The 455,934-nt window shown below is 67.4% G+C and carries 410 protein-coding genes and 2 pseudogenes (2 of these 412 only partly in view); 234 read left to right on the forward strand and 178 right to left on the reverse strand.

Features of this window, described 5'->3' with window-relative positions; all coding sequences use genetic code 11:
• Together creC and creD are read left to right on the forward strand one after the other, a co-directional pair.
• Positions 1–479, forward strand: partial view of a two-component system sensor histidine kinase CreC gene (gene creC, locus H3H55_RS21665; RefSeq protein WP_193100141.1) — the end only. 973 nt of this gene lie to the left of the window's left edge; only the last 479 of its 1,452 coding nucleotides appear in the window; its start codon lies off the left edge, out of view; its stop codon occupies positions 477–479.
• A gap of 103 nt (positions 480–582) precedes the next feature.
• A complete protein-coding gene (creD, locus tag H3H55_RS21670) occupies positions 583–1,974 on the forward strand; it encodes a cell envelope integrity protein CreD (protein ID WP_193100142.1) in 1,392 nt (463 codons plus the stop codon).
• A 75-nt stretch (positions 1,975–2,049) separates the two neighbouring features.
• On the opposite strand, the gene H3H55_RS21675 is transcribed toward creD, so the two are convergent.
• A complete protein-coding gene (locus H3H55_RS21675; protein ID WP_193100143.1) occupies positions 2,050–2,472 on the reverse strand; it encodes a RidA family protein in 423 nt (140 codons plus the stop codon).
• A 275-nt stretch (positions 2,473–2,747) separates the two neighbouring features.
• Here H3H55_RS21675 and H3H55_RS21680 point away from each other — a divergent pair, with 275 nt between their 5' ends.
• Positions 2,748–2,945: an oxidoreductase-like domain-containing protein gene (locus H3H55_RS21680; protein WP_193100144.1), complete on the forward strand. Its 198-nt coding sequence runs from the start codon at positions 2,748–2,750 to the stop codon at positions 2,943–2,945.
• Between the two features lie 77 nt (positions 2,946–3,022).
• On the opposite strand, the gene H3H55_RS21685 is transcribed toward H3H55_RS21680, so the two are convergent.
• The gene (locus H3H55_RS21685; protein ID WP_193100145.1) at positions 3,023–4,483 is read right to left on the reverse strand and encodes an MFS transporter; all 1,461 of its coding nucleotides are present in this window, start codon (positions 4,481–4,483) and stop codon (positions 3,023–3,025) included.
• Between the two features lie 145 nt (positions 4,484–4,628).
• Between H3H55_RS21685 and H3H55_RS21690 the strand changes: the two genes are divergently transcribed.
• Positions 4,629–5,501 carry a LysR family transcriptional regulator gene (locus H3H55_RS21690; protein ID WP_193100146.1) on the forward strand — a complete coding sequence of 291 codons (873 nt, stop codon included), beginning with the start codon at positions 4,629–4,631 and terminating at the stop codon, positions 5,499–5,501.
• Positions 5,502–5,561: 60 nt separating this feature from the next.
• Complete coding sequence (locus H3H55_RS21695; protein WP_193100147.1) at positions 5,562–5,882, forward strand: hypothetical protein; 321 nt, start codon at positions 5,562–5,564, stop codon at positions 5,880–5,882.
• Between the two features lie 37 nt (positions 5,883–5,919).
• Here the strand turns inward: H3H55_RS21695 and H3H55_RS21700 are convergent, their stop codons facing one another.
• Positions 5,920–6,822 (reverse strand): LysR family transcriptional regulator, encoded by a 903-nt coding sequence (locus tag H3H55_RS21700; RefSeq protein ID WP_193100148.1) that lies wholly within the window; start codon positions 6,820–6,822, stop codon positions 5,920–5,922.
• Between the two features lie 98 nt (positions 6,823–6,920).
• On the opposite strand from H3H55_RS21700, the gene H3H55_RS21705 reads away from it, so the two are divergent.
• Entirely contained in the window at positions 6,921–7,901 is a 981-nt protein-coding gene (locus H3H55_RS21705; RefSeq protein ID WP_193100149.1) for an NAD-dependent epimerase/dehydratase family protein, read from the forward strand.
• A 350-nt stretch (positions 7,902–8,251) separates the two neighbouring features.
• On the opposite strand, the gene H3H55_RS21710 is transcribed toward H3H55_RS21705, so the two are convergent.
• The 5 genes from H3H55_RS21710 to H3H55_RS21730 form a co-directional block, all read right to left on the reverse strand.
• Positions 8,252–8,953, reverse strand: coding sequence for a DUF2848 domain-containing protein (locus H3H55_RS21710; protein WP_193100150.1), 702 nt, complete (start codon positions 8,951–8,953; stop codon positions 8,252–8,254).
• 50 nt (positions 8,954–9,003) lie between these two features.
• Positions 9,004–10,323, reverse strand: coding sequence for an MFS transporter (locus H3H55_RS21715; RefSeq protein ID WP_193100151.1), 1,320 nt, complete (start codon positions 10,321–10,323; stop codon positions 9,004–9,006).
• A gap of 100 nt (positions 10,324–10,423) precedes the next feature.
• Positions 10,424–11,110, reverse strand: coding sequence for a DUF4286 family protein (locus tag H3H55_RS21720; protein ID WP_193100152.1), 687 nt, complete (start codon positions 11,108–11,110; stop codon positions 10,424–10,426).
• Positions 11,111–11,211: 101 nt separating this feature from the next.
• The gene (locus H3H55_RS21725) at positions 11,212–12,258 is read right to left on the reverse strand and encodes a LysR family transcriptional regulator (RefSeq protein ID WP_193100153.1); all 1,047 of its coding nucleotides are present in this window, start codon (positions 12,256–12,258) and stop codon (positions 11,212–11,214) included.
• A gap of 99 nt (positions 12,259–12,357) precedes the next feature.
• Entirely contained in the window at positions 12,358–13,149 is a 792-nt protein-coding gene (locus H3H55_RS21730) for an SDR family NAD(P)-dependent oxidoreductase (RefSeq protein WP_048245673.1), read from the reverse strand.
• Positions 13,150–13,552: 403 nt separating this feature from the next.
• Here H3H55_RS21730 and H3H55_RS21735 point away from each other — a divergent pair, with 403 nt between their 5' ends.
• The 11 genes from H3H55_RS21735 to H3H55_RS21785 all read left to right on the forward strand — a co-directional run bounded on the left by H3H55_RS21735 (position 13,553) and on the right by H3H55_RS21785 (position 26,267).
• Positions 13,553–14,434, forward strand: coding sequence for a neutral zinc metallopeptidase (locus H3H55_RS21735; RefSeq protein ID WP_193100154.1), 882 nt, complete (start codon positions 13,553–13,555; stop codon positions 14,432–14,434).
• Between the two features lie 146 nt (positions 14,435–14,580).
• Positions 14,581–15,321: a helix-turn-helix transcriptional regulator gene (locus tag H3H55_RS21740; protein ID WP_193100155.1), complete on the forward strand. Its 741-nt coding sequence runs from the start codon at positions 14,581–14,583 to the stop codon at positions 15,319–15,321.
• Between the two features lie 163 nt (positions 15,322–15,484).
• Positions 15,485–16,987 (forward strand): aldehyde dehydrogenase family protein, encoded by a 1,503-nt coding sequence (locus tag H3H55_RS21745; protein WP_193100156.1) that lies wholly within the window; start codon positions 15,485–15,487, stop codon positions 16,985–16,987.
• A 63-nt stretch (positions 16,988–17,050) separates the two neighbouring features.
• On the forward strand, positions 17,051–18,391 hold the full coding sequence (locus tag H3H55_RS21750) for an aspartate aminotransferase family protein (RefSeq protein ID WP_193100157.1): 1,341 nt from the start codon (positions 17,051–17,053) through the stop codon (positions 18,389–18,391).
• 181 nt (positions 18,392–18,572) lie between these two features.
• Entirely contained in the window at positions 18,573–20,075 is a 1,503-nt protein-coding gene (locus tag H3H55_RS21755) for an APC family permease (protein WP_129515322.1), read from the forward strand.
• Positions 20,072–20,659, forward strand: coding sequence for a DUF3156 family protein (locus H3H55_RS21760; RefSeq protein ID WP_193100158.1), 588 nt, complete (start codon positions 20,072–20,074; stop codon positions 20,657–20,659). Before H3H55_RS21755 ends, H3H55_RS21760 begins: the two co-directional genes overlap by 4 nt.
• A gap of 68 nt (positions 20,660–20,727) precedes the next feature.
• Positions 20,728–21,666 carry a helix-turn-helix domain-containing protein gene (locus H3H55_RS21765; protein ID WP_129515320.1) on the forward strand — a complete coding sequence of 313 codons (939 nt, stop codon included), beginning with the start codon at positions 20,728–20,730 and terminating at the stop codon, positions 21,664–21,666.
• A gap of 166 nt (positions 21,667–21,832) precedes the next feature.
• Entirely contained in the window at positions 21,833–23,041 is a 1,209-nt protein-coding gene (locus tag H3H55_RS21770) for a porin (RefSeq protein ID WP_193100159.1), read from the forward strand.
• Between the two features lie 226 nt (positions 23,042–23,267).
• A complete protein-coding gene (locus H3H55_RS21775; protein WP_193100160.1) occupies positions 23,268–24,506 on the forward strand; it encodes an ABC transporter substrate-binding protein in 1,239 nt (412 codons plus the stop codon).
• Between the two features lie 34 nt (positions 24,507–24,540).
• Positions 24,541–25,410: a carbohydrate ABC transporter permease gene (locus H3H55_RS21780; protein WP_048247175.1), complete on the forward strand. Its 870-nt coding sequence runs from the start codon at positions 24,541–24,543 to the stop codon at positions 25,408–25,410.
• Complete coding sequence (locus H3H55_RS21785; RefSeq protein ID WP_193100161.1) at positions 25,407–26,267, forward strand: carbohydrate ABC transporter permease; 861 nt, start codon at positions 25,407–25,409, stop codon at positions 26,265–26,267. The genes H3H55_RS21780 and H3H55_RS21785 overlap by 4 nt, the downstream gene beginning before the upstream one ends.
• 32 nt (positions 26,268–26,299) lie before the next feature.
• On the opposite strand, the gene H3H55_RS21790 is transcribed toward H3H55_RS21785, so the two are convergent.
• A complete protein-coding gene (locus H3H55_RS21790) occupies positions 26,300–27,322 on the reverse strand; it encodes a LacI family DNA-binding transcriptional regulator (protein WP_193100162.1) in 1,023 nt (340 codons plus the stop codon).
• Between the two features lie 6 nt (positions 27,323–27,328).
• Here H3H55_RS21790 and H3H55_RS21795 point away from each other — a divergent pair, with 6 nt between their 5' ends.
• On the forward strand, positions 27,329–28,249 hold the full coding sequence (locus H3H55_RS21795; protein WP_193100163.1) for a phosphatidylinositol-specific phospholipase C: 921 nt from the start codon (positions 27,329–27,331) through the stop codon (positions 28,247–28,249).
• On the opposite strand, the gene H3H55_RS21800 is transcribed toward H3H55_RS21795, so the two are convergent.
• Together H3H55_RS21800 and H3H55_RS21805 are read right to left on the reverse strand one after the other, a co-directional pair.
• Complete coding sequence (locus H3H55_RS21800; RefSeq protein ID WP_193100164.1) at positions 28,246–29,202, reverse strand: alpha/beta hydrolase family protein; 957 nt, start codon at positions 29,200–29,202, stop codon at positions 28,246–28,248. The genes H3H55_RS21795 and H3H55_RS21800 overlap by 4 nt on opposite strands.
• Before the next feature lie 84 nt (positions 29,203–29,286).
• The gene (locus H3H55_RS21805; protein ID WP_193100165.1) at positions 29,287–29,898 is read right to left on the reverse strand and encodes a LysE family translocator; all 612 of its coding nucleotides are present in this window, start codon (positions 29,896–29,898) and stop codon (positions 29,287–29,289) included.
• 87 nt (positions 29,899–29,985) lie between these two features.
• On the opposite strand from H3H55_RS21805, the gene H3H55_RS21810 reads away from it, so the two are divergent.
• A complete protein-coding gene (locus H3H55_RS21810) occupies positions 29,986–30,513 on the forward strand; it encodes a GNAT family N-acetyltransferase (RefSeq protein ID WP_193100166.1) in 528 nt (175 codons plus the stop codon).
• Between the two features lie 18 nt (positions 30,514–30,531).
• On the opposite strand, the gene H3H55_RS21815 is transcribed toward H3H55_RS21810, so the two are convergent.
• The 3 genes from H3H55_RS21815 to H3H55_RS21825 form a co-directional block, all read right to left on the reverse strand.
• Positions 30,532–31,593 (reverse strand): alkene reductase, encoded by a 1,062-nt coding sequence (locus H3H55_RS21815; protein ID WP_193100167.1) that lies wholly within the window; start codon positions 31,591–31,593, stop codon positions 30,532–30,534.
• A gap of 82 nt (positions 31,594–31,675) precedes the next feature.
• A complete protein-coding gene (locus tag H3H55_RS21820) occupies positions 31,676–31,984 on the reverse strand; it encodes an ArsR/SmtB family transcription factor (protein WP_129515308.1) in 309 nt (102 codons plus the stop codon).
• Between the two features lie 235 nt (positions 31,985–32,219).
• Positions 32,220–32,561 carry a hypothetical protein gene (locus H3H55_RS21825; protein WP_193100168.1) on the reverse strand — a complete coding sequence of 114 codons (342 nt, stop codon included), beginning with the start codon at positions 32,559–32,561 and terminating at the stop codon, positions 32,220–32,222.
• A gap of 220 nt (positions 32,562–32,781) precedes the next feature.
• Here H3H55_RS21825 and H3H55_RS21830 point away from each other — a divergent pair, with 220 nt between their 5' ends.
• Genes H3H55_RS21830 through H3H55_RS21840 form a run of 3 tightly spaced genes read left to right on the forward strand, consistent with a single transcriptional unit; the run spans position 32,782 to position 35,753 of the window.
• On the forward strand, positions 32,782–33,600 hold the full coding sequence (locus H3H55_RS21830; RefSeq protein ID WP_193100169.1) for a MipA/OmpV family protein: 819 nt from the start codon (positions 32,782–32,784) through the stop codon (positions 33,598–33,600).
• Between the two features lie 10 nt (positions 33,601–33,610).
• Positions 33,611–34,342, forward strand: coding sequence for a response regulator transcription factor (locus H3H55_RS21835; RefSeq protein WP_193100170.1), 732 nt, complete (start codon positions 33,611–33,613; stop codon positions 34,340–34,342).
• Between the two features lie 43 nt (positions 34,343–34,385).
• Complete coding sequence (locus tag H3H55_RS21840; RefSeq protein ID WP_193100171.1) at positions 34,386–35,753, forward strand: sensor histidine kinase; 1,368 nt, start codon at positions 34,386–34,388, stop codon at positions 35,751–35,753.
• Between the two features lie 15 nt (positions 35,754–35,768).
• Here the strand turns inward: H3H55_RS21840 and H3H55_RS21845 are convergent, their stop codons facing one another.
• On the reverse strand, positions 35,769–36,092 hold the full coding sequence (locus H3H55_RS21845; protein ID WP_053077668.1) for a YdhR family protein: 324 nt from the start codon (positions 36,090–36,092) through the stop codon (positions 35,769–35,771).
• A 50-nt stretch (positions 36,093–36,142) separates the two neighbouring features.
• On the reverse strand, positions 36,143–36,685 hold the full coding sequence (locus H3H55_RS21850) for a carboxymuconolactone decarboxylase family protein (protein WP_193100172.1): 543 nt from the start codon (positions 36,683–36,685) through the stop codon (positions 36,143–36,145).
• Positions 36,686–36,888: 203 nt separating this feature from the next.
• On the opposite strand from H3H55_RS21850, the gene H3H55_RS21855 reads away from it, so the two are divergent.
• From H3H55_RS21855 to H3H55_RS21870, 4 genes are all read left to right on the forward strand, one after another.
• Positions 36,889–37,200, forward strand: coding sequence for a winged helix-turn-helix transcriptional regulator (locus tag H3H55_RS21855; RefSeq protein ID WP_226800341.1), 312 nt, complete (start codon positions 36,889–36,891; stop codon positions 37,198–37,200).
• An 83-nt stretch (positions 37,201–37,283) separates the two neighbouring features.
• On the forward strand, positions 37,284–37,976 hold the full coding sequence (locus H3H55_RS21860; RefSeq protein WP_193100174.1) for an HAD family hydrolase: 693 nt from the start codon (positions 37,284–37,286) through the stop codon (positions 37,974–37,976).
• Between the two features lie 52 nt (positions 37,977–38,028).
• On the forward strand, positions 38,029–39,381 hold the full coding sequence (locus tag H3H55_RS21865) for an MFS transporter (RefSeq protein ID WP_193100175.1): 1,353 nt from the start codon (positions 38,029–38,031) through the stop codon (positions 39,379–39,381).
• An 85-nt stretch (positions 39,382–39,466) separates the two neighbouring features.
• Positions 39,467–40,612 carry an alpha/beta fold hydrolase gene (locus H3H55_RS21870; protein WP_193100176.1) on the forward strand — a complete coding sequence of 382 codons (1,146 nt, stop codon included), beginning with the start codon at positions 39,467–39,469 and terminating at the stop codon, positions 40,610–40,612.
• A gap of 94 nt (positions 40,613–40,706) precedes the next feature.
• On the opposite strand, the gene H3H55_RS21875 is transcribed toward H3H55_RS21870, so the two are convergent.
• The 4 genes from H3H55_RS21875 to H3H55_RS21890 form a co-directional block, all read right to left on the reverse strand.
• Entirely contained in the window at positions 40,707–41,846 is a 1,140-nt protein-coding gene (locus H3H55_RS21875) for a patatin-like phospholipase family protein (protein ID WP_193100177.1), read from the reverse strand.
• 115 nt (positions 41,847–41,961) lie between these two features.
• A complete protein-coding gene (locus H3H55_RS21880) occupies positions 41,962–42,423 on the reverse strand; it encodes a cupin domain-containing protein (protein WP_193100178.1) in 462 nt (153 codons plus the stop codon).
• Between the two features lie 94 nt (positions 42,424–42,517).
• Positions 42,518–42,859, reverse strand: coding sequence for a plastocyanin/azurin family copper-binding protein (locus H3H55_RS21885; protein ID WP_193100179.1), 342 nt, complete (start codon positions 42,857–42,859; stop codon positions 42,518–42,520).
• 21 nt (positions 42,860–42,880) lie between these two features.
• Positions 42,881–43,825 (reverse strand): metallophosphoesterase family protein, encoded by a 945-nt coding sequence (locus H3H55_RS21890; RefSeq protein ID WP_193100180.1) that lies wholly within the window; start codon positions 43,823–43,825, stop codon positions 42,881–42,883.
• 257 nt (positions 43,826–44,082) lie between these two features.
• On the opposite strand from H3H55_RS21890, the gene H3H55_RS21895 reads away from it, so the two are divergent.
• The 3 genes from H3H55_RS21895 (at position 44,083) to H3H55_RS21905 (ending at position 48,856) form a co-directional block, all read left to right on the forward strand.
• Positions 44,083–45,672: an inorganic phosphate transporter gene (locus H3H55_RS21895; protein WP_193100181.1), complete on the forward strand. Its 1,590-nt coding sequence runs from the start codon at positions 44,083–44,085 to the stop codon at positions 45,670–45,672.
• An 80-nt stretch (positions 45,673–45,752) separates the two neighbouring features.
• Positions 45,753–47,507, forward strand: coding sequence for an ABC transporter permease (locus H3H55_RS21900; protein ID WP_193100182.1), 1,755 nt, complete (start codon positions 45,753–45,755; stop codon positions 47,505–47,507).
• An 11-nt stretch (positions 47,508–47,518) separates the two neighbouring features.
• Positions 47,519–48,856, forward strand: coding sequence for an AAA-associated domain-containing protein (locus H3H55_RS21905; protein WP_129515297.1), 1,338 nt, complete (start codon positions 47,519–47,521; stop codon positions 48,854–48,856).
• A 27-nt stretch (positions 48,857–48,883) separates the two neighbouring features.
• On the opposite strand, the gene H3H55_RS21910 is transcribed toward H3H55_RS21905, so the two are convergent.
• Positions 48,884–49,762 (reverse strand): MurR/RpiR family transcriptional regulator, encoded by an 879-nt coding sequence (locus H3H55_RS21910; RefSeq protein WP_129515296.1) that lies wholly within the window; start codon positions 49,760–49,762, stop codon positions 48,884–48,886.
• Between the two features lie 360 nt (positions 49,763–50,122).
• Between H3H55_RS21910 and ggt the strand changes: the two genes are divergently transcribed.
• Positions 50,123–51,874: a gamma-glutamyltransferase gene (gene ggt, locus H3H55_RS21915; protein WP_193100183.1), complete on the forward strand. Its 1,752-nt coding sequence runs from the start codon at positions 50,123–50,125 to the stop codon at positions 51,872–51,874.
• A 160-nt stretch (positions 51,875–52,034) separates the two neighbouring features.
• Positions 52,035–53,363, forward strand: a complete 1,329-nt coding sequence (locus tag H3H55_RS21920) for a dicarboxylate/amino acid:cation symporter (RefSeq protein ID WP_193100184.1) — start codon at positions 52,035–52,037, stop codon at positions 53,361–53,363.
• 2 nt (positions 53,364–53,365) lie between these two features.
• On the opposite strand, the gene H3H55_RS21925 is transcribed toward H3H55_RS21920, so the two are convergent.
• Both H3H55_RS21925 and H3H55_RS21930 read right to left on the reverse strand, forming a co-directional pair.
• Complete coding sequence (locus H3H55_RS21925) at positions 53,366–53,755, reverse strand: DUF3331 domain-containing protein (protein WP_129515293.1); 390 nt, start codon at positions 53,753–53,755, stop codon at positions 53,366–53,368.
• Between the two features lie 44 nt (positions 53,756–53,799).
• Positions 53,800–55,092 (reverse strand): NAD(P)/FAD-dependent oxidoreductase, encoded by a 1,293-nt coding sequence (locus H3H55_RS21930; RefSeq protein WP_193100185.1) that lies wholly within the window; start codon positions 55,090–55,092, stop codon positions 53,800–53,802.
• Positions 55,093–55,240: 148 nt separating this feature from the next.
• Here H3H55_RS21930 and H3H55_RS21935 point away from each other — a divergent pair, with 148 nt between their 5' ends.
• Entirely contained in the window at positions 55,241–55,894 is a 654-nt protein-coding gene (locus H3H55_RS21935) for a TetR/AcrR family transcriptional regulator (protein ID WP_193100186.1), read from the forward strand.
• A gap of 21 nt (positions 55,895–55,915) precedes the next feature.
• On the opposite strand, the gene soxR is transcribed toward H3H55_RS21935, so the two are convergent.
• On the reverse strand, positions 55,916–56,395 hold the full coding sequence (gene soxR / locus H3H55_RS21940; RefSeq protein ID WP_034180419.1) for a redox-sensitive transcriptional activator SoxR: 480 nt from the start codon (positions 56,393–56,395) through the stop codon (positions 55,916–55,918).
• An 80-nt stretch (positions 56,396–56,475) separates the two neighbouring features.
• Between soxR and H3H55_RS21945 the strand changes: the two genes are divergently transcribed.
• From H3H55_RS21945 to H3H55_RS21970, 6 genes are all read left to right on the forward strand, one after another.
• Positions 56,476–57,708 (forward strand): efflux RND transporter periplasmic adaptor subunit, encoded by a 1,233-nt coding sequence (locus H3H55_RS21945; protein WP_193100187.1) that lies wholly within the window; start codon positions 56,476–56,478, stop codon positions 57,706–57,708.
• Positions 57,709–57,721: 13 nt separating this feature from the next.
• Positions 57,722–60,895, forward strand: a complete 3,174-nt coding sequence (locus H3H55_RS21950) for an efflux RND transporter permease subunit (protein WP_129515289.1) — start codon at positions 57,722–57,724, stop codon at positions 60,893–60,895.
• A complete protein-coding gene (locus H3H55_RS21955; RefSeq protein ID WP_193100188.1) occupies positions 60,892–62,394 on the forward strand; it encodes an efflux transporter outer membrane subunit in 1,503 nt (500 codons plus the stop codon). The genes H3H55_RS21950 and H3H55_RS21955 overlap by 4 nt, the downstream gene beginning before the upstream one ends.
• Positions 62,395–62,552: 158 nt before the next feature.
• A complete protein-coding gene (locus H3H55_RS21960) occupies positions 62,553–63,008 on the forward strand; it encodes a MarR family winged helix-turn-helix transcriptional regulator (RefSeq protein ID WP_193100189.1) in 456 nt (151 codons plus the stop codon).
• A gap of 180 nt (positions 63,009–63,188) precedes the next feature.
• Positions 63,189–63,836, forward strand: a complete 648-nt coding sequence (locus H3H55_RS21965; RefSeq protein WP_193100190.1) for a glutathione S-transferase family protein — start codon at positions 63,189–63,191, stop codon at positions 63,834–63,836.
• A 202-nt stretch (positions 63,837–64,038) separates the two neighbouring features.
• Entirely contained in the window at positions 64,039–65,556 is a 1,518-nt protein-coding gene (locus H3H55_RS21970; protein ID WP_193100191.1) for a purine-cytosine permease family protein, read from the forward strand.
• Positions 65,557–65,671: 115 nt separating this feature from the next.
• On the opposite strand, the gene H3H55_RS21975 is transcribed toward H3H55_RS21970, so the two are convergent.
• The 3 genes from H3H55_RS21975 to H3H55_RS21985 all read right to left on the reverse strand — a co-directional run bounded on the left by H3H55_RS21975 (position 65,672) and on the right by H3H55_RS21985 (position 68,107).
• A complete protein-coding gene (locus tag H3H55_RS21975) occupies positions 65,672–66,427 on the reverse strand; it encodes a glucose 1-dehydrogenase (protein WP_193100192.1) in 756 nt (251 codons plus the stop codon).
• Positions 66,428–66,470: 43 nt separating this feature from the next.
• On the reverse strand, positions 66,471–67,061 hold the full coding sequence (locus tag H3H55_RS21980; RefSeq protein ID WP_319022317.1) for a VOC family protein: 591 nt from the start codon (positions 67,059–67,061) through the stop codon (positions 66,471–66,473).
• Between the two features lie 128 nt (positions 67,062–67,189).
• Positions 67,190–68,107, reverse strand: coding sequence for a LysR family transcriptional regulator (locus tag H3H55_RS21985; RefSeq protein ID WP_193100194.1), 918 nt, complete (start codon positions 68,105–68,107; stop codon positions 67,190–67,192).
• A 318-nt stretch (positions 68,108–68,425) separates the two neighbouring features.
• Between H3H55_RS21985 and H3H55_RS21990 the strand changes: the two genes are divergently transcribed.
• From H3H55_RS21990 to H3H55_RS22005, 4 genes are all read left to right on the forward strand, one after another.
• Positions 68,426–69,742 (forward strand): MFS transporter, encoded by a 1,317-nt coding sequence (locus H3H55_RS21990; RefSeq protein WP_193100195.1) that lies wholly within the window; start codon positions 68,426–68,428, stop codon positions 69,740–69,742.
• A gap of 148 nt (positions 69,743–69,890) precedes the next feature.
• A complete protein-coding gene (locus H3H55_RS21995) occupies positions 69,891–70,715 on the forward strand; it encodes a hypothetical protein (RefSeq protein ID WP_226800342.1) in 825 nt (274 codons plus the stop codon).
• A gap of 200 nt (positions 70,716–70,915) precedes the next feature.
• Entirely contained in the window at positions 70,916–72,166 is a 1,251-nt protein-coding gene (locus H3H55_RS22000) for an MFS transporter (protein ID WP_193100196.1), read from the forward strand.
• 175 nt (positions 72,167–72,341) lie between these two features.
• Positions 72,342–72,953: a cysteine hydrolase family protein gene (locus H3H55_RS22005; RefSeq protein ID WP_193100197.1), complete on the forward strand. Its 612-nt coding sequence runs from the start codon at positions 72,342–72,344 to the stop codon at positions 72,951–72,953.
• A 19-nt stretch (positions 72,954–72,972) separates the two neighbouring features.
• Here the strand turns inward: H3H55_RS22005 and H3H55_RS22010 are convergent, their stop codons facing one another.
• From H3H55_RS22010 to H3H55_RS22020, 3 genes are all read right to left on the reverse strand, one after another.
• Entirely contained in the window at positions 72,973–74,598 is a 1,626-nt protein-coding gene (locus H3H55_RS22010) for an amidohydrolase (RefSeq protein WP_193100198.1), read from the reverse strand.
• Between the two features lie 416 nt (positions 74,599–75,014).
• Complete coding sequence (locus H3H55_RS22015) at positions 75,015–75,830, reverse strand: helix-turn-helix transcriptional regulator (RefSeq protein WP_193100199.1); 816 nt, start codon at positions 75,828–75,830, stop codon at positions 75,015–75,017.
• Between the two features lie 226 nt (positions 75,831–76,056).
• On the reverse strand, positions 76,057–76,533 hold the full coding sequence (locus H3H55_RS22020) for a nuclear transport factor 2 family protein (RefSeq protein ID WP_193100200.1): 477 nt from the start codon (positions 76,531–76,533) through the stop codon (positions 76,057–76,059).
• Positions 76,534–76,865: 332 nt separating this feature from the next.
• Between H3H55_RS22020 and H3H55_RS22025 the strand changes: the two genes are divergently transcribed.
• A complete protein-coding gene (locus H3H55_RS22025) occupies positions 76,866–77,252 on the forward strand; it encodes a winged helix-turn-helix transcriptional regulator (protein WP_193100201.1) in 387 nt (128 codons plus the stop codon).
• Positions 77,253–77,754: 502 nt separating this feature from the next.
• On the opposite strand, the gene H3H55_RS22030 is transcribed toward H3H55_RS22025, so the two are convergent.
• Entirely contained in the window at positions 77,755–78,126 is a 372-nt protein-coding gene (locus tag H3H55_RS22030; protein ID WP_193100202.1) for a YXWGXW repeat-containing protein, read from the reverse strand.
• 607 nt (positions 78,127–78,733) lie between these two features.
• Here H3H55_RS22030 and H3H55_RS22035 point away from each other — a divergent pair.
• Positions 78,734–79,867, forward strand: coding sequence for a porin (locus tag H3H55_RS22035; RefSeq protein ID WP_129515273.1), 1,134 nt, complete (start codon positions 78,734–78,736; stop codon positions 79,865–79,867).
• A gap of 179 nt (positions 79,868–80,046) precedes the next feature.
• Here the strand turns inward: H3H55_RS22035 and H3H55_RS22040 are convergent, their stop codons facing one another.
• Positions 80,047–80,445, reverse strand: coding sequence for a GreA/GreB family elongation factor (locus H3H55_RS22040; RefSeq protein ID WP_048247266.1), 399 nt, complete (start codon positions 80,443–80,445; stop codon positions 80,047–80,049).
• A 512-nt stretch (positions 80,446–80,957) separates the two neighbouring features.
• Between H3H55_RS22040 and H3H55_RS22045 the strand changes: the two genes are divergently transcribed.
• Positions 80,958–81,287 carry a DUF4148 domain-containing protein gene (locus H3H55_RS22045; protein WP_048247268.1) on the forward strand — a complete coding sequence of 110 codons (330 nt, stop codon included), beginning with the start codon at positions 80,958–80,960 and terminating at the stop codon, positions 81,285–81,287.
• Positions 81,288–81,441: 154 nt separating this feature from the next.
• Here H3H55_RS22045 and H3H55_RS22050 read toward each other — a convergent pair whose 3' ends face one another.
• Positions 81,442–81,903 (reverse strand): CBS domain-containing protein, encoded by a 462-nt coding sequence (locus tag H3H55_RS22050; protein ID WP_048247270.1) that lies wholly within the window; start codon positions 81,901–81,903, stop codon positions 81,442–81,444.
• Positions 81,904–82,072: 169 nt separating this feature from the next.
• On the opposite strand from H3H55_RS22050, the gene ribA reads away from it, so the two are divergent.
• Together ribA and H3H55_RS22060 are read left to right on the forward strand one after the other, a co-directional pair.
• Complete coding sequence (gene ribA / locus H3H55_RS22055; RefSeq protein WP_129515272.1) at positions 82,073–82,723, forward strand: GTP cyclohydrolase II; 651 nt, start codon at positions 82,073–82,075, stop codon at positions 82,721–82,723.
• 143 nt (positions 82,724–82,866) lie between these two features.
• Positions 82,867–83,433, forward strand: coding sequence for a GNAT family N-acetyltransferase (locus tag H3H55_RS22060; protein WP_193100203.1), 567 nt, complete (start codon positions 82,867–82,869; stop codon positions 83,431–83,433).
• A 21-nt stretch (positions 83,434–83,454) separates the two neighbouring features.
• Here the strand turns inward: H3H55_RS22060 and H3H55_RS22065 are convergent, their stop codons facing one another.
• From H3H55_RS22065 to H3H55_RS22080, 4 genes are all read right to left on the reverse strand, one after another.
• Positions 83,455–83,841: a VOC family protein gene (locus tag H3H55_RS22065; protein ID WP_048247277.1), complete on the reverse strand. Its 387-nt coding sequence runs from the start codon at positions 83,839–83,841 to the stop codon at positions 83,455–83,457.
• A gap of 290 nt (positions 83,842–84,131) precedes the next feature.
• Positions 84,132–84,896, reverse strand: a complete 765-nt coding sequence (locus H3H55_RS22070) for a hypothetical protein (RefSeq protein ID WP_193100204.1) — start codon at positions 84,894–84,896, stop codon at positions 84,132–84,134.
• A 51-nt stretch (positions 84,897–84,947) separates the two neighbouring features.
• Positions 84,948–85,556 (reverse strand): acyl-homoserine-lactone synthase, encoded by a 609-nt coding sequence (locus H3H55_RS22075; protein ID WP_129515270.1) that lies wholly within the window; start codon positions 85,554–85,556, stop codon positions 84,948–84,950.
• A 211-nt stretch (positions 85,557–85,767) separates the two neighbouring features.
• Entirely contained in the window at positions 85,768–86,211 is a 444-nt protein-coding gene (locus H3H55_RS22080) for a DUF4902 domain-containing protein (protein ID WP_193100205.1), read from the reverse strand.
• A 73-nt stretch (positions 86,212–86,284) separates the two neighbouring features.
• Between H3H55_RS22080 and H3H55_RS22085 the strand changes: the two genes are divergently transcribed.
• On the forward strand, positions 86,285–87,004 hold the full coding sequence (locus H3H55_RS22085) for an autoinducer binding domain-containing protein (protein WP_129515268.1): 720 nt from the start codon (positions 86,285–86,287) through the stop codon (positions 87,002–87,004).
• A gap of 45 nt (positions 87,005–87,049) precedes the next feature.
• On the opposite strand, the gene H3H55_RS22090 is transcribed toward H3H55_RS22085, so the two are convergent.
• The 6 genes from H3H55_RS22090 to H3H55_RS22115 form a co-directional block, all read right to left on the reverse strand.
• Positions 87,050–87,757, reverse strand: coding sequence for an MgtC/SapB family protein (locus H3H55_RS22090; protein WP_048247285.1), 708 nt, complete (start codon positions 87,755–87,757; stop codon positions 87,050–87,052).
• A gap of 307 nt (positions 87,758–88,064) precedes the next feature.
• Complete coding sequence (locus H3H55_RS22095; RefSeq protein ID WP_193100206.1) at positions 88,065–89,609, reverse strand: TolC family protein; 1,545 nt, start codon at positions 89,607–89,609, stop codon at positions 88,065–88,067.
• Complete coding sequence (locus H3H55_RS22100) at positions 89,596–91,641, reverse strand: FUSC family protein (RefSeq protein ID WP_193100207.1); 2,046 nt, start codon at positions 91,639–91,641, stop codon at positions 89,596–89,598. The genes H3H55_RS22095 and H3H55_RS22100 overlap by 14 nt, the downstream gene beginning before the upstream one ends.
• Positions 91,622–92,671: a multidrug transporter subunit MdtN gene (mdtN, locus tag H3H55_RS22105; protein WP_129515264.1), complete on the reverse strand. Its 1,050-nt coding sequence runs from the start codon at positions 92,669–92,671 to the stop codon at positions 91,622–91,624. The genes H3H55_RS22100 and mdtN overlap by 20 nt, the downstream gene beginning before the upstream one ends.
• Positions 92,668–92,961, reverse strand: coding sequence for a hypothetical protein (locus tag H3H55_RS22110; RefSeq protein ID WP_048247293.1), 294 nt, complete (start codon positions 92,959–92,961; stop codon positions 92,668–92,670). Before H3H55_RS22110 ends, mdtN begins: the two co-directional genes overlap by 4 nt.
• A gap of 309 nt (positions 92,962–93,270) precedes the next feature.
• Positions 93,271–94,173 carry a LysR substrate-binding domain-containing protein gene (locus tag H3H55_RS22115; RefSeq protein ID WP_048247295.1) on the reverse strand — a complete coding sequence of 301 codons (903 nt, stop codon included), beginning with the start codon at positions 94,171–94,173 and terminating at the stop codon, positions 93,271–93,273.
• 188 nt (positions 94,174–94,361) lie between these two features.
• Between H3H55_RS22115 and H3H55_RS22120 the strand changes: the two genes are divergently transcribed.
• On the forward strand, positions 94,362–95,510 hold the full coding sequence (locus tag H3H55_RS22120) for a metallophosphoesterase (RefSeq protein ID WP_193100208.1): 1,149 nt from the start codon (positions 94,362–94,364) through the stop codon (positions 95,508–95,510).
• 10 nt (positions 95,511–95,520) lie between these two features.
• Here H3H55_RS22120 and H3H55_RS22125 read toward each other — a convergent pair whose 3' ends face one another.
• Positions 95,521–96,108 (reverse strand): malonic semialdehyde reductase, encoded by a 588-nt coding sequence (locus tag H3H55_RS22125; protein WP_048247298.1) that lies wholly within the window; start codon positions 96,106–96,108, stop codon positions 95,521–95,523.
• A 236-nt stretch (positions 96,109–96,344) separates the two neighbouring features.
• Here H3H55_RS22125 and H3H55_RS22130 point away from each other — a divergent pair, with 236 nt between their 5' ends.
• The 8 genes from H3H55_RS22130 to H3H55_RS22165 all read left to right on the forward strand — a co-directional run bounded on the left by H3H55_RS22130 (position 96,345) and on the right by H3H55_RS22165 (position 118,820).
• Positions 96,345–96,941: an alpha-ketoglutarate-dependent dioxygenase AlkB family protein gene (locus tag H3H55_RS22130; protein ID WP_193100209.1), complete on the forward strand. Its 597-nt coding sequence runs from the start codon at positions 96,345–96,347 to the stop codon at positions 96,939–96,941.
• Between the two features lie 303 nt (positions 96,942–97,244).
• A complete protein-coding gene (locus H3H55_RS22135; protein ID WP_129515258.1) occupies positions 97,245–97,451 on the forward strand; it encodes a hypothetical protein in 207 nt (68 codons plus the stop codon).
• A 314-nt stretch (positions 97,452–97,765) separates the two neighbouring features.
• Positions 97,766–98,197: a type II secretion system minor pseudopilin GspI gene (gspI, locus tag H3H55_RS22140; protein WP_193100210.1), complete on the forward strand. Its 432-nt coding sequence runs from the start codon at positions 97,766–97,768 to the stop codon at positions 98,195–98,197.
• Entirely contained in the window at positions 98,181–98,843 is a 663-nt protein-coding gene (locus H3H55_RS22145; protein ID WP_193100211.1) for a type II secretion system protein J, read from the forward strand. Before gspI ends, H3H55_RS22145 begins: the two co-directional genes overlap by 17 nt.
• Positions 98,844–99,031: 188 nt before the next feature.
• The gene (locus H3H55_RS22150) at positions 99,032–101,254 is read left to right on the forward strand and encodes a tetratricopeptide repeat protein (protein ID WP_193100212.1); all 2,223 of its coding nucleotides are present in this window, start codon (positions 99,032–99,034) and stop codon (positions 101,252–101,254) included.
• Positions 101,255–101,296: 42 nt separating this feature from the next.
• On the forward strand, positions 101,297–103,540 hold the full coding sequence (locus H3H55_RS22155; RefSeq protein WP_193100213.1) for a tetratricopeptide repeat protein: 2,244 nt from the start codon (positions 101,297–101,299) through the stop codon (positions 103,538–103,540).
• A complete protein-coding gene (locus tag H3H55_RS22160; protein ID WP_193100214.1) occupies positions 103,537–105,777 on the forward strand; it encodes a tetratricopeptide repeat protein in 2,241 nt (746 codons plus the stop codon). Before H3H55_RS22155 ends, H3H55_RS22160 begins: the two co-directional genes overlap by 4 nt.
• A 311-nt stretch (positions 105,778–106,088) precedes the next feature.
• Positions 106,089–118,820, forward strand: a complete 12,732-nt coding sequence (locus tag H3H55_RS22165; RefSeq protein ID WP_226800527.1) for a filamentous haemagglutinin family protein — start codon at positions 106,089–106,091, stop codon at positions 118,818–118,820.
• 197 nt (positions 118,821–119,017) lie between these two features.
• On the opposite strand, the gene H3H55_RS22170 is transcribed toward H3H55_RS22165, so the two are convergent.
• Positions 119,018–120,355 carry a substrate-binding domain-containing protein gene (locus H3H55_RS22170; protein WP_193100216.1) on the reverse strand — a complete coding sequence of 446 codons (1,338 nt, stop codon included), beginning with the start codon at positions 120,353–120,355 and terminating at the stop codon, positions 119,018–119,020.
• A gap of 160 nt (positions 120,356–120,515) precedes the next feature.
• Positions 120,516–121,847 (reverse strand): substrate-binding domain-containing protein, encoded by a 1,332-nt coding sequence (locus H3H55_RS22175; protein WP_129515250.1) that lies wholly within the window; start codon positions 121,845–121,847, stop codon positions 120,516–120,518.
• Positions 121,848–122,494: 647 nt separating this feature from the next.
• Here H3H55_RS22175 and gspF point away from each other — a divergent pair.
• Positions 122,495–123,712, forward strand: a complete 1,218-nt coding sequence (gspF, locus tag H3H55_RS22180) for a type II secretion system inner membrane protein GspF (protein ID WP_193100217.1) — start codon at positions 122,495–122,497, stop codon at positions 123,710–123,712.
• An 8-nt stretch (positions 123,713–123,720) separates the two neighbouring features.
• Here the strand turns inward: gspF and H3H55_RS22185 are convergent, their stop codons facing one another.
• Positions 123,721–124,167: a type II secretion system protein N gene (locus H3H55_RS22185; protein ID WP_193100218.1), complete on the reverse strand. Its 447-nt coding sequence runs from the start codon at positions 124,165–124,167 to the stop codon at positions 123,721–123,723.
• 64 nt (positions 124,168–124,231) lie between these two features.
• Between H3H55_RS22185 and gspG the strand changes: the two genes are divergently transcribed.
• The 8 genes from gspG (at position 124,232) to H3H55_RS22225 (ending at position 130,037) form a co-directional block, all read left to right on the forward strand.
• Positions 124,232–124,711, forward strand: a complete 480-nt coding sequence (gene gspG, locus H3H55_RS22190) for a type II secretion system major pseudopilin GspG (RefSeq protein WP_193102095.1) — start codon at positions 124,232–124,234, stop codon at positions 124,709–124,711.
• 4 nt (positions 124,712–124,715) lie between these two features.
• A complete protein-coding gene (locus H3H55_RS22195) occupies positions 124,716–125,219 on the forward strand; it encodes a GspH/FimT family pseudopilin (protein ID WP_226800343.1) in 504 nt (167 codons plus the stop codon).
• 28 nt (positions 125,220–125,247) lie between these two features.
• A complete protein-coding gene (gspL, locus tag H3H55_RS22200) occupies positions 125,248–126,567 on the forward strand; it encodes a type II secretion system protein GspL (protein ID WP_193100220.1) in 1,320 nt (439 codons plus the stop codon).
• Positions 126,531–127,043 (forward strand): type II secretion system protein GspM, encoded by a 513-nt coding sequence (gene gspM, locus H3H55_RS22205; protein ID WP_193100221.1) that lies wholly within the window; start codon positions 126,531–126,533, stop codon positions 127,041–127,043. Before gspL ends, gspM begins: the two co-directional genes overlap by 37 nt.
• 164 nt (positions 127,044–127,207) lie before the next feature.
• A complete protein-coding gene (locus tag H3H55_RS22210) occupies positions 127,208–127,954 on the forward strand; it encodes a secretin and TonB N-terminal domain-containing protein (protein WP_193100222.1) in 747 nt (248 codons plus the stop codon).
• Between the two features lie 6 nt (positions 127,955–127,960).
• Complete coding sequence (locus H3H55_RS22215; protein WP_048247329.1) at positions 127,961–128,512, forward strand: RNA polymerase sigma factor; 552 nt, start codon at positions 127,961–127,963, stop codon at positions 128,510–128,512.
• A gap of 11 nt (positions 128,513–128,523) precedes the next feature.
• Positions 128,524–129,519 carry a FecR family protein gene (locus tag H3H55_RS22220; protein WP_193100223.1) on the forward strand — a complete coding sequence of 332 codons (996 nt, stop codon included), beginning with the start codon at positions 128,524–128,526 and terminating at the stop codon, positions 129,517–129,519.
• A 257-nt stretch (positions 129,520–129,776) separates the two neighbouring features.
• On the forward strand, positions 129,777–130,037 hold the full coding sequence (locus H3H55_RS22225) for a FecR/PupR family sigma factor regulator (RefSeq protein ID WP_226800344.1): 261 nt from the start codon (positions 129,777–129,779) through the stop codon (positions 130,035–130,037).
• Positions 130,038–130,251: 214 nt separating this feature from the next.
• Here the strand turns inward: H3H55_RS22225 and H3H55_RS22230 are convergent, their stop codons facing one another.
• A complete protein-coding gene (locus H3H55_RS22230) occupies positions 130,252–131,076 on the reverse strand; it encodes a hypothetical protein (RefSeq protein WP_193100224.1) in 825 nt (274 codons plus the stop codon).
• 164 nt (positions 131,077–131,240) lie between these two features.
• Here H3H55_RS22230 and H3H55_RS22235 point away from each other — a divergent pair, with 164 nt between their 5' ends.
• Positions 131,241–132,893 (forward strand): type II toxin-antitoxin system Phd/YefM family antitoxin, encoded by a 1,653-nt coding sequence (locus H3H55_RS22235; RefSeq protein WP_193100225.1) that lies wholly within the window; start codon positions 131,241–131,243, stop codon positions 132,891–132,893.
• Between the two features lie 25 nt (positions 132,894–132,918).
• Here the strand turns inward: H3H55_RS22235 and gspK are convergent, their stop codons facing one another.
• Together gspK and H3H55_RS22245 are read right to left on the reverse strand one after the other, a co-directional pair.
• A complete protein-coding gene (gene gspK / locus H3H55_RS22240; RefSeq protein WP_193100226.1) occupies positions 132,919–133,914 on the reverse strand; it encodes a type II secretion system minor pseudopilin GspK in 996 nt (331 codons plus the stop codon).
• A 33-nt stretch (positions 133,915–133,947) separates the two neighbouring features.
• Positions 133,948–134,514 (reverse strand): hypothetical protein, encoded by a 567-nt coding sequence (locus H3H55_RS22245; RefSeq protein WP_193100227.1) that lies wholly within the window; start codon positions 134,512–134,514, stop codon positions 133,948–133,950.
• Positions 134,515–135,319: 805 nt separating this feature from the next.
• Between H3H55_RS22245 and H3H55_RS22250 the strand changes: the two genes are divergently transcribed.
• From H3H55_RS22250 to H3H55_RS22315, 15 genes and pseudogenes are all read left to right on the forward strand, one after another.
• The gene (locus H3H55_RS22250; RefSeq protein WP_226800345.1) at positions 135,320–136,963 is read left to right on the forward strand and encodes a ShlB/FhaC/HecB family hemolysin secretion/activation protein; all 1,644 of its coding nucleotides are present in this window, start codon (positions 135,320–135,322) and stop codon (positions 136,961–136,963) included.
• Between the two features lie 66 nt (positions 136,964–137,029).
• Positions 137,030–138,835: a DUF2341 domain-containing protein gene (locus H3H55_RS22255; protein ID WP_193100228.1), complete on the forward strand. Its 1,806-nt coding sequence runs from the start codon at positions 137,030–137,032 to the stop codon at positions 138,833–138,835.
• A 28-nt stretch (positions 138,836–138,863) separates the two neighbouring features.
• On the forward strand, positions 138,864–139,271 hold the full coding sequence (locus tag H3H55_RS22260; protein ID WP_048247341.1) for an ExbD/TolR family protein: 408 nt from the start codon (positions 138,864–138,866) through the stop codon (positions 139,269–139,271).
• Positions 139,272–139,279: 8 nt separating this feature from the next.
• Positions 139,280–139,978, forward strand: coding sequence for a TonB family protein (locus tag H3H55_RS22265; protein WP_193100229.1), 699 nt, complete (start codon positions 139,280–139,282; stop codon positions 139,976–139,978).
• Between the two features lie 101 nt (positions 139,979–140,079).
• Complete coding sequence (locus tag H3H55_RS22270; protein ID WP_193100230.1) at positions 140,080–141,894, forward strand: putative porin; 1,815 nt, start codon at positions 140,080–140,082, stop codon at positions 141,892–141,894.
• 12 nt (positions 141,895–141,906) lie between these two features.
• Positions 141,907–142,584 carry a hypothetical protein gene (locus H3H55_RS22275; RefSeq protein WP_193100231.1) on the forward strand — a complete coding sequence of 226 codons (678 nt, stop codon included), beginning with the start codon at positions 141,907–141,909 and terminating at the stop codon, positions 142,582–142,584.
• 58 nt (positions 142,585–142,642) lie between these two features.
• A complete protein-coding gene (locus tag H3H55_RS22280) occupies positions 142,643–143,236 on the forward strand; it encodes a YbjN domain-containing protein (RefSeq protein ID WP_193100232.1) in 594 nt (197 codons plus the stop codon).
• Positions 143,237–143,314: 78 nt separating this feature from the next.
• Entirely contained in the window at positions 143,315–144,205 is an 891-nt protein-coding gene (locus H3H55_RS22285; RefSeq protein WP_193100233.1) for a peptidylprolyl isomerase, read from the forward strand.
• A gap of 8 nt (positions 144,206–144,213) precedes the next feature.
• Positions 144,214–145,029, forward strand: a complete 816-nt coding sequence (locus H3H55_RS22290) for a hypothetical protein (RefSeq protein WP_193100234.1) — start codon at positions 144,214–144,216, stop codon at positions 145,027–145,029.
• 46 nt (positions 145,030–145,075) lie between these two features.
• Entirely contained in the window at positions 145,076–145,441 is a 366-nt protein-coding gene (locus tag H3H55_RS22295) for a hypothetical protein (RefSeq protein ID WP_193100235.1), read from the forward strand.
• Positions 145,442–145,488: 47 nt separating this feature from the next.
• Positions 145,489–146,904, forward strand: a complete 1,416-nt coding sequence (locus H3H55_RS22300) for a Do family serine endopeptidase (RefSeq protein ID WP_193100236.1) — start codon at positions 145,489–145,491, stop codon at positions 146,902–146,904.
• Between the two features lie 50 nt (positions 146,905–146,954).
• On the forward strand, positions 146,955–147,434 hold the full coding sequence (locus H3H55_RS22305; RefSeq protein WP_193100237.1) for a YbaB/EbfC family DNA-binding protein: 480 nt from the start codon (positions 146,955–146,957) through the stop codon (positions 147,432–147,434).
• A 64-nt stretch (positions 147,435–147,498) separates the two neighbouring features.
• A complete protein-coding gene (tecA, locus tag H3H55_RS22310; RefSeq protein ID WP_226800346.1) occupies positions 147,499–148,026 on the forward strand; it encodes a type 6 secretion system effector deamidase TecA in 528 nt (175 codons plus the stop codon).
• A 262-nt stretch (positions 148,027–148,288) separates the two neighbouring features.
• A pseudogene (locus H3H55_RS37760) lies at positions 148,289–148,477 on the forward strand (hypothetical protein); the annotation flags it as partial.
• Positions 148,398–149,207, forward strand: a complete 810-nt coding sequence (locus tag H3H55_RS22315) for an IclR family transcriptional regulator (RefSeq protein ID WP_413463988.1) — start codon at positions 148,398–148,400, stop codon at positions 149,205–149,207. The pseudogene H3H55_RS37760 and the gene H3H55_RS22315, both read left to right, overlap by 80 nt.
• A gap of 37 nt (positions 149,208–149,244) precedes the next feature.
• Here the strand turns inward: H3H55_RS22315 and H3H55_RS22320 are convergent, their stop codons facing one another.
• Together H3H55_RS22320 and H3H55_RS22325 are read right to left on the reverse strand one after the other, a co-directional pair.
• On the reverse strand, positions 149,245–149,547 hold the full coding sequence (locus H3H55_RS22320; RefSeq protein WP_193100238.1) for a DUF1330 domain-containing protein: 303 nt from the start codon (positions 149,545–149,547) through the stop codon (positions 149,245–149,247).
• Positions 149,548–149,683: 136 nt separating this feature from the next.
• Positions 149,684–150,763: a porin gene (locus tag H3H55_RS22325; RefSeq protein ID WP_193100239.1), complete on the reverse strand. Its 1,080-nt coding sequence runs from the start codon at positions 150,761–150,763 to the stop codon at positions 149,684–149,686.
• A gap of 447 nt (positions 150,764–151,210) precedes the next feature.
• Between H3H55_RS22325 and H3H55_RS22330 the strand changes: the two genes are divergently transcribed.
• The 15 genes from H3H55_RS22330 (at position 151,211) to H3H55_RS22400 (ending at position 165,201) form a co-directional block, all read left to right on the forward strand.
• A complete protein-coding gene (locus H3H55_RS22330) occupies positions 151,211–151,528 on the forward strand; it encodes a non-heme iron oxygenase ferredoxin subunit (protein ID WP_006489883.1) in 318 nt (105 codons plus the stop codon).
• 1 nt (position 151,529) lies between these two features.
• Positions 151,530–151,841, forward strand: coding sequence for a recombinase-like helix-turn-helix domain-containing protein (locus tag H3H55_RS22335; RefSeq protein ID WP_048247367.1), 312 nt, complete (start codon positions 151,530–151,532; stop codon positions 151,839–151,841).
• Positions 151,842–151,895: 54 nt separating this feature from the next.
• Positions 151,896–152,966, forward strand: a complete 1,071-nt coding sequence (locus tag H3H55_RS22340; protein WP_193100240.1) for an aromatic ring-hydroxylating oxygenase subunit alpha — start codon at positions 151,896–151,898, stop codon at positions 152,964–152,966.
• Positions 152,959–153,729 (forward strand): SDR family oxidoreductase, encoded by a 771-nt coding sequence (locus tag H3H55_RS22345; protein WP_193100241.1) that lies wholly within the window; start codon positions 152,959–152,961, stop codon positions 153,727–153,729. The genes H3H55_RS22340 and H3H55_RS22345 overlap by 8 nt, the downstream gene beginning before the upstream one ends.
• Before the next feature lie 29 nt (positions 153,730–153,758).
• A complete protein-coding gene (locus tag H3H55_RS22350) occupies positions 153,759–154,286 on the forward strand; it encodes a cupin domain-containing protein (protein ID WP_048247372.1) in 528 nt (175 codons plus the stop codon).
• Between the two features lie 18 nt (positions 154,287–154,304).
• Positions 154,305–155,201, forward strand: coding sequence for an alpha/beta fold hydrolase (locus H3H55_RS22355; protein ID WP_193100242.1), 897 nt, complete (start codon positions 154,305–154,307; stop codon positions 155,199–155,201).
• A complete protein-coding gene (locus tag H3H55_RS22360; protein ID WP_193100243.1) occupies positions 155,198–156,055 on the forward strand; it encodes an IclR family transcriptional regulator in 858 nt (285 codons plus the stop codon). The genes H3H55_RS22355 and H3H55_RS22360 overlap by 4 nt, the downstream gene beginning before the upstream one ends.
• Positions 156,052–156,849: an SDR family oxidoreductase gene (locus H3H55_RS22365; RefSeq protein ID WP_193100244.1), complete on the forward strand. Its 798-nt coding sequence runs from the start codon at positions 156,052–156,054 to the stop codon at positions 156,847–156,849. The genes H3H55_RS22360 and H3H55_RS22365 overlap by 4 nt, the downstream gene beginning before the upstream one ends.
• A complete protein-coding gene (locus H3H55_RS22370; RefSeq protein ID WP_193100245.1) occupies positions 156,842–158,509 on the forward strand; it encodes a thiamine pyrophosphate-binding protein in 1,668 nt (555 codons plus the stop codon). The genes H3H55_RS22365 and H3H55_RS22370 overlap by 8 nt, the downstream gene beginning before the upstream one ends.
• Complete coding sequence (locus tag H3H55_RS22375; RefSeq protein WP_193100246.1) at positions 158,502–159,317, forward strand: aspartate dehydrogenase; 816 nt, start codon at positions 158,502–158,504, stop codon at positions 159,315–159,317. Before H3H55_RS22370 ends, H3H55_RS22375 begins: the two co-directional genes overlap by 8 nt.
• A 72-nt stretch (positions 159,318–159,389) precedes the next feature.
• The gene (locus H3H55_RS22380) at positions 159,390–160,880 is read left to right on the forward strand and encodes an aldehyde dehydrogenase (protein ID WP_193100247.1); all 1,491 of its coding nucleotides are present in this window, start codon (positions 159,390–159,392) and stop codon (positions 160,878–160,880) included.
• A gap of 18 nt (positions 160,881–160,898) precedes the next feature.
• Positions 160,899–161,861 (forward strand): VOC family protein, encoded by a 963-nt coding sequence (locus H3H55_RS22385; protein WP_193100248.1) that lies wholly within the window; start codon positions 160,899–160,901, stop codon positions 161,859–161,861.
• Positions 161,858–163,102, forward strand: coding sequence for an NAD(P)/FAD-dependent oxidoreductase (locus H3H55_RS22390; protein WP_193100249.1), 1,245 nt, complete (start codon positions 161,858–161,860; stop codon positions 163,100–163,102). Before H3H55_RS22385 ends, H3H55_RS22390 begins: the two co-directional genes overlap by 4 nt.
• A 30-nt stretch (positions 163,103–163,132) precedes the next feature.
• Complete coding sequence (locus tag H3H55_RS22395) at positions 163,133–164,533, forward strand: MFS transporter (protein WP_193100250.1); 1,401 nt, start codon at positions 163,133–163,135, stop codon at positions 164,531–164,533.
• A 116-nt stretch (positions 164,534–164,649) separates the two neighbouring features.
• Positions 164,650–165,201, forward strand: coding sequence for a GNAT family N-acetyltransferase (locus H3H55_RS22400; RefSeq protein WP_193100251.1), 552 nt, complete (start codon positions 164,650–164,652; stop codon positions 165,199–165,201).
• 24 nt (positions 165,202–165,225) lie between these two features.
• On the opposite strand, the gene H3H55_RS22405 is transcribed toward H3H55_RS22400, so the two are convergent.
• Positions 165,226–166,152, reverse strand: a complete 927-nt coding sequence (locus H3H55_RS22405; protein ID WP_193100252.1) for an ADP-ribosylglycohydrolase family protein — start codon at positions 166,150–166,152, stop codon at positions 165,226–165,228.
• A gap of 180 nt (positions 166,153–166,332) precedes the next feature.
• On the opposite strand from H3H55_RS22405, the gene H3H55_RS22410 reads away from it, so the two are divergent.
• The 5 genes from H3H55_RS22410 (at position 166,333) to H3H55_RS22430 (ending at position 170,575) form a co-directional block, all read left to right on the forward strand.
• On the forward strand, positions 166,333–166,545 hold the full coding sequence (locus tag H3H55_RS22410) for a DUF3079 domain-containing protein (RefSeq protein ID WP_193100253.1): 213 nt from the start codon (positions 166,333–166,335) through the stop codon (positions 166,543–166,545).
• 196 nt (positions 166,546–166,741) lie between these two features.
• Positions 166,742–168,409, forward strand: coding sequence for a hydroxylamine reductase (gene hcp, locus H3H55_RS22415; RefSeq protein WP_193100254.1), 1,668 nt, complete (start codon positions 166,742–166,744; stop codon positions 168,407–168,409).
• 13 nt (positions 168,410–168,422) lie between these two features.
• On the forward strand, positions 168,423–169,445 hold the full coding sequence (locus H3H55_RS22420) for a 2Fe-2S iron-sulfur cluster-binding protein (protein WP_193100255.1): 1,023 nt from the start codon (positions 168,423–168,425) through the stop codon (positions 169,443–169,445).
• Positions 169,446–169,573: 128 nt separating this feature from the next.
• Positions 169,574–169,987: a PPC domain-containing DNA-binding protein gene (locus H3H55_RS22425; RefSeq protein WP_193100256.1), complete on the forward strand. Its 414-nt coding sequence runs from the start codon at positions 169,574–169,576 to the stop codon at positions 169,985–169,987.
• A 75-nt stretch (positions 169,988–170,062) separates the two neighbouring features.
• On the forward strand, positions 170,063–170,575 hold the full coding sequence (locus tag H3H55_RS22430) for a DUF4274 domain-containing protein (RefSeq protein ID WP_129515207.1): 513 nt from the start codon (positions 170,063–170,065) through the stop codon (positions 170,573–170,575).
• 115 nt (positions 170,576–170,690) lie between these two features.
• On the opposite strand, the gene acnB is transcribed toward H3H55_RS22430, so the two are convergent.
• Positions 170,691–173,276 carry a bifunctional aconitate hydratase 2/2-methylisocitrate dehydratase gene (gene acnB / locus H3H55_RS22435; RefSeq protein ID WP_193100257.1) on the reverse strand — a complete coding sequence of 862 codons (2,586 nt, stop codon included), beginning with the start codon at positions 173,274–173,276 and terminating at the stop codon, positions 170,691–170,693.
• A gap of 393 nt (positions 173,277–173,669) precedes the next feature.
• Here acnB and H3H55_RS22440 point away from each other — a divergent pair, with 393 nt between their 5' ends.
• Positions 173,670–174,434: a BPL-N domain-containing protein gene (locus H3H55_RS22440; RefSeq protein WP_193100258.1), complete on the forward strand. Its 765-nt coding sequence runs from the start codon at positions 173,670–173,672 to the stop codon at positions 174,432–174,434.
• Between the two features lie 11 nt (positions 174,435–174,445).
• Here the strand turns inward: H3H55_RS22440 and H3H55_RS22445 are convergent, their stop codons facing one another.
• Positions 174,446–174,919 (reverse strand): nuclear transport factor 2 family protein, encoded by a 474-nt coding sequence (locus tag H3H55_RS22445; protein ID WP_193100259.1) that lies wholly within the window; start codon positions 174,917–174,919, stop codon positions 174,446–174,448.
• Positions 174,920–175,142: 223 nt separating this feature from the next.
• On the opposite strand from H3H55_RS22445, the gene H3H55_RS22450 reads away from it, so the two are divergent.
• Complete coding sequence (locus H3H55_RS22450) at positions 175,143–176,525, forward strand: lysozyme inhibitor LprI family protein (RefSeq protein ID WP_193100260.1); 1,383 nt, start codon at positions 175,143–175,145, stop codon at positions 176,523–176,525.
• Between the two features lie 48 nt (positions 176,526–176,573).
• On the opposite strand, the gene H3H55_RS22455 is transcribed toward H3H55_RS22450, so the two are convergent.
• Both H3H55_RS22455 and H3H55_RS22460 read right to left on the reverse strand, forming a co-directional pair.
• Positions 176,574–176,822, reverse strand: a complete 249-nt coding sequence (locus H3H55_RS22455) for a hypothetical protein (RefSeq protein WP_048247408.1) — start codon at positions 176,820–176,822, stop codon at positions 176,574–176,576.
• Between the two features lie 579 nt (positions 176,823–177,401).
• Positions 177,402–177,836 (reverse strand): universal stress protein, encoded by a 435-nt coding sequence (locus H3H55_RS22460; protein WP_129515201.1) that lies wholly within the window; start codon positions 177,834–177,836, stop codon positions 177,402–177,404.
• A gap of 311 nt (positions 177,837–178,147) precedes the next feature.
• Between H3H55_RS22460 and H3H55_RS22465 the strand changes: the two genes are divergently transcribed.
• From H3H55_RS22465 to H3H55_RS22490, 6 genes are all read left to right on the forward strand, one after another.
• A complete protein-coding gene (locus H3H55_RS22465; protein WP_193100261.1) occupies positions 178,148–179,632 on the forward strand; it encodes an amidase in 1,485 nt (494 codons plus the stop codon).
• 364 nt (positions 179,633–179,996) lie between these two features.
• Positions 179,997–180,683 carry a hypothetical protein gene (locus tag H3H55_RS22470; RefSeq protein ID WP_193100262.1) on the forward strand — a complete coding sequence of 229 codons (687 nt, stop codon included), beginning with the start codon at positions 179,997–179,999 and terminating at the stop codon, positions 180,681–180,683.
• 123 nt (positions 180,684–180,806) lie between these two features.
• Positions 180,807–181,637, forward strand: coding sequence for an arylamine N-acetyltransferase family protein (locus H3H55_RS22475; protein WP_193100263.1), 831 nt, complete (start codon positions 180,807–180,809; stop codon positions 181,635–181,637).
• 111 nt (positions 181,638–181,748) lie between these two features.
• Positions 181,749–181,925, forward strand: coding sequence for a ribbon-helix-helix domain-containing protein (locus H3H55_RS22480; RefSeq protein WP_048247418.1), 177 nt, complete (start codon positions 181,749–181,751; stop codon positions 181,923–181,925).
• Position 181,926: 1 nt separating this feature from the next.
• Positions 181,927–182,277, forward strand: a complete 351-nt coding sequence (locus H3H55_RS22485) for a VOC family protein (protein ID WP_193100264.1) — start codon at positions 181,927–181,929, stop codon at positions 182,275–182,277.
• A gap of 7 nt (positions 182,278–182,284) precedes the next feature.
• Positions 182,285–183,145, forward strand: a complete 861-nt coding sequence (locus H3H55_RS22490) for a class I SAM-dependent methyltransferase (protein WP_193100265.1) — start codon at positions 182,285–182,287, stop codon at positions 183,143–183,145.
• Between the two features lie 4 nt (positions 183,146–183,149).
• Here the strand turns inward: H3H55_RS22490 and H3H55_RS22495 are convergent, their stop codons facing one another.
• From H3H55_RS22495 to H3H55_RS22510, 4 genes are all read right to left on the reverse strand, one after another.
• Positions 183,150–187,991: an NAD-glutamate dehydrogenase gene (locus H3H55_RS22495; protein WP_193100266.1), complete on the reverse strand. Its 4,842-nt coding sequence runs from the start codon at positions 187,989–187,991 to the stop codon at positions 183,150–183,152.
• Positions 187,992–188,179: 188 nt separating this feature from the next.
• Positions 188,180–188,368, reverse strand: a complete 189-nt coding sequence (locus H3H55_RS22500) for a 4-oxalocrotonate tautomerase (protein ID WP_048247564.1) — start codon at positions 188,366–188,368, stop codon at positions 188,180–188,182.
• Between the two features lie 58 nt (positions 188,369–188,426).
• Complete coding sequence (locus H3H55_RS22505) at positions 188,427–189,203, reverse strand: class II aldolase/adducin family protein (protein WP_193100267.1); 777 nt, start codon at positions 189,201–189,203, stop codon at positions 188,427–188,429.
• Positions 189,178–190,071: an urea transporter gene (locus tag H3H55_RS22510; protein WP_193100268.1), complete on the reverse strand. Its 894-nt coding sequence runs from the start codon at positions 190,069–190,071 to the stop codon at positions 189,178–189,180. Before H3H55_RS22510 ends, H3H55_RS22505 begins: the two co-directional genes overlap by 26 nt.
• 284 nt (positions 190,072–190,355) lie before the next feature.
• Between H3H55_RS22510 and H3H55_RS22515 the strand changes: the two genes are divergently transcribed.
• Together H3H55_RS22515 and H3H55_RS22520 are read left to right on the forward strand one after the other, a co-directional pair.
• On the forward strand, positions 190,356–191,900 hold the full coding sequence (locus tag H3H55_RS22515) for a Fic family protein (RefSeq protein WP_193100269.1): 1,545 nt from the start codon (positions 190,356–190,358) through the stop codon (positions 191,898–191,900).
• Between the two features lie 88 nt (positions 191,901–191,988).
• On the forward strand, positions 191,989–192,549 hold the full coding sequence (locus tag H3H55_RS22520) for a putative glycolipid-binding domain-containing protein (protein WP_193100270.1): 561 nt from the start codon (positions 191,989–191,991) through the stop codon (positions 192,547–192,549).
• Here H3H55_RS22520 and H3H55_RS22525 read toward each other — a convergent pair.
• From H3H55_RS22525 to H3H55_RS22545, 5 genes are all read right to left on the reverse strand, one after another.
• On the reverse strand, positions 192,504–193,415 hold the full coding sequence (locus tag H3H55_RS22525; RefSeq protein ID WP_129515189.1) for an alpha/beta fold hydrolase: 912 nt from the start codon (positions 193,413–193,415) through the stop codon (positions 192,504–192,506). The genes H3H55_RS22520 and H3H55_RS22525 overlap by 46 nt on opposite strands.
• 4 nt (positions 193,416–193,419) lie before the next feature.
• Positions 193,420–194,325, reverse strand: coding sequence for a metal-dependent hydrolase (locus H3H55_RS22530; protein WP_048247432.1), 906 nt, complete (start codon positions 194,323–194,325; stop codon positions 193,420–193,422).
• Positions 194,322–195,257, reverse strand: coding sequence for an SDR family NAD(P)-dependent oxidoreductase (locus H3H55_RS22535; RefSeq protein WP_193100271.1), 936 nt, complete (start codon positions 195,255–195,257; stop codon positions 194,322–194,324). Before H3H55_RS22535 ends, H3H55_RS22530 begins: the two co-directional genes overlap by 4 nt.
• Before the next feature lie 21 nt (positions 195,258–195,278).
• A complete protein-coding gene (locus H3H55_RS22540) occupies positions 195,279–196,862 on the reverse strand; it encodes a flavin-containing monooxygenase (protein WP_193100272.1) in 1,584 nt (527 codons plus the stop codon).
• 246 nt (positions 196,863–197,108) lie between these two features.
• On the reverse strand, positions 197,109–197,780 hold the full coding sequence (locus H3H55_RS22545; protein ID WP_193100273.1) for a lysoplasmalogenase: 672 nt from the start codon (positions 197,778–197,780) through the stop codon (positions 197,109–197,111).
• Between the two features lie 347 nt (positions 197,781–198,127).
• Between H3H55_RS22545 and speB the strand changes: the two genes are divergently transcribed.
• Together speB and H3H55_RS22555 are read left to right on the forward strand one after the other, a co-directional pair.
• Positions 198,128–199,096, forward strand: a complete 969-nt coding sequence (speB, locus tag H3H55_RS22550) for an agmatinase (RefSeq protein WP_193100274.1) — start codon at positions 198,128–198,130, stop codon at positions 199,094–199,096.
• Positions 199,097–199,222: 126 nt separating this feature from the next.
• Positions 199,223–199,792 carry a YdeI/OmpD-associated family protein gene (locus H3H55_RS22555; protein WP_193100275.1) on the forward strand — a complete coding sequence of 190 codons (570 nt, stop codon included), beginning with the start codon at positions 199,223–199,225 and terminating at the stop codon, positions 199,790–199,792.
• A 119-nt stretch (positions 199,793–199,911) separates the two neighbouring features.
• Here H3H55_RS22555 and H3H55_RS22560 read toward each other — a convergent pair whose 3' ends face one another.
• The 3 genes from H3H55_RS22560 to H3H55_RS22570 all read right to left on the reverse strand — a co-directional run bounded on the left by H3H55_RS22560 (position 199,912) and on the right by H3H55_RS22570 (position 202,305).
• Entirely contained in the window at positions 199,912–200,424 is a 513-nt protein-coding gene (locus H3H55_RS22560) for a hypothetical protein (protein WP_226800347.1), read from the reverse strand.
• Between the two features lie 377 nt (positions 200,425–200,801).
• A complete protein-coding gene (locus H3H55_RS22565; protein ID WP_048247441.1) occupies positions 200,802–201,014 on the reverse strand; it encodes a DUF1059 domain-containing protein in 213 nt (70 codons plus the stop codon).
• Positions 201,015–201,273: 259 nt separating this feature from the next.
• Positions 201,274–202,305, reverse strand: a complete 1,032-nt coding sequence (locus H3H55_RS22570; protein WP_226800348.1) for a DMT family transporter — start codon at positions 202,303–202,305, stop codon at positions 201,274–201,276.
• A 70-nt stretch (positions 202,306–202,375) separates the two neighbouring features.
• Here H3H55_RS22570 and H3H55_RS22575 point away from each other — a divergent pair, with 70 nt between their 5' ends.
• A complete protein-coding gene (locus tag H3H55_RS22575) occupies positions 202,376–203,281 on the forward strand; it encodes a LysR family transcriptional regulator (RefSeq protein ID WP_193100276.1) in 906 nt (301 codons plus the stop codon).
• A gap of 150 nt (positions 203,282–203,431) precedes the next feature.
• Here H3H55_RS22575 and H3H55_RS22580 read toward each other — a convergent pair whose 3' ends face one another.
• From H3H55_RS22580 to H3H55_RS22595, 4 genes are all read right to left on the reverse strand, one after another.
• On the reverse strand, positions 203,432–204,412 hold the full coding sequence (locus H3H55_RS22580; protein ID WP_048247443.1) for a sulfonate ABC transporter substrate-binding protein: 981 nt from the start codon (positions 204,410–204,412) through the stop codon (positions 203,432–203,434).
• Between the two features lie 123 nt (positions 204,413–204,535).
• A complete protein-coding gene (locus H3H55_RS22585) occupies positions 204,536–205,384 on the reverse strand; it encodes a MerR family transcriptional regulator (RefSeq protein ID WP_129515182.1) in 849 nt (282 codons plus the stop codon).
• Positions 205,385–205,393: 9 nt separating this feature from the next.
• Positions 205,394–205,957: a GNAT family N-acetyltransferase gene (locus H3H55_RS22590; RefSeq protein WP_129515181.1), complete on the reverse strand. Its 564-nt coding sequence runs from the start codon at positions 205,955–205,957 to the stop codon at positions 205,394–205,396.
• Between the two features lie 99 nt (positions 205,958–206,056).
• Positions 206,057–207,076 carry an AraC family transcriptional regulator gene (locus tag H3H55_RS22595; RefSeq protein ID WP_193100277.1) on the reverse strand — a complete coding sequence of 340 codons (1,020 nt, stop codon included), beginning with the start codon at positions 207,074–207,076 and terminating at the stop codon, positions 206,057–206,059.
• 426 nt (positions 207,077–207,502) lie between these two features.
• Between H3H55_RS22595 and H3H55_RS22600 the strand changes: the two genes are divergently transcribed.
• Entirely contained in the window at positions 207,503–208,867 is a 1,365-nt protein-coding gene (locus H3H55_RS22600; protein WP_193102105.1) for an MFS transporter, read from the forward strand.
• A 74-nt stretch (positions 208,868–208,941) separates the two neighbouring features.
• Here the strand turns inward: H3H55_RS22600 and H3H55_RS22605 are convergent, their stop codons facing one another.
• The gene (locus H3H55_RS22605; RefSeq protein WP_193100278.1) at positions 208,942–209,814 is read right to left on the reverse strand and encodes a LysR family transcriptional regulator; all 873 of its coding nucleotides are present in this window, start codon (positions 209,812–209,814) and stop codon (positions 208,942–208,944) included.
• Between the two features lie 137 nt (positions 209,815–209,951).
• Here H3H55_RS22605 and H3H55_RS22610 point away from each other — a divergent pair, with 137 nt between their 5' ends.
• Positions 209,952–210,950: a quinone oxidoreductase family protein gene (locus H3H55_RS22610; protein WP_193100279.1), complete on the forward strand. Its 999-nt coding sequence runs from the start codon at positions 209,952–209,954 to the stop codon at positions 210,948–210,950.
• Between the two features lie 75 nt (positions 210,951–211,025).
• Here the strand turns inward: H3H55_RS22610 and H3H55_RS22615 are convergent, their stop codons facing one another.
• Complete coding sequence (locus tag H3H55_RS22615) at positions 211,026–212,540, reverse strand: MDR family MFS transporter (RefSeq protein ID WP_193100280.1); 1,515 nt, start codon at positions 212,538–212,540, stop codon at positions 211,026–211,028.
• A gap of 230 nt (positions 212,541–212,770) precedes the next feature.
• On the opposite strand from H3H55_RS22615, the gene H3H55_RS22620 reads away from it, so the two are divergent.
• Positions 212,771–214,330, forward strand: coding sequence for a methyl-accepting chemotaxis protein (locus tag H3H55_RS22620; RefSeq protein ID WP_129515178.1), 1,560 nt, complete (start codon positions 212,771–212,773; stop codon positions 214,328–214,330).
• Between the two features lie 49 nt (positions 214,331–214,379).
• Here the strand turns inward: H3H55_RS22620 and H3H55_RS22625 are convergent, their stop codons facing one another.
• Both H3H55_RS22625 and H3H55_RS22630 read right to left on the reverse strand, forming a co-directional pair.
• On the reverse strand, positions 214,380–216,047 hold the full coding sequence (locus H3H55_RS22625) for an ATP-dependent helicase (protein WP_193100281.1): 1,668 nt from the start codon (positions 216,045–216,047) through the stop codon (positions 214,380–214,382).
• Between the two features lie 106 nt (positions 216,048–216,153).
• Positions 216,154–217,008 carry a helix-turn-helix domain-containing protein gene (locus H3H55_RS22630; RefSeq protein ID WP_011547464.1) on the reverse strand — a complete coding sequence of 285 codons (855 nt, stop codon included), beginning with the start codon at positions 217,006–217,008 and terminating at the stop codon, positions 216,154–216,156.
• 224 nt (positions 217,009–217,232) lie between these two features.
• On the opposite strand from H3H55_RS22630, the gene H3H55_RS22635 reads away from it, so the two are divergent.
• Positions 217,233–218,567 carry an NAD(P)/FAD-dependent oxidoreductase gene (locus H3H55_RS22635; protein ID WP_193100282.1) on the forward strand — a complete coding sequence of 445 codons (1,335 nt, stop codon included), beginning with the start codon at positions 217,233–217,235 and terminating at the stop codon, positions 218,565–218,567.
• A gap of 84 nt (positions 218,568–218,651) precedes the next feature.
• Entirely contained in the window at positions 218,652–219,746 is a 1,095-nt protein-coding gene (locus tag H3H55_RS22640) for a potassium channel family protein (RefSeq protein WP_129515175.1), read from the forward strand.
• A 116-nt stretch (positions 219,747–219,862) separates the two neighbouring features.
• Here H3H55_RS22640 and H3H55_RS22645 read toward each other — a convergent pair whose 3' ends face one another.
• Positions 219,863–220,489, reverse strand: coding sequence for a TetR/AcrR family transcriptional regulator (locus H3H55_RS22645; protein ID WP_193100283.1), 627 nt, complete (start codon positions 220,487–220,489; stop codon positions 219,863–219,865).
• Positions 220,490–220,756: 267 nt separating this feature from the next.
• On the opposite strand from H3H55_RS22645, the gene H3H55_RS22650 reads away from it, so the two are divergent.
• Positions 220,757–221,101 carry an H-NS histone family protein gene (locus H3H55_RS22650; RefSeq protein ID WP_226800349.1) on the forward strand — a complete coding sequence of 115 codons (345 nt, stop codon included), beginning with the start codon at positions 220,757–220,759 and terminating at the stop codon, positions 221,099–221,101.
• Positions 221,102–221,131: 30 nt separating this feature from the next.
• Here H3H55_RS22650 and H3H55_RS22655 read toward each other — a convergent pair whose 3' ends face one another.
• Positions 221,132–221,794 carry a helix-turn-helix domain-containing protein gene (locus H3H55_RS22655; protein ID WP_193100284.1) on the reverse strand — a complete coding sequence of 221 codons (663 nt, stop codon included), beginning with the start codon at positions 221,792–221,794 and terminating at the stop codon, positions 221,132–221,134.
• 329 nt (positions 221,795–222,123) lie between these two features.
• Here H3H55_RS22655 and H3H55_RS22660 point away from each other — a divergent pair, with 329 nt between their 5' ends.
• Positions 222,124–223,335, forward strand: a complete 1,212-nt coding sequence (locus H3H55_RS22660; protein ID WP_129515171.1) for an alpha/beta hydrolase family protein — start codon at positions 222,124–222,126, stop codon at positions 223,333–223,335.
• A gap of 80 nt (positions 223,336–223,415) precedes the next feature.
• On the opposite strand, the gene H3H55_RS22665 is transcribed toward H3H55_RS22660, so the two are convergent.
• Both H3H55_RS22665 and H3H55_RS22670 read right to left on the reverse strand, forming a co-directional pair.
• The gene (locus H3H55_RS22665) at positions 223,416–224,174 is read right to left on the reverse strand and encodes an SDR family oxidoreductase (protein ID WP_193100285.1); all 759 of its coding nucleotides are present in this window, start codon (positions 224,172–224,174) and stop codon (positions 223,416–223,418) included.
• 135 nt (positions 224,175–224,309) lie between these two features.
• A complete protein-coding gene (locus H3H55_RS22670; RefSeq protein WP_193100286.1) occupies positions 224,310–225,254 on the reverse strand; it encodes a LysR family transcriptional regulator in 945 nt (314 codons plus the stop codon).
• Positions 225,255–225,420: 166 nt separating this feature from the next.
• On the opposite strand from H3H55_RS22670, the gene H3H55_RS22675 reads away from it, so the two are divergent.
• The gene (locus tag H3H55_RS22675) at positions 225,421–226,635 is read left to right on the forward strand and encodes an FAD-dependent monooxygenase (RefSeq protein WP_193100287.1); all 1,215 of its coding nucleotides are present in this window, start codon (positions 225,421–225,423) and stop codon (positions 226,633–226,635) included.
• Positions 226,636–226,746: 111 nt separating this feature from the next.
• Here H3H55_RS22675 and H3H55_RS22680 read toward each other — a convergent pair whose 3' ends face one another.
• Positions 226,747–227,679: an alpha/beta hydrolase gene (locus H3H55_RS22680; RefSeq protein ID WP_193100288.1), complete on the reverse strand. Its 933-nt coding sequence runs from the start codon at positions 227,677–227,679 to the stop codon at positions 226,747–226,749.
• Positions 227,680–227,740: 61 nt separating this feature from the next.
• Positions 227,741–228,838 (reverse strand): OpgC domain-containing protein, encoded by a 1,098-nt coding sequence (locus H3H55_RS22685; protein WP_129515166.1) that lies wholly within the window; start codon positions 228,836–228,838, stop codon positions 227,741–227,743.
• A gap of 381 nt (positions 228,839–229,219) precedes the next feature.
• Here H3H55_RS22685 and H3H55_RS22690 point away from each other — a divergent pair, with 381 nt between their 5' ends.
• Complete coding sequence (locus H3H55_RS22690) at positions 229,220–230,374, forward strand: porin (protein WP_193100289.1); 1,155 nt, start codon at positions 229,220–229,222, stop codon at positions 230,372–230,374.
• Positions 230,375–230,416: 42 nt separating this feature from the next.
• Here H3H55_RS22690 and H3H55_RS22695 read toward each other — a convergent pair whose 3' ends face one another.
• Positions 230,417–231,328, reverse strand: coding sequence for a LysR family transcriptional regulator (locus tag H3H55_RS22695; protein WP_193100290.1), 912 nt, complete (start codon positions 231,326–231,328; stop codon positions 230,417–230,419).
• 140 nt (positions 231,329–231,468) lie between these two features.
• On the opposite strand from H3H55_RS22695, the gene H3H55_RS22700 reads away from it, so the two are divergent.
• Both H3H55_RS22700 and H3H55_RS22705 read left to right on the forward strand, forming a co-directional pair.
• The gene (locus tag H3H55_RS22700; protein WP_193100291.1) at positions 231,469–232,485 is read left to right on the forward strand and encodes an aldo/keto reductase; all 1,017 of its coding nucleotides are present in this window, start codon (positions 231,469–231,471) and stop codon (positions 232,483–232,485) included.
• A 125-nt stretch (positions 232,486–232,610) separates the two neighbouring features.
• Positions 232,611–233,351: a sulfite exporter TauE/SafE family protein gene (locus H3H55_RS22705; RefSeq protein WP_193100292.1), complete on the forward strand. Its 741-nt coding sequence runs from the start codon at positions 232,611–232,613 to the stop codon at positions 233,349–233,351.
• A 102-nt stretch (positions 233,352–233,453) separates the two neighbouring features.
• Here the strand turns inward: H3H55_RS22705 and H3H55_RS22710 are convergent, their stop codons facing one another.
• From H3H55_RS22710 to H3H55_RS22720, 3 genes are all read right to left on the reverse strand, one after another.
• A complete protein-coding gene (locus H3H55_RS22710; protein ID WP_193100293.1) occupies positions 233,454–235,628 on the reverse strand; it encodes a hypothetical protein in 2,175 nt (724 codons plus the stop codon).
• Between the two features lie 651 nt (positions 235,629–236,279).
• The gene (locus H3H55_RS22715; protein WP_319022319.1) at positions 236,280–236,939 is read right to left on the reverse strand and encodes a hypothetical protein; all 660 of its coding nucleotides are present in this window, start codon (positions 236,937–236,939) and stop codon (positions 236,280–236,282) included.
• Between the two features lie 81 nt (positions 236,940–237,020).
• A complete protein-coding gene (locus H3H55_RS22720) occupies positions 237,021–237,917 on the reverse strand; it encodes a LysR substrate-binding domain-containing protein (protein WP_193100294.1) in 897 nt (298 codons plus the stop codon).
• 542 nt (positions 237,918–238,459) lie between these two features.
• On the opposite strand from H3H55_RS22720, the gene H3H55_RS22725 reads away from it, so the two are divergent.
• The 3 genes from H3H55_RS22725 to H3H55_RS22735 all read left to right on the forward strand — a co-directional run bounded on the left by H3H55_RS22725 (position 238,460) and on the right by H3H55_RS22735 (position 241,393).
• Positions 238,460–239,305: a peptidoglycan DD-metalloendopeptidase family protein gene (locus tag H3H55_RS22725; protein WP_193100295.1), complete on the forward strand. Its 846-nt coding sequence runs from the start codon at positions 238,460–238,462 to the stop codon at positions 239,303–239,305.
• Positions 239,306–239,516: 211 nt separating this feature from the next.
• The gene (gene bla / locus H3H55_RS22730; RefSeq protein WP_193100296.1) at positions 239,517–240,416 is read left to right on the forward strand and encodes a class A beta-lactamase; all 900 of its coding nucleotides are present in this window, start codon (positions 239,517–239,519) and stop codon (positions 240,414–240,416) included.
• A gap of 104 nt (positions 240,417–240,520) precedes the next feature.
• On the forward strand, positions 240,521–241,393 hold the full coding sequence (locus H3H55_RS22735; protein ID WP_193100297.1) for a LysR substrate-binding domain-containing protein: 873 nt from the start codon (positions 240,521–240,523) through the stop codon (positions 241,391–241,393).
• 46 nt (positions 241,394–241,439) lie between these two features.
• On the opposite strand, the gene H3H55_RS22740 is transcribed toward H3H55_RS22735, so the two are convergent.
• The 13 genes from H3H55_RS22740 to sapR form a co-directional block, all read right to left on the reverse strand.
• Positions 241,440–241,775: a type 1 fimbrial protein gene (locus H3H55_RS22740; protein WP_193100298.1), complete on the reverse strand. Its 336-nt coding sequence runs from the start codon at positions 241,773–241,775 to the stop codon at positions 241,440–241,442.
• A gap of 268 nt (positions 241,776–242,043) precedes the next feature.
• On the reverse strand, positions 242,044–243,051 hold the full coding sequence (locus H3H55_RS22745; protein WP_193100299.1) for a fimbrial protein: 1,008 nt from the start codon (positions 243,049–243,051) through the stop codon (positions 242,044–242,046).
• Positions 243,052–243,067: 16 nt separating this feature from the next.
• On the reverse strand, positions 243,068–245,662 hold the full coding sequence (locus tag H3H55_RS22750) for a fimbria/pilus outer membrane usher protein (protein WP_193100300.1): 2,595 nt from the start codon (positions 245,660–245,662) through the stop codon (positions 243,068–243,070).
• A gap of 172 nt (positions 245,663–245,834) precedes the next feature.
• Positions 245,835–246,578: a molecular chaperone gene (locus H3H55_RS22755; RefSeq protein WP_193100301.1), complete on the reverse strand. Its 744-nt coding sequence runs from the start codon at positions 246,576–246,578 to the stop codon at positions 245,835–245,837.
• Positions 246,579–246,682: 104 nt separating this feature from the next.
• A complete protein-coding gene (locus H3H55_RS22760) occupies positions 246,683–247,276 on the reverse strand; it encodes a fimbrial protein (RefSeq protein WP_319022320.1) in 594 nt (197 codons plus the stop codon).
• A gap of 853 nt (positions 247,277–248,129) precedes the next feature.
• Positions 248,130–248,384, reverse strand: coding sequence for a GlsB/YeaQ/YmgE family stress response membrane protein (locus tag H3H55_RS22765; RefSeq protein WP_193100302.1), 255 nt, complete (start codon positions 248,382–248,384; stop codon positions 248,130–248,132).
• A gap of 129 nt (positions 248,385–248,513) precedes the next feature.
• Positions 248,514–249,290, reverse strand: coding sequence for an ABC transporter ATP-binding protein (locus tag H3H55_RS22770; protein WP_193100303.1), 777 nt, complete (start codon positions 249,288–249,290; stop codon positions 248,514–248,516).
• A complete protein-coding gene (locus H3H55_RS22775; protein WP_193100304.1) occupies positions 249,287–250,201 on the reverse strand; it encodes an ABC transporter ATP-binding protein in 915 nt (304 codons plus the stop codon). Before H3H55_RS22775 ends, H3H55_RS22770 begins: the two co-directional genes overlap by 4 nt.
• 1 nt (position 250,202) lies before the next feature.
• Positions 250,203–251,117, reverse strand: coding sequence for a nickel transporter permease (nikC, locus tag H3H55_RS22780; protein ID WP_193100305.1), 915 nt, complete (start codon positions 251,115–251,117; stop codon positions 250,203–250,205).
• 66 nt (positions 251,118–251,183) lie between these two features.
• Positions 251,184–252,254 (reverse strand): ABC transporter permease, encoded by a 1,071-nt coding sequence (locus tag H3H55_RS22785; protein WP_193100306.1) that lies wholly within the window; start codon positions 252,252–252,254, stop codon positions 251,184–251,186.
• Positions 252,255–252,264: 10 nt separating this feature from the next.
• A complete protein-coding gene (locus H3H55_RS22790) occupies positions 252,265–253,866 on the reverse strand; it encodes an ABC transporter substrate-binding protein (RefSeq protein ID WP_193100307.1) in 1,602 nt (533 codons plus the stop codon).
• Positions 253,867–253,927: 61 nt separating this feature from the next.
• Positions 253,928–254,491 (reverse strand): D-alanyl-D-alanine dipeptidase, encoded by a 564-nt coding sequence (ddpX, locus tag H3H55_RS22795; protein ID WP_193100308.1) that lies wholly within the window; start codon positions 254,489–254,491, stop codon positions 253,928–253,930.
• 27 nt (positions 254,492–254,518) lie between these two features.
• Positions 254,519–255,403 carry a sap1 transcriptional regulator SapR gene (sapR, locus tag H3H55_RS22800; RefSeq protein ID WP_193100309.1) on the reverse strand — a complete coding sequence of 295 codons (885 nt, stop codon included), beginning with the start codon at positions 255,401–255,403 and terminating at the stop codon, positions 254,519–254,521.
• A 257-nt stretch (positions 255,404–255,660) separates the two neighbouring features.
• On the opposite strand from sapR, the gene H3H55_RS22805 reads away from it, so the two are divergent.
• The 4 genes from H3H55_RS22805 (at position 255,661) to H3H55_RS22820 (ending at position 260,241) form a co-directional block, all read left to right on the forward strand.
• Entirely contained in the window at positions 255,661–255,909 is a 249-nt protein-coding gene (locus tag H3H55_RS22805) for a helix-turn-helix domain-containing protein (RefSeq protein ID WP_129515143.1), read from the forward strand.
• A 3-nt stretch (positions 255,910–255,912) separates the two neighbouring features.
• Positions 255,913–257,247, forward strand: coding sequence for a type II toxin-antitoxin system HipA family toxin (locus H3H55_RS22810; protein ID WP_193100310.1), 1,335 nt, complete (start codon positions 255,913–255,915; stop codon positions 257,245–257,247).
• Positions 257,248–257,586: 339 nt separating this feature from the next.
• Complete coding sequence (locus H3H55_RS22815) at positions 257,587–258,843, forward strand: oxalate decarboxylase family bicupin (RefSeq protein WP_193100311.1); 1,257 nt, start codon at positions 257,587–257,589, stop codon at positions 258,841–258,843.
• A 90-nt stretch (positions 258,844–258,933) separates the two neighbouring features.
• Positions 258,934–260,241, forward strand: a complete 1,308-nt coding sequence (locus H3H55_RS22820) for an Nramp family divalent metal transporter (protein WP_193100312.1) — start codon at positions 258,934–258,936, stop codon at positions 260,239–260,241.
• Positions 260,242–260,287: 46 nt separating this feature from the next.
• Here H3H55_RS22820 and H3H55_RS22825 read toward each other — a convergent pair whose 3' ends face one another.
• The 7 genes from H3H55_RS22825 to H3H55_RS22855 all read right to left on the reverse strand — a co-directional run bounded on the left by H3H55_RS22825 (position 260,288) and on the right by H3H55_RS22855 (position 268,309).
• Positions 260,288–261,541 (reverse strand): hypothetical protein, encoded by a 1,254-nt coding sequence (locus H3H55_RS22825; protein ID WP_193100313.1) that lies wholly within the window; start codon positions 261,539–261,541, stop codon positions 260,288–260,290.
• A 27-nt stretch (positions 261,542–261,568) separates the two neighbouring features.
• A complete protein-coding gene (locus H3H55_RS22830; RefSeq protein ID WP_155420254.1) occupies positions 261,569–262,111 on the reverse strand; it encodes a class I SAM-dependent methyltransferase in 543 nt (180 codons plus the stop codon).
• A gap of 171 nt (positions 262,112–262,282) precedes the next feature.
• Positions 262,283–263,872, reverse strand: coding sequence for an ABC transporter substrate-binding protein (locus H3H55_RS22835; protein ID WP_193100314.1), 1,590 nt, complete (start codon positions 263,870–263,872; stop codon positions 262,283–262,285).
• Positions 263,873–263,998: 126 nt separating this feature from the next.
• Entirely contained in the window at positions 263,999–264,334 is a 336-nt protein-coding gene (locus tag H3H55_RS22840) for a sugar ABC transporter ATPase (protein WP_129515136.1), read from the reverse strand.
• Between the two features lie 246 nt (positions 264,335–264,580).
• The gene (locus H3H55_RS22845; RefSeq protein WP_129515135.1) at positions 264,581–264,910 is read right to left on the reverse strand and encodes a hypothetical protein; all 330 of its coding nucleotides are present in this window, start codon (positions 264,908–264,910) and stop codon (positions 264,581–264,583) included.
• A 141-nt stretch (positions 264,911–265,051) separates the two neighbouring features.
• Complete coding sequence (locus tag H3H55_RS22850) at positions 265,052–265,972, reverse strand: bestrophin family protein (protein ID WP_193100315.1); 921 nt, start codon at positions 265,970–265,972, stop codon at positions 265,052–265,054.
• Between the two features lie 12 nt (positions 265,973–265,984).
• A complete protein-coding gene (locus tag H3H55_RS22855) occupies positions 265,985–268,309 on the reverse strand; it encodes an FdhF/YdeP family oxidoreductase (protein ID WP_193100316.1) in 2,325 nt (774 codons plus the stop codon).
• A 155-nt stretch (positions 268,310–268,464) separates the two neighbouring features.
• Between H3H55_RS22855 and H3H55_RS22860 the strand changes: the two genes are divergently transcribed.
• Positions 268,465–269,886, forward strand: a complete 1,422-nt coding sequence (locus H3H55_RS22860) for a PLP-dependent aminotransferase family protein (protein WP_193100317.1) — start codon at positions 268,465–268,467, stop codon at positions 269,884–269,886.
• A gap of 31 nt (positions 269,887–269,917) precedes the next feature.
• On the opposite strand, the gene H3H55_RS22865 is transcribed toward H3H55_RS22860, so the two are convergent.
• Both H3H55_RS22865 and H3H55_RS22870 read right to left on the reverse strand, forming a co-directional pair.
• A complete protein-coding gene (locus H3H55_RS22865) occupies positions 269,918–271,159 on the reverse strand; it encodes a mechanosensitive ion channel family protein (RefSeq protein ID WP_193100318.1) in 1,242 nt (413 codons plus the stop codon).
• A 319-nt stretch (positions 271,160–271,478) separates the two neighbouring features.
• A complete protein-coding gene (locus H3H55_RS22870) occupies positions 271,479–271,661 on the reverse strand; it encodes a hypothetical protein (protein ID WP_193100319.1) in 183 nt (60 codons plus the stop codon).
• Between H3H55_RS22870 and H3H55_RS22875 the strand changes: the two genes are divergently transcribed.
• Positions 271,660–273,378 carry a SulP family inorganic anion transporter gene (locus H3H55_RS22875; protein ID WP_193100320.1) on the forward strand — a complete coding sequence of 573 codons (1,719 nt, stop codon included), beginning with the start codon at positions 271,660–271,662 and terminating at the stop codon, positions 273,376–273,378. The two genes, H3H55_RS22870 and H3H55_RS22875, sit on opposite strands and share 2 nt — an antisense overlap.
• 12 nt (positions 273,379–273,390) lie before the next feature.
• On the opposite strand, the gene H3H55_RS22880 is transcribed toward H3H55_RS22875, so the two are convergent.
• Entirely contained in the window at positions 273,391–274,266 is an 876-nt protein-coding gene (locus H3H55_RS22880; protein ID WP_193100321.1) for a LysR substrate-binding domain-containing protein, read from the reverse strand.
• A 96-nt stretch (positions 274,267–274,362) separates the two neighbouring features.
• Here H3H55_RS22880 and H3H55_RS22885 point away from each other — a divergent pair, with 96 nt between their 5' ends.
• Positions 274,363–274,962 (forward strand): LysE family translocator, encoded by a 600-nt coding sequence (locus H3H55_RS22885; RefSeq protein ID WP_193100322.1) that lies wholly within the window; start codon positions 274,363–274,365, stop codon positions 274,960–274,962.
• A 29-nt stretch (positions 274,963–274,991) separates the two neighbouring features.
• On the opposite strand, the gene H3H55_RS22890 is transcribed toward H3H55_RS22885, so the two are convergent.
• The 6 genes from H3H55_RS22890 to H3H55_RS22915 all read right to left on the reverse strand — a co-directional run bounded on the left by H3H55_RS22890 (position 274,992) and on the right by H3H55_RS22915 (position 279,352).
• On the reverse strand, positions 274,992–276,446 hold the full coding sequence (locus H3H55_RS22890) for a DHA2 family efflux MFS transporter permease subunit (protein WP_193100323.1): 1,455 nt from the start codon (positions 276,444–276,446) through the stop codon (positions 274,992–274,994).
• Positions 276,443–277,006 (reverse strand): isochorismatase family protein, encoded by a 564-nt coding sequence (locus H3H55_RS22895; RefSeq protein ID WP_129515125.1) that lies wholly within the window; start codon positions 277,004–277,006, stop codon positions 276,443–276,445. The genes H3H55_RS22890 and H3H55_RS22895 overlap by 4 nt, the downstream gene beginning before the upstream one ends.
• A gap of 67 nt (positions 277,007–277,073) precedes the next feature.
• Positions 277,074–277,529 carry a MarR family winged helix-turn-helix transcriptional regulator gene (locus H3H55_RS22900; RefSeq protein ID WP_193100324.1) on the reverse strand — a complete coding sequence of 152 codons (456 nt, stop codon included), beginning with the start codon at positions 277,527–277,529 and terminating at the stop codon, positions 277,074–277,076.
• A 73-nt stretch (positions 277,530–277,602) separates the two neighbouring features.
• Positions 277,603–277,839, reverse strand: coding sequence for a hypothetical protein (locus tag H3H55_RS22905; RefSeq protein ID WP_193100325.1), 237 nt, complete (start codon positions 277,837–277,839; stop codon positions 277,603–277,605).
• Positions 277,840–277,882: 43 nt separating this feature from the next.
• The gene (locus tag H3H55_RS22910; protein ID WP_193100326.1) at positions 277,883–278,959 is read right to left on the reverse strand and encodes a serine hydrolase; all 1,077 of its coding nucleotides are present in this window, start codon (positions 278,957–278,959) and stop codon (positions 277,883–277,885) included.
• A gap of 156 nt (positions 278,960–279,115) precedes the next feature.
• Positions 279,116–279,352, reverse strand: coding sequence for a hypothetical protein (locus tag H3H55_RS22915; protein ID WP_413463969.1), 237 nt, complete (start codon positions 279,350–279,352; stop codon positions 279,116–279,118).
• Positions 279,353–279,445: 93 nt separating this feature from the next.
• On the opposite strand from H3H55_RS22915, the gene H3H55_RS22920 reads away from it, so the two are divergent.
• Both H3H55_RS22920 and H3H55_RS22925 read left to right on the forward strand, forming a co-directional pair.
• Positions 279,446–280,321: a LysR family transcriptional regulator gene (locus tag H3H55_RS22920; RefSeq protein WP_193100328.1), complete on the forward strand. Its 876-nt coding sequence runs from the start codon at positions 279,446–279,448 to the stop codon at positions 280,319–280,321.
• A gap of 75 nt (positions 280,322–280,396) precedes the next feature.
• A complete protein-coding gene (locus H3H55_RS22925; protein WP_193100329.1) occupies positions 280,397–280,681 on the forward strand; it encodes a transcriptional regulator in 285 nt (94 codons plus the stop codon).
• 70 nt (positions 280,682–280,751) lie between these two features.
• On the opposite strand, the gene H3H55_RS22930 is transcribed toward H3H55_RS22925, so the two are convergent.
• The 3 genes from H3H55_RS22930 to H3H55_RS22940 form a co-directional block, all read right to left on the reverse strand.
• Complete coding sequence (locus tag H3H55_RS22930; protein WP_193100330.1) at positions 280,752–281,495, reverse strand: transporter; 744 nt, start codon at positions 281,493–281,495, stop codon at positions 280,752–280,754.
• Positions 281,496–281,572: 77 nt separating this feature from the next.
• Positions 281,573–284,335, reverse strand: coding sequence for a magnesium-translocating P-type ATPase (mgtA, locus tag H3H55_RS22935; protein ID WP_193100331.1), 2,763 nt, complete (start codon positions 284,333–284,335; stop codon positions 281,573–281,575).
• A gap of 713 nt (positions 284,336–285,048) precedes the next feature.
• Positions 285,049–286,689 carry a S8 family peptidase gene (locus H3H55_RS22940; RefSeq protein WP_193100332.1) on the reverse strand — a complete coding sequence of 547 codons (1,641 nt, stop codon included), beginning with the start codon at positions 286,687–286,689 and terminating at the stop codon, positions 285,049–285,051.
• Between the two features lie 423 nt (positions 286,690–287,112).
• On the opposite strand from H3H55_RS22940, the gene H3H55_RS22945 reads away from it, so the two are divergent.
• The 3 genes from H3H55_RS22945 to H3H55_RS22955 all read left to right on the forward strand — a co-directional run bounded on the left by H3H55_RS22945 (position 287,113) and on the right by H3H55_RS22955 (position 290,187).
• Positions 287,113–288,009, forward strand: a complete 897-nt coding sequence (locus H3H55_RS22945; protein ID WP_193100333.1) for a glutamate/aspartate ABC transporter substrate-binding protein — start codon at positions 287,113–287,115, stop codon at positions 288,007–288,009.
• Between the two features lie 318 nt (positions 288,010–288,327).
• Positions 288,328–289,575, forward strand: a complete 1,248-nt coding sequence (locus H3H55_RS22950) for a multidrug effflux MFS transporter (RefSeq protein ID WP_193100334.1) — start codon at positions 288,328–288,330, stop codon at positions 289,573–289,575.
• A gap of 90 nt (positions 289,576–289,665) precedes the next feature.
• Positions 289,666–290,187, forward strand: a complete 522-nt coding sequence (locus tag H3H55_RS22955) for a GNAT family N-acetyltransferase (protein ID WP_193100335.1) — start codon at positions 289,666–289,668, stop codon at positions 290,185–290,187.
• Positions 290,188–290,215: 28 nt separating this feature from the next.
• On the opposite strand, the gene H3H55_RS22960 is transcribed toward H3H55_RS22955, so the two are convergent.
• The 3 genes from H3H55_RS22960 to H3H55_RS22970 all read right to left on the reverse strand — a co-directional run bounded on the left by H3H55_RS22960 (position 290,216) and on the right by H3H55_RS22970 (position 299,451).
• Positions 290,216–290,905 (reverse strand): hypothetical protein, encoded by a 690-nt coding sequence (locus H3H55_RS22960; RefSeq protein WP_193100336.1) that lies wholly within the window; start codon positions 290,903–290,905, stop codon positions 290,216–290,218.
• Between the two features lie 262 nt (positions 290,906–291,167).
• The gene (gene pbpC, locus H3H55_RS22965) at positions 291,168–293,408 is read right to left on the reverse strand and encodes a penicillin-binding protein 1C (RefSeq protein WP_193100337.1); all 2,241 of its coding nucleotides are present in this window, start codon (positions 293,406–293,408) and stop codon (positions 291,168–291,170) included.
• 7 nt (positions 293,409–293,415) lie between these two features.
• Positions 293,416–299,451 carry an alpha-2-macroglobulin family protein gene (locus H3H55_RS22970; RefSeq protein ID WP_193100338.1) on the reverse strand — a complete coding sequence of 2,012 codons (6,036 nt, stop codon included), beginning with the start codon at positions 299,449–299,451 and terminating at the stop codon, positions 293,416–293,418.
• 309 nt (positions 299,452–299,760) lie between these two features.
• Between H3H55_RS22970 and H3H55_RS22975 the strand changes: the two genes are divergently transcribed.
• From H3H55_RS22975 to H3H55_RS22995, 5 genes are all read left to right on the forward strand, one after another.
• Positions 299,761–300,267 carry a sugar dehydrogenase complex small subunit gene (locus tag H3H55_RS22975; protein WP_129515107.1) on the forward strand — a complete coding sequence of 169 codons (507 nt, stop codon included), beginning with the start codon at positions 299,761–299,763 and terminating at the stop codon, positions 300,265–300,267.
• Positions 300,267–301,886: a GMC family oxidoreductase gene (locus H3H55_RS22980; RefSeq protein ID WP_193100339.1), complete on the forward strand. Its 1,620-nt coding sequence runs from the start codon at positions 300,267–300,269 to the stop codon at positions 301,884–301,886. Before H3H55_RS22975 ends, H3H55_RS22980 begins: the two co-directional genes overlap by 1 nt.
• Before the next feature lie 2 nt (positions 301,887–301,888).
• A complete protein-coding gene (locus H3H55_RS22985; RefSeq protein WP_193100340.1) occupies positions 301,889–303,166 on the forward strand; it encodes a c-type cytochrome in 1,278 nt (425 codons plus the stop codon).
• Positions 303,167–303,356: 190 nt separating this feature from the next.
• Positions 303,357–303,776, forward strand: a complete 420-nt coding sequence (locus tag H3H55_RS22990) for a DoxX family protein (protein WP_193100341.1) — start codon at positions 303,357–303,359, stop codon at positions 303,774–303,776.
• 63 nt (positions 303,777–303,839) lie between these two features.
• Positions 303,840–304,943: a porin gene (locus H3H55_RS22995; protein ID WP_048252125.1), complete on the forward strand. Its 1,104-nt coding sequence runs from the start codon at positions 303,840–303,842 to the stop codon at positions 304,941–304,943.
• A 77-nt stretch (positions 304,944–305,020) separates the two neighbouring features.
• Here the strand turns inward: H3H55_RS22995 and H3H55_RS23000 are convergent, their stop codons facing one another.
• The 3 genes from H3H55_RS23000 to H3H55_RS23010 form a co-directional block, all read right to left on the reverse strand.
• On the reverse strand, positions 305,021–305,563 hold the full coding sequence (locus tag H3H55_RS23000; RefSeq protein ID WP_193100342.1) for a cysteine hydrolase family protein: 543 nt from the start codon (positions 305,561–305,563) through the stop codon (positions 305,021–305,023).
• 235 nt (positions 305,564–305,798) lie between these two features.
• Positions 305,799–307,118 (reverse strand): MFS transporter, encoded by a 1,320-nt coding sequence (locus tag H3H55_RS23005; RefSeq protein ID WP_193100343.1) that lies wholly within the window; start codon positions 307,116–307,118, stop codon positions 305,799–305,801.
• 42 nt (positions 307,119–307,160) lie between these two features.
• Positions 307,161–308,345: a M20 aminoacylase family protein gene (locus H3H55_RS23010; protein WP_193100344.1), complete on the reverse strand. Its 1,185-nt coding sequence runs from the start codon at positions 308,343–308,345 to the stop codon at positions 307,161–307,163.
• 182 nt (positions 308,346–308,527) lie between these two features.
• Here H3H55_RS23010 and H3H55_RS23015 point away from each other — a divergent pair, with 182 nt between their 5' ends.
• Both H3H55_RS23015 and H3H55_RS23020 read left to right on the forward strand, forming a co-directional pair.
• The gene (locus tag H3H55_RS23015; RefSeq protein ID WP_193100345.1) at positions 308,528–309,439 is read left to right on the forward strand and encodes a LysR substrate-binding domain-containing protein; all 912 of its coding nucleotides are present in this window, start codon (positions 308,528–308,530) and stop codon (positions 309,437–309,439) included.
• A gap of 192 nt (positions 309,440–309,631) precedes the next feature.
• Complete coding sequence (locus tag H3H55_RS23020) at positions 309,632–309,952, forward strand: pyrimidine/purine nucleoside phosphorylase (RefSeq protein ID WP_129515100.1); 321 nt, start codon at positions 309,632–309,634, stop codon at positions 309,950–309,952.
• 91 nt (positions 309,953–310,043) lie between these two features.
• Here the strand turns inward: H3H55_RS23020 and H3H55_RS23025 are convergent, their stop codons facing one another.
• The 4 genes from H3H55_RS23025 to H3H55_RS23040 form a co-directional block, all read right to left on the reverse strand.
• A complete protein-coding gene (locus H3H55_RS23025) occupies positions 310,044–310,424 on the reverse strand; it encodes a hypothetical protein (RefSeq protein ID WP_081076772.1) in 381 nt (126 codons plus the stop codon).
• Positions 310,425–310,895: 471 nt separating this feature from the next.
• Positions 310,896–312,683: a chloride channel protein gene (locus H3H55_RS23030; RefSeq protein ID WP_193100346.1), complete on the reverse strand. Its 1,788-nt coding sequence runs from the start codon at positions 312,681–312,683 to the stop codon at positions 310,896–310,898.
• 20 nt (positions 312,684–312,703) lie between these two features.
• Positions 312,704–313,117: a MarR family winged helix-turn-helix transcriptional regulator gene (locus tag H3H55_RS23035; RefSeq protein ID WP_069748425.1), complete on the reverse strand. Its 414-nt coding sequence runs from the start codon at positions 313,115–313,117 to the stop codon at positions 312,704–312,706.
• Between the two features lie 121 nt (positions 313,118–313,238).
• The gene (locus H3H55_RS23040) at positions 313,239–314,414 is read right to left on the reverse strand and encodes an HPP family protein (protein ID WP_193100347.1); all 1,176 of its coding nucleotides are present in this window, start codon (positions 314,412–314,414) and stop codon (positions 313,239–313,241) included.
• 363 nt (positions 314,415–314,777) lie between these two features.
• Between H3H55_RS23040 and H3H55_RS23045 the strand changes: the two genes are divergently transcribed.
• On the forward strand, positions 314,778–315,746 hold the full coding sequence (locus H3H55_RS23045) for a LysR family transcriptional regulator (protein WP_193100348.1): 969 nt from the start codon (positions 314,778–314,780) through the stop codon (positions 315,744–315,746).
• A 39-nt stretch (positions 315,747–315,785) separates the two neighbouring features.
• On the opposite strand, the gene H3H55_RS23050 is transcribed toward H3H55_RS23045, so the two are convergent.
• Together H3H55_RS23050 and H3H55_RS23055 are read right to left on the reverse strand one after the other, a co-directional pair.
• Positions 315,786–317,150 carry an MFS transporter gene (locus tag H3H55_RS23050; RefSeq protein ID WP_193100349.1) on the reverse strand — a complete coding sequence of 455 codons (1,365 nt, stop codon included), beginning with the start codon at positions 317,148–317,150 and terminating at the stop codon, positions 315,786–315,788.
• Positions 317,151–317,212: 62 nt separating this feature from the next.
• Positions 317,213–318,151, reverse strand: coding sequence for a 2-hydroxyacid dehydrogenase (locus tag H3H55_RS23055; protein ID WP_193100350.1), 939 nt, complete (start codon positions 318,149–318,151; stop codon positions 317,213–317,215).
• A gap of 113 nt (positions 318,152–318,264) precedes the next feature.
• Here H3H55_RS23055 and H3H55_RS23060 point away from each other — a divergent pair, with 113 nt between their 5' ends.
• The 3 genes from H3H55_RS23060 to H3H55_RS23070 all read left to right on the forward strand — a co-directional run bounded on the left by H3H55_RS23060 (position 318,265) and on the right by H3H55_RS23070 (position 321,780).
• Positions 318,265–319,173, forward strand: coding sequence for a LysR substrate-binding domain-containing protein (locus tag H3H55_RS23060; RefSeq protein WP_129515096.1), 909 nt, complete (start codon positions 318,265–318,267; stop codon positions 319,171–319,173).
• Between the two features lie 682 nt (positions 319,174–319,855).
• A complete protein-coding gene (locus H3H55_RS23065) occupies positions 319,856–320,632 on the forward strand; it encodes a hypothetical protein (RefSeq protein ID WP_193100351.1) in 777 nt (258 codons plus the stop codon).
• Positions 320,633–320,652: 20 nt separating this feature from the next.
• The gene (locus H3H55_RS23070) at positions 320,653–321,780 is read left to right on the forward strand and encodes a LysM peptidoglycan-binding domain-containing protein (RefSeq protein ID WP_193100352.1); all 1,128 of its coding nucleotides are present in this window, start codon (positions 320,653–320,655) and stop codon (positions 321,778–321,780) included.
• Positions 321,781–321,869: 89 nt separating this feature from the next.
• On the opposite strand, the gene H3H55_RS23075 is transcribed toward H3H55_RS23070, so the two are convergent.
• The gene (locus tag H3H55_RS23075) at positions 321,870–322,958 is read right to left on the reverse strand and encodes a calcium:proton antiporter (protein ID WP_193100353.1); all 1,089 of its coding nucleotides are present in this window, start codon (positions 322,956–322,958) and stop codon (positions 321,870–321,872) included.
• A 551-nt stretch (positions 322,959–323,509) separates the two neighbouring features.
• On the opposite strand from H3H55_RS23075, the gene H3H55_RS23080 reads away from it, so the two are divergent.
• From H3H55_RS23080 to H3H55_RS23100, 5 genes are all read left to right on the forward strand, one after another.
• On the forward strand, positions 323,510–325,066 hold the full coding sequence (locus tag H3H55_RS23080; protein WP_193100354.1) for a 3-hydroxyacyl-CoA dehydrogenase: 1,557 nt from the start codon (positions 323,510–323,512) through the stop codon (positions 325,064–325,066).
• Positions 325,067–325,124: 58 nt separating this feature from the next.
• Positions 325,125–326,438 carry a phenylacetate--CoA ligase PaaK gene (paaK, locus tag H3H55_RS23085; protein ID WP_193100355.1) on the forward strand — a complete coding sequence of 438 codons (1,314 nt, stop codon included), beginning with the start codon at positions 325,125–325,127 and terminating at the stop codon, positions 326,436–326,438.
• A gap of 38 nt (positions 326,439–326,476) precedes the next feature.
• Positions 326,477–327,277 (forward strand): enoyl-CoA hydratase-related protein, encoded by an 801-nt coding sequence (locus tag H3H55_RS23090; RefSeq protein ID WP_193100356.1) that lies wholly within the window; start codon positions 326,477–326,479, stop codon positions 327,275–327,277.
• Positions 327,278–327,404: 127 nt separating this feature from the next.
• A complete protein-coding gene (locus tag H3H55_RS23095) occupies positions 327,405–328,076 on the forward strand; it encodes a MarC family protein (protein WP_048250875.1) in 672 nt (223 codons plus the stop codon).
• Between the two features lie 123 nt (positions 328,077–328,199).
• On the forward strand, positions 328,200–329,180 hold the full coding sequence (locus H3H55_RS23100; RefSeq protein WP_193100357.1) for an aldo/keto reductase: 981 nt from the start codon (positions 328,200–328,202) through the stop codon (positions 329,178–329,180).
• 34 nt (positions 329,181–329,214) lie between these two features.
• Here the strand turns inward: H3H55_RS23100 and H3H55_RS23105 are convergent, their stop codons facing one another.
• Both H3H55_RS23105 and H3H55_RS23110 read right to left on the reverse strand, forming a co-directional pair.
• A complete protein-coding gene (locus H3H55_RS23105; RefSeq protein ID WP_193100358.1) occupies positions 329,215–330,081 on the reverse strand; it encodes a CPBP family intramembrane glutamic endopeptidase in 867 nt (288 codons plus the stop codon).
• Positions 330,082–330,173: 92 nt separating this feature from the next.
• Entirely contained in the window at positions 330,174–330,830 is a 657-nt protein-coding gene (locus tag H3H55_RS23110; protein ID WP_048250887.1) for a VC0807 family protein, read from the reverse strand.
• Between the two features lie 318 nt (positions 330,831–331,148).
• Here H3H55_RS23110 and H3H55_RS23115 point away from each other — a divergent pair, with 318 nt between their 5' ends.
• Both H3H55_RS23115 and H3H55_RS23120 read left to right on the forward strand, forming a co-directional pair.
• Positions 331,149–332,360: a CynX/NimT family MFS transporter gene (locus H3H55_RS23115; RefSeq protein WP_193100359.1), complete on the forward strand. Its 1,212-nt coding sequence runs from the start codon at positions 331,149–331,151 to the stop codon at positions 332,358–332,360.
• Between the two features lie 44 nt (positions 332,361–332,404).
• A complete protein-coding gene (locus H3H55_RS23120) occupies positions 332,405–332,890 on the forward strand; it encodes a DUF3331 domain-containing protein (RefSeq protein ID WP_193100360.1) in 486 nt (161 codons plus the stop codon).
• Between the two features lie 24 nt (positions 332,891–332,914).
• Here the strand turns inward: H3H55_RS23120 and H3H55_RS23125 are convergent, their stop codons facing one another.
• Positions 332,915–334,117 (reverse strand): GNAT family N-acetyltransferase, encoded by a 1,203-nt coding sequence (locus H3H55_RS23125; protein ID WP_193100361.1) that lies wholly within the window; start codon positions 334,115–334,117, stop codon positions 332,915–332,917.
• Positions 334,118–334,270: 153 nt separating this feature from the next.
• Between H3H55_RS23125 and H3H55_RS23130 the strand changes: the two genes are divergently transcribed.
• From H3H55_RS23130 to H3H55_RS23145, 4 genes are all read left to right on the forward strand, one after another.
• Positions 334,271–335,743 (forward strand): PLP-dependent aminotransferase family protein, encoded by a 1,473-nt coding sequence (locus H3H55_RS23130; protein WP_193100362.1) that lies wholly within the window; start codon positions 334,271–334,273, stop codon positions 335,741–335,743.
• A 215-nt stretch (positions 335,744–335,958) separates the two neighbouring features.
• On the forward strand, positions 335,959–337,545 hold the full coding sequence (locus H3H55_RS23135) for a trypsin-like peptidase domain-containing protein (RefSeq protein WP_193100363.1): 1,587 nt from the start codon (positions 335,959–335,961) through the stop codon (positions 337,543–337,545).
• A 227-nt stretch (positions 337,546–337,772) separates the two neighbouring features.
• Positions 337,773–338,984, forward strand: a complete 1,212-nt coding sequence (locus H3H55_RS23140; RefSeq protein ID WP_193100364.1) for an MFS transporter — start codon at positions 337,773–337,775, stop codon at positions 338,982–338,984.
• A 150-nt stretch (positions 338,985–339,134) separates the two neighbouring features.
• A complete protein-coding gene (locus H3H55_RS23145) occupies positions 339,135–339,680 on the forward strand; it encodes a DUF4303 domain-containing protein (RefSeq protein WP_193100365.1) in 546 nt (181 codons plus the stop codon).
• A 57-nt stretch (positions 339,681–339,737) separates the two neighbouring features.
• On the opposite strand, the gene H3H55_RS23150 is transcribed toward H3H55_RS23145, so the two are convergent.
• The 7 genes from H3H55_RS23150 to cobA all read right to left on the reverse strand — a co-directional run bounded on the left by H3H55_RS23150 (position 339,738) and on the right by cobA (position 345,684).
• The gene (locus H3H55_RS23150; RefSeq protein WP_193100366.1) at positions 339,738–340,436 is read right to left on the reverse strand and encodes a fumarylacetoacetate hydrolase family protein; all 699 of its coding nucleotides are present in this window, start codon (positions 340,434–340,436) and stop codon (positions 339,738–339,740) included.
• Between the two features lie 126 nt (positions 340,437–340,562).
• Positions 340,563–341,504, reverse strand: coding sequence for a helix-turn-helix transcriptional regulator (locus H3H55_RS23155; protein ID WP_048250863.1), 942 nt, complete (start codon positions 341,502–341,504; stop codon positions 340,563–340,565).
• A gap of 91 nt (positions 341,505–341,595) precedes the next feature.
• Positions 341,596–342,384: a YkgJ family cysteine cluster protein gene (locus tag H3H55_RS23160; RefSeq protein WP_193100367.1), complete on the reverse strand. Its 789-nt coding sequence runs from the start codon at positions 342,382–342,384 to the stop codon at positions 341,596–341,598.
• Positions 342,385–342,445: 61 nt separating this feature from the next.
• Positions 342,446–343,045 carry a uracil-DNA glycosylase family protein gene (locus tag H3H55_RS23165; protein ID WP_193100368.1) on the reverse strand — a complete coding sequence of 200 codons (600 nt, stop codon included), beginning with the start codon at positions 343,043–343,045 and terminating at the stop codon, positions 342,446–342,448.
• Positions 343,046–343,147: 102 nt separating this feature from the next.
• Positions 343,148–344,200 carry a CmpA/NrtA family ABC transporter substrate-binding protein gene (locus tag H3H55_RS23170; RefSeq protein ID WP_193100369.1) on the reverse strand — a complete coding sequence of 351 codons (1,053 nt, stop codon included), beginning with the start codon at positions 344,198–344,200 and terminating at the stop codon, positions 343,148–343,150.
• Positions 344,201–344,205: 5 nt separating this feature from the next.
• Positions 344,206–344,802 carry an ANTAR domain-containing response regulator gene (locus tag H3H55_RS23175; RefSeq protein WP_129515077.1) on the reverse strand — a complete coding sequence of 199 codons (597 nt, stop codon included), beginning with the start codon at positions 344,800–344,802 and terminating at the stop codon, positions 344,206–344,208.
• 120 nt (positions 344,803–344,922) lie between these two features.
• Positions 344,923–345,684, reverse strand: coding sequence for a uroporphyrinogen-III C-methyltransferase (cobA, locus tag H3H55_RS23180; protein ID WP_193100370.1), 762 nt, complete (start codon positions 345,682–345,684; stop codon positions 344,923–344,925).
• A gap of 650 nt (positions 345,685–346,334) precedes the next feature.
• Here cobA and H3H55_RS23185 point away from each other — a divergent pair.
• The 4 genes from H3H55_RS23185 to H3H55_RS23200 are packed head-to-tail and all read left to right on the forward strand — an operon-like array spanning position 346,335 to position 354,866.
• Positions 346,335–347,660: an MFS transporter gene (locus H3H55_RS23185; protein ID WP_193100371.1), complete on the forward strand. Its 1,326-nt coding sequence runs from the start codon at positions 346,335–346,337 to the stop codon at positions 347,658–347,660.
• A gap of 21 nt (positions 347,661–347,681) precedes the next feature.
• A complete protein-coding gene (gene nirB / locus H3H55_RS23190; protein ID WP_193100372.1) occupies positions 347,682–350,279 on the forward strand; it encodes a nitrite reductase large subunit NirB in 2,598 nt (865 codons plus the stop codon).
• Positions 350,280–350,317: 38 nt separating this feature from the next.
• Positions 350,318–350,662: a nitrite reductase small subunit NirD gene (nirD, locus tag H3H55_RS23195; protein WP_047903106.1), complete on the forward strand. Its 345-nt coding sequence runs from the start codon at positions 350,318–350,320 to the stop codon at positions 350,660–350,662.
• Positions 350,663–350,678: 16 nt separating this feature from the next.
• Positions 350,679–354,866 (forward strand): bifunctional nitrate reductase/sulfite reductase flavoprotein subunit alpha, encoded by a 4,188-nt coding sequence (locus H3H55_RS23200; protein ID WP_193100373.1) that lies wholly within the window; start codon positions 350,679–350,681, stop codon positions 354,864–354,866.
• A gap of 43 nt (positions 354,867–354,909) precedes the next feature.
• Here the strand turns inward: H3H55_RS23200 and H3H55_RS23205 are convergent, their stop codons facing one another.
• Complete coding sequence (locus H3H55_RS23205) at positions 354,910–355,686, reverse strand: SDR family oxidoreductase (RefSeq protein WP_193100374.1); 777 nt, start codon at positions 355,684–355,686, stop codon at positions 354,910–354,912.
• A gap of 4 nt (positions 355,687–355,690) precedes the next feature.
• Positions 355,691–356,128, reverse strand: coding sequence for a GlcG/HbpS family heme-binding protein (locus H3H55_RS23210; RefSeq protein ID WP_193100375.1), 438 nt, complete (start codon positions 356,126–356,128; stop codon positions 355,691–355,693).
• A 95-nt stretch (positions 356,129–356,223) separates the two neighbouring features.
• On the opposite strand from H3H55_RS23210, the gene H3H55_RS23215 reads away from it, so the two are divergent.
• The 4 genes from H3H55_RS23215 to H3H55_RS23230 all read left to right on the forward strand — a co-directional run bounded on the left by H3H55_RS23215 (position 356,224) and on the right by H3H55_RS23230 (position 361,949).
• Positions 356,224–357,132 (forward strand): LysR substrate-binding domain-containing protein, encoded by a 909-nt coding sequence (locus H3H55_RS23215; RefSeq protein ID WP_193102109.1) that lies wholly within the window; start codon positions 356,224–356,226, stop codon positions 357,130–357,132.
• A gap of 80 nt (positions 357,133–357,212) precedes the next feature.
• Entirely contained in the window at positions 357,213–357,647 is a 435-nt protein-coding gene (locus H3H55_RS23220; RefSeq protein ID WP_193100376.1) for a hypothetical protein, read from the forward strand.
• Positions 357,648–358,077: 430 nt separating this feature from the next.
• On the forward strand, positions 358,078–360,672 hold the full coding sequence (gene mprF / locus H3H55_RS23225; protein WP_129515069.1) for a bifunctional lysylphosphatidylglycerol flippase/synthetase MprF: 2,595 nt from the start codon (positions 358,078–358,080) through the stop codon (positions 360,670–360,672).
• Complete coding sequence (locus H3H55_RS23230; RefSeq protein WP_193100377.1) at positions 360,669–361,949, forward strand: virulence factor family protein; 1,281 nt, start codon at positions 360,669–360,671, stop codon at positions 361,947–361,949. The genes mprF and H3H55_RS23230 overlap by 4 nt, the downstream gene beginning before the upstream one ends.
• A gap of 79 nt (positions 361,950–362,028) precedes the next feature.
• On the opposite strand, the gene H3H55_RS23235 is transcribed toward H3H55_RS23230, so the two are convergent.
• The 6 genes from H3H55_RS23235 to uxuA all read right to left on the reverse strand — a co-directional run bounded on the left by H3H55_RS23235 (position 362,029) and on the right by uxuA (position 368,932).
• Entirely contained in the window at positions 362,029–362,484 is a 456-nt protein-coding gene (locus H3H55_RS23235; protein WP_193100378.1) for a DUF934 domain-containing protein, read from the reverse strand.
• Complete coding sequence (locus tag H3H55_RS23240; protein WP_193100379.1) at positions 362,481–364,265, reverse strand: nitrite/sulfite reductase; 1,785 nt, start codon at positions 364,263–364,265, stop codon at positions 362,481–362,483. Before H3H55_RS23240 ends, H3H55_RS23235 begins: the two co-directional genes overlap by 4 nt.
• Positions 364,266–364,470: 205 nt before the next feature.
• The gene (locus H3H55_RS23245; protein ID WP_193100380.1) at positions 364,471–364,860 is read right to left on the reverse strand and encodes a hypothetical protein; all 390 of its coding nucleotides are present in this window, start codon (positions 364,858–364,860) and stop codon (positions 364,471–364,473) included.
• An 86-nt stretch (positions 364,861–364,946) separates the two neighbouring features.
• Positions 364,947–366,380 carry a PLP-dependent aminotransferase family protein gene (locus H3H55_RS23250; protein WP_193100381.1) on the reverse strand — a complete coding sequence of 478 codons (1,434 nt, stop codon included), beginning with the start codon at positions 366,378–366,380 and terminating at the stop codon, positions 364,947–364,949.
• 117 nt (positions 366,381–366,497) lie between these two features.
• Complete coding sequence (locus H3H55_RS23255) at positions 366,498–367,808, reverse strand: MFS transporter (RefSeq protein WP_193100382.1); 1,311 nt, start codon at positions 367,806–367,808, stop codon at positions 366,498–366,500.
• A 71-nt stretch (positions 367,809–367,879) separates the two neighbouring features.
• Positions 367,880–368,932 carry a mannonate dehydratase gene (gene uxuA / locus H3H55_RS23260; RefSeq protein WP_193100383.1) on the reverse strand — a complete coding sequence of 351 codons (1,053 nt, stop codon included), beginning with the start codon at positions 368,930–368,932 and terminating at the stop codon, positions 367,880–367,882.
• A gap of 269 nt (positions 368,933–369,201) precedes the next feature.
• On the opposite strand from uxuA, the gene H3H55_RS23265 reads away from it, so the two are divergent.
• The 3 genes from H3H55_RS23265 (at position 369,202) to H3H55_RS23275 (ending at position 372,981) form a co-directional block, all read left to right on the forward strand.
• Complete coding sequence (locus H3H55_RS23265; protein ID WP_193100384.1) at positions 369,202–369,924, forward strand: FadR/GntR family transcriptional regulator; 723 nt, start codon at positions 369,202–369,204, stop codon at positions 369,922–369,924.
• A 160-nt stretch (positions 369,925–370,084) separates the two neighbouring features.
• Positions 370,085–371,209 (forward strand): extracellular solute-binding protein, encoded by a 1,125-nt coding sequence (locus H3H55_RS23270; protein ID WP_129515061.1) that lies wholly within the window; start codon positions 370,085–370,087, stop codon positions 371,207–371,209.
• Entirely contained in the window at positions 371,206–372,981 is a 1,776-nt protein-coding gene (locus H3H55_RS23275; RefSeq protein WP_193100385.1) for a sensor domain-containing diguanylate cyclase, read from the forward strand. Before H3H55_RS23270 ends, H3H55_RS23275 begins: the two co-directional genes overlap by 4 nt.
• Positions 372,982–373,094: 113 nt before the next feature.
• Here H3H55_RS23275 and H3H55_RS23280 read toward each other — a convergent pair whose 3' ends face one another.
• From H3H55_RS23280 to H3H55_RS23290, 3 genes are all read right to left on the reverse strand, one after another.
• On the reverse strand, positions 373,095–373,394 hold the full coding sequence (locus H3H55_RS23280; protein ID WP_193100386.1) for a DUF4148 domain-containing protein: 300 nt from the start codon (positions 373,392–373,394) through the stop codon (positions 373,095–373,097).
• A gap of 276 nt (positions 373,395–373,670) precedes the next feature.
• The gene (locus H3H55_RS23285; protein WP_027791787.1) at positions 373,671–373,925 is read right to left on the reverse strand and encodes a hypothetical protein; all 255 of its coding nucleotides are present in this window, start codon (positions 373,923–373,925) and stop codon (positions 373,671–373,673) included.
• A gap of 53 nt (positions 373,926–373,978) precedes the next feature.
• Positions 373,979–375,304, reverse strand: coding sequence for a D-serine ammonia-lyase (locus H3H55_RS23290; RefSeq protein WP_193100387.1), 1,326 nt, complete (start codon positions 375,302–375,304; stop codon positions 373,979–373,981).
• Positions 375,305–375,407: 103 nt separating this feature from the next.
• Here H3H55_RS23290 and H3H55_RS23295 point away from each other — a divergent pair, with 103 nt between their 5' ends.
• Positions 375,408–376,364 (forward strand): LysR substrate-binding domain-containing protein, encoded by a 957-nt coding sequence (locus tag H3H55_RS23295; protein ID WP_193100388.1) that lies wholly within the window; start codon positions 375,408–375,410, stop codon positions 376,362–376,364.
• A gap of 324 nt (positions 376,365–376,688) precedes the next feature.
• On the opposite strand, the gene H3H55_RS23300 is transcribed toward H3H55_RS23295, so the two are convergent.
• Positions 376,689–377,537 (reverse strand): sulfite exporter TauE/SafE family protein, encoded by an 849-nt coding sequence (locus H3H55_RS23300; protein WP_193100389.1) that lies wholly within the window; start codon positions 377,535–377,537, stop codon positions 376,689–376,691.
• Positions 377,538–377,662: 125 nt separating this feature from the next.
• Entirely contained in the window at positions 377,663–377,815 is a 153-nt protein-coding gene (locus H3H55_RS23305) for a hypothetical protein (RefSeq protein ID WP_193100390.1), read from the reverse strand.
• A gap of 52 nt (positions 377,816–377,867) precedes the next feature.
• Between H3H55_RS23305 and H3H55_RS23310 the strand changes: the two genes are divergently transcribed.
• Positions 377,868–378,764, forward strand: coding sequence for a LysR family transcriptional regulator (locus H3H55_RS23310; RefSeq protein ID WP_193100391.1), 897 nt, complete (start codon positions 377,868–377,870; stop codon positions 378,762–378,764).
• A 126-nt stretch (positions 378,765–378,890) separates the two neighbouring features.
• Positions 378,891–379,523, forward strand: coding sequence for a LysE family translocator (locus tag H3H55_RS23315; RefSeq protein ID WP_193100392.1), 633 nt, complete (start codon positions 378,891–378,893; stop codon positions 379,521–379,523).
• A gap of 99 nt (positions 379,524–379,622) precedes the next feature.
• Here the strand turns inward: H3H55_RS23315 and H3H55_RS23320 are convergent, their stop codons facing one another.
• The 4 genes from H3H55_RS23320 to H3H55_RS23335 form a co-directional block, all read right to left on the reverse strand.
• Entirely contained in the window at positions 379,623–380,051 is a 429-nt protein-coding gene (locus tag H3H55_RS23320; protein WP_193100393.1) for a VOC family protein, read from the reverse strand.
• A gap of 186 nt (positions 380,052–380,237) precedes the next feature.
• The gene (yddG, locus tag H3H55_RS23325; RefSeq protein ID WP_193100394.1) at positions 380,238–381,182 is read right to left on the reverse strand and encodes an aromatic amino acid DMT transporter YddG; all 945 of its coding nucleotides are present in this window, start codon (positions 381,180–381,182) and stop codon (positions 380,238–380,240) included.
• A 215-nt stretch (positions 381,183–381,397) separates the two neighbouring features.
• The gene (locus H3H55_RS23330; protein ID WP_193100395.1) at positions 381,398–381,685 is read right to left on the reverse strand and encodes a hypothetical protein; all 288 of its coding nucleotides are present in this window, start codon (positions 381,683–381,685) and stop codon (positions 381,398–381,400) included.
• Positions 381,686–381,783: 98 nt separating this feature from the next.
• Positions 381,784–383,469 (reverse strand): purple acid phosphatase family protein, encoded by a 1,686-nt coding sequence (locus H3H55_RS23335; RefSeq protein ID WP_193100396.1) that lies wholly within the window; start codon positions 383,467–383,469, stop codon positions 381,784–381,786.
• A gap of 328 nt (positions 383,470–383,797) precedes the next feature.
• Between H3H55_RS23335 and H3H55_RS23340 the strand changes: the two genes are divergently transcribed.
• From H3H55_RS23340 to H3H55_RS23375, 8 genes are all read left to right on the forward strand, one after another.
• Positions 383,798–384,097, forward strand: a complete 300-nt coding sequence (locus H3H55_RS23340) for a YXWGXW repeat-containing protein (RefSeq protein WP_048251049.1) — start codon at positions 383,798–383,800, stop codon at positions 384,095–384,097.
• 226 nt (positions 384,098–384,323) lie between these two features.
• Positions 384,324–385,109: an RNA polymerase sigma factor gene (locus tag H3H55_RS23345; RefSeq protein WP_193100397.1), complete on the forward strand. Its 786-nt coding sequence runs from the start codon at positions 384,324–384,326 to the stop codon at positions 385,107–385,109.
• Positions 385,106–385,525: a hypothetical protein gene (locus tag H3H55_RS23350; RefSeq protein WP_193100398.1), complete on the forward strand. Its 420-nt coding sequence runs from the start codon at positions 385,106–385,108 to the stop codon at positions 385,523–385,525. The genes H3H55_RS23345 and H3H55_RS23350 overlap by 4 nt, the downstream gene beginning before the upstream one ends.
• Entirely contained in the window at positions 385,522–386,025 is a 504-nt protein-coding gene (locus tag H3H55_RS23355) for a periplasmic heavy metal sensor (protein ID WP_193100399.1), read from the forward strand. The genes H3H55_RS23350 and H3H55_RS23355 overlap by 4 nt, the downstream gene beginning before the upstream one ends.
• A 233-nt stretch (positions 386,026–386,258) precedes the next feature.
• Positions 386,259–387,653: a DUF1800 domain-containing protein gene (locus H3H55_RS23360; protein ID WP_193100400.1), complete on the forward strand. Its 1,395-nt coding sequence runs from the start codon at positions 386,259–386,261 to the stop codon at positions 387,651–387,653.
• 2 nt (positions 387,654–387,655) lie between these two features.
• The gene (locus H3H55_RS23365) at positions 387,656–388,813 is read left to right on the forward strand and encodes a DUF1501 domain-containing protein (protein WP_413463970.1); all 1,158 of its coding nucleotides are present in this window, start codon (positions 387,656–387,658) and stop codon (positions 388,811–388,813) included.
• Between the two features lie 58 nt (positions 388,814–388,871).
• A complete protein-coding gene (locus H3H55_RS23370) occupies positions 388,872–389,090 on the forward strand; it encodes a YXWGXW repeat-containing protein (protein ID WP_129515042.1) in 219 nt (72 codons plus the stop codon).
• 160 nt (positions 389,091–389,250) lie between these two features.
• A complete protein-coding gene (locus tag H3H55_RS23375) occupies positions 389,251–389,649 on the forward strand; it encodes a lysozyme inhibitor LprI family protein (protein WP_193100402.1) in 399 nt (132 codons plus the stop codon).
• Positions 389,650–389,730: 81 nt separating this feature from the next.
• On the opposite strand, the gene H3H55_RS23380 is transcribed toward H3H55_RS23375, so the two are convergent.
• Positions 389,731–390,924, reverse strand: coding sequence for a tyrosine-type recombinase/integrase (locus H3H55_RS23380; RefSeq protein WP_193100403.1), 1,194 nt, complete (start codon positions 390,922–390,924; stop codon positions 389,731–389,733).
• A 168-nt stretch (positions 390,925–391,092) separates the two neighbouring features.
• Positions 391,093–392,268 (reverse strand): helix-turn-helix transcriptional regulator, encoded by a 1,176-nt coding sequence (locus H3H55_RS23385; protein WP_193100404.1) that lies wholly within the window; start codon positions 392,266–392,268, stop codon positions 391,093–391,095.
• Between the two features lie 223 nt (positions 392,269–392,491).
• Here H3H55_RS23385 and H3H55_RS23390 point away from each other — a divergent pair, with 223 nt between their 5' ends.
• A complete protein-coding gene (locus tag H3H55_RS23390) occupies positions 392,492–392,872 on the forward strand; it encodes a DUF4377 domain-containing protein (protein ID WP_129515038.1) in 381 nt (126 codons plus the stop codon).
• A gap of 9 nt (positions 392,873–392,881) precedes the next feature.
• Here the strand turns inward: H3H55_RS23390 and H3H55_RS23395 are convergent, their stop codons facing one another.
• Positions 392,882–394,270: a DHA2 family efflux MFS transporter permease subunit gene (locus H3H55_RS23395; protein ID WP_193100405.1), complete on the reverse strand. Its 1,389-nt coding sequence runs from the start codon at positions 394,268–394,270 to the stop codon at positions 392,882–392,884.
• 159 nt (positions 394,271–394,429) lie between these two features.
• On the opposite strand from H3H55_RS23395, the gene H3H55_RS23400 reads away from it, so the two are divergent.
• Positions 394,430–395,290: a LysR family transcriptional regulator gene (locus tag H3H55_RS23400; RefSeq protein WP_129515037.1), complete on the forward strand. Its 861-nt coding sequence runs from the start codon at positions 394,430–394,432 to the stop codon at positions 395,288–395,290.
• A gap of 60 nt (positions 395,291–395,350) precedes the next feature.
• On the opposite strand, the gene H3H55_RS23405 is transcribed toward H3H55_RS23400, so the two are convergent.
• Positions 395,351–395,701, reverse strand: coding sequence for a VOC family protein (locus H3H55_RS23405; RefSeq protein WP_129515036.1), 351 nt, complete (start codon positions 395,699–395,701; stop codon positions 395,351–395,353).
• Positions 395,702–395,961: 260 nt separating this feature from the next.
• Between H3H55_RS23405 and H3H55_RS23410 the strand changes: the two genes are divergently transcribed.
• The 8 genes from H3H55_RS23410 (at position 395,962) to H3H55_RS23445 (ending at position 404,507) form a co-directional block, all read left to right on the forward strand.
• The gene (locus H3H55_RS23410) at positions 395,962–397,101 is read left to right on the forward strand and encodes an LLM class flavin-dependent oxidoreductase (protein ID WP_129515035.1); all 1,140 of its coding nucleotides are present in this window, start codon (positions 395,962–395,964) and stop codon (positions 397,099–397,101) included.
• A gap of 171 nt (positions 397,102–397,272) precedes the next feature.
• Entirely contained in the window at positions 397,273–398,466 is a 1,194-nt protein-coding gene (locus H3H55_RS23415) for an acyl-CoA dehydrogenase family protein (protein WP_193100406.1), read from the forward strand.
• A 10-nt stretch (positions 398,467–398,476) separates the two neighbouring features.
• The gene (locus H3H55_RS23420) at positions 398,477–400,237 is read left to right on the forward strand and encodes an FAD-dependent oxidoreductase (RefSeq protein ID WP_193100407.1); all 1,761 of its coding nucleotides are present in this window, start codon (positions 398,477–398,479) and stop codon (positions 400,235–400,237) included.
• Positions 400,234–400,752 (forward strand): flavin reductase family protein, encoded by a 519-nt coding sequence (locus H3H55_RS23425; RefSeq protein ID WP_129515032.1) that lies wholly within the window; start codon positions 400,234–400,236, stop codon positions 400,750–400,752. The genes H3H55_RS23420 and H3H55_RS23425 overlap by 4 nt, the downstream gene beginning before the upstream one ends.
• Before the next feature lie 39 nt (positions 400,753–400,791).
• Entirely contained in the window at positions 400,792–401,019 is a 228-nt protein-coding gene (locus H3H55_RS23430) for a hypothetical protein (RefSeq protein ID WP_193100408.1), read from the forward strand.
• Between the two features lie 10 nt (positions 401,020–401,029).
• Complete coding sequence (locus tag H3H55_RS23435) at positions 401,030–402,073, forward strand: ferredoxin--NADP reductase (protein ID WP_129515030.1); 1,044 nt, start codon at positions 401,030–401,032, stop codon at positions 402,071–402,073.
• Between the two features lie 41 nt (positions 402,074–402,114).
• Positions 402,115–403,701: a FadD3 family acyl-CoA ligase gene (locus tag H3H55_RS23440; RefSeq protein WP_319022343.1), complete on the forward strand. Its 1,587-nt coding sequence runs from the start codon at positions 402,115–402,117 to the stop codon at positions 403,699–403,701.
• A 32-nt stretch (positions 403,702–403,733) separates the two neighbouring features.
• Positions 403,734–404,507 (forward strand): SDR family NAD(P)-dependent oxidoreductase, encoded by a 774-nt coding sequence (locus tag H3H55_RS23445; RefSeq protein WP_193100409.1) that lies wholly within the window; start codon positions 403,734–403,736, stop codon positions 404,505–404,507.
• A 54-nt stretch (positions 404,508–404,561) separates the two neighbouring features.
• Here the strand turns inward: H3H55_RS23445 and H3H55_RS23450 are convergent, their stop codons facing one another.
• A complete protein-coding gene (locus H3H55_RS23450) occupies positions 404,562–405,287 on the reverse strand; it encodes a hypothetical protein (RefSeq protein ID WP_193100410.1) in 726 nt (241 codons plus the stop codon).
• Positions 405,288–405,839: 552 nt separating this feature from the next.
• Between H3H55_RS23450 and H3H55_RS23455 the strand changes: the two genes are divergently transcribed.
• The 24 genes from H3H55_RS23455 to infA all read left to right on the forward strand — a co-directional run bounded on the left by H3H55_RS23455 (position 405,840) and on the right by infA (position 429,161).
• Positions 405,840–406,001 carry a hypothetical protein gene (locus H3H55_RS23455; protein ID WP_193100411.1) on the forward strand — a complete coding sequence of 54 codons (162 nt, stop codon included), beginning with the start codon at positions 405,840–405,842 and terminating at the stop codon, positions 405,999–406,001.
• A 461-nt stretch (positions 406,002–406,462) separates the two neighbouring features.
• Entirely contained in the window at positions 406,463–407,140 is a 678-nt protein-coding gene (locus H3H55_RS23460) for a hypothetical protein (protein WP_129515026.1), read from the forward strand.
• Positions 407,141–407,534: 394 nt separating this feature from the next.
• The gene (locus H3H55_RS23465; RefSeq protein WP_193100412.1) at positions 407,535–407,771 is read left to right on the forward strand and encodes a FitA-like ribbon-helix-helix domain-containing protein; all 237 of its coding nucleotides are present in this window, start codon (positions 407,535–407,537) and stop codon (positions 407,769–407,771) included.
• Complete coding sequence (locus H3H55_RS23470; protein ID WP_230684579.1) at positions 407,758–408,174, forward strand: type II toxin-antitoxin system VapC family toxin; 417 nt, start codon at positions 407,758–407,760, stop codon at positions 408,172–408,174. The genes H3H55_RS23465 and H3H55_RS23470 overlap by 14 nt, the downstream gene beginning before the upstream one ends.
• Before the next feature lie 199 nt (positions 408,175–408,373).
• Entirely contained in the window at positions 408,374–409,270 is an 897-nt protein-coding gene (locus H3H55_RS23475) for a VOC family protein (protein ID WP_129515024.1), read from the forward strand.
• 9 nt (positions 409,271–409,279) lie between these two features.
• Positions 409,280–410,173, forward strand: a complete 894-nt coding sequence (locus H3H55_RS23480; RefSeq protein ID WP_193100414.1) for a CoA transferase subunit A — start codon at positions 409,280–409,282, stop codon at positions 410,171–410,173.
• Between the two features lie 10 nt (positions 410,174–410,183).
• Positions 410,184–410,981 carry a CoA-transferase subunit beta gene (locus H3H55_RS23485; protein ID WP_114179765.1) on the forward strand — a complete coding sequence of 266 codons (798 nt, stop codon included), beginning with the start codon at positions 410,184–410,186 and terminating at the stop codon, positions 410,979–410,981.
• Positions 410,982–410,989: 8 nt separating this feature from the next.
• Entirely contained in the window at positions 410,990–411,910 is a 921-nt protein-coding gene (locus H3H55_RS23490; RefSeq protein WP_129515021.1) for an enoyl-CoA hydratase, read from the forward strand.
• Positions 411,907–413,019 (forward strand): NAD(P)H-dependent flavin oxidoreductase, encoded by a 1,113-nt coding sequence (locus tag H3H55_RS23495; RefSeq protein ID WP_193100415.1) that lies wholly within the window; start codon positions 411,907–411,909, stop codon positions 413,017–413,019. The genes H3H55_RS23490 and H3H55_RS23495 overlap by 4 nt, the downstream gene beginning before the upstream one ends.
• A 19-nt stretch (positions 413,020–413,038) precedes the next feature.
• On the forward strand, positions 413,039–413,848 hold the full coding sequence (locus tag H3H55_RS23500) for an enoyl-CoA hydratase family protein (protein WP_193100416.1): 810 nt from the start codon (positions 413,039–413,041) through the stop codon (positions 413,846–413,848).
• A complete protein-coding gene (locus tag H3H55_RS23505) occupies positions 413,845–415,014 on the forward strand; it encodes an acyl-CoA dehydrogenase family protein (protein ID WP_048251079.1) in 1,170 nt (389 codons plus the stop codon). The genes H3H55_RS23500 and H3H55_RS23505 overlap by 4 nt, the downstream gene beginning before the upstream one ends.
• A gap of 35 nt (positions 415,015–415,049) precedes the next feature.
• Complete coding sequence (locus H3H55_RS23510; protein WP_193100417.1) at positions 415,050–416,117, forward strand: acyl-CoA dehydrogenase family protein; 1,068 nt, start codon at positions 415,050–415,052, stop codon at positions 416,115–416,117.
• Positions 416,117–417,268, forward strand: coding sequence for an acetyl-CoA C-acetyltransferase (locus H3H55_RS23515; RefSeq protein WP_193100418.1), 1,152 nt, complete (start codon positions 416,117–416,119; stop codon positions 417,266–417,268). Before H3H55_RS23510 ends, H3H55_RS23515 begins: the two co-directional genes overlap by 1 nt.
• 33 nt (positions 417,269–417,301) lie before the next feature.
• The gene (locus tag H3H55_RS23520; protein WP_193100419.1) at positions 417,302–418,180 is read left to right on the forward strand and encodes an SDR family oxidoreductase; all 879 of its coding nucleotides are present in this window, start codon (positions 417,302–417,304) and stop codon (positions 418,178–418,180) included.
• Between the two features lie 3 nt (positions 418,181–418,183).
• The gene (locus tag H3H55_RS23525) at positions 418,184–419,419 is read left to right on the forward strand and encodes an acyl-CoA dehydrogenase family protein (protein ID WP_193100420.1); all 1,236 of its coding nucleotides are present in this window, start codon (positions 418,184–418,186) and stop codon (positions 419,417–419,419) included.
• Positions 419,416–420,612, forward strand: coding sequence for an acyl-CoA dehydrogenase family protein (locus H3H55_RS23530; protein WP_193100421.1), 1,197 nt, complete (start codon positions 419,416–419,418; stop codon positions 420,610–420,612). Before H3H55_RS23525 ends, H3H55_RS23530 begins: the two co-directional genes overlap by 4 nt.
• Positions 420,609–421,409, forward strand: a complete 801-nt coding sequence (locus H3H55_RS23535; RefSeq protein ID WP_193100422.1) for an SDR family oxidoreductase — start codon at positions 420,609–420,611, stop codon at positions 421,407–421,409. The genes H3H55_RS23530 and H3H55_RS23535 overlap by 4 nt, the downstream gene beginning before the upstream one ends.
• On the forward strand, positions 421,406–421,894 hold the full coding sequence (locus H3H55_RS23540; protein WP_193100423.1) for a MaoC family dehydratase: 489 nt from the start codon (positions 421,406–421,408) through the stop codon (positions 421,892–421,894). The genes H3H55_RS23535 and H3H55_RS23540 overlap by 4 nt, the downstream gene beginning before the upstream one ends.
• A gap of 23 nt (positions 421,895–421,917) precedes the next feature.
• Positions 421,918–423,123: an acetyl-CoA C-acyltransferase gene (locus tag H3H55_RS23545; protein ID WP_193100424.1), complete on the forward strand. Its 1,206-nt coding sequence runs from the start codon at positions 421,918–421,920 to the stop codon at positions 423,121–423,123.
• A gap of 148 nt (positions 423,124–423,271) precedes the next feature.
• Complete coding sequence (locus tag H3H55_RS23550) at positions 423,272–424,231, forward strand: WD40/YVTN/BNR-like repeat-containing protein (RefSeq protein WP_193100425.1); 960 nt, start codon at positions 423,272–423,274, stop codon at positions 424,229–424,231.
• A gap of 88 nt (positions 424,232–424,319) precedes the next feature.
• A complete protein-coding gene (locus tag H3H55_RS23555) occupies positions 424,320–426,791 on the forward strand; it encodes an efflux RND transporter permease subunit (protein ID WP_193100426.1) in 2,472 nt (823 codons plus the stop codon).
• Between the two features lie 68 nt (positions 426,792–426,859).
• Complete coding sequence (locus H3H55_RS23560; RefSeq protein ID WP_048251090.1) at positions 426,860–427,939, forward strand: Rieske 2Fe-2S domain-containing protein; 1,080 nt, start codon at positions 426,860–426,862, stop codon at positions 427,937–427,939.
• A gap of 283 nt (positions 427,940–428,222) precedes the next feature.
• On the forward strand, positions 428,223–428,426 hold the full coding sequence (locus tag H3H55_RS23565) for a cold-shock protein (RefSeq protein WP_006483056.1): 204 nt from the start codon (positions 428,223–428,225) through the stop codon (positions 428,424–428,426).
• A 471-nt stretch (positions 428,427–428,897) separates the two neighbouring features.
• Positions 428,898–429,161, forward strand: coding sequence for a translation initiation factor IF-1 (gene infA, locus H3H55_RS23570; RefSeq protein ID WP_048251091.1), 264 nt, complete (start codon positions 428,898–428,900; stop codon positions 429,159–429,161).
• Positions 429,162–429,328: 167 nt separating this feature from the next.
• Here the strand turns inward: infA and H3H55_RS23575 are convergent, their stop codons facing one another.
• Positions 429,329–430,135 (reverse strand): alpha/beta fold hydrolase, encoded by an 807-nt coding sequence (locus H3H55_RS23575; RefSeq protein WP_193100427.1) that lies wholly within the window; start codon positions 430,133–430,135, stop codon positions 429,329–429,331.
• A gap of 416 nt (positions 430,136–430,551) precedes the next feature.
• On the opposite strand from H3H55_RS23575, the gene H3H55_RS23580 reads away from it, so the two are divergent.
• Together H3H55_RS23580 and H3H55_RS23585 are read left to right on the forward strand one after the other, a co-directional pair.
• Positions 430,552–431,799: an alkaline phosphatase family protein gene (locus H3H55_RS23580; RefSeq protein WP_193100428.1), complete on the forward strand. Its 1,248-nt coding sequence runs from the start codon at positions 430,552–430,554 to the stop codon at positions 431,797–431,799.
• Positions 431,796–432,044: a hypothetical protein gene (locus H3H55_RS23585; RefSeq protein WP_193100429.1), complete on the forward strand. Its 249-nt coding sequence runs from the start codon at positions 431,796–431,798 to the stop codon at positions 432,042–432,044. The genes H3H55_RS23580 and H3H55_RS23585 overlap by 4 nt, the downstream gene beginning before the upstream one ends.
• Before the next feature lie 223 nt (positions 432,045–432,267).
• On the opposite strand, the gene H3H55_RS23590 is transcribed toward H3H55_RS23585, so the two are convergent.
• Positions 432,268–433,626, reverse strand: a complete 1,359-nt coding sequence (locus H3H55_RS23590; protein WP_193100430.1) for an alpha/beta fold hydrolase — start codon at positions 433,624–433,626, stop codon at positions 432,268–432,270.
• A gap of 184 nt (positions 433,627–433,810) precedes the next feature.
• Between H3H55_RS23590 and H3H55_RS23595 the strand changes: the two genes are divergently transcribed.
• Positions 433,811–434,713, forward strand: a complete 903-nt coding sequence (locus tag H3H55_RS23595; RefSeq protein WP_193100431.1) for a LysR family transcriptional regulator — start codon at positions 433,811–433,813, stop codon at positions 434,711–434,713.
• 183 nt (positions 434,714–434,896) lie between these two features.
• Here the strand turns inward: H3H55_RS23595 and dmpG are convergent, their stop codons facing one another.
• From dmpG to H3H55_RS23625, 6 genes are all read right to left on the reverse strand, one after another.
• Positions 434,897–435,928, reverse strand: a complete 1,032-nt coding sequence (gene dmpG / locus H3H55_RS23600) for a 4-hydroxy-2-oxovalerate aldolase (protein WP_193100432.1) — start codon at positions 435,926–435,928, stop codon at positions 434,897–434,899.
• Positions 435,929–435,944: 16 nt separating this feature from the next.
• Positions 435,945–436,844 carry an acetaldehyde dehydrogenase (acetylating) gene (locus H3H55_RS23605; RefSeq protein WP_129515002.1) on the reverse strand — a complete coding sequence of 300 codons (900 nt, stop codon included), beginning with the start codon at positions 436,842–436,844 and terminating at the stop codon, positions 435,945–435,947.
• A 13-nt stretch (positions 436,845–436,857) separates the two neighbouring features.
• Positions 436,858–437,640, reverse strand: coding sequence for a 2-oxopent-4-enoate hydratase (dmpE, locus tag H3H55_RS23610; RefSeq protein ID WP_129515001.1), 783 nt, complete (start codon positions 437,638–437,640; stop codon positions 436,858–436,860).
• Positions 437,641–437,733: 93 nt separating this feature from the next.
• On the reverse strand, positions 437,734–439,116 hold the full coding sequence (locus H3H55_RS23615; RefSeq protein ID WP_129515000.1) for a DUF1329 domain-containing protein: 1,383 nt from the start codon (positions 439,114–439,116) through the stop codon (positions 437,734–437,736).
• Positions 439,117–439,157: 41 nt separating this feature from the next.
• Positions 439,158–440,723 (reverse strand): DUF1302 domain-containing protein, encoded by a 1,566-nt coding sequence (locus H3H55_RS23620; RefSeq protein WP_193100433.1) that lies wholly within the window; start codon positions 440,721–440,723, stop codon positions 439,158–439,160.
• 156 nt (positions 440,724–440,879) lie between these two features.
• Positions 440,880–441,659 carry an SDR family oxidoreductase gene (locus H3H55_RS23625; RefSeq protein WP_193100434.1) on the reverse strand — a complete coding sequence of 260 codons (780 nt, stop codon included), beginning with the start codon at positions 441,657–441,659 and terminating at the stop codon, positions 440,880–440,882.
• A gap of 138 nt (positions 441,660–441,797) precedes the next feature.
• Between H3H55_RS23625 and H3H55_RS23630 the strand changes: the two genes are divergently transcribed.
• The 5 genes from H3H55_RS23630 (at position 441,798) to H3H55_RS23650 (ending at position 445,764) form a co-directional block, all read left to right on the forward strand.
• Positions 441,798–442,634 carry an alpha/beta fold hydrolase gene (locus H3H55_RS23630; RefSeq protein ID WP_193100435.1) on the forward strand — a complete coding sequence of 279 codons (837 nt, stop codon included), beginning with the start codon at positions 441,798–441,800 and terminating at the stop codon, positions 442,632–442,634.
• A 61-nt stretch (positions 442,635–442,695) separates the two neighbouring features.
• Positions 442,696–443,484 carry an SDR family NAD(P)-dependent oxidoreductase gene (locus H3H55_RS23635; RefSeq protein WP_048251101.1) on the forward strand — a complete coding sequence of 263 codons (789 nt, stop codon included), beginning with the start codon at positions 442,696–442,698 and terminating at the stop codon, positions 443,482–443,484.
• A 38-nt stretch (positions 443,485–443,522) separates the two neighbouring features.
• Entirely contained in the window at positions 443,523–444,272 is a 750-nt protein-coding gene (locus tag H3H55_RS23640) for an electron transfer flavoprotein subunit beta/FixA family protein (RefSeq protein WP_193100436.1), read from the forward strand.
• A 16-nt stretch (positions 444,273–444,288) separates the two neighbouring features.
• On the forward strand, positions 444,289–445,233 hold the full coding sequence (locus H3H55_RS23645) for an electron transfer flavoprotein subunit alpha/FixB family protein (protein ID WP_193100437.1): 945 nt from the start codon (positions 444,289–444,291) through the stop codon (positions 445,231–445,233).
• A gap of 3 nt (positions 445,234–445,236) precedes the next feature.
• A complete protein-coding gene (locus H3H55_RS23650) occupies positions 445,237–445,764 on the forward strand; it encodes a transferase hexapeptide repeat family protein (RefSeq protein ID WP_193100438.1) in 528 nt (175 codons plus the stop codon).
• A 19-nt stretch (positions 445,765–445,783) separates the two neighbouring features.
• On the opposite strand, the gene H3H55_RS23655 is transcribed toward H3H55_RS23650, so the two are convergent.
• Positions 445,784–446,194, reverse strand: coding sequence for a hypothetical protein (locus H3H55_RS23655; RefSeq protein ID WP_129514993.1), 411 nt, complete (start codon positions 446,192–446,194; stop codon positions 445,784–445,786).
• A gap of 138 nt (positions 446,195–446,332) precedes the next feature.
• On the opposite strand from H3H55_RS23655, the gene H3H55_RS37365 reads away from it, so the two are divergent.
• The 6 genes and pseudogenes from H3H55_RS37365 (at position 446,333) to H3H55_RS23685 (ending at position 450,544) form a co-directional block, all read left to right on the forward strand.
• The gene (locus H3H55_RS37365; RefSeq protein WP_129514992.1) at positions 446,333–446,581 is read left to right on the forward strand and encodes a hypothetical protein; all 249 of its coding nucleotides are present in this window, start codon (positions 446,333–446,335) and stop codon (positions 446,579–446,581) included.
• Positions 446,582–446,897: 316 nt separating this feature from the next.
• Positions 446,898–447,197 (forward strand): hypothetical protein, encoded by a 300-nt coding sequence (locus H3H55_RS23665; RefSeq protein WP_129514991.1) that lies wholly within the window; start codon positions 446,898–446,900, stop codon positions 447,195–447,197.
• Between the two features lie 178 nt (positions 447,198–447,375).
• Positions 447,376–448,020: a DUF1326 domain-containing protein gene (locus tag H3H55_RS23670; protein WP_129514990.1), complete on the forward strand. Its 645-nt coding sequence runs from the start codon at positions 447,376–447,378 to the stop codon at positions 448,018–448,020.
• Positions 448,017–448,808 carry a DUF2182 domain-containing protein gene (locus tag H3H55_RS23675; RefSeq protein ID WP_193100439.1) on the forward strand — a complete coding sequence of 264 codons (792 nt, stop codon included), beginning with the start codon at positions 448,017–448,019 and terminating at the stop codon, positions 448,806–448,808. Before H3H55_RS23670 ends, H3H55_RS23675 begins: the two co-directional genes overlap by 4 nt.
• A gap of 1 nt (position 448,809) precedes the next feature.
• Positions 448,810–448,964, forward strand: a pseudogene (locus H3H55_RS23680) (copper-binding protein); the annotation flags it as partial.
• Between the two features lie 260 nt (positions 448,965–449,224).
• Entirely contained in the window at positions 449,225–450,544 is a 1,320-nt protein-coding gene (locus tag H3H55_RS23685) for a collagen-like triple helix repeat-containing protein (protein WP_193100440.1), read from the forward strand.
• Positions 450,545–450,658: 114 nt separating this feature from the next.
• Here the strand turns inward: H3H55_RS23685 and H3H55_RS23690 are convergent, their stop codons facing one another.
• Together H3H55_RS23690 and H3H55_RS23695 are read right to left on the reverse strand one after the other, a co-directional pair.
• Positions 450,659–451,339: a DUF4410 domain-containing protein gene (locus tag H3H55_RS23690; protein ID WP_193100441.1), complete on the reverse strand. Its 681-nt coding sequence runs from the start codon at positions 451,337–451,339 to the stop codon at positions 450,659–450,661.
• 223 nt (positions 451,340–451,562) lie between these two features.
• Positions 451,563–452,024 carry an Lrp/AsnC family transcriptional regulator gene (locus tag H3H55_RS23695; protein WP_129514986.1) on the reverse strand — a complete coding sequence of 154 codons (462 nt, stop codon included), beginning with the start codon at positions 452,022–452,024 and terminating at the stop codon, positions 451,563–451,565.
• A gap of 116 nt (positions 452,025–452,140) precedes the next feature.
• Here H3H55_RS23695 and H3H55_RS23700 point away from each other — a divergent pair, with 116 nt between their 5' ends.
• Positions 452,141–452,773 carry a LysE family translocator gene (locus tag H3H55_RS23700; RefSeq protein WP_129514985.1) on the forward strand — a complete coding sequence of 211 codons (633 nt, stop codon included), beginning with the start codon at positions 452,141–452,143 and terminating at the stop codon, positions 452,771–452,773.
• Here H3H55_RS23700 and H3H55_RS23705 read toward each other — a convergent pair.
• From H3H55_RS23705 to H3H55_RS23715, 3 genes are all read right to left on the reverse strand, one after another.
• The gene (locus tag H3H55_RS23705) at positions 452,770–453,807 is read right to left on the reverse strand and encodes an alpha/beta hydrolase (RefSeq protein ID WP_193100442.1); all 1,038 of its coding nucleotides are present in this window, start codon (positions 453,805–453,807) and stop codon (positions 452,770–452,772) included. The two genes, H3H55_RS23700 and H3H55_RS23705, sit on opposite strands and share 4 nt — an antisense overlap.
• Before the next feature lie 22 nt (positions 453,808–453,829).
• On the reverse strand, positions 453,830–454,402 hold the full coding sequence (locus H3H55_RS23710) for a TetR/AcrR family transcriptional regulator (protein ID WP_129514983.1): 573 nt from the start codon (positions 454,400–454,402) through the stop codon (positions 453,830–453,832).
• 129 nt (positions 454,403–454,531) lie between these two features.
• Positions 454,532–455,934, reverse strand: partial view of a TonB-dependent receptor domain-containing protein gene (locus H3H55_RS23715; RefSeq protein ID WP_193100443.1) — the 3' portion only. It continues 526 nt past the right edge of the window; 1,403 of the gene's 1,929 nt are visible here — the last part of the coding sequence; its start codon lies beyond the right edge, outside the window — the gene reads right to left on this strand; it ends in the stop codon at positions 454,532–454,534.

A 455,934-nucleotide genomic window follows, 5' to 3' on the forward strand; every position in this document is an offset into this window, starting at 1 on the left:
TGCACGAACCGGTGGCGCTGCTGCCGGTGCTAGAACAGCTCGTCGACGATATCGAGCCGCGCGCACGCCAGCGTGGCGTGAGCCTGCGGATCGACGCGAACGGCACGGCCGATCCGTCGGTCGTCGAAGGCGATCCGTTCCTGCTGCGCCAGGCGCTCGGCAACCTGCTCGACAACGCGCTGGATTTCGCGCCGCGGGGCAGCACGATCCGGATCGCGCTCGAACGACAGCCGGCGGGCAGGGCACACGTCGCGGTGGTGCGCGTGACCGATGATGGTCCCGGCGTGCCCGACTACGCGCTGTCGCGCGTGTTCGAACGCTTCTACTCGCTGCCGCGCCCCGACGGGCAGGATCGCAGCACGGGCCTCGGGCTGTGTTTCGTCCGGGAAGTCGCGACGCTGCACCGCGGCCAGGTCGCGCTCGCGAACCGCGACGAAGGCGGCGCGTGCGCGACGCTGACGCTGCCGTCGGCGGGCTGAGCGCGCTTCACGCTCGCCACACATTCGCTTCACGCCGGCTTCAATCGCTGTTCACCGGGCCTGATCATGCTGACCGCATCTTCCACTCCGGTACCCGTCAGCAATGAATCGAGTCCTGTTGTTCAAGTCCGTGATCACCGCGTTTCTCGCGCTGCTGATCCTGATCCCGCTGCACATGGTCCAAAGCATCGTGCAGGAACGCGCCGCGTATCGAGAGAGTGCGCTGCAGAGCATCTGGGCCAGCTACGCCGGGCCGCAGACGGTGACGGGGCCGGTGCTCGTCGTGCACTACACCGAAGTCACGCGCGTGCGCGACGAGACGCCGGCCGGCGGCGCGACGAAGACGAGCCTGAGAAGCGAGACGAAACGCCTGCTCGTGTTTCCGAAGACGCTGAAGGTCGACGGCACGCTCAAGGTCGAGACGCGCTATCGCGGCATCCACAAGGCACTCGTGTACGGGCTTGACAGCCGGCTGACGGGCACGCTGGCGCTGCCTGACCTGAAGAAGCTGCCACAGGCCGACGGCCACGTGAGCTTCGCGGTCGACAGCACGTATGTCGCGATCGGCATCGGCGATATCCGCGGGCTGAAATCCCAGCCCGACCTGCGCATCGGTGGCAAGCGCTTCGACGTGGAGCAGGGCACGCGGCTGGACAGCCTGCGCCAGGGCGTGCACGCGAATCTCGATCTCGCGGCGCTGGCGGACGCAAACGCAGGGGCAGTGGTGCCGTTCAGCATCGACCTGCCGCTGGCGGGCGCGGAATCCGTCGCGTTCGCGCCGGTAGCCGACCAGAACGATTTCTCGCTGACGTCGACGTGGCCGCATCCGAGCTTCGGCGGCGCGTTCCTGCCGGGCGAGCGCACGATCGACGCGCGCGGTTTCACCAGCAACTGGCACGTGACGTCGTTCAACACGAAGGCGCGAGAGCAGGTCGCGACCGGCGACGGGCAAGGCGCGATCGAGATGGCATCGGTGTCGGTGATCGAACCCGTGAACGTCTATCTGCAAGCTGAACGCGCGACGAAGTACGGCGCGCTGTTCGTGATGCTCACGTTCGCGAGCTTCTTCATGTACGAGCTCGTGAAGCGGCTGCGCATTCACCCGATCCAGTACACGCTGGTCGGCCTGTCGCTCGCGCTGTTCTTCCTGCTGCTGCTGAGCCTGTCCGAGCACATCGCGTTCGGTTATGCGTATCTCGCGGCGAGCAGCGCGTGCATCGGGCTGCTCGGCTTCTACCTGTCGTTCGTGCTGCAAAGCGTGAAGCGCGGCGCGACGTTCGCGGCGCTGCTTGCATTGCTGTATGCGGCGCTCTACGGGCTGCTGCTGTCGGAGGACAACGCGCTGATGCTCGGTTCGCTGCTGTTGTTCGCGATCCTCGCCGGGATCATGACGCTCACGCGCCGCGTCGACTGGTATTCGCTCGGCGCCGCCTGGCAGCCGCTCGCCGACAAGTCAGGTGCGGGTGTCGTGAAGCCGGCCGAGCCGGCGAAGTAAGCACGCGGGTCTCGTATAGGCGGCCGGCCGGGAAAGCTCCGGTCGGCCCGCGTGCCGTTGTGGCCGACCGCCGATTCACGCGTGCGGTGCAGGCCGCCGAAACCGCGCCAGCGGAATTTCGGCGACGGCCGTGATCTCGATCAGCAGCTCCGGATGATAGAGACGCTCGACCTGAACGGTCGTCGTCACCGGATAGGGCTCGGCGAAGTACGTCTTGCGGATGTCGCCGGCCTGCATGAACGCGTCGATGTCGGTCGCGTAGTGGACGAGCGAGATCACATCCCGCATCTGACCGCCCATCGCGGCCAGCACGTCGCGGATGTTGTCGAGCGTCTGCCGAACCTGAATGCGCATGTCGCCGGCGCCGACCACCTGACCGTCTCGATCGAGCGCCACTTGTCCCTTCAGGTGCACGATCCGGCCGTCGCCCTGGATCACGGCCATCGAGAACGCGCCGAACGGCGCCCACACTTCCGGCGGATTCACTGCTTCAGCCATGACGCAACTCCTGTCGGTCGATGGGAAAGACGCGGTTGCATGGATTGCGGCGACCAGGCGTGCAACGCGAGCGCGTCGCCGACAGCGCCGCCCGCTTAGTCGACAATCGCGCCATTATCGATGAACGCGTGGCGACGCATCGATGCACGACGTGCGGATTCGCCATGACCAGGTGACGATACCGGGGATGTAACGCAGCGCCGGTCGGGCGATGCCGCGGGCAGGCCCGGCGGCATCCCCTTATACTGGACGCTCTTCGTCATTCGATTTTCGCCGTGCCCACGCCTGCCCCCACCGATCCGTTCGAGGACGATCCGCGTCCGACCCCGCCTCAACAGCCTGAACTGGAAGACTGCTGCAACAGCGGCTGCTCGCCGTGCGTCTTCGATCTTTACGACGACGCGCTCGCGCGTTATCGGATCGAACTGGCCGAGTGGGAAGCGCGCCACGCGAAACATCCGCATCACCGCTGAGCCGGATGCCGGCAAGCGGCGCGTATGCACCGCTTTTGCGCCGGGGGCTTGGCCAGCGGTGCAATTTCCGCCTCGTTTCACGCACCCGCATGCAGTCGCCGATGCAGCGGCCCGAGCGCTGTCGACAGCGCGATGCACGCAACCAATACGACCGTCAGCGTGAACATCGACGTCCTGAACCCCTGCACGTAATCGACCGCGGCCGGATGCACGCCGAGCCGCGCGAAGAACACACCGCCGATCGTCGCGGCGCCGACGGCCGCGCCGATCTGCAGCATTGCGCTGACCATCCCTGATGCGACGCCCGCGCGCGCCGCGTCGACTTCCGCGAGCACGATCCGCACGACCGACGGCAGCACGAGCCCTTGCCCGATGCCGATCGCCGCGATGCCTGCGTAGAAGCCGGGCCCCGGCGCGCTTTCGCGGGCGAGCACGGCGGCGGTCGCGACGCCGGCCGCCAGCATCACGTAGCCGAGCGTCAGCACGCGATACCCGCCGAACCGGCCGACGAGGCGCGGCATCAGCAGCGGGCTCGCGAGGAAGCCGAGCCCGAGCGGCAGGATCGCGAACCCCGCCGCGAGCGGCGACCAGTTCAGGCAGCCCTGCAGATAGATCCCGTAGCTCAGGAAGAACGCGCTCAGCATGTAGAACAGGAACGCGAGCATCAGCCCGAGCGCGACGACCGGGTTGCGGAACAGGCGCACGTCGAGCAACGGATCGCGGCCGCTCGCGAGCCGTCTCGCTTCGACCGCCAGCAGCGCGCCGAGCATCGGCAACGCGCCGACGAGGCACGCGACCATCCACAGCGGCCAGCCGGCTTCGCGGCCGTGCGTGAGCGGGTACACGAGCATCAGCAGGAACAGCGACATCAGCACCATGCCCGGCACGTCGATACGCTGGCCGGCCGGCGGCCGGTTTTCCGGGATGAAGCGCCAGCTGCCGATCAGCGCCAGGATGCCGATCGGCAGATTGACGAGGAAGATCGCGCGCCAGCCGAGCCCGAACGGATGCAGGCTGATCAGCGCGCCGCCGCCGAGCTGGCCGATCACGGCCGCGAGGCCGAACGCGAACCCGTAGAAGCCCATCACGCGCACCTGTTCCTGCGGGCTGAACACGCTGCGGATCGTCGCGAGCACCTGCGGCGCGAGGATCGCGGCGAACAGGCCTTGCAGCACGCGGCCGCCGACAAGGACGGTGCCGCTGTCGGCGAGCCCGCACAGCGTCGACGCGAGCACGAAGCCGGCCATGCCGAGCATGAACATGCGCTTGCGGCCGTACAGGTCGCCGAGACGGCCGCCTGTGATCTGCACGACCGCGTTCGCGCACGCATAGGCCGACACGACGAGCTGCAGCTCGGCCGGGCGCGCGCCGATGCCGTCGCGGATGGCCGGCAGCGCGAGATTCACGATGAAGTAGTCGAGCGGCGGCAGAATGGCGCCGACCAGCAGGACCACGAGCGCCCAGCCGTGATGGCTGCGCGGTGTCGCCGCGGCGGCCGCGCCGGCCGGCGCGCAGGGGGCAAGGGTAGGGTTGGTCATGGAAGCAGGGTCCGAAAAATGAGGGCCGTATGCGTGAGTGGCGCAGGCAGGCCATTGACCCCGTATTCTGGTGGCGGCTCATGATTCGGAAAAGCGGGAAAGAGTGGTAGCATCCATCGGGTTAATCGATGGATGGAGAACGGCGATGCGCGGTTTCGACCTGGACCAGTTGCGCACTTTCGCGGCGGTCGCGGACGCCGGCAGCCTGACGGCTGCGGCGCCGCTGCTGCACCTGTCGCAGTCGACGGTCAGCGAGCAGGTGCGCAAGCTCGAATCGCGCGCCGGCGTGCCGCTGTTCGTGCGCAGCAAGCGCGGCGTCGAGCCGACGCCGGCCGGCACGCGGCTGCTGCAGCACGCACGGCGGATCGTCGCGCTGAACGAGGCCGCGTTCGACGAGTTGCGCGGGCAGGCGATCAAGGGCGAGCTGCGCGTCGCGATCACCGATTACTACCGCACGAATGAAGTCGCGGGCATGCTGGCGCGGCTGCGGGAGTGTTATCCGCAGTTGAGCCTGCATGTGAGCGCGATGAAGAGCGTGGATATCGAAACGGCGCACGCACGGGGGCAGATCGATCTCGGCGTCGTGATGAACATGTCGAGCGGGCCGTTCCGGCCGGCATCGGCCGATACGCGCTGGGTGTTGCGGCGCGAGCCGCTGTCGTGGGTCACGTCGCCGGCGCTCGCCGAGCAGTTGCCCGAGCCGCTGCCGCTGGTGCTGTTGCCGGACGACTGCATGATGCATCAGGTCGCGGTGCGCTCGCTCGACGAGCAGCACACGCCGTACGTGCTCGTGCACAGCGCGTCGGGTGTCGCGGGGCTGCAGTCGATGCTCGCGGCGGGGCTCGGCGTCGGCTGTCTGTGCGCGTCGGCGATCGGCGACGGCCTGATGCGGCTCGGCGCGAAATACCGGCTGCCGCCGCTGCCCGACGCGGTGTTTTCGCTGACGCCGCCGATGCCGGGCGAGCGCGAGTCGGTCACGCAGGCGCGCGAGGTGCTGTCGCGGCAACTGCTCATGTAAAACCGTGCCGCGCAACACGCGGCGGTGCGTATTCGAGAGGCGCGCCAAGGGACGACAAGCATGAACGACGAACTGAAAAGCCAGATGGCCGAACGGCTGCAGGACGCGCTGGAGCGCGTGGTCGACGAGCGCTCGCTGATCCATTTCCTGCGCGTGCTCGGCCATGACTGGAACACGGAGCGGCAGCTCGAAGCCGACCTGCTGCCGTCGCCGTACGCGCGCGCGGCGCTCGGCTGGGAAAACCGCTCGATCGGCGAGTACCTGGAGGCGATGATCGACTGGGCCGAGGCGTCGGAGGAAGGGCTGCGCTTCTACGACGTGCCCGACAATCCGTGGCGGCGTATCGCCGACATCCTGTTCGCCGGGAAGATCTACGAGTAACGCGTTCCGGGCAATTCGCGCGGCCGCTTCACGCCGTCTATTCGGCGGCTTCGCCGTCGGCATACGCGCGCAACCCGTCCGCCAGCGCATCGAACACGGCCCGACAGCGCGGGCTGGTCCGCAGGTCCTCGTGCATCACGACCCAGGTTTCCAGCTTCATCGCAGGCCCGTCCGGCAGCACGCGCACCAGCCGCGCGTCGCGCTTCGCGAGCCCCGTCTGACAGAAGCCGATCCCGTAGCCGGCGCGGATCATCGCGAGTTGCGCGAGGTTGCTGTCGGTGCGCAGCGCGAACGCGTCGCGCTTCCACAGCGGCATCCCGCGCCCCGCCGAGCGGATGAACGGCGTGACCGTATCGAAGCCGATCAGCGCGTGATGCGCGAGTTCGTCGATCGTCGCGGGTGTACCGTTGCGCGCCACGTAGTCGTCGCGCGCAAACAGCCCGACTTCGATGTCGCCGACGCGCCGCGCGACGAGCGCGTCCTGCGCGGGTGGCGCCATCCGGACCGCGATGTCGGCCTCGCGGTTCAGCACGTCCTGGATGCGGTCGGTCGGCACCAGTTCGATGACGAGCCCCGGATGGTCGCGCCGCAACTGCGCGAGCAGCGGCGGCAGCACCTCGACCGCGATCACGTCGCTGGCCGAGATCCGCACGATGCCGCGCACGCCGGCGCCGTGGCTCGCGGCCGCGCGCTCGAACGCGGCTGCCGCGCTGCGCAGCGCTTCCGCATGGCCGCGCAGCGCGAGCGCCGCCTCGGTCGGCAGCAGGCCCGACGGCGAGCGCGTGAACAGCGTCTGGCCGAACGCGGCTTCGAGCGCCGCGACGTGGCGGCCGGCCGTCGGCTGGGTAATGCCGAGCGCGCGCGCCGCGCCGGACAACGAGCCTTCCGTCAGCACCGCGAGAAAGGTCCGATAGCGTTCCCAGTTCAGATCGGTGATCATACATAAATGTATAGCTGATCTGCCAGGTTAAGCAATTCCTTATTAGTCGGCCGCACGCCAGAATGCATCTCACGACGATTCATTCAAGGAGCGCGGTTATGACGACGAACGCAGGCGGAACGCAACGACAGGCACTCGTGCTCGGCGCGAGCGGCGGGATTGGCGGGGAAGTCGCGCGGCAGCTGCGCGATGCCGGCTGGCAGGTGCGCGCGCTCAAGCGCGGGCTCGACGCCGAGGTGGTGGAGCGCGATGGCATCACGTGGATGCGCGGCGACGCGCTGGACCGCGAGGCGGTCGTGCGGGCTGCGCGCGGCTGCAGCGTGATCGTGCACGCGGTGAACCCGCCCGGCTACCGGAACTGGCCGACCCAGGTGCTGCCGATGATCGACAACACGATCGCGGCGGCGACGGTGGCGCAGGCGACCGTCGTACTGCCCGGCACGGTCTACAACTACGGCGCCGACGCGTTTCCGGTGCTGCGCGAAGACGCGCCGCAGCATCCGACGACCCGCAAGGGCGCGATCCGTGTCGAACTGGAGCGGCGGCTGCAGGAAGCGACCGCGCAGGGCGTCCGGACGATCATCGTGCGCGCGGGCGACTTCTTCGGGGTGCGGGCCGGTAACAACTGGTTCGCGCAGGGGTTGATCAAGGCGGGGCGGCCCGTGTCGACCATCAGCGTGCCGGGGCGGCCGGGTGTCGGCCATCAGTGGGCATACCTGCCGGACGTGGCGCGCACGATGGTCGAGCTGATCGAGCGGCGCGACACGCTGGAACCGTTTGCGCGCTTCCATCTCGGCGGGCATTGGGATGCGGACGGCACGCAGATGGCCGCGGCCATCAGTCGCGTCGCGCAGCGGCACGGGATGCGGCCGGCCGTGCGCAAATTCCCGTGGTGGGTCGTGTGGGCCGCGGCGCCGTTCGTCACGACGCTGCGCGAGATGCTGGAGATGCGCTACCTGTGGCGCGAGCCGCTCCGGATGGACAACGCGCGCGTGACCGCGGTGCTCGGCCGTGAACCGTTGACGCCGCTCGATACGGCGGTGGAGGCGACGCTGGCGGGGCTGGGGTGTCTGAAGTGAGCCAGGGCCCGTGCCACGCCTACGCCCGGGCACGGGAAAGCGTCATCGCGAATTGAAGAACTCCGGGACGACAATTCTCCACATACCCACGCGTGTCCGATGCGCATCATGTCGGTCGGCGCCGATAATGCGAAAACGGGGGAGCGATGTGGTATTCCGGATGGAAAATGTCGGTTGCGGGCGCAATCATGTTCACATTGAGTGGATGTACCAACCTGGCAGGTGTGCTGTACTGCGACAACTCGCAGTTCAACTTCCCGGACTACCACTGCTTTGAGTCGTACAGGTAGGAACAGGCGCGACGACTGCAAGCCGCCGCGCCCGCGTCCCGTGCGGTTTCCCGCTGTCCGTCACGCCACAACCGGCAACACCTCGACCGCATACCGGTGCCGCAGGCTGCGCCCGAGCACCGGATCGTGCAGTTCCATCTCGAACGCAGCGCCGTCGCCCATCGCCGCGATCGCGCCATGCACGGCGACGGTGCCGCCGTACATCGCGCAGCGCGCGGGTATCGTGCGGCGGTCGTCGAAGCGCTGCCACAGCGCTTCCGGCGCCAGCAGGCCGCTGACCGCGCCGTGCTGGTATGCCTTCCGTTCGCCGTCGCGCGAAATCAGCCACGAGCGCATCTCGATTCGATCCCAGTGAGTCGCGACGTCTGCGTAAAGCCACGCATCGCGCCCGAGCGGCTTCGCGCACACCTGCTTCGACACGGCCACGCCGTACGCCTCGACTTCGCGATCCGTATGATCGGAGCCGACCGTGATCAGCGTGCCCACCGGGCTGTCGACCAGCACGCATTCGATCTCGCCGCCCGAGCGTGCGCCGAGCACGCCGATCGAAGGCGCCTGCGTGAGCAGCGCGGCCGACACGCGATAGAAGCACGGCGTGGTCGAAGGCGGCGCGACGCCGAGCGCCGCGAGTTCGTCGATATGCGCGCGGATCGCTTCCGGATCGCGGCCGGCCCAGCCGGCGATCACGACACGCTCGATTTCGACATCGACGGCGGCCGGCGCGTCTTGCCGGGAAATCACATTGAACGACAGGGCTTGCATGCGGGTATCCGTTTGAAGTGCAAAGGCATGAGCTGGAATGCGGCGCTCGCTCAATCCGCGAGCGGCTGGTGCGCGGTCTCGCGTGCGACGAGGAGCGCGATCGACGTGACGACGAGCGCGGCGGTGACGTACAGCGACACGGCCGTCGTCGAGCCCGTCTGCCGGAACAGCGTGGCGATCACGAGCGGTGCGAAGCCGCCGCCGACGATGCCGGCGAGCGTATAGGCCAGCGACGACCCCGCATAACGCACCCGCGTCGGAAACTGCTCGGTGACGAACGCACCCTGCGGGCCGTACATCACCGCGTGGATCACGAGGCCGATCGCGACGGCCGCGACGATCGCGACGGGTCGCGCCGAATCGAGCAGCGCGAAGAACGCGAACGCCCAGACGATGCCGGCGATCGCGCCGGCGAGATACACGGGGCGGCGGCCGAAACGGTCCGACAGCGCACCGAAGAACGGCACCGCGAGCGCGTTGCAGGCCGTGCCGATCATCACGGCCGTCAGCGCGACGGGGCGCGACAGGTGCAGCACGGTCGTCACGTAGGTCAGCGTGAACACGACGATCAGCGCGTACAGCACGTCCGAGCCGATCCGCGAGCCGCCCGCGATCAGCAGGCGTCGCCAGTGGAACTTCAGCACGTCGGCGACGGGCACTTCGGCGGTTGCGTGCGATTCGGCGAGCTGCTCGAACTGCGGCGTTTCGTCGACGCCGCGACGCAGCCAGAAGCCGAACACGACGAGCAGCGCGCTGGCCGCGAACGGCACGCGCCAGCCCCACGACAGGAAGTTCTCGGACGTGGTCGACAGCGTTACGAGCGCGATGCAGCCGGTGCCGAGCAGCGTGCCGAACGACGGGCCGATCTGCGTCCACGACGCGGACAGCCCGCGCCGCTTCTGGTCGCCGTGCTCGACCGACAGCAGCACCGCGCCGGCCCATTCGCCGCCGAGCGCGACGCCCTGCACGAAGCGCAGCGCGACGAGCAGGATCGGGCTCAGGATGCCGGCCTGTGCATAGGTCGGCAGCGCGCCCATCAGCGCGGTCGTCACGCCCATCAGTACGAGCGTGAGCATCAGCACCGCGCGGCGGCCGATGCGGTCGCCGAGATTGCCGAACACGAAGCCGCCGAGCGGGCGCGACACGTAGCCGACCGCATAGGTCGAGAACGCGAGGATCGTGCCGGCCAGCGGATCGACCGACGGGAAGAACAGGTGGTTGAAGACGAGCGCGGCGAGCGTGTTGTAGATCGTGAAGTCGTACCACTCGAGCGACGTGCCGATCATGCTCGCGGTCGCGAGTCGGCTGTTGCGGACGCGGCGGGGCGCGTGGGCGGCGGGCTGGGCGAGAGTGCTCATGGGTTCGGGCATGTCGTGACGGATGGCGGGATGAAGCGCGGGGCCGACGTGTCGGCCGCATGGCGAATGCGGCGCGGTCGATGTTGGCGATCGCGTTCGTGCGTTCGCGGGTTCAGGCAGGCAGTGCGGCGGTGGTCAGCTCGGCTTCGGTGCCGCGGTGCGCCACCGGCTGTGGCGCGGCGGCGCGCCACAGCAGGTCGAAGGTGCGCACGTCGTCGTGTCCGGCGAGCGCGGCAGCTACGCGGCGCGTCGTGGCCGCGTCGCTGCCTTCGATCAGCACGAGCGCATCGGCGGCCGGGCGGGCGGCCGCATCGGCGCCGATCGGCGCGGACAGCTCCGGCGCGGTGCAGAAGAGCCGCGCGGCGTGGATGCCCGGCTCGTTCAGCGCGGCGTCGAAGCGTTCGCGCAGTTGCGGCACGTCGATACGCTCCGGCGGCAGCACGAACAGCGCGAGATGCGCGCCTTCGCCGTCACCGGCTTCGATCGTCAGTTCGCCGACGCGTCGTTGCGTGCCCGTCATGCGTTCGAAGTTCGCGAGCGACCACGCGGTCTGCTGCGTGAACGCGCGCCGGTATGCATCGCTACGGAACACGTCGAGCGCGTCCGTCACGTACAGCGCAAGGTACTTGCGCGGGCCGCGATCGGTCGCGCGAAAGCGCCGGGCGTGCGTGAAGCCGGGAATCGCGACACGTTCCTGCATGTGCTCGCGGTCGTACCACGCGTTGAAGTCGGCTTCGTGCGCGGGGTCGATATCCGTCCAGACGCAAAGCTGGCCGTGCGGAAGGGAAAGGCGGGTCATCGCGGGGTTCCTCGTGACGGGGGTGTGTCAGGAACCGCAGTTTCCCGAAGACGGGCCGCGCCCGTCCAACAAGAAAACAAATTCGCGGTGAACAGGTTTTCTTATGAGCGGCGCGGGCGGTGTTTCGCGGAGGCGGGGGCAGCGGCGGGTGTCGTGGTTTTCGTCGTGCGCTTCGCTTTCGCTTTCGTCGTTGTCTTTGCCGCCGGACGGGCGGGCGATGCGGCGACGGCATCCGGCCTGGTAGGTGCGGCCGGTTTCGCCTGGTTCGCGGCAGCCGACGTCGCGCGCGCGACCTCGCTCGCGAGTTCCGCGATGCGTGCGGCGACGGGCAGGCCCTGCGAACGGTAGGTCGCGACGAGCGGCAGCGCAGGGAATTCGGGTTCGACGTCGAGCAGTTCGAGCGTGCCTTCGTGCAGCTCGCGCCCGATGATCGCGGGCGGCAGCGCGGCCACGCCGAAGCCGTCGGCGACGAGGCGGATCATCGCGGCGACCGACGTGATGCAGTTGATGCTGGCCGGCCGCTCGACGGCCGCGAACAGCCGCTCGATCGTCGCGTGCGGCCCCGAGTGGCGCGAGAAGCTGATGATTGGATATTCAGCCAGGCGTGCGACGTCGAGCGGCTGGCCGCCGAGCCCGAGGCGCGGGCTCGCCGCCCAGTGCACGGGGAACTCGCACAGCGGCAGGTTCGTGAAGTCGGGGCCCGGCACCGGGTCGGTCTGCAGGATCAGGTCGACGCCGTCGGTGCTGAGCAGGCGGATCAGGTGCAGCGTCGTGTCGCTCGTGATCTCGACGTCGAGACGCGGATAGCGTTCGCGCAGTTGCGCCATCAGCGCCGGAAACCAGCTGTGCACGATCGACTCGATCACGCCGATCCGGATCAGGCCCGCGTCGCTCGCCGCATCGATATCGCGGCGCATTTCGCCGTCGAGCCGCACGATCCGCTCCGCGTAGGCCAGCATGCGCCGGCCCGCCGGCGTGAGCGTGGCCGAGCGCGTGTTGCGATCGAACAGGCGCACGTCGAACGCTTCCTCGAGCGATGCGATGCGGCTCGATACGGCCGCCTGCGTCGTATGCAGTTTTTCGGCCGTGAGCCGGAAGTTTTCCAGCTTCGCGAGCCAGACGAAGGTTTCAAGAAACCGGATGTTCATCGCGTCCCGAATGTGAGGCGGTGCCGCGCAAGCGGCGGATCGGGTCGATGTTAATGGATTTCGGCGGCAGCGAAGGCGTGGGCCGCGCGTTCAGTGGCATCAAAGCGTGTCGAACGCGAGCGTCGGCACGTCGACGACCATCGCGCCGCCGTCGGCGACGAGTGTCGCGCCGGTCACGAACGACGCGTCGGGCGACGCGAGGAACGCGCAGACGGCCGCGATTTCGTCCGGATCGGCCGCGCGCCGCAGCGGCACGTCGGCGCTGACGCGTGCATACGCGCCGTCGAGCGTGTCGCCGTGCGCGGCCATCAGCGGTTCCATTTCCGCGTCGGCCATCGGCGTGCGGACCCAGCCCGGGCAGACGGCGTTCGCCCGCACGCCGTGTGGCCCGTAGTCGCGTGCGAGCGACCGCGCGAGCCCGAGCAGCGCGTGCTTGCCGACCGTGTAGCCGCAGACGCCGGGCCCGGCCGCGAGCGCGGCGATCGATGCGACCAGCACGATGCTGCCGCGCTGCGCGATCAGGTCGGGCAGGCAAGCCCGCGCGCTAACGAACGCGGTGTCGAGGTTCGCATGCATCGCGTTGCGCCACTGCGCGTCGTCGGTTTCGTCCGCGCGGCCGACGCCGTGACCGCCCGCGCACGCGACGAGCGCGTCGACGCGGCCGAAACGCTCGGCGATCCGCGGCAGGAAGCCGGCCCAGTCGGCCGTGCTCGCGGCGTCGCCGGCGAGCGCGAGGCCGCCCGTTTCGGCGGCCAGCGCGTCGAGCGGCGCCTGGCGGCGCCCGATCAGCACGACGCGGTCGCCGCGGCTGGCGAAGCGGCGCGCGCACGCGGCGCCGATGCCGGTGCCCGCGCCGGTGATCGCGATCGTGCGGGGTTGCGGGTGCGTCATGTCGTTCTCCAGAAAGGTGGCGTTTCCGGTCACTTTAGGCGCCGCCGCCGAGTGCCGGTATCAGCCGAAAGGATGAACGCGGACGGCGTCCGGGCGGCCGGAGCGGTCGCGGCCCATTTTGCAAAGGCTGACGATGTCCGGCACCGAATCGCTCTATCCTCCACATTTTTGCGATAAGTCACGAAAGCCCGGCAAAATAGCGCGGGCGTGCCCGCGCATCGACGCGCGGCGCGTCGGCTGGCCGATTCCGTCGTGCGAGCGGAGCGGCAGGCCGGCGAGATCGGCGCGAGCGTGCGCCCGATGCGCAGACATCGCGTCTGCCGGTGGATCGTGTGGCCACGGCGGATCGCCCGGTTGCGCGCTGGCGCGATCGGACCATCGACAAGAACAGGGAGGGCCGGTCATGAGGCTGGACGACGAAAGAGAAAGCATGAATGTCGAGGATCGCCGCGGTGCCGGCGGTTTCGGCGGCGGGCGCGGTGCGACGATCGGCATCGGCACGATCGTGGTCGCGCTGGCCGCATCGTATTTCTTCGGGATCGACCCGCGCGTGGTGCTCGAAGGCGCATCGGCGCTGCAGGGCCACCAGCAGCAGGCGCAGCCCGCGCCGACGCAGCGCCAGGGCGCGCCGTCGAACGAGCCGGGCGTGGTGTTCACGCGCAAGGTGCTCGGCAACATCGAACGCACGTGGACGGGCGTGTTCAACACCCAGCTGCATGCGCAGTACGAGCCGCCGAAGCTCGTGATGTTCACGAACTCGACGCCGACCGCCTGCGGCACGGGCCAGACGGCGATGGGGCCGTTCTATTGTCCGGCCGACCGCAAGGTGTATATCGATCTCGGTTTCTACGACGAACTGCGCAAGCGTTTCGGCGCGGGCGGCGATTTCGCGCAGGCTTACGTGATCGCGCACGAAGTCGGCCATCACGTGCAGAACCTGCTCGGAATTTCCGACAAGGTCGACGCCGCGCGCCGGCGTTCGAGCCAGGCGCACTCGAACGCGCTGTCGGTGCGGATGGAGCTGCAGGCCGACTGCTTCGCCGGCGTGTGGGCGAACAACGCGCAGCGCGCAAACCAGCGGCTGATGGAACCCGGCGATTTCGAGCAGGGGCTGAAGGCGGCGGCCGCGATCGGCGACGATCGCCTGCAGCAGCAAGGGCAGGGCTACGTCGTGCCGGAAAGCTTCACGCACGGCACCAGCGACCAGCGCGTGTACTGGCTGCGGCGCGGGATGGAGTCGGGCGAGATCAGCGCCTGCGACACGTTCGCGGCGAACGCACGCTGACAGAGCGGGCGCGCATCGTCGCGCCTGCGTCGTCCCGGCCACACCGACCCCACCGGGACGATTTGCCGATTTGTGCTCACCAGCGCTTTTCGGCGCCGGTAGGCTGGCCCGAACTTCGATGCGTTCGCCCGCCAGCCGATTCCACCATGCCGACCCCCTCCGTTCCCGCCGACCAGGACGCCGCCGACTGGCAGCGCGCGCTGCGCGCATGCGTGGACGCGTTCGACGCGTTCGCGAGCCCGTCCGCGATCGTGTTCTACCGGCTCGACCAGAGCGGCGAACCGGCCGATTTCGAGCTGTTCGGGATGCCGGAATCGATGCATCGCACCTATGTCGCGCGCTACCGGATGCTCGATCCGCTGCATCCGTCACGCTGCGCGGCAGGGGAATGTGCGGTCGTCACGCTCGCTTCCCAATTGCCTGACGAAAGACGCGAGGCGTCCGCGTACTGGACCCGCTTCCTGCGGCGGCACGATGTGGCCGACGTCGTCGAGATCTGGCTGCGCGACGCGGGCCGGACGGTCGGCGCATTCTCGCTGCTGCGCTTCGGCACGGGCGAAGCGGGCGATGGCGCGGCCGGGAACAGCACGGCAGGGCGGTTCGCGCCCGGCGAGATCGACGCGCTCGCGCGGCTGCAACCGGTCGCCGAAGCCGCGCTGAGCCCGCTGCTGCGCGCGCGCCGCGGAATCCACCGGATCGGTTGCGAAGAGCGGCTGACCTACCGCGAGGAGCAGATCGCGCGCCTCGTGCGCGACGGCCGCTCGAACAAGGAGATCGCGCGCGATCTCGCGCTTGGCCAACCGACGATCAAGACACATCTGATGCGCATGTACCGCAAGCTCGGCGTGTCGAACCGCACCGAGCTGGTCGGGGCGCTGTTCCTGTAACACCGTCCGTTTCCGATGACGCGGTCCGTTGTTTGCGACTGCCGCCATCCCCCCACGCGCTGCCAATTTGCGCTCACCGAGCGCGATCCCCCGTCGATACAGTGGAACGACGCCCGCGTGCCCACGCACACGCGGCCTAGCCACGACAAACATCGAGACGCCCATGAGCAACACGAACTTCGTCGCCGTCAGCGACACCGTGCGCACCTTCGTTGCGCGCGACTTCGGCCTCTTCATCGACGGTGACATGCAGCCCGCGCACGCGGCCGCGCGACTCGACGTGTACGACCCCGCGACGGGCGAGCGACTTGCGACGGTCGCGGACGCCGACGAGCACGACGTCGACCGCGCGGTCGCCAGCGCGAAGCGCGCGTTCGACACCCGCGTGTGGAGCGGGCTGCGCCCGGCCGACCGCGAACGCATCCTGCTGAAACTCGCCGACCTGATCGAAGCCGACACCGAAACGCTCGCGCAGCTCGAAACGCTGAACCAGGGCAAGTCGATCCACGTGTCGCGCGCGATCGAGGTCGGCGCGAGCGTCGAATACGTGCGCTACATGGCCGGCTGGGCGACCAAGATCACCGGCCAGACGCTCGACGTGTCGATCCCGTTCCCGCCCGGCGCACGTTATACGGCCTATACGCGCAAGGAGCCCGTTGGCGTGGTCGCCGCGATCGTGCCGTGGAATTTTCCGCTGATGATCGCGGTGTGGAAGCTGATTCCCGCGCTCGCGGCCGGCTGCACGATCGTGCTGAAGCCGTCGCCGGAAACGCCGCTCACCGCGCTGCGCCTCGCCGAACTCGCACGCGAAGCGGGCGTGCCGCCCGGCGTGTTCAACGTCGTCACCGGCGGCCGCACGTGCGGCGCCGCGCTCGCGAGCCACCCGTCGATCGCGAAGATCTCGTTCACAGGCTCGACCGCGACCGGCAAGCTGGTCGGCGCGGCGGCCGTGCAGAACATGACGCGCTTCTCGCTGGAGCTCGGCGGCAAGAACCCGATCGTGATGCTCGACGACATCGACGTCGCGCAGGCGCTCGACGGCGTCGCCGCCGGCGCGTTCTTCAACCAGGGGCAGGTGTGCGCGGCCGCGTCGCGCATCTATGTGCACCGCAGCAAGTACGCACAGCTCGCGGACGGCCTCGCGGGCGTCGCGCAGTCGATGAAGCTCGGCGCGGGCCTCGACATGACCGCGCAGATCAACCCGCTCGTCTCCGCGCACCATCGCGACAAGGTCATCCAGCACATCGAAGGCGCGCGCCGCGCGGGCCTCACGTTCCTCGCGGGCGGCACGCCGGCCGACGACCTGCCCGGCTATTTCGTGAAGCCGGCCGTGATCGCCGATCCGCATCCGGACAGCGCGATCGTGCGCGACGAGGTGTTCGGCCCGGTGATCGTCGTCGTGCCGTTCGACGATGCGGCCGACGCGGTGCGCCTCGCGAACGCGTCGCCGTACGGTCTCGCCGCGAGCATCTGGAGCAACGACCTGAAGCGCGTGATGAACCTGGTGCCGCAGATCGAGGCCGGCACCGTGTGGGTGAACTGCCATATCCCGCTCGACCCGTCGATGCCGTTCGGCGGCTACAAGCAATCGGGCATCGGCCGCGAATTCGGCCAGTACGCGATCGAAGGCTTCACCGAAACCAAATCCGTCTGCATCGCGCACTGACGCGCGGCGCGAACCTCGAACCCGAACGACCCACGTTCAAACGATCCGACAGTGGAGACTGCAATGAGCTACAACGAAGCGAAATTCTGGCATCCGATGGTGCACCCGAACGAGATGAAGCAGCGCAAGCCGATCCGCATCGTGCGCGGCGACGGCTGCTACGTGTTCGACGAAGAGGGCCGCAAGCTCGTCGACGGCGTCGCGGGCCTGTGGAACGTGAACGTCGGCCACAACCGCCAGGAAGTGAAGGACGCGATCGTGCGCCAGCTCGACGAGCTCGAATACTTCCAGCTGTTCGACGGCATTTCGCATCCGCGTGCGGAAGAGCTGTCGAAGAAGGTGATCGACCTGCTCGAACCGGAAGGGATGCGCCGCGTGCTGTACAGCTCGGGTGGTTCCGATTCGATCGAGACCGCACTGAAGATCGCGCGCCAGTACTGGAAGGTGCGCGGCCAGGCCGATCGCACGAAGTTCATCTCGCTGAAGCAGGGTTATCACGGCACGCACTTCGGCGGCGCGTCGGTGAACGGCAACACGGTGTTCCGCCGCAACTACGAGCCGAACCTGCCCGGCTGCTTCCACGTCGAGACGCCGTGGCTGTACCGCAACCCGTTCACGCAGGATCCGGAGGAACTCGGCCGGATCTGCGCGGAAATGCTCGAGCGCGAGATCCTGTTCCAGAGCCCCGACACGGTCGCCGCGTTCATCGCGGAGCCGATCCAGGGCGCGGGCGGCGTGATCGTGCCGCCGGCCAACTACTGGCCGCTGGTGCGCGAGGTGTGCGACCGCTACGGCGTGCTGCTGATCGCCGACGAAGTCGTGACGGGCTTCGGCCGCAGCGGCAGTATGTTCGGCAGCCGCGGCTGGGGCGTGCGCCCCGACATCATGTGTCTCGCGAAGGGGATCTCGTCGGGCTATGTGCCGCTCGGCGCGACGGTCGTGAACGCGCGGATCGAGGACGCGTTCGCCGAGAATGCGGACTTCGGCGGTGCGATCATGCACGGCTACACGTATGCGGGCCACCCGGTCGCGTGCGCGGCCGCGATCGCAAGCCTCGACATCGTCGTGAAGGAAGACCTGCCGGCGAATGCGGCGAAGCAGGGCGCGTATCTGCTCGAAGCGCTGCAACCGTTCGTGGAACGCTTCGCGGCGGTCGGCGAGGTGCGCGGCAAGGGGCTGATGCTCGCGCTCGACCTCGTCGCGAACAAGGCGACGCGCGAGCCGATCGACCCGCTGTCCGGTTATGCGAACGCGGTCGCGGAAGTCGCGCGCGAGAACGGCGTGATGGTGCGCCCGGTCGGCACGAAGATCATCCTGTCGCCGCCGCTCGTGATCCAGCGCGAGCAGCTCGACCGGATCGTCGATGCGCTCGCGGCGGGCTTCGAGGCCGTGCCGTTCGCCTGACGACGCGATCGCGTGACGGCAGGCCTGTGGCGGGCGGCGTGGCCGCCGTCGCGGGTTTGCCGATTTGCGCTATGACCGGATTATTTTGCCTGCGTATTTTTTCGACATCGGATCGCGTTTTGATCGACAGGAAGCCCGGGCGCGCAGCGCGGGTTCGGGTCAACAAAGGAAGGAGACAAAGATGTCGGGATGGTCAGGAGTTACCGGCGCCGCGGGCGGCACGCCCGCCGGCTCGCCGGCCGAAGCAGGCGGCGGCACGGCGCTGAAGGCGGGCGCGGTCGGTTTTCCGACCGCGCTGGCGAGCGCCGTCGGCCTCATCATGGCAAGCCCGGTGATCCTCACCGCGACGTCGGGCTTCGGGATGGGCGGCTGGGCGTTCGCGGTCGCGATGATCATCGCGTTCGTGATGATGCAGGCGCAGGCGACCACGTTCTCCGAAGCCGCCGCGATGCTGCCGACGGCCGGCTCGGTTTACGATTACCTGTCGTGCGGGCTGGGCCGCTTCTGGGCGATCACCGGCACGATCTCCGCGTATTTCCTCGTGCACGTGTTCGCCGGCACGGCGGAAACGATCCTGAGCGGCATCATGGCGCTCGTCAATTTCGAATCGCTGAACGCGGCATTCGAGAAGCACAACAGTTCCTGGCTCGTCGGCGTCGGCCTCGTGATCACGTTCGCGATCACCAACATCATCGGCATCAAGGTGTTCAGCAAGCTCGAGATCGTGCTGACGGCCGGCATGTGGCTGTCGCTGATGATCTTCGGGATCCTCGGGCTCGTGGCCGCGCCGGCCGTGCACCTCGACGGCTGGTTCGGCGGCTCGGAAGTCGGCACGTCGGTGCCGGCCGTGCTGTCGCTGGTCGGGATGGCGATGTTCATGTTCGTCGGCTGCGAGTTCGTCACGCCGCTCGCGCCGGAAATGAAGGCGCCGGGCCGCACGATTCCGCGCGCGATGACGATCGGCCTCGTCGGCGTCGCGATCTGCATGTTCCTGTACGGCGCGGCGATCCGCCGCCAGGTCGCGAACGTGCCCGTGAGCCCCGATGGCCTCACGCACTTGCTCGACACGCCGGGCGCGATTCCCGCGTTCGCGCTGCAGGTGCTCGGCCCGTTCGGCCGCATCTGGTTCGGCGTCGCGTTCCTGTTCGCGGGCGCCGCCACGATCAACACGCTGATGGCCGGGCTGCCGCGCATCCTGTACGGGATGGCGATCGACGGCGCGCTGCCGCGCTGCTTCGCGTACCTGCATCCGCGCTTCAAGACGCCCGTGGTCGGCATCGTCGCGGCGGCCGTCGTGCCGATCGTTCACGCGTGGCTGATCAACGGCAATCTCGACAGCATCCTGCACCTCGTGCTCGCCGCGACCTGCGCGTGGGGCACCGCGTACCTGCTCGTCACCGCGTCGGTCGTGATGCTGCGCATCCGCCGCCCGGACCTGCCGCGCCCGTACCGTTCGCCGCTGTTCCCGCTGCCGCAGATCGTGTCGAGCGTCGGTATCGTGCTCGCGATCTGGTACATCACGCCGCCCGGCATGAACGCGCGCGACATCTACGTGCCGTTCGGCGCGATGCTCGGGCTCACCGCGCTGTACGCGCTGTTCTGGACGCTCGTCGTGCAGCGCCGGCATCCGTTCAAGCCGGTGCCGGTCGAGGAAGTGCTGCGCAACGAGCACGTCGCGTCGTGAAGGCCGCGCTCGCCCGGTGGCGCGCGGCGCCCGATGAGCTGCCACTCGGCCATCGGCCCGGCGCGATCGCCGCGCGCGTGCTCGCCGACCTGCATGCCGCGCGCGACGCCGACGGTGCCGGCAGTCCGGCGGCGCGGCTGCCGAACGGCGTGCGCGTGAGCGTCGAGGAGCGCGTCGAGCGCCAGTTCCTGATGCATACGGTCAGCGTGAAGGTGGCGGCGACCGTCTGCGGCCCGGCAGTGCAGGGCCGCGCCCGCATACGGCAGACCGGCTGGCTGCGCCGCACCGGCATCGACGCGGTGCCCGTGCCCGGATGTGACCCCGGATTCGTCGACACGGTGGCGGCACTGGTCGCCGAGCCGTCGCTGGCCGACGCGCTGCGGCCGCTGCACCTGACCGACTGCGCGATCGACGCGTGCGACGGCCGCTGGACGCTCGCGATCGTGCCGTTCGGCGGCAGCGAGATCGTGAACCGAATGCCGTCGTTTCGCCGTTATGTCCGCCTGACCGGCGAGCAGGCCGCCGCGCTGTCGGCGGCCTGTCTTGCGTTCGAAACCGCACTGCACAGGTTTTTGCGCGGGTAAGCTGTGGCGTTGCGGCCGGGCGAATGCCTCGGTCGCATCCAGGAATCAGGGTTTCACCGGAGGCGCCGATGTTGTTCCAGTCTCGCTCACACGAAGACGTGCACGATCACGGGCTCGCGATCGCGGGCTGGCATCAGGTCTACCGCCAGATGACGCCGGGCCGCTTCAAGGGCACGGTCACCCAGGTGCTGTACGACGATTTCCACTTCTTCCGCGAAACGACCAACCGGCGCGTCGCGCAAACCGGGCTCGCACCGGCCGGGCGCACGTCGCTCGCGGTGCCGCTGTCCGTGCCGCTCGCCGGCACGTTCCAGGGCCAGCCGGTCGACGGTTATGCGCTGCTCGCGCTGCGCGCCGGTGAGGACTTCGAATTCCACACACCGGAAGGGATGGGGCTCGTCGGGATCAGCGCGGCGTCCGACATGGTCGACGAGCTGTGCGAGGCCGAATTCGGCGCGGCCGGCGCGCGCAAGCTGCGGCACGTGACGCGGTTGTCCGATGCGCAGGGCGTCGCGCTCGGCGTGCGGTTGTCGTCGCTGATCGACGATGCGCAGCGCAACCCCGGTCACCTCGAGTACGCGGCCACCCGCAAGATGTTCCGCGACGCGATGCTCGGCATGTTTCTCGATGCGCTCGAACAGGGCATCGGCGTCGAGCGCCGCGACATCACGCACGCCACCTACAGCGACATCGTGAGCCGCTGCGAGAAGCATCTGCGCGACCGGCCCGAGGAACCCGTCACCGTGCTCGAACTGTGCCGCGCGCTGCGCTGCAGCCGCCGCACGCTGCAAACGAGCTTCCAGCGTGTTGCCGACGTCACGCCCGTCGGTTATCTGCGCACGATCCGGCTGAACGCGGTGCGGCGCATGCTGCGCACGACCTCCGTGCAGCAGCTCGGCGTCGGCGAGGCCGCCGCGAGCTGGGGGTTCACGCATCTCGGTTATTTCGCGCGCGAGTATCGCGACCTGTTCGGCGAACTGCCTTCCCAGACGACGCGTCCCGCATGACGCACGTGCACCGCGACGCAGCCGCCGGGCCGCGTCGCGCGTCGCACATTCCACCGTTTGCCGATTTGCGATAGAGGTCCTGAATTTTCGCTGGATAGAGTCCTGTCACCCATATCGACAACACCATCGATTTGCACTGCGAATCGATCATCACAAAGGGCGGGACATGAAGATCGGACGACGACTGGCCGCAGCCGCGGCCACGCTGGGTTGCATGCACGCACACGCGCAGACTTCGGGCAGCGTGACGCTGTACGGCACGGTGGACACCGGCATCATCTACTCGACGAACCAGCAGTTCACGCGCGCCGACGGCAGCACGGGCGGCGGCCATGCGTGGCAGATGGGCGGCGGCAACCTCGTGCCGTCCCGTTTCGGGTTCCAGGGTGCCGAGCCGCTCGGCGGCGGGCTCGACGCGGTGTTCAACCTCGAGCAGCAGTTCCTGTCCGCGAACGGGCAGGCGCTGCAGGGCGGCACCGCGTTCAGCCGGCAGGCGTGGGTCGGGCTGCGCAAGGACACGATCGGCACGCTCGGCCTCGGCCGCCAATACGATTCGTACACGGACATGCTCGGCGCGTATGTGTCGAGCAACAACTGGGCGACGCCGTATGGCTCGCATCTCGGCGACGTCGATAACCTGAATGCCGCGTTCAACTTCAACAACGCGGTGAAGTTCACGAGCGCGGATTTCAACGGCCTCACGTTCGGCGGCACGTTCAGCTTCGGCGGGCAGGCCGGCGACTTTTCCGCGAAGCGCGGTTATTCGGTGGCCGCGACGTACACGCGCGCGCCGGTGGCGTTCTCGGTCGGTTACCTCGACCTGCACCAGCCGCTCGACGCGGCGCTCGGCGGCGCGAGCGGCTATATCGGCGATTTCGCGTGCAGCAACCCGGGCGCGATGTACTGCCTGCTGCAGGACGCCGGCTCGATGCGCGCGTTCGGCGCGGGCGGCTCGCTGACGCTCGGCGCGGCGACGGTCGCGCTCACCTACACGCATACGCGCCTCGGCGACAGCCGCTACTTTTCGACCACCGCGCAGCCGCGCACGCAGGCGTTCACGTTCGACATCGGCGAGCTGAACGTCACCTACATGTTCACGCCCGCGCTGCAGGGCGGCGTCGCGTACATCTTCAACGCCGCGCATACCGACGGGCGCGGCACGACGCGTTTCCACCAGGTGAACGTCGGCACGAACTACAGCCTGTCGAAGCGCACGGCGCTGTATGCGGTCGCGATCGGCCAGGTCGCGAGCGGGACGGGGCTCGGCACCGACGCGAACGGCAACGCGGTGAACTACGCGCAGATCCCGGTGCTCGCGAACAGCAACTCGAGCCGGCAGCTGGCGGTGATGGCCGGGATCCGCGTGAACTTCTGACCTGGCCGGGAAGGTCCGGCCGGGGAGGTCTGGCCGGGAAGGTCTGGCCGGGAAGGCGGGACCGGGGCGGCCGGGCACGGCGGCCGCCTGTTCCGCCGGGTGCCATAAATTCTTAACGATCGGCGTGAACAATGGCGTTCGCTTCAGGCGGCCAGAAGCGCCACTCGTGTTGCACACGTGTGCAACACCTGGCCGTCCCGCCACCACGCCGAACGAGAGAGACCCCATGACCTTGCTGAGCCGCCTGCGCGCGCTGTCCGCCGCCCTTGCGCTGTCCTTCGCCGCCACGCACGCCGGTGCCGCGGATCTCGTCATCGCGGGCCGCGACGACATTTACGGCAAGGGGCTGGCCGACGCCGTCGCCGGCTTCAACAAACTGCACCCGGGCACCGAGATCGAGCTGCTCAAGCTGCCGAACGCGAACCTGTACCAGAAGCTCAAGCTGTCGATGCGCGAAGGCACCGGCGCGTACGACCTCGTGATGATGGACGACACCTGGGCGCCCGAATTCATCGGCAACGGCTGGCTGAAGCCGCTGCCCGCGTCGCTCGCGGACGCCGACCTCGTGCCGTCCGCCGTCGCGCTCGGCCGCAACGCGGCTGGCGCGTTGTACGCGCTGCCGATCGTCGGCAACGTCGAGATGTTCGCGTACCGTAAGGACCTGCTCGCGAAGTACAAGCTGCAGCCGCCGCGCAACTGGGACGATGTGCTGAAGATCGCGCAGACCGTCGGCGGCGCGGACAAGAGCGTGTCGGGCGTGGTGTTTCGCGGCACCAAGGGCAACCCGGTCGTGACGGGCTTCCTGCCGATCCTGTGGGCCTACGGCGGCGACGTGTTCGACCATGCCGGCAACGTGACGATCGATTCGCGCGAGGCGCAGGCCGCGCTGAAGACCTTCCTCGCACTGAAGGCGTCCGCGCCGAAGGACGTCGACGTGTACGGCGCGGCGGAAGTGCGCGATGCGCTGCAACGCGGCACGGCCGCGCAGTCGATCGAAGTATGGCCCGCGTGGGTGCCGGCGCTCGACGATCCGAAGCAGTCGCGCGTGGTCGGGCAGATCGCGCTGCAACCGCCGCCCGGGCAGACCGCGGGCCCGGCGCCGATGCTCGGCATCTGGCAGATGGGCATTCCGAAGGACGCGCCGCACGCGAAGCTCGCGCAGGATTTCCTGGCGTACCTGACCAACCGCGACACGCAGACGCGCCTCGCCGGCATCGGCATTCCGCCGACCCGCCGCAGCGTGTTCACCGATCCGGCGCTGGTGCGCCAGTACCGCTGGTATCCGGATCAACTGAAGGCGCTCGAGGCCGGCCGGGCGCGGCCGCGCGTGAAGGACTGGCAGCAGGTCGAGAGCATTCTCGGCGACCAGCTTCAGCTCGCGCTGACCGGGCAGGCTGCGCCCGACGCCGCGCTGCGCCAGGCGCAGCAGAAGATCGCGCAGGCGATGGCCACGGTCGGCAAGTGACAGCCCGCCTCGACTCGCCGCCCGGAACCCGCGCATGAAAGCCCTCGGCCGCAGTCTGCCGTTCGTCGCGCTGCTCGGGCCCGCGCTGCTGGTGCTCGCCGCGCTCGCGCTGTATCCGGTCGCGCAGGTGCTGATCGATTCGTTCTGCCAGGTCGACTATGCGGCCGGCCGCCGTGCGTTCGCGGGGCTCGCGAACTATCGCGCGGTGCTCGGCGACGACGCGTTCACGGCCGGCTTCGGCAACACGCTGCGCTTCACGATCGTGGCCTCGCTCGCCGAGGTTGCGCTCGGCTTCGGCCTCGCGCTGCTGTTCGTGCGCGCGTTTCCGGGGCGGCGCATCGCGCTGCCGCTCGCGATCCTGCCGATGATGCTGTCGACGCTCGTGTGCTCGGCGATCTGGCGCAACTGGCTCAATTTCGACGGCTTCCTGAACGCGCTGCTCGCGACGTTCGGCATCGAAGGTGTGCGCTGGCTGTCCGATCCGCATCTCGCGCTGTGGTCGCTCGCGCTCGTCGACGTGTGGCAGTGGACGCCGATGGCGTTCCTGATCGTGCTGGCCGGGCTGCAGTCGATTCCCGGCGAACTGTACGAAGCCGCGCGCACCGACGGCGCGAGCGAGTGGCAGTGCCTGCGCGACATCACGCTGCCGCTCGCGGCGCCGCAGATCGGCCTCGCGCTGCTGCTGCGCTCGATCGACACGTTCAAGCTGTTCGACAAGGTCTATGCGCTGACGGGCGGTGGCCCCGGCAACGCCACGCAGACGCTGTCGACCTATATCTACGACACGGGCTTCCGCTTCTTCAACGTCGGGCCGGCGAGTGCCGCGTCGGTGCTGATGCTTGCGGCGTCCGCGCTGCTGGTCTCGGGGTATGTATGGCAGACGGTTCGCAAGCGGCGCGCATGACCGCGCAACCCGCAGGCATCACTCGCGCGCGAACGGGCGCCGCATTCGGTCGCGCGATGCCGTGGGCGCTGCGCATCGCCGCGCTCGCGCTGTTGCTGCTGCCGTGCCTGTGGATGGCCGGCGCGGCCTTCATGCCGACGCTCGAGCGCCTCGATCATCCGTTGCGGATCTGGCCGGCCGCGCCGACCTTCGAGCATTTCGCGTCGGTGTGGTCCAACGGCATCGGCGCGCCGCTCTTCAATTCGCTGCTGGTCGGGTTCGGCACGACGCTGCTGGCGCTGGCGCTCGCGTTTCCGGCCGCATATGCGCTCGTGCGGCTGCGGTTTCCGGCGCGGCTCGACCTGCTGTTCCTGGTGCTCGTGCTCGCGTTGAAGCTGATGCCGCCGATCACGATCGCGGTGCCGCTGTTCGCGCTCGCGAAGCGCTTGCACCTGCTCGATTCGACGCTCGGTCTGATGCTTGCGTATCAGATCTACGCGTTGCCGATGGCGATCTGGATGCTGCTCGCGTTCGTGCGCGACGTGCCCGTCGAGTATGAAGAGGCGGCGTGCATCGACGGTGCGGGGCTCGCGCGGCGGCTCGTGCAGATCGTGCTGCCGCTGTGCGCGCCGGGGCTGATCGCGACCGCGATCTTCGTGTTCATCGCCGCGTGGAACGAGTTCCTGATCGCGCTGCTGTTCGTGTCGACGCCGAGCCGCTTCACGCTGCCGCTCGCGATCGCCGGCTACGTGACGGAGAACGGCATCGACTGGGGCGACCTGATGAGCGCGGGCCTGATGGCATCGCTGCCCACGCTGGCCGTGGCCGGTTATGTGCAGCGCTACCTGTTGCGCGGATTCGCGGGCGGGTTGAAGTGACGCGCGGCGATGCCGCGCGTCACTTCACCTCGTCACTTACAGCTATGGCGTACCACCTGCGTCACCGGCACGACGCGTGTGCGCGACGGGCCGTCGAACGTCTGCATCCGGTCGGCGAGCAGGTCGATCGCCGCATGCGCAAGGCCGCGCGTGTCCTGCCGGAGCGTCGTCAGCCGATACGCATCGTATTCGGCGGCCGGGATGTCGTCGAAGCCGATCACGCGCAGGTCGTCCGGCACGCGCAACCCGAATTCGCTGCGCGCGACGTCGATCACGCCGAGCGCGAGCAGGTCGGACGAACAGAACACGCCGTCGGGTCGATCGCCGGCCGCGAACAGTTGCCGCGCGGCGTCGATCCCGCTTGCATGCGTGTCGGACGGTGTGTCGAGCACCCGCGCGAGCGTCGCGTCGAACGCGTCACCGCGACCGATCGCCTGCTCGAACGCCGCGGCGCGCGACTGCGCGCTGTAGCTCGCGCCGCGCGGCCCGACGAACGCGAGCCGGCGCGCGCCGGCCCGCACGAGCCGCTGCGCCGCATGGACGGCGCCCGCCGCGTTGTCGCTGACGACGACATCGGCGCCGGGCAGGTTCGCCTCGCGGTTGATCATCACGACGGGAATCCGGTGTTCGAGATACTGTTGCGCCACCGACAGCGGCGGCGACGCGGACGTCATCACGAGGCCCGCGATCCGGTAGCTGAGCAGCTGTTCGAGCGATTGCCGGACCTGGCGCGGATCTTCCGCATTGGTCACGAGCGGCGTGAGCCCGCGCTGTCCGAGCGCGGCCATCAGGTCCGACAGCAGCCGCGCGCGGAACGGGTTCTCGAAACCGGCCGTCACGACACCGATCATGCTGCTGCGCTGCGTGATCATGTCGCGCGCGATCAGGTTGACCTGGTAGCCCAGCGCACGCGCGGCGACCATCACGCGTTCGCGCGTTTGCGGCGCGATGCTCGCGGTCGGCGAGAATGCGCGCGACACCGCGGAGCGCGATACACCGGCCCGCGCCGCGACATCCAACGCCGTCACCCACGGTTTTCTTTCCTTGTCATTCATTGATTGATGATTCCTTCGAACCACGATACGTGCATGCCGCCTGCCGACTGGATGTCGGCGCTCGACGATGCGCGGCTGCTGCATACGCTGACCCTACCGGGCAGCCATGACACCTGTGCGTATACGGTCGACGATCGGCTCGTGCGCACGCAGCGCGCGCCGCTTGACGCGCAGCTCGCGCACGGCGTGCGGCTGCTCGACATTCGCTGCCGGCACGTGCGCGATGCGTTCGACATCCATCACGGCGGCGTCGCGCTCGGCATGACCTTCGACGACGTGCTGGCAACCTGCACAAGCTTTCTCGATGCGCATCCGCGCGAATGTATCGTGATGTCGGTGAAGGACGAGTGGCCGGCGCACGCGTGCACGCGCGGTTTCGATGCGACGTTCGACGCACATCGCGCGCGGCACCCGCGACTGCGCTGGCATGCCGGCGGTACGCTGCCAGCGCTCGCCGACGTGCGCGGCGCGGTCGTGCTGCTGCGGCGCTTTCGCAGCGGCCGGCCGCTCGGCATCGACCTGACCGCGTGGCCCGACAACGCGACGTTCACGATCGATCATCCCGATGGTGCGTTCGTGATCCAGGACGAGTATCGCGTGCCCGTTGCCGCGTCGATCGGCTGGAAGTGGCGCGCGATCGACACACTGCTGACGCACCTGCCATTGCCGGATAGCGGCCGCTGGGCGCTCAATTTCTGCAGCGGGACCGGGATGGGCGCGAATCCGTCGGTGGTTGCACATGGCGACGGTCGCGTTCAAGGCATCCATGCGCGGCTGGCCGAGCGATTGCGCGAGCAGCCCGGCCCGTACGGCGCAATGCTGCTCGATTTCTGCGACGACGACGATTGGGCGCTGGTGCGTGCGCTGATTGCGTGCAACGACCATGCGCCGGCGTCAGGTGTGTGGCGCAAGGCGTTTCGCTGCTAGCGGAGATTGGCGCTGAAGAATGCGAGCGCCTTTGCGTCGAATGCCTGGTGAAAGGCGACGCGATCGAATTCACCGGCGTCGACGCACACGCGCGGTGCCTTTTGTTTCAATGCGTCGGAGCAGGGTGCGACGAACGCGAAATGTGCGGCATGCCGCACGACGTGGAATTCCGGCCGCTGCGGCAACAGGCCGGCCAGCGCGGGGAGGGTGGCCGGCTCGACGCCGTCGCCGCCTTCCTCCGACGCCCAGAGCTGGATCGGGGCATGAACGTCCTTCACCGTGTCGGCGGTCGGGAATTCGTCGAGCGGATCGGCCAGCACGTAGGCCTTGATGCGCGGGTCGTGCGTCAGTGGCGGGAGGACAAGGTCGCGGTCGCGAATCTGCCGGCAGATCAGCAAGGTCGGGTCCGTGCACGCGACCTGCGCATGCACGTAATCCGGATTGCCGCCGGCCAGCACCAGACCGGTATAGCCGCCGCGCGAGAAGCCGAAGAAGCCGATCCGTGCGGGATCGATTCGAGCGGCGTCGGAGGCATTGCCCAGCATGTAGTCGACCAGGCGCTTGATGTCGACGGGGCGTTCGACGAACTCCTGAATGTCGGCCGCGTGGCTCATGTCGGAGAACGTGTCGCCCGGATGATTGATCGCCGCGACCACGAAGCCCGCGTCAGCGAGCGTTTCCGGGAGATCGTGGTGGTCGAGGAACGTGCCGCCGTGACCGTGCGAGATCACGACGAGCGGCAGCTTGTCGCCGACGGTCGGACAATCTCGCTTCCCTTTCAGCTCGTAAGGGCCGATCGTGAGGGCCTGCGCGGCGTCCGCGCAGGGTGTCCACACGATCGCGCGCAACTCGGGGCCGGCGGCATCGGCGGGAATCCGGACAAACTTGACGCCGGCCGCGTGCGCGACCGTGACGGACAGGCAGAGCAGGACAGCCGATAGCCAGGTTTTCATGGGGGTCCCCGGGGCAATGGCGCGGCGAGTGTAACGGTTCTGCTCCAGTCCAGGCGGGAGCGGACGGTATTGCGAACGTACTGCTCAGCGCGTCGCGATCGCCACCGCCGCACCGGCCATCGCGGTCGCGCTCGTGCGGTTCGCGATCCGCTTCGCGCGCGCCGACGTCAGGAAAGCCCGTGCCCGCGACGCAAGCAGCGACCAGACGCAGTCGGTGGCGATCAGGATCGCGAGCATCGTGCCGACCAGCTCGGCCCAGGCCGTCACGCCGACGTGCGTGAGGTCGACGATGGTCGGCAGCAGCGCAAGATAGAACACCATGATCTTCGGATTGCCGAGCGTCACCAGCATGCCGGCGACGAACATGCGCCACGGCGACTGGCCGCGCGGCAGGTCGTCCGCACGCGTGTCGGTCGGCGCGGTCCACATCTTCCAAGCGAGGAACAGCAGGTACGCGACGCCGAGCAGCTTCAGCACGATCAGGCCCGCCGCGAACGTGCGCGTGAACGCGGACAGCCCGGCGACCGCGAGCGTGAGCCACAGCGCTTCGCCGAGCCACATGGCCGCGAGGAACGGCAGCACGTCTCGCATGCCGTTCGTCAGCACGCGCGAGACGAGCGCGGCGACGCTCGGGCCGGGCGTGCCGGAGGTGACGAGCAGGGCGAAGGCGAAGACGGCGAGTGCGGACAACGTCATGACGGACCTCGAGGGTGGGGCGTTCGAAACGTATGAGGTTTCGATTATAGTGACGGCCGTTCCAGACTGCCTGCCTGAATTGCCTTCATGTCCGCATCGATCCTGATTCGCCCCGCCACGCGGGAAGACGCGACCGCGATGGCCGCCGTGGAAGTCGCCGCCGCGCAGCGGTTTCGCGAGATCGGCATGACCGATATTGCAGATGCCGAGCCGACCGAGGCGGCCGACGTGCTCGCGCGCATCGACGGCGGTCGCGCGTATGTCGCGGTCGACTCGCACGGCGCGTGCGTCGGGTTTGCGTTCTACCGGCAGCTCGATGCGCAGCGGCTTTATCTGGAGGAACTGGATGTCGCGCCGTCGCATGCCGGACAGCGGATCGGCGCGCGCCTGATCGAACAGGTGATAGTGCGCGCGGCGCAGGAACATATCACGCAGGTCGTGCTGTCGACGTTCCGCGATGCGCCGTGGAATGCGCCGTACTACGCGCGCCTCGGTTTCCGGATCGTCGACGAAGCCGCGCTCGACGACACGCTGCGCGCGATTCGCGCGCACCACGTCGAGCGCGGGCTCGACGAAACGCAGCGCGTGTTCATGCGCGCGGACGTGCGCGCCTGAACACGTGCTGCCCGGCCGTCAGGCCGCGTCGCTCAGCGCCGGGTAGTCGGTGTAGCCCGTTTCGCCTTCCGCATAGAACGTTTCCGGCACCGGCTTGTTGAGCGGCGCGCCGAGTTCGAGGCGGCGCGGCAGGTCGGGGTTCGCGATGAACAGCTTGCCCCAGGCGATCGCGTCGGCGTTGCCGTCCGCGAGTGCGGCCTGCGCGGTGTCGAACGTGAACTGCTCGTTCGCGATCAGCGGGCCGCCGAACGCTTCCTTCAGGCGCGGGCTCAAATGGTCGCCCGAATACGATTCGCGCGTGAAGATAAACGCGATCTTGCGGCGGCCGAGCTCGCGCGCGACATAACCGAACGTCGCCGCCGGATCGGAATCGCCCATCGTGTGCGCGTCGCCGCGCGGCGCGAGGTGCACGCCGACGCGGCCGGCGCCCCACACGTCGATCGCCGCGTCGACCACTTCGAGCAGCAGGCGCGCGCGGTTCTCGATCGGGCCGCCGTACGCGTCGGTGCGGCGATTGGTGCTGTCCTGCAGGAACTGGTCGAGCAGGTAGCCGTTCGCGCCGTGGATCTCGACGCCGTCGAAGCCGGCCGCCTTCGCGTTTTCGGCACCCTTGCGATACGCGGCGACGATGCCCGGAATCTCGTCGAGCTCGAGCGCGCGCGGCGTCACGAACGGACGCTGCGGACGCACGAGGCTCACGTTGCCGCCCGCGGCGATCGCGCTCGGCGCGACCGGCAGGTCGCCGTTCAGGAACATCGGATCGGAGATCCGGCCGACGTGCCACAGTTGCAGCACGATGCGCCCGCCGGCCGCGTGCACGGCCTGCGTCACGCGCTTCCAGCCCTCGACCTGCTCATCGGACCAGATGCCGGGCGTGTCCGCGTAGCCGACACCCTGCGGCGTGACCGACGTCGCTTCGGTAATGATCAGGCCGGCCGATGCGCGCTCGGCGTAATAACGCGCCATCAGTGCGTTCGGCACGCGCGTCGAGCCCGCGCGGGAGCGGGTGAGCGGCGCCATCACGATGCGGTTCGGCAGGGTCAGGTCGCCGAGGGTAACGGGGTCGAACAGCGTGGGCATGGCAGATAACCTCTTCACGAAAGGCGGGCGCGCCGTCGCGTCATGTGCAACGCGGGCCCGCATGGCCGATACGGCCGGTTGATTAGAGATCGCGGCGCAAAGCGTCGTGAAATGCGTCGATGACGGCCTCGTTGCGCCGGAAGAATGCCCACTGGCCGATCCGTGTCGACGTGACGAGCCCCGCGCGCTCCAGCGTGGCGAGGTGCGCGGAGACGGTCGACTGCGACAGCCCGCAGCGCGCGTCGATCTGGCCCGCGCAGACGCCCTGTTCGTGCGGCAGCGTCTGTGCCGGGAAGTACTCGCCCGGCGTTTTCAGCCAGACGAGAATCTCCCGGCGCACGGGGTTCGAGAGCGCTTTCAGGATCGCGTCGATGTCGAGTTCGGTCGGCATGGATGGAGCAGGTGTTTCGGTCGGGCAGACGGGTATCGTCGATGGGCGAATCTTATATCGGGATTTGACGATATGTTGGAAAGCACTGCTGGCTATGGGGTTGATAGGGTGGTGGTCCTGCCCTCGTTTCGGTTGGCACCGAAGTCGAGCGGATTGGCGGCTATCTTCCGCGAGAGCGGCTCAGCTTTGCGACGCGCCGGGAGGTCGATGACACCGCGGATACCTGCCGTCGACCTCATTCGCCGCAGCGCAGGCCTCGCAGTTCGAGATGCAACTGGACGAGCCATGCGCGAGGGCAATCACGGGCGATCAGCGCCGCGAACGGGCCTGTCGGCGTGAGCCGGATTTTTCGCGCCTGCAAGGCCGAACGGAACGCCCGCCGTGCGCACCAGTGCAGCCACAGCATCACGAGCGCCGCAAGCACGACAACGCCGGCCCGATACGATGGTTCGAACGTACCGCCGCCGAACTGTTCCGGCAGCAGGGCTATGCCGAAACACGGAACCATGGCAATTGCCGACGAGATGGAAAGCAACACGACATGTGCACGCAATGCTTCCGAGATGCTGCCTTTCATGAAATGAGATCCAGCTGCCCGATGACACCCGGCTCATGTTGGGCGCCCATGACTTACCCGGCACTTACCGGTTCTTTACGAAACTGTCATGGGGCGGCGACGCGACAGTCATCGCGACGTCGAGGCCCCGGGTTGTCGTGATCCGTGGTGTTCCGAGTAAGTAACGAGTAAGTCGCCGTGACCTACAGTCGACCCCGCCTCATCCATTTCAGGAGCGACTGTGAAGACGATTATTCGCCGCGGAAACCCGCTCGTGCTGGCCGTCGCCTCGGCCTGCCTGTATTCGGGCGCTGCCTGGGCGGACGGCGCGAGCGCGGATCCGCCCAGTGTGGACGACTCGGGTTTTACCGTGCTGAGCAATGCCACGAACGTGACCCGCTGGGGCCTCGGAGCCGGGGCCGGCATCGAGGAGGCGCCCTATAAAGGCTACGGCACCCGGTTCACGCCGATTCCGCTGATCTTCTTCGAGAACAAATGGGTGCATGCGTTCGGTACGTCGCTCGACCTCAAGATCGGCAAATGGAATGACGTGAGCGTCTCGCTGCGCGGCAAGTACGCGCTCGGCGACGGATACAAGCAGTCCGATGCACCGATCCTCAACGGCATGCAGGACCGCCACGGCGCGTTCTGGTACGGCCCGGCGCTCTCCTGGCGTACCGCATTCGGCACGCTCTCCGGCGACTTTCTTGCCGGCGGCAACAAGGGCGAAAGGGCCAGCATCGACTTCGGCAAGTCGTTCGAGTACGGTCGATTTTCGATCGAGCCGCACGTCGGCGCCGAGTGGCTCAGCAGCAAGTACGTCGACTACTATTACGGCGTGCGACCGTCGGAAGTGCGCGCGGGGCGTCCGGCCTATTCGGGTAAGTCGACGTTCGACGTGTCGGTGGGCGCGCGCGTCGACTACAAGTTCACGCGTCATCAGGCCGTGATTCTCGACGTCGGCGCGTCGCGTTCGGGAAGCGGCATCACCGACAGTCCGCTGGTGGGGAAGCGGTTCACCCCGCAAGCGAGGATCGGCTACCTTTATCAATTCAATTGAGCACTGCATCATGTCGCGAATTGCACTGATCGAAGACCACGAGCGTCTCGCAGGCATGGTGCGCAAGGCGCTGACGGAAGCGGGTATCGAGGCCGATCACTTTCAGAACGTCTCCGAGGCGCGCTACGGCGTGAGCCGTGCCGATTACGCGGTGCTGATCATCGACCGCGGGTTGCCGGACGGGGGCGGGCTCGCATTGCTGCGCGAATTGCGCGCCGCGGGCCAGATGACGCCCTGCCTGATGCTGACGGCTCGCGATGCGCTGCACGATCGGGTCGACGGTCTCGAAAGCGGCGCCGACGACTACGTGACCAAGCCGTTTGCGATGAGCGAACTGGTCGCACGGGTGCGCACGCTGATGCGTCGGCCGCCGGCGCTCGAGGAACTGGTGCCGTCGTTCGCCGACGTCACGGTGGATCCTCGGCAGCGTGTGATGCGCAGCAGCACAAGGTCGGTACGGCTGGCCCCGGCCGAATTGCAGATCATGCTCTGTCTCGCGAAGGCGGCCGGCGCGACGGTTCGGCATGCCACGCTCGAACATGCCGCGTGGGGTTTGGGTGACGCCGTGACGCCCAATGCGCTTGAAGTGACGGTACATCGGTTACGCAAGAAGCTGGCGGCGATCGGTACGGCCGCGCAGCTCGTGAATATTCGCGGGGCGGGTTTCGCGCTGCACCTGCCGCCGGCGTCGACGGATTTGCCGGAGCCTGTCGATTCGTCCCGGCGGCAGCCGAGCCGCTGACCGGCCGACCGTCTCGTTCGCGGCCAACCCATACGATCTCATCATGTTCGATCACTGGATCCGAAGTCTGTCCGCACGGCTGTGGCTGACCAGCGTGGCAGTGCTCGCGCTCAGTCTGACCCTGCTGGCCAGCGTCGTCATCTATGCGTTCAACCACTTTCCCGAACAGACGCTCGGGCGGCATGAACAGATCGAAGGCGTCACGGACATCGCAAACGGGATCGTCTTCGACGCAGCCGGACGTCCCGTGTCGGTCCGGCTGTCGGACAACCGGGAATGGCTCTTCTCTATGGCGCACACGGAGCTCATGTACCGCGTGCTCGACGGGCAGGGCAATGTGCTGCTCGCCTCCGACGGCGCGCGGGATGGCGCCCCTTGGGTGCCTGACGAGTGGCCACGGACTGCCGGCGAGAAGGTGGGAGCGACGATCGGCGCGACGATCGGCGGCAAGGCGTTCGACGTCGTGGCGCTGCCGGTCCGGCATGGGGATGCGATGTATTACGTGCAGACCGCGACGAGCAAACGCCTTGTCGACGTGATGATCGGCGTGAGGGTCAAGCAGATTCCGGCAACCGTCAAGGTGACGATTCTGGTTGCGACGATCATCTTCGGACTGACGCTCACGATCACCGTGTATCGGATACTCAAGCCTCTAAGGGCCGTGTCGAACGCCGCGGCATCGATCACGCCGCGCAACCTGACGACACGGTTGTCGGTGCGCGGTATCCCGAGCGAAATCAAGCCACTGATCAATGCCTTCAACGATGCGCTTTCCCGGCTGGAAAACGGTTTTGCCGTGCAGCAGCAGTTTCTCGCGTCGGCCGCGCACGAGTTGCAGACGCCCCTCACGTTGATCCGCGGTCAGATCGAGTTGCAGCCCGGGATCGACGACAAGGAATTGCTGTTTCGCGAGATCGACCTGATGGCCCGGCAGGTCCGGCAGTTGCTGCATCTGGCGGAGGTCAGCGAATCGCAGAACTACACCTTCGAGGCGGTGAACTGTGCCGAGGTGGTGCAGGACGTCGTGTCGTATCTGGAACGGAAGGCTGACAAGAAGGACGTCGAGATTCGACTCGACGTTGCCGTAGCACCGGCATCGATCTGGGCAGACAGGGGGGCGCTGTTTATCCTGCTCAAGAATATCGTCGAGAACGCGATCAACGTTTCGCCGCCCAATAGCGTTGTATCGCTGATAGTGGACAGCGTTTCAATTCAGGTTCGCGACGAAGGGCCGGGCATCAGGCAGGAATACCTTCCGTTCCTCTTCAAGCGGTTCTGGCGCGCACCCGATACCAGGCACGACGGCGCAGGCCTCGGGCTGGCCATCTGCAAGGAGATTGCGCTCGCTCATGAATGGCGGCTGACGGTAAGCAGCTTGTTGCCGGGCACGAGCTTTGTCGTCTGGTTTTAATACCCTGAAGGCAATTCAGTCCGTCTTGCCGACGATCTCGTACCGCCCCTGTGTCGCATCGACATGCGCGAGCGTATCGAGCACGCGTATCACGGGCGGGTGGCCGTATACGCGCTCGACCATCGCCTTGTACTCGGCGCCGTGCCAGCGCGCCGCGGCTTCGCGCGTGCGCCACACGTACACGCCGCCGCCTTCGTGCGTTTCCGCGTCGTGGAAGTACCACTTGTGCAGCAGGTCCGGGTTCTGCGCCCATTTCGCCGCGGTACTTTCATAGCGCGCCTGCAGCGTGGCGACATCGACGTCGGGTTGCAGCTTGAAGAAGACAATTTCGGTAATCACGGCACATCCTCCATCGGTAAATCGCAGGAATGAAACGCTCGCATCGTCGCTTACGCCGGAAAGCGTGCGGCATGTTCTTCGAGCGGCAGGCGCAGCGCGTTCGTGAGATAGCTGACCGTCCGGTAGAAGCCCGCGAGCATCAGCAGTTCGAGCAACGCCTCTTCGCTGAAGTGCTCGCACAGTTCGTCCCACAGGCCATCGTCGATATCGCAGTGTCGATGCAGCGTGTCGCACATCCGGATCAGCAGCCGGTCTTCGTCGCTCCAGCACGCGTCACGCGCCGAGCCGCGAGCCAGCGACACGATCTGCTCGCCGGTCAGCCCCGCTGCCTGCGAGAACACCGCGACATGCACGCCCCATTCGTATTCGGATCGACAAAGCGCGGTGGTGCGGTCGATGACGATTTCGCGCTGCCGGATGTCGAGATGGCCCTTGTCCAGCAGGCCCGCCGCAAAGAATTTCGTGAACAGGCGCGCGTCGCGCGCCAGCGTGGTGAAGAGGCGCAACGGTGGCCTCCCCCGCATGATCCGGTCGATCGAAGCCGCGATGTCGGGCGCGAATGGCGGCGATGCGCTGGCAATACGCTGAGTCATGCGAACTCCGGTGCGTGAGCGATGCATGCGTGATAGCGTAGGCATCGTGCTTTAAAAAGTAAAGCAACAAACCGAACGGGAAAGCCTCGCTTCGCCATCACGGCGACGCATTGACACTGCCGGATTCTTGCTTTAAAAAGTAAAGCATGACCACACCAAGAATCGGACAACGCGTTCGCGGATCGAAGACGGGACGACCCATCATGGTCGTGCTGGATCTGCTCGGGCGGCGCACCGCGCTGCGCATCCTGTGGGAACTGCGCGGCGAGCCGCTCACGTTCCGCGCGCTACAGGAGGCCTGCGAATCGAATGCGCGCCTGCTCAACACGCGGCTGGCCGAGCTCAAGGCGTCGGGCCTGGTCGAGCATGGCGACGGCGGCTACTGCATGACCGCCGAAGGCCGCCGGCTGGAAGCGGCGCTTCAGCCGTTGCTGGGGTGGGCGAGGCAGTGGGCAAAGCGCGATCCGGACGGCTTCGATGCGGCGGATCGCGAGCAATCGGGTCAGGAGCGCTGACCGATCGGCAGGCGGGCGCGCATTGCAGCATCATTCCGGTTCATGCGTCACGCGTGAGCCACTTTTGTTTGCGGAGTCCTTTCATGTCTGTTCGAGCCGTCATATTCGATTTCGATCTGACGCTGGCGGATTCGTCCGCCGCGATCATCGAATGCACGGAGTACGCGCTGCATCAGCTTGACGCCGCCGGCGCGACGCCTGCGCAGATCGGCGTCGTGATCGGCTTGCCGCTGCACGAAATGTTCCGTTCGTTGACCGGTGAAACCGACCCGGCGCGGGCCGACGCGTTCGCGCGGCACTTCGTGGCGCGCGCTGACGAGATCATGGTGCACGGCACCCGCATCTATCCCGAAGTCCCGCCGCTGCTCGCGCGTCTGCGCGAACAGGGTCTCGCGGTCGCGATCGTGTCGTCGAAGTTTCGTTACCGGATCGACGCGATCCTCGCGTTGAACGGATTGCAAGCGCTGGTCGACGTGCTGATCGGCGGGGAAGACGTGCAGCGTCACAAGCCGGATCCGGAAGGGCTCGTGCTGGCACTCGCGCGGCTTGGCGTGCCGGCCGGCGCGGCAATCTACGTGGGCGATCATGCGGTGGACGCGCAGGCGGCCGAGCGCGCCGGCATGCCGTTCGTCGGCGCGGTGAGCGGCATGACGTCGTTCGACGCATGGACGCGCGCGGGCAAGCAGGCCGTGAACACGCATATCGGCGAGCTGGCCGAAATCGTGCAGCGGATCCAGCACGACACGGCCGACGCGCCGGGTCGGCGTGACGTCTGACCGCGCGCACCGCGCCTCCTCCTGAATCGGGAATCGCACGATGCCGCGCCACGTGAACCATCTCCGCTGGAAGATCGTCGCCTTTCTGGTCGCACCGCTGACCTTCGTGATGACGCTCGATCGCGCGGCGATGGCCGTGGCCGCGCCGACGATCCAGGGCGAACTCGGCCTGTCGATCGTCGAGATGTCGATGATCCTGACGGTCTACTTCTGGGCCTATGCGATCGGCCAGATTCCTGCCGGGCGCGCGGCCGAACGCTTCGGATCGCGCAAGGTGCTGTTCGGCACGAGCACGCTGTGGTCGCTGATGATGATCGTCACGCCGTTCGGCGGGTCGTTCGCCTGGCTGTTCGGCTGCCGGCTGGTGCTCGGCGCCGCGCAGTCGGCCGACTGGTCGAGCAGCGTCGTCGCGCTCAAGCGCTGGTTTCCGACCGGCGAACGCGCGAAGGGCAACGCGGTGCTGCTCGCGGGGCTGTATCTGGGCCCGATCGTGTCGGCGCCGCTCACCGCATGGACCATCGTGCGGTTCGGCTGGCATGCCGTCTTCTACGGGTTCGGCGCGCTCGGCCTGCTGCTCGGTGCGATCTGGTGGCTCGGCTATCGCGATGCGCCGGCGTCGCACCCGCTCATCACGCAGGCCGAGGCCGACTACATCGCGGCCGACCAGCCGCCCGGCCAAGCGGCCGAGTCGGGCTCGCTCGTGCGCTGCCTGCGGTTGTGGCGTTTCTGGATCTTCGGCATTCAGTACTTCCTGCTCGTGCTGATCCAGAGCTTCTACACGACCTGGCTGCCGACCTACCTGATGCGCGCGCGCGGGTTGTCGCTGAAGGCGATGGGGCTGTACGCGTCGCTGCCGTGGGTGGCCGTGTTCGCAGCGGTGTTCGTCGCGGGAACCGTCAGCGACCGGCTGCTCCGGAAAACCGGCTCGATCTACTGGGCGCGCACGCCGGTCGCGATCGCCGGATTCGTCGTGAGCGCGCTCGCGCTGGTCGCGGCGTCGCGCGCGGACGCGATGGCGGCGGTCATCGGGCTGCTGTGCCTGTCGTTTGCCGCGGTCGGGTTCGCGCAGGTGGTCGTGTGGTCGGCCGCGCAGGATCTCGGGCGGCCGTTCGCCGGCGTGATGTCGGGCTGGACGAACGTGTGGGGTGCGCTGTCGAACGTCGCGGGCCCGATGACGCTCGCGCTGGTCGTCAAGGTCACCGGTAACTGGGGCAGCGGGATGATCGTGATCGGCGCCGCGGCCGCCTGCGGCGCGGTGTTGTGGCTGTTCGTGCACCCCGAGCGGCCGTTGCTCGCCGTGGCGACGGACGGCTCGCCGCCGCCGGCGGGCGGTGCGAACGCGCCGCGCGGCGACGGGCGAGCATCCCGCGCCGATGCCGGGCGGGTGTCCGAACCGGCCGGCTGAACCGTGTTCCGCAACCGGTCGGCAGCGCGCGACGGATTCTGCGACCATCGCCGTTAAAGTCATACCAGCCACCAGGTCCGCCACCATGCCGCTCATTTCCGTCGCTCTTGCCCGAATTCGCTCCTCCCGCATGCTGTCATGCACCATTCCGCTCTTGGTAGCCTGTGCCACGGCCGGCGTGCTGGGCGGCACGCGTCCGGCCGAAGCCGCCACACAGCGCGAACGTCTCGAAGCGCCGGTCAAGGCCGTTGCCGACCAGCGCGTGGCCGTCGATACGCCGCAGGGCAGCGCGGTGCTGCCCGTCTACGCCGATCATCCGCTCGACCAGCCCGCGCCCGACGTCACGCGCGTCTTCATCGTGATTCACGGCACGCTGCGCAATGCGGACGCGTATTACGCATCCGGGCTCAAGGTCGTCGAGAAGGCCGGCGCGGCGGGCAAGGGCACGATGGTCGTCGCGCCCCAGTTCCTGACGCGCGCCGATACGCGCGCATTCTCGTTGCCGGCCCAAACGCTCGCGTGGACGCAGGAAGGGTGGAAGGGCGGCGAACCCGCCCGCCAGCCGGGGCCGATCAGTTCGTTCGCCGCGCTCGACGCGTTGCTCGCGCATTTCGCCGACCGCAGCCTGTACCCCGCGCTGTCGACGGTGGTCGTGATCGGCCATTCGGCCGGCGCGCAGTTGCTGCAGCGCTACGCGGTGGCCGGGCACGGCGGCGACGCGCTGGCCCGCGCCGGTCTTGCGGTGCGCTACGTGGTCGCGAATCCGTCGAGCTACCTGTATTTCGACGACGAACGGCCGGACGGCCAGGTGCTCGCGGGCGGCGCGTGCCCGAGCGCGACGGAATGGAAATACGGCTTGAAGTCGGCGCCGCCCTACGTCGTGTCGCAGGACGTGGGCGATCTCGAAACGCGTTACGTCGCGCGCAACGTCGTGTACCTGCTCGGCCAGGCCGACACGAACCCGTACACGCATTTCATCGACCGCTCGTGCGCGGCGATGGCGCAAGGCCCGTACCGGCTCGCGCGCGGGCTCGCGTACTTCGATTACCTGAAGAAGCGGCACCCGGCCGGTCTTGCGCAGCAGGTCGTCGAAGTGCCGGGCATCGGGCACGACAATCTGGGCATGTTCACCTCCGCTTGCGGGCTGGCCGTGCTGTTCGACCAGACGTTGCCGCAATCGTGTCCGGTTGTCGCCGGCACGGCGCCGGTCGTGCGCGCGGCCGGGCAGTGAGCGTGTGCCATCCGCGGCGGCGCCACTGGATCGATCAGAAAAATGCAGGAATCGGCAAGATAAATTCATCGGCGCACGGCTGCGGCGCCGCGCATCATGCCGGTTTTTCAGCGACCGCCGGCGCATCCGGGTCGAATACCGTCAGGCCTTCCGTCGGGTCCGTCGGCAGGTCCCACGGACGGGCCGCGATGGCCCGTTTAGCGGCCTCGTAGCCGGCTTGCCGGCGGGCTGCAATGCCGCCCGGCGTGAAATCGATGTCCTTCAACTGATTGTCGCCGGCGAGTCGCGGCGCCGCGAGCTTGATCAGGTGCATCGTGGTCTCGCATCCCCACGCGGCGAGCCGGCGCACGGCCGGCGACGCGCGTTCGGCTTCCGGCACGTGCCGGGCCAGTTCGCGGATCACGTGGCGCAACCGGTGAATCTGCTGCTGGCGCGCGATGTGACTGTCGGTGCGGCTCGCGTACTGGATGTCCTTCTGCCGTTCCGACACCTGCCAGATGCTCTCGGGCTCGGGGCCGGCCGGATTCCACATCTGCACCGAGAAGATGATCGAGCTGCGGCGCGGATTGTCGTCGAGCACGACCTCGACCGGCGTATTCGAATACACGCCGCCATCCCAGTACGGCTCGCCGTCGATCCGGATCGCCGGGAACGCGGGCGGCAGCGCGCCCGAACTCATGATGTGGTCGATCCCCAGCTGTGTATCGCGCGAATCGAAATAGCGCATCGCACCCGTGCACGCATTGACCGCGCTGACGGTCAGGCGCGGGTGGCCCGCGTTCAGCAGGCCGGGATCGATCAGCGATGCGAGCGTGTCGCGCAGCGGCGCGATCCGGTAATACGACGCGCGATCGACGCCGAGGCGGACCATCGGCCCGAACCACGACGCCGGATTGGGCTGGAAGAACCCCGCGATGCCGCCGCCGATGATCATCATCTCGGCCAGCGTCCGGTCCCAGCCGGGCAGCAGCGCGGGGACGTCGAAACGGGTCCGTTCGGTCACGCGCTGCCAGAACGCCAGCAGCTTCTCGTAGCGCTGTTCCGGCGGGTTGCCGGCGATCAGCGCCGCGTTGATCGCGCCGATCGACGTGCCGACCACCCAGTCGGGCCGGATGCCGGCTTCGTCCATCGCCTGAAAGACGCCGAGCTGGAACGCACCCAGTGCGCCGCCGCCCTGGAGCACGAGCACGACTTGCCCGGGGAGGTCCATTCGTGCCGGCTGGCTCGCGGTCATGGCTTGCCTCGCTGCGTGTGACGGTGGGTCGGATCGGAACGGCTCGATTCAGTGTAGGCGATCGGTGGCGCGGCAATGCCCGCCGCGCCACACGCGCGAGGATTCGCGTCAGGCGTCAGGTATCTGCGTACGGCGTGCCGTCCTTGTGCAGGAACCGGCCGTCGCGGCTCGGGCTCATCATGTCGATGTCCGGGCAGGTGATCACGTCGTCCGGCGAGCGCGAACCGACCTCGAGATAGACGGCGACCGCATCAGATCGGTTGACGAGGTGATGGCCGTTGCCCGAGCCTTTCGGAAACGCCGCGCAGTCGCCCGCGCGCAGCACGGTCTCGCCGCCGTCCTCGATCATCACGAGTTCGCCTTCGAGCACGTAGACGAATTCGTCTTCGTCGGAATGCCAGTGGCGCTGGCTCGACCAGCCGCCCGGCGGCACGCGCATCAGGTTGACGCCGAAATCGCGCAGCCCGCCGGCATCGCCGAGGCGCTGGCGGATGCGCTGTGCGCACGGCGCGTCGAATGGCTTCGGATAACCGCTGCCCGGGCGTTCGGGCACGGCGCTGAGGTCGATCCTGGGCATGGGCGGCTCCGGCTGCCACGCGGGCGAATGGGACGGGGCTCATTGTAGGCGGCTGCCGCCCGCCGTTCGTCCGCGCGTTTCGTGGGAGGCCGCGTCATTCGACGGTGATCGTCTCCTTCATGTACGGATGAATTCCGCAGAACACCTTGTAGACGCCCGGCTTGTCGAAGCGGAACGAGTACGTGTCGCCCTGGTCGAGCGCCGACGAGTGAAAGATGCCGGCGTCGTTGACGACAGTGTGCGGCTCCCCGTCGAGGTTCTTCCACGTGATGGTCGTGCCGGCCTTGATCGTGGTCGACATCGGCGAAAACATGAAATTGTGGATCGTCACGAGCGGGCCGTCCGGGCCCTGCGCGAACGCGGTGAGCGGGGTGCCGGCGGCGGCCGCGCACAGGATCAGCGCCGCGATGATTGTCGGTTGCTTGAAACGGGTCATGTCGGTCTCCTTGTGTATGGGTCAGGCGAGCGTCGCGTCATGCAGCGTCGATGCGGCGGGATGGCCCGCGAATTCGACGGTCGTCAAGCCGAGCATCGACGGCAGCCGGTCGCGCGGCACCGTGAGCGGCACGGGGCCCGGGCCGTTGCCGGCCGTCGGCTGCGGGAACGCGGTCGAGCGTGCGGTATGGAACGTGATGTTGCCCTCGACCTTCGACACGATCTGGTGGATATGCCCGTTCAGCACGGTGACCGAGCCGAAGCGGCGCAGCAGCGCCATCGTCTGCGGCGCGTCGCCGGTGCCCCATCCCCACGGTTCGTAGATGGTCCACATCGGCATGTGCGAGAACACGACGATCGGCGTGCTCGACGAGCGGCCCTTCAGATCCTGCTCGAGCCACGCGAGCTGATCGTCGCCGAAGCTGCCGAGTCCGTTCGGCTTGAAATGCATCACGTTGACGAGGCCGATGAAGTGCACGCCCGCATGATCGAAGCTGTAATAACCGCGGTTGTCCGACGCCTTGCCGAACCGGCCGAAATATTCGGCGCCCGAACCGTCGGTGACGTCGTGCTCGCCGGGCACCGTGTGCAGTTCCGGTATGCGCAGCGCCGACAGCAGTTGCGACGCGTGGTCGAATTCCTCGGGCTTGGACAGGTGCGTGATGTCGCCGGTATGGATGGCCAGCGCGGGCATCGCGGGCATCTGGTTCACGAGGTCGATCGTCTGCCGCAGCGTGGCCGACACGTCGGGATTGGCTTCCTTGTTGAAGCCGATGTGCGAGTCGCTGATCTGCACGAACAGCGGCCGGCCCGCATTGGCCGGGAGTGCGTCGCCGGCCTGCGCGAGCGCGAGGTCGAACGGCGTCAGGATGCCGCCCGACAGCGTAAACAGCGTGCCGAGGCCGCCGAAGGCCATGCATTGCAGGGCCTTGCGGCGCGACGGGCGGGTGGGATTCGATGAAGACATGGGAGCCTCGCAATCGTATGACGAAACGGGACGGCCGGATCGTCCTGGAATAAACCGGCGCCTTCGCGTGCCATACCGGCGCGACGACGGTTTTATTCCCGCGATCCGCAAATTCGCGCAGGGGAGTTGAGAGCCCGCGAGGCGGCCGTCCGGATGCCGCGCGACGACTTGTTAATGTCCTGTAAGTGACACGTCACATTTGCGTCACGACCGCCCGATAGCCTGCGACACCGAGTCACCTATCCGGAGCCACCTTCATGCCGAATCTCGCGGCAACGGAAACCAGCGGCGCGGCCAGTCACCGCACGCGCACCCTCAGCTTCGCGCTGTTTTTTCTGATCATTGCCTGCGGCATCGTCTATATCGCGATCCACCTGAGCGCGGATCTCAGCCCGGTCAAGGAAAGTTCGGTCCTGCCGTTTGTGCTGCTCGTCGTGGCGCTGCTGATCGCGCTCGGCTTCGAGTTCGTGAACGGCTTCCACGACACCGCGAACGCGGTCGCGACCGTCATCTACACGCATTCGCTCGACCCGCACCTGGCAGTCGTCTGGTCGGGCCTCTGGAACCTGTTCGGCGTGCTCGTATCTAGCGGCGCCGTCGCGTTCGGCATCCTGCAGTTGCTGCCCGTCGAGCTGATCCTGCAGGTCGGCAGCGGCTCGGGTTTCGCGATGGTGTTCTCGCTGCTGATCGCGGCCGTCACGTGGAACCTCGCGACCTGGTATTTCGGGTTGCCGTCGTCGAGCTCGCATACGCTCGTCGGGTCGATCATCGGCGTCGGCCTGATGAACCAGATCGTCAGCGGCCCGTCGGGCACGAGCGGCGTCGACTGGAACCAGGCGCTCGGCGTCGGCAAGGCGCTGCTGTTCTCGCCGCTGATCGGCTTCGTGCTGTCCGCACTGGTGCTCCTGCTGCTGAAGGCGCTCGTGCGCGTGCCGGCGCTGTACCAGGAGCCGAAGGGCAACAAGCCGCCGCCGTTCTGGATCCGCCTGCTGCTGATCCTCACCTGCACGGGCGTGTCGTTCGCGCACGGTTCGAACGACGGGCAGAAGGGCATGGGCCTGATCATGCTGATCCTGATCGGCGTGATTCCGACCGCGTACGCGCTGAACAAGGCCGTGACGCCGGACCAGACGAGCACGTTCGTCGCGGTCGCGCGCCACGCGTCGACGACGCTCGGCAAGTACGCGGACCCCGCGGTGCAGTCCGCCGACCCGCGCGCCGACGTCGAGGCGTACGTGCGCACGCACAAGCTGACGCCCGCGACGCTCCCCGCGCTGGGCAAGCTCACCGACACGATCGCCGACCAGGTCGCGCAGGCCGGCGGCATCTCGAGCGTGCCGCAGAACCTCGTCGACAACGTGCGCAACAACATGTACGTCGCATCCGAGGCGATCCGCCTGATGGAGAAGGCGAAGGCGCCGGCGTTCTCGGTCGAGGACGCGAGCGTGCTCGATGCGTTCAAGAAGCAGATGGACCGCGCGACCAAATTCATCCCAACCTGGGTGAAGGTCGCGGTCGCGATCGCGCTTGGTCTCGGCACGATGGTCGGCTGGAAGCGGATCGTCGTGACGGTCGGCGAGAAGATCGGCAAGTCGCATCTCACGTACGGGCAGGGCGCGTCGGCCGAGGCCGTCGCGATGCTGACGATCGGGATGGCCGACGCATACGGGCTGCCGGTATCGACGACGCACGTGCTCGCGTCGGGCGTGGCCGGCACGATGACGGCGAGCGGCGCGGGCCTGCGCTGGGACACGGTGCGCAATCTCGTGCTCGCATGGGTGCTGACGCTGCCCGCATCGATCGCACTGTCGGCCGGCCTGTACTGGGCACTGCACGGGCTCTTTTGATCCGGGCCCGCTGATGTAACGCCGGCCGCGCGGCACGCGGCCGGCCCCATCGAATTTCAATCCGATACAAGACGCTACCGATGGATATCAGTTTCTTCAATCCGAACCGGACCGCGAACGCGTCCGCGTGGCGCGTGCTCCCCAATCGCTGGGATGCCATCGCGTTTCCGCTGATCATCTGCCTGCTGGCAATGGCGATCGTCGGCTTCCATCAGACGATGGCGCCGATCGGCGTGCTGCAGACGCAGAAGATCACGCTCGATCCGTCGAACCTGCCCGAATACGCGTTGCGCACCACGTTGCGGATGCTCGCCGCGATGGTCGCGTCGCTCGTGTTCACGCTCGTCTACGGCACGCTCGCGGCCAAGAGCCGCCGCGCGGGCATGGTGCTGATCCCGATCCTCGACATCCTGCAGTCGGTGCCGGTGCTCGGCTACATCTCGTTCACCGTCACGTTCTTCCTCGCGCTGTTTCCGGGCCGCGTGCTCGGCGCCGAACTGGCCGCGATCTTCGCGATCTTCACGAGCCAGGCGTGGAACATGACGTTCAGCTTCTACCAGTCGCTGCGCACGGTGCCGCGCGATCTGCACGAAGTGTCGCGCGGCTTCCACCTGACGTCCTGGCAGCGCTTCTGGAAGCTCGAGGTGCCGTTCTCGATGCCGGGCCTGATCTGGAACATGATGATGTCGATGTCGGGCGGCTGGTTCTTCGTCGTCGCGTCGGAGGCGATCACCGTCGGCAACCAGACGATCACGCTGCCGGGGATCGGTGCGTATCTCGCGCAGGCCATCTCCGACAAGAACCTCGGCGCGGTCGGCTGGGTGATCGTCGCGATGACGGTCGTGATCCTCGCGTACGACCAGTTCCTGTTCCGTCCGCTCGTCGCGTGGGCCGACAAGTTCCGGATGGAAAACACCGCGTCCGGCGATGCGCCGCAGTCCTGGCTGCTCGACATGATGCGCCGCACGCACCTGATCCACCAGTTGCTGGTGCCGGCCGGCTGGTTGCTGTCGCAGGCGGCCCGCGTGCCGCTGCGCGTGCCGTCGTTCAAGGGCGTTGGCGCGCGCGTCGTACTGAGCCGCCGTTCGTCGCGGATCGGCGACATCATCTGGGGCGCGCTCGTGATCCTGCTGACGGTGTACGTCGTGTGGCGCGTCGTCACCTTCGTGTCGACCGGCGTGACGATGGCCGAGGTCGGCCACGTGCTCGTGCTCGGGCTCATCACGCTGCTGCGCGTGATGTTCCTGATCCTGATCGCGTCGGTCATCTGGGTGCCGATCGGCGTGTGGATCGGGCTGCGCCCGGCACTCGCCGAAAAGGTCCAGCCGATCGCGCAGTTCCTCGCCGCGTTCCCGGCCAACCTGCTGTTCCCGGTGTTCGTGATCGTGATCGTGCGCTTCCACCTGAACGCCGATATCTGGCTGTCGCCGCTGATCGTGCTCGGCACGCAGTGGTACATCCTGTTCAACGTGATCGCGGGCGCGATGTCCTATCCGAACGACTACAAGGAAGTCACGAAGAACTTCCGGATTCGCGGCCGGCAATGGTGGCGGCAGGCGATCCTGCCCGGCATCTTCCCGTACTACGTGACCGGCGCGATCACCGCATCGGGCGGCGCATGGAACGCGAGCATCGTGTCCGAGTTCGTGCAGTGGGGCGACACGAAGGTCGTCGCGCACGGCCTCGGCGCGTACATCGCGCAGACGACCGCCGCCGGCGATTTCCCGAAGATCATCCTGGGCATCGCCGTGATGTCCCTGTTCGTCACCCTGTTCAACCGTCTGCTGTGGCGTCCGATGTACGCCTATGCGGAAGCCCGGCTCCGTCTCGATTGAGAGTACTCGCGATGCAAAATTCGACCGTTATCAACGCCCCTGTCCAGACGCCCCAGCCGCCGCGCCTCGGCGACGAAATCCTGCGCGTGGAGCACGTCAACCGCGGCTTCAACAAGTCGCAGGGCGAACTGCTCGTGCTCGACGACGCGAACCTGTCGCTGCGCGAAGGCGAGATCGTCGGGCTGCTCGGCCGCTCCGGCTCGGGCAAGTCCACGCTGCTGCGGATCATCGCCGGCCTGATCGAGCCGACCGGCGGTGAAGTGACTTACCTCGGCAAGCCGCTGAGCGGCCCGGCCGAAGGCGTCGCGATGGTGTTCCAGACCTTCGCGCTGTTCCCGTGGCTCACCGTGCTGCAGAACGTGGAAGCCGGCCTCGAGGCGCTCGGCGTCGGCGCGCGCGAGCGGCGCGAACGTGCGCTCGCGGCCATCGACCTGATCGGTCTCGACGGTTTCGAAAACGCGTATCCGCGCGAGCTGTCGGGCGGCATGCGCCAGCGCGTGGGCTTTGCGCGCGCGCTGGTCGTCGATCCGACGATCCTGCTGATGGACGAACCGTTCTCGGCGCTCGACGTGCTGACGGCCGAGACGCTGCGTACCGACCTGCTCGACCTGTGGACGCAGGGCCGGATGCCGATCAAGTCGGTGCTGATCGTCACGCACAACATCGAGGAAGCCGTGTTCATGTGCGACCGGATCCTCGTGCTGTCGTCGAACCCGGGCCGCGTGATCGCCGAGATCAAGGTGCCGTTCAAGCATCCGCGCAACCGGCTCGACACCGATTTCCGCAAGCTGGTCGACGACATCTACGCGAAGATGACCGCGCGCCAGACCAATGAAGCGACGAAGAAGGGGCTCGAACCCGGCAGTTGGCTGCCGCGCGTGTCGACCAACCTGATGGCCGGCCTGATCGAAACGCTTGCGATGGCGCCGTACCACGGCCGTGCCGACATGCCGGAAATCGCGCGCACGCTGCATCTCGAAGTCGACGAACTGTTCCCGATCGCCGAAGTGCTGCAGCACCTCGGTTTCGCGGACGTGCGGGAAGGCGACGTGTTCCTCACGCCGCCCGCGCGCGTGTTCGCGGAGTTCGGCACGCAGGAGCGCAAGCTGATGTTCGCGGATCACCTGCTGAAGCACGTGCCGCTCGCCGCACGGATCAGGAAGGTGCTGAACGAGCGTCCCGGCCATCGCGCGCCACGCGTGCGCTTCGAGCAGGAGCTGGAGGATTTCCTGTCCGACGAAGCGGCCGAGGAAACGCTCGACGCGGTGATCGACTGGGGCCGTTACGGCGAAGTCTTCTCGTACAACGACAAGACCGAAGTGTTCAGCCTCGAGGACGTCGAGAGCTGATGCCCGCGCCCGAATGGCGAGCGATCGTCATTCGGGCAAATCGCGCCGGTTGGTGTCCTGCCCGATGCCGCCGGTGCTGAGATGCTCGATCTTTTCCATCCGCTGCCGTGCGAGTTCCGGCAGCCGGTTCGTCACGCCGATCACCAGCGCTTCGGCGAGCGCCAGCGCCGGCACGTTGGTCTGCAGCATCGCGAAAGGGCGCCCCTGGATCCGCAGCACGATCTCCGCGAACTCGCCGATCGGCGACATCCATTCGTCGGTGATCAGCAGGATCCGCGTGCCGAGCCGGTGTGCGGCCTGCGCGAAGCGGATGCTGTCCTTCTGGTAACGGCGAAAGTCGAAGATGACGAGCACGTCGCCGCGCCCCATGTCGGCCAGGGCAACCGACGCGAGATTCACGTTGGGTTCGACGTACTGCACATGCGGGCGTGCGTAGGCGAGCGTGAACGAAAACAGCGACGCGAGCGGCGCCGTATAACGTCCGCCGCCGCAGAAGATGCGGACGTCCGGATCGGCCAGCTGCGCCACGGCGGCGTCGAACGCGGCCGCGTCGAGCCCGTCGATCGTGGTCGCGAGCGACTCGGACAGCCGCTGGAAAATCGCCGCATGGTTGTCGCGCATGCCCGATTCGGAGTGGAACGCATCCATCCGCGCGAGCGGCGAATTCATCGCGGTGTCGATCTCGTCATGCAGCGCCTGCTGGAACGACGAGTAATTCGGAAAGCCGATCCGGACGACAAAGCGGAACACGGTCGGATCGCTGACTTCAGCCTGCTTGGCGACGCTCGCGATCGGCCCGAGGCCGAGACTCGGATAGCGATCCAGCAACGCATGCGCGACCTTCTGTTCCGACGGCGTGAAGCTATCCATCTGGGATAACAGCAACGCCCTGATGCTCGTCCCCATCGGGCACTCCAGCTCTCTTATCTGAATGACAAACGGCAGACGGGTGTCTGCCGGGACTCCATGCATGTTAGCCGATTGACGTGCGGCGGGCCGCGCACGGTCCGGAATTAGAGGGACGTATCACTCTGCAGAGGGTCCGGCCAGTAATGTAATGAAACGAACATTTCTCGAAAACTCTTTCCGCGGGTATTCGCTTCAAATTCAGTGATAACCCTAGGTTTTGGCATAAAAAAGCGAGTGCTATGATCGCGGCCTCGCCGGAATGTATTGTTTATTACATGACGGATTGGCAGCGTCGGCACGCGATGGCGTGGCGGCGCATCCCGGCCTGGCCCGGCCATTTGTCTGGAGGATTCCGTCATGAGGCGGCTCGTCGTACTCACCCTGTTGTCGGCCATGAGCGTGTGCGCGTTCGCCGCTTCGGACCCCGCGGTCGAAGCGAAGAACGGCATGGTCGTGTCGTCGCAGCACTTCGCGTCGCAGATCGGCGTCGACATCCTGAAGGAAGGCGGCAACGCGGTGGATGCGGCAGTGGCGGTCGGTTATGCACAGGCCGTGACCAACCCGTGCTGCGGCAATATCGGCGGCGGCGGCTTCATGACGGTGCACCTGGCCGACGGCCGCGACCGCTTCATCAATTTCCGCGAAACCGCGCCGGCCGCGGCGACGGCGAACATGTATCTCGACGCGTCGGGCAACGTCCGCGCGGGCGAAAGCCTGTACGGTTATCGCGCCGTCGGCGTGCCGGGCACGGTCGCCGGGCTCGATCTCGCGCAGCGCAAGTACGGCAAGCTGACGCGCCAGCAGGTGATGGCGCCGGCGATCCGGCTCGCACGCGACGGCTTCGTGCTGACGCGCGGCGATACGGACATCCTCGACACGACGATCGAACGTTTCAGGAAGGACCCGGACGCGGCGCGCATCTTCCTGCGGCCGGACGGCACGCCGCTGCAGCCGGGCGACCGTCTGGTGCAGAAGGACCTGGCCCGCACGCTCGAGCGCATCGCGCAGCAGGGGCCCGACGCGTTCTATCACGGCGAGATCCCGAAGCGCGTCGAGGCGGCGTCGAAGCAGGCGGGCGGCCTGATCACGGCGGCCGATTTCGCGTCCTATCGTGCCGAAGACATGGCCCCGCTGAAGTGCACGTATCGCGGCTACGAGTTCGTGTCGGCGCCGCCGCCGAGCTCGGGTGGCGTGACGATGTGCGAGACGCTGAACATCCTCGAAGGGTATGACCTGCGCAAGCTCGGTTATCACTCCGCGGCGTCGATCCACTATATGACCGAAGCGATGCGCCACGCGTACGAGGACCGCAATACGCTGCTGGGCGATCCGAACTTCATCGACAACCCGATCGCGAAGCTGACGAGCAAGGACTACGCGGCGCAGATCCGCAAGAGCATCCACGCCGATACGGCGACGCCGTCGGTCGACGTGCAGCCCGGCGTCGGTATTCACGAGAAGCCGGAGACGACGCATTACTCGATCCTCGACCACGACGGCAATGCCGTGTCGACGACCTATACGGTCAACGGCCGCTTCGGCGCCGTGGTCATCGCGCCGGGCACGGGTTTCTTCCTGAACGACGAGATGGACGACTTCACGACGAAGGTCGGCGCGCAGAACCTGTTCGGCCTCGTGCAGGGCACGCGCAATTCGATCGCGCCGGGCAAGCGTCCGCTGTCGTCGATGGCGCCGACCATCGTGACGAAGGACGGCAAGGTGTTCATGGTGGTCGGTTCGCCGGGCGGCTCGCGGATCATCACGATCACGCTGCAGACCGTGCTGAACGTGATCGACTACGGGATGACGCCGCAGGATGCGGTCGCCGCGCCGCGCATTCATCACCAGTGGCTGCCTGACGAGGTCTATTACGAAACCTACGGCCTGTCGCCCGACACGCTCGCGATCCTGCGCAACATGGGCTACAAGATGGTCGAGCAAACGCCGTGGGGCGCCGCCGAGCTGATCATGGTCGGCCTGCCGGGCACCGAAGCGGCGAGCCGCCAGAGTTCCGGGAACGATTCGTCCGTATCCGGCAACGTGCGCGCCGGCTTCATCTACGGCTACAACGATCCGCGCCGCCCGGCCGGGTCGGCGATCGGCTACTGATCCGATCGCTTCACGCTGAACCGCTGCCGCCCGCGTTCGCCCTTGCGCGAACGACGGTGCGGCGGCAGCGCGTCCGTTCGCGGACATTCGCAGGCCCGACAGGACCCCGGGCCGCGCGCCTTTCGTCCTTCAACACCTTCACCGTGCGTCGAATCCCGTTATGAACAAACGAATGTCCGCTGCAGGCTGGATCCTGCTCGCGATGGCGGCCGGCATCTTCATCGGCTACCTGATCTACACGCAACTTCCGGACAAGCAGTCCGCCGCGGAAATCGCCGGCTACATCTCGCTCGTGTCCGATGTGTTCCTGCGGCTGATCAAGATGGTGATCGGCCCGCTGGTGTTCTCGACGCTCGTCGTCGGCATTGCGCACATGGGCGATGCGTCGTCCGTGGGGCGCGTGTTCGTGAAGGCGCTCGGCTGGTTCGTCACCGCGTCGCTGATCTCGCTGCTGCTCGGGCTGCTGATGGCGAACCTGCTGCGCCCCGGCGAGAACCTCGGCCTGCCGTTGCCGGACATCGGCGCGTCCGCGCATCTCGCGACGTCCAAGTTCACGCTGAAGGACTTCGTCGGCCACATGGTGCCGAAGTCGTTCGCCGAGGCGATGACGAACAACGAGATCCTGCAGATCGTCGTGTTCTCGATGTTCTTCGGTGTCGCGCTGTCGGCGCTCGGCGAGCGCGGCAAGATTCTCGTCGCGGCGATCGACCAGCTGGCGCACGTGATGCTCAAGATCACCGGCTACGTGATGAAGCTCGCGCCGCTCGCGGTGATGGCCGCGATGGCGTCGACGGTGGCGATCAACGGGCTGTCGATCCTGCTGAAGTTCGCGGTGTTCATGGGCGACTTCTACGTGAGCCTCGTGCTGCTGTGGGGCACGCTCGTCGCTGCCGGGCTGCTGTTCCTCGGCCGCCGCGTGTTCAAGCTGCTCGTGCTGATCAAGGAAGCGTTCATGCTGTCGTTCGCGACCGCAAGCTCGGAAGCCGCGTATCCGAAGATCCTCGATGCGCTCGATCGTTTCGGCGTGCGTCGCAAGATCTCGAGTTTCGTGATGCCGATGGGCTATTCGTTCAACCTCGACGGCTCGATGATGTACTGCACGTTCGCGTCGCTGTTCATCGCGCAGGCCTACAACATCCACCTGTCGCTCGGTACGCAGATCACGATGCTGCTGATCCTGATGCTCACGTCGAAGGGGATGGCCGGCGTGCCGCGCGCATCGCTCGTCGTCATCGCGGCGACGCTGCACCAGTTCAACATCCCGGAAGCCGGGCTGCTGCTGATCCTCGGTGTCGATACGTTCCTCGACATGGGCCGTTCGGCCACGAACGCGGTGGGCAACTCGATCGCAAGCGCGGTGGTCGCGAAGTGGGAAGGCGAGTTGATGTCGGAAGCCGAAGCGCAGGCGCATGCCGCGCATCTCGACGCCGAACTCGAGCGGCAGGGTAGCGATCCGGCCCAAGGCGCGGGCCGCGCGAACCCGGTCTGACGCTAGACCGTCAATGCTTCGTCGATGCACGCCGCCAGCACCATCGCGGCGGCGTTGCCCGGCGTCGAACCGAGCAATTGCGGCGCATAGACGCTGTCGCCGATCGCGATCGGCTGCCCCGACAGCGCGCAGACACCGCGCTTGCGCGTCGTGAACAGCCGCCACTTCTGGTAGCCGTAGTGCCCGGTGCAGGCGTCGCGCCACGAAATCATCACGGTGTCGGCCGTGGGCCGTTCGAGCACGCTGATGGTCGGCCGGCTCGTCGCATCCCATGACGGCAGCCGGTCGCGCGTCACGCTGCGCCGCCGGGGCTCGCCCCACGAGACGGACGGCATGTCGAAGCTGCCGATCGCGGCAACGGTCATGAGCCAGGGCGCTATACGGTTATTCATGTCGGTGTTCCTCGAAACGTTACGCGGTGCCGCGACGCGCGGCATCACGACAGGCGGATGCGCGGCTGCACGCAGCCGTTGATCCGTTCGGCGAGCCACAGCAGGGTCGCTTTGGAGAAGCCGTGCAGCGCCTGCTGGTGCCGCCGGTAGAGCATCAGGTGGCTGAACTGCGCGAAGCGCCCCTGGATGAAGCCGCCGCGAAAGAACCCGAACTGCCCGAGCGTGCCGAACGCGTCGTAGTCGCTGATCGACACGAGCGCGCCGAAATCGTGAAAGGCGAACGGCGGAATCGGTGTGCCGTCGAGCCACGCGGGCAGGTGCTTCGCGAGATGCTCGGCCTGCTGCGTCGCGACCTGTGCGGTCGGCGGCAGCGGCCGTTCGTGGCCGTCGGGCAACAGGCTCGCGCAATCGCCGATCGCGAACACGTGCTCGTCGGCCGTCGCCTGCAGCGTGGGCCCGACGACGATCTGGTTCGCGCGGTTGGTGTCGAGCCCGTCCAGCGCCTGCATGAAATCGGGCGCCTTCACGCCGGCCGCCCAGACCATCAGGTCCGCTTCCGCGAACGAACCGTCGCCATAGTGGAAGCCGTTCGCATCCGCCGCCGTGACACGCGTCGACGTCAGCACGCGAAAGCCGATCTGTTCGAGCCGCCGCTGCGCCGACGCGGAAATTCGCGGCGGAAACGCGGCGAGGATGCGCGGGCCGCTTTCGAGCAGCGTGAGCTGAAGTCGCTCGCGCACCGTCGCGTCGCCGTACGCCTGCGCCACTTCCAGCAAGCGGCTCAGTTCCGCCGCGAGTTCCACGCCCGTCGCGCCCGCGCCGACGATCGCGACGCGAAACGGCTCGTCGCGCGCGATGCTGCGGAACACGCGCATCCGCAGCGCTTCGTTGAAGGTTTCGGCCTGCTGCTGGCTGTCGATGAAGTAGCAGTGCTCGCGCACACCCGGCACGCCGAAATCGTTGGCCTGGCTGCCGAGCGCGACGATCAGCACGTCGTAGTCGAGTTCGCGCGCCTCGATCACCACGTCGCCGCTCTGCGAGCGGATCTCGCCGAGCTGCACGCGGCGTCGCGCGCGATCGAGCCCCGTCAGTTCGCCGGGCTGGTATGTGTAGCCGTGGTCGCGCGCATGGGCGAGGAAGATCACCTGTTGCTGCTGCACGTCGCGCGTGCCGGCCGCGATCGTGTGCAGCATCGGCTTCCAGATATGGGTCGGGCTGCGGTCGACGACGGTGACCTGAGCCTGCCCGGACCGGCCGAGACGCTCGCCCAGGCGGGTCGCGAGCTGCAGTCCGGCGATCCCGCCGCCGACGATGACGATGCGTTTAGGGGTTGTCATGGATAAATCATCACGTGATGAATAATGTATGATCCTAGCGCTTCCCGGCTCCGCGTGTCAACGGAGTGGGGCAGGCAGCCCGGTTCCGGCGACGTGAAACCGGGGCCCGAACACGGGCATTCGAACCATTCAAGGGGAGCGGGAAAACGTGGCTGAAGTCACTGAGCGCGCGCCGTCGAAGCGGCGTACGCGCGGGCGGCCGCTGGCGGATGCGTCCGTCGGTCCGGACGTGATATTGCGGGCCGCGCGCCGCACGTTCGCGAAGCGTGGCTACGACGCGACGAGCGTGCGCGAAGTCGCGCGCGAGCTGGGGATCGACGCGGCGCTGATCGCCCATCATTTCGGTACGAAGGAAACGTTGTGGCTGGCGGTCGTCGAGCAGATCGTCGACCTGGCCACGCCGATGTTCGACGCGCTGCGTGCGTTGCACACGTCGTCATTGCCGCATCGCGACCGCGTGCGGCGTGCGCTCGAGCTATGCGTCGATCACGAGTTCGACGAGCCCGACATGGGGATGTTCTTCTCGACGGCGGCGACCGAAGTGGGCGGGCGGCTCGACCGGCTGCAGGAGCGGATCGTGCGGCCGTATCACGAGGTGATGTTCCCGCTGCTGTCGGACGCCGTGCAGGCCGGCGCGATCCGCGCGGTCGATCCGAACGTGCTGTTCTTCATGCTCGCGAGCGCGATCGGCACGACGGTGTCGTACAGCCACATGATGCTGGAGTACACGTCGCTGCCGACGCAGCGGGACGCGTTCCGGCAGGCCGTGCTCGACGCCGCGCTCAACCTCGTCGGCGACTGAGCGCGGCGCGCGGCCCGCGCATCATTCGACGTCCGTGGGCGGCTTGTCGCCGAGCCAGCGCCGCGCGCCGGGCCCGTTGCGGCCCGCGCGATCCTCCGGGTTGGTCAGCTTGCAGCGCTTCAGCGACAGGCAGCCGCAGCCGATGCACTCGTCGAGGTTGATGTAGAGCCGCTGCAGTTCCTCGATCCGGCTCGCGACGCGCTGCTTCCAGCCGCGCGACAGCCGCTGCCAGTCCTTGTTGCTCGGGGCGGTGTCTTCAGGAAGGCTGACCAGTTGCTCGGCGATCTCGTCGAGCGAATAGCCGATCTTCTGCGCGAACACGATGAATGCGATCAGCCGCAGCACCGCGCGCGAATAGTGGCGGTGACTCGAGCCGTTCCGGTGCGACTTGATGAGCCCGCGCGTCTCGTAGAACCGCAGCGTCGACGCCGGCACGCCGCTGCGTGCGGCCACTTCGCGGATCGACATCAGCGGCCATTTCGGTTCTTCCGGGGTACCCATGACGTTCTCCGGGAAAAGCTTGACTTGAAGTTAACTTCAACTTTTATGCTACGCGGCAGTTTAACCCGTCGCGAGGCATCATGGTTTCCTTATCCCTACGCAGGACGTCGCCTTTGGGCGCCGCTTGCGCACTGCTGCTGGCGTTGTCGGGCTGTCACGACGGCAAAGGCGCAGCGTCAGCCTATTCTGTTCCCGAAGTCGGCGTCGCAACCGTCGCGCCGCGCACGGTCCGCCTCGCCGACGAATTCAACGGACGCGTCGAAGCGGTCGACGCGGTCGATTTGCGGCCGCGCGTAAGCGGCTATCTGCAGCGTGTCGCCTACAAGGAGGGCGACCTCGTCGCGCAGGGCACGTTGCTGTTCGAGATCGACCCGCGCCCGTACCGCATCGCGCTCGACCGTGCGAACGCGCAGCAGCAGCGGGCCCGCGCGGCCGCGAGCCTCGCGAACGTGCAGCTCAAGCGCGTGCAGACGCTGATCGATGCGCATGCAACGTCGCAGGAAGAACTCGACAACGCGCGCGCCACGGCCGAGCAGGCACGCGCGGACCTTCAAGCGGCCGACGCGGCCGTTGCCGACGCGAAGCTCAATCTCGGTTTCACCGAAGTGCGCGCGCCGATCGCGGGCCGCGTCGGCCGCGCGGTCGCGACCGTCGGCAACCTCGCCCGCGCGGACGACACGCTGCTGACGACGGTCGTGTCGCAGGATCCCGTCTACGTGTATTTCGACTGCGACGAGCAGAGCTACCTGCGCTACAACGCGCGCCGCGCCGATCCGAAGCATCGCGCGATCGGCGCCGATCCGGTGCGCGTGGGCCTCGCGAACGAGACGGGCTTTCCGCATGCGGGCACCGTCGATTTCCTCGACAACCGGCTCGACCCGCAAACCGGCACGATCCGCGCGCGGGTGCGGTTGACGAACGCGGATCACACGTTCACGCCGGGCCTGTATGCGCGCGTGCAGCTCGTCAGCGGCCGCGACCAGGATGCGCTGCTCGTCGACGACAAGGCCGTGCTCACCGACCAGGACCGCAAGTACGTGTACGTGATCGGCCCCGGCGACAAGGCGCTGCGCCGCGACGTGACGACCGGCCGCGAGTTCGAGGGCGAGCGGATCGTCGAGAAGGGGCTGCAGGCGGGCGACCGCGTGGTCGTCGACGGCGTGCAGCGGATCTACTATCCGGGCGCGCAGGTGAAGCCGAAGGCATTGCCCGCACGCGCCGACGCCGACGCCGGTACCGGCAATGGCAACGGCAATGGTGGCACCGGCGGCACGCAGGCCGTGGCCGATGCCGGCGCGCCTGCCGCGCAATAACGGGAGACATGTGATGGATTTCTCCCGATTCTTCATCGACCGGCCGATCTTCGCGATCGTGCTGTCGATCGTCATCTTCGCGATCGGCCTGATCTCGATACCGATGCTGCCGGCCGGCGAATATCCGGAAGTCGTGCCGCCGAGCGTCGTCGTGCGTGCGACGTATCCGGGCGCGAACCCGAAGGAAATCGCCGAATCGGTCGCCGAACCGCTGGAAGAGGCGATCAACGGCGTCGAAGGCATCATGTACATGAAGTCGGTTGCCGGGTCGGACGGCAGCCTGCAGGTCGTCGTCACGTTCCTGCAGGGCGTCGATCCCGACACGGCCGCCGTGCGCGTGCAGAACCGCGTGAGCCAGGCGTTGTCGCGCCTGCCCGACGAGGTGCGCCAGTACGGCGTGACCACGCAGAAGCAGTCACCGACGCCGCTGATGTACGTGAGCCTCTATTCGCCGGACAACAGCCGCGATTCGCTGTACCTGCGCAACTACCTGACGCTGCACGTGAAGGACGAGCTGTCGCGGCTCACCGGCATCGGCGACGTCGGCGTGTACGGCTCCGGCGATTATGCGATGCGGCTGTGGCTCGATCCGAACCGGCTCGCGTCGCGCGGGCTGACCGCGAGCGATGTGATTGCCGCGGTGCGCGAGCAGAACGTGCAGGTGTCGGCCGGCCAGCTCGGCGCGGAGCCGTCGCCGAAGGCCAACGACTTCCTCGTGTCGATCAACGTGCGCGGCCGGCTGCGCACGGTGCAGGAGTTCAGCGACATCGTGCTGCGCAACGGCGACGATGGCCAGGTCGTGAAGTTGTCCGACGTCGCGCGCATCGAGCTCGGCGCGGGCGACTACACGCTGCGCTCGTATTTCAACGACAAGCATTCGGCCGTGGTCGGCATCTTCCTGTCGCCGGGCGCGAACGCGCTCGACGTCGCGAAGGCCGTGTATGCGAAGCTCGACGAGCTGTCGAAGCGCTTCCCGCCCGGCGTCGCGTACCGCCCCGTGTGGGACCCGACGGTGTTCGTGCGCGAATCGATCCGCGCGGTGCAGCACACGCTGATCGAGGCCGTCGTGCTGGTTGTGCTCGTCGTGATCCTGTTCCTGCAGACCTGGCGCGCATCGATCATTCCGCTCGTCGCGGTGCCCGTATCGGTGGTCGGCACGTTCGCGTTTCTCCATCTGCTCGGTTATTCGATCAACACGCTGACGCTGTTCGGGCTCGTGCTCGCGATCGGGATCGTCGTCGACGATGCGATCGTCGTCGTCGAGAACGTCGAGCGCAACATCGCACAGGGGCTGAGCCCGCGCGATGCCGCGCATCAGGCGATGCGCGAGGTGTCGGGGCCGATCGTCGCGATCGCGCTCGTGCTGTGCGCGGTGTTCGTGCCGATGGCATTCATGTCGGGCGTCACCGGCCAGTTCTACCGGCAGTTCGCGGTGACGATCGCGATCTCGACGGTGATCTCCGCGATCAACTCGCTGACGCTGTCGCCCGCGCTCGCCGCGAAGCTGCTGCGTCCGCACGGCGCGCCGAAGGATGCGCTCACGCGTGCGCTCGACCGTGCGTTCGGCTGGCTGTTTCATCCATTCAACCGCTTCTTCGAGCGCAGCTCCGGTCGTTATCACGGCGTCGTCGCGCGCACGCTGAAGCGGCGCGGCGCGGTGTTCGCGGTCTATGCGGCGCTGCTCGCGGCCACCGCGCTGCTGTTCAACGCGGTGCCGGGCGGCTTCATCCCCGTGCAGGACAAGCTGTACCTGTTCGCGGGCGCGAAGCTGCCGGAAGGCGCGTCGCTCGCGCGCACCAGCGCGGTGACCGAGCAGATGACGAAGATCGCACTCGGCACCGACGGGGTCGAGATGGTGCCGGCGTTTGCGGGGCTGAATGCGCTGCAGGGCGTGAACACGCCGAACATCACGAACTCGTACGTGATCCTGAAGCCGTTCGACCAGCGCCACCGCAGCGCCGCACAGATCAACGCGGACCTGAACGCGCGTTTCGCGGCCATTGGCGGCGGCATCACCTATGCGCTGATGCCGCCGCCGATCCAGGGCCTCGGCAACGGTTCGGGTTACTCGCTGTACCTGGAGGATCGCGGCGGGCTCGGCTACGGCGAATTGCAGAACGCGCTCACCGCGTTCCAGGCGGCGGTCGCGAAGACGCCGGGGATGAGTTACCCCGTCAGTTCGTACCAGGCGAACATCCCGCAGCTCGAGGTGAAGGTCGACCGGCTGAAGGCGAAGGCGCAGGGCGTCGCGCTGACCGACCTGTTCAACACGCTGCAGGTCTACCTCGGCTCGATGTACGTGAACGACTTCAACGTGTTCGGCCGCGTGTACCGCGTGATGGCGCAGGCCGATGCCGGTCACCGGCAGACGGCCGCCGACATCGCGAACCTGCGCACGCGCAACGCGAAGGGCGAGATGGTGCCGATCGGCTCGATGGTGACGGTGGGGCCCGCGTATGGACCCGACCCGGTCGTCCGCTACAACGGTTATCCGGCCGCCGACCTGATCGGCGACGCCGATCCGAAGGTGATGTCGTCGTCGCAGGCGATCGCAAAGCTCCAGCAGATCGCGAAGGAGGTGCTGCCGCCCGGCATCACGCTCGAATGGACCGATCTCAGCTACCAGCAGGTCACGCAGAGCAACGCGGCGATCGTCGTGTTCCCGCTCGCGGTGATGCTCGTGTTCCTCGTGCTCGCATCGTTGTACGAGAGCTGGACGCTGCCGCTCGCGGTGATCCTGATCGTGCCCGTGTGCATGTGTGCGGCGCTGTTCGGCGTGTGGTTGTCGGGCGGCGACAACAACGTGTTCGTGCAGGTCGGTCTCGTCGTGCTGATGGGGCTCGCGTGCAAGAACGCGATCCTGATCGTCGAGTTCGCGCGCGAACTAGAAATCCAGGGCAAGGGCGTGATCGAGGCCGCGCTCGACGCGTGCAAGCTGCGGCTGCGTCCGATCGTGATGACGTCGGTCGCGTTCATCGCGGGCTCGGTGCCGCTGCTGATCGGCAGCGGCGCGGGCAGCGAAGTGCGCGCGGCCACCGGTATCACCGTGTTCGCGGGGATGCTGGGTGTCACGCTGTTCGGGCTGTTCCTGACACCCGTGTTCTATGTGGCGATCCGCAAGCTCGCGGGCGGTACGCCGGCCGTCTGGAGCGAACAGCACGGCACCCTTGAAGGAGAAAACCGATGAGCGCCGCTTTCCGTCTTTCCGCGCTCGCGATGTCGGTGACGCTCGCCGCGTGCGCGGTCGGCCCCGATTTCAAGCGGCCCGACACGGCCACGGCCGCGCGGTTCGCACGTGACGCGCATCCGGCCACGCAGCGTGATGCGTCGCCGTCCGATCTGCCGCCCGACGCGTCGGCCGATGCCGATGCCGCGTTCTGGCGCGGCTTCGGCGATCCGGCGCTGACGCAGCTGATCGATGCGGCGCTCGCGGCGAACCAGGACCTGCAGGTTGCCGTGTCGCGCTACGACGCGTCGAATGCGCTGCTGTCGCAGGCGACCTTCGATCGTTATCCGACGATTACCGCGAGCGGCCAGATCGGTCATCAGCTGATGAGCAAGGACCAGGCGTTCGGTGCGCCGCGCAGCCAGCGCGATACGCCGACGTCCAGCATCGGGATCAATGCCGCGTGGGAGCTCGACCTGTTCGGCCGCGTGCGCCGCTCGATCGAGTCGCAGCGCGCGGAAACGGCTGCCAGCGCGGCCGACGTGCGCGCGGTGCGGGTCGCGATCGCCGGCGAGGTCGCGAGCACGTACGTCGACCTGCGCGGCTCGCAGGAGCGGTTGCGGATCGCGCGCGAGAACGCCGACAACCAGAAGCAGACGCTCGCGCTGATCAATGCGCGGGTCGGCGCGGGGCGCGGCTCCGAGCTCGATGCGGCGCGCGCGCGGGCGCAGTACGAATCGACGACGTCGCGGATTGCGGTGAACGAAGCCGCGATCGGTGTCGACGAGCACCGCCTCGCGGTGCTGACCGGGCAGACGCCGGATGCGCTGATCGGCCGGTTCGACATGCCGAAAGCCGCCGCTTCGGCCGGCACGCCCGTGCCGCTGCCGGCGCTGGCCGCCGACATCGATCCCGGCACACCGGGCGACCTGCTGCGCCGGCGCCCGGATGTCGCGGCCGCCGAAGCACGGCTGCACGCGGCGACCGCGCGCATCGGCGTCGCGACGGCCGACCTGTTTCCGCGCTTCACGCTGTCGGGGCTGCTCGGCAGCGCGACGAGCAGCTACGGGTTCTTTCGCGCGGGCAGCGACACGAACCTGATCGCGCTCGGCATCGACTGGTCGTTCCTCGACGTCGGCCGGGTGCGCGCACGGATCGCCGCGAGCGACGCGGAAGCGGCCGGCCAGCTCGCGCAGTACCGGCAGACCGTGCTCGGCGCGCTGGAGGAGACCGAGAACGCGCTGCTGCGCGTCGCGCGCACGCGTGACGAGACAACGCACCTCGTGCGTGCGGCGGACGACAGCGCGCGGGCCGCGCAGCTCGCGCAGACGCGCTTCTCGGCCGGCGCGATCGACTACTACGAAGTGCTCGATGCGCAACGGACGCTGCTGCAGGCGCAGGATGCGGCAGCCGACGCCCGGATGCGCAGCGCGGCGTCGACGGTCGCGCTGTACAAGGCGCTCGCGGGCGGCTGGCCGTCGGGAACGGGGCAACGCGCGCTCGCGCAGTCGGGGCAGTAGTGCGGGCGGGGCGGCGCGACATCGCGCGGTCGTCGACGACCGCGCGGATCGGCCCGCCGATGGGTGTGCATGCCACGGCAATGGCAATGACGTGAAGGGAAATCGTATCGAGGTAAAATTTGATTGCAACTGCAATTAAATGAAAGGAACGACCTGACATGAGCGCACCCGAACCCGATCTGTGGTTCTCGTTCGTCCGCGCGCACCGGACGATGATTCGCGAGATCGAGCGGCGCCTCGCGGATGCCGGCCTGCCCGCGTATGCGTGGTACGACGCGTTGTGGGGGCTCGAAAGCGGGCCCGACGGCACGCGCCGGATGCACGAACTGGCCGACGTGCTTGCGATCGAGCGCTACAACCTCACGCGGCTCGTCGACCGGCTCGAGCAGGAGGGGCTCGTCACGCGCGCCCGTTCGGCCGACGACGGCCGCGCCGCTTATGCGAGCATCACCGACAAGGGGCGGGCACTGCGCAAGAAGATGTGGAAGGTGTACCAGTCGACGGTCGCGGAACGCTTTCTCGGCCAGTTCTCCGGCAAGGATCAGGCGGCGTTGACCGCTGCGCTCGATCGGGTGACCGCCGCGGCGCGCGAAGCGGCGGCCGGCGCCAGGTAAAAGCGTCCGGCACGCGCGTCGGACGCGCGCCATCGCCTGCGCGGTCCGGCCCGCCCGGATCGCGCAATCTGCATATCCCTCCTTCGAGTATTGGCATGTTGCCGAAGCCGCCGGTCCCGGCATAGGATTGCAATTGCAACGATTGCAGTTGCAACGCTAACCGAATGACAAGGACCCGACATGACCTCGACGCACTCCCTTACGTTCTATACGGCCGACACACCGAACGGACACAAGATCGCGATCTACCTGGAAGAGGCCGGGCTCGCGCACGACCGCGTGCACGTGAACCTGTCCGCCGGCGAGCAGCGCAGCCCGGCGTTCCTCGCGATCAACCCGAACGGCAAGATTCCGGCCATCGTCGACCACGACACCGGGCTGGCCGTGTTCGAATCCGGCGCGATTCTCGGCTATCTCGCCGCGAAGACGGGTTGTCTGCAACCCGAGACGCTGGCCGAGCACACGGCGGTCCAGCAATGGCTGCATTTCCAGATCGGTGGCATCGGGCCGATGCTCGGCCAGCTCTGGTGGTTCCTGCGTGCATCGAAGACGGTCAATGCGGAGGCGATCGACCGCTACCGGAACGAGGCGCGGCGCCTCTATGGGGTCGTGAACGGCCGCTTGTCGGCATCGGCGTATCTCGCGTCGTCGCGGTATTCGATTGCCGACATCGCCGCGTTTCCGTGGCTGCGCACGGCGTCCGAACTCGATCTCGATCTCGCCGCATACCCGCACGTCGAGCGTTGGCTCGCCGATATCGAGGCCCGGCCGGCGGTTCAGCGGGGCCTGGCCGCATGCCGCGCGCCGGTGGCCGAGCAGGTGCACTGACATTGCATCGCCCGCGCCGCACGGGCGGCGCGGCAACCGGCCGGCTACCCGCCCGGAAACATTGTTCTCCTTCGTCGTAAACGTCTCGAATGCGTGATATTTGCGCCCCTCGATCCGGTTTAGAGTGGCCGCGAATCGATGACGATGTGTCGCATGGCCGCAGCCTCGGGCCGTGCAGACGCACCAGAGGAGTGGGAGACAAATGGGTGAAGGCAGGATTACGCAGGTCGAGTCGTTCGGTTTCGAGCGCATTCCCGATGCATCGCGCTATGCGCGGCCGATCGATCTGTTCAGGTTGCTGTTCGGCGGTTGCAATACGTTTTCCACGTCGGTGCTCGGCAGTTTTCCCGTGCTGGTCGGGCTGTCGTTCAAGGCGGGCGTCGCCGCGATCGTGCTCGGCGTGCTCGCCGGCACCTGCATCCTCGCGCCGATGAGCCTGTTCGGCCCGCGCAACGGCACGAGCGACCCCGTGTCGTCCGGCGCGCATTTCGGCATCCACGGCCGAATCGTCGGCTCGTTCCTCGCGCTGCTCACGTCGATCGCATTCTTCTCGCTCGCGGTGTGGAGCTCGGGCGACGCGCTCGTCGGCGGCGCGCACAACATGATCGGCGTGCCCGTCAACGGCTTCACGCTCGGCACGGCCTACCTGGTGTTCGCGGTGCTCGTGCTGATCGTCTGCATCTACGGTTTTCGCCTCATGCTGTGGGTCAACAAGATCGCCGTGTGGGCCGCGAGCATCCTGTTCGTCGCCGGGCTGTTCGCGTTCGCCGGCCTGTTCGACCTGAATTACGCCGGCACGCTGCAACTCGGCAGCGCGGGCTTCTGGGCCGCGTTCGTCGGCGCCGTGCTGGTCGCGCTGAGCAACCCGGTGTCGTTTGCGTCGACGCTCGGCGACTGGGCGCGCTACATCCCGCAGCACACGCGGAAGCATCGTGTGATGGGCGCGGTGTTCGCCGCGCAGATCGCGACCTTCGTGCCGTTCTTCTTCGGCCTCGCGACTGCCACGATCATCGCGTCGAAGGCGCCCGCGTTCATCGCGTCGAACGACTACGTCGGCGGGCTGCTCGCGGTCTCGCCGCGCTGGTTCCTGCTGCCGATGTGCCTGATCGCGATCATCGGCGGGATGTCGACCGGCACGACCGCGCTGTACGGCACCGGTCTCGACGTATCGAGCATGTTCCCGCGTTTCCTGAACCGCGTGCGTGCGACGCTGCTGATCGGCACGATCGCGATTGCGTTCATCTTCGTGGGCCGCTTCTGGTTCAACCTCGTCGAAAGCGTCGCGACGTTCTCGACGCTGATCGATACGTTCAGTTGCCCGTGGATGGCGATCATGGTGATCGGCTACGTGACGCGCCGCGGCTACTATCTCGGCGACGATCTGCAGGTGTTCAACCGCGGGCTGCGCGGCGGCCACTACTGGTTCACGCACGGCTGGAACGTGCGTGCGATGGGTGCATGGCTGCCGGCCGCGTTCGTCGGGCTGTCGTTCGTGAACCTGCCGGGCCAGTTCGTCGGACCGCTCGGTTATCTCGCGGGCGGGCTCGACCTGAGCGTGCCGGTGTCGCTGGCAGTGGGCGGGATACTGTATTTCGTGCTGCTGACGCTGTATCCGGAACCGGACGGCGTGTACGGTCCGCACGGGCGCCGTTTCGTACGCGGCGGCAAGCAGGCGGCGCGCGGCGTCGGCGCACCGTCGATCCAGCCGAAGGGATACTGAACGACGCGTGGCAACTGGCCCCGGAACGACAACGCCGCCGAGCGGGCCTGGCCACCGGCGGCGTTGTCGTTTCCGTTTCCGGCAGCGCGACGGCCTGCCGGCGTGTCGAGCCGGATCAGTGAAACGTGCTGCCCGCGAGCATCCCGCCGTCGACGATGAATTCCGATCCCGTGCAATACGTGGATTCGTCGGACGCGAGGAACAGCACGAGACTGGCCACTTCGTCGGGCTTGCCGATGCGCGCGATCGGCAGGCCGCTATAGATGGAAGCAGGATCGAAATCCGAGAATTCGGGCGGGCGCGCCATCACCGTATCGATGCCGCCCGGATGCACCGAGTTCACGCGAATGCCGTGACGGCCGAATTCGAGTGCGGCGGCCTTCGTCATTCCGCGCACGGCGAACTTGCTCGATACGTACGCGCTGCCGCCCGCGACGCCTTCCATCCCGGCCGTCGACGACACGTTGACGATCGAGCCGCCGCCCGCGTCCTTCAGCGCGGCAAGCACCGATTTCATGCCGAGCCAGCAGCCGACCTGATTCACGTCGATCACCTTGCGATAGTCGTCGAGCGAACACGCTTCGATCGGCACGAGCTTCAGGATCGCCGCGTTGTTCACGAGGATGTCCAGCCGGCCGAAATGCGCGAGCGTTGCATCGACGGCGGCCTGCCAGTCGCCTTCGCTCGTCACGTCGAGATGCTGGAATCGTGCTGCGTCGCCGAGTTCGGCCGCGACGCGCTGGCCGGCTTCGTCCAGCACGTCGGCGATCACCACGCGCGCGCCTTCGGCGACGAACCGGCGTGCCTCCGCTTCGCCCTGGCCGCGGGCGCCGCCCGTGATCAGCGCCACCTTGCCTTCGAGTCGTTTCATGCTGCTTGCTCCTGTGAGTGAGAAGGGACGCGCGCGGACCCGCTCACGCGGAGGTGGCCGCCGCGTCGATGATGCGGACCGGATCGGTGCCGTCCCATGCGCGGGCTTCGGCGATGCCGAACGCGATCATGTCGCGCATGCCGGCGCCTTCGATCACTTCGACGCGCACGCAGGGATCGTCGGCGTCGTCGAGATACGCAACACGCGTGGCCGGGTTGCGCGCTTCGAACACGACGCGCAGGCCGCGCGCCGTGAGCCGCGCCACCGCGGTAGCGAGATCGTCGACGACCCACGCGACGTGATGCAGGCCGACGAGCGGTTGCCCGTTCGCATCGCGGTACGGCGACGGCGTGTCGTTCGTCACGTGGATCAGTTCGATCTGCAGACCGCCGCGATACGCGAGCCCGACGTCCATCGTGACCGTCACCGGTTCGCCGAGATGGCGGCCGTCGAGGCGTACGTTGCGGAACACGGTCCACGGGCCGATCTCGTGGCGTGCGCGCCAGCGCGCGATGCTGCGGTCGAGGTCGGCGACCACGTAGCCGATCTGGTCGATGGGGCCGAGGACTGGGTCGTTCATGTCGTCTCCGTGGCGCGGCGCGTGTGTGCGTGCCGTGCGCTGAATGACGGTCATGATCGCAACAAAGCGCGCGCTTCGTGCCGTCCGAACGGACTAGCGCGCGTTGTTTGCATCGCGACGATGCGGATGCGCGAAATGGAAGGAAGGTCGGGAAAGGCGAGGGTTGCGGATCGACCCGCGCGTCACCGCGCGTTCGGCCCCTTGACCGTCAGCCGGCACACGGTCGCGAGCGCGAGCAGGTTCGGGTCGCGCTCGCGCCGGTGCAGGAAGCTCAGGCCGATCGTCTGGCGGATCGTGGGGCCGGCGAGCGGCACGAGCGCGATCTTGTGCGCGAACAGGTCGCGCACGCGGCCGGGCAGCAGCGAGCAGCCGACGCCGCCCGACACCAGGTTGATCAGCGAGAAGATGTCGCCCACCCGCATCACGATATTCGGTGTGACGCCGGCCGCGCGGAATGCCTCCGTGAAGCCGTGGTGCGTCGCGAAGCCTTCGCCGAGCGACACGAACGGCTCGTCGCGGCACGCGCCGAGATCGATTGCATCGCGATGCGCATACGGCGAATCGATCGGCGCGGCGAAGAACATCTCGTCCTCGAACAGCGCGATCGATTCGATCTCGGCGTCCGGTTCGGGCAGCGCCATCAGCGTCGCGTCGATCGCGCCCTGCCTGAGCTTGTCGAGCAGGTCGGCGTTCGAGCCGAGCACGAGCTCGGCCTGCAGTTCGGGGCGGCGCTCCTTCAGCGCGATCACGACCTCGGGCACCGTGCGGATTGTCAGCGAATAGAGCGAGCCGATCTTCAACTGGCCGGCACCGTATCCGGCCGCCTCGCGCGTCGAGCGGATCCCGTCGGTCATCGTCTTGAGCACTTCGCCCGCAACTTCGGCGAGCACCAGCGCGGCGTCGGTCGGGATCAGGTTGCGCCCCTCGTGGCGGAACAGCGCGCAGTGCATCCCTTCCTCGAGCGTATGCAGCGCACGATGCACGCTGACCGTGCTGACGCCCAGCGCCTCGGCCGCCTTCGCGAGGCTGCCGGCTTCCATGAAGGCGAGCAGCACCTCGAGCTTGCGGAACGTGATCTCTTCGTTGATGCGGTTGCGCATGATGCGGGCGACGGGAAGGGCGGCCGTCGATTCTGCCGCAGAACCCCGGCCGCAACAATGCGCGAATTTCCGGGGTTTGCGCGCGGCAGGGCCAGCCGGGGAAACATTTAATCTCCGGCTAATCATCTACCGCAGGCGTTAATTGATGCGGGATTTCGGCATCCCTATCATCGGTTCACGCCGATCGTGCGCGCGGGCCGAGAGGGTCCGTCGGGCCTGTCTCGCATCGGCCGGCGATACGAACAGCCGATTCGCCCATGCCTGCCGCGGAACGCGGCAACCATGCGGCGCGGCACCATGAGACTGCAGGAGACAAGCATGCGCGACTCACGTCGGAACTCGCGGCATCGGCAGGTGGTTGCCGCTGTCGTCGGCAATACCCTCGAGTGGTACGACTTCATCGTTTACGGGTTCTTCTCCGGCATCATCGCGCGGCTGTTCTTTCCCGCCGACAGCCAGTACGCGTCGCTGCTGATGTCGCTCGCGACGTTCGGCGTCGGCTTCTTCATGCGCCCGGTGGGCGGCATCCTGCTCGGGCTCTATGCGGACCGCAAGGGCCGCAAGGCCGCGATGCAGCTCATCATCTTCCTGATGACGCTGTCGATCGCGCTGATCACGTTCGCGCCGTCGTACGCGACGATCGGCCCGGCGGCGCCGATCCTGATCGTCGCCGCGCGGCTGCTGCAGGGTTTCGCGACGGGCGGCGAATACGCGAGCGCCACCGCGTTCCTCGTCGAAAGCGCGCCCGCGAACCGGCGTGGCCTGTATGGATCCTGGCAACTGATCGGCCAGTGTCTCGCGGTGTTCTCGGGCGCGGCGATGGGCGCGTGGGCCACGCAGTCGCTGTCGGAGGCCGCGCTGCACAGCTGGGGCTGGCGCGTGCCGTTCGCACTTGGGCTGCTGATCGGGCCGGTCGGCCTGTGGATCCGCCGGCACATGGAGGAAACCGAGGCGTTCCTCGACGCGAGCAAGTCGACGGTCGAGCCGCCGGCGAGCGTGTCGCGGGTGCTGCGCGACAACCTGCGCGGCGTGCTGGTGTCGATGGGGCAGACGATCACCGGCACGGCCGTGTTCTACGTGATGCTCGTCAACCTGCCGACGTTCGCGCACAAGACTTTCGGGCTGCCGCTCGACCAGGTCTTCAAGGTGCAGATGGTGGCGGTCGCGCTGCTGACGGTGACGATTCCGGTCGCCGCGATCGTGTCCGATCGCATCGGCCGGCGGCCCGTGCTGATCGCCGGCATGCTGGCGATGCTGACGGTCACGTATCCGCTGTTCTCGTGGCTGGCCGCGGCGCCGAGCATCGGCCGCCTGCTCGTGATGCAGCTCGTGATCTGCACGATCATCGGCATCTGCTACGGCCCCGCGCCTACCGCGCTCGCCGAACAGTTCGCGACGCGCTCGCGATCGACCGGCATCGCGCTCGCGTACAACGTCGCGGTGATGATCTTCGGCGGCTTCGCGCCGTTCATCGTCACGTGGCTGACGCACGCGAGCGGATCGCCCGTCGCGCCCGCGTGGTACGTGCTGTTCGCGGCGTCGTTCGGGCTGCTCGCGAGCGTGTTCATGCACGACGGCGCGCCATGCGTGCTCGCACGCCGACAATTTCAGGGCGAACCGCTGAGCGTCAAGTAGCGACGGGCGGCGGCTGCCGTTCGATTTCGGCGGGCAGGCAATCGCTGCCCGATCCGGATGCTGTCGTCGAGCGCATCGACGCGTTTGTCCCCGCGCCATCGCAGGCCGCTATGATGGTGGCACGCAAGCTCAGCGTGGGGGATGGCAAATGTTTTCAAGGTTGAAGAAACTGCTCGATGGCGGCACGGCACGCGCGGCCGTTTTGCTGCAATCCGACCGACGGGCCGCGTGGTCGGGCGAAGCGGCGGTGCAGCCGCGTCACGTGCTGTGCTTTCTCGGCAGGGATCGAGAACTGCGGCACCTGCGCGATGCGGCGAACGCGGTGATCGCGGAATTCGCGACGGGGTTCGGCATCGATGACGCATATTCCGCCGCCGAGCCGGACGAGCGGATGAGCCGTTCGTTCGAGGTCTGCCGCGACCGCGTCGCAGCGGATGCGTGGAGGCCGGCCGACGACGAAGCCGTCGGCACGCACCAGTCGGTGCTCTATGTGCTCGGCCCGCGCATGACGCGGGAGAATGCCGTGCGTGCGTCGATCGGCGCGCTGTTCCTGGTCGATCGGCTGATCGACGCCGGCGCGGTGGCGGTCAAGGGCGAGAGCGCGGGTGTGGCGCACGGGCTGCACCGGTGGCGGGAGCTGATCCGGATGGGCGCGGTCGCGACCGACGCCGACGATGCGCTTGCGCAGAACCGCGTGTGCCGGCTGGCGTTCGCGTTGCGCCCGCTGGCGTCGGACGGTTACTTCGAAAGCGTGGGTTTTCATCTGGCCGGCCTGCCGGACGTGCAGGTGCCGCGTTCGCGCGGAAGCGATCGCGACGCGGTTGCCGTCATCGACGGCGTTGCCGACGAGATCGTGCGGCACGGGATCGACGCGACGTTGCGCGCGCACGGTGCATTGCTGATCGACGACGCGTCTCACGACGAAGACGACTTCAAGTTCAATCCTTACGGGATCGTCCGGCTGTCGTCGTGAAGGTCGACGCGTGCCGCCGGGTCTGACCGGACCCGGGCCGGGCGCCAGGAGCTGGCGTCGGGCATCGCGGCGATCGATCGGTTGCAGCGTCGGGCCGGGTATCGGCACGGCCGATGATTAGCATCGCGGGCGGCGGCCTACCGCGGCGGCTGCCCGATCATTACGCTTGGGCGATCATCCACTCTGTCCGGAAGGTCGCCATGTCCCGGCTCGACTACAAGCTGCTCGGCCCCTGCCTGCTCGCCATCGCGATCGACGCGATGGGGTTCGGGCTCGTTTATCCAATGATGTCCGCGATCTTCAGCGATCCGCACGCGGGCATCCTGCCGGCCGACGCCGGCGCGCACGCGCGCAATTTCTACCTCGGTCTCGGCTACGGGATCTACCCGCTGTGCATGTTCTTCGGCTCGTCGCTGATGGGCGAACTGTCCGATCGCTACGGCCGCCGCAGGATCATGCTGCTGTGCGTGCTCGGCCTCGCGGCCGGCTACGCGATGATGGCGGCCGGCGCATGGCATGCGAGCGTCGCGCTGCTGCTGGCGGGGCGTGGGCTCACCGGCCTGCTGGCCGGCTGCCAGGGCATCGCGCAGGCGGCGATCACCGACCTCAGCACACCCGAGACCAAGGCGTACAACATGAGCATCATGTCGCTCGCGTTCAGCGCGGGCGTGATCGTCGGCCCCGTGCTCGGCGGCGTCACGTCGGACCGGACGATCTCGCCGCTGTTCGATTACGGCACGCCGTTCGTGCTGGTTGCGGCGCTGTCGCTGGCGTGCGCGTTCTGGACCTGGGCGTCGTATCGCGATTCGGTCGCGCCGCGCGGCGACACGCGCATCGATCCGCTGCTGCCGCTGCGGATCATCCGGGAGGCCGCGCGCCAGCGCAATGTCGCGTTCCTGTCGGCGGTGTTCTTCCTGATGCAGGTCGGTTACGGGCTCTACCTGCAGACCATCATGTTGCTGCTGCAGGCGAAATTCGGCTACACGAGCGCACGGCTCGGGCTGTTCAGCGGCGTGATCGGCCTCTGTTTCGTGTTCGGCCTGCTGTTCGTCGTGCGGCTGATGCTGCGCGTGTGGCGTGTGGTCGATATCGCGAAGACGGGCCTGCTGGTTGCCGGTGTTGGCCAGATCCTGTCCGCGCTGTTTCCGCACGAGCCCGTGCTGTGGGCGCTCGCGATGGTCGTCGGCTGTTTCGACATGGTCGCGTACACGACCATGTATACGGCGTTCTCCGATGCCGTCAGCGCGGACCGGCAGGGCTGGGCGCTCGGCGTCGCGGGTTCGGTGATGGCCGTCGCGTGGGTCGTGACGGGCGCGCTCACGAACCTGCTGCCGGTGTTCGGCGAGATCGGCCTGCTGTTGATCGGCGGCGCGGGTTTCCTGCTCAGCTTCGTGATGATGGCCGCGTACGGACGCACGCGGCCGGGCGCGCGAACGGCCGCGCTGTCGTAGGCGCTCGCGCACGTTGGCCCGATCCTGTCGGACGTTGTCCTGCGGGCCGCTGTCGCGTGAAGCCGCGCGGCCCGACACTGGCGCCTCGCGGTCGGGGAGGCCCCAGGCCGCGTCCGGCGGCGCCGGCAGGCCCGGCGCGCCATCCCGTTCAATGTGCCAACCGAGAGAGCGACCCATGCAACATCCGACCATCCGTACCGTGGCAGGCGCGACGGCGCCGACGTCGATCGACGCCGCCCGCACCGCGCTGCTGGTGATCGATTTCCAGAACGAATATTTCAGCGGCCGGCTGCCGATTCCGGAAGGACCGCGCGCGCTGGACAATGCGCGGCGCGTGATCGCGTTCGCCGATCGCGCGGGCATTCCGGTGTTTCACGTCCAGCACGTCGATACGGCCGACAGCCCGATCTTCGCCGACGGCAGCGACGGTTTCCGCTTTCATGCGGACCTGCAGCCGGCGCCGCATCACGCGGTCGTGAAGAAGACGTCGGTGAGCGTGTTCCCGACGACCGACATCGACGCGCGCCTGAAGGCGGCCGGCATCGACACGCTGATCGTCACGGGCCTGATGACGCATGCGTGCGTTGCCGGCGCGGCACGCGATGCGGTGCCGCTCGGTTATGCGGTGATCGTCGTCGACGACGCATGTGCCACGCGCGACCTCGATGTCGCGGACGGCGGCACGGTGCCGCACCGCGACCTCCATCGCGCGACGCTGGCCGCGCTGTCGGACACGTTCGGCGACGTGCTGACGACCGAGCAGGTGCTCGCGCTCGGCGTCGCCTGACGGTCGCCCGATCCGCGCTTCAGTCGGCCCAGCCCGGCGCGGCGTACACGACTTCGCCGCGGAAGCATGTCTCGATCACGCGGGTTTGCGCGAACGTCTCGACCGGGTGCGCGAACGGATTGCGGTCGAGGATCGCGAAGCTCGCGTCCTTGCCCGCTTCGAGCGAGCCCGTGCAGTCGTCGAAGCGCAGCGCATACGCGGTGTTCACCGTATAGGCTTCGAGCATCGTGAGCAGGTCGAGGCGCTCGTGCGGATTCCACGGCGGGCTGTCGGGCTGGTCGATCAGCAGGTGCGTGACGCCCGTCTGGATGATCTGCATCGGGTCCATCGTGCTGACTGACCAGTCGGAACCGGCCGCGAGCATCACGCCCGCGTTGCGCATGCTCCGGAACGGGTAATTGCGCGCGGTGCGCTCGGTGCCGAGCAGGTCGCGATAGAGCTGTTGCTGCTCCTCGCGCGCGGCCGTCCACAGCGTCTGCACGCTCGCGATCGCACCGAGCCGGTTGAAGCGGCTCATGTCAGCCGGATCGACGAGCTGCAGGTGCGCGAGCTGCGCGCGCCGGTCGCGCATCCCGTTGCGGTACTGCACGTACTCGAGCGCGTCGAGCGTCATGCGCACCGCGCGGTCGGCGAGTGTATGGAAGTGCAGGTCGAAGCCGGCCGTATCGGCGAGCAGGCAGATCTCGTTCAGCGCGTCCTGGCTCCATAACGCGAGGCCGCAGTCGTCGGTGCCGGCATACGGCTCGAGCAGCGCGGCGGTCTTCGATTCCGGCACGCCGTCGACGAAGATCTTCACCGTATGCAGGCGCAGGTTGTCGCACTCGTATTCGCGACGCCACGCGACGAAGCGTTCGACCTGCTCGCGCGGGTCGCGGCGCGGGTTCGCATAGAGGCCCGCGCTCATGTAGGCCTTGAGCGTGCCGGTGCGTTGCGCGGCGGCGTAGGCCTTGAGTTCAGCCTCCTCGACGCGCGCGTCGAACCAGCCCGTGATGCCGAAACCGTGCGCCATCGCGTGCGCTTTCGCGAGCGATTTCGGGTAGCCGGCCGGGCTCAGTTGCGGAATGATCGGGCAGATGCGGTAGAACGCCGCTTCATGCACGACGCCGTTCGGCGCACCTGCCGCGTCGCGCTCGTAAACGCCGCCGGTCGGATCGGGCGTATCGGCGTTGATGCCGGCCGCTTCGAGCCCCTTCGTGTTGAGACAGCCGCTGTGCACGTCGAAGCCGACCACGAGCAGCGGCCGGTCGGGCACGATCCGGTCGAGCAGCTCGCGGGTCGGATACGCGCCGAACGCGGCGAGGTTGGCGCCGCCGAGATAGACCCACGGTTCGTTCGGCGTCGCATCGGCGCACGCGCGAATGCGCTGCAGGATCGCGTCGGGATCGTTGATACCGGACAGGTCGAAGTCGCCGAGGATCTGATGGCCTTCGAGCGGGTGCACGTGACCGTCGATGAGGCCCGGCAGCATCAGCCGGCCGGCCAGGTCGACCATCCGTGTCGCGGGGCCGGCCAGCGGGCGGATGTCGTCGTCGCGGCCGACCGCGACGATCTTGCCATCCTTCGTGGCGAGCGCCTGCGCGAAGCGGCGCTGCGCATCGCCCGTGTAAAGCAGGCCGTTCAGATAGATGGTATCGGCGTGTTGCATGTGTCTCCTCCGGATCGGGGGCTGATCGACGGGCGCACGTGTCCCGCGGGCGGGCCGTCTGGCTCGTCCGGTCGCGTGTACCCGGTCGGGTTGGAATAGGGTGTGGCGTTATGTGCCGGTGCTGCGCGGCAGGGGCGGCGGTGGGCCGCGGCGAAGGCCGGCCGCCGCCGGCGCGTCATGCCGGTTTCGCCGACGCGTCCGTATCGGCAAATCGATGGGCGGCGCGCTCGCGGCCGTGCGGGCCGGCGTCCATCCGGTATGCGGCATTCCGTGTCTCCGTGGCATCCGACGCGTTCCTGTCGTCGGGTGAGTCAGATACTAGGAGCGGGGCGGCCGGCTGTCTGTCATCGTTTTGAGGACAAACCGCGACAAAGGCGGCGGGGGCGGCGGGTGCTGCGATGACGCGGTGGCGTCGTCTAGTGACTACGGTCTTCCGGCTGCTCTTCTTCGGTCACGCACCACGCGAACAGCCCGGCCCGGTTCGGGACACCGAGTTTCGCGAGCGCGCGTCCGAGATAGGTGCGCACGCTGCTCGGCTTCAGCGCGAGCGTGTCGGCGATCTGCGGGACGGGTTGGCCCTGCAGCACGGCGCGGCACACGAGCCGTTCGCGCTGCGACAGCGCCGCGCCGCTGGCCGACAGCCGCTGTTCGAACCGCTGCAGCAGCGCGCCGTCGTCCGAGCGCGGCGTCAGGCGTGCGAGCCGCGCATGCTGGACCAGGAGCGGCAGCACGAAATCGCCGAGCTGCCGCAGCAGCGCCAGTTCGGCCAGCGTGTACGACGGCTGGCCGCGTCGGCGGAACAGCGAGAACGCATAGACGTAGTCGCGCTCGCTGCCAAGCAGTGTGCAGTCTTCGCCGAGCTCGCCGAGCGCGAATTGGCGGCCGTATTCGGTCGCCGTGTCGATTTCCTCGTTGCACGAGAACACGAGCTGTGAATCGGTGGTGCGCTCGATATGCGGGAGCAGCGTGTCGGTGCGCCACTCGCCCTGTGTATACAGATTGAGCGCGTGGCGCGTGCCGTCGGGGTCGTCGCCGCCGGCGAAGAACAGCACGTCGACGCTGTCGACCGATTTCGACGGCGCGTCGCGCCGGTAACGCGTCGCGACGCTGTAATGGGACTGCGGGTCGACGGTTTCGCGCAGCCATGCCCAAAGCCGGGCGGGAAACTGCGGACTGCCGAGGCTGGCGACCAGGTCGCCGGCGTTGCTCAGGGAAATATGGGCGGGGCTCATCGTTGACACCGTCTTCGCGAACGGCCGCGTGTGCCGGCCGTGCTTCGTGTGCGGCCGCGCGCTGGCGGGGCGGCCGGCGGTGCGGTCAGGCGAGACGGAGGCCGGCGCGGCGGCGATGCTCGATTGTAGGGGAGTTCGCCGGCGCGGGGCAGCCGCGCCTCGCCGGTGCGGCGGCCGGATCGGCCTTCAACGGGAAGTGCGCTTCGTCGCGCACCGGCCCCGCGCGTCAGAACATCGTGTTCTTGTTCGCGGCTGTTTCGGGCACCGGCTGGATCACGTCCCAGTGCTCGACGATCTTGCCGTCCTTCACGCGAAAGATGTCGACGACCGCTTCGCCGCGATCGCCCGGACGCTCGGTTGCATGCACGTGCAGGTACACGAGGTCGCCGTCGGTCGCGCTGCGGACGATGCGTGCGCGCGATGCCGGGTTCTTCTGGAAGGCGCCGACGAAGTACGACACGAACGGCTTCTTGCCGTCCGGCACGTGCGGGTTGTGCTGCTTGTAGTCGTCCGCGACGACGGCGGCGGCCTCGACCGCTTCGTGTTTGTTGAAGAAGCGGTCGTAGAACGTCAGCACGAGCTGGCGGTTCGCTTCCTCGGCGGCCAGGTCGCGCTGGGCCGGGCCGGCGGCCAGCGCGGCGGCCGATGCGGCGAGCAGGACGAATGCGGCTACGGCGCGAACGGGGGAGCGGAGCGATGACATGTAGCGTTTTCCTTGTCTGATGGTTCGTGGGTCGGCGCGCGATGCGCGACCGCGGGTTGCGCCGATCGTGTTGATCGGTGAGGCATGCGGGCGTGGCTGCAGGCACGCATGCGCCGCAGCGATGCAAAGGGTTCGCCGTGAAGCCCCGGCGTCGCGGCTACTCGAATTGCGAGGCCGCGCGGCATCGTCATGCTTCGTTGAACTGGCGAATTCGGGCGGCTGCCGGGCCGATCGAATGGTACAGTTGCCGCGAACCCGTCACAAGAAGTCACCGCGGTGTGAACAGGTCACACCGCGATGACCGTGCGTTGCCCGTGAAAGAGAATCCCGCCATGCCGTTGCCGTCCGCCGACGAAACCGTCGAACTCGATCAGCCGTGCCCGATCCGCGATGTGCTCGACCGCATCGGCGACCAGTGGAGCCTGCTCGTGCTCGAAGCGCTGTCCGGCGGAACGATGCGCTTCAACGAACTCGGCCGCGCGATCGGCGATGTGTCGAACCAGATGCTGTCGCGTACGCTCAAGCGGCTCGAGCAGGACGGCTTCGTCAGCCGCACGCTGTTCGCCGAAGTGCCGCCGCGCGTCGAATATGCGCTGACCGACCTCGGGCGTTCGTTCCTGACGCCGATGCAGGCGATGATCCGGTGGGCCGACGAACATCATCGCGCGATCTGCGCGGCGCGCCGCCGTGCGCGGGAGTCGGAGGGCGGCGGGCGCTGAGCGGAACCGTGCATCGTTTCGTCGACTGGCGGTGTGTCGCAGATGGCGCGCGATGCGACGAGAGACGGCCGGATGCATTCGCATCGACAGCACATGATTTCGTTATCCGAAGGGTTTCGTCGGGATCGAAGGCCGGGCGAAGCTTTGCCGTGTTGGTCGGACATGCGGCAATGCGCTTGCGACGCGACGCCCGGATCGATGGCTTGGCATCGGGGCGAACGAAACATGCCGCCCTTTGCTGGCCGGTGTGCGATCAGGGAGCGGCAGGAATCCGGTCGATGCAGGATTGCGCGCCGGGGATCGGCGGGTATGTAGATTGTCGGCGTGTTGCCCGATTGAGGCTTTGGCGTCGGTTTGGGCGGCCGGGATCGTCCCTGAGAAGGGCAGGCGGCGCAGGATTCGCGCGCACCCGGCCTGGCGCCATGATTCCATGCCCGAGCGGCGCGGGTTCGTGCGTGCCGTCAGGCTCCGGACCCGCCATCGGCCGGAGCCGGTCGGCGGCCTAGCGCCACGAACCGTCGACGTAGATCCACACCTGCCCCTGGCGACGCCAGTAGCCGGGAACCCACCGACGCCCCGGGCGCCGCGCGACCCAGCGGCCGGACACCCATATATAGCGGCCGCGCTGCCAGCTCCAGTAACCGTCGGTCCATATATAGCCATGCGGCCGCGGCGGCGGCGGGCGGCGGTCGTGCCGGGCTGCCGGCGGCCCGAAGCCCGGGCGGTCGGCGTAGGGCGGCCCGCCGGGCACGCGGTTCGGGCCGGACGGCCGGTACACGGGCGGCGCGGGCTGGGCCGAGGCGGCGCGGAGCCAGCCGGTGCCGACAAAGGCGGCGGTCAATCCGATGGCGCGCAACAACGAGCGTCGATTCATGGCGTGTCCTATTCTGAAATCGGGTTCGCCTTACATTAGTCTGCCGGTCGACGGGCCGGGTTACGCAGGCGGTTAAGCCTGTTACCGCATGTCACGGCCGATGGCCGGGCCGGCTGCTGCCGCCGCACGGGGCCGTCCGGGCAAGCCGCGCGGTTGCGTGACGTCGGCTTCGTCCGTCCGACCGGATGTTTATCCGCTGTCCGACCCGTTTCAGGAATCCGGAACCCGGCATTCGAGGTCGGATTGGGTAAAAATTGCCGATTTATGGGGTTTGCCCGGAGTGGTTTGTTGTTTCTATGCAACCGTCAAGACGATGACATGAAAGAATGATGCGATGAAAGCCTCCAAAAAGCTGCCGTCAAGAGGCCAAAAACAAGCGTTAAAACAAATACTTATAACGCGGCCCCACTTTCATTATTTCTAGTTCTGGAAAAGCTTATTTCTTTATTCGCGGATCGCGCCCCTAGGGTACACCCCTAAACTCACGGTTCCCAAACGGGCAACTATCCGGGCGCGGCCAGCAGGACCGATGGCGTTCCCGGGCGGTTGAGACCGTTTATGAAACAAGGTCGCGAGACCTGCCTCTTTTTAGAAGGGAGCTCCACGAATGAACAAGACTCTGATCGTTGCAGCAGCTGCAGCATCGTTCGCTACCGTCGCTCACGCGCAAAGCAGCGTCACGCTGTACGGCGTGCTGGACGCAGGCATCACCTACCAAAGCAACGTCGCAACGGGCGTCAACGCAGCTGGCCTGCCGGTCAACGGCAAGTCGCGTTGGGCGATGGGTTCGGGCATTGACCAGAGCCGTTTCGGCCTGCGTGGCTCGGAAGACCTGGGTGGCGGCCTGAAGGCAATCTTCACGTTGGAAAGCGGCTTCAACATCGGTAACGGCAAGTTCGCGAATGGCAACGGCGGCATGTTCAACCGTCAAGCTTTCGTCGGCCTGTCGAGCCAGTACGGCACGGTCACGCTGGGTAAGCAATACGACGCAACGCAAGACTACCTGGCGCCGCTGACGGCAACGGGCTCGTGGGGCGGCACGTACTTCGCGCACCCGCTGAACCTTGATCGTCTGAGCACGAACGGCGATGTCGCACAGAACAACACGGTCAAGTTCACGAGCGCGAACTACGCTGGCCTGCAATTCGGCGGCACGTACTCGTTCTCGAACAACACGAACTTCGCCAACAACCGTGCGTACAGCGCGGGTGCTGCATACCAGTTCCAAGGTCTGAAGCTGGCTGCTGCATACTCGCAAGCGAACCTGGGTGACGGTACGAACGCAAACGGCGCAACGTCGTCGGCGATCGGTGGCATCGCTAGCCAAGGCCGCGTCCGCACGTACGGTGCTGCTGCTGGTTATGCATTCGGCCCGGCGCAAGTCGGTGCTGCATGGACGCAAGCGCGTCTCGACAACAATGCAGTCGGTAGCCTGGGCTCGGTGCGCACCGACAACTACGAAGTCAACGCAAAGTACAACCTGACGCCGGCTCTCGGCCTGGGTGCTGCTTACACGTACACGAACGCGAAGATCAACAACGGCAGCACGCACTGGAACCAGTTCGGTCTGCAAGCTGACTACGCACTGTCGAAGCGCACGGACGTCTACGCACAAGCTGTGTACCAGCGTGCAGCGAAGAACGGCATCGGCGCATCGATCTACAACGGCGACAACTCGGTTCTGCCGAGCTCGTCGATCAACCAAACCGCAGCAACGGTTGGTCTGCGTCACCGCTTCTAAGCGTGACGGCGGGGTAACCCGCTTCGCAGCATCGAAAAAGGCGCCTTCGGGCGCCTTTTTTTTCGTCAGCAGCATGCGATGACGACAAGCCGGATCGTCCGGACGCAAAAAAGCGAGGCCTGTGCCTCGCTTTTTTCGTTCTGCACCCGGTGCGGCGCGGCGCTGGCCGGCCGGCGGCGTCAGCGCGTGTATTCGCCGTTGGCTTCCGGCTGGAACACGATCGCGGCGACCTTCATCAGCTTTTCGGCGCCGCTCGGCTGCATCACCTTGACCATCTGGCCGCGTTGCGTACCCAGCAGTGCCATGCCGACGGGCGAGAACACGTTCAGGCGGCCGAGTTCAAGATTGGCGGCGTCCGGATAAACAATCGTCCAGGTGGCCTGTTCCTGGGTCGCTTCGTCGAGCAGCGTGATCTGCGAGTTCATCGTGACGACGTTTGCCTTGATGGTGTCAGGCTCAACGATGTCGGCGCGCTCGAGCAGCGTGTCGAGCATCGTCTGGAAGCGCGGGTTGTGTTCGGCGTGCTTCTCGAGGCGAGCGACGTCGAGTTCGGTCAACTGATAAAGGCGTTGTTTCATGGAAGTTCTCCAAATGATCGGCAGGGGCAGGCGTGGCGTGCCTATGAGGATCGCCCGGAGCCTGTCTGACCTGGCTCCGGGAGGAGACAGAACCGTCAGATCAGGCGCCGGGCAGGGGCGAGCGGCGCCTGGGCCGTGCGTCGAGCGAGAGGATGCGCCGGATGGCCGGCGTGCGCGCGCACGCCGGCCGGGCCGGACGGCGAAACCGAAAGGGGCGTGTGCGCGTGCATGGTGGATGGGATATCGACAGGCGAATATAAGCTTACGATTCTACAACACAACCTTCCGGACATGTGACCTGCCTGTTGGCGTTTCGTCAGCGATTGTTGTGTAGATGAAGTAAGTGATGGCAGTCGCGTCCAGAAACAGTGGGCGATTTTTTCCAAAATCGCAACGCTGTATGTTCAAACTAAGGGTTTCCCCTTGGGATGACGAGCACTACACTGGATTCATTCGCTTCAGACAGTCCTGCCGAGGCGACGTCAAACGAGAACATATTCCGGAGGTAAATCATGAAGTCGATCATCTACGCAGCCATCGCCGCATCCGTCCTTGCCGCTCCGATCGCATCGTTTGCGCAGTCCGAACAGGGGCTGACGCGCGATCAGGTCAAGGCCGAACTCGTGCAACTCGAACAGAATGGCTACAAGCCGCTGGCGAGCGATTCGCAATACCCGAACAACATCCAGGCCGCCGAACAACGGATCCAGCCGAATCAGCCGATGCTCGCGCAGGCCGATACGAGCGGCTACGGTGCGGTGGCCACGGGTGCCGGCCAAGCAGGCCGTCGCATGACGCGGGAAGCACCGAACCCCGTGAACTCGGTCTATTTCGGTAACTGAACGTCCCCGGGTCTGCCCGAGCGCACTATTTGAGCGAAGAGACGCGCGCCAGCCGTGCGCGTCGTTCGCCCGCAGGAGCAGAACCTCCGTCGCCGCATTCCGGCGGCTTTCCGCCCAGACGCTGACGCGTTTGGGCCTTTTTTGCTGGAGCGGGTCAGACGGACGTAACCGCGGGCGTGCCGTGAATATAGTGTTCGAGCTGGCTGATCGTGAACTGCTGATCGGCAATCACGCTCTTCACGAGGTCGCCGATCGAGATGAGGCCGATCAGCTTGCCGCCGTCGAGGACGGGCAGGTGGCGCATCCGGTGCTCGGTCATCAGTGCCATGCACTCGTCGGTGGATTGCGACGGTTCGACGTAGCGCACCTTCGCCGTCATGATTTCCTCGACGCGGGTGGCCTTCGACGAACGATCCTGCAGGACGACCTTGCGCGCGTAGTCGCGCTCGGTGACGATGCCCGCGATGTCGTCACCGTCGACGACCAGCAGCGCGCCGATTCCCTTCTCCGCCATCAGCTTGATGGCGTCGTAGACGTAATCGGTTTTCTTGACGGTGTAGATGGTGCGGCCCGAATCCGGCTTGGCCTTGAGAATCTGCGCGACAGTCGTGCTCATTCGCTTTCTCCGTGTGCAGGTCGATGCGAGGCGTGCTGCGTGTCACCCGATGAGCCCCAGTATAGCCGGGCGGGCGGCGGCAGTCGCGTGACGTTTCCAGATTAGCGGTAAACTCCGGTCACGTACTATCCACACAAGTCCTACATTCCTGAACGTTTCGATTGAATTCATGATGTCTTCGCGTCCCCAATCGCCCACGCCGGGCAATGGCCATGCCGACGAGTGCGTGACGCTCGTCGCCACGGCGTCGCTGCCCACGCGCTACGGCACGTTCACGTCATACGCGTTCCGCGTATCGGGCAGCGATGCCGAACATCTCGCGCTCGTGATGGGCGACGTGGCCGGCGAGCAGTCCGTGCTGACGCGGCTGCATTCCGAATGCCTGACCGGCGACGTGTTCGGCTCGTACCGCTGCGATTGCGGCGAACAGCTCGATCTCGCGTTGCGCTACATCGCGGCGGAAGACCGCGGCGTGCTGCTGTATCTGCGCGGCCATGAGGGCCGCGGGATCGGCCTGAGCAACAAGATCCGCGCGTACGCGCTGCAGGAGCAGGGGCGCGACACCGTCGAGGCGAACCTCGACCTCGGCCTGCCTGACGACGCCCGCGAATACGACTCGGCCGCCGCGATCCTCAGGATCCTCGGCGTGACGTCGGTGCGGCTGATGAGCAACAACCCGGAGAAGTTCGACACGCTCGCGAAGCACGGTATTCCTGTCTGTGAGCGCGTGGCGCTTGCAGTGCCGGTGCGTGAGGAAAACGAGCGTTATATCCGCACGAAGCAGATGAAATTCGGGCATTACTTCGAAGAAAACGAGTAACCACAGCGGGCGCCCTGGCGCCCGTTTTTCGCTACTCGTTCCACCGATCGCCGCCTCCCGAGGCGGCGATCGCGTATTTTCCCATTCATCCGTTCGGCAGCCGGGTTCGTGGCGTTGCCCGCGTTGCGTCGTCGAGATCACCCATGACCACGCCACCGAAGATCGAAACCGAACGTCTGACACTGCGTCGCTGGCGACCGTCGGACGCGGGTGCGCTTTCGGCGGTGCATGCGGATCCGGACGTCACGGTATGGCTCGCGCGCGGCCCGATGTCCATCGATGAGGCGAGCGACGTCATCGCTCGCTTCGAAGCGCATTTCGATGCGCACGATTTCGGTCCGTGGGCGGTCGAGCGCCGCGCCGACGCGATGCTGATCGGGCTTTGCGGCCTGTCGCACGAAGCGCGCGCAACGCATCCGATGGCGCCATGCGTCGAGATCATGTGGCGGCAGGTGCACCACGCGTGGGGGCACGGCTACATCGCCGAAGCGGCCGCCGCGGCATTGGCCGACGGATTCGACCGCGTCGCGCTCAGCGAGATCTTCGCGTGGACAGCCGACACCAACCTGCGATCACAGCACGTGATGCAGCGGCTCGGCATGCAGCGTCAGCCCGCGCGCGATTTCGATCATCCCGCGTTGCCGGAAGGGCATGCGCTGCGGCGGCACGTCGTGTATGTCGCGCGCCCCGGCGGCTGCGCCCGCGCTTGACGACTCACGCGCGCCTGCCTGTCAGCGCCATGTGCCGTTCTGCAGCACGATCCGGTAGCCGTCGGCATCCTCGAAGGTCTGGCCTGATATTTCCCAATACGGATTGAACGACGTCACCGGCATGAAGCCGTGTGCGGCCGCGCGCTCGCATGCGGCTTCCCATTCCGGGCGATCGGGCAGGTAGAAGACGATCAGGTCCTCGGGTGTCGGGGACGGTGCGATCGGGTGGTCCGGACAGTGCGTGAATTCGAAGTGGTAGTCGAGACCTTCGCGCCCGAGCATCACGCCGGAAAAACCATCGTGATCTTCGAAGCGCGCGAGTACCGACAAGTCGAGGGCGTCGCGATACATGCGCTCGGTTCTGGCGAGATTGCCGACCGGGCGGGCAATGCGCAGATGTGCGTGCAAGATGACCTCGGGGGATCGTGGCAGACCCGCCGATGATAATCCGGTCGATCGAGATCGTGGCGCGCCGGAATGCTCAAGCAGGCGGGCGGCGAAGGAGGAGGGTGGTATGGCCCCGCAATCCGCGCAGGCAATAAAAAAGCCCGCTGCTTGAGCGGGCTGAATCCATGTTTGGAGACATGGAGGAGACAGACGTAAATTTAAGGGAAAACCCGAAGGTTGGCAAGCCCCCGTTGTAACCATGCAACTCGCTGCGATACCGGCCGCGTCGCATCGACGCGCCGGTGCCGCACTCACATGCCGGTGGCCCGCGCGTGCGCCGCAAACGCGCTGAACCGTTCCTGCGCGACCGGCAGCGCGTACTTGTCGCGCATCTCCGTCTCGATCCAGGCACATGCTTCACGCGCGCAGTCGGTCAGCGCGTGCCGCGTCGTGTGTCCGTCGATGTCGTAGACGAAACGCACGCCGACCTCGTCGTCGGCAACCTGTCGCTCGAGCTGATTGAGGTGCAGTTGCGGCCCGTGCTGATGCGACAGCGCACGCAGCTCGTCGAAGTGATATTCGAGCCAGTCCGCGAAGAACAGTGCATCGCTATGGCACGGCAGGCGGAAGGCCGCGCTGCGCGACGGGCGCGGCCCGGTTTCGCCGGCCGCCGCGTGCGGTTCGCCGTCGGTGGCGATGGGCGTGTCGACGGGCGCGAGCGGGTGCTGAATCCGCCGGTAAGGCTCGTGATCGCGCAGCGCATGCCACAGCAATTCGTCGCCGGCGGCGCCGGATGGCTGCATCGTCAGGTCGTGCCGGCCGTCGCCGGTCGGGGCGATGTCGCGGATCACGAGGCGCAGCGAGCAGAGCGGCTCGTCCGCGACCAGCAGCGTTGCCGGACGCGGCAGTCCGCAGACGAGCGGCGCGGCGCCGGCGGCACGAAACACAAGCCCGCGGCGGTCGAGCCGCACGAGCGGCAGCGGCCTGGGGAACGACGGATAGGCGACCGCGATGCGGGCGCCGTTGGCGCTCGTCAACCCGGGCATCATCGCGCGAAAGACCTGAGACTGGTCCACGTTGGTTCTCCTTCGTTACGATGCCGCCCGGCCGGAAACGCGCGTTCCGGCTCAGGCGGCGATGGCTTGCCGGGCAGCCTGCCCCGGCTCGATTCCTAGTGCCGCAAACGTTTGCGAATCGATATCGATCCAGCACGCGACCACCAGACGCCCGTCCACCTGCTTCGGCGGGCCCGCCCGGTGCGCGTGTATGCCGATCCGGCGGAACAGCCGCTCCATGCTCGCGAACGTCACGCCGATCAGCTGCCGCGCGCCGAGCTGCGCCGCGCATTCGACGACGGCCGCGAGCATCGGGCGCACGGCCCACTCGGCATTGCCCGACCCGCCTTCGTCGTCGGTCGCCGCGAACCTGGACAGCTCCCAGACCGCGGCCGATTTCGGCAGCGGCATGTCCTCGGCGATCAGCTCGGAGAACAGCGACTCCAGCAGATACGGGCGCGTCGTGGGCAGCAGGCGCGCACATCCGCACATGTCGCCGTCGGCGTTTCGCGCGAACACATAGACGGTATCGTCGCGATCGAACTGGTCGCGCTCGAAACATTCGTTCGCTGACGGAAGCGTCCAACCGAGCTGTTCGATGAACACGCGGCGCCGATAGCGCCCGAGATCCGCTGCAAGTTCGTGTGGCAACCGCCCTTCCTCATGAACGAAGGTCTGCATGGGTGTCCTCGGATCTGTGCTTTTGTATGCATGCATTACATCGCGCAGCACGAGGAGGCTGTAACTGGTAACTCTTACAGGTTGGCGGCGTAAAAACGCCATTTAGGACGTGGTAACGGTTTCTTGATCGACGGGATTGAAAACCGGGCCGCTTTTGCTTATAAAGAGCGCCAGCGTTGCTGAATTAATCCGAGGAATGCTCGACCGGTTGTCACTGGAGCGTGGGACCGGCATGATAGGCGTCGTTGCGATCGAGCAGGGCCGACGCGACGGCGGCGGGCCAGTCGATGCGGGCGAGCCGCGCGGCGAGCGCGGCGGCCGTGCGGAACATGCCGATGTCGGTGGCCGTCGCGTCGACGACCATCACGTTGCTGCGGACGTCGCCGCCCGCAATGACGAACATGCCCGTTGCGCGTTCGAGGTACCAGTCCCAGCCGACCGTCACGTAAGGGACGCCGGCACGGGCCGCGCGATGCCATTCGGTATAACCGGCGAGGCGCGCGTCGATCGCGCTGTCGCGCAGTTCGGCAAGCAGCGATGCATCGAGGCCGCTTGCGACATGGTCGAGCGCAAGCACGGCGAGTGAGCCTTCTGTCAGGCGCACATAGCCGTCCGCGGACGGGCCGGAGACCGGATGCAGCAAAGGTGAAGTCATGCGCGGAATGTAGCAGCCCCAAACGGGTGCTGAAACCTGACAAGTATGACAGCGTGACGTTGTCGGAGAACGAATGGAACTGCGCTGGCAGGATGCCTATCAACAATTCAGCGCCGCGGAAGACGAGCAGCAACTCTTCCAGCGGATGGCTGCCTATTCAAAACGCCTGGGGTTCGAATACTGCTGTTACGGCATTCGCGTGCCGCTGCCGGTATCGAAGCCGGCGGTCGCCATCTTCAATACCTATCCGGACGGCTGGATGGCGCACTACCAGTCGCGGAACTACATCGATATCGATTCGACGGTTCGCGACGGCGTGCACAGCACCAACATGATCGTCTGGCCGGACGTCGACCGGATCGACCCGTGCCCGCTGTGGCAGGATGCGCGCGACTTCGGGCTGTCGGTGGGTGTCGCGCAGTCGAGCTGGGCGGCCCGCGGTGCGTTCGGTCTACTGAGCATCGCGCGCCATGCCGACCCGCTGACGCCGGCCGAGATCAACATGCTGACGCTGCAGACGAACTGGCTCGCGAACCTGTCGCATTCGCTGATGAGCCGCTTCATGGTGCCGAAGCTGTCGCCCGCGGCGGGTGTCACGCTGACCGCGCGCGAGCGCGAGGTGCTGTGCTGGACGGCCGAGGGCAAGACCGCGTGCGAAATCGGCCAGATCCTCAGCATCTCGGAGCGGACGGTCAACTTCCACGTCAACAACATCCTCGAGAAGCTGGGCGCGACGAACAAGGTCCAGGCGGTCGTCAAGGCGATCTCGGCGGGGCTCATCGAAGCACCCTGACGCGGCCGAGAGCGGCGGCGCCGAATACGGTCGCCGCCACGCCGCTCACTCCATCAACGGCTCCGCTTCCTTCGCGGTCCAGCTCACGCTGGAAATGCTCTTCTCCATGCTCATCCGGCTCGCGATCTGCTCGAGCTTCTGCTGATCCTTCGGATGCAGCTTCAGCGTCGCGGTCACCTTCAGCCGGTCGGGCTGGTCGGGCACGTCCTCGCTCGTGAGGCTCTGGAACGACAGCGGCTTCGCGTACATCGAGTTCGACAGCAGCGTGCGGATGTGTACCTCGTCCGAGGTCAGGCAGATCACGGTGATCTGGTATTCGCGCACGAGATCGGCGTTCGACACCGGTGTCGCGTTGATTGCCTGGCTGACGCCGCGCAGCACCGTATTGGTGAGCAGCACGACGCCCGTGCCGGCGATCGCGGGCGCGAAATGACCGGAGCCGGACAGCACGCCGACGGCGGCGGAGCACCACAGCGTCGCGGCCGTGTTGATGCCCTGGATCGAGCCCTTGTCGCGCATGATCACGCCGCCGCCGAGAAAGCCGACGCCCGACACGACGTACGCGGCGATCTGCGTGACGCCCGCGACGCCGTTGCCGGTCAGCACGCCGAGCGTGACGAACAGGCACGCGCCGCTCGCGACGAGCGTGATCGTGCGCAGGCCGGCCGTGCGCTGGCGCATCTGGCGCTCGAGGCCGATGGCGACGCCGCAGGCGAACGCGGTGAAAAGACGGAGTGCGAAATCGAAAGTCATGGTGGTCCTGCCGTGCAAGGAGCGCATGTCGGCCCGCGTCGCCGTGGCGTTATGCCGGAGGCGACGCGACGATAGCCGTCATCGCGCGGTACTGTACCGCGCGAATGCGTCATTCAGTGTGAAACGGTAGGCGTGCGGGCTCGCGGAACGCGAGCCGGGGCAGGAGAACTGCGGCGGACAGGCGTTCAGGCGGCAAGCGGCGCACGCAACGGAGTGCTGCAACTGTCCACGATGGTTCCTGAAGGAAGAATGGGCGGCATTCTAGTAGGCGGCGCGCGCATGCGTCAACCGCCTTGCGGCGGTTGCGCTATTGCGCCGAGCCGATCGTCCCGGTCGCGAGTGCGAGCGCGGCGGCCGCCGACAGTGCGCCGGCGTAGCTGTCGACCTCCGCGTTGCGGGCCGCGAGCAGCTGGCTTTGCGCGATCGTCGCATCGGTCACCGACCCGACACCGTTGCGGTACGCGGTCAGCGCCGCGTCGTAGCTCGTCTGCGCGGCGTCGACGAGCGCCTTGGCGGCGTCGTGCGACGCGAGGCTCGTCTGCACCGCGTTCTGCGCGGCGACGACCTGGCGGACGGCTTCTTCCTTAGTCCGCGTGAGGCGCGCGGAGGCGCTTTCCGCATCGTTGCGCGCCTGCATCAGCACGGCCGAGCGCAGGCCGCCGTCGTACAGCGGGATCGTCACGCCGAGGAACACGCCGCCGCCGTAGCGGCTGCCGTTCAGGTTGACGGTCGGCGCCTGGTCGCCGATCGCGGGCAGCGCGGAGATGGCCGTGCCGCCGCTCGCATACGACGTCGACGCGGACAGGAACACCTTCGGCATGAAGGCGGCCTCGGCGGCCTTGATCTTCGCGCGATTGGCCTTTTCGAGCGCAAACGCGCCCTGCAGGTCGGGGCGGCGCGCGATCGCGTCCGACACGATCGAATCGACCGACGAACCGAGCGCGGGCGGCAGCGGCCGCTTCGGCAGCGCGGCGATCGTCGGCTTCGATAGCGGCGAGATGCCGAGCGCCGACACGAGCGCGAGGTAGCTGTCGCTCTGCGCGCCGTTCGCCTGCACGAGCGCGAGGTTCGCCTGCGCGCGGTTCTGGGTCGCCTGCGCGAGTTCGACGACCGTGCCGACGCCGTGCTTGAGCCGCGCGCGGGAGGCCGCGAGGATCGCATCCGAGTTCGCGAGGCCCTGCTGCGCGCTGAGTGCGCGCGAGCGTGCGGCTTCATAACGGTAGTACCCGACCGTCACGTCGTGGATCACCTGCTGGTGTACGGCCGTGAACGCGACGTTCGACGCGATCGATGCCTGTTCGGCCGCTTCGACGCGCGCCGCGCGGCCACCGAAATCGAACAGCAGCCATTGCAGCGACAGCGCCGAGATCGTGCCGTGCACGGTGGTGTCGCTCGACGAATCGCCGAGGATCGTCGACGTCGAGCCGTGGCTCGCCTGGTACGCGCCCATGGCCGTTGCCGACAGCCGCGGCAGGTAGGCGGCCTTGGCAAGGCCGACCGCGAGCGCCGCGTTGCGCGCGTCGTTCCATGCGATGCGGGTCAGCGGGTTTGCCGATTCGGCGAGATCGATCAGCTCGGGCAGTGTGTATGCATGCGCGGAATCGAGCGCGGCCGGCGGCGATACCGACGCGAGCGCCGGCGACGCGGGCAGCGTGTAGTCGTGCGCGCCTGGCGCGGACGCGCGCGGCGGGCCCGGCACGATGTCGCCCGCGGCCGACGTTTGCGGCTGCCATGGGCGGTCGGACGCCTCCGGCGCCAGATCGATCGACGACGTCGCGCAGCCGGCCAGCGCGACGGCGGTCGCGAGGGCGGCGGCGGCGATCGAGGCGGCCGGCGGTTCAGGTAGGCGCATGAGGGACAGGCTCCTTCGGTGTGGCTTGACGGGCGGCGTCGGCGATGTGCGCGAGCCGCGTGTCGATCAGGTTCAGCAGCGCGTCGCGTGCGGGGTCGGTGGGGGCAGTGCTCGGCGGCGGGGCCGGCGGCGCGGGTGCATTCGTATGCGGTGCGGCTTCGTCGTCGCGCGGTTCGACCACGCGTGCGAGCTGCGTGCCGATCGCCGCGTCGCCCGGTGCGCGTTCGGCGAGCAGGAACAGCGGGCCTTCGAGTGCACCGAGTTCCGCGAGCGCGCGCCGTCGCGCGGCGAGCCACGTCGCGGCCGGCCGCACCCACGACGGTTCGTAGTGGATCAGGCCGAGTTCCTGCGAGATCGCGCCGTGGCGCGCGAACGCGTCGGCGGCCAGCGCGCGCCGCTCGGCCGGCTGAGCGATCTGCGCGAGGCGCCGCCATTGGTCGAGCAGTGCCGCGAGCGCCGTGTCGATCTGCTTGCCGATGCTGACGGGCCAGATGCGCGTGAACACGAGATACACGACCACGTTGCCGAGCAGGATGCCGATCGTGCGATCGCGCGCGAGCGTCAGGTCGAAGCCGGGGCCCGCGCCCTGGATCACGCACAGGAAGAACGCGAATGCGACCTGGAAGCCCGCGTACGCGATGCGCGGCGACCCGAAGGCGACCCACGCGGCCAGCCACGCGCCGGCGAACACGAGCGCCATCAGCTCGCCGATCGACGACAGCGACGGCACGACGAACACGAGCGCGGCGGTGCCGAGCAGCGCGCCGACGATGCAGCCGGCGATGCGCAGCGTGAGCTTCTCGACCGTTTCGGCCGTCGAGCCGAGCGACACCATGTAGCAGGTGATGAAGCAGGTATGGATGCCCGACCAGTCGAGCTGCGAGTACAGCAGGTAGCAGAACATCGCCGCTGCCGTGGTTTTCAGCGCGTAGCGGATGTGGTCGGGGTTGGTGCGCGCGTCGGGCAGGAAGAACCCGCCGCGTGGTGCGGGCGGCGCGAGGGGCGCGGCGGGTTCGGCTGCGGCATCGGCCGACGCGTCGGTCGCGGCCGGTTCCGCGAAGTGCGTGATCGCCGTGTGCAGGTCCGTCGCGACGACGCGCGCGAGCGGCGCCAGCGCATCGGCGGCCGGCAGCGCGAGCGTCACGTCGACCGGATAACCGCCGTGTTCGAGGATGGCGGCCATGTCGTCGAGCGTCGTCGCGATCGGCTCGACGAATGCATCGGGCAGCCGCGCGTCCGGTTCGCGGTCCGCCAGCGCGACGGACACGAGCAGCGCGGTGCTCGACGCGATGGCCTGCCGCAGCGCGACGACGTCGGCGGCCGACGACGAGCCTTCGAGCTTCGACAGCTTGAGCCACGTGAGCAACTGCTTGTCGCCTTCGCGCAGGCTCGCGTCGAATGCGGCGCGCGTGTCGCTGCGGTCATCGCCGTCATCGTCGCGCAGCCGCCGTGCGGCGAGCCGCAGCCGCTTCGCGAGCTGCGCTTGCGCGAGCTTGCGCGGCGACGGCGCGATCAGCAGGTTGACGACGATCGCGACGCCGACCGGGATCGCGACCATCAGCCACGCATAGAGCAGCGCGCGCGTCGCGGCTTCGCCGAACGGCGCGAGGCCGAGCTGGTCGAGCCCGAAGCCGACGATCATCGCGAGGATCGCGCCGACCGGGCGCAGCTTGCTCGCCGACGTCAGGTAGAGCAGGCCGACCGACAGCACGGCCATGCACGCGACGCGGAGGATCGAATAGTCGATGCTGAAGATCGCGACACCCATCACGAGCGCGATGACGATCGTGACGAGCAGCAGCATCGCGACCGCGAGCACGACGCTCGTCACGCGGTCGGCGCGGTTCAGGAAGAACACGACGTACACGGAAATCGCGGCTTCCGGCGTGCCGTACCCGCTGGTCACGAGCACGACCAGCGCGCAGATCAGCGCGACCCGCACGGCCATCACCGCGCGCCCCGGAAACGGCACGAGCAGTCGCAGGACTTCGCGCGGGCCCGGCGAGCGGACGTCAGCGGCAGGCTGAGCCATGCCGGACCTCGACGATCGCGCTCGCGCCGACGCGCACGAGCTTGCCGTCGGGTTCGTCGAGCTTCACGCGCACGGGGAAGCGCTGCGCGACGTGCACCCAGTTCACGGAGTTCTGCACGATCGGCAACGAGCGCGGCAGGTTGATGCGCGCGCTGTCCGCGATGCCCGCACCGATGCCGACGACCTTGCCCGTCATCGGGCGGTCGCGGTCGATCATCGAATAGACGGTCGCGCAGTCGCCGAGCGCGATGCGATTCAGCGACGTCTCGCGGAAATTGCCGACGGCGAACCATTCGCTCGCGTCGATCAGCGTGAAGATCGATTGGTTCGGTGCCAGGGTTTCGCCGGCGAGGACGCTGAGGCCCGTCACGAGGCCATCGTGCGGCGCGCGCACGACCGTATCGTCGAGCGCGTGCTGCGCACGGGCCAGCGCGGCCTCGCGCGCATGCAGCGTCGCGATCGCGTCGGCCTCGTCGCCGATCGTCTGCGCGGACGCGCGCTGCTGTTCCTGCGCCTGCGCGAGCGACACGGCCGCGTCGCGCTGGCGGACCTTCGCCTGGTCGAACTGCTGCGCGCTGACATAACCCTGCGCGGCGAGCGGCGCGAGCCGGTTCACGTCGCGCGTCGCGAGGTCGGCGTTCTGCGTCGCGCGCTTGACCTGCTCGGCGGCGACCGCCGCGTTCGAGCGCTCGCCGATCAGCGAACGGCGGCGCGTATCGAGCGATGCGCGTGCGAGCTCGAGGTCGGCCTGCGCCTGCGCAACCGTCAGTCGGTACGGCACGGGATCGATTTCATACAGCAGGTCGCCTTTCGCGACGCGCTGGTTCTCATGCACCGCGAGCCGTACGATGCGACCACCGACGGGCGAGGCGACGTGCACGACGTCCGCGTCGATTGACGCGTCGTCGGTGGACGGATAGGCGGTCGTGCGGTGGTACGCATACGCGAGCGCCGCGATGCCGAGCGCGACGATCGCGAGCGCGATCACGCGGCCTTTCATGGAGGGGCGGGCGATTCCGGCGGCTTTCATGCGAATGGCCCCGTGCCGGCGAGCCAGACGAGCACGGCGACCACGAGCCCGATCGCGGTGCAGACGGCCAGCTGGTAGGGTACCGTGGCGGCCCAGCCGGTCGCGACGAACACACGGTGCGCGATGATCGCGCCGACGATGCCGACGATCGCGCTGACGAGCCAGAGCGGGAAATACGCGCCGAACAGGACGTACGACGGTGCGCCGCGCGATGCGCAACCCGCGAGCGGCAGGGCTGGCGCCAGGACGGCGGCGACGCGCAGGGGCGCACGCGGCATTGTTTTTCTCATGGTGTGACGAGCTCGACGATGGGGGTGGATGCCGGGCGCGGCGCAATGCGGTGCGTCGCCGCGACGACGATTCCGCGATACGGAGCCGATAATAAATCAGCAGGATGCGGACCGCCAGCAGTCCGTCCGGCAGCGCGTTTCGGCAGCGACGACCAGGTCGTCACGATTCTGCCAGCGCAAGCTCGTATAGGGTTGCTAACAGACTGTAAAGCATCGTCAGACAAAAGCAGGGTAGCGGACTTTGTTATGCCGATGTGGCGGAATCGATACGGAAGCGGCTGATTGCCGCTCGAACGCACGGGAATCCGGTCAGTCTTGCCGGTTGCGGGCATCCTCGACCAGCAGGTCGACGAGATCGCGCGCGAAGCGCGGCAGCGCGTCGAGATCGGCGACGCAGATCTGCAACTGGCGTTCGGCCCAGTCGTCCTCGAGCGCGACGACGCGCAGCGCCATCGTCTTCGCGTGGCGGCGTGCGGTCCCTTCGGGCAAGACGCCGACACCGACGTTCGCCTCGATCATCCGGCAGGCCGTCTCGAAGTTGCTGACCTGGATGCGCCAGCGCAGCGTGCGCTGCACGTCGGCGGCCGCGCGCTTCAGGAAGTTGTGGAGCGCGCTCGCTTCGGGCAGGCCGATGAAGTCGTGGTCGAGCGTCGCGACGAACGGCGTCGATGCCAGGCTGGCGAGCGGGTGCCCGAGCGCCGTGGCCAGCACGAGGCGGTCGCTCCGGTACGGCATCGCCTGCAACCCTTCGGTGCGCACGTCGCCGGCGACGATGCCGATGTCGACCACGCCTTCCTGCACCGCGCGCACGATGTCGGGGCTCAGCCGCTCCTGCATGTCGATCGTCACGTCGGGATGCTTGACGAGATAGTGGCGCAGCACGGCCGGCAGGAACTCGCTCATCGCCGTGGTGTTCGCGAACACGCGCACGTGGCCTTTCACGCCCGACGCGAATTCCTGCAGATCGCCTGTCAGTTGCTCGAGCTGGCGCAGCACGCGGTGCGCATGCGTGAGCAGCGTCTCGCCCGGCGCGGTCAGCGTGACGCCCTGGCTCGTGCGGCTCAGCAGTTTCACGCCGACCTGCTCCTCGAGATTCTTGATGCGCATGCTGGCCGCGGGCACGGACAGGTGCGCGCGCTCGGCGCCTCGCGTCAGGCTGTTCGCCTCCGCGATGTGCGTGAAGAGTTTGAGGTCGACGAGATCGAAGCGCATGGCGGTGATGGCGGGAGAATGGCCGATTATCGCGCGAAGCCGCGCGAGGCTCCACCGGCGGCCGCGACCGGTCGTCGCGGCCGGGATCTGTGTACCATCGTGCGTATGACGCAAAGCGCGGCACGGGGCATCACGGCCCGGTGCGATGCGCGTCGCGGAAGCGGTATCGCAACGAAGGTGAGTGTTCCATGCGAAGTTTCTTTGTCCGGTTCATTGCAATCGGCGTGTTGTTCCATCTGTACGTCGGGATGCGGATCATTCCCGATGCGTTCGCGTCGCCGGTCGCGCGCACGATCGCGACGCTCGTGCTGGCGAGCTTCGTCGTGCTGATCCCGGTCGGCATGTTCTCGCGTCGTTTCGACGAAGGCTGGGCCGCGACGCTCGCCGGCTGGGTCGGCTCGCTCGTGATGGGCTTCTTCTCGTCGCTGCTCGCGCTGACGTTGTTGCGCGAATTCGTGCTGCTCGCCGTGCTCGCATGGCGGCAACTCGGGCACGACGGCGCGTGGAGCGGCGCCGCGGCCGACACGGCGCTCGGCGTGCTGGCGGGCGCGGTGCTCGTCACCGCGATCGGGTTTGTCGGCGCGCGCCGCACGGCGGCGGTCAAGCGCGTGTCGATTCCGGTCGCGGGGCTGCCGGCCGCGCTCGACGGGCTGTCGATCGTGCAGCTGTCCGACATCCACGTCGGGCCCACGATCAAGCGGCCCTATGTCGAACGGATCGTGCGTGCGGTCAATGCGCTCGAAGCCGACCTCGTCGTCGTGACGGGCGACGTGGTCGACGGCTCGGTCAAGCGCCTGCGCGAACATACGGCGCCGCTCGGCCGCATGCAGTCGCGGCACGGCAGCTTTCTCGTGACCGGCAACCACGAGTATTACGCGGGCGCGCATGCGTGGATCGACGAATTCCGCCGCATCGGGCTGACGGTGCTGCTGAACGAGCATGTGCTGATCGAGCACGGCGGCGCGCGCGCGGTGCTCGCGGGCGTGACCGACTTCACGGCGGGCGGGTTCGATCCCGCGCATCGCAGCGACCCCGCGCAGGCGCTGGCGGGCGCGCCGCACGACGTCGGCACGAAGATCCTGCTCGCGCACCAGCCGCGCAGCGCGGAAGCGGCGAACCGCGCAGGTTTTACCGTGCAGTTGTCGGGGCATACGCACGGCGGCCAGTTCCTGCCGTGGCCGCCGTTCGTGCGGATGCAGCAGCCGGTAATCGGCGGGCTCAGCCGCTTCGGCGATCTGTGGCTCTATACGAGCCGCGGCACCGGCTACTGGGGGCCGCCGAACCGCTTCGGCGTGCCGTCCGAGATCACGCTGATCCGGCTGACGCGCGGCGGTTAGGCGGCGGCTGTTACTCGATGCGGGCGATATCGTCGAAGTCGAAGCGCGGGCTGCGCGGGAACAGGCCGGCCGGATCGCCGTAGCCGAGATTCACGAGGAAGTTGCTCTTGATCGCGGTGCCCGCGAAGAACGCGGCATCGACCTTCGCGCCGTCGAAGCCGGACATCGGGCCCGCGTCGAGGCCGAGCGCGCGCGCGGCCAGGATCAGGTATGCGCCCTGCAGCGACGAGTTGCGGAACGCGGTAGCCTCGATCAATGCATCGTTGCCGGCGAACCAGCTGCGTGCGTCGGCGTGCGGGAACAGGCGCGGCAGGTGCTCGTGGAACGCGAAATCCATCGCGACGATCACGGTGACGGGCGCGGCCATCGTCTTCGCGAGATTGCCTTCGGACAGCGCGGGTTTCAGGCGTGCCTTCGCTTCGGGCGACTTGACGAACACGAAGCGCGCGGGGCTCGAGTTCGCCGACGTCGGGCCGAATTTCGTCAGGTCGATCAGGCGGTGCAGCAGCGCGTCGTCGACGGGTTTGTCCTGCCACGCGTTGTGCGTGCGCGCGGTGAGGAACAGTTGATCGAGGGCGGAATCGGAGAGGGTCGTCATGATGGGATCCGGGAAGAAGGCGGCCGGGTCGCGCCGGCCGGCATGGCGAAAGAAAGCGGCGCTTCCGGCAGGGCGCGCCGCGACACGCCGCGATGATAGCGTGATGCGCGAAAGCGCATCGCGGCGCGCGGCGGTTTCCTTTCGTCGTCGAATGAGAGCGCATGGCGGCGCGCGGCGCCGTTGGCTAGTATGCAGGCATGCACTGTTCGCCCCGTTCATCACCCGTTCCTTCCGACATGTCGACGCCCGATCTCTTTGCTGACACACCCGCGCCCGACGTGGACTGGTACCCGGACTGGCTTGCGCAAGCCGATGCCGATCGCGTGCTGGCCGCGCTGATCGGCGAGGTCGCGTGGCGGCAGGACACGATCCGCACGCCGCGCGGTCGCATTCCGTTGCCGAGGCTCACCGCATGGCAGGGCGAGCCCGATGCCGTGTACGTGTATTCGGGGATCCGCAACGTGCCGGCACCGTGGACGCCGGCCGTGCTCGACCTGAAGCACGCGGTCGAGGCGACCTGCGGCGCGCGATTCAACAGCGTGCTGCTCAACCGCTACCGCAACGGGCAGGACAGCCTCGGCTGGCATGCGGACAACGAGCCCGAACTCGGCGACGCGCCGGTGATCGCGTCGGTGAGCCTCGGCGCGATGCGCGTGTTCGATCTGCGCCATCGCGCGACCGGCGTCACGCATACGTATCGTCTCGTGCACGGCAGCCTGCTCGTGATGCGCGGGCGCACGCAGGCCGAATGGCAGCATCGCGTGCCGAAGGCGCCGAGCGTGCAGGGCGAGCGCATCAACCTGACGTTCCGGCGCGTGATGCCGGCCGGATAGATCGCGCCCTGTTTCCACAATCCATGAATGACCGATGCGGGCAATCGGTCTTGTGTGCGGCACGTTGCCGCACGAGGGCCGTGCGGTGTGGCCCGATATGGCCCGGAGGCCCGTTCCATATGGGTTTCAGGCGGATTCGATCGACCGCCCGGTTCCGATAGATGAGTGAAACCTCTGATGGTGCGTCGCAACAATCATTGACTAGACTGTCGAATGGCAGAAACGCGTCGCATCCCGGCGCGATCCTTTCGACATGCCCCGTGTGTTGCCGATGCAACGCGTAAGGGGGCAGGAGCATAACGCGTGACCCTATTCGACCCTTCCTTCGAACCCTCGCTGCACGTCTTTGAACAAGACGGCGGATGGCAATGGGCGCTGACGGTGAAGCGGGCGACCGGCGTCGGTGTGAAAGTCGTCGCATTCAGCCAGGAAGGCTTGCGCGGCGAAGCCGAGGCTTACGCCGCCGGCCAGCTTGCCCGCGCCGAGTATGACGCCGCCGTGACGGCCTGACACCGTCGCGGCGATCCCGCCCGAGGATTGCCTCTACCGCCCACCGCCCGTTGCCGGGCGGTTCTCTCCCGATCGTTTTCCGTTTTCCGTCGGCCGCGATGCATGCACCGCGCGACAACGCACGTCGCACGCGGTGCGCCGGCGCGCGTGTCCGTCCGCGCTTGTCGCGCCAAATGGTCCGTACCATTCGACACGTGTGTGCCATACGCGGCGCTTAACGTCTTCGCACGGCGTCCGTCGCGCCGGCGATGCGGCCTGCGCCGCAGTCTGGACGCCGGACGCCGGGCGGCGACCCATCGACAAGAACGCAGGTCATGTGCGACGACAGAACCGACTACAACCGCCATGCGCGCGGCCGATCGCGCATCGCGCGGGCGCCGGAACGGGGATTCACGCTGATCGAGGTGCTGATCGCGCTGGTGATCGTGGCGGTCGCGCTCGGCGCCGTGATGCGCGCGATCGGCGCGCTCGCGTCCGATACCGATACGGCCCGCATGCGCCTGCTCGCGTTATGGAGCGCCGACAACGCGCTCGGCGAGATCCGCATCGCATCGACCTGGCCATCCGTCGGCACGAACACGTTCGCGTGCCCGCAGGGCCGCTACCGGTTCGTGTGCCGCCAGTCGGTGGCCGCGCTGCCGAGCCCGTTCGTGCGTCGCGTGACGGTGAGCGTCTTTCCGTCCGCGTCGAGCCGCAACGTGCTCGCCGAAGTCGTCACGGTGATCCAGAATGAAGCGCGCCGCTGAACCGCGCGCGGCGGCGCGTGCCCGCGGCTTCACGCTCATCGAGATGCTGGTCGCGATCACGCTGCTCGCCGTGATCGCGCTGCTGTCATGGCGCGGCCTCGACGCGACGATCCGCGGCCGCGACGATATCGCGTCGAATCTGGCGCAAACGCGTCTGCTCGGCCGCTATTTCTCCCAATTGCAGTTCGACCTGACGAACCTCGTGACGGCCGACGAAGTGTTCGGGCCGCCGCTGCGCATCCGCCCGAACGAACTCGTGATGGTGCGCCATCTCGGGGTCGGTGGCGGACCCACGCAGATGCAGGTCGTGCGTTACCAGCTCAAGGGGCGCGAACTCGTGCGCAGCGCGTCGCAGCCGCTCGCGTCGCTGGCCGAGGTCGACGACGCACTGCATCACATGGATGCGTTCGCGCGTGTCGTCGTCAGCAATGATGCGCGCTCGATGCAGCTTTCCGTGTGGATTCCGCCGGGTGGATGGACGACGAGCCAGACCGTCATCGAACAGGCCTACGCGCAGTTTCTCGCACAGCACCGCATCAGCAACTCGACGTCGATCGGCGCGCCGGTGCCTCGCGGCGTCCGCTTCACGGTCACGATGGGCGCACCGGCGGTCGAATTCGTGCGGACCATCCCGATCGGTCAATGAAAGCGCGATGCCGTCCGGCGCACGCGGCCACGCCCGGAAAGCCGTTCCGTCCCCCGGACAAAATGGTCCGTAACTTTCGTCATACGTCTGTTATTGGCTGTCCATTAGTCTCGTGACGAGCATGACCGCCGCGACCGGTTCCATCGACCGGTTCAGCGGCGGCATCGGCAAACGGGAAGGGGGCGAACGTGACGGTCGAGCACCGGCATGATGCACACGCGGGCGCGTCGGGGCACGACGCGCGCGGGCAATGGCAATCGGCGGCGATCCTGAGCCGCGCGCAGCAATGGCACGGCGCAGGCCGGTTCGACGACGCGGCACGCGAATATCTCGCGGTGCTCGCGAACGAGCCCGATCATCCGCAGGCGCTCCATCTGTACGGGGTGCTGCAATTCCAGCGCGGCGCGGCCGACCATGCCGAAGTGCTGCTGCGCCAGTCGATCGCGATCGAGCCGGACGCGCATGCGCTGTCGGATCTCGGCGCGATCGCCGGCGAGCGCGGCCGCATTGACGAGGCGCTGGACCATTTCGCGGCCGCGCTGCGCGCGGCGCCGGACGACGTGCAGACGCTCGTGCGCCGCGGCAACACATTGATCGGCCTGCGCCGCTACGACGACGCGCTCGCGTCGTTCGACCGTGCGCTCGCGGTGTCGCCGCTCGTGCTCGACGCGCTCTGCAATCGTGGCGGCGCGTTACGCGCGCTCGGCCGCCTCGACGATGCGCTCGACACCTACGATCGCGCGCTGATGGTCGATCTGCATTCGTTCGAATCGTGGTTCAACCGCGGCCTCGTGCTGCGCGAGCTGCGGCGCGCGGCCGATGCGCTGCACTGCTTCGATCGCGCGAACGCGATCCGGCCGGGCGTCGCCGCGATCCTGGCCGAGCGCGGCCGCACGCTCGCCGGGCTCGACCGTCTCAACGAAGCGCTTGCCGCGTTCAACGATGCGATCGCCGCTGATCCCGCGCGGCTCGACGCGCTTTGCGACAGCGCGGCCGTGCTCGAACGGCTCGGCCGCGCGGACGAGGCGCTCGCGCGTTGCGAACGCGTGCTGGCGCTCGATCCGGATCACGCCCGCGCACTCGCGAGCCGCGGCAATGCGTTGCTGCAGCTCGAGCGTCACGATGAAGCGCTCGCCAGCTACGACCGTGCGCTCGCGATCGATCCGCGCTCGATCGACGCGCTGTGCAATCGCGGCACGACGCTGCGCGACCTGAAGCGCTTCGACGCGGCGCTCGCCAGCTACGATGCCGCGCTGGCGCTCGACGCGCGCTTCGCCGAAGCGTGGACGAACCGCGGCAGCGTGCTGCAGGACCTGCATCGCTACGACGAAGCGATCGCGTCGCTCGATCGTGCGCTCGCGCTGCGCCCCGATCAAGCGACGCAGTGGCTTGCACGCGGCAACCTGTTGGCCGACCTGGGACAGGTGGACGTTGCACTGGCCGCCTACGACCACGCGCTCGCGCTGCAGCCCGATTTCGCCGGCGTGCATTGCGCGCGTGCCGCGCTGCACCTGACGGAAGGCGACTTCGCGCGCGGCTGGCACGGGTACGAATGGCGGCTGCGCGACGCGCAGTTCGCGCGGCATGCGCGGCCGTTCACGCAGCCGGCGTGGCGCGGCGACGAACCGCTCGACGGCAAGACGATCCTGATCCATGCGGAGCCGGGCCTGGACGACATGCTGCAGTTCTGTCGTTTTGTGCCGCTCGTCGCGGCGCGCGGTGCACGCGTGGTGCTCGAGGTGCAGCCGGCGTTGCGTGCGCTGATGGCGTCGCTCGCCGGTGCGGCCCACGTGATCGCGCGCGGCGAGCCGCTGCCCGCCTTCGACTGCCATGTGCCGCTGCCGAGCCTGCCGCATGCGTTTCGCACCGACGCCGACACCATTCCGAGCCCCGCCGCGTACCTGCATGCGGATCCGTTGCGCATGCGCCAGTGGGACACGCTGCTCGGCGAACGGCGCAGGCTGCGCATCGGCCTCGCCTGGGCGGACCATCCGGCGCAACGGAACGACGCCGGCCGGTCGATCGATTTCACGCGGCTCGCGCCGCTGTTCGATCTCGACGTCGACTGGATCAGCCTGCAGAAACCCGTTCACGAACACGACGAAGCGCTGCTGGCGGACACGCCGGTACGCCGCGTCGACGACGAACTCGGCGACTTCGCCGATACGGCCGCGTTGATCGGCGCGCTGGATCTCGTGATCGCGGCCGATTCCGCGGTCGCGCATCTGGCGGGCGCGCTGGGCGCGCAAGTCTGGGTGCTGCTGCCCGACCCGCCGGCCTGGCGCTGGATGCGTACGCGCGGCGACAGCCCGTGGTATCCGTCCGCGCGGCTGTTCCGGCAGCCTGCGCCCGGCAACTGGGCGGATGCGATCGGCGCGGTGCGCGCCGCGCTCGAACCGATGACACGTTAGACACAATTCGCGATACGAACAGCGACCAGTGGGGGCCACACGATGACACCAAACGGGGAAGGGACGTCCTTTGCGAGCGCGCCGGTCGCGCCGGATTGCCGTCCGCCCGACACCGCGCAGCTCGAACGGCTGCTCGTGCGTGCGCGCAAGGCGCATCACGAGGGCGCGCTGCAGCATGCGGAGAACGCGTATGCGGAACTGCTGGCGCTCGATCCCGAGCATCCGGAGGCGTTGCACCTGCTCGGCGCGGTGCGTTTCCAGCAGGGACGTCTCGACGATGCCGAGCCGTTGATGCGGCGCTCGGTCGAGCGTCAGCCGGTGCCGCTCGCGCTGGCGAACTACTCGGCGGTGCTGGCCGGGCTCGGGCGCGAGCACGATGCGCTTGCGCGCCTCGACGAGGCGCTCGCGATCAATCCGGTGCATCAGCGCGTGCTGTTCCAGCGGGCCGGCCTGCTCGCGCAACTCGCGCGGTACGACGAGGCGCGCGCGGTCTACGATCGCCTGCTCGAACTGACGCCCGGTTTCGCCGACGGTTACGTGAAACGCAGCGACATGCTGCGCGCGCTCGGCCGCTTCGATGACGCACTCGCCGACTGCGACCGCGCGATCGCGCTCGCGGGCCGCACGTTCGACGCGATGCGCGGGCGCGGGCTCGCTTTGCGTGAACTCGGCCGCTACCGCGACGCGGCGGACAGTTATGGCCACGCGCTCGCGCTGCGGCCGGGCAGTGCCGATGCGCTGTTCCTGCGCGGCGTCGCGTATCTCGACCTGTACGACCCCGAACACGCGCTGGCGGATTTCAATGCGGCGATTGCGGCGAGCCCCGCGTTCATCGACGCGATCTTCAACAGTTCGGTCGCGCTCGAACAGCTCGGCCGACACGATGAAGCGCTGATCCGTTGCGACCGTGCGATCGCGATCGATCCGCGCCATGCGCGTGCACTCGCCAATCGCGGCAATGCGGCGAGCCACCTGGGCCGTTATGCGGATGCGGTCGACAGCTATGCGCGCGCGGTCGATGCCGAACCGGGCAGCACGGGCGTGCTGTGCAACTACGCGAGCGCGTTGATGCGGGTCGACCGTCACGACGACGCGCACGACATGTGCGATCGTGCGCTGGCGATCGATCCGCACTACGCGCCCGCGTCGTTCACGCGTGCGCGCGTCCGGCTCGAAACGCATCGTTACGACGACGCGCTCGACGATCTCGCGCGCGTGATCGTCGCGACGCCGCGCGACAAGTTCGCGCATTTTCATCGCGGCAGCGCATTGTCCGCGCTGCGGCGGCACGAGGATGCGTTGCACGCGTATGCGGAAGCGATCGACATCGATCCCGACTACGCGCACGCGCACTGCATGCGCGCGTTCCTGTGCCTGTCCATCGGCGACTTCGCGGCCGGCTGGGCCGAATACGAATGGCGCTGGCGCGACAGCCAGCTCGACGGCAGCCGGCGCGATTTCGCGCAGCCGCGCTGGACGCACGGGATGCCGCTCGACGGGCAGACGATCCTGCTGTATCCGGAGCAGGGGCTCGGCGACACGCTGCAGTTCTGCCGTTACGTGCCGCTCGTGAAGGCGCTCGGCGCACGCGTCGTGCTCGAGGCGCCCGTCGAGCTGAAGGCACTGTTCGCGACGCTCGACGGTGTCGACGTGCTCGTCGCGCGCGGCGACCCGCTGCCGCCGTTCGACCTGCATTGCCCGCTGTTGAGCCTGCCGCTCGAATTCCGCACCGATCTGTCGTCGATTCCGGCGGGTGCGCCGTACCTGCGCGCCGATCCCGTGCGCGTCGAGCGCTGGCGTGCGCGCCTGGGCGCGGCCGACCGGCCGCGTATCGGCCTCGTGTGGGCCGGCAACCCGCTGCACCTGAACGACCGCAACCGCTCGATCACGCTCGCCGACTTGCTGCCGCTGCTCGACGATCGCTACGAATGGATCAGCCTGCAGAAGGTGATCCGCGACGAGGACCGTGCGGCGCTCGACATGAGCGCGATCCGCTTCGTCGGCGACGAACTGACGGATTTCGCCGAAACGGCCGCGCTGATCGACGCGATGGATGCGGTGATCAGCGTCGATACGTCGGTCGCGCACCTGGCCGGTGCGCTCGGCCGGCCGCTTGCGGTGATGCTGCCGCACACACCCGACTTCCGCTGGTTGCTCGATCGCGACGACAGCCCGTGGTATCCGGGCGCGCGACTGTTCCGCCAGCCGGAGGGCGGCCAGTGGGCGCCGGTCGTCGAGCGGATTCGCGACGCGTTGCCGGCGCTGGTGACGGGAGCGCTGCGATGAGCACGGCGCAGGCACCGGCGTATGGCGCGGGTGCCGCGCCGCTGCGGGCCGCCGTCGACGATGCGCTGCGCAATGCGCGCGCAAGGCTCGAGCAGCGCGATTTCGCGGGGGCGGGCAGGCTTTACGAGGGCGTGCTGGCGATGATGCCCGACCATGTCGAGGCGCTGCATCTGCTCGGGTTCGTGCATCTCCAGCGCGGCGATCCCGCGCGCGCGGAGCCGCTGATCGCACGGTCGATGCAGTCCGGGCTGAACCAGCCGTGGAATTTCGCGAATCATGCGGCGGCGCTGACAGGTACGGGCCGTCATCGTGAAGCGCTCGAGACGGCCGCACAGGCGCTCGCGCGCGATCCCGGTCATGCGCCCGCGCAGGCGGCGCGCGGCGACGCGCTGCACGCGCTCGGCCGGCATGGCGAAGCGGTCGGCGCCTACGATCTCGCGCTGACGCGCGAGCCGGGCCGCACGTTGACGTGGGTCCGGCGCGGCGAGGCATTGCGCGCGCTCAATCGGCCGGCCGACGCGCTGATCAGCATCGAACGTGCGCTGCGGATCGATCCGGACGATCCGGCCGCGCTCGCCGAACGCGGCCATGCATTGCGCGCGCTGGGTCGCGGCGACGAGGCACTGCATTGCTTCCAGCTCGCGATGGTCGTGCGCGGCAAGACGCCGGATCTCGTTTATGCGTGCAGCTACACGCTGATCGAGCTGGGCCGCCCGGCCGAGGCGCTGGCGTGTCTCGACGAAGCGCTCGCGCGTCTGCCGGACGATACGCAACTGCTGTTCGTGAGCTGTGTCGCGCTCGATCTGCTGCATCTGCGCGACGAGTTGCTGAAGCGCAGCGACCGGCTGCTTGCGCGCGACCGCGACAACGTCGGCGCGTGGGTCGGCCGCGGCAACGCGCTGCTCGGGCTGCGGCGCCATGAGGAGGCCGCGCACGCGTACGGCGAAGCCCTCGCGCGCGCGCCGGCGGATTTCGACGCGCTGCGCAATCGGGCCGGCGCGCTGCGCGCGTTCGGCGCGTACGACGAAGCGCTCGTGCATTACGACCGTGCGCTCGAAGCGCGCGGCCCGCACGCGGAAGTGCTGTGCAATCGTGCGATCGCCCAGCAACTGCTCGGCCGCTACGACGATGCGCTCGCGAGTTACGCGGCGGCGGCCGGCGCGCAAGGCCGGACGGCGCAGGAGATCTACACCCGCGCGGTCGCGCGCCAGCAGCTCGGCGACTACGACGCCGCACTTGCCGATTTCGCGCTTGCCTGCGTGCGCGATCCGAATCACGGCGTCGCGCGCCGGTCCGAGGCGTTCTGCCGGTTGGTGATGGGCGACTTCAATGCCGGCTGGCGGCAGCACGAAGCACGCTGGGATGCCGCCGATGTGATGCTGCACCGGCGTCATGCGGACCGCCCGCAATGGACGGGCGACGAACCGCTTGCGGGCCGTACGTTGCTGCTGCATGCGGAGCAGGGGTTCGGCGACACATTGCAGTTCTGCCGCTACGCGAGCCTCGCGCACGAGCGCGGTGCGACCGTGCTGATCGATGCGCCGGCCGCGCTGGCCGACCTGCTCGGCACGCTGCGCGGCGTGAGCCGCGTCGTCGCCGACGGGCAGCCGGCGCCGGCGTTCGATCTCCATTGCCCGATGATGAGCCTGCCGTTCGCGTTCCGTACGACGCTCGACACGGTACCGGCCGACGTGCCGTATCTGCGTGCCGAACCGCGGCGGCGCGCTGCGTGGATCGAGCGGCTCGATGCGACCGCGCCGGCGCGACGCTTGCGGGTAGGGCTCGCGTGGTCGGGCAATCCGGATCACGCCAACGACGAAAACCGGTCGATGACGTTCGCCGCGCTCGCGCCGCTCGTCGCGCTCGATGCGACTTTCGTGAGCGTGCAGGTCGGGGTGCGCACGCGCGATGCCGAAGCGTTCGCGGCAAGCGGCGTGCTGTCGTTCGAGGCGGAGCTGAAGGATTTCGCGGAAACGGCCGCGCTTGTCGACACGCTGGATCTCGTGATCGCGGTCGATACGTCGGTCGTGCATCTGGCCGGTGCGCTCGGGCGCCCCGTGTGGGTGTTGCTGCCGCGCGTGCCGGACTGGCGCTGGCTGCTCGAACGCGCCGACAGCCCGTGGTATCCGGGCGCGACGCTGTTCCGGCAGCAGCGGCCCGGCGACTGGCCGGCGCTGGTCGAACGCGTGGCGCAAGCATTGGCGGACCGCATCCGTGCGCACCGCGAAACGGCGTGACCGGCCGACTGTGACAAAAGCTACGGACCTTTCACGTGCGGCCGGAATGGTCCGTAACACCCGCCACGCCACTGCCATCGGGCCTTCGTATGTTCTTGTGATTCCAGCGTCCGGGTTCGGGCCCGGGCGCAACGACGAAGCGCGACAACGGATCGGCGCCGCTTTCGGCGCGATCGTCGTCAAGCGCAATTTCATAGGATTCGGGGTGAAGAATGGCAGCACGCGCACGCACGGCACGACAACCTGACGCGACGGGTTCGCGCCCGGTCCTGAAATCGGAACTGCGGCCGCTGGTCCGGGCCGTGGCCCTGATGCTGCTGGCGGGCGTGTCCGCGCACGCGCAGGCGGCCGGCATCATGAACCTCGGCGCGGCGACCGCGCGCGCATCGGGCGGTGGTGCGGGCGGCGCCGGTGGCGCGCCGGGCATGCCGAATCTCGGCGTGTCGCCGCAGCAGGCGCAGCAGGCGAGCCAGCCGTCGATCCGCAACCTCGGTTATGCCGCGCATGCGATTGCCGCGCAGATCGCCGCGCAGCAGAACGCGGCCGCGGCGGCCGCGAAGCTGCCGTCGACCGTGCCGAATGGGCTCGCGCCGGGCGGGTTGCAGGTGGCGGCCGGCGCGACGAGCGATACCAGCAATCCCGTGTTGTGGTTCAACGCGAACGCGCCGACGCAGAACGTCGACGCGAACGGGCACGTGAACGTCGACGTCAAGCAGACCGGGCAGAACGCGGTGCTGACGTGGGAGACGATGAACGTCGGCCGGCAGACGACGCTGAACTTCGACCAGTCGGCCGGCACGCAGACGAACGGCGCGAACAACTGGGCCGTGCTGAACCGGATCAACGACCCGAGCGGGCGGCCGAGCCAGATTCTCGGCAACATCACCGCGCAAGGGGCCGTGTATGTGATCAACCGGAACGGCGTGCTGTTCGGTGCGGGGTCGCAGGTCAATGTGCATTCGCTGGTTGCGTCGTCGTTGAACCTGCTCGATATGAAGAATCAGCTCGTGCCGACGCCGGCGGGTATCGTCGCGAGCAATCAGCAGTTCTTGAGCATGCCGGCGGGGACGACGGGTGGGCTCGCTTATCCGGAGTCGGGGAGTTCGAACGGGGTGACGGGGTCGGGCAATCCGAACGAAGTGCTGGGCCTCGGCAACAAGGTGTCGCTGACTGGCGCGTATCAGGCGCCGGGCGACGTCACGATCGAGCAAGGTGCATCGATCACGACGCACACCAACGGCACGGCAAGCGATGGCGGCTTCGTGCTGGTTGCGGCGCCGAACGTGTCGAATGCGGGCAGTATCTCGGCGACGTCCGGGCAGGTCGTGCTCGCCGCGGGCGTGGGGGTCAGCCTGCGGCCCAACGCAACTGGAGCGACGGGCAATCCGCAAGTCCTGCTGCCGGAGTTGAGCGGGCAGATCGTGACGGTCGATCCGGCCACCGGCGCGTCGATCGACGTGACGCCCGCCGGCACGCTGACGAACACGGGTATCGTGCAAGCCGCGCGCGGCAACGTGAACCTGCTCGGCAGCCGCGTCGCGCAGAACGGTGTGGTCGGCGTGACGACGAGCGTGAACACGCCGGGCACGATCACGATTTCGACGGCGGACGAGTTCGCGTCGAACAATCCGCTGGGCAATCCGTATACAGGTACGACCCCGGTCACGGGCGGTACAGGTGGCGGCGACAACATCAATCGTGCCGGGTTGCTGAGCTTCGGGCCGGGATCGGTGACGACCGTGCTGCCGGACAACAACGGCCAGACCGCGACGTCGACACCCGGCACGACGTTCACGCCGGGCGGCATCACGATGACGGCCGGTTCCGTGTGGTTCCAGGGCGGCTCGCTGATCGAGGCGCCGGGCTCGAACGTGTCGGTGACGGCCTACGCACCGTCGATCGTGTCGAACAAGGTGCCGGGCCAAACCGCGGTGCCGGGCCGCATCTACGTAGATGACGGCGCGACGATCGACGTGTCGGGGCTCGCAAACGTGCAGGCGCCGATCTCGCAGACGCTCGTGACGGTCGACCGGATCGGCCAGAACGAACTGGCGGATTCGCCGCTGCTGCGCAACAGCTTCCTGTTCGGGTTGAAGGGCGTCGTCGTCGACAGCACGCTGACGGGCACGCGCAGCGACGGCGTGCAGTGGGTCGGCAGCCCGATCCTGAACCTGTCGGGTTACGTGAACCTGATTCCGCGCACCGTCGATCAACTGCTGACCAACGGCGGCACGATCACGCTGTCCGGCAACGAGGTGATGACCGCGACCGGTTCGTCGATGAACCTGAACGGCGGGTATGTGCATTACAACGGCGGGATGGTCAACACGACGCGGCTCGTCGACGCCAACGGTGCGATCGTGCCGATCGGACAGGCGAGCCCCTATGAGCGTTACGTCGGCATCGCCGGGCAGTTCGTTGAGAATCACCCGCGCTGGGGCGTGACGAAATCTTGGTTCAACCCGCTGCAGACGGGCGGCACTTACCAGTCCGACTACATCGTCGGCGGCAATGCGGGCACGCTCGACCTGTTCGCGTCGCAGGCGCTGGTGCTCGACGGCGACATCAGCGCGCAGGCGTTCGGCGGCGCGAAGCAGATGCAGGGCAACAGCCTGCCGTCGGGCGGCACGTTCAACCTCGGCGCCGATCCGAAGCTGGCCGGCGGGGTGCTGGCCGGGATGACATGGAACGTTGGCGCCAACCCGACAAGCACGTTCAACGGCATCTCGGGCTTCGCGATCCTGCAGGATGATGCGCCGCAACTCGGCGCGCTGATGCCGGGTTTCTCGATCGGTACGCCGATCGACAAGACCGCGTACCAGTCGCTGGCCGCCAACGATCCGAACAACCTGCCGACGACGCAGGTCGTGCCCGTCAAGAAGCTGAACAACGGCGGTTTCGCGAACCTGAACGTGTCGGAGGACAAGAACGCGGGCAAGGGCATCACGGTCGCACAGGGTACGCAACTGAACCTGCAGCCGGGCGGGTCGATCTCGCTCAACAGCACGGCGATCGGTGCCGACGTGAATGTCGCGGGGCGACTGTCCGCACCCTCCGGTTCGATTTCGATCACGAGCGGCGGCAATGTTGTCGTCGGGCCGCAGGGCGCGATCAGCGCGGCTGGCCAATGGGTGAACAACGACGTGCAGGCCGCGCCTGGCACGACGCCCGGCAACAGCCAGTTCATCAACGGCGGGAGCATTGCGCTGTCGGCGACGCAGGGATCGACCGTTGTGAACGGCGGCAACGTGGACACGACGGGTTCGATCCTGCTGCAACCGGGCAGTGTGCTCGATGTGTCGAGCGGCGGTGAAATGCTCGCGAACGGCCAGTTGCTGATGCAGAACGGCGTGCCGGCCGGGCGCGGGGGAAGCGTCGCGCTGCAGACGTATGCCGCTCCGCAGTCGACACAGCAGTTCGGTCATACGCGTGACAGCGGTTCGGCCTTGCCGACTTCACAACCCACGGCGGGAACGATCGCGATGGGCGGTACGATCCTGAGCGAAGGTTTCTCGGGGGGCGGCACGCTGACGCTGGAGGCGCTCGGCTTCCGGATCGGCGGAGACCGCGCGGCAGCGTCGCCATGGGACGTGTATCTGCCTGAAAACTTTTTCTCGCAACAGGGCTTCGGCAAGTACGTGCTGAACGCGTACTACGACTCGACCATCGCCCCGGGTGCAACGGTCGCATTGACGCAGTTGAATCGCATTCCGGATGCGTTGGCGCTCCAGCAGGCCGGCTCGGGGACGAATCTGTCGGCTTGCGGTCTGACGACGATCGGTCAGCTCGACTCATATCACCGGCAACCGACGAACCTCGTGTTGACGGGCGGGAACTACGGCGTGTGGCTCAGCACGCCAGACGGCCCGCCGCCGTCGTATTCGGGCGTGACGGGTGCGGTCACGCTGGCCGCGGGTGCGTCGATCAATGCGGACGCCGGTGCGAGCGTCACGCTCGCGTCGCCGAAGCAGGTGACCGTGCTCGGCGCGGTGGTCGCGCCTGGCGGGTCGATCATGCTGAGCGCCGATACCGGGACCATGACTGCCCAGCCTGGCCAACTCAATGTGTTCGCACCGAGCAACAGCCGTTCCGTCTGGCTCGGGTCCGGTGCGACGCTCGACGTGTCGGGTGTCGCGCTTGCCAATCCGCTTGCCGCGCCGGTCAAGGTCGGCGGAACGACGATCGTGCCGAATACCGGCAAGGTTCTGCCGGGCGGATCGGTGACGTTGTCGAGCGATTCGGGCTACGTGGTTGCGCAAGCCGGCTCGAAGATCGATGTGTCGGGCACATCGTCGAACTTCGACCGGTTGCAGGCGAACGGCACCTATGCGTCGCAGCCCGTGTGGAGCGATGCCGGATCGATCACGCTGTCGGCCGCATACGGTCTCTTCGCGGATGGGACTCTGGCTGGCCACGGCGGAGCGTCGCAGGCGCGCGGCGGCACCTTGTCGATCCTGCCGCATCTGAACGACGGGTCGGCCGGTGCAACGGCGCTCGTCGTACGGCAGAGCGGAACGCTCGTTCCTGCCGGGTTCGCACCCGGCCAGGATTTCTCGACCGCGATCGATCCGACCACCGGACAACCGATCGGCCAGCCGACCGGTGTGATCCAGTTTGCCGCCGATCGCCTGAACGATTCGGGAATCGCGAATCTCGTGCTGGGCGACAGTACGCCATCGACGTTCGCCGTGCCGCCGATCGCGTTCGCCGGCAACGTCAACCTGACACTCCCCGAATCCGTGACGCTGAATTCCGGCCGGATCGCGGCGATCGGGATGGATCAGCTTTCGACGCTGCTGTCGACGCCGGCCAAGCCGGCAGGCGGCAGTTCGGTGTTCGCGGACCTGCTCGCGCAACCGCCTGCCCATCCGCTCGGCACGACGGTGGTGATCAACGCGCCTTATGTCGCGCTGGTCGGTCCGACGGCGCCCGCATCGACACCTGCATTCACGCCCGTCGCGACGCGCTCCGATGCGACGTTGAACGTGAACGCGTCGTTCGTCGATCTGCGCAACCAGTTCCAGCTCAACAACTTCGGCCAGGCGAATTTCAACAGCAGCGGCGACATCCGTCTGAGCTCGACCAATCAGTCGGGCAATCTGCTTTCGCCGGGCATGCTGTATACACCCGGCAACGTGACGTTCAACGCGGCGAACCTGTATCCGGCCACCGGCAGCACGTTCATCGTCGATGCGGTCGGTCCCGTCGACCCGGTGACGGGCAAGCCCGCGCCGACTACCGTGACCTTCGGAACGACCGGCTCGTCCGGCACACCGCTGTCGGCGGGCGGCACGCTGCTCGTCGATGCAACCAACATCGTGCAGGGCGGCACCGTGCGGGCGCCGTCGGGCACGCTCGTGTTCGGTGTCGGTGACCCGACGAACGCAGCGACGCAGAAGCAGTTCGGCAATCTGCCGCTCGTTGCGACCGATTCGGTGACGTTCGCGAACGGCAGCGTAACGTCGGTTTCGAACGGCGGATCGATCATTCCTTATGGCACGACGATCGACGGCGTCGAATGGCAGTTCAATCCGCTCGCGGGCACGAGTGTGTCCGACCTGAATGCACCGCCCGCCAAGTACATCGGCGTGAACGGCACCAGTGTCGCGCTCAACAAGGGCGCGACGATCGACCTGTCCGGCGGCGGCGACCTGCAGGCAGCCGAATGGGTGCCGGGCACGGGCGGCACGCGCGACGTGCTGTCGCAATACAACGTGAGCTATGCGGGCGGCAAGGGCGCGACGGCGGTGCCGGTCAATGCGGGTGCCGGGAACGTCTACGCAATCGTGCCGGGCGCGCAATCGCCGGTTGCTGCGTACGATCCGCTGTTCGCGCAGACGGTGCAGCCGGACATCGCCAGCAACGGTACGCCGACAACGAAGACCGTGACGCTCGGCGTCGGCCAGGCCGGGATGAACGACGCGATCGGCAAGGCCGTGTACCTGTCCGGCGTGCCGGGCCTTGCGGCTGGCTATTACACGCTGCTGCCGGGCAAGTACGCGACGCTGCCGGGCGCATACCGCGTGACGGTGTCGGCGACGACCGGCAACGTCGTGCCGGGCGCATCGCAGGTGCTGCCGGACGGCACTGTCATGACGGCCGGGTACTTCGCCGATGCGGTGACGGGCGGGCGCAGCGCGACACCGACGCTGTTCAACGTGCAGTCGGGCGCGGTATGGCAGCAGTACTCGCAGTACACGCTGAAAGGCGCGAATACCTTCTTCACCGCTCAGGCCGCGAAGCAGGGCAACGTGACGCCGCCGCTGCCGGTGGACGGCGGCCAGCTCGTGCTGGCCGCGACGAAGGCGCTCACGCTCGGCGCGACGCTGAACGCGGCGGCGGGTGCGGGTGGCGCACCGGCCGAGGTCGACATCGCGTCGCAGGACATTCAGATCACCGGCAACGGCAGCGGGGTGCTGCCCGGTTATCTGCAGATCGGCGGTGATGCGCTCGATTCGCTGAACGCAGGCAGCCTGCTGATCGGCGGCACGCGTGCTGCGACGGCGAAGGGTGTGACGATCACGCCGATCGCGAACAGCGTGGTGGTGTCGAACGACGGGAACGCGTCACTGAAGGGCCCGGAAATCCTGCTCGTGACGAAGACCGATGCGAGCGGTACGGACCCGAACGCGGCGAACGGCTTGCGCGTCGACGCAGGCGCATCGATCGTGGCGGCAGGCGACTATCCGGCTGCGAAGGATCAACCGATCACGATCGCTGGCGACGGCGCGCTGCTGCGCGTGTCGAACGGCGCGATGGCGCCGCTCGCGCGCACGGGCGGCACCGGTACGGGGCTGCTGACGGTTGGCGCAGGCGCGACGCTGTCGGGTGGCCAAGCGCTGATGCTCGACTCGTCGGGCAATCTGAAGGTTGACCCGAGCGCGGTGCTGTCGGCGAAGGCGATCACGGCGGACGGTTCGGCGATCACGTTCACCAATGCGACTGGCGCGGCCGCGGCGAACCTGCCGGGCTTCGTGATCGATCAGGCGGGGCTCGCGCAGCTCGCCAACGCGGATCTCGTTTCGCTACGCAGCTACGGCGCGATGGGTTTCGTTGGCGACGTGAACGCGACGTTCGGCAAGAGCGTCGACCTGAGCGCGGGCACGTTCACGAGCGATGGCGGCCGCGTGACGCTGAACGGGCAGCAGATCGCGTTCACGAACGAGACGGGTGCGCCTAATGGCACGGTCGTGCCGGGTAACGGCACGCTGACGGTCAACGCGAAGGAGATCGACTTCGGCACGGGCACGAAGACGTTGAGCGGATTCTCGTCGGCGAACCTGACCGCGAGTGGCGGCATCGTCGGGCAAGGCACGGGGACGTTCGACTTCGGTGCGCTGCCGGTGACGCTCAATGCACCGGTGTATTTCGCCGATACGAGTTCCGCGTCGACCGTGAAGACGATCGGCGCACTGACGCTGAACGGCGCAGCGGGCACCGCGTTGACGAAAACGCCGGTGGGTGGCGCATGGCATTTCGTTGGCGGCACGCTCGCCGACAACGGCGCGACGATCGCCGCACCGGCCGGTAACGTGAGCCTCGAGGCGACCACCGGCAACCTGACGATCGGCAGTGGTTCTACGGTCAGTTCCGCGGGCGTGTCGAAGCAGTTCTTCGACGTGACGCGATACGCGCCGGCCGGTTCGATCGTCCTGACCGCCGATGCGGGGACGGTCGATGTGCAACCGGGCGCGACACTCGATTTCTCTGGCGCGAAGGGCGGCGGCGCGGCGGGCAGCCTGACGCTGTCCGCGCCGAAGCAGATCGTGAACCTCAACGGTACGATCAAGGGCGGCGCGACGAACGGCTATGCAGGCGGGTCGCTGTCGCTCGACACGGCGGGTGCAACGGATCTGGATTCGCTGGCGAAGACGCTCGCATCGAGCGGCGTGAACCAGTCGATTGCCGTTCATACGAAATCGGGCAACCTGACGCTGTCGGCCGGTAATGCGCTGACTGCGCGTTCGGTGTCGCTGACGGCCGATGGCGGCGCGGGCAATGCGTCGGATACGGCGAACGGCAACGTGAACGTGCTGGGGACGATCGATGCGTCGGGTAATGCTGGCGGGCAGATCAGCCTGTTCGGCAAGAGTGGTGTCGATATCGAGGGCTCGCTGCTCGCGAAGGCAACCAATGCAAGCCAGCGCGGCGGCAAGGTCGTGATCGGCACGAGCGCGACGTTCGATCCGACCGCGCCCGATCCGTACAACGCGACTTACGGTTACGAGAACGTGTCCGCGGCGCAGTCCGGATTGATCCGGCTCGGTTCGAACGCATCGATTGACGTGTCCGGCGGTACGCCGGGCGGCACGCTCGACGGTACGGTCAATTTCCGCGCACCGTTGTTGCGGGACGGCACGGTCAACGTCGTGCTCGATGGCGCCGGCGTGCATGGTTCGCGCAAGACGACCGTCGAAGCGTACGCGGTGTGGAGCTCGGCGGATGCGACAACCGGTTCGCAGCATTTCGACGGCCTCATCGATCCGGCCGGCTGGTACGACGGCAGCGGCCACCTGCTTGCCGGTACGTTCACGGTGCCGGGCAAAACGCCGGTCACGTACAGCTACGCGCCGGGTGGCGCGGGCGGCGGGAGGCTGACCAACAACGCGACCGGGCAGTCGACGGCGGTGACTGAGGATCAATTGCGTAACGGGATTTCCGGCAGCAGCTTTGCGGGCCTGACGGGCGCGTATTTCGCTCCGGTGACCGCGAACGCCGATCATGTCGCGTTCTATGGGTATCGGGCCAACGGCACCGGAACGTCGCCGGGCACGCTGATGGCGTTCGTCCAGCATGGTCCGGATGGTGTTGCCGGCCAGTTCGCCAATGCGTCGCTGCAGAACTTCAACGTCGTGCCGGGGATCGAGCTCGACAACCCGGGCACGGCGGTCAACGGCGGCAATATTTCGGTGGTGTCGAACTGGAACCTGGGTGCGGGGGCGCCGAACAACAGCGGCAGCATCACCCCCGATTTCCGCTATCGGTCGACGATCGCGCCGACGCTGACGTTCCGCGCGGCGAACGATTTCAATGCGTACGCAAGCATCTCGGACGGGTTCTATCAGAGCCAGGTGGCGTCGATTCTCGGCGGGTCGGGGCCTGCTACTGCGACCGGCACTTATACGGACTCAAAGCAGAAGTTCGATCAGCTTGTGTCGATTGATGACCCGACGCAGGTGACGGTGACTTTTACGAATGGAGATACGGCGAGCCTGACGTCGCTCGATCCGAATGCAACACTTGCCTCGCCGTTGTTGGGGCAGACTGCCGGCTACTACTCGGCATATCTGTCATATACCGGAGCGTGGCAAAAGGATATTGAAGCGTGGACATCACCGGACTCGGCGTCGGCTTATATCGGACACATTTTACCGGTCAAGCCGTCGGTTAAGCCCCCGCCGGCGCTTGCCAATTTTGCGACCTACACGGACTATCTGACCGCGTACTGGGGTGCAGACCTCACCGTTGCTTCTGCACCCGGCTCTTATATGAACGGGTACAACCGCGTGACGGTCACCCGTTTCGGTACCCCTGCTGCGCCGACTCCGCCGACCAGCCTCGCGGCAAACGCGCCATTGTCCGAACAGAATGCATACTTGGCCAAATACGCAAGCTACATGCTTGCTTATGCGGATTATTTTGGTAATCGGCAATCGAGCGTGATCGGGCCTCCGCGATTTGCGTACAACCTGTTCTATGCCCCAATCGCACCGGGATCGGTGCCGGATTCGGGTGTCGTCAATATCGGCGTGTTACCAGGCAATACGGCAGCAAACGTGCCGACCGCAAACAACCCGTTGCCGGTAGCATTTGCGACGTTGCTCGGTGGTGAAAGCTCCTCGTATCGGGTCGTGTCCGGCGCTGACGTGCAGAGTTCGAACCCGTTCGCGTTGCAACCCGTTTCAATGCTTACGAATGCAGGGGGTCGGCCGGCCGGTACCGGCAATGTGATGCTGAGCGGACATGCCAGCTATGTCGACAGCAACGGATTGACACTCGTCGAACCGGTGACGATCCGTACCGGTACGGGCTCGATCGACGTCGTGGCCGGCAACGACGTGTCCTTGTTCGACGCGACGAAGGTTGCCGATTCGTCCACCTTGATCATTCCTGGCGTGATCTATACGGCCGGCGCACCTGCAGCGGGAGCGCCGCCGGTCGGCGCCGCGACCGCGATTGCGCATGGAGCGGGCGGCACACAGGACGTTCTGGTCACGCCGGCAGTGAATCCCGATTCGGCGGGCGACATCACGATTCATGCCCAAGGCGACATCACCGGCATGCAGAACGTGATCGATACGACCGGAGCGGTAACGGGAGGGGCCGGAAACAGCATCAGCCAGTACTGGTGGCAGTGGATGCAGATCACTGGAGCGAAAACGTCAGACGGATTTTTTGTCCTTGCCCCGTTGACCCGGACCTCGATCGATTTCGGTGCATTCGATCAAGGCGTGATGAGCGTCGGTGGCAACGTATCGATCAGTGCCGGTGGCAATATTTCGGACCTCGCCGTGTCGTTGCCGACCACGTGGTACCTGAATGGAGGCGGCAAACCGGTCACGGTCGGCGGCGGAAATCTGACGGTGCGGGCGGGCGGGGACATTTTGAGCGGTGACTACTTCGTTGCGAAGGGAACGGGGGCGCTATCGGCTGGAGGGAGCATTGGGTCGGATATTTCTGCAACATCATGGACGGTCGGGCGAACGCCGATCGCGGTGTCTACCGTGCTTGCTACACAGGACGGGATATTCGATGTTGCCGCGCGCCAAGGTGTGGATGTCGGTGCGGTACTGAATCCGTCTTATGCGAGCAGCTATACGCCGAGCGCCGGGCAGCCGACTAGTGTCGTCAATCTTTCCAGTTACGGTCAGTATCCTGACAACCAGAGTTATTCGCCCACTTCTGCAGTCAATGTGCTATCCACGACCGGCGACGTCCGGCTCGGTACGCTCGGAGGCATGTTGACTGGTGCGAACGGCGTGCTGCCCGCTAGCGTGAATCTGACCGCGTTCAACGGAGCGATCGATATCCAATCCGGAGGGGCACTCTTTCCGTCGGCAGTGGGGCAACTGAATTTGGTCGCAGATCAGTCGGTGTACCTTTCCAACGTATCGATCACGCGAACCAACGTTGCTTTGCCCAATACGTTCGGTTTATCCGACGCCGATCCATCGCAGATGCCTTCGCCGACTAACCCGAAACTGACGGCGAATATCCCGGTGTTGACGGATACGACGCTCGCGGCACATGCGCTAAATGCACTTCACGGCGACGACATGCAGCCGGCGCGCCTTTACAGCCTGAACGGAAGCATCGTCAACGGCACTGTCGATACTCCCGGCGTGAGTGACGGTTTCTATCGGAATCTAGTCACACTTTCGATCGATAAGCCGGCGCTCGTGCAGGCCGGACAGGACATCGTGAACCTTGCGTTCTGGGGGCAAAATTTGCGCAGTTCGGACGTGACGCGAATCGTTGCCGGTCGGGACATTTTCGACACGCCGGTTCCGCTCAACGGAGGCGGCGCAGTTCCGGTTCTGTCGCTTGGTGGGCCGGGTTGGTTCGATATTCAGGCCGGACGCAATATCGGCCCGCTGACGAGCCAGGCCGAGTTGTATAACCAGAAAGCCAACACGGTTGGAATCACGCACCCGTTCACGGGCATCGACGCAGTCGGCAACGCAAACAATCCGAACCTGCCGCATGAAAGCGCGAACGTCAATGTGCTGTTTGGTGTAGGCCCAGGCGTCGATCTGCCGGGGTTCGTCTCGACCTATATCGCACCGGGCAGTTCGGTTGCCGGCGTGCCGAGCGCAACGCCTGCATTGATCGCGTTCATGGAGCAGTACGACGCGGGGCTTGGCGTCGATACGGGCTTGCAGGCGGACAAGGACGCCGCGCTGGCGAAGGTTGGACGGTTGACGGCCGACGACGCTTGGAAGCAATTCCAGGCGTTGCCGTCATACGTACAGCAGCTCTTCGCGGAAAAGGTGCTGTTCGGCGTGCTCGCGCAAGTCGGTGCCGACTTCAATGATCCGGCGAGCCGATACAGCGGCCAGTATGCGAGAGGTTATCAGGCGATTAATACGCTGTTCCCGGCTTCGTTCGGCTACACGGCGAACAATCTGGGTGGCGGTTCGAATGGCTCGAACAAGCAGGTCGCCACGGGCGATCTCGATATCCGCAGCACGACGATCCAGACGCAGCAAGGCGGCAATGTGACGATCCTCGGGCCGGGCGGGCAGGCACTCGTCGGCAGCACGACGGCGCCGCCGCAGATCGTGGACGCCAGCGGAAACGTGGTGGCAGGCCCGGGCACGATGGGGATCCTGACGCTCGAAAAAGGCAACGTCGATATCTTTACCGACCAGAGTGTGCTGCTTGCGCAGAGCCGGATCTTCACCGAGCAGGGCGGTGACATGACGATCTGGAGCTCGAACGGCGACATCAACGCGGGCAAGGGCGCAAAGACGTCGGCCGATACGCCGGCGCCGCAGTATGTATGCGATGCGAACCATTACTGTACGGTCGACTCACGCGGGCAGGTGACGGGAGCGGGTATCGCGACGCTGCAGAGCATTCCGGGGGCGCCGAAAGGCACGGTCAACCTGATCGCGCCGCGCGGGACCGTCGATGCGGGCGATGCCGGCATTCGTGCGGGCAACCTGAATGTCGCGGCATTGCGAGTGGTGAATGCGGACAACATTCAGGTGACGGGGAAGGCGACCGGCATTCCGCTCGTACAGGCGGTGAACACGGGCGCATTGACGGCTGCAAGCTCCGCGGCATCGGCGGCGAGTCAGGTCGCGCAGGACGTTGCGAGGAACAATGCGTCAGGCGTCGCACCGCGCCGCTGGACGATCAGCGTGCAGGTCGAGGGCTTCGGAGATAACGGTCCGGATGGCGGGCCGAAGCGGCGCAGGTCGGAACAGGTTGGCTACGATTCGTCGAATGCGGTTTCGCTGCTGGGGTTCGGCGCAGCGGGGCCGACGCAGAAGACGTTGCTCAGCAAGGAGGAGTTGGGGAGGCTCAACAGGTTCTGAGTGATGTTCCGAGGCGTGTCTGAGGTATGGCGAGGTTGTCCGGTACGGGTGCTGGCACGCTTCGGCATCCGCTAGCGCGCTGTATCTCATGAAATACCGTGGATCAAACGACCCGAGACTATTGATTGAAAATGTACGCTGGACCGCCTTGAGTGCTTAAGGCGGTCTATCCAACGATATATCGTCAGGAGGCGAGTTTAACGACCGGGAAAGAGGCCGCTTGATGGGCCGCAAAGGCTCGAATTACCGATATCGAGGAAGTTTCCGCTTGTGTTGCTCAGAAAGTTTGACACGATCGCTGTTTGGAAATTTGATGGAACCGTATCGAGGCCATTGCCACGTATGACCGAGGCGTAGCTGGCATTCGTATAGTGGTTGTTCAGAAAGTCATGAATGGCGGTGGCTACTGCGGGATCGGCATAGCACTGGCTCAAGATGATTTGACTCATGCCAGAAATCGGATAACCCGACAACGGGTTTGCCAGAGCGTTGTACGTTGACCCGGAAAACGGTGCCCACGCAATCGGATCAGTCGGATCTGCAGGCGCCGGGATCTGGCTGAGAGCCTTTGTCGCGTTCGAATAGGTCGGCGCGTAGTAGGTTGCATCGGTTGTGTTGTACAGGCTGGCAACCGGAAGTTGCAGTGCACCCGAAGACGTCACGACAGAGCTTTGCGACGCGAGGTACGTATTTGTGTGGTCCGGACTGAGATATGCGATGGCGGCAGTACCTGCCGATGCCAGCGACGTGAGCGAGTAACGGACCCCACCTCCACCCCAGGCCGCGATGAAGTTCGACGGCAAACCGCTCGGGAATGCCATCGTGTTTGCAAACGTCAACGAGTCAACGAATGCGACACCTCGCGCAGTATTCGCACGGGTGCAGACTGCAGCGAGATGGCGAGTCAACAGTTCGGTCGTACCGTTGCTGTCCGCACGGTAGACGACTGTGATCGGAGCATGGCGCATGGTGTAGGGCGCTCGGGTTTCGGGGTTGATCAATTGAGCCAGATCGGTGATCCATCCCGAGAAGATCCCGCACAGATCGTCGTCATTGAGTGCGATGCTGTGTGCTTGCCCCGGCGTCGTTTGCGGTGTAGTTGCGCTTGTCACGATTGGACCGTTGACGATCGGCACTGCGACCGCCGTGACGACGTAGGGGATCTGGATCAGCGGGCCGTCGGTGGTGCCAAGGCCCGTGTTGTAGTACGCCGTAACCTGAGCCCGCGTCAGCACTGCGTCGTTGTTCGTGAAGTGAACCGTACCAGTGACGCCTGAGCCTAGAAATATCGGCTGGTTGTTCAGGAATGCTTGTTGGCCGTAAGCCGAGCCGACCGGATAGTACGTAAATGCGCCTTCGGTCGAACCGAATAGGCCGAACTCGCCGTAGGCAGGTGACGTGGCGCCGAGCGCCGATAAGACAAGTGACGAACCGCCGCCCTGAATGGCAGGGCCCGCCGCGAATGCGCTTGTTGCGCTCATGCCCGAAACGACGAGAGCCATGATCGGACAGATCTTCAGTTTGATGGGATTCATGATGGTTTCGCTTTGTGCCACCGGAGTCACGCTCATCCATCGAGATTTGACGCGCGACAGTTCCGGCGTGCGGGGCACACATAGTCGACAGCTTGAATAAAAAAACCGCCTCGATCGCTCGAGGCGGTTCACCGGGACATTGACTCAGACGTGAGCCAACTTACCGGCCGGCAAAGCCGCCCGCGCCGCAGACGCCCGAATCGTTGATGTCGAGGAAGTTGTTGCTCGAGTTGCTCAGGAAGTTCGCCGAAATCGCGGTCTGGAAGCCCGACGGCACGGTATCGAACCCATTGCCATGAACGACCGAGGCGTAGCTTGCGTTCGTGTAGTGGTTGTTCAGGAAGTCGTGAACAGCCGTTGCTGCCGCGCCGTTGGCGTAGCACTGGCTCAGGATGATCTGGCTCGTGCCCGAGACCGGATAGCCGGATGCGGGGTTCGCCAGGGCCGTATAAGCAGCACCGGAAACCGGAACCCACTTGGTCGGATCGGCAGCGTCGTTACCAGACGGTGCGGAGATCGTACCCAGTGCCGTCGTCGCGTTCGCGTACGTCGGGGCGTAATACGCCTTGGCAACCGTGTTGTACAGGCTGGCGATCGGAAGCTGCAGCGCGCCCGACGACGTCACGACCGCGCTTTGCGACGCGAGGAACGTGTTCGTATAGTCCGGGCTCAGATACGCGACAGCGGCCGTGCCAGCCGACGACAGCGAAGCGAGCGAACCGCGAACGCCGCCGCTACCCGACGCAGCGATGAAGTTCGCCGGCACACCCGACGGGAACGCCGACGAGTTCGCGAACGTCAGCGAATCGACGAACTTGACACCCGACGCCGTGTTGGCGGTCGTACAGACTGCAGCGAGGTGGCGGGTCAGCAGTTCGGTCGTACCGCTGCCGTCCGCGCGATAGACAACCTTGATCGGCGTGTTCAGCGAGTAGTTGCCGCCTTCCGGATTGGTGACCTGATTCCAGTTCGTCAGTTTGCCCGAGAAGATGCCGCACAGATCGTCATCGTTCAGCGCAATGCTGTGCGCCTGACCCGGCGTCGTTTGCGGCGTGATCGAGCTCGTCACGGCCGGCGCGTTGACGACCGGTACCGTGATCGCCGTCACGATGTACGGGATCTGGATCAGCGGACCGTTCGTGGTGCCGAGGCCCGTGTTGTTGTAAGCCGTGACCTGAGCGGTCGTCAGCGCGGCATCGCTGTTGGCGAAGTGAACCGTGCCCGAGACACCCGAGCCGAAGAACGTCGGCTGGTTGTTCAGGAATGCGTTCTGGCCGGCACCCGAGCCGACCGAGTAGTACGTGAACGTGCCTTCGGACGTGCCGAACAGGCCGATTTCGCTGCTGGCGTTGCTGACCGAGCCGATCGTCGGCGCGACGAGCGACGAACCGCCACCTTGAATCACCGGGCCTGCGGCCATCGCGAGCGATGCGCCCATGCCCGAAACGACGAGAGCCAGGACCTGACAGATCTTGCGCTTGCTGGATTTCATGAGAAATTTCCTTGGACGAAGATAAACGGGAACCCCTGCAACAGCGGTTGGAATACTTGTGAACCGCCGGGTAAATGTAGGGGGAAATCCGTATGACGCGTGTGAATTTTTAATAACGAATGGTACGTAACATTTTTATTGATATCGGGAGCGCGTTATCCGGATTGACGGCGCATTAATTCGAGACCGATTCGCGGGATTAGGGATTCCCAGATGTTGGGAACTTGATCGCGCACGGTGGCGGAGCCTTGTGCCTCGGTGCTGTTGGCGCAGGAGGCAGCGCTATCGCAACATCAAGTCAGTTTCGTGGCGAATGCTACGGAACATTCCTTCCAGAAACGGATGGGGCGTCCTGGGGAAATATTCCTGAAGTTGATCAGATAATTTTTACAAGCGAGCATCACTTTATGATTGCGAGATGGTTAATGCTTGAATAATTGGTGCGGTCGCTCAAGATGAAATCGTTTCCCCGATATAAGAATAACGACCAAAAGTAATAAGACCCGAAAAGAACAAAAAAGGTAGCCCAACATCCGTCACAAATTTGCGCCGGTTCGCTCCTTAGTCTTCCCCGGCGACTCCGTCCGGCGCGTTGCGCGACGTCGTCGGAAAAGTCCTATGCGTGACACTGACACGAGGGCACAGACATGTCGGCATTCCGCTACGAAGCGATCGATCCTACCGGCCGCACGCTGAAAGGCGTGCTCGAAGCCGACAGCGCGCGCGCCGGGCGCAGCCATTTGCGCACGCAGGGGCTCACACCGCTCGTCGTCGAGCTGGCCGCGCAACGCCTGCATGGCGCGCGCCAACAACGTCTGTCGTTCGGCCGCAAGCTGTCGCAGCGCGAGCAGGCGATCCTCACGCGCCAGCTCGCGAGCCTGCTGGTCGCGGGGCTGCCGCTCGACGAAGCGCTGTCGGTGCTGAGCGAGCAGGCCGAGCGCGAATACCTGCGCGAGCTGATGGCGTCGATCCGCGCGGAAGTCGTCGGCGGCCATTCGTTCGCGAACGCGCTCGGCCAGCATCCGCGCGATTTTCCGGAAATCTACCGCGCGCTCGTCGCGGCCGGCGAGCATACGGGCAAGCTCGGCATCGTGCTGTCGCGTCTCGCGGACTACATCGAGCAGAGCAACGCGCTGAAGCAGAAGATCCTGCTCGCGTTTACCTATCCGGGCATCGTCACGCTGATCGCGTTCGGCATCGTCACGTTCCTGCTGAGCTACGTGGTGCCGCAGGTGGCGAACGTGTTCACCAGCACGAAGCAGCAGTTGCCGACGCTGACGGTGGTCATGATGGCGTTGTCCGATTTCGTGCGGCACTGGTGGTGGGCGTCGTTCCTGGCGACGGTCGCGATCGTGTTCGCGATCCGCAAGGTGCTGTCGCGGGAAGGGCCGCGGCTCAGGTTCGATCACTGGCTGCTGACCGCGCCGCTCGCGGGCAAGCTCGTGCGCGGCTACAACACGGTGCGCTTCGCGAGCACGCTCGGCATCCTGACCGCGGCCGGCGTGCCGATCCTGCGCGCGTTGCAGGCGGCCGGCGAGACGCTGTCGAACCGCGCAATGAGCGCGAACGTCGACGATGCGATCGTGCGCGTTCGCGAAGGCTCGGCGCTGTCGCGCGCGCTGGCCCACACGAAGACGTTCCCGCCGGTGCTCGTGCACCTGATCCGCTCGGGCGAGGCGACCGGCGACGTGACGACGATGCTCGACCGCGCGTCAGAAGGTGAATCGCGCGAGCTCGAACGCCGCACGATGTTCCTGACGAGCCTGCTCGAACCGCTGCTGATCCTGGTGATGGGCGGTGTGGTGCTCGTGATCGTCCTCGCGGTGATGATGCCGATCATCGAGCTGAACAACATGGTGCAGTGACGCGCGGTTCAGCGCACGAACGCGTTCGCCTTCTGCACGGCGGGCAGCGCGATCTCGCGTTGCAGGCCGTTGCGGTCGACGACGATCGAGCGCGCGCGCACTTCGGCGAGCTTCGCGGCTTCGCCGATCGCCGAGCCGATGCGCACGACGCGCGCCGCTTCGCCGCCGACGCTGACGATCGCGGCCGCCCGGCGTGCGTCGAACGCGAGCACGCCGAGCAACTGGATGGCGTCGCGGCCGTCGTCGGGTTTGGCGCCGAAAAGCTGCGCGCTGGCCGTGACGTCGAACGGCGCGGGCGGTGCGGTACGGGCGGGTGCCGGCGCATCGGGTGCATTCAGCAGGCGCGCGGCCCATATCGACACGGCGACGAGCGCCGTGCCGGCGACAAGGGTCGCGACGAGCGGCAGAAGGTCGACGCGGGACGGAACGGTGCGGAGCAGGGCGAGCGGTTTCATGGCGACGGATCGATTCGATGAACAGGGAACGGTTTCCATTCTTTGACGCAAGGGTGAATGCATGATGACGACGCACGACGCAGCGCGAACATCGCACGCAAGGCCGGCGCATGAACTTGCACGCCGTCGCACGCAACGCGGCTTCACGCTGATCGAGATCATGGTGGTCGTCGCGATCCTCGGGATTCTCGCGGCACTGATCGTGCCGAAGATCATGAGCCGCCCCGACGAGGCACGGCGCATCGCAGCGAAGCAGGACATCGGCACGATGATGCAGTCGCTGAACCTGTATCGCCTCGACAACGGTCGTTATCCGTCGCAGGAGCAGGGGCTCGCTGCGCTGATCCAGAAACCGACCACCGATCCGGTGCCGAACAACTGGAAGGACGGCGGTTATCTGGAACGGCTGCCGAAGGATCCGTGGGGCAACGCATATCAATACCTGAATCCGGGCGCGCATGGCGCGATCGACGTGTTCAGCTACGGCGCGGACGGCAAGCCGGGCGGCGATGGGAACGATGCGGACATCGGCTCGTGGCAGTAACGGCATGACGATCGCGCACGTCAGGAAACGTCGCCCGTTCGCGGCGCGTCGCGCGGCGGGCTTCACGCTGCTGGAGATGCTCGTCGTGCTCGTGATCGTCGGGTTGCTGGTCGCGGTCGTGACGCTCACGCCATCGCGCAATCGCCGCACGGATCTGGCCGAGGAAGCGCAGCGGCTTGCGAACCTGCTCGAATCGGCCGGCGACGAAGCGCAGGTGCGCTCGATGCCGATCGCGTGGCAGCCGATGGGCGGCGGCTACCGGTTCGTGCAGCGCACGGAAAGCGGCACCTGGGCGCCGATGACGGACGACCTGTATCGCGCGCGCCGCTGGGGCACCGAGGTGACGGGCGTGTCGGTGCGTTATACGGGCGGCGGTGAAACGCCGTCGCGTATCGTGCTCGGCAGCGAAAGCATCGATGTGCCGGTGACGATCACGCTGTGGTCGGGCGACGTGCGGATGGCCGTGGTCGGCACGGGCATCGGCAACTTTGTCGTCCGTCGGCCATGAGCGGCGCGTGCGGCGCCCGGGAGGCGCGATGTCGAGCCTGATCGTGCTGCTGCCGTCGATCGGCACGTTCGATGCGGAAAACTGGCAAGCAGTCGCGATGCCGTACGCGCTGTTCGACCGGCGCGGCCAGCTCGTCCGTGCGGGAAGTGCACATCGCGATGCGTGGCCGAAGGCCGCGTCGACGGTGCTCGTGCTTGCCGCGCGCGATACGTTGCTCGTCGACGTGACCCTGCCGCCCGTGACGGGCACGAAGCTGCGGCGCGTGCTGCCGCATGCGGTCGAGGAATACCTGATCGGCGATGCGCAGCAGAGTCACGTCGCCGTCGGCCCGACTGCGAGCGGCGACGCGGCGCGATCCGTGGCGGTTGTCGATCGCAAGCGGTTCGGCGAAGTGATCGACTGGTTCGACACGGCCGGCCACCGGCGCGTGCGTGCGGTGCCGTTGATTCATTGCATGGCGATGGGCGGTGGCGAGCAAGCGGATGGCGATGAACACAGCGAAGCCAACGTGTTGATCGTGAGTCCGCCTGTACCGAGCGAGATCGTTGGCGAAACGGTAGCCGACCCGCCACGGCTCGAACTGGCTGTCCGGCGCGGAACGTCGGGGTTCGGCCTTGAAACGCGCGCGTCGGCGCTGGACGTCACGATTGCCGAGTTGTCGAAACACGAATCCGTCCGAGTCCACGTGCTGGTTGTCGACGTTCATGACGATGTCGAAAGCGGCGCTACAACCGAATCGGACATGCTCGAACGAGGGGGCAGACATTCGGAGATGCTGCCCGTCGCACACACATTGCCGTGGGACGTGCTTGCACGCGGCGCGCTCGACTGCAGGTTCGACCTGTGCCAGTTCGAATTCGCACGCAACACGCGCGCCGACCGTGGCGGATGGCGTCGCTGGCGCGTGCCCGCCGGTCTGGCGATCGCGTCGGCCGTCGTCGCGATCGCGACGATCAACGTGCAGTGGTTCCAGCTGCGTCATCGCCAGGATGCGTTGAATGCGCAACTGACCGCCCGCGTGAAAGCGGCGTTCCCCGACACGACGGTGATGCTCGACCCGCCGATGCAAATGCGGACCGGGCTCGAACGCTTGCGCACAGCGGCCGGCGAGCTACGTGCAAACGATTACCTGGTGCTGTCGGCATCGTTGTCGCGTGCGCTTGGCCCGATTCCGTCCGATGCGATCGCGACGCTCGACTATCGCGACGGTGCGCTGGCGGTCGCATTCCGTCCCGGGACCGCCGTCGACGGCGACGGATTCCGCCAGCGCCTGCAGGCGCAGGGCGTGACGGCCAACGAGGAGGATGCGAAATGGATGCTCGGCTCCACGCGGCCCGCGTCGCGCTGACTCAGTGGCTCGACGGCCGTTCGCCGCGCGAGCGCGTGCTGCTGGCGGGCGGCGGCGCGCTGTTGTTCGCGGCACTGGTCTACAACGTGATGTGGGAGCCCGCATACACGGGCCGCACCCGGATCGCGGCAAACCTGCCCGCATTGCAGATGCAGGTGGCCGAAGCCGGCGGGCAACTCGCGGAGGCACGACGGCTGCGTGCGGCCGCCGCGATCCGGCCACCTGCCGGTGCTGCGCTGCGGGACGCGCTTGCCGCGTCGCTCGTGCAGGCCGGCATCGCGAAGGCGCAAGTCGCGGTGCTGGGCGAAGGCATCCAGGTGGACGCAAAGGGCGTGTCGTTTGCCGCTTGGATGGACTGGCTCGACCGCATGCGCCACACGCACCACGTTCGTGTCGTGAGCGCTCACGCGAGCGCGGACGGCAAGCCCGGCGTGACGTCCGTTTCGGCACTGCTGCAGCCGCAGACGGTCCGTTGAATGCGTGCTTCATGAAAGCAGGGAAAGTATTGAGTCGCTTCGCTGCACGGTTCACCTGACTGTCATAGTGCCCGCTCACAATCTGTCGTTCGTTTGCCACGGAACCGCTCACGGGGGTGCGCGTTTCGCCGGCAACGTGCAACTCCACTTCCGTCCAGGGATTCATGACTCGTTCACGGGCGCCGACCGGTGTCCTGGCGCTCGTTGCGTGGCTCGCGTTCGTCGTGCTGTGCATGCGCGGCGTGCAGGCACAGGAGACCGGTTCCATCGGCCGCCAGCCGGGCAGCGTGGTGCGTTTCGATCTGCCCGCGCAGCCCCTCGCGAAGACCTTGCAGGACTTCGCGCGGATCACCGAGCTGATCGTGCTGGCGCCGGCGCCGCTGCTCGACGGGCGCACGAGTGCGCCGGTCCAGGGCGAATTCGCGCCGCGCGACGCGCTCGAGCGGATGCTGGCCGGAACGGGGTTGCGTGCGGAATTCTCGCGTCCGGACGAAGCGATCATCGTCGCGCAGCCGGCCGCCGAGATGGCGCCCGCCACGGCTGACACGCCGGCGGATGCGGCCTTGCCGATCGACGGGATCGGCGATTCCGGAGATCGGCGCGCGTTCGCGGGCCTGCTGCAGGCGCATCTGATCGATGCGTTGTGCGCGCAGCCTGCGGCCGTGCCGGGCAGCTATCGACTCGTCGCGCAGGTGCGCATCGACAACAGGGGGGCGGTGGTGGCGGTCAACATGGTGGCATCGAGCGGCTCGGCCGCCCGCGACGCGGCGGTGATGCGCGCGCTGCGTGCGTTGAAGCTGGACGATGCGCCGCCGGCAGACCTGCCGCAGCCGGTCACGATCCTGCTGCGACCGGCCGGCAACGGCGTGCATTTCCGTTGTCCGGCGCCGCAGCCGGCCGTTCGGGGCTAGGCCGCCATGTCCGACAGCAACCGCACCGGGCTCAGGAAGCTGCTGGCGACGCGCTATGCGTACCTCGTCAGGCGCCTCGAGCGTGTGACGGGGTCGAAGGACGGCGCCGCCGACGCGCTGCACGAAACCTGGCTGCGCCTCGAGAACGCGAACGTCTCCACGCAGGTGACGAATGCGGACGCTTATATACTCGGGATGGCGAACAATGTCGCGATCGACCAGCATCGCCGCGAACGGCGGCATCTGCACGACGACGATGTCGAGACGCTGCTCGAGATGCCCGACGAGCTGGCCGACCCCGAGCGCATCGTCGCGGCGCGCCGCAAGGTCGAGACGCTGAAGGACGTGCTGCGCGGCCTGCCGCCGCGGCGCCGCGCGATCCTGCTGGCCGCCCGCGTGGACGGCCTGCTGAACCGCGAGATCGCCGAGCATTTCGGCATTTCGCTGCGGCTGGTCGAAAGCGAGCTGAGCGCTGCAATGAAGTACTGCCTGCAGCGCATGCAGGAAGAAGACGGTGATTCGTACACGGGTGCGCGAGGCGGCCCGCGTAAATTTTGAGCATCCGGACGATGACGAAAGCCCAGGCCGAACCTGCCCACGACGAACTCGACGAAGCGAGTGCGTGGCTGTTGCGTCTGCGCTCGGGGGACGCGAGCCAGGCCGAAGCCGACGCGTTCGAGCGCTGGTGCGCCGATCGTCCGCAAGCCGCCGATCTGCTGCGCGACACCTGGAGCTCGCTGCGCACGGCTGCGACCGAACTCGCGCACGAGGAACGCGCGGCCGCTGCCTGGGCAAACGTTGCAAAGCGCGAGCGCACGATGCGCACCGGGCGGCGCGCGTTCATCGGTTTCGCGGTCGCGGCCGGCGGGTCGTGGCTCGCGCTGCGCCCGCCGATGCAGTTGTGGCCGTCGCTGGGCGACCTCGCGGCCGATTACCACACGGGCACCGGCGAGCAGCGCAGCGTCGCGCTGTCGTCGCGCGTGACGGTGGAGCTGAATACGCAGACGCGTCTCGACGTGTTGGCCGCGAGCGATGCCGCGCACGGCGTCGAAGTAGTCGCGGGCGAAGCGGAGATCGACGCGGCCGCACCGCCGGCCGACCGCGCGACGCCGATCCAGCCCGTCACCGTGGTTGCGGGCGGCGGCCGCATGCTGGCGAGCGTCGCGCGCTTCAACGTGCGGCGCACGGGTTCGCAGGTGTGCGTGACCTGTCTGTCGGGCACGGTCGCGCTCGAGCATCCGCGCGGCGCGCGCACGCTGAAGGCCGAGGATCAAGTCGTCTACGACGATCGCGGCGTGCAGCCGGTGGCGCGGATCGATCCGGGCGCGGTCAGCGCATGGCGGCGCGGCATGCTGGTGTTCAACGGCGTGCCGCTCGCGGACGTCGTCGACGAGATCAACCGCTACCGGCGCGGCAAGGTGATCCTGCGCAGCGCGTCGCTCGGCACGAACCGGATGCAGGCGCAGTTCCCGATCACGCGGCTCGACGACGTGATCGACATGGTCGGCCGCCTGTATGGCGCGCACATCACGCGCCTGCCCGGCAATATCGTGCTGCTGAGCTGACCGGCTTCCCGCGCTTAACTTCCCCGTCTTCCTTCTGCCGGCGATTCATTCGCCTCCTTTTCGGCTGTCCGCGCACTGCGGGTTACGGCCGTCCGATACGACCTGATCAATGAGGGCCGGCAAACGCCGGGCCGTCTGTCATGACGGCCCGGTGGAGCGTCGTCGGACCCGAGGCGTGGGTGGCAAGCGCCCCGGCCGCGCAACGATGCGCGGTGCGGGGAATGTGTGTCGATGGAGCTTCGGGCGGTGGCGTGATCATGAACGAATCGCAACGGGATGCGGATTCCGGCGACGCGAACACGCGCGCCGACGCGATCCGCGAGGGCGCGGTGCGCTGGCTGCTGTGGCTGCGCGCCGGCGACACGACGGAACAGGAACTCGACGCTTTCGCACGCTGGCGCGCGCTGAGCGACGAGCATGCGCGCACGGTTCGCGAGCTGATCTGGATGTGGGCCGTGCTGGAGACGGTCGGCCGCCAGGAGCCGGGTGAGCCGGGCGGGTCGACGCGCACGCACTGATGCGGTGCGCGGGTGTCGCAAGAAAGTCTGCGGGTTAGGCGGGTTCGCTTCGACCTTGTATATGAGAGAGCGAGGGGGCCGTGAAGAGGGGTCGTAGAGCGGGACCGGGGGGCGGCTTGGCCCCCGGATCACCGCTGACGTGGCGGGGCTGCGTGCGGCGAGGTCTGGCCGGTCGAGCCCCGGAAGCCCGGATTCACGCGTCGGGATTCAGGATTCAGGATGGCGCCCCGTGCTGCAGGCCGGCGCGTGCGCCGCTCCACGCGGCGTCGAGCGGATCGCCGGCGTCGCGCAGCGGCTCGCGCAGAAACGGAAAGCGTTCGACGAACGGTGCGGATTCTTGCAAGGCCACGATATGGTTGACCATCCATTGCAGCAGCTCGCCGCCGTGCCGGACCTGTTCCGCGCGCCAGTCCGGCATCGTCGAGAAGAGTGCCGAGAAGCCGCTCCAGCGCGACGGACGGTCGTTGTCGCCGGGCCGGAAATAGGTGTTCATCGCGACGTCGTGCGCATCGGTCAGCGTGCCGACGAACAGCCCGTGCGGCGTCGGCACGCCGATCTGCTGCCAGCCTTCCGCGAGTGCCAGCGAGCGCATCACGCGCGCCGCGACGAACGCGATGCGCGTTTCATGCTCGATTTCCGCAAGCGACATCACGCCGTTGCGCTGCATGCAGCGCGCGACCGCATGCGGCCGGATCGCGTTCGACGCGAAGCTGCGCAGCACGAGGTCGGGCACTGTCAATTGAAGCTGGAATTCGCGCAGGCCGTGCTCGGCGCTCATCGTCGAGAAGTTGACGAACAGCCCTTCGGCATGACCGAGCGTGCCGACGTACGGCTCGAGCCCGAGGCGCGCGAGCTTCGGCGCGATCTGGCGTTCGAGCAGCCGCATCAGGTTGCGGCGGTTGCGCACGCCGGTGAAATCGTCGATGCCGCGCGTGACGATGTCGCTGATTTCCCAGCGGCGCTCGTCGGCGACGAGCCGCGGAGAGCCGCTCAGGTCGAACCGGGCGCGGCCGTGCGCCACGCGTGGATCTACGTACATGCCGGTGCCTCGTGCATCGATTGCGGGCGGACCGCCGCGACGGCGCGGCGTCGCGCGGATCGGGTCGCCCACGATGCTGCGGCGTCGAAAACGCTTCGTCAAGTGCGATTGCGCCGCGCCGCGGTCAGGCGAGTGCAGCCGGACGAACAGTGTGGAGTGAACGGATGATGCGAACGATCGTGGAACGCTTCGTCGAACAGAGCCCGATGACGATCATGACGCGGCTCGTGCTGCAATGCGCGCTGCATGACGACTGGATCGACAGCGCGGCCGAAGCCGACGAAGAACCCGACGACGAGTCGATCCGCGAGACGCTGTTCGCGCTGGCGGTCGACGCGATCGCGGCGCTTGCCGCGCGGGCGCAGACGCCGCAGGCGGTGGCCGCAGGCGCGCTGTCCGCGTCCGGCGCCGCCGTGGCCGCGCTCCACGACGGCATGAGCCGATGGCGGGCCGGCTGGGGACGCGCGCTCGTCAGGGACAGCGTCGACCTGCTGTTGCCCGTCGCGGCGGCGCGGGCCGACGAACGTGCGCGCGCGCTCGGCGGGATGCGGCTGCGCGTGCTGGACGGCGCGGGCGACGGTTGCGCGCCCGGTGCCACTGGCTGCGGTTGCGGCCGTGCCTGCGACGACCCGGCGCGCGATGCGGCGATGGGCCTGACCGGCGCACGCGTGCTGCCGGTCTACGATCCGGATCTCGCGATGATCGTCGATCTGCTGCCGGTCGAACGCGGCCGCTCGCATGAACGGGCGTTCGTCGGCGCGCTGCTGGAAACGGTGAGGCCCGGCGAGCTGTGGATCGTCGACGGCCGTTTCGATACCGATGCGATCGTGTCGGGCTGGCCGCGCCGCGGCGGCGCGTTCGTGCTTCGCGACTATGGCAACCCGGCGGCATGCCGGCCGCTCGGCGGCTGGCGCGATGCCGGTCGGCTCGATACCGGGTACCTCCGCGAGCAGGCCGTCGGCATCGCGGGCGACGGTGACGTGGCCGGTACGCTCAGGCGGATCGAATGGCGCGATCACACGCTCGACGGCAGTCCGGGCACGACGATCGCGGTGCTGACGAACCTGCCGGTCGAGCAGTTCGACGCGTGCCAGGTCATGCAGTTGGCGCGGCGTCGCTGGCGCGACGCGCTGCCGTTGCCGCTCGACTCCGTGGTCGGCGGCACACTGTTCGGCGGTGTGCCCGCGCGTGCGTCGTTGCTCGCGAGCGGCATCGCGGCATTCGCGTACAACGCGTTCAGCGTGATGACGCGCGTCGTCGTCGGCGCGCTCGGCCTTGACGAACGTGATGCGGAACGCGTGCCGCTGCATATCGCCGACAGTGTCGCGGCAACCTATGCGGGGATGATGATCGCGCTGCCGCCGGGCTGGTGGCGGCGCTACGATCAGCTACCGGCGACGACGCTCGGCCAGATCGTGCGGATGCTCGCGGTGCACGTCGATCCGCGCAGCGAGCGGCGCAGGCGCCGCGACAACCGTCTGTCCGCGAAGTCGCAGGCGCTGCTGCGCGCGGCGACGCTCGAACACCTGCTGCACGACGACGGCGGCGATCCCGCCGCGAACGTGTTCAGCCTGCGCACGATCGCGATGGCGACGCGCGACTTCAGCAGCAATCCGTCGAAGGCGTTGCGGCATGCGGGCGAGGCACTCGTGATGGTCACGAAGTACAACCGGCCGATCGCGCTGCTCGTGTCGATCGACGACTGGAACCGGCTGCTGGGCGAAGTGCGCGAGACGAATCTCACGCGACTGTCGTTCGATTGCGCGGCAGCGCAGGGTGTGCGTTCCGTCGCGTTGAGCGAATCGTCGCTGAACTAGCCTGCGGTTCGCGCTGCCTTCGCGCTCAGCTCGTGAGCCGATGCACCCAGATCACCGACGTCCACGTGAAATTGCCGCTGCCGTAGCGCGCGATCAGCGTGTCGACGCGCGCGTTGATGCGTGCCGAATGCACGCGGCAATGCACGAGGAAATAGATGCTGTTGACGCCGACGGCCGATCCGTCCGGCAGCGTCGGATTGCCGCCGCGCGCGGGCAGCAGGTATTCGGCGATGTCGCCGGTGCTGACGAAGTACGCGGTGGCGCGCCGGTCGACGAGCCGCTTGGCCTGGCTGGCCGACAGGGTCGGAATCGCGGCGACCAGCACGGGCTCGGCCGCGGTATTGGCGTTGACGGTGGTCAGGTCCGGCAGGATCGTCGCGAACGGCGCCAGCGTGTCGATCGCATGCGCGTCGTAGCCGGGGATGCGCGCGAGATCGTCGATGGAAACGAGTTGCAGCGGCCAGCCGTCGGGGCCGTTCGTGTCGCGCAGCGAGCGCAGCATGTAGTCGGCCGTCAGCTGCGCGAGCGCGGGATCGAGCGATAGCTGACCGAGCAGCCGCCGGTACGCCAGCACGCCTTCGCCATTGGCCTGCCACGGCTTGCCGGGCGCGACGCGCGACACGAGGTTCGTCAGGTTGAAGCGCGCCTGCGCATCCTCGACATGGCCGGATATCCATGCACGCGACAGCTCCGCGTTGACGGCCGCGGCGTCGGGCGGCAGCAGGTCCGCAAGCTGCACGTCGGCGGCCGGCGATGACCACGGCTGGCCGACGAACGTGACGTTCGACGTCGCGCTCTGCGCGCGCAGCGTCGCACGCGCCCATTCGACCGCCGCGCGCTCGACCCACATCGTCTGCGTCGCGAGCCGCTGGTTTTCCACGTCGCGCGTCGCGACCTGCTGGCGCCACAGCACGCTTGCCGCGAGCGTGGCAGCCAGCGCGACGACGAGCAGCACCGTCACGATCGCGATACCGCGTTCGCGCGGCGCTCGTGCGTTCCCGAACCTTCCGTCTCGATGCATTCGCTTGGCTCCCGCAATGGCGCGCGACGGCGCTCAGTCGACGAACGCCAGCCACGCGTGGGCGATGCTCGCATGCGCAGATGACGTGACGCCGAACATCGCGGTGAGCCCGGCCACCCAGAATGCGAGCGTCGCGGCATGCGTGCCGTCGGCGCTCACCGCGAGCGGGCCGACCAGCGACGCGATCGAATGCGAGCGCCACAGCAGCAACACGAACAGCGCGCAGCCGACCGCCATCGCGACGAAGAACAGGTAAAGCGCGACCGTCGAACGCCGCGTGAACGGCGTGCGGTGATGCCGCTGGTTCGCCGCGACGATCGCGGCGCCGTTCGCGACCGGCACGATCGCCATCGCGAGCATCCAGAACAGCGGCTGATCGCTCGACGCGTTGATCAGCAGCAGCGTGCCGATCGTCCAGATCGGCGGCGCGAGCAACGTGAGCACGACCCACGACACCAGATGCCAGACCAGCCAGGGCGCGCGCCAGCGCAACGGGCGCCGCGCCGCGGCGAAGGCGGCGGACGGCCGCCGGCCGGCGGTCGCGGCATCGCCGGCAAGGCGCCCGGCGAGCCACCGTACGAACATCGTGGCGAATGACATGGAGGAATCCTGGCGTTGACGTGTTTGGTTTTTACCCAATAGCTAGGACGAAGCGAGCGGCCACAAACCGCAGGATTTCGCACGACCGGGACGTTTCCCGCGGCGCCGCATCGCGAACCCGCGGTGCGGGGACGGTCTCGCGTGCATCTCGTGAATATCTTCAGTGGAATGTCACAAAAACTTCCCGGTTGAAACCTGAGGATTGTCGTGCCGCACGAAAGGGCAACGCGCCAGGCGCGTCGCCCTCGGAGCGGCAACACGTTTGCCGGCGATCGCGCACGAGCGCGACGTCCACGAGCCTTGACGGCCATGGCGGACGAAACGCACACGAAACGGGGGCCACGCACATTCCTGCGCAACGTCCCGCGCGATCCGCGCGGGCTGCTGTTGCGCGCGCATTGCAGGCCGCACGCTGGCGGCCGTGTCTCACTTTGGGCGTCGCGTCGGACGGCCCGCGAAAAAAAGTTTGCGGCAATGCGCGCCCGGTTCCGTCTAGGTAGGTGAGAGCGGCGACTCGAGCGCCGTACACGATCGTCGTTGCCGACCGACGCAGCAGTGCCGCTGCGTCGCCAGGTGGCCGATCGTGACGATGCGCGCCGGAGGTTGCGGGTTTTCCGGATTCGCTTCGTCCTTTCCGGTAGATGCGTCGAGCGCACCGGGTACGGGAATCGGGAAAAGCATTGCGCAGATCATGCTAAGGATGACGAATAAATCGTCATCAAAGTGAAACAGGCATTTGATAGCGGAGCAAGCGGCTGGCGCGGTGCGCTTCGTTGCGATCCGGAACAACAAAGGGGAATGGCGCATGCCGCCGAGAGTAGACCGCAAGTCACGCGAACGATGGCGGCTGAAGTGCCGATGCCTGGCCGGCGCCGTGCTGGTCGGAGGGCTGGGCCTCGCGCCGGGCATTCATGCGCAGGATGCCGCACCGGCCGCGAAGACGGCCCCGCAGACGTTCGACGTGAATGCCTTCGTGGTGCGCGGCAACACGACGTTGCCGACGCTCGAGATCGAGAAGGCCGTGTATCCGTTCGAAGGACCGGGCCGCACGCTCGCCGACGTGAACGCGGCACGCGACGCATTGCAGAAGGCGTACCAGGAGCGCGGCTACCAGTCGGTCGTCGTCGAGCTGCCGCAGCAGCAGGTGAAGAACGGCGTGATCCTGCTGCAGGTGGTCGAGGCGAAGGTCGGCCGGTTGCGCGTCGACGGCGCGCAATACAACTCGCCGCAGAACATCCGCGATGCGGTGCCGGCGCTGGCCGAAGGCCAGGTGCCCGATTTCAACCAGGCGCAGCAGCAGCTCACCGACCTGAACCGCTCGGCGGACCGGCAGGTGATCCCGGTGCTCAAGCCGGGCGCGATGCCGCAGACGGTCGACGTCGATCTGAAAGTCGACGATCACAGCCCGCTGCACGGCACGCTCGAACTGAACAACGACAACAGCCCCGGCACGTCGACGCTGCGCACCAGCGCAAGCCTCAGCTACTCGAATCTGTGGCAGCTCGGCCACGTGATTTCCGGCACCTATGTGCTCGCGCCGCAGCATCCGAACGACGCGCGTGTCTACGCGTTCTCGTATCTCGCGCCGATCAAGGATTCGCGCTGGAGCTTCCTCGCGACGGTCGTGCATTCGGACAGCAACGTCGCGTCGGTCGGCAATACCAACGTGCTCGGCAAGGGCACGACGTTCGGCTTCACCGCGATCTATTCGCTGCCGGCGTCGGAAACCTACGCGCATTCGGTCAGCGTCGAGATCGACCGCAAGCATTACGACGAGAACGTGTCGCAGCCGGGCCAGGGAGTCTCGACGGCGCCGCTCACCTACGTGCCGGTGACGCTGTCGTACAACGGCCAGCTGAGCCTGAAGAACTCGCAGACGTCGTTTTCCGCGTCGATGACGACGAACATCCGCGGCCTCGGCAGCGACTGGGGCGCATGGGACAACAAGCGCTACAACGCGACGCCCGATTTCGTGTACGGCAAGTTCGACGTCAACCACACGCAGCGCTTCGCGAACGACATGCAGGCCAATGCGCACGTGAACGCGCAGATCTCGAACTCGCCGCTCGTGTCGAGCGAGCAGTTCGCCGCGGGCGGGATGAACAGCGTGCGTGGCTACATGCAGGCCGAGAACACGGCCGACAGCGGCGTGATCGCGTCGCTCGAAGTGCGCAGCCCGTCGCTCGCGAAGTGGCTCGGCGGTGCGGTCGGCAGCCGCCTGAACGAGTGGCGCTTCCACGCGTTCTTCGATGCCGCGCACCTGTGGCTGCTGAGCCCGCTGCCGGAGCAGACATCGCGTTTCAACCTGATGAGCGTCGGCGTCGGCACACGGCTGCAGATCATGAAGTACGCGAGCGCGGATTTCGAGGCCGGGTGGCCGCTGAAGGCGGGCGTCTATACGCGGCAGTACAGCCCGCGATTCGATTTCTACGTAAGGCTGGGGTTCTGACGGATTTTTTTGATCGTGCCTGGGCGATGCGACGAGCGCGGCGCCCGCACATTCGGGGAGTGGATCGTGAAGCGAGTCTTGTTTTTCCTGTTGGCGGTGATGCTCGGCGTGCTGCCCGGCATCGCGAACGCATGGTGGCAGAACGACTGGTCGTACCGGAAGGCGATCACGATCGACGCGAGCGCGAAGGGCGCGAATCTCGCCGAGTCGGCCGGCCGCGTGCCGCTGCTGATTCGCCTGCACTCGGGCAACTTCCAGTTCGACGGGCTGGCCGACAACGGCGCCGACATCCGCTTCGTCGCCGCCGATGACAAGACGCCGCTGAATTACCACGTCGAGCAATACGATCCGGTGCTCGGCGTCGCATTGATCTGGGTCGACATTCCGAAGATGCCGGCCGGCGCCGCGGAGTCGATCTGGATGTACTACGGCAACAAGAAGGCGCCGGACGGCAGCAAGCCGGCCGAGACGTTCGACGCCGACTACACGCTCGTCTACCACTTCAACGGCGCGGCGGGTGCGCCGCCGAAGGATATGACCGCGTACGGCAACAATGCGCAGAACGCATCGTTCCGCACGGTCGAGGACGGCATCGTCGGCAAGGGCGCGCGGTTCGACGGCAGCGGGTCGCTGACGCTGCCGGCGAGCCCGTCGCTGAACCTGGCTGCCGGCGGCAGCTTCACGTTCAGCGCGTGGGTGAAGCCGTCGGCGCTGGCACCGAACACGCTGCTGTACAGCAGCCGCGACGGTGCGAACGCGCTGCTGATCGGCCTCGACAACGGCGTGCCGTTCGCGCAGGTCGACGGTGCCGCCAACAGCCCGGCACCGGTGCGGACGCCGGCCGCCGCGCCGGTCGCCGCGAACCAGTGGACGTATCTGGCCGTCACGGCCGACGGCAAGAACCTGACCGTCTACGTGAACGGCAAGCAGGCCGCGCAGGTCGCGGCGACGCTGCCCGCGCTGAACGGCACGGCGACGATCGGCGCGGATGCGGCCGGTGCGCCGGCCGGGCTGGCTGCCTACACGGGCGCGCTCGACGAACTGCGGTTGTCGAAGATCGCGCGTTCGCCGGCCGCGCTCGCCGTCGACGTGCTCGCGCAGGGCTCGGAATCGAAGCTGGTCGCGTATGGCGCCGACGAGAAGCAGTCGGGCTTCGGCTTCGGTTACTTCGGCGTGATCGTGCAGTCGGTGACGGTCGACGCGTGGGTCGTGATCGCGATCCTGCTCGGCATGGCGGTCGTGTCGTGGGTCGTGATGTGGACGAAGGCGCGTTACGTCGGCACCGTCGACAAGGCGAACCTGTATTTCGTGCAGCGCTTTCGCGAAGTGGCCGGGCGTCACCTGGTCGGTCTCGCGCATGTCGACGAAGCGAGCGACGACGGTCGCCGGCTGTACCAGTCGTCGTTGTACCGGCTGTACAAGGCCGGCGTGCATGAAATTCACAGTCGCGTGGACGGCAACGGCCGCACGGTGATCACGTCCGAATCGATCGAGGCGATCCGCGCGTCGATGGACGCGACGCTCGTGCGCGAGAACCAGCGGCTGTCGAAATCGATGGTGCTGCTGACGATCGCGATTTCGGGCGGCCCGTTCCTCGGCCTGCTCGGCACGGTGGTCGGCGTGATGATCACGTTCGCGGCGATCGCGGCGGCCGGCGACGTGAACGTGAACGCAATCGCACCGGGTATCGCGGCCGCGCTGCTCGCGACGGTGACGGGCCTGTTCGTCGCGATTCCCGCGCTGTTTGGCTACAACTACCTGCTGATCCGCAACAAGAACGTGACCGCGAACATGCAGGTGTTCGTCGACGAATTCGTCACGCGCCTCGCCGAAGCGCATCGCACGCCCGATCACGCGGTGCTGGCCGACTGACCGCACTGAACGCACGCAGGAGATCACCATGCAGGTTCAGGACGACGACAAGCCGTACGACGACATCAACATCACGCCGATGCTCGACCTCGCGTACGTGCTGCTGATCATCTTCATCATCATGACGACCGCGTCGGTGCAGGGCATCAAGGTCGATCTGCCGAAGGCGAGCTCGTCCGCGAGTCTCGCGAAACCGAAGACGAAGGCGATCACGGTCGCCGATTCGGGGCAGGTCTTCCTCGATGCGTACCCGGTGACGATGGACGAGCTCGAGAGCCGGCTGCGCACCGAGAAGGCGACCAATCCGGAATTCCCGATCGTGCTGAAGGGCGACGCGGCCGTGCAGTACCAGAAGGTCATGGACGTGCTCGACCTGCTGCGCCGCCTCGACCTGTCGCAAGTCGGTCTCGTGACCGGCAGGGCGAAGCAGGGTTAGGGCGCGCAATGGAAATGACCTACAACGGCGGCCCGCCGGACAAGGGCCCCGGCCGCTACGTGAAGCCCGTCGTGATTGCGCTCGTGCTCGCGGGGCTGGCCGCGCTGATCTGGCGTTTCGCGGGCGATACCGCGGGTGTGAAGCGCGTGAGCGCGCCGCAGGTGACGACGGTGATCCCGTTGCCGCCGCCACCGCCGCCGCCGAAACAGAAGCCGCCGCCCGAAAAGGTGAAGGAAGAGGTCAAGACGCCGATCGATCGGCCGACGATCGCGCCGAAGCCGTCCGAAGCACCGAAGCCGTCGGACAACCAGCCGAAGCAGATGACGATGAATGCCGATGCGCAGGCCGGCAGCGACAACTTCGGCATCGGCGCGGGCGACGGCTCCGGAATGATCGGCAGCGGCGGGGGCGGCAAGTTCGGCAATGCGAGCTACGCGCAATACATGGTGTACGTGCTGCAGCGCGCGATCGAGCAGGACAAGGGCGTGCAGGAGGCCGGCGGCGCACGCTTCGCGGGCAACCTGAACCTGTGGATGGACTCGTCCGGGCGAATCACGAAGGTGACGATCGCGCAGTCGACCGGCGACGCGAAGATCGATGCGGCTGTGGTCGCGGCGGTCGAAGCGCTCGGCAAGGTCGACGAGGCGCCGCCACCCGCGACCGCGTATCCGGTGCTCGTCAAGCTCCAGGGACGCAAGCCGGCATGACGACGCTGACGACGCGCGCGCGAAACGACGAAAGAATCATGGGGCAGCGCCGTCGCACGGTTGCTGCCGGAAAAGAAACGAAAATTGTTCGGAGTGCTTCGATGATTCGTAAGATGAACGGACGGGGTGGGGTGCCCCGCAACGGCGCGCTGCCCGCGCGCCTGTCGCGCGTCGGCGCGGCGGTGCTGACGCTCGGGCTGACGTGCGCGTCCGCCGCGCACGGGCAGTCGCTCGAAGCGCAGGCGGCATCGGGGAAGGCCGCGCCGACGGAGAGCGTGGTGATCAACCTGATCAACCTGCTCGTCAAGCGCGGCGTGCTCACGCAGCAGAACGCGAACGAGCTGATCAGCGAGGCGCGTACGGAAGCCGTGCAGGCGAGGGCCTCGCGAGGGGCCGGCGCACCCGTGGTGGCCGGCGCCGGTGTGGTCAACCCGCCGACGCAGCCGGGCGACGTCGCGGTGCCGTACGTGCCGCAGCTCGTGCGCGACCAGATCCGCGACCAGGTGAAGCAGGAAGTGATCGCGCAGGCGAAGGCCGAGAACTGGGCGCAGCCGAACACGTTCCCCGACTGGGTGTCGCGCATCAAGCTCGACGGCGACCTGCGCGTGCGCGACGAATACCATTTCTACGGCAGCCGCAACGCGAACAACGTGACGAACTTCGCGGCGATCAACCAGGGCGGCGGGTTCGACATCAACCCGAACACCAACACGACGCAGCTGCCGACGCAGAACACCACGCAGAACCGCAACAACCTGCTGCGCTACCGGGCGCGGCTCGGCGTGACGGCGACGCTGTCCGACGACATGATCGCCGGCATCCAGCTCGCGAGCGGCAACGACAACGGGCCGGTGTCGACCACGTCGACCGCCGGCGGCGGCTTCGCGAAGAAGAACATCTGGCTGAACAAGGCGTTTTTCGCGTACAAGCCGACTTCATGGCTGAACCTGACGGCCGGCCGCTTCGACAATCCGTTCTTCAAGTCGGACCTGGTGTTCTCCGACGACCTGATGATGGACGGGCTCGCCGCGAACCTGCGCCATGCGCTGCCGTGGAATCCCGACGTCACGCTGTTCGGCACGCTCGGCGTGTTCCCGATCCAGTACACGAGCGAGAACTTCCCGTCGAACAGCACCGACAAGGCCGGCAGCGACACGAAGTGGATGTTCGGCGCGCAGTTCGGCGCGGACTGGAAGATCGACGCGAAGAACCGGCTGCGCGGCGCGGTCGCGTACTACGACTTCCAGAACATGCGCGGCACGCTGTCGTCGCCGTGCGCGCTGTATCTCGGCGCGACGAGCTGCAACACCGACAACGAGGCGCCCGCGTTCATGCAGGGCGGCAACACGCTGATCGCGCTGCGCAACATCGTGCAGAATCCGAACCTCGCGCCGGGGATGACGCCGCAGCCGCAGCTCTTCGGGCTCGCGTACAACTACCGGCTGCTGGACCTGAAGGCGCAGTGGGACACGGTGGTGGCCGATCGCTTCAAGCTGCGCCTGGACGGCGAATACGTGCGCAACCTCGCGTACAACGACAACAAGGCGTTTGCCGCGGCGTCGCTGCCGGTCAACAACTACGAATCGACGTCGGTGAACGCGACGCGCGCCGACTACCGCAGCGGGCCGAACGGCTTCCTCGCGAAGGCGACGATCGGCGAGCCGGAGCCGCGCGAGAAGGGCCAGTGGAACTTCTCGATCGCGTACAAGTACCTGCAGCCGGACGCCGTGCTCGACGCGTTCAACGATCCCGACTTCCATCTCGGCGGCACCAACGCGCGCGGCTACGTGCTCGGCGCCGCATATGCGGTCGCACGCGACACGTGGGTGTCGGCCCGTTACCTGAGCTCGAAGGAAGTGTACGGGCCGCCGGTATCGATCGACGTGCTGCAGATCGAGCTCAATGCTCGCTTCTGACCGGAGCCGCGAATGAACACCACCTATCGCACGATGTTCTCGGCCGGCGTGGCCGGCGCGCTGCTGTTCGCGGCCGCCTGCGCGCACGCGCAGAGCATCGAGGACAAGCTGCGCAGCCAGTTGCGCTCGACCGTGCAGGAGCTGCGCCAGCTGCAGGACAACCAGGCGCAATTGCAGACCGACAAGGCGGCGGCCGAGAAGCAGCGCGACGACGCGCTCGCGCAACTGAAGGCGCTGCAGGGGCAACTCGCGACGGCGCGCGGCGATTCGGGCGCCGAGGCGGCCGCGAAGCGCGCGCTCGCGCAGGAGCGGGCGGGCCGCGAGCAGGACGCGAAGTCGCTGGCGAAATACAAGTCGTCCTACGAGGATCTGCTCGCCGTGTCGCGTGCCCGCGATGCGCAGCACACGCAACTGCAGAAGGATGTCGCCGCGCGTGACACGCAACTGAAAACCTGCCAGGCACACAATGCCGACCTGTATCGCGTGGGGCACGAGATTCTCGACGCGTACGAGCATGTCGGGTTCGGCACGCTGTTCTCGTCGCGGCAGCCGTTCGCGCAATCGGCGCGCGTGAAGTACGACGATCTCGCGCAACGCTACGGCGATGCGCTGTATGCGGGCAAGTACGACCCGGCCGCGCGTCCGGCCGTCGCGGCGCCGGCGTCGGCCGCGTCCGCGAATGCGCAGTGAACGCGGGTCTGGCGCAGGGCATCAACCGATCGATTCGATGAATACGGGGAAGACAGACATGCAAGACAAGCAACCGAACGCCGGCGACGAACGCGCGGCACACGATGCGCCGATCGAAGCGATCAGCGCCGACCGCCTGGCCGACGTGCTGCGCCGCGCGGGCTACCGCGTGACGGCGGCCGAGCAGAACGGCACGGTGCAACTGATGAGCGCGAGCCAGGGCATCGGTTTCGCGGTGCGCTTCGGCAACCCGGCCACCGCGCTCGCGCCGCAGGGCACCGATGCTGAAGCCGCCGCGCAGCCGTACATCGACTACACGCTGTCGTGCGTGCTGCAGGTGCAGGGCGAGTTGCCGACCGAACTCGTCGCGGACTGGAACCGGACCAAGCGCTTCGCGCGTCTCGCGAGCCACGGTCCGTTTCTCGCGCTGGAGATGGACGTGGTCGTCGCGGGCGGCGTGTCCGAGCGCTACCTGCGCTCGACGATCGAGCTGTGGGATCGGCTGATTCAGGAATTCCTGCTGCACTTGCGCAATCGTCCCGCGATGGCCGAGCAGGACGCGGCGCGGGCGGCGGCGAGCGAACCCGCCAGCGCATCGGCCGCTGGAGCGGCCACCGAAGCGGCCGGGATCGAGGCTGCCGCGCAGTCGTGATCGCCGTGAGCCGGATCGGCGCCGTGTGCGCCGGCACGGCGTCCGCATTTCAAGAACAATCGAGAGGGCCGTCGAACGATGATGACGAAAATGAAGGTGCTGGCAATGGTTGCAGCCGGTCTCGTGCTGGGTGCGCCGCTCGTTGCGTACGCACAGGACGACGTGATCGCGAATGCCGCGCAGGCGTCGGTCACGCAGGCCGACATCGCGGGTCTGCTGAAGGCGGTGAGCCCGGAAGGGCGCGAACGCCTCGCGGCCGATCCCGCGGCGCTGGACCAGGTCGTGCGTTCGACGCTTGCGCAGAAGGCCGTGCTGGCCGAAGCGAAATCGAAGGGCTGGGACAAGCAGGCCGAGGTGCAGGCGGCCGTCGAGCAGGCGCGGCGCGATATCGTCGCGCGCAGCTATCTGACGTCGGTGAACACGCCGCCGGCCGACTATCCGTCGGACGCGGAGATCCAGTCCGCGTATGACACGAACCGCGCCGCTTTCACCGCGCCGCGCGCGCTGCACGTCGCGCAAATCTACATCGCGGTGCCGCCGAACGCGGACGCCGCGACGCTCGACAAGGCGCGCAAGCAGGCGGCCGATCTTGCGAACCGCGCACGCAGCGGCGATTTCGCGGCGCTTGCGAAAGCGAATTCGCAGGACAAGGCGAGCGCCGCGAACGGCGGCGATCTCGGTTTCGTGCCGGACGCGTTGATGGTGCCGGCCGTCCGGCAGGCGGCCGACGCGCTGAAGCCGGGCCAGGTCTCCGCGCCGATCCAGACGCCGGCCGGTTTTCATGTCGTGAAGCTGATCGACGTGCGCGCGGCCGCGCCGCGTCCGCTGGCCGACGTGAAGGAGCAACTGCGCGCGATGCTGCGCGCGCAGCGCACGCAGCAGAATGCGCAAACGTATCTCGCGAAGCTGGCCGCGAATGCGCCCATCAACGAAGACGCGCTGAAGAAAGCGCTCGCGTCCGCCCGGTAGGCGCGCTCATGGCACCTGTCCGTTCGACGCCGCGCGTCGAGGCGCCCGACGCGCGCACGCCGGGGCGCCGCCGCCCGGCCGCCGCCGCCGACCGGCCGCGTATGCCGAAGGCGAACCCGTGGCCGGGCCGGCCCGGCGAATGGCCGACGCATTGCCCGCTGTGCTTCGGCGCGCTGGAGCCGTTGCCCGGTGCGGGCGGTTATGCGCGGCACCGGAGCACGCGGTGCTCCGCGCAGTGCGTGCTCACCACGCGCCAGTATCAGCCAGAGGAACTGGCGATACGCGGCTCGCGCGACGTGCAGGTCGCGGCGCTGCATCGCGAGCGCTTTATCGCACATTGGCAGCGTCACTACACGCTGATGCGCCGTGTGTGGCCCGCGCTCACGATCGGGCGTTTCATCGCGGTGATCGCATGCGTGGACGTCGCGGATCTCTGGTCGTACCGGATGTTGCGCGACGACGATCTCGCGGCCGTGCTGCTCGTGCTGGCCGGTTTCCTGCGCGTGCCGGATGCGCCGGACACCGATGCGCGCACGCCCACGGTGCGCTGGGTGAGGTTCTGGTTCGACGCGAGCGTGCGCGACGTTGGCGATCTGTGGACGGCCGGCAATGACGCGCCGCCGCTGTTTCGCGTCGACTATCGGGAACCGCTCGTCACGCCGTATCCGACCGGCGCGCAGGTGCAGGCGTGGCAGCCGGTCGACGGCATGCGCGATGCATGGGTGCGGCACGCCGATGCGCATGAGCCGGCCGTCGACGCGACCGATCGCGCGGCATTCGCGCGTTTCCTGGCGCGCGCGCCGGTGTCGGGTACGAACGTATGAGTGCGGCGGCGCACGTGCGATGGCGCCATTTCTGAAGGAGGCGCGGATGAAGATGCGGCGAAACGGAATCGCGACGATCGTCTGCTTGCTGTTGGCGGCCGGCGCACACGCGCAGGGCAGTCGCGCGGCGGCGCCAGCCAACGCAGGTTCGGCAGCGAAGCCGGTGTGCGTCGATGCGGAAGTCGACGGCAAGCGCGCGCTGTCGTACGACTGCCTGAGCCAGCAACTGAAGCCGAAGGCCGAGCCGCAGACCGGGGCATCGCAAACGGATTCGGAGCGACTGTCGAAACAGCCGTCGAACCGTCTCGGCACGTTCAACCTGTCGACCGAGCAGAACCGCTTCGGTTCGAACTGGGGCCGGTCGGTGACGCCGCAGCGGCCCGATGCGCCGGTCGCGGTGCCGCCGAAGTGACGCAGGCGATCGCTATTGCAGCGCGGGTATCGACGAGGAACTGCGACATGAAAGCGGGCAAGCATACGGGCCGAATGAGGGTGCTGCGGGCGCTCGCGGGCGGACTCGCGTTCGTCTGCGCGTGCGCGACGGCACCGGCCGCCGAGCGGCCCGCACAGGCAGGTGCCGCGCCGCCGACCGTCGCGCTGCCGAACTTCGCCGCGCTGGTCCGGCGCGTGGGCCCGGCCGTCGTCAACATCAGCGTCACGCACGAAGTCACGCAGATGGGCATCCAGTTGCCGCCCGGCATCGCACCCGATCATCCGCTCGCGCCGTTTCTCGCGCGGCGCGTGATCGGCAACCGCGAGGAAGTGAGTCTCGGCTCAGGCTTCATCGTCAGCGCGGACGGCGTGATCCTGACGAACCGGCACGTCGTCGGCGACGCGACCACCATCGACGTGAAGCTGACCGACAAGCGGCAGTTCAAGGGACGCGTGATCGGCAGCGATCCCGTGTCCGATGTCGCGGTGATCCGCATCGACGCGCACAACCTGCCGGTCGTCGCGACCGGCGACCCCGCGCGCACCGAAGTCGGCGACTGGGTGATGGCGATCGGTTCGCCGTACGGGTTCGCGAACACGGTCACGCAGGGCATCGTCAGCGCGAAATCGCGATCGTTGCCCGGCGAGCGCGCGATTCCGTTCATCCAGACCGACGTGCCGATCAACCCCGGCAATTCGGGTGGCCCGTTGTTCGACCTCGGCGGCCGCGTGATCGCGATCAACTCGATGATCTTCTCGAAGACGGGCGGTTATCAGGGGCTCGCGTTCGCGATTCCGATCGACATCGCGCTCGACGTGAAGGACCAGTTGCTGCGGACCGGCAAGGTCACGCGCGGCCGGCTCGGCGTGGCGGTGCAGGAAGTGAGCCAGGCGCTCGCGCGTTCGTTCGGCCTCGCGAGCCCGGACGGCGCGCTGATCACGATGGTCGAAGCGGACGGACCGGCCGCGCACGCGGGCTTGCAGGCGGGCGACGTCGTGCTCGCGGTCGACAGCAAGCCGGTCGCCGAATCGGCCGACCTGCTCGGCACGGTCGCGGGCATGCGCGCCGGGCGGCAGGCCGACCTGCTCGTGTGGCGCGCGGGGCGGGCGATGCACGTGATCGCGACGGTCGGCGCGTTCGACAGCGGCACGGCATCGGCCGGCGGCGAGCAAGGGCCCGCGCGGTTCGGGCTCGCGCTGCGCGCGGTGACGGAGCAGGAACGCCAGCGGCTCGGCGTCGGCCAGGCGCTCGTCGTCGAGCAGGCGAGCGGCCAGGCCGCCCGCGCGGGTTTGCAACCCGGCGACGTCGTACTGTCGGTCAACGGCACGCCGGTCGCGAGCATCGGCGCGTTGATGACCGAGATCGACGCCGCGCACGGCAACGTCGCGCTGCTCGTCCAGCGCGGCGGTACGCGGTTGTACGTGCCGATCGAAATCGGATGAGCGGGCGCGACAACGCGGCACGTGAACGAATCGTCGAAACGGGAGGCGGGATGAAGCGAATGCAGAAGTGGGGCACGTCCGGATGGCTGCGGGCGATCGCCGTCGGATATGCGCTGGTCGTGGGGGCCACGCCGGCCGTCGCGCAGACGGCCGACGTGCCGCAGACGTGGATCCGTTATGGCCAGCTCGCCGGCCAGCAGTTCCAGGCGTGGCTCGAAGCGGACGGCGATGCGGCCGACCGGCTGCACCGTTACCTCGAGACGCGCGTACTGAATGCGAGTGCCGATGCGCCGCCGCCCGCGATCGTCGTGCGCGCGTGGATCGGCGCGAACGGCGCCGTCACGCGCGTCGAATTCGCGTCGCTCGGCGACGCCGACGCGGACGCGACGCTGCGGCAACTGCTCACGGCCGGCCCGCTCGCGGAGCCGCCGCCGCCCGACATGCTGCAGCCGCTGCGCGTGCGCCTGCGGCTCGCACCGAATCCTGACGCGGCGGCCGCCGCACCGGCGTCGGCGGTACGCATGCCGTGACGCTCGGAGTCGGAAACTGACGCCTGGCCGATGCCGGTGGATATCGTAATAAGATATGAGGTTATTGCGTTGGCAGGACGCTGACGACCCTTTTCGTCAAAAGGAGCTACCCATGCAACTGACCCAGTTAGGCGGACATGTCGCCCAATCCGGTTTCCCCGAACGGCAGAAACATGCGCAAGCGCTGATGTTCGGCATGGCCAACATCAACGAGTACGTGTCCGCCGGCGTCTGCTACGACGTCGCGGCCTATGTCAGGTACCTGCTGCGCGGCGACGCGATGATCGCGCCCGGTGCGCTGCTCGACACGGTCGGCCAACTCTGGAAGACGCGTTTCAACTTCGAGGCCGGCGATCAGTGGGACGGGCGCGCCAGCATTCCGGCGGGAACCGCGGTCGGCTTCTCCCGGAACGGCAATGTCTTTCATGCGGCGATCGCGGTCGGCGGCAGCCGGATCCGGGCGGTGAACGGCGGCCGTCTGGGCAGCGGATGGATGTATGCGGTCGATCTTGCACGGGAACTCGCGCCGGATGCGGCCGGCGGCTTTACGTACGACCGCGCGAACATCCGGGTTCATCTGTCGCGCCTGTAGGCAACCCGGCATCGAATACCGCGCCGGCCGCCGTCCTGCGGCCGCTCGCGGCGCGCACGGACCGGGCGGTGGTTTCCCGCCGTTCGGCGATTTCCGCATGGCGTCGCGCTGTCCATCGCTGCTATCCTCTCGACCGTGAATGACTCTTCATGGGGTCGCGGATGCGCATGCTGCGTCGCGGCGATGCGCGCGGGTACGAGCCTGCGTGCGCGCTGAGGTAGCATGACTGAATATCCACGACGATCCATGGCCTGTTTCGTGATTGATTTCCTTCCGTCCATGTCCACATGGTCAAGACAACGATGAGCGGCGCTCCCGAATCTGCCTCGCCCGGCGACGACGAATCGTCCGGCGGCGCGTCGTCCTATCTGGTGCCGGGGCTCGAACGCGGGCTGCGGATTCTCGCCGAATTCTCTGCGCGCGAGCCCGTGCTCGGCGCGCCCGAATTGTCCAAGCGCATCGGCATCCCGCGCACGACCACGTTCCGTCTGCTGCAGACGCTCGAAGCGCTCGGTTTTCTCGAGCGCGTGAACGGCGACCGCTATTTCCGGCTCGGTGTCGGCGTGCTGCGGCTCGGCTTCGAATATCTGAACTCGCTCGAACTCACCGATCTCGGCGCACCCGTGCTCGAACGGCTGCGTGATTCCACGGGCTTCTCGACGCACCTGCTGATCCGCGACCAGCGCGACGTCGTGTTCGTCGCGAAGGCACAGAGCAACGCATCGATGTTCGGCTCGGTGAAGGTGCACGTCGGTACGCGCTTGCCCGCGCATGCGACCGTGCACGGTCACGTGCTGATGGGCGACCTGACGCGCGATGCGTTGCGTCAGCTCTATCCGGAAAAGCGACTCGAACAGTTCACCGAGCGCACGCCGGGCACCGTCGACGAACTGTACGAACGCGTGCGTCAGTACGCGCGGCTCGGCTACGCGGTCAGCGAGGCGGCATTCGAGAGCGGCATTTCGGCTGTCACGGCGCCGGTGCGCGATCATTCGGGCTCGATCGTCGCGGCGATCACCGCGACGGTGCCACGCTCGGAGATCGGCGAGGCCGGCGAGAAGGAGCGGCTCGTCGAAGCCGTGTGCGGCGCGGCGGTCGACCTGTCCCAGCGGTTGAACTATCGTCCGCTCGAAAGCGATCCGACCTTCGCGCACGCACGCCACAAGGTCGCGATGTTCTGATCGCGCCGACGCGCGGCCGGCCGGGCCGCCGTCGTGCTCACGCGCCCGGTGCGGGCAGGCCGTGCACGAGCAGCGCGAGCGTGTCCGCGCCCGCGTGGCGATCCACGGAAATCGCCTGGTACTCCGGCGACTCGATGAACCGGCGCGCTGCCGCTTCGTCGGGAAACGACATCAGCACCACCTTGTTCCGGTCCCATTCCCCTTCAAGTGCCACCGGCGCGTCGTCGGCCGCGAGCAGGCGGCCGTCGAACCTGCGAAATACGTCCATGAAGTGCGCCTGATACCGGTCGTATGCGTCGCGCTGCGTGAAGCGAAGTTGCGCCAGCAAGTAGACGGCCACGTTCGTCTCCGTTCGTCGGAATCCGCTGATGCTACCCGTTGCCGGCGCGACGCGGACGGCCTCGCCAAAGACAAGAGCGGCCCGCGGGCCGCTCTTTTTTCGTTTCGGGCGCCGAACGCCCGATACGTGAACCTGCTCAGAACGAGTGGTGGATCCCGGTCAGCACGATCACCTGGTTCGCGGTGCTCGACACACCGGCCGTGAAGAGCGCGGCCTGCGCGCCGCCCGAGCCGTGTTCGACCAGCACGTTCGCATAAAGCTGCGTGCGCTTCGACAGCGCATAGATGTCGCCGAGCTCGACCTGCGTCCAGCGGCGGCCGGCCAGCGTCGTGGTCGCCGCGCCGCCCGCGATCGTGTTGAACGCGCTGCTGCGGTAGTTCACGCCCGCGTCGTAGCTCTGGAACGTGTCCGAAAAGCCGTTCGACTGCATCTTCGTGCGCGTGTAGAGGCCGTGCACAAGGAAGTCGCCGAACTGGTAGGACGCGCCCGCGCCGATGTTCTCGACCTTGTTCGCGATGTAGCCGTTCGCGGTGTTCTGCCCCTGGAACGAAGCGATGCCGGTCTGGCTGATCAGGATCGAGCGGTCGTGCTCGTTCGAGTAGACGGCCGACGCCTTGAACGGCCCGTTCGCATAGTTCAGCGCAACACCGACCGCTTTACCGGTCGAGAAATTCGTCGTGTTGCCGAGTGCCATCGTCGCCGCGGCCGAGAAGCCCGCGTAGGTCGGCGAGCGGTATTTGACCGAGTTGTTGTACGGCACGTTGCCGGTCGCGGCGAGCCCGTCGATGTTGCCGGGGTGGAACGCGTACCAGCTCATCGCGAGGTAGGCCGTGCTGAGCGGATCCAGATAGTCGAACGACAGCGGCGTCTGGCGGCCGAGCGTCAGCGTGCCGTAGCGCTCCGAACTGAGGCCGACGAACGCCGCGCGGTTCCAGATCGTGTTCGCGGTCGCGAACTGGCCGTTGTTCGTATAGAAGCCGTTTTCGAGCTGGAAGATCGCCGACAGGCCGTCGCCGAGGTCTTCCTTGCCCTTCAGGCCCCAGCGATCGGGCTGCGTGTTGCCCTGGATCATCGCCCACTTCGCGTGGCCACCGACGTTGTTCACGTACGCGACGCCCGCATCCAGGCTGCCGTACAGCACCACGCTGCTCTGCGCCCACGCGCCGGACACGGCGCCCAATCCGATGACTGCTGCTGCTACCGCATGCTTGACCATTTGATCTCCTGACTCTCCAACCTGATGAAAACGTGCCGTGGCGGCATGCGCGGTGACGGCCGGCCGTCGCGCGTGTTCCACCGCCGGGTGGGCATTTCGTATGTTCCATATAAGGAACAATGTGCCTCTGATGGAATGGAGTATAGAGGTGTCATGCGCGTGATCAAAAATAAATTTTTCGGGACGGATGGATTCCCGGACGCCGCCCGACACCGGTGCGCGACGCCCGCAAAAAGGGCATAACTCCCCGCCACACAACAAAAATTTACATTTGATAGGGTAGGCGAAAGCAATGGTCGACCCGGCGGTCGGTGTTTTCCCTAGGGCATGCAGCTTTTTGTTTTACTCGTGGAAAGTCGCTCCTATAATCACCATCCATAAACTGTTGTTCCTAATATGGAACAAAAGAGAAGCAAACCGAGAGTCGATCAGAAGGAAGGGTGTGAGATGTCTGAACAATGGATTTGCGCCGGACACGCCGGCGCGCTGTCGGAAGACACGCCGATCGAGTTCAAGCGGACCGACGGCGTCGAAATCGGGATCTACCGCGTCGGCGACGACGTGTATGCGCTCGAGAACGTGTGCCCGCATGCGTACGCGCTGCTCACGCAGGGGTTCGTCGACGAAGGCACGGTCGAATGCCCGCTGCACGAGGCCGTGTTCGACATCAAGACGGGCGAATGCCTGAAGGGTCCGGGCGGACGCGCACTGAAGCAGTACGCGGTGCGCCTCGCCGGCGAGGAAATCCAGATCAAGGTGGAATGACATGAAAGAAGCGACCGTCAACTTCAATCCCTTCCTGAAGCCGTGGGTGGCGCCGCAGCCGAACAACGTCGCGGGCAAGGGGCAGATCGAGATCCCCGGTCAGGTCGAGAACCGGATCTGGCAGAACCGCAAGGCCGAGCCGACCCAGTACGAGAACGACCTGGGTGATGCGCTCGAACGCGTGTTCGAAGCCGGCGCGACCGAGCTGGACGATGTCGTCGCGGGCCTGAACCGCATCGGTTTCCGCGCGCCGGACGGCACGACGTGGACCCCCGAGCGCTTCCGCGCCGAACTGGCCTCGCTCGCGGAATGACCGCGCCGAGCGCGTGACCGCCGACCCGACGACAACCGCATCCGGAGCACACTGATGACGTCCCCCGTACAACACGCAGTCCAACACGACCCGGTCCGTGACTATCTCGACCGCGGCATCAAGAACTACTGGTATCCCGTCGCGCCGAGCTGGCAGGTGTCGAATGCGCCCGTCGGCCTCACGCGCCTGTCCGAGCAGATCGTGCTGTGGCGCGATCACGACGGCAAGGTCCACGCGCTGGAAGATCGCTGCCCGCACCGCGGCGCGCGCCTGTCGCTCGGCTGGAACCTCGGCGGCAACATCGCCTGCTGGTATCACGGCATCGAAGTCGACGGCGGCGGCACGGTCAATCGCGTTCCGGCCGTGTCGAACTGTCCGCTCGAAGGCACGACGTGCGTGAAGTCGTATCCGGTCGAAGAGAAGGCCGGCGCGATCTTCCTGTGGTTCGGCGATGAAGCGCACGGCGAGCCGGCGCCGCTGAACCTGCCCGAGGAACTGGTCGCCGACGAATACGCGCACTTCCTGTGCGTGTCGAACTGGAAGTGCAATTACCAGTACGCGATCGACAACGTGATGGACCCGATGCACGGCGCGTACCTGCATGCGACGTCGCACTCGATGGCCGAAGGCGACAAGCAGGCCGATATGCGCGTGCGCAAGACGGAAACGGGCCTGATGTTCGAGAAGATCGGCCAGCGCGACGTGAATTTCGACTGGGTCGAACTCGGCGAAACCGGCTGCCTGTGGATGCGCCTCGCGATTCCGTACAAGCAGAAGTTCGGCCCGGGCGGCAACTTCGGGATCATCGGCTTCGCGACGCCGGTCGACGGCGACAACTGCCAGGTCTACTTCTGGCGCACGCGCAAGGTCGACGGCTGGCAGCGCGACGTGTGGCGCTTCATGTACCGCAACCGCCTCGAAGGGCTGCACTGGGACGTGCTCGAGCAGGATCGCTACGTCCTCGAAAGCCTCGCGCCGCAGGCACGCGATCACGAATACCTGTACCAGCACGACATCGGCGTCACGCGCGTGCGCCGGATGCTGCGTCAACGCGCGCAGGAACACCTGTCCGCGCTCGACGCGCATCGCGCGGCGCAGGCCGCTTCGGAGCCCGCGAATGGCTGAGCTTGCTCCGGTCGTGTCGCTCGCGGGGCGCCGCGTGCTCGTCACGGGCGGCGCGCGCGGTCTCGGCGCGGCGTTCGTGAAGGCGCTCGTCGCGGCGGGCGCGCAGGTCGCGTTCGGCGACGTGCTGGCCGACGAAGGCCGCGCGCTTGCCGAGGAGCTTACGCAAGCCGGCCATGCCGCGTTTTTCTTCGCGCTCGACCTGGCCGATCCGGCGAGCGTCGACGCCTTCGTCGCGCAGGGCGCGGCGGCGCTCGGCGGCATCGATGCACTGATCAACAACGCGGCAATCACGAACTCGGGCGGCAAGCTGTCGACGGAGCTGGACGTGTCGACCTGGGACGCCGTGATGAACGTGAACGTGCGCGGCGTGTGGCTCGTCAGCAATGCAGCGCTGCCGCACCTCGCGCAGTCGGGTCGCGGCGCGATCGTGAACCTCGCATCGGACACCGCGTTGTGGGGCGCGCCGAGGCTGCTCGCGTACGTCGCGAGCAAGGGCGCGGTGATCGCGATGACGCATGCGCAGGCACGCGAGTTCGGCGTGCACGGCGTGACGGTCAACGCGATCGCGCCGGGGCTGACCGAAGTCGAGGCAACCGCCTACGTGCCGGCCGAGCGCCATGCGTTCTACATGCAGGGCCGTGCGCTGACACGCGCGCAGGTGCCCGACGACGTGACGGGCCCCGTGCTGTTCCTGCTGTCGGACGGCGCGCGCTTCGTGACGGGCCAACTGCTGCCGGTGAACGGCGGCTTCGTAATGAATTGATGTTTTCACTCTGAATGAAGGAGAGGACGATGGCGGACGCCGATCTCGATCGCAAGTCGTGGGACCAGCCGGAAGGCGCAAGCTTTGAAGACTGGATGGAAGGGCGCGTGGCGCGTTATGCGACGCGGCGCTACGACTGGGACGCGCTGAAGTTCCAGGCCGACTACGACCCGAAGTACCGCCGCGCGCAGATGCGCTATGTCGGCACGGGCGGCACGGGCGTCGCGAAGGACGTCAACACGGTGCCGGCCGGCAACTTCACGTTCTCGACGATGGTCATCCCGGCCGGCAACATCGGCCCGAGCCACATCCACATCGACGTCGAGGAAATCTTCTTCGTGCTGCGCGGCAAGATGAAGGTGATCTGCGAGCGCGACGGGCAGACGTGGGAAGCGATCCTCGGCGAGCGCGACCTGATCTCGGTGCCGCCAGGCGTGTATCGCACGGAAATCAACATCGGCGAGGAAGACGCGCTGATGTGCGTGATGCTCGGTTCGTCGAAGCCGATCACGCCGACGTATCCGCCCGATTCGCCGCTGGCGAAGATCAAGCGTTGAGCCGGGGCGGGTGAAGCAATGAGTGTCATCGACAAACGTGAACGCGACCGCACCGCGGCGTTCGCCGCGCTGCTCGGGCAGTTTCCCGAGCAGCGTTGCGCGGCCGGCGCGGCGGGCACGATCGGTTATCGCGAGGCCGGCGCGCAGCATGCGGGCCGCGCGCTGCCCGTCGTGCTGCTGCACGGGATCGGCTCGGGCGCCGCATCGTGGGTGCGCCAGCTCGACGCGCTCGGCGCATCGCGGCGCGTGCTCGCGTGGGATGCACCCGGCTACGGCGTGTCGACGCCCGTGCATGGCGCGTCGCCGGCCGCCGCCGATTACGCGGCGTCGCTGAACGCGTGGCTCGAGGCACTCGGCATCGAACACTGCGTGCTGGTCGGTCATTCGCTCGGCGCGATCATCGCGGGCGGTCTCGCCCGTGCGATGCCCGCGCGGATCGCCGGCCTGCTGCTGGTCTCGCCCGCGGGCGGCTACGGCAGCGCACCGGCCGAAACACGCGAATCGCGCCGCGACGCGCGGCTCGCGATGCTCGCGGAACTCGGCCCGGAAGGGCTCGCCGAGCAGCGCAGCGGCAACATGCTGTCGGGTTTCGCGAGCGAGGATGCGCGTGCCTGGGTGCGCTGGAACATGGCGCGCATCGTGCCGGCCGGCTACGCGCAGGCCACGCATCTGCTCGCGAACGCCGATCTCGCGAGCGATCTCGCCGGCTTTCGCGGCCGCACGGCCGTGGCCGTTGGCGCGAACGACGCGATCACGCCGCCCGCTGCCTGCGAGCGGATTGCCGCTGCCGCGCATGTCGGGCTGCAGGTGATTCCGCAAGCAGGACACGCCGGTTACGTGGAAGCGCCGGCTGCTTACTCCGCACTGATCGACACGTTCTGCCGTCAGTGCGACCGTCAACGGGGGCTGGCATGAGCGAACCGTTGCAGCGACACGAATCCGAAAACGCGAAGACGGAAGCCAGCTACGTCGTGCCAGGCCTTGAACGCGGGCTGCGGATTCTCGCCGAATTCTCGCCGCGCGAGCCCGTGCTCGGCGCACCCGAGTTGTCGAAGCGGCTCGGCATTCCGCGCACGACGGTATTCCGTCTGCTGCAGACGCTCGAATCGCTCGGCTTCCTCGAGCGCGCGGACAAGGATCGCAACTACAAGCTCGGCATCGCCGTGCTGCGGCTCGGCTTCGAATACCTGAGCTCGCTGGAGCTGACCGATCTCGGTCTGCCCGTGATCGAAAGCCTGCGCGATGCGACCGGCTTCACGACGCACATCGTGATCCGCGACGGCCGCGACGTGGTGTTCGTCGCGAAGGCACAGAGCCAGTCGCCGGTGTTCAGCTCGATCCGCGTAAACGTCGGCACGCGCTTGCCCGCGTATGCGACGACGCACGGTCACGTGCTGATGGGCGACCTGTCGCTGAAGGAGCTGCACGCGCTGTATCCGGAACGCGCGCTGAACCGGATGACGAGCGCGACGCCGGAGACGGTCGACGCGCTGTACGAAGTGATCCGCGAGGATGCGCTGCGCGGCTACGGCGTCAGCAATTCGTCGTTCGAGCGCGGCATCTCGGTGGTCACGGCGCCGGTACGCAACGAGACGCAGAAGATCATCGCGTGCATCACGGTGACGGTGCCACGGCCGGAGATCGATGCGGCGCTGATCGCCGACGGGTTGATCGACAAGGTGCAGCGCGCGGCGGCGGAACTGTCGCGGCGGCTCAACTACCGCTCGGATGACGAGCACACGTTTCTGAAGGCTTTAGGACTCCGATGATTGAGATCGATCTGACCGGGCAGGTTGCGGTGGTGACGGGCGGTTCGTCCGGCATCGGCCTCGCGACCGCCGAACGGTTCCTGCAGGCCGGCGCATCGGTCGCGATCTGCGGCCGCGACAGCGACCGCCTCGCGCGTGCCGAAGCAACGCTCCGCGAAAAATATCCGGGCGCGCAACTGCTCGCCGAGCGCTGCAACGTGCTCGACGAAGCCGACGTGGCCGCGTTCGCGCAGGCCGTGTCCGCCCGCTTTGGCCGTGCCGACATGCTGGTCAACAACGCGGGCCAGGGCCGCGTGTCGACTTTCGCCGACACGACCGACGATGCATGGCGCGAAGAACTCGAGCTGAAGTACTTCAGCATCATCCGCCCGACGCGCGCGTTCCTGCCGCTGCTGCGCGACGCGCAGGCACCGACGATCACCTGCGTGAATTCGCTGCTCGCGCTGCAGCCTGAGCCGCACATGGTCGCGACGTCGTCGGCGCGCGCGGGCGTGCTGAGCCTCGTGAAGTCGCTCGCGACCGAACTGGCGCCGCAGCGCATCCGCGTGAACTCGATCCTGATCGGCATCGTCGAGTCGGGCCAGTGGCGCCGCCGCTACGAAACGCAGGCGAAGCCCGGCGAAAGCTGGGAAGCGTGGACGGGCGCGCTTGCCCGCAAGAAGAACATTCCGTTGAATCGCTTCGGCAAGCCCGACGAGGCCGCCTGGGCACTTTTTTATCTCGCAACGCATCTGTCGTCCTACACGACGGGCAGCCATATCGACGTTTCTGGAGGCTTTGCACGCCATGTCTGAAAAAACCACGGTTGGCGAGCTGATTGCCGCCTTTCTCGAGCAGTGCGGCGTGAAAACCGCATTTGGTGTCATCTCGATCCACAACATGCCGATCCTCGACGCGATCAACTCGCGCGGCAACATTCGCTATGTCGGCGCGCGCGGCGAAGCCGGCGCGGTGAACATGGCCGACGGCCTGGCCCGCGTGTCGGGCGGCCTCGGCGTCGCGTTCACGAGCACGGGCACGGCGGCGGGCAACGCGGCCGGCGCGATGGTCGAGGCACTGACGGCCGGCACCGCGATGCTGCACATCACGGGGCAGATCGAGACGCCGTACCTCGACCAGGATCTCGCGTACATCCACGAAGCGCCCGACCAGCTGACGATGCTGGACGCGATCTCGAAGGCCGCGTTCCGCGTGCGTACGGTCGAAACCGTGCTGCCGACGATCCGCGAAGCCGTGCGCATCGCGCAGACCGCGCCGACCGGCCCCGTGTCGGTCGAGATTCCGATCGACATCCAGGCTGCTGAAATCGAATGGCCGGAAGACCTCGCGCCGGCGCACGTCACGGTGCGCGAGCACGACGAAGCGCGCGTTGCAAAGCTCGCCGATGCACTCGCGGCCAAGCGCCGCCCGCTGCTGTGGCTCGGCGGCGGCGCGCGCCACGCTCGCGAGGAAGTCGAACGCCTCGTGAAGCTCGGTTTCGGCGTCGTGACGAGCGTGCAGGGCCGCGGCGTGCTGCCCGAGGACCACCCGGCGACGCTCGGCGCGTTCAATGTGCACGCGTCCGTCGAAGCGTTCTACAAGACCTGCGACGCACTCGTCGTCGTCGGTTCGCGCCTGCGCGGCAACGAGACGCTGAAGTACAAGCTCGCGCTGCCGCAGCCGCTGTTCCGCGTCGATGCCGACGCGCTTGCCGACAACCGCGGTTATCGCAACGAGTTGTTCGTGCACGGCGATTCGAAGCGCGTGCTGGCCGAGCTGGCCGACCGCCTCGAAGGCCGCCTGTCGGTCGATCCGCAGTTCGCGGCCGATCTCGCGGCGGCGCGGGATCAGGCGGTGACCGACGTGTCGAAGGGCCTCGGGCCGTACAAGCAGCTCGTCGACACACTGCAGGGCGCGGTCGGCCGCGACTACAACTGGGTACGCGACGTGACGATCTCGAACAGCACGTGGGGCAACCGCCTGCTGCAGATCTTCGAGCCGCGCGCGGGCGTGCATGCGCTGGGCGGCGGCATCGGCCAGGGGATTCAGATGGGCATCGGCGCGGCGCTGGCGGGCGCGGCGGCGAAGACGGTCTGCCTCGTCGGCGACGGCGGCCTGATGGTCAACGTCGGCGAACTCGTGACGGCCGTGCAGGAAAACGCGAACGTGATGATCGTGCTGATGAACGATCAGTGCTACGGCGTGATCCGCAACATCCAGGACGCGCACTACGGCGGCCGCCGCTGCTTCGTGCAATTGCACCAGCCCGATTTCGCGCAGTTCTGCGCGAGCTTCGGCCTCACGCATTACCGGATCACGTCGCTCGACCAGGCCGAAGCGATCGTGCGCGAAGGGATGGCGAAGGAAGGCCCGGTGATGGTCGAAGTCGACATGCTGTCGGTCGGCTCGTTCGCATCGCAGTTCGCAGGCCCGCCGGTGAAGAAGGAAGCGCCCACGGAGCGCCAGTATGCGTAACGCGCACGCACCCGTCGACGTCGCGATGATCGGCTTCGGTGCGATCGGCGCGGCCGTGTACCACGCGGTCGAGCACGATGCGTCGCTGCGCATCGCGCACGTGATCGTGCCGGAACACCAGCGCGCGGCGGTGCAGGGCGTGCTCGGCAGTGCGGTCGAGGTCGTGTCGTCGGTCGACGCACTGGCCCGTCGCCCCGAGTTCGCGCTCGAATGCGCGGGCCACAGTGCGCTCGTCGATCACGTCGTGCCGCTGCTGAGGGCCGGCACCGACTGCGCGGTCGCGTCGATCGGCGCGTTGTCCGATCTCGCGCTGCTCGACGTGCTGTCGCGGGCGGCCGACGAAGGCAACGCGACGGTGACGCTGCTGTCCGGCGCGATCGGCGGCATCGATGCGCTGGCATCCGCGCAGCAGGGCGGCCTTGACGAAGTGCTGTACGTCGGCCGCAAGCCGCCGCTCGGCTGGCTCGGCACGCCGGCCGAGGAATTGTGCGACCTGCGCGCGATGACCGAGGAAAAGGTGATCTTCGAAGGCACCGCGCGCGACGCCGCGCGGTTGTATCCGAAGAACGCCAACGTCGCGGCGACCGTCGCGCTGGCGGGCCTCGGCCTCGACGCGACGCGCGTGCGCCTGATCGCCGATCCGGCCGTCGAGCGCAACGTGCACCGCATTACCGCGCGCGGCGCATTCGGCGAGATGTCGCTCGAAATGAGCGGCAAGCCGCTGCCGGACAACCCGAAGACGTCCGCGCTGACGGCGTACAGCGCGATCCGCGCGCTGCGCAACCGCGCGGCCCGCTGCGTGATCTGACCGGGCCATCAAGCGTCCGCCCGCGCCACGGCGAGGGCGGCTGTGCAGAGACAGATTTGTGGGACTTGTGACATGACTCCTTTCGATACGAGCCTCGTACCCGACGGCAACATCCTGATCGGCGGCGAATGGCGGCGCGGCCGTGGCGCGCCTTACGCGAGCATCTATCCGGCCGACCAGTCGCTGAACATGGAAGTGTCGACCGCGAATGCGGAAGACGCGGCCGAAGCCGTCGAGGCCGCCGATGCCGCATGGCGCCGCGCCGACTGGGCCGGGCTGAAGCCGCACCAGCGCGCGCAGGTGCTGTACCGCATCGCGGATCTCATCATGCAGCGCCACGAGGCGCTCGCGAACCTGCAGCGCCGCGACAACGGCAAGCCGATCGGCGAGACCCGCGTGCTGGTGGCCAGCGCCGCGAACACGTTCCGCTATTTCGCGGCCTGCCTCGAAACGCTCGACGAAGAACTGACGCCGTCGCGCGGCGACTACCTGACGATGAGCGTGTACGAGCCGATCGGCGTGATCGCGGCGATCACGCCGTGGAATTCGCCGATCGCGTCCGATGCGCAGAAACTCGCGCCGGCGCTCGCGGGCGGCAACGCGGTGGTGCTCAAGCCGGCCGAAGTCACGCCGCTCGTGTCGCTTGCGCTCGCGCGCATCTGCGAGGAAGCCGGCGTGCCCAAGGGCGTGCTGAGCGTGCTGCCCGGCAAGGGTTCGGTGATCGGCGACGTGCTCGTGCGTCATCCGCTCGTGAAGAAGGTGTCGTTTACCGGCGGCACCGAAGTGGGCCGAGGCATCGCGCGCATCGCGGCAGAAAAGCTGATGCCCGTGTCGCTCGAACTCGGCGGCAAGTCGCCGACGATCGTGTGCGACGACGCCGATCTCGATCACGCGGTCAACGGCGTGCTGTACGGCATCTTCAGCTCGTCGGGCGAAGCGTGTATCGCCGGTTCGCGGCTGTTCGTGCAGCGTGCGGTGTACGACGAATTCATGAAGCGCCTGGTTGCGGGCGCACGCAAGCTGCGCGTGGGCGACCCGACGCGGCCCGATACGCAGATGGGGCCGCTGATCACCGCGAAGCACCGCGAATCGGTCGAACGTTACGTCGCACTCGGTCTGGAAGAAGGCGGCCGGTTGTTGTGCGGCGGCGAGCGGCCGTCGGGCGACGGGCGCGAGAACGGCTTCTTCTATCAGCCGACGATTCTCGAAGGCTTGCCGAACAGCGCGCGCATCTGCCAGGAAGAAATCTTCGGGCCCGTGCTCGTCGCGATGCCGTTCGACGATGAAGCGTCGTTGATCCGGCAGGCGAACGACAGCGTGTTCGGCCTTGCCGCCGGCATCTGGACGCGCGACTACAAGCGTGCGTGGCGCATCGCGCGTGCGCTGGAGACGGGCACCGTCTGGATCAACACGTACAAGCTGTTCTCGATCGCCACGCCGTTCTCGGGCTGGAAGGAGAGCGGGATGGGCCGCGAGAAGGGGCGTCTCGGCATCCGCGAGTACATGCAGCAGAAGAGCCTCTACTGGGGCTTGAACGACGCGCCGCTGCCGTGGGCGAACTGAGCGAAGGGGAAAAACGCAATGAGCATTCTGGGAATCGAGCAGATCACGTACGGTGTCGACGATCTTGCCACCTGCCGGCGCTTTTTCGCCGACTGGGGGCTGAAGGAAGTCGAGCACGACGACACGCAGGCACGCTTCGAAACGATGAACGGCTGCACCGTGCTGGTCGTCAAGGCCGACGATCCGGCGCTGCCGCCCGCGTTCGAAGCGGGCCCGACGGTGCGTGAAGTCACGTGGGGCGTCGCGACGCAGCAGGAACTCGACGCGCTGCGCGGCAAGTTCGCCGGCCAGCCCGGCTTTTACGCACGGAAGGATGCGCTCGGCTGCACCGACCCGAACGGGATGGCGATCCGTGTCGAGGTCACGCGCAAGCGCACGCTCGACATCACCGGCTCGCCATCGAACGTGTGGGGCCAGACGCTGCGCGTCGACGAGCCGAGCCCGATCTATGCACGCGCGGAGCCGGTCGAGGTCGGGCATGTCGTGTTCTTCACGAACTGCCTCGACGCACAGGAAAAGTTCTATCACGAGCTGCTCGGCTTCGAGACGTCGGACCGCTACCCGGGCCGCGGTGCATTCATGCGCTGCGCGCCGCACGGCGGCCACCACGACCTGTTCCTGCTCGCGCTGCCGAACGGCAAACGCGGCCTCAACCACGTCGCGTTCACCGTGCGCGATATCCATGAAGTGTTTGGCGGCGGCATGCATATCGACCGCTGCGGCTGGGAAACGCAACTCGGCCCGGGCCGTCACCCCGTGTCGTCCGCGTACTTCTGGTATTTCCAGAATCCGGCCGGCGGCCTGATCGAGTACTACGCGGATGAGGACGTCCTGACGCCCGAGTGGCAGCCGCGCGAATTCGAGCCGGGCCCGACCGTGTTCGCCGAGTGGGCCGTCGACGGCGGCCTCGACGGCAACACGCGCCGGCAGAAGAACGCGAAGGCGCCGGAAGGCAAGTTCATGACGGAGCGCAAATCATGACCGAAGCGAACACGCCCGCGCAGGCCGCACCCGGCACGGTCGTCGTGATCGGCGGCGGGCAGGCCGCCGGCTGGGTGCTGAAGACGTTGCGCGCGGAAGGCTACGCGGGCCGCCTCGTGATGATCGCCGACGAGGCGCACCTGCCGTACGAGCGTCCGCCGCTGTCGAAGGCCGTGCTGGCCGGCGATGCCGATATCGAAACCGTGCGCGTCGTGCGTCCCGACGAATTCGACGCGCTGAACGTCGAGGCGTGGCAGCCGGAACGTGCCGCGTCGGTCGACCGCGCGCGCCGCGTGGTGACCACCGCCAGCGGCCGCGAGATCGCATACGACCGGCTCGTGATCGCGACCGGCGGCACGTCGCGCCGCCTGCCGGACGCGATCGTGAAGACGCCGAACCTGCACTACCTGCGCACGCTCGACGAAGCGGCCGCGCTTGGCGAGAAACTGCGGGCCAGCCGGCACGTGCTCGTGATCGGCGGCGGCTGGATCGGTCTCGAAGTCGCGGCGACCGCGCGCAAGCTCGGTGTCGACGCGGTCGTGGTGGAAGGTGCGTCGCGGCTGTGCGGCCGCTCGGTGCCGCAGATCGTGTCGGATTTCCTGCTCGACCTGCATCGCTCGAACGGTGTCGACGTGCGTCTCGGCGCGGCACTCGCGTCGCTCGACGCGCAGCCGGACGACGCATCGAAGGTGCGTGCGACGCTGGCTGACGGCACGACGATCGACGCCGATTTCGCGGTGGCCGGCATCGGCCTCGCGCTGAATGCGTCGCTCGCGAGCGACGCGGGGCTGGCCGTCGACGACGGCATCGTCGTCGATGAATTCGGCGCGACCAACGACCCGGCGATCTTCGCGTGCGGCGACGTCGCGAACCATCACAACGGCTGGCTGAAGCGGCGCGTGCGGCTCGAATCGTGGGCCAATGCGCAGAACCAGGCGATCGCGGCCGCGAAGGCCGTGCTCGGCGTGCGCGCACCGTACGCGGAGATTCCGTGGTTCTGGTCCGATCAGTACGACGTGAACCTGCAGATCCTGGGCGATCTGCCGGCCGATGCACAGCTCGTCGTGCGCGGCGAACTCGCCGCGCGCCGCGCGACGCTGTTTTTCCTTGGCGACGGGCATGTGAGAGGTGTCATCGCCGTGAACAACGCACGCGAGCTGAAACTCGCACGCAAGTGGATGAACCAGGGCCGGGCAGTGGATACGGAAGCCCTGGCAGACACGACCAAAGCGCTTGCCTGACCGGGCAGAGAGACTACGGAGACACCCCGCATGAGCACTTTCGACAACGTCGTGGCCGGTCGCGCCACGATGGAAGCTGCCGCCTCCACGCCCGGCGCGATCATCGCGCGGCTCGAGCGGCTTCCGGCCAACGCGATGCAGATCCGCGCACGCGTGCTGATCGGCACCGCGACGTTCTTCGACGGCTTCGACGTGATCACGATCGCGGCGACGCTACCGTTGCTGATTCACAAATGGGGGCTGTCGCCGACGCAGATCGGCATGCTGATCGCGTCCGGCGCGATCGGCCAGCTGATCGGCGCATTCCTGTTTCCCGCGCTGGCCGAGAAGCATGGCCGCGTGAAGGCGATCGCGTGGAGCTCGGCCGTGATCGGCATCACGAGCATCGCATGCGGCTTCGCGCCGACCTTCGAGATCTTCGTGTTGCTGCGGATCCTGCAGGGGCTCGGGCTGGGCGGCGAGCTGCCGGTCGCCGCGACGTACATCAACGAGATCACGCGTGCGCATGGCCGTGGCCGCTTCGTGCTGCTGTACGAGATCGTGTTCCCGATCGGCCTGCTCGTGTCGATGGCGCTCGGCGCGTGGCTGGTGCCGCGCTTCGGCTGGGAAATCATGTACTTCGTCGGCGGGCTGCCGCTGATCCTGTCGCTCGTGCTCACGCGTCTCGTGCCGGAATCGCCGCGCTGGCTCGCATCGCGCGGGCGGCTCGCGGAAGCCGGGCGCGCAACGAGCGTGTTCGAAGCGTCGGTGCGCGGCGAGCTGCCGCCGGTCACGCAGGTGGCCGCGTTCGACGAGATGGTGCGCCAGCATCCGAAGCGCAAGATGAGCGACCTGTTCAGCGCCGCGTATCGCAAGCGCACGCTTGCGGTGGCGACGTTGTGGGCGACCTGCGGGTTCATCCAGTACGGGCTGTCGACGTGGCTGCCGACGATCTACAAGAACTTCTATCACGCGCCGCTGCAACTCGCGCTGAACCTCGCGGTGATCGGCTCGGTGATGGGCGTGCTCGGTTCGCTGGCGTCGGCGCTGCTGGTCGACAAGCTCGGCCGCAAGCCGGTGATCGTGTGGTCGTTCGTGCTGTGCGCGGCGTCGCTGGCGTTCGCGGGCATTTATCACGCGTCGTCGGTGTATGTCGTCGCGATCTTCTGTTCGCTGTCGCTCGGGTTGATGGCGTCGGGGTTCATTACCGCGTACGTCTATACGCCGGAACAGTATCCGACGAGCATCCGCGCGTCGGGCTGCGGGCTCGGCAGCGCGTGGCTGAAGATCGCATCGTTCGTCGCGCCGATGGTCGTGCCGCACGCGATCATCGGCGGGAACCTCGCCCCGGCGTTTTACCTGATCGGCGTCGTGCCGCTGATCGCGGCAGTGACCGTGCACTTCGTCGGGATCGAGACGAAGGGGAAGGTGCTCGAGGCGCTTGAAGCATAAGCGCAGCCGGTAGCGGTGGATGAAGTGAAAAGGCTCGGGCGACGTCCGGGCCTTTTTGCTTTTGGCGTTAGGCATGTTCTAATCCAGCGTCCATTTTCCCGATCGCTGCTGCCGCCATGCCCATGTTCGAATCCGTCACGCTCGATACGCCGCGTCTTCTTCTGCGTCCGCCTCGCGAAGCCGATGCGCACGCGCTGTTCGATCTCTGGTCGGATGCCGAAGCGATGCGCTATTTCTCGTTCTCGCCGATGACGCACATCGAGCAGGCAGTGGAGCGTGTCGCGCGCAACCTGAAGACGTCTGCCAGCGGGCAGGATCTGATCTGCGTGCTCGAACTGCGGGAATCCGGCGAAACGCTCGGCGAATGCGTGCTGTTCCATGCGAACGAGCAATGCCGGCGTGCCGAGATCGGCTTCAGCCTGCGGCGCAAGTACTGGAGCGGCGGATATATGCGCGAGGCGGCGTCGGTCATGATCGATCATGCGTTCGACACGCTGCGGCTGAACCGGCTCGAAGCCGATATCGATCCGCGCAACGTGGCGTCGGCGCGGCTGCTCGAACGGCTGGGTTTCGCGCGGGAAGGGCTGCTGCGCGAACGCTGGATTGTCGGCGATGAGGTGTCGGACAGCGCGCTGTACGGACTGCTGGCGAGCGATCGCCGCGGGTGACGCGGCAGGGCTGGCGCCGGTCGCTCACAGTTTCGCGAGCCAACCCTCGACCCTTGCTTTCCCGCGCAGTATCGCGACCCACCGATCCGGCAACGCCTGCTCGCCATACCGCGCACCGGCGAGGCTGCCGGCGATCGCCGCCGTCGTATCCGTGTCGTTGCCGAGCGCGATCGCGCGCTTCACACAGTCTTCGTAGCTGCCCGTCGACAGCAGGCAATGGATGGCCGACCAGAAGCTGTCGACCACATAACCGGACCCTTGCGGCGCATCGAAGCGGCCGTCGAGCACGATCTTCAACTCGATCTCGTCGGCCGTGCCTTCGTAGCGCGCCAGCAGTTCGTCTTCGGCCACGCGCACCGCATCGGGCGCCGGCTGGCCCTCGACGATGCCCAGCGCCGTCAGGCCATAAAGTGCGCAGCAAAGCTGCGAGCGCACGTGGCCGTGCGTGACGACGCTCTGCTTGCGTGCGAGCCCGATCGCTTCGTCGCGTGACGCGGCAATCATGACCACGGGATAGCAGCGCATCAGCGAGCCGTTGCCGTTGTCGCGTTCGTCATCGGGCCCGGCAACCGCAGGAGCTGCGCCGGCTGCCAGCGCGTGGAACGCACGCTGCGTCTGCAGGCCGACGTCGAACACGCGGCCGTCGGGTGTGAATGCGCCGCGATGAAACCAGTCCTGCAGGTTGTCGGCCAACGTGTCGAGATTCAGGTCGCGGTCGTGCAACAGCGCGTCGAGCAGCGCGAGCGCCTGCGCGCCGTCGTCGCTCCAGGTGCCGGGCGGTACGCCGTCGTGCGCGCGTGCAAAGCCAGGCGGCGGCGTCATGTCGATCGCGGCCGGCGGCGGGATCGACGCGGCGTCGTGGAATTCGTACGGCACGCCCAGCGCGTCGCCGATCAGCAGGCCAAGCAGGCCGCCGCGCAGGCGGGAAAGTCGGTTCGGAATGGCGGTCATCGGAAGGTGGCAGCGGGGAGCGGCTCGCGTCGCGGAATACCGTGCAGACTAGACCAATCGCATCGGCGTGCCTAGCTGATGCGATGCGGCCGGTGCGAATGAATGCCGCATGGCCCGCGTGCGCCGGTGAACTAGAGTCGAGCGGTAGCGGATCAAACCACACCGGGAAGACGACGCGCGATGGCCAAGAAATTTCCCCTGCATCCCATGCATCCGGAGAGGATCTGCTGGGGATGCGACAACTATTGCCCGACACACGCGATGCGCTGCGGCAACGGCTCCAGCCGCACCCAGCACCCGAGCGAACTGCTCGGCGACGACTGGTATCGATACGGCGACTGGGGCATCGAAGGCGCGGAGGCCGACGACGCGTCCGAACCCGGCAGGCAGTGATGGCGACAAGTTGCCTCACCCGCGAGCGTTCTGTTTCTTGATCTGCATCACGGTGGCGAAAGGCGTGCCGAAACATCATGGAAAAGATGCATAAGAAACGCATCTTGAAGCGGGCGAGACGTCCGGCGGCAAGGAACCCGCGTTCCGCCGTCGTGTGCGCCGACCCGCGCCCCCATGATCGAGAAAGGAGAGCACCGTGTTTTGCTACCAATGCGAACAGACCGACCGGACTGGCGCGCGGCCCGGCTGCGCGTCGGCGAAGGGCAACTGCGGCAAGGATGCCACGACGGCCGATCTGCAGGACCTGCTGGTCCATGCGGTGAAGGGCATCGCGCAATACGGCGCGATCGCGCGCGCCGCGGGCGAGCCCGATCGCGATGCCGACCGGTTCGTGCTGTACGCGATGTTCACGACCCTGACCAACGTGAATTTCCATGCGGCACGCTTCGTCGCGCTGCTGCGCGACGCGGCGCAGACGCGCGACCGCGTGAAGGCCGCATGCGAAGCCAACGCACGGGCGGCTGGAGCGGCCGTTCCGGCGCCGCAGGGGCCGGCGACGTGGCAGCCGGCAGGCGATCTTGCCGGCCTGCTGGAACAGGCCGCGACCGTCGGCATCGACACGGGCCTCGACAAGGTGGGCGCGGATATCGTCGGCCTGCGCGCGCTGGTGCTGTACGGGCTGAAGGGCGTGTGCGCGTACGCGCATCATGCGCGGGTGCTCGGTTACGAGCGTGACGACATCTACGAGGGTATCGAGGCGGCGCTCGCGTTTCTCGCAAGCGAGCCCGACGACGTCAATGCGCTGCTCACACAGGCGCTCGATCTCGGCCGGTTGAACCTGACGGTGATGGAACTGCTCGATAGCGCGAACACCGGCCGTTTCGGCGCGCAGCAGCCGACCGCCGTGCGCGTGTCGCCGGTGGCGGGCAAGGCGATCCTCGTGTCGGGCCACGATCTCGGCGATCTGCACGCGCTGCTCGAACAGACGGCCGGCACGGGCATCCAGGTGTACACGCACGGCGAAATGCTGCCGGCCCACGCGTACCCGACGCTCAACGCATTTCCGCACCTGGCCGGCAACTACGGCGGGGCGTGGCAGGACCAGCAGAGCGACTTCGCGCATTTCCCCGGGCCGATCCTGATGACGTCCAACTGCATCATCGAGCCGATGCCGCAATACCGGCAGCGGATCTTCACGACGGGGCCGGTCGGCTGGCCCGGCGTGCGCCATCTCGAGCATCACGATTTCGCCACGCTGATGCGCGCCGCGCAGGCGCTGCCCGGTTTTCCGGCCACGGCGCCGGAAGAGACGATCACGGTCGGGTTCGGCCGGCATGCGGTGCTCGGCGTCGCGGACCAGGTCATCGACGCGGTCAAGGCCGGGCAGATCCGCCATTTCTTCCTGATCGGCGGCTGCGACGGCGCGGCGCCGGGCCGCAACTACTACACCGAGTTCGCGGAGCAGGCGCCCGACGACACGGTCGTGATGACGCTCGGCTGCAACAAGTACCGGTTCAACCGGCACGCGTTCGGCGATATCGGCGGCATTCCGCGGCTGCTCGACGTCGGGCAGTGCAACGACAGCTATTCGGCGATCCGGATCGCAACGGCGCTCGCCGACGCGTTCGATTGCGGTGTGAACGACCTGCCGCTGTCGCTCGTGATCTCGTGGTTCGAGCAGAAGGCGGCGGCCGTGCTGCTGACGCTGCTCGCGCTCGGTCTGCGCAACATCCGCCTCGGGCCGACGCTGCCGGCGTTCGTCACGCCGGGCGTGCTCGCGGTGCTGGTCGAGCAGTTCGGCATCCAGCCGATCGGCGACGCCGGTGCCGACCTTGCCGCGTCGCTGGCGCGCAAGGCCGCGTGAGCGGGATCGTTCGATGACTTATCGGATCGAGATCACGACGCGCGACGGCGAACGGTTCGGCTTCGGCTGCGACGCCGAACAGGATCTGCTCGCGGCGGCTGCCGACGCCGGCATCACGTTGCCGTCGCAGTGCCGGCGCGGAAGCTGCGGCGCGTGCCAGGCGACCGTCGTCGACGGTGCGTACGAGATGCAGGCCGACAGCGCCGGCGTGCTGCCGGTCGGCCAGCGCGGCGCAGTCCTGTTGTGCCGGACCACGCCGCGCGGCGATCTGCGGGTCGCCGCACCGTACGACCGGACCAAGGTGCTGCTGCATCCGGTGCCGGTGCGCACCGCGCGGATCGCGACGCTCGACACGATCGCCGCCGACACGATGCGCGTCGGGTTGCAAGTCGAGCCCGACGACGCGTTCGGCTCGGCCGTGGAGTTCGAGCCGGGTCAGTTCGCCGAACTCGAGGTGCCGGGCAGCGGATTGCGCCGCCCGTATTCGCTCGCGAACACGAGCAACTGGGACGGCCGCCTCGAATTCCTGATCCGGCTGCGGCCGGACGGCTGGTTCTCGACGTACCTGCGCGAGCGCGCGCGGCCGGGCGATCCGCTGACGGTCCGCGTGCCGATGGGCGGTTTCGGGCTGTTCGCGGATAGCCTGCGGCCGCGCTGGTTCGTTGCGGGCGGCACGGGGCTCGCGCCGATCCTGTCGATGCTGCGACGCATGGCCGAGTATCAGGAGATGATCGACGCGCGACTGTTCTTCGGCGTCAATCAGGAAAGCGAACTGTTCATGCTCGACGAGCTTGTGCGTTTGCAGGCCGACCTGCCGCAATTGCGGGTCGATCTGTGCGTCTGGCGGCCGGGCGCGGAGTGGGCCGGGTTTCGCGGCACGCCGGTCGACGCGTTGCGCGCGGCGCTCGCGCAGGCCGGTGCGCCGCCGGACCTTTACGTGTGCGGGCCGCCGCCGCTCGTGCAGGGTGTGAGGGACGTCGCTGTCGCGGCAGGCGTGCCGGATACGCGGATCGCGAGCGAGCGTTTCACGGGGTGATGCCCGCGGGTGTTGCCTGCGCGTTGCGGCGAGGCGAGGGCGGTTGTCCCGGGCGCGGGTGACTTGCCGGATTCACGGGGCGAACGTACTCTTTGTCGACACCACGATCCACCAGCGGGTTCTCGACCATGCAAGCCCATCCCCTGCGTCTTTCTCCCGGCGACGATCTGCGCGCATCCATCGAGGAAGCGTTGCGTTCGCACGCATCTCACGCGGCATTCGTGATCCAGGGCATCGGCAGCTTGAGCGTCGCGCAATTGCGCTTTGCCGGCGCCGATCGGCCGACCGAACTGCGCGGCGACCTCGAAATCCTGACGCTGGCCGGTTCGGTGTCGCCGGACGGCGCACACCTGCACATGTCCGTTTCCGATGCGAACGGCCGCGTGTCGGGTGGCCATGCGGCGAGCGGTTGCGTGGTGCGCACGACCGCCGAGATCCTGCTCGCGCTGCTGCCCGCGCATCGTTTCGCTCGCGAACCCGATGCGGGCACCGGCTTCAACGAACTGGTGATCCGTCACGAGCCGGGCGGCGACAGCACGTGAGCGCCGCCGACGCAGCGCCGAAACCCTCGAATATTCAGAACTTCCCACCATCCGTCATTCGCAAGGAGACCCTGCATGGATGATTCCGAAATCGAACAGAAAGTGTGGGACATCGTCCGGACCTGGCTCGAGGGCGCGACGCCCGAGCAATGGCACCGGTTCGCCGCGCGTTCCAATTACGACGGCAACGGACACGCGCTGCGCTGGTTGCTCGACAACCGCAACGTCGATCACGCGACCGCGCTGCTGATCTACTGGAATCTCGGCGCCGCATGGTTCGTCCAGTACGCGAACGAAAGCGATCTGGGCGACGCGTCGTATCAACTGGACACGTTCCGGCTGCTGCGTGAAATCGAACGGCGCTACGCCGAAGGCTATTACGCCGATCACGGGATCTGGTTCGATCCGCATGACTTCGAAGGCGCGGGCCCGAACGATTATCCGGACGTACCGGTTGCGCGGCCGGTGCCGGCGCTGATGCTGCAGCCGACGAAGGGCCGCGAGTATGTCGATCTCGACGACGCGGAAGGTTACGACGAGGGTCTGCCGTTCGACGTGGTTGAGCGGATCAACGCGCTTTACGACTGACCGGGCCGTTGCCTCGAGCCGAAGTCGCATGAAAAAAAGCGCCGCAGGCATGCAGCCTGCGGCGCCATCGTGCGGCGCTGCGGCGGGAACGACCCGCCGCGGCCCGGCAGCGTGCTTACATCTGCACGGTGTCGGCCACTTCCTTGAAGTCTTCGATCTGATCGAAGTTCATGTACTGGTAGATCTTGTCGCCGTTGGCCGTGAGCACGCCCATGTCGGCCATGTACTCGTCCTTGGTCGGGATCTTGCCCAGACGCGAGCAGATTGCCGCCAGTTCCGCCGAGCCGAGGTACACGTTCGTGTTCTTGCCCAGGCGGTTCGGGAAGTTGCGGGTCGACGTCGACATGACCGTCGCGCCTTCGCGCACTTGTGCCTGGTTGCCCATGCACAGCGAGCAGCCCGGCATTTCGGTACGCGCACCGGCCGTGCCGAACACGCCGTAGTGACCTTCTTCGGTCAGCTGCTTCTGGTCCATCTTGGTCGGCGGGGCAACCCACAGCTTGACCGGGATGTCGCGCTTGCCTTCCAGCAGCTTCGATGCGGCACGGAAGTGACCGATGTTGGTCATGCACGAGCCGATGAACACTTCGTCGATCTTCGCGCCAGCGACGTCGGACAGCGTCTTCACGTCGTCCGGGTCGTTCGGGCACGCGACGATCGGCTCGTGGATGTCGGCGAGGTCGATCTCGATGACGGCCGCGTAGTCGGCGTCGGCATCCGGCGACAGCAGTTGCGGGTCGGCCAGCCACTGCTCCATCGCCGCGATACGGCGCTGCAGGCTGCGCGGATCCTGATAGCCCTGCGCGATCATCCACTTCAGCAGCGTGACGTTGCTGTTCAGGTATTCGATGATCGGTTCCTTGTTCAGGTGCACCGAGCAACCGGCGGCCGAACGCTCGGCGGACGCATCCGACAGCTCGAACGCTTGCTCGACCTTCAGGTCGGGCAGGCCTTCGATCTCGAGAATGCGGCCCGAGAAGATGTTCTTCTTGCCTTGCTTGGCCACCGTCAGCATGCCTTGCTTGATCGCATACAGCGGAATCGCGTTGACGAGGTCACGCAGCGTGACGCCCGGCTGCATCTTGCCCTTGAAGCGGACCAGCACCGATTCCGGCATGTCCAGCGGCATCGTGCCGGTGGCGGCCGCGAACGCGACCAGGCCCGAGCCTGCCGGGAAGCTGATGCCGATCGGGAAGCGCGTGTGCGAATCGCCGCCGGTGCCGACGGTGTCGGGCAGCAGCATGCGGTTCAGCCACGAGTGGATCACGCCGTCGCCCGGGCGCAGCGCGATGCCGCCGCGCGTGCTGATGAAGTTCGGCAGCGTCTGGTGCGTCTTCACGTCCACCGGCTTCGGATACGCGGCGGTGTGGCAGAACGACTGCATCACGAGGTCGGCCGAGAAGCCGAGGCAGGCGAGGTCCTTCAGTTCGTCGCGGGTCATCGGGCCCGTGGTGTCCTGCGAGCCGACCGAGGTCATCTTCGGTTCGCAGTACGTACCCGGGCGCACGCCCTGGCCTTCCGGCAGACCGCACGCGCGGCCGACCATCTTCTGTGCGAGCGAGAAGCCCTTGCCGCTGTCGGCCGGCTGGTGCGGCAGGCGGAACAGCGTCGACGGCGCGAGGCCCAGCGCTTCGCGTGCCTTCGCGGTCAGGCCGCGACCGATGATCAGCGGAATGCGGCCGCCGGCGCGCACTTCGTCGAACAGCACGTCGGACTTGACCTGGAATTCGGCGATCACGGCGCCGTTCTTCAGTGCCTTGCCGTCATACGGGCGCAGTTCGACCACGTCGCCCATTTCCATCTGCGACACGTCGAGTTCGATCGGCAGTGCGCCGGCGTCTTCCATCGTGTTGTAGAAGATCGGGGCGATCTTGCCGCCGAGACACACGCCGCCGAAACGCTTGTTCGGGACGAACGGGATGTCTTCGCCGGTGAACCACAGCACCGAGTTGGTGGCCGACTTGCGCGAGGAGCCGGTGCCGACCACGTCGCCCACGTAGGCGACCAGGTGGCCCTTTTCCTTCAGCGATTCGATGAACTTGACCGGGCCGCGCTTGCCGTCTTCTTCCGGCGTGATGCCCGGGCGCGTGTTCTTCAGCATCGCCAGCGCGTGCATCGGGATGTCCGGGCGGGTGGTGGCGTCCGGCGCCGGCGACAGGTCGTCGGTGTTGGTTTCGCCCGTCACCTTGAAGACGGTGATGGTCAGGCTTTGCGGCACTTCCGGACGGCTGGTGAACCATTCGGCGTCGGCCCAGCTTTGCAGCACGGCCTTCGCGTGCGCGTTGCCCTTGTCGGCGAGTTCCTTCACGTCATGGAACTGGTCGAACATCAGCAGGGTTTTCTTCAGCGCGTCGGCGGCGACGGCCGCGACTGCGTCGTCGGACAGCAGTTCGATCAGCGGCTGGATGTTGTAGCCGCCCAGCATCGTGCCGAGCAGTTCGGTGGCGCGTTCGCGCGAGATCAGCGGGCAGGCGGTCTCGCCCTTGGCCACGGCGGCCAGGAAGCCGGCCTTCACGCGGGCGGCTTCGTCGACGCCGGCGGGCACGCGGTAGGTGATCAGTTCGAGCAGCGTCTGCTCTTCGCCGGCGGGCGGGTTCGTCAGCAGTTCCACCAGTTCGGCGGTCTGCTGAGCCGTCAGCGGCAGGGGAGGAATACCGAGCGCGGCGCGGGCGGCCACGTGAGCACGAAAGTTTTCAAGCATGGGGAGACCTGCTGATATTGCGTTTGAGGGGAAGGCCGTTCCGGCACTCCGGGGCTGTTCCAGGCACTGCTTTGAACGCGATTCTAATCGCATCACTCTATAACGTCAAATGTCTTATGTCTTATATAAGACTTGAGGCACAGACCGTTTGAGGCAGCGCCTGGCGATGACATGTGCCGGCTATCGAAGCCGTTGGGCTCGATTCCGATTGCCGATGCGGCACATATCTGCACAAGCACGCAAGAAACGGTACACACGCGGCGCTTCCCCACGCCTACGCTTCGTGTCGCGCGGCTTGCAATCCGGTTTCAAAAGCGTGGGGCGAAGAAGGGGCGTGCGCCCGTCGATTCGTCCTGAACGGCCGCGATGCCTTCAACTCCGTCGATCAAGAACATGCGATCCCGAGATTCGATTGTCCTGCTGGTGTCACTCGTCGCTTCGTCGGTCGTCCTAGCGGCCAGGACCGGCGACGAGATGAGTGGTGCGGCCAGCCGGCCCGTCGCGCTGGTCTATCGCGGGCCCGCGGCGTGCGACGGTTGCCCCGAGGCGATCGCCGCGCGCCTGCAGGAGTCGGACTACAAGTTCCGGGTGATCTACGTCGGGCCGGCGGAAAAGCTCAAGATCACGCCTGGCGCGCTGGCCGGTGCCGCGTTATACGTCCAGCCCGGCGGCGGGCAGGACATTCCCGGCGCGGCCGCCAGCATCGGGAGAAATTCGATCAGGGCCGTGCGGCACTACGTGTCGAACGGCGGGCGATACCTGGGCATCTGCATGGGCGCGTACCTGGCGGGCGACCAGGGTTTCGGTCTGGTCGACGGCGAGATCGACTCCGAGGTTGACCGGCCGGGTTCGACGATTCACGGTATCGCGGACACGGTGACGCCGGTCGTCTGGCGCGGGAAAAAGCGCTGGATCTACTTCCAGGATGGCGCGACGCTTCCGGCCGTCCGAACCGGCTCCGGCGGAGTCGTGCTGGCGACCTATCCGAACAACGATATCGCGGCCGCGACTTACCGCTACGGCAAAGGGCGCGTCGGGCTCGTCGGCCCGCATCCCGAGGCCGATGCAAGCTGGTATCGCCAATACCGTCTCACGAACCCGGACGGCGTGTTGCCGGACATGGCGCATGACCTCATCAACGCCACGATGAAGCCATAACGGCGCGAGTTCTATTTCCGCTTGGCGCGATACGCGTCGAGATTCTTCCGCGCCTGCGCGCGGATCGCGCGTTGCACGAAAGGCGTCCAGCCGAGCAGGGCGCCCTTGAACCCGAGCGCCTGACGCGCCCAGCGCCACAGGTCGAAACTGTCGCGATGCTCGACGATGCGCCCGTCGCGAAACCGGAACTGTGCGCGGATCCGGTTGACCACCATCCGGCCGGTCGCGGTGAACCGGTAGTGCGCGACCCATTCCGCGTGCCCGGTCTGCTCGTCCGCGTCGACCTCGCCGAACGTCAACGAAAATTCCTGCGCACGTGCGACCAGCATGCGCCACATGTCGCGGGCGAGTTCGCCGCGCAGTTCACCGAATGCGGGATCGCTGAAGACGACGTCGTCGGCATAACAAGCGAGCATCGCGTCGATGTCGCGCTGCTGGAAGGCCGTGTAAAAGCGCTGGATCAGCTCGGTGTTCGGATGACTCATCTTTTGATTGGCTGTCGTTGTAGATGAAGCGGCGTCTCGACGCGGCGGCCGGAAGCCGGGCAAGCCACTGTAGCGGAAATCGAATGCGCTGTCGCCGACGGGCGCGCTCGCGCGCGGTGATTTCTCCCGGCTGTTCCGCCGGCCGGTCAATTGATGGAAAATCTCGCGCTGGAGGCCGGCAAGGCCCCGACCTGAGAGCGCGTTGACCGTCGAGAACCCATCCATGAAATTCCGCGTTGAAGCGCCGTTCCGGCGCACCTTGTTGCTCGTACTGCTTGCGCACGCATCCGAATCCTTCGCGGCCGGGCTCGACTGCGCACAGGCAACCAGTCCGACGGAAAAGGCCGTGTGCGCGTCGAACGACCTGCATCTGGACGACGGCAGGCTGTCGGCCTTTTACCGGAAGCTGTCCGATGCGTTGCCGCCAGGGCAGCGCACGGCGTTGCGCACCGCGCAGCTCGGCTGGCTGAAGACTCGCGATCAATGCGGCGCCGATCACGGCTGCCTCGAGCAGCGCTATCTATCGCGCATCGCCGATCTGCAAGCGCGCCTCGCCACGGTGCTCGCGTATCGCCCCGACGCCGAAGACAAGGCCGCGCTCGACGATTTGCGTACGCTCGTCGAGCAGGCGCGCCGAACGGATTCACGCTCGCCGGTCGACAAAGTGATCGAGCGGCTGCGAATCAAGGACGCCGTCACGCGCTTTTCGAGCGAATCCGGCGGCGAGCAGGGGCCGGTTTTCCCGGCGGCTCGGCCCGATGGCGTGACGGTCGACGAATGGAAAGCGTTGAGGGCGTCGCAGATCGACACCGACGATACGGCAATGGGTGCGTCCTACACGCTCATCGATCTCGACGGCGACGGGCGGCGCGATCTGGTCATCGAATCGGCATCGAACGGAACCGGGTTGTGGTCGTCGGTCGACGTCTTGCGGCGCAGCGGCGGCAAGTTCGAGGTGCCCGGCGAGTCGAACGAGGCGATCGACCGCAGCCTGTACACGACGAATGGCCGCGGCGCGAATCAGGCGGCCGATTGGATTCGCGTGCGTGGGCGCGTCTATGCGCTTTATCGCGACAGTCATTACGGGGTGGACGAGTTTTACCTGCTGCGACCATTTACCGTCGTCGACCAGGTGCCGAAACTGACGGTGCACTACCGTTACCGTTTGTCGGTGCCGGCCGAGCAGCACGATGAAGGCGGGAAGAGCACGACGGTGCTCGATGGCACACTGCATGCAGCCCTCGAACAGGCACTGCACGAGGTGAGCGACAGCACCGCGTTCGATGCCGGCGCCGACAAGCCGCTATGCCCGATTCCGCCCGACGTGCAAGGCGACGATCGCAGCGAGTATTCGAACTACGGCCCCGGCCACTACACGTACGAGATCGTCGGCGACATGCCGGTTCATGTCGGCGGCAAGTGCTACATCGGCCGGTTGATCGACTGGTTCGGGCAATACGGAAAGGACGGGCTGACGGCGCAGCTGTCGATGCGGCTTCCGCGCGACGACACGGGCCACGAGCAGACGTTCAGCGTGAACGGCGTCCGGGCCGTGACGTCCGTCACGACCTCGATCGAGAAAATGACGGTAAACAGCGGGAATTGACGCCCGCGCTCACGATTGCGGCGCAGCCGGCTTGCTGCGGGATTCGCGTCAGCGGGCCGCCATCGCGACGTCCTGATGGTCGCGCCCCGTCACCAGGCAGCCCGACATGAACGCCTCGCTCTGGCTGCTGGCGGCTGCCGCGCCGAAGCCGCGGCCGAGCGCGTCGACCTTCACCTGCGCGGCGCCCTGTTCGCACGCAAGCGGGCTGGCGTCGCGGCCCTGCGCATGCAGGATCGCTCGATCGCCAATGAGATAGGCCAGCAACGCGAAAACAGCGATATGTACGGCTCGTCTCATGGTTTGTCTCCTCGTTGCTCAAGCGTAACGCGGACACGTTCGACGAAGCACTTGGGGCTTCCCCTTGTAAACGTCTGCTGAAACGGGGGCGGGGCAGAGGGCATCTGTCCCGTTTTTGATGGTTCGCGCGCAGGAGGCGTCGGCGGTTTCCGGGCCGGCGGCCAGCGATTTCAATGCGTCCGGCAGACGAAGCCGAGCGTGCAGCACGGCCATCGTGCGCCAGATTTCCGCGCGGCAGGCGGGTGATTCGCGCGAGTTTGACGAATGTCAGGGTGCGGGCGGGAGGGGACGGTCGCGCAGCAGTTCAAAGCGATAGCATGAATGCATGATTTGACGGAACGCGATGCCTGACGAACGCAACGCATCGGGTCCGGCAAGCAGGTCCGTGTTGAATATCGCTGTCGAAATAGTGAGGAATCCAAATGTTGAACGTCTCTTCCGTGCTGATCAGTCTCGCTCCGATGTGGGCAATCCTGCTGGTTGCGTCCTCGGCGGCCGCCTATTTCGTGTTCTGGCGCAAGGCCATCAAATAAACGCTGCGCGACAGGCGCGACAGGTGCGCGTGGCACGCCGTGCCTGTCATTGCACCGCAGTTACCGGCACATTCGAAATCCGCACCAGCCGGTCCATCACGCTGCGGCGGAACATCGACAACAGCGTATGAAACGGATCCTGCCGCGGCGCGACGACCACGATCTCGTCGCACCCGGTCTCGGCCGCCGCGGCCGCGATCGTATCGGCCACCGGCCCGACCTTCATCACGACGCTGAATTTCACGTCCGCATCGCGCAAGATCCGCTCGGCCATCGCGAGATCGTCGGTCGCGAATTTCTCCTCGATCGCGCGCAGCCGCGACAGCGGGTGAAACGCCTCGAGCCGCGTCGATTCGAGCGGCGCCTGGACGTTGATCAGCACGATTTCCGACGCGCACCGCTCTCGATACAGAAACGTTGCGTGCCGGACGGCCTGAAGCGAGCGCGGCGAATGGCCGACCGGAACCAGCAGCTTGAGCATGGACGATGTCCCAGGAACGAAGTACTTCCAGCGTAGCGTTCCGCCGCCGGAAGCGATCTAAAGAGATCGGATCCCCGCGTAAAAAAGTCGTTAACGCGGGCGGTGTCGTGGTGCGTCTATTAGAAATATAAGAAATTTAAGTTTATGCGCATAAACGAGGACACCGGCCGTCCGCGCCACCCCGATTCAGTCGAATCCGCAATGAATTGCGCCGCAAAATATCGGAGGTCGCCCGGAACGCGTCGCGTAGAGTAGAGCATCGGCTGCCGCCCAGCGGCCCGCCATTCGATACCGCTTCCCAGGAGACCCGCATGCCGCACGGCGCCCCGCAGCTTCTCGCTCCCGCTTCCATTCCCGTCGACCCGATCGTGCGCCTGTCGGCAGGCGAACTCGCGTCGGCGATCCGCAGCAAGGCGGTCTCGTGCGTCGAGACGATGCGCGCGTATCTCGACCACGTCGAGCGTGTGAACGGCGCGGTCAACGCGATCGTCGCGCTGCGCGACCGCGACGCGCTGCTCGCCGAAGCCGCGGAAAAGGATGCCGCGCTGGCGCGCGGCGAGTATCACGGCTGGATGCACGGGATGCCGCAGGCGCCGAAGGATCTGGCGATGACGAAGGGGTTGCGCACGACCTACGGCTCGCCGATCTTCCGCGAGAACGTGCCGCAGGCCGATTCCGTGGGCGTCGCGCGGATGCGCGCGGCCGGCGCGATCTTTATCGGCAAGACCAACACGCCCGAATTCGGGCTCGGCTCGCATACGTTCAACGAGGTGTATGGCGCGACGCGCAATCCGTACGACCTGACGAAGAGCGCGGGCGGCAGCAGCGGCGGCACGGCGGCGGCGCTCGCGTCGCGGATGCTGCCGGTGGCCGACGGCAGCGATTTCGGCGGTTCGCTGCGCAATCCGGCCGCGTTCTGCAACATCTACGGCATGCGCCCGTCGCAGGGCCGTGTGCCGCGCTGGCCGGGTGTCGACGTGTTCGTGCAGCAGCTCGGCATCGAAGGGCCGATGGGCCGCACGGTCGGCGACGTCGCGCAACTGCTCGCGATCCAGGCCGGCTACGACGCCAACGATCCGCTGTCGCTCGCGGAAGATCCGGCCGTGTTCGCGCAGCCGCTCGACACGGACCTGCGCGGCAAGCGCATCGCGTGGGTCGGCGACTGGAACGGTTATCTCGCGACCGAGGCTGGCGTGCTCGCGCAGTGCGAGCAGGGGCTGGCGACGCTGCGCGAGATCGGCTGCGACGTCGATGCCGCGCTGCCGGCGTTCGCGCCCGACCGGATCTGGCGCCTGTGGCTCGCGCACCGGCATCTGCTGTCCGGCGGCGGGCTGCTCGCGCACTATCGCGACCCGGCGCGCCGCGCGCTGCTGAAGCCCGAGGCGATCTACGAGATCGAAGGGCTGCTCGCGATGCAGGGCGCGGCGGTGTTCGACGCGAGCGTCGAGCGCACCGCGTGGCATCAGGCCGTGCTGAGCTTCTTCGACCGTTACGACTTCATCGCGGCGCCGACCGCGCAGGTGTTCCCGTTCGATGTCGACCAGCGCTGGCCGAAGGAGATCGCGGGCCGCGCGATGGACACCTACCACCGCTGGATGGAAACGGTCGTGCCGTGGACGCTGGCCGGCTGCCCGGTGATCAACGTGCCGGTCGGCTTCAACGACGCGGGGCTGCCGATGGGGATGCAGCTGATCGGGCGCCCGCGCGCCGATCTTGCCGTGCTGCAGCTCGCGCGCGGCTACGAACAGGCGGCCGACTGGGTCGGCCGACGGCTGCCGGCGTGGATGGCTGCGTAACGTCGCGGCCGGCGGGTAGCCGGTAGCCGGTGGAGGCGTGTCGAAACGGGCGGCGGCGAGCCGCCCGTTTTGCTTGGATCCCGGCGCGGGGTGCCCGACGGTGCCGGCGATGGCGATGCGTTTCGCCGTGCCGCATGCGCCGGCGCCGGAAACCACCGTCATTGATGCGGCCGGAGAGCGAATACCGGCGCCTGCCGGATATTGCACGGCAAACTCGGATGAATCCGCGCGATGGTGTCCGCCGGTCGCGGAATGGCAAGCGGCCGCGCGGCGCGATTTCGTTTCGATGTGTTTCAGTCGTTGCGGCGGCGTGCGACGCGCTTCGACAATATCGGCCTCAATCATTCGGGCACGAGGGAAACACATGAAGTACATTCGCGCGACGGGCAGGCATCTGGCCTCGGCAGGCATTGCGTTCGGCATTCTGGTGAGCGGCGCCGCGCACGCGCAGCTCGACCTGCAGTCGATCGGCGCGTCGCTGCTCGGCGGCGGGCAGCAGCAGGCGGCGCCCGCGCAGGGCGGCGTCGCGCAACTGCTGCAGGCGTATGTCGGCGCGAACCAGCAGGTGCTGTCCGGCCAGTCGTCGCTCGCGTCGGCGATGGGGTTGACCGGCGCGGCCGGGCAGGCGCAGCAGGCCGCGAGCCAGCTGGCCGGCGGCAATGCGCTGACGCCGGCCGCGCTGTCGCAGATGGGCGGCGCGCAGCAGTCGGTGTCGCAGGCGCTCGGCCAGGCTTTCGCGAGCGGCAGCGCGACGCACGGCCCGGTCGACAAGCAGGCGTTCAGCAATGGCCTCACGTCGCTCGGGCAGGGGCTCACGCAGTATTCGCAACTGCAGTCGGGGCTCGGCAATCTCGGTTCGACGAGCGCGGCGTCGCTGCTGCAGTCGGGCCTGAATCCGCAGAACATGCAGGCCGCGTCGTATATCGCGCAAAGCGCGCCGGGCCAGTTGCAGTCGCTCGCGGCGACGCTCAGCCAGGCCGTGCAGTTCGCGACGAGCCAGGGCATTTCGGTGCCGTCGGTCGCGTCGTCCGCGCTGAAGCTGCTGCCGTAACGTTGCGCGGGCATGCGCGCGGTGCGGTGCCGGCATCGCGCGCGACGGCGAACAATCGCCCTGCGCAACCTGGGGATTTCGCGCAATGCTATCGTGGCGTGTCCCTCTTATCGGTGCAGGTTCATGACTGACTCGTTCGACCTCTCGCGCTTTTTTTCCCGCATCGGCTACGACGGCCCGGCCGAGCCCACGCTCGACGTGCTGCGCCGGCTGCATCTGCTGCACCCGCAGGCGATTCCGTTCGAAAACCTCAATCCGCTGACGGGCGCGCGCGTTGCGCTCGACGTGCCCGCGATCGTCGACAAGGTGATCGGGCACCGCCGCGGTGGCTACTGCTTCGAACTCAACAAGCTGTTCCATACGGCGCTCACGACGATCGGCTTTCGCGTGACGCCGCTGATCGCGCGCGTGCGCTGGATGATGCCGCCCGAGATCGTCACCGCGCAGACCCACATGGTGCTGCGCATCGATCTCGACGATGCGGTCTGGCTCGCGGACATCGGCTTCGGCAGCGCGACGCTGACCGCGCCGCTGCGCTTCGTGCCGGGTGAACGGCAACTGACGCCGCACGGCGCGTTTCGCGTGATCGATGCGCCGGTCGACGGCGAATTCGACCTGCAGTTCGAGACGCCGGACGGCTGGCAGACCACCTACCGTTTCTCGCTGAAGCCGACCGAGTGGATCGATTACGACGCCGCGAACTGGTTCACGTCGACGTATCCCGAATCGATCTTCCTGAACGACCTGATCGCATGCCGCGTGCTGCCGGACGGCCGCGCTGCGCTGCGCAACACCACGCTGACGCTGCGCGACGCGGCGGGCGCCGGGCGTACCGTCACGTTCGACGACGCGGCCGCGTGGGGTGCATGCCTGCGCGACACGATCGGCATCGATACGACCGGATTCGATCTCGACGCACTGTTCGCGCGGCTGGCGGCGCGCGCTGCGCATTAACCCGGACGCACGGTATTCGAAGGCGGCCCGCACACGGGCCGCGCCCGATCACGCTATCCATCGCCATCACGCGTACTTGATTTTTGCTAGATTGCTAGCATACTAGCTTCCATGACCGACGAAGAAGTGAAGCAATTCAACGTGTACCTGCCGCTCAGCCTGATCCGGCAGGTCAAGCATCGCGCCATCGAAACGGAGCAATCGCTGTCCGCACTGGTGGCCGACGCGTTGCGCGCGTACCTGGCTGCGCCGCAGCCGGGCGCGGGGCCGTCCACCAAGGAGGAGTGACATGTCATCCGAGCGAATCGAAGCCGTGTTCCTGACCACGCACAACTGGGGCAAGTCGGCGAAGTTCTTCCAGGCGCTGGGCTTCAGGCTGGAATTCGAAACCGATCACCAGTCGGGCCAGTTGCGCAGCGGCGACGGCCCCTATCTGTTCATCGCCGAGGTGCCGGCGGGCGAGACGCCGGACCTGCAGGTCGTGCTCAAGGTGGCGGACGAGCAGGCGGTGCAGCCGCAGCCGATCGTCGATGTCGTCACGCCGTTCGAGGACACGCACTGGGGCACGCGCGACATGACCGTGCGCGACCCGGACGGCCGCGTGTGGCGGCTGCAGGCGCCGGGCAAGCAGGGTGCGTGAGGCCGCCATGATCGATACCCGCGAAGACGCCCCCGACAGCACCGCCGCGCGCGTTGCACTGTGGCGCGCGCTGCATGTCGAACTCGACGCGCCGCCGCACGTGCTCGCCGACGAAATCGGGCTCCGGTTGCTCGCGCCGGCGCCGGGCTGGCAGCAGCGCGGCGACATGGATCCGCAGTTCACGCGGCCGTTCCGCGCGTCGATCGTCGCGCGTGCACGCTTCATCGAGGATCTCGTGGTCGAGCAGGCCGCGCGCGGCGTGAGCCAGTACGTGATCCTCGGCGCGGGCCTCGACAGCTTCGTGCAGCGCCGGCCCGACATGGCGTCGCGCGTGACCGTGTTCGAAGTCGACCCGCCGGCGCCGCAGGCATGGAAGCAGCGCCGTCTGGTCGAACTCGGCTTCGGCGTGCCCGACTGGCTGCGCTTCGTGCCGGTCGATTTCGAGGCGAAGCAGTCGTGGCGCGATGCGCTCGTCGCCGCGGGCTTCGATGCCGGCCAGCCGGCGGTCGTGGTGTCCACCGGCGTCAGCATGTACCTGACGCGCGAGGCGAACGCGGCCGCGCTGCGCGAAGTCGCGTCGCTCGCGCCGGGCTCGACGCTCGCGATGACGTTCCTGCTGCCGCTGGAGAATGCGGATCCGGACGTGCGCCCCGGGCTGGAAATGGCCGCGAAGGGCGCGCGCGCGAGCGGCACGCCGTTCATCAGCTTCTTCATGCCGGCGCAAATCCAGGCGCTCGCGCGGGAGGCCGGCTTTGCGACCGCCGCGCACGTATCGGCCGCCGAACTGACGCGCCGTTATTTCGCCGATCGCACGGACGGCCTGCGGCCGCCGAACAACGCGGAAGAGCTGCTGGTCGCGACGGTCTGACCCGTCACGCGCGTTCGAGCACGGCCATCTCCCGCACGATCACGAGCAGCACCGCGAGGCTTGCGCCGCCAGACGCGCGCAGGTCCGCGAGCAGGTGCGCATAGCGTTCGAGCGCGGCTTCGCGGCGCTCGCGCCATGCACCGACGATCGTCTCCGGCGTGGTCGAATCCGGCGACTCCGCGAGCGCGCTCGTGGCGAGCGTGCGCTTGAGGCGCGCGACTTCCGCGAGCGCGGCCGCGCGCGCCAGCATGTCCCAGTGCGTCGGCGTCGGCAGGGTCGCCGCGCGTTCGCTGATCCAGCCGTAATTGAGCAGCGTGCCGAGCGAGAAATAGACGCCCGCGACGAGTTCGAGGCTGCGGTTGCTGGTCGCGGCCACCTCGGCGATGTCGAGCAGCGCGGCCGAGATGTCGCCGCTCGCGACCCGCACGGCGAGCGCGCTGTCGACGCCGGCTTCGACCAGCACGCGCTGCCGCTCGGACAGCGCTTCGAGATCGTCGGCCGGCAGCAGCGACGGCAGTTGCGGCGCGAGCCGCTGCGCCGCGTCGCCGCAGCGCGCGATCAGCTCGGCGACGCCGCCGTCGGCCACAGCGCCGGACTGCAGGTGCCGCAGGAACCACAGCGCCGCGCGCTCCAGCAGCCGCGCGACGTCGACGAACATGCGCGCCTGCACGTCGTCGGCGACGCGGTTGTCGAGCGCGTCGATGTCGCGCCATACCGCATCGAGGTCGAACACGTCGCGCGCCATGATGCACGCGCGCACGATGTCGCCCGGCTTCGCGTCGGTTTCCTCCATCAGCCGATGCACGAACGCGCAGCCGACCCGGTTCACGAGCGCATTGGTCAGGTGCGTCGCGAGAATCTCGCGGCGCAGCGGATGGCGGCGCATCGGTTCGCTGAAGCGTTGCTGCAGCGGCTTCGGGAAGTAGTCGACGAGCATCGCGGCAACCAGCGGATCCTCGGGCACGTCGGATTCGAGCAGCGCGTCGTAGAGCCACATCTTGCTGTACGCGAGCAGCACCGCGCGCTCGGGCGACGTCAGGCCGAGCTTCGCGGCTTGCCGTTCGGCGACTTCGTCGTCGGTCGGCAGGAATTCGATCACGCGGTTCAGGCGGCCCGCGCGTTCGAGCCAGCGCATCAGGCGCGCCTCGGCGTCGAGCAGCTCGACCGCATAACGACCCGCGATCGACAGCGCCTGCGTCTGGTAGTAGTTGTCGCGCAGCACGAGCAGCCCGACTTCGTCGGTCATCTCGGCGAGCAGCGCGTTGCGTTGCTTCTCGGTCATCTCGCCGTCGGAGACGACGAGCCCGAGCAGGATCTTGATGTTGACTTCGTGATCCGAACAATCGACGCCGGCGGAGTTGTCGATCGCATCGGTGTTCATGCGGCCGCCGCGCTGCGCGAATTCGATGCGGCCGAACTGCGTGCAGCCGAGGTTGCCGCCTTCGCCGATGACCTTGCAGCGCAGGTCCGCGCCGTTCACGCGCACCGCATCGTTCGCGCGGTCGCCGACCTGCAGGTGGGTTTCGCGCGCGGCCTTCACGTAGGTGCCGATGCCGCCGTTGTACAGCAGGTCGACCGGCGCCTGCAGGATCGCGCGGATCAGCTCGGTCGGCGGCAGCGCGTGCGCGTCGATGCCGAGCGCGGCCTGCACGGCCGGCGACAGCGGGATCGTCTTCGCGGTGCGCGGATAGACGCCGCCGCCCGCCGAGATCGCGGCCGGATCGTAGTCGGCCCAGCTCGAGCGTTCGAGCGCGAACATGCGCTCGCGCTCCGCGAAGCTCGTCGCGGGGTCGGGGTTCGGGTCGAGGAACACGTGCCGGTGATCGAACGCGGCGACGAGCCGGATATGCGGCGACAGCAGCATCCCGTTGCCGAATACGTCGCCCGACATGTCGCCGACGCCGACCACGGTGAAGTCGGTCGTCTGCGTATCGACGCCCATCTCGCGGAAGTGCCGCTTCACCGATTCCCAGGCGCCGCGCGCGGTGATCGCCATCTTCTTGTGGTCGTAGCCGACCGAGCCGCCGGACGCGAACGCGTCGTCGAGCCAGAAGCCGTATTCATGCGAGATCGCGTTCGCGTAGTCGGAGAAGGTGGCCGTGCCCTTGTCGGCGGCGACGACCAGATACGGATCGTCGGGGTCGTGACGGACGACGTCGGGCGGCGGCACGATCGCGTTGCTCACCAGGTTGTCGGTCAGGTCGAGCAGGCCGCGCAGGAACGTCTGGTAGCACGCGATGCCTTCGCGCATCCACGCTTCGCGATCGCTCGGCGGCGGCGGGTTCTTCACGACGAAGCCGCCTTTCGAGCCGACCGGCACGATCACGACGTTCTTCACCATCTGCGCCTTCATCAGCCCGAGCACCTCGGTGCGGAAATCCTCGCGGCGATCCGACCAGCGCAGGCCGCCGCGCGCGACGCGCCCGCCGCGCAGGTGGACGCCCTCGACACGCGGCGAATATACCCAGATCTCGAACATCGGCTTCGGTTCGGGCAGGCCCGGCACTTTCGCCGGATTGAACTTGAACGACAGGTAGGGTTTCGATGCGCCGTTCGCGTCGAGCAGGAAGTAGTTCGTGCGCTCGGTCGCGTTGATCACGCCGAGGAACTGGCGCAGGATGCGGTCCTCGTCGAGGTTCGGCACCTGGTCCAGCGCGGCTTCGATCGCCTTCAGCAGCCGTTCGGCCTGCGCGTCGCGCGTGTCGCCGGTGCGCGGATCGAAGCGCAGCAGGAACAGCTCGACGAACTGCCGCGCGATCGCCGGATTGCCGGTCAGCGCACGTTCGATATACGCGTCGCTGAACGTCGAGCCGACCTGCCGCAGGTATTTCGCATACGCACGCAGGATCGTCACTTCGCGCGCGCTCAACTGGGCGCGCAGCACGAGGCGGTTGAAGTCGTCGTTCTCGATCCGGCCGTTCCAGATCCGGTCGAACGCATCCTCGAACAGGTCTTTCACGCGCTCGATGTCGAACTCGGCATCGTCGGCGAGTTCGAGGCCGAAGTCGTGCACCCACGCATGTGCGGCGTCCTGCGACTGGATCCGGTACGGTCGCTCCTCGTCGACGCGCACGCCGAGATGCTCGAGCATCGGCAGGCTGCGCGACAGCGCGATCGGGTCGCCGGCACGATAGACCTTGAAGCGGAATGCGCGCGGCTCGGCCTCGATCGGCCGGTACAGGTTCATCGCGAGCTGGCCCGAATCCTTCACGCGCTCGATCAGCTCGATGTCGCGCACGGCCGTGCGCGCCGGATAGTCGTCGCGATAACCGGCCGGGAACGAGTCGGCATAACGTTGCAGCAGGCGGTTGCCTTGCTCTTCGCCGAAGGTGTCGAGCAGCGCGTCGGCGAGATCGTCCTGCCAGCGGCGCGTGACCTGCACGAGCCGCGTTTCGAGCTCGCGCGTGTCGACGTCGGGCATCGTGCCCGGTTCGGCGTGCACGACGAAATGAATCCGTGCGATCGCCGATTCCGACAGCAGCGGTGTGAATTCGACGTTCACGCCGTTGTACGCGTCGATCAGCAGCTTCGCGATGCGCCGACGCAGGTCGGTGTTGTACTTGTCGCGCGGTACGAACACGAGGCACGACACGAAGCGGTCGAACCGGTCGCGGCGCACGAACAGGCGTGTGCGCTGGTGTTCCTGCAGCCGCAGGATGCCGAGCGCGATGTCGTAGAGCTGGTCTTCGTCGGCCTGGAACAGCTCGTCGCGCGGATAGGTTTCGAGCACCGTCACGAGCGACTTGCCGAGATGCCCCTTCGGCAAAAAGCCCGCGCGCCGCACGATGTTCGCGCACTTGCGGCGCACGATCGGGATCTCGGCGCTCGACACCATGTACGCGGTCGACGTATAGAGCCCGATGAAACGGCGCTCGCCGGTGACCTTGCCGTCGGCGCCGACCAGTTTCACGCCCACGTAGTCGAGATAACCGGGCCGGTGCACGGTCGCGCGCGAATTTGCCTTGGTCAGGAAGATCGGCCACGCGCCCATGATGATGTCCGCGGCGGCCGGTGGCAGCGGCGTCACGTCGGGCGCACCCGACGTGCGCAGCGATTCGCGCAGGATGCCGAGGCCCGTGCCCTCGATGCCGCGCAGGCCGAAGCCGGTGCCGTCCGACACGAGCGCGTAGTCGCGGTGGCCGAGGAACGTGAAGTGATCGGCGGCCATCCATTCGAGGAACGCGCGCGCCTCGAGGTCTTCCGCGGTCGATTCGCGCGCCTTCATCTCCTTGATCGTTGCGCGCGCGATGTCGACGATCTTCGGCCAATCCTCGACCGATGCGCGGACGTCGCCGAGCACGTGTGCGATGTCCTCGCGCAGCGTGTCGAGCAGCGCGGCGTCGCCGCAGCGATCGACTTCGAAATGGATGAACGACGCGAGTTGCGACTGGCCGTCGCCGGGCGTCGCGCCGCCCGCGTCGACACGCTCGATGCCGCCGCTGGTGCCGCGCCAGATGCGGAACACCGGGTGCAGAGCCGAATGCAGTGCGAGCCCGAGGCGGTTGACCGCCATTGTCACCGAGTCGACGAGGAACGGCATGTCGTCGTTGACGATCTCGATGACCGTGTGGTCGGAGTGCCAGCCGTGTTGTTCGAGGATCGGGTTGTATACGCGCAGCCGCTCGCTGCCGGGGACGTATTTCTGGGCGGTCTGCCAGTGCGCCATCGCGGCGCCGTACAGATCGGCGATGCTGCGGTTCTGCAGATCGTCGGCGTCGACGAAATCGTAGTAATGACGCAGGAATGGTTCGACGATTCGGAACGTGGCTTCGGGCAGGCGCCCGCGCGCGAATTCGACGACATCGGAGAGCAGGTGTGCGACGACTTCCTCGTTCTTCGCTTCCATGGCGGTCTCCCGGGTGGCCATTGGCTGCTGCGTCTGTCCGGCATTATGCGCCGATTGCGTGACAAAGCGATGTGCGGGCGCACAACGCGGGCGGGAGGAGGAGGCCGCACTGCAGTGCCTGTCGCGGGCACTGCAGGGTGTGACTCAGCGTAGTGCCGGCGGCGCCGCAGCGACGCCGGCTGTCACGCTCAGCGCTCGTCGCTCCACAGCTTCCCGGCCGTCGCCCAGTTCTCTTTCTTCACATCGGTGAGGATGATGTCGACCGAGCCCGGCGCGCAGCCGAGCGTCTCGCACGTGACGCGCGTGATCGCTTCGACGAATTCGCGCTTCTGTTCGACGGTGCGGCCTTCGAACAGCTGGATATTGAAAGTCGGCATGACAATGCTCCGGTTGGGTTTGAACGATGCGGCCGCGGTCGCGGCCATGATTGCGGCGTCAGTCGCGATACGACGGATCGATCCGGTCGAGCCGGCGCAGCAGCGCCGGCCATTCCAGTTCGCCTTCGATTGCGCCGCCGTCGCGCAGTTGTTCGGCGGTGCGGTCCGCGACGGCCGGGTCGGGCAGCACGAGTGGCCCGCCGCCTGCCTGCGCGCGGACCTGGATGTCGCACGCCTTGATCAGCGTATCCATCAGCACATAAGCTTCGGCAACGGTGCGACCGACCGTCAGCGTGCCGTGATTGCGCAGCAGCATCGCGGATTTCGCGCCGAGGCTCGCGGTCAGCCGCGCGCCTTCGGCCGGCGAGAACGCGAGCGCTTCGTAGTCGTGATACCCGAGGTCGCCATGAAACCGTAGCGCGTGCTGCGACGCGGGCAGCAGCCCGTCGCGCTGGATCGACACCGCAATGCCGGCCGTATTGTGCAGGTGCATCACGCAGACGGCATCGGCGCGCGCGGCATGGACGGCCGCGTGCAGGGCGAAGCCCGTCACGTTGACCGCGTGCTCGCTGTCGCCGATCCGGTTGCCGGCCAGGTCGATCTTCACGAGATTCGACGCGCGGACCTCGTCGAACGTGAGGCCGAACGGGTTGATCAGGAAGTGGCCAGGCTCGCCGGGCACGGTCGCGGAAAGATGCGTGTAGATCAGGTCGTCCCAGCCGTTCAGCGCGACGAGCCGATACGCGGCGGCGAGGTCGACGCGCAGCCGGCGTTCGGCGTCCGAGATCGGGCCGCCGGGCTTCACGGCATCAGGACGGTGTGCGAATGACGACATCGGTTTCTCCGAGGGTGAAGCGGCGCGCGACCGCCACCGTGACCCACGACGCAAGCGCGAACGGGGCCGTGAATGCGGGCATGCCCGCGCGCGTCGCGAGCCACTGGATCAGTGCGGCGAGCGCGGCGGCCGCGAGTGCCGCGCGCGGGCCGCGCGGCATCAGCGCGAGCGCGGCGAGCGCGCCGTTGAAACCCAGCAGGCCATCGGCGTACGACGCGCCGCTCGCGCCGAGCGCGACCAGCAGCACGGTCGACACGATGGCACCGCCGAGCGCGAACGCGGCCGCGCGGCGCGACGCGGCGGCGATGCCGGCGACGATCAACGCGCCGGCCCATGCGCCTTGCGCGAAGGTGGTCTGGGCGACGCCCGAAAGCAGCGCGTCGGCGACGGAAGAAAGCGTCAGCACCGCGTCGGCCTCCGCGCCGTTCGCATGCTGCAGTGCGACAAACGGCAGCCACAGCGCGGTGACGGCGAGGCACGGGCTCGAATACGGACACTGGCGCCAGCGGGCGAGCGGCACGCGCATCGCGCGCTGCACGAGCGCCGTGCCGATCGCGGCCAGCGGCACCAGCGCGATGGCTGCGAGCGAATCGGGCGCGAACAGCACCGCGATCAGCGCGGCGAGCGCGCCATTGAAACCGTGCAGTCCCTGTTCGACGTCGCGGCGCTCGGCGCCCGTCAGCACGGCGGTCATGCTGGCGGCGGCCGAGCCGAGCAGCGCCGCTGACGCGAGCCGCAGGTCGGTCAGCGCCAGTGCGGCGAGCAGCAGCGCGCCGGTCAGCGCGTTCGCCTGCAGTACGATCTGCCCGATGCCGCGCAGCAAAATGCGCAGGTCGATCGACGGCGAGGCGGGGCGGGCGGTAGGCATGATGGCGGCGGAACAGGACGAGCCGCGAGCATAGGACACAATTCCATGCACCGGAATAGGGAATTCTGGATAGTCAGGATTTGTGGGTGATGCCCCGAGTTGGGGCGGAGGCCGTTTTCCAAGACGTGCTTGTCAGGCGCGTTAGCGTTTTTTTTGCATTTCTCTATTTCGGTAGCAAATTTTGATCGCCGTTAGATTTTCCGTGCGTATGCTAACGCATTAGCGTTTTCGGGTAGGATTCGGAAATTGGTAGTATTTTCGCGGCCTCGGTAGGAGATTTTTCAATGCAAGTCGGCTTCAAGGCTCTGGCTGCTCGCTACGGCATTACGCCCGCACAACCTCTGCGTGTTGAATCGGTCATCGGCACCGGACGTGCGAGCCGGGAAACCGATGAGCAGGTAGAAAACCGGTATCCGCCCAGCTATCGACCCACCGACGACTTCGCCGGCCATTTTGAATTCGGACTCAAGTACGAAGAGCTTCACTTCGAGTTTTTTGCGCGCCTGTTTGCAGCCGTGGGACCGGAACCGATCGAAATCTGGTGCCGAAACGCCCCCTTTGGCCAATACGCCCGACGCACGGGTTTCCTGTACGAGTGGCTGACAGGCAGGCGTCTGGATGTACCTGACGTGGCCAACGGCGGCTATGTCAACGCCGTTTCTCCGACTGAATACCTGACCCGCACGGAGTCGCGTCGCATTCGCCGTTGGCGCGTGCACGACAACTTGCCGGGCACGCCTGCGTTCTGCCCGCTGGTTCGGCGAACCGCGGCGGTGCAGGCAGCGCTGCAGTTCGACTTGGGCACTGCATTGAGAGAATTGGATCGCGTCTTCGGGCCGGACATCCTGATGCGGACAGCCAGCTGGTTGACGTTCAAGGAGTCGCGGGCGAGCTTTCTCATTGAGAAAGAGGCCGATCAGGCCGACCGCATCCAGCGGTTTGCACACGTCATCGCGCAATACTGCGGCCGTATCGACGCTCCACTAAGCGACCGTAGCCTGCATACTTTGCAAGCCGGCATTCTGGGCCACGATGCGTTCGGTTTGGGGTTGCGGCGTTCGCCGGTCTTTGTGGGGCAGGCGACGATGCGCGAGAATATCGTGCACTACATTGCCCCGGCGTTCGACGACGTTGCAGCGATGCTGGAGGGCCTCGGTGAATTCGAGGCCGCGACTCGAGGCGCCGAGCCGCTGGCACGTGCCGCTGCGTTGGCATTCGGCTTCGTTTATATCCACCCCATGCGAGACGGCAACGGCCGGATTCATCGCTTCCTGATCAATGACTCCCTGGTGCGGGACAAGGCGGTGCCGGATGGCGTGATATTGCCGATCTCGGCAACCATCACGAGTTCGACGGAGTTCCGCGCCGGTTACGATCGCACGCTCGAGGTGTTTTCTCGCTGCTTCATGCGCCGTTATGCAACGTCCTATCGGTTCGGCGAACTGGTCACCTATGAGGACGGGACGCTGAGCAACTTCGTATTCGACAGCTACGAAGATGCGCGCTTCGTCTGGCGTTATCCGGATCTGACGGCTCACGTGCTGTATACCGCGCGAGTTGTCGAGCACACGATTCGCACGGAGATGGCCGATGAAGCCAGGACGCTGCTGATCTTTCAGCTTGCCCAGGAGCGGCTCAAGGAGGTCGTGGAGATGCCGGGCCCGGATGCGGACCGCATCATCCGTTCCGTCAAGGAAAACGGTTGGCAAATCTCTGGCAAGCTGAAGCAGCAGTATCCGCAGTTGGAGAATGCGCGCAGGGCGTCGCGAGTCGTGGAAGCTATCCGGTCCTCGTTTGAAGGCAGGGACATGAACTTCGACGACGAATGACGCGCGTTGGATTTGCCGACCGTGGAATTCCGGATGGTCCGGATATATGCGACGATCCTTCGCATCAAGGAAACCGGGAGGCGAAACGATGCGTGAAGTGCGTTGGGCGTCGCTCGAAGGCGACGGGGTCGAACATCTGACGTTCGACCGGAGCGGCGGCGGGATCTTCGTCGAAAGCGCGGTGGTCGGCCAGCGCTACGGCCGCGCGTACGGGCTCGCGTATCGCGTCGAATGCGATCCGCACTGGCGCGTGACCTACGCGGTGCTCAAGGTGATGGGCGGCGGCACGCTCGAACTGCGCGGCGACGGCGCAGGCCACTGGCACGACGGCGCGGGCCGCGCGCTGCCGGAACTGGACGGCTGCATCGATATCGACATCGCGGCGACGCCGTTCACGAATTCGCTGCCGATCGGCCGCCTCGGGCTCGCACGCGGCGAACGGCGGCCGATCGACGTCGCGTACATCTCGACGCCGGACTTGAAGGTCACGCCGGTCAAGCAGGCCTACGCATGCATCGAGCCGGGCCGGCGCTACCGCTACGAAGGGATCTTCCGGAATTTCACGGCCGAGATGGACATCGACGACGACGGGCTCGTCGTCGACTACGAGACGCTGTTCAGACGCCTGCCGGCGCCGACCGGGCGCTGAACCGCGGCGTTCGCGACCGCCGGCCGTTCGTGCGCGGATGCGAAGCGGTCGATCCGCGACGCGATCATGTCGGGGTGGCGCAGCACGATCCAGTGCGTACCGTCGATTTCCTCGCGCACGTGGTCGCCGAGCCAGCGGTCGAGGTCGACCGACATCTCGGGCGTCACGTAACGATCGCGCACGGGTACCAGGATCTGCACGGGTGCCTGCGCGTACCGTTCGCGCGGCTTGCGCGCCCGCGCCAGGAAGTTCGCGCGGTAGAGCTGCAGGCCGTTCAGCGCGTTCTTCAGTTGCACGGGGTCGCGCTCGGCGCGCACGCGTTCGGTGAGCTGCAGCCAGCGCGGCCACAGTGCCGCGCCGCCGAGCCGCCACACCAGCGACGGCACGACCGGCAGATGGAAGAACGCGATGTACCACGACTTCAGGCTCTGCTTGAGCCGCATCTTCGCGCGGAACACGTGATCGAGGCACGGGCCCGAGATCGACGTATACGACGCGATCCGGCCGCGGAACGCGGGGTCGGTCACGGCCTCCCAGCACTGGATCGAGCCCCAGTCGTGGCCGACGAGGTGGAATGGCCGGCCGCCGCAGGTCGCGTCGGCCACCGCCTTCAGGTCGTCCGCGAGCCGCGCGAGCGTGTAGTCGGCGCGGCGGCGCGGCGCATCGGACGCGCCGGCGCCGCGCACGTCGTACGCGATCACGCGGTAGCGCTTCGACAGCCGCGCGCGGATCGGCGCCCACACGGCCGCCGAATCGGGGTAGCCGTGCACGAGAATCAGCGGCGGCGCGCGCCGCGACCCGCTTGCATAGACGGCGAGTTTCACGTCGCCGGACTGGACGGTCAGCATCTCGTGGGCGCGGGCCATGGCGTCACGCTTGCGGAACCGGGTGCAGCGGCACGCGACGCGGGGCAGCTTGCGCCGCATAACGCGCGTTGGTCGCGTCGATGTTCTCGAGCAGCGTGTCGAGCCCCTGCAGGTACTGGTGGTTGTCGTGATCCCACGGGTGGAAGCCCGGGCGGAAGTAGTCGAGCCATTCGCGCGCGATGCTCGGGAACACGCCATGCTTCGGGCTGTACAGATACTTCACGAGGCGCCACATCCCGCCGAACTTGCCGTGCTCGCGACGGTGCGCGCGCATCAGGCGCACGTGGAAGTCGAACACGATCGTCCAGAAGAACACCGTCGTCGTCAGCATCGTGCCCGTACGCAGCAGATAACTGCCGAGGCCCGGCTTCATCACGGTGGTCCATACGTCGTACGACACCGCCTTGTGCTCGGTTTCCTCCATCGCGTGCCACATCCACATCTGCTGGTAGCCCTCGACCGAGCCGTCGATCCGGTGCTCGTGGCCCGACAGCAGCTGGTTCGCGAGGATCGCCGTGTAGTGCTCGAGCGCGATCGTGATCGCGAGCTGCATCGAATGCGGCAACGCCTTCCTGAACCAGCCGAGGATCGTCCACAGCCGTTTGTCGAGCTTGTGCGCGGGCAGGCCCGCCGCTTGCAGCAGGTCGTTGTATTCGATGTGCTCGCGCGTGTGCATCGCTTCCTGTCCGATGAAACCGAGCACCTGCTTCTTCAGCTCGGGATCCTCGATCTGGTCGCGGTAGTTGCGCACCGAATCCATGAAGAAGCGTTCGCCTGCCGGGAACAGCAGCGACAGCGCATTCATGAAGTGCGTGACCGGCACGCCCTGCACGTGCCAGTCGCGCGCGCGCTCCGGGGGCAGCGCGAAACGGATGTCGCGCCGCACCGGCATCATGTTCGGGGTCGTCATGATTGTTCTCCTCCCTGATTGCCTGCATTGTTGTACGTGGCGTGCAGCGGCGCGGGCGCCGGCGTGCCGTGTGCGGTCTGGCGGCGGGCCTTCGCGGCTTCGCGGCGCGTCGCCAGCACGACGAGCGCCTGATACGCGGACGGCAGGATGCGCGCCATCCAGTCGCCGGCCTTCGCATCGCGGCCGATCAGCACGCGACGCTTGTTCCGGCGCACGCCGGCGAGGATCGTGCGCGCGGCGTCGTCGGCGGTCGTGATGAAGAACTTCTCGAACGTGTCGCGGCCTTGCTGCTCGCTCGCGACCATGAAGCCGACCATGTTCTTCGACACGCGGCTGGCCTGCGCGATGTTCGTGCGGATGCCGCCCGGATGCACGCAGGTCGCCGACACGCCGCACTTCATCATGTCGAGTTCCTGGCGCAGCGATTCGGTGAAGCCGCGCACCGCGAACTTGGTCGCGTTGTAGCCGCTCATGCCCGGCTGCGCGAAGATCCCGAACAGGCTCGACGTGTTGATCACGTGGCCGTCGCCCGATGCTTTCAGGTGCGGCAGGAACGCCTTCGTGCCGTGTACGACGCCCCAGAAGTTGATGTTCACGATCCACTCGAGATCGCTGTATTCCATGCCCTCGATCGTGCTCGACAGCGCGACGCCCGCGTTGTTGAAGATCAGGTTGACCTTGCCGTGTTCCTTCGCGGTGTCGTCGGCCCACGCGAACATCGCGTCGCGTTCGCCGACGTCGAGCATGCGCGTCGACACGCGCACGTTCGGCGCGATCGCGCGGACGATCCGTTCGGTTTCCGCGAGGCCGACGCCATTCTTGTCGGCGAGCGACACGTGGCAGCCGGCCTGTGCGAGCTGGATCGCGAGCGAGCGGCCCATGCCCGAGCCGGCACCCGTGATCGCGGCGACCTTGTTGGCGAAATCTCTCATGTCGGTGGCTCCTTGTCTGGCTCAGGCCGCTTCGGCGGAAGTGGAAGCGGAAGCGGCGGGCGCGGCGACGGGCCGCGCGATCGTGTCGTGTTGCGGCGCGCGATATGCGTGGTAATCGGCGATCGAGAAGCGCGCGGTCGCCTGACGGAAGCGCCACGTGAAGCCCGGCCACAGCGTCGTGTTCTTGCCCGTGCGCGGGTCGAGATACCAGCTCTTGCAGCCACCCGTCGACCAGATCGCCTTCTTCAGCTTGCCCTGCAGGTCGCTGTTGAACTGCGCCTCGACGAGCGGGCGTACCTCGATCGCATCCGCACGCTCGCGGTGCATCGCCTGCAGCGCGCCGAGGATGTATTCGATCTGCGACTCGATCATGAACACCATCGAGTTGTGGCCGAGGCCGGTGTTCGGGCCGACGATCATGAAGAAGTTCGGGTAGCCGGGCAGCGTCGAGCCGAGATACGCGTGCGCGCCGTCGCGCCACGCATCGACGATGTCGAGGCCGCCGCGGCCGACGATCGCGCCGCGCGGGAACGGATCGGCAACCTGGAAGCCGGTGCCGTAGATCAGGCAATCGACTTCATGGCGCTTGCCGTCGGTCGTTACGACCGCGTCGGCCTCGATGTGGTCGATGCCGGTCGTGATCACGTCGACGTTCTTGCGCGACAGCGCCGGGTAGTAGTCGTTCGAGATCAGCACGCGCTTGCAGCCGAGCGTGTAGTTTGGCGTGACGGTCTTGCGCAGCTCCGGATCGGGAATCTGCTTGCGGATGTGGCGCAACGCGAGCTTCTGCACGTTCTTCATCAGCGACGGATGGATCGCGAAGCCGAGCACGCGCGATTCGAGCATCCAGTAGATGCCGCTGCGCACGGCCTTCTGCGTGAACGGCAGCGTGCGGAACAGCCACTTCTCGAGGCCGCTCAGGTTGCGGTCCGGCTTCGGCATGATCCACGGCGGCGTGCGCTGGAACAGCGCGAGTTCCTTCACGCGCGGTGCGATCTGCGGCACGAACTGGATCGCGCTCGCGCCGGTGCCGATCACCGCGACGCGCTTGCCTTCGAGCGCGTAGTCGTGATCCCAATGCTGCGAATGGAACGCGCGGCCCTTGAAGTTCTCGACGCCGGGAATGGCCGGCAGCGCGGCGCGCGACAGGCCGCCCATCCCCGACACCAGCACGCGCGCGGACAGCCGCTTGCCGTTCGCGAACGTGAGGCGCCAGCGCTGCGCGGCTTCGTCGTATTCGGCGCGCTGCAGTTCGTGGTTCAGGCGCAGGTGCGGGCCGACCCCGAAGCGCTGCACGCAGTCTTCCAGATACGCGCGGATCTCCGGCTGCGGCGCGAACATGCGCGTCCAGCGCGGGTTCGGCGCGAACGAGAACGAATAGACGTGCGATTGCACGTCGCATGCACACCCGGGGTAATGATTGTCGCGCCACGTGCCGCCGACCGACGCGGCCTTCTCGAGGACGACGAAGTCGGTGACGCCTGTTTGCCGCAGGCGGATCGCCATCCCGAGACCGGCGAAGCCGGTGCCGATGATGGCGATATCGATGGTTTCGTCCTGGCCGTCGTGGCCGGGCGGACCGAAAGGCAACGTGCGAGCATTCATCCGGGTGTCTCCGATTTGGCTCATTTTCGAATGTTACATTGTTTGATGTAACGATAGTGGGTGAGCCCGGAAACCGCAAGAGGCTAGAAGCGCCGCTCTAAGGGCCGGAAACCAGACGGGAAAAGGCTGAGCGGGGTTTGGAACGGGCCGGTTTCCGCAATGCGGAATTCACGGAAAGGCCCGTCGATGGGGCGGGAGACGTGGTGGACGGGACCGCCGGCGCGCGGCGGTCTGTTTGAAACGGAATCAGGGGCGGATCGATCGGGCGGCGATCTCATGGAAAACCCCGGCCACGATCATGACCTGCGCGAGCGCATAGAGGCCCCAGATCAGGTAGTCGATGCCGGGAAAGCCGCCGAGGAAGCGGCCGACGCCGATCAGCGTATCGGAGCCGACGAAGACCAGGCTGCCGACGGCCACCAGTGGGCCGTGCGTGCGGGCGGCGAGCGCGAAGCTCGCCATCACGCACAGCACGAGCATGTAGACGGCGACCGGCGCCAGCAGTTCGCCGAGGTGCGGAAGGAAGGCCAGGTAGAACGCCGGCGCGGCGATCCACAGCCCGACGAGCGCGACGATGCGCCAGCCGTGCGGCCGCGCGCGCCAGCGGAAGAAAATCGCGCAATAGAAGAGATGCGTGAGCAGGAACGCGCCGAGGCCGAAGACGAACGACAGCGGCCAGTCGGGCAGCGCGAGCAGCACGTCGCCGAGCACGGCGGTCGCGAGCGCCGCGCACAGCCACGCGCGTTCGCGCCGCGCGCCGCAGGTGCTGCCGGCTGCGAGCAACAGGATGCCCATCGCGGCTTTCGCGGCGGCCTGGCCGGGATAGGGCGCGACGGCGAGCGACAGCCCGTACAGCAGCGCGGCGGCGACGGCGAGCGGCCAGAGCCGGCGGTAGGTGGCGGGAAGCGTGGCGATCAAGGCGGGTGTCTCCGGTTTGTTGTTGTCTGCGGTGGACGGCGCGCCGTCGGCGGCGCGGCTGCCGGCCATTATCCGGAAGAAAAGGCGTGCGAAAACCGGCGAATCCTTCTAGGAAACGGTGCCGATGCGGCCGCCGGATTGCTTCGACGCGTTGCCCCGGTTGAACCGGGGCAACGGCTTCAATTCGGCTTGTTATGATCGCCGCCGTATTGCCGTTGTCGTTGTCTCGCCCGGCCGCGCGACTGGAGGCGCAAGCCGGTGCGTGCCCGATGAATCCCTGCCGTGCCCGGCCCGCGCGCCAATGCGAAGCGGGGCGGAGCCGGCTCCCCACGAAAACAGGTTCGACCATGACCGAACTTTTCCACGGCGATGGCGCGATCCGTCGCACGACGCCGTACGGCTCCTCGATCGAAAACACCTATGCGGGTGTGCTGTCGTTCATGCGCCGCAACTATTCGCGTGTGCTCGACGGCGTCGACGTCGCGATTTCCGGCGTGCCGCTCGACCTCGCAACGACCTATCGTTCGGGCGCGCGGCTCGGGCCGGCTGCGATCCGCGCGGCGAGCGTGCAGCTCGCGGAGCTCAATCCGTATCCGTGGGGCTTCAATCCGTTCGACGATCTCGCGGCCGTCGACTACGGCGACTGCTGGTTCGACGCGCACAACCCGCTGTCGATCAAGCCCGCGATCATCGAGCATGCGCGCACGATCCTGCGTTCGGGCGCGAAGATGCTGACGCTCGGCGGCGACCACTACATCACGTATCCGCTGCTGGTCGCGCACGCGGAGCGCTACGGCAAGCCGCTGTCGCTGATCCATTTCGACGCGCACTGCGATACGTGGGCCGACGACGATCCGGACAGCCTCAATCACGGGACGATGTTCTACAAGGCGGTGAAGGAAGGGCTGATCGATCCGGCGACGTCGGTGCAGGTCGGCATCCGCACGTGGAACGACGATTTTCTCGGGATCGAGCGGCTCGACGCCGCGTGGGTGCACGACCATGGTTCGCGCGCGGCGGTCGAGCGGATCGTCGATATCGTCGGCGCGCGGCCCGCGTACCTGACGTTCGATATCGATTGCCTCGATCCGGCGTTCGCGCCCGGGACGGGGACGCCGGTCGCGGGCGGGTTGTCGTCCGCGCAGGCGTTGGCGATCGTGCGTGCGCTCGGGGCGGTGAATCTGGTTGGCGCGGATGTCGTCGAGGTGGCGCCGGCTTACGATCATGCGGACATTACGGCGATTGCGGCCGCGCATGTTGCTTGTGATTTGCTGTGTCTGTGGCGGCAGAAGAAGGTGGCGGGGGCGTTGAAGTAAGCGGGTGGGCCCGTGGCTGCCGAGCGACCGGTCATGGGCCGCACCACGGACGTTGATGTTCTTATGAAAACCGCTAGACTGCGAACGCCTTCCCCGCACATGGACTGAACCATTCAGGATAGCGACATGACCGAAAGCGCTCTAACCTTTACCAGTCAGATCGAATGGGAAAGCTGGTTGGGGCAACACGGCAGCAGTTCGACCGGTGCATGGCTGCGTCTGGCAAAAAAGGGCACCGGGCAGCGGACTGTCACCTACGAACAGGCGTTGGAAAGCGCGCTTTGCCATGGCTGGATCGATGGCAAAAAGCAGGCTGAGAGCGAGCATTACTGGTTACAACGCTTCACCCCGCACACCGCAAAAAGCATCTGGTCCAAACTCAACAAGGAAAGGGCTGAAGCGCTGATCGCCGCAGGCAGAATGCGCCCGCCCGGCATGAGCGAAATCGAGAAGGCCAGGAAGGACGGCCGCTGGGAGGCTGCCTATACGTCGGCCAGTCAATCGGTCGTGCCGGACGACCTGCAGGCGGCTCTGGATGCAAATCCGGGCGCCAGGAAGTTTTTTGCAACCCTGAACAGCCGTAACCGCTATGCCATCCTGTATCGGATACAGAACGCCAAAAAGCCGGAAACGAGGGCGCGCAAAATCGCGGAATTCGTCGACATGCTGAACCGTGGCGAAACCTTCCATCCGTAAGTCTTGCGCTTCTGGCGGAGGTTTTGCCAAACGGGGCAACTAACCCGTCACGTCATGGCCGCTTCGGCTCAGCGACCGTCATGTGTCGAACACACCCGAAGCGCTGCTACTGGCCGAATTCAGCCGTTGAGATGTTGCTTAAGCACGGTTGGCTCGACAGGCACTGCCGGCCACAGCTGAACAAGATAGTGGTCTTGTCCTTCAAGTCCGTCTTCCGACAGCGTCCCCAAGCCAGAACAGGAGAGCCTGATTCTGTATGTCCCGGGTTCAAGTTCGAATCGGGCGGCATCCGGGAAATAGTCCATGCAGCCAGCCACGACAAGCGGTCCCACGTTAATGATCAACGTGCCTTCAACCACGTGATCGAAGTTGGCGAGATCATTCGCAGGCGCCTCACTCAAGAATTCCAGCGTCACGGGTACGTGCATGTTTCGAACAGTACCAAGCCCGATCACGTCCTGGTCTTCCGTAACGGCCAACATGCGCTCCACTGCCGCGTCGTCCCACGCCACCGATAGATCTCCGTCCGCGATCTCGTCTTGAAGATAGAACTGGAAGTAGTCCGCGAATAGTTCAAGCTGGTGTGTTCGCATTGACGTGATTCCCCTGGCATTGACTGAGGTCAGTTTCAACGACGGCCGATTTTCCGGACAACCGCCCGTGATCGAGTCGTGCCGGATGACGGACTTTGCCCTGCCACGACCTTGGGCAAATCCTACATTGCAATTGACGGTTATACGCGTCAAGCCATGTCACAAGGGACGCGTGGCGGGCAAATCGTTGACGGTCCGGGGAGTGGCGCCGACTGTCCGTTCGTGGTCGAACGCGGAACTGCAAGTTCGGCCCGGCCGCGACGTATTCGCACGATAGCCGACCTTCCATAGCCGCCCGACTGGACCACACACAGAAGAAGATTTCGGCAAGATGAGCAGCGACGGTCAACGCAGATGCGTTGTTGGCAGATGGCCGTCGTGAGGTGGTCGCTGCTCTTCAATCGGTCGCGCCAGCATTACGCGTGACGCGGTGCTTCAACGGGCGGTGTGCCGTCATGAAACAGCGTTTTCAGCTGCGAACGCAGCTCCGGCGAATCGGCATGCTTGTGAACCGTGACCGCATGCTGGACGGCGGCCTCGAGCAACTCGTTTTCGGAATCCGCGGATAGCGCAACGGAACAATTCATTTCGCTCGGGAATTCCCGGCAATCGATGTATTTGCGCGTCATGATGTCCTCTTCATACGACAGTAGTCATGGGTCTTGCGTGAATGACCGCGCGGGATGCCGCGCGAAGCACATAGGGCACGTTTGCGCCTCCTTGTCGCAGACGAAATGATTTTGAAAGTATAGGTTGCGTGCAATGAATTCGCGGTAGCGCATCGAAATTTGCGGGGTCCCGCGTGCGTCGCCTGCGCGACGTGCGGCAGTTGCCGCCTGCGGCCACGGATGAAACAGGGATGTAATCAACGGCCGACTACATGAATAGTCACAAGATTTCGCGTCGGGTCACACGGGAACGCAGATAGAGATTGTTCAAGACGATCGCCGATGCCGTACAAGCGACGCCCATGATCTGTGCCTTCACAGGTACGACGCCTTGGCAGGCGGAAATGGCAAACGCCGTGGCCGGTATGACGTCCATGAACAGAACACCATTGACTGGCGTCACGATCCTCACGCCAAGATTCCAGCACAGCACGCCGATAAAGCCCGGTACACACGCGGTGTACAGAAGGTATGGCAACACGCGTTCCAGCTGCGACACATCGGGCAGCGCAAGGCCTCGGGTTGCGAAGAGGACACCGTTCACGACTACCAGGCTGATCATGCCGAGAAGTGTCGTCAGTGCCGTATGGCGGTACGGCGACCAGCCGTTGAAGAATGTGCTTCCGACGGTGTAGATCACCCAGCACAGCGCGCCTCCGACGATGATGGCCGCAGCGGTAAGGTGCTGTGCGGACTTCATCGCGTCGCTGATGGATCCTTTGGTCACGACCAGCAGTACGCCCGCAAATGACAGGACGATAAAGCAGAGTGAAAGTGGCCGGGGTGGAATGCGGTTGATCGCCCAGTTCACCAGCAGGCTCAACATCGGTTGCGTGGCCATCATCACGGAGGCGATCAACGCGCCTTCAATGCCGGCCATGCGTTGGCCGATGAATACCAGCAAACCGAAGCCGGCGAATCCGAGGGTTCCCATGAACCAGGTGAGCAGGCCACGCCCTTCCAGCGAAAAGGCCTGCTTACCCTCGCGGCGCCAGAGGAGGACGGCAAAAAGCACAGCTGCAATGCCGAACCGCAGGGTCGTGAAGGTGAAGGGGTCGAGAATGCGCAGGGCTTTCGTCATGACGGGGAAGAGGCTGCCCCATGACACCGTGGCGAGAATACATAAGATCACCCCTTTCCCGAAACCCGTGTCTGCCGCTGCCATCGTGGTGTTCGCTGCGCGCATCTTCACATCCGTTTTCTCGTGATCGAACCGGACGGATTGTGATGAAAGCGTTTGTTCATCGTCCATTCACTTGTTCGGAAGCCCGCTTTCGGATTTTTGATAAAACCGCCGCGGCGACCTCGTGCAGAATGACGGCATGGAACTGTATCAACTCAAGGCGTTCGTCACAGTCGCGCAAGAAGGCAGCCTGACCAGGGCGGCCGAGCGGCTTCATCTCAGCATTCCGGCCGCGAGCGCGCAGATCAAGGGCCTTGAAGAGGAACTGGGTGTCCAGTTGTTCGAGCGAACGTCCAGGGGAATGTTTCCCACGGCAGCCGGCCGCAAGCTGCTGGCCGAGGCCGAGCACACGCTCCGGGCCGCCGGTCGCGTGAAAAGCGTCGCTGCCGAAGAACGTGGGCAACTGTCGGCCGAACTCCGGATCGGAACATTGAGCGACTCCGTACCGTTGAGAGTCGGCGATGCATTGCTCGCGCTCGGATTGCGCCACCCGAATATCCGCGTCACCCTTCACCAGGCCGTATCGGGCGATGTGGTGGAGCGTGTGAGCAGCGGGGAACTGGACGGTGGTTTCACGTTGGCCGACGTTTCCGCAACAGCGCTATCGGTCGACCGACTGTCGGAGATAGATCTGGTCGTCGCGCTGCCGCCAAACTACGCCGCGCAAGCCGGCGACTTGAGCCTGGCGGATATTGCGCGCCTGCCATGGATCGTGAGCGTGCCGGAATGTGCGCTCCACGCTGCCGCGCTTGATCTGTTTCGGGATGCAGGACACATGCCTGATGCGCGATACGTGGCGGACAGCGACGGTGTCTTGCGCAGCATGATCAGCAGCGGGGTTGGAGCTGGCATTCTACGTCGCACCGAGGCGCAGGCCGGGGCTCAGGCCTGCGAACTGGCAATCTGGCCGCACTGGATCGGAAAGAGCGGGTTGTCCTGGATACAGGGATCGACCGATGCCAGCCCGGCCGTTGCGGCACTGCGAGAGACGATTCGAGAAAGCTGGCGAATTTCTTCCGGTGATCGGCCCGGTATCGAGCGTTAAGCCGTCATTCATGGACGGGTTGCAAGTGGCAGTGGCCGAACGCCGGCAGTTCGTCCCGCGGCTCACCGAAAATTCCAGAAGAACGCAAAAGGCCGACGGGCAGGGTGCCCGTCGGCCTTTTTTTCGAACGCGTCCGCGCTGCGCCGCGCGTTACTTCGCCGCGACCGCCGTCGCCACGCGTTTATCGGTCCACGCGTTGTCTGCGACGCTCAGCTTCTGCGGAATCAGCTTCGCCCCATAAAACGCATCGGCAACGCCTTGCTGAACCTTGACGATCTTCTCGTCGATCGGCACCGCACCGAACGGCACGCGCTTGATCCACGTCTCGACGAGCGGCAACGGCAGGCCGACCTTCGGCGCGATCAGCGCGGCGGTCTCGGCCGGATGCCCGTTGACCCACAGGCCCGTCTCGCGCGCCTGCTTCAGGATCGCACCGACCACGTCGGCATGCTGCTCCGCGAAATCGCGCGTGGCCTCGTAGAAGTTGTTCGCGGGCGTGAGGCCCGTGTAGTCGGACAGCGTGCGGATCTTCAGCGAATTCTGCGCGGCCGCGTAGTACGGATCCCACACGGCCCACGCGTCGACGTTGCCGCTCTCGAACGCGGCGCGCGCGTCGGCGGGCGGCAGGTACACGGGGCGGATCTCGTCGTAGCGCACGCCGGCCTTCTTCAGCGCTTCGAGCAGCAGGTAGTTCGCGCTCGAGCCCTTCTGCAGCGCGACCTTCTTGCCGCGCAGGTCGGCGAGCGAACGGACCGGCGAATCGGCCTTCACGAACACCGCTTCGTTGTGCGGCGACGGCGGCTCCGCGCCGACGTACACGAAGCGTACGCCGGCGGCCTGCGCGAACACCGGCGGCGGCGCGCCCGTATAGCCGAAGTCGATGCTGTTCGCGTTGAGCGCTTCCAGCAGTTGCGGGCCGGCCGGGAATTCGAACCACTGCACGCCATAGCCGAGCGGCTTGAGGCGCGCTTCGAGCGAGCCTTGCGCCTTGATGACCGACAGCAGGCCGGCCTTCTGGTAGCCGATGCGCACGACCTTGTCGGCGCTGCCCTGCGCGAAGGCCGACGTGGCTGCGACGGCGACGAGCGCCGTCGCAGCGGTGCGGGTGATCCAGCGGGTGAAACGAATCATCGAACGGACTCCATGCGAAACGTCTTCGGGGAGCGGCCGGTGCCGCTCGGTTGGAAGAATCGTCGCACGGGCGATCACGCCCGCAAACGAAGCATTGCCGATATCAATATGACGGCGGCGACCCTATGCTTTGTCGCCGTCGCCTTGCATATCTGAAGAATCGGGCGTGCCGGACTGCCGCGCGGCCTCGTCGCTGAGCTTCTTGTCGAGGATCGTCGCGACGCGGCCGCCGAGATACGCGCTTGCCGCGGTTTCGAGCGCGCGGTTCGTCTCGCCTTCGACGAACACGGCCGCGAGCGGGCGCAGGCGCCAGATCGCGTCGACCAGTTCGGGCACGTCGGTGGCCGGCGGCAGCGTGTCGGCGTCGTAGCGGTCGAGCCGCTTCACGACGAGGTCGACGAGCAGCCGGGCGATCGCGTCGAAGTGCGGCCGCGCGAGGCTGATCACGTCGAGCAGCTCGCGCGGCGGGATGCCTTCCTTCGTCATCGCGGCGGCCGCCTCGAGCAGCGCGGGGCTCTTCGCGACGAACGACAGGCCGTGCCGTTCGAGCAGGCCGAGCTCGGTCACGCGGGAAAGCTGCGTGGTGGCCTGCGGGCCGAACATCTGCGCGAGGGCGGCGAGCGAATAGGTTTTCGGCAGTTCGTGCGACCAGCGGCCGCCGATCGCGTTTTCGAGGCCGAGGATCGAACGCAGGTCGTGGCCTTCGTCGATCGCCTTGATCAGGTCCTGGATGTTCGACAGCGTATAGCCGCGCGCGAGCAGGTGGTTGATCAGCTTCAGGCGGGCGACGTGCGTGTCGTCGTAGATGCCGACGCGCCCGCGTTTCTCCGGCGGCGCGAGCAGCCCGCGGTCCTGGTACGCGCGAACGTTGCGCACGGTCGTGTCGGACACGCGCGCGAGTTCGTCGACCGTGTACTCGTTGCGGGAATCCGCCGCGGCCTCGTCGGGTGTGGAATGAGTCTGTTTTGCCATGCGGCCATTCTAGCGCGACGGGGCGGGCTCGGGCGAGGCGGGCAGCGTGTGCGCGCCGTCGCCGAGCGGGCGCTGCATCAGCGCCGTGTCGATCCAGCGGCCGTGCTTGAAACCGACCGCCTTCAGCGTGCCGGCCGGCTCGAAGCCGAACGCGCGATGCAGCGACGTCGAGCCGCCGGTGCCGCCGTCGGCGATCACCGCGATCATTTGCCGCCACGGGCCGGCCTCGCAGCGCGCGATCAGGGCCGCGAGCAGCGTACGGCCGACACCGCGCCCGCGCTGCGCGTCGTCGATGTAGATCGAATCCTCGATCGTGAAGCAATACGCGCGGCGCGTACGGTACGGCGTCGCGTACGCATAACCGGCCACGCGACCGTCGCATTCGGCGACGAGATAAGGCAGCCCGTCGCGCAGCACCGCGTCGCGGCGCGCGCGCAGCTCGGCGGCGTCGGGCGGCGTTTCCTCGAACGACGCGACGCTGTGGAGCACGTGGTGCGCATAGATCGCGTGGATCGCGGTGAGGTCGGCGTCGGTCGCGTCGCGGACGATGCAGGCGGCTGGCGTGGTGGACATGGTGACGGGGTGGCAGGGCCGGGATGAGGGCAAACCATGACTATGCGGGCGATTGCGTGACACGTAAAGCCGCCGGCCGTGCGTCCGGCGCCGCGGCGTTCAGTTCGGCTGCCGCTTCTTCTGCGTGTCGCGCGGCAACTCGTCGAAGCGGGCGAAGTAGTACGCGGAAAAGCGGCCGAGGTGCCCGAAGCCGAACGTCAGCGCTGTATCGGTGATGCTGGCCACCGGGTCGGTCAGCAACTGCACGCGCGCGGCGTCCAGCCGGATGTTGCGCAGCAGCGCCATCGGGGTCGCGCCGTGGTAGCGCCGGCACAGCACGTTCAGCGTCCGCAGGCTGACGCCGGCCGCCCTGGCGAGATCTTCGAGCGAGATCGGCGCGCAGAGCCGCGCGTGGATGAATTCGTGCAGCGCATCCATCTGCCGGATGCCGCCACGCGATCCGGCTTGCGCCGGCGCGCCGCGCGCTTGCAGTGCCGGGCCGGCCTGCGCGGCAGCGGGCGACGGTGGGCAATGCACGAGCAGGAATAGCGCGAGGCTTCGTTCGAAGTGGTCGCGCCATTCAGCGCGGATGCCGCCGTCGTCGGCAACGGCGAGCACGTTGAGCAGCGACTGCGCGATCAGATCCCATTGCGACGCAAGCGCCGTCGGTAACAGGAATCCCGGCGCGAGGCCGGGCGCCGCTTCGTCGGGCCGGCGGCCGCAGACCGCGCGCATCAGCGAATCGGGCACCTTGACGATCAGTTGCCGGGTGCCGGACCGCCAGCGGAGGCGGACGCGCGACGTCGGCGCCAGCACGGCGGTGCGCCCTTCGGACACGCCCATCACGTGCCCGTCGCACTCGATTTCGGCGCCGCCCGCGAGCGACGTGTGGACGAGCGAAAAGCCGTCGAACGGGCGCGGGGCGACCTCGACTTCGGCGCCGTACTGCAACGCATAGACGCTCAGGTGATTCAGTTGCCCCTTGAAAAGCGCTGCGTCGGGTACGCCTTGCTTCCAGCGCAGCGCATGCTCGGCCAGTTCCAGCGAGACCTGCTCGTGCGCATCCGTGCGCAATCCTGATCGAAACACGCAATTCCGATACAGCGCGGACAGCACGTCCGCATTCGCGGTGAGGGGCATGGGGCGTCTCCTGTGTGGCGCTTGTCGTGCGGCACATCCGGCTGGCCGCGGATGCGCGTCGTGCCACATCGGTTTCTCTTGTGAGCGAGATATCCTGAAAGGATGATATTGATCTTTGTCAGGCTTGTCGAAAGTTTCGCAAGAATCGGATAGTCCAGCTCCCGCCGGGGAAAAATCCGGATAGCGCGCGGCGTGCGGCACGAGAAAAACGGATCGAATTCGCGCGCCGCCTGCAAATTCCGGATAGTGGAAATCATTGTGGCTTCCTACACTGCGCCGGCATCCGGACGGACAGCTGCGCATTTCGCGATGATGATTCGTACAACTACTAAATCGATAGGCTGAGCGATCGTATTGGTTCGAGCGCGCGTGATGCGATGGCTACCGTCGGGCCTGAATCCCCTCTGTAAAAAAGAAGGAAGTTCCATGCGTCAAATCAACCTGAAGGCGCTTTCCGACGATGCGCGGCTGGGCAAGCTGCACGGCGTCGTGCTGTTCTGGTGCGCGCTGATCATCGTGTTCGACGGGTACGACCTGGCGGTGGCCGGCATCGCGCTGCCGGCGATCATGAAGGAGATGGGCGTCAGCCCGGCGCAGGCCGGATTCATGGTCAGCTCGGCGTTGTTCGGCATGATGTTCGGCAACATAGTGTTCGGGACCATCGCCGAGCGGATCGGGCGCCGCTGGGCCATCGCGGCCTGCCTGACGCTGTTCAGCGTGTTTACCGCGGCGGCCGGGCTGGCGCCGACGCCCGCGCTGTTCGGCGCCGCGCGCTTCCTGGCGGGCATCGGCATCGGCGGCGTGATGCCGAACGTCATAGCCCATATGACCGAGTATTCGCCGCGCCGCATGCGCAGTACGCTGGTGACGTTGATGTTCAGCGGTTATTCGGTCGGCGGCATGCTGGCGGCCGTGATGGGCAAGGGGATGATCGAGGCGTTCGGGTGGCAGTCCGTGTTCGTCGCCGCGGCCGCGCCGGTGCTGCTCGTCCCGCTGTTCGTGAAATGGATGCCGGAATCGCTGCCGTTCCTGATCCGGCGCGGCAGGACCGACGAGCTCGCACGTATCGCGCGCCGGCTCGATCCCGCATACCGGCGCGAACCGGGCGACTGTTATGTCGTTCCGCGCGAGGACACGGCGGGCGGCGCGCGGGTTCGCCAGTTGTTCGACGACGGTCGTGGATTCAGCACGGTCATGTTCTGGATCGCCTGCTTCATGTGCCTGTTCATGGTGTATGCGCTCAGCTCGTGGCTGACGAGGCTGATGGCGAGCGCCGGCTACAGCCTCGGCTCCGCGTTGACCTTCGTGCTGGTGCTGAACGCCGGCGCGATGGTCGGCGCGATCGGTGGCGGCTGGCTGGCCGATCGCTTTCCGATCAAGACGGTACTCGTGTCGATGTATCTGCTCGCCGCGGTGTCGATCACGCTGCTCGGCTACCCGATGCCGACCGCGCTGCTGTTCGTGCTGGTCGGCGTCGCCGGCGCTTCGACGATCGGCACGCAGATCGTCAACTGCGCGTATGCGGGGCAGTTCTATCCGATGGCGATCCGCTCGACCGGCATCGGCTGGACGCTGGGCGTGGGTCGCAGCGGCGCGATCCTGGCGCCGATCGTCATCGGTCTGCTGGTAGGCATCGATCTGCCGCTGGAACAGAACTTCATGGCGATCGGACTGCCCGCGCTGGCGGCGGCCGTTGCGGTCGGCCTGATCGATCATCGGCGCTCGGCGTCGCATCAGGGCCTTCCGGCCGGTGCCGGCGAGCGTCAGGCGTCGCCCGCACGGCAATCCTGAGCGGCGCATCTGCGGGGCGCAACCCGCCGGGGATCGAGGCCGGCCCGCCGCGGCGGTGCTGACGGGCTATGGCGTCAGAGCCGCCCGTCCGCCGCGTGCACAGCATCCGCGATCGCATCCGCGACACGCTGCACGCGCGGCGACCGGCGCACGTCCGGATGGACGACGAGCCAGATCTCGCGCTCGATGTCGCAGCGCGGCGCGGCCGTCAGCTCGACGAGCGGCGCACCGGCGTGCACGGCCGGATCGTCGACGAGAAACCTGGGCAGCAGCGCGACGCCGGCCCCCGCCGCGCACGCGCGATGTTGCGCGGCCAGGTCGTTGGTGACGAACGCGAAGCGGCGCCCGGCCGCAAAGCGTTCGAGCCACTGCTGTTGCGGCGTTTGCGCGAGCGCGTCGTCGTAGCCGACGAACGGCCAGGTGTCGGGCGGCGCGTCCGCCCATTCCGGCGACGCGCACAGCGCGAAGCGCATCGTGCCGAGCCGGCGCGCGGCGAGCCCCGGCTCGCTCGGCCGCGACAGCCGCACCGCGAGATCGGCTTCGCGCGCGTACAGGTTCGCCGCATGCATCTCGCCCATCAGGTCGATCCGCAGCGCCGGCCACGCGTGCTGCGCGCGGGCGAGCCGCGGCGCGAGGAAATGGCTGGCGAACACCGGCGACGCCGACACGCGCACCACGCCGTCGAGTGCCGCCGCGCCCTGCGCGGCGCGCGCGAACGCATGCGTGTCGGTTTCGATGCGCGCGGCGTGCTCGGCGAGGTGCAGCCCTTCGTCGGTCGGCGGCCAGCCGCGCGGCAGCCGGTCGAACAGCCGGATGCCGAGCGCGGACTCCAGCGCGTCGATGCGCCGCGCGACCGTCGAATGCTGAACCTGCAGCACCCGTGCGGCCGCCGACAGGCTGCCGCCGCGCATCACCGCGAGGAAGTAGCGGATGTCGTCCCAACTCATCGGCAGTGCAGACGCGGCAGCGGGATCTTGAGCGTGGTCGGTCGAATTTTGCACAGTAAATGGGCGAGAAACGTGAATTCCGTTCGATTATGCACGATGGGATGATCGTGTCACTTCATTCGATTGCGAGGAACGTCATGACCCAAACAACCACCGCCATCCGGATCGGGATCGATTGTTACGGCGACGCCGGCGTGCTGCGCCGTGTCGATGCGCCCGTCGCGCCGCCCGGTGCCGGCGAAGTGCGGATTCGCCAGACCGCCATCGGCGTGAATTTCGTCGACATCTATTTCAGGACGGGCGCGCACGCATTGCCCGCGCTGCCGGATGCGCTCGGCGTCGAGGCGGCGGGCGTGATCGACGCGGTCGGGGCCGGCGTGACGGAGCTCGTCCCGGGCCAGCGTGTCGCGTACGCCGGTATGCCGACCGGCAGCTACGCGAGCCTGCGGACGATGCCGGCCGAGCGCGTGCTGCCGATACCCGACGGCCTGAGCGACGACGCGGCCGCCGCCGGGCTGCTGAAAGGGATCACCGTCTACATGCTGCTGCATCGCGTCCGGCAGGTCGGCGCCGGCGACACGGTGCTCGTGCACGCGGCGGCCGGCGGCGTCGGGCTGCTGGCGACGCAGTGGGCGCGTGCGCTCGGCGCGCGGGTGATCGGCACGGTCGGGTCGGCCGCGAAAGCCGCGCTCGTGCGCACGCACGGCGCGGAGGCGGTCGTCGATTATCGCGAGGAGGATTTCGTCGCGGCCGCGCGTGCGTTCGGCGGCGGCGCGGGGGTCGATTACGCGATCGACGGGATAGGTGGCGACGTGCTGACGCGTACGCTCGGCGCGATCCGTCCATTCGGGATGGTCGCGAGCATCGGGCAGGTTGCCGCGATCGGCGCGCGGCAAACGCTGGACCTCGACGAACTCGGGCCGACCCGCTCGATCGCGCTGGCCCGGCCGAGCGTGCTTGGTTTCATCGCGCGCGACGTCGCCGGGTATCGCGAAGCCGCGCGCGCGACGCTCGAACGGCTGGCGGGCGGCATGCACGTCGAGATCGGCGCGCGGCTGCCGCTCGAACAGGCGGCCGATGCGCACCGGTTGCTGGAGTCGCGTGCGACGACGGGGGCGGTGGTGCTGGTGCCGTAACCGCAGGCGGGTGCGGATCGCGATGCGGCCTGACGGTCGCATCGCGGTGCTGCCGCGACCCCGCTCGCCAGCCGGTCAGTTGTGCTTGCGCAGCGGCGCATCCTCGACGAACCACGCGAGCACGAATGCGATCGCCACCACGACGGCCGCCGCGAGATACACGACATGCAGCGAGCCTGCGAACGCATGCAGGTACACGTCGCGCACCGCGTCCGGCAACTGGTGCACGGCACTCGGGCCGAGTGCGGGCGGCAACTCCGTGCCGGCCGGCAGCGCCTGCAGCATCCGCGATTGCAGCCCGTGCGAGAACAGCGCGCCGAACGCCGCGACGCCGATCGAGCTGCCGATCGAGCGGAACAATGTCGCGCCCGACGTCGCGACACCCATGTGCCGGAACTCGACCGTGTTCTGCACCGCGAGCGTGAGCACGGGCATCACCATCCCGAGGCCGATCCCGAGCAGCGCCATGTAGGCGTACATCGTATGCAGCGGCGTATCGAGCGTCAGCGTCGACAGCAGCGCCAGCGCGATCCCGCCGATCAGCGTGCCCGCGATCGGAAACATCCGGTACGAGCCGAGCCGCGAGATCAGCCGGCCGCTGATCACCGACATCGCGAGCATCCCGCCCATCATCGGCAGCAACTGCATCCCGGCCTGCGACGGCGTCGAGCCCTTCACGACCTGCAGGTAGAGCGGAATGAACGTGACCGAGCCGAACAGCGCGGTGCCGACCACGAAGCCGATCAGGCTGACCAGCACGAAGGTGCGATGGCGGAACAGCTCGAGCGGGATGATCGGTTCGGCCGCGAGCCGTTCTTCGTAGATGAAGCCGCCGATCGCGACGAGGCCGAGCACGAGCGTCATCCACAGTTGCGGCGACGTCCACGGCAGCAGCGAGCCGCCTTCGCTCGTGAACAGGATCACGCAGGTGAGGGCGGTCGCGAGGAACGCCGCACCCATGTAGTCGATCCGGTGCTTCACGTGCGCGGTATGCGGCCGGAACGCGATGCCGATCACCGCGAGCGCGAGAAAGCCGAGCGGCAGGTTGATCGTGAAGATCCAGCGCCACGACAGGTGCTCGACCAGGAAGCCGCCGAGCAGCGGGCCGATGATGGTCGCGAGGCCGTAGACGCCGCCGAACATCCCCTGATAGCGCGCCCGGCGATCGGGCGGAACCAGATCGCCGATCGCCGCCATCGTGACGACCATCAGGCCGCCGCCGCCGAGCCCCTGCAGCGCCCGCAGCACGATCAGCTGCGTCATGTCCTGCGCGACGCCGCACAGCGCGGAGCCGGCGAGGAACAGCACGATCGCGGCCTGCAGCACGATCTTGCGGCCGTACAGGTCGCCGAGCTTGCCGTACAGCGGCAGCACGACGGTGGACGACAGCAGGTACGCGGTGACAACCCACGACAGCTGGTCGAGGCCGCCGAGCTCGCCGACGATCGTCGGCAGCGCGGTCGACACGATCGTCTGGTCGAGCGCGGACAGCAGCATGACGAGCAGCAGCGCGGCGACGATCAGCGCGGTTGGTGCGTCGCGGCGGGCCGCTTCGGCGGCCGGCTGGTTAAGGAGGGTGTTGGTGGTCATCGGAATATCTGCCATGGCAGGGAATTGTTCGGAAATATAACCATGGATGATTGCCTAGTCAATTTCTGCCCAGACTCAATATGTTGCAACCGTAACAGGAGATTGCCGGCGCGAAAAATTGACCGTGATCAGACGAAAAGCAGGGACGGACTCAAGTTTTCTGCAGGCAAACCGTAATCCAGAGTGCTGCGGACCGATTGCCGCGGCACTTTTCATCGCTCACGCCCGTCATGAACCTGAACGCCCTGTTTTCCCGTTTCTCGATCCGTACGCGGATCTTCTCCACGCTCGGTCTCGTCGCCGTGCTGCTCGTCGTGTCGGGGCTGATCGGCCTCGCCGGCATGCAGAGCTCGAACCGCGCGCTCGACGAAGCCTATACGCAGCAACTGGCTGCGAAGACCGCGCTGTCCGCGGCGAGCCTGAACCTGACGATCGTGCGCACGACGCTCGACCGCGCGCTGCTGCATCCGGAAGCGCCGGAAGTGCCCGATCTCGTCAAGAAGGCCGAGAGCTATCTCGCGAAGGCCGATACCGCGTGGCGCGGTTACGCGGCGATGCCGCACGACGGCGACGAAGGCCCGCTCGCGAGCCGTCTCGACGCCGCGCGCCAGGCGCTGATCGGGCAGGCGCTGAAGCCGCTGATCGACGCGATCCGAGACGGCCGGCGCGACGAGGCCGACCGGCTGCTGATGACGGTCGCGCCGCCGTTGTCGGTCGCGCTCACGCAGGCGACCGATGCGCTCGATGCTTACCAGGTCGCGCGCGGCAAGGATGTCTACGACACCGCGCAGACCTATTACGGCTGGATGCGCGCGGGCGCGATCGCGGGCATCGCGTTCGGCCTGGCCGCGTGCCTCGGCTGCGCGATCGGCCTGCATTTCGCGATCACGCAGCCGGTGAATCGGCTGCTGTCGCATTTCCGCCGCCTGTCGGACGGCGACCTGACGTCGGAAGTACGCTGGTCGTCGCGCGACGAGATGGCCGAACTGGTCAAGGGCGTGACGGGCATGCAGCGCAGTCTCGCGGACACGGTGCGCCAGGTCAGCCAGGGTTCCGAAGCCATCTCGACGGCGACGCACCAGATCGCGGCCGGCAACACCGACCTGTCGCAGCGCACCGAGGAACAGGCGTCCGCGCTGCAGGAGACGGCCGCGAGCATGGAGCAGCTGACGGCCACCGTGAAGCAGAACGCCGACCATGCGCTCGAGGCGCAGGCCTGCGCGGACAGCGCGAGCGAGATCGCGACGCGCGGCGCGACGGTGGTCGGCGAGGTGATCGGCACGATGAACGAGATCGACCACAGCTCGCAGAAGGTCGCCGACATCATCGGCACGATCGAGGGGATCGCGTTCCAGACCAACATCCTTGCGCTGAATGCGGCGGTCGAAGCCGCGCGCGCGGGCGAGCAGGGCCGTGGTTTCGCGGTGGTCGCGGGTGAGGTGCGCACGCTCGCGCAACGCTCGGCGTCCGCGGCGAAGGAAATCCGCACGCTGATCGGCGAATCGGTCGAGCGCGTCGCGACCGGCTCGCGGCTCGTCAGTATGGCCGGCACGACGATGCAGGACATCCAGCAGGCGATCGGGCGCGTGACGGGCATCATGACGGAGATCGCGGCCGCGTCGAGCGAGCAGCGCGACGGGATCGAGCAGGTGAACCGCGCGGTGTCGCAGATGGACCAGGTGTCGCAGCAGAACGCGGCGCTCGTCGAACAGGCCGCAGCGGCCGCCGCGTCGCTCGAGGAGCAGGCCGACGGGCTGCGCCGCGCGGTGGGAGCGTTCCGCGTCGCTTGATTAATGGACGAAAGGCGGGCGGTGACGAGGCGTTCGCCCGCCCGCCGCATCAGACGTCCGTGAGCTGCGCGGCCGCGCGCGACGACGCGACGATCAGCAGCTTCATCGTCGCGCGCGTTGCGCCGACGAACAGCTTGCGCGCGGCACGCGCGTCGAGCGTGTCGAAGTCGACTTCGGTGAGGATCACGCACGGCGCCGACTGGCCCTTGAAGCGGTAGATCGAATCGAGCAGCACGTCGCCTTCGCGATATTCGGGGTTGCCGAACAGGTCGTACTTGCCGGTGAAGCTCTTGATCCGGTGCGGGCCGAGCTGGTCGAGCGGCGCGAGCACCGAGCCTTCGCGGCCGCGATACGACAGCACCGCGATGTCCTGCTTGCGGAAGCCGAGCGACAGCGCCTGCGTGATTGCGCGCTTGGTCGCGTCGATGCAGGCTTCCGCCAACGCGTCGCCCGACGCGCCTTCTTCCCCGTATGCCGACACCGACGGATCCGAACCGTCGAACGGACTGCCCGAGCGCAGTTCGGCCGCGAGCGGTTCGACGCGGCCGACGACGTCGCGCACGAATTCCAGCAAATCGCGCGGGCTGCGGTAGTTCGTGAGTGCCTTCAGCGTGACCCAGCCGGGCAGCGCGACGGGTTCGCGCATGTACAGGTTCTGCAGCGGATCTTCCAGCCACCACCATGCGCCGTCCGGCGCCAGCAGGCGCTCCAGTGCGGCCGCCCACGGCGCATGGAAATCCTGCCCCTCGTCGACGACCAGCACGTCGAAGCGCCAGCGCTCGGGGATCGGCGTTTGAGCGAAGCGCGTCTCGAGCCGCTCGAATTCGCCGGGCACCTGGAAGTCGGGCGTATAACCCCCGTCGCGCGCGACCCAGTCGCACAACTGGTGGTAGTTCGCGATCTTCGCGCCGGGCGGCGCGATGCGCGCGATGTAGTCGGCGAGCGGCCGGTTGAAGCACACGTAGAGCACGCGCTTGCCGGCCGCGACGGCATCGCGCATCGCCTGCACCGCGAGCTGCGTCTTGCCCGAGCCGGCCGTGCCGGTGACGCGCAGCCGGAACGGCGCGAATTCGAGCTGGCGCGCCCACGCGGCGAGCCCGCCCGACAGCCGGGTGACGAGCGTGCCGGCCTGCCCGACGAGCGCGCTCGTGTCGGGCGTGAGCGCCAGCTCGTCCGCGAGGAAATGGTGGAGCTTCGACGCGTTCGGAAAGTGTTCGTCGTCCTCGGGCAGGATCTGCAGGATCACCTGCGCGAGCTGCGCCTTGCGCGACGCGTCGACGATGCGGTCGGCCGCGACGCCGGCGATCGACGCCTGGCGGATCGTGTAGTCGGGGCAGTACAGCAGCGCCTCGACGCCGTAGACGCCCGCGCCGAGCGCAACCGTCAGGCGCCGGTGCAGCGTTTCCTGCGTGCGCGCGAGCTGGATCGGGACATTGCGTTCCTTCTGCAGATAGACCTTCACGAGCCCTTTCGGCGTTTCGCGCAGGAAGCCGGCCTTCTGCTCAATCAGCAGCACGCGGCCTGCCGGGCTCACGACGACGAACGCGGCCTCGCCGAACACCGAGAAGGCCTGGTCGGCGCGCGTCCAGTGCACGCCGTGATACACGGTGTAGCTGTCCGGCAGCGCGTGTTCGAGGGCAGCGAGCGTTTCGCGCTCGCGTTCGGCCGCGCCGGTCGCGGCGAGGCTTTTCCAGTCGTCGGGAATGAGGCGGGCCATGGAGTCGGGCGGGGTACGCGTGAACAGGTGCGGCTATTGTACTGAGGAACCTGTTCACGGCCGCACGGCCCGCACGGACGCCGTGCGTCCGGATGGTGGGCGATTGTTACCCGCGCGTGAGACGTTTCGCGAGATCGGCGCTGAGGATCGCCATGCGCGCGGGTTTTTCGTAGCAGACGACGTCGAACGCGCGAATCACTTCGCTGATGTCGGCCTCGCTCGCGCGGCCGGTGAGCAGGTCGCCCGTCAGCACGAAGATCGGCGCGCCCGGGTTGTCGGACGTGCGCACGGCCTTGATCGCGGTGGCGGCCGTGCCGTCGTCGAACAGCCATTCGGTCAGGACCGCGTCGAACGCCTGGCCCTGCAGTGCGTCGACGAACGCCGCGAGGCCGTCGAACGCGGCCGTCGCGAAGCCCTGCCGCTCGAGATAGCGGCACAGCTCGGTCGCGCTGACGCGATCGGGGTCGATCACGGCGACGACGAGCTTGTCGCTCTCCGCGCGGCGCGGATAGATTTCGATCTTGTGCACGTCGTACGCGTTCTGGTACAGCACGCCGGTGTGGCGCAGCACGCGCCAGCGGCCGTTCTGTTCGTACGCGACGAACTCGGGGCGCGCGCCGGCTTCGAGCGGCGCGCCGATCCATGCGGTGCATGGAATCTCGGCGACGCCCGCGTAAAGGACGGCCTCCTGCGAATACGCGCCGACCATGCCGGGGTCGAGCGTCTGCGCGCCGAACAACTGGGCGGCGGGTTCGCCGTACGCTTCGGCGACTTTCTTGATCTGCGCGAGTGTCCAGGGGCTGCTGCCGCGCAGTTTGCGGTGGCCTTGCGAGAAACTCAGATCGAGGATGCGGCACAACTCGGTGGTCTGCTGGCGCTTGCCGATGCCGTTGCGGGTCATCAGCTCGCGCACGCGCTCGGCGACCGCGAGGGAATCCGTGGTGATTGCTTCAGTGGTCATGCTACGGGAACGGATCGTGACGTTCAGAACGACGCCTTGCGGCAGTCTCGACGGACAGTCTTCATGACGTCCAATGGCGAGCCGACCGGCCACGCGCGGAAAAGATAACTTTACCGCAAAATGGTCGTCATTCCGTGTCGCGAACGGTGCGTTTCTGTGAAAGGTGTGTCACTACGTTACCGCGACGGCCCATATCCGGATGCATTAACGCCCGACAGGAAACAATGACGACAACCTATCCGCTGCACGATGCATTGACCCGCGCCGACACGGCGCTGCCGGCCGAGGCCGACGTCGTGATCGCCGGCGCCGGCATCATGGGCTGCGCGGCCGCGTACTACCTGGGCCTGCGCGGCCTGAAGGCCGTCGTGCTCGACAAGTCGCGCATCGCCGGACAGCAGTCGACGCGCGCATGGGGCTTCGTGCGGCAGCAGGGACGCGAAGCCGCCGAGGTGCCGTTGATGATGGCCGGCATGCGGATCTGGGAGGGGTTAGAGGAAACCCTCGGTTTCGATCTCGAGTGGCGGCAGGGCGGCTGTCTCTATATTGCGGACAACGAAACGGACTGGTCGTCGTTCAACGCATGGCTCGGCGTCGCGCGCGAGCACGGGCTCGACACGCGCACGCTGACGCGCGCGCAGATCGACGAGCGCGTCAGCGGCCTTTCGCCGCAGGCACGCACGCTCGGCGGGCTGTACACCGCGACCGACGGGCAGGCCGAGCCGCGCCGCGTGGCCGCGGCGTTCGCCGCGCGCGCCACCGAGGCCGGCGCGCGCTTTTTCGAAGGCTGCGGCGTGACGGCGATCGAGACGGCCGGCGGCGCGGTCGTCGGCGTTGCGACCGAGCGCGGCACGATCCGCACGCGGCGCGTGATCTGCGCGGCCGGCGCGACCAGTTTCCGGCTGCTCGACGGCGTCGGCATCCGGTTGCCGCAGCAGGCCGTGCGCGGCACCTGCATGCGCACCAATGTGGTGCCACCGGTATCGGCGTCGACGGTGTGGGGGCACGGCCTCGGCATCCGGCAGCGCAAGAACGGCGCGATCAATCTTGCCGACGACATGCAGGTCGACGTCGACCTGACGCTCGGCCACCTGCGCGGGTTGAGTCTCTTCTGGCCGCAGTTCTGGTCGCAGCGCGACAAATTCCGGCTGCACGTGAATTCGGCCGCGTGGCGTGATGTGTTCGCGCGCATCAACGGCGCGACCGGGCCGATCGAACCGCGCGATCCGCAGCCGCAGCCGAATCGCGCGCACGCGCCGCGCGCGCTCGCGAAGCTCAAGGCGATTTTCCCCGCGTTGAAGGACGTGCAGATCGTCGAGGCCTGGGCCGGCCTGATCGACGTGCTGCCCGACGGCATTCCGGTGATCGATGCGCCGGGGACGCCGTCGGGGCTCGCGATCGCGACGGGGTTCTGCGGTCACGGTTTCGCGATGGGGCCGATCGTCGGCCGGCTGCTTGCCGAATGGATCGACACGGGTGCGCCGTCGCTCGACCTGTCGGCGTTCCGCGCACGGCGTTTCGTCGACGGCACGATGGTGCGGCCGCGCAGCATGCTGTAACGGACGAAGCGATGCAATGATGTCGGGCCGGATCGCCGTGTTCCCGTCGTAGAATCGAGCCCGCATCCTTCAGGAGATTCCCCGTTGGCTTCGCCCTCCGACAAGCGCCGTTCGTTGCGCTCCCGCCTGCGTCGTGCCCGCAATCCGTGGCAGGCGCCGCGTGCGCGCATGCTGTTCACGCGTCCCGCGACGTCGCCACGGCGCACGCTGCTGTTCCGTGTCGGCGCGGTCGTGCTGCTGTGCATGCTCGCGTTCTTCGTGCTGTATCTCGATCGCGACGGCCTGCGCGATTCGACCAAGAGCACGCCGATGACTGTCGCCGATCTCGTGTACTTCACGATGGTCACCGTCGCGACGGTCGGCTACGGCGACATCGTGCCCGTCACCGCGCGGGCGCGCCTGCTCGATGCGTTCTTCATCGTGCCGATCCGCATCGTCATCTGGTTCATTTTCCTGGGCACGGCGTATCAGTTCGTGATCCAGCGCGTCATCGAGGAATTCCGCATGAAACGCCTGCAAAAGCAATTGTCCGATCACATCGTCGTGTGCGGTTACGGCCTGTCGGGGTCGATCGCCGTGCGCGAGCTGCTCGAGAGCGGCGTCGATGCCGCGACGATCATCGTGATCGATTCGCAGCAGCAGGCGCTCGAGGCCGCGACGTCGCTCGGCGTGACGGGGCTGCTCGGCGATCCCGCGCACGAGGATCTGCTGCAGCAGGCGCAGGTGCGCGCGGCGAAGGCCGTGATCATCTCGGTGACCGACGATCCGACCGCGATTCTGCTGACGCTGTCGGTGCGCAGCATCGCGCCCGATACGAAGATCGTCGTGCGGATCCAGGAGAACCTGTATCAGCGGCAACTGCGGCAGGCCGGCGCGGACGTGATCGTATCGTCGACGAAGATCGGTGCGCTGCTGCTCGCGGACGCGGTGCATAGCCGCTACATCGTGCCGTTCGTGAACGACATGCTGTCGACGCGCGGGCGTGCGACGCTGATCGAGCGCGAGGCGTTGCCGCACGAGATCGGCTGCATGACCAATGTCGTGCCGGGCGCGATCGTGGTCGGGCTCGATCGTTGCGGCAAGATCCAGTCGTTTTACGAAGACCCGCCGTGCAGGATCGAGGCGGGCGATACGCTGGTGGTGATCCAGTCGGCGAGGATTCCGGATGCGGATGTTTGACGGGCGTTCTTCAAGCGGGACGCGATAGATTCACGTCAACGGGCCGCACGCTGCTGCTCGCGATCCGGCTCCATCGCGGAGCCGGCTCTTCCGGCAATCGCCCGCCACCACGCCGGTCATCGCACCGGCGCCGCCGACGCCAGCAGGCTGCGCAGGAACACCATGATCATGTGTCCGATCGGCACCTCGGACAGGATCGACTGCTGCAGCGACAGGCCTTGCGAAAGCCCCATGAACGATACGGCCAGCACGGCCGGCGATTCGGGCGGTACCTTCTTCAGCCTCGCGAAAATCTGTTCGATGCAATAGGCGAGGCCATCGCGGTGGGCGTCCAGCAACGCCTGCGATGCCGCGGCAAAAGCCGGGTTGCGTCGCCCCTGAAGCTTGAACTCGACGCCCAGCACCGACCACTCGGGCTCGGCATCGACTGTCCGCGACCAGACTTCCAGCGCATTCAGGATGTCGTCCCCGGTTGCGGACGGGTCGCTCAGCGCCCGGGCGATGTCGGCCACCTGCGTCTTCGAGCGCTCCTGCATCAGTTCGACGAACAGCGCTTCCTTGCTGGTGAAGTTCGAATAGAACGCGCCCTGCGTATAACCGGCCTCGGCCGCGATATCCCGGAGCGACGTGGCGCCGAACCCGCGGTCGACAAACAGCCGCTTCGCCGAGGCGAGCAAATGTGCACGGGTCTGCAGTCGACTTTCTTCGCGGCTCAGCCGCGGGGGAAGGGGCGCCATGTTCATGGCGGGAAGGATATCAGTTGATATTTGAGATAGATACCATTACGATCGCGTTTCACATATCACTTGATATTTGAAACGCGGCGCGGGATTGTGCATCGGAATGTCGCCAGTGCGGCTAGTCGTTCTCCTCGCGTCGCAGTATCCGATGCACCGAGGCGAGCCGCGCGCCGATCAAGCGAATGCCGCCCATGCGGGGCGTGGTGAAACAGTCTGTTAGTCATGCGAATCATGTCGATTCTCATGCGGATGCGATGCAGGAAGCAGAAGATGAGCGTGAGCAAGACCTATGCGCAGCTCGTGGTCGAGCTGTCCGAGCTGGACGAGGAAATCGAGCGCGCACGCGCGCGCGAACGCATCGATGCGATCGAGAAGGTTCACTCGCTGATGGACACCTATGCGATCAAGCATCGCGACCTGGTCGGTCGCAACGGCCGCCGGGGTTCGTATGTCGTGAAAGTGCTGCCGGCGCGGTATCGCGACCCGGCGAGCGGGAAGGAATGGAGCGGGCGCGGCAATGCGCCGCTCTGGATCCGCGGCAAGGACCGTCGTCGGTTCGTCATATGCAAGCCTCGGTCCACCGGCAAGAAAACCAAGGCGGGTAACGGCGCATGACGGGCGCGCCGCCCGACGGCTGGCGCTGGACTACGGCGACACCGATTTCGCCGGCGTGTGACCCGGCGGCGTCAGCACCACGAGCAGCGTCGCGCCGGCCGGCGATGGCGCCACGTACGCATGCGGCCGATGCGACGAAAAGAGCGCGCTTTCACCGGGCCGCAACCGCGTTGGCTCGCCATGCTCGAAATGAAGTTCCAGTTCGCCCGACAGCACATAGCAGAACTCGTCGCCCTCATGACCGGCGAGCCCGCCGGCTTCGTCCACGGTGCGCGCGTCGACCTGCATGCGCAGCGTGATCATCCCGGCCGAACTGTCGCGATGCAGCAGCGCGTACTCGTACGGGATATTCGCGATTCGCGTCGTGACGATGTCTTCCGCGTGGCAAACGCTGAGCGAAGCGCGATGACGCGGTGGGTTGGTCAGCACGTCGCGCCAGTCGAAGCCCATGCCTTCGATGATCCGGTGCAGCACGCCGAAGGTCGGCGACATCTTGTTCGTCTCGATGCGCGAAAACGTCGCCGCGGGCACGCCGGTTAGCTGGCTTGCCTCGTTCAGCGTGAGATCGCGCGACTGCCGCAGCGCGCGCAGCCGCTGTCCGATCTGGTCGGCGGGAACCTGAAGGTGCTCGCGGCGCCGCGGCTTGATCGGCAGCGCCGAAAGGAGCGACGCGACGCGGGTTTTCTTGCTCATTACCGTCCACCGGGGAGAATGTTTTTACCGATACGTAATAAAAATATACCGCATCCGCGCGATCCCGGGTGATGCAGTGTGCAGCGCTTGTCGTTGGCCGGTATCGCGGCGTACACTTCCGAGGCGTTGTGGTGACGAAAGCGGGGCATCTTCGGTGCCTCGTTTTTTTGGCCTCTGAGTTTACGTATCGGTAAATTTCGTGGCCGTGCACAACGTATCCCGTCCCGGCCGTCAGGACGCAATGCCGTACACATGATGGATGGAGATCAAGGCGGCGACGCGGCGCGACGGCCAGAAATTTACGTATCGGTAATTTCGGAGAGCGTGACATGAATCAGCAAGACGATCGGATGGATGGCGCATATCGCGCGGAAGGCTGGGTGCAATGGCCCGGCGAGCCGGAGTTGAGTTTCCAGTTCGCGCGCACGCTCGGCGGTGCGCAGGAAGGCGCGAGCCTGATCAGCGAGTGTTTTCGCGCGGCATCGAGGATGACTCCTGGCGATACCGAGAGCTGGTATCGCGAATGGCAGGTGCTCGCGAAGACCAGCGAGCAGCGCGCGCTCGACGCGTTCGAGCGCGGCTTCTTGCGTACCGCGAGCAGCAACTGGCTGCGCGCGGCCAACTACTACCGGTCGTCGGAGTTCTACCTCGCGCATGACGACGTGCGGCGGCGCGATAGCTTCGACAGCGTCGAACGTTGCTCGCATCGCTATCTCGAAGGGCTGACGCCGGCCGGCGAGATCGTGCGGATACCGTACGAGGGCGGCGCGCATCTCGATGCGTATTTCATCCCGTGCGCAGGTAGCGACGTGCGTTCGCCGGCCGTGATCGCATTCGGTGGGCTCGACGAATACAAGGACGAACTGCTCCACGAGATGCCCAAGCACGCGCTGACGCGCGGCATGTCGCTGCTGCTGGTCGATCTGCCGGGGCAGGGCGGCACGCTGCGTCGGCAGGGGATCGTGAACCGCCCCGATACGGAGGTGCCGGTCGGCGCGTGCGTCGATTACCTGCTCACGCGCGGCGACGTCGATCCCGGCCGGATCGCGTTGTACGGCGCGAGCGTCGGCGGCGTCTATGCGGCCCGCGCGGCGTCGTTCGAGAAGCGCATCGTGGCGGTGGTGTCGGATTCGGTGATGTTCGACATGGCGTCGCTGTTCGCGAGCTGGCTCGATACGCCGGACCGGCTCATCTGGCGGCACCTGAAATGGGTGTTCGGCTGCGCGACGCCGCAGGGCGTGGTCGACAAGGCACGGGATTTCCGTCTCGCCGGCGTGATCGACCGGATTCCGGTGCCCTATCTGGTGCTGCAGGGCACCGAGGACTGGCTGGGACTGAAGACGGCGACCGATACCTACGACTACGCGAAAGCGCACGGCGTCGACGCGACACTCCGGCTGTTCGCGCCGGATGAAACGGGCGCCGCGCACTGTCAGGTCGACAATCCGACGCTCGGGCAGGAATTCATCTGCGACTGGCTGGCGGCACGGCTGGGTATCGACCAGCGTGAAGTCCGGCAGCGGACGCAGGCCCTGGCCTGAGCGACCGGGGGGCGGGGACGTCCGAGAGGCATCATCCGCCGTGGTGGGTGGCGCCTCCCGGTGCGAACCACTGCACGCGCTTACCCGCGCCCCACGAACGGCATCGCGGTCGCCATGATCGTCATGTTCAGGATGTTCGTGTCCAGCGGCAGATTCGCCATCTGGACGACCGCATTCGCGACATGCGTGACGTCCATGCGCGCTTCGGGCGCCAGGCTGCCATCGGCCTGCGGAACGCCTTGCGTCATCCGTTCCGTGAGCGACGTCGCCGCGTTGCCGATGTCGATCTGGCCGCACGCGATGTTGTACTTGCGGCCGTCCAGCGCCAGCGACTTGGTGATCCCGGTTACCGCATGCTTGGTGGCCGTGTACGCGATCGTATCGGGGCGCGGCGCGTGCGCCGAGATCGAACCGTTGTTGATGATCCGGCCGCCCTGCGGCGTTTGCGCTTTCATCAGCCGCCACGCGGCGCGCGCACACAGAAAAACGCCGGTCAGGTTCGTCGCGACGACGCCGTTCCACACGTCGAATTCGTAGTCGCCGAGCGACACGGGCGGCGCGTTGCGCCCGGCGTTGTTGAACAGCACGTCCAGCCGGCCGAACTGCTGCGCGATCTGCGCAAACGCGTGGTCGACCGATGCTTCGTCGGTCACGTCGGCAGGAAACACCTGTGCGTCGCCGCCGACGGCGCGGATCGCGTCTTGCGTTTCGCGCAACGATTCTTCCGTGCGTCCGAGCAGCGCGACGGTGAACCCCGCGTGGGCGAGCGCGATGGCCGCGGCGCGACCGATGCCGGATCCGGCGCCCGTGACGGCTGCGAATTTCTTCGTGACAGACATGGCTTGATTTCCTGCTGGTTGAATGAAGAAAGAGGCGGCGCGTGACCGAAGTCATCGCCGGCAATGGTTCCGACGTGCACCGTGCGCGTGCTCAGGCGACATCGTACAGCGCACCCGGTTTCGCGATCACCACGCCTATTTCTTCCGCCCGGGCACAGCCTTCTTCGCCCGCGCGCCCGTCTCCGCGAACAGATCGACCACCACGTCGCGCAGCCAGCGGTTCCCTTCGTCCTGATTGACCCGTGTATGCCACAGCATATGAATCGGCGCGCCCGGCAGCGTGACCGGCAACGCGCGCCAGCCGAGCGAGAACGGCGCGGCGAGCTGCAGCGCGAGATGCTCGGGCACGGTCGCGATCAGGTCGGTGCGCTGCAGGATGTAGCCCACGCTCATGAAATGCGGCACCGTCAGCCGCACCTGGCGTGTCACGCGGCGCCGCTTCAGCCATTCGTCCACCTGCCCGTGACCGGTGCCGGCCGACACCACGACCAGGTGCTCGGTGTTGCGCCACGCATCGACCGTCAGCGGTGCATCCTCGAGCGGATGCCCGCGGCGGAACAGGCACACATAACGCTGATCGAACAGCCGGCGCTGATAGAACCCGCCCTTGAGTTGCGGCAGCAGGCCGATTGCGAGGTCGACGCGGCCGTCGGCCATTTCGTCGCCGAGGTTGACGCTGGTGTTGCGGACGGTATTGAGCGCGATGCCCGGCGCCGCTTGCGACAGGTGTTCGAGCAGCGCGGGCAGGAACACGACTTCGCCGATATCGGTCATGCCGATCGTCAGCGTGCGCGTGGCGCGCAGCGGATCGAAACCGGTCTCGGGATTGAGCGCGGCGTGCAGTGTCGCGAGCGCGTGCGAAACGGGTTCCGCCAGCCGCAGCGCGAACGGCGTCGGCACCACGCCGCCCGGCCCGCGCACGAACAGCGGATCGCCGAGCCGGCGGCGCAGCTTCGCGAGCGCGTTGCTGACACCAGGCTGGCTCATGTTCATCTGCTCGGCGACGCTCGACACGCGCCGCTCCTGCATCAGCCGCTGGAAAAGCAGCAGCAGGTTGAGGTCGATATCGCTCAGTTCCATGGGTTTCGCGTTGCCGCGCTCATTGCATTCAGTGATGAAGTAGATTCATTTCATTTTATTGCGGGATGAATGTCTACTCCCGAAACTACCGATACGGCGCATGCATTCGACATGACCGCTGCGCAGCACGCAGACCCTACATCTGAATATCGGAGACATCTTCATCATGCAGACGAACCTGAAGATCGCGATCGTCGGCGCCGGCATCGGCGGCCTGACGCTCGCGCTCGCATTGCGCGAGCACGGCATCGACGCGCAGCTCTACGAGCAAACCGACGAACTGCGCGAAGTCGGCGCGGCCGTCGCGCTGTCGGCCAACGCGACGCGCTTTTACGAACGCATGGGCTTGCGCGCGGCCTTCGACGCGGTGTGCGCGGACATCCCGGGCCTCGTCTATCGCGACGGGCGCAGCGGCGCGGTAATCGGCCATCATCGTGGCGACCCCGACTATCGCCGGCAATTCGGCGGCGCGTACTGGGGCGTGCATCGCGCGGATCTGCAGGCCGTGCTGTCGAAGGCGGTCGGCGCCGATTGCATTCATCTCGGCCATCGGCTGGTCGATCTTGCGCAGCATCCCGATCGCGTCACGCTGTCGTTCGACAACGGCGAGCGCGTCGAAGCCGATCTCGTGATCGGCGCGGACGGCGCGCGCTCGATCACACGCCGCTGGATGCTCGGCTACGACGATGTGCTGTATTCGGGCTGCTCGGGCTTTCGCGGCGTGGTGCCGGCCGAACGCATGGACCTGCTGCCCGATCCCGACGCGATCCAGTTCTGGGTCGGGCCGCACGGACATCTGCTGCACTATCCGATCGGCGACAACGGCGACCAGAATTTCCTGCTGGTCGAGCGGCATCCGTCACCGTGGCCGTCGCGCGACTGGGTCATGCCGTCGGAGGAGGGCGAGCAATTGCGCGTGTTCAGGGACTGGCATCCGGCGGTGGTGCAGATGATCACCGCCGTGCCGATCAGCCAGCGCTGGGGGCTGTTCCATCGTCCGCCGCTCGGTCGCTGGAGCCGCGAGCGCGTGACGCTGATCGGCGACGCCGCGCATGCGCTGGTGCCGCACCACGGGCAGGGTGCGAATCAATCGATCGAGGATGCGGTGGTGCTGGCGGCGCAACTGGCGAAGGCCGGCCCGGGCAACTGGCGCGAGGCGCAGGAAGCGTACGAGCGCCTGCGTCGCGGCCGGACGCGCAAGGTGCAGTACGCGTCGATCTCCGCGGCCGACGTGCTGCACCTGCCCGACGGGCCGGCCGCGCAGGCGCGTAACGCGCGTCTCGCCGAGCGCGACAGCGTGCTGCATCACCTGGATTGGATTCACGATTTCGACGCGCTCGCCGAGGAGCCTAATGAGCGGCAGGGCGGTACGTGGCTTTGAGGCTGAAGTGTGCGCCCGGGTGGTGCGCGCAGCACGTTGTTCCTGTCGACGGACGATCGGCCGGGCATCGGCCGGTCTGACGAAAACGGGCGGGGCAGCGCCCGCCCGCCGTCACTTCACGCATTCGAGCGCGTACTTCAACCCCTGCCCGAGCAATCCGCGCCACACGTCCCACGTATGCCCGCCGTCGACGATGCGCAGCTCGGCCGGGTTCTGCGCGCGGCGCAGTTGCGTGTACAGCACGCTCGATTCCGCCTGGATCGTCAGGTCGTCGTCGCCGGCCGCGATGAACATCGGCACGCGCCAGCTGCGCGCGAAATAACCGCGCATCAACGCCGGATAGTTGAGTTCGTGCCACACGCGCGAGTCGAACTGCCGGTCGCCGAACACGCCGACGTAGCGCGCGGCGGAATTGAGCGGCGGCTCGTTCGCATAGATCGCGGGGCTCAGCAGCATCGCGCCGCAGAACAGCCCGGGTTCGAGCAGCGAGAAGCGCAGCGCACCGAAGCCGCCCATCGACACGCCGCCGATCGCGCGGCCCGCGCGCTGGTTCGACACCGCGAAATGCGCTTCGACTTCCGGCAGCAGGTCGTTGAGGAACGCGCTCTGCATCTTCTCCTTGCGGTCGACGTACCAGTCGGTGCCGCCCTGCGGCATCACGATCACGACGGGCGGAATCTCGCGGCGCTCGATCAGCGTATCGGTGGTGGCCTGCAGCCGGCCCTGCGTGATCCAGTCGTTCGCGTTGCCGGCGTTGCCGTGCAGCAGGTACATCACCGGGTAGCGCGCGCCCTCCGGGTTGTAGCCGGGCGGCAGGTAGACCGTGTACGACCAGTCGCGCTTCAGCGACGCCGACCGGAACGAGCGCAGCACGACGCTGCTGCCCGGGTTGACCGGCGGCTCCAGAGCGGTCGACGGCGTCGTCGCGGTCTGGACGGCAGGCGGCGGCGCGGGCGACATCGTCGGCGCCGCCGGCGTGGCGCGGGCGGTGGCGATGGAGCCGGCGATCAGGGCGACGGCGAACGGAAGGGCGAGTCGGCGCATGGCGAATCGTTTGTGAAGAGGCGCCGGCTATCGTAGCAGCGGCGCATGACGGCGCGGCGCATCATCGCCGCGAGCGGAACGGCAGCCGCGCGACGAGCGGCCCGTAGAGTTTGGCGACGAGATAAAGCAGGCCGATCGCGACGACGTCGGCGGTCAGGCCGAGCGGCACGTCGAGATAACCTTCGGTCGCCTGGTAAAGCAGCGAATCGACCGCGAGCGAGATGCCGGTGCCCGCGACGAAACACAGCAGCCCCTGCCGGCCGATCGTGCCGATCCACGGCATCGCGTGCGCGACCTTCTTCATCCAGCCGAGGTGCACGAGCTTGGCCGCGAGCCACGCGATCGCGAGGAAGTTCACGAGCCGCAGCGCGCCGAGGTTCTGCTTGATCGACGGATCGGTCGGGAACGGCTCGATGCGCAGCCGGTAGTACGCGCCGGCCGCGACGATCGCGAGCGCGCCGGCCGTCAGCAGCCAGCCCTGCGGCTTGGGCGCGAGGGTCTGGTAGACGGGCTGGCAGCGCGCGATCACGCCGAGCACGAACAGGAACTGCCACGCGAACGGGTTGAAATCCCACGGCGCGCCTTCGACGGTCGGCAAAAAGCGCGCGACGTGCGGCGCCGCGACCCACATCGACCCGCTGAACGCGAGCATCAGCCACGGCTGCGTGCGCGCGAGCGGCAGCGCGAGCGGGACGAGCAGCGCGAAAAACGCGTACATCGGCAGCACCGACGCGAGGTACGGCTGGCGGCGGAACAGCAGGATGTCGCGCAGCGCGGCGAGCGGCTTGTGGAGCAGGCCGTCGAGGTCGTTGGTCGGCATGTTGGGGCCGTCGATCGCGAACGCGTTCAGCGCGGCCGTGATCAGCAGCATCAGGCCGGCCGTCACGAGGAACGCGCGGTAGATCTCGAACGCGCGCCGGATGAAGCGCTGGCGTGCAGCGGCCTCGTCGTGCCGCTCGGCGAGCGAGTTGTATGCGATCGCGGTCGCGAAGCCGCCGAGGAACACGAACACCTCGGCCGCGTCGCACAGCGCGTACGCGTGCAGCGTCACGCGCGACAGGATACTGCCGCCGATGTGGTCGACGACGATGACGAGCAGCACGAGGCCGCGGAAGAAATCGAGTTCGGCGTAGCGGCCGGCCCGGGCAGGCGCGGTCATCGGACCGCCTCCCGGCGCGGGCCGCGTGCGCGGCGGGCACATGCCGCGCATGAATCGGGGTGAAGCATGACTTCGTGAAAAATTGGCGAACGGATGCGCATTGTGCCACCGATGCGGCGCCTGTCGGGTTTACGCGGATGGCGAGCCGGCCCGCCGCTGCCGATAAGCCCGGTCAGGCAGTCTGCGCAACGGGGCAGTTGGAAGAGCGCAACGCTTTGCGCGCGGTTTCAATACCCCGATGGACGGACGGTTTGCGACGTGACACCATTTTGTCTCCACGCGGCCGCACACCGCGTCGTCCGCCCTGCGGGCCACACATACAACAGATCGAACATTCGCCGGGCGCTCGACCACGCCCGGCCTCGGCTCCGGAGATCCGTCATGAAGAAGCACGTCATTTTTGCCGCCGCGCTGGCCGCTTTCGCCGCGCCGGCCTTCGCCCAGAACAGCGTGACGCTGTACGGCCTGATCGACGAAGGCTTCAATTACACGAACAACGTGAACGTCAATGGGGTCGGAAAGACGAATTACCAGCTCGCGAGCGGTTACGCGCAGGGCAGCCGCTGGGGCCTGAAGGGTAGCGAGGACCTGGGCGGCGGGCTCAAGGCGATCTTCACGCTGGAAAACGGTTTCGACGTGAACAACGGCCGGCTCGGCCAAGGCGGCCGCATGTTCGGCCGCCAGGCGTTCGTCGGGCTGAGCGAGTCGCGCTTCGGCACGCTGACCTTCGGCCGCCAGTACGATTCCGTCGTCGACTATCTCGCGCCGCTGACCGCGAACGGCAACTGGGGCGGCACGCTGTTCTCGCACCCGTTCGACAACGACAACACGGACAACTCGTTCCGCGTCAACAACACGGTCAAGTACGCGAGTGCCGACTGGAACGGCCTGACGTTCGGCGGCACGTACAGCTTCAGCAACAGCACGGGCTTCTCGAACAACCGCCAGTACAGCATCGGTGCGCAGTATTCGCTGGCCGGGCTGCAGGTCGCGGCCGCGTACCTGCAGGCGAACAACCCGGGCGTCGGCAGCGCGGGCGCGATCGCGGCCGACGACGCGAACTTCGTCGCCGACCGCCTGCGCATCTTCGGCGGCGGGATCAACTACACGTTCGGCCCGGCAACGGTCGGCTTCGTCTACACGAAGACGGACGTGAAGAACCCGGTATCGACCGTCTACCTGCCGGCCGCGACGTTCGCCGGCCTCGGGCTGACCGCGACGAAATTCCAGAACTTCGAGATCAACGGCAAGTACCAGCTCACGCCCGATTTCTATCTCGGCGCGCAGTACGTGTACACCGACGGCAAGTTCGATGCCGCGGCCGGATCGTTCAAGCCGAAGTACCACACGGTCGGCCTGATGGCTGACTACAGCCTGTCGAAGCGCACCGATGTCTATCTGCAGGGAGCATGGCAGAAGGTCGCCGGCGACAAGACCGGCACGGCGGCCGACGGCGGTTACGTCGTCGGGACGGACGGCCCGTCCTCGTCGGCGAACCAGTTCGCGGTGCGCGCCGCGATCCGCCACAAGTTCTGATCGGGCGGCAGCCGGGGCCGCGCGCCCCGGCACCGGCCGTCGTCAGTCCGTCCGGCGCGAGCCGCCGAGCGTTTCCGCGAGCCAGTCGACGAAGATCCGCACGCGCGGCGCGAGATGCCGGCCGTGCGGAAACACCACCGACACCGGCAGCGGCTCGGCATTCCATTCCGGCAGCACCTCGACCAGCGAGCCGTCGGCGAGCAGCGGCGCGAGCCCGTCGCGCGGCGCCTGGATCAGCCCGAGGCCCGCGAGGCAGCACGCGAGATACGCCTGCGAGCTGTTGACCGACACGATGCTGTGCATCTTCACTGCGTGCCGCTCGCCCGTATCCATATCCGCATATTCCCAGTCCAGCTCGCGGCCCGTGCGGCTCGAGAAATAGCCGACCGCGACGTGGTCGGGCAGCTCGTCTGGCGAGCGCGGCGTGCCGTGGCGCGCGAGATACGCGGGCGACGCGCAGTTGATCTGCGCCATCTCGCCGATGCGCCGCGCGACGAGCGACGTGTCGGACAGCACGCCGACCCGCACCGCGCAGTCGATGCCGTCCGCGACGAGATCGACGAAGCGGTCGGTCGTGCTGATCACGACGCGCAACTCGGGGTAGCGCACGTGGAAATCCGGTAGCGCCGGGATCACCTGGTTCAGCGCGAAGCGCTCGGGCAGGTCGACGCGGATCACGCCGCGCGGCGACGTGCCGGCGTCCTCGAACAGCGTTTCCACATCGTCGAGATCGGCCAGCAGCCGCACGCAGCGCTCGTAGTAGGTCGCGCCCTCGGCGGTCAGCGCAACGCGCCGGGTCGTGCGCTGCAGCAGGCGGATGTTGAGATGCTTTTCCAGATACTGGACGGCGTTGCTGACCGTCGGGCGCGGCAGTTGCAACTGCTCGGCCGCTTTCGTGAAGCTGCCGAGATGGGCGACGCGCGCGAAGATGCGCATTGCATGCAGATGGTCCATGCGGGGCGGGGGCTTGGCGGATTGGATCAGGCTCCATTGTTAATCAGCGTCGAATGGTTTGGTGGAGCGTTTCGCGTTTATCGCGCGCCGCGATGCGTCCAGAATCCGGTCCATTCACTGACTACTCGAAGGAAACGGACATGGACACGCGTCAACTGGGCCGCACGGGCCCGCAGGTGTCGGCGATCGCGCTCGGCTGCATGGGGATGTCGGATTTCTACGGGCCGGCCGACCGCGACGAAAGCATCGCGACGCTGCACGCGGCGCTCGACAACGGGATCACGATGCTCGATACCGGCGATTTCTACGGGATGGGCGACAACGAGATGCTGATTCGCGACGCGCTGCGCGGCACCGCACGCGACCAGGTGCTGATCAGCGTGAAGTTCGGTGCGCTGCGCGATCCGGCCGGCGGGTTCGCCGGCTACGACGCGCGGCCCAAGGCGATCCGGAACTTCGTCGCGTATTCGCTGAAGCGGCTCGGTACCGACTACATCGACATCTACCGGCCGGCGCGCGTCGATCCGGCGGTGCCGATCGAAGAGACGGTCGGCGCGATCGCCGATCTCGTGAAGGCCGGATATGTGCGCCATATCGGCCTGTCCGAAGCCAGCGCCGACACGATCCGCCGCGCGGCGGCCGTCGCGCCGATCGCCGACCTGCAGATCGAGTATTCGCTGCTGTCGCGCGGTATCGAGGCCGAGATCCTGCCCGCGTGCCGCGAACTCGGGATCGGCGTGACGGCCTACGGCGTGCTGTCGCGCGGGCTGCTGGGCGGGCGGTGGAGCACGGCGCGGCAGGGCGAGCGCGACTTCCGCGCGGCGAGCCCGCGTTTCCAGGGCGAGAACCTCACGCACAACCTCGCGCTCGTCGACGCGCTGCGCGCGATCGCCGACGAGAAGGGCAGCAATCCGGCGCAGGTCGCGATCGCGTGGGTGCTGTCGCGCGGCGGCGATATCGTGCCGCTGATCGGCGCGCGCAAGCGCACGCAGCTTCAGGACGCGTTGCAAGCGCCTGAATTGCAACTAACGGTCAAAGACATCACCCGCATCGAAACGGCGGTTCCCGCCGGGGCGGCTGCCGGTGAGCGTTATCCGGCTGCACAGATGGCACACCTCGACAGCGAGCAGGGACGGGGGGTAGTTCATGGGGCCTGAACGGCGGAGGCGAACCTGACAGGTCCGCCCGACAGGCCCTAGCCAGCCTCAGGCAAAGCCAGATGGCGGGCGGCGTGGCAGGGGTTCACCATCGGCGCCGTATTCAACCGGACGGAACGCCTTCCATGCAAATTCATACGCTGACGATCATCGTGCTGGTTTTCCTGCTGGCCGGCGCGGTCAAGGGAATGATCGGGCTCGGGTTGCCGACGATCGCGATGGGGCTGCTCACGCTCGCGATGCCGCCGTCGGCCGCGGCCAGCCTGCTGCTCGTGCCGTCGTTCATCACCAATGTGTGGCAGCTGTGGCTCGGCCCGTCGTTCGGGTCGCTGCTGCGTCGCCTGTGGCCGCTGCTCGCCGGCCTCACGATCGGTACGCTGACGGGCGGGCTGCCCGCGCTCGCGGCCGGCAGCACCTGGACGCATGCGGCGCTCGGCGTGGTGCTGATCGCCTACGGGCTGTGGGGGCTGGCCGCCGCGCGGCTGCCCGCGCCGGGCCGCCACGAAAAATGGCTGTCGGCCGTGGTTGGCTACCTGACGGGCGTCGTGACGGCCGCGACCGGCGTGTTCGTCGTGCCAGCCGTGCCGTACCTGCAGGCGCTACGGTTGTCGAAGGACGACCTGATCCAGGCGCTCGGGCTGTCGTTCACCGCATCGACGATCGCGCTCGGTGTGCAACTGCGCGTGACGGGCGCGCTGCAGACGGTCGATCTCGGCGTGTCGGCGCTCGCGCTCGTGCCGGCGCTGGCGGGCATGGCCGGCGGGCAATATGCGCGACGCGTGATGAGCGAGAAGGCGTTCAAGCGCTGCTTCTTCGTCGGGATGATTGCACTCGGCGCGTACATGGCCGCTTCGGGGTGGATGTGAGCGGGCTTAGCCGGGAAGCGTGATGCCCGCCGCCGCGAGACCTCCCGAAGCCGGTTCCTGCTGCCGGCTTCGGGAATCGTCACGGAACGGCGGTCACGTCGCTCAGGCCGGGTCGGCGTACTTCAGCGTCCACCCGAACGTGCGGGTCGTGCCCGTGCCGAGCGCAAACGGCTTCGTCGTACACGCGAAGTTCGAATGCAACTGGCCGATCGGCGTCGTCGACAGCGGATTCGTCGTGCCGTTCACGGTGTCGAAGGCGGACAGCGCGCAGGTGTCGAACCCGGACGCCGCATAGCCGGTCGCGGGGCTGTTCGCGTACGTCACCGACACGCCGTCGCCGTTGGCCTGCGTGGACGCGAAATCCGCGAACGACGTGAAGTCCGTCTCGACCGACAGATTGCCGGTGAGCGTGCCCGAGCTCAGCGTGTCGCTGCGCGTGACCGAGCCGTGCGCGAACGTCAGCACCGTATGCACCTGCAGGTCGAGATCGGTCGTATACAACGCGTTCTTCGAAGCAAGACGGAACTTCGTCGTATCGAACGACACGATCACCTGCCCGTTGGCCTGCTGCACGTTCAGGTTCTTGTAGTACGTGACGGGGATGTAGGTCTTCCCGTTGTACGACACCTGCGGCACGAGCAGCGCATAGCCGAGATCGGTCGTGCCGTAGATCAGCTTGTCGGAGAACGGCACCGGGTAGTACGGCGTGAACGAGTTGTAGTCGGGCGCCTGGCTGAGGTTCAGGTTGATCACGCGCCGCCCGTCGCGCACGGTGACGAGCGCCGCGCTGTACGGATGCGCGGTGTCGCCGGGCTGGTTGTACCAGGTGAGCGTGTAGTGCGGCAGCGCGTCGAGCCATGCGCCGTAGTCCGTATCGGCCATCGGCGCCTTGCCGCCGAAGCCGAGCTTGTTCCACCACGCGTTCACGTACAGGTACTGGTGCAGCAGGCTGAAGTTCTCGCCCATCACGCGCGGCTTGCCGCGATACGCGTCCGTGCCGCGGCCCTTGACCCACATGTTCACCGACGGCGTCGGCAGCGACGGGTCGTACCAGTAGGTGTCGAAGCGATGCGCGGCCTTGTAGATGAACGCGTATGCGATCTGCTTCTCCTGGTCGGACAGCACGCCGGCGTTGGCCGCGGCCGTCAGCACTTCCATGAACGCGGAATCGCCGTACGGGCCGATCGAGCGGCCGTAGTTGAAGCCCTGGCCGTCGGCGTTCAGCTGCGGCAGGATCAGGTCGACCGACTTGCGCAGATAACCCTTCAATTCCGGTGTGAGGTTCGCCTCGTTACCCATCTCGAACGTGCGCTCGGTCACTTCGCCGATCAGCAGCGTGCTGTAGCGGTCGAAGCGTGCCTGGTCGTAATAGGTCGTGTGCGTGTTCGACGCTTCGTCCGAGAACCCGCCCGACGAATCCTTGCGGATGTGGTTCGTGAGCGTGTACAGCAGCGCGTCGCGCGCGCCCATCGTCGCGACGGACGGATCGGTCGTCGATGCGAACGACGGGCTGCTCCAGCCGAGCTTCTGCCGCAGCCCGGCAATTCCGTAGGACACCGCATAGTAGTTCTGCGCGGTGTTCAGCGACGCGATGTCGATCGGCGTGCCGGCGGCCGGGCACGTATTGGTCTTGCCGCTCGCGTCGGGGCCGAACATGTCGCAGAACGTGAGACGCTGCTGCAGCGTCGCGAGCATCGCGTCGCTGAAGACTTCGTTGAGCATCCCGTGCGCCTTCAGGTTGTTCAGCGCGACGAGGTAGTAGTACTCGCCCCACGACGTGTTCGCATACGTGTAGTTGCTGCCCGACTGCGCCATCATCGCGGTCGTGATCGTCTGGTAGGTGGTGAGGTAGCTCGCGTATTGCGGGTCGCCCTTCGACTTCATGTCGATCAGGATGTACGACAGGCCGAGCGCGAGCTTGCCGGGCAGGAATTTGTCGCCGGTGTTCGTGTCGAGTACGTGGACGGGCGTGCCGTCGCCGAGATCCATCACGACCTGCGTGAAGTCAGGCGACTTGCGGATCAAGTCGAACAGCGCGCGCATCTGGCCCATCATCGTGATCGGCGTGTCCGTGCCGGGCGGCACGCTGGTGTCGGGCGCGCCGTAGACGAGCGCCTGCAGCGAGTTCGACGCGAGCGTGGGCGTGGGCGTCGAGGTCGACGGCGGCGCCGATGAAGACGGCGAGTCGGTCACGTCGTTGCCGCCGCAGGCGCTGACGAACAGGACGGAAAGGGCGCTGAGCGCGGCGCCGAGCGCGAATCTGCTGCGCGGATGCATTGTGTCTCCAGTTTTGAATAATGATGAAGGACGGGCGGGTGTGGCCATTGCCGCGCTCGATGCCCGTACCTGACCTCCGCCTTGCAACCCTGATCCCTGGCGACGGATGGCCTGAACCACAACTCGAGCGGGCAAGCGTTCTCCCTGCGCGGGCCGTGACCGGCGTCGCGCTCATGCATTGGAAAACGTTTTCCAAATTTAGGCATCGATCGGCGTGATGTCAATCAACTTTCACGTTCGATGCGCCGGTAGAAACCCGAATAGTGGGAAGGAGCGGGGGAGCGCGTGGGTCAGAATTGCGCGGAAATTGCGAGGGATTTTTTCGGAGATGGATGGAGGGTGGTGCGGGATGCCGGCGCGGAAGTGGTTGCCGGGAAGATTGCCGCGAGATGCGTTTTCGGTCTCATTTGAGAGAAAACGTTATCCATAAGTATCGAAACGAATCGAGCGCGGTGCTGGGCTGCTCCGACGAGCGTTACAGCTGGGCCTCGATCACCGCCTTGTCGATCACCGATCAGACCTGCCGGTTCAGGCAGTCGATATACGCGCGGTAGCGAGTGGCGAGATCGGTGTCGGTCATGGCCATGTCTCCGTGTGTCGATGGGGGGAGCGGAATGGCGTGCCGGTGTCGCGCGGTCGGCCGGGCGTGCGTTACAGCTGCAGCGCGTCGAGTATCCGCTGCTCGACTGTCGCCCAGTCGCGGTCGCCGTTTTCGATCGACAGCTTGTCGAGCGGCAATTGCTCGAACAGCGCGTCGGTCGTTTGCCGGTAGTCGCGATACAACGCGACCAGCCCGTCGAGGCCTGTCAGTCCGCGCCGCACGCAGTATGGTGCCGCCAGTTTCCAGCGGGTCTGATAGGTGACCCAGTCGTCGCCGCGTTCGGCGCAGACCGTACGGATGGCGGCATCGATGTCGCGCTGCCAGAAATAGACGACCAGCGGCGCAAGCGGGGCGATCGTCCGGGCCAGTTCTCGTACGTACGCTTCGATGAGCGCCGGTTCGCCTTCCATCAGCAGCAGATTGGTCAGGTCGCCGTGAAAGAGTTGTCCGTCCAGCACCGACACCGTGGTGCCGAGCCGCGCGTCGTCGACGAAAGCGGCCCAGCGCGCGAGCGCACGCTCGGCGAGTTGAGCGGCCGTCGCATCGCGCCAGGGCTCAAACCAGTGCTCGAACTCGTCCGTGGCGCGCACGGGATGAGGCTCCGTTCGTTCGTGGATGGCCACGGCGTCGTGCCCGGCCGCCTGCAGGCGACTGGCGATGAAGCGCATCGTGCTCGACTTGCCGGACCCCATCATCCCTTCGACGATCACGAGCCGGCGGGCAACGGCAGCGGGCGAATCGTTGGCGGGAGCGATCATGTCGGGACGGGGCCGGGGCAGGAGGGTATCAGGTTACCGCGTGGCGTTTTCACCGGACAGAAACCCCACGAACTCCCGCGTGTACTTCGGCAGCGCGTCGAACGACCGCGCGCAGAGCGTCAGCTTCCGGTGGCTCCACGGGTCGGACAGTTCGACGAGCCGCACGTCCATCGTCTGCATCGCGCGCTCGGCCGCATGGCGCGACACGATGCCGATGCCCACGCCGCTCGCGATCACGCGGCAGATCGCATTGAAGCTCTTCAATTGCACGCGATAGCGGATCCGCTTGCCGAGCGCGCGTGCCTGGTCGGCGAGATGTACCTGCAGCGCGCTGCCGTCGGTGAGGCCGATGAAATCGGCATCGGCGATCGCGTCGAACGCGACCTGGTCGTGCGATGCGAGCGGATGCGCGGCCGGCACGACGACGATCAGCCAGTCTTCACGAAACGGTTTCAGTTCGAGCCCGCCGAGCCCGACCGAATCGGCGACGATGCCGACCTCGGCCGTCTTGTTGCGGATCGCGTGCACGATCTCCTGGCTCGAGCGCTCCTCGACGCTGATCGACAGCTGCGGATGATGTGGCAGGTAGTCGGCCAGCGCGTCGGGAAGGTATTCGCTCAGCGACGCCGTGTTGCACAGCAGCCGGATATGCCCGCGCAGCCCCTGGCCGTATTGCTGCAGTTCGCCGCGCATAAGGTCGATCTGCTGCAGCACGGTGCGCGCGTGGTGTTCGAGCGCGCGACCTGCGTCGGTCGCCTGCGCGCCCGATTTGGTCCGGTGCAGCAGCGGCACGCCGAGTTCATCCTCCATGCCGCGGATGCGCTCGCTCGCGGCCTGCAGCGTGATGTGCGTCCGCTCGGCGCCACTCGTGATCGTGCCGGCCTCGCAGATGTTCAGGAAGAGCCGCAGGTCGGTCAGGTCGAAGCGCATGATGGCGGGGAGCGATGGCGTTGTAATGGCCGATAAGTTAGCAGGGAACGGCAGCCGCGGTCTCAGGCTACGCCTGAGACCCGATTCGCCGGTTCCGCATTTTCGGGGCGAGATCGATGGCCGATCATGACCGCACATCAACCGGGGGCCTGTCATGCAGATCGATTCGTCGTGGGGCATGTCGTTCAAGATCGCACTGCACCTGTTGTTCCTGTGCATCGGCATTGCGTGGGCCGGTTCCGAACTCGTCGCGTGGTTGCGTTGAGCGCGGCGGCAGGCACGCGCTAACTCGGCCGCCGGTCGCCTTTTTCCACCGATCCCACCTATTGGAACAAATTCGCCATAGTTTCAAAGGCGAAAATTCTTCCGCTTTCTCCTAAAAAGACCATCAAGTTTTTCCGAATCGGACCGTATTACCGGTAGCGAATGCCGGCCGACGCCCGGTTCGTGATCGTTTGTCATCATTGTTTGCATCCGGTTACACGTCGGCCGTTCCGTTTTTGAGATGCTTGAAAGATTGTCAAACCGGAGTCGGATCGTCCATGGAAACGCGCGAGATTCACCGCCACGCGGGGTGGCTGTCGGGCCTGGCCGCCGTGCTCGTCATGGCCGGTTGTGCAGGTACGCAGTCCGTTCCGCCGAGCGACACGCTGGCGGGATCGTCGCCGTCGAGCCAGCCTGCCGCTGCGCCGTCGGCCGCCACACCGCCGCCGGCGCCGATTCTCGTCGCGCAGAAGTACGTCGTGAAGCGCGGCGACACGCTGACGGGTATCGCGTCGGCGAACAACTGCAGCATTGCGGAGCTGCGCACCTGGAACAAGCTGGGCGCGGGCAGGCTGCGCATGGGGCAGGTGCTGCGCATCGTCAGGCAACAGCCGCTGCCGCCGTCGTCGGGCGCGGCCGGCGCACAGGTTGCCGCAAGCGATGGCGCGGCGGGTAACCCGGCGAACGCGCAGGCCACCGCGTCGACGGCGAGTGACCGTCAGGTCGTCAAGGACACGAAGCGCCATTCGAGTGCGGTCGCGCTCACGTGGCCCGCAAGCGGCAAGATCGTCGACGGGTTCCGGCCGGGGCAGAACCGCGGCATCCAGATCGCCGGCCGGCCGGGCGATCCGGTCCGCGCCGCGGCCGCCGGCCGCGTGATGTACGCGGGCACAGGCCTGAACGATTACGGTAGCCTGATCATCGTCCAGCACAACGCGGATTTCCTGACCGCCTATGCGCATAACCGCAAGCTGCTCGTGAAGACGGGCGACATCGTGCGTCAGGGCGACGAGATCGCCGAGATGGGCGACCTCGACAACTCGCGCGTCGCGTTGCTGTTCGAGGTGCGGCGCGACGGCAAGCCGGTGAATCCGATGCCTTACCTGCCTTCGTCGCAAGGCTGAAGCGGAGCGTTTCAACTGGAACGTGGCGGCGGTCGCTGCTACGCTAGGGTCTTCATGCGAGTCCCGCGCTTCTCGCGGGGCCGACGGGCGTCTTTCGGGGATGCGCGGCGAATGCCGTCGCGGGCCGGCCGTCGGCGTGAACGGGCGCGCTTCGCCAATGCGCGCCCGCGTTGCTTCGTGCCACCGATTCCGACAGAACCCTACTCATTCCATGGAACACTCACCGACACGTCGCTCGCTGTTGCTTGCCGCCGTTGCCGCGCCGTTCGTCGCCGCGTGCACGTCCGCGCCGGTTGCCGACCAGGGGCGCGCGCACACCGCGCAAGCCGAACTCGCCGCGCTCGAAAAAGCATCGAATGGCCGGCTCGGTGTCGCCGCGCTCGATACGTCGAACGGCGTGCGCATCGCTCACCATGCACGCGAGCGTTTCCCGCTGTGCGGCACGTATGCGGTCGTCGCGGCCGCCGCGATGCTCGCGCGCGGCTCGCTCGACGCGTCGCTGCTGCCGCGCCGCATCCTGTACCGCCGCTATGAAGTCGTGTCGGGCTCGCCGATCACGGAAAGCCACGTCGACACGGGCATGACGATCGAGCAGCTTTGCGTGGCGATGCTGCAGTCGGGCGACAAGGGCGCGGGCAACCTGCTGATGGGCGTGCTCGGCGGCCCGCAGGCCGTCACGTCGTTCGCGCGGGAGAGCGGCGACACGGCGTTCCGCCTCGATCGCTGGGAACCCGAACTGAACCAGGCCGCGCCCGGCGACGAACGCGATACGTCGACGCCGGTCGCGATGGTCGACATGCTGCAGCGGCTGCTGCTCGGCGACACGCTGCACGAACCGCAGCGCACGCAGTTGACGGAATGGATGACCGGCGGCGCGCGCGGCGCGACCGGCATCGCGGCGGGCGTGCCGCCCGGCTGGCGCGTCGCGGACAAGGCCGGCACGGGCGGTTACGGCACGACAACCGACGTCGCGGTGCTGTGGCCGCCGTCGCGCGCGCCGCTCGTGATGGCCGTGTCGTTCACGCAGCCGCAGGCCGACGCGGCTGCCCGCGCGGACGTCGTCGCATCGGCGGCGCGCATCGCGGCGGGCGCGCTCGTCGCGACGGCCTGAGCGATCCGCGTTTCGCGTCTCGCGCAAAGCCGGCGTTTGGCTTATCGTGTCGGTCAGCGCGCGCCGATGTCGGCGCGCCGTTCTTCCGTTTCTCGTGCCTCGTCATGCGCCGACTTCCGCCTCTGCACGCGCTGCAGATCTTCTCGACGGTGGCTCGCCACCGCAGCTTCACGCGCGCGGCCGAGCAGCTGTGCATCACGCAGGGCGCGGTGAGCCGGCAAATCCAGACGCTCGAGGCGCACTACGGCTTTCCGCTGTTCAAGCGGCATGCGAAGGGCCTCACGCTGACGGCGGAGGGTGAGCAACTGCTGCCGGTCGTCAACGACAGCTTCGCGCGGATCGAGGACATCTCGATGAAGCTCACGCGGCAGCGCACCGATCTCGCGCTGAAGGTGCCGACCTGCGTGATGCGCTGGATGCTGCCGCGCATCATGCGCTTCCAGGGCGAGCATCCCGATCTCCATGTGCAGATCACGACCGCGTGGCAGCACGTCGTCGATTTCTCGACCGAGCCATTCGACGCGGCGGTCGTCTACGGCACATCACCGGGCCCGGGCGTATTCGCGCTGCCGCTGTTCGACGAGCGGCTGACGCCCGTGTGTGCGCCCGAACTGCGGCAGGCGTCGCCGCTCGATGCGGTCGGCGATCTCGCGCGTCATACGCTGCTGCATCCGACGCGCGACCATCGCGACTGGCGTGCCTGGCTCGATCATGCGGGCGAGCGCGGCGTCGATCCCGCGCGCGGGCCGACGTTCGACACGCTCGATCTCGCGACCAACGCGGCGATGCAGGGCTTCGGCATCGCGATCGGCGACGTGACGCTCGTCGATGACGACGTCAGTGCGCACCGGCTCGAACGGCCGTTCGACCTCGTGCTCGAAACCGGCGCGCGCTACTTCTTCGTGTATCCCGAGACCATCGGCAGCCAGCAGAAGATCCGCGCGTTCAGCGAGTGGATCGCGCGCCATCGAGACTGACGCGCGGCCGCGTCGGAACCGCCGCGCACCGCGCGGCCGACCGGTGTTACTGGTATGTCACAACGGCGATCATCGGCGCAAGATCGTTGCCCGGACGCTTCGGTAAAACGATTGCGCGCGAAGCCTGAGTAAAGGTCGTGGTCTTGACGGCCTGCTGGCTCGCCGCGTCGACGAACGCGATCTGGCCGGTCGCCGGCCGCGGGCAGTCGGGGCGCACGCGCGCTTGCGCGGCGTCGGCCGTATCGAGCGCGAACGAGCAGGGCGGCTCGACGATCATGCCGGAAAAGTGAATGATGCCGGACGCGCCGGCGGCAAAGGACGAGGACGTGGCCAGAAGCGAGGCAGCCAACGCGAACGAGGCGGCGATCACACGATGCTTCATGACAGGCTCCAGAGAGGAAGCGCGTCGCAGCGGGGCCGCTCGGGTGGCAGTCCGTCAACGCTGCGGTGCTAAGTGCGTAAACGGCAATTCATCGAATCTCTTGAGTGGATGAGAGTGAATGATTCGAACCAACGGACAACGTAGACCGTGTTCGATCAAATATAGCGCCGACTTTTGATGCGGCAAGTCGGGGTATATCCGGGCATGACCCGGTGTGGCGAATGCGGCGCCATGCGGCGGACGGGAGGTCGCACGGCACCGCCGGACGTTACTGGTAATCGATCAGCACCTGCGCGGCGGCTCGGACGGACCCGCCGCGAACGGTATCGCCGGTCTGCACGTACGACGCACGCAGAGGAATCGACGGCGAGCCGCCGGTGCTGCTCCTGTAACTGGTGACCGTGTGCGATTTCTGGAACGTCATGGCTTCGCCGCTCACGCCGTCGGTGATCCGGATGCCGATACCCTTCGCGGTGGCATCCGGGCGCAATTGCAGCGTGCCGCTGCTGTCGGCGACCACGCCGTCCAACGGAGAGAGCTGATAGCCGACCCGGTTGTAGCCGGCCGGGCAGTTGTTCAGGCGGAGCTGAAATTCCGTCGTGCCCGCCGTCGAGCCGACGCCGGTGAAGACATGATGTTGAACGGACGGCAGTGTGACGGTCTGGTCGGGAACGGAACAGGTGCCCTGGATGAAGGTGACGCTCGCGGAGAGGTAGACGATCGTCGTGTCGCCCAGCAGTCCGGACTTGTAGTTGACGCTGAAGTACTGGGAGAACGAGCCCGAATTCAGCGATCCGTTCTTGGCGGCACGGCTGTCGCGGAACAACTGGACCTCGGCCATGTTGCGCAGCGTCATCGGGCTCGACTGCGTGAGCGGAACGCCGTCGATGAGCATCCGTGTCGATACGCCGGAAACGTTCGTTTCAAGGTCGGGCCCGTCTGTCCAGCCCCAGATGATATTGCCTTTGTTGGCCAGGCTCGCGCCTGTTATCTGGCAAGTGCTGGCACCGCAAAATTCCTGCGGCGTGAGGTAGTCGCGTGCCAGGACCGTTCCCTGCGGCGTGGTCGACGGTACCGTAATCGATCCGCTGCCGAACGCGGTAAAGAAATTCGTGGCTGCGGCAACAGACGGAGCCAACGCTGTCGCCGCCAGCAGGACGGTCGTGCACAGCCTGGCCTTCCGTGGCCGCTGCGGTACGTCGCGTGTGCGTGCGTCACCGGCGTGCACCGCGTGAACGGTTCGATTCCATACGGTCGATTGACGGAAGCGGAACATAGGATTTCCTTGTCGATTATTGATTACCGGCGATCGTTGCCGTTGGCGCGCAGACGCCGTTGATCGCCTGAACCGCCGTTGCCTTCCGCTGACGCTTGACGGTCGGCAGCGCGTACGCGATCCGGCACACCGAACCATCGTCCGTCCCCCATCGCACGGTCAGCGCTCCGCCATCGTTCAGTCCGCGCGCGAGGATCCGGCTCGCCTGGCCGACGATGCCGATTTCCTTGCCCGTTTCGTCGTGGACCGCCGCGCCGAACGGCAACGGCGCGCCGTCCTGCTGACGTGCGTGGACGATTGCCGTGCGGCCGGTCTCGGTCGAGAACCGGATCAGTGGTACGGCACCCGCGCGCGGTGCGATCTGCCGGCTCGTTTCCTTCATTTCGACATCCATCGAGATGCCTTTCGGATCGAGGGATATCGTGTTGACGTTGTACGGCGTCAGGTAGGGCACAACCGCATAGCCGTTGCCGTCGATCCGCACACCGGTCGCATTCGCGACGCGTGCGCCGGCCGCGCCAGGCGCTTCGACGATGGCGAACGTTTCGGATACCGGTTGCGAGAACGTGATGCCGCCGCCGTGCGCGACCACCGCGCCGCGTACGGCGACCGAGCCTTGCTGGTAGTCGGCGCCGCCGCCGCCGCTGGCGCTGAATTCCGCGCCGCGCGCACGATATGTCACGTTGGCGCTGCCGTCGGTCGTCGATGTGCCGGTGCCGGACACGTGGTTGGCGCTGATGCCGTACGAAAGCGCGTGATCGGTTCCGAGCGTGCCCGACAGCGTCGATTGAACGCGCGTGCGGCCGAAGGTGTCGCGCGACACGTTGCCGGTGAGCGTGACCGGTTGCTTGCCGCCGAGCGGGACGGTGACGCTCGCGTGATAGAGCGTGCCCATCGCGCCGCCGGCATTGCGCTGACGCGTTGCCGTGAGACTGTACGAAACGTTCCTGAACTGGTTGGTGTAGCCGAGCGAGTAATTGACGTCGGCGCCCGCACGGTTCCAGTAGTTCGACGCCGCCGCGACGACATTGAAGCGTCCGCCCTTTTCGCCGAGGCGCTGGGTCAACGTCAGCGACGCACGATGACGCGGCCGCCAGATCGCCGCGTCCTGTCGTCCGGCGCGCGCCTGCATCGCATCGTTGAGCCCGAAATAGCCGCTCGTGGAATGCCGATAGGCGGCGATAGCGATATCGGTGCCGGTCGCCGCGACCGACTTCGCGTAGCTGACGCGCACGCTCGAGCCGTTGAAGCGCCGGATGCCGGGAATCGACGTCGTCGCATGCGTGATATCCGCGCCGATCGCGCCGAACGACGTGTTGAAGGCGCCGCCGATCATGAACGACGCATAGCCGCCCGCGATCGTCGCGCCACCGTAGGCGGTCAGCAGGTTGGTCAATCCGCGCTGGTACGTCGCTTGCGCGAAGAGCGGATGACTCCCGCCCTGCGTGTCGTTCAGCGTGCCGGCGACGAAGCTGTAGCGGCCGATGCCGGGGCGCAGCGACAGCGGCACGGCCGCGTACGGCACGGTAAACGTATGGACGTCGCCGTTGGATTCGGTGACGGCGACGTGAAGGTCGCCGCCATAACCGGTCGGATAAAGATCGTCGATTTCGAAATTGCCGGGCGCGACGGTCGTTTCGTAGATCGTTACGCCGTTCTGGCGGATCGTCACTTTCGCGTTGGAGTTCGCGATACCGCGCACCACCGGCGCATAGCCCCGCAGCGAGTCGGGCAGCATGCGGTCGTCCGTGGACAGGCGCACGCCGCGGAATTGCGTCGAGTCGAACAGCTCGCCCGTGGTGTAGCTTTCGCCGACGACGAGCTGCGACGATATCGACGGCAGATCGCGCTGGAGGTAGGTTGCGATGTCCTGATACCGGTGCTCGCCTTGCGAGGACCACGTATACGAGCCTTCGTGCCGAAGGTGCCAGTTGCCGACGTTGACGCCGCCGCTCAGTCCGAGGTACCCCTGCGTCTGCGCCGGCTGGCCCGCGTTCTTGAACGTGTAGAGGTTCGCGTTGTAGCCGAGGATGCCGACGGGAACACCCGAACTCCATTGATCGGGGCTGACATACCCGCGCGCCTGGCGCGCCAGCGACGCCTGGGGAACGCTCAGCGTCAACGTCTGCCGCGCGAAGTCGAACGTGGCGCGGGCTTCCGGCACGACGCGTTCGATCGACAGGCAGGCGTGCTCTCCGCTCAGTTGCGAGACGACATCCGGCGCGAGCTTGCCGAAATCGACACCGACGCGTTTCAGCAGCGTGTCATCGAAGCAGGGCCGCGCATCCTCCGCACCAGGCACGACCTCGAAACGGACGTCGTGGCGGCCGACCCATTCCGGTCCGACGTAGATGTCGAGACTGTAGATGCCCGGCGCCGCGATGTTGCGTTGCGCGAAGCGCGAGATGTCGAAATCCTTGCCGACGCGATTCGCGAGAAAGGCGTCGTCGAATTCGACGTGCGCAAGCTGGGTCGGCGGATTCGGTGCCGGCGTCGGTTCGGCGCGGCCGTCGTTTGCCCATGCGGCGATGCAGCCGAGCACCAGCAGGTGAAGCAGTTTTTCGCGCGGCGTAGCGAGCGGCGTGCGATATGGATGTCGAATCGGGTTCATTCGCGGTTCCTGTCAGGCACCAGGACTGGGCTGGCGACGTCGGCCTGCGCGAGATATCGTCGACGGACGTGCGTCGGCATCGCGCCGCGCCGGTGGCGCGGCTCGCTTGAGTGAAAGCGAGCGGGAGGGATAAAACGCGGCGGGTCGGGTCGCCAGCCGTCCGGACGGGGTATTACGGGGCAGCGGACACGGGGCGTTCGATGTCGGTTACCGCGCCCCAGTCGTTGATGCTGCCGAATTCGACCGATGCATTCGCGGCGGGCGGGCCGGCGAGATCCTTGATCGGGAATTGCTGTGTGGTGCCCGGCAATACGTAGCCGGCGCCGGCGTCATGCCGGTGTCCGGCGGATTTCAGTATCACGTTGCCGAAATTGACGACGTACGGCGTGGGGTTCGTGGCGGCCAGCGCATATCGGCCGGCATCCGAGCGAACCACGCGCCAGGTGACCTGCTGCGGTGCGGTACCGGCGTCGCCCTTCAGTTCCTGCGGGCGATACATAAGCTTGATGCGCGAGCGAAAGGCGAGCTGGATCCGGTTCCGGTCGTCGGCGGCTTCCGCCTTCGGCGGCACCTCGAGCACGTTTAGCCAGAACAGCGATTCCCGATCGGCCGGAAGCGGCGTGCCCGTATGAATCAGGCGCAGCGTCTGTCCGTTGCCCGGGTCCATCCTGAACATGGCGGGTGCGAGGAGAAACGGCACATCGATGTGTTCCGGCGATGCATGACTGTCTCCGTTGTCGACCCACGTCTGGACCAGTGCGGGCCGCTTGCCGTCGTTCGTCAGCTGGATCGTGACTTCCCGCTCGCTGGACGGAAAGATCACGCGCGTGCCGGCGATCACGACGCTTGCATCGGCGTGGGATGCCCAGGCGGCGGTGGCGACGAGGAACGTGCAGAGAAGATTCGGTAATTTCATCGATGTGTCCGTGTGGTCGAGTGATGCGACCGGCGGGGTGCGGGTGCTCTGCCGGTCGCGCGGAACGACTGCGGGAGTGCGTCAGGCGCCTCCGGCGTGCGCCATCACTGGTAGATCAGCGAATATTCGACGCGCGACGTGACGGTCCCGGCCTTGACCGCGTCGGCTGCGTAGTACTCGGTGAAATAGTCGAGCTTTGCGGTGCCGTTCTCGCCGATGTCGACCATCTGCGTGTTGGTGGAGGATTGCGAGCCGACCGGGATATGTTTCTGCTGCGCGTCGAGCACGTTGAGTTGAACGCCTTCGGCCTTGCCGGCGCCGGTGTCCGCCGTCAGGCGGCCGGTCGACTGATCGACGTTCGCACCCGGCTCGAACAACACGCCGACCTTCACCGGATTGCCGTCGCCAACGGTACATCCGCTAAGCGACAGCGAAAACGGCGTGCGCCCGGCAACGGAGCCGACGGCGTCGAGCGCGGCCGTGCTGACCGGGGGAAGCGTGACGGAGAGATCGTTGGACTGGCCTTCGATCTTGCAGGTGGACGAAATGACTTCGCCCGAGAACGAAACGGTGCCGTCCACTGCATGTGCGTTGGACGAAACCGCGATACCCGCCACAATGAGGAGAGACGACAGTACGCCGGAGATTGGGTTGATTTTCATATCGGAACTCCTGTTTGGATAAGGTCTGGAAATCACTTCTCATGATTCGAAAAACATGAAACGTGTTTCGGTGTTTATTTTGATGTAATGGAAATGTCAGGTTAATGGGACAACAACGAGTTTTATTTCCATGGCATTAGTACGCGTACTAAATTTGCGGGCCTGGCGCATTGGGCGGGGGCCGGGAATATGATTCGCCGATGCGTGAACGTGTTCAGACGTCCGGCGCGCGATGAGGGCGTGGTGGTCATGGGTCGACGGAAAACCATGAAGCGATCCACGCTGAAGCGGGATATGCGGAAACTCGACGAGGTATTCGAAGGAGCCGGCCGAGTGGCAATTCGGGCAGCGGCCGAGCCGACGCACGCGTGCTGCGTGACTACTTCCGGCTGGCGCGACGGCGTCGCACGCGGGCGCGTTCATTGCGCCGGTGACGACAGGGCCGACGCTGAATCGTCGGGCGCATGCTCAAGTGAGTGGGGAGATTTGCTGGCGTCGGCGACGATACGTCAGCCGATGGTGATGGGCCGGCGGACCGGATTCGCCGCGCACTCGGCGTGCTGCGGCGTGCACCGGACGCATGACCGCGTGCGGAGGTTCGTGCGATCCAGATGCGTATCCGAATCACGTCCGAAGGGGGCGGCATGGACTCGACAGTCACGATATCGAATCCGGCGGATGGCTATGCATCGCGCGCCATTCGCATGCCGGTCGATTCCGGTTCGATAGGTGCATTGCGGATGGAATACGCATGGAAAGCCGCGCATGCGATGGACAGCGAACCGATTGCCGGGCGTGATGCGGTTCAAGCGGGGGGATGCGATGCAGGTGACGGGACGGCCGCTCGTCGTGAGCGACCGTTGCCGCGATTGACGTGTGATACGTGCGATCAGGCCATGCGCTTGCGCACCGCGCCGACGACGATCAGCAGCACGATCGCGCCGATGATCGACGCGATCCAGCCAGCGCCCTGGCCCGGCGCATACCAGCCGGCGGCGCGGCCGACGTAGCCGGCGACCAGCGAGCCGACGATGCCGAGCACGATGGTCATCAGGATGCCCATCTTGTCGTCGCCCGGCTTGAGCGCGCGGGCGAGGAGGCCGACGATGAGCCCGACGACCAGGGTTTCGATGAATTGCAGCATGAACGCCTCCCTATTGCTGTTGAGCTGTTGACGAAAGGAAGTTGACCCGTGCGGCGCACCAGGGTTCCATGCGGTGGCAAGCCGACGCATCGCGTGCCGAGTATCGCACGCCGGCACGTCGTGCAGATGTCAGGCGGTGGGTGCGTCCGTCACCGGGTCGAGACGGCGGTAGCCTTCGGTTGCCTGCAGCAGCGTGCGCGTGTAGTCGCGCGCGACCTGCCCGGCACGCACGTCCTCGATTCGCAGCTGCTCGACGATCTCGCCATGCTGCATCACCGCGACGCGCTGACACAGGAAGCCGATCACCGCGAGGTTGTGGCTGACGAGGATCATCGTCAGGTTACGCTCGCGATGCAGGCGGCGCAGCAGGTTCAGGATCTCGGCCTGCACCGATACGTCGAGCGCCGATGTCGGCTCGTCGAGCAGCAGCACGCGCGGCTCGACGATCAGCGCGCGCGCGATCGCGACGCGCTGCCGCTGGCCGCCCGACAACTGGTGCGGATAGCGGAAGCGGAACGTGGGGCTGAGCCCGACTTCGGACAGCGCGCGGGCGATCCGCGCATCGGCGTCGTCGATCCCGTGGATCGACAGCGGCTCGCGCAGCGTCTGGTCGACCGTGAAGCGCGGGTGCAGCGACGCGTACGGATCCTGGAACACCATCTGCACGTGGCGGCGGAAAGCGCGATCGAGCGTACCGTCGACCGGCCTTCCGTCGATCGACAGGCTGCCGGCCGCGAGCGGCACGAGGCCCGTCAGCGCGCGCAGCAACGTCGACTTGCCGGAACCCGATTCGCCGACGAGCCCGAATACCTCGCCGTCGCGCACCGCGAAGCTCGCGTCGCGCACCGCGTCGACGTGACCCGTGCGGGTGGGGAAACGGATCGATGCGTGATCGACGTCGATCATCGTGCGGCCTCCTGGCGATCGGCGGGCGGGATGGTTTGCGGCGCCGGATCGAGCCACGCCGGATCGCGCCGCAGCACGGGCAGTTCGTCGGGCGGATTCGAAAGCGGCGGGTTCGCCGCGAGCAGCCCGCGCGTATAGGGATGAGACGCGTCGCGGAGGTCGCGCGCGGCGCAGGTTTCGACCACGCGGCCCGCGTACATCACCGCGACGCGATCGCAGAACGACATCACGAGCGGCAGGTCGTGGCTGATGAACATCAGGCCCGTGCCGTGCCGCGCGATCATCGCGTCGAGCACCGCGAGCACCTGCATCGAGACTGCAACGTCGAGCGCGGACGTCGGCTCGTCGGCGATCAGCAGGCGCGGCCCGGTCGACACCATCATCGCGATCATCACGCGCTGGCCCATGCCGCCCGACAGCTCGTGCGGATATGCGTCGGCGACGCGCGCCGGGTCGCGGATCTGCACGGCCGCGAGCGCGTCGACGATCCGTTCGCGCAGCGCGCGGCCGCGCAGCCCGGGCTCGTGCAGCCGGAACGCTTCGCCCATCTGTTTCGCGACCGTCATCACCGGGTTCAGCGAATATTTCGGGTCCTGCAGGATCATGCCCATCTGGCTGCCGCACAGCCGCCGGCGTTCGCGCGGGTTCATCGCGAGCAGGTCGTGGCCCGCGAAGCGCATCGTGCGCGCCGACCAGCGCGCGGCGTCGGGCAATAGGCCCAGCAATGCGCGGCCTGTGAGCGACTTGCCGGAGCCCGATTCGCCGACGATGCCGAGCCGTTCGCCGGGCGCGAGCGTCAGCGACAGGTCGCGCACGGCGTCCGAGACGACGCCGTCGTGTCCGCGAAAGCCGATCTTCAGGCCGTGGATCTCGCAGAGCGGTGCGGGCGCGGTGGCGGAATTCATCGACATGTCAGGCTCCATGGCGGGGATCGAACACGTCGCGCAGCCCGTCGCCGAGCAGGTTGAACGCGAGGCTCACGAGCAGGATCGCGATGCCGGGCAGCGTCGCGACCCACCATGCATCGAGCAGCACGTTGCGGCCCGACGCGACCATGAAGCCCCACTCGGGGCTCGGCGGTTGCGCGCCGAGGCCGAGGAAACCGAGACCCGCGACGGTCAGGATGATGCCGGCCATGTCGAGCGTCGCGCGCACGATCACCGACGACATGCACAGCGGCACGATGTAGCGCAGCAGGATGCGCGGGCCCGACGCGCCCTGCAGCCGTGCGGCGTGGATGAAGTCGGCCTGCGCGATGCGGATCGTCTCCGCGCGCGCGAGCCGCGCATAGGCGGGCCACGCGGTGATCGAGATCGCGACCACCGCGTTGATCACGCCGGGCCCGAGTGCGGCCGCAAATGCGAGCGCCAGCACGATCTTCGGGAACGCGAGCGCGACGTCGGTGATGCGCATCAGCACGCTGTCGACGAAGCCGCCGCAATAACCGGCCGTGGTGCCGATCAGCAGGCCGATCGGCACCACGATCACGACGACGAGCAGCGCGATGCCGAGCGTGAGGCGCGAACCGGCGATCAGCCGCGAGAGGATGTCGCGGCCGAGCTGGTCGGTGCCGAGCCAGTGCGACGGCGAGCCGGGCGGCAGCAGGCGATCGGACAGCACCTGGCGCAGCGGATCGTGCGGCATGATCAGCGGGCCGATGATCGCGACGACGATCAGCGCGACGAGGATCGCGAGCCCGAACAGGTTGAGCGGATTCGTGGCGAAGCGGCGCCAGCGTCGGTACGCGAGGCCGAGCGCGGCCTGCGAACGCGATGCGGGTGCATCGGACAGCAGCCACGCGCGCAGCGTGAGGCGCTCGGCATTCATGATCGGACGACCTTCCGGATAAGCGATGAAAGAAGCAGGGTGGCAGCGGTCATGTCGGCATGGCCCTCAGCGCGCACGCGGATCGAACACGCGGTACAGCGCGTCGGTCAGCAGGTTGACGGTGATGAACATCGCGCCGATCACGAGCGTCGCGCCGAGCACCGCGCTCATGTCGGCGTTCAGCAGCGCGCCCGTCAGGTACGAGCCGAGCCCCGGCCACGCGAACACGATCTCGGTCAGCACCGAGCCTTCGAGCAGGTTGCTGTACGTGAGCGCGATCACGGTGAGCAGCGGCACCGCGATGTTGCCGAACGCGTGCCGCCAGATCACGCGGCGCTCCGACAAGCCCTTCGCGCGCGCGGTGACGATGTATTCCTGGCTCAACTGGTCGAGCATGAACGAGCGCGTCATGCGGCTCAGGTACGCAACCGAGTAGTAGCCGAGGATCGCGGCCGGCAGCGCGATGTGCGACACCGTGTTGCGGAACACGTCCCACTCGCCGGCGAGCGCTGAGTCGATCAGCAGGCTGCCGGTGCGCGTATCGACCATCCCGTCATACACGGGGTCGAGCCGGCCGGGGCCGCCGACCCAGTGCAGCCGCGCGTAGAACAGCAGCAGCCCCATCAGCCCGAGCCAGAACACGGGCACCGAATTGCCGATCAGCCCGACGAAACGTGCGATGTGGTCGATCGGCCGGTTGTGCTTCACGGCGGCCGCGACGCCGAGCGGCACGCCGATCGCGATGCCGATCAGCGTCGCGATCGTCGCCAGTTCGAGCGTGGCCGGGAACACGCGCTTGATGTCGTCGAGCACCGGGTTCGCCGTCAGCAGCGACACGCCGAGATTGCCGTGCAGCACGTCGCGCACATAGATCAGGAATTGCGTGACGAGCGGCTTGTCGAGCCCGAGCGCGATGCGTTCGGCCGCGTATGCCTCGGCCGATGCGCGATCGCCGAGGATCGCGAGTACCGGATCGATCGGCACCTTGCGGCCGATCACGAACGTCAGCGCGAGCAGCCCCGCGAACGTGACGGCGAGTGTAAGCGCCCAGCGCAGCACGCGCAACGCCCAGCGCACGGCCGGGCGCCGCGCGGGCAGCGTGCGCAGTGCTTCGAGAGAGGAGGCGGGAGTCGACATGCGGCGAATCTTATTGCTTCTTCAGGTTACGGTACGACACCAGATCGTTGATCGGCCCGACGTCGAGCCCGCTCACGCCGGGCCGCGTCGCGACCTGCGCGACTTTCTCGAACATGATCACGAACGGCGAGCGCGCGAGCATGTCCTTCTGCATCGCCTGATACCGTTGCGCGCGTTTCGCGGCGGTCGGTTCGGCGAGCGCGGCGTCGGTTTCCTTCGTCAGTTGCGGGATGTCCCAGCTATTGCGCCAGGCCAGCATTTTATAGCTCGACTTGTCGGAGTTGTCCGGATTCCACGCAAAACCCTGCGCGTTGCTGTGCGGGTCGATGTAGTCGGCCGACCATTCGCCGATGTAGATGTCGTGCTGGCGCGCGCGGTATTTCGCGAGCGTCTGCTTGTTGTCGCCGGGGATCAGCTGCACCTTGATGCCCGCCTGCGCGAAGTTCGCCTGCACGGCCTGCGCGATCTCCGTGTACGGGTAGTCGTTGCGCACGTCCATCGTCACCGAAAAGCCGTTGGGCACGCCGGCCTTCGCGAGCAGCGCCTTCGCCTTCGCGACGTCGAGCTTGTACGGATTCGCGTTCAGCGTACCGAGGAAGCCTTCGGGCAGGAAGGTCTGGTGCACCTTGTAGGTCGTCTTCACGACGTTGCCCTGGATGCCGGCATAGTCGACGAGCCACTTCAGCGCTTCCTGGACGTCGGGTTTCGCGAGCGTCGGGTTCTTCGTGTTCAGGCCGAGATACAGCAGCGTTGCCTGCGGCGACGCCGTCACCTTCGCCTTGCCGGATTTCACGACCGACGCGAGATCGTCGGGGCTCAGGTCGCGCGCCGCATCGACGTCGCCGTTTTCCAGCAGCAGGCGCTGGCTCGCCGCTTCGGGCACGTGGCGCAGCACGATGCGCTTCATCGCGAGCGGCAGCCGGTAGCCGTCGAAACGCTGCAGCACGATGCTGTCGCCGGCCGCCCACTTGACCAGCTTGTACGCGCCGGAGCCGGCCTCGTTGGTCTTCAGCCACGCGTTGCCGAAGTCGTTGCCCTGCTGGTGCGACAGCAGCAGCTTCTTGTCGAGCACCGATGCGGGCCACGAGCCGAGCACGTTCAGCACGAAGGTCGGCGCGTATTTCCGGTCGGTGGTGATCGACACCGTCTGGTCGTCGAGCTTCTTCACGTTGGCGACGACGTTCGCCTTCGTGAGCCCGATGCCGGTCAGCACGGCGGCCGGGCCCTTGTCGAGCAGCACCGCGCGCTGGATCGACCACGCGACGTCGTCGGCCGTCAGCGGGTTGCCCGAGTGAAACTTGAGTCCGGGGCGCAGCTTGAACGTATAGGTCAGCCCGTCGGTGCTCACCGTCCACGACTGCGCGACGTCGCCGTTGAATTTCGACGGATCGCGCAGGTCGACGCGCACGAGCCGGTCGTACGTGTTCGCGACGTATTCCTCCGGCACCAGCTCGTAGATCTCGCCCGGGTCCAGCGTCGTGAATTCGTCGAGCAGCGTGGCCATCACGAACATGTCCTTCGGCGTTTCCGCGTGCGCGGCGGAAAGCGGAACGGCGGCGAGAACGGATGCGGCGGCCAGCGCCGCGACGAGCCGGGATGTCAGGGGTTTCATCTGCGCTCCATGTGTCGTTGAAGTCGTCGAACGTGAACGGTGAGGGGAATGCGTATGGCCATCACATCAGGCGCCACGGGCCGCTTGCCGCGTTGTCGATCTGCGGCAACGCGCGCGAGCCGGGCAGTTCGTAGTGCCACCACTCGTCGTCGTCGTGCGCGAAGCCGGCCGCGTGCATCACGCCGAGCAGCAGCAGGCGGTTGCGCTGCACGGCTTCGGGCAGCCCCGCGTGGAAGTGGCCCGACGCGGCGACCATCTCGTCGAAGCCGGTACCCATGTCGAGCGGTTCGCCATTCGCGCGGACGAGCGTCAGGTCGAGCGCGGTGCCGCGGCTGTGATTCGAGCCGTGGCCGGGATCGGCGATGAAGTTCGGGTCGGGCAGGAAATCCCACAGCACCTGCTGCGCCTGCGGCGGCCGGTATGCGTCGTAGATGCGCAGCGTGAAGCCGGCCTGCGCGGCGACGCTCACCGCGCGGCGCAGTGCGGCTTCGGCCGGCTCCAGCAGCAGGCAGTGCGCGCGGCGGTAGATCGGTTTGCCGGTCAGGTTGCGGTCGGTCGCGTAGACGAGGTCGAGCTCGACGCGATGCGTGGCGGGCGTGATTTCGACGAGGCAGTGGTCGTTCATCGGCGGTTCGGGTTCATTCAGGCTCGCTCAGGATTCGAATTGGTCGAACGTGTGCTGCAGTTCGCGGTTGCGCGCGACGCGCCGGTCGATCGCGGGGCCGAGGCGGTCGACGACGGCCGTGATCAGCAGGTTGAACAGGCAGGTGAGCGGCGCGAGCGAATCCCAGAACTGGCCGACGTCGGTCTTCACCTGCAGCAGGTCGGCCGGCCATTCGCGTGCCCACGGGCACGACAGATCGGTGACCAGCGCGAACGGCTGCCCGCGCTCGGCGGCCGCCTGGCAATAGCGGCGCGCGCTGCGCGAATATGCGCGTGTGTCGGTGACGATGCAGTACGGCCGCTCGAATTCGGAGTTCAGCGAATCGACATACGAACCCGACTGGCCGTCGGAATAGAACACGCGCGGGCGCAGGTATTCGAGATAGCTGCTGAACGCGGTGCTGATCCCGCGCGTCGACTGGATGCCGAGGATGAACACGGCGTCGGCATGGGCGATGCGGTCGGCGACCTGCGCGAACACGGGGCCTTCGGCGAGCCGGTACACGTGGCGGATCGCGTCGAGTTCGCGCTCGAGCGACGACGCGAGCGCACCGTCGCCGCCGTCGCCGCTGTTGCCGTCGGCCGGTTGCGTGCCGGCGACGCGGCGGTACTCGTCGAGCCGGTCAGTGATCATCCACGGGCGATCGCCGCCGCCGCGCAGCTCGCGTTTCAGGTCGTCGAGATTGCGATAACCGACGCTGCGCAGGAAACGCCCGACCGAGATGCCGCTGGTGCCGGCCTGCTGCGCGATCTGGTCGGCCGTCTCGAGCCCGAGCCGGTCGAGGTTCGCGAGCATGTAGCTCGCGATGCGCTTCGCGGTCGGCGTCAGCTCGGCATAGCGGGATTCGACGGTACGGGCGAACGCGCAGGTCATCGACTGTTAGATCGTTGTCGTCTGATGATTGAATGTCATCCATCTAACAAAGCCAAAATCATTCGCGCCAGCGGATAAAAACTATGGTGTGAGGATGGGTGATAGGGTCGAAAACGCGTTAGAGAGTGGGGGGGGCGGCACGCCAGGGTGCATTTTCATCTCTGTCAGGCATATTTTGCGTTTATGCCTGACAGGAATAATTTGCGTTTATGTCTGTCGGGAATATACTGCGTTTATTGCCTCCAGGAATCCGCGCCGTGAATTTCATCGTCAATACGCCCGCGCAACTGGGCGAAATCCTGTCTTCCGCGCGTCAGGCCAAGGGCTTGACGCAAGCCGAAGCGGCGGCGCGAATCGGCGTCGGCCAGTCGCGTCTGTCGTCGCTCGAAACCACGCGCACCGAAAGCCTGTCGCTCAGCCAGTTGCTCGAACTGACCGCGCTGTACGGTCTCGAACTCAGCATCCGCACGAAGGACGGGCGCGACGCAGCCAACGTCGAGTGGTAAGCGATGGGACGCAAATCGCACACTCGCGCGTTGTCGATCTGGACGAATGGCCAGCGGGTCGGCACATGGCGGATTCCCGCGCGCGGCGACATGGAACTGCTGTACGCGCCCGAGTGGAAGCAGTCGGCCGTCGGCCGCCCGTTGTCGTTGTCGCTGCCGTTCGGCGTCGGCGACGCGCCGTTGCGCGGCGAACGCGTCAATCATTACTTCGATAACCTGCTGCCGGACAGCGGCGCCATTCGGCGCCGGCTGGCTACCCGGTTCGGCACGGCGACGATCGAGCCGTTCGATCTGCTCGCCGCGCTCGGCCGTGACTGCGTCGGGGCGGTGCAATTGCTCGCCGAAGACGACGCGCCAACCGGCCTGGATCGTATCGACGGTACGCCGCTGTCGGACGAGGACGTCGCACGCGTGCTCGATCAGGCGAGCGGTGTGGCAACGGGAGCCGAGGACGACGACGATTTCCGGTTGTCGCTGGCCGGTGCGCAGGAAAAGACCGCGCTGCTGTTTCACGACGGACGATGGATGCGCCCGCATGGCGCAACGCCGACGACGCATATTCTCAAGTTGCCGCTCGGACTGGTCGGCAACAAGCGGGCCGATCTCACAGCCTCTGTCGAGAACGAATGGTTGTGTCTCGCGATCCTGCGAGCCTTCGGGCTGCCGGTGGCGAATGCGGCGATCGTGCGTTTCGGCGCGCACAAGGTCCTGTCGGTCGAGCGATTCGATCGTGCGTTGCATCGTGACGGCGGGTGGCTGTTGCGCCTGCCGCAGGAGGACTTCTGCCAGGCGCTCGGCGTGCCGCCTCACCTGAAGTACGAGTCGCAGGGCGGCCCCGGCGTGCCTGACCTGGCCGGCCTCTTGCGCCGGTCGGAAACGGCGCGGGAGGATCTCGACACATTGTTCGCCGCGCTGATCGTGTTCTGGATGCTCGCCGCACCGGACGGGCATGCGAAGAACTTCAGCCTGCGTCTGCTGCCGGCGGGCCGCTTCCGCCTCACACCGCTCTACGATGTGATGTCGATCTGGCCGGTCGAAGGCGATGGCGCGAACCAGTGGTCGTGGCACAAGGCGAAGCTCGCGATGGCCGTGCATGGCAAGCGCAAGCACTATGCGATGCGCGACATCACGCGACGGCACTTCACCGCGATGGCCGAAACCTGTCTGCTCGGCGATATCGCGACGCCAATCGTCGAACGTCTGATCGACATGACGCCGCGCGTGATCGAGTCGGTCGGCGCCGCGCTGCCTCCCGGGTTTCCGGCGAGGGTCGCGGAGCGCATTCTGGGCGGATTGCGGTTCGCTGCACAGCGGCTCGCCGACACGCCGCGGGAGTGAATCGCATCTCCCCCCGGCCTGGTTAGATGACGTTCAACGTATCGGCATCCGCCTGTTTTCATCCAGGTAATCAGTAATCCAGATCGATTGCGTGACATCGCGATCGCGCGTTGCGCACACCCATCTCTTCTTGTCGCCGTCCGACATCCCGCCGCACCACAATAATTACAAAATTAAAGCAGATCAGTTTAAGTCATTAATTCAGGTTAATAATTCATTTAAATTTTGTGTCGATTTGGATTTAACTTGCGTCACGGGATGTTCGATTTTCGATAATCCGAAAAGCGGCAATTGTTCCGTAATGGAAATTCGCTCAATCGCAAGAATGAAGAGGAAATCATGACGAATCTTTCTCGACGCAAGATGCTGGCGGGTACGGCCGGCGCCATTGCCGCCGCGGGTATTGCCGTATCGGCCAAGGCCGCCTCGTTCGGCAATCCGGACAGCCCGCCGGAAGGCGCGGTGAATGCGCGCAACCGCCAGAGCCTGACCGACCCGGGACCGAAAAACCCGGCAATCGCGAATCAGTTTCCGTCGTTTCAGGATCCGCCGGCCACCGATATCAACGGGATGCCGTTATTCTGGGCGTCATTCAATAATGCCCATAAACGCATTCAAAATGGCGGATGGGCGCGCGAAGTCACGCAGGACGATTTTGCGATTTCAGAAACCATTTCCGGCGTGAATATGCGCTTGACGCGCGGCGGCATTCGCGAGATGCACTGGCACCAGCAGGCCGAGTGGGCCATCATGCTCGACGGCCGCTGCCGGATCACGGTGCTCGACGAACTGGGGCGGCCGTCGGTGCAGGACGTGAAAACCGGCGATCTCTGGTATTTCCCGCCCGGCCTGCCGCATTCGCTGCAGGGCCTCGGCACCGACGGCGCCGAATTCCTGCTCGCGTTCGATAACGGCCGTGCATCGGAATTCAACACGCTGCTGCTGACCGACTGGGTTGCACATACGCCGCCCGACGTGCTCGCGCTCAACTTCGGCGTGCCGGCCGATGCGTTCAAGAACGTTCCGCTCGACAACCTGTGGATCTTCCAGGGCGACGAACCCGGCCCGCTCGCGGAAGCGCAGCGTGCGTCGGCGTCGTCGGCCGGTGCGCCGCCGCATCCGTTCATTTTCTCGCTCGGCGACATGAAGCCGGTCAAGAAGACCCGCGGTGGCGAAGTGCGGATCGCGGACAGCACCAACTTCAACGTGTCGACGACCGTCGCGGCGGCGCTCGTCACCGTGCATCCGGGCGGCATGCGCGAACTGCACTGGCACCCGAACGCGGACGAATGGCAGTACTACCTGCAGGGCGAGGCGCGGATGACCGTGTTCGACACGGGGCCGAAGGCGCAGACGGCCGACTTCCGCGCGGGCGACGTCGGCTACGTGAAGAAGAGCCTCGGGCACTACGTGCAGAACACCGGCAAGACCGACCTGGTGTTCCTCGAGATCTTCAAGACCGACCGTTACGCCGAAGTGTCGCTGTCCGACTGGCTCGCGCACACGCCGCCGAAGCTCGTCGAAGCGCACCTGAACGTCGCGCCGGACGTGATCGCGCAGTTTCCGCGCAATCGTCCCGACGTCGTGCCGCTGTAACGCCGCCGCCACTACCGAGGCCGGCAGGCGGCAGGCCGGCCGCGGCGCCCGCTTCCGGGCAAGCCTTCCTGATCCGAACGGAACCCCACCATGATTCCTGTCACGAGCAAATCCGCCGGCGGCTTCGCGCTGCCCGGCCTGTCCCCCGAGCGCACCGACGGCGCGGCGCGCGCCGCGCTGGAAGGGCGCCGCACCGGTCTCGCCGCGCTGCTGCCATTCGTCGGCCCGGCCGTGATCGCGTCGATCGGCTATATGGATCCCGGCAACTTCGCGACCAACATCCAGGCCGGCGCCGCTTACGGCTACCGGCTGCTGTGGGTCGTGCTGGCCGCGAACGCGATCGCGATGCTGTTCCAGGCGATGTCGGCGAAGCTCGGCATCGTGACCGGCCGCAATCTCGCGGAGCTGTGCCGCGACCATTTCCCCGCGCCGGTCGTGTGGAGCATGTGGGTCGCATCCGAGATCGCCGCGATGGCGACCGATCTCGCCGAATTTCTCGGCGGCGCGCTCGCGTTCGGCCTGTTGTGCCACCTGTCGCTGTTCGCGGGGATGATCGCGACGGCGTTCGCGACCTGCGCGATCCTCGCGCTCGAAAAACACGGCTTTCGGCCGCTGGAAGCCGCGATCGCGGCGCTGGTCGGGGTGATCGGCGCGTGTTATCTCGGCGAACTGCTGATCGCGCCGCAGGACTGGCACGCGGCCGCGTTCCATCTGGTCGTCCCGCAGATTCCGGATCGCGCGGCGCTGACGATCGCGGTCGGGATCATCGGCGCGACGATCATGCCGCACACGCTGTATCTGCATTCGGGCCTCACGCAGGATCGCACCGCGCCGCGCGACGACACGGAGCGGCGGCGGCTCGTGCGTTTCTCGAACCGTGAGGTCGTCGTCGCGCTCGGGCTGGCCGGGTTCGTGAATCTCGCGATGGTGATGATGGCGTCGTCGGCGTTCCACCGCAGCGCGCCAGGCATGACCGACATCGGCGACGCGTATCACACGCTGATCCCGGTGCTCGGGCCGGCGGCCGGCGCGCTGTTTCTCGTCGCGCTGCTGACGTCGGGCGTGTCGAGTTCGGTGGTCGGCACGATGGCCGGGCAGGTCGTGATGCAGGGTTTCATCCGCCGCCGCATGTCGGTATGGGTGCGGCGCGCGGTGACGATTGCGCCCGCGTTCGCGGTGGTGGCGCTCGGCTGCGACGTCACGCGCGCGATGGTCGCGAGCCAGGTCGCGCTGAGCTTCGTGCTGCCGATGCCGATGATCGCGCTGCTGATGCTGTCGGCGCGCGCGGACGTGATGGGCGCTTACGCGATGCGGATGCCGCTGCGGATCGTCGCCGGCGCGGCGACGATCGTGATCGTCGGGCTGAATGCGTACCTGGTGTGGGCGGCGTTCAATTGAACGGGGCGTGCGGTGACCCGTTGCGCCACGGCGAACGGGCCGCTGCCTACTGCTGCATGTCCGGCGCTTCGCGCAGCCGCCAGATCGCATTGCACTGCTGGCCGCCGAGGCTCGTCGAACGCAGCGTGATGACGGCGCCGGCCACGACCTGATACCAGAAATGCGCCATCAGTTCGGTGCCCTTGCGCTGAGCCTGCCCGTCGACCAGCACGTCGGTCCGCAGCGGCGACGGCGAGCCGGACGGGTGCGTGGCGTACACGTTGAGTCGCGCGATGTCGCGTGTCGCGGTGAACACGACCTCATGGTTTCCGCTACCAACGAGCATCGTGCCGCCCGGTTCGTCGATCGCCTGCAGATAGGCGCCCGCGCTTCCCTCGATCGCCGCGGACGCAACGGTCAATCCGGCCGATCGCACGTAGTCCGTCGCCGCGATGCGCGCGGCGATCGCATCGGACGGCGACGGCGTGCCGTCCGACAGCGCGAACGGCGCGCCGTCGCGCAGCGCCGCGTCGACGTGGTTCGCGTAGTAGCGCCACCGGTCGAAGAAGCGGATATCGCCGGTCATGTGCAGCGCGCGGATCGGCTCGCCGCGATGGCGGAGCGTCGTGCTGCCGTCGCGTTCGTCGAACGATTCGTGAATGCCGTTCTTGCTGACGAAGTTCTGGACCGGATCGAGCAGCGCCGTTTCGCCTTGCGCGCTCCACAGATGCAGGAACGTCGTGTCGATCCCGAAGCATTCCTGGAAGTCGGTGCCGACGCGGGCGATGCAGTCGCGCAGGTGGTCCGCATAGCGCGCCCAGGCGTCGGCCGTTCCCGCGACGAGCCCGGCCTGCAACGCGCCGCCGTGGCGCGCCTTGACCTCGTCGACGACGAGCCGCCAATGATGGTCGCGCCGTTCGCCGATCAGCGGCGTCACGACGAACGTGCAGAACAGCGGATCGGGGCACACGTGGATCCGGTCGTCGCCGATCTGCGAGAACAGGTCGAACCCGGGGGCGCAGAACCAGATGTCGGCGTCGTACAGCGCGAGCTTGCGGATCTGCGGGTTGCGCGCGCAATAGTCGGCGGCCTCGATGAAGCGGCCGACCGGCAGCGCATACGCGCTCGACGCTTCGATCACGTCGACCGACTGGCTCGCCAGGATGTGCCGCTTGCGTTCCGACAGCCCGTAGCCGATCACCGCGATACGCCCGTCGTAGCCGGTGTGCCGCAGCGACAGCAGGAACGGCACGAGCATTTCGTACCATGCGCGGTTGTTGTCGTTGATCGCCACGCAGACCGCGTGCTCGCTCGGATGCATGTTCTCTCCCCGTTGCGCGCGCCCGGCTCAGTAGCCGACGTGGCGCTCGCAGACGATCGCGCCGCAACCGCGGCTGTCGTGATACGTAATATGAAACTGCTTGTTGTCCCACAGCCACTGGAACACGGCCTGGTAAACGCCGGCCGTGGTCATGTCGTGCAGCACGATCTTCTTGCGTGCCAGCGGGCCGAACCGGTTCAGTTCGGCGAGCGTCTGCTCGTACGTATGCGTGGTGTCGATGAACAACAGGTCGGATGCCAGCGGCTCCATCGCGAGATCGTCGGCGATCCTGAATTCGAAGTCGATCGACAGGTCTTTCGCCGCCTGCTCCAATTCGGGCCGGATGTGGAAGTATTCGTCTGAGATGTCGACCGACACGAGGCGCTTCGGTTGCGCGAGCATGAAGGCCGTCGTGGTCAGCCCGGTAAACACGCCGAGCTCGAGGATGCTGTCGCATCCGACGGCCGTCTCCGTATAGAAGTCGAAGCGGGAAGGGCTGTCGCCGAGCCAGCCGATCGGCTCGATCTTGTACTGCAGGAACTCCATCCGCAGTTGTTGTAGCGTGCGCATCCTGTTTTCCTTGGCGAAGCGAATTCGAGGGTTGCAGCGGTCGCCGGACGCGGCCGGCCTCCCGTGGCGTCGGTTATTGTAGATCGCCGCTGCCGCACGGCCTAGCGCAGGCGCGGCAGGCCACGGCGATTACCCGCGCACCGGCATGGCAGGCCGTGCGGGAGGCCGCGATTATTTCGCGAGCGTCCGGTATGACACGAGGTCGTTGATCGGCCCGATTTCCGGCCCGGTCGTGCCGGGGCGCGTCGCGACCTGCACGACCTTCTCGAACATGATGATGAACGGCGAGTTCGCGAGCACGGCCTTCTGCAGCGCCTCGTAGCGCTGCTCGCGCTTCGCGGGCGACGGCTCGACGAGCGCGGCCTCGGTGTCCTTCGTCAATTGCGGAATGTCCCAGCTGTTGCGCCACGCGAGCATCTTGGTCGGCGACTGGTCCGAGTTGTCCGGATTCCACGCGAAGCCGCGCGCGTTGCTGTTCGGGTCCATGTAGTCGGGCGACCATTCGCCGACGAAGATGTCGTGCTGGCGCGCGCGGTACTTGCCGATCGCCTGTTTCGCATCGCCGGGGATCAGCTTCACGCGGATGCCGCCCTGCGCGAAGTTCGCCTGCAGCGCCTGCGCGATCTCGATGTACGGATAGTCGTTCGGCATGTCCATCGTCACGTCGAAGCCGTTCGGCAAACCGGCCTTCGCGAGCAGTGCCTTCGCCTTCGCGACATCCTGCTTGTACGGCCGCGCGTTCAGCGTGCCGAGGAAGCCTTCGGGCAGGAAGGTTTCATGCACCTTGTAGGTCGTGCTGACGATGTTGCGCTGGATCCCGTCGTAGTCGACGAGCCATTTCATCGCCTGCTGCACCTCGGGTTTCGCGAGATTCGGGTTCTTCGTGTTCAGGCTCAGGTACAGCAGCGCGGACACCGGCCACGACGCGACCTTGATCTTGCCGGCCTTCGTCAGCGCGGCGAGGCTGTCGGGGCTCAGGTTGCGCGCGGCGTCGACGTCGCCGTTCTCCAGCAGCAGCCGTTGCGCGGACGCTTCGGGCACGTGGCGCAGCACGATGCGCTTCATCGGGTACGGCGTGCGGTACTTGTCGAAACGCTGCAGCACGATGCTCTCGTTCGGCGTCCACTTGGCGAGCTGGTACGGGCCAGAGCCCGCGTCGTTGGTCCGGAGCCAGCCGCTGCCGAAATCGTTGCCCTGCTGGTGCGACAGCAGCAGTTTCTTGTCGAAGACCGACGCCGGGCAGGCGCTCAGCACGTTGAGCACGAAGCTCGGCGCGTACTTGCGGTCGGTTTCGAGCACGACGGTCTGCGGGTCGATCACGCGCACCTTCTGCATCACGTTCGTCTTCGTGAGGCCGAGATCGGCGAGCACGCCGGCCGGCCCCTTGTCGAGCAGGATGGTGCGCTGCAACGACCACGCGACGTCGTCGGCGGTCACCGGGTTGCCGGAGTGGAACGTGAGGCCGGGGCGCAGCTTGAACGTGTAGGTCAGGCCGTCGGCGCTGACCGTCCACGATTGCGCGATCTGTCCGTCGAAGCGCGTCGGGTCCTTCAGGTCGACGCGCACCAGGCGTTCGTAGGTGTTCGCGACGTACTCGGACGGTACCAGTTCGTAGATCCCGCTCGGGTCGAGGGTCGTGAATTCGCCGAGCTGCGTGGCGACGACGAAGATGCCGGGCGGCGTGGCAGCCTGCGCCGGCAGCGCCGGAACAAGCGCGACGAGCGCGGCGCTGACGAACAGCCGGGACAGCAGGTGCTTCATGCGGGCTCCATCGAAAGGGAATCGTGGGTGCGATTCTCTCATCGACGGCCACCCGGATGAAAATATTCGGCGTGCGCGCGGTGGCGCGCAGGAGCGGGCCGGGCGGGCGCCCGGCGCCGGAAGGCGTCAGATCACGCAGCGCGCGATCGCGAAGCGCATCGCTTCTTCGGGCGGTTCGCTGCCCGAGCCGCGCACGACCTTGACGACCGAACCGTTGCCCGACGGCGTGAGCGTGACGAAGTACGAATTCGATCCAATCGAGATGTCGGTCACGCCGTTGTGCTGCGACTGCTCGGACCCTGACAGACGGCTGTCGAGGCAGTTGGCGATCGCATATGCCGGACGTTGCGACGACACGTAGATCATCGGCGCTGCGCCGGATGACGAGGCCGAGTCGGACGAGGGCGCGGAGCCGCAGGCGGCGAGCAGGGCGGCGGGAAGGAGCAGCAGGAATCGTTTCATGGTCGGTCGTCGAGTGTCTCGTATCGAGGCTGGGGCGCGGGGGAGGCGAAACGCGAAGCTTCGCGACGAAACCGCCCGGAATCGGGCCGTTTTGACGGTCGACACGGCGGGCAGTTGACGACGGAGTATACCCGCGGCATTTGACACGAATGTCACGCTGAAACGAATCGATACAACAAGCACCCGCTGCCGGACCGCGGCAGCGGGCGTTTCAGGTGAGGGCGCTTGGGCGCTTGTTGTGGTCGCTTACTGGCCGATCTTGTTGCTGACCGAATTCTCTTGCTGGTTCAGCACGCGCTGTTCGCTCTTGGTGATGTGGCTGTGATCCTGCGCAGCCATGTCCCGCTCTTCCTGGCGGATCTTGTGGTCGTCACGGTGCAGGCGCGCGGCCTGTGCGTGCGACATCTCGCCTTCCTTCACTTCGTGATGGATGCGGCGATTCTGGTTCGCGAGGCGCTGGTTGACCTCTTCGCGGCGCGGATGCGCCTGCTGCCACTGCGTGTCGGCGAACGCGGTGCCGGTCAGCACCGACATCAGGGTGGCGGCGATCGCAAGTTGGCGGGTAAGGGCTCGCATGGTGTTTCTCCTGTCGTTGTGCGTCCGGATCGTGGGCGCTTGACGAAAAAACGCGGAGCGGGCCCCGGCTGTTGACGTTTCCGCCTGTATCGATTGCAAGTCTTTATTACGTCTGCTGTTTGCGGCGCGGGCACCGCCGGGTCAGCTGAGCCGGTAGGACGGTCCGGGCGTCACTTCCGCCGGCAGCGGCTCGCGGTTCAGTTCGAGCAGCGTGCGCTCGATCTGCCGCGTGATCGCATCGAGTGCGAGATGGTTCGGGCCGTCGCCGAACGGTTCGGCGATCGCATGCGCGATCGCGTCGAGTGCGATCAGCGTATACGCGACGAACACGGTGACGAACGGCGTCGCCGCGCCGATCGAGTCGACGAGGCCGAACGGCAGCAGCACGCAGTACGCATAGATGGTCCGGTGCAGCAGCACGTCGTACGAGAACGGGATCGGCGTCGACGCGATGCGCTCGCAGCCGCTCACCATCGCGACGAGCTCGTCGAGGCGCGCGTCGAGCATCCACAGGCGCGTGTCGGCGAGGCGGCCCGCATCGGCGCGCGTGGCGAACGCTTCGCGCAACCCGTGCACGATCGCGACCGGGCGGAACCGGGACGCGGCGATGCGCGCGTAGGCATCGTCGTCGAGCAGCCCGCGCAGGTCGCCGGCCGGATCGGTGCCGCGCAGTTGATGCTTCAGCGCATAGACGAATGCGACGACCGTTCGCACGAACGCGCGTCGCACGGCATCGTCGCGGTCGATCGCGCCGTAGCAGAGCGCTTGCGACACGAGTGTGCGTGCGGCGGTCAGCACGCCGCCCCAGAGTTGCCGCGCCTCGCGGTAGCGGTCGTAGCTCGCGTTGTTGCGAAACCCCGCGAAGATGGCCAGCGTGAGCCCGATCAGCGTGAACGGCGTCGGGTTCAGCGGCACCTTCTCGCCGAGCACGCGACCGCCGCCCCACACCGCGACGAGGCTGATCGCGAGCGTCAGCACGAGCTGCGGCAGGATGGTCGGCAGCACCGAGCCGTTCCAGACCAGCAGCATCCGCAGCCAGTGCTCGCGCGGACGAACGATCATCGTCGTGCTCCGTCAGGCGGCCATCGACGCCGGCGCGGCCGCGCGATGCAGCAGCACGGGCACCGATTTCGACGTCGGCGTGTTGCACACGTCGCCGACGCTGTCGAGCGGCACGAGCGGGTTGGTTTCCGGGTAGTACGCGCCGATGCAGCCGCGCGGGATGTCGTACTCGACCAGCAGGAAGCCGTCCGCGCGCCGCTCGATGCCGTCGTGCCACACGGTTTCCATATCGACCCAGTCGCCGGCCCGCAGGCCGAGCATCGCGAGATCGTCGCGGTTCGCGAACACCACGCGGCGCTGGCCGAACACGCCGCGATAGCGGTCGTCGAGCCCGTAGACGGTCGTGTTGTACTGGTCGTGCGAGCGTGTCGTCATCAGCGTCATCAGGCGCTCGCCGTGCAGCGTGCGGGCGCGCTGGATCGGTGTGTCGGTCGGCAGCGCATGCGCGATGAAGTTCGCCTTGGCCGTCGGCGTGAGCCATTCGCGGTCGCGCGATGCGACGCGCAGGTGGAAGCCGCCCGGCCGCGCGATGCGCGTGTTGTAGTCGTAGAAGCCGTCGAGCGTCGCCTCGATCGCGTCTCGGATCTTCGCGTAGTCGTCCTTGTACGCGAGCCAGTCGATCTTGCCGCTGCCGAACAACGCGTGGCCCATGTGCGCGACGATCGCGGGTTCCGACATCAGGTTCGGCGACGCCGGCTTGTTCATCCCGTACGACACATGGACCATGCTCATCGAATCCTCGACCGTCACGCCTTGCGCGACGTTGTCCTGCAGGTCGATCTCGGTGCGGCCGAGCGTCGGCAGGATCAGTGCGTCGCGGCCGTGGATCAGGTGGCTGCGGTTCAGCTTCGTCGTGATGTGCACGGAGAGGTCGCAGCGGCGCATGCCTTCCCATGTGCGCGGCGTGTCGGGCGTCGCCATCGCAAAGTTGCCGCCGAGGCCGATCAGCACCTTCACGTGGCCTTCGAGCATCCCCTCGATCGTCTCGACGACGTCGTAACCGTGGTGGCGCGGCGGTTCGAAATCGAACACGTGGCCGAGCCGGTCGAGGAACGCCTGGGTCGGTTTTTCCTCGATGCCGACCGTGCGGTTGCCCTGCACGTTCGAGTGCCCGCGCACCGGGCACAGGCCCGCGCCGGGGCGGCCGATGTTGCCGCGCATCAGCATCAGGTTCGACAGCATCTGCACGGTCGCGACCGAATGCTTGTGCTGCGTGATGCCCATGCCCCACGTCGCGATCACGCGTTCGCTGCGTGCATAGAGCTGCGCGAGGCCGTCGATCTGCTCGTACGGCACGCCGCTTTCGGCCGTCAGCGCGGACCAGCTTTCGTTGCGCAGGTCGTCGGCGAACGCGTCGAAGCCGGCCGTGTGCTCGCCGATGAACGCGGTGTCGAGCACCCGCGGCGCACCGGCGGCGCGCGCGGCGTCGTCGAGTTCGAGCACGCGCTTCGCCATCCCCTTGATCAGCGCGAAATCGCCGCCGATCGTCGGCTGGATGAACGTCGATGCGATCCTGGTGCCCGACATCGTCAGCATTTCGAGCGGGCTTTGCGGATCGGCGAAACGTTCGAGGCCGCGTTCCTTCAGCGGGTTGATCGACACGATCGTTGCGCCGCGCTTCGCGCATTCGCGCAGCTCGCCCATCATCCGCGGATGGTTGGTCGCCGGATTCTGGCCGAAGATCAGCAGCGTGTCCGCGTGCTCGAAATCGTCGAGCGTGACGGTGCCCTTGCCGACGCCGACCGAGGCCGGCAGCCCGCGGCTGGTCGCCTCGTGGCACATGTTCGAGCAGTCGGGGAAGTTGTTCGTGCCGTACAGCCGCACGAGCAGCTGGTACAGGAATGCCGCTTCGTTGCTTGCGCGGCCGGACGTGTAGAACGCGGCCTGGTTCGGGTCGGGCAGTGCACGCAGGTGGCGTGCGATCAGCTCGAACGCGTCGTCCCACGCGATCGGCACGTAGCGGTCGGTCTGCGCGTCGTACACCATCGGGTCGGTGAGCCGGCCGTGCTGTTCGAGTTCGAAGTCCGACTGTTCGAGCAATTCGGTGACCGTGTGCGCGGCGAAGAATTCGGGTGTCACGCGCTTGCTGGTCGCTTCGGCGGCTACCGCCTTCACGCCGTTTTCGCAGAATTCGAACGTCGATGCGTGCTGGCGGTCGGGCCACGCACAGCCGGGGCAGTCGAAGCCGTCCGGCTGGTTCTGGCGCAGCAGCGTGCGGTAGTTGCCGCCCGCGACCTTTTCCTTGATCAGGTTGATCGTGACGGCTTTCAGCGCGCCCCAGCCGGCTGCCGGGTGGGTGTACGGTTCGATGCGCGCGGTGGCGAATTTCTTTTTCATGATGCAGCGGGTGTCGGGGTCGATGGCTGCAGAGTACGCGGGGCACCCGCCGGGCTGTGTGTACACCTGTTCACTTCAAAAAAGAGTACAGTTGCGGCCATTCAGACAGTGCGGATCGCAACTGTGTTGTTGAATGGAAATTGAAAGGAAGGCGCGTGAAGCGTTACGAACAACTGGCCGACGATCTCCAGGCGCAGATCGAGCGTGGCGTGTACCGGCCCGGCGAGCGGATTCCGTCGGTGCGGCAGGCGAGCCGGCAGCAGCAGCTGAGCGTCACGACCGTGCTGCGCGCGTACCTCGTGCTGGAAAGCCGCGGCCTGATCGAAAGCCGGCCGCAGTCGGGTTATTTCGTGCGGGCGCGCGCGTCGGCGCCGGCCGAGGCCGAACTGCACACGTCGGCGCCGGCCGCCGAACCGTCGGCCGTGGACGTGAGCCGGCTCGTGCTGTCGACGCTGCGCTCGATCGCGCGCGACGACGCGGTGCCGCTCGGCTCGCCGTATCCCGATGCGTCGCAGTTTCCGGTGCAGCGCCTTGCGCGTTATGCGCAGACGATCGGGCGCCGCCGCACGCGGTGGGGCGTGATCGACGATCTGCCGCCCGGTAACCAGGAACTGATCCGCCAGATCGCGCGGCGTTATGCGGAGCGCGGGATCGCGGTCGAGCCGGGCGAGATCGTGATGACGATCGGCGCGACCGAGGCGATCAACCTGTGCCTGCAGGCCGTCGCGAAGCCGGGCGACACGATCGCCGTCGAGTCGCCGACGTTCTACGCGATGCTGCACGCGATCGAGCGGATGGGCATGCGCGCGCTGGAAGTCGCGACGCACCCGGGCGACGGCATCGATCTCGACGCGCTCGAACGGATCCTCGAGCGCGAGCGCATCGCCGCGTGCATGGTGATGCCGAATTTCCAGAATCCGCTCGGCTTCCAGATGCCCGACGCGCGCAAGCGTGCGCTCGTCGAGCTGCTGGCGAAGCACGGCGTGCCTGCGATCGAGAGCGACGTGTATCACGAGCTGCACTTCGGCGACACGACGCCGAGCGCGCTGAAATCATTCGACCGCGACGGGCTCGTGCTGCATTGCGCGTCGTTCACGAAAAGCCTGTCGCCGCGCTACCGGATCGGCTGGGCGATGCCGGGCCGCTACCGCGACCAGGTCGAGAAGCTGAAATTCCTGAACACGCTCGCGACGCCCGCGATCGAGCAACTCGCGATCGCCGAGTACCTGAAATACGACGGCTACGATTTCCACCTGCGGCGCATGCGCAAGCAGTACGCACAGCAGGCGAGCCTGATGAGCGCGATGGTGCGGCGGTTCTTCCCGGAAGGCACGCGGCTGTCGCAGCCGCAGGGCGGGTACGTGCTGTGGGTCGAGCTGCCGCCTCAGGTCGATGCGATGAAGCTGTATGCGCTTGCGCTCGCGCAGCGGATCACGGTCGGGCCCGGGCACATGTTCTCGGCGGGCACCGATTACCGGCATTTCATCCGGCTCAACTACAGCTATCCGTGGTCGAGGCAGATCGAGGAAGCGCTGAAGGTGCTGGGGCGGCTCGCGTCGGAGTGCGCGGCGCGGTGAGCGCCGTGCGGGGCGGCCGCCGTCGCATGCATCAACCGGCGCGTGGCGCCTGCAGCGCGGTTTGCGCGGCGCCGGCCATCTGCCGCATGTCGAAGCCCGACGGATGCTGGTACACGCGCAGGCCGAACTCCGGCAGCACCGCGATCAAGTGGTCGAACAGGTCGGCCTGGATGGTTTCGTAGTCGACCCACGACGTCGTATCGGTGAAGCAGTACAGTTCGAGCGGAATGCCTTCGGCCGTGAGCGGCAGCTGGCGTGCCATGCAGGTCATGTCGCGGCGGATGCGCGGATGGCCCTTCAGGTAGTTCGCGACATACGCGCGGAACGTGCCGAGATTCGTCAGCTGGCGGCGGTTCGCCGGGCAGTCGCCGGCCGCGCCGAGCGAGCCGTTCCATTGCTCGATCGCGTCGACCTTGTCCTCGAGATAGTCCTTCAGCAGCGTCAGGCGTTCGAGCCGTTCGATCTCGTCGTCGGCGAGAAAGCGTACGCTCGTCGCGTCGACGAACAGCGCGCGCTTGATGCGGCGGCCGCCCGCTTCGGTCATCCCGCGCCAGTTCTGGTAGCTCTCGGTGATCAGTTTCCAGGTCGGCACCGTGATGATCGTGTGATCGAAGTTCGCGACCTTGACCGTGTTCAGCGTGATGTCGATGACCGTGCCGTCCGCGCCGGCCGACGGCATCGTGATCCAGTCGCCGATCCGCAGCATGTCGTTCGACGACAACTGCACGCCCGCGACGAGGCCGAGCAGCGTGTCCTTGAAGATCAGCATCAGCACCGCGGACATCGCGCCGATGCCGGACAGCAGCAGGCCGATCTGCTTGCCGGTCGCATCGCCGATCACGACGAGCGCGGCCGTGATGAACATCACGAGCTTGACGAGCTGCATCGCGCCTTTCAGCGACAGGCGCGGCTGATCGCGCTGATGCGTGCGGTGCGTGTGTTCGAGCGCGGACAGCGTTGCGCTGATGGTCATCGTCACGAGGAACACGATCAGCGCGAACAGCACCTTGTCGGCGGCCTGCGCGGCGTGGTCCGGAATGCCGGGCACCGCACCGAGCCCGAGCTTGATCACGACGAACGGGACGATGCGGTTCAGCCACTTGAACGCGCCGAACTCGAACAGCGCGTCGTCGACGCGCGTGGCGGACAGCCGCGCGAGCCGCGCCACCACGCGAAACAGCAGGAAATGGACGGCCGCGGTGATCGCGCCGGCGGCGGCGAGCAGGACGAGGATGCCGACGAGCGGCGCAAACGAAGCTTCATTCAGAGTCATGGGGCAAACGGGGCGGACAGGGCCTGCTGGTGCGTTGAATCGGCGCCGCGATGCGGCGCGCGCCCGGCGAAGGGCACATGAAAGGGACCGTGATTGTGCCATCGGGTTCCGGACGTGTGCCGTGAATGTGCGTCGCGCGGCTCCCGAATATCCTCACCATTGCGAAGGTGTCCTCTGTAATCCGGTGAAGGCGAATGGTGAACTCGCATCACCGCAAGCCGATGCGTACGCCTGTCGCCGGATGCATTTCGTTTAGCCCCGCGATCGGCTCGAAGCCGCTACGGCGGGCCTTCGCGGGCGAAGGCGGCCTGCCAGCGATTCATGCCATCATGCCGGCTTCACATGCGTTGCCGGTGTATTGCTTGTTGTCGTTTGCAGCCAATCCGGCGACGGTGAGCGACACGCGACGTTTTCGTGCACTTGCCATGCGATGCCCGCTCAAGGCACGATGCGCGAACGACTTCGCGAACCCCGTCACTTCGTATCCACGCATTTCACGCATGCAAGATTCCAACGAAAGCCGTCCATCAGGCGTGCGGCTGCTGAAAGGCATCCTCCCGATCCGCCGCGCGGCGGCCATCCGCGACATCTTCGCGGGCATGTCGCTCGCGTCGATGGATATCCCGCAGGTGCTCGGTTATGCGCGCATCGCCGGCATGCCGGCCGTCACGGGCCTCTATACGGTGTTCCTGCCGCTCGTCGCGTTCGCGTGCTTCGGTGCGTCGCGCCATCTCGTGGTCGCCGCCGACTCCGCGACCGCGACGATCTTCGCGAGCCGGCTTTCGTCGATGGCGCCGGTCGGCAGCGCCGAATACGTCGCGCTGGCCGGCATGGTCGCGCTGCTGACCGCCGCGATGCTGCTGCTCGCGCGGATCTTCAAGCTCGGCTTTCTCGCCGATTTCCTGTCGCGCACGGTGCTGGTCGGTTTTCTCGCCGGTGTCGGCGTGCAGGTGTCGATCGCGATGCTTGGCGACATGTTCGGCTTAGCCGTGCCGTACCCGGCCTCGCGCAGCCTTGCACAGCTCGACTATGTCGTCACGCATCTCGTCCACACGAACGGGCCGACATTCGCGCTCGCGGCCGCCGTTGTCGTCGCGATTCTCGCGTGCAAGCGGTTCCTGCCGCGCGTGCCGATGCCGATGATCGCGGTCGCGGGCAGCATCGCCGCGAGCTACGCGTTCGGATTCGCCGCGCACGGCATCGCGGTGCTCGGGCCCGTCGCGGGCGGACTGCCGTCGCTGCGCTGGCCGTCCGTTACGTGGCAGCAGTTCCTCGATCTCGTGCCGGTTGCCGCGTCGTGCTTCGTGATGATCATCGCGCAGAGCGCGGCCGCCGCGCGCGTGTTCGCGCAGCAGTACGGCGAGGACGTCGACACCAATGCCGACATCCTCGGCCTCGCGGCTGCGAATGCCGCCGCGGCGGTCGGCGGCGCGTTCGTCGTCAACGGCAGCCCGACGCAGACGGCGATGGCCGACGGTGCGGGTGTGCGCAGCCAGATCGGGCATCTCGCGTTTGCCGCCGTCGTGGTCGTCGTGCTGCTGTTCCTCAGCACGTATTTGCAGTATCTGCCGCACGCGGTGCTGGCCGGCATCGTGTTCACGATCGCACTCGGGCTGATCAACGTGCGCAGCCTCGCGGCGATCCGCAAGGAAAGCCCCGGCGAATTCACGCTCGCGCTGGTGACGGCCGCGGCCGTCGTGACGGTCGGCGTCGAGCACGGCATCCTGCTGGCGATCGCGCTGTCGCTGATGCGGCACGTGCGCCACAGCTACCAGCCGCACACGATGGTGCTCGAACCCGTCGCGGGCAACGGACGGTGGCAGCCGGTGCCCACGCGGCCCGGTTCGATGACGGCGCCGGGGCTGATCGTCTACCGGTTCGGCTCCGACCTGTTCTTCGCGAACGACCATCTGTTCGCCGGCGAAGTGACCGAGCTCGTCGATGCGGCGCCGGTGCCGCCGCGCTGGTTCATCGTCGATGCGGGCGCGATTACCGACCTCGATTATTCCGCCGCGCGGACCTTGACCGATCTCGTCAAGACGCTGCACGCGCGCGGGATCGGCGTGCTGTTCGGCCGCGTGAACCGCTACCTGCGCGCGGATATGGACCGTCACCGGATCACGGAGATCGTCGACGCGTCGTGCATCTTCCCGACGCTGCATCAGGCGCTGGAGGCGGCGGGCACGACGCCGGCGCCGCAGGAGCCGGGCACCGTGTAACGCGAACCGGCCCTAGGCGGCCGCGCGCAAGCGTGCGAAGCCGTTGCGCAGGTGGCGGGCCAGTTCCGTCGCGGCCGGCGTGCGCTGGCCGCGCGGCAGATGAAGGTTGATCGCGAAGTTCGGCAGCGTGGGCAAGCCGCTGCCGGCCGGCAGGATGTCGAGGTCGGCCGGCACGGTGGATGCGAGCCAGACGGTCACCGCGAGATCGGCGCGCACGGTCGCGGCCGTCGCGTCGATGCTGCCGTTCTCGAACAGGGTGCGCCATGCGCGATCGCAGTCGCGCAGCGCGTCGAGCACCGTCGGGCGGAACGCGCAGGTCTGCGCGACCATCGACACGGGCAGCGGTGTGTTCCGGTGCGCGGTGCCGCCTTTCGCGCCGACCCAGACCAGACGGTCGACGGCGATGCACTCGCCGCGCGACGACCCGACCGGCGCCTCGATCAGCGCGACATCGAGATCGCCTTGCGCGAGCCCCCGGCGCAGTTCCGGCGACGCCGCGCACACGAGCGTGAGCGCGACCTGCGGATGCGCCTGCGCATACGCTTTCAGGATCGGCGCGAGACAGGTGCCGACGAGATCCTGCGGTGCGCCGAGACGAACGGCGCCTTCGACCGCGCCGGCCGTCAGGTCGGTCAGCAGCGCATCGTGCACGGCGAGCAGCCGGCGCGCCTGCTCGAGCAGACGCTCGCCGGCCGCCGTGAGCAGCAGGTTGCGATGCTCGCGCACGAACAGCGGGCCGGACAGCGTTTCGAGCCGCGCGACCTGCTGGCTGATCGCGCCTTGCGTCAGGTGCAGCGCATGGCTGGCCGCCGTCATGCTGCGATGATCGGCGACCGTGACGAATGCGCGCAGCAGCGCGATGTCGAGATTGCGTGCCATGCGTCGCATTATGAATGCTAATGGCAGGCATAAAAAGCTTTCGCTGTCGTGATGTGAGGATCGCGGGTAAAAACGGAGCTTCGACGACGACAAACGGGAGCCTCCGTGCCGCTTCGCGACTACTTGCCGCTGATGCTGTTCGTGATCGTGTCCACCGTGACACCGGGCGGCGCCACGACGCTCGCAACCGCATCGGGTGCTCATTTCGGCTATCGGCGTTCGCTGCCGCTGATGACGGGCATCGCGGCCGGCCTGGCGTCGATGGCGGCGGCCGCTGCGGCCGGGCTCGGCGGCGTGCTGCTGGCGCTGCCCGCGTTGCAGCTCGCGATGAAGGCGGCCGGTTCGGGGTATCTCGTGTGGCTGGCCGTGCGCATCGGGCGCGGCGGCAAGCCTCGGCTCGATGCCGCCGTGCACCGGCCGCAAGGGTTTGTCAGCGGTGTCTGGATGCTCTGGCACAACCCGAAGGGCTGGGCGATGACGCTCGGCGCGGCCGCGTCGTTCGCCGCGCTCGCGTCGGGCCCGGCGCGGCTCGGCCTGTTGCTCGGGCTCGCGTTCGGCGTGGCCGCGATGGCGTCGTTGTCGCTGTGGTGTTTCGCCGGGCTGCTGCTCGCGCGCGTGTTGCGCACCGAGCGGCAGTGGCGCGGCCTGAATGCCGGGCTGGGCGTGCTGCTGGTGGTGTCGATCGTGCCGATGTGGCTGCGGTAGCGACGCTGCGCGCGCCGCAGCGTCCAGGTTCAGCGTGAACCGCTGCGTGCGGCGCCGGCAGGTTGCCCGCCCGCGCCGGCCGACCACAACGGCAGCCACAGCGTCGTGACGAAGCTCGCCGCATGCAGCGCGCAAAGCAGGCCGAACGCCCATGCGTACGCGCTGGCCTGCGTACCGCCGATCGATGCCGATTCGGCCTGCAGCCGCCACGCGAGGAACAGCGTGCATAGCGTCGTGAACGCCGGTCCGCCGAGGCGCTGCACGATATTGAGCGAGGTGGTCGCCATCGGCAGGTTGCGGCGCTCGACCGACGCATACGCGGCGGTGATCGACGGCGCGCCGATCGCGCTCTGGCCCATGCCGCGCAGAAACAGCGCCGGCACGAGCACGTAGGGATCGTAGCCGGCCAGCGCGAGGAACACGAACGGCAGTGTCGCGAACAGCGCGAGCAGCGCGCCGGCGGCGGCCAGCCGGCGCACGCCGAACCGGCTCGTCAGCGCGCCCATCGATGGATAGGTGACGAGCATGCCGAGCCCGAGCGGCGCGAGCAGCCAACCCATCTCGCCCGGCGAGCGCCCGCACGCCTGGATCAGGAACACGGGGATCAGCATCTGGCCCGCGTACATCGCGCCGTTCGACAGGAACTGGGTGCCGGCCGCCGCGCCGAAGACACGAGCGCGAAACAGCTTGAGATCGATCAGCGCATGCTCGCCCTTGTATTGCTCGAAGCGCAGGAACGCGGCGAGCAGCAGCACCGAACCCGCGATCGCGGCGACACCGATCGCCGAGCCGATCCGCTCGGCACCGTACAGGAACAGCACGAGGCCCGGCGACAGCAGCGCAAGGCCGACCCAGTCGAGTTCGCGCCGTTGCACATCGTCCCGGCCGCCGGGCAGGAACCGCACGGCCAGTGCGAGCGCCAGCACGCCGACGGGCAGGTTCACGAGAAACAGCCAGCGCCACGATGCGTGCTGCAGGATCGCGCCGGCGACGACGGGGCCGAGGATCGGCGCGAGCAGCACGGGCACCGCCGCGTAGCCGATCACACGCGCCATCTGCTGGCCGGCGACGCGCGCGATCATCATCTGCGCCATCGGCGCGAGCAGCCCGCCGCTGACGCCTTGCAGCACGCGAAACGCGATCAGCGACGGCGCGGACCACGCGAGCCCGCACAGCGCCGATGTGAGCGTGAATGCCGAGAAGCACCACAGGTACAGCGCCTTCGCGCCGATGCGGTCGACGAGCCAGCCGTTCAGCGGCAGCACCAGCGTCAGCGCGAGCAGGTAGCCGCTCGTCACCCACTGGATCGTCGACAGGCTCGTGTGCAGGTCGGTCGCGAGGCTCGACAGCGACACGTTGACGATCGTCGCGTCGAGCTGCGCCAGCAGCGAGCCGAGCATCGCGACCGCGCTGACTTTCCAGATCGACGGATCGAGCCGGCCGGCCGCGCGGCCCGCCGTCGACCGCGCGCGTTCGTCGCTCACGCGCCGCGCTGGTCGAGCAGCGCGATGATGTCCTGCGTCGAGCCCGTTTCGCCGAGGCGCGGGAAGATGCGCTCGACGCTGTTCACGTGCGCATCCGCGTTGAGGTCGGTCATCGCGTCGATGGCGAGCGTCACGTTGTAGCCGAGTTCGAACGCGTACCGGGCGGTCGATTCGACGCCGATGCTGGTCGCGACGCCGGTCAGCACGATCTGCGTGACGCCGGCCGCCTTCAGGTGTGCGTCGAGATCCGTGCCGGTAAACGCGCCCCAGGTCTTTTTCGTCACGACGTGGTCGCCCGGCTGCCGGTTCAGTTCGGGCACGAGTTCGGTCCAGTCGGCGGGGAGTGCGTCCACGCGCATCTGCTGCTGCGTGCGGCCCGGTGCGCCGCCGGCGACGTTGACGAGCACGACCGGCAGCCCGCGGCTGCGGAACGCGTCGAGCAGTTCGCGGGCATGCGCGACTACCGGCGCGACCGGATGGGCGGTGGGGAGGGCGACGATGCCTTTCTGCAGGTCGATGACGACGAGTGCCGTATTCGTGTCGAGACGGGTTGCGCTCATGATGGGACTCCGTGGAATGGACGAAGGGAGGCGGGCGCGCGCATGCCGCGGCGCGTGTCCGCCGGAATCACTGGTCGCCGATCCGCCTGATCAGCGGGATCGCGGCGGCAAGCGTGAGGATTTCTTCCGGATTGAGCTTTTCGATCGCGGCACCGAGCCACCGGTGCTTCGCGATGTGGCGCTTGCGCCGCGCGTCGAGGCCGACCGCGGTCAGCTGGAACAGGATCTGGCGGCCGTCGGTCGGGTGCGGCTCACGTTCGACGAGACCTTCCTCTTCGAGGCTCGCGAGGATCGCCTTCATCGACTGCGGCTTCATGGCCTCGGCGCGCGCGAGGTCGGCGGTCGTCATCGGCCCCTGCTGTTCGAGCCGTGCGAGCGCGCTGCTCTGGGACATGCCGAACCCTTCGGATTCGACCTCGGAGCGGAGGCGGCGGATCAACTGGCCGACCGCGAGGGTCAGGTCGGCGGCGACGAGGTCGGCGGAAACGCCGGGTTTGCGTGGCGGGTTCATGCGGCGGATCATAGAACACGACAGTTAAACTTGCAAGTTTAACTGTCGAATTAACCGCCAGGTCGCGGGGCCCCTCGGCGCGCGGTTATGTGCGGCGCGGCAGGGCGACCGGTACGACTTCGCTGTATCTCGGGGTGGCGTCCTCGTGCAGCAGGTCGCCGAGGTATTGCGCGAGTTCGTCCGCGGCGAGCGCGGACGGAATGTGCAGGTCGGCCGGGCGCCGCTTGCCTTCGGTGCCGAGATCGAACACGGCCCAGCGGCCGTTCGCGCGCACGACGGCGAGCAGTCGTCCGAATGCGTTAAAGCGGTATTCGTCCTGCATGGCATGGCTCCTGTAGGGTGAGTGGCCGGCCGCCTGCGTGTGCTTACTGGATCGAGCAGGTCAGCCAGCGATGGATTTTGAGGGCATCGCTCGATACGCCGGCACGCGTCGGCGCGCCGAGCAGCACGACCGTTTCGCGGCGCCCCTTCACGCGCATGCGCATCACGACGCCATGCCCCGATTCGTTGATGAAGCCGGTCTTCTGCAGCCGGATCGGCAGGCGGCGATAGCGCACGAGCGGGTCGGAATTCACGTAGACCAGTTCGCCGTCGCCGGGGCGCACGGTGGTCGACGTATCCGTCGAGAAATAGCGGATCAGCGGATCCTGCGCGGCCGCGCCGACGAGCCGCGCGAGATCCTCGGCCGTCGACACGTTGTGCGGCGACAGGCCGGTCGGCTCCCGGAAGTGCGTATGGCGCATGCCGAGCCGGCGCGCTTCGCGGTTCATTGCCTTGACGAACGCGGTGCGCCCGCCCGGATAGTCGCGGCTCAGCGCGGCGGCCGCGCGGTTTTCGGACGACATCAGCGCGATATGGAACATGTCGCGGCGCGACAACTCCGAGCCGACCTGCAGTCGCGACCCGGTGAACTTGATCGTGTCGCGATCATGCGCGGTGACGCGCAGCACGCCGTTCAGCGGACGATCGGCGTCGCGCGCGACGACGGCCGTCATCAGCTTCGAGATCGACGCGATCGGCCGCACGGTGCGCGCGTTGCGGGCCAGCAGCGGCGTGCCGGAGTCGACGTCGAGCACGTAGGCCGCGCGTGAATGCAGCGCTCCGACCGCGCGCGAGTTGTAGCCGCAACTGGCGAGCAGGCGCGGTTTCGCGGCCGCCGGGCGCGGGCGTACGGCGGTGGTGCGCTTTGCACGGCGGTGCTGAGGGGCCGGTGCCGCATGACGCTTGATGGCTTGATGCTTCGCGCGCGGGCGGTGGTGCTTGACGGCCTTGTTCTTGCGATGAGGTTTCTTCTTGACGGCCTTCGCATGCGCATGGGGCTGGACGTGCGTGGTGCGATGCGGCTGCGCGGATGCGTTCGCGGCGAACGCGAGCAGCAGGAACGAGAGGGCGAGGATCAGGGTGGTCCGGGCGCGAGGCAGGCGCGCGATGAGGCCGGTCAAGCGAAAGTCTCCTTTTCACGCGCGATGCGGCTGCGCGGAATGCATGGGCGGTCAGCGGGTGCGGGAAATTATAAGGTCGATTGCGTGGCGATGACGATTGGAGTGGACACAATGACGCATGATCCGGGCGGATGCGGGGCTGTTTCGTGGTGTCGATCAACGCGGCCAGTTCCGCCGCGACACGACCGCGAAACTGATCGCGATCGAACCCGTCACGGCGCGTGGCGGCGTGTCCTCGAGCGCATCGCCGAAGCGAAAGCGGCGGCTGCGTCCGTCGGTGCGTTCGGCGCGTTGCTTCGGTGCGCGCGCTTCTACCGTGGCGACGCGTTCGTTCGCGATCGCGGCATCGCACGCGGTGTCGGCCACGCATTCGGGCACATGATCCAGGGACATGACGGTTAATTCCGGGAAGGGCATGTCCGTATTGAACGCCATCGCATTCGATCGGTAAAATGAATATTTCGATCGTTACGATTCCTTTTAAGAATGGAACTGAAACTGCTGCGAACGTTCCTGACGGTCACCGAGCTGTGCCATTTCAGCCGCGCGGCCGATGCGCTGCACATGAGCCAGCCGGCATTGAGCAAGCAGATCGGCGCGCTCGAGGCGAGCCTCGGCGGCAAGCTGTTCGAGCGCGGGCGGCACGGCGCGGAGCTGACGCCGTTCGGCGAACGCTTCCTGCCCGACGCGCAGGCGCTCGTGCGCGATGCCGACGAGATCCTCGCGCGAGCGCGAGAGGCGACCAGCGGGCAGCGCGGGCATCTGCGGCTCGGCATCTGCCTGTCTGTGCTGACGCTCGTACCAAAGCTCGTCGCGGAATTTCGGCGCCGCAATCCGGGCATCGCCGTCACGCTGAGCGACCTGTCGTCGTCCGAGCAGACGCGTCGGCTGCGCGCCGGCAAGCTCGACGCCGGTTTCCTGCGCCTGCCGTCCGACGAAGGGCTGTCGTCGTTCAAGGTGATCGACGAAGGGCTCGCGCTCGCGGTGCCGCCGCACCTCGGCTTCAAGCGCGTGCCGGCCGACCTCGACGTGCTCAACGAGATCGGCTTCATCGCGCTGCAGCGTGCGCGCGGCCCGGGGCTGGCCGCGCAGATCGACCGATGGTGCGTCGAGCGCCGCTTCGTGCCGCACGTAATGCAGCAGGCGGAGGATGTGCAGTCGGTGCTGACGTCGGTCGCGGCCGGCGTCGGCGTCGCGTTCATCCCGTCGCGCGCGCAGTACCTGCTGCGCGACGCGACGGTGCTGCCGCTCGACGGCCGGGACGCGAAGTGGCGCGTGGGGCTCGCGTGGCTGTCGGGCCGCGAGGATCCCGTCACGACGCATTTCGTGTCGTTCATGCGTGCCGCGATCAAGGGCGCGTGACGGGCGAAGCGATATAGTGTCCGCGACCGGCGCTGAATGCCCGAACGAATATCCTGTCCGCTACAGACCGAACCGATGACATCAGAATCCGACGAATCCCCGCTCGATCCCGCACTCGTTGCAACGCTCGCGACACTGAACGAAGCCGCGAGCGATCCGGCCGGCAAAACGTGGTCGCTGCCAAAGATCGCAAAACGCACGCAACTGCCGATGAGCACGCTGCGCCGCGTGCTGACGCAGCTCGACGGTGCCGGCCTCACCGCGACGACGCTGAACGAGGACGGCACCGGCAGCGCCGTGCTGACCGACGAAGGGCGCGCCGTGTGCGCGCAACTGTTCGGCGCGAACGACACCCGATGAATGAAAAAACGGGCCGCTGATGCGACCCGTCGTGTGGCGGTTCGACGCGTGCGCCGCGCGACGCCGTGTATTACCAGCGCGCGGTCACGCCGCCCATCACCGAATGACGATAGGTCTGGTCGTTCAGCCCGTGCCGGTAGCCGACGTCGAGATCGAGCCAGCGCGTCGGCGAATAGATCACGCCGGCCAGCACGAACGCCGGATTCGCGCCGGCGGTGCTTTCCGTGTTGCGCGACAGGCCGACATCGGCCACGAGCTGCAGCCGGTCGGTCGCCTTGTAGATCGCCGCACCCGATACCGCCCAGATCGACGTGAGGTCGCCCTGGCGATTCGGCTGGTAGGTCAAGCCGGCATTCGCGAGCAGCGAAAAGCGCCCGACGTCGGCCTGCGCGAGCAGCGTCGCGCCGGTGCCGGCGCGGCCCGTGCCGAGCCCGCGACCGTCGTTGCCGGTCGGGATCGTCACCTTCGGTTTCAACGCGAGCGACAGCGGCCCGCGTTCGACGAAGCGCCATTTCATGCCGATCTCGACATCGCCGATGCCTGCGCCGTTCTCGTCGGTCCGCGTTTGCAGATGCGTGTAAGGCGCGTTGACATAGAGGTTGACGTGTTCGCCGAACCCGCGCGTGAGCGTCGCGTTCCACAGCTGGTGGCGGCCGTTTTCTTCCTGTTTCGAGGTTTCCTCGCCGTTGAACTCGAATTGCCAGTTCGCGTTGCCCTGCGTGCCCGTATCGTCGCTGACGAGCGGATGAGCAGGAAAGGCGTCGAGCGGCGCGAGGAGGGCGCTCGCGGTTGCGAGCGGAAGGAATCTTTTCATCGCATTATCTGTAAAGCGTCGTGAGCGGCCGGCCCGCGCGCGTGGCGCGGGGCCGGCCAGTCGTTATCCGAACGGAATCAGAACCATTGCTTGTAGCGGCGCACGTAGATCGTCTTGACGATCTGCGCGAGCATGATGTAGCCGACCATCGTCGCGACGAGCCACAGCCAGAAGGTGCCCGGCAGGTGCATGAAGCCGATTGCTTCCGCGAACGGCGAGAACGGCAGCCAGCAGCCGATCGCGATCGCGGTGAACGTGGACAGCAGCACCGGCAGTGACGCCGTGCTTTGCAGGAACGGGATCTTCTGCGTGCGCAGCAGGTGCACGACGAGCGTCTGCGACACGAGGCTCTCGATGAACCAGCCGGAGTTCATCACGATCTGGCCGCCCGTGCCGCCGTTCAGGTGATACATCGCGCCCGCGCCGAACACGGTCCACATCAGGATGTACGTCGTGATGTCGAACACCGACGACGTAGGCCCGACCCACAGCATGAAGCGGCTGATGTTGCCGGCTTCCCACTTGCGCGGCTTCTTCAGGAACTCGGGATCCATCTTGTCCCACGGCAGCAGCATCTGCGACGTGTCGTAGATCAGGTTCAGCACGAGCAGCTGCGTCGCGAGCATCGGCTCCCACGGCAGGAATGCGCTGGCGACGAGCACCGAGAACACGTTGCCGAAGTTCGAGCTCGCGGTCATGTTCAGGTACTTCAGGATGTTGCCGAACGTCTCGCGGCCCTTGATCACGCCTTCCTCGAGCACCATCAGGCTCTTCTCGAGCAGGATGATGTCGGCGGTTTCCTTCGCGATGTCGGCACCGCTGTCGACCGAGATGCCGACGTCGGCGTCGCGCAGTGCGGGCGCATCGTTGATGCCGTCGCCGAGGAAGCCGACCGTGTGGCCGTTCGCCTGCAGCGCCTTGACGATGCGCGCCTTCTGCAGTGGCGTGAGCTTCGCGAACACGGTCGTGCGTTCGACGACCTGAGCGAGCGTCGCGTCGTCGAGCGCTTCGATTTCCGCGCCGAGCATCGGCTTGCCGGGTTCGAGGCCGACCTGGCGGCACACCTTCATCGTGACGATCGCGTTGTCGCCCGTCAGCACCTTCACCGCGACGCCGTTTTCGCGCAGCGCGGCGAGTGCCGGTGCGGCCGATTCCTTCGGCGGATCGAGGAAGGTCAGGAAGCCGCGTACGACGAGATCGTGTTCGTCGGCGGTGCGGTACTGCGCGCGCTCGTCGCCGCGCGGGATCGTGCGGGTTGCGAGCACGAGCACGCGGAAGCCGTCCTCGTTGTACGCGTTGGCCTGTTCGAGCAGCCGCTTGCGTGCGACGAAGTCGAGCGGGCGTACGCCGTCTTCGTCCTGGACGTGGGTCGACACGGCCAGCATTTCCTCGACCGCGCCCTTGCAGATCAGCAGGTGCGTGCCGCGCGTATCCTCGACGACGACCGACAGGCGGCGCCGCACGAAGTCGAACGGCAGCTCGTCGATCTTCTTGTAGCCCTGCGGCTTCACGCGTTCGCCGATCTCGTCGGCGCGCGCGACGACCGCGATGTCGATCAGGTTCTTCTGGCCGCTCTGGTGGAAGCTGTTCAGCCAGCCGAGCCGCAGGATCTCCTCGTTCTTGTGACCGGACAGGTCGAGGTGGTGTTCGAGGATGATCTTGTCCTGCGTGAGCGTGCCGGTCTTGTCGGTGCACAGCACGTCCATCGCGCCGAAGTTCTGCACCGAGTTGAGCCGCTTGACGACGACCTTGCGGCGCGCCATCGCGATCGCGCCGCGCGCGAGGTTCGCGCTGACGATCATCGGCAGCATCTCGGGCGTCAGGCCGACGGCCACCGCGAGTGCGAACGTGAGCGCGCTCAGCCAGTCGCCCTTGGTCAGGCCGTTGATCATGAACACGATCGGCACCATCACGAACATGAACTTGATCAGCAGCCAGCTCACGCTCGAGACGCCGCGATCGAAGCTCGTCTCGATGCGCTTGTGGCTCACGACGTTGCGCGCGAGCGAACCGAAGTACGTGTCTTCGCCGGTCGCGACGACGACGGCCGTCGCCGTCCCGCTGACGACGTTGGTGCCCATGAAGCAGACGTTCTCGAGATCGAGCAGCGATGCCGACGTGTCGGTCGCCGCGCCGGCCGCGCGCGTGCTGGCGGATTTGCCTGCCACCGCGCCGAGCGTGTCGTACTTCTCGACGGGCAGCGCCTCGCCGGTCAGCACGGCCTGGCTGATGAACAGGTCGCGCGATGCGAGCAGGCGCACGTCGGCAGGGATCATGTCGCCGGCCGACAGGTGCACGATGTCGCCAGTCACGACTTCGCGCATCGGCACCTCGCGGCGCGTCGGCTCGGACGTATCGGTCATCGCACGCTGCACGGTGGCGGTCGTGCGGACCATCGCCTTGAGCTTCTCGGCCGCACGCAGCGAACGGAATTCCTGCACGAAGCGCAGCAGCGCGCTGATCGTGACCATCGTCAGCAGGATCGTCATGCCGACATAGTCGCGATCGTCGGGCGCGGCGAACCAGACGTCGGTGCAGAAGCTGATCGCGGCCAGCACCAGCAGCACGTAGACGAACGGGTTGTGGAACGAGAGCAGCAGCTGGCGGGTCCAGTGCGGCGGCTTGTCGTGCGCGATTTCGTTCGGGCCGTAGTGCTGCAGACGGTCGGCGGCCTGATCGTAGGTGAGGCCGCGCGTGCTGGTATGCAGCGACTTCAGCGTGTCCTCGAGCGGGCGGGCTGCTTCCTGCGCCGCCCGCATGATGCGCGGTTCGTTCTGCTGGCCTGCACCAGCCTTGATGAAGCCGCGCTGTTTCTTTTGCGATGTGTTGTGTCGTGTCATGAGTCGCTCCTTGCGCACGAGGCGGCGGGCGGGGAGCGACCGTGACGTTATCGACGCACGAGCGCTCCCCGCCGCGTCGCGTCAGGCGCGATCGGATTGGGATCGGGGAAAGCGGGAACGCTCGCCGGCGCGCATGGTGCGGTCGGCATGTCGATGCGCAGCGTCGCACCGGCGAGCGGTAATCGACTACTGTCGTCTGAGTTCATCTGCACTCCTGTCGGTTGCGGATAATCGGCACGGGCGATCGGCAGCGGCGCACGCACGAAGGCGCGCGGCCGGACGGCACGCGAACGGAGAACGCACGCGGCTGGCGCCGCGCGCAACACGAACGCACACGCGCGACGGCGCGTCGCGTGCATTCGACAACATTGAAAATTCGGCGGGAGATCTGGCCAGTCAGGCCGGAAGGACGCCGCATCCTGCTTCCCGGGATGCGGCAGAAGACGAGGCTCTGCGCGTTTTCCTCAGGCAGCAGTCGAGTTGGTCAAGCACCAACTACAACTCGCATCGGTGTTCACAGAACACTCCATGTAATTAGACGGGAGCGATGGTAAAGGCTCGCTGTGCGAAGCGTCAACCCTTTTGTCAGGCGTTATTTCGAGAAACGTAATCGGGTCGATACGCGCGCGCCGGATCGCCGCATTGCCGGCAACAAAACGGCCGCGCGCACGCCAGGTCGGCATGCGCGCGGCCGCATCGAGGCAGGGTGCCGGTTACTGGTTGGCTGCCGCGACGGCGGCCCCTGCGTCGACGATGCCCGAGCCTGCCGGCATCGCGGTGCACGACGTGCCGGCCGCCAGCTTGGTCGTGCGCGCGCCGCCTTGCAGCTTCTGCTGGATCTGCGCGGGTGTGAGGTTGCCGTTCACCGACAGCATCAGCGCGGCGATACCCGTCACCTGCGGCGTCGCGAGACTGGTGCCGTTCGCGAGGCCGTAGGTGTCCGTGCCCGGCGTCGTCGTGCCGGTGTTCGACGTCGACAGGATGTTGACGCCCGGCGCGCTCAGCGCGACGTCGGCGCCGAAGTTGCTGAACGATGCGCGGCGACCCGTCGCGTCGGTCGCGCCAACGCTGATCACGCCGCGGCAGTTCGCGGGCTGGTCGAGACCGGTCGACAGGCCGTCGTTGCCGGCGGCGACGACGACGGTCACGCCCTTCGCGGTCACATCGTCGATCGCCTGCTGGAACGTCGTGCTGCACGCGCCGACGCCGCCGAGGCTCAGGTTGATGACCTTCGCGGGCGTCGGGTTCGTCGGGGCGCCGTTCACCGGGATGCCGGCTGCCCAGCGCATCCCGTCGGCGATGTCGCTCGTCACGCCGCCGCATTTGCCGAGCACGCGTACCGGCAGGATCCGGCCGAGCCACGATATGCCGGCGATGCCGGTGCCGTTGTTGGCGGTCGCGCCGATCACGCCCATCACGCGCGTGCCGTGCCAGCTGCTGTCGCTCGCCTGGGGCGCGCATTGGTAGTACGGGCCGCCGGCGGTGCTGAGTTCCTGCGGCGTGACCCAGTCGCCCGGATCGGTTGCGTCAGGGCCGCGCGACAGGCCGTTGTTGCTGGTGTTGACGTTGGTGATGAAGCTGTAGCCGGGCAGCAGGTTGCCGACGAGGTCGGCATGCGGCCGATAGCCGGTGTCGAGCACGGCCGTGACGACGGTCGGCGAACCCTTGGTCGTGCTCCACGCGGGCGACATGTCGATGCCGGCGGTCGGGTCGGACAGGTACCACTGCTGGTTGTAGAGCGGGTCGCTGGGCGTGTCGCGGATCGCCATCGGATGATCCGGCTCTGCGTAGTCGACGTCGGTATCGGCCGCGAACGCCTGCGCGAGCGCGGTCGCGTCGGTGGCCGCGATGCGCTGGCCGAGCGACAGCACGGCCGCGCCGTTCGAGATCGTCCGTTCGACCTGCACGTTGAGCGGCAGTTGCGAAACCGTGCTCGCATAGGCGCGTGCGCTGCCGGCCACCGGTGCCGTCCAGCGCGTCATCGAGCGCTGGATCACCGCGTCGAGCCGCGTGCCGTTGTCGATGGTCGCCATCGCACGCGTGGCTGTCAGCGTCTTCAGCTTGACGATCAGGTGATCGACGGGCGGTTCGACCGGTGCCGCCTGCGCGGCCATCTGAACGGCGGCCTGCTGCGTCGCGCATGCATTGCTGCCGGTCGTGGCGGGCGGGGTCGTCGGGGCGGGGGCCGGCGCGGGTGCCGGTGCGGCGTTGGAAGAAGACGGGTTGCTGCCGTCGCCGCCGCCTCCGCCGCCGCAACCGGCGAGGGGCAGGAGGGCGGCGGCAGACAACATGCCGGCGAGCATGCGCGCATGAGCGGAGCGGGCCAGCGCGAAATTGAAACGATTGGCTCTCATGTTGAAACTCGATCCTCGTAGATAACCGTCGTGCCGGCGGTGAAGCTGGGTCCGGCAAAACCGGACCTCGTGGTTTTTTGTCTGACGGCAGCTGCAGGGTTGCTGCTACGCGCCATGCTCTGGGTAACGGCCGGTGTGGCGGGTTCTTGAGGCGATTTCGCGAGAAAAAAACAGGGTGGCGCAAACGATTACGTTGCTGCTTTGCGGCATGAACGCGCGTTTGGAACGAATGGCACAAAAGGTGGGGCGAGACCGCGCGCGGCGGGTCAGGCGAAACGTGCGGCACGGGTCGGTTTGCGCGACACGGAAAACGTCTTTCACGGCCCGGCCACGCTGGAAGGTTGTTTACGCTTTCCCTGATGCGACGCGAATTTTGTCGGGCGTACGATCGCGATTCGATCAACGTTTCGTCAGGAGAAAAGCATGGATCGCCGCTTCCGTTGGCTGGCCGTCGCGCTGTCCTGTGCGCTGGCGGGCCCCGCGCATGCGCAGGCCCTCACCGGTACGCTGAAGAAGATCAAGGACACGGGCATCGTGTCGCTGGGCATTCGCGAATCGTCGGTGCCGTTCTCGTATTCGGACAATCAGCAGAAAAACATCGGCTATTCGCGGGATATCTCGTCGCGCATCATCGACCAGTTGAAGACGGAGCTGAACCTGCCGAACCTCACGGTGAAGGAAATTCCGATCACGTCGCAGAACCGGATTCCGCTGCTGCAGAACGGGACGATCGATTTCGAATGCGGATCGACGACCAACACGCTCGAACGGCAGAAGCAGGCCGCGTTCTCGAACAGCATCTTTCTGTACGGCATCCGCTTCAGCACGCGCAAGGATTCGGGCGTGAAGGACTTCGCGGACCTGGCCGGCAAGACGGTCGCGACGACCGCCGGCACGTCGGACGAGCGCCTGCTGCGCAAGCTCAACGAAGAGAAGGCGATGAACATGACGATCATCAGCGCGAAGGATCACGCCGAAGCGTTCATGAACGTCACGACCGGGCGCGCGGTCGCGTTCGTGATGGACGAGCCGCTGCTGTACGGCGAGATCGCGAAGGATCGCAACCCGGGTGCGTATACGGTGACGGGCACGCCGCTCGTCCACGAAAACTACGCGTGCATGATGCGCAGGGACGATCCGGCGTTCAAGCATGTCGTCGACGGCGTGATCGCGAAGCTGCAGACGTCGGGCGCGGCCGAGAAGCTCTACAACCAGTGGTTCACGCAACCGATTCCGCCGAAGGGCGTGAGCCTCAACTATCCGTTGTCGGCGGAAATGAAGCAGCTGTTCAGGAATCCGACGGACCAGGCGCAGTATTGATCTGATGCCGTACTGATCGCGGTATCGCGACAAAAAACCGCCGGCGCATGCCGGCGGTGTCGAGGATGGGAGCGCGCGGCGCGCCATGCGCCGATTTCCGGGCCGCGTGCGGCCGGGGCCGTGACGATCGAAATCGCCCCAGCGATAACGCATTTCCAGGTGTGCCGCAATCGGCATTCAACCGCGTCCGCGCCAGGGGAATCCTGTCGCCTGACGCAACAACAGGCACAATACGCCATTCGCCACGACCGCACGCGTGTTCGCAATTCGAACATCGCGCGGCTGCGTCACCGCTGCCCGACATCCTTCCCAGTCGTCATGAACGCCACGCCCACCCCCGCGCGCGAGTCGAACTCGCCGCGCTTCCTGCTGTTCCTGATCTGTCTGTTCGCGTCCGCGGGTCAGCTCGCGATCGATATCTACGTGCCCGCGCTACCGGATATGGCACGTTCGTTCGCGACGACGCCGCAGGCGATCCAGTCGAGCGTGTCCGGCTACATGGCGGCCTACGCGCTCGGCCAGCTGATCTTCGGCCCGATCGCCGATGCGTACGGGCGCAAGCGCGTGCTCGCGTTCGGGCTTGTGATCTACACGATCGGCTGCCTGCTGTCGCTCAGCGCGCAGAACCTGGAGACCTTCGTGCTGGCACGCTGCCTGCAGGGTTTCGGGATCGCGACCACCAACCTGCTCGCGAAGGCGATCATCACCGATTCGTTCTCCGGCCAGGCGCTGATGCACGCGTTCACGTACATGTCGATCGCGTGGGGGCTCGCGCCGATTGTTGCGCCGGTGATCGGCGCGCACCTGCAGGAATGGTTCGGCTGGCGCGCGTGCCTCGTGTTCCTGCTCGTCTACTCGCTGGTGATGTGGGCGCTGCTGTGGCGCTATCGAGAAACTTTGCCGAAACCGGTGCATCTCGAGCCGCGCACGCTGATGGCGAATGCGGGCAAGGTGCTGGCGAGCCCGGTGTTCCAGAGCTGCTTCCTCGCGCAGGGGCTGTGCTACAGCATCCTGCTCGTGTTCAACATCGTCGGGCCGTTCATGGTGCAGACCACGCTGCACAAGCCGCCGACCTTCTTCGGTTATCTCGCGCTCGGCATCGGGCTGATGTATTTCCTCGGCGGGCTGTCGAACCGGATTCACGGGCGCGGGCTGCCGAGCGCCGAGCAACGGCTGCGCATCGGCGCGCGCGTGATGGCGGGCGCGTCGGTCGCGATGCTGGTGCTGGCGCTCACCGTCGGCCTGCGTGTGTGGACGCTCGCCACGCCGGTGCTCGTGATGGGCTTCTGCGCGGGCGCGATGTATCCGACGCTGATGGCCAAGGGCAATTCGCTGTTTCCGCATATCGCGGGCCTGACGAGCGCGATCCTCGGTTGTGCGCTGCTGCTCGTGTCGTCCGCGATGATGGGTCTGGCCGGCTTCGTGTCGATCCACGTGCTGACGCCGCTCGCGGTGTTCTTCGTCGCGCTGTCGTTCATCGTCGTGTGGATGGTGACCAAGCTGCTGCGGTACCTGACGCAGCAGCAGGCCGCGCCGGTCGCGTGCGGGAGCGGGGAAGCCGCGTAAGCGTTTCGTTGAACGATCGCGGGCGACCGGCGCGGGCGACCGGCCGCGCTTGCCGGACCACCCGCGCAATCCATCGCATCCGACCGAACCATGAGCCTGATCCTGCTGAACCGCGTCGCGCGTACCGACGCCGCCGACCTGATCGCTGCCAATCGCGCGAGCCGGAGCCACCATCTGCCGTGGGTCGATTCGTTCTCCGACCAGGCGGGATTCGACCAATGGTTCTCGCGCTGCCTGACGGGGCCGAATGTGGGCCTCGTCGCGCGCGAGCGGACGTCCGGGGCGGTAGCCGGTGTGGTGAACCTCAACGAGATCGTCGGCGGTGTGTTTCAGAGCGCGTATCTCGGCTACTACGGGATGGCGGAATTCAGCGGCAAGGGGCTGATGACGGACGCGCTGCGCGCGGCGATCGGCGTCGCGTTCGGCGAGCTCGGGCTGCATCGGCTCGAAGCGAACATCCAGCCCGGCAACCACGCGTCGATCGCGCTGGTTCGGCGGCTTGGTTTCCGGAACGAGGGTTTTTCGCCGCGCTATCTGCGCATCGGCGGCGAATGGCGCGACCACGAACGGTGGGCGCTGCTGGCCGACGATACGCGCGAAGCGGGCGCCTGACGCCCGGTCCGTTCCCGCGGCGGTCCGCCTACAGCGGATGCGCGGCGCCCGCCTGAGTCAGCAGCGAAACGGCAACCGGATCCGGCAGCCCGTTCGAATCGATCGCACCGGCCTTGGCCAGCGCGACGAGATCGCTGTCGACGCCCGGTTGCCCGACCACGAACGACGTCGTCAGGAACGCCGGCGTAACCAGCGTGAGCGCATAACGCTGCTGCAGATTCGTCACGACCGCCGATTGCGCGTCCTGCACCGCATTCGGGCTGTTCATCACCTGCTGGAAGTGCAGGTTGCCCTGGAAATTGCCGATCAGCCCGGCCGTGTTCGTGCCGAGCTGCGCGGCGAGATAGACCAGCATCAGCTCGGTCTCGGGCGTCGTGTTGAAGGTGCCGCCCGCATACGCGAGCGAATGCAGGCTCGTGCCGCCCGACGTCACGGTGATCACGCACGGCAGAGCGGCGTTGAGCGTCAAGCTGTAGTTGCCGCCGCCGTCGGTCAGCGTCGTGGCCGAGCCCACCGCGCAACTGACCGCGACCGGCGCGCTCGCGAGCGCGTTGCCCGTGGCAGCCGTACCCGACAGCGACACGGTTTGCGTGTTGTTGTTGAAGCAGGCATCGACGCCGAAGCAGGCGTCGCCGTTGCAGGCCGGGAGCGCCGCGAGCGTGGCGACGCAGAGCGCGCCCAGTGCGGGGCGGGTGAAGCGCATAGGGCGAATGTTCATGGTCGCGGGTGTCCGGGAGAAGGGAGCAACCGGTGTGCGCCCGGGGTAGCGGCGCTGTTCCTATTCTAGGTTCCGGATCCGCGCGCTGCTTGCCCGTTTGCGTATCGGGCCGGAATCCTTTCAGTTCCGTTCGGAACGGGGCATGCCGGGTGTCGACCGAAAATGTCGCGAGAACGTATCGTTCCCGCCGGGCGGGCGCGCTGTCCGGTGGCGCGCGCCTTGCGGCAGCGCGGTGCGGTCGGCAAGCGGCCGGCCCATGCGCTCAGGGCTTGCGTGCAGCCGTCTTCGCGAATGCGCCGCGTACCTCGAAGCTGATCGTATCCGCGACATTCCCGCGCGCGTCGACGAGTTCGAGCCGGTGACGCCCCGGCCACGGCATCCACGCGACGCGGTCGGCATGTCCGATCACCTTGTCGTCGAGCCGCCACGCGAACTTCGTGGCGCGCCCGGCCGAGCGCTCGAACCAGATTCGCTGGTTCTTCGGCGGAATGTCCGGGTCGATCGCGAAGATCGTGCCGTCGGTCGGCGCGCCGATCGTCAGCGGCGCGCGCGCGCCGTCCTTGCCCGGCGTGACGGGCGCGGCGAGGCGGATCGTATCGAGCGCCGTGCCCGCGATGAACCACTCGTTGCGCGCAGGCTCGATGTCGCGCTCGAACGTGATGCGGCGCGTCTCGACGCCGGCCGGCGCGCGCGGCGCACGGCTCGGCAGGTCGCGGTGCAGGTAGCCGATGATGGCCGACCACACGGGCGACGCGCCCGTGACGCCCGACACGTCCCACATCGGCGAGCCGTCCGCATTGCCGACCCACACGCCGACCGTGTAGCGCGACGTGAAGCCGACGGTCCAGTTGTCGCGCATGTCCTTGCTCGTACCGGTCTTGACCGCCGAGAAGAAGCGCGTCGCGAGCGGGTTGTCGAAGCCGAACGTGCGGACGCGCGCGTTGTTGTCGGAAAGGATATCGGTGACGACGAAGCTGGCCGCTTCGCTGAACACGCGCGTGCCGCCGTCCGCTTGTGCGGGCGCCGAAGCACCGGACGTGCTGGACGCCGGCGCGGGCAGGTCGACGACCTTGCGCGCGACGCCGTCGTTCGCGAGCGCGCGATACGCGTTGGTCAGCGACAGCAGCGTGACGTCGGCGCTCCCGAGCGCGAGGCTGAAGCCGTAGTAGTCGCCTTCCTGCGCGAGCGGCAGGCCGAGCGCGGTCAGCGTGCGGGCGAAGCGGTGCGGCGTGACGAGCACGAGCGTGCGCACGGCCGGCACGTTCAGCGAGCCGCCGAGCGCGCTGCGCACGCTCACCCAGCCCTTGAAATCCTTGTCGTAGTTCTGCGGAATGTACAGGCCGCCGCCGGCGGCGAGGTTGATCGGCGCGTCGTCGAGCAGCGACGCGGCCGTCAGCCGCTTTTCGTCGAGCGCCTGCGCATAGAGGAACGGCTTGAGCGTCGAGCCGGCCTGGCGCGGCGCGAGCACGGCGTCGACATCGCGCGCGCTCGACAACGCCCCCGATGATCCGACCCATGCGCGTATCTCGCCGGTCGCATTGTCGATCACGACGGCCGCGCCGTCCTGCACGTTGCGCCGGTGAGCAGGCGCGTTGAGTTCGGTCAGCGCGCGCATCAGCGTGTCGCGCGCGAAGCGCTGCAGCGGTGCGTCGAGCGTCGTGCGCACCTGCGCACCGGCCGCCGGCCTGACCTCGGTCGCGATGCGGCGCGCGAAGTGCGGGGCGAGGGCGGCGCCGTCGTCGCGCACGGCATTGGCCGGGCGCGCGGTGACGAGTTGCACGTAGCCGTCGAGCGACGCGCACGCCTGATCGGCATGCATGTCGTGCAGGATGCGACAGGCGCGCTCGGCGACCTTCGCGGGCGTCGCGTTGGGCGCGCGTACGAGCGCGGCCGCGATCGCGGCCTCGCGCGCATCGAGGCCGGACGGTGCCTTGCCGAACAGCACCTGCGACAGCGCGCCGAGCCCGACCGTCTCGCCGCGGAACGGCACCAGATTCAGGTAGGCCTCGAGGATCTGGTCCTTGCGCCAGCCGCGTTCGAGCAGCAGCGCGTTCATTGCCTGCGTGGCCTTCTGCGGCAGCGAGCGCTGGCCCGAGCGGCGCGGCGAATCGCTGAGCAGCCCGGCGAGCTGCATCGTCACGGTCGACGCGCCGCGCGTGCGCTCGTTCCACAGGTTGCCCCACGCGGCGCCGGCGATGCCGCGCCAGTCCACGCCGCTGTGTTCGTAGAAGCGCTTGTCCTCGGAAACGACGATCGCCTCGCGAAACGCGGGCGATACGTCCGCGAGCGACACCCAGTCGCCGCGCCGTTCGGTGAGGTCGACGCGCGTGCGCTGCAGCGGCGTGCCGTCGCGCGCGAGCAGCACCCAGTCGGAACTGCGCCAGTTGCGGCGCACGTCGTCGTAGCCGGGTAGCGCATGTGCGACGAGCGGCGCGGCCAGCACCACGGCGACGAATACGCGGCCGGCGAAACGCGCCGGCCGCGGCAAGACCAGATCAATCATCACGTGCTCACGACTTGCCCGCGTCGGCCGGCTTCACGGTCATCGGCGGGTTCGGCCACAGGCCGTAGACGGACGGCGCGTACAGCGCCTCGACGCGCGTCGGCGGCAGCCCGAACGTGCCGACGTTGTTCAGCCGCACCGTGTACTCGACCGAGAATTTGCCCTTCGGCAAATAGTCGTAGTACGCGCGATAACCGTCGAAGTCGCGCTCGATGAAGGCCGGCCACGTGCCGTCCGATGTCTTCTCGCCCTGCGTCGCTGCTTCGGAATCGCGGCCGAGGCCCGAACCGAGGATCGTCGCGCCGGACGGGATCGGATCGTTGACGACGACCCACGTCATGTCGCTCTGCGCGTCGATGTCGAGATGCACGCGCACGACGTCGCCGCGCGTCAGCACGCCCTTGACGGCGGGCGACACGGGCGTGACGGTCTTCGTGATCCGGTAGCCGGCCGCGAACGGCGCGCGCAGCGGCACGGCCGCGAGGCTCTCGATCGTCGCCCACGGGCGGCCCGTGCCGTCTTGCGTGACGGACAGCGTGGCCGGCGCCTGCGCCGCGCGCGGCCACGGCAGCATCACGCTGCGCGCGGCGGCGGCGCGGGTGGCCGCGGTGGCCGACGCCGGCGTATCGGCGGGCGCCGGCGCCTGCGACCACGAGATCGAGCGCGCGTCGCCGCCGAGCGCGACCTTCGTCGCACCGGAGACGGGCGTGCTCTCGTAGGTGCGCGAGAAGCGCTCGACCGCGAGCAGCCCGAGCGCGTTCGACGTCGTCGTCTGCCATGCGCCCTGGCGCTGCAGCGCGAGCAGGCCGGCCGTCACGCGCGGCATCTCGTCCTTCCACGCCGGGTCGCCCGCGAATTCCAGCGCGAGACGGGCCGCATTGGTCTCGTTGCTGGTCATCAGCCACCACAGGTCGTCGTCGCGCGCGGTCGAGAACACGAGCTGCGTGCCCTGGTACGTGAGGCGTGCCCGCAGGATCTGCTCGACCTGCGCGCGCTTCTCGTCGCGTTGCGGGATGTCCTTCACGCGCGTCAGGATCGCGTGATAGTCGATCACCGCCGACGTCGGCCACTGGTTCGGCGCGATCTCGATCGAGCCGAGCATGCGGCCTTGCGCGGCGCCGTAGCGCGACAGCGCCTCGATCGCGGCGAGCTTGCGCAGGTCGCGATCCTGGCGCGGCGCCCACGCGTTGCGCTCGATGCGGCCGTCGACGAAGCGCGCGAGCCCGGCTTCGAGCTGCGTGCGCAGGTCTTCCGGCAGCGCGAAACGCGGGTCGAGACGGCTTGCCTCGTCGGACACCACGAGCAGGTACGACGACAGCGTCGGACTGCCGTAGTGCGAATCGTCGGACGACGGCGGGAAGTAGCTCGCGAGCCCGTCGCTGTCGAGGTAGACGGGCATGCGTGCCACCAGCGCCTGCCATTGCGCGGGGTCGTGCAGGCCGATCGCGCGCGACGTTTGCTGTTCGAGGCAGCGGTACGGATAACGCTCGAACCAGCGCTTCACGCCGGGCAGCCCGTCGGCGAGCTTCGACTGCAGCGACACGGCGATGCCGCCGCGCGGCAGGCCTTGCGCGTTGTTCGCGGCGCCGGCCGGGGAGGCCACCGGCACCGTCAGCGTGCCGTCCACCTGCGCGAGCGTCGCCTGCTGCACGGTCACCGGCAGCGCGGGCACCACCTTCTGCGCCACCGCCAGCGCGTCGGACGCGCGCTTGCCGCCTTGCTCGGCCGCTTCGATGCGCCAGTTCAGCGCACCGGCCGCGTCGAGCGCCTGCTCGGGCACGGTGATCGTCCACGCGACCTCGGTCGCCGTATTGGCCGCGAGCGACACGGTTTGCGGCGCGACGTCGAGGCCCGTCACGCGCGGCGTCACGACGACCTGCATCGCGTGGTCGGTCGTGTTGCGCAGCGTGACCTGCGCGCGGAACGCGTCGCCTTCGCGCACGAGCGGCGGCAGGCCCGAGATCAGCTGCAGATCCTGCGTGCTGCGGATCGACGTGCTGCCGGAGCCGAAACGGTCGGGGCCGACCGCCGCGATCGCGACGATCCGGAAGCGCGTCAGCGCGTCGTTCAACGGCACCTCGACGGTCGCGCTGCCGTTCGCGTCGAGCGTCACGCGCGGATTCCACAGCAGCAGCGTGTCGAACAGCTCGCGCGTCGGCGCGCTGCCGCCGCCGCCGCCGGCCGGCACGGCCTTGCGGCCGAAGTGGCGGCGGCCGACGATTTCCATCTGCGCGGTGGCCGTCTCGACGCCGTACGCGCGCCGGCGCAGCATCGCGTCGAGCAGGTCCCAGCTGTTGTTCGGCATCAGTTCGAGCAGCGCCTCGTCGACGGCCGCGACCGCGATCTGTGTGCCGGCCGGCGCGGGCTGGCCGTTCGGCAGCGTGACCTTCACGTGCGCCTGCGCCTTGCTGCGCACCGTGTAGCGCGTCGCGTCGGTCGTCACGGTCACGCCGAGACGGTGGACGCCCGTGCCGACCTTGATCTCGCCGAGGCCATAGCGGAACGCGGGCTTCGACAGGTCGACGAACGCGGTCGGCGCTTCATAGTGGCGGCCTTCGCGCCAGAACGCGCGCGCCCATTCGACCGGCGCTTTCCAGCCCCACGTGAAGAACGAGTACCACGGCACCTCGCGAATCCGGCCGCGCAGCGCGAGCACCGACACGTAGACGTTCGGCCCCCACGATTCGCCGACCTTCAGGTCGACGGTCGGGTTCTTGCCGTTCAGCTCGACGATGTGCGTTTCCATCACGCCGCCGCGTTCGACCGCGACGAGCGCAGTCGCGTAGCGGAACGGCATCCGCACCTGGAAGCGGGCGGTTTCGCCTGGTTCATACGAAGTCTTCTCCGGGATCACGTCGATCCGGTCGGTGTTGTCGCCGCCGAACCAGAGTTCGTCCTCGCGCGTGACCCAGACCGACGTCGATGCGTTCGACGTGCGGCCGTCGCCGTCCTTCGCGACCGCGATCAACTGGATGTTGCCGGCCTGTTCGAGCGTCGCGTCGCAGGCCATGCGGCCCTTGTCGTCGGTCTTGCCCGAGCACAGCACGCCGAGGTCGCGCGTGTCGCTCTTGTTGTCGTAGGCATAGAAGCCGCCGACCATCCGCTTGCGCGACGACGTCGTGATGTGCGCGACGCCCTTGATCTCGATCGGCACCGACGCGCGCGGCTTGCCCTGCAGGTCGACTGCGAGCGCCTGCACGGGCACGCGCTGGCCGACCGACACCCAGCGGCCGGCCTTGATGCCGGCCACCACCGCGGCCGGCCACAGGATCGTGTCGCCGCGAATCGTCTGCACTTCGCCGTTCGGGTCCGCGAACGTCGCCTCGAGCGCAATGCGCTTCGGCGCGTCGACGTCGGGCAGGCCCCTGAGCGTGACGGTGCCCGCGCCGTTGCGGTCGAGCGTCAGCGGCAGCTTGTCGGCGATCAGCTTCGTCGCGTCGGGATCGTTGTTCGACGCCGACGCGTTGTCGCCGTCCTGCGAATCGTCGTCGGCGTTGCCGTCGCTCGTGTCGGGGCGATACGGCGTGAAGCTGAAATCCTCGAAGCGATCCGCGAACGGCGGCGACGCCCACTTCATCAGCGCCGACACCTGCACGGGCAGGTTCGATGCGCCGCCGCCCGACACGTAGTCGATCTGCACCGCGAGCGGCGCTTCCTTCACGGCGACGAGCGGGCTCTTCTGCGCGTCGCGCGCGCCGATCGACCCCTTCAGCACCGGCAGGCGGAAGGCCTCGACGCGGAAGCTGCCGCTGTAATAGGTGGCGGTCGGCGCGTCCTCCGGGCCGCCTTCGAGTTCGACGCTGTATTCGCCGAGCTTCGCGGCGGGCGGCAGCGTGAACTGCGTGTCCGCGCTGTGGTCGGCGGCCCACGTGAGCGGCAGCTTGTATGTCTGGCCCGTGCCGAGATGGCGGATCGTCACGCGCGTCGGGTATTGCGACGGGAACGCGAGGCTCTGCAGCGTCTCGGACCGGATGAAATGCTTCATCGACACGGTTTCGCCCGCGCGCAGCAGCGTGCGGTCGAACACCGTGTGCGCGCGCACGGTCGGCGCGCTGTCGGTGTCGGTCGGCACGTTGAAGCGCCACGATTCGATGCCGCGGTTCCAGCCCGAGCTGACGAACGCCATGTCGGGGCCCGTCTTCGGATCGTCGACGCGTGCCGACACGAAGTAGTCGTCGAAGCGCTCGGACGAACTGCATTCGTGCTTCGGCTCGAACGGCCCGTCGATCTTCAGCAGGCCCTGCGCGTCGGTCTTGCCGGCCGCGATCTCGTCGCCGTTGCAGTCCGACACGCGGATCTGCGCATTCGGCACGGGCTTGCCCTTGTCGAGCGTCGTGACCCACACGAGGTTGTTCTCGCGGCCCTGTTTCAGGTGTACGCCGAGGTTCGTGACGAGCACGGTGGTGCGCACGTACATGCTCGACGGCTTCGCGAGCAGCGAGCGGCCGAGTGCGGGCGACGCGAGTTCGAGCACGTAGAAGCCGGGCTTGTCGATCGGCACGCCGACGATCTCGAACGGACGCAGCGTCTTCGGGTCGGCCTGCGGCAGCGTCAGTGCCTGCGCGCCGGGCTCGCCCTTGAGCAGCGACAGCGAGCGCACGTCGATGCGGCGGTCCTTCGCCGCGGGCTGTTTTTCGCCGGCCTGGAGCGGCACGTAGACGGGGTGCTGGCCCTTGCGCTCGAGCAGGCCGGGAATCTGGCTGTCGATCGAACCGGCCGTCATCGACCAGTTGTCGAAGCGGTCGACGGTGCGCATCCACTGGCGGATCGCGGTGTCGTTCTCGACCTTCAGGTTCGCGAATTGGGCGCCGCCCGCGTTGAGGCCCGCGATATGCAGGTCGGCCTCGACGTTGCGCAGCGTGACGGGCACGAGCGCGGGCGTATCGGGTTCGGCGAAGCGCTCGATGATCCCGAAGGTGCCCGACGAGAATTTCGCGAGCGGCGGCATCGGCGCGGTGCGCGTCGCCAGCGGGAACAGGTCGGCGTTGGACAGCGCGCGGTCGGTCACGTCGCGCAGGCCCGACGGCAGCTCGATCGTCAGGCCGGCCTGCGCGGGCAGCGGCGGGTTGAACGTGACGGTCGTCACTTCCTCGCTGTGGTCGTCGGCCGCGAAGGTCGGCGACAGCGAGCCGTCGGGGCCGCGCACCTTGATCGCCTCGGCGTTCTTGCGCGAGATCGGTGCGTTGAACGACAGCGTGAGCGGGCGCAGCGGCGTGCACGGCGCCTTCGCGTTCTCGCGTTCGCACGAGAAGCTCGCGGCGAACGGCGCGCGCACGGTGAAATCGAAGCGCCGTTCGGTTTCGTTCGCGATGCCGCTCGGGCTCGCGACCCCCTTGCCGTACACGAGCTGCATCTTCGCGCTGGCCGGCAGCGCCTGCGCGCACGACAGCGTCAGCACGCGCGCGGCATCCTTCTTCAGCCCGAAATGGTCGAGTAGAGCGTTGCGCGTATCGTCATCGGCGGCCGTGACGGGGATGCGGTTGCCGATGCCGGCCGCTTCGCACCAGATGTTCGCGAGCGCCGAGCGCGGTTCGGCCGGGCCGTTCAGCTTCATCACGAAGACCTGCCGTTCCTCGATCTCGCGCGAGCCGGGGCGCACGTTCACCGGGAACGGGCCGCCCGTCTGGAACGTGAAGCGGCGCGGGCCGCTGGCCGCGTTGCCGGCGACCGAGCGCAGCGTGTCGTTGAGCGCGACCGAGCAGCGCACGCCGGGCGGCAGGTCGTTTTCGAAATCGTATACCCAGGTCTTGTCGTCGAGCCAGTGGCCCTGGCCGCGTGCCGCGGTGGAATCGTTGCAGGTCACGCGCGCGGGATTCGGCGCGGAAGCCGAGCCGAACGCGACCATCGGTTCGTCGAACTTGACGACGCTTTGCCGGACTTCGGTGACGGTGCCTTGCGGCGATACGCTCACCGTGCGCGCCGCGCCCGCATGCAGCGACAGTGCTGCTGCGGCGCCGAGCACCGCGACGGCGCCGATGCGCCAGAGCAGCCGCGTGGTGTGGTTGGTTCGATTCGCTTTGTTGTCTTTGTCGTACTGCTTCATCGCTCGATGCCCTCGGAGGGAAGCTTTCTGTTTGATTGCACGCGATTCTAACCGACGGTCATGCGCACGCATTGTCGTGCGCAGCCGTAGTGTGTAGCCGGCGTGCGACACCGGCGCGTCCGCCGCAATTTTGTCGCGCCGACGACACAAAAAAGCAGCGAAATGTCGATTGTCTCGGATTGCGGAACATTTAATGGACTATAAAAAGATTGTTCGATCCGATTTGAGCGCGTACATTTCAGGTCCGCGCCAATGTTTGAGAAATATCAAGCGTGGTTTTCCCGAATCCGGTGTTCGAGAGAAGGAAACATGCACAACGACAACACCCCCCACTCGCGTCGCAACGGCGACGCAGCCGCAACCGGCATCACGCGGCGTCAATGGCTGCAGGGCGCACTGGCGCTGACGGCGGCGGGCCTCACGGGCTCGCTGGCGTTGCGGGCCCTGGCCGATGATCCCGGCACCGCGCCGCTCGATACGTTCATGACGCTTTCCGAAGCATTGACCGGCAAGAAGGGGTTGAGCCGCGTGCTCGGCCAGCGCTTCCTGCAGGCATTGCAGAAGGGTTCGTTCAAGACGGCCGACAGCCTGCCGCAACTCGCCGGCGCACTCGCGTCCGGCTCGCTGAATCCCGATCAGGAAGCGCTCGCGCTGAAGATTCTCGAAGCGTGGTATCTCGGCATCGTCGACAACGTCGTGATTACCTACGAAGAAGCATTAATGTTCAGCGTCGTATCCGATACGCTCGTGATCCCTTCGTATTGCCCCAACAAACCCGGCTTCTGGGCCGAAAAACCGATCGAGAGGCAAGCCTGATGGCGGATACCGATACGCAAAAGGCCGACGTCGTCGTCGTCGGATCGGGTGTCGCAGGCGCGATCGTTGCACACCAGCTCGCGATGGCGGGCAAGTCGGTGATCCTGCTGGAAGCCGGCCCGCGCATGCCGCGCTGGGAAATCGTCGAGCGCTTTCGCAACCAGCCCGACAAGACGGACTTCATGGCGCCGTACCCGTCGAGCGCGTGGGCGCCGCATCCGGAATACGGCCCGCCGAACGACTACCTGATCCTGAAGGGCGAGCACAAGTTCAACTCGCAGTACATCCGCGCGGTGGGCGGCACGACGTGGCACTGGGCCGCGTCGGCGTGGCGCTTCATCCCGAACGACTTCAAGATGAAGACGGTGTACGGCGTCGGCCGCGACTGGCCGATCCAGTACGACGACCTCGAGCACTACTACCAGCGTGCCGAGGAAGAACTCGGCGTGTGGGGCCCGGGCCCCGAGGAAGATCTTTACTCGCCGCGCAAGGCGCCGTACCCGATGCCGCCGCTGCCGTTGTCGTTCAACGAGCAGACGATCAAGAGCGCGCTCAACGGCTATGACCCGAAGTTCCACGTGGTGACCGAGCCGGTCGCGCGCAACAGCCGCCCGTACGACGGCCGGCCAACCTGTTGCGGGAACAACAATTGCATGCCGATCTGTCCGATCGGCGCGATGTACAACGGCATCGTGCACGTCGAGAAGGCCGAGCAGGCCGGCGCGAAGCTGATTGAGAACGCGGTCGTCTACAAGCTTGAGACCGGGCCGGACAAGCGCATCACCGCCGCGGTCTACAAGGACAAGTCGGGCGCCGACCATCGCGTCGAAGGCAAATACTTCGTGGTGGCCGCGAACGGCATCGAGACGCCGAAGATCCTGCTGATGTCGGCGAACCGCGATTTCCCGAACGGCGTCGCGAACAGCTCCGACATGGTCGGCCGCAACCTGATGGACCACCCGGGCACCGGCGTGTCGTTCTACGCGAACGACAAGCTGTGGCCAGGCCGAGGCCCGCAGGAGATGACGTCGCTGATCGGTTTCCGCGACGGCCCGTTCCGTGCGACCGAAGCCGCGAAGAAGATCCACCTGTCGAACATGTCGCGCATCAACCAGGAGACGCAGAAGATCTTCAAGAGCGGCAAGCTGATGAAGCCCGAGGAGCTCGACGCGCAGATCCGCGACCGCGCCGCACGTTTCGTCGAGTTCGACTGCTTCCACGAAATCCTGCCGCAACCCGAGAACCGCATCGTGCCGAGCAAGACGGCCACCGACGCGATCGGCATCCCGCGCCCCGAGATCACGTATGCGATCGACGACTACGTGAAGCGCGGCGCCGTGCACACGCGCGAGGTCTACGCGACGGCCGCGAAGGTGCTGGGCGGTACCGAAGTCGTCTTCAACGACGAGTTCGCGCCGAACAACCACATCACGGGTGCGACGATCATGGGCGCGGATGCACGCGACTCGGTCGTCGACAAGGACTGCCGCACGTTCGACCATCCGAACCTGTTCATCTCGAGCAGCTCGACGATGCCGACCGTCGGTACGGTGAACGTGACGCTGACGATCGCGGCGCTCGCGCTGCGGATGTCGGACACGCTGAAGAAGGAAGTCTGACCGTGCGGAAATCTACTCTCACCTTCCTCGTCGCCGGCTGCCTCGCGCTGCCGGGTCTCGCGCGCGCGGCCGACGCGGCCGATCCGGCGCTGGTCAAGCGCGGCGAATACCTCGCGGTCGCGGGCGACTGCATGGCGTGCCACACCGCGAAGGGCGGCAAGCCGTTCGCGGGCGGCCTCGGGATGCCGGTGCCGATGCTCGGCAAGATCTACTCGAGCAACATCACGCCCGATCCCGATACGGGCATCGGCAACTGGACGTTCGACGACTTCGAGCGCGCGGTGCGCCACGGCGTGTCGAAGAACGGCGACAACCTGTACCCGGCGATGCCGTACGTGTCGTACGCGAAGATCAACGACGACGACGTGCAGGCGCTGTACGCGTACTTCATGCACGGCGTCGAACCGGTCAAGCAGGCGCCGCCGAAGAACGAGATCCCCGCGCTGCTGAGCATGCGCTGGCCGCTGAAGATCTGGAACTGGCTGTTCCTGAAGGACGGCGCGTACGAGCCGAAGCCGGCGCAAAGCGCCGAGTGGAACCGCGGCGCGTATCTCGTGCAGGGCCTCGCGCACTGCAGCACGTGCCACACGCCGCGCGGCATCGCGTTGCAGGAGAAGTCGCTCGACGAGACAGGCGGCAGCTTCCTGTCGGGTTCGGTGCTCGCGGGCTGGGACGGCTACAACATCACGTCCGACCCGAATGCGGGGATCGGCGGCTGGACGCAGCAGCAGCTCGTCCAGTACCTGCGCACCGGCAGCGTGCCGGGTGTCGCGCAGGCGGCCGGTCCGATGGCCGAGGCGGTCGAGCACAGCTTCTCGAAGATGACGGAATCCGACATCGGCGCGATCTCGACGTACATCCGCACGGTGCCGGCTGTTACCAGCGGCGACGCGAAGCAGTCGCGCTCGTCGTGGGGCAAGCCGGCCGAGGACGGCCTGAAGCTGCGCGGCGTCGCGCTCGCATCGTCCGGCATCGATCCCGCGCGGCTGTATCTCGGCAACTGTGCGACCTGCCACCAGATGCAGGGCAAGGGCACGCCGGACGGTTATTACCCGTCGCTGTTCCACAACTCGACGGTCGGCGCGTCGAATCCGACCAACCTCGTGCAGGTGATCCTGAACGGCGTGCAGCGCAAGGCCGGCAGCGAGGATGTCGGCATGCCGGCGTTCCGCTACGAGCTGTCGGATGCGCAGATCGCCGCGCTGACGAACTACCTGACCGGGCAGTTTGGCAATCCGGCCGCGAAGGTGACCGAGCAGGACGTCGCGAAGCTGCGCTGACGCGGCGCGCGACGGCGCGGCAGGGCAATATCGAAGAAGAGCGGCATCGAACAAGAGGAGGAGCACAGCACATCGGGCGGACCCCGATGCCGGTTGTTGCAGAGCGGGGCGGGCGGCGCAGGCGGCGGTCCGCCCCGGTTCACAGGCAATCCGGTGCGCCAGCCGCGCATCGTTTTCGTTGATCGACACCATGACACCGAATCAACCGTTTCTCGCGTCCCAGCGCGATGTGCTGCTGCTGCTTTCCCGCATCCTCCTCGTGATCCTGTTCGTGATGTTCGGCTGGAAGAAGATCGTCGACTTCCCCGGGACCATCGCGTTCATGGGCTCGGAAGGCGCGCCCGCGCCGATCATGTCCGCCGCGATCTCCGTCGTGATGGAGCTGTTCGTCGGGATTGCGATCCTGGTCGGCTTCCAGACGCGCGCACTTGCGTTACTGCTTGCGCTGTATGCGATCGGCAGCGGCATCATCGGCCACCACTACTGGACGATGACGGGCGGCGAGCAGATCAACAACATGATTCATTTCTACAAGAACATCGCGATCTCGGGCGGCCTGCTCGCGCTCTGCGCGGCGGGCCCCGGGCGTTATTCGATCGATCGCGGATAAACAGACCCTGGGCGCGCGCATGGGGCACGCGTCGGATGGTCGAGACTCCGAGGGGGCATCATTTTGCGACTCAAACATTTCGCATGGCTGATTGCGGCCGCCACGCCGGCGGCCGCTTTCGCACAAACGAGCGTAACGCTGTACGGCCGTGTCGACGGCGGCATCGAGTACCTGAATCACATCGCGACGCCGAACGGCAGCAAGTCGCGCTGGGCCGCGGAAAGCGGCGACTGGGGCACCAGCATGTTCGGCCTGAAGGGCATCGAGGATCTGGGCGGCGGGCTGTCGACGGTCTTCGATCTCGAAACCGCATTCCAGGTGATGAACGGCCAGACGGGCGGCGGACGCATGTGGTCGCGGCGCGCGTATGTCGGCCTGAAGAGCAATACGTGGGGCCAGCTGCAGGCCGGCCGCAACCTGTTCATCGACAGCGACGGTGTGTGGGAATTCGATCCGTTCGTGCAGCAGGCGTTTTCGTCCGCGTCGCTCGTGCGCGGCCGCAATTGGCAGCAGACCAGCAACAACATTGAATATCACAGCCCGGTGATCGGCGGCTTCGACGTGCAGGCGCAATACGCGTTCGGCAACCAGTCGCGCGGCTTCAACTACGGCGCGGCCGACGATTTCGGCCGCTCGGACGGGATCATGATCTCGTACCACTCGCCGCTGCTCGACGTGCGCGGCATCTACGACGAGCTGCGCGACAACAACGGCAAGTTCAGCAACATCTTCACCGCGTCGCGCGAGTACTTCGTCGGCGCAAACGTGAAGGTGTCGAAGTTCAAGATCCAGGGCGCCTATACGCACTACCAGGCGCCGGACAGCCCGGCCGGTGTTGCCGATCGCGCCGATCACTACTGGCTCGGCGCGACCTACACCGCGACGCCGCAGTGGGCCGTGACGGGCGGCGGGTACTACGTGAAGGTCGGCGACGGCGGCGGCGATGCGTCGCACGATCCGTCGGGCCACGCGATGATGTATGTGCTCGGCACCACGTACAACCTGTCGAAGCGCACGTTCCTGTATGGCACGGTCGCGTACGTGCGCAACGGCGGCAACTCGAACTTCTCGCTGCTTGCGACGCCGCGCGATGCGACGTCGGGCACGAGCCCGCTGACGGGCGAGTCGCAGACGGGTGCGTATGTGGGGATGATGCATACGTTCTGAGCGGGGCAGCCACCACGCAACGCACGGGCAGTAGTCGTCCGTGCGTTGTTGCGTTTACGGCGTGCGGTCGATGCCGGTCAGAACCTGCAGGCGTCGGTGGTCGTCAGCGTTGCGAACGGGCCGTCGAGCGTTGCGTTGTGATGTGCGACGATTCGCTCGGCCGGCAAAGCGGGCGTGTCCATGCAGGTGTGCGCATCGGCAACGAGCACCGCGCGAAAGCCGAGATCGGCGGCCGCGCGACAGGTCGTATCGACGCAGTACTGCGTCTTCATGCCGGTGACGACGAGTTCGCCGATGCTGGCCGCGCGAAGCCATTCGGCGAGGCGCGTGCCCGCGAAGCAGCTCGGGCGGGTCTTGTCGAACACGGTGTCGCGTGCGGGATCGATCGCGAGTTCCGGCAGCAGCGCGGCGAGCGGCGAATCGGGCGCGATCGGCGAGCCGGTGGGACCGGTATGGCGCACCGCGAACACCGGCGCGCCGGCGTCGTGCGCGCGGCCGATCAGCCGATTGATGTTGGCGAGCACGCGCGCGCCGTCATGCGGGCGCTCCGGGCCATGAAACAGCCCGACCTGCATGTCGACGACGAGCAGCGCGCGTTGCGGGGAAAGGACTTCGGACATTGCGTTTCTCCTGAATGACCGGTACAGGGACGGAGAAACGACAAGACCCCGTCCGGAACCGGCGGGGCCTGTGAGGAATCGGTGGCGCTACGACCTTGCGCGCATTCGCCGCACGAGCCCGCCGAAGGCGGTCGTGCGCGTGGTCGTCGAAAGGGTGGTCGTGGCGCGGTGCATGGAACGATCATGCCCGATGCGCGTGCGCTGCGTCAATTGCGCATCGCGCATCGAACGTCGTTCAGTCGAGTGCCTTCCCGGCCTTTTCGTCCATGCAGCGGATGGCGAGCAGCGTGCACGCGCCGCAGCCGATCGCATACCACGCGGGGGCATTCGGGTTGCCGGTCGCCGCGATCAGCCACGTGACGAAGAACTGCGCGAAGCCGCCGAAGATCGCGACGCCGACGCTGTACACGAGCGCGCCGCCGGTCGCGCGCACCGCACGCGGAAACAGTTCGCCGAGCACCGCGCCGGTCGCGCCGACGTTGATCGCATGCACGATCGACAGCGCCGCGATGATCGACAGCAGCGACGCGGCGCCTGGCCAGCGGTTCAGCGCGATGAACGCCGGGTAGACCGCGGCCATCAGCACGATGCGGGTCCACCAGATGATCCGGTTGCGCCCGTAGACGTCGGACAGGTGGCCGCCGATCGGCGTCACGAGCATCAGGATCGCACCGGCGACGCAGCCGGCCGTCATGGACAACCAGGTCGGCAGGTGCAGCACCTGCACGCCGTAGATCGCCATGTAGAACACGATGATGTAGTGGATCGACGTGCCGCCGATCGTCACGCCGAGGCCCGCGAACACGGCCTTGCCGTGATGGCGCAGCACGTCGGCGAGCGGCAGCGACGCGACCGGCTCGTCATGCGCGGCGGCGGGCGCGGCAGCCGGCACTTCCTCGACGGTGCGGCGCAGCCAGTAGCCGAGCGGCACGAACAGCGTGCCGATGATGAACGGCACGCGCCAGCCCCAGCTTTCGAGCTGCGCGGCAGTCAGCGTCGACGTCAGCGCGACGCCGGTGAGCGCGCCCGCGAGCGCGGCGAGCCCCTGGCTCGAGAACTGGAACGACGCATAGAAGCCGCGACGATGCTGCGGCGCCTGTTCGAGCAGCAGCGTGGTCGACGCGCCGACTTCGCCGCCCGATGCGAACCCTTGCAGCAGGCGCGCGAGCACGAGCAGCAGCGGCGCGGCGATGCCGACCTGCGCGAAGGTCGGCGCGACCGCGATCGTTGCGGTGCCGAGCGCCATCAGCAGCAGTGTCAGGATCATGGCCTTCTTGCGGCCGGCGCGGTCGGCGTACATGCCGATCACGAGTCCGCCGAGCGGACGCGTGACGAAGCCGACGCCGAAGCTCGCGACCGCGAGCATCAGCTGCCCGAACGACGAATGCACGGGAAAGAACAGCTTGCCGATCAGGATCGCGAAGAAGCTGTAGACCGTGAAGTCGTAGAACTCGAGCGCGTTGCCGACGGCGGCGGCGGCGATCAGCCGGCGCTTCTTCGCGGCGGCGTGTGTATCGGGCGGCGTGCCGGCGAGCGACAGGGCAGACGTTTCCATGGGGTTCCCCCGGTAAGCGCGAAACTGCGTGATGAAGGGCCGTCAGGCCGCGAGCCAGGCTTCGGCGACGCGAACCCAGTAGCTCGCGCCGATCGCGAGGATGTCGTCGTTGAAGTCGTAGCCGGGGTTGTGCACCATGCAGCCGCCCTTGCTGCCGATCCCGTTGCCGATGAACGCGTAGCAGCCGGGGCGTGCTTCGAGCATGAACGCGAAATCCTCGCTGCCCATCAGTGGCGCGGCGTCGGTTTCGACCCGCTCGGCACCGAGCATCTGGCACGCGATGTCCGCGGCGAACGCGGTCGGTTCCGCGTGATTGACGAGCACCGGGTAGCCGTAGTCGTAGTCGACTTCTGCCGTGACGCCGAAGCTTTCGGCCTGGCCTTTGACGAGCGCTTCGATGCGGCGCGCGAGCAGCGCGCGCACGTCGGCGTTCAGCGCGCGCACCGACAGCTTCATCACGACGGTTTCGGGAATGATGTTGAACGTCTCGCCGGCCTGCACGCTGCCGACCGTGATCACGGCCGCATGCTGCGCGTCGACCTCGCGCGCGACGATCGTCTGCAGCGCGACCATGATGCTGCCCGCGGCCGACATCGGATCGCGCGCGAAGTGCGGCATCGCGCCGTGGCCGCCGACACCGCGCAGCGTGATCGTCACGCGATCGGCCGACGCCATCGCGGCGCCGGTGCGGAATGCCATGTCGCCGGCCGCGCGGCCCGGCATGTTGTGGATCGCGAAGATCGCGTCGCACGGGAAACGATCGAACAGGCCGTCGTCCATCATCGCCTTCGCGCCGCCGAAGTTTTCCTCGGCCGGCTGGAAGATCAGGTTCAGCGTGCCGGAGAACTGGCGCGTCGCCGCGAGGTGGCGCGCCGCGCACAGCAGCATCGCCGTGTGGCCGTCGTGGCCGCACGCATGCATCTTGTTCGCATGGCGGCTCGCGTACGGCAGGCCCGTGGCTTCCGCGAGCGGCAGTGCATCCATGTCGGCGCGCAGCCCGACGGTGCGCGTACCTTGTCCTTCGCGCAGCACGCCGACGACGCCCGTCTTGCCGATGCCGCGATGCACTTCGTAACCCCAGCCGGCGAGCAGCTCGGCGACGAGATCACTCGTGAGCGTTTCTTCGAACGCGAGTTCGGGATGCGCGTGGATGCGGCGGCGCACTTCGACCAGCTCGGGGGCGATCGCGGCGATGCCGGGGATGACGGGGTTCACGGCTTGCAGCATGGTCTCTCCTGTGGGGCAGGTGGGGCGTTTGACGTGCATATGACGAGAGAGCATATAAATTTCTTTTGCTCACTAGAAGCTGATAAATTGCTTTGGTGCACACCACCGGTTGCCGCTCGGGAATACCCTGAACCGGTACGCACGGCCGGGTACAGGGTTTCCACGGATCACGCATTGCCGCCATGAAATACCATCAGTTGAAAGCGTTCGTCACCGTCGCGGAAGAAGGGAGTATTCGCGCGGCCGCACGGCGCCTGAACGTGTCGCCGGCGGCGCTGACGAAGGCAGTCAAGGAACTGGAGATCGCGCTCGGCGTGTCGCTCGTCGTGCGTACCGCGCGCGGCGTGCAACTCACCGCGTTCGGCCAGCAGCTGCAGGTGCGCGCGCGGCTGATCGTCGCCGAGATGCAGCGCGCCCGCGATGACATCGAGCAGGCGCAGGGGGCGCTGACGGGCTCCGTGTCGGCGGCGATCACGCCGGCCGCCGCGGTGACGATCCTGCCCGACGCGTTTCGCGCGTTCCGGCGCCGCTTTCCGGTGGCGCGCGTCAACCTGATCGAAGGGTTTCCGGGCGTCGCGCTGCCACGCCTGCACGATGGCTCGCTCGATTTCGCGGTGGTCGTCGTCGTGCCGGAACTGCTGGCGGCCGAGTTCGATCATGCCGAGCTCTACGCGAGCCGTTCGCTGATCGTCGCGCGCAAGGAGCATCCACTTGCGTCGGCCACGTCGCTCGCCGATCTCGTCGAGGCCGACTGGCTGATGAATCCGTCGCCGGAAAGCTCGACGCAGGCGCTGTTCAATTCGTTCGTCACGTACGGTCTGCCGGTGCCGGCGCGCGTCGTCGAATGCCCGAGCTTCGGGCTCGCGCACCGCCTGTTGACGGGTTGCGACCTGATCGCGTCGATGCCGGAGCAACTGTTGGAGGCGGAGTGGGCGCGCGATCAATTGGCGGTGCTGCCGATTCGCGAGCGGTTGCCGGCCGTGTCGGTGCAGGTCGTGACGCGCCGCGACAGCCCGTTGACGCCGGCCGCGGCGATGCTGCTCGACTGTCTGCGCGATTCCGCGCGACGCAAGGGGCTTGAGGTAAGCCGGTGACTGTCGATCGCGAGCGTCATCGCATAGTGATCCTGACGATCTGGCACCGCTGCCGTTTCACGGGATGACGCGGGCAAGGCGTCGTGCGGTTGCGGCGTGCGTCGCGCGAGCCGGTATCATAGCGGCCGGCCCGCCGCTCCGGCCGGCCTCCAACCACATCGCCATCCGGCATCCAGCAATCAGAGGCATCACATGACCAGTGCAACCCAATTCGACAACGTATCGGTCGTCAAGCGCGCAAACGTCTATTTCGACGGCAAGTGCGTGTCGCATACCGTGCTCTTCCCGGACGGCACGCGCAAGACGCTCGGCGTGATCCTGCCGTGCGCGCTCAACTTCGGCACGGACGCCCCCGAATTGATGGAAGTGCAGGCCGGCAAGTGCCGCGTGAAGCTCGACGGCAGCAGCGAGTGGCAGACCTACGGCGAAGGCGAATCGTTCTCGGTGCCGGGCAAGAGCCGCTTCGACATCGAAGTGCTCGAGACGCTCGATTACGTCTGCAGCTACCTGTAAGCGCGGGCGGCAGAAAAAGAAAAGCCCCGCCGAGGCGGGGCTTGTCGCAAGCGGATGGCGCAAGGCCATCCGAAGCGCCTGTTCTCGTTACTTACAGGCAGGCGTTGATGTCGCCGGCCGACGATGCATCGCCGCCGCGGAAACCGACCCAGGTCTTAGCGTTCGCGGCGTTGGCCGGGCGCACCACGGCGGCGGCGCCGTTCGGCGGCTGCTGGCCCGGCGCATAAACGGCCATCGCGAGGCCGTTCGCCAGTTCGTACTGCGACGTCACCTGTTGCTGCGACTTGTCGGCCCAGGTCTTCGCGATGCACTGCGCTACCTGGTCGGCGGGTTTCTGGCTTTGTCCCACATTCTGCAGGGCAGAATCGGCTGCATGAGCAGAAAATGCCACGGTCAATGCGATCAGCGGTAAGTATTTTGCGTTCACGTTATCTCCCTCGAGTCGTGATTGATTGAGTGGGATGCGCAGCATGACTGCGTGCAAGTGAGATCGCATCGAACAAGCACGGTTCCGGCTATTCCGAAACAAGTTGTTAACGCGCTTGCCAAACGGCGGCTCCGGTGCTTAGCAGCGCTGCTGCGGCACAACATGCATCGTGTGCGGCCCGTCAGTGGACCGGTGATGCGGCAACGACGTCATGCATTGCCCGGTCGGCGCGCTGTCCGGTCGTGTGGTGAGGTGACGGCCACGGCGAGTGGCATGTCGATGCATGCCGTGCCGCGACTCATTATTTGAATGCGAACTGATTGGAATGGCTGAATTGTTTGTTGGCCCCGTCGCATGGAGACCATGATGACAAACTTTCGTCGGTTCGATTGTTAACCAACTTTAAACGCGGGAAGCAGCGGAATGCGATGCGGCGCGCGCGGTGCGCGCTGCATCGTGCAACGAGGTGGGGTGAGTGGACCGTGCGCGGCTGGCGTGCCGCGCACGCTCGCGGCGTCAGCCGGCCTTGCGCGTGCCGGCGTCGCGCAGGTTGACCGGGACGACCGGGCGGAAGCGCTCGCGCTTCTGTTCGTCGTCGAAATGCTGGAGCGCGGGCTTGATCAGGTCGCTGCGCGACACGATGCCCGTGATGCGCAGCGATTGCTCGTCGTCGACGACCGGCAGGCGTTCGAGGCCGAGCATTGCGAGTCGCGACGCGACGACGCGGCAGGTTTCGTGCGCAAGCGCGACGGCGGGCACGCGGTTGGCGAACGCGCCCGAGATCGGCGTGTCGGCTCCGGCTTGCATGCGCTGCGCGTCGAGCGTCGCGCGATCGACGAGGCCGAGCAGGCGGCCGTTCTGCACGACCGGGTACGCGCGGTGCGTCTGCTTCGCGCCGAAGTACTGCGACTCGACGGTATCGAGCGTCGACGCGCCGTCGATCGCGACCAGCAGATCGGCCGACGTCATCACTTCGGCGATGTCATGCCGTTCGAGCGGATCGACGCCGTATTCGCGATAGATGTGATAACCGCGGCGCGCAATCTTTTCCGTCATGATCGAGCGCTTCATCACGATGGTCGCGAAGCCGTGCGCGACGAGGGTTGCCGCGAGTAGCGGCAGCAGCGCGTTGGCATCGTGCGTGAGGCCGAACGCGAACACGATCGCGGTCAGCGGGGCGCCGAGCGTCGCACCGAGCGTCGCGGCCATGCACACGAGCGGCCACAGCGCCGGATCGCCGCCCGGCAGCAGCGGCGACAGCACGGTGCCGAGGCCCGCGCCGAGCATCAGCAGCGGGGCGAGCACGCCGCCCGACGTCCCCGAGCCGAGCGCGATCACCCACATCACGGCCTTCACGATCAGCAGCGCGAGCGCGATCTTCAGCGCGATGTGCTGGTGCAGCAGGTCGCCGATCACGTCGTAGCCGACGCCGAGCGCGCGCGGCTCGAGCCAGCCGCCGATGCCGATCACGATCGCGCCGAGCGCGGGCCACCACATCCAGTGCACGGGCAGCTTCGCGAAGGTGTCCTCGACGCGGTACAGCGCAGCCGACAGGCCGCATGCGAGCATGCCCGACAGCAGGCCGGCGACGATGCACGACAGCAGCGCGACGGGCGTCGGCGCGGCCGTGGTCAGCGGAAACAGCGGATCGACGCCGAAGAACAGCGCGCGCGCAAAGCCGGCCACCGCGCACGCGAGCGCGACCGGCAGGAAACTGCGCGGGCGCCATTCGAACAGCAGCAGTTCGACCGCGAGCAGCACGGCGGCGACCGGCGTGCCGAACACGGCCGTCATGCCGGCGGCCGCACCCGCGACGAGCAGCGTCTTGCGCTCGGCGGCGGTCACGTGCACGCATTGCGCAATCAGCGAGCCGAGCGCGCCACCCGTCATGATGATCGGGCCTTCGGCACCGAACGGGCCGCCGCTGCCGATCACGACGCCGGACGACAGCGGCTTGAGGATCGCGACCTTCGGCGACATGCGGCTCTTGCCGAACAGGATCGCCTCGATCGCTTCGGGAATGCCGTGGCCGCGAATCTTTTCCGAACCGAAGCGCGCCATCATCCCGACGATCAGCCCGCCGATCACCGGCACGACGATCACCCACGCGCCGAGCGTGTTGTTCGCGGGAGAGCGGTCGGCGAACGAGAACTGCTGGAAGAAGAACAGGTTCGTGAACAGGTGGATCAGGCTCAACAGCACGAACGCGGCAAGCGTGCTGAGGAGGCCGATCCCGGCGGCAAGCAACGCGATCCTGGGCAGGCGGTCGTTGGTCGAGAAATCGCGTTTGTGTGGTGCGTTCATCGGCGTGGTGGAAGTAAGGGTCAGTAATCTATCTGGGGAACCTGGAACGCGTCCTTGAGCGACTTCAGCTCGGCGCGATGCATGGCCGCGAGGCGGGCGAGCAGCGTCTCGCCGGCTTGTTCTAGGTGGACCTCGACCTGCCGGCGGTCCGCTTCGCTCGTCTTGCGCTTCACGAGCCCGAGCGCCTCACAGCGCGTCACCAGCGCGACGACGCCGTGATGCTGCGCCTGCAGGCGTTCCGCGAGCTCGCCGATGGTCGCCCATTCGCGGTGCGGATAACCCTTGATGTGCAGCAGCAGCAGGTATTGCAGCGGCGTCACGCCTTCGCTTTGCGCGGCGCGTTCGGAGAAGCGCTCGAAGCGGCGCATCTGGTAGCGGAACTCGGACAGTTGCTGGAAATCGCTTTTGTTCAGCGCGCGTCGGGTATCGTTCATCGAGGTCGGTCGGGCAGTCGGTTTCGGTAGCGCCAAATATATCACAATATGATATAAATGGCCGAATTGAAGCGAAATGAATTCATTTTGCGTCGCATCGTGTCGGCGCGTTGCGCCCGCGTTAAGCGGCCTCGAGCATTTGCGTCTGCTGGTAGAGGCCCGTCACGAGATCCGTCTGCGTAATGATCCCGACGAGCCGGCGCGATGCGTCGACGACCGGAATATGGTGATGGCCCGAATGCGTAAACAGCGGCACGAGCGCGGTGATCGGCATCGTTTGCGGCACGAATGCGACGTCGCGCGTCATCACGGTGGCGACGCTGGCGGGCTGACCGCCGAGCGATTGCGGCAGTCGTGCGGACAGGCGTTGCCACAGCGGGGTCGGGCGGCGTAACTGGCGCGTGAGGTCGGCGCGCGTGACGATGCCGGTCAGGCGGCCGTCGCCGTCGACGACGGGCAGCGCCTTCACGCGGTGGCGGTCGAGCAGCGTGAGTGCGGCCGTCACCGACGTCGACGGCGCGACCTCGATCGCATTCTTCGTCATCAGGTCGGCGCACGTGAGCTGGCCGAACGTACGCGTATAAGCCTGCATCTCGGTTTCGCGCAGCAGCGTTTCGAGATCGTCCGGATCGACGTCGAGCCATTCGCTGCGGCGCTTCAGCACCGCGTCGAGATCGCTGCGCGTGAAGCCGCCGCGCGCCGGGGCGGTGCCGCCCGCTTGCGGTTTTGCTTCGGGACGCGCGCCGCCGTGCGGGTAGCGGTGCCCGGTCAGCGCGTGATAGACGAGCGCGGCAGACAGCAGGATCGCCGATTGCAGCGCGATCGGCTCCAGCACGAAACTGAATCCGAGCGCATGGATTGCCGGGCCGCCGACCACGGCCGTGAGCGCGACGGCGCCCGACGGCGGGTGCACGCAGCGCAGCACGAACATGCCGCCGATCGCACACGCGATCGCGACCGCGGCGGCGGTGATCGGATCGGCGATCCATAACGCGCACGCGACACCGACCGTCGCCGAGACCAGATTGCCGCCGATGATCGACCACGGTTGCGCGAGCGGACTCGCCGGCACCGCGAACAGCAGCACGGCCGACGCTCCCATCGGTGCGACGAGCAGCGGCACGAGGCCCGGCACGCCGGGCAGCAGCCGCATCGTGACGCCGACCGTCGCGATACCGACGAGCGCGCCCGTGCACGAGCGCAGGCGCTCGCGCCAGCCAAGCGACATCGGATGGGGAATGAAGCTGTGCAGCCATTGCCGCAAGGTGCGGCGCGACGAAGAGGAGCCTGACGACATGGACGGTAAGCGGTAAAAATGACAGCGCGGACGCGCGCCGCCACAAGCGCGGAATTATATCGCGTTGTGATACAAATTGTCGCGGTGCATCAAGCCGGTGCACGTGCGCGACGCGCGACACTTGCAAAAACCTTTCATCGGAAGAAAGCTTGAGCGCCGGGCAATCGCGCAAGTTTGTCCGCGGCGGCGTACAATTCGGGCCACTGAATCCCCCGTTATCCCAGAACCACGTACGCGATGCCCGCTCTCCCGCCTTTCTCCCGGCACGGTGATCGATTCGACGTGGTTCGCGGCCGCGTTCCGTTCCCCACCTGACGCGAGCGCCGCCGACGTCTCCTCACTGACTCTCCCCAAGCCAATTCAATGGACATGCTCGAAAACATGCGCCTGTTCGTGCGCGTTGTCGAAGCCGGCAGTTTTACTGCGGTCGCGAAGGAAATCGATGCGACCACCGCGCAGGTGTCGCGCGCGGTATCGAACCTCGAAGCGCACGTACAGACGCGCCTGCTGCATCGCACGACGCGCCATCTCGGCCTCACCGAAAGCGGCGAACGTTATTTCGAGCGCGCGAAATCGATCCTCGCGGAATTCGACTATGCGAACGCGGAGGCGCGCAACGCGCTGCTGCGGCCGAGCGGCAAGATGCGCATCCATGCGATGACGGGGCTCGGGCAGAGTCATGTCGTGTCGTCGATCGTCCGCTACCAGGAGGACAACCCCGACGTGTCGGTCGAGCTGACGCTCGCGCAGCGGATGCCGAATCTCGTCGAGGAGGGCTACGACGTGTCGATCGTGACGGCGTCGCAGTTGCCCGACTCGGGTTATGTCGCGCAGACCTGCGGCACGAGCTGCAGCGTGCTGGTCGCGTCGCGCGAATACCTGGCACGACACGGCACGCCGCAGTCGCCCGATGAATTGCCGAACCACGTGTGCCTGCGTCTCGATACGCCGGCTTCGCCGGCCGGCGAATGGCGGCTCGAGCGCAACGACGGCGAGGAGACCGTCTACGAACTGCAGCCGGCGCCGTTCCAGGTCAATGTGCCGGACGCGCTATGCGTCGCGGTGCGCGCCGGGCGCGGGATCGCGTGTGTCGCGTTGTATACGGTGCTCGACGACATCCGCGAGGGGCGGCTGATTCGCGTGCTGCCCGAGTACCGGTTGCAGACGGTGAGCGTGTATGCGGTCTACGCGACGCGCCGTTATCTCGACGCGAAGATCCGCACGTTCCTCGACCACCTGCGCACGACGCTCACGCCCGCGCTGGAGAACGACCTGCGCGAACTCGACCGGTTGACGATCGCGCACACGCCGGGCGGCCGCAAGCGCGCTTGAGGGGACACGTGGTCCGAACCGTGTGCGCCGCGGCGCGGCTCATGCGCCCGGCGTGATGCGAATCCGCTCGAAGCGGCCCGCGAGCCATGTGTACGCGGCGATGCCGATCAGCCCGTGCGCGGCGACGAACCACAATGCGCCGGCGAACGAACCCGTGCTGGCGACGAAATAACCGATCACGAGCGGCGTGACGATCCCGGCGATGTTGCCGAGGCCGTTGAACACGCCGCCGCTCAGGCCGACCATCCCTTCCGGCGCCGTATCGGCGAGCACGGCCCAGCCGACCGCCGCGAGCCCCTTGCCGAAGAACGCGATCGTCATCAGCGCGATCACGACGGCGTTCGACGATGCGCCGTTCGCCAGCACCAGCAGCGTCGCCATTGCCATCCCCACGACGAACGGCGTCTTGCGTGCGCGCGACGGGTGCATGCCGCGCCGGATCAGCCAGTCCGACAGCACGCCGCCGAGCACACCACCCGTGAACCCGCAGATCGCCGGCAGCGCGGCAACCCAGCCGGCTTCCATGATCGTCATCCCGCGCCCCTTGATCAGGTAGATCGGGAACCACGTGATGAAGAAGTAGGTGAGCGCCGTGATGCAGTACTGGCCGATATAGATCGCCCACAGGTTCCGGTGGCGAAACAGTTGCGACACGTCGTGCCACGACACGCGCGGCCGATGGCGCACGCGGTTCGCCTCGAGATCGACGAGCGCGCCGTGCGCGCGCAGGTAGTCGCGCTCCGCGTCGCTCACGCGCGGGTGGCCATGCGGCTCGCGATACCACGCGAACCACAGCGCGGCGAGCGCGACGCCGAGCAGCCCCATCCACAGGAATACGTGTTCCCAGCCGAGCGCATGCGTGAGCCACGCCATCGCCGGCGTGAACAGCACGACGGCCATGTATTGCGCGGAATTGAACAGCGCGGACGCCGTGCCGCGTTCGGCGGTCGGGAACCAGCACGCGACGATTCGCGAATTGGCCGGGAATGCCGGCGATTCGACGAGGCCGAGCATGAAGCGCATCGCGAACAGCGCGAGCGTCGCGGATGCACCCTGCACGGCAAGCCCGCCGACCGTGCCCTGCAGCATCGTGAATACCGACCACAGCAGCAGGCTCAGGCCGTATACGCGTCGCGCGCCGAAGCGGTCGAGCAGCCAGCCGCCCGGGATCTGGCCGATCGCATAGGCCCAGGCGAACGCCGAAAAGACGATGCCGAGCTGCACCGGCGTCAGCCCGAGGTCGTGCGCGACACCGGTGCCGGCGATCAACATCGTCGCGCGGTCCGCATAGTTGATGACGGTGACCGCGAAAATCAGCGCGAGGACGGCATAACGAACGCGGCCGATCGTACGCGAGGCGGCGGGCGACACGGCGAGGGCGGCGCCGCTGGATCGATTGGGCATGCGTGTCTCCTGGCCTCCGTCGTGCGGAGGCATCCGGTGTTGTAACGGGGGGCGTGCGGCGGTCAGCGCGTGACGCTGGTCGGCGGGCGCTGGCCCGCGAAGCACGCGGCCAGGTTGGCAAGCACGATCCGGCCCATTTCGTCGCGCGTCTCGCGCGTGGCACTCGCGCGATGCGGCTGCACGACGACGCGGTCGAGCTCGAGTAGCGCGGCCGGCACGTGTGGCTCGTTCGCGAACACGTCGAGGCCGGCGCCGGCGATCGTGCCGTCGGCGAGTGCGCGTACGAGCGCGGTTTCGTCGATCAGCTTGCCGCGCGCGACATTGATCAGGAATCCTTTGGGGCCGAGCGCGGCGAGCACGTCCTCCGTCACGAGCACGTTGCCGTGATCGGCCGATGCCGCGATCACGAGCACGTCGCTGTCGCGCGCGAGCGCGGCGAGGTCGGGCACGAAACGATAGCCGCTGTCGCGATGCTCGCGCGGGCCGGAGTAGCTGACGGGCATCCGGAACGCCTGCGCGCGCTCGGCGATCGCGCGCCCGACGCGGCCGAGGCCGACGATGCCGAGCCGCTTGCCGGTCACCTGCGTCGCGAGCGGCTGGGCCGTCTTGCCCCAGCGGCCGGCGCGCACGATCCGCTCGCCGATGCCGAGGTCGCGCAGGGTCATCAGGATCAGCCCCATCGCCATGTCGGCGACGTCGTCGGTCAGCACGTCGGGTGTCGTCGTCACGTGGATGCCGCGTGCCCGCGCGCGGTCGAGATCGACGGCGTCGGTGCCGATGCCGCTGATCGCGACGATTTCGAGCGCGCTCAGCCGGTCCATCAGCGCCGCGGACAGCCCGTTCGCGCCGCCGGTGACGACCCCGCGGATCCGCGATGCAACGCGATCGAGCAGCGCGTCCGGTTGTTCGGCCGCATACAGCCGGTGCACGGCGTAGCGGGCGGACAGTTCGGCGTCGATGGCGTCGGGGAGCGGCTGGGTGAGCAGGATGTCGATGGTCATGAAGGTCTCGGTCGTCGTGCGCGGCGCGGGCCGTGCATCAGGTGCAACCGAGTATAGAAATCGTATCGATATCGGTCTAACATCAAAAGACTATCGATTGATTCAAGAATTGGATGATTGAACTGCACCAGCTTCGCTGCTTCGTCGCGGTCGCCGAGGAACTGCATTTCGGCCGCGCGGCCAGACGGCTCTTCATGACCCAGCCACCGCTCAGCCGACAGATCCAGCTGCTCGAGCACGCGCTCGGCATCGCGCTGCTCGAGCGCAGCAGCCGACAGGTCAGGCTGACCGCGGCCGGCGAGCGCTTCCTGCGCGATGCGCGGCACATCCTCGAATTCTCCGCACGAGCCGAGCAGGCCGCGCAGCGCGTCGCGCACGGCGGGGCCGGCCGGATCACGCTTGGCTTCACGGCCGTCAGTGCGTACCGGATGATTCCGGAGCTGCTTGCGCACGCGGCGCATGCGCTGCCGGACGTCGATATCGAGTTGCGCGAGATGGTGTCGACCGTGCAGATCGACGCGCTCGCGTCGCGGATGCTCGACGCGGGTTTCGTGCGCCAGCGCGCCGCGCGCCAGCCGCTCGAATACCGGCTCGTGCAGCGCGAACCGATGCTCGTCGCGGTCGCGGAAGGTGCGCCGCTCGCCGCGTACGAGCAGATCGGCCCCGACGAGCTCGACCGGCAGCCGTTCATCGCGTATTCGCCGAACGAGGGGAAGTATTTCCACGACATGATCTCGGGGATGTTCGCGGGCGCCGGGCGGCTGCCGAACTACCTGCACTACGTCGGGCAGACGCATACGATCCTCGGCCTCGTGCGCGCGGGGCTCGGGGCGGCGCTCGTGCCGGCGTCGGCGCGCGAGCTGCACGTCGACGGTGTGATGTTCCGGCCGCTGGCGGGCGTCGACGCGGCGGCCGAGCTGTATCTCGCGTGGCGCGCCGACAACGATAATCCGGCGCTGCCGGTGTTCAACGCGATGGTCGAACGGTTTCTCGCGCAGGAGCAGGGCGGCGCGGTGGCGTAGCGCGTTCGCATTGCGTCACAAGCTTTCAATCCGGAAGCTTGTGGTGCAGCGATGGCAAGCAATCCTGAGCGAGCGCGGGATGGATCGAGCGCAGGAATCCTTTCCGTTTCGAAAGCTGATGCTGTGCCCGTGTTCCATCGCAGGAACGGAGCGGGCCGCACGCGTTCACGCGGCCTTCCGGGAGGCGCCGCGCGGATCGCTTGACGCTGCATGCCGGTCGGCGCAGGATACGTCCGTGCATTTGGAGCGGGACGCGCCGGCCGCGCGGTTCCTGCACCCGCGACACGCAAAAGAACAACGATGAGCCTTTACGTACTCGTACCGGAATACCGGCCCCGCCTCCGTCGGCCCGCCGGAACTACGTTTCACCCGACGCCCGTCGCGTCACGTATCCGTCATCCCGTTTCGTACCGTGCATCGGTACACTCCCCCGTTTGCGCGATGGCCGCGACGATGAACGGCGCCGGTCCGGCCCGCCGCATCGCGCCGCAGCCCGCTACCCCCGATCACCGCATCCTGAACGGCACCTACACCGGCGTCTCGTGACGCCCGCCGGCGCCCGTTGTCGTATTGCGCCGCCGGCTGTCCTGACCGTCCGGCGGCCCCGGAGTCCGAAGCATTTCGATTCAGCTTGAAGAAGCAAATTCACGCAGTTCGGTTCGAGGTTCAAGGAGAAAAACTCATGTCGCAGCTTTCGAATGAAGAAGCAAACGGCAGTTCGGGGAGTGGCAAGGTCAAGCTGGTCAAGTGGGCGATCATCATTGCCGGCGTCGCGATCGCGGCACCGGCCGCGCTGTTCATCCTGAAGGGGATGATCGCGCTGATCACGGCGGGCGTCATCGGCCTCGGCGCGATCTATTTCGCGCCGGTCGTCGCGATGAAGTTCGCGAACCAGAAGGTGAGGATGATCGTCGAGGAGGCGCAGGCGAATCCGATCGAGACGCTCATCAACCAGCTCGCGGAAAAGCGCCAGGCGGCGCAGAAGTTCGCGGACAGCATCACCGCGTTTCGCACCGAGGTGAAGAACTTCGAGAGCAAGACGGAGCTGTTCGAGAAGCAGTATCCGGACGACGCGCCGCGCTTCCGGTCGCAGCTCGACACGATGAAGCAGCTCCTCGCGTTTCGCGAAGGCCGCTACAAGCAGGTGCAGGCGGAACTGAAGAATTTCGCGTCGGCGATCGACCGCGCGAAGGCGATGTGGGACATGTCGCAGGCGGCGCAGCAGATGAACAAGCTCGCGGGCCGGCAGGCGTCCGACACGTTCGAGCAGATCAAGACCGACGTGGCCGTCGATTCGGTCATGCGCTCGGTCAACAAGGCGTTCTCCGAAATGGAGACGTCGCTGATGGATAACCCCGAGGTCAAGCAGGCGCAGCAGCAGGCGCTGACCGGCGCTCACGTGGCGGTTCCCGGACCCGATGCGGCGAATCCCGCCCAGCTGCCGTCGAAACAACAATAACTTCCTGCAGGCACGCAACCATGAAAAAACTTCTTGGCGCAGTCGCGTTTCTGGTAGTGCTCGTCGGCGTATGGATCGTCCATCAGGGCGGCCTGTCGACGCTGATTCCCGCGCATGACGCGGCCCCGTCCTCGACGTCCGCCCAGACGGGCGACACGGGCCAGCCCGCGCAGCCGTCGGCCAGCGTGCTGCCGGCCGGCTTCATGCCGCAGGCCAGCGCGCTGAAGTCGATTGCCGAAAACGGCATCGTGCGGATCTCGGTGCAGAACCCGAGCGAGCCGTTCTTCGGCGAGGACAAGGGCGCACCGCACGGCTTCAACGTCGAATTCGCGCGGTTGCTGTTCGCGGATCCGTCGTTCTCGCATGGCGGCAAGCCGATCGTCGTCGATACGCGTCACGAGGTCGACACGTACCCGGGCGTGCCGAAGCAACTGCTCGACACCGATGCCAAGGGGAACCACGTCGTCGACGTGGCGATGGACGGGCTGACGTTCCCGGACAACACGCCGTCGGGCGTCGTCTATTCGGTGCCGTACGTCGACGATTTCGGCTATTCGCTGATCGTGCGGCAAGGCTCCGCGATCCGCTCGACCGACGATCTCGCGGGCAAGACGGTCGGGATCCTGAAGGGCGATCCCGACGTGCGCGCGTTCGTCACGCGCCAGTATCCGAACGTCCGGTTCGTCGAGGTGGACGATTCCGATCCGGCCTTCATCGCGAAGAGCATCGACGGGCATACGGTCGACGCGTTCATCTACGACTATCCGTTCGCGGTCAGCTCGATCAAGGACACCGACCTGAAGTTCGCGGTGACCAAGCTCGACGGTTCGAACATCGCGTACAAGATCGGCGTGCGCGCCGACGACCAGGATCTGCTGATCTACCTGAACGCCGCGATCGCGAAGCTCAAGCAGTCGCCGCAGTATCTCGACCTGCTGCGCAAGTACTTCGTCAGCGACCAGGCGGTGACGACCGCGGCCGCGTCGGGCGAGCTCACCTATGTGGTGAAGGCGGGCGACACGCTGAACATGATCGCGGCGAGCAAGCTCGGCAGCGGCCAGCGTTATCGCGAGATCCAGCGCCGCAACAACCTCGCCAACCCGAACCTGATCCTGGCCGGCCAGCATCTGGTGATTCCGGTCCGGTAACGATGGCGTGACGTGAACGAAGGCGGGTGAAGGGACGTAAAAAAACGCGGCCCGGCGGAGTGATCCGCCGGGCCGCGCGTTTTCGGGCGTCAGTGGGTGATCGACAGGAACAGGTACGCGGCGAACAGCGACAGGTGCACGACGCCGTGCAGCACCGTCGTGCGCCCCTGGCTGAGCGTCAGCGTGCTGACCAGCAAGGTGAGCGCCAGCAGCACGGTCTCCATCGGCCCGATGCCGAGCGTGAGCGGCTGGCCGATCCAGATGAACACGGCCGCGACGGTCGGGATCGTGAGCCCGATGCTCGCGAGCGCGGAACCGAGCGCGAGGTTCATGCTGGTCTGCAGGCGGTTCGCACGTGCGGCGGTGACGGCCGCGAGTGCTTCCGGCAGCAGCACGAGCGCGGCGATCACGATGCCGACCGCGGCTTCGGGCGCGCCAAGCTTCATCACCGCGTGCTCGACGGCCGGCGACAGCAGCTTCGCGAGCAGCACGACCGCGACGAGGCTCACGAACAGCAGGATCATGCTGATGATGGCGGTACGCGTGCTCGGCGCCGCGGCGTGCACCGACTCGTTTGCGCTGTCGTGCGCGGCGAGGAAGTAGTCGCGGTGGCGCACGGTCTGCACGAACACGAATGCACCGTACAGCACGAGCGACGATACGCCGGCAAACGCGAGCTGCGATTTCGAAAAGAACGGGCCCGGCGCGGCGCTCAGGTAGTTCGGCATCACGAGCGACAGCACGGACAGCGACGCCAGCACCGCGAGCGCCTTGCTCGCGCCGCGCCCCTGGAAGTCCTGTTCGCCGTGCTTCCACGCGCCGACCAGCAGGCAGATGCCGACGATGCCGTTGCAGATGATCATCACCGCGGCGAATACGGTGTCGCGCGCGAGGCCCGATTTCTCGGGGCCCGCGCCGAGCATCACCGACACGATCAGCGCGACTTCGATGACGGTCACGGCAACCGCGAGCACCAGCGTGCCGAACGGTTCGCCGACGCGGTGCGCGACGACTTCCGCATGATGGACGGCGGCGAATACGGCGCCGGCGAGTGCGGCGGCGAACACCGCGATGACGAGGCCTTCGGCCGGTACGACGCGCGACAGCGCGAGTACCAGCCACGCGGCAAGCGGGGCCAGGAGGGTCCAGCGCGGGAGCTGGTTGGACGAGAGCGGCATGGAGGGTTTCCTTATGCGAGTGGCGGCGCGCGACGCGCCATCACGGGGTGACGAAGCCCGGCCGTACTATCCGCCGAACGAGGACGATGAAACCGAAGGGTGGCCGCGCGCGAGGACGCGGCCCTGGGTTCGCCGCGGCGACGCGGCGACGGGCGCGGGCGGGCCGAAGCCCGTCGCTGGGTGAAACGGTTCGATGCGGGTGGCCGCCGGTGGCGGGGCGAACGATCGTGACGACGCGCCGGCCGGAGGCTCGGTTCCGACCCTGAAAGGGCGGCGGACGATGGACAGCGGTGGCGGCGCAGCACGCGGTTTCCCCCTGAAATCCGGCAGTTTGTCGAATTTTATCAGGCGTTTGGGGGGCCACTATCTCATATTCGAACGCTTTCATTGACCTTTCGGTTTACAAAAAGTGCCCCGATCCTTCAATTTTTTGTCTTTGCAGTTTCCGTAACGGTCTCTTGCACGACAAATTCGGGCTCGCCCTGACATAAATCTACCGACCGGTCGGTTTATAATCGCTCGCACTTCCACTTCATGACGGATCGCAAGCGATGGCTGTTTCCTCTGCACATTCGGTGAACTCGGGCGCGCTGGCGCCGTCGGCCGTCGTCGGCGTGATCGGCGCCGGCGCGATGGGCGCGGGCATCGCGCAGGTCGCGGCGGCGGCCGGCCATACGGTGCTGCTGTACGACCTGAACGAAGCGGCCTGCGACAAGGCGCTGGCCGGCATCCGCGCGCAGTTCGCGCGGCTTGCGGAGAAAGGCCGGCTCGAACTGGCGCAGGCCGACGCGGCCGGCAACCGGATCCGTGCGGTGCGCGCGCTGGCCGACTTCGCGGGGGCCGCGCTGATCGTCGAGGCCGCGGCCGAACGGCTCGACGTGAAGCGCGAGATCTTCGCGACCCTCGAGGGCCATGTCGACGACGCGTGCCTGCTGACGACCAACACGTCGTCGATCTCGATCACGTCGATCGCGGCCGGGCTGCGCGTGCCGCAACGCGTCGCCGGCCTGCATTTCTTCAACCCGGCGCCGCTGATGGCGCTCGTCGAGGTGGTCAGCGGGCTCGCGACCGCGCCCGAGGTTGCGCAGGCCCTGTGCGCGACCGCCGCCGCGTGGGGCAAGAAACCCGTGATGGCGAAATCGACGCCCGGCTTCATCGTGAACCGCGTCGCGCGCCCGTATTACGCGGAGGCGCTGCGCGTGCTGAACGAGCAGGGCGGCACGCCGGCATCGATCGACGCGGTGATGCGCGAAGCCGGCGGCTTCCGGATGGGGCCGTTCGAACTGATGGACCTGATCGGCCATGACGTGAACTTCGCGGTGACCGAGTCGGTCTTCCGTGCGTATTTCAACGACCCGCGCTACACGCCGTCGCTGATCCAGCAGGAACTCGTGAACGCGGGCTTCCTCGGGCGCAAGTCGGGGCGCGGCTTCTATTCATACGCGGACGGCGCGACGCCGCCCGCGCCCGATCTCGAACCGCCGCGCGACGCGCCGGCCGACGTCGTGTTGTACGCGCAGGACGGCCCGGCCGCCGCGCTGCACGCGCGTTTCGCCGAACGCATCGCGCTCGCCCGCCAGGCCGGCGCGCATCCGGACGACCTGCTCGCGACGGCCGGCCGCGCATCGATCGCGCTGACCGATGGCCGGACGGCAACCGCGCGTGCGGCGCAAACCGGCGTGGCCGATCTCGTGCTCGTCGACCTCGCGCGCGATTACGCGCAGGCCGGGCTCGTCGCGCTGACGCGCGCGCTCCAGTGCGGCGATGCGGCCTATGCGGACGCGGTCGGCCTGTTCCAGCAGGCGGGTTTTCGTGTGGTCGGCGTCGCGGACGTGCCGGGGATGGTCGCGATGCGCACCGTCGCGATGCTCGCGAACGAGGCGGCCGACACGGTGAACCAGGGCGTGTGCTCGCCCGCCGATCTCGATCTCGCGATGGAGAAGGGCGTGAACTACCCGTGCGGCCCGCTCGCGTGGGCCGATGCGATCGGCATCGGCCGCGTGTTTCGCGTGCTGTCGAACCTCGCGGCGAGCTACGGCGAGGACCGCTATCGCGTGTCGCCGCGCATCGCCGCGCTGCATGCGGCCGGCCGCACGTTCCGGTCGTAGCCGCGGGCCCCGTCACTTCGATCACGATAACGACATCACTCCATTGGAGGAGCACCCCATGACTCACCCTGCCGCCGCCCTCGAGCCGATCGAGACCGCCAGCCGCGACGAACTGCAGGCGCTGCAGCTCGAGCGCATGAAGTGGTCGCTGCGCCACGCGTACGACAACGTTCCGCACTATCGCCGCACGTTCGATGCGGCGGGCGTGCATCCGGACGACCTGAAGACGCTCGCCGATCTCGCGAAATTCCCGTTCTCGACGAAGAACGACCTGCGTGACAACTATCCGTTCGGGCTTTTCGCGGTGCCGCGCGAGCAGGTCGTGCGCGTGCACGCGTCGAGCGGCACGACGGGCAAGCCGACCGTGGTCGGCTACACGGCGCGCGACATCGACACGTGGGCGAACGTGACCGCGCGCTCGATCCGCGCGGCCGGCGGCCGCCCGGGCGACACGCTGCACAACGCGTTCGGCTACGGGCTCTTCACGGGCGGCCTCGGCATTCACTACGGCGCGGAGCGGCTCGGCTGCATGGTCGTGCCGATGTCGGGCGGGCAGACCGAGAAGCAGGTGCAGCTGATCCGCGATTTCGAGCCGAAGATCATCCTCGTCACGCCGTCGTACATGCTGAACCTGATCGACGAGATGGTGCGGCAGGGGATGGACCCGGCCGAGTCGTCGCTGAAGATCGGCATCTTCGGCGCCGAGCCGTGGACGCAGGCATTGCGCGAGGAAGTGGAGACACGAGTGGGCATCGATGCGCTCGACATCTACGGGCTGTCGGAGGTGATGGGTCCGGGCGTCGCGTGCGAATGCGTCGAGACGAAGGATGGCCCGGTGATCTGGGAAGATCATTTCTATCCGGAGATCATCGATCCCGTCACGGGTGAAGTGCTGCCCGACGGCAGCCAGGGCGAGCTCGTGTTCACGTCGCTGACGAAGGAAGCGATGCCGGTGATCCGCTACCGCACGCGCGACCTCACCGCGCTGCTGCCGCCGACCGCGCGCGCGATGCGCCGTCTCGCGAAAATCACGGGCCGCTCCGACGACATGCTGATCGTGCGCGGCGTGAACGTGTTCCCGAGCCAGATCGAGGAGATCGTCGTTGCGCTGCCGCTGCTGTCGGGCCAGTTCCAGATCACGCTGTCGCGCGACGGTCACATGGACCGGCTCGACCTCGCGGTCGAGTTGCGCTCCGAAGCCGAAGCGTCCGTCACCGACGGCGATCGCGCGGCGCTTGCGCGCGAGCTGCAGCACCGGATCAAGACGATGGTCGGCGTGTCGTCCGGCGTGACGGTGCTCGCGGCCGGCGGCATTCCCGCGACCGCGACCGGCAAGGCCCGGCGTGTGATCGATCGCCGCCAGGCTGCCTGATTCCGATGATTGCCGTTCTACCCGAGGAAACCTGTTCGATGGATGGATTGAAGACCCTGGCCGTCGCGGTCGATGCGCGCGGCATTGCGACCGTCGCGCTGCAGCGCGGCGACGTGCTCAACGCGTTCGACGAGACAATGATCGCCGAGCTGACCGACGCGTTCACGGCGCTCGGCCAACGCGACGACGTGCGCGCGATCGTGCTGCGCTCGGACGGCCGCGCGTTCTGCGCGGGCGCCGACCTGCAGTGGATGCAGCGCGCGAGCGCGAACGACGCGGCCGCGAACCTGCGCGACGCGGAGCGGTTCGCCGCGATGATGCGCGCGATCCGGCAATGCCCGAAACCGACCGTGGCACGTGTGCAGGGCCACGCGTTCGGCGGCGGCGTCGGCCTGTGCGCGGCCTGCGACATCGTGATCGCGAGCGACCACGCGCGTTTTTCGGTCAGCGAGGCGCGTTTCGGGATCCTGCCGGCCGTGATCGGCCCGTATCTGGTCGAGGCGGTCGGCCAGCGCCAGGCGCGCCGGCTCGCGCTGACCGCGACGCAGCTCGCCGCCGGCGAAGCCGTCGCTATCGGCCTGATCCACCAGGCCGTGCCGCTCGACTTGCTCGACGAAACGCTCGAACGGACGCTCGCCGAACTGGGCCGCAACGGCCCGAATGCGCTGATGGAGATCAAGCACTTCTTCGACGCGATCGGCGAGTATCCGCCGTCGGACGCGCGCGCGGCGTTCACCGCGCAGACGATCTCCCGCGTGCGGGCGACGCCGGAAGCGAAGGAAGGCTTTTCCGCGTTCTTCGCGAAGCGGCCGCCGGCATGGGAGGCGGGCGCCGAATAACGAGCGACGGCGACGCTCGGCGGCGTTGCGGGCCCGGCCGCATTTTGCGTCTCGGGCCCGGGCGCTTGCTCTACAATGCGTGACCCCCGGCGCGCTGCCGGCCCAGCCCCGACCGATTCCTCGCCCGATGATCGTCAACCGCCTTATCTCCGAGATCCTGTTCGGCTTCACCGGCCTGATCGGCATCATCAATCCGATTGGCATCGCGTTCCTGTTTCTCGAGCGGACCGAGGCGCTCACCGAGCACGAGCGGGACCTGCTCGCGCGGAAGGTCGCGTTCAACGCGTTCATCGTGCTGATGGTCGCGTTCTTCGCCGGCACGCCCGTGCTGCATTTCTTCGGGATCTCGATGGAAGCGCTGCGGATCGGCGGCGGCCTGGCGGTCGCGGTGGCGGGCTGGCAGATGCTGAACGAGCCCGACGTGCCGGGCGGCGGCGATACGCCGGTCAAGCCGATCGACGCGAACGCGATCATGACGCGCGCGTTCTTCCCGCTGACCGTGCCGCTGACGGTCGGCCCCGGCTCGATCTCGACCGCGATCGCGCTGAACGCGAACCGCACGCACAAGCTGTCGGAATTCATGCTGTCGAGCATCGTGTCGATCGCCGTCTCCGTGCTGGTCGCCATCGTGATCTGGCAGACCTACAGCCGCGCCGCGCTGCTGTCGCGCTACCTCGGCACCGAAGGCACCAAGGTCGCGATGCGCGTGTCGGCGTTCCTGCTGCTGTGCATCGGCGTACAGATCATGCTGACCGGCTTCTCCGCGTTCCTGCAGCCGATCGCCGACCAGGTCAAATAAGCCGGTTCATCCTTTCCCGCCGCGCGGCCATACGCGTTCGCGCCGTGCGGGATAACATGCCACGTCTGGCGGATGCGCGATGCGCATCCGGCCGCAAACCCAACTTGAGTGGCGAGGCGCGCGATGGAATACGTGAAATTCGGGTCGACCGGGCTGGAAGTGTCGAAGCTGGTGCTGGGTTGCATGACGTTCGGCGAGCCGTTGCGCGGCACGCACCCGTGGACGCTGCCGGAAGCGGAGAGCCGCCCGATCATCCAGCGGGCGGTCGAAGCCGGCATCAACTTCTTCGATACCGCGAACATGTATTCGGACGGCACGTCGGAGGAGATCGTCGGCCGCGCGCTGCGCGATTTCACGAAGCGCGACGACGTCGTGATCGCGACCAAGGTGTTCTACCGGATGCGGCCGGGCCCGAATGGCGCCGGGTTGTCGCGCAAGGCGATCATGACCGACATCGACCAGAGCCTGCAGCGGCTCGGTACCGACTACGTCGATCTCTACCAGATTCACCGCTGGGATGACGGCACGCCGATCGAGGAGACGCTCGAGGCGCTGCACGACGTCGTGAAGGCCGGCAAGGCGCGTTATATCGGCGCATCGTCGATGTTCGCGTGGCAGTTCGCGAAGGCGCTGCACACGTCGAAGCAGAACGGCTGGACCCGCTTCGTCAGCATGCAGAACCACCTGAACCTGCTGTATCGCGAGGAAGAGCGGGAAATGTTGCCGCTGTGCGAAGCCGAGGGCATCGCGGTGATTCCGTGGAGCCCGCTCGCACGCGGCCGCCTGACGCGCAGCTGGGACGAATCGTCGGAACGGCAGCAGAAGGACGAAGTCGGCCAGCGGTTGTACGATGCGACGGCCGATGCGGACAAGGCGGTTGTCGAGGCCGTCGCGGCGATCGCCGCCGCGCGCAACGTGCCGCGCGCGCAGGTCGCACTCGCGTGGGTCGCGCAAAAGCGCTGCGTCACCGCGCCGATCGTCGGCATCTCGAAGCCGCATCAGCTGGACGATGCGCTCGGCGCGCTCCAGCTGAAGCTGACGGACGATGAAATCGCCACGCTCGAAAGCCCGTACGTGCCGCACGCGGTCGCCGGGTTCAACTGAACGCGGCATCGCCGGGCGGCGCCGCGCGCCGCGTTCAGTGCGCGGCCGCGAGCATCGGGTAGGTGAACAGCCCGAAGTGGACGACGTTCAGCCCCGCATGCGCGAGCGCGGATGCGAGCAGTCCGCCGCGCCGCCACGCCAGGCCGTAGCCGACGCCGGCCACCGTGCCGAGCACGATCCATGGCCAGCCGCCGGCCGCGTGCGCGGCGCCGAACAGCACCGCGCCGATCGCGAGCGCGGCCCACGGCCCCCACGCGAACGCGCGGAGCGCGCGCGTCAGCCCGCCTTGCACGTAGCCGCGGAACAGCGCTTCCTCGGCGAGCGTCACGAGCAGCAGGTTGTTCACGAGCCACAGCCAGCCGGACGGCGGCCATTTGGGCGCCCAGCCGACCATCCCGAACGCGAGCGCGCCGGCCAGGCACGCGGCGGCCGTCGCGACGGCCGCCACCGCGCCCGTGCGCAGCGCCCGTGACAGCGCGACGTCGGGGGCGACCCACGGCAACACCCACAGCAGCCACAGGCCGATGAGCGGCTTGTCGTAATTCAGGTACATCGTGAACGGCACGGCGTCCGGCGTGAAGCGCGTCGGCGCGATCACGCGCGGATTGTGGAAGCCGGGAATCAGGTGCAGGCTCAGCGCGATCGCGAGCGCGGCAAACACGATGTGCGCGGCGATGCGCACTGCGAGCGGGCGCGCGGGCAGCACGCCCCAGGCAGCCGCGGCCAGCAGCGCGAGCGGCGCCAGCGTGATCGGTGCGAGCTGGCCGAACGCGAGGGCGCCCGCATAGCCGAGCGCGGCAAGGCCGACGCTCAGGCCGTGCAGCGGGCGATGCCACGCGAATGCGGCGGCCGCGAACAGCGCGAGCCAGATCGTGGCACACGGAAGGAGCGAAAGGGACATAACGGGAGAGGCATGATTCGTCGGACGAGACGCCGCGCATCATACAGCAGGCACGGTGACAGGCCGCCGGGCCGGCGCCGGCCGGTCGGCCCTCAGCGGCCGGCGACCTCGGTGACGCCGTCGCGGCCGCCGATGTGGACGCTATTGCGCACGCGCATCCGCCGCCGGTACCAGAACGTCCACAGCAGCAGACAGCCGAACACGGTGTAGCCGATGATCGGCGACACGACCAGCACGCGCTCGACCGGCCACGTGATGACCATCCAGCAGCGCAGCAGCATTTCCAGCGTCATGAACCCGCCCCACACGAAGGTCATCCGCCGGAGCATCTGCCGGAGCCCGGGCTGGGCGGCCCAGACCGATTCGAAGTGCGCGGCGCCGCCGTCCATCTCGCGGGCGACCGTCGCGCGAGCGAGGTAGAAGATCAGCGGACGTTCGCGGAACAGCGACAGCAGGAACACGATGCCGATCGTGCCCGACGCGAGCGATTCGCGCATCAGCAGCGTGCGCGGGCTGCCGCCGAGCGCCATCCCGATGATCGACAGCGCGATGCCGAGCAGCACGATGGCCGCCACCGCGTCGACGCGGCGCGAGCGGATGAATTCGACGATCGACCAGATGATGGGGGGAACAGCCGACGCGTACAGCGCGCCGGTTTCGCCGAAATGCGGATGCGCGACCCGGTAGGCGACCCAGGGCAGCAGCAGGTTGACGAAGAGTTCGAGAATCAGTCCGGCTCGCGGTTTCACGGTGCGCAAGTCCACGCAGGTTGGGGCGAACGCACGGAGGGCGTGGTTGCCCGCGGTTGCCCCGAAAAGGGTTCGGTCCAGTATATCCAAGAATCGCGCGGGGCTGCGGGGTTGCAATGGCGGCTTGTGCCGGCGCGGGCGTCGCGCATTTGCGGCCGCCGGCAGCCCGAATCCCGCCCATTGCAGCGATCCGCGAAACGCAGCGTTGCGCACATTTCCCTTTACTTGAAGTTAACTTCAATTTGTATCATGTGCGCCAGTCCGATCGCGGCCGCGTGAGACATCCCGTTGCACGCGGCCGCTTCAACGGAGGTGGAGATGACCGAATCGTCTGTCGCGGCCGATGCCGCCGCGCTGCCGTCGCGCAGCTACCGGGCCGCCGTCGCGAACGTCGTGCTGGCGAGCATCGTGTCCGCGTTGCACGTCGGCAAGGCGACGATCGCGTTGCCGTCGCTCCAGCGCGAATTCGGTGGCTCGCTCGCCTCGCTGAGCGGGATCATGTCGGTGTTTCCGTTCGTCGGCGTGTTCGGCGGGATCGCGGTCGGGCTGCTGGTGCGCCGCTGGGGCGACCGGTTGCTGCTGATGACGGGCCTCGTCATCCTCGGACTATCGAGTCTCGCCGGCGCGTGGGCGGGCAGCTTCGCGCTGCTGCTGGCCACGCGCTTCGCCGAGGGGCTCGGTTTCGTGATCGTGGTCGTTGCCGCACCGGCCGTGCTGAATCGGGTGACGCCGCCCGAGCGGCGCAATCTCGCGTTCGGCCTGTGGAGCACGTTCATGCCGGCCGGCATGGCGCTGTCGATGCTGGTCGGGCCGCTGCTCGGCGGCTGGCGCAACGGCTGGCTCGCGGCCGCGGCGCTGACGTTCGTCGCGGCGGCCGCGGTGCCCGTCACGACGTCCGCCGACTCGCCGTCGCGGCAGGCGGCCGCGCCGCGCATCGGCGCCGCGCTGCGCGACGTGCTCGCGTCGCGCTCGACGACGCTGCTGGCGCTGGGCTTCGCGACCTACAACGTGCAGTTTTTCGCGGTGATGACGTTCCTGCCGGTCTTCCTGATGCAGCGCCTCGGCGTCGCGGTCGGCGCGGCGGGGCTGATCAGTGCGGCGATCGTCGCCGCGTGCGTGATCGGCAACCTGAGCGCCGGCTGGCTGCTGTCGCGCGGCGCGCGGCCGGGGATCGTGATGGCCGCGACGTCGGTCGCGATCGGCGCGGCAGGCGCTGGCCTGTTCAGCGCGGCGACACCCGCGCCGCTCGCGGTCGCGCTGGGTTTCGCGTTCTCGGCGATCGCGGGCATGTTGCCCGCGACGATCCTCGCGTGCGCGCCGGGCTCCGCGCCGTCGCCGTCGCTGGCGCCGCTCAGCATCGGCTGGGTCGTGCAGGGCAACTATCTCGGACAGGTGATCGGGCCGCTGACGATCGGCGCGATCGTCGGCGCGTTCGGCTGGTCGGGCGGCATCGGACTGATGCTCGCGGCGGCCGTCGCCGGCGCGGCGATCGGCCTGGCGCTGCTGCGCGAACCGATGGGCCGGCGCTGAGCGCCGCGCCTGGGCCGTTCAACCTGCACGGAAATCCGTCAAGCATGCTCAACACCATGGAAAGCCTGATCTGCGAAGAAGACGTGGCGTGCGATGCGCCCGCATCCGGCGAACACGATGCGGCACCGCTGCGCGGCGGTCATGTCGCGCATTCGCCGGTGACGATCGGTCATGCGCCGGCTCCGGAACATGTCGCGGCAGCGATCTCGCCGTTGCGCCCGCAACTGTTCGTCACGGTGCTGGAGGCCGGCGACGACAGCCTGCTGATTCGATGGGTCGAAAGTGGCCGTTGCCATTACGGCGAGCAACGCTGGCGCTTGCGGGTCGCGTTGCAGTCGGGGCGTTGCGCGATCTCGGGACGGCCGATCGAGCCGGGCGAGCCGGTGTTCCGGCCGGTGCGGCGGCCCGTGCCGGCCAACGGCGACGAGATGATCTGCCCGGCATCGGTGCCGGGCGCGGCTGGCGTGGCGTGCCCGGATCTTGCATCCGGGCACGACGATGCGCGGGATCCGGCCGACGTTCTCGACTGAACGCCGGCCGGCCGCGCAACCGCGTTACTTGTTCAGGTCCTTCCGGTACTGGATGAACCCCGCATTGTTCGCGAGCCTGTCGTACAGCGCGCGCGCGGTCGTGTTGGTTTCGTGCGTGAGCCAGTACACGCGGCTCGCGCCGGCTTCGCGGGCATGTTCGTACACGGCCTCGATCAGCGCGCCGCCCGCGCCTTGCCCGCGTGCGTCGGCCGCCGTGTAGAGATCCTGCAGATAGCAGTACGGCCCTTCGGTCCAGCACGAGCGGTGGTAGATCGAATGCACGATCCCGACCAGCGTGCCCGATGCGTCGAATGCGCCGAGCACGAACATCGGTTCGGCCGGGTCCATCAGGCGGGCCCACGTCGTCGCGAACACCGCGTCGCTCAGCGCGGTGTCGTAGAACTTCTGATAACCCTGCCACAACGGGCGCCACGCGGCTTCATCGGCGGCGACCAGCGGGCGTACCGTGACACGCGTCGCGTCGTTCGCGCGGCCGGCCGCATCTCGGGCGCTGGCCTGCGCATGGCGGATCGCGGTGAGCGACTGGCGCTGCTCGCCCTGCGCGTCGAAGTTCTCCGGCGCGAGCCACGCGTCGAACGCGGCGCGGACGTGCGGCCATTCGCCGTCGATGATAGAGAACCACGCGGTGTCGCGATTGCGGCCCCGGTAGATGATCGCTTGCCGGAACGTGCCTTCGTAGCGGAAGCCGAGCCTTGCGGCCGCCTTGCGAGACGGCGCGTTCAGGTCGTCGCACTTCCATTCGTAGCGCCGGTAGCCGAGCGTGTCGAACGCGTACTTCATCAACAGGAACTGCGCTTCGGTCGACACGGGCGTGCGCTTGAGCCGCGGCGAGAACGTGACGGAGCCGACTTCGATCACGCCGTTGGCTGGATCGATGCGCATCAGCGCGAGCGTGCCGACCGCGCGGCCGGTGGCGCGGTCGATCACCGTGTAGTGCAGCGGATCGGCGCTCGCCTGCGCGCCGCGTGCGTAGTCGCGGTAGCTCGACTCGTCGGCGTACGGGCCGTGCGCGAGATAGGTCCAGTCGCTGCCGTCGGGCGCCTGTGCGTAGGCGGCGTACAGGTCGGCCGCGTGGCGTTCGGCGTCGAGCGGCTCGAGCCGGCAGTAGCGGCCTTCGAGCACGATGCGCTCGGGGCGCGGGCGCGCGGACCAGTCGGGAACGGGGTGGCCGATGGGCTGTTGGAAGGCGTTGGTCAGCGTGGACAAGGTCGATCTCGCTTCGGTTGGCGGCCGGCGACATGCCGGCATGCAGACGATCGTAGTCGCGCCGAGGTACCATGAGAAGCGCCAGCCTTCGGCAAATTTATGGTGCCACGGTCCGTGCCCCGTGTTTCGCCCCTTTCACGTTGCGATGTTCCGATGACGACTGCCTTTCCTTCCGGCGACGCCCCGTTGCTGCCGCTCGACGCGCCGCTGGCGCGCACACCGGACGCGCCTTCGCTGCAGCGCCAGTTGCTGCGCCGCGTGCGCGACGCGATTCTCGGCGGCGCGATGCCGGCAGGCACGCGGCTGCCCGGCACGCGCGCGCTGGCCGAAACGCTCGGCGTGTCGCGCAACACGACGGCTGCCGTCTACGAGCAACTCGTCGCCGAAGGTTTCCTGCAGTCCGACCGCCGCGGCACGCGCGTCGTCGGGCTGTCGCGGCCCGCGCCGCCGCGCCGGCGTGCCGCGCCGCCGGCCGTCGCGCAGCGGCTCGGCCGGATCCGCCCGAGCCTCATCGGCACCGGTGAATCGGAGGGCTTCCGGCCGGGCGTGCCCGCGCTGTCGCATTTCCCGGTGGATGCGTGGCGGCACGCGATCGATCGCGCGCTGCGCCGCGCCGGCCGCGACCTGCTCGCGTACGGCGATCCGCTCGGCGAGCGCGCGCTGCGCGAATCGATCGCGCGCCACCTTGCCGTGACGCGCGGCGTGCGCTGCGATCCCGAGCAGATCGTGATCACGGAAGGCGCACAGGGCGCGATCTCGCTGTGCGCGCAGTTGCTGACGAATCCGGGCGATACGGTGTGGGTCGAGGAGCCCGGCTATCGCGGCGCGCGCACCGCGATGCAGGCGGCCGACCTCGACGTCGTGCCGATGCCGGTCGATACGGAAGGGTTGCGCGCGGAAGAGGACGACTGGCGCGAGCGGCCGCCGCGCCTCGTCTATACGACACCGTCGAACCAGTTCCCGACCGGCGCCGTGCTGTCGATCTCGCGCCGGCTCGCGCTGATCGATGCCGCGCGCCGGCATCGCGCGTGGATCATCGAGGACGACTACGACAGCGAATTCCGTCACACCGGCGAGCCGATCGGCGCGATGCACGGGCTCGCGCCCGATTCGCCCGTCGTTTATCTCGGCTCGTTCAGCAAGACGATGTTTCCGGCGCTGCGGATCGGCTTTCTCGTGCTGCCCGACGCGCTGCTGGCCGCTGTGCGGACGGTGCTGCCGGAGATGCTGCGCGGCGGAACGCGCCATGTGCAGCTCGCGCTGGCGGATTTCATCGAGACGGGGGAATACGGCCGGCATCTCGGGCGGATGCGCCGGCTGTATCGCGACCGGCGGCGCTTGCTGCTCGCCGCGCTCGACGGCAGCCTGAGCGTGCCGCACCAGGTCGAGGGGGGGCCGTGCGGATTGCATCTCGCGCTGCGGCTGCCCGCGCGTTATCGCGACCGCGCGATCGTCGACGCGGCGCGCGCGCACGGTATCGGGCCGTTTCCGCTGTCGGGGTTTTCGATCGATGCGGCACGGGCGGGCAACGGGCTCGTGCTCGGTTTCGGCAATACGTCGGCCGATGCGTTCGAGCCGATGTTGCGGATGGTGTCGGCGATCGCGGAGCGGGTCGCCGGGGATTGAACCGTTGCCGGACTTGTGCGGATTGACGAATCGCGCACTTTGTCCGGAACGAGCGCCATCGCGGCTTCGCGGCCGTCGCACCACCCGGCATGCGGGTTTCGATTCATCTGTTCGAACAGGCCGCGTGGAGTATAAATGGATGCGTGTACCGGTGCTTGTCGGGCGCCTGCGCGTCTCGCGCAGGTCCGCGCCGCGACTGCCGGGGGAGGTGCACCGTGGTTCGCCAGACGCTTGCTCGCGCCGTGTTTCACACCGCGCTGTTGGGAGGCGCGTTCGCCTTTTTTGTGTCGACGCCGCCGGCCGCCATGGCGGGGAGCGTCGCGCAGCCCGCCACACCCCCCGTCATAAAGGCCAGGCCGGCCGCCGCGCCTTATGCGATGCCGGTCGATTTTCCCGCGATCGTCGACCGCTACGGCCCGGCGGTCGTGACCATCATGACCGCAGCGCCCGACCAGCAGGCCGGCGGCCCGTCCTTCGCGATCCTCGATCCCGACGATCCGCTCGCCGCGTTCTTCCGGCACGGTGCGCCGCCGCCCGCGCAGGGCCCGCAGGCGCAGGCGCCGGCACCCGACACGTCGCCGCGCGCGGTGTCGGGCAGCGGCTCGGGCTTCATCGTCAGCGCCGACGGCCTGATCCTGACGTCCGCGCACGTGGTCGACGACGCGACCGACGTGACGGTGCGGCTCACCGACCGCCGCGAATTCAAGGCGACGGTGCTGGCCGTCGATCCGCAAAGCGACGTCGCCGTATTGCGTGTCAACGCAACGAAGCTGCCGTTCGTGCGCATCGGCGATTCGGCAAAGGTGCGGGCGGGCGAACCGGTGATGACGATCGGTGCGCCGGACGGATCGGGCAACACGGTCACGGCCGGCATCGTCAGTGCGACGTCGCACCGGCTGCCGGACGGCAGCGCGTTTCCGTTCTTCGAAACCGATATCGCACCGAATCCCGACAACTCGGGCGGCCCCGTGTTCAACCGCGCGGGCGACGTGATCGGCATCGTGGTGGAGGTCTATACGGGCGCCGATCGCTACGCGAGCACGACGTTCGCAATCCCGATCGCGTTCGCCGCCAAGGTGCGCGCGCAGCTACAGGCACAGATGCAGGCGCAACAGGCGCAGCAGGCACCCGCGCCGGGCGCGCCGTCCGGCAACGCGTTCGGTCTCGACGTGCAGGATGTCGGCATCGGGCTGGCCGCGGCGTTCGGGTTGCCGCGTCCGGCGGGCGCGCTCGTCAACGGCGTCGCGCACGGCTCGCCGGCCGCCGCGGCCGGCGTGAAGCCCGGCGACGTGATCGTGAAGCTGGGCGACAAGGCGATCGGCCACTCGGCCGAACTGAACGACCTGGCCGCCGCGCTGCCGCCGGGCCAGAAGGCGCCGCTGCGCGTGATTCGCAAGCGCGCGCCGGTGATGCTGACGATTACGGGCGCCGACGAGGCGGCCGGCACCGCAGGCGCGACGGTCGGCATGGCCGCGCCGATGGCCGCGGCACGACCGGGGCCAGCGCCGGGAGCGGGACCGGCGGCGGGTGACGGTGGCGACCGTCTCGGGCTGACGATGCACGCGCTGAGCGACGACGAGCGCCGTTCGACGGGGCTCGCGGTCGGGATGATGGTCGACGCGGTGCACGGCCCGGCGGCGAACGCGGGCATCCAGCCGGGCGACGTCGTGCTGGAGCTTAACGACACGCTGCTGGAGACACCGGACGACGTGCCGTCGCTCGAAGCGAACGGCGGCAGCGTGATCGCCGTGCTGATCCAGCGCAACAACGCGCGGAAGTTCGTGTCGGTGCGTGCGCGTTAACGCGTTGACGCGGTTGGCGTCGTCCGCCTACCATCGTCCGATATCGCTGGCAGTCAACCAGGCATTCAGGAGCCATCCGGCATGAAAGCGGCATTCATCATCGTAGTCGTACACAGGCGCAGGGTCCGGTAGCGGCACCGCGCCGGCACCCCTGCGCCCCCGACTCGTTCGGGGGCTTTTTTTTGCATTGCGCACGGCCATGCGGCGCGTGCGCGGAGGGCATCCGCTTGCAAACGAACCTGCCGATCGCTTCCGAACCCGCGTCGCCGAGGCACGCGACGCTGATCCTGCTGTGCGCGTTCTCGGTGCTGCCGCTGAGCCTGTTCCTGCCGTCGCTGCCGGCAATCGCGCGCGACCTGCACGCCGACTATGCGCTCGTTGCGCTGTCGCTCGGCGGGTACGCGGCGGTGGCCGCGTCGCTCGAGTTCGTGATGGGGCCGCTGTCGGACCGGTTCGGGCGAAGGCCGATCGTGCTGACGAGCGTCGGCGTGTTCGCGCTCGGCTCGCTCGGCTGCGCGATGGCGACCGATATCCGCGTGTTTCTCGCGTGCCGGGTGATGCAGGCGGCCATCACGTCGGTCTATCCCGTGTCGATGGCGACGATCCGCGACGCCGGTGGCGGCAGCCGCGCGGCGAGCCGGATCGGCTATGCGGCGATGGCGGCCGCGTTCGCGCCGATGCTGGGCCCGACGCTCGGCGGCGTGCTCGACCAGTCGGTCGGCTGGCGCGCGAGCTTCTGGCTGCTCGGCGCGGCCGGCATCGCGTTGTTCGGCTGGTGCGTGTTCGATCTCGTCGAAACCCATACGAACCGGTCGTCGAGCCTCGGGCGGCAGCTGCGCGCGTATCCGGCGCTGCTCCGTGCGCGTCGTTTCTGGGCCTACGCGCTGTGCATGGCGTTTTCGACCGGCTCGTTCTACGCATTCCTGGCCGGCGCGCCGCTCGCCGCGAAAACGGTGTTCGGCATCGCGCCGGCGGAGATCGGCTTCTACATGGGGACGATCACGGCCGGTTTCGTGTGCGGCAGCTTTCTGGCCGCGCGTTACGCGCGCCGCTTCGCGCTGGCCACGACGATCCTGTGCGGACGCGTCGTCGCGTGCGCGGGGCCGCTGATCGCGCTCGCGCTCGTATCCGGCGGCGCGACGCATCCGATCGCATGGTTCGGGCCGTGCGTGCTGGTCGGCATCGGCAACGGGCTGAGTAATCCTGGGGCGCATGCGGGCGCGGTGTCGGTGCGCCCGGATCTGGCGGGCAGCGCGTCGGGGCTGGCCGGCGCGATGACGATCGCCGGCGGCGCCGCGCTTTCGTCGCTGACCGGCGCAGTGCTGACGGCCGGCAACGCGGGTTTTGCGCCGCTCGCGATGATGCTGCTGTCGGCCGCGATCGCGCTGGTGGCCGCGGTCTGCGTGCGTGTGTTCGATGCGCGGGACGCCGGACGGTGAACGCAGGCGCGGCATGCCGAAGCGCGAAAAGGTGGGCCTGCTACCGTGTGACAGACGATTGGCGGACAATTCGGCCCATGTCGGGAGACGACGAACCCTCCGCAAGCCGTATTCCCCGACGCATGCGAAGGGCGAATGAACGAGGTAACGATGGACGACTTTTCTGATTTCCAGCGGGACATTGCCGACGCTGCGCGGGCCACCTTCAACGCGCTGCGCGCACTGCACCCGGACGAGCATTTCTACGCGTTCGCGCTTTATACGGACAGCGGCGCGATGACGGTGGTGCCGGCGGCCAATTCGGTCGAAGGGCTGAGCCGGATCCGCACGCAACAGGCGATCGCCGATGACGATCGGGACCCGTGGTACACGTGGGGCTTTTCGGAGTGGGCGTACGCGGCGGCGGAAGCGTCGCCGTTCAATGCAATCTGCGGAAAGCTGGCCGATGCCGTGCTGAGCCCGCAGTTTGTCCGGTCGAGATTCGTGGAATTTTCCCGGCAACTCCACGCGGACATGATCGAGGCGTTGCGGCTGCTCGATCGCGACGGCCTGTTCGGCACCGGCGAGGCCAGGGCGGCCATCACGCTGTTCGTATCGATCAGCGACGACGATGCGGCCGAGGCGCTGGAAAACGAATCGGCGAAAGCGCTGAATCCGCCGGCCGTCGTCGAAACGTTCCTGCGCCGCTACGACTGACCGGAAGCGGGACAGGGCATGGCGGCTACCGGACGGGCGGCCGCCATGCCTGCGTCGTCAGGGCTTCGCGCCCATCACGAACTCGAACGTCGCGATACCGTCGACGCCGCCTGTCACGCGGTCGCCCGGCTGCAGCGCGCCGACGCCGGCCGGCGTGCCGGTGAAGATCAGGTCGCCGGCCTTCAGTTCGACCGAGCGCGACACGTAAGCGATGACGTCGGGCACGGCCCAGATCATGTCGGCCAGATCGCCTTGCTGGCGCGTTTCGCCATTGACCGCGAGCCAGACGCGGCCCGTTGCCGGGTGGCCGGTGGCCGCAGCCGCGCGCAGCGCGGTCACGGGGCCCGATGCGTCGAAGCCCTTCGCCCAGTCCCACGGACGGCTCAGCTTCTTCGCTTCGGCCTGCAGGTCGCGACGCGTGAGGTCGACGCCGACGCCGTAGCCCCACACGTGCGACAGCGCGTCGGCCGGGGCGATCGACCGGCCGTCCTTGCCGATCGCGACCACCAGCTCGATTTCATGATGGAGGTCGTTCGTCAGCGGCGGATACGGGACGGTGCCGCTTGCGGGGACGATCGCGTCGGCCGGCTTCGTGAAGAAGAACGGCGGTTCGCGGTCGGGATCGGCGCCCATTTCCCGGGCGTGGTCGGCGTAGTTGCGGCCGACGCAGAATACGCGGCGCACCGGAAAGCGCGCGGACGCTTGTTCGACTTCGACGGAAGGACGCTCGGCGGCGTCGATGACATAGGCGGACATCGGATGGCCTCGTTCGGTAGGAAGACGGATGCCGGCGCCCGTGCGGCGCACGGGCCGGCATGCATGCAACGATACCGGACGCGCGTGCGGCCGGATGCGACGCAAGTGCGTTTTACCGGGACAAAACTACGCGTCGGCGGCCGCCGGCGCATCGTCGCCGGCCGGCAACGCGGCGTTCGCGTCGCGGTAGGCCTTCGGCGACACGCCGACCCGCGCGCGAAAGCGCCGCGCGAAATACCCTTCGTCGCGGAAGCCGACCGAGCGCGCGATGTCCGCGATGCGTCGGCTCGTATGGGCCAGCAGCGATTGCGCGAGCGCGATCCGGCGCTCGGTCACGAGATCGGTGAAGGTGCTGCCGGTTTCCTTGCGGACCAGGTGCGCGAGATAGTTCGGCGACAGGAACGCGGCCTCGGCGGTCGCGGCGAGCGTCAGGTCCTCGCGGGTCAGGTTCGCGCGCACGTGCCGCAGCACCCGCGCGAGTGCGTCGCGCCGGCCCGCGCGCTGGGCGCCGCGCTGCGCGAGCTTGTCGAGTGCGCCCGCGTATTGCGTGCAGACGAGCCCGATCAACTGCAGCAGGTAGCCGCGCAGCAGCGTGGTCGAGCCGAACGTGCGCACGCGATCGGTGTCGAGCATGCACAGCGCGAGGCGGCGCGCTTCGTCGTAGGTGTCGCCGGTCAGGATGAAGTCGAGATGTTCCTGGAAGCGGAACGGCGTCAGCTCGGGGAAGCGCTGCGCGGGCACATCCTCGAGATCGAGCGGATCAACGTCGAGATCGGCGCGCAGGAACGCCTGGCTGAAGTTGATCACGATGAAGTGCGCGCCTTCCGGATGCGGGATCAGATGCTCGCGGTGCGGCAGCACGAACGCGAGCGCGCCGCGCGGAAACGGCCGCGTGACGCCGCCGATCCGCTGCTCGGTGTCGCCGCCGAGATTGAACTGGATCTGGAAATACGCGTGCCGGTGCGGCTCGGTGATCGCCTGGCGCGACGCCTGGTCGCGGATGTAGAAATCGAGCCGGTCGCTGCGTTCGGGCATCCCGTACAGGCGCGGCGGGGCGGTGGAGGGCATGAAGGATTCTGCTGTTCGTGACGCGGTTGAGCCGCGATGGTACAGCGAACCGGGCGCGGCCGGAATGTGTGGCGGCCGTGCCCGGTGGCGATCAGGCGTCCGGATGGAAGCCGAGATAGCGGGTGTCCGGGCCGGCCAGGCTAGCGGCAAGCCGGCTCGACGCGTCGACCGACGCGAGTGCATCCGTCGTCGCCGCGCGGTTCGACACCAGCGTCCATGCGAGCGTGTCGTCGGCGGCCACCATCGGCGTCGCGAGCAGATCCGTCAGCGCGGCGAGCAGCGCGGGCGCGGGCGGCGCATGAATCACGAACCCTTCATTGGCCACGGCCGCCGTGTCGATCCCCAGCACCGCGCACAGCCGTGCGCGCAGCGGCGTCTCGGCTTCGCTCGCCGCTCGCGAGCGCGCAATGCTCTCGCGCGTGTCCGCGTCGACGATCGTGCCGCCGCGGATCAGCGGCGTCTGCTGCCATGCGTCGGACGGGCATTCCTTGCCGCCGGGCGTCAGCGGCACGAACGGATTGATCTCGGCCGGGTAGATCCGGCACACGAGCGGGCGTTCGTCGTAGATCCCGCAACGCAGATCGTCGCGCAGGTTCGGGCAGGGCCCTGCATGGGCGGCGGTGAGCACCACCGTGACGCGCACGGGCAACGAGCCGCTGAGCGCGGGAGTCGAACGGGCGCGCTTGTAGGCGGCGAACGCGTTGTCGGGCTCGGGTTCGACGAGCCATGGCATCGCGTCGCACAGCAGCTCCACGTGACCGCCGCGCCGCAGCCACGCGATCGCCTCGCCGATCGTCAGGGGAATGCGCAGGTCGCGGCAGCATCCGCCGCAGCCGGTGCAGGCGAAGTCGATGTCGGGGACGGTGACGGTATCGTTCATGGGGTGTGTATCGGGGTTTCGGGCGCGCCGCGAAGCATCGCGACGCCGCCGGTGGTTTCGTTCATCGGTCGAGCAGCGGTGCCACGCGGCGGCGCAGCTCGGGCACGACGTCGGCGTCGAACCACGGATGGTGCTTGAACCACGCCTGGTTGCGCGGCGACGGATGCGGCAGCGGCAGCACGTCGGGGCCGTAGTCGCGCCATGCGTGCACGGTGTCGGTGAGCGTCGCCTTGCGCGTGTCGCGCAGGAAATGCCGCTGCGCGTACTGGCCGATCAGCAGCGTCAGCCGGATCGACGGCAGTTCGGCGATCAGCCGGTCGATCCACAGCGGCGCGCATTCGGGGCGCGGCGGGTTGTCGCCGCTCGCGCCGCGGCCGGGGTAGCAGAAGCCCATCGGCACGATCGCGAAACGCGTCTCGTCGTAGAAGGTGTCGGCGTCGACGCCGAGCCACTCGCGCAGCCGCTTGCCGCTCGCGTCGTCCCACGGGATGCCGCTAGCATGGACGCGTGCGCCCGGCGCCTGCCCGACGATCAGGATCCGTGCGTCGCGATGGGCGCGCACGACGGGGTGCGGGCCGAGCGGCAGCTCGGCTTCGCAGACGCGGCACGCGCGGATTTCGGTGAGCAGCACGTCGAGCGGCGCGTGCATTCGTTTCGGCATCGATTCGGATCGGGGACGGAGTGGCCATGCAGTGTCGCCCGGGTGGCCGGAGCGGCGTGGTGTCGCGCCGGCGCGCGCGCCGCATGCATCACGCGGCGCGCATCAAACCCGCGACGGGCCCGATGCGCCGCCTTCGGCGACGGCAGCATCATACAACGCGGTCTGCGCGATCGCCGCGGCGATTTCCGTGTCGTCGTGCGAACCGTCGAGCATGCCCCAGCGCCGGTATTGCGACAGGAACCACCGGGCTTCGAGCGGATCGGGCCGGTTCACGGCGCCGCCGTCGTGGAAGCGGATCGGCAGCGGCGGCTCGGCGTAAGGCCCCGCGCCGTAGTCGCCGAGCAGGCGCGGCGCGATCAGCCGGGCCGGCACGCCGAGCGCGTCGGGCGACGCGAGCCAGTCGGCCGCCTCGCGGCGGTGCGCCGGGCTGTCGAGCCATGCGCACGCATCGACGAGCGTGCGGATCAGCGCGCGCGCGGTGGCTGGATACAGTGCGACGAAGTCGCGCCGGGCCGCGAGCACCTTCTCCGGATGATCGGGCCAGATCTCGCTGGTGACGGCGACGGTCCGGCCCGCGCCGCAGGCGTCGGCCACCGCATGCCACGGCTCGCCCGCGCAGAAGCCGTCGAGTTCGCCGTTCGCGAGCGCGGCGACCATCTCGGGCGGCGGGATCACGACGCTGCGCACGTCGCGCAGCGGATCCACGCCGTGCGACGCGAGCCAGTGATTCAGCCACATCGCGTGCGTGCCGGTCGGGAATGTCTGCGCGAGGAGCGGCTTGCGGCCGAGCGTCGCGAGTGCCGCGCGCACGCTGCCGCTTGCGCGGTACGCGTCGGCGAGGCTGCGCGAAAACGTGATCGCCTGGCCGTTGCGGTTCAGCACCATCAGCGCGGCCATGTCGGCCTGCGGGCCGCCGATGCCGAGCTGCAGCCCGCAGACGAGCCCGTACAGCGCATGCGCGGCGTCGAGCTCGCCGCTCAGCAGCTTGTCGCGCACGGCGGCCCACGACGGCTGGCGGTGCAGTTCGAGCGTCAGGCCGTGCGACGCGCCGAGGTCCAGGCGCTGCGCGACGATCAGCGGGGCCGCGTCGCTCAATGCGACGAAGCCGAGGCGAAGATGCGCGCGTTCCGGCGCGGCGGGGGGCGAAGTATTCATGGCGGTCATGGCTGAGGTGTCGCGTCGAGCAGTTGCCGCGCGACGTCGACGATGCGCAGGCCCTGATCCATCGCGCGCTTGCGCAGCGCCGCGTACGCGTCGTGCTCGGACAGCCTGCGCTGGTCCATCAGCACGCGTTTCGCGCGATCGATGAGCTTGCGCTCGGCGAGTTCGCGCTCGACGTCGGCGAGCCGGCGACGCAGCGCATCGTCGTGCGAGAAGCGCGCGAGCGCGACTTCGAGAATCGGCGCGAGGCGCTCGGCCGACAAGCCTTCGACGAGATACGCGCTGACGCCCGCGCCGACTGCCGCGCGGATCAGCGCCTGGTCGCCGTCGTGGCTGAACATCAGCACCGGGCGCGGCGCGGTCGCATGCATCACCGCGAGTTGCTCGAGCGTATCGCGCGATGGCGAATCGGTATCGATGATCACGACGTCGGGGCGCTGCTCCTCGACGGCCGCCGGCAGGCGCGCGGGCGTCGCGACGTCGTTCAGCATCTCGTAGCCGAGGCGTGCGAGCGCGTCGCCGAGTTCGCCGATCGGCTTGTCGGTGTCGGTGACGAGCAGCACGCGCAGGCGGGCGGATGGGGCAGACGAACTCATGAGGCGAGCAGCAGGGGCGGCGAAGCTTCAGCGCAAGGCGCGAACGATGGATGCCGGCCGCAAGCGCGGCCGGCGTTGACGGCAAGGGGGAGCGGCTGAAGCCGCGCGATGCCGCGCATGCTAGGCGGCCCGGGACAGCGCCGCTTCGCCGGCGGCATCCGCGCACTGCACGGCGGCTGCGCCGATCGCGCCGCCGACGAGGATCACGGCCGGGCTGCCGAGCCGCGCTTCGTCGATGCCGCGCGCGAGACCGCCGAGCGTGCCGGTCCAGCGGCGTTCGTCGGGCGTGCCGGCCCATTGCACGGCCGCGGCCGGCGTCGCAGCCGGCAGCGCGGCGAGCAGGCCCGCGGCAATGCTGTCGACACGGCTCATCCCCATGTAGATCGCGAGCGTGGTGCCGGTCGCCGCGAGTCGCGACCAGTCGGGTTCGCCGTGGTCCTGGCGGTGCGCGGTGACGAACGTGACGCCCTGGCAGTGCTCGCGATGCGTGAGCGAGATGCCGAGACTCGCGGCGGCCGCGAATCCCGACGAAATTCCGTTGACGATCTCGACCGGAATCGCGGCGGCGCGCAGCGTCGCGAGTTCTTCGCCGGCACGCCCGAACAGCAGCGCGTCGCCGCCTTTCACTCGGACCACGTGCGCGCCGCGCTGAGCGTAGCGGCGCATCAGCCGCTCGATGAACGCCTGCGGCGTGGAGCGGCAGCCGCCGCGCTTTCCGACGCGGATGACGCGCGCCTGCGGTGCGAGTTCGACGATGCCGGGTGCGACGAGATCGTCGAGCAGCAGCACGTCGGCGGCGGCCAGCGCCTTCACGGCCTTCAGCGTGAGGAGATCGGGATCGCCGGGGCCGGCGCCCAGCAGCGTGACTTTGCCAGTCGTCATGTCGTGTTCCAGTGCCGCGTGCGTGCGGCGGTCGTTAATGCATTGTCGGCGTGGCGGCGGGCGGTCGAAGCACACGGGCGTCCGGCCGTGCCGCGCACGGGGGGACGCCGTTGTCCGGATGGGCCCGCGGTGAACGACGGGCAAGGTTTGCGGGGACTGCCCACCGGCGCCGTTGCCGGTGTGATGCAGAAGGTCCAGCAATATCCGGGCCAGCCGCCAACACGCGCGGCGGGCGCGTCGCGCAACGCAACACGAGACGGCCGCAGACCTGCCTGCGACTGCCGCGCGCGGGCAGACGCCATGCCGCAACGGCGTGCATCGTGCCCCGTCAGCGCGCACCGCGATGTCGCACGGCGACAGTGCTGCAGCGCACCACATCTGTGCCTCGCTGCATCACGGCGCATCGCGCGCCGTGGGCCGGACGGCCTCGCGCGCTGGCCGGCGAGCTTTGCGCGGCGGGGCTGCCGGCCCGATTCGGGCCGACATGGCACGGCGTTTGCGTAAGCTGGTTCGGGCGGATCAACGGCGATTCGTCCGCAGTACCGATTACAGACGCGCCCGGCAACGGGCTTCATGGGCAACGGCGTCCTACACATCGGGTCTCGACGAGACCGGGTGTGCAGGACGCCGTTTTTCGTTTGGCGGATGACATGACCGACAAAGCTACCCGTATCGATCTCTTCAGCTTCCGCACCGCGCCAATGCGCGCGTTCCACCTGACGTGGATGGCGTTCTTCGTCTGTTTCTTCGCGTGGTTCGCGTGCGCGCCGCTGATGCCGCTCATCGCGCGCGAATTTCACCTGACGGCGGCACAGGTCGCCAACATCAACATCGCCGCGGTGGCCGCGACGATCGCCGTCCGGCTGCTGGTCGGCCCGCTGTGCGACCGCTTCGGCCCGCGCCGCGTGTATGTCGGCCTGCTGCTGCTCGGCGCGATCCCCGTGTTCGCCGTGTCGTTCACGCACGACTATCTGTCGTTCCTGATCTGCCGCCTCGGTATCGGCGCGATCGGCGCGGGTTTCGTGATCACGCAGTACCACACGTCGGTGATGTTCGCGCCGAACGTGGTCGGTACCGCGAACGCGACGACGGCCGGCTGGGGCAATGCGGGCGCGGGCGCGACGCAGGCGCTGATGCCGCTGCTGGTTGCCGCCGGCCTGATGCTCGGCTTCGGCGATGACTCGTCGTGGCGCATCGCGCTCGTCGTGCCGGGCGTCGCGATGCTCGTGATGGCATGGGCGTACTGGCGCTTCACGCAGGATTGCCCGCAAGGCGACGTCATTGCGCTGCGCAAGGAAGGCGTGACGGTCGACAGCGGCAAGAAGGGCGGCTGGGCGAGCTTCTTCGCCGCGTGCGGCAACTATCGCGTGTGGATGCTGTTCGTCACGTACGGCGCGTGCTTCGGCGTCGAGGTGTTCATCCACAACATCGCCGCGCTTTACTACGTCGATCACTTCAACCTGTCGCTGAAGGACGCGGGTTTCGCGGTCGGCCTGTTCGGGCTGCTCGCGCTGTTCGCCCGCGCGCTCGGCGGCTGGCTGTCCGACAAGATCGCCGCGCGGCGCAGCCTCGACGTGCGCGCGACGCTGCTGTGCGCGCTGATCGTCGGCGAAGGGCTCGGGCTGATCTGGTTCTCGCATGCGCAAAGCATCGGCATCGCGCTCGTCGCGATGCTGACCTTCGGCCTCTTCACGCACATGGCGTGCGGCGCGACCTACGCGCTGGTGCCGTTCATCGACCGCAAGGCGCTCGGCGGCGTCGCGGGGATCGTCGGCGCGGGCGGCAACGTCGGCGCGGTCGCCGCGAGCTTCCTGCTGAAGGGCGTCGGCGACGTGCAGCACACGCTGAGCGTGCTCGGCCTCGCCGTCACCGCGACCGCGCTGTGCGCGATGGCCGTGCGCTTCAGCGACGAACACAAGGCACGCGAAGCCGAGCTGCGCGACCGCGCGCTGGCCGCCGGCAGCGTCGCCAACTGATCGACCGAAGGAAACGTCATCATGAAACTCATCGTCATCGGCCACGGCATGGTCGGCCACAAGCTCCTCGAATGCGTCGCGGCGGAAGCGGGCGCGGCGGGCGCACTGCAGGTCACCGTGCTCGGCGAGGAACCGCGCCCGGCCTACGATCGCGTGCACCTGTCGGAGTTCTTCGCGGGCAAGTCGGCGGACGACCTGTCGCTCGTCGAACCCGGCTTCTTCGAGCGTCATCCGCAGTTCGACCTGCGCCTGAACGCCTGCGTCGCGTCGATCGACCGCGCCGCGCATACGGTCACGCTCGCGTCGGGCGAAACGCTCGCGTACGACAAGCTGGTGCTCGCGACGGGTTCGCGCCCGTTCGTGCCGCCGATGCCGGGGCATGATCGCGCGGGCTGCTTCGTGTATCGGACGATCGAGGATCTCGAAGCGATGCAAGCATGCGGCACGCACGCGAAGCGCGGTGTCGTGGTCGGCGGCGGGCTGCTCGGCCTCGAATGCGCGAAGGCGCTGCGCGACATGGGGCTCGACACGCACGTCGTCGAATTCGCGCCGCGGCTGATGGCCGTGCAGGTCGACGACGGCGGCGGCCGGATGCTGCGCGCGAAGATCGAGGCGCTCGGCGTGACCGTGCATACGGGCAAGAACACGCTCGAGATCGTCGACGGCGAGGAAGGCACGCACCGGATGGCGTTCGCCGACGGCACCCACCTCGACGCCGACATGATCGTGTTCTCCGCCGGCATTCGCGCACGCGACGAACTGGCGCGCGCCTGCGGGCTCGAAACCGGCCCGCGCGGCGGCGTCGCGATCGACGATGCATGCCGCACCAGCGACGCCGACATCTACGCGATCGGCGAATGCGCGGCATGGAACGGCATGGTGTACGGCCTCGTGGCGCCCGGTTACGACATGGCGCGCGTGGTCGCGAAGCAGCTCGCCGGCAGCGCCGACGAGACGGGCACGGCCGCGTTCGCGGGCGCCGACATGAGCACGAAGCTGAAGCTGATGGGCGTCGACGTCGCGAGCATCGGCGACGCGCACGGCACGACGGCCGGCAGCCGCACCTACCAGTACGCGGACGAGCGCCGCCAGGTCTACAAGAAGCTCGTGGTGTCCGATTGCGGCAAGTTCCTGCATGGCGCGGTGATGGTCGGCGACGCGGCCGAATACGGCACGCTGCTGCAGATGATGCTGAACCGCATCGAGTTGCCCGAGTCGCCCGAATTCCTGATCCTGCCGTCGTCGGACGGTGTCGCGAAGCCGGCGATCGGTGTCGACGCGCTGCCGGACGGCGCACAGATCTGCTCATGCAACAACGTGTCGAAGTCGCAGATCTGCACGGCGGTCGCCGACGGTGCGACGAGCCTCGGCGCGCTGAAGTCGTGCACGGGCGCCGGCACGTCGTGCGGCGGCTGCGTGCCGCTCGTCACGCAGATCATGAAGGCCGAGATGAAGAAGCAGGGCCTCGCGGTCAACAACCATATCTGCGAGCACTTTCCGCATTCGCGCCAGGAGCTGTTCCACCTGATCCGCGTCGAACGCATCACGACGTTCGACGAACTGCTCGCGAAGCACGGCCACGGGCTGGGCTGCGACGTGTGCAAGCCGGCCGTCGCGGGCATCCTCGCGTCGTGCTTCAACGAGTTCGTGCTGAAGAAGGAACATGCCGGGCTGCAGGATTCGAACGACTACTACCTCGCGAACATCCAGCGCGACGGCACGTATTCGGTGGTGCCGCGCATGCCGGGCGGCGAGGTCACGCCGGAAGGGCTGATCGCGGTCGGCCAGGTTGCGCAGAAGTACGGGCTCTATACGAAGATCACGGGCGGCCAGCGCGTCGACCTGTTCGGCGCGCGCGTAGAGCAACTGCCGTCGATCTGGGAAGAACTGATCGCGGCCGGCTTCGAATCGGGCCACGCGTACGGCAAGGCGTTGCGCACCGTGAAGTCGTGCGTCGGTTCGACGTGGTGCCGCTACGGCGTCGACGATTCGGTCGGCCTCGCGATCGACTTCGAGAACCGCTACAAGGGCCTGCGCGCGCCGCACAAGATCAAGTTCGGCGTGTCGGGCTGCACGCGCGAATGCGCGGAAGCGCAGGGCAAGGACGTCGGGATCATCGCGACCGAGAAGGGCTGGAACCTGTACGTGTGCGGCAACGGCGGGATGAAGCCGCGCCACGCGGAGCTGCTCGCGTCCGACCTCGACCGCGACACGCTGGTCCGCTACATCGATCGTTTCCTGATGTTCTACGTGCGCACGGCCGACCGCCTGCAGCGCACGAGCGTATGGCGCGACAACCTCGAAGGCGGCCTTGACTACCTGATCGACGTCGTCGTGCACGACAAGCTCGGGATCGCGGCCGAACTCGAAGCCGACATGCAGCATGTGGTCGACACCTATGAATGCGAGTGGAAGAAGGCCGTGACCGATCCCGAGACGCGCAAGCGCTTCCGCCACTTCGTGAACAGCGACGCGCCGGACGCGAACATCGAATTCGTCGAGACGCGCGGCCAGATCCGCCCCGCGACGCCCGGCGAGCGCGTGCGCGGCAAGCCCGTGACGATTCCCGTCGTTGTCGAAGGCGCGACGCAGGCCGTGACCGAATCCGCAACCGTTTGACCCTGACCGACACCAGCGTCTTTTCCAAGGAGCTCATCATGAACGATCGTCTTCCGCTGTCCTGGACCCGCGTGTGCCCGCTCGACGACATCGTGCCGAACACCGGCGTGTGCGCGCTCGTCAACGGCGAGCAGGTCGCGGTGTTTCACGTCGCGCATGCCGACGGCGGCGTGTTCGCGATCGACAACGTCGATCCCGTATCGCAGGCGGCCGTGATGTCGCGCGGGCTGATCGGCAGCCTCGGCGAGCGTGTCGTCGTCGCGTCGCCGCTGTACAAGCAGCATTTCGACCTGCGCACCGGCGAGTGCCTCGAAGCGCCCGAGCAGTCGGTGAGCGCGTATCCGTCGCGGGTCGAGGACGGCTTCGTGTGGATCGCGGCCTGACCGCCCCGGAGCGCGCATGACCGCCACCCCCGTCAAGAGCGTGTGCCCGTACTGCGGCGTCGGCTGCGGCATGGTGCTGCACGTCGAGGATGGCGAAGTCGTCAAGGTGTCCGGCGACGCCGACCATCCGACCAACTTCGGGCGGCTGTGCACGAAGGGTTCGTCGGCGCACGTCGCGTTGCGCCGCTCGGGGCGGCTCGACCGCGCGTTCGTGCGCCGCGCGCGCGAGGACGACCTCGTGCCGCTGCCGGCCCGCGACGCGATCGCCGAGACCGCGCGGCGCCTGCGCGCGGTGCTCGATACGCACGGGCCCGACGCGCTGTCGTTCTACGTGTCGGGGCAGATGTCGATCGAGGCGCAATACCTCGTCAACAAGCTCGCGAAGGGCTTCGTCGGCACCAACAACATCGAGTCGAACTCGCGCCTCTGCATGGCGAGCGCGAGCACCGGCTACAAGCAGTCGCTCGGCGCGGACGGCCCACCCGGGTCGTATCAGGACTTCGATCGCGCGAACCTGTTTTTCGTGATCGGCGCGAACATGGCCGATTGCCACCCGATCCTGTTCCTGCGGATGATGGATCGCGTGAAGGCCGGCGCGAAGCTGATCGTCGTCGATCCGCGCCGCACCGGCACGGCCGACAAGGCCGACCTGTTCCTGCAGATCCGGCCGGGCACCGATCTCGCGCTGACGAACGGGCTGCTGCACCTGCTGCATGCGAACGGCCGCACCGACGGCGCGTTCATCGACGCATACACCGAAGGCTGGGACGCGATGCCCGCGTTTCTCGCCGACTACACGCCCGAGCGCGTCGCGGCGATCACGGGGCTCGCGGAAGCCGACCTGCGCACGGCCGCGCAATGGATCGGCGACGCGCAGGAGTGGATGAGCTGCTGGACGATGGGGCTCAACCAGAGCACGCACGGCGTGTGGAACACCAACGCGATCTGCAACCTGCACCTCGCGACCGGCCGCATCTGCCGCCCCGGCAGCGGGCCGTTCTCGCTGACCGGCCAGCCGAACGCGATGGGCGGGCGCGAGATGGGCTACATGGGCGTGGGGCTGCCGGGCCAGCGCTCGGTGCTGTCCGACGACGACCGGCGCTTCGTCGAGAACCTGTGGCGCGTACCGGCCGGCACGCTGCGCAAGGAGACGGGGCAAGGGACGGTCGATTTGTTCGCGCGGATGGCGGCCGGCGACATCAAGGCGTGCTGGATCGTCTGCACGAACCCGGTCGCGACCGTGCCGAACCGGCAGAACGTGATCGCCGGCTTGCAGGCCGCGGAGCTCGTGATCGCGCAGGACGCGTTCCTCGACACCGAGACCAACCGCTACACGGACATCCTGCTGCCCGGCGCGCTGTGGGCCGAGGGCGACGGCGTGATGGTCAACTCCGAGCGCAACATGACGTTGATGCGCGCCGCCGTGGCGCCGCCCGGCGACGCGCTGCCCGACTGGCGCATCGTCGCGGAAGTCGCGCGTGCGATGGGCTTCGGCGACGCGTTCGACTATGCATCGGCGGCCGACGTGTTCGACGAGATCGTCCGTTTCTCGAATCCGGCGACGGGCTACGACCTGCGCGGCGCGAGCCACGCGGCGCTGCGCGACGGGCCCGTGCAGTGGCCGGTCGCACCGGGCACCGCGCGCGACCGGCACCCGATCCGTTACCTGAACGACGGCGTGAGCCAGACGCTGCGCATGGCGGCAGACGAGAGCGACGCGCCGCGCATTGCGTTCCCGACGCCGTCGGGCAAGGCGCGCTTCTTCGCGCGGCCGCATGCCGATCCGGCCGAGCTGCCCGACGACACGTTCCCGATCGTGCTGAACACCGGGCGGCTGCAGCATCAATGGCACACGATGACGAAGACCGGCAAGGTCGCGATGCTGAACAAGCTGAACCCGCGCCCGTTCGTCGAGCTTCACCCGGACGACGCGAGCGCGCTCGGCATCGCCGCGAAGGACAGCGTCGAGATCCGTTCGGCGCGCGGCCGCGCGGTGCTGCCGGCCGTCGTCACCGAGCGCGTGCAGCGCGGCAACTGCTTCGCGCCGATGCACTGGAACGACGTGTACGGCGACGACCTGTGCATCAACGCGGTGACGAACGACGCGATCGATCCCGAATCGCAGCAACCCGAACTGAAATATTGCGCGGTCGCGCTGCGCCGCGTCGAGACCGATGCGTTCGCGTCCGACGACGACGGCACGGCGCAACCCGATGCATGCGCCGACGACGCGCGGCCCACGCCGGCGATGGTGCAGGCCACTGCTTCACAGGAATCCGACATGGCAGACATCGACACTTTCGCGGCCGCGCTCGGCGTCGCCGATCTCGCGCCGCCGCCGTTGACCGACACCGAGCGGCTGTATGTGGCCGGCCTCGTCAGCGGGTTGAGGGCGAGCGCGGGCCGGCGCGAGGGCAGCGTGCCCGTGCTGCCGGCCGGCGCGCCGCTCACGCCGCCGGTGCGGTTCTGGCTCGACGGGATGCTCGCCGGCCTGTTCAGCCGCTCGGCGCCTGTCCATGCACACACGCTGGATGCCGCAACGCCGGCCCAGCCGGCCGACGCCGGCGGCGGCGTGCGGATCGTGCGCACGCGCCCGAAGGTCGTGCTGCTGTGGGCATCGCAGACCGGCAACATCGAATCGCTGACCGAGGACTACGCGACGCAGTTGATGAACGCGGGCTTCGAGATCCGCACCGCGTGCATGTCCGACTATCCGGTCGCGTCGCTTGCCGGTGCGCAATACGTGCTGCTGATGACGAGCACGTTCGGCGACGGCGATGCGCCTGACAACGGCACCGAGTTCTGGGACGCGCTGCAGGCCGGCAGCGCCGCGCGCCTCGACGGCGTGCACTTCGCGGTGCTCGCGTTCGGCGATCGCAACTACGACCAGTTCTGTGGCCACGGCCGCCGGCTCGATGCGCGGCTCGCGGAACTCGGCGCGGCGCGCCTGTGCGCGCGCGTCGATTGCGACGTCGAATTCCAGCGCGATGCCGACCAGTGGCTCGAACGCGTCGTCGCGCGGATCAAGGAGGCGGACGCCGCGCTGCACGCGGTGCCGACCGGCGGGATGAGCCCGTCGGGGCTGCTGCCGACGAAGGCGCATCCGGCGCCGTCGAAGCTCGTCGCGAACCTGCGGCTCAATCGTCCGGGCGCCGCGAAGGACACGCGTTACGTGTCGCTGTCGACCGAAGGCGCGAACCTCGAATACGAAACCGGCGACGCGCTCGGCGTGTGGCCGACCAACTGCCCGGAGCTGGTCGACGAGCTGCTGTCCGTCACCGCGCTGAAAGCCGATGCGCCCGTGTCCATCGCGGGCGTCGGCGACGTGCGGCTCGGCGACGCGCTCGCGCGCCACTTCGACATCACGCGGCCGCATCCGGACACGCTCGCATTCATCGCGTCGCGCAGCGCGAACGGTGCGCTGAAGTCGCTGCTCGGCGACGAACGCAAGGGCGACCTGAAGCAATGGTTGTGGGGACAACAGCTTGCGGACGTGCTGCACGAGTTTCCGGTCGAGCTGTCGGGCACGGAGCTGGTCGGGATGCTGAAGCGGATGCAGCCGCGTCTCTATTCGATCGCGTCGAGCCCGAGCGCGCACCAGGGCGAGATCCACCTGACCGTGTCGGCCGTGCGTTATCACAACGGACGTCGCGCGCGCAAAGGCGTCGCGTCGACTTTCCTCGCCGATCGCGCGGACGACGGCCGCGTGCCCGTGTTCGTGCAGAAGTCCGCGCATTTCCGGCCGCCGGTGAACGGCGACGTGCCGATCGTGATGGTCGGCCCGGGTACGGGCGTCGCGCCGTTCCGTGGCTTCCTGCACGAGCGGCAGGCGCGCGGCGCACGCGGGCGCAACTGGCTGTTCTTCGGCGAGCAGCACGCGCAGACCGATTTCTACTACGGCGACGAACTCGGCGCGATGCACGACAGCGGTTTCCTGACGCGGCTCGATCTCGCGTTCTCGCGCGACCAGGCCGACAAGATCTACGTGCAGGACCGGATGCGCGAGCAGGGTGCCGAGCTGTTCGCGTGGCTGGAGGAAGGCGCGCACTTCTACGTGTGCGGCGACGCCGCGCGGATGGCCAAGGACGTCGATACGGCGCTGAAGGCGGTCGTCGCCGAGCACGGCGGCATGTCGGACGACGCCGCGAACGACTACGTCGCGCGGCTCGCGAAGGCGCGGCGCTACATGCGGGACGTGTACTGACCGCGTGGGCGGCGGTCCACCCGCCGTCCCGCGGCCGTGGAGGTTACTGCTGCCGGTCCCACGCACGCGCCTGTTCGGCGCGCACGAATGCCTCCGACGATTTCGGCAGCAGGTTGCGGAACGCGCCGCCGTCGCTTTCGATCACGTCGACCATCTTCGCGATCATTTCCTCCGGATCGTGCTGTTCGAGCGGGAACGTCAGCCGCTCGGGCGTCACCGTGTGGACGGCCGGATCGCGCCAGCGCCGCGTCGTCTCCATCATCCGGTCGTTGAAGCCGGTGCTGTACGGGCCGGGGTTCACGACCGCGACGCGAATGCCGTGCGGCGCCAGTTCGGCGTGCATCGCCTCGGCCATCGATTCGACCGCGTGCTTCGACGCGCAATAGGCGCCCGTGAACGGCCCCGTGATCAGCCCCGCGATCGACGACACGAACACGATCTTGCCGTGCCGGCGCGCGAGCATCCCGCGCGCGATCTGCTGCGTCAGTTCGAGCGGCCCGAACACGTTGACGTCGAACAACTCGCGCACGATCTCGACCGGCAGGTCGACGAGCGCGCCGGCTTCGCCGACCCCCGCGTTGTTCACGAGCACGTCGATGTCGAGTTCGGCCGCGCGGGCCCGGTCGTGCGCGGACGTGACGTCGAGCTTGATCGCGCGTAGCGCGGTGCCGCGTTGCGCGGCGGCGGCCGCCAGTTCGTCGATCTCGGTCGTGACGCGCACACCGGCGGTCACGTCGTGACCGCGTTCGGCGAGCCGCAGCGCGACTTCGCGGCCGAAGCCGGTGCCCGCGCCGGTGATGAGGATGCGTTGCTGTGCCATGTGCTTACCTTGTGGTGAGGAGCGTTGCGTGAAAGCGATCGCGGCAATGTCGGGCGATCGAGGTGTCTTCGTCGACGCTGCCGCCCGATACGCCGATGGCGCCGACGCAGCGTCCGTTGCCGTCGACGAGCGGTTCGCCGCCGCCGAACGTGACGAGCCCGCCGTGACTGTGTTCGATGCCGCGCAGCGGGCCGTCGCCCGACATCGCGCCGAGCGAGCCGGTCGATGCGCGGAAGCGGACGGCGGTCAGCGCCTTGCGCTGTGCAAGATCGATCGCGCCGAGAAAACAGTCGTCGGTGCGCACGAACGCGAGCAGGTTCGCGCCGGCATCGACGATCGCGATGGCGACGCCCGCGACCCGCAGCGACGCGGCGTGCGCGAGCGCGGCTTCGATCGTGCGGCGGGCGGCTGCGAGCGGCAGCGCGGCGGTGAGCGGGTCCATTCGAGGCTCCAGTGGGACGGCAGGGCCAGTGTAGGCCGCCGCGGTATATGGGAGAATCCGTATTCCGCTCGAAGGAGTTTCAAGTTTTTTTAATGATGGGCAGACGCGATCCGATGGCCGGGCTGCACGTATTCATGAGCGTCGCGACGGCCGGCAACTTCACGCGGGCCGCCGCCGCGCTGGGCCTGACGCCGGCCGCCGTCAGCCTCGCGATCGGGCAGCTCGAGGGCGAGCTGAACGTGAAGCTGTTCAACCGCAGCACGCGCGGCGTGAGCCTGACGGAAGCCGGGCAGCGCTACTGGCAGCAGACGGAGCCCGCCTACCGGCAGGTCATGCAGGCGCGCGACGCGCTGAAGGACGCGCGCAGCGAGCCGAGCGGGCTGTTGCGCGTGACCGCGCTGCCGCTGGCGCGCTTGCTCGTGATCGCGCCGGTTCTCGCCGCGTTCCGTGAGCGCTTTCCGAAAGTCCGGCTCGAAATCCGCTACGAGAACGAGCTGGTCGACATCGCGAAGGACGGGTTCGACGCGGGGATCCGCCTCGCCGACCGGCTGCAGCCGGGCATGATCGGCGTGCGGATCGCGCCCGCGCTGTCGTGCGCGCTCGTCGCGTCGCCCGGTTATCTGGCGCGGTACGGCGCGCCCGCGTCGATTACGGAGCTCGAGCGTCATGCCTGCATCCGCTTCCGGTTTTCGGAGAGCGGGCGCCTGCACAAGTGGCTGCTGCACGACGGGCGCCGCGACGTCGATCTCGATCCGGACGGCGTGTTCGTGACGAACGATGCCGACGCGGTGATCGATGCGGCGCGTGCGGGCGTCGGCATTGCATTTGCGTTCATGCGCGAGCGCATCGAGCAGGACCTGCGCGACGGCACGCTCGTCGAGGTGCTGCCGGGTGCGTGCCGGACGCTGCCGCCGATGTGGCTCTATTACGTGAATCGCAAACACGTGCCGGCGAAGCTGCGCGCGTTCATCGACATCCTGCGCGAGCGGGCCGGCGAAGCGTAATTCGACGGCGCCGCCTGCCGGCAGCGATGCGCGCGGCGGCGCATGATGGCGGCTCCATCCACGCAGCCAGGGAGCGCGTCATGCCGGCATTCCCGCATTTTCCGATTCGAACCCTCGTGATCGCCGCAGCGCTGGCGGCCGCCGCGACCTGCGGCGCGCCAGCCGTTGGCCAAACGTCGACCGTGCCGGCCGGCACGGCCGCCGCGACGCCCGACAACGCGGTGCTGCTGACCGTGTTCCTGAAGCACGACCAGTCGCGCCCGCTCGCCGAGTTGAACGCGCAGCTCGCGAAGCAGGGGTTCTACAAGGCGTTTCCGCCGCCGGGCGTCGAAGTGGTGAGCTGGACCGTGACGATGGGGATCGGTCAGATCGTCGTGCTGCGGTTGCCGGCGTCGCGGCTGCGCGAGGTCAATCGGGTGCTCGAGGATACGGCGTGGGGGGCGTACCGGACGGAGTTCTATCCGACTTACGACTACAAGGCGATCGGGTTGGGGGAGCATGAGCGGGCGAAGTGACGGTACGCAGTGCGATTCCGTCACGGTGGAAAGCGGATACGAGCGCGCCGAATCAACCTGTCCCCATTCCCGAAACGCCCCGCGTCGTCGCGTTTTCATCCTCGCCTGTCGGGCCTCTCCCGGGAGATTTCTCCCAAATGCATCACAAGTCATTCATCCGATGAAAAAATGGACCCGGTTCCCGGTATGATGCGCACCTTGCATTTTTCGGTCGCACGATTTTGATGCGATGTTTACGCGCCCCGCACGCCACAAAACCGCACAATGCGAACCGGAAAGATTTTGTAATATAAGACCCGTATACTTGTAAGTTCTGATTCAGGCGCTCCCTGCCTTTTCTTCCGGCCGACCGCCCACGCAGAACAACCAGATTCGTCGCCGCCTGGCTACCTTGCGCCGCGACACGCTATGCACCACCACTGAATAACCTATGTCTTCCCGCCACTCTGGTTCGCCCGGCCGTGCCGCGGCGGTGATCGCCCGTGTCCGGGCGCTGATCCGCCATGAGCGCGTGCTGTCGCCGCTGCTCGCGCTCGGCATCGGCCTGCTGCTGATCGTGGTTTTCCAGCACCTGTCGGAATCCGTCGACTACCGGTCGGTGATCCGCCAGTTGCGTCACATGTCCGTTGGCGAGTGGGGTGCGTCGCTGGCCGCGACGGCGCTCAGCTATCTCGCGCTGGTCGCTCGCGACGCGGTTGGCCTGCGTTATGTCGCCGCGAAGGTGCCGCGCGTCGCGCTGTGGATCGGCGCGATCGCCGGGTCCGCGCTCGGCAACGCGACCGGCTTTGGCGCACTGACGGGCGGCGCGGTCCGCGCGCGTGTGTACGGCGTGTCGGGTGTCACGCCCGCGCAGATCGGCCGGATGACGGTGTTCACGAGCGGCACGCTGGCGCTCGCGATGGTGCTGATGACGGCGGTCGGCATGGTGTGCGTGCCGGAGGCGCTCGCCGCCATGCTGCACGTCGCACCCGGCGTGCTCACGTGGAGCGGCGCCGCGCTGCTCGTGGTGCTGGCCGCGATGGTCGTGATGTGCGGCAACACCGCGCGCCCGGTCGTGACGCGCTTCAAGTGGCTGTCGTTCGACGTGCCCGCGCGGCGCGATCTCGTCGCGCAGGTTGTGTACGCGGTGCTCGACGTCGTTGCGGCGGGCCTGACGCTGTGGGTGCTGCTGCCGGCCGCGCCGGTCGGCTTCCCGACCTTCATCACCGTCTACGCGGCCGCCTTGCTGCTCGGGATGATCGGCCATACGCCGGGCGGGATCGGCGTGTTCGAAGCCGCGATGGTGTTCACGCTCGGCCGCGAAGTGCCCGCGCATGCGATGGTCGCCGCGCTGATCGCGTATCGCGCGATCTACTTCGGCGTGCCGCTCGTGTTGTCGGCCGGCCTGCTGGCCGGTTTCGAGGGGCGCGCGCTGCGGCGCCGGCTCGTGTCGCGGCAGGCCGCGCGCGTGTCGCAGCTCGCACCGGTGTTCCTGAGCCTCGTGACGTTCGCGGTCGGCGGGATGCTGGTGATCTCGAGCGCGACGCCCGCGTTCTGGCACCGGATCGCGATCCTGCGCCACCTCGTGCCGCTGTGGGTGCTCGAAGGCTCGCAGGTGATCTGCAGCGTGCTCGGCGTCGCGCTGCTGTTCGTCGCGCGCGGATTGCTGCGCCGCCTCGACGGCGCATGGTGGATGACCTTCGCGCTGACGCTCGCGAGCCTCGCGCTGTCGCTGGCGAAGGGCCTCGCGTTCGTCGAGGCCGGCGTGCTCGGCACGCTGCTGGTGCTGCTGCTCGTCAGCCGCCGCCGCTTCAACCGTCATTCGTCGCTGCTCGCCGAGCGCTTCACGGTCAGCTGGTTCGTGTCGGTGACGATGGTGCTGATGCTGGCGGTGTGGGTGCTGTTCTTCGCGTTCCGCGACGTGCCGTACACGCGCGACCTGTGGTCGCATTTCTCGTTCGACGCGCGCGCGCCGCGTGCGCTGCGCGCGACGCTTGCGAGCGGCGTGTTCGTCGCGATGTTCGCGCTGTGGCAACTGCTGCGCCCGGCCCCCGGCCGTTTCGTGAAGCCGGTGCCGCAGGATCTGTTCGACGCCGAGCGGATCATCCGCGCGCAGGAGTGCAGCGATGCGGGCCTCGCGCTGATGGGCGACAAGTCGTTCCTGTTCTCGGAGTCGCGCCAGGCGTTCCTGATGTACGCGAAGTACGGCCGCACATGGGCCGCGCTGCACGACCCGGTCGGGCCGCGCGAAGAATGGCCGGCGCTGATCGCCAAGTTCATTGCGCTCGCGCATGCGCACAGCGGCCGCGCGGCGTTCTACCAGGTGCGCGCGAACGCGCTGCCGCTGTATCTCGACGCGGGGCTCACGCTGATGAAGCTCGGCGAGGAAGCGCATATCGCGCTCGACCAGTTCGACCTGAAGGGTTCGAACCGTTCGCACCTGCGCTATGCATTGCGCCGCGGCGACAAGGACGCGCTGACGGTCGAGGTGATCGCACCGTGCGACGTGCCGGTTGCGCTGCCGAAGCTGCGCGACATCTCCGATGGCTGGCTCGACAGCCGCGATGCACGCGAGAAGAGTTTCTCGGTGGCCGCGTTCCACGACGGTTATCTCGCGACGCAGTCGGTGATGCTCGTGCGTCAGGCCGACAAGCCGATCGCGTTCGTCACGTTCATGACGACCGACCTCAACACCGAGGCGACGGTCGGCGTGATGCGCCATCTGCCGGACGCGTCGCCGTACGCGATGGAGTATCTGTTTACGCAGCTCGCGCTGCATCTGAAGGAAGCGGGCTTTCGCAAGCTGAGCCTGGGCATCGCGCCGTTCTCGGGGATGGGGGCGGCGAAGATGCCGTCGCCGTGGCACCGGCTCGGCCTGATGGTCTGGCGCTTCGGCGGCCGCTTCTACAACTTCCGCGGCTTGCGCGCATTCAAGAGCAAGTTCGAACCGCACTGGGAACCGCGTTACCTCGCGGCCTCGGGCTCGGTCGGCGTGTTCGTCACGCTGGCGGATCTGTCATTGCTGGCTGGAGGTCGGCGTTCATGATGTTGAAGAAGGGATTCGCGCGGGCGGCAGCCGCCTGCGCGGGAATGATGCTGGCCGGCGCCGCGTGCGCCACGCAGCCGGCCGCAGTAAAGGCCGAAACCGTGTCGGGCGGCCGTTATGGGCCCGTTACCGTCACCAAACCGAGCGGGCCGCTGCGCGGTTTCGTCGTGCTGTTCTCGCGTGAGGCCGGCTGGAATGCCGCCGATCAGCAGGCCGCCGATGCGCTCGCGAAGGCCGGGGCGATGACGGTCGGTGTCGATTCCGAGCGTTATGCGATGAATCTCGCCGCGAAGCAGGAGACCTGCCACCACCTCGACGGCGACGCCGAGGCGGTCAGCCACCAGCTCGAACGCCTCGCGCAGTCGTCGCGCTATTTCACGCCGATCGTCGCGGGCGTGGGCCAGGGCGGTGCGATCGCGAAGCAGATCCTGTCGATGGCGCCGGAGAACACGATTGCCGGCGTCGTATCGGTCGATCCGGCGGCGAAGCTCGACCCGCGCTTCAAGCCGTGCCCGCCCGATCCGACGATCGTGCGTCGCGCGATGCCGGGTTTTGTCGAAACGGCTGCCGCGGGCGATACCGCGAAGCTCGTGTCGCTCGTCACGTCGCACCTGCGTGACAACAGCAGCGGCGACGAACTCGACGTGTCGGATCTGCCGCTCGTCGAGCTGCCGGCGAAGGGCGGCAGCGACCGGCTCGCGATCGTGATCTCGGGCGACGGCGGCTGGCGCGATCTCGACAAGACGATCGCCGAGGCGCTGCAGCGCGACGGCGTGTCGGTGGTCGGCATCGACAGCCTGCGTTATTTCTGGAGCGAGAAGCCGCCCGCACAGGTGAGCCGCGATCTGGCGCGCGTGATGCGCACGTACACGGCGCGCTGGCATGCGAACCGCGTGGCGCTGGTCGGCTACTCGTTCGGCGCCGACGTGATGCCGTTCGCGTACAACCGGCTGCCGGCCGACCTGCGCGATAAGGTCGCGGTGATGTCGCTGCTCGGCTTCGCGCCGTCCGCCGATTTCCAGATCCGCGTGACGGGCTGGCTCGGCATGCCCGCGAGCGACAAGGCGCTGAAGGTCGCGCCGGAACTGGCGAAGGTGCCGCCGCATCTCGTGCAGTGCTTCTATGGCGCGGAAGAGAAGGACACGATGTGTCCGGCGCTCGTGAACACGGGCGCCGACGTGATCAAGACGCAGGGCGATCACCACTTCGGCCGCGACTATATCGCGCTCGAGAAGAAGATCCTCGGCGCGTTCGGCAAGCCGGTGGCGGCGCGCTGAACGCCGGTGCCCGCTTCACGGCGGGCGCCGGCCGGTTTGCTTCCGGTTCATCGTACGGGCGGCCATCGTGCCGCCCGTTTCATTTTTCAGCGTGCGTTGCCGTGTCGTGCGTCGTCACCGGCGTTGTCGTTCCGGTTCTCGCATCGCGTTGATAGAAACCCGGAAACCGGTCGAGCTGCCGCCGCGCGGCCGCGATGTCCGTGTCGTCGCCGAGCACCGCGCTCGAAAACCCCGTGCGCTCCATCAGCAGCAGCTGGTCGATCAGCACGTCGCCGGTCGCGCGCAAGTCGCCGGCGAAGCCGAAGCGCTTGCGCAGCAGGTAGGCCTGGCTGTACGCGCGGCCGTCGGTAAACGACGGGAACTGCAGGTCGATGCGCGCAGCCTGCGCGATCCGCGCCGCGAGCGGTGGCAGTTCCTCGTCGTTGCCGATCGTCAGCGTCGCATCGTCGTGCTGCTGCGTGTCGCGGGCGTGTTCGGCCGGCGTCAGCAGCCGGATGCGTGCGTGGATGCTGTCGTTGTCGTTGGCTGGCTTCATGCGTGCTCCGCCTGATGGCGCGCGTCGTTCGCGGCGGCCTTGAAGGGTTCCGCGCCGATGCGGCGCACCGTGTCGATGAATCGTTCGCTGCGGCCGTTCGCATCGATCCGCGCGTCGAGATACGCGTTGACGATCGCGTCGACGACATCGACGATCTCGTCCGCCGAAAACGACGGGCCGATCACCTTGCCCGGCCGCGCGGGGCCGCTCGCGGTCGAGCCGTCCGACCCGCCGAGCGTCACCTGGTACCACTCCGCGCCGTCCTTGTCGACGCCGAGGATGCCGAGGTGGCCGCTGTGATGATGGCCGCAGGAATTGATGCAGCCGCTGATGTGCAGGTCGATGTCGCCGACGTCGTGCAACATGTCCAGATCCTGGAAGCGCTCGGCGATCGCGTCGGCGATCGGGATCGAGCGCGCGTTCGCGAGCGCGCAGAAGTCGCCGCCCGGGCACGCGATCATGTCCGTCAGCAGCCCGACGTTCGCGCTGGCGAGCCCGATCGCGCGCGCGTTTTCCCACAGCAGGAACAGGTCGTCGACGTGCACCCACGGCAGCACGACGTTCTGCGTGTGCGTGACGCGCGCCTCGCCGGCCGAGTAGCGTTCGGCGAGATCGGCGAGCGCGTCGAGCTGGTCCGGCGACGCGTCGCCGGGCGCCTGCAGGCGGCGCTTGAACGACAGCGTGACGATGCGCAGCGCTGGGTCGCGGTGCGCGGCGACATTGCGTGCGAGCCAGCGCGCGAACGCCGGATGGCGGGCCGCCTGCGCGGATACGCGCGCATTCGCGTCGTGCAGGTCGAGCGTGCGCGGCTTGAGCCGCGGCGGAACGAACGACGCGGCGACGCGTTCGAACTCGGCCTGCGGAATCGTATGCGGGCCGCCGTCATGGTCGACGATCTGGCGGAACTCCTCCTCGACGTCGTCGATGTAGCGCTGCCCCTCGGTCTTGACAAGGATCTTGATCCGCGCCTTGTACTTGTTGTCGCGGCGGCCGTAGCGGTTGTACACGCGGACGATCGCCTCGATGTAGTTCATCACGTGCCGCCACGGCAGGAACGCACGCAGCAGCGTCGCGATCATCGGCGTGCGGCCCATCCCGCCGCCGACGCTGACGCGAAAGCCGAGCTCGCCCGTCTCGTCGCGCACGAGCTTCAGCCCGACGTCGTGCCAGTCGGTCGCCGCGCGGTCTTCGGTCGCGCCGGTGATCGCGATCTTGAACTTGCGCGGCAGGAACGCGAATTCGGGGTGCAGCGTGGTCCACTGGCGCATCACTTCGGCGAACGGGCGGGGATCGGCGATCTCGTCCGGCGCGACGCCCGCGCGCTCGTCGCACGAAATATTGCGGATGCAGTTGCCGCTCGTCTGGATGCCGTGCATGTCGACGGTCGCGAGCAGGTCCATCACGTCGGCCGCTTTCGCGAGCGGAATCCAGTTGAACTGCACGTTGGTGCGCGTCGTGAAGTGCGCGCTGCGGGTCGGCAGGCGCAGCGTGCCGAGCAACGCCTGCGCGTCGCACGCGGCGCGATAGGTGGCATCGTCGGGCACGTCGTAGTCGCGCGCGATCCGCGCGAGCACGCGAAGCTGGGCGCTCGACAGTTCGCCGTACGGTACGGCGACGCGCAGCATCGGCGCGTGGCGCTGCACATACCAGCCGTTCTGCAGGCGCAGCGGCCGGAACGCGTCTTCGCTCAGCGTGCCGTGCTGCCAGCGTTCGAGCTGGTCGCGAAACTGGGCGGCGCGGCTGCGCACGAGCGCCCGGTCGAAATCGGTATATCGATACATGACGTGATACGCGAGAGGAGCCGCGGCGCGCGCGGCTCGAAAGGGACGTTGCGACGGGTGTCAGGCAACCGGAGACAGCGTAGGGAACGCGGGGCGGCGGGACAAGCAGCAGATCGGGACGAAAAGGGCGCAGCAGATGGCGGGCGCGACGCCGGTCGTGGCGGCGCCCGCGCGGGCCGGGCATGCATTGATGCCCGTGGCGGATTCAGGCGTCGACGACGAGCGCCGGATCGAGCGCGCGAATGCGCTGGTCGATGAAGTAGCCGCCGCCTTCCTGATAGCGCAGGAACAGGCGGCCGCACGAGCGGCAGCGGCTGACGTTGCAGCGGTTGTACGGGAAATGGCGCAGCGCGATCGGCGCATCGTCCGACGCGTAGCGCGTACCGGCCGGATGATATTCCGCATAGGTCGGCTCCATCTCGCCGGGCGGCGCGAGCGTGGCTACTTCGGTCAGTTGCGCGTCCTGCAGCGACAGCGGCAGGCTCGTCCAGCCGGCAAGCGAGGTTTTCGTGCACGTGCACGGCTGTGCGGCGTGCGCCGCTTCGGCCGTCAGTTTCATCAACGCGTCGTGATCGAGGTAGGGCAGTTGGCTCATGGAAAATCGTGAAGGGGCAGCGGGATCAGCAATGTAACCCGCGCGCCGATTGCCTGCATGGACGTGACCGCGTACACCGCGTGCGATCACCCGCCCTTGCGGACCGACGGTTGCGCGACCAGTTCGCCGAGCACGCGGATCGCGCGCTCGATGTCGCGGCTCCATGGATGGCCGAAGTTCACGCGCACGCAGCGCTCGAAGCCGTGCGTGGCCGAAAACAGCGGCCCCGGCGCGAAGCTGATCCCGCGTGCGATCGCCTGGCGATGCAGTTCCATCGCGTCGATGGCATCGGGAAACGCGAGCCACAGGAAATACCCGCCGTCGGGCCGCACCCATTCGACGCCGGGCGGCAGCCAGCGCTGCAGCGCGTCGTCCATCCGGTCGAGCTGCGTGTGCAGCGCGCCGCGCAGCTTGCGCAGGTGACGGTCGTAGCCGCCGTGCTCGAGATAGTTCGCGATGCCGGCCTGCGCGGGAATGCTGGCCGACAGCGTCGTCATCAGCTTGAGCCGCTGCACCTTCTCCGCGAACCGGCCGGCGGCGGCCCAGCCGATCCGGTAACCGGGCGCGAGCGTTTTCGAGAACGAACTGCAGTGCATCACGAGGCCGTGGCGGTCGAACGCACGCGCGGGCAGCGGATAGTCGGGACCGAAATGCAGCTCGCCGTAGACGTCGTCTTCGATCAGCGGCACCTCGCGCGCCGCGAGCAGGTCGACGAGCGCGCGCTTTTTTTCGACGGACAGCGTGACGCCGGTCGGATTCTGGAAATTGGTCATGAACCAGCACGCGCGGATGTCGTGCCGGTCGAGCGCGTGCGCAAGCGCATCGAGATCGAGGCCCGTGCGCGGATCGACGGGAATCTCGACCGCGCGCAGGTCGAGCCGCTCGATCGCCTGCAGCGCCGCGTAGAAGCCGGGTGCTTCGACTGCGACGACGTCGCCGGGCCGCGTGACGGCCATCAGGCACAGGTTCAGTGCTTCGAGCGCGCCGTTCGTGACGACGATCTCGTCGATCGACTGCGACACGCCCGTCGCGAGATAACGCCGCGCGATCTGCTGGCGCAGCGCCTCGTTGCCGGGCGGCAGGTCGACGACCGTGCTCCACGGGCTGACGAGCCGCGTGGCCTGCGCGAGCGACTTCGCGAGACGTGGCAGCGGAAACAGCTGCGGCGCCGGGAACGCGGAACCGAGCGGCACGATGCCGGGCTGCGTGGCCGCATCGAGGACCGAGAACACGAGGCTGCTGATGTCGACCTTGCGCGATGCGCCGGCACGGCTTGCGCGACGCTTCGTGGCCGGGGCTGCGTCTGGTTGTGCACCCGGCGCGACGTAGTAGCCCGAGCGTTCGCGGGCACGGATCAGCCCCCACTGTTCGAGCAGGTAGTACGCGCGAAACACCGTCGACTGGCTCACGCCATGCTGCGCGATGATCTGCCGCAGCGACGGCAGGCGCGTGCCGACCGCGAGGTTGCCGTTACGGATGTCGTCGGCGATCGTATGGGCGAGGGTTTCGTAGCGTTTCATCGGCGAGGGCGGGAGCGCGTCGCGCGCGGGCGGCTCATTGTCCGATGCGCGGCCCGAAAAGGAAAGCGCGGGCGGCGCGGCGAAGGCGCCGCAGCCGCGCCGCGCTGCCCCGATGCGTCAGGCCGCGTTCGGCTCCGCACCACGCCCGTTCGCGCCGCTGCGCAGCGGCGGCAACGGTTCGACCTTGCCGACGACGAACAGGTACGACAGCGCGCCGACCACGCACAGCACACCGGCCACGGCGAGCGGCACGACGAACGAGCCTTTCGTGATCGACAGCATCACGCCCGTGAACGTCGTGATGAAGATCCCCGCGAGATTGCCCGCGAAGTTCTGGATGCCGCCGATCGACGCGACGTGCGCGGGCGTCGGCGCGACTTCGCCGACAAGCGTCCACACGTTCGCGCCGGCAAACGACAGGCTTGCATACGCGAGGGCGAACAACCCGAGGCAGGCCCACACGCTTTCGACGAACGCGGACAGCGCGATCGACGACGACAGCAGCATCCCGAGCACGAGGCAGGTCTTGCGCGCGGCGGTCGCACTCCAGCCGCGGCGGAACAGGCTGTCCGACACGTAGCCGCCGAGCCAGCCGCCGGGAATCGCGAGCAGCGCGGGCAGCATGCCCCACGTGCCGAGCGACGCGAGCGAGAAGCCGCGCGATTGCAGCAGGTAGCTCGGGAACCAGGTGATGAAGAAGTAGATCGCGAAGTTCAGGCAGAACAGGCCGATCATCATCCCCCACACGGTGCGGTAGCGGAACAGGTCGAGCCACGACACCTTCGCGCCGTCGGTTGCGGCCGCAACGGTCGGCGCGCCGCGCTGTGCGAGCAGTGCATCGACGGCATCCGGCGCGATCGCGCGATAGCGTTCCGGGTCGCGATAGATGAACCACCACGCCAATGCCCACACGACGCCGATGCCGCCCGTGATCACGAACGACCCGCGCCAGCCGACGATCGAGATCAGCCACGCGACGAGCGGCAGCGACAGCGCGGAGCCGACGCGCGAACCGCTGTCGAAGATGCTGCTCGCGAGCCCGCGTTCGCTGCGCGGGAACCAGTTGAACGCGACCTTCGCGAACGACGGGATCGCGGCCGCTTCGCCGACGCCGAGCATCAGCCGCACGCCGACGAGTTGCGAGAGGCCGCGTGCGGCGCCCGTCGCGACGGTAAACACCGACCACCAGCCGACCGCGAGCGCGAGGCTGACGCGCACGCCGACCTTGTCGATGAACCAGCCGGCGGGTAGTTGCAGGAACGCGTAGGTCCAGAAGAACGCGCTCAGCACGAGCCCCATGCCGACCGCGTCGAGGCCGAGGTCGGCGCGGATGCTGGGCGCCGCGATCGCGAGGTTCGCGCGGTCGATGAAGTTGATGACGTTGGCCAGGAAGCACATCAGGATCATGGCCCATCGGATGCGTGGCATGCGGTGTCTCCGCGCGGAATGTCGTGACGGGCAACCGGCGTTCCGCTGCGCCGGCCGCCTCGATGGGGGTGTTACCGCGGCGCGCGGTCGAACTTCGCCAGCGCTTCCCACAGGCCGTTCAGGTAGACCGCGCCGAGCGCGCGGTCGTAGAGGCCATAGCCGGGCTTGCCCGTCTCGCCCCAGATCATGCGGCCGTGGTCGGGGCGCACGTAGCCCGTGAAGCCGGTGTCGTGGTACGCCTTCACGATCGCGGCGATGTCGAGCGAGCCGCAGCTCGACAGGTGCGCGGTTTCCTCGAAATCGCCGTTCGCGTCGACCTTCACGTTGCGGATGTGCGCGAAGTGGATGCGGCCCAGCGCACCGAACTCACGCACCAGCGCTTCGACATCGTTCTGCGGGCCCGCGCCGAGCGAGCCCGAGCACAGCGTCAGCCCGTTCGCGGGCGTGTCGACGATGCGCAGGATCCGCGCGAGATCGTCGCGGTTCTTCACGATGCGCGGCAGCCCGAAGATCGGGCGCGGCGGATCGTCGGGATGGATCGCCATCTTCACGCCGGCTTCCTCGGCGACGGGGATGATCGCCTTCAGGAAATATTCGAGGTTGGCCCACAGCGCGTTTTCGTCGACGTCGCGATAGTCGGCGAGCAGCGCCTGCAGTTGTTCGGGCCGGTAGCTCGAATCCCAGCCGGGCAGCGCGATGCCGTCGTTCGGATCGATCCGGTCGACCGATTCGGTGCTGAACGCGAGGCAGGTCGACCCGTCGTCGAGCGTCTTCGACAACTCGGTGCGGGTCCAGTCGAACACCGGCATGAAGTTGTAGCAGATGACGCGGATGCCGGCTGCGCCGAGATGGCGGATCGTCTGCCGGTAGTGGTCGATCAGGCGGTCGCGGCCCGGCTTGCCGAGCTTGATGTCCTCGTGGACGGGCACCGATTCGACGACCTCGAAGCGCAGGCCGGCGCGTTCGATCGTCGCCTTCAGCGCGTCGATCTTGTGCGCGGGCCAGACTTCGCCCACCGGTTCGTCGTAGATCGCGGACACGATGTGCGTGACGCCCGGGATCTGGCGGATGTATTGCAGCGAGACCGGATCGGACTCGCCGTACCAACGGAAAGACATCTTCACTGGAGCGGCTCCTGGCTGGCGGTTCATGCGTCGGACGACCGGGCGGCTGCATGCCGGCCCGTCGTCGGTGTGCGGATTATGATTGGTATGCCAGTTAACCGGGATAGTGGTTTACCAGTTGTCCGATTCCAGATCGCCCGGTATGACGTATTCTGCGAATGCCCAGCAGGACTGGCCGACAGGCCGAACGGGACGCGGGCCGAAATTGGTGTACCATTTCGGCGATCCGGTGCCGCGATGGCGCCGGCCAGCCTGTTGCGAGCCTTTCGATGACCGATCTTTCCAGTCTGCCCGCCAGCCGCGACACCGATGCCGCGGACCGCTCCTATATCGGCCTTGCGCGGCAGATTCACGCGATGGTGGCCGCCGGCGCGTTCGAAGCCGGCGCACGGCTGCCGTCGGAACGCAGCCTGGCCGACCAGTTCGGCGTGAGCCGCACGCAGGTGCGCGAGGCGATCATCGCGCTCGAGGTGCAGGGGATCGTCGAGGTGCGGATCGGCTCGGGTATCTACGTGTCGGCGGCCGATGCCGCACGGCCGGTGACGTTCGAGGTGCCGCGCGGCCCGGGGCCGATCGAGACGCTGCGCGCACGCGGGCTGATCGAGGCGGAAGTCGCGGCGCTCGCGGCGACCGAGCGCAAGGATGCCGATCTCGACCGGCTGTTTTTCTCGCTGACGACGATGCGCGAGCAGATGGACGACAAGGCCGCGTACGACGCAGCCGATCGCCAGTTCCATCTGCGCATCGCGGAATCGACCGGCAACACGGTGCTGCTGCACATGGTCACGGCGATGTGGGACTGCGCGCGCAGCGATCCGCTGTGGGACAAGATCGAAGAGCACTTTCATTCGAGCGCGCTGCGCGAGGCGTCGCAGGAGGATCATCAGCAGATCTTCGCGGCGATCATGGCGCGCGATGCGGCCGGCGCGCGCGATGCGATGCGCGCGCACCTGTCGCGCGTGATCGCGGAGTTCACGCAGGCCTGGCGCTGACGTTCGTTTCCTCGGATGAAAGCGGTGCGGCGTCACCGCGCTGCATTCCGCGTCGACGACGGCACGCATGCAAGCCCTGTGCGGCTTCTTCCGATTGCGCGACCGTACGATTTATGGTCTCGTTGCGGGATATCGCATCGACTCGAAAAAGGACAGTCGAATGCAGCCGGGCGATTCGGGTGGGGTCCGATTGATCAGGGGAATCGGCGCGCATGCGCGTCGACGTAGCGGCGTGTTCACGCTGCTCATCATATTGACACTGGGCTTACTGGGCCTGCCTGTTTTCGCCGCCTCTCCCGAAACCGTCAACGACAACGTGCTGCGTGTGCTGGCGTGGCCCGGCTACGCGGACAACGACGTCGTCAGCGCATTCGAGGCGCAGTTTCACGCACGTGTCGAAGTGACGTTTGTCGATTCCGACGAAGCGCTGTGGGCGCGGATGCAAAGCGCGTCGCCGCCGCCGTACGACGTGCTGGCGGCGAACACGGCCGAGATCCAGCGCTACGCGCGCGAACGGCTGCTCGCGCCGATCGACCTGTCGCGCATCCCGAACCGGCGGCGGCAGTTGCCGAACTTCCAGCAGCTCGCGACGATCGGCGGGCTCGTGCAGGACGGCGCGGCATACGCGATCCCGTTCACGTATTCGTCGATGGGGCTGATCTACGACCGCAAGCAGGTGCCGGCCGCGCCGCGCTCGATGCGCGAGCTGTGGAATCCGCGCTACCGCGGCAAGGTGCTCGACTTCAACAGCGCGCAGCACAATTTCTCGTTCGCGGCGCTGGCGCTCGGTTATCCCGATCCGTTTCGGCTGTCGCCCGAGCAGACGCTCGCCGTCGCGCGCAAGCTGATCGACCTGCGCCGCAACCTGCTGACGTACTACACGCTCCCTGAAGAGGCGACCGCGCTGTTCGTCCAGCATCGCGCGGCGCTGATGTTCGGCAACTACGGCACGCAGCAGGTCGAGCTGCTGCGTCGCGCGGGCGCGGATGTCGGCTACGTGATCCCGGACGAAGGCGCGCTCGCATGGCTCGACTGCTGGGCCGTCACGCGCGGCGCGCAACATCCCGAGCTCGCGTTCGCGTGGATCAACTACATGCTCGAACCGGCGATCGGCGCGCTGCTGACCGAGCGCCAGGGGCTCGCGAACACGCTCGAGCCGCCGCCGGGCCTCGACGCCGGGCACGAGCGTCTCGTGTGGCTGCAGCCCGTCGAAGACATCGCGCGACGCGAATCGCTGTGGGGGCGCATCGTGTCGGGCGACCGGCCTGAGCGGTTCGAAAAATGATCCGGCTCGGGCTCACGTCGAAGCTCTCGGTGCTGTTCGCCTGCATCGGCGTGATCGCATCCGGCACCACCGGCTACTACACGTATCGCGCGAATCGCGCGATGCTCGTGCAGGAAGCGCAGCACAGCCTGCTGATGTCGACGCAGTTGCTCGGGCAGCGCTTCACGACCGCGCTCTCCGACGTCGCGGACGATGCGCTCGTGCTCGCGCAGTTGCCGTCGTCCGCGCTCGTCGCGGGCAGCGACAACCCGGACCGCGCACGACGCACGCGGCTCGAGCAGGTGTATTACAGCTTCATGAGAAATCATCCGGAATACCTGCAGATCCGCCTGATCGCGAGCGGGCATTTCGGGCTCGAACACATCCGCGTCGATCGCGACGCGCGCGGCATCGTCGTGCTGCCGGAAAGCGCGTTCCAGGAGAAAGGGCAGTTCTCCTATGTATTCGATACGCTCGCGACGGCGCCCGGCCATATCTACCTGTCGCCGATCGTGATCAATCACGAGACGGGCTCGCACGCGGCCGAAGGGCTGCCGATCCTGCGCGTGGGTACGCCGGTCGTCGATCAACTGGGCCAGACGGTCGGCGCGCTCGTCGTCGACGTCGAACTGTCGCGCGTGTTCGATCGGCTCGAACGCGATCTGCCGGACGACTATGCGGTGTATCTCGCGAACGAGTGGGGCGATTTCCTCGTGCATCCGGATCCGGCGCAGACGTTCGGCTTCGATCGCGGCCGGCGCGTGCTGATGCAGGACCGTTTTGTCGCGACACACGTGCTGTTCGACAGCGCGCGCGCGAACGTGACGTTCAATGGCCTGGCGCAGCCGGACGAGGCGCCGGGGCAGATGTTCGCGTTCGTGCGCACGCCGTTCGGGCACGACGAGGGCAACCGCTTCGTCGTGCTCGGGATGGCAAGGCCGCTCGCGGACGTCCTCGCGCCGGCCGGCATGCTTGGCGAACGGATCGTCCGGATGGTGCTCGTGTCGAGCCTGATGGCGGTGATTCTCGCGATCCTGTTCGCGCGGGCAATGACGCGGCCGCTGCAGACGCTTGCGCGCGCCGCGACGCACGTGTTCGACGATCCGGCGGCGGAACAGCTGCCGGTCGGGCGCGCCGACGAGATCGGCGTACTCGCGCGCTGTTTCGACAGCATGCGCGTCGAGATCCGCACGCAGGTCGCGATGCTGCGCGCGAAGCAGCAGGAGTTGACGCACCTCGCGGGCCACGATCCGCTGACCGCGCTGCCGAACCGCCTGCTGTTCATGGAGCATCTCGATGCCGCGATCCGGCATGCGGCCGCGGTGCACGAAGGGCTGGCCGTGATGTTCGTCGATCTCGACCGCTTCAAGCAGATCAACGACCAGCATGGGCATTCGGCCGGCGATCGCACGCTCGTCGCGGTCGCGAAGCGGCTGAGCCTCGCGCTGCGCAGCGGCGACATGGTCGCACGGCTCGGCGGCGACGAATTCATCGTGCTGATTGCGGACGTGCGTTCACCGACGGTGATCGGCGAAGTCGCGTCGCGGATCCAGATCGTGATGGCCGAGGAACTGGAGGTCGGCGAGCGGCGCGTGGCCGTCGGCGCGAGCATCGGCGTCAGCGAGTTTCCGGCCGACGGCGCGTCGGCCGAGGAACTGCTCGTGAAGGCCGACGCGGCGATGTACGCGGCGAAGGCGTCCGCGCAGCGCGCGTGCGTGCGCTATCAGGAACTGGTCGGCGGCGCCGCCGCGACGGAAGAGGCCGGCCGGGTCGCGTCGGGCGGCAGCCGGTGACGGAGGGCCGGTAAAACGGGCCGGTAAAACAAGCGACGCAAACGCAACGAGCCCGTCACGCGACGGGCTCGTTGCAGGTGCGGACTGCGCGCGCAGGGCGCGCGGCGGCAGGCTTAGTGGCCGAAGTAGACCGAGTCGCGCGGGCTTTGCACCTTGGCGGCCGGTGCGCCACCCTGGACGGTCGCGGCCGGTTGCGCACCGTAGCCGCTGTTGTCGGCGCCGTGCACGCGGGCTTGTGCGGCCTGGATGTCGGCCGGGTAGTACGGGCTCGACAGGCCCGGCTTGTAGCCGGCGCTTTCGAGTTGAACCAGTTCGTTGCGCACCTGGGCGCGGGTCACGGTGCTTTGGGCGAATGCGCCGAACGAGGCGGACAGGGCGACAGCGGCAACGACTGCGGAAACGAGCGATTTCATGATGACCTCCGATGTTTGTCTTGGCTTTCCGCGTTCGACACCATGTCGTAAGCGGTTGATTACATCGTAGGCTTCGGTTGACCTAGGGTAAACGTGGATTTCGATGAAAGATCGTTGTCCCTGGAGTAATAATCGCGGGAGAAATACGCTCCGTCCCCATTCGGTATTGCCGGATTTGCAAGGGCACGGCGGGGCGGGCGGGTGTCGCGCACGGGCGGGCGCCCGGCGGTAAAGGGGCCGGAGGAGACGACGCGTTCGGGCCGCGGTGCGGCCGGATCAGACGTCGTCGTCGATTTCCTTGCGTTCGCGGCGTTCCTCGTTGCCGCGGCGCGCGCGCAGGCGCTGGCGCGACAGCACGGCGATCACCTGCTGGGTCGGCGCGCCGGACGGCAGCTCGTTGCGGATGCGATCGGGCACCATCGGCAGGCCCGCCCGCTGCCGGCGCAGCGCCTTGGCGATTGCCCGGCGGCATTCGTCCCCGTGGCAATCCCATTCATCGCGGATTCTCTGGCAATAACGGCATTGTTCCATCCGGACAGTCTAACGCGTCTTGGGAAACGGCGAGACGCGCGGGCCGAACGCGATCACGCGCCGGGCGCGGCACCGGCGAGCGCTTTCGCATGCGCCTGGAAGCGGCGGTGTTCTTCTGGCGGAACGAGCGAGCCGCCCGTCGCCCAGATCACGTGCGTCGCCGCGCGTGTGTCGATCGCGTGGCGGCGCAGGTAGTCGCGGCCGACGGAAGACTGCGTCAGCCAGCCGGGCCCGCCGACGGCAGCGGCGGCCGACGGCTCCAGTTCCACGCCGGTGGCGCGCAGAACCGCGAGCAACTGCGCGTAAAGCTGCTCATCGCTGACGGTGAAGACGCCCGACAGCAGCGACGCCATCAGCGGGCTGACCAGGTGCGAGGCTTGCGCGACGGCCAGGCCATCGGCCTCGGTCCGGTTGTCGAGCCCCACGTCGTAGACGGATACCGGCTGGCGGGGGCCGGCGGCAAGCTGGACCAGCATGCATGGCGACGCGACCGGCTCGGCAAAAAAGCAATGCACGCGCTCGCCGAACAGCGCCTTGAGGCCGTACGTGATGCCGCCCGGTGCGCCGCCGACACCGCACGGGATATGGACGAAGAGCGGATGTGCGGCGTCCACGCTGCGGCCGGCCCCGGCGAGCTGCGCGGCGAGATGCCGGGCGCTGGCGGCGTAACCCAGGAACAGCATCAGCGAGCCTTCGTCGTCGACGAAATGGCAGCGCGGTTGATGGCGCGCCTGCGATCGTCCGGCCGCGACGGCCTGCGCATAATCGCCGTCGTGCTCGACCACGCGAACGCCGCGTTTTCTCAGGCGCGCCTTCTTCCAGGGCTTCGCGTCGGTCGACATGTGAACGACCGACTCGAACCCCAGCGCGGCGGCCATCACGCCGATGCTCAGGCCGAGGTTGCCGGTGCTGCCCACGATGACGGTGTGCGTGGCGAACAGCGCGCGTGCGGCGGTCGACGCCAGGATCCGCCGGTCGCCCGCAGGCTCGAGCAGCCCGTGTTCGATCGCGATCGACTCAGCGAGCGCGAGCACTTCATGAAAGCCGCCGCGCGCCTTGATCGAACCGGCAACCGGCAAGGCGTCGTCGCGCTTGATGAACCACGCGCCGTGCGCGTCGGCCGGGTGCGACAACGCGCGCTGCAAGTTGTCCGCGGGCATCAGCGGCGACTCGATTTTTCCCGCACTTGCCGCAAGCTCCGGAAAGAGCTCGGCCATCAGCGGTTCGCATCGCGCCAGCCGGGCTTCCGCCGTCGCAATGGCGTCGAACGATGGCGCGTCCTGCGGCAGCAGGCTGCCGGTTTCGGGGTTCAGCCACAGCAACGGATGGCGGGATTGCAGTCTGGCTAATAGGTCGGCGGGTTGGAGCGTAGCGGTCATGGATCGGCCTTGTGTTCGTCAAGCAGGATGCTGGACGGCAATGCTACGATTCCCGCAGACTGCGCAAAAGCGCCGATTTCTAATGAATGTATTAGCCTGACTTATGTCTATGCGACTTGATGGTTCGATCCTCGGTGCGTTGCTCTGCTTTGAAACCGCCGGCCGGTTGCTGAGCTTCACGAAGACGGCGCAGGCGTTCAACCTGACGCAAAGCGCTGTGAGCCAGCAGATCCGGCATCTGGAAGACCGGCTCGGTTATCCGCTGTTCGTGCGTCAGGCGCGCGGGCTGAAGCTGACCGAGAAGGGCGGGATTCTGCTCGGGACGATGTCGAGCGCGTTCTTCGACATCCATCGCACGCTGCAAGCGCTCGACATGTCGGATGCGCCGCTGCAGGTGAGTTGTCTGCCGTCGTTTGCATTGCAATGGCTGATGCCGCGGCTGACCGAATTTCACCGGCAACAGCCGAACGTGTCGGTTCGCCTGAAAGCCGAGTTTCAGGTGCTGGACCGGCAGGCCATGGAATCCGACGACATCGACGTGGCGGTGCGCTACGACCCGGTGCAATACAGCCGGTTGCATGCCGACGTGATCCTCGACGAAACGCTGTTTCCGGTCGCCACGCCGGCGTATCTGGCGCAGCATCCGTCCTTTGCCGAAGGGAAGTCGCTCGACGGCGTCGTCTTGCTGCACGACGCCGCGCCGTGGGTCGGCGCGCCCGAGTTCGTGGAGTGGCACACGTGGCTGGAGGCAGTCCATCCGGCGTGGATCGCGCAGTTGGGCGGGCCTCAGTTCAATTTCTCCAGCCTTGCGATCACGGCCGCGCTGAACCATCAGGGTGTCGCGATGGCGCGCGCGGCGCTGGTGCATGACGAGATTGCGAGCGGACGGCTTGTCGATGTATTCGGTGCGCACGTGCGTGCGCCGGCGCGCTATGTGCTGCTTTCCCGCAACCCTGACGATCCGCGTACGGTGGCGTTTTCGGACTGGCTCAAGGCCGAGTGCGCGCGCTTCGACGAAGCGCGGCCGCGCCTGCTTCCGAGCGGGAGCGGGCAGGCGTGACGTGTGTGGCGGGATTCGACGCGAATGGTTTGCGCATCGACAGGTGTCGCACGCGTTAGCGGAGCGACCAGATTCCCCAGATGGCGATCAGCAGGCCAAGGCCGAATCCGCAGCCCAGCAACACATAGGTTTCCATTTCGTGCCTCTGAAAACGTGGCGGCGCCGATGTTGGCATCAGCGCGCGAGTAGCAAAGTCGGCAACGTATCGTCCGCATCGTTTCACGATGTCCGGTGCCGTCGGGTGCGGCGATACGTCGGGTCCGCGAATACTACGCCGTGCAGCTTTCAGAACGCATGCGTGATCGAGGGCGGTGCGGCATGCCGTTACTTCGTGACGACGTGCCCGTTGCCCGTCTGCGTCACCTGCGATCCGCCGTGCCGGAATACGCCCGATTTCCAGATCATCTGCGATGCCGCGGCGAGCACGAACAGCAGGACGACCATCCTGAAGATCCTGGGCGACATCTTGTCTCGCAGCGGGCGCACGAGCCACATGCCGGCGATGGCCGGCAGGCTGGCCGCCGCCGAGATCGCGAGGTCGGCGCCGCTGGCGTGCGCGGCGCCGCTGAACGTCGTGATCAGCGTGACGATCGATACCACGAGGATGATCGCGATCTGCTTCGTGAACACGCGCCCGGTCGCGCCGGACGAAATCAGGTAGGTGGCCAGCAGCGGGCCCGGCACCGACGCGATGCTTTCCATCAGCGCCGCGCCGAATCCGAGCACGAAACCGACCGGCTTCTGCCACGCGTCCGGCAGGTTGAGCTTCGGCGCGGCGAGCATCAGCGTCGCGGCGAAGATCAGCAGCGCGCCGGATGCGGCCTGGGCGTGCCCCGGATTGAGCGACAGGAGAATGGCGACGCCGACGACATTCCCGATCACGGTGCCCACGATCGGTGCGGCGATCTTCCGCGCCGTCGCCAGCACCTGGCCGCCTTCCAGCGCCTGCGGGATGTTGCCGAGGATGATCGGCATCGACAGCAGCAGCACTGCATGCCGGATCGGCAGGAACTGGCTGAGTATCGGCATCGCGATCAGCGGCACGCCGATGCCCGTGATCCCCTTGGCCATGCCGCCCAGCAGCAGCGCGACGGCGATGCCGGCCAGATCGAGCGGGGTGAGCGCCTGCAGGCTGGAGACCAGCACACCGTCAGTGAGATTGAAATGCATCATGGCGTGGCATGTCGCGGGATATCCGGCAGCGAGCGCTGCCGATGGAGTCCGTTGCGGTCGCGTGCGTTTTGCATGTATTCGTTCTGGATGGGCCTGAACCGGTCATTCGATCGCATCGCAGCGTTTCAGACGGCCAGGTGCGCCTGCAATCGACGCGGCGATTCGACGACGCATCTTACCTGAGCGTCGCGGCGGACATCTGCCTTGGCCGCCGCGCAGCGCGAGAGCCGGCTGCGGCGACGCTCGCCGGTCCGCCGTGCCGGTTCGATATCCTTCATGACAGCTGGCCGTATCATGTACGACGTACATACCCCGGATCAAGGAGACCCGATGACGCTTGCCCAGTTGCAGGCTCTGGCTGCCGTAGTCGAACTCGGTTCGCTCACGGCCGCGGCCGACCGGCTCAGCCGCAGTCAATCCGCGATCAGTCACGCGTTGACCGAACTGGAGGACATCACGCAGGTCAAGCTGCTCTGGCGCGACCGTCAGCCGGTCGTGCTGACGGCGGCGGGCGAACGCCTGTGGCCGTACGTCCAGAACGTGGTTCGGGAGGCGCAGATGCTGCGCCAGCAGTTCAGCCTGTCGCGCGGCAAGCTCGAAGGGAAGCTGGTGGTCGCGTCGCTGCCGAGCGTATCGCTGGCGTTCGTCGTGCCCGCGCTCGAGGCGTTGAAGGAGATGCACCAGGGCGTGTCGGCGGTGCTGCTCGAAGGCACGGACAGCGAAGTCGAGGGGTGGATCGACGACGGTACCGCCGACGTCGGCGTGGTGGCCGGCACGAAGACGTTCGCGAACAATCTGCCACTGCTCGACGAGGATTTCGTCGCGGTGGCGGCGGACGGCATGTTCGCCGGCCGCAAGCGCGTGTCGGCCAGGCAGTTGTCCGCGGCGCCGTTCATTTTCTCGAAGGCGGGGTGCGGGCCGGTGATCGCCGATTATTTCGCGCGTGGCGGCGCGCCGCTGCGGGCCGCGTTCAACGTGGTCGAGATGCGCACCATTCTTTCGATGGCGGAGGCCGGCATGGGCGTGTCGATCGTTCCGCGCATCACGCTTACGTACACGCCGTTCGGCGGCCGCGTGCTGGAACTGTCACCGAGGCTGCATCGTTCCGTGCGGCTGTCGTGGATTGCGGCCGGCAACGCGATCACCGATGAGTTCGTGAGGCTCGTCGACGCACAACGCGTAAAGGCAGCGAAGGCGCTTCAGACCCGCGCGAAAAAAGGCCAGTAACGTGCGGCCGGCGCGATGAAAAGCGTTCATGGGCGGCTTGCAGCTTATTCATGATGTTGGTGGACGAGATGCAATACATTGTTCGAACCTCGTCACCCTGACTGCGCTGCCCCAAAGGAGATTGCCGTGCCGGCGTTGCCCACCTTGTTTGCTTTCGGACTCGTGTCGCTCGGCATGGTGCTGACGCCCGGACCGAACATGATCTACCTGGTTTCGCGCTCGATCTGCCAGGGCCGACGTGCCGGGCTGGTGTCGCTCGGCGGGGTCGCGCTGGGGTTCGTTTTCTATATGTTCTGCGCGGCGCTGGGCATCACCGCGCTGGTGCTGACCGTGCCGTATGCGTACGACGCGTTGCGTTTTTGCGGCGCGCTGTACCTGTTGTACCTCGCGTGGCAGGCGCTGAAGCCGGGCGGTCGTTCCGCGTTCCAGGTCCGGCAGTTGCCGCATGACAGCCGCGTCAGGCTCTTCACGATGGGTTTCGTCACGAACCTCGCGAATCCGAAGATCGCGGTGATGTATCTGTCGCTGCTGCCGCAGTTCATTTCACCGGGGCACGGCAGCGTGCTCGCACAATCGCTGGCGCTCGGCTGCGTGCAGATCGCGGTGAGCATCAGCGTCAACGCGCTGATCGCGTGCATGGCCGGGTCCATCGCGGGTTTTCTCGCGGGGCGGCCGGTCTGGGCGTCGGTGCAGCGCTGGTTGATGGGCACCGTGCTGGCCGGATTGGCGGTGCGTATCGCGCTGGAGTCGCGAAGCTGACGATGACGGGAGGAACGGCACGGGCATCGCGTCGATGCTTGCCGCCGCGCAACAGGTTTGGCGGACTCCCGCTACGCGGCGGAACGGGCGTTGCGCTCGTTATACGCGTCGCTTGGGATTCCATGCCTTATGGACGAACTCGAGACGGTTACCGTCGAAGTCCGCGACGTTGGCGGCGTAGTAGCCGGGCGCGAAGTAGGTGCGATCGGCCGGTTTTCCCTCGTCGGTGCCGCCGGCTTTGATGGCAGCCGCATAGGCGGCGTCGACCAGTTCGTTGCTGTCGCAGACGATCCCGAGGTACAGCCCGGTCTCGCCGGGATTGCGTCGACGCAGCCAGATGCTCGATCCGACCGCCGTTCCGTTGCCGTACATGTCGTCGCCGATGCCGTAAAGATCGGGGACGCCCGCGGGGCCCGACGACGAGTCGTAGTTGCCGAACAGGCGCCAGCCGAGCGGCTTCAACGCTTCAGCGTAGAAAGCCAGTGACTTGTCGATGTCGGTGACGGAGAGGTAGACGTGGTCGATCATGGGGTGGCCTTCGACGTGGGGGATGAGTAGCGTTTGTTCATACCGATATTTGACGCAGTAAACCAGCGGATGCGCTGCATGAATCCGAATCCACCGCGTTTGCTCGTCCAACCGGAAACCGGACAAGTCGCGACGCCAATCTAGCATCCCGACGCGACGCTGGCGAGCGCGCCACGAGCGACTTTGTCACCCGTGGCAGTTGCCCTCGGCATCCTTCCCGACCGGGACGGGCGCTGTTTTTTCACTGCGTCGGCTGCGTGTCGAGAGCCAGCAGAGGATCGACCCGCCGCACACCATCAACGCGCCTTGCCAGAATCCGATCGACAGCGGCGCATGCAGCAGCGTCGCGGCGAGTGCGGCGGCGAGCACCGGCGTCAGGTACGACGCGCCGACGATGATCGTCACGTTGCCGTGCATGATGCCGGTGTTCCATGCCGCGTAGCCGAATCCCAGCGCCGATGCCGCCAGCACGACATACACGACCGCGTGAAGGCTGAACGTCATGCCGCCGCCGCCTTCGATCGCGAATTTGATCCAGAGCATCGCGGCGACCGCCATGAAGAACGGCGTGACGCCGTTCTTGCCGTCGGCAATGCGCGCCGTCACCGTGCAATAGCCGGCCCAGATCAGCGCACCGAAGAACGCGAGGCCGTAGCTCAGCGGATTGTCCGCGACGTTGTTCAGCATGCCGGCCGGATCGAGACCCTGGTCGCCGCCGAGCACCCGGAAGATGCCGAGCATCGACAGCAGCACACCGGGCACGACCAGCAGGTTGGCGCGCTGCTTGTTGAACAGGATGGCTGCGACCAGCGTGAAGCTCGGCCACAGATAGTTGACCATCGCGACTTCGATCGCTTGCCGGCCGTTGCTCGCATACCCGATCGACAGCGCCAGGCACAGCTCGTATGAAACGAACAGCAGCCCGCCCCAGAGCAGGTATTTTTTCGGGAATCGGCTCAGGTCGGGAAAGCCGATCGTGAACAGCAGAAGTACCGACGCCACCGTGTAGATCATCGCAGCGCCGCCGGTCGCACCGAGACTTTCGCTCACCCCGCGAACGAGGGCGACCACCGAGGCCCACAACAACACCGCGCCGAGCCCGACGAGCGTTGCCTTATTCCTGCGTTTCATGCTTCCTGCTTGTTTCGACATTCAAATTCGGGATTGGATGATTCGGTTCCGCTCGCGTGTGCAGCGATCGCGGACGGCAATTCAACGTGGCTGTTGTGCCCGGAGATGCGTAGTTTAAAGGGGGCGAGCCGAGAGGGACGAATGGCGGGCGTTGATGGAGAGACGACGCCGCGCGTGCGGCTGCTTCAGGCGAGTCGGTGAAACGGGGCAGCCGGTCATGCGTCGTCGATGCGCCATGCCGCGCCGATTGCCGACAACGCGCGTCCGATCGAGTCGAGCATCGCGTTCCGTGTCGGGCCGAGCGTCGTGACCAGGAAGAAACCGTCTTCGTCGGCCGACAGGCCGATCAGCGGCCAGCCGCCGGTGTCGTCACGAAGTTCAAGTTGGCGTCGGTCGGGATCGATGTCGATATCGCCGTGCGCTTGCCGCAACGCACGCGCGATGGCATCGAATGCGTCGGCCGACGGAAGGGTGTGGATGCGGTATTCGAAACTCATCTGCATGGGCCGGTGTGCGAGGCGGGCAGTCTAACCTGCCCGACGGCATCTCTATCCGTCGATGCCGATGCAACCGGCGCCCGCCGCAGCGGGCGCCTGCCCGATCAGCGCTCGTGACGCTTCTTGCTCAGCTCGATCGTTTCGAACAGCTCGTAATCCGCGGTCGGGTGCTGGTCGGCGCCCGGCGCATGGTAGTAGCGCATCGTGATCGTCGTGTGCCCGCCCGGTTTGCCCGGGTCGTGGTCGAACACGGCGATCCCGTACCCGGTGCCCGTATCGCGGCGCGCGGACCAGATCGCATCCTCGAGCGCATCGGCCGGCTGGCGCACGAACGTGTTCGGCGCCGTGCCCGGCACCGGCCGGTTCGGCTTCGTGAACACCTTGGCCCGCGCAAAGCCGGTCGCCGGATTCTCGCCGTACACGTCGAGCGGCGCGCTGGTGCCGCCGCCGCCGAGGATCAGGTGGATCGTGCCGTGGCTCGTGTCGAACTTCGTGCGGTCCGGGTCGTTCGATCCGACCGGACGCGGCTGCAGCGTCTCGACCACTTCGCCGGTCGACGCGTCGACGCCCGCGCGGTGATTGCAGCCGCGCACCGGGTAGCTGCGCTCGTAGTCGTGATCGTGGCCGCACAGCACGAGGTCGACGCCGTAGCGGTCGAACAGCGGCAGCCAAGCCTCGCGGATGCCTTTGTCGGAACCGTTGCCCGTCTTCGACGAACTGAGCGCGTCCTGGTGCATCTGCACGACGATCCAGTCGATGTCGTCGTCATGCGCCGCATGACGCAGCGTGTGTTCGAGCCAGCGCGTCTGCTCGCCATTGCTGTAGCCGCGCACGTAGAACGACGTGCCCGGTTCGATCGGCGGGCGGCCCGTGCTCGCGGCCGGCACGAGCGGGGCGGGGCCGCCGACGAACGCGGCGGCATCCTGGTACACGACGTCGTCGGCGTCGAGCGACACGAACAGCACCGAGCTCACGCGGAAGCTGTACCAGCGGCCCGGGAAGCGCGTGCCGTTCTCCGGCAGCGTATAGCGCGCGAGATACGAGTCGAGCCCCTGCGGGCCGTTGTTGAATTCGATCTCGTGATTGCCCGGGCACGGCATCCACGGACGATTCGCGGCCGACGTCTGGTTGTTGTTGCCGAAGTCGCGCCACACCTCGGGCTGGTGCGCGGGGTTCAGGTTCGCGTAGCAGAGGTCGCCGTTCAGCAGGTGGAACAGCGGCTGGAACTGCTCGACGGCCTGCACCGCGAAGCGGCTTTGCGGCGACGACAGCACCCACGCGCCGTTCGGCGTCGCGAGATCGCCGTAGCTCGTGAAGCGGAACGGCGCGCGGCCGCGCGGCGCGGTCGAAAAATTCGCGGAGAACGGCTGCGCGGCGTTGCTGTCGTTGTCGGCCGTGATCTCGTAGCGGTAGTGCGTATTCGGCTTCAGCCCGTGCACGCGTGCGTGGTAGGCGAACACGGTCTCGCCGTTCAGGCCGTCCGTATACAGGCGCTGGACGCCGTGCACGGTGCGCGGCGGCTCGCCGTCGGCGACGATGCGCGCGCGCGGATTGACGGCCGGCGCGAGCGATGCCCACGAGATCACGACCTCGGACGTGGGGTCGTTGCCCCACGTCAGGTGGACCTGTTCGGGCGTGCCGTCCGGATTCGACGCGGCGGCCCTGGCGGCCGCGAGGCCGCCCGCGGCGGTGGCGAGGCCGGATACGCCGGCGAGTTTCAGGAAGCCGCGACGTGACACGGACGCGGCCGGCTCGTTCGGCTGGGCGGGGAGATTGTCCTGGTTCGACATGGTCGTAATTTTCGTTGATGAGGACGCGAGATGTGGAACCGCCAGATCGTGCGAAAGCGCGAGCACGGCCGGGGCGTGGGCCGGAAGCGAGCGGGATCCCGGTGTCACGCATTGTCGAAGGGCAGTTTTGCCGGGTTGTGACAGCACGGCAACCCGGCGTGAGCGGCTGGGCCTGAACGCGCCGACAAGTCGCGGCTTCCAGCCCGCTCCGACGCGCATTCGCTCCGGCCGAAATTTTTTGCCGATACCGCGACGGATTTTTTTCGCCCGTGCCGTTTAACGCATGAACGGCCGCTTCCGGCCGATGCCCGTTACTTCGGAGTCTTTCATGAAACTTTCTGTTCCATTGCGGTTTGCCGCAGCATGCGTGGCCGCGCTGGCGGCGTCCGCGACATTCGCGCAGGCCGTCATCGTCGCGCCTTACGCGCCGCCGGCGCCGCGTGTCGAAGTGATGCCGGCGCCGCGCGCGGGCTACGTGTGGGACCAGGGCCACTGGCACTGGCAGCAGGGCCGCTACGTGTGGATTCCGGGGCACTGGCAAGTGGTGCGCGTCGGTTACCACTGGGTGCCCGGGCACTGGGCCGCGCGCGGCCCGGCCTGGCGCTGGGTGCCGGGCCACTGGGCCTGACGTGTACGCCGTCGCGCGGCACGCGGTGCCGGCGCGGCGGATCCTTCACGCAACGTCATGAGTCGATGCCATGCCTTTTCGAACCATCGTGATACTGGCGGCGGTAGCCATCGTGCTGGCCGGCTGCGTCGTGGTGCCGGCGCGTCCGGCGTATTACCGGCCCGCGCCGGTCGTCGTATATTGAGCACGCCCGCCGCCGGTCACGCGGCCGGCCGACAGGATCGAGATGCCGCTCGAACCGGATGTCGATGAAACGGACATGGCCGACGCCGTGTGCGAGGCCGGGCGCGAAACGCGCGGCGTCGCCGAACAGTCGGCGTGGCGCCGTCCGGTGATGGCCCGACGCATGCAAGGAGAGCACGACGATGAGCTTCAGCCGGGCGGCGGGCACACCTGCCGGCACGTGGCGGCGCACGCGCGCCGCGCTGCGGAGCAGGCTGCGTTGAGCGATCGCGGCGACCGCGATCCGGACGCGGAACTCGTCGCGCGCGTCGGCGCGCGCGATTCGTCGGCGGTGCGCGTGCTCGTCGCGCGCAAGCTGCCGCGGCTGCTCGCATTGGCGACGCGCATGCTCGGCGACCGGAACGAAGCCGAGGACGTCGCGCAGGAGACGTTCTTGCGAATCTGGAACCAGGCGCCGCGCTGGCGCGAAGGCGAGGCGCGCTTCGATACGTGGCTGCATCGTGTCGTGCTGAACCTGTGCTACGACCGGTTGCGCGGCCGGCGCGAGGAGCCCGTCGATACGATGCCCGACGTGCCGGACCCGCAACCGGAGCCGGCAGCGTATGCGGAACTGCGTTCGCGCGATGCGCGCGTGCGGCAGGCGCTCGCCGCGTTGCCGTCCCGGCAGCGGGAAGCACTCGTGCTCCAGTACTATCAGGAAATGTCGAATGTGGAAGCGGCCAACCTGATGGGCATCACCGTCGATGCGCTGGAAAGCCTGCTCGCGCGCGCGAGGCGCAACCTGCGCGCGCAGTTGGCCGGCGACACACCTAGCGAGGACAAGCGATGACACCCGAACGATTTCGTACCATCGTCGCCGCATACGGCTCGGACGCGCGGCGCTGGCCGAGCGGCGAGCGCGCGGCCGCCGAGGCGTGGGCGCACGCGAACCCGCGCGAAGCACTGCTGGCACTGGACGATGCCGCCGACCTCGATGCATGGCTGTCGAACGACCTGATCGCACCGCCCACGCCGGCGCTCGTCGAGCGCATCGTCGCGTCGGCGCCCGCGCCGCAACGCGCACGTCGGCGCGGCGCCGTGTGGTGGTCGGGTGCCGCGTTCGCGGGCGTCGGCCTGGCCGGCGCATTGGCGGGCGCGGTGGCCGTGTCGATGCTGATGCTCGGCAGCGTGCCGTCGTCGCTGCATGAACCGGGCTATCTGACGACGACCTTCGGCGGCCCGAGCGTCGACTGGAGCGAGGAATGAGTGAACGCAGCTGGAAATTCATCCTCGTCGGCTCGGTCGTGCTGAACGTGTTCATGCTCGGCGCGATCGGCGGTGGCGCGTATCAGTGGTTTTCGACGCATGGCAACCTGCATGCGGCGGGTGCGCCCGCGCAACGGACCGCATTGCGTTTCGCGGCGGACGAGTTGCCCGATGCGCGACAGCGCGAGTTTGCCGATGCGCTGAAGGCCGCGCGCAAGAGCGGCCGCGATTTCGCACGGGAAGGGCGCGACGGCCGGATCACCGTGCTGGACTTGCTCGCCGCGCCGCAACTCGATCGCGCGGCGATCGACGCCGCGCTCGACCGTACGCGCGCGGCCGATACCGCGCTGCGTGCGCAGGTCGAGCGCAGCGTCGTCGATTTCGCGGCGACGCTGACGCCCGAGGAGCGCGCGAAGTTCGTCGACGGGTTGCAGCGCAGCGGCAACTGGCGTTTGCCGCCGAAGTTGCAGAAGAAACCGGACGCGCCGGCGAGCCAGTAAGCGTTGGGCGGAGCGACACGCGGCATGCGTGTCGCTCGCACTTGCCATCGGCCACGTGCAATGCGTGCGCCGAACGCAGTGCGTCGCGCATGGCGTGGCGATGACGTACCCCGCGCTGCTATGCACTATCTCCCTCGCGCCTCTCTGATACCCCAAAAATATTTGCCATCCCCGCGACGGATTTCCCGGCGCCCCCGCGTTAAACGTGGGTACGCACCGCAAGAGAGCCCGTCATGGACCACCCGAACGACATCACGCCGGCCGCCATCGCGCTGAACCGCTTCGGTCTCGGCGCGCGGGCCGACGAAGCACCGCCTGCCGACCCGAAGGCGGCGCTGGTCGCGCAATTCGACCGTTACGACGCGCGGCCTGCCGCGTGGGCCGGCGAGCCCGACGCAGTGGCGCTCGCGACGCGCTTCGCGAACGCGCGCAACACGATGACGGGCGACGACGCGGCCGCGAAACACGCGACCGCGCAATCGATCCGCCGCGACGGCTACGACGCGTATCGCAGCGCCGTCGCCGCGCGACTGAACAGCGCGCTGAACGCGCCTGCGCCGTTCGTCGAGCATCTCGTGCATTTCTGGGCGAACCATTTCGCGGTATCGGTCGACAAGGGGCAGGTCGCCGCGTACGCGGGCGCGTTCGAACGCGACGCGATCCGCCCGCACGTGCTCGGCCGCTTCGAGGACATGCTCGTCGCCGTCGAACAGCATCCCGCGATGCAGATCTTCCTCGACCAGGCGCGCTCGGTCGGCCCCGACAGCCCGGCCGCGATGCGCGCGCAAGCACGCAATCCGTCCGCGAAACGCGGGCTCAACGAGAACCTCGCGCGCGAAATCATGGAGCTGCACACGCTCGGCGTGCGCACGGGCTACACGCAAGCCGACGTGACGGAATTCGCGCGCGCGCTGACCGGCTGGAGCATCGCCGGCGGGAATGGGCCGCAGCCGGGCGATGCCGCGCCCGGCGCGTTCGTGTTCCGCCCGAAGCTGCACGAGCCGGGCACGCGCACGGTGATGGGGCGCACCTACGACCAGCCGGGAGAAGCGCAGGCGCGCGCGATCCTGCACGACCTCGCGCATTCGCAGGCAACGGGCCGGCACATCGCATTCCAGCTGGCCCGTCATTTCGTCGCCGACAATCCGCCGCCCGCGCTGACCGACCGGCTCGCCCGCGCGTTCGATGCGAGCGGCGGCGACCTGCCGACCGTCTATCGCGCGCTCGTCGATGCGCCGGAAGCATGGGCGCCGGTCAACCGCAAGTTCAAGACGCCGTGGGAGTGGGCCGTGTCGTCGCTGCGCGGGCTCGGCTGGCGCGACACCGGCGAACTGAAAGCCGCGCCGTTGCTCACGCAGCTCGGCCAGCCGGTGTGGCGGCCGGGTTCGCCGGCCGGCTACGACGACGTCGCCGCGAGCTGGGCCGCACCCGATGCGCTCGTGCGGCGCGTCGAGATCGCGCAGCGCCTGGCGGCACGTACCGGCGACCGGCTCGATCCGCGCACGCTGGGCAACACGCTGCTGGCCGGTTCGATGAGCGCGCCGACCGCGACCGCGTTGTCGCGCGCCGAAAGCGCCACCACGTCGCTCGCGCTGCTGCTCGTATCGCCCGATTTTCAACGGAGATGAACATGGCACTGTCCCGCCGACAATTCCTCAGCGTCGCCGCCGCCGGCGCAGGCGCGATCCTCGTCGCGCCGCGGATCGTGTTCGCGAACGTCGAGACCGACCGGCGCTTCGTGTTCGTGATCCAGCGCGGCGCGGCCGACGGCCTGAACATCGTCGTCCCGTATGCGGAACCGGCGTATGCGTCGCTGCGCGGTGCACTCGCGATCGATACATCGGCTGCGACGCGGCTCGACGGCACGTTCGCGCTGCATCCGTCGCTCGCGCAGACCGCGCAGTTGTACCGCGACGGGCAGGCGCTGTTCGTCCACGCGATCGCGTCGCCGTATCGCGACAGGTCGCACTTCGACGGCCAGAACGTGCTCGAGACGGGCGGCCGCGCACCGTACCAGGTGAAGGACGGCTGGCTGAACCGGCTTGCCGCGCTGCTGCCGGCGACGCGCGAAAGCGCGATCGCGTTCGCGCCGACCGTGCCGCTCGCGTTGCGCGGCACCGTGCATGCCGCGTCGTATGCGCCGTCCGGTTTGCCGGCCGCGCCGGACGACCTGCTCGCGCGCGTGTCGGCGCTCTACGAGGCCGACACGCAGCTCGGCCCGCTGTGGCAGTCGGCGATGGACGCACGCGGCCTCGCCGGCGATGCGCACGCGCGGCAGGATCCGGCAGGCGTCGGCAAGCTCGCGGCGACCTTCCTCGCGCGCGACGACGGCCCGCGGATCGCGATGATCGAGACGGGCGGCTGGGACACGCACAGCGCGCAGAACGCGCGCCTCGCGAATCAGTTGAAAGCGCTCGACACGATGCTCGCCGCGCTGCGCGATGGCCTCGGGCCCGCGTGGCAGCACACCACGGTGCTGGTTGCGACCGAGTTCGGCCGCACGGCCGCGGCGAACGGCACGGGCGGCACCGATCACGGGCAGGCGTCGGTCGCGATGCTCGCGGGCGGCGCGGTCGCGGGCGGTCGCGTGATCGCCGACTGGCCGGGGCTGCGGCCCGGCGACCTGTACGAAGGGCGCGACCTGAAACCGACCGCGTCGCTCGATGCGCTGATCTCGGGGGCGGCCGCCGAAAGCCTGCGGCTCGATCCCCGCCGCACCGCGTCCGCACTGTTCGCGGAAAGCGGCGAGACGCGGCCGATGACCGGCCTGATCCGCGGGGTTGCGTAACGCGGTGCGTTGCCGCGTTCGTCTCCGCCGACCGATTACACAACAGGGAGAATCGAAGATGAAGTTCCGATCCGTTTCGCTTGCCGTACTGGTGAGCGTGAGTGCCGCGCTGATGTCCGCATGCGTGGTCGAACCCGTGCGGCCGCCGCAGCCGGCGCCCGTCGCCGAGGTGCCGCCGCCACCGCCGGCACCCGGTTATCGCTGGGCAAAGGGGCACTACCGCTGGGCCGGCAATCACTGGGCATGGGTGCCCGGGCATTGGGTGGCCGTGTACTGATCGGGCGTGACGTGCCGCGCGGCGCGGGTGCCGGGAAGCGGGGCGGTGTATTGAACCGCGATGCGCATTGGCCTAAGCTTCCGGATTCCGACGGCGGGCGTTCCTGTTCGTCCGTCACGGCGAGCCGATGCGCGGCCGCCGTTTTTTCTACGGCACTCACATGAAGGCATGGCTTGTTGCACTGGCCGTCGCGGCCGGCATGACCGGCGCGCAGGCCGCGTCGTTCGACTGCGCGAAGGCGTCCACGTTCGTGGAGCGCGAAATCTGCGGCAATCCGGCGTTGTCGCGTCTCGACGATGCGCTCAACGCGGATTACAAGCACGTCGTGGACGATTTCGCGAATTATCCGGTCGAGGATCCGCCCGAATATCACCAGTTCGTCGCGAGCCAGAAGGTGTGGCTGAAGGCGCGTAACCGCTGCACGACGACGCAGTGCCTGATCGACAGTTACCGCAAGCGCATCGACGCGTTGTGCGGCCAGATCGACGTGCCGGTGGAAAGCGATCGCGCGAAGTGCCGCAGCAACGGTGGTCTTGGCGGACTCGAACTCGTTCACTGAGCACCGGGACGAAACACGGGCCGGCGTCGACATCGACATCGGCGACACGCATTCGCGCGCAGCACGCGGAGCGTCTGCTACCTACCACCCGATCCGGTGCTTCTCCTCCGTCTCGCGATGGCGCCAGTCGTCGTCCGCGTGCAGGTACTGGCTCGTCGTCGTGAGCGATGCGTGGCCGAGGTTGTCGCGCACGAGCCGCAGGTCGACGCGGCCGTCGGCCATATGCGAGCCCGCACTGTGGCGCAGCCAGTGCGCGGACGCCTGTTCGAGCACGCGCGCCTGTGCGTCGCCGGCCGCGCCGTTCGCGCGCAGCCGGTCGGCCGCGTGCTGGAACACCTGCTTGACGATCCGGTGCAGCGCCGCACGCGTGAGCGGCTTGCGCGCCTGGCCGACCGGCAGCACGAGCGGCGTGGGCTCGCCGTCGGACGGCAGCGCGGGCAGGCCGTGCGCGCGCCGGTAGCGCGACAGCTCGGCCATCATCTCGTCGGTGGCCGGCACGAGCCGCTGCCGGCCGCCTTTGCCCGTCACGTCGAGCCACCAGCGATCGTGCCCGTTCGCGTCGCGCCGGCAGAAGAACTGGCCCATCGTCGTGTCGGCCGCTTCGGTGATGCGCAGCCCGCCGAGATACAGCAGCGTGAACAGCCAGCGCGCGCGATCGGCATGGAAGCACGCACGCGCGTCGTCGCGCGGCATCGCGGCGATCGCGTCCTTGACCGACTGCCACAGCGGTTGCCCGAGATGGCGCGTGACGCGCGGCGCGGGCCGACGTTGGCGCTGCCGCGACAACGCGAGCGGATTGCCGGCCAGATAGCCGGCCTGCACGAGCCACGAGAACATCACGTTGAGGATCACCAGCGCCTGCCGCTGGCTGGCCGCCGACAGCGGCCCGTAGAACGGCCGCCAGCGCGGATCGTCGCGCGGATGCTTGCGGCCGCCGTTCGCGCACCACAAGTCGGCCGGCGCGGGCGCGAGCAGGAACTGCCGGTAGACGACGAGATCCTCGTGCGTGAGCGACGACAGCGGCTTGCCGCATGCGATCACGGCCCACAGCAGCAGGCGCTCGGCTTCCTTGCGGTAGTTCTGGAACGTGGTCGGCGTATCGACGAAGCGCGCGAGCCATGCGCGCACGGCGTCGAGGTCGTTGGTCGCGGCGATCTGCGGATGCGCGCTGCTCGAGCGGTTGGTGCCCGCGCGTCCGTCGAGCGCGGCCGGCACGGTCAGCGTATCGATCGGCAGCGGGTGCAGCGCGGCGTCGGACGGAACGGGTGAGGTCATGCGGAGAGGGAGCGCGGTGCGTGCCGCGCGGGCGTGGTCAAGCGGACGAACGCAGCGCGACGAAGCGTATCGGGAAGCGCCGATGGTACACGATCGTCACGCGGTGAATGACGCTAGCCAGACCGGCAGCATGACCGCGCGACGCACGTATCGCACGGCGCGAACGCGTCACCCCAGCGACAGCACGCTGTTCAACAACGTCCGCACGAGCGTCGCCTGCCGCGTCACCCCCGTCTTCGAAAAAATCGCGCGCAAATGCGAGCGCGCGGTGTTCTTGCTGATCGCGAGTTCGTCGGCCGCTTCCTCGAGCGTCTGCCCGTTGACGAGCGCGAGCGCCAGCGCGGTTTCGGCCGGCGTGAGGTCGAACAGTTTGCGCACGATGTCGTGCGACGCCTGCGACTTGCGTTCGGCATCGCGGATGAATACCGCGCACGCCGGCCGGCGCGGATTGTCCTCCGACCATTCGCTCAACGGCACCGCGCGGATCAGCACGCCGAGCCGCGGCTTGCCGGACGGGCGCGGCACCGCGATCGCCTGCACGACCGACGGCACGCCGCCCGCGCGTTCCGCGAGCACCTGGCGGATCAGCTTCTGCAGCTTGCGATCCTCCAGCGGATACGACGCTTCGAGTGCGCCGCCGCGCACGCGCAGGCCGTCGCATTCGGCGAAGATCTCGTCCGCGACGGAATTGGTCTTCATGATCGCGCCGCGCTCGTCGAGAATCGCGGTGCCGACGAGCATGCGGTCGATCGTGCTCGCATACAGCGTGCGCTCGGATTCGACCATCCCGAACTTCGCGTGCAGCCGCACCGCGCGCTTCAGATGCGGCAGCAGCGCGTTGCAGGCGGCCTTGTCGGTCGCGGAGAACGCGGCGCCGCGATGCGAGCGGCACACGCGGAAACGGCATTCGACGCCGTCATGCGTGCGCAGGTCGGCGCCCATCAGATAACCGACGTCGAGCGGTTTCAGGAACTCGGCATACATCGCGCTGTTGCGCCAGACGCCGACGCCGAGCAGCTCGTCGACGGTGACGACGCGATCGGTCGGCAGGTTCACGAACGGATCGAGCGCGTAATAGTAGTTGTTGTACGACGCGACACCCGGCAGCGGCGCACTGTGGTCGGACGCGTTGATCATCAGCCCCGCATGGCCGCTGGCGGGCCAGCGCAGGATCATCGTCACGTAGTTCGCATGCAGGTGTGCGCGGATCTGCTCCAGCGCGCCGCCCCACGGCACGTCTTCCAGCGGACCCTCGTAGATTCTCGTGAGCAGCGCGTCGAATTGCTCGAGCGTCAGTTTCGATTGGGCAAGGTGCGGCGGAAGGGCCGCGGGCGCCGTGGTCATTCGGGTTGTCTCCTGTTGCGGCCGCCCGGTCGCAAGGCGCCCGGCGTGCACGTGCGGACCGCCGGCGGCGAGGCGCGCGGCTGAACCAGAACACGGTAACGTGTCGGCGTGCGCGCCACATCGCACGAATGAGGGGGGTGATTCGCTTCTGTAAGCTATTTGTGAACTTTCTCGACGCGCGGGCCGTCTAATCGGCCCTCTAACGCTCCCAGAGGAACATCAGATGATTCGCCAATCCAGAACGCTGCTCGGCGCCGCCGTCATTGCCGGCAGCACGCTCCTCGCCGGGTGCCAGACCGACGCGGCCGTCACGGCGCCGAACGCGGCCCGCCCGGCCGACGGCCGGCCGGTGACCAAGACCGTCTATGTCGCGCCGCAATCCGCGCGCTGCACGGGCGTCGCGCCGATGGAATGCCTGCAGGTGCGCAGCAGCCCGAGCGAGCCGTGGAGCCTGTGGTACGCGGGCATCGAAGGCTTCGCATACCAGCCCGGTTACCTGTACACGCTCGAAATCGACGAGTACCACGTCGCGCAGCCGCCGGCCGACGGCTCGTCGATCCGCTGGGTGCTCAAGCGCGTCGTCGAGCGCCGCCAGGCGAACTGACGGCCGCGCTCACACGGACGGCCGCGACGCCACCGCACGCGGCGGCGCGGCCGTATCGATCCGCCGGAACACGACGGACGACAGCAGCGTGACCACGCCCATGCACGCGAACGACAGCATGAACCCGTGTGCCATCGAGCCCCAATAGGCGGCGAACAGGTTGACGAGGCCGCCGCCGATCGACACGCCGAGCCCCATCGCCAGCATCTGCATCATCGTGAACAGGCTGTTGCCGCTGCCGGCGTCGGCATGCGACAGCCCCTTGAGCGTCACGCCGTTCATCGCCGCGAACTGCATCGAGTTCGCGGTGCCGAACACGATCAGCAGCACGATCTCCAGCACCGGCGCGGGCCGCGCCGACACCAGCGCGAACCCCGCGATCGCGCAACCGACGATCCCCGTATTCACGACGAGAAACGTCGCGTAGCCGAAGCGCTTCACGAGCGGCGCGATCCAGCGTTTCGCGATGACGCCCGCGATCGCGGCCGGCAGCATCATCAGCCCCGACTGCAGCGGCGTATAGCCGAGTTGCACCTGCATCAGCAGCGGCAGCATGAACGGCACCGAACTCGTGCCGATCCGGCACAGCAGGTTGCCGAGCAGCCCCGAACCGAAGTTCGGCTCGCGGAACAGGCCGAGCCGGAACAGCGGCTGCGCGCGTCGCCGCGCGTGCGGCAGGTACGCCAGCGCGCTCGCCAGCCCGAGCACCGCGAGCCCGGCCGCCCAGGCGGCGCGGTGCGCGGACATCGGCGGGTCGATCGCGAGCGACAGCGCGATCATCGCGACCGACAACAGCGCGCAGCCGACGAAGTCGAACGGCGGCGGCTGCTTGGCCTGGTCGTGCGGCAGGTAGCGCTGCACGGCGACGTAGCCGACCACGCCGACCGGCACGTTGACGATGAACACCCAATGCCATGAAATCGCCTGCGTGAGCCAGCCGCCGAGCGTCGGCCCGACGATCGGGCCGAGCTGGCCGGCGATCGACACGAACGCGATCGCCGCGACGTACTGTTCGCCCGGCACGCGGCGCAGCACGGCGAGCCGCCCGATCGGCAGCAGCATCGAGCCGCCGATGCCCTGCACGGCGCGCGCGACGATGAGCTGGCCGAGCGTATGCGACGCCGCGCAGCCGATCGACGCGATCACGAACACGAGGATCGCGACCGAGAACACGCGGCGCGTGCCGAACCGGTCGGCGAGCCAGCCGGACGCCGGCGTGAGCATCGCCATCATCAGCGTGTAGGCGACCACGACGGGCTGCATCGCGAGCGGCGACGCGTGCAGGCTTTGCGCGATCGAAGGCAGCGCGGTGTTGACGATCGTCGTGTCGAGCGACTGCATGAAGAACGCAGCGGCGACGATCCAGAGCAGCACGGAGTGAGTGGGTTCCCGGGACATGGCGAAATCGGTGGTGCGAAAGCCCGGCGCGGGTGGCGCCGCTGCGCGGTCGCGCGGCACCTGCCGGTCTTCAAGCGCTCGATGGTACCGATTCCGATGGTCATCGGGAAGCCGCCTGAAGACATTGACTGTCATCGTTTATGCCGATGACAATGCGGAATGCTCAATCCCGTCTGGCTCAAGACGTTCGCGACCGTCACGAACTGCCGCAGCTTCACCGAAGCGGGCCGGCAGCTCGGGCTCAACCAGTCGAGCGTCAGCGAACACATCCGTCGCCTCGAAGAGAGCGTCGGCCGGCGGCTGTTCGTGCGCGACACGCATTCGATCGCGATGACGGCCGACGGCGAGGCGCTGCTCGTGCATGCGAACGTGATCCTGCAGGCGCTGAACCGCGCGGAATCGCAGTTCCGCAAGCCGCGGCTGCAGGGGCGCGTGCGGCTCGGTGCGTCGGACGATCTCGCGCTCGTCGCGCTGCCGGACGTGCTCGCGGCGTTCCGCGCCGCGCACCCCGACGTCGCGCTGGAGATCACGACCGGCATGACGAGCCGGCTCTACGAACTGATGGACGCGGGCGCGCTCGACCTGATGGTCGGCAAGCGGCGGCTCGGCGAGCGGCGCGGCACGCCGCTGTTGCGCGCGCGGCTCGAATGGGTCGCGCGGCCCGGCACCGTCGTCGATCTGGAGCGGCCGCTGCCGCTCGTGCTGGTCGCCGAGCCGAGCGTCACGCGCGCGGTCGTGCTGAATGCGCTCGCGGAAAAGGGGATCGGCTGGGAAGTCGTGTGTTCGAGCAGCAGCCAGCCGGGCTGCATTGCGGCCGCGCGTGCCGGGCTGGGGCTCACCGCGACCTCGCAGTATCTGTCGGCGCGCGGCCTGGCGCCGCCCGTGAACGGCGACGGGCTGCCCGTGCTGCCCGACGTCGAATTCATCGCGCTGGCCGCGAAGCGGCTCAGCCAGCCGGCCGGCACGCTGCTCGAACTGCTGGAAACCAGCGACCTGCGCGCACCGGGCGCGGACGCGTAGCGCGCCTGCCGCACCTGCCACGCGTGATCCGCGCGCATCCGGTGCCCGCGCCGCGCATCGTCATGCCGACCGTTTCTGCGAAATCACCAGCAGCGCGCCATTCTTGTCCTCCAGCACCGCGCGGAATTCGTGCGGCCCGGCCTGCACGGGCACGCGCACCGATGCGCCGGCCTTCACGACCCGCGCCATCGCCGCATACAGATCGTCGTCCTCGTCGACCCGCAGCGTGAGCGCCGCGCGCTCGACGATCTGCTCGTCGCCGGCCACCAGCGCGATCGTCAGCGGGCCGCCGTCGAGCGCGCAATAGCGGTCGCCGTCGCGGAACTTCACGCTCAGGCCCAGCCCGTCGACGAACAGCGGCAACGCCGTGTCGATGTCGTCGACCGGATACAGCAGCATCGATACCTTCATCCCGGATCTCCCTTGTCTTGATGTGGGCGGCGTGCAATGCGCCGCCGCTCGATGCTAGCGCGCCGTTCGCGCGCTCACGCAGTCCGATCGGATGACCGTGAAACCCCTCTGTCCCCGCAGGCATGCCGTTACTCCAAACAGACGATGCCCGCGCCCGCCCGCGCGCCGACACTCCCATTCGTGGACCGTCGCTATTGGTCCGTATCGTGCGGGCGGGCCGCACGACCCCGACTCGTCCAACAAACATGGAGACGCACGCAATGAAGTTTTCCCTCATCTACGAAGCCCAGACCACCGACGCATCGCGCGAGGGCGACCACCGGGTGTTCAAGGAGACGGTCGAACAGGCGCTGCTCGCCGAGCAGGTCGGCTTCGACACGATCTGGTGCGTGGAGCACACGTCGCTGACCAACTATGCGCACATGAGCGCGCCGGAAACCTTCCTTGCGTACCTGGCCGGCCGCACGACGCGCATCGGCCTCGGCCACGGCGTCGTGTGCCTGCCGCCGGCGATGAATCACCCGATCAAGGTCGCCGAGCGCGTCGCGCTGCTCGACATCCTGTCGGGCGGCCGCGTGCATTTCGGTGTCGGCAAGGGCGGCAGCCAGCAGGAAGCGGGCGCGTTCGGTTACGACCTCAACGAACTGCAGCCGATGATCGACGAGTCGATGTACCTGGTGCCGAAGATGTTCGTGCAGGACGAGATCGAGCACGACGGCAAGTACATCAAGATCCCGAAGCGCCCGATCCACCCGAAGCCGTTCCAGGATCCGCACCCGCCGATGTACCTCGCGTGCACGAACACCGATGCGCTGCTGCGTGCCGGCCAGCGCGGGATGGGCGCGCTGGTGCTCGGTTTCGGCGGCCCGGACGAAGTCGCGAAGAAAAACGCGGTGTACCGCGAAGCGTGGGCGAACCGCAAGCCGGAAGACCAGGTCGGTTTCCGCCCGACCCAGCACCTCGCGGCGCTGTGCCCGACGGTCGTGATGGCCGACGGCCAGGCGGCCCGCAAGATCGGCATCCGCGGCCAGCGTTATTTCATGGAATCGCTCGCGTACTGGTACACGGGCGGCGAGCGTCCGGACCCGGCGAAGTGGGGCGACGACCTCGTGCAGGCCGACACCGGCGAGATGGTGATCCGCTCGCGCTTCGCGTCGGAGGAAGTCGTCGTGAACTTCGCCGACCCGGCGCTCGCGATGATGAACCCGAACCACGCGTACGGCACGGTGGACGACTGCATCGGCTACGTCGGCCGCCTGCAGGAAGCGGGTGTCGACGAAGTGCTGTTCCTGTGCCAGATGGGCACGGTGCCGCATGAAGCGCAGCTGGAGACGATCCGCAACATCGGCGAGCACGTGATCCCGTTCTTCAACAAGGAAAAGGAACGGGCCTGCGCGTAAGGCCGGCCGCGCCGCGCCGCGCCCGTCGTCCCTTCGGACGATGCGGCGCGGGCGCGCGACGCCGACCATCGGCGGCAGGACCCATCGCTCGCGGCGCGGGCCGCGACGAACAACTTTGAGAGAGACCGGAGCAGGCGCCGCGGCGCGCGCTCCGTTCCACAGGAGACATTCGTGCATCGCGACAACGATACGAACGCACTGGCCGCCACGCTGATCGCCCGGGCCGAGGCGCTTGCGCCGACGCTGGCCGGCCGTGCCGCGCAGGCGGAAGCGCAGGGCCGCATCCCGGCCGAGACGATCGCCGACATGCAGGCCGCCGGCTTCTTCAAGGTGCTGCAGCCGAAGCGCTACGGCGGCTACGAGCTCGATCCGCAGACCTTCTTCGACATCCAGATGGCGCTCGCGCGCGGCTGCATGTCGACCGCGTGGGTGTACGGCGTCGTCGGCGTGCACAACTGGCAGCTCGCGCTGTTCGACGAGCGTGCGCAGCAGGATGTGTGGGGCAACGACCCGGCAACGCTGATCGCGTCGACCTACATGCCGGTCGGCCGCGTGACGCCGGTTGACGACGGTTTCCGCCTGTCGGGCCACTGGAAGTTCTCGAGCGGCAGCGAACTGTGCGAATGGGTGTTCCTCGGCGCGCTGGTGCCGCCGGCTGAAGCCGGCCAGCCGCCCGAATACCGGACCTTCCTGCTGCCGAAATCCGACTACCGGATCCAGCAGGACTGGGACGTGCTCGGCCTGCGCGCGACCGGCAGCCACGACATCGTCGTCGACGACGTGTTCGTGCCCGCGTATCGCACGCACAAGGCGATCGACGGGATGATGGGCACGAGCCCCGGCCTCGCGGTGAACGATGCGCCGCTGTTCAAGCTGCCGTTCGCGCAGATCTTCGTGCGCGCGGTGTGCACGTCGTGCATCGGCGCGCTGCAGGGCGCGCTCGACGATTTCACCGGCTATGCGGCGACGCGGGTGTCCGCGAACAGCGGCGCAAAGACGACCGACGATCCGGGCGCGCAGAACGCGTGCGCGAACGCGGCCGTCGCGATCGACGAGATGAAGGTGCTGCTCAAACGCAATTTCGCCGAACTGATGGCATCCGTTACCGGCGGCCCGGCCGTGTCGATCGAGCGCCGCGTGCATTTCCGCTACCAGTCCGCGCAGGTCGCCGAGCGCTGCGCGCAGGCCGCGAACGCGCTGCTGCGCTACGCGGGCGGCAACGGCATCTATCACCGCAATCCGCTGGTGCGCCGCTTCCTCGACCTGCACGCGGCCCGCGCACACTACGCGAACAACGTGGACCGCTTCGGCCAGAACCTCGGCGCCGTGATGCTCGGCCGCGAGAACACCGACTTCTTCATCTGACGAGGCCGAGATGAGCGACCCGCAAGCACAGCAATACGTGTTCGACGTGGTGGTCGTCGGTTCGGGCGCGGGCGCGCTGCTCGCCGCGTGCCGCGCGGCCGACCGCGGCCTGTCCGTCGTCGTGATCGAGAAGACGGCGCTGTACGGCGGCACGTCGGCCGTATCGGGCGGCGGCATCTGGGTGCCGTGCAACCACCATATCGCGGCGCTCGGCGTGACCGATACGCGCGAGGCCGCGCGCCGCTACATCGAAGCGTGCGTGGCTGGCGCGTCGACGCCCGACAAGCTCGACGCGTATCTCGACCAGGCGCCGCAGATGCTGCGCTACCTGGAATCGCAGACGCCGGTGCGCTACCAGTCGTTGCCGAAGTACGCGGACTATTTCCAGAAGGTGCCGGGTGCGATGCCGGGTTATCGCGCGCTCGATCCGCTGCCGTTCGACGGCGGGCTGCTCGGCGACGAGTTCGACCGGCTGCGGCCGCCGTCACCCGGCACGCTGATCGGCGGGCGTGTCGCGGTGACGTCGAAGGAAGCGCATACGCTGTTCTCGCGCGGGCCCGGCTTCATGAAGCTCGCGATCGCTCAGTTCGGCCGCTACTGGCTCGACCTCGGGATGCGCCGCCGCACGCGGCGCGACCGGCGCCTGACGCTCGGCAACGCACTGATCGGCGGCCTGCGCCGCGCGCTGCTCGATCGCAACGTGCCCGTGTGGCTCGACACGCCGATGCGCGACCTGCTCGACGTGGACGGCCGCGTGACGGGCGTGCGCGCGCAGCGCTTCGGGCAACCGGTGACGATCGCCGCGCGGCGCGGCGTGATCCTCGGTGCCGGTGGCTTCGAGCGCAACCAGCCGATGCGCGAGCGCTACCTGCCGCAACCGACGCAGGCGCAGTGGAGCGCGACGCCGCCGTCGAACACCGGCGACGCGATCGCCGAAGGCCACCGGCTCGGCGGTGCGCTGGCGCTGATGGAACACGTGTGGGGCGCGCCGACTGTCGGTGTTGCCGGCGAGGAGAAGCAGCGCGCGCTGTTCGTCGAACGCAACCTGCCGGGCTGCGTGATCGTCAACCGTCTCGGCAAGCGCTTCGTCAACGAGGCCGCGCCGTATTCCGAATTCGTGCCGGCGATGTATCGCGACCATGCGCGCACCGGCGTGAGCGTGCCAGCGTGGATGGTGTTCGACGCGCGTTTTCGCCGCAAGTATCCGTGCGGGCCGATCATGCCCGCGTCGATGATGCCCGACTCGCGGATTCCCGCAGCGTTTCGCGACGTGCTCGTGAAGGCCGACACGATCGACGCGCTTGCCGCGCGAATCGGCGTCGACGCGGCCGGCCTGCACGACACGCTGCGCGACATGGCGCGCTACGCGGTCACCGGCATCGACGAAGCGTTCGGCAAAGGCGACAACGCGTTCGACACGTACTACGGCGATCCGCAGAACACGCCGAACCCGTGCCTCGGGCCGGTCGACCAGGCGCCGTTCTACGCGGTGCGGATCGACGCGGGCGACATCGGCACGAAGGGCGGGCTCGTCACCGACGCGCTGGCCCGCGTGCTGCGCGCCGACGGCGCGCCGATCGACGGCCTCTATGCAATCGGCAACACCAGCGCATCGATGATGGGCACGAGCTACCCCGGCGCGGGCTCGACGCTCGGCCCGGCGATGACCTTCGGTTTCATCGCCGCCGACCACCTGGCCGCACAGGCGGCCGACGCCGGCGGCCGGCCAGCCCGGCCATCCACGACTGAACTTGACGGAGTCCGACCATGAGCGATCTCACCACCCACCCGCTGCGCACCGACATGCTGCTCGCGATGCGCCGCCTCGCGCGCTCCGTCACGGTCATCAGCAGCGCGCACGACGGCCGGCGCTACTCGATGTCCGCGACGGCGGTCGATTCGCTGTCGACCGATCCGCCGTCGCTGCTGATCTGCATCAACCGCACCGCGTCGCTGTATCCGCCGCTCGATGCGGGCGCGCCGTTCTGCGTGAACGTGCTGTCGGCGCGCCACGAAGGCATTGCGATCGACTGCAGCGGCCGCCTGAAGGGCGAAGCGCGCTTCACGACCGGCGACTGGCATACGTCTCGGGACGGCGTTCCGTACCTGCGCGATTCGCAGGCGAGCTTCGTGTGCGAGCAGGACGGCCGCTTCGAATACGGCACGCATACAGTGTTCATCGGGCGCATCCGCGAGGTGCTGATGAGCGGCGACGTCGATCCGCTCGTCTATCTCGACGGCGCCTACACGACACCCGGCGCACCCGCGAACCGCGTGGCCGCGTGACGGCCGCACGGGTTTTCCAGCATCCGCAAGAGACGAACCATGACACGCAGACTGAACGGCATCACCGCGAACGTTGACGAGGCCCGGCGCGATGCCGGCGCATCGGCCGCGCGCGAGATCGTGCGCATGCTCGGCGGTGCGGCAGCGCAGGTGCTGAACGCGTTCGCGTGCGTCGCACCGGCGCTTGCGTCGAACGCGGCGCTGGTCGTTGCCGGTCGCGAAGCCGGCCACGGCGAACGTGCCCGCCATCCCGCCGGCACAGCGTGAGGAGCCGGCGATGAGCGATTCGCGCTTCCACCGGCTGACCGTTGCCGAAGTGATTTCCGAAAGCGACGACGCGTGTTCGTTCGTGTTCGACGTCCCGGCCGCTTTGCGCGATGCATTTGCGTACCGGCCCGGGCAGTTCCTGACGCTGAACGTGCCGTGCGCGGACGCGACCGTTGCGCGCTGCTATTCGCTGTCGAGCGCGCCCGGCATCGACGCCGCGCCGAAGATCACCGTCAAGCGCGTGCGCGACGGCCGCGCGTCGAACTGGCTGTGCGACCGCGTGCAGGCGGGCGACACGCTCGACGTGCTGCCGCCGGCCGGCGTGTTCACGCCGCGCACGCTCGACGGCGACCTGCTGCTGTTCGCGGGCGGCAGCGGCATCACGCCCGTGCTGTCGATCCTCAAATCGGCGCTCGTGCACGGGCGCGGGATGCTGACGCTGATCTATGCGAACCGCGACGAGCGCTCGGTGATTTTCCGCGATGAGCTGCAGCAGCTCGCGCAGCGCCATCCGGGCCGCGTGCGCGTGATCCACTGGCTCGACAGCGTGCAGGGCATCCCGCAGCAGCGCCATCTCGAGGAGCTCGCGCGGCCGTTCAGCCAGCAGGAGACGTTCATCTGCGGGCCCGCGCTGTTCATGGAGAACGCGCTGGCCGCGATGCTCGGCCTCGGACTGCCGCGTGCGCGCGTGCATGTCGAGCGGTTCGCGTCGCTGCCCGATGCGCCGGCGCAGGCCGATACCGCGGCGTCGGCCGCGGCAACGGCGGCGTCCGGCGACGGCGCGGCGATCGAGACGGTGCTCGACGGCGACGCATTCGCGTTCGACAGCGCGCCCGGCGAAACGCTGCTCGACGCGATGTTGCGCGCAGGCGTGCCGGCGCCGAATTCCTGCCGGATGGGGCAATGCGGCGCGTGCATGTGCCGGATCGAGCGCGGCGAGGTCGCGCTCGACAGCAACCACGTGCTCGATGAAGACGAGATCGCGGCCGGCTGGACGCTCGCCTGTTGCGCGCGGCCCGCGAGCGATGCGCTGCGCGTGGTGTTTCCCGATTGAGTCGTGCCGCGCCGGCGGCGCGCACGGCAACCCTGATGCCTATGACGATGGACAATGAAATCCTGACCACGCCCGCGTTGATCGCGCGGGCTGCCGCGCGCCACGGCGCGCATCCGGCGATCGAGTCGGAGCATGGCCGACTGACCTACGCGGAACTCGACGCGGCGCGCCTCGACGCAGCGCGCGCGCTGCTGGCAAGCGGTATCGAAGCCGGCGATCGCATCGCGGTCTGGGCGCCGAACCTGCCGCAATGGATCGTCGCGGCACTCGCGATCCACACCGTCGGCGCGATCCTCGTGCCGGTCAATACGCGGATGAAGGGGATGGAGGTCGGCGGCATCCTACACGACGGCGGTGCAAGGCTGCTGTTCTGCTGCGGCACCTTCCTCGGCGAATCCTATCCGGAGATGCTCGCGCCGCACCGGCCCGCGACGCTCGAGCGTGTCGTCGTGTTCGACGGCGATGCGCCGCGAGGCGCGCGCGACGAGACCTGGAACGCGTTCCTCGCGCGCGGCGCGGCGGTACTGCTTTCCGCGGTGCGCGAACGCGAGGCGCGGGTGACGCCCGACACCGTGATGGACCTGATGTTCACGTCCGGCACGACGGGCCGCCCGAAGGGCGTGATGACCGCGCACGGCCAGAACCTGCGCGCCGCGCAGGCGTGGGCGGCGATCGCAGGCGTGCGCCACGACGATCGTTACCTGATCGTCAATCCGTTCTTCCACACGTTCGGCTACAAGGCCGGCTGGCTCGCCGCGCTGTCGAGCGGCGCGACCGTGCTGCCGCATCTCGTGTTCCAGCCGGCCGACGTGCTGCGGCGCGTCGCCGACGACCGCGTGTCGGTGCTGCCTGGCCCGCCGACGTTGTACTACGCGCTGCTCGATGCGCCCGATCGCGCGACGCGCGACCTGTCGTCGCTGCGGATCGCGGTGACGGGCGCGGCGGCGATCGCACCGAGCCTGATCGAGCGGATGCGTGCGGAGCTCGGCTTCGAAACGGTGCTGACCGGCTACGGGCTGACCGAATCGTGCGGCTTTGCGACGCTGTGCCGTCACGGCGACGATGCGGAGACCGTTGCCTATACGTCGGGCCGGCCGATGCCGGATGTCGAGTTGCGTATTGCGGGGCCGGGAGGTGCGGCACTCGGGTCGGACGAGACCGGCGAGATCTGGGTGCGCGGCTACAACGTGATGCGCGGCTATTTCAACCAGCCGGACGCGACGCGCGAGACCGTCGATGCGGAAGGCTGGCTGCATACCGGCGATCTCGGCTGCGTCGATGCGAACGGCAACCTGAAGATCACCGATCGCATCAAGGACATGTTCATCGTCGGCGGCTTCAACTGCTATCCGGCGGAGATCGAGCGGCTGCTCGCCGCGCATCCGGCGATCGCGCAGGTCGCGCTGGTCGGCGTGCCCGATACGCGGCTGGGCGAGGTCGGGCACGCGTATGTCGTGCTGCGTCCGGGCGCGCATACCGACGCCGACGAACTGAACGACTGGGCGCGCCGCAACATGGCGAACTACAAGGTGCCGCGGTTTTTCACGTTCGTCGAGCAACTGCCGACGAGCGCGGCGGGCAAGGTGCTGAAGTATCGGTTGCGCGCGGCGACCGAAGCGGCGGCCTGATCGGCGCTGCCACATACGAACGGGATGAACGCATGAACGACAACGGGTTTCCGCAGGGCGCGGTGCTGGTGTTCGGCGGCAGCGGCGGGATCGGGCAGGGCGTCGCGCTCGAGTTCGCGCGCGTCGGTGTGCCGGTCGCGGTGGGCTACCGCAGCAAGGCCGACGTGGCCGAACGCGTCGCGCGCGACATTCGCGGCGAAGGTGTGGCGGCCACCACGCACTGCGTGGACGTGACCGATCCGGCGCAGGTCGACGCCGCGCTCGCGGCCGCGATCGGCGCGCACGGCCGTGTGCATACGGTCGTCTGGGCGGCCGGGCCGTTCGTGAACCAGCGCCATATCGGCGACATGACGCACGACGACTGGCGGCGCGCGATCGAGGTCGAGACGATCGGTTTCTTCGTGGCGGCGAAAGCCGCACTGCCGCATTTCCGCGCATCGGGCGGCGGATCGTTCGTGACGCTCGGTTCGGCCGGCCATCTGCGCTGGCCCGATCGCGACGGGTTGTCGGTCGCGCCGAAGGCGGCGAACGAGGCGCTGGTGAAGGGGCTCGCGCGTGAGGAGGGCAGGTACAACATTCGCGCGAATTCGATCCTGGTCGGCGTGATCGAAGCGGGGATGTTTCCGGTGCTGCTCGAACAGGGGCAGTTCGACCAGGCGTGGATCGACGAGACGCAGAAGATGCTCGCGCTCAAGCGCTGGGGGAAGGCGCATGATGTGGGGCGGGCGGCGGTGTTTCTGGCTTCGGACAGGGCGGATTATGTTACGGGGCAGCAGTTGAATGTTTCTGGTGGGTATGGGTTGTAGCAGGTGTGAAAAAGCCCGCTCGAATGAGCGGGCTGCACAATCGCTTGAGGCGCGTCAGTTGTCTTGGGCAGTGACATCACCCGTTTGTGCGATCTTTGTCAGTATCCGCTTCTGGTACGCGTACCACGATGTCAAGCAATCCTTGTCGCGACAATTTTTCTCACGGAAATTCCACTGCTTGCGTGTTCGTTCAGCAAATGCGTTTTTGTCAGTGACAGCATCTTTCGCTTGTTGGTAGGTCGTGGCGAGATCCCGGTCAGCGGCCGCAAGATCCGCATCGTGACAGATCAGAAATTCAGGAATGGACTTGGCTTTAGCGCAGTCGAAGCTCGTTTGTTGTAGCGGGGAAGCCATCGCATCGCTTGCGGGCTGGTTGGCAATCGGTTGGGCGGCAGGCAGATTTGATTGTGTTGATGGTGCGGTGGTTGCCGATTGCGGCGCTTGATTCATCGTTGCCGTGTGTTGACCATAGGGGGTCAGTTGCCCTGCCATCGCGTCTTCGACCATCGCGCCGATCAGCGAGTTAGGCACAACCCGGACGGTTTCGGTTTTTAGAATCGAGTCGCCAGCCATGGTTTGCGACTTGGCAAAATTGCATGGAGCCGAGCAAGTAATGCGATTCGAAATATTCGGATTGTCCTCGTCAACCAAGAGCAGAATATAGTTGCCATCCCTGAGGCCAACGTAGCGCATCATGACAAGCGCCTTCGTGGCTTTTCCTGCTCTCACGTCGTCTTCACTGAGCGCTGGCTCGTAACCATACGTGCCATCCTGGCTCATTGCGTAATTGTGTGAAGGGGGCGGGGGGGCAGCAACGACTGGCGGTGGCGGTTGTTGTGGCGTGGTGGTATCGCTGGACGCACCGGGGCTCGTCACAGATGATTGGGTGCTGTTGTCGGATTGTTTCGAATTGCAACCCGTTACCATGGCTGCAGCCAACAAAAGAAGTGCGATGCGATTCACAATTCCCCCGCTAGTCGATTGGTCTTATTAATTGCCGATGGCTAGCCCGGACTACCAGAGACACGCAACCTCTCCAGTGATTTTCTGGTGGTCGGGTTGATTACCGAATCGGTTTGCTCTTGGACGATGGATTGTACCAAGACGCTCCGTTCAGGTGTCGTTATAAAAATCCAATAAATCAACACTTCGTGATTGTTTTCGCTTCACGGAGAGGCGCGTCGTCACGCACGAAATTGAAAGTGAGGCGCGTTGTGGAGTCTGTCGTTTTCATTCAACTTCTACGACTGCTATAGCCTTTTTCCGGTCGCCATGCAGTGTGATGTACCGATCGGCTCGCTGCGGTCGTTTGACTCGTGTATTGATCGCTTGATGGACAAGATGCATGCGTCCGCATCGGTATTCACCCTGCCTCGCCATTCGCTATTACGCGTCGACATCGTGTGCGCCCGGCGCGAGGTCACACCTTTGCAACGCTTCTTCAATCTATTTCGCCGCGCGCGATTGACCGCATCGACGACTCGCGTGCGCTGACGGCCGTCTGGCCTCACTCGATACGCGTTGCGGCATCGATACGCGATACGGCGAATCGCATGTTCCGCCTTCGTCTGCCGAATACGGATACGTTCCTGAAACATTTCCCCCGATTCCGCCCCGCGTGACCGTCAGTGTCCGGCGGTAACGCTTGCCCCGCTTCTGTTTGCGCCGCATGGCACGCGCTTTGCGGTTGACCCGGTGCCGCCGGTGCAAACGAAATTGGCAAGAACGATGAGCGTATCGGCGGCATGCAACGACATCGAAACAAACGGGGAATCGGATCGGGTCGCGGGCGCCGCCTGTTGCGGCGTACGCGCCGCGCAGGTCGTATCGGCCATGCGCACGGGGCAACGCGTTCCCGATCCGTCGAACAGCAAGCTTGCTTGCAAGGTGTCGTGCCGGGGATCGCGCCACGCATTGCACAGGGGTCGCATGCGGGGGGACGGCGCGCCCGGCACATGTCGGGGGAGGCGCCCGTGAAAATGACGGTGAACCAATGGGCAGCGGCCGCGGTGCTGTTCGCCGCGAGTGCGCACGCGCAGGAGATCTATCTGCAGGGCGGCACGCAGGGCGTCGGTATCGGCGCGGCCGTGAGCTTCAATTCGATGCTCGGTGCGCACGCGGATTTCAACGCGATCGATCTTTCGCACGACTTCACGGTGGCCGGCAATCGCTATCAGGACGACCTGAAGCTGCGCCAGGGCGGCTTGTACGCGGACATCTTTCCGTGGCGGGGCAGCGGTTTCCGCGCGACGGTCGGGATGCGCTTCAACGATGACGAGCTGCGCGGCGTATCGGAGCCGACCAACGGGACTTACGTGTTCGGCGGCAAGCGTTATCCGGCGTTGCCGGGGATGTACGCGGTCGCGGAAGCGCGCTATCCGACCGTGATGCCGTATGTCGGGATCGGCTACGGGCATCGGCCGGCGTCGAAAGGGCTGGGATTCGTGGCCGACCTCGGCGTCGCATACGGGATACCGAAGTGTTCATACACGCTGTCGCCGGAGCTCGCGGCCGCTGCGGGACCGGCGAAGAGCCAGATCCTGGTTGCCAGCGGGCTGGACCAACTGCGGCAGGTGATGTCGCGCTATCGGTGGTACCCGGTATTGCAGATCGGGATTTCGTATCGGTTTTGAGTGGGTGAGTTGTCGTCGAGCGTGTTGAGCGGTGTGTTGCCGATAGGGACGTGCCAACAAGTCACGTGCGATTTGGCCAGATGGACGGGGGCTGCCTCGCGTGATCCACCCGGACGCAGTGAATGCAGCCGCCCCACGGTGGTCTGCGCGAGCTTGCGCAGGCTGGACCGCGTCGATTAGCCAATCGGCTGTCTTTTCCGTCGTTCCGATCCGGCATACCTTGGAGACAGCAGTTCGACGTGTCGGGCGAGCGACGAAAGCCGAATGGATTCATGCGGCGGTTGCCGCTCGCCGACGCCAACCACCGTTTTCCCTCTGTCCATGGCGATGATAGCAATGCTTGCATTCCACCGTCATGTTGCTATCATTGATAGCAGTCTGAATGGAGGGACCTATGGCAAATCTTCTGGTGCGTAACGTGGATGACGATATCGTTCAGAGCCTGCGCGAGCAGGCTGCGGCAAATGGCCGGAGTGCCGAGGCCGAGCATCGGGCCATTCTGGCCGACGCGCTCGGTCGCCCGAAGCGAAAGACATTTGCGCAAGTGCTGATGAGCATGCCCGATGTTGGCGATGACATGGATTTCCAACGTGTTCAGGATTCCGGCGAGGTCAGGCGTGTTTTTGATTGATACGAACGTCATCAGCGAAATCAGGAAGGGCAAGCGAACCAACCGTGGCGTGCGGGCGTTCTTCAGGCAGGCCGAAGCCGACGCGAGCCCGCTTTACCTGTCCGTCGTAACAGTGGCCGAACTTCGGCGCGGCGTCGACCTGATCCGTCATCGCGGCGATCACAGCCAGGCGTCGGCGCTCGAGGCATGGATGGCGACGATCCTGTCCGGCTATGCGCCGAACATCCTGCCGGTCGATATCGAGACCAGCCAGATGTGGGGGCATTTGCGCGTGCCCGATCCGGCGCACGAACTCGACAAGCTGATCGCGGCCACCGCGCTGATCAACGATCTCACGGTCGTCACGCGCAACGTCGACGATTTCGCGCGCACCGGCGTCCGGCTGCTGAACCCGTTCGATTGATTCGGGTTGCCGCACCGCGGCAACCTGCCTCCGTTCCCCGTCTGTCCCTTCACGCGTAGCCCGTTCCGCCGGGCTGCCGCGCTTCCCCGCGCCACCACGATTCCCCGCCCACTCTCGTCCCAACAGACGATGTAACACCACCCCCGACCGGCCAAAATCCTTTCACGAACAACGGATTCTGAACCAGGAGGAGGCCGACATGATCGATGTCCGTGCGCTTGGCTATGTCGTCGTCGAGGCGACGCGCGTCGATGCGTGGCGCCGCTACGCGGAAGACGTGCTGGGCATGCAGGCGCTCGACGCGCCCGACGGCGCGCTGTACCTGAAGATGGACGAGCGCGATTTCCGCTACGTGATCGTCCCCGGTACGACCGACCGCTATTTCGCGTCGGGCTGGGAACTGCCCGACGGCGCCGCGTTCGACGCCGCGCTTGCAGCGCTGCAGCGCGTCGGCGTCGAGCCGATCCGCGCGACGCCCGCCGAAGCCGCGCTGCGCCGCGTGCAGGCGATGGCGTGGTGCACCGACCCGTCCGGCAACCGCCACGAGCTGTACTGGGGCGCGCGCTGCGATTTCCGCCGCTTCGTGTCGCCGCTGGGCGTCGCGCGTTTCGTCACCGGCGACATGGGGCTCGGCCACGCGGTGCTGCCCGCGCCGCAGTTCGACGCGACCGACGCATTCGTGCGCGGCGTGCTCGGCTTCGAGCTGTCCGACATCTTTCGGGTGAAGTTCACGGCCGATCCGGCCGAACCCGAGAAGCGCATCCATTTCATGCATTGCCGCAACGCACGCCATCACAGCCTCGCGCTGTTCGAGATGGCCGTGCCGTCGGGCTGCGTGCACGTGATGGCCGAAGTCGACTCGATGGACGAAGTCGGCCGCGCGCTGGACCGCGTCGCCGCGCACGACGTGAAGATGTCGGCGACGCTCGGCCGGCACTGCAATGACCAGATGATCTCGTTCTACATGAAGACCCCCGGCGGCTTCGATCTCGAATACGGCTTCGGCGGCCTCACGGTCGACTGGTCGAAGCACGCGGTATTCGAGGCCACGAAGGTGAGCCAGTGGGGCCACGATTTCAGCATCGGATACCGGTAAGCCAGCACGATGACGATGAAACCTCTCGACAAGACGATGTCCGCGCGCGACGTGGTCGCGCAACTCGCCGACGGCATGACGATCGGTATTGGCGGATGGGGGCCGCGGCGCAAGCCGATGGCACTGGTGCGCGAAATCGCGCGCTCGAACCTGAAGGACCTGACGGTCGTCGCATACGGCGGCGCCGATGTCGGCCTGCTGTGCGCGGCGGGCAAGGTCCGCAAGGTGGTGTTCGGCTTCGTGTCGCTCGACGTGATTCCGCTCGAACCTCATTTCCGCCGTGCCCGCGAACAGGGCCGCATCGACGTGCTCGAACTCGACGAAGGGATGCTGCAGCTCGGTCTGCGTGCGGCCGCCGCGCGCCTGCCGTTCCTGCCGACGCGCGCCGGGCTCGGCACCGCGCTGCTCGATCACGCGCCGGCGCTGCGCACGGTGAGCTCGCCGTACGACGACGGCGAGACGCTGCTCGCGATGCCGGCGATCGAACTCGACGTCGCGCTGCTGCACGTGAACGCGGCCGACCGGATGGGCAACACGCGCATCGACGGCCCCGATCCGTTCTTCGATGCATGGATGGCGCGCGCCGCGCAGCGCTGCTACGTGTCGGCGGAAACGGTCGACGCGTCGATCGCGACGGAAGACCTCGATGCCGCGAAACGCAACCCGTTCGAGCGCTCGCTCGTCACCGGCGTCGTGCACGTGCCGGGCGGTGCGCATCCGACGTCGTGCGGGCCGGCCTACGGCTGGGACTTGCCGCACCTGCGCGCGTACTGCGCGAGCGCGGAAGACGATGAGAAAACGGCGGCGTACCTGCGCGACGTGGTCGGCCAGGACGAACGCCAGTACCTCGAAGGCGTCGGCGGGCTGTCGCACGTGACGACGCTGCCGTTGCCGATTCTGTAAAGGAGCGCCTGTGAGCGAATCTCTCGACCATTCCCTCGCGGAACTGATGATCGTCGCGTCCGCGCGACTCTGGCGCGACGACGGCGAAGTGCTGGCGACCGGCATCGGCACGGGCCCGCGGCTCGCGGCCGGACTCGCGCGGCTCGCGTACAACAACGGGCTGATGCTGACCGACGGCGAAGCGTATCTCGTCGAGGAGCCGGTGCCGCTCGGCCCGCGCCCCGACGGCTATCGCGTGAAGGCGAGCGGCTGGATGACCTACGAACGCGTGTTCGACTGTCTGTGGCACGGCCGCCGCCATGCGCTCGTGATGCCGACGCAGATCGACCGCTTCGGCCAGGCCAACATCTCGTGGCTCGGCGACGACTACGCACGCCCGAAGACGCAACTGCTCGGCGCACGCGGCTTCCCCGGCAACTCGACGAATCACGCGAACTCGTTTTTCGTCAGCGGCCACGGCAAGCGCACGTTCGTCGCCGGCGAAGTCGACATGGTGTGCACGGTCGGCTACAACCCGGCGCGCCGGCTGCCCGGGATGAAGACCTTCGTCGACCTGCGCAGCATCGTCACCGACCTGTGCGTGATGGATTTCGGCGGGCCGGATCACGCGATCCGCGTGCGCTCGCTGCATCCGGGCGTGAGTTTCGACGAGGTGCAGGACGCGACCGGCTTCCCGCTGATCGCGCATCCGGAACTCGGTACGACGGCCGCGCCGAACGCGGAAGACCTGCGCATCGTCCGCGCGCTCGATCCGCACAACCTGCGCGCGACGATCGTGCGCAACAATCCGGCGCCGCGCCGGGGATGAGGCCTGACATGGAAGCGACCCAGGTGACGTTCGGCGACGGTGTCGTCGACTACGCGGTCGAAGGCGGCATCGCGACGATCACGATGAACCGCCCCGAGTATCACAACGCGCAGAACTCGAAGATGACGTATGCGCTCGACGCGGCGTTCCGGCGCGCGGCGCACGACGACGCGGTGAAGGCGATCGTGCTCGCGGGCGCCGGCAAGCATTTCTCGGCGGGGCACGACATCGGCACGCCGGGCCGCGACATCCACGAGTCGTTCGATCGCGCATCGCTGTGGTACGACCACGTCGACAAGGAGGGCGGCGAATTCCTCTATGCACGCGAGCAGGAGGTGTACCTCGGGATGTGCCGGCGCTGGCGCGACCTGCCGAAGCCGACGATCGCGATGGTGCAGGGCGCGTGCATCGCGGGCGGGCTGATGCTCGCGTGGGTGTGCGACCTGATCGTCGCGTCGGAGGATGCGTTCTTTGCCGATCCGGTCGTGCGGATGGGGATTCCGGGCGTCGAGTATTTCGCGCATGCGTACGAGCTGAACCCGCGCATCGCGAAGGAATTCCTGTTCCTCGGCGAGCGGATGCCGGCCGAACGCGCGTACCAGATGGGGATGGTCAACCGCGTGGTGCCGCGCGAGCGGCTGCGCGACGCGACCTACGCGATCGCCGCGAAGATCGCGACGATGCCGCGCCTCGGGCTGACGCTGACCAAGCAGGCGCTGAACCACGTCGAGGAGCTGCAGGGCAAGCGCGCGGCGATGGACGCGGCGTTCGCATGGCATCACTTCGCGCATGCGCACAACGAGCTCGTCAGCGGCGACCGCCTCGGTGGCTACGACGCGCGCAGCATGGCCAGCTCGCAGCGCCAGCCGAACGGCGCGGACCGCGGCGACGCACCGGCACCAGCTGCGATCAACGGAGCCGCCGCATGAGCACGACGCTTCACAACCCGCTTCACAGCCCGCTCCATACGCCGTTGTGCGACCTGCTCGGCTGTCGTTACCCGATCGTGCAGACCGCGATGGGCTGGGTGGCCGACGCGCGGCTCGTCGCGGCGACCGCGAACGCGGGCGGTTTCGGCTTCCTGGCCGGCGCGACGCTCGAGCCCGAGCAGGTCGAGGCCGAGATCCTGAAGGTGAAGTCGCTGACGGACCACCCGTTCGGCATCAACTTCCACATGTTCCAGAAGAATGCCGCGCAGGTGGTCGACCTCGCGATCAAGCACCGGCTGCGCGCGGTCAGCTACGGCCGCGGGCCCGACGCGAAGACGATCCGCCGCTTCAAGGATGCTGGCATCGTCTGCATGCCGACCGTCGGCGCGCCGAAGCATGCGGCGAAGGCGGTCGAACTCGGCGCGGACATCGTGACGGTGCAGGGCGCGGAAGGCGGCGGCCACACGGGCTCGGTGCCGACCACGCTGCTGCTGCCGAAGGTGCTCGATGCGGTGCGGGTGCCGGTCGTCGCGGCCGGCGGGTTCTTCGACGGGCGCGGGCTGGCTGCCGCGCTCGCGTACGGCGCGGCCGGCATCGCGATGGGCACGCGCTTCCTGATGACCGCCGAATCGCCGGTGCCGCGCGAAACGCTCGACCGCTACGTCGCGGTCGGCGACCCGGCGCGCATCCGCGTGTCGGACGCGCTCGACGGGCTGCCGCAACGCATGATCGACAACCCGTATCTGCTGAAGCTCGAACGCTTCGGCCCGCTGCGCCGCACGCTGTTCGCGCTGAAGACGGCCGAGGCCTGGCGGCGCCAGAACGGGCTGCGCACGAGCGACATGCTCGGCCTCGCGATCAAGGCGCTGCGCTCGCACGACTACACGGCAAGCCAGACGCTGATGGCCGCGAACGCGCCGTTCCTGATCCAGCGCGCGATCGTCGAGGGCCGCCCCGACGAAGGCGTGCTGCCGAGTGGCCAGGCGGCGGCGATGATCGGCGCGATCGAATCGTGCGACGCGCTGATCGCGCGGATCGTCGCGGAAGCCGGCGAGCGGCTCGACGCACTGGCCGCGCTGCGTGGCGCGGCAGCGGCGCAGGCCGCATGAAGAACATCACAGGGAGGCAATGGAGATGACAGCATCCACTCAACCGGCCGGCGCGCAGCCGTTCCGGATCGATCGCGCAGACGGCATCGCCGAACTGGTGATCGCCCATCCGCCCGTGAACGCGCTCGACGCGCAGAGCTGGCATGCGCTTTCACGCGCGCTGGACGCGCTCGGCGAAGACGACGACGTGCGCGTGATCGTCGTGCGCGGCGAAGGCCGCGGCTTCTGCGCGGGCGTCGACATCAAGGAACTGGCCGCGCATCCGGAGCGGATCGTCGCGGTCAACGCGGGCAACTACGAGACGTTTCGCGCGGTGCACCGCAATCCGAAGCCGGTGATCGCGGCCGTGCACGGTTTCGTGCTCGGCGGCGGGATCGGCATCTGCGGTGCGGCGGACATCGTCGTCGCGGCCGATTGCGCGCGCTTCGGCGTGCCGGAGATCGATCGCGGCGCGATGGGCGGCGGCGCGCACCTGCAGCGGCTGTTCGGCGTGCAGAAGGTACGGGCGATGTATTTCACCGGCGACATGATCGATGCGGCCGAAGCGTACCGGCTCGGTGCGGTCGAGCAGGTCGTCGCGCGCGACGCGCTGCGCGACGCGGCGCTCGCGATCGCCCGCAAGATCGCGGAGAAGAGCCCGGCGATGGTGCGGCTCGCGAAGGAGGCGCTGAACGGCGTCGAGGACGGCGATCTCGAGGACAAATACCGCTGGGAGCAGGGCTTCACGCTGCAGGCGTACATGACGAACGACTCGACGGAAGCGCGCGCCGCGTTCGTCGAGAAGCGCGACGCGCGTTTCGACGCCCAGGCCGAGGAGGCTCGCGCATGAACCTGACCTACACGCCGCAACAGCAGGCGTTCCGCGCGGAAATCCGCGAATGGCTCGCGGCGCACGTGCCGCGCGAGCGGCTGCCGAGTTTCGACACCGAGGCAGGCTTCGCCGCGCACCGCGAATGGGAGCGCACGCTGCACTCGGGCCGCTGGAGCATGGTCACGTGGCCGCGCGAGCTGGGCGGGCGCGGCTGCGACCTGATCGAGTGGCTGATCTTCGAGGAAGAGTACTGGCGTGCCGACGCACCGATGCGCGTGAACCAGAACGGCATCTTCCTGCTCGGCCCGACGCTGATGGATTTCGGTACCGCGGAGCAGAAGGCGCGCTTCCTGCCCGCGATGGCCGCGGGCGAGCACGTGTGGGCGCAGGGCTGGTCGGAGCCGAACGCGGGCTCGGACATGGCCGCGATCCGCACGACGGCGGCCCGCATCGGCGACGAGTACGTGCTGAACGGCCAGAAGATCTGGTCGACCCGCGCGGTGTGGGCCGACTGGCTGTTCGGGCTGTTCCGCAGCGATCCCGAATCGTCGCGTCACCACGGGCTCACGTTCCTGATGGTGCCGCTGTCCGCGCCGGGCATCACGGTGCGGCCGATCCGGCAGTTGAACGGGCAGACGGGCTTCGCGGAGATTTTCTTCGACGACGTGCGCGTGCCGGTCGAGAACCGCCTCGCGGCCGAAGGCGCGGGCTGGCAGGTCGCGATGGCGACGGCCGGCTTCGAACGCGGGCTGATGCTGCGTTCGCCGGCGAGGTTCCAGCGAACCGCGCAAGCGTTGCGCGACCTGTATCTCGCGCACCGCGACAGCGCGGACCGTGACCCGACGCTGCGCGAGCGCGTGGTATCGGCGTGGATGGATGCGCAGGCCTATGCGCTGTCGACCTACGCGACCGCGAGCCGCTTGCTGAAGGGCGGCCATATCGGCGCGGAGTCGAGTACCAACAAGGTGTTCTGGTCGGAGCTCGATCTGCGTATGCATCAGACGGCGCTCGACATCCTCGGTGCGCAGGGCGAGGTCGTCCCGCAGACGGCCGCGCAGCACGCGACGCTCGGCCACTGGCTCGACGGCTTCCTGTTCGCGCAGGCCGGCACGATCTACGCGGGCACCAACGAGATCCAGCGCAACATCGTCGCCGAACGGATGCTCGGCATGCCGCGCGCGTAACGGCGCCGGCGACTCCCTCACTGAACGGACATCGTATGGATTTCGTATTCGATGAAGACCAGGAAGCGCTCGCGGACAGCGTGAAGCGCCTGCTGATGACCGAGATGACGCCCGAGCTGATCCGCGAGCTCTGGGCCACGCCGACCGGGCGCTCGGATGCGCTGTGGGCGCTGTTCGCGTCGCAGGGGCTGACCGCCGTGTCGGTGCCCGAGGCGCACGGCGGCCTCGGCCTGACCGAAGCGGAATGGGCGCTGCTCGCACAGACCTACGGATATTTCGGCAGCCCCGAGCCGCTGCTCGACACGGCGCTCGTGTCGGCCGGCGTGCTCGCGCGGCTGCCGGCGAGCGACTGGCGCGACGCGCTGCTGCGCGACATCGCCGAAGGGCGCGCGCGTGTCGCGCTCGTGCATCCGGTGAACCCGTATGCGGCCGACGTGCACGTCGCGCAAGTGCTGCTGTGCGAACACCGCGGCGAGCTGCATCGCGTCGATCCCGCGCAGTGCGCGTGGCGCGCGGTGGACAGCGTCGACCCGTCGCGGCGGCTGTTCACGCTCGACTGGGAACCGTCGCCGGCCACGCGCATCGCGGGCGCCGCCGAGGCCGCGCCGCTGCTGGATCGCGCGCTCGACCACGGCGCGTTCGCGGTCGCCGCGCAGTTGCTCGGCCTCACGCAGCGCGTGCTCGACGTCGCGATCGACTACAGCGCGCAGCGCAAGCAGTTCGGCAAGGCGATCGGCTCGTACCAGGCGCTCAAGCATCTGCTCGCGGACGTCGCGATCCGCTACGAGTTCGCGCGGCCGGTGGTCGCGCGCGCGGCGCAGGCGATCGCCGACGACCACCCGCAGCGCGCGGTGTTCGTGTCGCACGCGAAGCTCGCGGCGACGTCGGCCGCGCAACTGGCCGCGCGCCACTCGATGCAGGTGCACGGCGCGATCGGCTACACGTGGGAGCTCGACCTGCAGATCTTCATGAAGCGCATTTGGGCGCTCGCCGGCAGCTGGGGCGACAGCGCGTTCCACAAGGCCCGCGTGGCCGACGCGATCCTCGGCGACGCGTTGCCGATCGGCCCCGCGCAGACCTTCGACCTCGAGGAACTGAACTGATGAAACAAGCCTATATCGTCGACGCGCTGCGCACGCCGACCGGCCGCCGCAAGGGCGGGCTCGCACACGTGCATGCGGCGGACCTCGGCGGCTTCGTGCTGAAGACGCTCGTCGAGCGCAACGCGATTCCCGCCGACGAATACGACGACGTGGTGTTCGGCTGCGTCGACACGATCGGTCCGCTCGCGGGCAACATCGCGCGCACCTGCTGGCTCGCGGCCGGATTGCCGCTGCAGGTGCCGGGCGTGACGGTCGACCGCCAGTGCGGCTCGTCGCAGCAGGCCGTGCACTTCGCCGCGCAGGCCGTGATGAGCGGCGTGCAGGACGTCGTCGTTGCGGGCGGCGTGCAGACGATGACGCAGATCCCGATCTCGTCCGCGATGACCTGCGCGGCGCCGCTTGGTTTCACCGATCCGTTCTCGGGCAGCCAAGGCTGGCGCGCGCGCTTCGGCGATGCGCCGGTGTCGCAGTTCGTCGCCGCGCAGCGGATCGCCGATCACTGGAACCTGTCGCGTGACGCGATGGAGCGTTATGCGCTCGAAAGCCACCGCCGCGCGGTCGCGGCGATCGAGGCCGGCCATTTCAAGCGGGAAATCGTGCCGTTCGAAGGCGTGATGCACGACGAGACGCCGCGCCCCGACACGTCGCTGGAAAAGATGGCGACGCTCGAACCGCTGACGCCGGGCGGCTCGCTGACGGCCGCCGTCGCGAGCCAGACCTGCGATGCGGCCGCCGCGCTGCTGATCGTGTCGGAAGACGCGCTGAAGCGCTACGGCCTCACGCCGCGCGCACGCATTCATCACTTGAGCGTGCTCGGCGACGATCCGCTGTGGATGCTGACGGCGCCGATCCCGGCGACGAAGGCCGCGCTCGCGAAGAGCGGGCTCGACTGGTCGCAGATCGACGTCGTCGAGATGAACGAGGCATTCGCGTCGGTTGCGCAGGCCTGGCTGGCCGACACGCGCTTCCCGCACGAGAAGACCAACCCGAACGGCGGCGGCATCGCGCTCGGCCATCCGCTCGGCGCGACCGGCGCACGGCTGATGACGACGCTGCTGCACGAACTGGAGCGTACGGGCGGCCGCTACGGCCTGCAGACGATGTGCGAAGGCGGCGGTCTCGCGAACGTCACGATCATCGAGCGCCTGTGAGCGCGTCACTTTCACGATCCACGAGGCACAAGCATGGGAATCTGTAACGGACGCACCGTCATCATCACCGGCGCGGGCGGCGGGCTCGGGCGCGAATACGCGCTCGCGCTCGCGGCCGAGGGCGCGGCGGTCGTCGTCAACGACATCCGGCACGACGCCGCGCAGGCCGTGTGCGACGAGATCGCGCAACAAGGCGGCCGCGCGCTTGCGAATGCGGACGACATCACGCGCGTCGACACCGCGCAGCGGATCGTCGACGCGGCGCGCGAAGCGTTCGGCGACGTGCACGTACTCGTCAACAACGCGGGCATCTGCCGCGACAAGATGTTCACGAGCATGACCGAGCAGGACTGGGACGACGTGATGCGCGTGCACTTGCGTGGCCACTTCTGCCTGTCGAGCGTGCTGGCGCGCGTGTGGCGCGATGCCGCGAAGGCCGGCAATCCGGTCGACGCGCGGATCGTCAACACGAGTTCGGGCGCCGGTTTGCAAGGCTCGATCGGCCAGTCGAACTACGGCGCGGCGAAGGCGGGGATCGCCGCGCTCACGCTGATGCAGGCGGTCGAGCTGCAGCGCTACGGCGTGCGCGTGAACGCGCTCGCGCCGGCCGCACGCACGTCGATGACCGAAGGCGTGTTCGCCGACATGATGAAGAAGCCGGAAGACGGCGGGTTCGACTATTTCGATCCGGCCAACGTCGCGCCGCTGGTTGTGTGGCTCGGCAGTGCGCTGTCGGCCGACGTGACGGGCCAGGTGTTCGAGGTCGCGGGCGGGACGATCGCGGTCGCGGAAGGCTGGCGCACGGGCCCGAGCGTCGATCGCGGCGCGCGCTGGGCGGCGGCCGAGGTCGGCCCGGCGGTCGCGCAGCTGCTCGCCGATGCGCGGCCCGCGCAGCGCGTGTACGGGAGCTGACCCATGGATCTGGCGCTCACCGACGAACAGGCGATGATCCGCGACGCGGCGGCCGATGTGCTCGCGGAACGCAGTGCGTCCGCCGACGTGCGCCGCGCGCTCGAGCAATCGGCCGGCCGCGACGACGCGCTGTGGGCCGCGCTCGCGGGCGAGCTCGGCTGGAACGCGCTCGCGCTGCCGGAAGCGGCGGGCGGGCTCGGGCTCGGCGCGGTCGAGCAGACGGTGCTGATGGAACAGCTCGGCCGGCGCGTCGCGTGCGTGCCGTATTTTTCGACCGCGTGCCTCGCGGCAACCGCGCTGGCCGGCTGCGACACGCCGCTGGCCACCAGCTGGCTCGCGAAGATCGCTGAAGGCGCGTGCAGTGCGACGCTGGCGCTGCCGCTCGACCTGCCGGCTGGCACCGTGGCCTCTTGGTCGCTGCCGATCGTCGCGGAGGAAACGGCGGGCGGTTACGCGCTGTCCGGCGTGATCGAACAAGTCATCGACGGCGCGCGCGCCGACCTGCTGCTGGTGCCCGCGCGAATCGCGAACGAAGGGCAGTCGCTCGCGGTGTTCGCGATCGACGTCTCGACGGCAACCGGCCTGACCGTCACGCCGCTCGAAACACTCGACGCCACGCGGCCGATCGCGCGCGTGGTGTTCGAAGAAACTCGCGTGAGCCGCGACGCGCTGCTGGCCGGCCGCGATGCCGCACCGGTACTGGAGCGCACCGCGTGGTTCGCGGCGCTCGCGCTGGCGGCCGAGCAGCTCGGCGGCGCACAGCAATGCCTCGACCTGACGCTTGACTACACGAGCCAGCGCGTGCAGTTCGGCCGCACGATTGCGTCGTTCCAGGCCGTCAAGCATCGATGCGCACAGATGATGGTGTCGATCGAATCGGCGCGCTCGGCCGTGCTCGGCGCCGCGCATGCGTGGGACGCGGAAGCCGGCGCGACGCCGGGTGCCGCGCTGCGCGCCGACATCGCGGCCGCGAAAGCCGCCGCAAACGACGCCTATGCGTTCTGCGCGCAGGAGGCGATCCAGTTGCACGGCGGCGTCGGCTTCACGTGGGAATACGACCCGCATCTCTATTTCAAGCGCGCGCAGGCGTCGGGTGCGCAGTTCGGCACGACGCCGCAACTGCTCGAGTGGATCGCGCGCCACGCGATCGACGGCAGCGTGGCCAAGCGCGACGAAACCGCATCGCCGGTCATCGCCGCAACACGCCCATCCGCCGCACGCGCAGGAGCCCTTCAATGAACAGCGAAACGCGCGAACAGCAATTGCGGCACGAAGTGGCCGACTGGGTGCAGTCGCACCTGACCGGCGAATTCGCGTGCCTGAAATACCGCGGCGGCCCCGGCGACGAGGAAGCGTGGCCGGAACTGCGCAAGGCATGGGAACGGGAGCTGGCGGAAGGCGGCTGGACCGGGCTCGGCTGGCCGACCGACGCCGGCGGGCGCGGCTTTTCGGTCGCCGAGCAGGTGATCTTTCACGAGGAATACGCGCGTGCGGGCGGCCCCGGGCGGATGGGTCACATCGGCGAAGGGCTGCTCGGGCCGACGCTCGTCGCGTGCGGCACCGACGACCAGCGTGCGCGGTTCCTGCCCGGGATCCTAGCCGGCACGCAGTTCTGGTGCCAGGGTTATTCGGAGCCGGGCGCGGGTTCCGATCTGGCCAACGTGCGCACGCGTGCGGAACAGGATGCGGACGGCACGTGGCGCGTCCATGGCCAGAAGGTATGGACGTCGCTCGCGCACGATTCCGACTGGATCTTCGTGCTCGCGCGCACCGATCCCGCGTCGAAAGGCAACAAGGGGCTGTCGTTCCTGCTGATGCCGCTCGACCAGCCGGGCCTCGAGATCCGACCGATCAAGCAGCTCAACGGCGGCGCGGAATTCAACGAAGTGTTCTTCGACGGCGCGCGTGCGCAAGCGCGCGACCTGGTCGGCGCGCCGGGCGACGGCTGGCGGATCGCGATGACGCTGCTCGGTTTCGAGCGCGGGATGTCGACGCTCGGCCAGCAGATGCAGTTCGTCCGCGAGCTCGAATGGGTGATCGACGCGGCGCGCGCATCGGGCGCGGATCGTGACCCCGTGCTGCGCCAGCGGATCGGCCGCGCATGGGCCGGGCTGCGCGTGATGCGCTACAACGCGCTGCGGATGCTGTCCGGCGCGGACGATGCCGACGGCGGCGCGCCGCTGCGCCGCGAGGCGCTGATCTACAAGTACTACTGGTCGAACTGGCACCGCGACCTCGGCCAGCTTGCGATGGATGCGCTGGGGCCGCGCGCGAACGTGATCGATCCCACCGACGAAAAGCTCACCCATCTGCAGCGCGTATTCCTGTTCTCCCGTGCGGACACGATCTACGCCGGCACCAACGAAATCCAGCTGAACATCATGGCCGAGCGCGGGCTCGGCATGCCAAGAGAACCGCGAGGACAAGCATGACCGAACCCCAGATCCAGAAGGCCCCCGCCTACGTGCCGGGCCACCAGCTGCTCGCCGGCAAATCGGTGCTGATCACGGCTGCGGCCGGCGCCGGCATCGGCTTCGCGGCCGCGCGCCGCTGCGCGGAGGAAGGCTGCCGCGCGCTGTTCATTTCCGACATCCACGAAAAGCGCCTCGAACAGGCGGTGCAGACGCTGCGCGCCGAAACGGGGCTGCAACAGATCCATGGCCGCCTGTGCAACGTCGCGGTCGAGGCCGACGTGCAGGCGCTCGTCGCCGACGCGCAGGACAAGCTCGACGGCGTCGACGTGCTGATCAACAACGCCGGGCTCGGCGGGTCGACCCGCATCGTCGATATGGACGATGCCGAATGGTCGCGCGTGATCGACATTAGCCTTACCGGGACGTTCCGGATGATGCGCGCGATGCTGCCGCACATGCAGGCCCGCGGCCGCGGCGCGATCGTCAACAACGCATCGGTGCTCGGCTGGCGCGCGCAGGCGGAACAGGCGCACTACGCGGCGGCGAAAGCGGGCGTGATGGCGCTCACGCGCTGCGCGGCGCTCGAAGCATCGCCGTACGGCGTGCGCATCAACGCAGTCGCGCCGAGCATCGCGATGCACGATTTTCTGAAGAAGTCGGCGCCGGCCGACTTGCTGAATCAACTGGCGTCGCGCGAAGCCTTCGGGCGCGCCGCCGAAGTCTGGGAGGTCGCGAACGTGATGGTGTTTCTTGCAAGCGATTACGCGTCGTACATGACGGGCGAAGTGCTGTCGGTCAGTAGCCAGCACGCATGACGGACACGACCCTCGACCCCGTGCGCGCGACGCCCCGCGTGTTCGCGCATCCCGGCGAACTCGCGGCGGCTGTCGGCGAGACGCTCGGCGCGAGCGCGTGGCTCGCGATCGACCAGGTCCGCATCGACGGCTTTGCCGATGCGACGGGCGATCACCAGTGGGTGCACGTCGATCCGGTGCGCGCGAAGGACGGCCCGTTCGGCGCGTGCATCGCGCACGGTTACCTGACGCTGTCGCTCGTCAACTATTTCCTGCCGCAGATCGTGCGCATCGACGGTGCGCGGCTCGGCGTCAACTACGGCTGCGACAAGATCCGTTTCCCCGCGCCGGTGAAGGTCGGCGCGCGTGTGCGCGGCGTCGGCGAGCTGCTGCGTGTCGAGCCGCTCGAAGGCGGTGTGCAGGCGTGGATTCGCGTGACCGTCGAGATCGAAGGCGAAGGCAAGCCCGGCTGCGTCGCCGACACGATCAGCCGTTACTACTTCTAGATCCAGATTCAGAGAGCCAGCACATGGAAGACGCAGTCATCGTTTCCGTCGCACGCACGCCGATCGGCAAGGCGTTTCGCGGCATGTTCAACGACACCGAGGCGCCCGCGCTGGGCGGTCACGTCGTGCGCACGGCGCTCGAACGCGCGGGTGTCGCGCCGGCCGACGTCGACGACGTGCTGATCGGCTGCGCCGCACAGCAAGGCACGCAGGGCTACAACATCGGCCGCCTGTCGGCCGCGGCGGCCGGGCTGCCGGCGTCGGTGCCCGGCATGGCGATCGACCGCATGTGCTCGTCGGGCCTGATGTCGATCGCGAGCGCCGCGCGCAGCATCGGTGCGGGCGACGCACGGATCGTCGTCGCGGGCGGCGTCGAGTCGATCTCGCTCACGCAGAACAAGCACAAGAACGCGTATCGCGCGCGTTCGCAGGCCGTGCTCGACCACCAGCCGGCCGCATACATCGCGATGATGGAAACGGCCGAGATCGTGTCGCGCCGCTACGGGATCTCGCGCGCCGCGCAGGATGCCTACGCGCTGCAGAGCCATCAGCGCACCGCCGAAGCACAGGCCGCCGGCCGCTTCGACGCGGAAATCGCGCCGCTCGACGTGCGCCGCGCGCTGTTCGACAAGGAGGGCAACCCGGCCGGTCACGAAGACCTGCGCGCGGCGCGCGACGAAGGCGTGCGCGCTGACACGACGGCCGAGCGGCTCGCGGGGCTGAAGCCGTCGTGGAGCGGCGGCAAGGTCGTCGAGCAGGGCGAGTTCGTGACGGCCGGCAATGCGTCGCAGCTGTCGGATGGCGCGGCTGCCGTGGTCGTGATGTCGCGCAGCGAGGCGATGCGTCGCGGGTTGACGCCGCTCGGCGCGTTCCGCGGCCTCGCGGTGGCCGGCTGCGAGCCGGACGAGATGGGCATCGGCCCGGTGTTCGCGATCCCGAAGCTGCTGGAGCGCTTCGGGATGACCGTGGCCGACGTCGGGCTGTGGGAGCTGAACGAGGCGTTCGCATGCCAGGCGCTGTATTGCCGCGACACGCTCGGCATTCCCGACGACCGGCTGAACGTGGACGGCGGCGCGATCGCGCTCGGCCATCCGTTCGGGATGTCGGGCGCGCGGATGACGATGCACGCGCTGCTCGAAGGCGCGCGGCGCGGCGTGCGGCACGCGGTCGTGACGATGTGCATCGGCGGCGGGATGGGTGCCGCCGCGCTGTTCGAAGTCGGCGCGTAGCAGGCGCCGAATCGGCCGCCGGAGACGGCGGCCAGCCATTCAGGACCATTCGAGGCCGCGGCAAAGACCGACGGCCCGGAGATTTGCAGGCGATTGCCGTTGGCGCTTCGGCGCGAACCGCCGTCGAACGCAGACACAGGAGACAAGCATGAAACGAACTTTGCCCGGACTCGCGATGTCGGCGCTCGTGCTCGGCGCCGCGCTGTTCGCGTTTTCGCCGCGCCCGCTGCCGGCGTTCCCGGTCACCGCGATCCATGCGGACCGGCTGCAGATCAACGGGCTCGCCCGGGCCGGCGCGCGTATCGTCGCGGTCGGCGAACGGGGCGTGATCCTGCTGAGCGACGACGCGGGCGCCCACTGGCGGCCGGCGTCGGTCACGCCCGACCAGGCGTCGACGCTCACGCAGGTGCGCTTCATCACGCCGACGCTCGGGATCGCGGTCGGCCACGACGGCCGGATTATCCGCAGCGACGACGCGGGCGTGCACTGGCGCGAGGTGCACATGGACCACGACCATTCCGATCCGTTGTTGTCCGTGTGGGGCACCGCCAACGGCCCGCTGTTCGCGGCCGGCAGCTTCGGCCAGCTGCTGCGCTCGGACGATGCGGGCGTCAACTGGCAGACGGTCAAGACGCCCGCCGGCGACCGTCACCTGAACGCGATCGTCGGCGACGGCCACGGCAACCTGCTGGTCGCGGGCGAGAGCGGCACGCTGCTGCGCTCGACCGACAACGGCGTCACCTGGGACAAGCTGCCTTCGCCGTACGCCGGCTCGCTGTTCGGCGCGCTGATGCTCGCGAACGGCGACTGGGTCGCGTACGGGATGCGCGGCAACGTGGTACGCAGCACCGATCGCGGCGCGACCTGGACGCACGTCGACAGCCACGTGCCGGTGTCGTACTTCGGCGCGACCCAGCTGACCGACGGCGAACTCGTGCTGGTCGGCCAGGGCGGCGCGATCGTCGCGTCGCGCGACGGCGGGTTGACCTTCGACGTGCGCAAGCTCGGCGGCGTGCAGAGCCTCGCGGCCGTGCTCGACATGGGCCACGGCGCGCTGCTGCTCGGCGGCGAGGCCGGCGTCGCGCCGCTCGCCGCGGCGCCGTCCTGATGCGCGGCCACGGCGGCCGCAGTGGCCGCCGGCTTTCGTCCGCTTTGGTTCGTTTCGCATCGCCAGTCCGTACCGACACGAGAATTCCATGAACGACCTGTCACGCCCCCCTGAAGCCGTTCCCGCGTCGCGCCTCGCCACCTTCGTCGAGCGCTGCGCCAACACGATCATTCGCCGGCGCCGGCTGCTGATGCTGCTCTGCGTGGCGGTGACGCTCGCGCTGGGGCTGTCCGCGACGCGCCTAAAGCTCGATCCGGGCTTCAACAAGATGATCCCGATGCAGCACCCGTACATGCAGGTGTTCGAGCGTTATGCGGGCGCGTTCCCCGGCGCCAACACGATCCTCGTGAGCCTGCGCTGGAAGGGCGACGGCGACATCTACAACCAGACGTTCATGGATGCGCTGCGCCATGCGACCGACGACGTGTTCTTCATCCCCGGCGTGAACCGTTCGCGCGTGTTCTCGCTGTTCACGCCGAACGTCCATTACACCGAGGTGACCGAGGCCGGCTTTCGTGGCGACGTGGTCGTGCCGGGCCAGTTCTCGAGCGCGAACCCGGACGATCTCGCGAAAGTGCGCCGCAACGTCGCGCGTTCGGGGCAGATCGGCCGCCTCGTCGGCAACGACCTGAAGTCGGCGCTGATCCGCGCCGAGCTGCGCGAGACCGACCCGGCCACCGGCAAGCGGCTCGACTACAGCGCGGTCGCGCGCCAGCTCGAGGAGATTCGCGCGAAGTACGCGAAGCAGGGCATCGACGTGAACGTCATCGGCTTCGCGAAGCTGGTCGGCGACGTCGAGAGCGGCATCGCGGGCGTGATGGCGTTCTTCGCACTCGCGTTCCTCGTGACGGCCGCGCTGCTGTTCGGCTATACGCGCTCGCTGAAGACTACCGTGCTGGCGCTCGTCGTCGCGCTGCTGCCGGTCGTCTGGCTGCTCGGCGCGCTGCCGCTGCTCGGGCTCGGCATCGACCCGATGTCGATCCTCGTGCCGTTCCTGATCTTCTCGATCGGCGTATCGCACGCGGTGCAGATGACCAACGCATGGAAGCAGGCGCTGGTGCGCGGCGAGTCGTCGGTCGACGCCGCCCGCGACGCGTTCCGCAAGCTGTTCGTGCCGGGCACCGTCGCGCTGCTGACCAACGCGCTCGGCTTCATGGTGATCATGCGGATCAGGATCGACATCGTGCGCGAGCTCGGCATCACCGCGTGCCTCGGCGTGTTGCTGATGATCGTCACGAACAAGGTGTTCCTGCCGATCCTGCTGTCGTACACGCGCCTCGAACACGGCACGCTGGCCCGCGCGCAGCGCACGGCGGCGGCCGGCGGCAGCCGGATGTGGTCGCGCTTCGCGGTGTTCGCCCGGCCGGCGCCCGCGCTCGGCGTGTTCGCGGTGGCGCTCGCGCTGCTCGCGTACGGCACGCTCGAATCGCGCAAGCTGGAGATCGGCGACATCGGCACCGGCGCGCCGGAATTGCGCGCGAACTCGCGCTACAACATCGACAACGCGGCGATCACGCACCAGTACAACATCGGCGTGGACGTGCTGTCGGTGATCGTCGAGACGACCGGCTTCGACGACGCGTGCCTGCATTACCCGGTGATGAGCGCGATCGAGAAGTTCGAGATGAACATGCGCGGCGTGGCCGGCGTGCAGTCGGTGACGAGCGTGTCGTCGCAGGGCAAGGTGTTCATCGCCGCGTTCAACGAAGGCAACCCGCGCTGGGCCGCACTGCCGCGTTCCAGCGACGGGCTCACGCAGGGTTCCAACGCGTTCGACCCCGACAACGGGATGAACACCGCGAATTGCAAGGCGATCCAGGTGCTGATCTACACGAAGAACCACGAGGGCACGACCATCGCGCACATCGTCGACGAGATCAAGCGCTTCGCGGCCGAGAACCCGACGCCGAACGTCGCGTTCCGGCTCGCGGGCGGCAACGTCGGCGTGATGGCCGCGACCAACGAGGCCGTCGGCGACGCGGAGATCGCGATGCTGCTGTCGATCTTCGGCGCGATCGCGCTGCTCTGCGCGGTCACGTTCCGCTCGTGGCGCGCGGTGCTGTGCATCGTCGTGCCGCTCACGCTCGTGTCGATCCTGTGCAACGCGGTGATGGCGCGGCTCGGCATCGGGCTGAAGGTCGCGACGCTGCCGGTGATCACGCTCGGCGTCGGGGTCGGCGTCGACTACGGGATCTACCTGTACGAGCGCCTGCAGCACGACATCCGCCATGGCGCGTCGCTGCCGGACGCGTTTGCCGATGCGATGCGCCAGCGCGGCACGGCGGCGCTGTTCACGGCCGTCACGATGTTCATCGGCGTCGGCACGTGGGCGTTCTCCGCGCTGAAGTTCCAGGTCGACATGGGCGTGCTGCTCGCGTTCATGTTCCTCGTGAACCTGTTCGGCGCGGTGTTCCTGCTGCCCGCGCTCGCCGCGTGGCTCGGCGTCGAGCGGGCCGAGCGCCGCATGCAGTTGCCACAGCAGCAGTCGTCGCCGTCGTCGGTGGCCGCGCCGTCGCGGCAGCAGGCGACCGCGTTCGAGCACGGCAATCCGATGCGCTGAGCGGCGCACCCCCATTACCCCGCGCGCGGCGGGCCGCCGCGCGTTCCCCACGAGAGGAGTCAACCCACATGTCCGCACGCCCTTACAAGATCGAAGCCCAGCCGCTCGCGCAGCGCTATGCGCGCGGCTGGCACTGCCTCGGGCTCGCCCGCGACTACAAGGACGGCAAGCCGCACACGCTGAACGTGTTCGGCCGCAAGCTCGCCGCGTTCGCCGATTCGACCGGCAAGGTCAATGTCGTCGACGCCTACTGCCCGCACATGGGGGCCGACCTGAGCCTCGGCACGGTCCAGGGCGACAACCTCGTGTGCCCGTTCCACGGCTGGGCCTGGAGCGGCGAAGGGCAGTGCGCGTCGATCCCGTACTGCAAGCGGATTCCGCCGAAGGCGCGCATCGGCGCGTGGCCGACCTGCGAGGAAAACAACCTGCTGTTCGTCTGGAACGACCCGGAAGGCAACGCACCGCCGGCGGACGTCGCGATTCCGCGTCTCGACGTGTGCTTCTCCGACGAATGGTCGGACTGGGTGGTCGACAAGATGGTGATCCAGGCCAACTGCCGCGAGCTGGTCGACAACATCTCGGACGTCGCGCACTTCGCGACCGTGCACCGCGCGCCGATCGACTATTTCGCGAACCTGTTCGAGGATCACAAGGCGACGCAGCTGATGGTCGGCCGCAGCGAGAAGCTCGGCGGCGACAGCCTGACCGCGCTGTCGACGTATTTCGGGCCGGCCGTGCACATCACGCAGATGACGGGGCAGAGCAACGGGCAGCCGATCCACTCGGTGCTGCTGAACTGCCACGTGCCGATCGACATGAACAGCTTCGAGCTGCGTTACGGCGTGATCGTGAAGAAGGTGGTCGGGCTCAGCGACGAGCAGAACCTGGAGATCGCGAACGCGTACGTGAAGGAAGCGCAGCGCGCGTTCTACGAGGACGTCGACATCTGGCACAGCAAGACGCGGATCGACAACCCGCTGCTGTGCGAAGGCGACGGGCCGCTGTACCAGATGCGCGACTGGTATTCGCAGTTCTATCTGGACGCAGCCGACGTCCGTCCGACGAGCGTCGCGCGTAAGGCATTTGAAATGCGGATTCGCGACGGCGCCGAGCCGCCGGCGTTGCATCACGTGTTCGAGCCGCAGTAAAAACGGGCGCGCCGGCCGAAAAATGAGGGGCGCATCGAAATGCGCCCCGTCGGCCGGCAACACCCGCCGCATAAGGCGCACGCGGCATTCACGCGCCCGCGCTGCAACAAAAGAACTTGACGAAACGGTCGTTGCCGCGTAGTGTCCGTGACCGAAGTCTTCAAGAAGTTCGATAGCTCATCATTGGCCGCACTCCGTGCGGCGGTCGTTGGCCTTTCCCTCTTTGATTCTTTCTGTGCCTGTCGTGGGCGCATGTTCAATTATTCGTATTAAGGAAGTATTTGTGGATACCGGTACCGTCAAGTGGTTCAACGAAACCAAGGGCTTTGGTTTCATCTCCCCGGACAACGGCGGCGACGATCTGTTCGCCCATTTCTCGGAAATTCGCGGCACGGGCTTCAAGACCCTGGCCGAAGGCCAGAAGGTCAGCTTCGAAGTGAAGCGCGGCCCGAAGGGTCTGCAAGCGTCGAACATCACGCCGCAGTAAGCCGCAACGGCATCGGCCGCCAATCGGCGGCTGCTGCCGGATGGACTCTCGCGCGGGGTGCCGGTATTCCGGCGGCCAGCGCGATTCCGATGCGCACGACCGATGCATCGCGTCATTCACGATGCATCGGTCGTGACGCCTCCCTCATCGCATGCCTGAACGGCGTGCGACGCAACGCCCTCGCGAAGCGCCCGCCGCTTCGCCAGCGCATCACCGCTTCAACGCATCAACCCGAGCAGACCGCCGCCATGCCGTAGTAGCCGGCGCGGTCCCGACTTGCGCGGCGCTCATTGCGCCGCCGCCACTGACCGCCCGAACGCCGCAACGCGCCGGGCTCCGATCGCAAGACAGGCCTGTGGCCCGTCTGAACGAACCGATACCCGGCAGCCTGCCAGCCGTCGTCCCGTTGCGGGAACGGCGCCCGGCAGATCGCCGCGGCCGCGGTCAATCACCTTGTCTGGAGGAATTGGTTTGGCAAAAGAAGAACTGCTGGAACTCGACGGGATCGTCGACGAAGTGCTGCCGGACAGCAAATATCGCGTCACGCTGGAAAACGGCGTCGTGGTGGGCGCGTACGCGTCGGGCCGCATGCGCAAGAACCACATCCGCATTCTCGCGGGCGACCGCGTGACGCTGGAACTGTCGATGTACGACCTGACCAAGGGCCGTATCAACTTCCGGCACAAGGACGCGAATTCGCCGCGTCCGCCGCGAACCGGGCAACCGCGCCGTTAAGCGGCAACGATCGGGCGCGTGACACCGCACCGATCGACTCCCGTCCGGCCACGCGGCCGGACGAACCGGATGGACGGCACGCGTCGTGCCGTTCGTCGGTCGCCGGCGGCGTCGTCACGCCGCGGCGGCCAGCACCATCTTCTCCGGTCGCGTTGCGTGTTCCACGCTCAAGCGGCCGCGTCTCGCAGGAAATCCTCGACGATCATCGCGAAGTACGGCGGACATTCCTGCATCGGGTAATGCCCGCAATTCGGAATCGTCACGAGCCGCGCGTTCGGGTGCCAGGCCAGGAACGTCGCCTGCATTGCCGCTTCGTCGAGCCCCGGATCCTTGTCGCCGACGATCACCAGAAAGCGCGTGTCCAGCCCGCGGATGTCATCGACGAAATCCGTTCCCGTCAGCATGTCGAGATAGGCGAGCCGGCAACCCGGCGCCACGCGCTCGCGGTTCTGCCGCAGTTTCACGTCGGCCCAGCGCGCCGACAGCCCACCCGTCACGAATCGCACGAGCCGGCGAAACGCATCGTCGTTTTCGGCGGTGCTCGCGAAGAATGCGCGTGCGTCGTCGTTCAGGCGATTGCCGGCCGCCGACACCGGGCACACGGCGATCGCGCTCTTGATGCGCGACGGCGCGTCGGCGGCGATCCGTTGCGTCGCCATGCCGGTCATCGAATGGCCGATGACGTGAAAGCGCTGCCAGCCGAGCCGGTCCGCGAGCGCGAGGCAATCGGCCGCGATCTCGTCGACGGTGCAGGCGCCGTTCAGGTGGATGGAGGTTCCGTAGCCGCGCAGGTCGACGAAGACGTACGTGAAGGCCGCTTCGTCGAGATACGGCAACAGCGCCGCGTAGTTCGTCCGGTCGCCGAGCCAGTCGTGCATGACCATCACGCATTCGGGGCCGGTGCCGTGTCGCAGGTAGCCGAGGCCGTCGTGGTCGGCGTTCGGGCGGGAGGCGAGGGTGTCGACAGGGTTCATTTCAAGGGGTTTCCTTTTGGTGGGTGAACCAAAACGAAACGCCCTCCCGGCGGACCGGGAGGGCGTCTTGAAAGTGCATCGATCGTATCGGGCCGACTTGCGAAAGTCAACGTTCAGCGCGCCATCCCGCCCGACACGTCGATGCGCTGCGCATTGATCCGATCCGGCGGTTATCGTCCGACAGCCGCGACGCGATCGTCGGCCCGATGTTCGTTACGCGGAACATCGCGCCGGCCGATGGTTGAACGCACGCGCGGCAGCGCGGTTCGCGTACGGCTTTACGTGCGGGCCGGTGCGGTCGTACACTCGTCGGCAATTCGCGGCTCGCGGGCATTGCTTTCAATTGCCTTCAATCGCTTTCAGCGCGCCGCCGATCGTGCCCGCCGGACTTTCGTCGCGCGACGCCAGGAGGCGCCATGAGTGCAGACGCAGCCCCCGCAGCCCCGCCGGTTCAGCAGCGCATCCAGCACGTGTTCGTGCTGATGCTCGAGAACCGTTCCTTCGATCACCTGTTCGCGCTGTCGGGCTACCCCGACATCGTCGCCGCGTCGCCGGGCAACAGCAACGCGTACGGCGGCGCGGTCTATCCATTCGGCGGCGGTGCGCCAGACCGAATGCCGACCGATCCTTGCCACGAATTCACCGACGTGCTCGAGCAGCTCTGCGGCGCCGGTGTGCCGTTCGTGAAAGGACAGCCTTATCCACCCGTCGCCAACTCGGGGTTCGTGTCGAACTACGCGACGTCGCATTCCGAAGGCACGCCGCCGCAGCCGGCCGATGCGGGCAAGATCATGCAGGGCGCGGACGTGCAGACGAACGCGCCGTCGCTGTACGCGCTCGCAAACGCGTTCGTGCTGTGCGACGCATGGCATGCGTCGATGCCGGGGCCGACCTGGCCGAACCGGTTCTTCCTGCACGGCGCGTCGTCGGCCGGGCTCGACCATTCGCCGACCAAGGAAGAAATGGGCGGGTGGGACACGGTCGACGGTTTCTCCTATCCGAAGGGTTCGATCTTCGGCGCGCTCGGCGACGCCAACTGGCGCATCTACCAGGACCAGACCGGCGATCCGCTCGGCCATGTGCCGCAGGTCGCGTCGTTGAAGGGCGTGAGCTTCTTCGACGTCGACGACCTCGCGCATTTCGAAGCCGATCTCGCGGCCGGTTATACGGCGCGCTATACGTTCATCGAGCCCAGCTACGGCGACATCGTGCACGGCACCTACGAGAACGGCAGCTCGCAACACCCGATGGACGGGTTGGCCGGCGGCGACCAGCTCGCCGCGCGCGTGTACAACGCGATTCGCAATTCGCCGGTGTGGAACAGCAGCCTGCTCGTGATCGTCTACGATGAGCACGGCGGCTTCTACGATTCGGTCAAGCCGGGCGCCGCGCCGCCGCCGAACGATGGCGCGGCCGCGACGCTGAACGCGAGCGGCTTCGGCTTCGACGTGTACGGCGTGCGCGTGCCGGCGATCGTGATTTCGCCGTGGGTCGCGGCCGGGCAGGTCGACCACACGCCGTACGATCATGCGTCGGTGGCCGCGACGCTTGGCCGGCTGTTCGGCCTTGCGCCGCTGACCGATCGCGACCGCCTTGCCAACGACCTGCTGGCGCTCGTGACGGCGACGTGCCGGACTGACTGCCCGCAAAGGATCGGAACATGAGCACGACCCCGGCTCCGGACCCGCGCGATGCGCTGCCCGTGCGCGACGGCACGAGCCTGATCGCGTTTCTGCACATCCTGAAGAAAGCGCATGCGGCGCTGGTCGGTCAGGACAAGGCCCATCAGCGCTTCAGCGAAATCGTCACGCGCGGGCAGGCGCGGCAATACATCGAGGAACTGATGCCGTCGCTGCAGCAGGCGCGTGCGGCGCATCGGAAGCGTCGGCACGGCGGGAAGCATCGCTGACGGGTGATGCGGCGAGCGGATGTCGGTAGCGCGATCTGCCGAAGGAATTCGGGCGACGGCATACGGCGGATATGCCCGGTTGGGGCGCGTGATGGAAACGAAGCCGTGGGCCTCAGCTGTGGCATCCCGATTTCGTCACGAAATCGAGATGCCAGGCTCGCCGACTGACCGAGTATTCTTCGCTCACGCACGGGCGTCGATTAGCTGAACTGAATAATGTGGACTACGTATTGAATGGCAACCCAGGTGTCGCCGGTTGCAATGGACCCGGAACCACCAGCGAACCGCAGTTGCTCACCACGGGCTCGCCCGCCAGCACCTTCTTGATGAAGGGCAGCGAGTCCACGAGCGAACCGTTCACCGCGCCGTTGTGCGTCAGGCCCGGATAATAGTGCCACTCGATGTCGACCCCAAGGCTGCATGCGGTAGAGATGAAGTTGTACGCGGCTGGCGTCCCCGTTACCGAGTCGGCGAGCCCGGTTCCCGTGAACAACGGGACCTTCACCGAGAAGCCCGCGATAGGCGTCGGTAAGCGGCCCAGCACCGGTCCAACCAGGCTGACGGGCGGCCTTGCCTTCAGGTAATTGGCTTCCGTAATACCTTCCGAAATCTCCATCGTTTCGAGCGCGTCGACGCAATTCTTTGTCGCGGCGGCGAAAAGCGGCTTGGCGCTATCGGACAGATACGGCGTGATGTCGAAGGCCGGATTCTCCGCGGGCGCGGTGCCGAGCCAAATGAACATGTCGAACAGCGCATCACCCGAGACCGGCAGAAGCGCATTGCTGACAACGGGCGCCGGAATCTGCGGTGCCGGATTGGCGCCCGAAAACCCGAAGGCGACACCCGTTGCGACACCGCCCACGATATGCACGTCAGGGGCATAGGTCGGCGCATATTGCAACGTGGCGATCGTCGCGCCCGAACCTTGCGACTGGCCGACCAATACGACCTTGTTTGCGAGCACACCCGGAAACATCACCAGCGCCGCACGCAGATTGTCGAGCGTGCTGTACGCTTCGGCACGCGTCAACACGTAAGGGTGAGGGCCAGGCGTGCCGAGACCTTGATAGTCGGTTGCGACAACCGCGTAGCCTTGCGCCAGCAACGTACCGAGGTAAGCCTTGTCGCGATCCGACCGCTGCGTGTACGACTGGGCGCACACGTCGGCCACGCCGACGGTGCCGTGCGTCCACGCGATGACGGGCCAACCGTTTGCCGGCGGGGTTCCCTTCGGAAAATAGACCGCACCGGAAACGGCAACGGGCGTCTTTCCGTCGACGCCGTCAGTCGACGTGTAGAGCATGCGAACGTTCTGCGACGGGTCCGAGTTGTCGAGCGCAAGATTGGCATCCAGCGGTTGCTGACGCAACAGTTGGCCCGGCGTACCGGGCACCCGACTGGTCCACACGTAGAACGACGGGACGCCGCCGTCGCCAACGGCTGCGTTGGACACGGGAACAGGGCCGCTTGGCGGCTGGGGGGCGCTGTCCGCGCTCCCGCCGCAGCCCGACGCCAGAAGCATCACCGCGCTACCGAGCAAAACCAGCCAGATCGCGTCTCCAAACCATCTGATTTTTTTCATATATATCCACTTGCGTGGTCCATGAAATTATCTGGATTTCGGTCTCTGACGGAGAATGGCTACACTGAAGTGCCGTTTTCGTCCGGACCTGCCTTCCGTGAAGGAGGCCGAAGCATAGTGGTGCGGAAAATAAACTCGCAAAAGACGCTTTTTTGGTACATGCGATAACCTGGGATTGTCGTCAATGAAATACCCGCAGGTACTGGCATTCGTTCGCGCTGCAACGTTGGGCAGCATTCGTGCGGCAGCGCGTTCCATGGACATATCGCAGGCCGCGGTAACGAAGACGATCAAGACGCTCGAAGAGGATCTCGGTGTCGCGCTGTTCTCGCGGGGTGTACGCGGCGCTACGCTGACTGCCGCCGGGGCATCGCTGTTACCGCGTGCGATGCTTATCGTCAGCCAGATGGAACTCCTGCCCGGCGACATTCGTTCTGATGAGCGCGCCCGCGTCTCGATGGGCGTGTTGCCTGTCGCAACGGCTTTGTTGCTTCCGCATGCGTTGCCCGCTTTTGTGGCGTCCCGGCCGCACGCGCCGCTGCGCATCGCCGACGGCTTTCTGTCCAGTGTCCTACCCGGCCTGCGAGACGGATCGCTCGACTTCGGCATATGTGCGATCGAATCCGATCAACTCACGAACTTCTTCAGGTTCGAACCATGGTTTCGATCGCGCGCGGTGGTGGTCGCCCGACGAGACCACCCGCTGGCAGGGCGGCCATGCGGTATCGGCGATCTGGTGCGCTATGGATGGATTTACGCCGGATCGCGCGCGAGCGTGCTTGACTTGTTCTTCAATCATCCACGCTCCGGTGCGACCGACGAGCCGTTGATCATCGAGGCACAGAACGTCACCGCAGGCATCGTCGCCGTGAAAAGCACGGACGCAATCTCGATAGCGCCCGGTGAGTTGGCCGCTCAGATCGTCGCCAATCCTGACATCGTGCTGCTTCAGGTGACCGATCCGCTGCCGGCGACGATTGTCGGCTTACTGACGCGGGCGGACGGTGGTTTGTCGGCAAACGCACTGATGCTGGTCGAGTTACTGAGGGCAGCGATGCAACGCATCCCGGGGCTCGAGCATTGCTGATGCGTTGTTGCGTGAATCGAGCCGGCAGACGCACTCATCGAATGTAAGACAGGCCCCAGGGCAATCGGCGCGCAACCGACATGCCCGGCATGGCGATCCGTCGCTTCTTCCCGCCTCCATCAAAAGAAAACGGGGCTTGCGCCCCGTTCACACCGCTTCCGGATGGATGCCGGCCACATTCGATTACGCCGCCACCTCCCGCGCCCGCACCATCGTCAGCGCCGCATCCTCGATCATGTCCTCCTGCCCGCCGACGAGCCGCTGACGGCCCAGTTCGACGAGGATGTCGCGCGCGGGAATCCCGTACTTCGCTTCCGCGCGCTTCGCGAACAGCAGGAACGACGAGTAGACGCCCGCATAACCGAGCGTCAGCGCATCGCGGTCGAGACGGATCGGCGCGTCCATGATCGGCACGACGAGATCCTCGGCGACGTCCGAGATCGCGAATACGTCGACGCCCGTCTCGATCCCCATCCGGTCGCACACCGCGACGAACACTTCCATCGGCGTGTTGCCCGCGCCGGCGCCGAGCCCGGCCGCGGCCGCGTCGATCCGGTTCGCGCCGGCGGCGACCGCCGCGACCGAGTTCGCGACGCCCATCGCGAGATTGTGGTGGCCGTGGAAACCGAGTTCCGTCTCCGGCTTCAGCGCGTCGCGCACCTGGCCGATCCGCGCGGTCACGTCGTCGGGCAGCATGTGGCCGGCCGAATCGGTGATGTAGATGCAGTTCGCGCCGTACGATTCCATCAGCTTCGCCTGCACGACGAGCTGCTCCGGCGGCGACATGTGCGCCATCATCAGGAAGCCGACTGTGTCGAGTCCGAGCGTGCGCGCGAGGCCGATGTGCTGTTCCGACACGTCGGCCTCGGTGCAGTGCGTCGCGACGCGGATCGTGCCGACGCCGAGCGCGTGCGCCATGCGCAGGTGCTCGACGGTGCCGATGCCGGGCAGCAGCAGCGCCGACACCTTGGCTTGCTTCAGCTCCGGAATCACGGCGCTCAGGTACGCCTCGTCGGTGTGCGCGGGGAAACCGTAGTTGACCGACGCGCCGCCGAGCCCGTCGCCGTGCGTGACCTCGATCAGCGGCACGCCGGCCGCATCGAGCCCGCGCGCGATGTTGCGCATCTGGTCGAGCGTGATCTGGTGGCGCTTCGGGTGCATCCCGTCGCGCAGCGACATGTCGTGGACGGTGATCTTCTTGCCTGCAAGTGACATCGCGTGGCTCCTCAACTCAAGCGGTGGCGGCCGTCGCGGCCAGCATCTGTTCGGCGAAACGCTCGGCCGTGGCGGCCGCGGCGGCGGTCATGATGTCGAGGTTGCCCGCGTACTTCGGCAGGTAGTCGCCGAGCCCTTCGACTTCCATGAACACCGACACGCGATTGCCGTCGAACACCGGGCCGTTCTTCAGCGTGTAGCCCGGCACGTAGCGCTGCACTTCCTTGACCATCGCGTGCACCGACGCGGTAATGGCCTCGACGTCGGGCGGCCCGTCGGTCAGGCAGTGGATCGTGTCGCGCATGATCAGCGGCGGCTCGGCCGGGTTGATCACGATGATCGCCTTGCCCTTGCGTGCGCCGCCGACCTGTTCGATCGCACCGGACGTCGTGCGCGTGAATTCGTCGATGTTCTTGCGCGTGCCGGGGCCGACCGAGCGCGACGACACGGTCGCGACGATCTCGCCGTACGCGACCGGCTGCACGCGCGACACCGCGTACACCATCGGGATCGTCGCCTGACCGCCGCAGGTCACCATGTTCACGTTCATCTGCGCGCTGTCGAGATGCGCGTCGAGGTTCACCGGCGGCACGCAGTACGGCCCGATCGCGGCGGGCGTCAGATCGATCATCCGCACGCCGAGCGCGGTGAGCTTGTCGGAGTTGTCGCGGTGCACGTAGGCAGACGTCGCGTCGAACGCGATGCGGATGTCGTCGGCGGCCACGTGCGGCAGCAGCCCGTCGACGCCCTTGTCGGTAGTCTTCAGGCCGAATTCGCGCGCTCGCGCAAGGCCGTCGGAGGCCGGATCGACGCCGACCATCCACACGGGTTCGAGCACCGGCGAACGGCGCAGCTTGTAAAGCAGGTCGGTGCCGATGTTGCCGGGACCGATCAGTGCGCATTTGATTTTCTTCATCGGGATGGTTCCTTTAGATAAAGCGGACGTCGCAACTGCCGATGCCGGAAATGTGCATCGACAGCGCGTCGCCGGCCGTGACCGGAATCAGTTTCGCGAGCGAGCCGGACAGCACGATCTCGCCGGCAAGCAACGGCACGTCGTACGCGGCAAGCGTGTTCGCGAGCCACGCGACCGCGTCGGCGGGGTGGCCGAGCGCCGCGTCGCCGCGCCCTTGCGCGACGGGCTCGCCGTTCTTCTCGATCGTCATCTCGCACGCGGCGAGATCGAGCGTGCGCGGGTCGACGCGCGCGTCGCCGAGCACATACACGCCGCACGACGCGTTGTCGGCGACGGTGTCCTCGATGCGGATCGCCCAGTCGCGAATGCGCGAATCGACGATCTCGAAGCAGGGCGCGACGGCGGCCGTCGCGGCGATCACGTCGGTGCGGTCGATGCCGGGACCGCGCAGGTCGTGCGCGAGGATGAACGCGATCTCGCCTTCGGCGCGCGGCGCGATCAGCGAGTCGGCGGCAATCGACTCGCCGGCCGCGTAGTGCATGCCCGACAGCAGGATGCCGAAATCGGGCTGGCGCACGTTCAGCATGTCCTGCACGGCCTGGCTCGTCACGCCGATCTTCTTGCCGACCACCGCTTCGCCATGTTCGACGCGGCGTTCGATGAAGCGCTGCTGGATGCGGTAGGCGTCGTCGAGCGACAGCCGGCGCGGGCGGCTCGACAGCGGCGCGACCGGCGCACGCGCGTGCCACGCGGCGTACAGCTCGTCGCCGAGCGTCGTATGCAGGCGGGAAGACATGAAAGGGCCCTCGAATGGAAAAGGCCGCCGTCGCGGCGGCGTCGTGCGCCGGAGCAGGGCTCCGGCGCGTGGGTCGCGGGCATTCCGCGTCGCTTAGTTACCCGAACTGCGGATCGCGTCCGGCGAGAAGTACGCCTCGTTGAACTGCGGGCTGTTGTCGAGCTTCGGCATCGGGCCTTCGTTCGTCAGGCGGTCGGCCATGTACGCGCCCGAGATCAGGTCGTGGAAGAACACCGCGCTCGGGTAGAACACCTTCGCGTCATACGCGTACAGCGACGTTGCGACGTTGGTGCGCCACAGCTGGCCGCGTGCGTCGTAGTTGTCGGCGAGCAGCGATTGCCACGAGTCCTCGTCGATGTACAGCACGCGCTTCGCATACTGGTGGCGATAGCCGCTCTTCAGCGTCGCCTGCAGCACCCACACGCGATGCAGCTCGTAGCGGATATACGCCGGGTTCTCGTGGCCCTTGGTCAGCAGGTCGCCGTACTTCACCGCGCTGTCCATCACCTTGTAGTTGTCGTACGGCACGTAGATCTCGCGCTTGCCGACGATCTTCCAGTCGTAGCGGTCGCCGGGGCCGTTGTACAGGCGGTCGTCGTCGACGGTGCGGAAGCCGCCCGGGCCTTGCGGCTGGTCATAGCCGTATTCGGGCGCCTGGCGCACGCGCCGCGTGCCGGGGTTGTACATCCACGTGCGCGACGAGTTGTCCGCGCCGGCCTTGTCCCAGTTCGTGAAGCCGACGATCAGCGAGCCGCGGTCGGACAGCGGCAGTTCCGTCGCGTTGCGGTAGTACGTGCGGTTGTTCAGATCGCTCTTCACGTCGTACTTGCCGACGTTGCGCGGCGAGTAGATGTCGTAGCGCACCTTGCCCCACGCGATATTGCCGTCGGAGTACACGACCGCCTGGTCGTAGGTGGCCTGTTCGGTGCCGATCGACGACGAGAAGCGCTGGTTCCACAGCAGTTCGGCAGCGGTCTTCGGGATCGGGTAGGGCACCGTCGGCGGCGCGTTCGTGAGGCCGTTCGCGTCGGACGTCATCGTCGAATCGGGCGCGTACGCGCGGATGTCCTTGTAGACGGCATCCGGGTAGCGGAAGTCGCGGTGGCTCGGGTAGACGATGATCTTGAAGGTGGTCGGATAGCGCTTGAACATCGCCTTCTGACCGTCGGTCAGGTGCTCCGCGTACTGCGCCATGTTCTCCGCGGTGATCGTCGCGACCGGCTTCTCGCTGGCGAACGGATCGGGGTAGCGGCTGCCGCGCTTGTACTGCACGTCGGACGGCGCGCCGAGCCACTTGCCCGACCACTCGGGCACGCTGCTGTCCTTGCTCGCGGCGCGGACCGCGCCCATCGGGGTCAACTGGCCGTCGAGCGCCTTCAGGTCGTCCGTCGTGACCTTCGGGTACGACGCCGTCGCGGCGAATGCGCACGCGGCTATCACCGACGCGCGCAGGAGGGGGAGATGAATTCGCTTCATGACTAATCCTCTTCTTGCTGAGTGACGAGCGGCCGGGCCGCTCAGAAGTGGTAGGTCGCCGTGGCCAGCACGTAGTCGCGGTCCGAGAGCGGGCGCGTGACCGGGTTCGGCGATCCGAGGAACTTTGCGTAGACGAGCGACAGCGACAGGTTGCTCAAACGCGTGAAGGTCACGCCGGCCGTCACGCGGTGGTCGCCCTGGCCCGTCAGCGAGCCGAGTGCACCGGCCAGCGGCGACGTGCCCGCCAGGTCGTGCGTGTAGGTCAGCGGCACGTCGAGATCCCAGCCGTTGAACACGTTCTTGTAGCTGAGCGTCCACGCGATCTCGAGCGCGAGCGCGTTGCGCGTGTTCGCGAGCGTGGTCGACCCGCCGAGCTCCGAGATGCTGCCCGCGTGCACGTACGTGAGTTCGCCGATCAGCGACTGCGAGTTCGCGAGGAAGCTCGGTCCGATCGAGTAGATGCCGGACAGGTTGGTCTGCACGACGTTCGCGCGGGTCGACTGCACGCCCGTCGGCGTGTTGACGAGGACGGATGCGCCTTGCCGGTACGATGCCTCGCCCGCGACGTTCACCGGGCCGATCTGGGTGGAGAAGCTCGCGCCCGTCAGCTTGATGTTGTTGAAATAGGTCTGCTGGTACTGGAGCGTCGGGAAGAACGACGTGACGACGCTCGGGTTCATGTCGTTGTAGTGCAGGTAGTACAGGCCGAGCTCGGTGTCGCCGAGCACGCGGAAGCGCGCGCCGATCCCCCACTGGTTGCGTGCGCTCGGCTTCTCGTCGGCGCCGCGCGGAATCAGCATCCCGCCCGGGCCGATGATGTACTGCGCGCCGGGGCCGGTGACGTCCGAATAGCTCCAGTAGGAACCCGGCGCGGTCAGGCGGTTCTGCTGGAACGAGAACTGGTAGTACGCAAGCAGGCTCAGGCGCGGCGTGATCTGCCACTGCGTCGAGATCTGCGGCACCGGCAGCAGGATGTCCTTCACCTCCGCGCCGGCCATGTACGACTTGGTTGCGTCGGACGGCCCCTGCGCGCCCGCGATGTTCGGGAAGAACAGGCTTTCGCCCCACGCGACGACCTGGTCGCCGACCTTCACGTTCAGGCTCGTCGAACCGATCTTGAACGTGTTGTACGCATACACGGCGAGCAGCGTCGTGTGGCCGCCGGACCAGTAGCGTGCGTCGCTCGTGAAGTTGTTGTACTGGCCCGAGTGGTTCACGGTGTCCGGCGCGTCGTTGTAGTTCGGACGGTGGTAGGCCTGGTCGTAGAACGTGTCGGCACGGACGAACACACCCCAGTCGTCGTGCTTCAGGTTCACTTCGCCGAGCAGGCTGACCTGGTTCTCGATCAGCTTGTTCTTCGCGAAGTTGCGATCGCCGTCGTCGCCGTTGATGTTCGCCGGCGTCAGCAGATTGCCGCTCGGCGCACGCGTGCGCATGCCGAGGCCGTAACTGAGCGTGAACGTATAGTCCAGCGTCGTGTCGGCGCCCAGCTCGATCGTGCTGCCTGCATGCGCGTTGGGAACGGCGCATGTCAGCAGCGCGGCGGCCAGCGTCGACAGCGTGGCGGTTGCCCGCTTGTCGGTACGGCGCGAAATCCGTTGATGCATGGTGTCTCCTCTTGGGGGTATCGACGACGGTCGTCTATGTGTGTTGTCGTGAGAGGCAGAGTAGGGAGATCGCGGTAGCAGGGAATCGTCAAAATGAACTAGATGACTTCCCTAGGACTGGCAACGATTCGTCCTGCACCGCTTGCATCGCATGGATCAACGCGCGGCCGCCTGCGCGGCGCTCAGGAACGCCGGCCGCTCGCCGCCGCCGTCGAGCCGCAGGTTCGCGCCCGACGTGTACGACGCGTCGGGCGACGCGAGGAACAGGCACGCGGACGCGACGTCGTCCGGCGTCGCGAGCCGTCCGGCGGGGATCGTCGCGCGGATCGCGTCGAGCGCGTCGTCGTCGCCGTAGTGACCTTCAGTGGCCGATTCGGTCTGCACGAGGCTCGGGCTGATCGCGCACACTCGCACGCGCGGTGCCCATTCGACCGCGAGCGACGTGACCGCGTTGACGAGGCCCGCTTTCGCGGCGCCGTACGCGGCCGTGCCGGGCGACGGCCGCGATGCGCTGACGCTCGCGATGAACAGCATCACGCCGCCTTGCGGCTGCGGCTGCATGATCGCGTTCGCGCGCTGCGCGAGCTGCAGCGGCGCGATCAGGTTCAGCCGCACGATCGATTCGGTGAAGCGCGGCGATGCGTCGGCCGCGAGCGCGAACGGCGAGCCGCCCGCGTTGTTGACGAGCACGTCGAGGCCGCCCGCCGTATCGCGGATCGTCGCGAGCATCGCGTCGACCTGTTCGATGTCGCGCAGGTCGGCCGCGACGATTGCCGCCGTGCGGCCGCCGGCCGTAGGCGGCGTGTCGGGCGCGCTGCGTCCGCAGACGAACACGCGTGCCCCCGCCGCGAGAAACCGTTCGGCGATGCGTCGCCCGATGCCCTTGGTGCCGCCCGTCACGAGCACCGTCTTGCCGCTGTAGTCGAATCCGTTCATCGTCAGCCTCCGTTTCGGTGGGCCGATGATAGAAAGAAGCGCGCGCGGCTTCGTAGTCTGAAAGGATGATGCCGGCTGGCGCCGGCGGCGCAATCATCGGGGCACGCATCCATCGATCGACGAAGGAGACAACCCGCGATGACGATCCCCATGACGCCGCCGGCCGGCATCTTCACCGACGTACCGGGCGGCCTGCGCCTGCACCATTACGAGGCGGGCGAGGGCCGGCCCGTGGTGTTCATCCACGGCAGCGGCCCGGGCGCCAGCGGTTTCAGCAATTTCAAGCACAACGTCCCGGCGTTCGCGGCGGCCGGCTATCGCGCGATCGTCGTCGACCTGCCCGGCTACGGGCAGTCGTCCAAGCCGTCCGACGTGGCCTATACGCTCGATTTCTTCGTCGGCGCGCTGCATGCGCAGCTTGCCGCGCTCGGGATCGGGCCGGCCGTGCTGCTCGGCAACTCGCTCGGCGGCGCGATCGCGCTGAAATATGCGCTCGACTATCCGGACGAGGTGGACGGGCTGATCATGATGGCGCCGGGCGGCGTCGAGGATCGCGAGACCTATTTCCGGATGGAAGGGATTCAGCGGATGGTGAAGCTGTTCACCAATCGCCAGATGAATGACGACACGATGCGCGAGCTGCTGACGTTGCTCGTGCACGACCCGGCTATCGTTACCGACGCGCTCGTCGCCGAGCGGATGAAGGTGTGCGTCGAGCAGCCGACCGAAGTGCTGTCGACGATGAGCGTGCCGAACCTGACCGATGCGCTCGGCGACCTGCGCAGCCCGGTGCTCGGTTTCTGGGGCACGGACGACCGCTTCAATCCGGTCGGCGGCGCGCTGAAGTTCCTCGAACGCTGCCGCGACGCGCGCTTCGTGCTGATGAACCGGTGCGGCCACTGGGTGATGGTGGAACACGCCGACTATTTCAATCGGGAATGCCTCGATTTCCTTGCGGCGCGGAATACGCGATAACGCCGGATGCCATTGAAGGTCGCCCCGGCATGGGCGGCCCAGCCAATTACACGGAGACACCATGAAACTCATCGAAGAACTGTTCGACCTGCGCGGCAAGGTGGCCGCGATCACCGGCGGCGCGCGCGGCATCGGCGCGGAGACAGCCCGCACGCTGGCGGCGGCCGGCGCGAGCGTCGCGATTCTCGACGTGCTGTCGCAGCCGGCGGAAGCGCTGGTCGAGGAAATCCGCGCGCAGGGCGGCCAGGCGGCGTTCTGGTTGCTCGACGTCACGCAGGAGGCCGACGTGGCGCGCGTGTTCGGCGAGATCGTCGCGCGCTTCGGACGCCTCGACGTGCTCGTGAACAACGCGGGCATCGAAGGGCACAACGTACCGACGCACGAGCTCACGCTCGCGCAATGGCAGCGCGTGCAGGACGTGAACGTCAACGGTGTGTTCCTGTGCACGCGCGCGGCGATTCCGCACATCGACGCGGCCGGCGGCGGGTCGATCGTGAACCTGTCGTCGATGTACGGGATCGTCGGCGGCCCCGACGTGCCCGCGTATCACGCGTCGAAGGCCGCGGTGCGGATGATGGCGAAGGTCGACGCGATGCTGTACGCGGCGAAGAACATCCGTGCGAACTCGGTGCATCCGGGTTATATCCGCACGCCGATGCTCGAGGAAGCGTTCCGCCAGATGGGGCAGGACCCCGACAACGTGTTCGGTTATCTGCAGACGCACGTGCCGATGGCGAAGATCGGTAGCCCGCGTGACATCGCGGCCGGCATCCTGTATCTCGTGTCGCCGGCCGGTCGTTACGTGACGGGCGCGGAACTCGTGATCGACGGCGGGTACACCGCGCGCTGACGCGACGCGGTGCTGGCAACGGAACAGGAGACAGGCAGTTGAAAGTGCTCGTGGCAGTGAAACGCGTGGTCGACGCGAACGTGAAGGTCGGCGTGAAATCCGACCGGACCGGCGTCGACATCGCGAACGTGAAGATGTCGATGAACCCGTTCGACGAGATCGCGGTGGAAGAGGCCGTGCGGTTGAAGGAGGTCGGTGTCGTGACCGAGGTGGTCGCCGTGTCGGTCGGCGTCGCGCAGGCGCAGGAAACGCTGCGCACGGCGCTCGCGATCGGCGCGGATCGCGCGATCCTCGTCGAATCGAATGACAGTGTCGAGCCGCTCGGCGTCGCGAAGGTGCTGAAGGCGCTGGTCGACAAGGAACAGCCTTCGCTCGTGATTCTCGGCAAGCAGGCAATCGACGACGATTCGAACCAGACCGGCCAGATGCTGGCCGCACTGGCCGGCCTGCCGCAAGCGACGTTTGCGTCGAAGGTGACGGTGGCCGACGACAAGGCGCTGGTCGCGCGCGAAGTCGACGGCGGCGCGGAAACGCTGTCGCTTCAACTGCCGGCCGTGGTGACCACGGACCTGCGTTTGAACGAGCCGCGCTATGTGACGTTGCCGAACATCATGAAGGCGAAGAAGAAGCCGCTGGAAATCGTGAAGCCCGACGATCTGGGCGTGGACGTGACGCCGCGCCTGAAGGTGCTCAAGGTGAACGAGCCGCCGAAGCGCGCGGCCGGCGTGAAGGTGCCGGACGTGCAGACGCTGGTCGGGAAGCTGAAGACCGAAGCCAAGGTGCTGTAACAGGGAACGCAACGAAATGACGATTCTGGTATTGGCGGAACACGACGATGCGTCGATCAAGGCCGCGACGCTGAATGCGGTGGCGGCGGCGCACGCGCTCAACGCGGCAGGTGGTGGCGACGTTCACGTGCTCGTCGCAGGGCACAACGTGCAGGCGGCGGCCGAGGCGGCCTCACGGATTGCGGGTGTTGCGAAGGTGCTGCTGGCCGACGCGCCGCAGTTGGCCAATGGCCTCGCGGAAAACGTCGAAGCGACGGTCGTGAGCGTCGCGGCGCATTACTCGCATATCGTTGCGCCTGCGACCGCTTACGGCAAAAACGTCGCGCCGCGCATCGCCGCGAAGCTGGACGTCGCACAGATCTCAGAGATCACGGCGGTTGTTGCGGCCGATACGTTCGAACGCCCGATCTACGCAGGCAACGCGATCGCGACGGTGCAGTCGAGCGATCCGGTCAAGGTCATCACGGTGCGTGCGACGGGTTTCGATGCGGTGGCGGCCGTCGGCGGCAACGCTGCGATCGAGAAGATCGCAGCGGCCGCCGACGCCGGCGTGTCGCAATTCGTGAGCCGAGAAGTGACGAAGCTGGATCGTCCGGAACTGACCAGCGCGAGCATCGTCGTGTCGGGCGGCCGTGGCCTCGGCAGCGGCGAAAACTACACGAAGGTGCTGGAGCCGCTGGCCGACAAGCTGCATGCCGCGCTCGGCGCGTCGCGCGCGGCGGTCGACGCAGGTTACGTACCGAATGACTATCAGGTCGGCCAGACCGGCAAGATCGTCGCACCGCAGTTGTACATCGCGGTGGGCATCTCGGGTGCGATCCAGCATCTGGCCGGCATGAAGGATTCGAAGGTGATCGTCGCGATCAACAAGGATCCGGAAGCGCCAATCTTCAGCGTGGCCGACTACGGCCTCGTCGGCGACCTGTTCACGCTCGTGCCGGAAGCGGCCGCGGCGCTCTGACCGATGCCGCTGTTCGAATTCAACGGGATGCGGCCGCGCGTCGATCCGTCCGCGTATATCGACCCGAGCGCGGTCGTGATCGGCGACGTGACGATCGGCGCGCGCTGCTACATCGGCCCGCATGCGAGCCTGCGCGGCGACTTCGGCGCGATCGTCGTCGATGAAGGCAGCAACGTGCAGGACGGCTGCGTGCTGCATGTCGGGATCGGCGAGACGTGCCGGCTCGGTGTCAACAGCCACATCGGCCACGGCGCGATCGTGCATGGCGCGACGCTGGAACCGGACACGATGATCGGGATGAACGCGGTCGTGATGGACGGCGCGACGATCGGCGCGACGACGATCGTCGCCGCCTGCGCGTTCGTGAAGGCCGGTTACGACGTGCCGCGCGGCGTGCTGCTCGCGGGCGTGCCGGGGCGCGTCGTGCGGCGCTTGAGCGATGCGGAGATCGACGCGAAGGCGAACGGCACGCGGATTTATCAGCAGCTGGCGGCAGATTGCTTGAGGACGATCAGGCCGATCGACGGGTGAGCGGGGCGGCGGCCAACCGTCATGCTGCGGATGCGTGCCTGGTGGCGCGAAATCCTGTTGCCGTCGACATAAACCCGGAAAATCCGAGGCTGGAGACGGCTTGCCGAAGACGCGCCGAAAGTGGGGTGCCGTAGACCTCCAGAATCGAATAGCCGTCGCGATGCATTGTGCTGTTGTGGTGATCGTCCACGGCATCCAGTATTCCCGCGCACCAGCTTTCCCGGTCGCTGCCATATCGCAGGAAGGTGGTGACGCGACTTTCGCCGTCTTGCCCGGACGGGGCCAGCGACGCAGTCCAGATCTGCTTGACCACGGCATCGTTCACGGGGCTCGTCACGACCCACGTGTGCCGAACGATTGCGGCGATGTCGTGAATCCGTTCGCCGCTGTCGGGATCGACGATCAATGCGATCGTGTCCTGCTTCGTCATCAGTGTTCCCCGTCGTTTTCGCCGCGATCCCGCATCGGTCGCGCCTGCCGGTGGATCGGGCCGCTGCAGGATCGATTTGCGTCGCACATCGCCGTTGGCTTAAGATCGGCAGCAACTCATCCCACGCCTTCAGCGCCAATGAAAAACAGCACACGCCTGCGGGTCGCCGTGATTATCTCCGCTTTCGCCGTGTTCAACGTTTACATGCACGTTCAGCAGTTCATCAGTGGTTGCATCTGGGTGAGGGGCCATCATCGCTGCAGTTTCGAAAACAGCGCGAATTTCGAGGGCTGGATGGATCTCGACCTGATGATTACCTGCTGCTGGGTCGCGGCGGCGGTGGTGAGCTGGATTGCCGTCGTGCAGTCGGCGAAGAAGCCGGGTTAGCGGCGCGATGCGCGTGCTCGGCGAAACGGCCACGATGTGTCGATTCGATCGAATCGACTCTGTCAATCCGTAACAACGTGTATTCGCTGGTCTTTACCGATGGCTCGATGCCGATGCCCGGCGTCAACGCCGAACCCGTGTTCCGGATCCATTCGAGCCTGCGGTTGGCCGGGAAGATCATGGCGATCCTGAGCGGGATGCGCGGTTGAGCGCGGCTCGCGCGCGTGGATCGCGGCCGTCGGCGGTCGTTGTGTTTTCACCTTCCGTGCCGGGATAATGATCCCGCGTCGCGCACGCGGCGCGAACGGAGGCTCCCATGCAATTTCCGACGGGATCGGTGGTCGCGCTCAGTTCGGCCGCCGCGACGATGTTTTCGCTGGGCATGCTGTTTCTCGGCTACTGGGGATGGCACGAGCCGCTGCCCTGGCGGTTCGGCGACTACATCGTGATCTTGCCAGCACTATTTGGCTTCGCGTGCCTCGCCAGCGTGCCGTTTCTCGCGACATCGCCGATGAAAACACCCGACGACGAGTCGCGCATGTTCGTCGCGCGGCGCGTGTTTCTGTGCGGCGCGATTGCGGTGTGGTGTGCGATCGTCGCGTCGCTGTTCGTGTGAGATCCGGGTGAGACGGCGGTCGCCGGAGCAGCCTCAAGCGAGTGCTTCGAAACGTCTTGCGTGACGCCGTGGCACACAGTTTTCATGCGTCGAAACAGGCCTTCGTTCCTGCTTTGATTTCACCGTGGCGTGCACTAGATTCGAAGCATTCATAGGTCACCGAGCGCGAGGTGAAGTCATGACGCCGTGGGAGATTCAGGGCACCGAAATGATCAGCTGCAATTGTTCATACGGTTGCCCCTGCCAGTTCAATGCGTTGCCAACCAACGGCAATTGCGAGGCGATGGGCGCGATGTCGATCGACAGCGGCCACTACGGCGACGTGGTGCTCGACGGTGTCAGGATCGCGGTCGTGTTTCAGTGGCCGGGGCCCGTCCACGAAGGCAAGGGCAAGTGCCAGCCGATCGTCGACGAACGTGCCAGTCCGGCACAGCGCGAGGCGGTGCTGAAGATCATGAGCGGTCAGGATACCGATCCGTTTGCGACGATGTTCTCGGTGTATGCGTCGACGCTCGAGCACGCGTTCGAGCCGATCTTCACGAAGATCGACTTTGACGTCGATGTCGATGCACGGCGCGGCCGGATTCACGTCGACGGCGTGTTCGACGTCGAGGGCGAGCCGATCCGCAACCCGGTGACGGGCGACGAGCATCGCGTGCGGATCGACTTGCCGCACGGCTTCGAATACGAGATCGCCGAGATCGGCTCGGGAAAGGGGCGCTCGCAAGGCAACATCGCGCTGACCCTCGACGGCACCTATGCGCAGTTCGCGCGGCTGCACCTGAACAACCACGGGCTGATCCGGCATCGCGTCGCGGCATGATTCCCCTCGACAACTGGCTCGGGCGCGAGCGCGTCATCACGCTGCTCGGCATGGCCGCGCTCGTCGGCATCTGCTGGTTCTACTTGTGGACGGGCGCGGGAACCGGCATGTCGGCGCTGGAGATGACGACGGTCGCGCTGTTTCCGCATCGGCTCGCGGACGACATGGGCAGCATGGATCCGTCGCTGCCGACCGTGATCGTGATGTGGTGGGTGATGATGATCGCGATGATGACGCCCAGCGCGGCGCCGCTAGTGATGCTGTACCGGCGCGTGCTGCGGCATCGCAGTGCGGACGGCGCGGGTTCGGCGTTCACGTCGGTGTCGCTGTTGGCCGGTTATCTGATCGCATGGCTCGCGTTCTCGATCGGCGCGGCGTTGCTTCAGAAGCTGCTGCAGCCGGCCGGGCTGATCTCCGCGATGATGCTGTGGTCGAAGAGCGCTGTCCTGTCCGCGATCGTGCTGGCGTTGGCCGGGCTCTATCAATTCTCGCCGCTGAAGCGTGCGTGCCTTCGGCAATGCCGTGCACCGGCCGGATTCCTGGTCGCGCACTGGCGTCCGGGCGTCGCCGGCAGTTTCCTGCTCGGCGCGCGGCACGGGATGTATTGCGTGGGCTGCTGCTGGTTGCTGATGGCGCTGCTGTTCGTCGGCGGCGTGATGAATGTCGTCTGGATTGCCGCGTTGTCGCTCGTCGTGTTCGCGGAAAAAATCCTGCCCGGCGGCGAACGTATCGGCCGCGCGTTGGGTGTCGTGCTGATCGCCTGGGCTGGCGTGACGTTGATCGTGTAACTCACTCGACAACATCGGGATGCCGCCGATGACGATGGCGTTCAAGGTCGCCGATGCGGCCATGATCGCGCCGCTTCATGGGGCGACTGGGTCAGGGTGCAGGTCGCAAGCGTCAACGGCACGCTTACGATCGTCAAGCTTGTGAAGCGGCCGTGACGAAGATGCCGCACATGCGCGATCGCGGCAGGGTTTTTCCCATTCGTGCTACGTAACGCAGGGCCGATGTTACGGCGAGATTGCCGGGACGCCGGCGTCGATTGAACCGCAGGGCTGGACTCGCGTGCGATGCGTCGTGCCGGAAAGGGCCGCCGGCACGGTCGCTGCGGCACGATTGCAGGATTGTTAACGACACCGATGGAGATGGCACGGTAGCTGCTTGCTGAAATGATCGCGCTGAATAGCTTACGGGGGCTTCCATGCAAAATCATTTCATCAAGGCGAACGTTGCGCTCGCCGCCATCGCCGCGGCGTGCGCGCTGGCTGCGTGCGGCGGCAACGACGTTACCTCGCCGACACCGGGCGGTAACACCATCGGAACGAGTACGACCGGTACGTCAGGCGGTACAAGTGGCACGAGCGGGAGCAGTGGCACGAGCGGCAGCAGCGGCACAAGCAGCAGCGGCACAAGCAGTAGCGGCACAAGCAGCAGTGGCACGAGCAGCAGCGGCACGAGCAGCAGTGGCACGAGCAGCAGTGGCACGAGCAGCAGTGGCACAAGCAGCAGCGGCACAAGCAGTAGCGGCACAAGCAGTAGCGGCACGAGCAGCAGCGGCACGAGCAGCAGTGGCACGAGCAGCAGTGGCACGAGCAGCAGCGGCACGAGCAGCAGTGGCACGAGCAGCAGTGGCACGAGCAGCAGCGGCACAAGCGGAACGCCGGGCACGAACGGCATCATCAGCTCGGTCGGCTCGGTCGTCACCGATGTGGGTGTCACGATCGCCGGCGCAAGCCCTCCGGGCGGAACCAAGGGCGTGACCACCGGGCTTGCCAACACGGTCACCGGCGCCGGCACGCTCATCCGCGATACGTCGAACGCGGTGAGCAACGGCATCGGTCAGATGGGTTTCACGACGAACCCGGTCGGCGCGACGGTCGCCGGCCTCGGGACGATCGTCGGTTCGACCAGCAATCCGGTCAGCGGTCTCGCCGACACGGTGAAGGCGCTCGGCTCCGGCCCGCTGTCGCCGCTGGCACCGCTCACGACGCCGGTCGGCGGCCTGCTCGACACGGTGGCCGGCGGTCTGAAGTCGGGCGGCACGATGCTCGGCTCGGCGCTGTCGTCGGGCCCGGTCCAGCAGGCGACGCAGGCGCTCAGCACGGCGATCACGCCGCTCGTGACGACGGCCGGCCAGCTCACGCAACAGGTCGGGACCGCAACCGGCCTCGGCCAGCCGGTCGCCGGCCTGCTCGGGCAAATCGGCGGGGCAATCACGTCGGCCGGATGGAAGGTGACATCGGCGTCGCCACAGCCGGTCGTGAGCGGTGTCGGTGAACTCGTCCGTGCGGTCGGCAATACGGTGACCAACGTGGGCGGGCTCGTGAACCCGAGCGGTGCGAACGGCGCGGTGCCGATCGCCGGCCTGGTGACGAGCGTGGTCGGCGGTATGCCGGCGGCCGTGCACGGCGGCTCCGCGACCGGCACGGGAGGCGGCAATCCGTTGGGCGCGCTCGGCAATCCGCTCGCGCCGGTGACGTCGCTGGTGGGCGGCCTGCTCGGCGGCGTGGCCGGCAAATAGCCTTTCGGCGCCGAACGTCGCACAGGCAGCGGTGCCCAATGACCTTGGAGACGGCTTCAAAAAAGTTGCATGGCGACTGTCAACTTTTTGCGCAAGCCGTCTCCTGGCTTCACCTCAATGCGGCGGTGCCGCGGCATGCTGCTGCAACGCATCCAGGTGCCCGATGATCTGATTGGCGATATCCTTCGCCAACGAATCAACCGAGGTCGTCCCCTCGACTTTCTTGACGACGAATTTCGCTGCAACGACGTACGGATTCCAGCTCGCCACCGTGCCCTGCGCCTTGATCGCATCCGCCACGCCGATGACCGCAAACGGCACGTTGGCGTCCCCGGCCGCGTCGGTGATCGTCACCGAGACTTCCGTGTTCGGGCTGTCGTTGCCCGAGCCGCCTTGCAGCAGCGACTGAATGCGGCCGCTCGGGGCGCGTGAATAGAAAACGCCGCCGATCAGCCAGCCCGACGCGACCCTCGGCAATGGTTCGCCGGGCGCGAGATAACGGGCGGTGACGCCCGCGTCGCCGAGCTGCTGGACGATGGCCTTCGCCAACGCACCGGCATTCTGGTTAGCCGACCTCGCGTGAATGGTTGCGCGCGTGCGGGACAGCAAGCGTCCCGAGCCGTCGCTTTCCTGAACGACCTGGAAAGGCCGCACGTACATGACCGGTGTGGCCGGCGCGACGTCCGCGCTGCTCGCAGCCGGCTGCTGCGCGTGCGCGAAACTCGTTGCAAACCCGATGACGAGCGCGGCAAACACTGCTTGATTGAGCTTTCTCAAGGGTTGCGCCTTCTTCACGATTGGAACGAGGGCCAGCTTATGGCCGTGAACAGGGGGCGTCAACCTTGCCATCTCCCGCAACCTCGGCTTGCCCGGGTCGTTCAGATGCACGAGGTCAGCAGCTCGCGTCGAAAGTTAACCGCCCCATGGGGCCTGTTTGAAACCCTCGCTCAGGTGACCGGCCGGCACCGGTCGCATGAGGTTCGGGCCAGGACCTGCCGGTCGGCGAGGCCTCGGCCGGCTACTTGCGGCCGCCATCGAGCTTCGACGGCGGCCGCGCCAGCCCGCGCGCCGGCAGCGGTGTCGACATCACGATCGACGTGCGCGTTTCGCCGTACAGGTTGATGCGTTCGATCAGCTGTTCGAGATGGGCCATGCTGACGGCGACGAACCGCATGACATACGAGTCCGCGCCCGTCACGTGATGGCATTCGACGACTTCGGGAATCGTCTCGAGCAACTTGAGGAATTTCGCTTTCGCCGGTTGCGGCACCGTGATGCCGATCAGCGCGCTCACCGGATAGCCGGCCGCGGCCGGATTGATCCGGGCCGTGTAGCCGTCGACGACGCCCGCCGCTTCAAGGCGCTTCACGCGCTCGGTCACCGCCGGCACCGACAGGTGAACCTGGCGCGCCAGCTCCGTATAGCTGATGCGGCCGTTGTCCTGCATCAGCGCCAGTACCTTCCAGTCCAGTTCATCCATCGCGGCGGGATTTTTTAAGGAGGAGCAGCCATTTTTCCTTAAAAACCGCATTCAGCGTTGACCGGACTTTCCCTACGATGCCTGTTCCACCCGTTGAAAGTCGCAAGGAGCAGGCGATGCTGTTCATCAAGTCCGTCATGATGGGGCTGTCGATCGCGGTGCCGGTCGGCCCGATCGGCATGTTGTGCATTCAGCGCAGCCTGAGCCGCGGTTTTCAGGCGGGATTCGCGACGGGCGTCGGTGCCGCGTGTGCCGATGCGATTTACGGGCTGCTCGGCGCGCTGGGCATCGCGGGCATCGTCACGGCCTTCCCGATGCTGACCGTCGGCCTGAAGATCGGCGGCGGCGCGTTTCTCGTGTGGCTGGCGTGGACCATCGCGCGCCAGGCGCCGGCCGCGTCGGCGATGCAACGCGACCTGCCGCGCACGACCGTCCTGCGCGACTTCCTGACGACGTTCGGCCTCACGCTGTCGAACCCGATGACGATCCTGTCGTTCGTCGGCATTTTCGCGGCGCTGGGCCCGCTGGCGGGCGCGCGGAACGGCGCAATGTGGCCGGCCGTGGCGTTGATGGTCGCCGGCGTGTTCATCGGTTCCGCGACCTGGTGGCTGTGCCTGAGCAGCGCGACCGCCGCGCTGCGTACGAAAATGTCGTTCGCGTTCATGCACGGGCTGTCGCGCGTGTCGGCCGTCGTCATCGCGGCATTCGGCGCGTTCCAGCTGGTCGCGGGCGTGCGCGGCCTGGTCTAGTCTTGCAGCGGGGCGCCGTTCGAACGAACGCCTTCGGCGGCATTCAACGCCTGCAAATGCGCACGCACGAAACGCGCGATCTCCTGGCTCAGTTCCATGTCCTCCGGCGCGCCCATGAACCCGCCATGCGGCATCCCTTCGAACACGTGAAGCTCGGTCGGCACCTGCGCGCGCCGTAATGCGCGGTGCAGGCGCACGGCGTTCGACAGGAACAGGTCGCGCGTGCCGCTCTGGATGAACGTCGGCGGAAAACCGGCGGCGAAATCGCCGAACAGCGGCGACAGATACGGATGTGCGAGATCGGCGCCGTTCGCGTAGAGCAGGTTGTTCGGCATCAGCGACGCCGGCAACACGACGTCGACGAGCCGGTTGGTTTCGAAGCTGTCGCCGGATTCCGTCAGGTCGGCTTCCGGCGACAGCAGCACCAGCGCGGCCGGCAGCGGCAAGCCTTCGTCGCGGGCGCGCAGCACCATCGCGGCGGCGAGGTTGCCGCCTGCCGAGCGGCCGCCGATGACGATGTTTTCCGGTGCGTAGCGCTCCAGCACATACGCATACGCCACGATGCAATCGTCGAGCGCGGCCGGGTACGGATGCTCGGGCGGCAGGCGGTAGTCGACGCCGTAGCATCGAATGCCGAGCCGGTCGGCCTGCATCCGCGCGCCGGCCCGGCACGCCGCGCCGCCACCGAAGATCAGCGCACCGCCATGCAGGTCGATGTACGCGCATTCGTCGGAAGCCGGTGCGTCGGGCGTCGCGACATGCACGTCCGCGTCGCCGGCCCGGATCGTTGCCACGCTCGAACGCAGATAGCCGCCGAGCTGTTCGACGGCGGCCGCGTAGTGCGCATCGGTGGCCGCCTTCACGCGCAGCCAGGCGTCGACATCGTCCGGCGCCGGCATCACGTGCCGCGCGTTCAGCGGCACGCCGTCGTCGCCGACCAGCCGTTGCAACGCGGTGCGCGCTTCGTCGCTGATCGAGGTCGGGAAGGGAACGACACGGCTCGGCAGGACGACGCCGTCAGGTTTGTCTTTCATCGCGGGATTTCCGTTCGGCGTGTCATGCGGCCGAAGGCCAGTGGCGCAGCATCACGTCCAGCGCATCGAGACTGCGCGACCACGACGCGTCGGAATCCGGCGCGCTGTGCGAGAAACCGCCCGCACTTTCGAGCGTCACGTAGCCCATGAAGAAGCCGCCCAGCAGGCGGATCGCATGAGCCTGTTCGGTTTCCGGAATGTCGTAGCTGCGCAGCACCGCCGAGGTCATCCTGACGAGCCGGCCGCCCGCGCTTTCGGCGGCGCGCTCGGCGCTCACCGGATGGCGCGCGGCCGCAAAGCGGCCGGGGTGCGCGCGCGCATAGTCGCGATAGACGTTCGCGAGCGCGGCCAGCGCGTCCTTGCCGGTGCGGCCGGCCAATGCGTCGGTCGCGCGCTCGGCGAGCTCCTTCAGCGCGAACAGCGCGATCCGGCTCTTGAGATCGTCGAAACTCGGGATATGCGAGTACAGGCTGGCCAGCTTGACGTCGAAGTGCCGCGCGAGCGCCGCGCCGGTGAGCTGCTCGAAGCTGGTTTCATCGGCGAGCTGCGCGCCGGCTTCGACGAGCCTGTCTACGGTAATGCCGGCACGCGCCATGACGGATGCTATGCAGGTTAGTCAAAAAACTAATTCTATTAGTTTTTGCGGCGATGTCAATTTCCCGCGCGCGCCGGTTGCATCGATACGCATCGGCGCCCGCGACACAGGCGCCGATGCACGGGGCGGTCAGAACGTGTAGCTGACCTTGCCGAACGCGGTGCGTCCGAGCGTGTTGTAGCCGTACGCGGTCATGTACTGCCGGTCGAACAGGTTCGACAGCGATGCCGACACCGTCAGGTGCGAATTGATCCGGTACGACGCGCGCAGGCTCACCGTCAGGTACGACGGCAGATACTGCGTGTTGGCCGGGTCGTCGAACGTCGAACCGCCGTAGAGCAGCGACGCGCCGGTGCTCAGCGCGTGCAGGTGCAGTTCGTCCCACGTGTGGTCGACGTTGAGGTTGACCGTCTGGCGCGGCCGGCGGTTGAGCCAGGTCTGGTTGGTCTCGTCCTGCGGATTCAGGATGCCGACCGCGAGGCTCACCGGCGTCGAGCGGCCGATCGTCCCCTTGTACGACAGGTCGATGCCGCGAATATGCGAGCGGCCGATGTTGATCGGCGAGAACGTCGCCGGGTTGTAGGCGACCAGGTTGTTGACCCGCGTGTCGTAGAGCGCGGCAGTGAACGTGCCGTACGACGTGTTCGCGTCGATCGCGGCCTCGACCGACGTGCTGCGTTCCGGGCTGAGGTTCGGATTGCCGTAGCCGGGGTAATACAGGTCGTTGAAGCTCGGCAGGCGGAATGCATTGCCGTACGACACGCGTGCCGTATAGACCGGCGTGATCGCCCACGACAGCGCGGCGTTGCCCGTGTTCACGGATTGCCCGGCGATGATCTCGTGACGCCCCGCGAGGAACATCGTCACGCTGCCGAGCGTGGCCGACTGATGCAGCGAGAACGCGGAGTCGTTGCGCGTCGGCACGCCGCCGGGAATGTCGATCGGCAGGAACGCCTGTTCGCGCGTGAAGTCGTAGGCCAGCTTCGACTCGCCTGACAGCGGCAGGCCGAACAGGCGGAACCCGTGCTCCTGATGCGTCAGCGACGTCGAGATGCTGAAGCGCTGCGAATTGATCTGGTCGGTCGCGAGGGCCGGGTTGTTCGCGTAGATGAACTGGCGATCGTTCGCATAACCGAAGGACTGGTCGAACTGCGTGTCGGGCGTGATGTCGAGATGGAACGCGACACCGGTCGTCAGCTGGTGATCGAGCTCGCGGTTCGCATAACCGAGGTTGTCGAAGGACAGATCGGAGCGGTGATACAGCGCGAACGTCGAGATCGACCAGTTGTCGCGCGCGTAACCGAGGCGCGCATCGAGATCCTGTGCGTGATACGGATTGCGGCCGGCCTCGTGACCGGAGAAGAAGGGCCGCGTCGCATCGATGCCGGCCGTGTTGTAGTCGTGCAGCCCGAGCGAATAGGTGAGGCCGCCGAGCGCGGCAAGCGGCCCCGTCGACGGCACGGTGCCCGACGTGCGGAACTGCGTGTCGAACGTCTTGTTCGAGCCGCCGCCGAACGAGACGGTGGTCTGGT

It is taken from the genome of Burkholderia sp. Z1 (assembly GCF_014893795.1).
Taxonomy (GTDB): Bacteria; Pseudomonadota; Gammaproteobacteria; order Burkholderiales; family Burkholderiaceae; genus Burkholderia; species Burkholderia theae.

What these genes read in the sequence shown, in the direction of transcription:
- H3H55_RS22085 (WP_129515268.1), top strand. Translation starts at nt 86,285, where the DNA reads ATGGAACTGCGCTGGCAGGATGCCTATCAACAATTCAGCGCCGCGGAA.
- H3H55_RS22075 (WP_129515270.1), bottom strand. Translation starts at nt 85,556, where the DNA reads ATGCAGACCTTCGTTCATGAGGAAGGGCGGTTGCCACACGAACTTGCA.
- H3H55_RS22570 (WP_226800348.1), bottom strand. Translation starts at nt 202,305, where the DNA reads ATGGACGATGAACAAACGCTTTCATCACAATCCGTCCGGTTCGATCAC.
- H3H55_RS22170 (WP_193100216.1), bottom strand. Translation starts at nt 120,355, where the DNA reads ATGAATCCCATCAAACTGAAGATCTGTCCGATCATGGCTCTCGTCGTT.
- H3H55_RS22555 (WP_193100275.1), top strand. Translation starts at nt 199,223, where the DNA reads ATGACCGAAAGCGCTCTAACCTTTACCAGTCAGATCGAATGGGAAAGC.
- H3H55_RS21885 (WP_193100179.1), bottom strand. Translation starts at nt 42,859, where the DNA reads ATGACCCGTTTCAAGCAACCGACAATCATCGCGGCGCTGATCCTGTGC.
- H3H55_RS23510 (WP_193100417.1), top strand. Translation starts at nt 415,050, where the DNA reads ATGGATTTCGTATTCGATGAAGACCAGGAAGCGCTCGCGGACAGCGTG.
- H3H55_RS23620 (WP_193100433.1), bottom strand. Translation starts at nt 440,723, where the DNA reads ATGCATCAACGGATTTCGCGCCGTACCGACAAGCGGGCAACCGCCACG.
- H3H55_RS22210 (WP_193100222.1), top strand. Translation starts at nt 127,208, where the DNA reads ATGACTCGTTCACGGGCGCCGACCGGTGTCCTGGCGCTCGTTGCGTGG.
- H3H55_RS22355 (WP_193100242.1), top strand. Translation starts at nt 154,305, where the DNA reads ATGAGTGTCATCGACAAACGTGAACGCGACCGCACCGCGGCGTTCGCC.
- H3H55_RS22585 (WP_129515182.1), bottom strand. Translation starts at nt 205,384, where the DNA reads ATGGCAAAACAGACTCATTCCACACCCGACGAGGCCGCGGCGGATTCC.
- H3H55_RS23070 (WP_193100352.1), top strand. Translation starts at nt 320,653, where the DNA reads ATGAAAAAACTTCTTGGCGCAGTCGCGTTTCTGGTAGTGCTCGTCGGC.
- H3H55_RS21850 (WP_193100172.1), bottom strand. Translation starts at nt 36,685, where the DNA reads ATGACTCAGCGTATTGCCAGCGCATCGCCGCCATTCGCGCCCGACATC.
- H3H55_RS23340 (WP_048251049.1), top strand. Translation starts at nt 383,798, where the DNA reads ATGAAACTTTCTGTTCCATTGCGGTTTGCCGCAGCATGCGTGGCCGCG.
- H3H55_RS22395 (WP_193100250.1), top strand. Translation starts at nt 163,133, where the DNA reads ATGAGCACTTTCGACAACGTCGTGGCCGGTCGCGCCACGATGGAAGCT.
- H3H55_RS21710 (WP_193100150.1), bottom strand. Translation starts at nt 8,953, where the DNA reads ATGCAAGCCCTGTCGTTCAATGTGATTTCCCGGCAAGACGCGCCGGCC.
- pbpC (WP_193100337.1), bottom strand. Translation starts at nt 293,408, where the DNA reads ATGATTGATCTGGTCTTGCCGCGGCCGGCGCGTTTCGCCGGCCGCGTA.
- H3H55_RS21775 (WP_193100160.1), top strand. Translation starts at nt 23,268, where the DNA reads ATGACCTTGCTGAGCCGCCTGCGCGCGCTGTCCGCCGCCCTTGCGCTG.
- H3H55_RS23400 (WP_129515037.1), top strand. Translation starts at nt 394,430, where the DNA reads ATGCTCAATCCCGTCTGGCTCAAGACGTTCGCGACCGTCACGAACTGC.
- H3H55_RS22265 (WP_193100229.1), top strand. Translation starts at nt 139,280, where the DNA reads ATGGAAATGACCTACAACGGCGGCCCGCCGGACAAGGGCCCCGGCCGC.
- H3H55_RS21855 (WP_226800341.1), top strand. Translation starts at nt 36,889, where the DNA reads ATGGTCGTGCTGGATCTGCTCGGGCGGCGCACCGCGCTGCGCATCCTG.
- H3H55_RS22230 (WP_193100224.1), bottom strand. Translation starts at nt 131,076, where the DNA reads ATGTACGTAGATCCACGCGTGGCGCACGGCCGCGCCCGGTTCGACCTG.
- H3H55_RS23300 (WP_193100389.1), bottom strand. Translation starts at nt 377,537, where the DNA reads ATGATGCATTTCAATCTCACTGACGGTGTGCTGGTCTCCAGCCTGCAG.
- H3H55_RS23360 (WP_193100400.1), top strand. Translation starts at nt 386,259, where the DNA reads ATGGACCACCCGAACGACATCACGCCGGCCGCCATCGCGCTGAACCGC.
- H3H55_RS22665 (WP_193100285.1), bottom strand. Translation starts at nt 224,174, where the DNA reads ATGTCTGTCACGAAGAAATTCGCAGCCGTCACGGGCGCCGGATCCGGC.
- H3H55_RS22450 (WP_193100260.1), top strand. Translation starts at nt 175,143, where the DNA reads ATGAAATTCCGCGTTGAAGCGCCGTTCCGGCGCACCTTGTTGCTCGTA.
- H3H55_RS23545 (WP_193100424.1), top strand. Translation starts at nt 421,918, where the DNA reads ATGGAAGACGCAGTCATCGTTTCCGTCGCACGCACGCCGATCGGCAAG.
- H3H55_RS21790 (WP_193100162.1), bottom strand. Translation starts at nt 27,322, where the DNA reads ATGAATGACAAGGAAAGAAAACCGTGGGTGACGGCGTTGGATGTCGCG.
- H3H55_RS22790 (WP_193100307.1), bottom strand. Translation starts at nt 253,866, where the DNA reads ATGAAACCCCTGACATCCCGGCTCGTCGCGGCGCTGGCCGCCGCATCC.
- H3H55_RS23020 (WP_129515100.1), top strand. Translation starts at nt 309,632, where the DNA reads ATGACCAGTGCAACCCAATTCGACAACGTATCGGTCGTCAAGCGCGCA.
- H3H55_RS22900 (WP_193100324.1), bottom strand. Translation starts at nt 277,529, where the DNA reads ATGATCCGCCGCATGAACCCGCCACGCAAACCCGGCGTTTCCGCCGAC.
- H3H55_RS23560 (WP_048251090.1), top strand. Translation starts at nt 426,860, where the DNA reads ATGTCCGCACGCCCTTACAAGATCGAAGCCCAGCCGCTCGCGCAGCGC.
- H3H55_RS23445 (WP_193100409.1), top strand. Translation starts at nt 403,734, where the DNA reads ATGAACGACAACGGGTTTCCGCAGGGCGCGGTGCTGGTGTTCGGCGGC.
- H3H55_RS22390 (WP_193100249.1), top strand. Translation starts at nt 161,858, where the DNA reads ATGACCGAAGCGAACACGCCCGCGCAGGCCGCACCCGGCACGGTCGTC.
- H3H55_RS23580 (WP_193100428.1), top strand. Translation starts at nt 430,552, where the DNA reads ATGAGTGCAGACGCAGCCCCCGCAGCCCCGCCGGTTCAGCAGCGCATC.
- H3H55_RS22340 (WP_193100240.1), top strand. Translation starts at nt 151,896, where the DNA reads ATGACGTCCCCCGTACAACACGCAGTCCAACACGACCCGGTCCGTGAC.
- H3H55_RS22620 (WP_129515178.1), top strand. Translation starts at nt 212,771, where the DNA reads ATGAACCTGAACGCCCTGTTTTCCCGTTTCTCGATCCGTACGCGGATC.
- H3H55_RS23590 (WP_193100430.1), bottom strand. Translation starts at nt 433,626, where the DNA reads ATGAAAAAAATCAGATGGTTTGGAGACGCGATCTGGCTGGTTTTGCTC.
- H3H55_RS22375 (WP_193100246.1), top strand. Translation starts at nt 158,502, where the DNA reads ATGCGTAACGCGCACGCACCCGTCGACGTCGCGATGATCGGCTTCGGT.
- bla (WP_193100296.1), top strand. Translation starts at nt 239,517, where the DNA reads ATGGAACACTCACCGACACGTCGCTCGCTGTTGCTTGCCGCCGTTGCC.
- H3H55_RS23695 (WP_129514986.1), bottom strand. Translation starts at nt 452,024, where the DNA reads ATGGATGAACTGGACTGGAAGGTACTGGCGCTGATGCAGGACAACGGC.
- H3H55_RS22510 (WP_193100268.1), bottom strand. Translation starts at nt 190,071, where the DNA reads ATGCCTACCGCCCGCCCCGCCTCGCCGTCGATCGACCTGCGCATTTTG.
- H3H55_RS22845 (WP_129515135.1), bottom strand. Translation starts at nt 264,910, where the DNA reads ATGCGAGCCCTTACCCGCCAACTTGCGATCGCCGCCACCCTGATGTCG.
- H3H55_RS23655 (WP_129514993.1), bottom strand. Translation starts at nt 446,194, where the DNA reads ATGACGAAGCAGGACACGATCGCATTGATCGTCGATCCCGACAGCGGC.
- H3H55_RS22060 (WP_193100203.1), top strand. Translation starts at nt 82,867, where the DNA reads ATGACCACGCCACCGAAGATCGAAACCGAACGTCTGACACTGCGTCGC.
- paaK (WP_193100355.1), top strand. Translation starts at nt 325,125, where the DNA reads ATGACTCACCCTGCCGCCGCCCTCGAGCCGATCGAGACCGCCAGCCGC.
- H3H55_RS22825 (WP_193100313.1), bottom strand. Translation starts at nt 261,541, where the DNA reads ATGCATCCGAGCGAGCACGCGGTCTGCGTGGCGATCAACGACAACAAC.
- gspG (WP_193102095.1), top strand. Translation starts at nt 124,232, where the DNA reads ATGACGACGCACGACGCAGCGCGAACATCGCACGCAAGGCCGGCGCAT.
- H3H55_RS23710 (WP_129514983.1), bottom strand. Translation starts at nt 454,402, where the DNA reads ATGGCGCGTGCCGGCATTACCGTAGACAGGCTCGTCGAAGCCGGCGCG.
- gspK (WP_193100226.1), bottom strand. Translation starts at nt 133,914, where the DNA reads ATGCATCGAGACGGAAGGTTCGGGAACGCACGAGCGCCGCGCGAACGC.
- H3H55_RS21755 (WP_129515322.1), top strand. Translation starts at nt 18,573, where the DNA reads ATGTCGGGATGGTCAGGAGTTACCGGCGCCGCGGGCGGCACGCCCGCC.
- H3H55_RS23080 (WP_193100354.1), top strand. Translation starts at nt 323,510, where the DNA reads ATGGCTGTTTCCTCTGCACATTCGGTGAACTCGGGCGCGCTGGCGCCG.
- H3H55_RS23575 (WP_193100427.1), bottom strand. Translation starts at nt 430,135, where the DNA reads ATGAACCCTGTCGACACCCTCGCCTCCCGCCCGAACGCCGACCACGAC.
- H3H55_RS22720 (WP_193100294.1), bottom strand. Translation starts at nt 237,917, where the DNA reads ATGCGCTTCGACCTGACCGACCTGCGGCTCTTCCTGAACATCTGCGAG.
- H3H55_RS22525 (WP_129515189.1), bottom strand. Translation starts at nt 193,415, where the DNA reads ATGGCCCGCGCCCACGAGATGCTGACCGTCCAGTCCGGCGACGTGAAA.
- H3H55_RS23280 (WP_193100386.1), bottom strand. Translation starts at nt 373,394, where the DNA reads ATGAAATCGCTCGTTTCCGCAGTCGTTGCCGCTGTCGCCCTGTCCGCC.
- H3H55_RS22400 (WP_193100251.1), top strand. Translation starts at nt 164,650, where the DNA reads ATGCCCATGTTCGAATCCGTCACGCTCGATACGCCGCGTCTTCTTCTG.
- H3H55_RS22225 (WP_226800344.1), top strand. Translation starts at nt 129,777, where the DNA reads ATGAACGAATCGCAACGGGATGCGGATTCCGGCGACGCGAACACGCGC.
- H3H55_RS22710 (WP_193100293.1), bottom strand. Translation starts at nt 235,628, where the DNA reads ATGCATCCGCGCAGCAGATTCGCGCTCGGCGCCGCGCTCAGCGCCCTT.
- H3H55_RS23670 (WP_129514990.1), top strand. Translation starts at nt 447,376, where the DNA reads ATGACGCCGTGGGAGATTCAGGGCACCGAAATGATCAGCTGCAATTGT.
- H3H55_RS22505 (WP_193100267.1), bottom strand. Translation starts at nt 189,203, where the DNA reads ATGTCGTCATTCGCACACCGTCCTGATGCCGTGAAGCCCGGCGGCCCG.
- H3H55_RS22540 (WP_193100272.1), bottom strand. Translation starts at nt 196,862, where the DNA reads ATGAATGCTCGCACGTTGCCTTTCGGTCCGCCCGGCCACGACGGCCAG.
- H3H55_RS22490 (WP_193100265.1), top strand. Translation starts at nt 182,285, where the DNA reads ATGATCGATACCCGCGAAGACGCCCCCGACAGCACCGCCGCGCGCGTT.
- H3H55_RS22830 (WP_155420254.1), bottom strand. Translation starts at nt 262,111, where the DNA reads ATGCGCACGCTACAACAACTGCGGATGGAGTTCCTGCAGTACAAGATC.
- H3H55_RS22000 (WP_193100196.1), top strand. Translation starts at nt 70,916, where the DNA reads ATGTCCCGGCTCGACTACAAGCTGCTCGGCCCCTGCCTGCTCGCCATC.
- H3H55_RS21890 (WP_193100180.1), bottom strand. Translation starts at nt 43,825, where the DNA reads ATGTCTTCATCGAATCCCACCCGCCCGTCGCGCCGCAAGGCCCTGCAA.
- H3H55_RS23555 (WP_193100426.1), top strand. Translation starts at nt 424,320, where the DNA reads ATGAACGACCTGTCACGCCCCCCTGAAGCCGTTCCCGCGTCGCGCCTC.
- H3H55_RS23255 (WP_193100382.1), bottom strand. Translation starts at nt 367,808, where the DNA reads ATGCCACGCATCCGATGGGCCATGATCCTGATGTGCTTCCTGGCCAAC.
- dmpG (WP_193100432.1), bottom strand. Translation starts at nt 435,928, where the DNA reads ATGTCACTTGCAGGCAAGAAGATCACCGTCCACGACATGTCGCTGCGC.
- H3H55_RS23010 (WP_193100344.1), bottom strand. Translation starts at nt 308,345, where the DNA reads ATGCTGCAAGCCGTGAACCCCGTCATCCCCGGCATCGCCGCGATCGCC.
- H3H55_RS23480 (WP_193100414.1), top strand. Translation starts at nt 409,280, where the DNA reads ATGACGATGAAACCTCTCGACAAGACGATGTCCGCGCGCGACGTGGTC.
- H3H55_RS22770 (WP_193100303.1), bottom strand. Translation starts at nt 249,290, where the DNA reads ATGATCGACGTCGATCACGCATCGATCCGTTTCCCCACCCGCACGGGT.
- H3H55_RS22695 (WP_193100290.1), bottom strand. Translation starts at nt 231,328, where the DNA reads ATGGACCATCTGCATGCAATGCGCATCTTCGCGCGCGTCGCCCATCTC.
- cobA (WP_193100370.1), bottom strand. Translation starts at nt 345,684, where the DNA reads ATGACGACTGGCAAAGTCACGCTGCTGGGCGCCGGCCCCGGCGATCCC.
- H3H55_RS22725 (WP_193100295.1), top strand. Translation starts at nt 238,460, where the DNA reads ATGGAAACGCGCGAGATTCACCGCCACGCGGGGTGGCTGTCGGGCCTG.
- H3H55_RS23335 (WP_193100396.1), bottom strand. Translation starts at nt 383,469, where the DNA reads ATGTCGAACCAGGACAATCTCCCCGCCCAGCCGAACGAGCCGGCCGCG.
- H3H55_RS22745 (WP_193100299.1), bottom strand. Translation starts at nt 243,051, where the DNA reads ATGTTCCGCTTCCGTCAATCGACCGTATGGAATCGAACCGTTCACGCG.
- H3H55_RS22880 (WP_193100321.1), bottom strand. Translation starts at nt 274,266, where the DNA reads ATGCGACGCATGGCACGCAATCTCGACATCGCGCTGCTGCGCGCATTC.
- H3H55_RS22705 (WP_193100292.1), top strand. Translation starts at nt 232,611, where the DNA reads ATGCAAATTCATACGCTGACGATCATCGTGCTGGTTTTCCTGCTGGCC.
- H3H55_RS23430 (WP_193100408.1), top strand. Translation starts at nt 400,792, where the DNA reads ATGACACGCAGACTGAACGGCATCACCGCGAACGTTGACGAGGCCCGG.
- H3H55_RS21925 (WP_129515293.1), bottom strand. Translation starts at nt 53,755, where the DNA reads ATGAATAACCGTATAGCGCCCTGGCTCATGACCGTTGCCGCGATCGGC.
- sapR (WP_193100309.1), bottom strand. Translation starts at nt 255,403, where the DNA reads ATGACCTGCGCGTTCGCCCGTACCGTCGAATCCCGCTATGCCGAGCTG.
- H3H55_RS22905 (WP_193100325.1), bottom strand. Translation starts at nt 277,839, where the DNA reads ATGCAGGACGAATACCGCTTTAACGCATTCGGACGACTGCTCGCCGTC.
- H3H55_RS23095 (WP_048250875.1), top strand. Translation starts at nt 327,405, where the DNA reads ATGATCGTCAACCGCCTTATCTCCGAGATCCTGTTCGGCTTCACCGGC.
- H3H55_RS21920 (WP_193100184.1), top strand. Translation starts at nt 52,035, where the DNA reads ATGAACAAACGAATGTCCGCTGCAGGCTGGATCCTGCTCGCGATGGCG.
- H3H55_RS21700 (WP_193100148.1), bottom strand. Translation starts at nt 6,822, where the DNA reads ATGATCACCGATCTGAACTGGGAACGCTATCGGACCTTTCTCGCGGTG.
- H3H55_RS22635 (WP_193100282.1), top strand. Translation starts at nt 217,233, where the DNA reads ATGACGACAACCTATCCGCTGCACGATGCATTGACCCGCGCCGACACG.
- H3H55_RS22495 (WP_193100266.1), bottom strand. Translation starts at nt 187,991, where the DNA reads ATGGAAGCGAAGAACGAGGAAGTCGTCGCACACCTGCTCTCCGATGTC.
- H3H55_RS23700 (WP_129514985.1), top strand. Translation starts at nt 452,141, where the DNA reads ATGCTGTTCATCAAGTCCGTCATGATGGGGCTGTCGATCGCGGTGCCG.
- H3H55_RS22385 (WP_193100248.1), top strand. Translation starts at nt 160,899, where the DNA reads ATGAGCATTCTGGGAATCGAGCAGATCACGTACGGTGTCGACGATCTT.
- H3H55_RS22410 (WP_193100253.1), top strand. Translation starts at nt 166,333, where the DNA reads ATGGCCAAGAAATTTCCCCTGCATCCCATGCATCCGGAGAGGATCTGC.
- H3H55_RS23675 (WP_193100439.1), top strand. Translation starts at nt 448,017, where the DNA reads ATGATTCCCCTCGACAACTGGCTCGGGCGCGAGCGCGTCATCACGCTG.
- ddpX (WP_193100308.1), bottom strand. Translation starts at nt 254,491, where the DNA reads ATGAACGACCACTGCCTCGTCGAAATCACGCCCGCCACGCATCGCGTC.
- H3H55_RS22945 (WP_193100333.1), top strand. Translation starts at nt 287,113, where the DNA reads ATGGATCGCCGCTTCCGTTGGCTGGCCGTCGCGCTGTCCTGTGCGCTG.
- H3H55_RS37365 (WP_129514992.1), top strand. Translation starts at nt 446,333, where the DNA reads ATGAAAAACAGCACACGCCTGCGGGTCGCCGTGATTATCTCCGCTTTC.
- H3H55_RS23395 (WP_193100405.1), bottom strand. Translation starts at nt 394,270, where the DNA reads ATGTCCCGGGAACCCACTCACTCCGTGCTGCTCTGGATCGTCGCCGCT.
- H3H55_RS21725 (WP_193100153.1), bottom strand. Translation starts at nt 12,258, where the DNA reads ATGAACATCCGGTTTCTTGAAACCTTCGTCTGGCTCGCGAAGCTGGAA.
- H3H55_RS22445 (WP_193100259.1), bottom strand. Translation starts at nt 174,919, where the DNA reads ATGAGTCATCCGAACACCGAGCTGATCCAGCGCTTTTACACGGCCTTC.
- H3H55_RS21785 (WP_193100161.1), top strand. Translation starts at nt 25,407, where the DNA reads ATGACCGCGCAACCCGCAGGCATCACTCGCGCGCGAACGGGCGCCGCA.
- H3H55_RS23705 (WP_193100442.1), bottom strand. Translation starts at nt 453,807, where the DNA reads ATGAAAGACAAACCTGACGGCGTCGTCCTGCCGAGCCGTGTCGTTCCC.
- ribA (WP_129515272.1), top strand. Translation starts at nt 82,073, where the DNA reads ATGATGTCTTCGCGTCCCCAATCGCCCACGCCGGGCAATGGCCATGCC.
- H3H55_RS22360 (WP_193100243.1), top strand. Translation starts at nt 155,198, where the DNA reads ATGAGCGAACCGTTGCAGCGACACGAATCCGAAAACGCGAAGACGGAA.
- H3H55_RS21675 (WP_193100143.1), bottom strand. Translation starts at nt 2,472, where the DNA reads ATGGCTGAAGCAGTGAATCCGCCGGAAGTGTGGGCGCCGTTCGGCGCG.
- H3H55_RS23310 (WP_193100391.1), top strand. Translation starts at nt 377,868, where the DNA reads ATGACGCTTGCCCAGTTGCAGGCTCTGGCTGCCGTAGTCGAACTCGGT.
- H3H55_RS23500 (WP_193100416.1), top strand. Translation starts at nt 413,039, where the DNA reads ATGGAGATGACAGCATCCACTCAACCGGCCGGCGCGCAGCCGTTCCGG.
- H3H55_RS23450 (WP_193100410.1), bottom strand. Translation starts at nt 405,287, where the DNA reads ATGAGCCAGGATGGCACGTATGGTTACGAGCCAGCGCTCAGTGAAGAC.
- H3H55_RS22895 (WP_129515125.1), bottom strand. Translation starts at nt 277,006, where the DNA reads ATGAGCGCAACCCGTCTCGACACGAATACGGCACTCGTCGTCATCGAC.
- H3H55_RS23170 (WP_193100369.1), bottom strand. Translation starts at nt 344,200, where the DNA reads ATGAATACTTCGCCCCCCGCCGCGCCGGAACGCGCGCATCTTCGCCTC.
- H3H55_RS22465 (WP_193100261.1), top strand. Translation starts at nt 178,148, where the DNA reads ATGCCGCACGGCGCCCCGCAGCTTCTCGCTCCCGCTTCCATTCCCGTC.
- H3H55_RS22175 (WP_129515250.1), bottom strand. Translation starts at nt 121,847, where the DNA reads ATGAAATCCAGCAAGCGCAAGATCTGTCAGGTCCTGGCTCTCGTCGTT.
- H3H55_RS22110 (WP_048247293.1), bottom strand. Translation starts at nt 92,961, where the DNA reads ATGAGAAAAACAATGCCGCGTGCGCCCCTGCGCGTCGCCGCCGTCCTG.
- H3H55_RS23505 (WP_048251079.1), top strand. Translation starts at nt 413,845, where the DNA reads ATGAACCTGACCTACACGCCGCAACAGCAGGCGTTCCGCGCGGAAATC.
- H3H55_RS22735 (WP_193100297.1), top strand. Translation starts at nt 240,521, where the DNA reads ATGCGCCGACTTCCGCCTCTGCACGCGCTGCAGATCTTCTCGACGGTG.
- H3H55_RS21780 (WP_048247175.1), top strand. Translation starts at nt 24,541, where the DNA reads ATGAAAGCCCTCGGCCGCAGTCTGCCGTTCGTCGCGCTGCTCGGGCCC.
- speB (WP_193100274.1), top strand. Translation starts at nt 198,128, where the DNA reads ATGACCGAACTTTTCCACGGCGATGGCGCGATCCGTCGCACGACGCCG.
- H3H55_RS22670 (WP_193100286.1), bottom strand. Translation starts at nt 225,254, where the DNA reads ATGGAACTGAGCGATATCGACCTCAACCTGCTGCTGCTTTTCCAGCGG.
- H3H55_RS23000 (WP_193100342.1), bottom strand. Translation starts at nt 305,563, where the DNA reads ATGTCCGAAGTCCTTTCCCCGCAACGCGCGCTGCTCGTCGTCGACATG.
- H3H55_RS22645 (WP_193100283.1), bottom strand. Translation starts at nt 220,489, where the DNA reads ATGAACATGGCGCCCCTTCCCCCGCGGCTGAGCCGCGAAGAAAGTCGA.
- H3H55_RS23390 (WP_129515038.1), top strand. Translation starts at nt 392,492, where the DNA reads ATGATTCGCCAATCCAGAACGCTGCTCGGCGCCGCCGTCATTGCCGGC.
- H3H55_RS23435 (WP_129515030.1), top strand. Translation starts at nt 401,030, where the DNA reads ATGAGCGATTCGCGCTTCCACCGGCTGACCGTTGCCGAAGTGATTTCC.
- H3H55_RS22975 (WP_129515107.1), top strand. Translation starts at nt 299,761, where the DNA reads ATGCACAACGACAACACCCCCCACTCGCGTCGCAACGGCGACGCAGCC.
- H3H55_RS22855 (WP_193100316.1), bottom strand. Translation starts at nt 268,309, where the DNA reads ATGAAAAAGAAATTCGCCACCGCGCGCATCGAACCGTACACCCACCCG.
- H3H55_RS22185 (WP_193100218.1), bottom strand. Translation starts at nt 124,167, where the DNA reads ATGAAACCGCTCGCCCTGCTCCGCACCGTTCCGTCCCGCGTCGACCTT.
- H3H55_RS22010 (WP_193100198.1), bottom strand. Translation starts at nt 74,598, where the DNA reads ATGCAACACGCCGATACCATCTATCTGAACGGCCTGCTTTACACGGGC.
- H3H55_RS21965 (WP_193100190.1), top strand. Translation starts at nt 63,189, where the DNA reads ATGACCTCGACGCACTCCCTTACGTTCTATACGGCCGACACACCGAAC.
- H3H55_RS23365 (WP_413463970.1), top strand. Translation starts at nt 387,656, where the DNA reads ATGGCACTGTCCCGCCGACAATTCCTCAGCGTCGCCGCCGCCGGCGCA.
- H3H55_RS21955 (WP_193100188.1), top strand. Translation starts at nt 60,892, where the DNA reads ATGAGCGCCGCTTTCCGTCTTTCCGCGCTCGCGATGTCGGTGACGCTC.
- soxR (WP_034180419.1), bottom strand. Translation starts at nt 56,395, where the DNA reads ATGGGTACCCCGGAAGAACCGAAATGGCCGCTGATGTCGATCCGCGAA.
- H3H55_RS22195 (WP_226800343.1), top strand. Translation starts at nt 124,716, where the DNA reads ATGACGATCGCGCACGTCAGGAAACGTCGCCCGTTCGCGGCGCGTCGC.
- H3H55_RS22515 (WP_193100269.1), top strand. Translation starts at nt 190,356, where the DNA reads ATGCAAGTCGGCTTCAAGGCTCTGGCTGCTCGCTACGGCATTACGCCC.
- H3H55_RS21985 (WP_193100194.1), bottom strand. Translation starts at nt 68,107, where the DNA reads ATGCGCAACCGCATCAACGAAGAGATCACGTTCCGCAAGCTCGAGGTG.
- H3H55_RS22280 (WP_193100232.1), top strand. Translation starts at nt 142,643, where the DNA reads ATGCAAGACAAGCAACCGAACGCCGGCGACGAACGCGCGGCACACGAT.
- H3H55_RS21810 (WP_193100166.1), top strand. Translation starts at nt 29,986, where the DNA reads ATGTCCGCATCGATCCTGATTCGCCCCGCCACGCGGGAAGACGCGACC.
- H3H55_RS23635 (WP_048251101.1), top strand. Translation starts at nt 442,696, where the DNA reads ATGAAACTCATCGAAGAACTGTTCGACCTGCGCGGCAAGGTGGCCGCG.
- H3H55_RS22930 (WP_193100330.1), bottom strand. Translation starts at nt 281,495, where the DNA reads ATGAAAAGATTCCTTCCGCTCGCAACCGCGAGCGCCCTCCTCGCGCCG.
- H3H55_RS22875 (WP_193100320.1), top strand. Translation starts at nt 271,660, where the DNA reads ATGCAAGATTCCAACGAAAGCCGTCCATCAGGCGTGCGGCTGCTGAAA.
- H3H55_RS22100 (WP_193100207.1), bottom strand. Translation starts at nt 91,641, where the DNA reads ATGGCTCAGCCTGCCGCTGACGTCCGCTCGCCGGGCCCGCGCGAAGTC.
- H3H55_RS22470 (WP_193100262.1), top strand. Translation starts at nt 179,997, where the DNA reads ATGAAGTACATTCGCGCGACGGGCAGGCATCTGGCCTCGGCAGGCATT.
- H3H55_RS22370 (WP_193100245.1), top strand. Translation starts at nt 156,842, where the DNA reads ATGTCTGAAAAAACCACGGTTGGCGAGCTGATTGCCGCCTTTCTCGAG.
- H3H55_RS23490 (WP_129515021.1), top strand. Translation starts at nt 410,990, where the DNA reads ATGGAAGCGACCCAGGTGACGTTCGGCGACGGTGTCGTCGACTACGCG.
- ggt (WP_193100183.1), top strand. Translation starts at nt 50,123, where the DNA reads ATGAGGCGGCTCGTCGTACTCACCCTGTTGTCGGCCATGAGCGTGTGC.
- H3H55_RS23200 (WP_193100373.1), top strand. Translation starts at nt 350,679, where the DNA reads ATGACCGCCACCCCCGTCAAGAGCGTGTGCCCGTACTGCGGCGTCGGC.
- H3H55_RS22040 (WP_048247266.1), bottom strand. Translation starts at nt 80,445, where the DNA reads ATGAAACAACGCCTTTATCAGTTGACCGAACTCGACGTCGCTCGCCTC.
- H3H55_RS23205 (WP_193100374.1), bottom strand. Translation starts at nt 355,686, where the DNA reads ATGGCACAGCAACGCATCCTCATCACCGGCGCGGGCACCGGCTTCGGC.
- mgtA (WP_193100331.1), bottom strand. Translation starts at nt 284,335, where the DNA reads ATGACACGACACAACACATCGCAAAAGAAACAGCGCGGCTTCATCAAG.
- H3H55_RS23050 (WP_193100349.1), bottom strand. Translation starts at nt 317,150, where the DNA reads ATGCCCAATCGATCCAGCGGCGCCGCCCTCGCCGTGTCGCCCGCCGCC.
- H3H55_RS21795 (WP_193100163.1), top strand. Translation starts at nt 27,329, where the DNA reads ATGATTCCTTCGAACCACGATACGTGCATGCCGCCTGCCGACTGGATG.
- H3H55_RS22405 (WP_193100252.1), bottom strand. Translation starts at nt 166,152, where the DNA reads ATGACCGCCATTCCGAACCGACTTTCCCGCCTGCGCGGCGGCCTGCTT.
- H3H55_RS23650 (WP_193100438.1), top strand. Translation starts at nt 445,237, where the DNA reads ATGCCGCTGTTCGAATTCAACGGGATGCGGCCGCGCGTCGATCCGTCC.
- H3H55_RS22285 (WP_193100233.1), top strand. Translation starts at nt 143,315, where the DNA reads ATGATGACGAAAATGAAGGTGCTGGCAATGGTTGCAGCCGGTCTCGTG.
- H3H55_RS21975 (WP_193100192.1), bottom strand. Translation starts at nt 66,427, where the DNA reads ATGAAACGACTCGAAGGCAAGGTGGCGCTGATCACGGGCGGCGCCCGC.
- H3H55_RS23230 (WP_193100377.1), top strand. Translation starts at nt 360,669, where the DNA reads ATGATGTTGAAGAAGGGATTCGCGCGGGCGGCAGCCGCCTGCGCGGGA.
- H3H55_RS23345 (WP_193100397.1), top strand. Translation starts at nt 384,324, where the DNA reads ATGCCGCTCGAACCGGATGTCGATGAAACGGACATGGCCGACGCCGTG.
- H3H55_RS22460 (WP_129515201.1), bottom strand. Translation starts at nt 177,836, where the DNA reads ATGCTCAAGCTGCTGGTTCCGGTCGGCCATTCGCCGCGCTCGCTTCAG.
- H3H55_RS21765 (WP_129515320.1), top strand. Translation starts at nt 20,728, where the DNA reads ATGTTGTTCCAGTCTCGCTCACACGAAGACGTGCACGATCACGGGCTC.
- H3H55_RS23105 (WP_193100358.1), bottom strand. Translation starts at nt 330,081, where the DNA reads ATGTCCCTTTCGCTCCTTCCGTGTGCCACGATCTGGCTCGCGCTGTTC.
- H3H55_RS21970 (WP_193100191.1), top strand. Translation starts at nt 64,039, where the DNA reads ATGGGTGAAGGCAGGATTACGCAGGTCGAGTCGTTCGGTTTCGAGCGC.
- H3H55_RS22915 (WP_413463969.1), bottom strand. Translation starts at nt 279,352, where the DNA reads ATGTCCCTGGATCATGTGCCCGAATGCGTGGCCGACACCGCGTGCGAT.
- H3H55_RS23350 (WP_193100398.1), top strand. Translation starts at nt 385,106, where the DNA reads ATGACACCCGAACGATTTCGTACCATCGTCGCCGCATACGGCTCGGAC.
- H3H55_RS22600 (WP_193102105.1), top strand. Translation starts at nt 207,503, where the DNA reads ATGCGTCAAATCAACCTGAAGGCGCTTTCCGACGATGCGCGGCTGGGC.
- H3H55_RS22485 (WP_193100264.1), top strand. Translation starts at nt 181,927, where the DNA reads ATGTCATCCGAGCGAATCGAAGCCGTGTTCCTGACCACGCACAACTGG.
- H3H55_RS23375 (WP_193100402.1), top strand. Translation starts at nt 389,251, where the DNA reads ATGAAGGCATGGCTTGTTGCACTGGCCGTCGCGGCCGGCATGACCGGC.
- H3H55_RS22440 (WP_193100258.1), top strand. Translation starts at nt 173,670, where the DNA reads ATGCGATCCCGAGATTCGATTGTCCTGCTGGTGTCACTCGTCGCTTCG.
- H3H55_RS23685 (WP_193100440.1), top strand. Translation starts at nt 449,225, where the DNA reads ATGCAAAATCATTTCATCAAGGCGAACGTTGCGCTCGCCGCCATCGCC.
- H3H55_RS22365 (WP_193100244.1), top strand. Translation starts at nt 156,052, where the DNA reads ATGATTGAGATCGATCTGACCGGGCAGGTTGCGGTGGTGACGGGCGGT.
- H3H55_RS21745 (WP_193100156.1), top strand. Translation starts at nt 15,485, where the DNA reads ATGAGCAACACGAACTTCGTCGCCGTCAGCGACACCGTGCGCACCTTC.
- H3H55_RS22005 (WP_193100197.1), top strand. Translation starts at nt 72,342, where the DNA reads ATGCAACATCCGACCATCCGTACCGTGGCAGGCGCGACGGCGCCGACG.
- H3H55_RS23630 (WP_193100435.1), top strand. Translation starts at nt 441,798, where the DNA reads ATGACGATCCCCATGACGCCGCCGGCCGGCATCTTCACCGACGTACCG.
- nirB (WP_193100372.1), top strand. Translation starts at nt 347,682, where the DNA reads ATGAAACTCATCGTCATCGGCCACGGCATGGTCGGCCACAAGCTCCTC.
- H3H55_RS22025 (WP_193100201.1), top strand. Translation starts at nt 76,866, where the DNA reads ATGCCGTTGCCGTCCGCCGACGAAACCGTCGAACTCGATCAGCCGTGC.
- H3H55_RS22920 (WP_193100328.1), top strand. Translation starts at nt 279,446, where the DNA reads ATGGAACTGAAACTGCTGCGAACGTTCCTGACGGTCACCGAGCTGTGC.
- H3H55_RS21840 (WP_193100171.1), top strand. Translation starts at nt 34,386, where the DNA reads ATGTTCGATCACTGGATCCGAAGTCTGTCCGCACGGCTGTGGCTGACC.
- H3H55_RS23455 (WP_193100411.1), top strand. Translation starts at nt 405,840, where the DNA reads ATGGACAAGATGCATGCGTCCGCATCGGTATTCACCCTGCCTCGCCAT.
- H3H55_RS22685 (WP_129515166.1), bottom strand. Translation starts at nt 228,838, where the DNA reads ATGACCGCGCCTGCCCGGGCCGGCCGCTACGCCGAACTCGATTTCTTC.
- H3H55_RS23065 (WP_193100351.1), top strand. Translation starts at nt 319,856, where the DNA reads ATGTCGCAGCTTTCGAATGAAGAAGCAAACGGCAGTTCGGGGAGTGGC.
- H3H55_RS22015 (WP_193100199.1), bottom strand. Translation starts at nt 75,830, where the DNA reads ATGAGCCCCGCCCATATTTCCCTGAGCAACGCCGGCGACCTGGTCGCC.
- H3H55_RS22740 (WP_193100298.1), bottom strand. Translation starts at nt 241,775, where the DNA reads ATGAAGCATCGTGTGATCGCCGCCTCGTTCGCGTTGGCTGCCTCGCTT.
- H3H55_RS23045 (WP_193100348.1), top strand. Translation starts at nt 314,778, where the DNA reads ATGGACATGCTCGAAAACATGCGCCTGTTCGTGCGCGTTGTCGAAGCC.
- H3H55_RS23210 (WP_193100375.1), bottom strand. Translation starts at nt 356,128, where the DNA reads ATGGACCCGCTCACCGCCGCGCTGCCGCTCGCAGCCGCCCGCCGCACG.
- H3H55_RS22080 (WP_193100205.1), bottom strand. Translation starts at nt 86,211, where the DNA reads ATGACTTCACCTTTGCTGCATCCGGTCTCCGGCCCGTCCGCGGACGGC.
- H3H55_RS23385 (WP_193100404.1), bottom strand. Translation starts at nt 392,268, where the DNA reads ATGACCACGGCGCCCGCGGCCCTTCCGCCGCACCTTGCCCAATCGAAA.
- H3H55_RS22165 (WP_226800527.1), top strand. Translation starts at nt 106,089, where the DNA reads ATGCTGCTGGCGGGCGTGTCCGCGCACGCGCAGGCGGCCGGCATCATG.
- H3H55_RS23030 (WP_193100346.1), bottom strand. Translation starts at nt 312,683, where the DNA reads ATGAACGCACCACACAAACGCGATTTCTCGACCAACGACCGCCTGCCC.
- H3H55_RS22330 (WP_006489883.1), top strand. Translation starts at nt 151,211, where the DNA reads ATGTCTGAACAATGGATTTGCGCCGGACACGCCGGCGCGCTGTCGGAA.
- H3H55_RS23410 (WP_129515035.1), top strand. Translation starts at nt 395,962, where the DNA reads ATGAAGTTTTCCCTCATCTACGAAGCCCAGACCACCGACGCATCGCGC.
- H3H55_RS22300 (WP_193100236.1), top strand. Translation starts at nt 145,489, where the DNA reads ATGAAAGCGGGCAAGCATACGGGCCGAATGAGGGTGCTGCGGGCGCTC.
- H3H55_RS22535 (WP_193100271.1), bottom strand. Translation starts at nt 195,257, where the DNA reads ATGAGAGATTTCGCCAACAAGGTCGCCGCGATCACGGGTGCCGGCTCG.
- H3H55_RS23290 (WP_193100387.1), bottom strand. Translation starts at nt 375,304, where the DNA reads ATGACCGCTACGCTCCAACCCGCCGACCTATTAGCCAGACTGCAATCC.
- H3H55_RS22035 (WP_129515273.1), top strand. Translation starts at nt 78,734, where the DNA reads ATGAACAAGACTCTGATCGTTGCAGCAGCTGCAGCATCGTTCGCTACC.
- H3H55_RS22650 (WP_226800349.1), top strand. Translation starts at nt 220,757, where the DNA reads ATGAGCGTGAGCAAGACCTATGCGCAGCTCGTGGTCGAGCTGTCCGAG.
- H3H55_RS21910 (WP_129515296.1), bottom strand. Translation starts at nt 49,762, where the DNA reads ATGGGGACGAGCATCAGGGCGTTGCTGTTATCCCAGATGGATAGCTTC.
- H3H55_RS22345 (WP_193100241.1), top strand. Translation starts at nt 152,959, where the DNA reads ATGGCTGAGCTTGCTCCGGTCGTGTCGCTCGCGGGGCGCCGCGTGCTC.
- H3H55_RS21860 (WP_193100174.1), top strand. Translation starts at nt 37,284, where the DNA reads ATGTCTGTTCGAGCCGTCATATTCGATTTCGATCTGACGCTGGCGGAT.
- H3H55_RS22290 (WP_193100234.1), top strand. Translation starts at nt 144,214, where the DNA reads ATGGCACCTGTCCGTTCGACGCCGCGCGTCGAGGCGCCCGACGCGCGC.
- H3H55_RS22380 (WP_193100247.1), top strand. Translation starts at nt 159,390, where the DNA reads ATGACTCCTTTCGATACGAGCCTCGTACCCGACGGCAACATCCTGATC.
- H3H55_RS22130 (WP_193100209.1), top strand. Translation starts at nt 96,345, where the DNA reads ATGTCGACGCCCGATCTCTTTGCTGACACACCCGCGCCCGACGTGGAC.
- H3H55_RS23665 (WP_129514991.1), top strand. Translation starts at nt 446,898, where the DNA reads ATGCAATTTCCGACGGGATCGGTGGTCGCGCTCAGTTCGGCCGCCGCG.
- H3H55_RS21800 (WP_193100164.1), bottom strand. Translation starts at nt 29,202, where the DNA reads ATGAAAACCTGGCTATCGGCTGTCCTGCTCTGCCTGTCCGTCACGGTC.
- H3H55_RS22305 (WP_193100237.1), top strand. Translation starts at nt 146,955, where the DNA reads ATGAAGCGAATGCAGAAGTGGGGCACGTCCGGATGGCTGCGGGCGATC.
- H3H55_RS21735 (WP_193100154.1), top strand. Translation starts at nt 13,553, where the DNA reads ATGAGGCTGGACGACGAAAGAGAAAGCATGAATGTCGAGGATCGCCGC.
- H3H55_RS23615 (WP_129515000.1), bottom strand. Translation starts at nt 439,116, where the DNA reads ATGAAGCGAATTCATCTCCCCCTCCTGCGCGCGTCGGTGATAGCCGCG.
- H3H55_RS23155 (WP_048250863.1), bottom strand. Translation starts at nt 341,504, where the DNA reads ATGCCCTCCACCGCCCCGCCGCGCCTGTACGGGATGCCCGAACGCAGC.
- H3H55_RS23440 (WP_319022343.1), top strand. Translation starts at nt 402,115, where the DNA reads ATGACGATGGACAATGAAATCCTGACCACGCCCGCGTTGATCGCGCGG.
- H3H55_RS23405 (WP_129515036.1), bottom strand. Translation starts at nt 395,701, where the DNA reads ATGAAGGTATCGATGCTGCTGTATCCGGTCGACGACATCGACACGGCG.
- H3H55_RS23460 (WP_129515026.1), top strand. Translation starts at nt 406,463, where the DNA reads ATGTCGGGGGAGGCGCCCGTGAAAATGACGGTGAACCAATGGGCAGCG.
- H3H55_RS22235 (WP_193100225.1), top strand. Translation starts at nt 131,241, where the DNA reads ATGATGCGAACGATCGTGGAACGCTTCGTCGAACAGAGCCCGATGACG.
- gspF (WP_193100217.1), top strand. Translation starts at nt 122,495, where the DNA reads ATGTCGGCATTCCGCTACGAAGCGATCGATCCTACCGGCCGCACGCTG.
- H3H55_RS22295 (WP_193100235.1), top strand. Translation starts at nt 145,076, where the DNA reads ATGAAGATGCGGCGAAACGGAATCGCGACGATCGTCTGCTTGCTGTTG.
- H3H55_RS23530 (WP_193100421.1), top strand. Translation starts at nt 419,416, where the DNA reads ATGAACAGCGAAACGCGCGAACAGCAATTGCGGCACGAAGTGGCCGAC.
- H3H55_RS22630 (WP_011547464.1), bottom strand. Translation starts at nt 217,008, where the DNA reads ATGACCACTGAAGCAATCACCACGGATTCCCTCGCGGTCGCCGAGCGC.
- H3H55_RS22655 (WP_193100284.1), bottom strand. Translation starts at nt 221,794, where the DNA reads ATGAGCAAGAAAACCCGCGTCGCGTCGCTCCTTTCGGCGCTGCCGATC.
- H3H55_RS23220 (WP_193100376.1), top strand. Translation starts at nt 357,213, where the DNA reads ATGCCGGCATTCCCGCATTTTCCGATTCGAACCCTCGTGATCGCCGCA.
- H3H55_RS22865 (WP_193100318.1), bottom strand. Translation starts at nt 271,159, where the DNA reads ATGACTCTGAATGAAGCTTCGTTTGCGCCGCTCGTCGGCATCCTCGTC.
- nikC (WP_193100305.1), bottom strand. Translation starts at nt 251,117, where the DNA reads ATGAATGCCGAGCGCCTCACGCTGCGCGCGTGGCTGCTGTCCGATGCA.
- H3H55_RS22160 (WP_193100214.1), top strand. Translation starts at nt 103,537, where the DNA reads ATGAGCACGGCGCAGGCACCGGCGTATGGCGCGGGTGCCGCGCCGCTG.
- H3H55_RS23550 (WP_193100425.1), top strand. Translation starts at nt 423,272, where the DNA reads ATGAAACGAACTTTGCCCGGACTCGCGATGTCGGCGCTCGTGCTCGGC.
- H3H55_RS21905 (WP_129515297.1), top strand. Translation starts at nt 47,519, where the DNA reads ATGCAAAATTCGACCGTTATCAACGCCCCTGTCCAGACGCCCCAGCCG.
- H3H55_RS22245 (WP_193100227.1), bottom strand. Translation starts at nt 134,514, where the DNA reads ATGTCATTCGCCACGATGTTCGTACGGTGGCTCGCCGGGCGCCTTGCC.
- H3H55_RS21945 (WP_193100187.1), top strand. Translation starts at nt 56,476, where the DNA reads ATGGTTTCCTTATCCCTACGCAGGACGTCGCCTTTGGGCGCCGCTTGC.
- H3H55_RS23625 (WP_193100434.1), bottom strand. Translation starts at nt 441,659, where the DNA reads ATGAACGGATTCGACTACAGCGGCAAGACGGTGCTCGTGACGGGCGGC.
- H3H55_RS23215 (WP_193102109.1), top strand. Translation starts at nt 356,224, where the DNA reads ATGGGCAGACGCGATCCGATGGCCGGGCTGCACGTATTCATGAGCGTC.
- H3H55_RS22775 (WP_193100304.1), bottom strand. Translation starts at nt 250,201, where the DNA reads ATGTCGATGAATTCCGCCACCGCGCCCGCACCGCTCTGCGAGATCCAC.
- H3H55_RS22430 (WP_129515207.1), top strand. Translation starts at nt 170,063, where the DNA reads ATGGATGATTCCGAAATCGAACAGAAAGTGTGGGACATCGTCCGGACC.
- H3H55_RS23130 (WP_193100362.1), top strand. Translation starts at nt 334,271, where the DNA reads ATGACGACTGCCTTTCCTTCCGGCGACGCCCCGTTGCTGCCGCTCGAC.
- H3H55_RS22810 (WP_193100310.1), top strand. Translation starts at nt 255,913, where the DNA reads ATGGGACGCAAATCGCACACTCGCGCGTTGTCGATCTGGACGAATGGC.
- H3H55_RS23595 (WP_193100431.1), top strand. Translation starts at nt 433,811, where the DNA reads ATGAAATACCCGCAGGTACTGGCATTCGTTCGCGCTGCAACGTTGGGC.
- H3H55_RS21690 (WP_193100146.1), top strand. Translation starts at nt 4,629, where the DNA reads ATGCGCGGTTTCGACCTGGACCAGTTGCGCACTTTCGCGGCGGTCGCG.
- H3H55_RS22850 (WP_193100315.1), bottom strand. Translation starts at nt 265,972, where the DNA reads ATGATCGTTCGTCCGCGCGAGCACTGGCTGCGGATGCTGCTGGTCTGG.
- H3H55_RS22420 (WP_193100255.1), top strand. Translation starts at nt 168,423, where the DNA reads ATGACTTATCGGATCGAGATCACGACGCGCGACGGCGAACGGTTCGGC.
- H3H55_RS21880 (WP_193100178.1), bottom strand. Translation starts at nt 42,423, where the DNA reads ATGCCCAGGATCGACCTCAGCGCCGTGCCCGAACGCCCGGGCAGCGGT.
- H3H55_RS22940 (WP_193100332.1), bottom strand. Translation starts at nt 286,689, where the DNA reads ATGAGAGCCAATCGTTTCAATTTCGCGCTGGCCCGCTCCGCTCATGCG.
- H3H55_RS23040 (WP_193100347.1), bottom strand. Translation starts at nt 314,414, where the DNA reads ATGTCGTCAGGCTCCTCTTCGTCGCGCCGCACCTTGCGGCAATGGCTG.
- H3H55_RS23520 (WP_193100419.1), top strand. Translation starts at nt 417,302, where the DNA reads ATGGGAATCTGTAACGGACGCACCGTCATCATCACCGGCGCGGGCGGC.
- dmpE (WP_129515001.1), bottom strand. Translation starts at nt 437,640, where the DNA reads ATGTCTTCCCGCCTGCATACGACGCTCGGCGACGAGCTGTACGCCGCG.
- H3H55_RS22260 (WP_048247341.1), top strand. Translation starts at nt 138,864, where the DNA reads ATGCAGGTTCAGGACGACGACAAGCCGTACGACGACATCAACATCACG.
- H3H55_RS22115 (WP_048247295.1), bottom strand. Translation starts at nt 94,173, where the DNA reads ATGCGCTTCGATCTCGTCGACCTCAAACTCTTCACGCACATCGCGGAG.
- H3H55_RS23645 (WP_193100437.1), top strand. Translation starts at nt 444,289, where the DNA reads ATGACGATTCTGGTATTGGCGGAACACGACGATGCGTCGATCAAGGCC.
- H3H55_RS23265 (WP_193100384.1), top strand. Translation starts at nt 369,202, where the DNA reads ATGACCGATCTTTCCAGTCTGCCCGCCAGCCGCGACACCGATGCCGCG.
- H3H55_RS21750 (WP_193100157.1), top strand. Translation starts at nt 17,051, where the DNA reads ATGAGCTACAACGAAGCGAAATTCTGGCATCCGATGGTGCACCCGAAC.
- H3H55_RS23605 (WP_129515002.1), bottom strand. Translation starts at nt 436,844, where the DNA reads ATGAAGAAAATCAAATGCGCACTGATCGGTCCCGGCAACATCGGCACC.
- H3H55_RS21805 (WP_193100165.1), bottom strand. Translation starts at nt 29,898, where the DNA reads ATGACGTTGTCCGCACTCGCCGTCTTCGCCTTCGCCCTGCTCGTCACC.
- H3H55_RS22275 (WP_193100231.1), top strand. Translation starts at nt 141,907, where the DNA reads ATGAACACCACCTATCGCACGATGTTCTCGGCCGGCGTGGCCGGCGCG.
- H3H55_RS22500 (WP_048247564.1), bottom strand. Translation starts at nt 188,368, where the DNA reads ATGCCGACTTTCAATATCCAGCTGTTCGAAGGCCGCACCGTCGAACAG.
- H3H55_RS23240 (WP_193100379.1), bottom strand. Translation starts at nt 364,265, where the DNA reads ATGTATCGATATACCGATTTCGACCGGGCGCTCGTGCGCAGCCGCGCC.
- H3H55_RS22980 (WP_193100339.1), top strand. Translation starts at nt 300,267, where the DNA reads ATGGCGGATACCGATACGCAAAAGGCCGACGTCGTCGTCGTCGGATCG.
- H3H55_RS23245 (WP_193100380.1), bottom strand. Translation starts at nt 364,860, where the DNA reads ATGAGCCAACTGCCCTACCTCGATCACGACGCGTTGATGAAACTGACG.
- H3H55_RS22675 (WP_193100287.1), top strand. Translation starts at nt 225,421, where the DNA reads ATGCAGACGAACCTGAAGATCGCGATCGTCGGCGCCGGCATCGGCGGC.
- H3H55_RS22520 (WP_193100270.1), top strand. Translation starts at nt 191,989, where the DNA reads ATGCGTGAAGTGCGTTGGGCGTCGCTCGAAGGCGACGGGGTCGAACAT.
- H3H55_RS22960 (WP_193100336.1), bottom strand. Translation starts at nt 290,905, where the DNA reads ATGAACATTCGCCCTATGCGCTTCACCCGCCCCGCACTGGGCGCGCTC.
- H3H55_RS21960 (WP_193100189.1), top strand. Translation starts at nt 62,553, where the DNA reads ATGAGCGCACCCGAACCCGATCTGTGGTTCTCGTTCGTCCGCGCGCAC.
- H3H55_RS22145 (WP_193100211.1), top strand. Translation starts at nt 98,181, where the DNA reads ATGAAGCGCGCCGCTGAACCGCGCGCGGCGGCGCGTGCCCGCGGCTTC.
- H3H55_RS21825 (WP_193100168.1), bottom strand. Translation starts at nt 32,561, where the DNA reads ATGAAAGGCAGCATCTCGGAAGCATTGCGTGCACATGTCGTGTTGCTT.
- H3H55_RS22615 (WP_193100280.1), bottom strand. Translation starts at nt 212,540, where the DNA reads ATGACCACCAACACCCTCCTTAACCAGCCGGCCGCCGAAGCGGCCCGC.
- gspI (WP_193100210.1), top strand. Translation starts at nt 97,766, where the DNA reads ATGTGCGACGACAGAACCGACTACAACCGCCATGCGCGCGGCCGATCG.
- H3H55_RS22820 (WP_193100312.1), top strand. Translation starts at nt 258,934, where the DNA reads ATGATTCCTGTCACGAGCAAATCCGCCGGCGGCTTCGCGCTGCCCGGC.
- H3H55_RS21900 (WP_193100182.1), top strand. Translation starts at nt 45,753, where the DNA reads ATGGATATCAGTTTCTTCAATCCGAACCGGACCGCGAACGCGTCCGCG.
- yddG (WP_193100394.1), bottom strand. Translation starts at nt 381,182, where the DNA reads ATGAAACGCAGGAATAAGGCAACGCTCGTCGGGCTCGGCGCGGTGTTG.
- H3H55_RS22580 (WP_048247443.1), bottom strand. Translation starts at nt 204,412, where the DNA reads ATGATTCGTTTCACCCGCTGGATCACCCGCACCGCTGCGACGGCGCTC.
- H3H55_RS23320 (WP_193100393.1), bottom strand. Translation starts at nt 380,051, where the DNA reads ATGATCGACCACGTCTACCTCTCCGTCACCGACATCGACAAGTCACTG.
- H3H55_RS23160 (WP_193100367.1), bottom strand. Translation starts at nt 342,384, where the DNA reads ATGAACGATACCGTCACCGTCCCCGACATCGACTTCGCCTGCACCGGC.
- H3H55_RS22755 (WP_193100301.1), bottom strand. Translation starts at nt 246,578, where the DNA reads ATGAAATTACCGAATCTTCTCTGCACGTTCCTCGTCGCCACCGCCGCC.
- H3H55_RS22090 (WP_048247285.1), bottom strand. Translation starts at nt 87,757, where the DNA reads ATGACTTTCGATTTCGCACTCCGTCTTTTCACCGCGTTCGCCTGCGGC.
- H3H55_RS23420 (WP_193100407.1), top strand. Translation starts at nt 398,477, where the DNA reads ATGAGCGACCCGCAAGCACAGCAATACGTGTTCGACGTGGTGGTCGTC.
- mdtN (WP_129515264.1), bottom strand. Translation starts at nt 92,671, where the DNA reads ATGAAAGCCGCCGGAATCGCCCGCCCCTCCATGAAAGGCCGCGTGATC.
- H3H55_RS21770 (WP_193100159.1), top strand. Translation starts at nt 21,833, where the DNA reads ATGAAGATCGGACGACGACTGGCCGCAGCCGCGGCCACGCTGGGTTGC.
- H3H55_RS22605 (WP_193100278.1), bottom strand. Translation starts at nt 209,814, where the DNA reads ATGAGTTGGGACGACATCCGCTACTTCCTCGCGGTGATGCGCGGCGGC.
- H3H55_RS22990 (WP_193100341.1), top strand. Translation starts at nt 303,357, where the DNA reads ATGACACCGAATCAACCGTTTCTCGCGTCCCAGCGCGATGTGCTGCTG.
- gspM (WP_193100221.1), top strand. Translation starts at nt 126,531, where the DNA reads ATGGATGCTCGGCTCCACGCGGCCCGCGTCGCGCTGACTCAGTGGCTC.
- H3H55_RS22335 (WP_048247367.1), top strand. Translation starts at nt 151,530, where the DNA reads ATGAAAGAAGCGACCGTCAACTTCAATCCCTTCCTGAAGCCGTGGGTG.
- H3H55_RS23060 (WP_129515096.1), top strand. Translation starts at nt 318,265, where the DNA reads ATGATTGAACTGCACCAGCTTCGCTGCTTCGTCGCGGTCGCCGAGGAA.
- acnB (WP_193100257.1), bottom strand. Translation starts at nt 173,276, where the DNA reads ATGCTTGAAAACTTTCGTGCTCACGTGGCCGCCCGCGCCGCGCTCGGT.
- H3H55_RS22480 (WP_048247418.1), top strand. Translation starts at nt 181,749, where the DNA reads ATGACCGACGAAGAAGTGAAGCAATTCAACGTGTACCTGCCGCTCAGC.
- H3H55_RS23585 (WP_193100429.1), top strand. Translation starts at nt 431,796, where the DNA reads ATGAGCACGACCCCGGCTCCGGACCCGCGCGATGCGCTGCCCGTGCGC.
- H3H55_RS22350 (WP_048247372.1), top strand. Translation starts at nt 153,759, where the DNA reads ATGGCGGACGCCGATCTCGATCGCAAGTCGTGGGACCAGCCGGAAGGC.
- H3H55_RS23380 (WP_193100403.1), bottom strand. Translation starts at nt 390,924, where the DNA reads ATGACCTCACCCGTTCCGTCCGACGCCGCGCTGCACCCGCTGCCGATC.
- H3H55_RS21835 (WP_193100170.1), top strand. Translation starts at nt 33,611, where the DNA reads ATGTCGCGAATTGCACTGATCGAAGACCACGAGCGTCTCGCAGGCATG.
- H3H55_RS22950 (WP_193100334.1), top strand. Translation starts at nt 288,328, where the DNA reads ATGAACGCCACGCCCACCCCCGCGCGCGAGTCGAACTCGCCGCGCTTC.
- H3H55_RS22425 (WP_193100256.1), top strand. Translation starts at nt 169,574, where the DNA reads ATGCAAGCCCATCCCCTGCGTCTTTCTCCCGGCGACGATCTGCGCGCA.
- H3H55_RS21875 (WP_193100177.1), bottom strand. Translation starts at nt 41,846, where the DNA reads ATGACCGCGAGCCAGCCGGCACGAATGGACCTCCCCGGGCAAGTCGTG.
- H3H55_RS22690 (WP_193100289.1), top strand. Translation starts at nt 229,220, where the DNA reads ATGAAGAAGCACGTCATTTTTGCCGCCGCGCTGGCCGCTTTCGCCGCG.
- H3H55_RS22120 (WP_193100208.1), top strand. Translation starts at nt 94,362, where the DNA reads ATGCGAAGTTTCTTTGTCCGGTTCATTGCAATCGGCGTGTTGTTCCAT.
- H3H55_RS23275 (WP_193100385.1), top strand. Translation starts at nt 371,206, where the DNA reads ATGATCCGGCTCGGGCTCACGTCGAAGCTCTCGGTGCTGTTCGCCTGC.
- H3H55_RS23270 (WP_129515061.1), top strand. Translation starts at nt 370,085, where the DNA reads ATGCAGCCGGGCGATTCGGGTGGGGTCCGATTGATCAGGGGAATCGGC.
- H3H55_RS22835 (WP_193100314.1), bottom strand. Translation starts at nt 263,872, where the DNA reads ATGAAGCACCTGCTGTCCCGGCTGTTCGTCAGCGCCGCGCTCGTCGCG.
- H3H55_RS22765 (WP_193100302.1), bottom strand. Translation starts at nt 248,384, where the DNA reads ATGCTGCAATTCATCGAAACCCTGGTCGTCGGGCTCATCGTCGGCCTC.
- H3H55_RS23120 (WP_193100360.1), top strand. Translation starts at nt 332,405, where the DNA reads ATGCTCAACACCATGGAAAGCCTGATCTGCGAAGAAGACGTGGCGTGC.
- H3H55_RS23465 (WP_193100412.1), top strand. Translation starts at nt 407,535, where the DNA reads ATGGCAAATCTTCTGGTGCGTAACGTGGATGACGATATCGTTCAGAGC.
- H3H55_RS23515 (WP_193100418.1), top strand. Translation starts at nt 416,117, where the DNA reads ATGAAACAAGCCTATATCGTCGACGCGCTGCGCACGCCGACCGGCCGC.
- H3H55_RS22530 (WP_048247432.1), bottom strand. Translation starts at nt 194,325, where the DNA reads ATGACGACCCCGAACATGATGCCGGTGCGGCGCGACATCCGTTTCGCG.
- H3H55_RS22750 (WP_193100300.1), bottom strand. Translation starts at nt 245,662, where the DNA reads ATGAACCCGATTCGACATCCATATCGCACGCCGCTCGCTACGCCGCGC.
- H3H55_RS21895 (WP_193100181.1), top strand. Translation starts at nt 44,083, where the DNA reads ATGCCGAATCTCGCGGCAACGGAAACCAGCGGCGCGGCCAGTCACCGC.
- H3H55_RS23075 (WP_193100353.1), bottom strand. Translation starts at nt 322,958, where the DNA reads ATGCCGCTCTCGTCCAACCAGCTCCCGCGCTGGACCCTCCTGGCCCCG.
- H3H55_RS21685 (WP_193100145.1), bottom strand. Translation starts at nt 4,483, where the DNA reads ATGACCAACCCTACCCTTGCCCCCTGCGCGCCGGCCGGCGCGGCCGCC.
- H3H55_RS21740 (WP_193100155.1), top strand. Translation starts at nt 14,581, where the DNA reads ATGCCGACCCCCTCCGTTCCCGCCGACCAGGACGCCGCCGACTGGCAG.
- H3H55_RS23005 (WP_193100343.1), bottom strand. Translation starts at nt 307,118, where the DNA reads ATGGAAACGTCTGCCCTGTCGCTCGCCGGCACGCCGCCCGATACACAC.
- nirD (WP_047903106.1), top strand. Translation starts at nt 350,318, where the DNA reads ATGAACGATCGTCTTCCGCTGTCCTGGACCCGCGTGTGCCCGCTCGAC.
- H3H55_RS21715 (WP_193100151.1), bottom strand. Translation starts at nt 10,323, where the DNA reads ATGCCCGAACCCATGAGCACTCTCGCCCAGCCCGCCGCCCACGCGCCC.
- H3H55_RS22925 (WP_193100329.1), top strand. Translation starts at nt 280,397, where the DNA reads ATGACATCAGAATCCGACGAATCCCCGCTCGATCCCGCACTCGTTGCA.
- gspL (WP_193100220.1), top strand. Translation starts at nt 125,248, where the DNA reads ATGTCGAGCCTGATCGTGCTGCTGCCGTCGATCGGCACGTTCGATGCG.
- H3H55_RS23250 (WP_193100381.1), bottom strand. Translation starts at nt 366,380, where the DNA reads ATGAAACGCTACGAAACCCTCGCCCATACGATCGCCGACGACATCCGT.
- H3H55_RS21820 (WP_129515308.1), bottom strand. Translation starts at nt 31,984, where the DNA reads ATGCCGACCGAACTCGACATCGACGCGATCCTGAAAGCGCTCTCGAAC.
- H3H55_RS22270 (WP_193100230.1), top strand. Translation starts at nt 140,080, where the DNA reads ATGATTCGTAAGATGAACGGACGGGGTGGGGTGCCCCGCAACGGCGCG.
- H3H55_RS22325 (WP_193100239.1), bottom strand. Translation starts at nt 150,763, where the DNA reads ATGGTCAAGCATGCGGTAGCAGCAGCAGTCATCGGATTGGGCGCCGTG.
- H3H55_RS23305 (WP_193100390.1), bottom strand. Translation starts at nt 377,815, where the DNA reads ATGAAGGATATCGAACCGGCACGGCGGACCGGCGAGCGTCGCCGCAGC.
- H3H55_RS21930 (WP_193100185.1), bottom strand. Translation starts at nt 55,092, where the DNA reads ATGACAACCCCTAAACGCATCGTCATCGTCGGCGGCGGGATCGCCGGA.
- H3H55_RS23150 (WP_193100366.1), bottom strand. Translation starts at nt 340,436, where the DNA reads ATGTCCGCCTATGTCATCGACGCCGCCGAGCGTCCTTCCGTCGAAGTC.
- H3H55_RS23055 (WP_193100350.1), bottom strand. Translation starts at nt 318,151, where the DNA reads ATGACCATCGACATCCTGCTCACCCAGCCGCTCCCCGACGCCATCGAC.
- H3H55_RS22050 (WP_048247270.1), bottom strand. Translation starts at nt 81,903, where the DNA reads ATGAGCACGACTGTCGCGCAGATTCTCAAGGCCAAGCCGGATTCGGGC.
- H3H55_RS23090 (WP_193100356.1), top strand. Translation starts at nt 326,477, where the DNA reads ATGGATGGATTGAAGACCCTGGCCGTCGCGGTCGATGCGCGCGGCATT.
- H3H55_RS23330 (WP_193100395.1), bottom strand. Translation starts at nt 381,685, where the DNA reads ATGCAGATGAGTTTCGAATACCGCATCCACACCCTTCCGTCGGCCGAC.
- H3H55_RS23535 (WP_193100422.1), top strand. Translation starts at nt 420,609, where the DNA reads ATGACCGAACCCCAGATCCAGAAGGCCCCCGCCTACGTGCCGGGCCAC.
- H3H55_RS23100 (WP_193100357.1), top strand. Translation starts at nt 328,200, where the DNA reads ATGGAATACGTGAAATTCGGGTCGACCGGGCTGGAAGTGTCGAAGCTG.
- H3H55_RS23165 (WP_193100368.1), bottom strand. Translation starts at nt 343,045, where the DNA reads ATGCCGAAACGAATGCACGCGCCGCTCGACGTGCTGCTCACCGAAATC.
- H3H55_RS22680 (WP_193100288.1), bottom strand. Translation starts at nt 227,679, where the DNA reads ATGCGCCGACTCGCCCTTCCGTTCGCCGTCGCCCTGATCGCCGGCTCC.
- H3H55_RS23145 (WP_193100365.1), top strand. Translation starts at nt 339,135, where the DNA reads ATGGACGACTTTTCTGATTTCCAGCGGGACATTGCCGACGCTGCGCGG.
- H3H55_RS22870 (WP_193100319.1), bottom strand. Translation starts at nt 271,661, where the DNA reads ATGCGTGAAATGCGTGGATACGAAGTGACGGGGTTCGCGAAGTCGTTC.
- H3H55_RS22590 (WP_129515181.1), bottom strand. Translation starts at nt 205,957, where the DNA reads ATGTCCACCACGCCAGCCGCCTGCATCGTCCGCGACGCGACCGACGCC.
- H3H55_RS23115 (WP_193100359.1), top strand. Translation starts at nt 331,149, where the DNA reads ATGACCGAATCGTCTGTCGCGGCCGATGCCGCCGCGCTGCCGTCGCGC.
- H3H55_RS21695 (WP_193100147.1), top strand. Translation starts at nt 5,562, where the DNA reads ATGAACGACGAACTGAAAAGCCAGATGGCCGAACGGCTGCAGGACGCG.
- H3H55_RS22455 (WP_048247408.1), bottom strand. Translation starts at nt 176,822, where the DNA reads ATGAGACGAGCCGTACATATCGCTGTTTTCGCGTTGCTGGCCTATCTC.
- H3H55_RS23540 (WP_193100423.1), top strand. Translation starts at nt 421,406, where the DNA reads ATGACGGACACGACCCTCGACCCCGTGCGCGCGACGCCCCGCGTGTTC.
- H3H55_RS22030 (WP_193100202.1), bottom strand. Translation starts at nt 78,126, where the DNA reads ATGAATCGACGCTCGTTGTTGCGCGCCATCGGATTGACCGCCGCCTTT.
- H3H55_RS23235 (WP_193100378.1), bottom strand. Translation starts at nt 362,484, where the DNA reads ATGAAGCCAGCCAACGACAACGACAGCATCCACGCACGCATCCGGCTG.
- H3H55_RS22045 (WP_048247268.1), top strand. Translation starts at nt 80,958, where the DNA reads ATGAAGTCGATCATCTACGCAGCCATCGCCGCATCCGTCCTTGCCGCT.
- H3H55_RS22815 (WP_193100311.1), top strand. Translation starts at nt 257,587, where the DNA reads ATGACGAATCTTTCTCGACGCAAGATGCTGGCGGGTACGGCCGGCGCC.
- H3H55_RS22250 (WP_226800345.1), top strand. Translation starts at nt 135,320, where the DNA reads ATGCCGCCGAGAGTAGACCGCAAGTCACGCGAACGATGGCGGCTGAAG.
- H3H55_RS22970 (WP_193100338.1), bottom strand. Translation starts at nt 299,451, where the DNA reads ATGAAGCAGTACGACAAAGACAACAAAGCGAATCGAACCAACCACACC.
- H3H55_RS22955 (WP_193100335.1), top strand. Translation starts at nt 289,666, where the DNA reads ATGAGCCTGATCCTGCTGAACCGCGTCGCGCGTACCGACGCCGCCGAC.
- H3H55_RS22700 (WP_193100291.1), top strand. Translation starts at nt 231,469, where the DNA reads ATGGACACGCGTCAACTGGGCCGCACGGGCCCGCAGGTGTCGGCGATC.
- H3H55_RS23285 (WP_027791787.1), bottom strand. Translation starts at nt 373,925, where the DNA reads ATGGAACAATGCCGTTATTGCCAGAGAATCCGCGATGAATGGGATTGC.
- H3H55_RS22220 (WP_193100223.1), top strand. Translation starts at nt 128,524, where the DNA reads ATGACGAAAGCCCAGGCCGAACCTGCCCACGACGAACTCGACGAAGCG.
- H3H55_RS23175 (WP_129515077.1), bottom strand. Translation starts at nt 344,802, where the DNA reads ATGAGTTCGTCTGCCCCATCCGCCCGCCTGCGCGTGCTGCTCGTCACC.
- H3H55_RS22125 (WP_048247298.1), bottom strand. Translation starts at nt 96,108, where the DNA reads ATGACGACCCTCTCCGATTCCGCCCTCGATCAACTGTTCCTCACCGCG.
- H3H55_RS23495 (WP_193100415.1), top strand. Translation starts at nt 411,907, where the DNA reads ATGAGCACGACGCTTCACAACCCGCTTCACAGCCCGCTCCATACGCCG.
- H3H55_RS22475 (WP_193100263.1), top strand. Translation starts at nt 180,807, where the DNA reads ATGACTGACTCGTTCGACCTCTCGCGCTTTTTTTCCCGCATCGGCTAC.
- mprF (WP_129515069.1), top strand. Translation starts at nt 358,078, where the DNA reads ATGTCTTCCCGCCACTCTGGTTCGCCCGGCCGTGCCGCGGCGGTGATC.
- H3H55_RS23475 (WP_129515024.1), top strand. Translation starts at nt 408,374, where the DNA reads ATGATCGATGTCCGTGCGCTTGGCTATGTCGTCGTCGAGGCGACGCGC.
- H3H55_RS23035 (WP_069748425.1), bottom strand. Translation starts at nt 313,117, where the DNA reads ATGAACGATACCCGACGCGCGCTGAACAAAAGCGATTTCCAGCAACTG.
- H3H55_RS21705 (WP_193100149.1), top strand. Translation starts at nt 6,921, where the DNA reads ATGACGACGAACGCAGGCGGAACGCAACGACAGGCACTCGTGCTCGGC.
- H3H55_RS21980 (WP_319022317.1), bottom strand. Translation starts at nt 67,061, where the DNA reads ATGACCGTCATTCAGCGCACGGCACGCACACACGCGCCGCGCCACGGA.
- H3H55_RS22020 (WP_193100200.1), bottom strand. Translation starts at nt 76,533, where the DNA reads ATGTCATCGCTCCGCTCCCCCGTTCGCGCCGTAGCCGCATTCGTCCTG.
- H3H55_RS21730 (WP_048245673.1), bottom strand. Translation starts at nt 13,149, where the DNA reads ATGACGCACCCGCAACCCCGCACGATCGCGATCACCGGCGCGGGCACC.
- H3H55_RS23015 (WP_193100345.1), top strand. Translation starts at nt 308,528, where the DNA reads ATGAAATACCATCAGTTGAAAGCGTTCGTCACCGTCGCGGAAGAAGGG.
- H3H55_RS23295 (WP_193100388.1), top strand. Translation starts at nt 375,408, where the DNA reads ATGTCTATGCGACTTGATGGTTCGATCCTCGGTGCGTTGCTCTGCTTT.
- H3H55_RS23425 (WP_129515032.1), top strand. Translation starts at nt 400,234, where the DNA reads ATGAGCGATCTCACCACCCACCCGCTGCGCACCGACATGCTGCTCGCG.
- H3H55_RS22565 (WP_048247441.1), bottom strand. Translation starts at nt 201,014, where the DNA reads ATGACGCGCAAATACATCGATTGCCGGGAATTCCCGAGCGAAATGAAT.
- H3H55_RS21815 (WP_193100167.1), bottom strand. Translation starts at nt 31,593, where the DNA reads ATGCCCACGCTGTTCGACCCCGTTACCCTCGGCGACCTGACCCTGCCG.
- H3H55_RS23370 (WP_129515042.1), top strand. Translation starts at nt 388,872, where the DNA reads ATGAAGTTCCGATCCGTTTCGCTTGCCGTACTGGTGAGCGTGAGTGCC.
- H3H55_RS21950 (WP_129515289.1), top strand. Translation starts at nt 57,722, where the DNA reads ATGGATTTCTCCCGATTCTTCATCGACCGGCCGATCTTCGCGATCGTG.
- H3H55_RS22625 (WP_193100281.1), bottom strand. Translation starts at nt 216,047, where the DNA reads ATGGCCCGCCTCATTCCCGACGACTGGAAAAGCCTCGCCGCGACCGGC.
- H3H55_RS22840 (WP_129515136.1), bottom strand. Translation starts at nt 264,334, where the DNA reads ATGAAACGATTCCTGCTGCTCCTTCCCGCCGCCCTGCTCGCCGCCTGC.
- H3H55_RS21870 (WP_193100176.1), top strand. Translation starts at nt 39,467, where the DNA reads ATGCCGCTCATTTCCGTCGCTCTTGCCCGAATTCGCTCCTCCCGCATG.
- creD (WP_193100142.1), top strand. Translation starts at nt 583, where the DNA reads ATGAATCGAGTCCTGTTGTTCAAGTCCGTGATCACCGCGTTTCTCGCG.
- H3H55_RS22155 (WP_193100213.1), top strand. Translation starts at nt 101,297, where the DNA reads ATGACACCAAACGGGGAAGGGACGTCCTTTGCGAGCGCGCCGGTCGCG.
- H3H55_RS23525 (WP_193100420.1), top strand. Translation starts at nt 418,184, where the DNA reads ATGGATCTGGCGCTCACCGACGAACAGGCGATGATCCGCGACGCGGCG.
- H3H55_RS22660 (WP_129515171.1), top strand. Translation starts at nt 222,124, where the DNA reads ATGAATCAGCAAGACGATCGGATGGATGGCGCATATCGCGCGGAAGGC.
- H3H55_RS22610 (WP_193100279.1), top strand. Translation starts at nt 209,952, where the DNA reads ATGACCCAAACAACCACCGCCATCCGGATCGGGATCGATTGTTACGGC.
- H3H55_RS23355 (WP_193100399.1), top strand. Translation starts at nt 385,522, where the DNA reads ATGAGTGAACGCAGCTGGAAATTCATCCTCGTCGGCTCGGTCGTGCTG.
- H3H55_RS21995 (WP_226800342.1), top strand. Translation starts at nt 69,891, where the DNA reads ATGTTTTCAAGGTTGAAGAAACTGCTCGATGGCGGCACGGCACGCGCG.
- H3H55_RS22215 (WP_048247329.1), top strand. Translation starts at nt 127,961, where the DNA reads ATGTCCGACAGCAACCGCACCGGGCTCAGGAAGCTGCTGGCGACGCGC.
- H3H55_RS23185 (WP_193100371.1), top strand. Translation starts at nt 346,335, where the DNA reads ATGACCGACAAAGCTACCCGTATCGATCTCTTCAGCTTCCGCACCGCG.
- H3H55_RS22785 (WP_193100306.1), bottom strand. Translation starts at nt 252,254, where the DNA reads ATGTCGACTCCCGCCTCCTCTCTCGAAGCACTGCGCACGCTGCCCGCG.
- H3H55_RS22575 (WP_193100276.1), top strand. Translation starts at nt 202,376, where the DNA reads ATGGAACTGTATCAACTCAAGGCGTTCGTCACAGTCGCGCAAGAAGGC.
- H3H55_RS23025 (WP_081076772.1), bottom strand. Translation starts at nt 310,424, where the DNA reads ATGCTGCGCATCCCACTCAATCAATCACGACTCGAGGGAGATAACGTG.
- H3H55_RS21720 (WP_193100152.1), bottom strand. Translation starts at nt 11,110, where the DNA reads ATGACCCGCCTTTCCCTTCCGCACGGCCAGCTTTGCGTCTGGACGGAT.
- H3H55_RS22095 (WP_193100206.1), bottom strand. Translation starts at nt 89,609, where the DNA reads ATGCGCCTACCTGAACCGCCGGCCGCCTCGATCGCCGCCGCCGCCCTC.
- H3H55_RS22595 (WP_193100277.1), bottom strand. Translation starts at nt 207,076, where the DNA reads ATGCCCCTCACCGCGAATGCGGACGTGCTGTCCGCGCTGTATCGGAAT.
- H3H55_RS21990 (WP_193100195.1), top strand. Translation starts at nt 68,426, where the DNA reads ATGCGCGACTCACGTCGGAACTCGCGGCATCGGCAGGTGGTTGCCGCT.